At 46.3% G+C, this 444,651-nt stretch carries 419 protein-coding genes, 8 tRNA genes, 1 other RNA gene and 3 pseudogenes; 252 read left to right on the top strand and 179 right to left on the bottom strand.

The features are described 5' to 3' along the window. The 6 genes from JAO78_RS05615 to JAO78_RS05590 all read left to right on the top strand — a co-directional run. The coding region (locus JAO78_RS05615; protein WP_226750369.1) for a PEP-CTERM sorting domain-containing protein at window positions 1-216 on the top strand (216 nt) is incomplete at its 5' end. A gap of 168 nt (window positions 217-384) precedes the next feature. Beyond that, window positions 385-1,842 carry a gamma-mobile-trio recombinase GmtY gene (gene gmtY / locus JAO78_RS05610; protein WP_226750368.1) on the top strand — a complete coding sequence of 486 codons (1,458 nt, stop codon included), beginning with the start codon at window positions 385-387 and terminating at the stop codon, window positions 1,840-1,842. Continuing rightward, a complete protein-coding gene (gmtZ, locus tag JAO78_RS05605) occupies window positions 1,842-4,505 on the top strand; it encodes a gamma-mobile-trio integrase GmtZ (RefSeq protein ID WP_226750367.1) in 2,664 nt (887 codons plus the stop codon). Before gmtY ends, gmtZ begins: the two co-directional genes overlap by 1 nt. After that, on the top strand, window positions 4,505-5,182 hold the full coding sequence (gene gmtX, locus JAO78_RS05600) for a gamma-mobile-trio protein GmtX (protein WP_226750366.1): 678 nt from the start codon (window positions 4,505-4,507) through the stop codon (window positions 5,180-5,182). The genes gmtZ and gmtX overlap by 1 nt, the downstream gene beginning before the upstream one ends. After that, window positions 5,182-5,619 carry a VPA1267 family protein gene (locus JAO78_RS05595; protein ID WP_226750365.1) on the top strand — a complete coding sequence of 146 codons (438 nt, stop codon included), beginning with the start codon at window positions 5,182-5,184 and terminating at the stop codon, window positions 5,617-5,619. Before gmtX ends, JAO78_RS05595 begins: the two co-directional genes overlap by 1 nt. Beyond that, window positions 5,616-7,781, top strand: a complete 2,166-nt coding sequence (locus JAO78_RS05590; protein WP_226750364.1) for an AAA family ATPase — start codon at window positions 5,616-5,618, stop codon at window positions 7,779-7,781. Before JAO78_RS05595 ends, JAO78_RS05590 begins: the two co-directional genes overlap by 4 nt. A gap of 345 nt (window positions 7,782-8,126) precedes the next feature. On the opposite strand, the gene JAO78_RS05585 is transcribed toward JAO78_RS05590, so the two are convergent. The 4 genes from JAO78_RS05585 to JAO78_RS05570 all read right to left on the bottom strand — a co-directional run bounded on the left by JAO78_RS05585 (window position 8,127) and on the right by JAO78_RS05570 (window position 13,337). Beyond that, window positions 8,127-9,257: an MBL fold metallo-hydrolase gene (locus tag JAO78_RS05585; protein WP_226750363.1), complete on the bottom strand. Its 1,131-nt coding sequence runs from the start codon at window positions 9,255-9,257 to the stop codon at window positions 8,127-8,129. Window positions 9,258-9,305: 48 nt separating this feature from the next. Beyond that, window positions 9,306-11,048, bottom strand: a complete 1,743-nt coding sequence (locus JAO78_RS05580) for an ATP-binding protein (protein WP_226750362.1) — start codon at window positions 11,046-11,048, stop codon at window positions 9,306-9,308. A gap of 1 nt (window position 11,049) precedes the next feature. Then, window positions 11,050-12,192 (bottom strand): SIR2 family protein, encoded by a 1,143-nt coding sequence (locus JAO78_RS05575; protein ID WP_226750361.1) that lies wholly within the window; start codon window positions 12,190-12,192, stop codon window positions 11,050-11,052. Window positions 12,193-12,932: 740 nt separating this feature from the next. Further along, window positions 12,933-13,337 carry a YccF domain-containing protein gene (locus JAO78_RS05570; protein ID WP_226750360.1) on the bottom strand — a complete coding sequence of 135 codons (405 nt, stop codon included), beginning with the start codon at window positions 13,335-13,337 and terminating at the stop codon, window positions 12,933-12,935. Between the two features lie 341 nt (window positions 13,338-13,678). Between JAO78_RS05570 and JAO78_RS05565 the strand changes: the two genes are divergently transcribed. Genes JAO78_RS05565 through JAO78_RS05555 form a run of 3 tightly spaced genes read left to right on the top strand, consistent with a single transcriptional unit; the run spans window position 13,679 to window position 18,326 of the window. Further along, window positions 13,679-14,215, top strand: a complete 537-nt coding sequence (locus tag JAO78_RS05565) for a TetR/AcrR family transcriptional regulator (RefSeq protein ID WP_226750359.1) — start codon at window positions 13,679-13,681, stop codon at window positions 14,213-14,215. After that, the gene (locus JAO78_RS05560; RefSeq protein WP_226750358.1) at window positions 14,215-15,273 is read left to right on the top strand and encodes an efflux RND transporter periplasmic adaptor subunit; all 1,059 of its coding nucleotides are present in this window, start codon (window positions 14,215-14,217) and stop codon (window positions 15,271-15,273) included. The genes JAO78_RS05565 and JAO78_RS05560 overlap by 1 nt, the downstream gene beginning before the upstream one ends. 11 nt (window positions 15,274-15,284) lie before the next feature. Then, a complete protein-coding gene (locus tag JAO78_RS05555; protein WP_226750357.1) occupies window positions 15,285-18,326 on the top strand; it encodes an efflux RND transporter permease subunit in 3,042 nt (1,013 codons plus the stop codon). A 42-nt stretch (window positions 18,327-18,368) separates the two neighbouring features. On the opposite strand, the gene JAO78_RS05550 is transcribed toward JAO78_RS05555, so the two are convergent. From JAO78_RS05550 to ppnP, 3 genes are all read right to left on the bottom strand, one after another. Further along, a complete protein-coding gene (locus tag JAO78_RS05550) occupies window positions 18,369-18,683 on the bottom strand; it encodes a TraR/DksA family transcriptional regulator (protein WP_226750356.1) in 315 nt (104 codons plus the stop codon). 85 nt (window positions 18,684-18,768) lie between these two features. Next, entirely contained in the window at window positions 18,769-20,580 is a 1,812-nt protein-coding gene (locus JAO78_RS05545) for an ABCB family ABC transporter ATP-binding protein/permease (protein ID WP_226750355.1), read from the bottom strand. A gap of 20 nt (window positions 20,581-20,600) precedes the next feature. Beyond that, window positions 20,601-20,882, bottom strand: a complete 282-nt coding sequence (gene ppnP / locus JAO78_RS05540; protein ID WP_226750354.1) for a pyrimidine/purine nucleoside phosphorylase — start codon at window positions 20,880-20,882, stop codon at window positions 20,601-20,603. A gap of 184 nt (window positions 20,883-21,066) precedes the next feature. On the opposite strand from ppnP, the gene JAO78_RS05535 reads away from it, so the two are divergent. Then, window positions 21,067-23,652, top strand: a complete 2,586-nt coding sequence (locus JAO78_RS05535; protein ID WP_226750353.1) for an ExeM/NucH family extracellular endonuclease — start codon at window positions 21,067-21,069, stop codon at window positions 23,650-23,652. Between the two features lie 88 nt (window positions 23,653-23,740). Here the strand turns inward: JAO78_RS05535 and fadE are convergent, their stop codons facing one another. Beyond that, a complete protein-coding gene (gene fadE, locus JAO78_RS05530) occupies window positions 23,741-26,236 on the bottom strand; it encodes an acyl-CoA dehydrogenase FadE (RefSeq protein ID WP_226750352.1) in 2,496 nt (831 codons plus the stop codon). A 232-nt stretch (window positions 26,237-26,468) separates the two neighbouring features. On the opposite strand from fadE, the gene JAO78_RS05525 reads away from it, so the two are divergent. Continuing rightward, window positions 26,469-27,239, top strand: coding sequence for a class II glutamine amidotransferase (locus JAO78_RS05525; RefSeq protein WP_226750385.1), 771 nt, complete (start codon window positions 26,469-26,471; stop codon window positions 27,237-27,239). Here the strand turns inward: JAO78_RS05525 and JAO78_RS05520 are convergent. From JAO78_RS05520 to cmoA, 7 genes are all read right to left on the bottom strand, one after another. Continuing rightward, window positions 27,207-27,932 (bottom strand): DUF3108 domain-containing protein, encoded by a 726-nt coding sequence (locus JAO78_RS05520; protein WP_226750351.1) that lies wholly within the window; start codon window positions 27,930-27,932, stop codon window positions 27,207-27,209. The genes JAO78_RS05525 and JAO78_RS05520 overlap by 33 nt on opposite strands. Before the next feature lie 58 nt (window positions 27,933-27,990). After that, window positions 27,991-28,653 carry a phosphoribosylglycinamide formyltransferase gene (gene purN / locus JAO78_RS05515; protein ID WP_226750350.1) on the bottom strand — a complete coding sequence of 221 codons (663 nt, stop codon included), beginning with the start codon at window positions 28,651-28,653 and terminating at the stop codon, window positions 27,991-27,993. Between the two features lie 9 nt (window positions 28,654-28,662). Next, window positions 28,663-29,706, bottom strand: a complete 1,044-nt coding sequence (gene purM, locus JAO78_RS05510) for a phosphoribosylformylglycinamidine cyclo-ligase (RefSeq protein ID WP_226750349.1) — start codon at window positions 29,704-29,706, stop codon at window positions 28,663-28,665. Between the two features lie 75 nt (window positions 29,707-29,781). After that, a complete protein-coding gene (locus JAO78_RS05505; RefSeq protein WP_226750348.1) occupies window positions 29,782-30,189 on the bottom strand; it encodes a hypothetical protein in 408 nt (135 codons plus the stop codon). Between the two features lie 12 nt (window positions 30,190-30,201). Then, the gene (locus JAO78_RS05500) at window positions 30,202-31,089 is read right to left on the bottom strand and encodes a LysR family transcriptional regulator (RefSeq protein WP_226750347.1); all 888 of its coding nucleotides are present in this window, start codon (window positions 31,087-31,089) and stop codon (window positions 30,202-30,204) included. A gap of 22 nt (window positions 31,090-31,111) precedes the next feature. Further along, on the bottom strand, window positions 31,112-32,077 hold the full coding sequence (cmoB, locus tag JAO78_RS05495; RefSeq protein WP_255654443.1) for a tRNA 5-methoxyuridine(34)/uridine 5-oxyacetic acid(34) synthase CmoB: 966 nt from the start codon (window positions 32,075-32,077) through the stop codon (window positions 31,112-31,114). 5 nt (window positions 32,078-32,082) lie between these two features. After that, window positions 32,083-32,811, bottom strand: coding sequence for a carboxy-S-adenosyl-L-methionine synthase CmoA (gene cmoA / locus JAO78_RS05490; RefSeq protein WP_226750346.1), 729 nt, complete (start codon window positions 32,809-32,811; stop codon window positions 32,083-32,085). Window positions 32,812-33,008: 197 nt separating this feature from the next. Here cmoA and aspS point away from each other — a divergent pair, with 197 nt between their 5' ends. The 18 genes from aspS to JAO78_RS05400 all read left to right on the top strand — a co-directional run bounded on the left by aspS (window position 33,009) and on the right by JAO78_RS05400 (window position 45,620). Continuing rightward, window positions 33,009-34,784 (top strand): aspartate--tRNA ligase, encoded by a 1,776-nt coding sequence (aspS, locus tag JAO78_RS05485; protein ID WP_226750345.1) that lies wholly within the window; start codon window positions 33,009-33,011, stop codon window positions 34,782-34,784. A 79-nt stretch (window positions 34,785-34,863) separates the two neighbouring features. Continuing rightward, on the top strand, window positions 34,864-35,607 hold the full coding sequence (locus tag JAO78_RS05480; RefSeq protein ID WP_226750344.1) for a YebC/PmpR family DNA-binding transcriptional regulator: 744 nt from the start codon (window positions 34,864-34,866) through the stop codon (window positions 35,605-35,607). Window positions 35,608-35,609: 2 nt separating this feature from the next. After that, entirely contained in the window at window positions 35,610-36,131 is a 522-nt protein-coding gene (ruvC, locus tag JAO78_RS05475; protein WP_226750343.1) for a crossover junction endodeoxyribonuclease RuvC, read from the top strand. A 24-nt stretch (window positions 36,132-36,155) separates the two neighbouring features. Further along, on the top strand, window positions 36,156-36,776 hold the full coding sequence (ruvA, locus tag JAO78_RS05470) for a Holliday junction branch migration protein RuvA (protein WP_226750342.1): 621 nt from the start codon (window positions 36,156-36,158) through the stop codon (window positions 36,774-36,776). 96 nt (window positions 36,777-36,872) lie between these two features. Then, a complete protein-coding gene (ruvB, locus tag JAO78_RS05465; RefSeq protein ID WP_226750341.1) occupies window positions 36,873-37,886 on the top strand; it encodes a Holliday junction branch migration DNA helicase RuvB in 1,014 nt (337 codons plus the stop codon). 597 nt (window positions 37,887-38,483) lie between these two features. Continuing rightward, the gene (gene ybgC / locus JAO78_RS05460) at window positions 38,484-38,894 is read left to right on the top strand and encodes a tol-pal system-associated acyl-CoA thioesterase (RefSeq protein WP_226750340.1); all 411 of its coding nucleotides are present in this window, start codon (window positions 38,484-38,486) and stop codon (window positions 38,892-38,894) included. After that, complete coding sequence (tolQ, locus tag JAO78_RS05455) at window positions 38,884-39,564, top strand: protein TolQ (protein WP_226750339.1); 681 nt, start codon at window positions 38,884-38,886, stop codon at window positions 39,562-39,564. Before ybgC ends, tolQ begins: the two co-directional genes overlap by 11 nt. Before the next feature lie 2 nt (window positions 39,565-39,566). Beyond that, complete coding sequence (gene tolR, locus JAO78_RS05450; RefSeq protein WP_226750383.1) at window positions 39,567-39,992, top strand: protein TolR; 426 nt, start codon at window positions 39,567-39,569, stop codon at window positions 39,990-39,992. Further along, complete coding sequence (gene tolA / locus JAO78_RS05445; RefSeq protein ID WP_226750338.1) at window positions 39,982-40,950, top strand: cell envelope integrity protein TolA; 969 nt, start codon at window positions 39,982-39,984, stop codon at window positions 40,948-40,950. The genes tolR and tolA overlap by 11 nt, the downstream gene beginning before the upstream one ends. Beyond that, entirely contained in the window at window positions 40,950-42,293 is a 1,344-nt protein-coding gene (tolB, locus tag JAO78_RS05440; RefSeq protein ID WP_500786067.1) for a Tol-Pal system beta propeller repeat protein TolB, read from the top strand. Before tolA ends, tolB begins: the two co-directional genes overlap by 1 nt. Window positions 42,294-42,341: 48 nt before the next feature. Next, the gene (gene pal, locus JAO78_RS05435) at window positions 42,342-42,863 is read left to right on the top strand and encodes a peptidoglycan-associated lipoprotein Pal (RefSeq protein ID WP_226750336.1); all 522 of its coding nucleotides are present in this window, start codon (window positions 42,342-42,344) and stop codon (window positions 42,861-42,863) included. A gap of 20 nt (window positions 42,864-42,883) precedes the next feature. Further along, entirely contained in the window at window positions 42,884-43,681 is a 798-nt protein-coding gene (ybgF, locus tag JAO78_RS05430; RefSeq protein WP_226750335.1) for a tol-pal system protein YbgF, read from the top strand. A gap of 174 nt (window positions 43,682-43,855) precedes the next feature. Continuing rightward, window positions 43,856-43,931, top strand: a tRNA-Lys gene (locus tag JAO78_RS05425). A 26-nt stretch (window positions 43,932-43,957) separates the two neighbouring features. Continuing rightward, window positions 43,958-44,033, top strand: a tRNA-Lys gene (locus JAO78_RS05420). 19 nt (window positions 44,034-44,052) lie between these two features. Beyond that, window positions 44,053-44,128 (top strand) — tRNA-Lys (locus tag JAO78_RS05415). Window positions 44,129-44,154: 26 nt separating this feature from the next. Then, window positions 44,155-44,230: transfer RNA gene (locus JAO78_RS05410), tRNA-Lys, on the top strand. Between the two features lie 126 nt (window positions 44,231-44,356). Continuing rightward, window positions 44,357-45,415, top strand: coding sequence for a quinolinate synthase NadA (nadA, locus tag JAO78_RS05405; protein ID WP_226750334.1), 1,059 nt, complete (start codon window positions 44,357-44,359; stop codon window positions 45,413-45,415). Window positions 45,416-45,530: 115 nt separating this feature from the next. After that, a tRNA-Ser gene (locus tag JAO78_RS05400) sits at window positions 45,531-45,620 on the top strand. Window positions 45,621-45,689: 69 nt separating this feature from the next. On the opposite strand, the gene JAO78_RS05395 is transcribed toward JAO78_RS05400, so the two are convergent. The 19 genes from JAO78_RS05395 to JAO78_RS16755 form a co-directional block, all read right to left on the bottom strand. Further along, window positions 45,690-46,955: an Arm DNA-binding domain-containing protein gene (locus JAO78_RS05395; protein WP_226750333.1), complete on the bottom strand. Its 1,266-nt coding sequence runs from the start codon at window positions 46,953-46,955 to the stop codon at window positions 45,690-45,692. Beyond that, on the bottom strand, window positions 46,948-47,154 hold the full coding sequence (xisR, locus tag JAO78_RS05390; protein WP_226750332.1) for an excisionase family protein: 207 nt from the start codon (window positions 47,152-47,154) through the stop codon (window positions 46,948-46,950). Before xisR ends, JAO78_RS05395 begins: the two co-directional genes overlap by 8 nt. Before the next feature lie 12 nt (window positions 47,155-47,166). After that, window positions 47,167-47,679 (bottom strand): single-stranded DNA-binding protein, encoded by a 513-nt coding sequence (gene ssb / locus JAO78_RS05385; protein ID WP_226750331.1) that lies wholly within the window; start codon window positions 47,677-47,679, stop codon window positions 47,167-47,169. Next, complete coding sequence (locus JAO78_RS05380) at window positions 47,679-47,957, bottom strand: PapB/FocB family fimbrial expression transcriptional regulator (protein WP_226750330.1); 279 nt, start codon at window positions 47,955-47,957, stop codon at window positions 47,679-47,681. Before JAO78_RS05380 ends, ssb begins: the two co-directional genes overlap by 1 nt. Window positions 47,958-48,340: 383 nt before the next feature. After that, entirely contained in the window at window positions 48,341-48,559 is a 219-nt protein-coding gene (locus tag JAO78_RS05375) for a hypothetical protein (protein ID WP_226750329.1), read from the bottom strand. Further along, entirely contained in the window at window positions 48,559-49,017 is a 459-nt protein-coding gene (locus JAO78_RS05370; RefSeq protein ID WP_226750328.1) for a hypothetical protein, read from the bottom strand. Before JAO78_RS05370 ends, JAO78_RS05375 begins: the two co-directional genes overlap by 1 nt. Further along, window positions 49,017-49,208 (bottom strand): hypothetical protein, encoded by a 192-nt coding sequence (locus JAO78_RS05365; RefSeq protein ID WP_226750327.1) that lies wholly within the window; start codon window positions 49,206-49,208, stop codon window positions 49,017-49,019. The genes JAO78_RS05370 and JAO78_RS05365 overlap by 1 nt, the downstream gene beginning before the upstream one ends. Next, window positions 49,205-49,528 carry a hypothetical protein gene (locus JAO78_RS05360; protein ID WP_226750326.1) on the bottom strand — a complete coding sequence of 108 codons (324 nt, stop codon included), beginning with the start codon at window positions 49,526-49,528 and terminating at the stop codon, window positions 49,205-49,207. The genes JAO78_RS05365 and JAO78_RS05360 overlap by 4 nt, the downstream gene beginning before the upstream one ends. Next, entirely contained in the window at window positions 49,528-50,004 is a 477-nt protein-coding gene (locus JAO78_RS05355) for a hypothetical protein (protein WP_226750325.1), read from the bottom strand. Before JAO78_RS05355 ends, JAO78_RS05360 begins: the two co-directional genes overlap by 1 nt. Continuing rightward, the gene (locus JAO78_RS05350; RefSeq protein ID WP_226750324.1) at window positions 50,001-50,795 is read right to left on the bottom strand and encodes an HNH endonuclease signature motif containing protein; all 795 of its coding nucleotides are present in this window, start codon (window positions 50,793-50,795) and stop codon (window positions 50,001-50,003) included. Before JAO78_RS05350 ends, JAO78_RS05355 begins: the two co-directional genes overlap by 4 nt. Further along, window positions 50,792-51,025: a hypothetical protein gene (locus JAO78_RS05345; protein WP_226750323.1), complete on the bottom strand. Its 234-nt coding sequence runs from the start codon at window positions 51,023-51,025 to the stop codon at window positions 50,792-50,794. Before JAO78_RS05345 ends, JAO78_RS05350 begins: the two co-directional genes overlap by 4 nt. Continuing rightward, complete coding sequence (locus tag JAO78_RS05340) at window positions 51,022-52,554, bottom strand: MT-A70 family methyltransferase (protein ID WP_226750322.1); 1,533 nt, start codon at window positions 52,552-52,554, stop codon at window positions 51,022-51,024. The genes JAO78_RS05345 and JAO78_RS05340 overlap by 4 nt, the downstream gene beginning before the upstream one ends. 9 nt (window positions 52,555-52,563) lie before the next feature. After that, window positions 52,564-53,178, bottom strand: coding sequence for a hypothetical protein (locus tag JAO78_RS05335; protein WP_226750321.1), 615 nt, complete (start codon window positions 53,176-53,178; stop codon window positions 52,564-52,566). Continuing rightward, window positions 53,175-53,471: a hypothetical protein gene (locus tag JAO78_RS05330; protein ID WP_226750320.1), complete on the bottom strand. Its 297-nt coding sequence runs from the start codon at window positions 53,469-53,471 to the stop codon at window positions 53,175-53,177. Before JAO78_RS05330 ends, JAO78_RS05335 begins: the two co-directional genes overlap by 4 nt. A gap of 38 nt (window positions 53,472-53,509) precedes the next feature. Next, window positions 53,510-53,884 carry a hypothetical protein gene (locus tag JAO78_RS05325; protein ID WP_226750319.1) on the bottom strand — a complete coding sequence of 125 codons (375 nt, stop codon included), beginning with the start codon at window positions 53,882-53,884 and terminating at the stop codon, window positions 53,510-53,512. 2 nt (window positions 53,885-53,886) lie between these two features. Then, window positions 53,887-54,477 (bottom strand): hypothetical protein, encoded by a 591-nt coding sequence (locus JAO78_RS05320; RefSeq protein WP_226750318.1) that lies wholly within the window; start codon window positions 54,475-54,477, stop codon window positions 53,887-53,889. 2 nt (window positions 54,478-54,479) lie between these two features. Continuing rightward, a complete protein-coding gene (locus JAO78_RS05315) occupies window positions 54,480-54,845 on the bottom strand; it encodes a hypothetical protein (protein ID WP_226750317.1) in 366 nt (121 codons plus the stop codon). Next, window positions 54,842-55,117, bottom strand: a complete 276-nt coding sequence (locus JAO78_RS05310; RefSeq protein ID WP_226750316.1) for a hypothetical protein — start codon at window positions 55,115-55,117, stop codon at window positions 54,842-54,844. Before JAO78_RS05310 ends, JAO78_RS05315 begins: the two co-directional genes overlap by 4 nt. Continuing rightward, window positions 55,117-55,242, bottom strand: a complete 126-nt coding sequence (locus JAO78_RS16755) for a hypothetical protein (protein WP_255654440.1) — start codon at window positions 55,240-55,242, stop codon at window positions 55,117-55,119. Before JAO78_RS16755 ends, JAO78_RS05310 begins: the two co-directional genes overlap by 1 nt. A gap of 197 nt (window positions 55,243-55,439) precedes the next feature. Between JAO78_RS16755 and JAO78_RS05305 the strand changes: the two genes are divergently transcribed. Further along, window positions 55,440-55,757 (top strand): hypothetical protein, encoded by a 318-nt coding sequence (locus JAO78_RS05305; RefSeq protein WP_226750315.1) that lies wholly within the window; start codon window positions 55,440-55,442, stop codon window positions 55,755-55,757. A 90-nt stretch (window positions 55,758-55,847) separates the two neighbouring features. On the opposite strand, the gene JAO78_RS05300 is transcribed toward JAO78_RS05305, so the two are convergent. Beyond that, on the bottom strand, window positions 55,848-56,522 hold the full coding sequence (locus tag JAO78_RS05300; protein ID WP_226750314.1) for a S24 family peptidase: 675 nt from the start codon (window positions 56,520-56,522) through the stop codon (window positions 55,848-55,850). Between the two features lie 105 nt (window positions 56,523-56,627). Between JAO78_RS05300 and JAO78_RS05295 the strand changes: the two genes are divergently transcribed. The 43 genes from JAO78_RS05295 (at window position 56,628) to JAO78_RS05085 (ending at window position 89,102) form a co-directional block, all read left to right on the top strand. Further along, on the top strand, window positions 56,628-56,825 hold the full coding sequence (locus JAO78_RS05295) for a helix-turn-helix domain-containing protein (protein WP_226750313.1): 198 nt from the start codon (window positions 56,628-56,630) through the stop codon (window positions 56,823-56,825). Window positions 56,826-56,838: 13 nt separating this feature from the next. Further along, entirely contained in the window at window positions 56,839-57,381 is a 543-nt protein-coding gene (locus JAO78_RS05290; protein WP_226750312.1) for a phage regulatory CII family protein, read from the top strand. 433 nt (window positions 57,382-57,814) lie between these two features. After that, a complete protein-coding gene (locus tag JAO78_RS05285; RefSeq protein ID WP_226750311.1) occupies window positions 57,815-58,816 on the top strand; it encodes a replication protein in 1,002 nt (333 codons plus the stop codon). After that, window positions 58,813-59,580, top strand: coding sequence for an ATP-binding protein (locus JAO78_RS05280; RefSeq protein ID WP_226750310.1), 768 nt, complete (start codon window positions 58,813-58,815; stop codon window positions 59,578-59,580). Before JAO78_RS05285 ends, JAO78_RS05280 begins: the two co-directional genes overlap by 4 nt. Then, window positions 59,570-59,782, top strand: a complete 213-nt coding sequence (locus JAO78_RS05275) for a hypothetical protein (protein ID WP_226750309.1) — start codon at window positions 59,570-59,572, stop codon at window positions 59,780-59,782. The genes JAO78_RS05280 and JAO78_RS05275 overlap by 11 nt, the downstream gene beginning before the upstream one ends. Continuing rightward, complete coding sequence (locus JAO78_RS05270) at window positions 59,782-60,984, top strand: tyrosine-type recombinase/integrase (protein ID WP_226750308.1); 1,203 nt, start codon at window positions 59,782-59,784, stop codon at window positions 60,982-60,984. Before JAO78_RS05275 ends, JAO78_RS05270 begins: the two co-directional genes overlap by 1 nt. 221 nt (window positions 60,985-61,205) lie before the next feature. Continuing rightward, window positions 61,206-61,379 carry a hypothetical protein gene (locus JAO78_RS05265; protein ID WP_226750307.1) on the top strand — a complete coding sequence of 58 codons (174 nt, stop codon included), beginning with the start codon at window positions 61,206-61,208 and terminating at the stop codon, window positions 61,377-61,379. Further along, window positions 61,376-61,819 (top strand): hypothetical protein, encoded by a 444-nt coding sequence (locus tag JAO78_RS05260; RefSeq protein WP_226750306.1) that lies wholly within the window; start codon window positions 61,376-61,378, stop codon window positions 61,817-61,819. The genes JAO78_RS05265 and JAO78_RS05260 overlap by 4 nt, the downstream gene beginning before the upstream one ends. Before the next feature lie 20 nt (window positions 61,820-61,839). Then, window positions 61,840-62,034: a hypothetical protein gene (locus tag JAO78_RS05255; RefSeq protein ID WP_226750305.1), complete on the top strand. Its 195-nt coding sequence runs from the start codon at window positions 61,840-61,842 to the stop codon at window positions 62,032-62,034. Between the two features lie 195 nt (window positions 62,035-62,229). Further along, on the top strand, window positions 62,230-62,592 hold the full coding sequence (locus tag JAO78_RS05250) for a RusA family crossover junction endodeoxyribonuclease (protein ID WP_226750304.1): 363 nt from the start codon (window positions 62,230-62,232) through the stop codon (window positions 62,590-62,592). Then, window positions 62,592-62,837: a helix-turn-helix transcriptional regulator gene (locus JAO78_RS05245; protein ID WP_226750303.1), complete on the top strand. Its 246-nt coding sequence runs from the start codon at window positions 62,592-62,594 to the stop codon at window positions 62,835-62,837. Before JAO78_RS05250 ends, JAO78_RS05245 begins: the two co-directional genes overlap by 1 nt. Continuing rightward, window positions 62,818-63,159, top strand: coding sequence for a hypothetical protein (locus tag JAO78_RS05240; RefSeq protein ID WP_226750302.1), 342 nt, complete (start codon window positions 62,818-62,820; stop codon window positions 63,157-63,159). Before JAO78_RS05245 ends, JAO78_RS05240 begins: the two co-directional genes overlap by 20 nt. 140 nt (window positions 63,160-63,299) lie before the next feature. Next, window positions 63,300-63,788 carry a glycoside hydrolase family 108 protein gene (locus tag JAO78_RS05235; RefSeq protein WP_226750301.1) on the top strand — a complete coding sequence of 163 codons (489 nt, stop codon included), beginning with the start codon at window positions 63,300-63,302 and terminating at the stop codon, window positions 63,786-63,788. A 7-nt stretch (window positions 63,789-63,795) separates the two neighbouring features. Further along, window positions 63,796-63,999, top strand: a complete 204-nt coding sequence (locus JAO78_RS05230; protein ID WP_226750300.1) for a hypothetical protein — start codon at window positions 63,796-63,798, stop codon at window positions 63,997-63,999. 3 nt (window positions 64,000-64,002) lie between these two features. Further along, on the top strand, window positions 64,003-64,305 hold the full coding sequence (locus tag JAO78_RS05225) for a hypothetical protein (protein WP_226750299.1): 303 nt from the start codon (window positions 64,003-64,005) through the stop codon (window positions 64,303-64,305). After that, entirely contained in the window at window positions 64,305-64,673 is a 369-nt protein-coding gene (locus JAO78_RS05220) for an HNH endonuclease (protein WP_226750298.1), read from the top strand. Before JAO78_RS05225 ends, JAO78_RS05220 begins: the two co-directional genes overlap by 1 nt. 93 nt (window positions 64,674-64,766) lie before the next feature. After that, a complete protein-coding gene (locus tag JAO78_RS05215; protein WP_226750297.1) occupies window positions 64,767-65,243 on the top strand; it encodes a phage terminase small subunit P27 family in 477 nt (158 codons plus the stop codon). Then, window positions 65,244-66,956, top strand: coding sequence for a terminase large subunit (locus JAO78_RS05210; protein ID WP_226750296.1), 1,713 nt, complete (start codon window positions 65,244-65,246; stop codon window positions 66,954-66,956). It begins immediately after the preceding gene. Continuing rightward, window positions 66,956-68,152: a phage portal protein gene (locus JAO78_RS05205; protein ID WP_226750295.1), complete on the top strand. Its 1,197-nt coding sequence runs from the start codon at window positions 66,956-66,958 to the stop codon at window positions 68,150-68,152. Before JAO78_RS05210 ends, JAO78_RS05205 begins: the two co-directional genes overlap by 1 nt. Further along, complete coding sequence (locus JAO78_RS05200; RefSeq protein ID WP_226750294.1) at window positions 68,149-68,817, top strand: HK97 family phage prohead protease; 669 nt, start codon at window positions 68,149-68,151, stop codon at window positions 68,815-68,817. The genes JAO78_RS05205 and JAO78_RS05200 overlap by 4 nt, the downstream gene beginning before the upstream one ends. 5 nt (window positions 68,818-68,822) lie before the next feature. After that, window positions 68,823-70,085 (top strand): phage major capsid protein, encoded by a 1,263-nt coding sequence (locus JAO78_RS05195; protein WP_226750293.1) that lies wholly within the window; start codon window positions 68,823-68,825, stop codon window positions 70,083-70,085. A 54-nt stretch (window positions 70,086-70,139) separates the two neighbouring features. Next, window positions 70,140-70,436 (top strand): hypothetical protein, encoded by a 297-nt coding sequence (locus JAO78_RS05190; protein ID WP_226750292.1) that lies wholly within the window; start codon window positions 70,140-70,142, stop codon window positions 70,434-70,436. A gap of 5 nt (window positions 70,437-70,441) precedes the next feature. After that, window positions 70,442-70,774 carry a head-tail connector protein gene (locus JAO78_RS05185; RefSeq protein WP_226750291.1) on the top strand — a complete coding sequence of 111 codons (333 nt, stop codon included), beginning with the start codon at window positions 70,442-70,444 and terminating at the stop codon, window positions 70,772-70,774. Next, entirely contained in the window at window positions 70,764-71,090 is a 327-nt protein-coding gene (locus JAO78_RS05180) for a phage head closure protein (RefSeq protein WP_226750290.1), read from the top strand. Before JAO78_RS05185 ends, JAO78_RS05180 begins: the two co-directional genes overlap by 11 nt. Beyond that, on the top strand, window positions 71,087-71,491 hold the full coding sequence (locus JAO78_RS05175) for a hypothetical protein (RefSeq protein WP_226750289.1): 405 nt from the start codon (window positions 71,087-71,089) through the stop codon (window positions 71,489-71,491). The genes JAO78_RS05180 and JAO78_RS05175 overlap by 4 nt, the downstream gene beginning before the upstream one ends. A 2-nt stretch (window positions 71,492-71,493) precedes the next feature. Beyond that, entirely contained in the window at window positions 71,494-71,955 is a 462-nt protein-coding gene (locus tag JAO78_RS05170; RefSeq protein ID WP_226750288.1) for an HK97-gp10 family putative phage morphogenesis protein, read from the top strand. 39 nt (window positions 71,956-71,994) lie between these two features. Continuing rightward, window positions 71,995-72,474, top strand: coding sequence for a phage tail tube protein (locus JAO78_RS05165; protein WP_226750287.1), 480 nt, complete (start codon window positions 71,995-71,997; stop codon window positions 72,472-72,474). Window positions 72,475-72,484: 10 nt separating this feature from the next. After that, entirely contained in the window at window positions 72,485-72,862 is a 378-nt protein-coding gene (locus JAO78_RS05160; RefSeq protein ID WP_226750286.1) for a phage tail assembly chaperone family protein, TAC, read from the top strand. Between the two features lie 98 nt (window positions 72,863-72,960). After that, the gene (locus JAO78_RS05155) at window positions 72,961-73,152 is read left to right on the top strand and encodes a hypothetical protein (RefSeq protein ID WP_226750285.1); all 192 of its coding nucleotides are present in this window, start codon (window positions 72,961-72,963) and stop codon (window positions 73,150-73,152) included. A 30-nt stretch (window positions 73,153-73,182) separates the two neighbouring features. Next, window positions 73,183-73,566 (top strand): SEN1984 family lipoprotein, encoded by a 384-nt coding sequence (locus JAO78_RS05150; protein WP_226750284.1) that lies wholly within the window; start codon window positions 73,183-73,185, stop codon window positions 73,564-73,566. 308 nt (window positions 73,567-73,874) lie between these two features. Next, entirely contained in the window at window positions 73,875-74,714 is an 840-nt protein-coding gene (locus JAO78_RS05145; protein WP_226750283.1) for a Rha family transcriptional regulator, read from the top strand. A 44-nt stretch (window positions 74,715-74,758) separates the two neighbouring features. Next, the gene (locus JAO78_RS05140; RefSeq protein ID WP_226750282.1) at window positions 74,759-77,608 is read left to right on the top strand and encodes a phage tail tape measure protein; all 2,850 of its coding nucleotides are present in this window, start codon (window positions 74,759-74,761) and stop codon (window positions 77,606-77,608) included. 3 nt (window positions 77,609-77,611) lie between these two features. Then, entirely contained in the window at window positions 77,612-78,217 is a 606-nt protein-coding gene (locus JAO78_RS05135) for a hypothetical protein (RefSeq protein ID WP_226750281.1), read from the top strand. A gap of 3 nt (window positions 78,218-78,220) precedes the next feature. Beyond that, window positions 78,221-78,775 (top strand): baseplate hub domain-containing protein, encoded by a 555-nt coding sequence (locus JAO78_RS05130; protein ID WP_226750280.1) that lies wholly within the window; start codon window positions 78,221-78,223, stop codon window positions 78,773-78,775. Further along, window positions 78,772-83,631, top strand: coding sequence for a phage tail tip protein J-related protein (locus tag JAO78_RS05125; RefSeq protein WP_226750279.1), 4,860 nt, complete (start codon window positions 78,772-78,774; stop codon window positions 83,629-83,631). The genes JAO78_RS05130 and JAO78_RS05125 overlap by 4 nt, the downstream gene beginning before the upstream one ends. A 52-nt stretch (window positions 83,632-83,683) precedes the next feature. Then, a complete protein-coding gene (locus JAO78_RS05120; protein ID WP_226750278.1) occupies window positions 83,684-84,772 on the top strand; it encodes a pyocin knob domain-containing protein in 1,089 nt (362 codons plus the stop codon). A gap of 12 nt (window positions 84,773-84,784) precedes the next feature. After that, window positions 84,785-85,120 carry a hypothetical protein gene (locus JAO78_RS05115; RefSeq protein WP_226750277.1) on the top strand — a complete coding sequence of 112 codons (336 nt, stop codon included), beginning with the start codon at window positions 84,785-84,787 and terminating at the stop codon, window positions 85,118-85,120. Further along, complete coding sequence (locus tag JAO78_RS05110) at window positions 85,110-85,502, top strand: DUF4376 domain-containing protein (RefSeq protein ID WP_226750276.1); 393 nt, start codon at window positions 85,110-85,112, stop codon at window positions 85,500-85,502. Before JAO78_RS05115 ends, JAO78_RS05110 begins: the two co-directional genes overlap by 11 nt. Window positions 85,503-85,577: 75 nt before the next feature. Beyond that, the gene (locus JAO78_RS05105) at window positions 85,578-85,952 is read left to right on the top strand and encodes a hypothetical protein (protein ID WP_226750275.1); all 375 of its coding nucleotides are present in this window, start codon (window positions 85,578-85,580) and stop codon (window positions 85,950-85,952) included. 65 nt (window positions 85,953-86,017) lie between these two features. Continuing rightward, window positions 86,018-86,446, top strand: a complete 429-nt coding sequence (locus tag JAO78_RS05100) for a C40 family peptidase (RefSeq protein WP_226750274.1) — start codon at window positions 86,018-86,020, stop codon at window positions 86,444-86,446. After that, window positions 86,433-87,089: a hypothetical protein gene (locus tag JAO78_RS05095; protein WP_226750273.1), complete on the top strand. Its 657-nt coding sequence runs from the start codon at window positions 86,433-86,435 to the stop codon at window positions 87,087-87,089. Before JAO78_RS05100 ends, JAO78_RS05095 begins: the two co-directional genes overlap by 14 nt. Before the next feature lie 571 nt (window positions 87,090-87,660). Further along, a complete protein-coding gene (locus JAO78_RS05090; RefSeq protein ID WP_226750272.1) occupies window positions 87,661-88,782 on the top strand; it encodes a hypothetical protein in 1,122 nt (373 codons plus the stop codon). Between the two features lie 14 nt (window positions 88,783-88,796). Then, window positions 88,797-89,102, top strand: a complete 306-nt coding sequence (locus tag JAO78_RS05085) for a hypothetical protein (RefSeq protein ID WP_226750271.1) — start codon at window positions 88,797-88,799, stop codon at window positions 89,100-89,102. Window positions 89,103-89,383: 281 nt separating this feature from the next. On the opposite strand, the gene JAO78_RS05080 is transcribed toward JAO78_RS05085, so the two are convergent. The 43 genes from JAO78_RS05080 to JAO78_RS04870 all read right to left on the bottom strand — a co-directional run bounded on the left by JAO78_RS05080 (window position 89,384) and on the right by JAO78_RS04870 (window position 123,604). Further along, on the bottom strand, window positions 89,384-89,626 hold the full coding sequence (locus JAO78_RS05080) for a hypothetical protein (RefSeq protein ID WP_226750270.1): 243 nt from the start codon (window positions 89,624-89,626) through the stop codon (window positions 89,384-89,386). A gap of 75 nt (window positions 89,627-89,701) precedes the next feature. Further along, on the bottom strand, window positions 89,702-89,929 hold the full coding sequence (locus JAO78_RS05075; protein WP_226750269.1) for a hypothetical protein: 228 nt from the start codon (window positions 89,927-89,929) through the stop codon (window positions 89,702-89,704). Beyond that, window positions 89,922-91,718 carry a hypothetical protein gene (locus JAO78_RS05070; RefSeq protein ID WP_226750268.1) on the bottom strand — a complete coding sequence of 599 codons (1,797 nt, stop codon included), beginning with the start codon at window positions 91,716-91,718 and terminating at the stop codon, window positions 89,922-89,924. Before JAO78_RS05070 ends, JAO78_RS05075 begins: the two co-directional genes overlap by 8 nt. Beyond that, the gene (locus tag JAO78_RS05065) at window positions 91,715-92,014 is read right to left on the bottom strand and encodes a hypothetical protein (protein ID WP_226750267.1); all 300 of its coding nucleotides are present in this window, start codon (window positions 92,012-92,014) and stop codon (window positions 91,715-91,717) included. The genes JAO78_RS05070 and JAO78_RS05065 overlap by 4 nt, the downstream gene beginning before the upstream one ends. Beyond that, entirely contained in the window at window positions 91,998-93,032 is a 1,035-nt protein-coding gene (locus JAO78_RS05060; protein ID WP_226750266.1) for a hypothetical protein, read from the bottom strand. Before JAO78_RS05060 ends, JAO78_RS05065 begins: the two co-directional genes overlap by 17 nt. 11 nt (window positions 93,033-93,043) lie before the next feature. Beyond that, window positions 93,044-95,497 (bottom strand): hypothetical protein, encoded by a 2,454-nt coding sequence (locus tag JAO78_RS05055; RefSeq protein WP_226750265.1) that lies wholly within the window; start codon window positions 95,495-95,497, stop codon window positions 93,044-93,046. 13 nt (window positions 95,498-95,510) lie between these two features. Then, window positions 95,511-95,876, bottom strand: coding sequence for a hypothetical protein (locus tag JAO78_RS05050; RefSeq protein ID WP_226750264.1), 366 nt, complete (start codon window positions 95,874-95,876; stop codon window positions 95,511-95,513). Further along, window positions 95,873-99,571: a tape measure protein gene (locus JAO78_RS05045; protein WP_226750263.1), complete on the bottom strand. Its 3,699-nt coding sequence runs from the start codon at window positions 99,569-99,571 to the stop codon at window positions 95,873-95,875. The genes JAO78_RS05050 and JAO78_RS05045 overlap by 4 nt, the downstream gene beginning before the upstream one ends. A gap of 66 nt (window positions 99,572-99,637) precedes the next feature. Next, window positions 99,638-100,384: a phage tail tube protein gene (locus JAO78_RS05040; RefSeq protein ID WP_226750262.1), complete on the bottom strand. Its 747-nt coding sequence runs from the start codon at window positions 100,382-100,384 to the stop codon at window positions 99,638-99,640. Window positions 100,385-100,397: 13 nt separating this feature from the next. Then, window positions 100,398-100,829: a phage tail terminator protein gene (locus tag JAO78_RS05035; RefSeq protein ID WP_226750261.1), complete on the bottom strand. Its 432-nt coding sequence runs from the start codon at window positions 100,827-100,829 to the stop codon at window positions 100,398-100,400. Next, window positions 100,829-101,257 carry a gp436 family protein gene (locus JAO78_RS05030; RefSeq protein WP_226750260.1) on the bottom strand — a complete coding sequence of 143 codons (429 nt, stop codon included), beginning with the start codon at window positions 101,255-101,257 and terminating at the stop codon, window positions 100,829-100,831. The genes JAO78_RS05035 and JAO78_RS05030 overlap by 1 nt, the downstream gene beginning before the upstream one ends. Next, complete coding sequence (locus JAO78_RS05025) at window positions 101,257-101,712, bottom strand: HI1506-related protein (RefSeq protein WP_226750259.1); 456 nt, start codon at window positions 101,710-101,712, stop codon at window positions 101,257-101,259. Before JAO78_RS05025 ends, JAO78_RS05030 begins: the two co-directional genes overlap by 1 nt. A 58-nt stretch (window positions 101,713-101,770) precedes the next feature. Next, window positions 101,771-102,697 carry a Mu-like prophage major head subunit gpT family protein gene (locus JAO78_RS05020; RefSeq protein WP_226750258.1) on the bottom strand — a complete coding sequence of 309 codons (927 nt, stop codon included), beginning with the start codon at window positions 102,695-102,697 and terminating at the stop codon, window positions 101,771-101,773. A 4-nt stretch (window positions 102,698-102,701) separates the two neighbouring features. After that, on the bottom strand, window positions 102,702-103,805 hold the full coding sequence (locus JAO78_RS05015) for a phage protease (protein WP_226750257.1): 1,104 nt from the start codon (window positions 103,803-103,805) through the stop codon (window positions 102,702-102,704). 94 nt (window positions 103,806-103,899) lie between these two features. Next, window positions 103,900-104,460, bottom strand: a complete 561-nt coding sequence (locus JAO78_RS05010; protein WP_226750256.1) for a hypothetical protein — start codon at window positions 104,458-104,460, stop codon at window positions 103,900-103,902. A 10-nt stretch (window positions 104,461-104,470) separates the two neighbouring features. Further along, window positions 104,471-105,346: a DUF4747 family protein gene (locus JAO78_RS05005; protein WP_226750255.1), complete on the bottom strand. Its 876-nt coding sequence runs from the start codon at window positions 105,344-105,346 to the stop codon at window positions 104,471-104,473. Window positions 105,347-105,756: 410 nt separating this feature from the next. Beyond that, window positions 105,757-106,215 (bottom strand): phage virion morphogenesis protein, encoded by a 459-nt coding sequence (locus JAO78_RS05000; protein WP_226750254.1) that lies wholly within the window; start codon window positions 106,213-106,215, stop codon window positions 105,757-105,759. 115 nt (window positions 106,216-106,330) lie between these two features. Next, window positions 106,331-107,644 carry a phage head morphogenesis protein gene (locus JAO78_RS04995; protein ID WP_226750253.1) on the bottom strand — a complete coding sequence of 438 codons (1,314 nt, stop codon included), beginning with the start codon at window positions 107,642-107,644 and terminating at the stop codon, window positions 106,331-106,333. Beyond that, window positions 107,631-109,199 carry a DUF935 domain-containing protein gene (locus JAO78_RS04990; RefSeq protein ID WP_226750252.1) on the bottom strand — a complete coding sequence of 523 codons (1,569 nt, stop codon included), beginning with the start codon at window positions 109,197-109,199 and terminating at the stop codon, window positions 107,631-107,633. Before JAO78_RS04990 ends, JAO78_RS04995 begins: the two co-directional genes overlap by 14 nt. Continuing rightward, window positions 109,199-110,839, bottom strand: coding sequence for a terminase large subunit domain-containing protein (locus JAO78_RS04985; RefSeq protein WP_226750251.1), 1,641 nt, complete (start codon window positions 110,837-110,839; stop codon window positions 109,199-109,201). The genes JAO78_RS04990 and JAO78_RS04985 overlap by 1 nt, the downstream gene beginning before the upstream one ends. Continuing rightward, on the bottom strand, window positions 110,839-111,417 hold the full coding sequence (locus JAO78_RS04980) for a DUF3486 family protein (protein WP_226750250.1): 579 nt from the start codon (window positions 111,415-111,417) through the stop codon (window positions 110,839-110,841). Before JAO78_RS04980 ends, JAO78_RS04985 begins: the two co-directional genes overlap by 1 nt. Next, the gene (locus JAO78_RS04975) at window positions 111,414-111,710 is read right to left on the bottom strand and encodes a VpaChn25_0724 family phage protein (protein WP_369413460.1); all 297 of its coding nucleotides are present in this window, start codon (window positions 111,708-111,710) and stop codon (window positions 111,414-111,416) included. The genes JAO78_RS04980 and JAO78_RS04975 overlap by 4 nt, the downstream gene beginning before the upstream one ends. A gap of 3 nt (window positions 111,711-111,713) precedes the next feature. Then, a complete protein-coding gene (locus tag JAO78_RS04970; RefSeq protein ID WP_226750249.1) occupies window positions 111,714-112,013 on the bottom strand; it encodes a DUF2730 family protein in 300 nt (99 codons plus the stop codon). Then, the gene (locus tag JAO78_RS04965; RefSeq protein ID WP_226750381.1) at window positions 112,013-112,213 is read right to left on the bottom strand and encodes a TraR/DksA C4-type zinc finger protein; all 201 of its coding nucleotides are present in this window, start codon (window positions 112,211-112,213) and stop codon (window positions 112,013-112,015) included. Before JAO78_RS04965 ends, JAO78_RS04970 begins: the two co-directional genes overlap by 1 nt. Before the next feature lie 11 nt (window positions 112,214-112,224). After that, window positions 112,225-112,446: a hypothetical protein gene (locus tag JAO78_RS04960; RefSeq protein ID WP_226750248.1), complete on the bottom strand. Its 222-nt coding sequence runs from the start codon at window positions 112,444-112,446 to the stop codon at window positions 112,225-112,227. A 2-nt stretch (window positions 112,447-112,448) separates the two neighbouring features. After that, window positions 112,449-112,706, bottom strand: coding sequence for a hypothetical protein (locus JAO78_RS04955; RefSeq protein ID WP_226750247.1), 258 nt, complete (start codon window positions 112,704-112,706; stop codon window positions 112,449-112,451). After that, window positions 112,706-113,257 (bottom strand): glycoside hydrolase family 108 protein, encoded by a 552-nt coding sequence (locus JAO78_RS04950; RefSeq protein WP_226750246.1) that lies wholly within the window; start codon window positions 113,255-113,257, stop codon window positions 112,706-112,708. Before JAO78_RS04950 ends, JAO78_RS04955 begins: the two co-directional genes overlap by 1 nt. A 75-nt stretch (window positions 113,258-113,332) precedes the next feature. Continuing rightward, window positions 113,333-113,914, bottom strand: coding sequence for a hypothetical protein (locus JAO78_RS04945; RefSeq protein WP_226750245.1), 582 nt, complete (start codon window positions 113,912-113,914; stop codon window positions 113,333-113,335). 192 nt (window positions 113,915-114,106) lie between these two features. Continuing rightward, window positions 114,107-115,318, bottom strand: coding sequence for a PIN domain-containing protein (locus JAO78_RS04940; RefSeq protein ID WP_226750244.1), 1,212 nt, complete (start codon window positions 115,316-115,318; stop codon window positions 114,107-114,109). A 103-nt stretch (window positions 115,319-115,421) separates the two neighbouring features. Then, on the bottom strand, window positions 115,422-116,348 hold the full coding sequence (locus JAO78_RS04935; protein WP_226750243.1) for an AAA family ATPase: 927 nt from the start codon (window positions 116,346-116,348) through the stop codon (window positions 115,422-115,424). Window positions 116,349-116,357: 9 nt separating this feature from the next. After that, on the bottom strand, window positions 116,358-116,777 hold the full coding sequence (locus JAO78_RS04930) for a Mor transcription activator family protein (protein WP_226750242.1): 420 nt from the start codon (window positions 116,775-116,777) through the stop codon (window positions 116,358-116,360). Next, window positions 116,770-117,267 carry an HI_1489 N-terminal domain-containing protein gene (locus tag JAO78_RS04925; RefSeq protein WP_226750241.1) on the bottom strand — a complete coding sequence of 166 codons (498 nt, stop codon included), beginning with the start codon at window positions 117,265-117,267 and terminating at the stop codon, window positions 116,770-116,772. Before JAO78_RS04925 ends, JAO78_RS04930 begins: the two co-directional genes overlap by 8 nt. Beyond that, a complete protein-coding gene (locus JAO78_RS04920; protein WP_226750240.1) occupies window positions 117,264-117,824 on the bottom strand; it encodes a gp16 family protein in 561 nt (186 codons plus the stop codon). Before JAO78_RS04920 ends, JAO78_RS04925 begins: the two co-directional genes overlap by 4 nt. 5 nt (window positions 117,825-117,829) lie before the next feature. After that, window positions 117,830-117,894, bottom strand: an RNA gene (locus JAO78_RS04915) — hammerhead ribozyme type II. Continuing rightward, the gene (locus tag JAO78_RS04910; protein ID WP_226750239.1) at window positions 117,892-118,167 is read right to left on the bottom strand and encodes an HU family DNA-binding protein; all 276 of its coding nucleotides are present in this window, start codon (window positions 118,165-118,167) and stop codon (window positions 117,892-117,894) included. Before JAO78_RS04910 ends, JAO78_RS04915 begins: the two co-directional genes overlap by 3 nt. Before the next feature lie 3 nt (window positions 118,168-118,170). Then, on the bottom strand, window positions 118,171-118,638 hold the full coding sequence (locus tag JAO78_RS04905; RefSeq protein WP_226750238.1) for a hypothetical protein: 468 nt from the start codon (window positions 118,636-118,638) through the stop codon (window positions 118,171-118,173). Next, the gene (locus JAO78_RS04900; protein WP_226750237.1) at window positions 118,635-119,261 is read right to left on the bottom strand and encodes a DUF3164 family protein; all 627 of its coding nucleotides are present in this window, start codon (window positions 119,259-119,261) and stop codon (window positions 118,635-118,637) included. Before JAO78_RS04900 ends, JAO78_RS04905 begins: the two co-directional genes overlap by 4 nt. Window positions 119,262-119,275: 14 nt before the next feature. Further along, complete coding sequence (locus JAO78_RS04895; RefSeq protein WP_226750236.1) at window positions 119,276-119,503, bottom strand: Kil protein family; 228 nt, start codon at window positions 119,501-119,503, stop codon at window positions 119,276-119,278. Further along, the gene (locus JAO78_RS04890; protein ID WP_226750235.1) at window positions 119,500-119,814 is read right to left on the bottom strand and encodes a hypothetical protein; all 315 of its coding nucleotides are present in this window, start codon (window positions 119,812-119,814) and stop codon (window positions 119,500-119,502) included. The genes JAO78_RS04895 and JAO78_RS04890 overlap by 4 nt, the downstream gene beginning before the upstream one ends. Next, window positions 119,801-120,385, bottom strand: coding sequence for a hypothetical protein (locus JAO78_RS04885; protein WP_226750234.1), 585 nt, complete (start codon window positions 120,383-120,385; stop codon window positions 119,801-119,803). The genes JAO78_RS04890 and JAO78_RS04885 overlap by 14 nt, the downstream gene beginning before the upstream one ends. Window positions 120,386-120,399: 14 nt before the next feature. Next, entirely contained in the window at window positions 120,400-121,107 is a 708-nt protein-coding gene (locus JAO78_RS04880; RefSeq protein WP_226750233.1) for an AAA family ATPase, read from the bottom strand. Between the two features lie 11 nt (window positions 121,108-121,118). Then, window positions 121,119-123,305, bottom strand: coding sequence for a Mu transposase C-terminal domain-containing protein (locus tag JAO78_RS04875; RefSeq protein ID WP_226750232.1), 2,187 nt, complete (start codon window positions 123,303-123,305; stop codon window positions 121,119-121,121). Next, on the bottom strand, window positions 123,302-123,604 hold the full coding sequence (locus tag JAO78_RS04870) for a helix-turn-helix domain-containing protein (protein WP_226750231.1): 303 nt from the start codon (window positions 123,602-123,604) through the stop codon (window positions 123,302-123,304). The genes JAO78_RS04875 and JAO78_RS04870 overlap by 4 nt, the downstream gene beginning before the upstream one ends. Before the next feature lie 145 nt (window positions 123,605-123,749). On the opposite strand from JAO78_RS04870, the gene JAO78_RS04865 reads away from it, so the two are divergent. Continuing rightward, on the top strand, window positions 123,750-124,388 hold the full coding sequence (locus JAO78_RS04865) for an XRE family transcriptional regulator (RefSeq protein WP_226750230.1): 639 nt from the start codon (window positions 123,750-123,752) through the stop codon (window positions 124,386-124,388). 964 nt (window positions 124,389-125,352) lie between these two features. On the opposite strand, the gene JAO78_RS04860 is transcribed toward JAO78_RS04865, so the two are convergent. Next, on the bottom strand, window positions 125,353-126,039 hold the full coding sequence (locus JAO78_RS04860; protein WP_226750229.1) for a 2OG-Fe(II) oxygenase: 687 nt from the start codon (window positions 126,037-126,039) through the stop codon (window positions 125,353-125,355). 265 nt (window positions 126,040-126,304) lie between these two features. On the opposite strand from JAO78_RS04860, the gene JAO78_RS04855 reads away from it, so the two are divergent. Then, a complete protein-coding gene (locus JAO78_RS04855) occupies window positions 126,305-126,820 on the top strand; it encodes a M48 metallopeptidase family protein (protein WP_226750228.1) in 516 nt (171 codons plus the stop codon). Window positions 126,821-127,146: 326 nt separating this feature from the next. On the opposite strand, the gene JAO78_RS04850 is transcribed toward JAO78_RS04855, so the two are convergent. Beyond that, a complete protein-coding gene (locus tag JAO78_RS04850; RefSeq protein WP_226750227.1) occupies window positions 127,147-129,258 on the bottom strand; it encodes a TonB-dependent receptor family protein in 2,112 nt (703 codons plus the stop codon). Window positions 129,259-129,592: 334 nt separating this feature from the next. Here JAO78_RS04850 and JAO78_RS04845 point away from each other — a divergent pair, with 334 nt between their 5' ends. The 5 genes from JAO78_RS04845 (at window position 129,593) to bdpA (ending at window position 137,436) form a co-directional block, all read left to right on the top strand. After that, window positions 129,593-130,171 (top strand): RNA polymerase sigma factor, encoded by a 579-nt coding sequence (locus JAO78_RS04845; RefSeq protein ID WP_236129332.1) that lies wholly within the window; start codon window positions 129,593-129,595, stop codon window positions 130,169-130,171. Beyond that, entirely contained in the window at window positions 130,164-131,249 is a 1,086-nt protein-coding gene (locus tag JAO78_RS04840) for a FecR family protein (protein WP_226750226.1), read from the top strand. Before JAO78_RS04845 ends, JAO78_RS04840 begins: the two co-directional genes overlap by 8 nt. Before the next feature lie 73 nt (window positions 131,250-131,322). Then, on the top strand, window positions 131,323-134,442 hold the full coding sequence (locus JAO78_RS04835; RefSeq protein WP_226750225.1) for a TonB-dependent receptor: 3,120 nt from the start codon (window positions 131,323-131,325) through the stop codon (window positions 134,440-134,442). Next, window positions 134,442-135,611, top strand: coding sequence for a M14 family metallopeptidase (locus tag JAO78_RS04830; RefSeq protein WP_226750224.1), 1,170 nt, complete (start codon window positions 134,442-134,444; stop codon window positions 135,609-135,611). The genes JAO78_RS04835 and JAO78_RS04830 overlap by 1 nt, the downstream gene beginning before the upstream one ends. Window positions 135,612-135,939: 328 nt before the next feature. Continuing rightward, window positions 135,940-137,436 carry a BAR domain-like protein A BdpA gene (bdpA, locus tag JAO78_RS04825; protein ID WP_226750223.1) on the top strand — a complete coding sequence of 499 codons (1,497 nt, stop codon included), beginning with the start codon at window positions 135,940-135,942 and terminating at the stop codon, window positions 137,434-137,436. 71 nt (window positions 137,437-137,507) lie between these two features. Here the strand turns inward: bdpA and JAO78_RS04820 are convergent, their stop codons facing one another. Next, on the bottom strand, window positions 137,508-138,713 hold the full coding sequence (locus JAO78_RS04820) for a dipeptidase (protein ID WP_226750222.1): 1,206 nt from the start codon (window positions 138,711-138,713) through the stop codon (window positions 137,508-137,510). Window positions 138,714-139,204: 491 nt separating this feature from the next. Between JAO78_RS04820 and JAO78_RS04815 the strand changes: the two genes are divergently transcribed. The 3 genes from JAO78_RS04815 to JAO78_RS04805 all read left to right on the top strand — a co-directional run bounded on the left by JAO78_RS04815 (window position 139,205) and on the right by JAO78_RS04805 (window position 140,396). Continuing rightward, window positions 139,205-139,603, top strand: a complete 399-nt coding sequence (locus JAO78_RS04815; RefSeq protein ID WP_226750221.1) for a cytochrome b562 — start codon at window positions 139,205-139,207, stop codon at window positions 139,601-139,603. A gap of 173 nt (window positions 139,604-139,776) precedes the next feature. Further along, complete coding sequence (locus tag JAO78_RS04810) at window positions 139,777-139,974, top strand: general stress protein CsbD (protein WP_226750220.1); 198 nt, start codon at window positions 139,777-139,779, stop codon at window positions 139,972-139,974. Between the two features lie 242 nt (window positions 139,975-140,216). Then, the gene (locus JAO78_RS04805; protein ID WP_226750219.1) at window positions 140,217-140,396 is read left to right on the top strand and encodes a hypothetical protein; all 180 of its coding nucleotides are present in this window, start codon (window positions 140,217-140,219) and stop codon (window positions 140,394-140,396) included. Between the two features lie 52 nt (window positions 140,397-140,448). Here JAO78_RS04805 and JAO78_RS04800 read toward each other — a convergent pair whose 3' ends face one another. After that, on the bottom strand, window positions 140,449-141,147 hold the full coding sequence (locus JAO78_RS04800; RefSeq protein WP_226750218.1) for a YebC/PmpR family DNA-binding transcriptional regulator: 699 nt from the start codon (window positions 141,145-141,147) through the stop codon (window positions 140,449-140,451). 131 nt (window positions 141,148-141,278) lie between these two features. On the opposite strand from JAO78_RS04800, the gene JAO78_RS04795 reads away from it, so the two are divergent. Continuing rightward, window positions 141,279-141,875, top strand: coding sequence for an HAD family hydrolase (locus tag JAO78_RS04795; RefSeq protein WP_226750217.1), 597 nt, complete (start codon window positions 141,279-141,281; stop codon window positions 141,873-141,875). Window positions 141,876-141,962: 87 nt separating this feature from the next. After that, window positions 141,963-142,952 (top strand): GGDEF domain-containing protein, encoded by a 990-nt coding sequence (locus tag JAO78_RS04790; RefSeq protein WP_226750216.1) that lies wholly within the window; start codon window positions 141,963-141,965, stop codon window positions 142,950-142,952. Between the two features lie 94 nt (window positions 142,953-143,046). Here JAO78_RS04790 and JAO78_RS04785 read toward each other — a convergent pair whose 3' ends face one another. Next, on the bottom strand, window positions 143,047-146,145 hold the full coding sequence (locus JAO78_RS04785) for a transglycosylase domain-containing protein (RefSeq protein WP_226750215.1): 3,099 nt from the start codon (window positions 146,143-146,145) through the stop codon (window positions 143,047-143,049). A gap of 10 nt (window positions 146,146-146,155) precedes the next feature. Next, a complete protein-coding gene (hemH, locus tag JAO78_RS04780; RefSeq protein ID WP_226750214.1) occupies window positions 146,156-147,238 on the bottom strand; it encodes a ferrochelatase in 1,083 nt (360 codons plus the stop codon). Between the two features lie 179 nt (window positions 147,239-147,417). On the opposite strand from hemH, the gene JAO78_RS04775 reads away from it, so the two are divergent. Both JAO78_RS04775 and JAO78_RS04770 read left to right on the top strand, forming a co-directional pair. Further along, window positions 147,418-147,855 carry a hypothetical protein gene (locus JAO78_RS04775; RefSeq protein ID WP_226750213.1) on the top strand — a complete coding sequence of 146 codons (438 nt, stop codon included), beginning with the start codon at window positions 147,418-147,420 and terminating at the stop codon, window positions 147,853-147,855. Continuing rightward, window positions 147,852-148,982, top strand: a complete 1,131-nt coding sequence (locus JAO78_RS04770; RefSeq protein WP_226750212.1) for a PQQ-dependent sugar dehydrogenase — start codon at window positions 147,852-147,854, stop codon at window positions 148,980-148,982. The genes JAO78_RS04775 and JAO78_RS04770 overlap by 4 nt, the downstream gene beginning before the upstream one ends. 191 nt (window positions 148,983-149,173) lie before the next feature. On the opposite strand, the gene JAO78_RS04765 is transcribed toward JAO78_RS04770, so the two are convergent. The 8 genes from JAO78_RS04765 to JAO78_RS04730 all read right to left on the bottom strand — a co-directional run bounded on the left by JAO78_RS04765 (window position 149,174) and on the right by JAO78_RS04730 (window position 157,012). Next, window positions 149,174-149,653: an FKBP-type peptidyl-prolyl cis-trans isomerase gene (locus tag JAO78_RS04765; RefSeq protein WP_226750211.1), complete on the bottom strand. Its 480-nt coding sequence runs from the start codon at window positions 149,651-149,653 to the stop codon at window positions 149,174-149,176. Window positions 149,654-149,799: 146 nt separating this feature from the next. Further along, a complete protein-coding gene (gene trpA / locus JAO78_RS04760) occupies window positions 149,800-150,600 on the bottom strand; it encodes a tryptophan synthase subunit alpha (RefSeq protein WP_226750210.1) in 801 nt (266 codons plus the stop codon). Beyond that, complete coding sequence (trpB, locus tag JAO78_RS04755) at window positions 150,600-151,799, bottom strand: tryptophan synthase subunit beta (protein ID WP_226750209.1); 1,200 nt, start codon at window positions 151,797-151,799, stop codon at window positions 150,600-150,602. The genes trpA and trpB overlap by 1 nt, the downstream gene beginning before the upstream one ends. After that, entirely contained in the window at window positions 151,792-153,195 is a 1,404-nt protein-coding gene (gene trpCF, locus JAO78_RS04750; RefSeq protein ID WP_226750379.1) for a bifunctional indole-3-glycerol-phosphate synthase TrpC/phosphoribosylanthranilate isomerase TrpF, read from the bottom strand. Before trpCF ends, trpB begins: the two co-directional genes overlap by 8 nt. Window positions 153,196-153,217: 22 nt before the next feature. Next, entirely contained in the window at window positions 153,218-154,258 is a 1,041-nt protein-coding gene (trpD, locus tag JAO78_RS04745) for an anthranilate phosphoribosyltransferase (RefSeq protein ID WP_226750208.1), read from the bottom strand. After that, complete coding sequence (locus JAO78_RS04740) at window positions 154,258-154,884, bottom strand: aminodeoxychorismate/anthranilate synthase component II (protein WP_226750207.1); 627 nt, start codon at window positions 154,882-154,884, stop codon at window positions 154,258-154,260. Before JAO78_RS04740 ends, trpD begins: the two co-directional genes overlap by 1 nt. Window positions 154,885-154,886: 2 nt before the next feature. Continuing rightward, window positions 154,887-156,458: an anthranilate synthase component 1 gene (locus tag JAO78_RS04735; protein WP_226750206.1), complete on the bottom strand. Its 1,572-nt coding sequence runs from the start codon at window positions 156,456-156,458 to the stop codon at window positions 154,887-154,889. 374 nt (window positions 156,459-156,832) lie between these two features. Further along, complete coding sequence (locus JAO78_RS04730) at window positions 156,833-157,012, bottom strand: DUF6435 family protein (RefSeq protein WP_226750205.1); 180 nt, start codon at window positions 157,010-157,012, stop codon at window positions 156,833-156,835. Between the two features lie 120 nt (window positions 157,013-157,132). Here JAO78_RS04730 and rnm point away from each other — a divergent pair, with 120 nt between their 5' ends. From rnm to rluB, 5 genes are read left to right on the top strand one after another with little or no spacing between them, the layout of a single operon-like run. After that, window positions 157,133-158,011, top strand: a complete 879-nt coding sequence (gene rnm / locus JAO78_RS04725) for an RNase RNM (protein WP_226750204.1) — start codon at window positions 157,133-157,135, stop codon at window positions 158,009-158,011. Next, a complete protein-coding gene (locus JAO78_RS04720; protein WP_226750203.1) occupies window positions 158,008-158,628 on the top strand; it encodes an L-threonylcarbamoyladenylate synthase in 621 nt (206 codons plus the stop codon). Before rnm ends, JAO78_RS04720 begins: the two co-directional genes overlap by 4 nt. A 12-nt stretch (window positions 158,629-158,640) precedes the next feature. Next, window positions 158,641-159,462 carry a segregation and condensation protein A gene (locus tag JAO78_RS04715; RefSeq protein WP_226750202.1) on the top strand — a complete coding sequence of 274 codons (822 nt, stop codon included), beginning with the start codon at window positions 158,641-158,643 and terminating at the stop codon, window positions 159,460-159,462. Further along, complete coding sequence (scpB, locus tag JAO78_RS04710; RefSeq protein WP_226750201.1) at window positions 159,462-160,058, top strand: SMC-Scp complex subunit ScpB; 597 nt, start codon at window positions 159,462-159,464, stop codon at window positions 160,056-160,058. Before JAO78_RS04715 ends, scpB begins: the two co-directional genes overlap by 1 nt. Beyond that, window positions 160,058-160,972, top strand: a complete 915-nt coding sequence (rluB, locus tag JAO78_RS04705; protein WP_226750200.1) for a 23S rRNA pseudouridine(2605) synthase RluB — start codon at window positions 160,058-160,060, stop codon at window positions 160,970-160,972. Before scpB ends, rluB begins: the two co-directional genes overlap by 1 nt. Window positions 160,973-161,187: 215 nt before the next feature. Here the strand turns inward: rluB and JAO78_RS04700 are convergent, their stop codons facing one another. Together JAO78_RS04700 and JAO78_RS04695 are read right to left on the bottom strand one after the other, a co-directional pair. Then, complete coding sequence (locus JAO78_RS04700; RefSeq protein ID WP_226750199.1) at window positions 161,188-161,988, bottom strand: SDR family oxidoreductase; 801 nt, start codon at window positions 161,986-161,988, stop codon at window positions 161,188-161,190. Window positions 161,989-162,216: 228 nt separating this feature from the next. Beyond that, a complete protein-coding gene (locus tag JAO78_RS04695; RefSeq protein ID WP_226750198.1) occupies window positions 162,217-162,969 on the bottom strand; it encodes a hypothetical protein in 753 nt (250 codons plus the stop codon). A 132-nt stretch (window positions 162,970-163,101) separates the two neighbouring features. Here JAO78_RS04695 and JAO78_RS04690 point away from each other — a divergent pair, with 132 nt between their 5' ends. After that, entirely contained in the window at window positions 163,102-164,256 is a 1,155-nt protein-coding gene (locus tag JAO78_RS04690; protein WP_226750197.1) for a sensor histidine kinase, read from the top strand. Further along, the gene (locus JAO78_RS04685; RefSeq protein ID WP_226750196.1) at window positions 164,249-164,899 is read left to right on the top strand and encodes a response regulator; all 651 of its coding nucleotides are present in this window, start codon (window positions 164,249-164,251) and stop codon (window positions 164,897-164,899) included. Before JAO78_RS04690 ends, JAO78_RS04685 begins: the two co-directional genes overlap by 8 nt. Window positions 164,900-165,054: 155 nt before the next feature. On the opposite strand, the gene galE is transcribed toward JAO78_RS04685, so the two are convergent. Together galE and JAO78_RS04675 are read right to left on the bottom strand one after the other, a co-directional pair. Beyond that, a complete protein-coding gene (galE, locus tag JAO78_RS04680; RefSeq protein WP_226750195.1) occupies window positions 165,055-166,074 on the bottom strand; it encodes a UDP-glucose 4-epimerase GalE in 1,020 nt (339 codons plus the stop codon). 33 nt (window positions 166,075-166,107) lie between these two features. After that, window positions 166,108-166,407 carry a YciI family protein gene (locus JAO78_RS04675; protein ID WP_226750194.1) on the bottom strand — a complete coding sequence of 100 codons (300 nt, stop codon included), beginning with the start codon at window positions 166,405-166,407 and terminating at the stop codon, window positions 166,108-166,110. A gap of 178 nt (window positions 166,408-166,585) precedes the next feature. Between JAO78_RS04675 and JAO78_RS04670 the strand changes: the two genes are divergently transcribed. Further along, window positions 166,586-167,998 (top strand): sodium-dependent transporter, encoded by a 1,413-nt coding sequence (locus tag JAO78_RS04670; protein WP_226750193.1) that lies wholly within the window; start codon window positions 166,586-166,588, stop codon window positions 167,996-167,998. 77 nt (window positions 167,999-168,075) lie between these two features. Here the strand turns inward: JAO78_RS04670 and JAO78_RS04665 are convergent, their stop codons facing one another. Next, window positions 168,076-170,694 carry a flagellar hook-length control protein FliK gene (locus tag JAO78_RS04665; RefSeq protein WP_226750192.1) on the bottom strand — a complete coding sequence of 873 codons (2,619 nt, stop codon included), beginning with the start codon at window positions 170,692-170,694 and terminating at the stop codon, window positions 168,076-168,078. Between the two features lie 190 nt (window positions 170,695-170,884). Between JAO78_RS04665 and ccmA the strand changes: the two genes are divergently transcribed. The 16 genes from ccmA to JAO78_RS04585 all read left to right on the top strand — a co-directional run bounded on the left by ccmA (window position 170,885) and on the right by JAO78_RS04585 (window position 186,805). Beyond that, window positions 170,885-171,544 (top strand): cytochrome c biogenesis heme-transporting ATPase CcmA, encoded by a 660-nt coding sequence (ccmA, locus tag JAO78_RS04660; RefSeq protein ID WP_226750191.1) that lies wholly within the window; start codon window positions 170,885-170,887, stop codon window positions 171,542-171,544. Continuing rightward, window positions 171,538-172,203 (top strand): heme exporter protein CcmB, encoded by a 666-nt coding sequence (gene ccmB / locus JAO78_RS04655; RefSeq protein WP_226750190.1) that lies wholly within the window; start codon window positions 171,538-171,540, stop codon window positions 172,201-172,203. The genes ccmA and ccmB overlap by 7 nt, the downstream gene beginning before the upstream one ends. 1 nt (window position 172,204) lies before the next feature. Beyond that, window positions 172,205-172,942, top strand: a complete 738-nt coding sequence (locus tag JAO78_RS04650; protein ID WP_226750189.1) for a heme ABC transporter permease — start codon at window positions 172,205-172,207, stop codon at window positions 172,940-172,942. Between the two features lie 13 nt (window positions 172,943-172,955). Next, a complete protein-coding gene (gene ccmD, locus JAO78_RS04645) occupies window positions 172,956-173,246 on the top strand; it encodes a heme exporter protein CcmD (RefSeq protein ID WP_226750188.1) in 291 nt (96 codons plus the stop codon). Further along, on the top strand, window positions 173,246-173,743 hold the full coding sequence (gene ccmE, locus JAO78_RS04640; protein ID WP_226750187.1) for a cytochrome c maturation protein CcmE: 498 nt from the start codon (window positions 173,246-173,248) through the stop codon (window positions 173,741-173,743). The genes ccmD and ccmE overlap by 1 nt, the downstream gene beginning before the upstream one ends. A 3-nt stretch (window positions 173,744-173,746) precedes the next feature. Continuing rightward, on the top strand, window positions 173,747-175,708 hold the full coding sequence (locus tag JAO78_RS04635) for a heme lyase CcmF/NrfE family subunit (protein ID WP_226750186.1): 1,962 nt from the start codon (window positions 173,747-173,749) through the stop codon (window positions 175,706-175,708). Next, complete coding sequence (locus tag JAO78_RS04630) at window positions 175,701-176,279, top strand: redoxin family protein (RefSeq protein WP_226750185.1); 579 nt, start codon at window positions 175,701-175,703, stop codon at window positions 176,277-176,279. Before JAO78_RS04635 ends, JAO78_RS04630 begins: the two co-directional genes overlap by 8 nt. 32 nt (window positions 176,280-176,311) lie before the next feature. Further along, complete coding sequence (locus JAO78_RS04625) at window positions 176,312-176,797, top strand: cytochrome c-type biogenesis protein (RefSeq protein WP_226750184.1); 486 nt, start codon at window positions 176,312-176,314, stop codon at window positions 176,795-176,797. Then, complete coding sequence (gene ccmI, locus JAO78_RS04620; protein WP_226750183.1) at window positions 176,794-178,017, top strand: c-type cytochrome biogenesis protein CcmI; 1,224 nt, start codon at window positions 176,794-176,796, stop codon at window positions 178,015-178,017. The genes JAO78_RS04625 and ccmI overlap by 4 nt, the downstream gene beginning before the upstream one ends. 1 nt (window position 178,018) lies before the next feature. After that, window positions 178,019-178,801 carry an MlaA family lipoprotein gene (locus JAO78_RS04615; protein WP_226750182.1) on the top strand — a complete coding sequence of 261 codons (783 nt, stop codon included), beginning with the start codon at window positions 178,019-178,021 and terminating at the stop codon, window positions 178,799-178,801. A gap of 134 nt (window positions 178,802-178,935) precedes the next feature. Further along, window positions 178,936-180,060 carry a non-hydrolyzing UDP-N-acetylglucosamine 2-epimerase gene (gene wecB / locus JAO78_RS04610; protein WP_226750181.1) on the top strand — a complete coding sequence of 375 codons (1,125 nt, stop codon included), beginning with the start codon at window positions 178,936-178,938 and terminating at the stop codon, window positions 180,058-180,060. A gap of 189 nt (window positions 180,061-180,249) precedes the next feature. Then, window positions 180,250-181,158, top strand: coding sequence for a sulfate adenylyltransferase subunit CysD (cysD, locus tag JAO78_RS04605; protein WP_226750180.1), 909 nt, complete (start codon window positions 180,250-180,252; stop codon window positions 181,156-181,158). Then, entirely contained in the window at window positions 181,158-182,564 is a 1,407-nt protein-coding gene (gene cysN / locus JAO78_RS04600; RefSeq protein WP_226750179.1) for a sulfate adenylyltransferase subunit CysN, read from the top strand. The genes cysD and cysN overlap by 1 nt, the downstream gene beginning before the upstream one ends. 3 nt (window positions 182,565-182,567) lie before the next feature. Continuing rightward, a complete protein-coding gene (locus tag JAO78_RS04595; RefSeq protein WP_226750178.1) occupies window positions 182,568-184,295 on the top strand; it encodes an SLC13 family permease in 1,728 nt (575 codons plus the stop codon). 336 nt (window positions 184,296-184,631) lie between these two features. Further along, window positions 184,632-185,291 (top strand): transposase, encoded by a 660-nt coding sequence (locus JAO78_RS04590; RefSeq protein ID WP_369413459.1) that lies wholly within the window; start codon window positions 184,632-184,634, stop codon window positions 185,289-185,291. 101 nt (window positions 185,292-185,392) lie between these two features. Then, window positions 185,393-186,805 (top strand): mannose-1-phosphate guanylyltransferase/mannose-6-phosphate isomerase, encoded by a 1,413-nt coding sequence (locus tag JAO78_RS04585; protein ID WP_226750176.1) that lies wholly within the window; start codon window positions 185,393-185,395, stop codon window positions 186,803-186,805. 44 nt (window positions 186,806-186,849) lie between these two features. Here the strand turns inward: JAO78_RS04585 and wecC (JAO78_RS04580) are convergent, their stop codons facing one another. Further along, window positions 186,850-188,097 carry a UDP-N-acetyl-D-mannosamine dehydrogenase gene (gene wecC / locus JAO78_RS04580; protein ID WP_226750175.1) on the bottom strand — a complete coding sequence of 416 codons (1,248 nt, stop codon included), beginning with the start codon at window positions 188,095-188,097 and terminating at the stop codon, window positions 186,850-186,852. 202 nt (window positions 188,098-188,299) lie between these two features. After that, entirely contained in the window at window positions 188,300-189,304 is a 1,005-nt protein-coding gene (gene rfbB / locus JAO78_RS04575; protein ID WP_226750174.1) for a dTDP-glucose 4,6-dehydratase, read from the bottom strand. Between the two features lie 51 nt (window positions 189,305-189,355). On the opposite strand from rfbB (JAO78_RS04575), the gene rfbC (JAO78_RS04570) reads away from it, so the two are divergent. Together rfbC (JAO78_RS04570) and rfbD (JAO78_RS04565) are read left to right on the top strand one after the other, a co-directional pair. Next, on the top strand, window positions 189,356-189,946 hold the full coding sequence (gene rfbC, locus JAO78_RS04570; RefSeq protein ID WP_226750173.1) for a dTDP-4-dehydrorhamnose 3,5-epimerase: 591 nt from the start codon (window positions 189,356-189,358) through the stop codon (window positions 189,944-189,946). Next, on the top strand, window positions 189,946-190,791 hold the full coding sequence (rfbD, locus tag JAO78_RS04565) for a dTDP-4-dehydrorhamnose reductase (protein ID WP_226750172.1): 846 nt from the start codon (window positions 189,946-189,948) through the stop codon (window positions 190,789-190,791). Before rfbC (JAO78_RS04570) ends, rfbD (JAO78_RS04565) begins: the two co-directional genes overlap by 1 nt. An 18-nt stretch (window positions 190,792-190,809) precedes the next feature. Here the strand turns inward: rfbD (JAO78_RS04565) and JAO78_RS04560 are convergent, their stop codons facing one another. Further along, window positions 190,810-192,153 (bottom strand): hypothetical protein, encoded by a 1,344-nt coding sequence (locus JAO78_RS04560; RefSeq protein ID WP_226750171.1) that lies wholly within the window; start codon window positions 192,151-192,153, stop codon window positions 190,810-190,812. Window positions 192,154-192,357: 204 nt separating this feature from the next. Here JAO78_RS04560 and JAO78_RS04555 point away from each other — a divergent pair, with 204 nt between their 5' ends. From JAO78_RS04555 to JAO78_RS04385, 35 genes are all read left to right on the top strand, one after another. Further along, window positions 192,358-193,776 carry a capsule assembly Wzi family protein gene (locus JAO78_RS04555; RefSeq protein WP_226750170.1) on the top strand — a complete coding sequence of 473 codons (1,419 nt, stop codon included), beginning with the start codon at window positions 192,358-192,360 and terminating at the stop codon, window positions 193,774-193,776. A 104-nt stretch (window positions 193,777-193,880) separates the two neighbouring features. Then, complete coding sequence (gene rfaH, locus JAO78_RS04550) at window positions 193,881-194,390, top strand: transcription/translation regulatory transformer protein RfaH (protein WP_226750169.1); 510 nt, start codon at window positions 193,881-193,883, stop codon at window positions 194,388-194,390. Between the two features lie 163 nt (window positions 194,391-194,553). Continuing rightward, window positions 194,554-197,274 (top strand): SLBB domain-containing protein, encoded by a 2,721-nt coding sequence (locus JAO78_RS04545; RefSeq protein WP_226750168.1) that lies wholly within the window; start codon window positions 194,554-194,556, stop codon window positions 197,272-197,274. Window positions 197,275-197,326: 52 nt separating this feature from the next. Then, complete coding sequence (locus JAO78_RS04540; RefSeq protein WP_226750167.1) at window positions 197,327-198,253, top strand: Wzz/FepE/Etk N-terminal domain-containing protein; 927 nt, start codon at window positions 197,327-197,329, stop codon at window positions 198,251-198,253. Window positions 198,254-198,261: 8 nt separating this feature from the next. Continuing rightward, entirely contained in the window at window positions 198,262-199,383 is a 1,122-nt protein-coding gene (gene wecB, locus JAO78_RS04535) for a non-hydrolyzing UDP-N-acetylglucosamine 2-epimerase (protein WP_226750166.1), read from the top strand. A 3-nt stretch (window positions 199,384-199,386) separates the two neighbouring features. Next, the gene (gene wecC / locus JAO78_RS04530; RefSeq protein WP_226750165.1) at window positions 199,387-200,640 is read left to right on the top strand and encodes a UDP-N-acetyl-D-mannosamine dehydrogenase; all 1,254 of its coding nucleotides are present in this window, start codon (window positions 199,387-199,389) and stop codon (window positions 200,638-200,640) included. After that, window positions 200,640-201,704: a dTDP-glucose 4,6-dehydratase gene (gene rfbB / locus JAO78_RS04525; protein WP_226750164.1), complete on the top strand. Its 1,065-nt coding sequence runs from the start codon at window positions 200,640-200,642 to the stop codon at window positions 201,702-201,704. The genes wecC (JAO78_RS04530) and rfbB (JAO78_RS04525) overlap by 1 nt, the downstream gene beginning before the upstream one ends. A gap of 1 nt (window position 201,705) precedes the next feature. Beyond that, window positions 201,706-202,584: a glucose-1-phosphate thymidylyltransferase RfbA gene (rfbA, locus tag JAO78_RS04520; RefSeq protein ID WP_226750163.1), complete on the top strand. Its 879-nt coding sequence runs from the start codon at window positions 201,706-201,708 to the stop codon at window positions 202,582-202,584. Next, window positions 202,575-203,465 (top strand): dTDP-4-dehydrorhamnose reductase, encoded by an 891-nt coding sequence (gene rfbD / locus JAO78_RS04515; RefSeq protein ID WP_226750162.1) that lies wholly within the window; start codon window positions 202,575-202,577, stop codon window positions 203,463-203,465. The genes rfbA and rfbD (JAO78_RS04515) overlap by 10 nt, the downstream gene beginning before the upstream one ends. A 5-nt stretch (window positions 203,466-203,470) precedes the next feature. After that, entirely contained in the window at window positions 203,471-204,001 is a 531-nt protein-coding gene (gene rfbC, locus JAO78_RS04510) for a dTDP-4-dehydrorhamnose 3,5-epimerase (RefSeq protein ID WP_226750161.1), read from the top strand. A 35-nt stretch (window positions 204,002-204,036) separates the two neighbouring features. Next, on the top strand, window positions 204,037-204,615 hold the full coding sequence (locus tag JAO78_RS04505) for an acyltransferase (RefSeq protein ID WP_226750160.1): 579 nt from the start codon (window positions 204,037-204,039) through the stop codon (window positions 204,613-204,615). Then, window positions 204,599-205,729: a dTDP-4-amino-4,6-dideoxygalactose transaminase gene (gene rffA / locus JAO78_RS04500; RefSeq protein WP_226750159.1), complete on the top strand. Its 1,131-nt coding sequence runs from the start codon at window positions 204,599-204,601 to the stop codon at window positions 205,727-205,729. The genes JAO78_RS04505 and rffA overlap by 17 nt, the downstream gene beginning before the upstream one ends. A 4-nt stretch (window positions 205,730-205,733) precedes the next feature. Then, window positions 205,734-207,248 carry a lipopolysaccharide biosynthesis protein gene (locus JAO78_RS04495; protein ID WP_226750158.1) on the top strand — a complete coding sequence of 505 codons (1,515 nt, stop codon included), beginning with the start codon at window positions 205,734-205,736 and terminating at the stop codon, window positions 207,246-207,248. After that, window positions 207,248-208,162 (top strand): WavQ, encoded by a 915-nt coding sequence (locus tag JAO78_RS04490; RefSeq protein ID WP_226750157.1) that lies wholly within the window; start codon window positions 207,248-207,250, stop codon window positions 208,160-208,162. The genes JAO78_RS04495 and JAO78_RS04490 overlap by 1 nt, the downstream gene beginning before the upstream one ends. Continuing rightward, entirely contained in the window at window positions 208,159-209,262 is a 1,104-nt protein-coding gene (locus JAO78_RS04485; protein ID WP_226750156.1) for an EpsG family protein, read from the top strand. Before JAO78_RS04490 ends, JAO78_RS04485 begins: the two co-directional genes overlap by 4 nt. Before the next feature lie 9 nt (window positions 209,263-209,271). Continuing rightward, the gene (locus JAO78_RS04480; protein WP_226750155.1) at window positions 209,272-210,090 is read left to right on the top strand and encodes a glycosyltransferase; all 819 of its coding nucleotides are present in this window, start codon (window positions 209,272-209,274) and stop codon (window positions 210,088-210,090) included. Between the two features lie 13 nt (window positions 210,091-210,103). Beyond that, window positions 210,104-211,237 carry an N-acetyl sugar amidotransferase gene (locus JAO78_RS04475; RefSeq protein ID WP_226750154.1) on the top strand — a complete coding sequence of 378 codons (1,134 nt, stop codon included), beginning with the start codon at window positions 210,104-210,106 and terminating at the stop codon, window positions 211,235-211,237. Further along, window positions 211,234-211,848, top strand: coding sequence for an imidazole glycerol phosphate synthase subunit HisH (gene hisH / locus JAO78_RS04470; protein WP_226750153.1), 615 nt, complete (start codon window positions 211,234-211,236; stop codon window positions 211,846-211,848). Before JAO78_RS04475 ends, hisH begins: the two co-directional genes overlap by 4 nt. A 2-nt stretch (window positions 211,849-211,850) precedes the next feature. Further along, window positions 211,851-212,621: an AglZ/HisF2 family acetamidino modification protein gene (locus JAO78_RS04465; protein ID WP_226750152.1), complete on the top strand. Its 771-nt coding sequence runs from the start codon at window positions 211,851-211,853 to the stop codon at window positions 212,619-212,621. Window positions 212,622-212,652: 31 nt separating this feature from the next. After that, window positions 212,653-214,785: a bi-domain-containing oxidoreductase gene (locus JAO78_RS04460; protein WP_226750151.1), complete on the top strand. Its 2,133-nt coding sequence runs from the start codon at window positions 212,653-212,655 to the stop codon at window positions 214,783-214,785. A gap of 2 nt (window positions 214,786-214,787) precedes the next feature. Then, window positions 214,788-216,428: a heparinase II/III family protein gene (locus tag JAO78_RS04455; RefSeq protein ID WP_226750150.1), complete on the top strand. Its 1,641-nt coding sequence runs from the start codon at window positions 214,788-214,790 to the stop codon at window positions 216,426-216,428. A gap of 10 nt (window positions 216,429-216,438) precedes the next feature. Then, entirely contained in the window at window positions 216,439-217,611 is a 1,173-nt protein-coding gene (locus tag JAO78_RS04450) for a glycosyltransferase family 4 protein (RefSeq protein WP_226750149.1), read from the top strand. Further along, on the top strand, window positions 217,601-218,542 hold the full coding sequence (locus JAO78_RS04445; RefSeq protein ID WP_226750148.1) for a UDP-glucose 4-epimerase family protein: 942 nt from the start codon (window positions 217,601-217,603) through the stop codon (window positions 218,540-218,542). The genes JAO78_RS04450 and JAO78_RS04445 overlap by 11 nt, the downstream gene beginning before the upstream one ends. Before the next feature lie 41 nt (window positions 218,543-218,583). Then, a complete protein-coding gene (locus tag JAO78_RS04440) occupies window positions 218,584-219,135 on the top strand; it encodes a sugar transferase (protein WP_226750147.1) in 552 nt (183 codons plus the stop codon). A 171-nt stretch (window positions 219,136-219,306) separates the two neighbouring features. Beyond that, a complete protein-coding gene (locus JAO78_RS04435; RefSeq protein WP_226750146.1) occupies window positions 219,307-219,693 on the top strand; it encodes a four helix bundle protein in 387 nt (128 codons plus the stop codon). 18 nt (window positions 219,694-219,711) lie between these two features. Continuing rightward, window positions 219,712-221,169 carry an MBL fold metallo-hydrolase gene (locus JAO78_RS04430; protein ID WP_226750145.1) on the top strand — a complete coding sequence of 486 codons (1,458 nt, stop codon included), beginning with the start codon at window positions 219,712-219,714 and terminating at the stop codon, window positions 221,167-221,169. Between the two features lie 42 nt (window positions 221,170-221,211). Beyond that, window positions 221,212-222,570 carry a UDP-glucose dehydrogenase family protein gene (locus tag JAO78_RS04425; RefSeq protein WP_226750144.1) on the top strand — a complete coding sequence of 453 codons (1,359 nt, stop codon included), beginning with the start codon at window positions 221,212-221,214 and terminating at the stop codon, window positions 222,568-222,570. A 4-nt stretch (window positions 222,571-222,574) separates the two neighbouring features. Beyond that, window positions 222,575-223,591, top strand: coding sequence for an NAD-dependent epimerase (locus JAO78_RS04420; RefSeq protein WP_226750143.1), 1,017 nt, complete (start codon window positions 222,575-222,577; stop codon window positions 223,589-223,591). Window positions 223,592-223,658: 67 nt separating this feature from the next. Further along, complete coding sequence (galU, locus tag JAO78_RS04415) at window positions 223,659-224,567, top strand: UTP--glucose-1-phosphate uridylyltransferase GalU (protein WP_226750142.1); 909 nt, start codon at window positions 223,659-223,661, stop codon at window positions 224,565-224,567. An 86-nt stretch (window positions 224,568-224,653) separates the two neighbouring features. Beyond that, window positions 224,654-226,633, top strand: a complete 1,980-nt coding sequence (locus JAO78_RS04410; RefSeq protein ID WP_226750141.1) for a polysaccharide biosynthesis protein — start codon at window positions 224,654-224,656, stop codon at window positions 226,631-226,633. A 111-nt stretch (window positions 226,634-226,744) separates the two neighbouring features. Next, a complete protein-coding gene (locus JAO78_RS04405) occupies window positions 226,745-227,161 on the top strand; it encodes a hypothetical protein (protein WP_226750140.1) in 417 nt (138 codons plus the stop codon). 95 nt (window positions 227,162-227,256) lie between these two features. Next, on the top strand, window positions 227,257-227,961 hold the full coding sequence (locus tag JAO78_RS04400) for a YjbF family lipoprotein (RefSeq protein ID WP_226750139.1): 705 nt from the start codon (window positions 227,257-227,259) through the stop codon (window positions 227,959-227,961). Further along, a complete protein-coding gene (locus JAO78_RS04395; RefSeq protein ID WP_226750138.1) occupies window positions 227,958-228,689 on the top strand; it encodes a capsule biosynthesis GfcC family protein in 732 nt (243 codons plus the stop codon). Before JAO78_RS04400 ends, JAO78_RS04395 begins: the two co-directional genes overlap by 4 nt. Next, window positions 228,689-230,791: a YjbH domain-containing protein gene (locus JAO78_RS04390; RefSeq protein WP_226750137.1), complete on the top strand. Its 2,103-nt coding sequence runs from the start codon at window positions 228,689-228,691 to the stop codon at window positions 230,789-230,791. The genes JAO78_RS04395 and JAO78_RS04390 overlap by 1 nt, the downstream gene beginning before the upstream one ends. 222 nt (window positions 230,792-231,013) lie before the next feature. Further along, complete coding sequence (locus JAO78_RS04385; protein ID WP_226750136.1) at window positions 231,014-231,322, top strand: DUF6170 family protein; 309 nt, start codon at window positions 231,014-231,016, stop codon at window positions 231,320-231,322. Between the two features lie 170 nt (window positions 231,323-231,492). Here JAO78_RS04385 and JAO78_RS04380 read toward each other — a convergent pair whose 3' ends face one another. Both JAO78_RS04380 and tnpA read right to left on the bottom strand, forming a co-directional pair. Continuing rightward, on the bottom strand, window positions 231,493-233,376 hold the full coding sequence (locus JAO78_RS04380; RefSeq protein WP_226750135.1) for a propionyl-CoA synthetase: 1,884 nt from the start codon (window positions 233,374-233,376) through the stop codon (window positions 231,493-231,495). Window positions 233,377-233,574: 198 nt separating this feature from the next. Continuing rightward, complete coding sequence (gene tnpA / locus JAO78_RS16835) at window positions 233,575-233,979, bottom strand: IS200/IS605 family transposase (protein ID WP_226750378.1); 405 nt, start codon at window positions 233,977-233,979, stop codon at window positions 233,575-233,577. 32 nt (window positions 233,980-234,011) lie between these two features. Between tnpA and JAO78_RS04370 the strand changes: the two genes are divergently transcribed. The 3 genes and pseudogenes from JAO78_RS04370 (at window position 234,012) to JAO78_RS04365 (ending at window position 237,166) form a co-directional block, all read left to right on the top strand. Beyond that, window positions 234,012-235,373 carry an RNA-guided endonuclease InsQ/TnpB family protein gene (locus tag JAO78_RS04370; protein ID WP_226750134.1) on the top strand — a complete coding sequence of 454 codons (1,362 nt, stop codon included), beginning with the start codon at window positions 234,012-234,014 and terminating at the stop codon, window positions 235,371-235,373. Between the two features lie 38 nt (window positions 235,374-235,411). Continuing rightward, window positions 235,412-235,807 (top strand): annotated as a pseudogene (locus tag JAO78_RS16750) (GAF domain-containing protein); the annotation flags it as partial. A 12-nt stretch (window positions 235,808-235,819) separates the two neighbouring features. Next, on the top strand, window positions 235,820-237,166 hold the full coding sequence (locus tag JAO78_RS04365; protein WP_255654453.1) for a putative bifunctional diguanylate cyclase/phosphodiesterase: 1,347 nt from the start codon (window positions 235,820-235,822) through the stop codon (window positions 237,164-237,166). 69 nt (window positions 237,167-237,235) lie between these two features. Here the strand turns inward: JAO78_RS04365 and JAO78_RS04360 are convergent, their stop codons facing one another. Further along, a complete protein-coding gene (locus JAO78_RS04360; RefSeq protein WP_226750133.1) occupies window positions 237,236-239,311 on the bottom strand; it encodes a tetratricopeptide repeat-containing diguanylate cyclase in 2,076 nt (691 codons plus the stop codon). A gap of 159 nt (window positions 239,312-239,470) precedes the next feature. On the opposite strand from JAO78_RS04360, the gene paeA reads away from it, so the two are divergent. Continuing rightward, window positions 239,471-240,766 (top strand): polyamine export protein PaeA, encoded by a 1,296-nt coding sequence (gene paeA, locus JAO78_RS04355; RefSeq protein ID WP_226750132.1) that lies wholly within the window; start codon window positions 239,471-239,473, stop codon window positions 240,764-240,766. A gap of 14 nt (window positions 240,767-240,780) precedes the next feature. Here paeA and JAO78_RS04350 read toward each other — a convergent pair whose 3' ends face one another. Together JAO78_RS04350 and JAO78_RS04345 are read right to left on the bottom strand one after the other, a co-directional pair. Next, window positions 240,781-241,362, bottom strand: coding sequence for a DUF5610 domain-containing protein (locus tag JAO78_RS04350; protein WP_226750131.1), 582 nt, complete (start codon window positions 241,360-241,362; stop codon window positions 240,781-240,783). Between the two features lie 129 nt (window positions 241,363-241,491). Next, window positions 241,492-243,048, bottom strand: a complete 1,557-nt coding sequence (locus JAO78_RS04345; RefSeq protein WP_226750130.1) for a peptide MFS transporter — start codon at window positions 243,046-243,048, stop codon at window positions 241,492-241,494. Between the two features lie 502 nt (window positions 243,049-243,550). On the opposite strand from JAO78_RS04345, the gene JAO78_RS04340 reads away from it, so the two are divergent. Next, the gene (locus tag JAO78_RS04340; protein WP_226750129.1) at window positions 243,551-244,738 is read left to right on the top strand and encodes an MFS transporter; all 1,188 of its coding nucleotides are present in this window, start codon (window positions 243,551-243,553) and stop codon (window positions 244,736-244,738) included. Here the strand turns inward: JAO78_RS04340 and JAO78_RS04335 are convergent. Further along, window positions 244,694-245,431: a pseudouridine synthase gene (locus JAO78_RS04335; protein ID WP_226750128.1), complete on the bottom strand. Its 738-nt coding sequence runs from the start codon at window positions 245,429-245,431 to the stop codon at window positions 244,694-244,696. The genes JAO78_RS04340 and JAO78_RS04335 overlap by 45 nt on opposite strands. A gap of 156 nt (window positions 245,432-245,587) precedes the next feature. Next, window positions 245,588-246,229, bottom strand: coding sequence for a DUF4136 domain-containing protein (locus tag JAO78_RS04330; protein ID WP_226750127.1), 642 nt, complete (start codon window positions 246,227-246,229; stop codon window positions 245,588-245,590). Window positions 246,230-246,543: 314 nt separating this feature from the next. On the opposite strand from JAO78_RS04330, the gene JAO78_RS04325 reads away from it, so the two are divergent. The 3 genes from JAO78_RS04325 to JAO78_RS04315 are packed head-to-tail and all read left to right on the top strand — an operon-like array spanning window position 246,544 to window position 253,933. Continuing rightward, the gene (locus JAO78_RS04325; RefSeq protein WP_226750126.1) at window positions 246,544-247,602 is read left to right on the top strand and encodes an efflux RND transporter periplasmic adaptor subunit; all 1,059 of its coding nucleotides are present in this window, start codon (window positions 246,544-246,546) and stop codon (window positions 247,600-247,602) included. Window positions 247,603-247,616: 14 nt separating this feature from the next. After that, entirely contained in the window at window positions 247,617-250,856 is a 3,240-nt protein-coding gene (locus JAO78_RS04320) for an efflux RND transporter permease subunit (protein WP_226750125.1), read from the top strand. After that, window positions 250,853-253,933, top strand: a complete 3,081-nt coding sequence (locus JAO78_RS04315) for an efflux RND transporter permease subunit (RefSeq protein ID WP_226750124.1) — start codon at window positions 250,853-250,855, stop codon at window positions 253,931-253,933. Before JAO78_RS04320 ends, JAO78_RS04315 begins: the two co-directional genes overlap by 4 nt. A gap of 10 nt (window positions 253,934-253,943) precedes the next feature. On the opposite strand, the gene rhlP is transcribed toward JAO78_RS04315, so the two are convergent. Continuing rightward, entirely contained in the window at window positions 253,944-254,819 is an 876-nt protein-coding gene (gene rhlP, locus JAO78_RS04310; RefSeq protein WP_226750123.1) for a rhombotarget lipoprotein, read from the bottom strand. Window positions 254,820-254,973: 154 nt separating this feature from the next. Here rhlP and JAO78_RS04305 point away from each other — a divergent pair, with 154 nt between their 5' ends. Together JAO78_RS04305 and JAO78_RS04300 are read left to right on the top strand one after the other, a co-directional pair. Next, window positions 254,974-255,720 (top strand): helix-turn-helix domain-containing protein, encoded by a 747-nt coding sequence (locus tag JAO78_RS04305; RefSeq protein ID WP_226750122.1) that lies wholly within the window; start codon window positions 254,974-254,976, stop codon window positions 255,718-255,720. A 215-nt stretch (window positions 255,721-255,935) separates the two neighbouring features. Continuing rightward, window positions 255,936-256,472 carry a hypothetical protein gene (locus JAO78_RS04300; RefSeq protein WP_226750121.1) on the top strand — a complete coding sequence of 179 codons (537 nt, stop codon included), beginning with the start codon at window positions 255,936-255,938 and terminating at the stop codon, window positions 256,470-256,472. 116 nt (window positions 256,473-256,588) lie between these two features. Here the strand turns inward: JAO78_RS04300 and JAO78_RS04295 are convergent, their stop codons facing one another. Next, the gene (locus JAO78_RS04295; protein WP_226750120.1) at window positions 256,589-257,488 is read right to left on the bottom strand and encodes a cation diffusion facilitator family transporter; all 900 of its coding nucleotides are present in this window, start codon (window positions 257,486-257,488) and stop codon (window positions 256,589-256,591) included. 174 nt (window positions 257,489-257,662) lie between these two features. On the opposite strand from JAO78_RS04295, the gene JAO78_RS04290 reads away from it, so the two are divergent. Next, the gene (locus JAO78_RS04290) at window positions 257,663-259,936 is read left to right on the top strand and encodes a YgiQ family radical SAM protein (protein ID WP_226750376.1); all 2,274 of its coding nucleotides are present in this window, start codon (window positions 257,663-257,665) and stop codon (window positions 259,934-259,936) included. Between the two features lie 116 nt (window positions 259,937-260,052). After that, window positions 260,053-260,559, top strand: a complete 507-nt coding sequence (thpR, locus tag JAO78_RS04285) for an RNA 2',3'-cyclic phosphodiesterase (protein WP_226750119.1) — start codon at window positions 260,053-260,055, stop codon at window positions 260,557-260,559. A gap of 171 nt (window positions 260,560-260,730) precedes the next feature. Here the strand turns inward: thpR and JAO78_RS04280 are convergent, their stop codons facing one another. The 3 genes from JAO78_RS04280 to JAO78_RS04270 all read right to left on the bottom strand — a co-directional run bounded on the left by JAO78_RS04280 (window position 260,731) and on the right by JAO78_RS04270 (window position 262,689). Next, a complete protein-coding gene (locus JAO78_RS04280) occupies window positions 260,731-261,147 on the bottom strand; it encodes a group I truncated hemoglobin (protein ID WP_226750118.1) in 417 nt (138 codons plus the stop codon). Beyond that, window positions 261,147-261,980 carry a DUF3034 family protein gene (locus JAO78_RS04275; protein WP_226750117.1) on the bottom strand — a complete coding sequence of 278 codons (834 nt, stop codon included), beginning with the start codon at window positions 261,978-261,980 and terminating at the stop codon, window positions 261,147-261,149. Before JAO78_RS04275 ends, JAO78_RS04280 begins: the two co-directional genes overlap by 1 nt. Before the next feature lie 76 nt (window positions 261,981-262,056). Continuing rightward, window positions 262,057-262,689 (bottom strand): methylamine utilization protein, encoded by a 633-nt coding sequence (locus JAO78_RS04270; RefSeq protein ID WP_226750116.1) that lies wholly within the window; start codon window positions 262,687-262,689, stop codon window positions 262,057-262,059. Between the two features lie 188 nt (window positions 262,690-262,877). Here JAO78_RS04270 and JAO78_RS04265 point away from each other — a divergent pair, with 188 nt between their 5' ends. The 4 genes from JAO78_RS04265 (at window position 262,878) to rlmC (ending at window position 273,797) form a co-directional block, all read left to right on the top strand. After that, window positions 262,878-268,709 carry an alpha-2-macroglobulin gene (locus JAO78_RS04265; protein WP_226750115.1) on the top strand — a complete coding sequence of 1,944 codons (5,832 nt, stop codon included), beginning with the start codon at window positions 262,878-262,880 and terminating at the stop codon, window positions 268,707-268,709. A 93-nt stretch (window positions 268,710-268,802) separates the two neighbouring features. Beyond that, on the top strand, window positions 268,803-271,199 hold the full coding sequence (gene pbpC / locus JAO78_RS04260) for a penicillin-binding protein 1C (RefSeq protein WP_226750114.1): 2,397 nt from the start codon (window positions 268,803-268,805) through the stop codon (window positions 271,197-271,199). Between the two features lie 170 nt (window positions 271,200-271,369). Continuing rightward, on the top strand, window positions 271,370-272,629 hold the full coding sequence (locus tag JAO78_RS04255) for an alkaline phosphatase family protein (RefSeq protein WP_226750113.1): 1,260 nt from the start codon (window positions 271,370-271,372) through the stop codon (window positions 272,627-272,629). A gap of 4 nt (window positions 272,630-272,633) precedes the next feature. Then, window positions 272,634-273,797: a 23S rRNA (uracil(747)-C(5))-methyltransferase RlmC gene (gene rlmC, locus JAO78_RS04250; protein ID WP_226750112.1), complete on the top strand. Its 1,164-nt coding sequence runs from the start codon at window positions 272,634-272,636 to the stop codon at window positions 273,795-273,797. Between the two features lie 16 nt (window positions 273,798-273,813). Here rlmC and JAO78_RS04245 read toward each other — a convergent pair whose 3' ends face one another. Then, a complete protein-coding gene (locus JAO78_RS04245) occupies window positions 273,814-275,355 on the bottom strand; it encodes a methyl-accepting chemotaxis protein (protein WP_226750111.1) in 1,542 nt (513 codons plus the stop codon). A gap of 209 nt (window positions 275,356-275,564) precedes the next feature. On the opposite strand from JAO78_RS04245, the gene JAO78_RS04240 reads away from it, so the two are divergent. After that, window positions 275,565-275,987 carry a YqaA family protein gene (locus JAO78_RS04240; RefSeq protein ID WP_226750110.1) on the top strand — a complete coding sequence of 141 codons (423 nt, stop codon included), beginning with the start codon at window positions 275,565-275,567 and terminating at the stop codon, window positions 275,985-275,987. Between the two features lie 90 nt (window positions 275,988-276,077). Continuing rightward, window positions 276,078-276,470: a DUF2750 domain-containing protein gene (locus JAO78_RS04235; RefSeq protein WP_226750109.1), complete on the top strand. Its 393-nt coding sequence runs from the start codon at window positions 276,078-276,080 to the stop codon at window positions 276,468-276,470. A gap of 101 nt (window positions 276,471-276,571) precedes the next feature. On the opposite strand, the gene JAO78_RS04230 is transcribed toward JAO78_RS04235, so the two are convergent. Then, window positions 276,572-277,552, bottom strand: a complete 981-nt coding sequence (locus JAO78_RS04230) for a 2-hydroxyacid dehydrogenase (protein ID WP_226750375.1) — start codon at window positions 277,550-277,552, stop codon at window positions 276,572-276,574. 70 nt (window positions 277,553-277,622) lie between these two features. Then, complete coding sequence (locus tag JAO78_RS04225; RefSeq protein ID WP_226750108.1) at window positions 277,623-278,102, bottom strand: glutathione peroxidase; 480 nt, start codon at window positions 278,100-278,102, stop codon at window positions 277,623-277,625. An 83-nt stretch (window positions 278,103-278,185) separates the two neighbouring features. On the opposite strand from JAO78_RS04225, the gene JAO78_RS04220 reads away from it, so the two are divergent. Next, window positions 278,186-279,064 carry an NAD(P)-dependent oxidoreductase gene (locus JAO78_RS04220; protein WP_226750107.1) on the top strand — a complete coding sequence of 293 codons (879 nt, stop codon included), beginning with the start codon at window positions 278,186-278,188 and terminating at the stop codon, window positions 279,062-279,064. On the opposite strand, the gene JAO78_RS04215 is transcribed toward JAO78_RS04220, so the two are convergent. From JAO78_RS04215 to JAO78_RS04170, 10 genes are all read right to left on the bottom strand, one after another. Beyond that, window positions 279,053-279,532, bottom strand: coding sequence for an RES family NAD+ phosphorylase (locus JAO78_RS04215; RefSeq protein ID WP_226750106.1), 480 nt, complete (start codon window positions 279,530-279,532; stop codon window positions 279,053-279,055). The two genes, JAO78_RS04220 and JAO78_RS04215, sit on opposite strands and share 12 nt — an antisense overlap. Window position 279,533: 1 nt before the next feature. Further along, on the bottom strand, window positions 279,534-279,983 hold the full coding sequence (gene parS, locus JAO78_RS04210; RefSeq protein ID WP_226750105.1) for a type II RES/Xre toxin-antitoxin system antitoxin: 450 nt from the start codon (window positions 279,981-279,983) through the stop codon (window positions 279,534-279,536). Between the two features lie 172 nt (window positions 279,984-280,155). After that, window positions 280,156-280,815: a CoA transferase subunit B gene (locus JAO78_RS04205; protein ID WP_226750104.1), complete on the bottom strand. Its 660-nt coding sequence runs from the start codon at window positions 280,813-280,815 to the stop codon at window positions 280,156-280,158. A gap of 10 nt (window positions 280,816-280,825) precedes the next feature. Next, window positions 280,826-281,527 (bottom strand): CoA transferase subunit A, encoded by a 702-nt coding sequence (locus JAO78_RS04200; protein ID WP_226750103.1) that lies wholly within the window; start codon window positions 281,525-281,527, stop codon window positions 280,826-280,828. 816 nt (window positions 281,528-282,343) lie between these two features. Beyond that, the gene (locus tag JAO78_RS04195) at window positions 282,344-283,249 is read right to left on the bottom strand and encodes a hydroxymethylglutaryl-CoA lyase (protein WP_226750102.1); all 906 of its coding nucleotides are present in this window, start codon (window positions 283,247-283,249) and stop codon (window positions 282,344-282,346) included. Further along, window positions 283,246-285,231: an acetyl/propionyl/methylcrotonyl-CoA carboxylase subunit alpha gene (locus JAO78_RS04190; RefSeq protein WP_226750101.1), complete on the bottom strand. Its 1,986-nt coding sequence runs from the start codon at window positions 285,229-285,231 to the stop codon at window positions 283,246-283,248. Before JAO78_RS04190 ends, JAO78_RS04195 begins: the two co-directional genes overlap by 4 nt. A gap of 4 nt (window positions 285,232-285,235) precedes the next feature. Beyond that, window positions 285,236-286,054 carry an enoyl-CoA hydratase/isomerase family protein gene (locus tag JAO78_RS04185; protein ID WP_226750100.1) on the bottom strand — a complete coding sequence of 273 codons (819 nt, stop codon included), beginning with the start codon at window positions 286,052-286,054 and terminating at the stop codon, window positions 285,236-285,238. A 162-nt stretch (window positions 286,055-286,216) separates the two neighbouring features. Continuing rightward, the gene (locus tag JAO78_RS04180; protein WP_439647499.1) at window positions 286,217-287,815 is read right to left on the bottom strand and encodes a carboxyl transferase domain-containing protein; all 1,599 of its coding nucleotides are present in this window, start codon (window positions 287,813-287,815) and stop codon (window positions 286,217-286,219) included. A gap of 189 nt (window positions 287,816-288,004) precedes the next feature. After that, window positions 288,005-289,174: an isovaleryl-CoA dehydrogenase gene (locus JAO78_RS04175; protein WP_226750098.1), complete on the bottom strand. Its 1,170-nt coding sequence runs from the start codon at window positions 289,172-289,174 to the stop codon at window positions 288,005-288,007. A 47-nt stretch (window positions 289,175-289,221) separates the two neighbouring features. Further along, window positions 289,222-289,626 (bottom strand): MerR family transcriptional regulator, encoded by a 405-nt coding sequence (locus JAO78_RS04170; RefSeq protein WP_226750097.1) that lies wholly within the window; start codon window positions 289,624-289,626, stop codon window positions 289,222-289,224. Between the two features lie 266 nt (window positions 289,627-289,892). On the opposite strand from JAO78_RS04170, the gene JAO78_RS04165 reads away from it, so the two are divergent. From JAO78_RS04165 to JAO78_RS04130, 8 genes are all read left to right on the top strand, one after another. Beyond that, complete coding sequence (locus JAO78_RS04165) at window positions 289,893-291,077, top strand: acetyl-CoA C-acyltransferase (RefSeq protein ID WP_226750096.1); 1,185 nt, start codon at window positions 289,893-289,895, stop codon at window positions 291,075-291,077. Between the two features lie 134 nt (window positions 291,078-291,211). Next, window positions 291,212-292,708 (top strand): CoA-acylating methylmalonate-semialdehyde dehydrogenase, encoded by a 1,497-nt coding sequence (locus tag JAO78_RS04160; RefSeq protein WP_226750095.1) that lies wholly within the window; start codon window positions 291,212-291,214, stop codon window positions 292,706-292,708. Window positions 292,709-292,814: 106 nt separating this feature from the next. After that, complete coding sequence (locus JAO78_RS04155; RefSeq protein ID WP_226750094.1) at window positions 292,815-293,972, top strand: acyl-CoA dehydrogenase family protein; 1,158 nt, start codon at window positions 292,815-292,817, stop codon at window positions 293,970-293,972. Window positions 293,973-294,065: 93 nt separating this feature from the next. Beyond that, window positions 294,066-295,214, top strand: a complete 1,149-nt coding sequence (locus JAO78_RS04150) for an enoyl-CoA hydratase/isomerase family protein (RefSeq protein ID WP_226750093.1) — start codon at window positions 294,066-294,068, stop codon at window positions 295,212-295,214. 5 nt (window positions 295,215-295,219) lie between these two features. Then, window positions 295,220-296,116 (top strand): 3-hydroxyisobutyrate dehydrogenase, encoded by an 897-nt coding sequence (mmsB, locus tag JAO78_RS04145; RefSeq protein WP_226750092.1) that lies wholly within the window; start codon window positions 295,220-295,222, stop codon window positions 296,114-296,116. A gap of 338 nt (window positions 296,117-296,454) precedes the next feature. Next, entirely contained in the window at window positions 296,455-297,213 is a 759-nt protein-coding gene (locus JAO78_RS04140) for an SDR family oxidoreductase (protein WP_226750091.1), read from the top strand. 165 nt (window positions 297,214-297,378) lie between these two features. Next, window positions 297,379-297,816, top strand: coding sequence for a nuclear transport factor 2 family protein (locus JAO78_RS04135; protein WP_226750090.1), 438 nt, complete (start codon window positions 297,379-297,381; stop codon window positions 297,814-297,816). 118 nt (window positions 297,817-297,934) lie between these two features. Then, window positions 297,935-298,231 (top strand): DUF6482 family protein, encoded by a 297-nt coding sequence (locus JAO78_RS04130; RefSeq protein WP_226750089.1) that lies wholly within the window; start codon window positions 297,935-297,937, stop codon window positions 298,229-298,231. A gap of 106 nt (window positions 298,232-298,337) precedes the next feature. On the opposite strand, the gene JAO78_RS04125 is transcribed toward JAO78_RS04130, so the two are convergent. Genes JAO78_RS04125 through wecA form a run of 3 tightly spaced genes read right to left on the bottom strand, consistent with a single transcriptional unit; the run spans window position 298,338 to window position 301,892 of the window. Further along, entirely contained in the window at window positions 298,338-299,501 is a 1,164-nt protein-coding gene (locus JAO78_RS04125; RefSeq protein ID WP_226750088.1) for a polysaccharide pyruvyl transferase family protein, read from the bottom strand. Continuing rightward, complete coding sequence (locus JAO78_RS04120; protein WP_226750087.1) at window positions 299,494-300,834, bottom strand: flippase; 1,341 nt, start codon at window positions 300,832-300,834, stop codon at window positions 299,494-299,496. Before JAO78_RS04120 ends, JAO78_RS04125 begins: the two co-directional genes overlap by 8 nt. Continuing rightward, window positions 300,831-301,892 carry a UDP-N-acetylglucosamine--undecaprenyl-phosphate N-acetylglucosaminephosphotransferase gene (gene wecA, locus JAO78_RS04115; protein ID WP_226750086.1) on the bottom strand — a complete coding sequence of 354 codons (1,062 nt, stop codon included), beginning with the start codon at window positions 301,890-301,892 and terminating at the stop codon, window positions 300,831-300,833. The genes JAO78_RS04120 and wecA overlap by 4 nt, the downstream gene beginning before the upstream one ends. A gap of 209 nt (window positions 301,893-302,101) precedes the next feature. Between wecA and JAO78_RS04110 the strand changes: the two genes are divergently transcribed. Genes JAO78_RS04110 through JAO78_RS04090 form a run of 5 tightly spaced genes read left to right on the top strand, consistent with a single transcriptional unit; the run spans window position 302,102 to window position 306,837 of the window. Continuing rightward, the gene (locus JAO78_RS04110) at window positions 302,102-303,157 is read left to right on the top strand and encodes a glycosyltransferase family 4 protein (RefSeq protein WP_226750085.1); all 1,056 of its coding nucleotides are present in this window, start codon (window positions 302,102-302,104) and stop codon (window positions 303,155-303,157) included. Window position 303,158: 1 nt separating this feature from the next. Continuing rightward, the gene (locus tag JAO78_RS04105; protein WP_226750084.1) at window positions 303,159-303,905 is read left to right on the top strand and encodes a WecB/TagA/CpsF family glycosyltransferase; all 747 of its coding nucleotides are present in this window, start codon (window positions 303,159-303,161) and stop codon (window positions 303,903-303,905) included. A gap of 10 nt (window positions 303,906-303,915) precedes the next feature. Then, the gene (locus JAO78_RS04100) at window positions 303,916-304,809 is read left to right on the top strand and encodes a glycosyltransferase (protein WP_226750083.1); all 894 of its coding nucleotides are present in this window, start codon (window positions 303,916-303,918) and stop codon (window positions 304,807-304,809) included. Then, window positions 304,809-306,131, top strand: coding sequence for a hypothetical protein (locus JAO78_RS04095; protein WP_226750082.1), 1,323 nt, complete (start codon window positions 304,809-304,811; stop codon window positions 306,129-306,131). The genes JAO78_RS04100 and JAO78_RS04095 overlap by 1 nt, the downstream gene beginning before the upstream one ends. Beyond that, the gene (locus JAO78_RS04090; protein ID WP_226750081.1) at window positions 306,115-306,837 is read left to right on the top strand and encodes a YdcF family protein; all 723 of its coding nucleotides are present in this window, start codon (window positions 306,115-306,117) and stop codon (window positions 306,835-306,837) included. Before JAO78_RS04095 ends, JAO78_RS04090 begins: the two co-directional genes overlap by 17 nt. Window positions 306,838-306,885: 48 nt before the next feature. Here the strand turns inward: JAO78_RS04090 and rrtA are convergent, their stop codons facing one another. Further along, a complete protein-coding gene (rrtA, locus tag JAO78_RS04085; protein ID WP_226750080.1) occupies window positions 306,886-307,464 on the bottom strand; it encodes a rhombosortase in 579 nt (192 codons plus the stop codon). 70 nt (window positions 307,465-307,534) lie between these two features. Here rrtA and ggt point away from each other — a divergent pair, with 70 nt between their 5' ends. Further along, window positions 307,535-309,274, top strand: a complete 1,740-nt coding sequence (gene ggt / locus JAO78_RS04080) for a gamma-glutamyltransferase (RefSeq protein ID WP_226750079.1) — start codon at window positions 307,535-307,537, stop codon at window positions 309,272-309,274. Between the two features lie 19 nt (window positions 309,275-309,293). After that, window positions 309,294-310,037 carry an enoyl-CoA hydratase-related protein gene (locus JAO78_RS04075; RefSeq protein WP_226750078.1) on the top strand — a complete coding sequence of 248 codons (744 nt, stop codon included), beginning with the start codon at window positions 309,294-309,296 and terminating at the stop codon, window positions 310,035-310,037. Between the two features lie 41 nt (window positions 310,038-310,078). Here the strand turns inward: JAO78_RS04075 and JAO78_RS04070 are convergent, their stop codons facing one another. Together JAO78_RS04070 and cysK are read right to left on the bottom strand one after the other, a co-directional pair. Then, entirely contained in the window at window positions 310,079-310,528 is a 450-nt protein-coding gene (locus JAO78_RS04070; protein ID WP_226750077.1) for a hypothetical protein, read from the bottom strand. A gap of 171 nt (window positions 310,529-310,699) precedes the next feature. Further along, a complete protein-coding gene (cysK, locus tag JAO78_RS04065) occupies window positions 310,700-311,671 on the bottom strand; it encodes a cysteine synthase A (RefSeq protein ID WP_226750076.1) in 972 nt (323 codons plus the stop codon). A 126-nt stretch (window positions 311,672-311,797) separates the two neighbouring features. Here cysK and JAO78_RS04060 point away from each other — a divergent pair, with 126 nt between their 5' ends. Together JAO78_RS04060 and JAO78_RS04055 are read left to right on the top strand one after the other, a co-directional pair. Then, entirely contained in the window at window positions 311,798-312,640 is an 843-nt protein-coding gene (locus JAO78_RS04060; protein ID WP_226750075.1) for an AAA family ATPase, read from the top strand. Window positions 312,641-312,684: 44 nt separating this feature from the next. Then, window positions 312,685-313,854 carry a vWA domain-containing protein gene (locus JAO78_RS04055; RefSeq protein ID WP_226750074.1) on the top strand — a complete coding sequence of 390 codons (1,170 nt, stop codon included), beginning with the start codon at window positions 312,685-312,687 and terminating at the stop codon, window positions 313,852-313,854. 262 nt (window positions 313,855-314,116) lie between these two features. Here the strand turns inward: JAO78_RS04055 and JAO78_RS04050 are convergent, their stop codons facing one another. The 5 genes from JAO78_RS04050 to atcJ all read right to left on the bottom strand — a co-directional run bounded on the left by JAO78_RS04050 (window position 314,117) and on the right by atcJ (window position 317,578). Further along, window positions 314,117-314,974, bottom strand: coding sequence for a PA4780 family RIO1-like protein kinase (locus JAO78_RS04050; RefSeq protein ID WP_226750073.1), 858 nt, complete (start codon window positions 314,972-314,974; stop codon window positions 314,117-314,119). A 91-nt stretch (window positions 314,975-315,065) separates the two neighbouring features. Next, complete coding sequence (atcC, locus tag JAO78_RS04045; RefSeq protein ID WP_226750072.1) at window positions 315,066-315,962, bottom strand: cold adaptation protein AtcC; 897 nt, start codon at window positions 315,960-315,962, stop codon at window positions 315,066-315,068. 11 nt (window positions 315,963-315,973) lie between these two features. After that, complete coding sequence (gene atcB / locus JAO78_RS04040; protein ID WP_226750071.1) at window positions 315,974-316,738, bottom strand: cold adaptation protein AtcB; 765 nt, start codon at window positions 316,736-316,738, stop codon at window positions 315,974-315,976. A gap of 2 nt (window positions 316,739-316,740) precedes the next feature. After that, window positions 316,741-317,286 (bottom strand): cold adaptation protein AtcA, encoded by a 546-nt coding sequence (gene atcA, locus JAO78_RS04035; protein ID WP_226750070.1) that lies wholly within the window; start codon window positions 317,284-317,286, stop codon window positions 316,741-316,743. Between the two features lie 7 nt (window positions 317,287-317,293). Beyond that, a complete protein-coding gene (atcJ, locus tag JAO78_RS04030; protein ID WP_226750069.1) occupies window positions 317,294-317,578 on the bottom strand; it encodes a cold adaptation protein ActJcold adaptation protein ActJ in 285 nt (94 codons plus the stop codon). Window positions 317,579-317,799: 221 nt separating this feature from the next. On the opposite strand from atcJ, the gene JAO78_RS04025 reads away from it, so the two are divergent. The 3 genes from JAO78_RS04025 (at window position 317,800) to secF (ending at window position 321,136) form a co-directional block, all read left to right on the top strand. Then, the gene (locus JAO78_RS04025) at window positions 317,800-318,117 is read left to right on the top strand and encodes a hypothetical protein (protein WP_226750068.1); all 318 of its coding nucleotides are present in this window, start codon (window positions 317,800-317,802) and stop codon (window positions 318,115-318,117) included. A gap of 210 nt (window positions 318,118-318,327) precedes the next feature. Further along, window positions 318,328-320,181: a protein translocase subunit SecD gene (gene secD, locus JAO78_RS04020; RefSeq protein ID WP_226750067.1), complete on the top strand. Its 1,854-nt coding sequence runs from the start codon at window positions 318,328-318,330 to the stop codon at window positions 320,179-320,181. 10 nt (window positions 320,182-320,191) lie between these two features. Further along, the gene (secF, locus tag JAO78_RS04015; RefSeq protein ID WP_226750066.1) at window positions 320,192-321,136 is read left to right on the top strand and encodes a protein translocase subunit SecF; all 945 of its coding nucleotides are present in this window, start codon (window positions 320,192-320,194) and stop codon (window positions 321,134-321,136) included. Between the two features lie 259 nt (window positions 321,137-321,395). Here the strand turns inward: secF and asnB are convergent, their stop codons facing one another. Further along, window positions 321,396-323,060, bottom strand: coding sequence for an asparagine synthase B (gene asnB, locus JAO78_RS04010; RefSeq protein ID WP_226750065.1), 1,665 nt, complete (start codon window positions 323,058-323,060; stop codon window positions 321,396-321,398). Window positions 323,061-323,223: 163 nt separating this feature from the next. On the opposite strand from asnB, the gene JAO78_RS04005 reads away from it, so the two are divergent. From JAO78_RS04005 to JAO78_RS03980, 6 genes are all read left to right on the top strand, one after another. Continuing rightward, complete coding sequence (locus tag JAO78_RS04005) at window positions 323,224-324,045, top strand: DUF3025 domain-containing protein (protein ID WP_226750064.1); 822 nt, start codon at window positions 323,224-323,226, stop codon at window positions 324,043-324,045. A 9-nt stretch (window positions 324,046-324,054) separates the two neighbouring features. Then, the gene (locus JAO78_RS04000) at window positions 324,055-324,855 is read left to right on the top strand and encodes an ABC transporter ATP-binding protein (protein ID WP_226750063.1); all 801 of its coding nucleotides are present in this window, start codon (window positions 324,055-324,057) and stop codon (window positions 324,853-324,855) included. Continuing rightward, window positions 324,855-326,057, top strand: a complete 1,203-nt coding sequence (locus tag JAO78_RS03995; protein ID WP_226750062.1) for an ABC transporter permease — start codon at window positions 324,855-324,857, stop codon at window positions 326,055-326,057. Before JAO78_RS04000 ends, JAO78_RS03995 begins: the two co-directional genes overlap by 1 nt. 75 nt (window positions 326,058-326,132) lie before the next feature. Further along, window positions 326,133-326,348: a bacterioferritin-associated ferredoxin gene (locus JAO78_RS03990; RefSeq protein WP_226750061.1), complete on the top strand. Its 216-nt coding sequence runs from the start codon at window positions 326,133-326,135 to the stop codon at window positions 326,346-326,348. Window positions 326,349-326,511: 163 nt separating this feature from the next. Further along, complete coding sequence (locus JAO78_RS03985; RefSeq protein WP_226750060.1) at window positions 326,512-327,402, top strand: aspartoacylase; 891 nt, start codon at window positions 326,512-326,514, stop codon at window positions 327,400-327,402. Between the two features lie 45 nt (window positions 327,403-327,447). Continuing rightward, the gene (locus JAO78_RS03980) at window positions 327,448-328,287 is read left to right on the top strand and encodes a substrate-binding periplasmic protein (RefSeq protein WP_226750059.1); all 840 of its coding nucleotides are present in this window, start codon (window positions 327,448-327,450) and stop codon (window positions 328,285-328,287) included. A 55-nt stretch (window positions 328,288-328,342) separates the two neighbouring features. On the opposite strand, the gene gloA is transcribed toward JAO78_RS03980, so the two are convergent. Then, entirely contained in the window at window positions 328,343-328,744 is a 402-nt protein-coding gene (gloA, locus tag JAO78_RS03975; RefSeq protein ID WP_226750058.1) for a lactoylglutathione lyase, read from the bottom strand. A gap of 221 nt (window positions 328,745-328,965) precedes the next feature. Beyond that, entirely contained in the window at window positions 328,966-331,092 is a 2,127-nt protein-coding gene (locus JAO78_RS03970) for a TonB-dependent receptor plug domain-containing protein (protein WP_226750057.1), read from the bottom strand. 120 nt (window positions 331,093-331,212) lie between these two features. On the opposite strand from JAO78_RS03970, the gene JAO78_RS03965 reads away from it, so the two are divergent. Then, window positions 331,213-331,611: a MerR family transcriptional regulator gene (locus JAO78_RS03965; protein ID WP_226750056.1), complete on the top strand. Its 399-nt coding sequence runs from the start codon at window positions 331,213-331,215 to the stop codon at window positions 331,609-331,611. Between the two features lie 70 nt (window positions 331,612-331,681). On the opposite strand, the gene nth is transcribed toward JAO78_RS03965, so the two are convergent. From nth to JAO78_RS03910, 11 genes are all read right to left on the bottom strand, one after another. Continuing rightward, window positions 331,682-332,341 (bottom strand): endonuclease III, encoded by a 660-nt coding sequence (nth, locus tag JAO78_RS03960; protein WP_226750055.1) that lies wholly within the window; start codon window positions 332,339-332,341, stop codon window positions 331,682-331,684. 13 nt (window positions 332,342-332,354) lie between these two features. Beyond that, the gene (locus tag JAO78_RS03955) at window positions 332,355-333,050 is read right to left on the bottom strand and encodes an electron transport complex subunit E (RefSeq protein ID WP_226750054.1); all 696 of its coding nucleotides are present in this window, start codon (window positions 333,048-333,050) and stop codon (window positions 332,355-332,357) included. Beyond that, window positions 333,047-333,676, bottom strand: coding sequence for an electron transport complex subunit RsxG (gene rsxG, locus JAO78_RS03950; protein WP_226750053.1), 630 nt, complete (start codon window positions 333,674-333,676; stop codon window positions 333,047-333,049). Before rsxG ends, JAO78_RS03955 begins: the two co-directional genes overlap by 4 nt. Further along, entirely contained in the window at window positions 333,673-334,740 is a 1,068-nt protein-coding gene (rsxD, locus tag JAO78_RS03945) for an electron transport complex subunit RsxD (RefSeq protein ID WP_226750052.1), read from the bottom strand. Before rsxD ends, rsxG begins: the two co-directional genes overlap by 4 nt. After that, entirely contained in the window at window positions 334,737-337,202 is a 2,466-nt protein-coding gene (gene rsxC, locus JAO78_RS03940; RefSeq protein ID WP_226750051.1) for an electron transport complex subunit RsxC, read from the bottom strand. Before rsxC ends, rsxD begins: the two co-directional genes overlap by 4 nt. A 7-nt stretch (window positions 337,203-337,209) precedes the next feature. Continuing rightward, window positions 337,210-337,761, bottom strand: coding sequence for an electron transport complex subunit RsxB (gene rsxB, locus JAO78_RS03935; protein ID WP_226750050.1), 552 nt, complete (start codon window positions 337,759-337,761; stop codon window positions 337,210-337,212). Continuing rightward, a complete protein-coding gene (gene rsxA / locus JAO78_RS03930; protein WP_226750049.1) occupies window positions 337,758-338,342 on the bottom strand; it encodes an electron transport complex subunit RsxA in 585 nt (194 codons plus the stop codon). Before rsxA ends, rsxB begins: the two co-directional genes overlap by 4 nt. 139 nt (window positions 338,343-338,481) lie before the next feature. Next, window positions 338,482-340,410, bottom strand: coding sequence for an EAL domain-containing protein (locus tag JAO78_RS03925; protein ID WP_226750048.1), 1,929 nt, complete (start codon window positions 340,408-340,410; stop codon window positions 338,482-338,484). Between the two features lie 168 nt (window positions 340,411-340,578). After that, window positions 340,579-340,655, bottom strand: a tRNA-Asn gene (locus JAO78_RS03920). Between the two features lie 21 nt (window positions 340,656-340,676). Further along, window positions 340,677-340,753 (bottom strand) — tRNA-Asn (locus JAO78_RS03915). A gap of 29 nt (window positions 340,754-340,782) precedes the next feature. Further along, window positions 340,783-340,859 (bottom strand) — tRNA-Asn (locus tag JAO78_RS03910). Between the two features lie 540 nt (window positions 340,860-341,399). Here JAO78_RS03910 and JAO78_RS03905 point away from each other — a divergent pair. Beyond that, window positions 341,400-342,737, top strand: coding sequence for an MATE family efflux transporter (locus JAO78_RS03905; protein WP_226750047.1), 1,338 nt, complete (start codon window positions 341,400-341,402; stop codon window positions 342,735-342,737). A gap of 8 nt (window positions 342,738-342,745) precedes the next feature. Then, window positions 342,746-344,761: an excinuclease ABC subunit UvrB gene (gene uvrB / locus JAO78_RS03900; protein ID WP_226750046.1), complete on the top strand. Its 2,016-nt coding sequence runs from the start codon at window positions 342,746-342,748 to the stop codon at window positions 344,759-344,761. Between the two features lie 32 nt (window positions 344,762-344,793). On the opposite strand, the pseudogene JAO78_RS03895 reads toward uvrB, so the two are convergent. The 6 genes and pseudogenes from JAO78_RS03895 to fusA all read right to left on the bottom strand — a co-directional run. Further along, window positions 344,794-346,080 (bottom strand): annotated as a pseudogene (locus tag JAO78_RS03895) (acetyl-CoA hydrolase/transferase family protein); the annotation flags it as partial. Window positions 346,081-346,176: 96 nt separating this feature from the next. Further along, window positions 346,177-347,058 carry a transglutaminase family protein gene (locus JAO78_RS03890; RefSeq protein ID WP_226750044.1) on the bottom strand — a complete coding sequence of 294 codons (882 nt, stop codon included), beginning with the start codon at window positions 347,056-347,058 and terminating at the stop codon, window positions 346,177-346,179. Then, on the bottom strand, window positions 347,055-349,421 hold the full coding sequence (locus JAO78_RS03885; RefSeq protein WP_226750043.1) for a circularly permuted type 2 ATP-grasp protein: 2,367 nt from the start codon (window positions 349,419-349,421) through the stop codon (window positions 347,055-347,057). Before JAO78_RS03885 ends, JAO78_RS03890 begins: the two co-directional genes overlap by 4 nt. Window positions 349,422-349,446: 25 nt before the next feature. Then, the gene (locus tag JAO78_RS03880; RefSeq protein WP_226750042.1) at window positions 349,447-350,418 is read right to left on the bottom strand and encodes an alpha-E domain-containing protein; all 972 of its coding nucleotides are present in this window, start codon (window positions 350,416-350,418) and stop codon (window positions 349,447-349,449) included. A gap of 3 nt (window positions 350,419-350,421) precedes the next feature. Continuing rightward, window positions 350,422-351,882, bottom strand: coding sequence for a circularly permuted type 2 ATP-grasp protein (locus JAO78_RS03875; RefSeq protein WP_226750041.1), 1,461 nt, complete (start codon window positions 351,880-351,882; stop codon window positions 350,422-350,424). Window positions 351,883-352,028: 146 nt separating this feature from the next. Beyond that, complete coding sequence (gene fusA, locus JAO78_RS03870) at window positions 352,029-354,128, bottom strand: elongation factor G (RefSeq protein ID WP_226750040.1); 2,100 nt, start codon at window positions 354,126-354,128, stop codon at window positions 352,029-352,031. Window positions 354,129-354,431: 303 nt separating this feature from the next. On the opposite strand from fusA, the gene JAO78_RS03865 reads away from it, so the two are divergent. Together JAO78_RS03865 and JAO78_RS03860 are read left to right on the top strand one after the other, a co-directional pair. Next, the gene (locus JAO78_RS03865) at window positions 354,432-355,145 is read left to right on the top strand and encodes an RluA family pseudouridine synthase (RefSeq protein ID WP_226750374.1); all 714 of its coding nucleotides are present in this window, start codon (window positions 354,432-354,434) and stop codon (window positions 355,143-355,145) included. A gap of 113 nt (window positions 355,146-355,258) precedes the next feature. Beyond that, a complete protein-coding gene (locus tag JAO78_RS03860; RefSeq protein ID WP_226750039.1) occupies window positions 355,259-355,957 on the top strand; it encodes a hypothetical protein in 699 nt (232 codons plus the stop codon). 70 nt (window positions 355,958-356,027) lie between these two features. Here the strand turns inward: JAO78_RS03860 and rimO are convergent, their stop codons facing one another. Beyond that, window positions 356,028-357,431: a 30S ribosomal protein S12 methylthiotransferase RimO gene (gene rimO / locus JAO78_RS03855; RefSeq protein ID WP_226750038.1), complete on the bottom strand. Its 1,404-nt coding sequence runs from the start codon at window positions 357,429-357,431 to the stop codon at window positions 356,028-356,030. A gap of 209 nt (window positions 357,432-357,640) precedes the next feature. Next, complete coding sequence (locus JAO78_RS03850) at window positions 357,641-358,153, bottom strand: DUF1993 domain-containing protein (protein ID WP_226750037.1); 513 nt, start codon at window positions 358,151-358,153, stop codon at window positions 357,641-357,643. Window positions 358,154-358,521: 368 nt separating this feature from the next. On the opposite strand from JAO78_RS03850, the gene ahr reads away from it, so the two are divergent. Next, the gene (gene ahr / locus JAO78_RS03845; RefSeq protein WP_226750036.1) at window positions 358,522-359,523 is read left to right on the top strand and encodes an NADPH-dependent aldehyde reductase Ahr; all 1,002 of its coding nucleotides are present in this window, start codon (window positions 358,522-358,524) and stop codon (window positions 359,521-359,523) included. Between the two features lie 26 nt (window positions 359,524-359,549). Here the strand turns inward: ahr and JAO78_RS03840 are convergent, their stop codons facing one another. The 6 genes from JAO78_RS03840 to JAO78_RS03815 form a co-directional block, all read right to left on the bottom strand. After that, window positions 359,550-359,966, bottom strand: coding sequence for a BLUF domain-containing protein (locus tag JAO78_RS03840; protein ID WP_226750035.1), 417 nt, complete (start codon window positions 359,964-359,966; stop codon window positions 359,550-359,552). 11 nt (window positions 359,967-359,977) lie between these two features. Continuing rightward, window positions 359,978-360,913, bottom strand: coding sequence for a ribosome biogenesis GTPase YlqF (ylqF, locus tag JAO78_RS03835; protein WP_226750034.1), 936 nt, complete (start codon window positions 360,911-360,913; stop codon window positions 359,978-359,980). A 16-nt stretch (window positions 360,914-360,929) separates the two neighbouring features. Then, a complete protein-coding gene (locus tag JAO78_RS03830; RefSeq protein ID WP_226750033.1) occupies window positions 360,930-361,436 on the bottom strand; it encodes a DUF3087 family protein in 507 nt (168 codons plus the stop codon). A gap of 81 nt (window positions 361,437-361,517) precedes the next feature. Continuing rightward, a complete protein-coding gene (locus JAO78_RS03825; protein WP_226750032.1) occupies window positions 361,518-362,564 on the bottom strand; it encodes a CsiV family protein in 1,047 nt (348 codons plus the stop codon). Continuing rightward, window positions 362,561-366,040, bottom strand: a complete 3,480-nt coding sequence (gene mfd, locus JAO78_RS03820) for a transcription-repair coupling factor (protein WP_226750031.1) — start codon at window positions 366,038-366,040, stop codon at window positions 362,561-362,563. The genes JAO78_RS03825 and mfd overlap by 4 nt, the downstream gene beginning before the upstream one ends. A gap of 63 nt (window positions 366,041-366,103) precedes the next feature. Continuing rightward, window positions 366,104-366,682, bottom strand: a complete 579-nt coding sequence (locus JAO78_RS03815; RefSeq protein ID WP_226750030.1) for a PilZ domain-containing protein — start codon at window positions 366,680-366,682, stop codon at window positions 366,104-366,106. A gap of 108 nt (window positions 366,683-366,790) precedes the next feature. On the opposite strand from JAO78_RS03815, the gene JAO78_RS03810 reads away from it, so the two are divergent. The 3 genes from JAO78_RS03810 to JAO78_RS03800 are packed head-to-tail and all read left to right on the top strand — an operon-like array spanning window position 366,791 to window position 369,898. After that, entirely contained in the window at window positions 366,791-367,990 is a 1,200-nt protein-coding gene (locus JAO78_RS03810; protein WP_226750029.1) for a lipoprotein-releasing ABC transporter permease subunit, read from the top strand. After that, window positions 367,983-368,663 (top strand): lipoprotein-releasing ABC transporter ATP-binding protein LolD, encoded by a 681-nt coding sequence (gene lolD / locus JAO78_RS03805; RefSeq protein ID WP_226750028.1) that lies wholly within the window; start codon window positions 367,983-367,985, stop codon window positions 368,661-368,663. Before JAO78_RS03810 ends, lolD begins: the two co-directional genes overlap by 8 nt. Further along, window positions 368,660-369,898 carry a lipoprotein-releasing ABC transporter permease subunit gene (locus JAO78_RS03800; RefSeq protein ID WP_226750027.1) on the top strand — a complete coding sequence of 413 codons (1,239 nt, stop codon included), beginning with the start codon at window positions 368,660-368,662 and terminating at the stop codon, window positions 369,896-369,898. Before lolD ends, JAO78_RS03800 begins: the two co-directional genes overlap by 4 nt. 67 nt (window positions 369,899-369,965) lie before the next feature. Here JAO78_RS03800 and JAO78_RS03795 read toward each other — a convergent pair whose 3' ends face one another. Beyond that, on the bottom strand, window positions 369,966-370,499 hold the full coding sequence (locus tag JAO78_RS03795; protein ID WP_226750026.1) for a DUF2062 domain-containing protein: 534 nt from the start codon (window positions 370,497-370,499) through the stop codon (window positions 369,966-369,968). A 196-nt stretch (window positions 370,500-370,695) separates the two neighbouring features. On the opposite strand from JAO78_RS03795, the gene JAO78_RS03790 reads away from it, so the two are divergent. Genes JAO78_RS03790 through tcdA form a run of 7 tightly spaced genes read left to right on the top strand, consistent with a single transcriptional unit; the run spans window position 370,696 to window position 377,935 of the window. Next, window positions 370,696-372,747: a ComEC/Rec2 family competence protein gene (locus JAO78_RS03790; RefSeq protein ID WP_226750025.1), complete on the top strand. Its 2,052-nt coding sequence runs from the start codon at window positions 370,696-370,698 to the stop codon at window positions 372,745-372,747. 35 nt (window positions 372,748-372,782) lie between these two features. Further along, the gene (gene msbA / locus JAO78_RS03785; RefSeq protein ID WP_226750024.1) at window positions 372,783-374,534 is read left to right on the top strand and encodes a lipid A export permease/ATP-binding protein MsbA; all 1,752 of its coding nucleotides are present in this window, start codon (window positions 372,783-372,785) and stop codon (window positions 374,532-374,534) included. Further along, window positions 374,531-375,529, top strand: a complete 999-nt coding sequence (gene lpxK / locus JAO78_RS03780; protein WP_226750023.1) for a tetraacyldisaccharide 4'-kinase — start codon at window positions 374,531-374,533, stop codon at window positions 375,527-375,529. The genes msbA and lpxK overlap by 4 nt, the downstream gene beginning before the upstream one ends. Continuing rightward, the gene (locus JAO78_RS03775; RefSeq protein ID WP_226750022.1) at window positions 375,504-375,701 is read left to right on the top strand and encodes a Trm112 family protein; all 198 of its coding nucleotides are present in this window, start codon (window positions 375,504-375,506) and stop codon (window positions 375,699-375,701) included. Before lpxK ends, JAO78_RS03775 begins: the two co-directional genes overlap by 26 nt. Continuing rightward, entirely contained in the window at window positions 375,689-376,444 is a 756-nt protein-coding gene (gene kdsB, locus JAO78_RS03770; protein WP_226750021.1) for a 3-deoxy-manno-octulosonate cytidylyltransferase, read from the top strand. Before JAO78_RS03775 ends, kdsB begins: the two co-directional genes overlap by 13 nt. Next, window positions 376,437-377,138, top strand: a complete 702-nt coding sequence (locus JAO78_RS03765; protein ID WP_226750020.1) for a pseudouridine synthase — start codon at window positions 376,437-376,439, stop codon at window positions 377,136-377,138. Before kdsB ends, JAO78_RS03765 begins: the two co-directional genes overlap by 8 nt. A gap of 11 nt (window positions 377,139-377,149) precedes the next feature. Beyond that, entirely contained in the window at window positions 377,150-377,935 is a 786-nt protein-coding gene (tcdA, locus tag JAO78_RS03760; protein ID WP_226750019.1) for a tRNA cyclic N6-threonylcarbamoyladenosine(37) synthase TcdA, read from the top strand. Here tcdA and JAO78_RS03755 read toward each other — a convergent pair. The 3 genes from JAO78_RS03755 to gltA all read right to left on the bottom strand — a co-directional run bounded on the left by JAO78_RS03755 (window position 377,932) and on the right by gltA (window position 381,125). Then, window positions 377,932-378,375: a SufE family protein gene (locus JAO78_RS03755; RefSeq protein WP_226750018.1), complete on the bottom strand. Its 444-nt coding sequence runs from the start codon at window positions 378,373-378,375 to the stop codon at window positions 377,932-377,934. The two genes, tcdA and JAO78_RS03755, sit on opposite strands and share 4 nt — an antisense overlap. A 2-nt stretch (window positions 378,376-378,377) precedes the next feature. After that, window positions 378,378-379,595 carry an aminotransferase class V-fold PLP-dependent enzyme gene (locus JAO78_RS03750; protein ID WP_226750017.1) on the bottom strand — a complete coding sequence of 406 codons (1,218 nt, stop codon included), beginning with the start codon at window positions 379,593-379,595 and terminating at the stop codon, window positions 378,378-378,380. A 258-nt stretch (window positions 379,596-379,853) separates the two neighbouring features. After that, the gene (gene gltA, locus JAO78_RS03745; RefSeq protein ID WP_226750016.1) at window positions 379,854-381,125 is read right to left on the bottom strand and encodes a citrate synthase; all 1,272 of its coding nucleotides are present in this window, start codon (window positions 381,123-381,125) and stop codon (window positions 379,854-379,856) included. A 366-nt stretch (window positions 381,126-381,491) separates the two neighbouring features. Here gltA and sdhC point away from each other — a divergent pair, with 366 nt between their 5' ends. From sdhC to glnS, 14 genes and pseudogenes are all read left to right on the top strand, one after another. Next, window positions 381,492-381,869, top strand: coding sequence for a succinate dehydrogenase, cytochrome b556 subunit (gene sdhC / locus JAO78_RS03740; protein ID WP_226750015.1), 378 nt, complete (start codon window positions 381,492-381,494; stop codon window positions 381,867-381,869). Beyond that, entirely contained in the window at window positions 381,860-382,207 is a 348-nt protein-coding gene (sdhD, locus tag JAO78_RS03735) for a succinate dehydrogenase, hydrophobic membrane anchor protein (RefSeq protein WP_226750014.1), read from the top strand. The genes sdhC and sdhD overlap by 10 nt, the downstream gene beginning before the upstream one ends. Continuing rightward, window positions 382,208-383,980, top strand: a complete 1,773-nt coding sequence (gene sdhA, locus JAO78_RS03730; RefSeq protein WP_226750013.1) for a succinate dehydrogenase flavoprotein subunit — start codon at window positions 382,208-382,210, stop codon at window positions 383,978-383,980. It abuts the gene before it with no gap. A gap of 13 nt (window positions 383,981-383,993) precedes the next feature. Next, complete coding sequence (locus tag JAO78_RS03725) at window positions 383,994-384,710, top strand: succinate dehydrogenase iron-sulfur subunit (protein WP_226750012.1); 717 nt, start codon at window positions 383,994-383,996, stop codon at window positions 384,708-384,710. A 102-nt stretch (window positions 384,711-384,812) separates the two neighbouring features. Further along, window positions 384,813-387,623, top strand: coding sequence for a 2-oxoglutarate dehydrogenase E1 component (locus JAO78_RS03720; protein WP_226750011.1), 2,811 nt, complete (start codon window positions 384,813-384,815; stop codon window positions 387,621-387,623). A 63-nt stretch (window positions 387,624-387,686) separates the two neighbouring features. Next, a pseudogene (odhB, locus tag JAO78_RS03715) lies at window positions 387,687-388,877 on the top strand (2-oxoglutarate dehydrogenase complex dihydrolipoyllysine-residue succinyltransferase); the annotation flags it as partial. 144 nt (window positions 388,878-389,021) lie between these two features. Further along, entirely contained in the window at window positions 389,022-390,188 is a 1,167-nt protein-coding gene (gene sucC / locus JAO78_RS03710; RefSeq protein WP_226750009.1) for an ADP-forming succinate--CoA ligase subunit beta, read from the top strand. A gap of 10 nt (window positions 390,189-390,198) precedes the next feature. Further along, entirely contained in the window at window positions 390,199-391,071 is an 873-nt protein-coding gene (sucD, locus tag JAO78_RS03705; RefSeq protein WP_226750008.1) for a succinate--CoA ligase subunit alpha, read from the top strand. 178 nt (window positions 391,072-391,249) lie between these two features. Next, complete coding sequence (locus JAO78_RS03700) at window positions 391,250-394,198, top strand: TonB-dependent receptor domain-containing protein (protein WP_226750007.1); 2,949 nt, start codon at window positions 391,250-391,252, stop codon at window positions 394,196-394,198. Window positions 394,199-394,274: 76 nt separating this feature from the next. After that, the gene (locus JAO78_RS03695; RefSeq protein ID WP_226750006.1) at window positions 394,275-395,066 is read left to right on the top strand and encodes a hypothetical protein; all 792 of its coding nucleotides are present in this window, start codon (window positions 394,275-394,277) and stop codon (window positions 395,064-395,066) included. Window positions 395,067-395,080: 14 nt separating this feature from the next. Further along, the gene (locus JAO78_RS03690) at window positions 395,081-396,706 is read left to right on the top strand and encodes a tryptophan halogenase family protein (protein ID WP_226750005.1); all 1,626 of its coding nucleotides are present in this window, start codon (window positions 395,081-395,083) and stop codon (window positions 396,704-396,706) included. 30 nt (window positions 396,707-396,736) lie between these two features. Further along, on the top strand, window positions 396,737-397,537 hold the full coding sequence (pnuC, locus tag JAO78_RS03685) for a nicotinamide riboside transporter PnuC (RefSeq protein ID WP_226750004.1): 801 nt from the start codon (window positions 396,737-396,739) through the stop codon (window positions 397,535-397,537). Then, on the top strand, window positions 397,534-398,571 hold the full coding sequence (gene nadR, locus JAO78_RS03680; RefSeq protein WP_226750003.1) for a multifunctional transcriptional regulator/nicotinamide-nucleotide adenylyltransferase/ribosylnicotinamide kinase NadR: 1,038 nt from the start codon (window positions 397,534-397,536) through the stop codon (window positions 398,569-398,571). Before pnuC ends, nadR begins: the two co-directional genes overlap by 4 nt. Before the next feature lie 116 nt (window positions 398,572-398,687). Beyond that, window positions 398,688-400,352, top strand: a complete 1,665-nt coding sequence (gene glnS / locus JAO78_RS03675; RefSeq protein ID WP_226750002.1) for a glutamine--tRNA ligase — start codon at window positions 398,688-398,690, stop codon at window positions 400,350-400,352. 63 nt (window positions 400,353-400,415) lie between these two features. Here glnS and JAO78_RS03670 read toward each other — a convergent pair whose 3' ends face one another. Next, the gene (locus JAO78_RS03670; protein ID WP_226750001.1) at window positions 400,416-400,610 is read right to left on the bottom strand and encodes a DUF3185 family protein; all 195 of its coding nucleotides are present in this window, start codon (window positions 400,608-400,610) and stop codon (window positions 400,416-400,418) included. A 126-nt stretch (window positions 400,611-400,736) separates the two neighbouring features. Here JAO78_RS03670 and JAO78_RS03665 point away from each other — a divergent pair, with 126 nt between their 5' ends. The 6 genes from JAO78_RS03665 to JAO78_RS03640 all read left to right on the top strand — a co-directional run bounded on the left by JAO78_RS03665 (window position 400,737) and on the right by JAO78_RS03640 (window position 404,541). After that, entirely contained in the window at window positions 400,737-401,357 is a 621-nt protein-coding gene (locus JAO78_RS03665) for a LysE family translocator (RefSeq protein WP_226750000.1), read from the top strand. A 2-nt stretch (window positions 401,358-401,359) separates the two neighbouring features. Continuing rightward, on the top strand, window positions 401,360-401,893 hold the full coding sequence (locus tag JAO78_RS03660; RefSeq protein ID WP_226749999.1) for a hypothetical protein: 534 nt from the start codon (window positions 401,360-401,362) through the stop codon (window positions 401,891-401,893). Next, window positions 401,887-402,240: a hypothetical protein gene (locus JAO78_RS03655; RefSeq protein WP_226749998.1), complete on the top strand. Its 354-nt coding sequence runs from the start codon at window positions 401,887-401,889 to the stop codon at window positions 402,238-402,240. The genes JAO78_RS03660 and JAO78_RS03655 overlap by 7 nt, the downstream gene beginning before the upstream one ends. A gap of 15 nt (window positions 402,241-402,255) precedes the next feature. Continuing rightward, window positions 402,256-403,413: an elongation factor P maturation arginine rhamnosyltransferase EarP gene (gene earP, locus JAO78_RS03650; protein WP_226749997.1), complete on the top strand. Its 1,158-nt coding sequence runs from the start codon at window positions 402,256-402,258 to the stop codon at window positions 403,411-403,413. A gap of 35 nt (window positions 403,414-403,448) precedes the next feature. Further along, window positions 403,449-404,006: an elongation factor P gene (gene efp / locus JAO78_RS03645; RefSeq protein ID WP_226750373.1), complete on the top strand. Its 558-nt coding sequence runs from the start codon at window positions 403,449-403,451 to the stop codon at window positions 404,004-404,006. 76 nt (window positions 404,007-404,082) lie between these two features. Then, window positions 404,083-404,541 carry a YehS family protein gene (locus JAO78_RS03640; protein ID WP_226749996.1) on the top strand — a complete coding sequence of 153 codons (459 nt, stop codon included), beginning with the start codon at window positions 404,083-404,085 and terminating at the stop codon, window positions 404,539-404,541. On the opposite strand, the gene JAO78_RS03635 is transcribed toward JAO78_RS03640, so the two are convergent. The 5 genes from JAO78_RS03635 to JAO78_RS03615 form a co-directional block, all read right to left on the bottom strand. After that, entirely contained in the window at window positions 404,538-405,197 is a 660-nt protein-coding gene (locus JAO78_RS03635; protein WP_226749995.1) for an exonuclease domain-containing protein, read from the bottom strand. The genes JAO78_RS03640 and JAO78_RS03635 overlap by 4 nt on opposite strands. Then, the gene (locus tag JAO78_RS03630) at window positions 405,198-407,018 is read right to left on the bottom strand and encodes a putative nucleotidyltransferase substrate binding domain-containing protein (RefSeq protein WP_226749994.1); all 1,821 of its coding nucleotides are present in this window, start codon (window positions 407,016-407,018) and stop codon (window positions 405,198-405,200) included. 34 nt (window positions 407,019-407,052) lie between these two features. Next, window positions 407,053-407,571 carry a hypothetical protein gene (locus tag JAO78_RS03625; RefSeq protein WP_226749993.1) on the bottom strand — a complete coding sequence of 173 codons (519 nt, stop codon included), beginning with the start codon at window positions 407,569-407,571 and terminating at the stop codon, window positions 407,053-407,055. A 93-nt stretch (window positions 407,572-407,664) separates the two neighbouring features. Next, a complete protein-coding gene (locus JAO78_RS03620; RefSeq protein WP_226749992.1) occupies window positions 407,665-409,446 on the bottom strand; it encodes a sodium:solute symporter family protein in 1,782 nt (593 codons plus the stop codon). A gap of 5 nt (window positions 409,447-409,451) precedes the next feature. Next, the gene (locus JAO78_RS03615) at window positions 409,452-409,715 is read right to left on the bottom strand and encodes a DUF4212 domain-containing protein (RefSeq protein WP_226749991.1); all 264 of its coding nucleotides are present in this window, start codon (window positions 409,713-409,715) and stop codon (window positions 409,452-409,454) included. A 157-nt stretch (window positions 409,716-409,872) separates the two neighbouring features. On the opposite strand from JAO78_RS03615, the gene JAO78_RS03610 reads away from it, so the two are divergent. After that, on the top strand, window positions 409,873-413,421 hold the full coding sequence (locus JAO78_RS03610; protein WP_226749990.1) for a PAS domain-containing hybrid sensor histidine kinase/response regulator: 3,549 nt from the start codon (window positions 409,873-409,875) through the stop codon (window positions 413,419-413,421). A 33-nt stretch (window positions 413,422-413,454) separates the two neighbouring features. Here the strand turns inward: JAO78_RS03610 and JAO78_RS03605 are convergent, their stop codons facing one another. Beyond that, window positions 413,455-414,129, bottom strand: coding sequence for a response regulator transcription factor (locus JAO78_RS03605; protein WP_226749989.1), 675 nt, complete (start codon window positions 414,127-414,129; stop codon window positions 413,455-413,457). A 109-nt stretch (window positions 414,130-414,238) separates the two neighbouring features. After that, the gene (gene acs, locus JAO78_RS03600) at window positions 414,239-416,194 is read right to left on the bottom strand and encodes an acetate--CoA ligase (RefSeq protein WP_226749988.1); all 1,956 of its coding nucleotides are present in this window, start codon (window positions 416,192-416,194) and stop codon (window positions 414,239-414,241) included. 208 nt (window positions 416,195-416,402) lie between these two features. On the opposite strand from acs, the gene JAO78_RS03595 reads away from it, so the two are divergent. Then, window positions 416,403-417,572, top strand: a complete 1,170-nt coding sequence (locus JAO78_RS03595) for a DcaP family trimeric outer membrane transporter (RefSeq protein ID WP_226749987.1) — start codon at window positions 416,403-416,405, stop codon at window positions 417,570-417,572. 475 nt (window positions 417,573-418,047) lie between these two features. On the opposite strand, the gene rne is transcribed toward JAO78_RS03595, so the two are convergent. Continuing rightward, window positions 418,048-421,461: a ribonuclease E gene (rne, locus tag JAO78_RS03590; RefSeq protein WP_369413458.1), complete on the bottom strand. Its 3,414-nt coding sequence runs from the start codon at window positions 421,459-421,461 to the stop codon at window positions 418,048-418,050. A gap of 511 nt (window positions 421,462-421,972) precedes the next feature. On the opposite strand from rne, the gene rluC reads away from it, so the two are divergent. Beyond that, entirely contained in the window at window positions 421,973-422,926 is a 954-nt protein-coding gene (gene rluC / locus JAO78_RS03585) for a 23S rRNA pseudouridine(955/2504/2580) synthase RluC (protein WP_226749986.1), read from the top strand. Window position 422,927: 1 nt separating this feature from the next. Continuing rightward, window positions 422,928-423,575, top strand: a complete 648-nt coding sequence (locus JAO78_RS03580; RefSeq protein WP_226749985.1) for an HAD family hydrolase — start codon at window positions 422,928-422,930, stop codon at window positions 423,573-423,575. Between the two features lie 6 nt (window positions 423,576-423,581). On the opposite strand, the gene JAO78_RS03575 is transcribed toward JAO78_RS03580, so the two are convergent. Further along, on the bottom strand, window positions 423,582-424,184 hold the full coding sequence (locus tag JAO78_RS03575) for a Maf family protein (RefSeq protein ID WP_226749984.1): 603 nt from the start codon (window positions 424,182-424,184) through the stop codon (window positions 423,582-423,584). Window positions 424,185-424,301: 117 nt separating this feature from the next. Here JAO78_RS03575 and yceD point away from each other — a divergent pair, with 117 nt between their 5' ends. The 19 genes from yceD to prpF all read left to right on the top strand — a co-directional run bounded on the left by yceD (window position 424,302) and on the right by prpF (window position 443,073). Continuing rightward, entirely contained in the window at window positions 424,302-424,829 is a 528-nt protein-coding gene (gene yceD, locus JAO78_RS03570; protein WP_226749983.1) for a 23S rRNA accumulation protein YceD, read from the top strand. A 15-nt stretch (window positions 424,830-424,844) separates the two neighbouring features. Next, window positions 424,845-425,009 (top strand): 50S ribosomal protein L32, encoded by a 165-nt coding sequence (gene rpmF / locus JAO78_RS03565; protein WP_226749982.1) that lies wholly within the window; start codon window positions 424,845-424,847, stop codon window positions 425,007-425,009. A gap of 65 nt (window positions 425,010-425,074) precedes the next feature. Next, window positions 425,075-426,073 (top strand): phosphate acyltransferase PlsX, encoded by a 999-nt coding sequence (gene plsX, locus JAO78_RS03560; RefSeq protein WP_229588036.1) that lies wholly within the window; start codon window positions 425,075-425,077, stop codon window positions 426,071-426,073. A 6-nt stretch (window positions 426,074-426,079) separates the two neighbouring features. After that, window positions 426,080-427,039, top strand: a complete 960-nt coding sequence (locus JAO78_RS03555; RefSeq protein ID WP_226749980.1) for a beta-ketoacyl-ACP synthase III — start codon at window positions 426,080-426,082, stop codon at window positions 427,037-427,039. A gap of 14 nt (window positions 427,040-427,053) precedes the next feature. After that, on the top strand, window positions 427,054-427,989 hold the full coding sequence (fabD, locus tag JAO78_RS03550; protein ID WP_226749979.1) for an ACP S-malonyltransferase: 936 nt from the start codon (window positions 427,054-427,056) through the stop codon (window positions 427,987-427,989). Between the two features lie 10 nt (window positions 427,990-427,999). Then, a complete protein-coding gene (gene fabG / locus JAO78_RS03545; RefSeq protein ID WP_226749978.1) occupies window positions 428,000-428,746 on the top strand; it encodes a 3-oxoacyl-ACP reductase FabG in 747 nt (248 codons plus the stop codon). Between the two features lie 127 nt (window positions 428,747-428,873). Beyond that, window positions 428,874-429,110 carry an acyl carrier protein gene (acpP, locus tag JAO78_RS03540; RefSeq protein ID WP_027670184.1) on the top strand — a complete coding sequence of 79 codons (237 nt, stop codon included), beginning with the start codon at window positions 428,874-428,876 and terminating at the stop codon, window positions 429,108-429,110. An 81-nt stretch (window positions 429,111-429,191) separates the two neighbouring features. Further along, window positions 429,192-430,430 (top strand): beta-ketoacyl-ACP synthase II, encoded by a 1,239-nt coding sequence (gene fabF, locus JAO78_RS03535; RefSeq protein WP_226749977.1) that lies wholly within the window; start codon window positions 429,192-429,194, stop codon window positions 430,428-430,430. 662 nt (window positions 430,431-431,092) lie between these two features. Then, the gene (pabC, locus tag JAO78_RS03530; RefSeq protein ID WP_226749976.1) at window positions 431,093-431,893 is read left to right on the top strand and encodes an aminodeoxychorismate lyase; all 801 of its coding nucleotides are present in this window, start codon (window positions 431,093-431,095) and stop codon (window positions 431,891-431,893) included. Further along, complete coding sequence (gene mltG / locus JAO78_RS03525; protein ID WP_226749975.1) at window positions 431,887-432,924, top strand: endolytic transglycosylase MltG; 1,038 nt, start codon at window positions 431,887-431,889, stop codon at window positions 432,922-432,924. Before pabC ends, mltG begins: the two co-directional genes overlap by 7 nt. A 1-nt stretch (window position 432,925) precedes the next feature. Continuing rightward, window positions 432,926-433,552 carry a dTMP kinase gene (gene tmk, locus JAO78_RS03520; protein ID WP_226749974.1) on the top strand — a complete coding sequence of 209 codons (627 nt, stop codon included), beginning with the start codon at window positions 432,926-432,928 and terminating at the stop codon, window positions 433,550-433,552. Next, complete coding sequence (gene holB, locus JAO78_RS03515; RefSeq protein WP_226749973.1) at window positions 433,549-434,472, top strand: DNA polymerase III subunit delta'; 924 nt, start codon at window positions 433,549-433,551, stop codon at window positions 434,470-434,472. The genes tmk and holB overlap by 4 nt, the downstream gene beginning before the upstream one ends. Before the next feature lie 257 nt (window positions 434,473-434,729). Next, window positions 434,730-435,056, top strand: coding sequence for a PilZ domain-containing protein (locus JAO78_RS03510; protein ID WP_226749972.1), 327 nt, complete (start codon window positions 434,730-434,732; stop codon window positions 435,054-435,056). A 40-nt stretch (window positions 435,057-435,096) separates the two neighbouring features. Then, entirely contained in the window at window positions 435,097-435,888 is a 792-nt protein-coding gene (locus tag JAO78_RS03505; RefSeq protein WP_226749971.1) for a TatD family hydrolase, read from the top strand. A gap of 508 nt (window positions 435,889-436,396) precedes the next feature. Then, window positions 436,397-437,083, top strand: a complete 687-nt coding sequence (locus JAO78_RS03500) for a GntR family transcriptional regulator (protein ID WP_226750371.1) — start codon at window positions 436,397-436,399, stop codon at window positions 437,081-437,083. Window position 437,084: 1 nt separating this feature from the next. Beyond that, window positions 437,085-437,966, top strand: coding sequence for a methylisocitrate lyase (prpB, locus tag JAO78_RS03495; protein WP_226749970.1), 882 nt, complete (start codon window positions 437,085-437,087; stop codon window positions 437,964-437,966). A 40-nt stretch (window positions 437,967-438,006) separates the two neighbouring features. After that, window positions 438,007-439,134, top strand: a complete 1,128-nt coding sequence (gene prpC, locus JAO78_RS03490) for a bifunctional 2-methylcitrate synthase/citrate synthase (RefSeq protein ID WP_226749969.1) — start codon at window positions 438,007-438,009, stop codon at window positions 439,132-439,134. Between the two features lie 166 nt (window positions 439,135-439,300). Next, complete coding sequence (acnD, locus tag JAO78_RS03485; RefSeq protein WP_226749968.1) at window positions 439,301-441,886, top strand: Fe/S-dependent 2-methylisocitrate dehydratase AcnD; 2,586 nt, start codon at window positions 439,301-439,303, stop codon at window positions 441,884-441,886. Further along, a complete protein-coding gene (gene prpF / locus JAO78_RS03480) occupies window positions 441,886-443,073 on the top strand; it encodes a 2-methylaconitate cis-trans isomerase PrpF (protein WP_226749967.1) in 1,188 nt (395 codons plus the stop codon). Before acnD ends, prpF begins: the two co-directional genes overlap by 1 nt. Before the next feature lie 334 nt (window positions 443,074-443,407). Here prpF and JAO78_RS03475 read toward each other — a convergent pair whose 3' ends face one another. Further along, window positions 443,408-444,373 carry an integron integrase gene (locus JAO78_RS03475; RefSeq protein ID WP_226750370.1) on the bottom strand — a complete coding sequence of 322 codons (966 nt, stop codon included), beginning with the start codon at window positions 444,371-444,373 and terminating at the stop codon, window positions 443,408-443,410. Between the last annotated feature and the right edge of the window lie 278 nt (window positions 444,374-444,651).

Below are 444,651 nucleotides of genomic sequence, written 5' to 3'. Positions count from 1 at the left end.
AATTTTGTGGTTCAATATTCTTACTTTGGAATAGGCTTGCCGAGTTTGCAGCAATTTGAAGTGTATGATGAGCAATTGGTAGATCCTTTATCTACTCCTATTGCTGCTGGTGATATTTCCATCGCGGCAGTTCCTGAGCCGGGCTCTTTATACTTGTTCGGGTTGGGGCTTTTGGCTTTTACCGCTTATCGTATAAGGCAAGTGCGATTAAACTAACCGTTAAAGTGTATTTACAGTACTTACCATACCCCCAATTTATTTATATATAGTACCTTGAACTATGTATATTGTGTATTAAGGCAGAGAAATCTGCCTTTTTATTTGACAACAAACACTTTAGCATTATAGTGTATTGTATGTTTAATGTGTATAAAGGAATGAACCTTGTCATCGGTTAAAGTCAAAGCAACTATCGTAGAAGATAATACTGGCATTAAAAGTCAGCTCCCCATCTTGATCACCGAACAAGGTGAAGTTGGTTCAGTTACCGATTACTTGCTAAAGATGGAAGCTGATGGTGCTAGTAATGCTTTAATGAATGGTTTTATACAAGCCACCTCTTTGCTCTTGGATTACATGGAAGCCAACAAAGGATTATTTGAAGATCCTAAAATGCTATTCCAAACCTTTGCTAAGCGTCTTTACACAGGCACCATCGGTGATGATGGTTTAGATCCCTCTGGCTTGTACTGGGTGCCAAGCTCAACTGATAACGTCAATAAACATATTCATCGATTAACGGCATTTACTGATTGGCTGGCTAACAAGCATGGCGCAGAGCCAATGAACCCTTTGCGAGATGCCACACCTCATGAGCAACGCCTGAATTATGCGGCATGGTATCGAAAAAACCAACATGACTTCCTTGGACATATTGAAGATAAAACCGTTAATAAAACCATCCGTAAAGCTCGCACAATGAAAGGACGCACTCCATTGACGAAAGCCGAAGACGATGCTTTAGCATTCCCAGATAAGCATTGGGAATCATTCTATAAAGATGGTATTGGCGGAGCAAAAGATCCGCGAGTTGCGTTGAGAGATAAGCTTATGCTGCTCTTGATGCACGGTGGCGGTTTGCGTGAAAGTGAAGCTATTATGCTCTGGGTGACTGATGTACTTGAAGATCCGTATGACCCTGAAAAAGCGATAGTTCGAATTTACAACGAAGTCGATGGTAAAGCACCCGAAGGTTGGCGTAGTCGCTCAGGGACAAAAACCAGAGAAGCCTATTTACAAGAAAAATACGCTCGTATACCACGCAAACGAATGAAAGGCACGGCATACGTTGGCTGGAAAACAAGAGTTGTAGACCATCGAGATAACTACATACAAGTTCAGTGGTTTCCAACGGATTATGGCAAGGTTTTTATGTCACTGTGGAAGAGTTACCAAAAATATCGAGCCAGTATTGACTGCCATCACCCCTATGCGTTCATTTCATTCCATCACAGCGCCCTTGGAAACCCATACACTTTGAATGCGTTTCACCAAAGCTATGCGGCGGGATTAAGGCGCATTGGCTTAGAGCCAAACAAATCGGAAGGGTTAGACCCGCACGGTCATCGTCATAGTTATGGCAGACGCTTAGAGCGTTCAGGACTTAACCCGTTGGTGATACGACGATGTATGCACCATAAATCACTGGAGTCTCAAGTTCCCTACACAGGTAAAGGGCAGCAGGAAATCTCCGATGAACTCAACAAGGCCACGCTACAACTGGCAAATCCTGAGTCCAAAGTAAAATCGCTAGATTGGAAAGAGTTGGTCGAGCACGGTTTTGACGATATTGACCCGCAAGGCTATTTCACAGGCAAGCATCCGAAATTACGAGGTAAATAATGGCAAAAAAAGTCAAGAAATATGACGGGCGCTCATCGGACTTAACGTTTAAATGGATGCTCACCACCCTTGGCCCTGAGTGGGAGCAATGGCAGGAATTAGCCGCTGAGTGGATGGCGATACAACATACGGGGGTTGACCACAAGCGCAGAGCGTTGGGCTGTTTTTTTGAGTCCTACCTGTTAGAGTACGCTCCCTATGCAACTGATATTGTTCTGTTTTTCAAGGGCTACAATGGTCATATCTGCTCCACTGAAGAGCTAGAAGCTACTGTGAGAAAAACTATTAACGACCCCGCCGGATTAACAATGTCTATCAACTACACCTTTGACTTCATTAATTACGTCATTGAACATCATCTATCTGAAGAAGATGATAGCGGCAACTTAATGCCACTGGTTCGCAATCCGCTGAGCAAAATTAAGAAGCAATCCTCACACACTGAAACCGTGCGTAACCCACTTCCGTATCGTTACATCCAAGACCTGCGCCAAATTTTGTGTCCATTGCCAGATAAAGCGGAACTGACGGTGATTGAGCAAAACCTACCACAAGGCGAGTCGTTACTGTCTAGCTATCACTACCGCCATTTCAAGCATTGGGCATGGGCACAAGAGCAGACAGGGCAAGGCAAAGCAGGTGGAAGTGGCGACTGGTTCGAGGTCGAGCCTGAGCTGATTGACAAAACCGACCCCGATTGCGTGTGGCGCACCAAAGAAGTGACTAGAGATGGTAAAAGAATCACCCTCCACCAAATCTGGTCACCTGTCAAAGCGATGGTTATATTTATGAAGCTGCATCTGCCACTGCGCACCTATCAAGTGCGTATATTAGACAGTGGTGAAGCGGATACGTGGCGTTATGAAAGCGGTCATTGGAAGCTCAATGACAAGCATGACTTTGCGCTCGGTAGCGAAAAACGCCCTTTTGGTAAAGGCATCTTTCGCCGTATCCATGACACCATGACAGGCCAGCACTCCACAGGTTTGTATATCAACACCAACAAAACCGCTGACCAGAATAAAGATGAACTAGAACGCGGCTACATCATCCCTTGGCAGAATGAGGAAGTATTATATTGGCTGGAAAAACTGCGTAACTGGCAGGAAAAATACAACCCTATAGTGAAACCGACAGACTGCACCACGCTGTTAACTAAACATACTACGAAAAAGAAGTCACAAACCCAGCTAGAGAGCATGGGTGAAATCGCCTTTCTGTTTCGTGATGCATCAGCAAACGGTGATGATAAATACAAACCGATAAATGCAAATGCGATGAAATCTTTCTGGTATCAACTCTTGCTAACACTGGAAAACCAGCTTGCTGAGCAAGGTAATACGCTTGATAATGGAGAGCGGCTTAAACTGGTTATGGATTACCCAGAAGGCACTCCAGAAAGCGATAAGAATGCCACAAATTTCCCCCTGCACAGCTTGCGTGTATCCTTGATAACATGCTACACGATGGATACCCAATTGCCACTACCTGTCATATCCAAACTACTGGCAGGGCACTCACGTATCCTAATGACCATCTATTACAACAAAATCACCCCGTCCGTGATGGCGGAAAAAATGAGTGAAGCCGAAGGGGAGCTTGAGGGTAAAGCTAAGCAGTCAGTGCGCAACTTCCTCAAAGATGCCTCACTAGCGCAAATTCAATGCAAAATGGTCTACCACAAAGAAGACAGTATTCAGGCAGCACTGGTTAACCGTAATCCCATCGGCTGGGAGGAGCGTTCAGCTGGCTTATGTTTGGTCGGAGGCAACACCGTAAAATCCGATGAAGTCAGTACGCTGGGCGGGTGTTGGAACGGTGGTGAGTTGATTAGAGATGCAAGTGCTGCCGCCAATCGCATCTATGGCAGCGTACCGCATGGCCCTGAAAACTGCATTCGTTGCCGTTGGTTTATTACTGAGGCGCGATACCTGCCAGCGCTTAACGCTCAGTTTAATCAACTCAGTTACAAGGCGCACCAAGCGGCTAACCTATCGGTTGAAATCGAGGGTGAGCTAGAAGCACTCAAAGACGAGCAGTTCTTCTGTGAAGAGCAAGGTGCGCCTTTTACCAAACATAATGACATGCAGGTTCTACAGCGCCGCTATGAAAAGCAACAAGTAGAGGCCGATGAATATACCAAAGACTGGATAGCGTGCTTCGAGCTAATCAGCAAAATCATTCACGTCGAGGAAGCCCGAAACGATGACGACACCAAAGATAAATTGATTGCAGTAGGGAATGAACAAGATATTAGCCATGCCTTGAGATTCGTTGAAACAGAGTCTGAGTTACTGCACTTATCCCTTCTGTGTGACGATGCCGAATTCTTTCCTGACTTGCAGGATGAATTGCGTAAGACGCCTGCTATTGAAAAGCGCTCCCGCAAACTTAGTCGTGCTCTGATGAAGAAAGGCTTTGAGCCTATCTTTATGGAAATGGATGAGAAACAGCAGCTAATCGCTGGTAATGCCATGCTACGCCAAATGGCAAAGATAGCCGACCCTGACGATAAAATGGAAGGCTACCGTAAAGTGGCTAATTACATCGAAGCGGGTGAGTACCTGTCTAATCACAAGCTATTTAACGCTGGCATGAATGCACTGTCGGATAAGGCCTTGCGCTTAGAAAATCTCACCCAACCTGCGCTATTGGAGGGTTAATGGACATTAATATTGATATCATCTTGGCTGACCTAAAAGACGACAAAGTGCCAAGAACCCAAAAAAACCTAGATAAGCTTAACGACATCCTGAAAGCCTATATAGAATCGGGGCAGCGTGATTTCTCCATTGCACAAATGGGGCGAGTATCAGCAGCAGGGGGTGGCCCAGGTTACGAAGCGTTGCGAGCAACCAAAAACAAGCACTACCGCACCTTGATTGAAGCATGGGCAGCAAAGTGCAAAACAACCACCAAAAAGCCGTTATCGCCAACCTCACGCTCTAAGTCTGTTCCACAGGATAACAAGCTGCTTGAGCGTATTCCAGACCCTGCGGTACGGGCTTTGTTTGGTCAGATTATTGCCGAGCGCAACCGTTATCGCAAAGAGGTTAATCTGCTAAAACAGCACGCGAATATTACCATTGATAAGCGTCCTGTACGTCAGTTTGATGCAAGCGCAGAGCCGAGTGTTGAAGTCTTGCCTTCACTATCTGGCATCTTGACCGAATCTGAGAAGAACGCCTTAGCCTACGCTATCTCTGACGAATGTATGGAAAAACATAACTGGCAAACCACACAAGCAGGCCAAGTAAAAGACATGGAATACAACATACAAATATTCCCTAGAGGTTTTGCGACAGGTCTACGCAAGTTGTTAGGTGAGGTAGATGATTAATGGCGAACGGTCAGCAAAGAGCGCAGCAGAACCTCGAAGCATTTGAAGTATGGCAAGCCACTCAAACTGATGATGACTTTAAGCAAATCGCCTTTAAAGGCAAGCTCAACCGCATCGAAGTAGCAAAAGGGGTTGGTTGCGGCAAGTCTGCCCTTAACCAAAATCCTACGCTTAGAAAAGCGCTCAAGGCATTAGAAGAAAAACTGCGTGATAAAGGTATACTCCCGCCATTGACCGAATCTGCAAAGAACAATGCTGACAAACCAAAGCAATACGACAACACGGCTAATCGCAAGCTGCTCGACGCTAAACGAGTATCGACCTTAGAAGCTGAAAACATTGAGCTAAAAGCCAAAGTTAAAGAGCTGGAAGGTAAACTGGAGCGGTTTGGCGAACTGAATGAAACCTTGTCAGAAATGGGGTTTATGCCACGATGAAATTTACACTCCATCAAGACCAAATGCGTGTCACGAGCATTCCTTACAGCTCTACCAAAATGGTGATATTCAGTGGCGTGCCACTGAAAAAAAACTCACACAAAACCAATAGCGGCAAGTATTACGTCACCATCAAAGCTGATCCAGATGCCATCCCCGTTCAACCAGCCCTCGGCCAGCACTGGTCGGTTAAAGGCCATCGTTTAATAGAAGAAATGGAAACGGGTGATTACGTGATGCAGCAGCATACCTATGAATCACCAGAGCACATCGAATGCAGCCTGCCAGAAACGGGTGAACAGCTTATTCGCTTTATTGCCAGAGAAAGTGATTTCAAAGGTATCGGTGAAAGTAAAGCTAGAGCACTCTGGGAACTGTTAGGAAAGGATTTTCACCCAACGGTTAGAAAAGACACTCATGAATCAAGAGAGCGCCTTAGAAGTGTCCTGAGTGAAGATTCTATCAATGCGTTATTTGAGGGTTACGCCAAATATAAGAATCTGGCCTACTGCAACTGGATGACCGAACACAAGATACCAGCAAGTATTCAGCAGCGCTTATTGAAGCATCATGGAGAAGAGTCCATTGAGGCTATTAAACAAAATCCGTATGTCCTTATTGGGTTTGGAATGTCGTTTACGGATGTCGATAAACTGGTTAATTTTGACCAGTTTAAGATCACAGTTTGTGATCACCGCAGACTAAGTGCCGCACTTGAAACCGCGATTCGAAAAGAGATTGAGAAAGGCCACACCTATACAACTCAAGCGTGTTTACGCCCATACCTAACCAAATTGCTCAAAGATAAGGAACTGGTGACGGAAGCGTTTAAAGCAGGTCACAACAAAGCGCAATACATCCTAAACCCTGACACTGGCTCTTATCATCCAACCGCCCAGTTGTTGATGGAAAATGTCGTTGCCAAACGACTTAAAGCACTAGCTAATCAAAACAACCTTTATGACGAAGTTGCAAATTCTGCATATTGCTCTTCGGTTGATGAATTACCATACGAGCTAACCAAGAAACAGATTGAAGCAGTGACAACGTGTTTGGATAACGCCGTGAGCTGTATTACGGGCGGAGCTGGCACAGGTAAAACCACAGTCCTTAGAACCGCACTTCGAGCCTACCATCAAATGGGATTTGAAATACATGCGGTCGCGCTGAGTGGCAGAGCCGCTATGCGCTTGCATGAGTCAATTGGCTTTATCACCTCAACTATCGCTAAGTTATTACGTAGAGAGCCTATTGAGCCAAGTTCAGACCAGCCAAAGCATTTACTGGTAATAGATGAAGCCAGTATGATTGACTTGCCAACCATGTATCGCCTGGTCAACCATATTCACCCATCGGTTCGTATTATCTTTACTGGCGACCCTGACCAGTTACCACCTATAGGGTGCGGCAAGGTTTTGGCTGATATCGTTCTATCAAAAGCCATTGCTAATACTATGCTAGATATCGTTAAGCGTCAGAAAGGCTCAACGGGTATTCCTGAATACTCCAAGCTCATTAATCAAGGTATCGTGCCTGAAAAACTAAGTACGGGGGCTATTCACTTCCACGAAACGGCAAAGAGCGACATTGCTCAAGCCTGTTGTGAGTTGTATCAGCAATCACCTGAAAATAGTCGCGTCATGGCACCGACCAAGGCACTCGTTGCTGAAATTAATAAACTGACCCAAGAGGCTGTTAACCCAAGCGGTAAAAGGCTTGAGTTTGAAATGCACGGCGAGAGATTCTTTCAAAACCTCAGATTGAATGATGCGATTCTATTTACGCAAAACCACTATGATAAAGGCATTCAAAACGGATCTCTTGGTACGCTTACCAGCATTGACTCATCAGGTGAAAGTTATGGTGAAGTAACGCTGGATACGGGGGATAAAGTTGAGGTCACACAGTCCGTGCTCGATTGCATGGAGTTGGGTTATGCAATAACCCTTCATAAAGCTCAAGGCTCGCAGTTTCCTAGAATCATTATTGCACTACAGAAAGGCAAAATCGTTGATAGAGCGTGGCTGTATACCGCGATTACCAGAGCCGAGGTTGAGATCCATATAGTTGGTAGCTCGGATGAACTAAGGGTTATTACAGAAGCCCACAGTAACTCACATAAGCGAAATAGCTACTTGAGTGAACTACTACACCAAAATTAGCAAAGCTGCAAAACATCACCCAAATTTATCACCACGAACAATCGCGGCTTACAACCCGTTGCACTTTCATGTAACCACCAGCTTCAGCAGTCATACAATTAATTGATCGTCAGCTATGAGCGAGTTGCAGTCGTTCAGATCAGGCGCTCACAAGAAAACCGAATCTCTGCTTTGCCTTACTTTGCAGACATTGGTTTTTTCGAGAATCCATTGTGCTCAAAGCTCTTATCATAAGGCAGAACTCATAGAACCTGTGCTCCTGTAGATTCTGATGAAATGAGCTTTCTATGAAGATTTTGGTGATTAGACCATTTCGAAAATCCAATACTCAAGTACTAAATTACTTCAACAGCAACAACAAGCTACATTTTGTCCCTTCATCCAACCAAGCTGTGAAGCTGAAAATTCTACATCTTGCTTCACAAAATTAACGACTTTACAAAGTGTACAAAATTTTTGGGCTTTGAGTGATTTATAAGAGCTTCCAGGTCTAGTCCTAAATCGACCATCACTACGGACAAAAATAGTGGTATTTTTTAGTAGATTCTGAGCTTTAAGGACGGTGTATGCGTTCTCATTATGTTCAGATCCATGATGAGGCGTTGTGACAATCGAATTATGACCAATATTTGGTAAAGGATGATTAAATGAGAAATCAGAGTCTGCACTAAATAAAACATCAGTAGCATTATTTAAACTTGGCGAGTAGAAAACTAGACTTTCCTTATTTGCAACACTTAAAGTTAAGTATCTAAATGCATCTACGGGCCTCGCGACTTGAAAAATTTCACGGGAGTTAACAGGCATCAAGTAGCTTTCTCCTCCATTAGGATTTTGATGCTTATCATATTCAAACCACCTTATTTTTGCCCCCGAATGATATGCGAGTATTGCAAGTTCTCTTATTTTTGCGGCTGTATCAATGGCGTCTAAAAACAAGCTTAATTGTGTAGAGTCTAGGCGATGCGGCCAAATATATGGCCATCCAGATAGTATCGTTCTTTCTACCCTAAAATCTTCTGCATTTTCAATTGCATCAGAAATTGAATGGATACTTGTTTCTCCATCTTCCGTGCCTCCACTAGGTCTGATTTCTCTAGAAAAAGATCGGGACTCCGTAAACCCCTCTAAAGTGGATATTTCAGTATGCTGGAGGTCTATAACTTGTTCAAAAGTTTCATATATAAAGTGATGAGGATTAATCAACAAATCAACCAATCTGCTGGTCCAAGTACCTGGGAGCCATACTTCTCGCGAACTCAACCCTGCCTCAAAAAAACCAAGTAATCCATTAATATGATCTGCGTCAGCATGAGTGCAAACTAGAATATCTATCGACTTGGTACAAGCTATACGCACAAACAGGTTCGCAAATCCACTTCTTGACCTACCGCCATCAACCAATATCTGTTTCCCGTCTCTCTCTAAATAGAACGAGTCTCCCTGGTTAACACTTAATGAAATGAATTTATCCATCATAACCTCTAAAGTCCCTTATTTTTTACTTAGCACTTTTCTAATTTATCACTTACTTTGATAGCGCCATTTATGAACGACAGCGCCAATCTGATCTAAAGTCATTGCTTGTTTTTGCCAACCTTTATCAAAATCGACATCGTTTGACCTCGGCAGTTGTTCGTCGGAGAGACTCCGGATCATAATCCTGGACGGCAATGTTGCAGCCTGCCCAACAAAAATAGCCTCTTGCCGTCTAAGTCCAGATAGCATCTTGGTTAACCCAGACATTGAATCAGGCAAAATACTGCGAACGTGCTCTCTGTCTGCGTCATTGGTTATTCGAAGCACTATCCAAGAATTACATTGAGACAACACTGTTGCTTCAACTTCGCTAGGTCGTTGGGATACGAGCAACAAGCCAACACCATATTTCCGACCTTCTTTAGCAATCCTTCGAATTGCAGATTGCGCAGCTTCATACTGAGCTTCACCACGGTTTGGGACATAGCGGTGGGCTTCCTCACACACTAGCAACACAGGGCTATTTTGCCGTTCTGCATCTGTTTGCCAGACTTTAAGTTGAAAAACGATTCGTGCAATAGCAGCACTGGCAACACCTGCGACTTCATTAGGTATGCCAGATAAGTCCACAATCTGAACTGTCGTTTGATGTGTTAAAAATTGATTGACGATCGCAGGGAGTGGATCGTCGCCGCCTCCCCAACTTTCCATCATAAATTTGAGTCGACCATCTTTTAGTAGTGAGTCAATTTTACGAATGACTTTACTGAAATCCTCGTGCTGTTTCTTATCCTTGTTATCTGGCCGCTGTGCGTTGATTGCGCCAATTAATCCATCTTCATAGCGAGCACCGTCCTTAAACCCAAAGTAATCTAGCCCCTCGGTACTACCAAGTACATATGGAACTGGCGAATCTACGGTCAATTGGTTCTTATCAAGCCCAAGTTGTTCTGCAGCTTGCTCACGTACAGCAATCAAAGCATTTTTAACAATATTTGACTGTGATGTCGCAGCAAACTCAGTCTTGCCAATAAACAAGCTTAGTGATTCTTCTAAATCGAGTAACCAATAAGGTAGCTTCAAAGACCCCTCATCGGTAGATAATCGCTGATGTGCGGGAAATGCTTTGCCGTACTCATTATGAGGGTCAAGAATAATAATTTGAGGGTGCCAATGCTCATGATTAGCAATGTGACCACGTTCAAGAATACTGTGAATGACAGCAGCAACAGTCCCAGATTTACCGGCCCCCGTGGAGCCTAAAATCGCAGTATGTTTGCCTAAAAGTTCATTCAACTCCGCATAGCACGGTGCGCCACCAGAACCAACGTGCTCTCCAAGTTGTATGACGGCACCTTTTGCGTCACCATAAATAAATCTGAGTTCAGACTTTGGTGTCAGATAAATGGTTTGTTGTGGTAACGGATAAGTAGCAACGCCGCGCTCAAACTCAAGGGTAAAATCATTACCATCCGTTCTCCTCCATTCCCCCTCGCCAAACAAGTCGGCTTCGATAATGCGTTCATCTGAGGAGGCTACTGGCAGGCCTTTTTCAAGTTGGTAATCTGCTTTCATACGTAAGCGACTTACCAAGCCATAAATTGACCTGCGGCCAAAATGCACTTTGATTATTGAGCCAAATTGACCAATTGGATAGTTTTCACCAGCAAACACGCGTGAAAGATCAGAAATAGAAGCGTCAAGTTCGGCAATAATACGAGAACCGTCGACTTCGATAATTTTGCCGATCGACAGATTCTCAATTGGTTTGATGTACTTGTTATCCATATCAAATACCACCTTCAAGAATTTGAGTCAGGTTTTCAAACTTCCACCACTCAATACTGTTTTCTGATAGCTGTTTATTTTCAGCATGGAAAAAACCTTTGTCAGCAAAAATCAGTATTTGCTCATTAATCGAAGGATTTTCATACCAAGTCTGCAATATACCGTTAGGCTCTGCATCACTGGTAAACACAATAACTGTCAAGTTACCATTTGAAGACCTTAAACCACGCTCAATCTCAAGATTGATATGTGCGTCACCAAAGCTATAACCAGTAATTAATAAAACGCGCTGACTCCCGCCTTGAGGGTTTAACGACGACCTAGCTCGGTGCATTAAGTTAGCGTAAGGGTCAAGCTGGGTTTCGCGATATTTCGTTGACGCAGGCCAAATCATAATTTTTGCTGCTTGTTGCTGCTTGCGCTTTAAATGGGGAGCGATCCGTAAAGGTGTTGTGGATGGAGGATGCTCTGCCCAGTTGATTGAACCATGTAATTTAAATACACGAGCGTCCAAATTTCCTTGCTCAAAAGTTGTTGGATTCCACCAACCTGAGACTCCGCCTTCTAAACCATCGGCATAGCGCAACTTTGACAATGCCAATGAATCTTCAATCAGTGTGTCATAATTCATCACCAAATAATCAATACAGCCAGAGCTGCTAACTTTGCCTGGCCGCATGGGACGATGAAGAGCCTGAACAAAACGCTCATGGATTTCTGAATCTACCTCGATATTAATGACCTCAAAAATAGCTAGCTTGATTTCATCAATGGCTGTTAACAATTCTTCGTTGTTATAGTCAATGCCTGCAATAGTGACTTGGCAACTGTCAACAATCCGGTTCACACGACGTGTGGTAATGGCTAACCAGTCGACCAATTCACTTAAATAATCTTCGATATGAGACGCAGGTTTTGCCCCAGTAAAAGATGCTTGTATGGCATTTAATATTTGTTTGGATTTGTCAGATAGCTTATCACTTTGCAGTGCTTTATCAGTTAACTGATTAGTCAGGGGCAAGCCTGCACAATGGCTGGCTCCTGCTCCTAACAAAACGGCTTTCGAATGTGAAAGCAGTTCTTCAAGCTTATTTAATGCAGCTCTGAACTCTTTTTGCTCAAAAACAGTAGTATCAAATGCCATACCCCCTCCTTAGAGTCTAGTGGCCATCTAATTTTGGCCGCATTGTTATAGTCTGAAAACAGGTAACCAACAGAAACATGAGATTGATAATGCACGTTTTTATACTTTCTGACACTAAAAAATGTCCCGAAATGTTCTAAAGCTCTGGTCCGCTTATACTCAGTAACGTCCGCTTTCAGTGAAAAGCGCCGATTTAATCAAATTTCAGTGAATTTCTGCTTTTGGCACAAAGCCGAGATCCGACGAAGTGATACTTTCCGTGAAAGTTGTGGTGCGATTAATTTGCAACACGTGGTAAGGAGCGGTTGCAATGCGGTGGTAAATTAAGTGCAATTAATCAAGAAGGTGAATCAATGAGTGAACAACTGAACTGTCAAAGCCGCATGGATGCGGCGACAACTCTGTACTTGCCGCAAACAACTATCCCCGTCCTGCTAAACCAATGACGTAAACTCCTATCTCTCCCGACTTGTTGGAACAAGTCGCACTCACAAGGTGCAATTAAACACTGAACAAAAATTCATGGATGAATGGTTACCGCCGAAGGACTCGGCGCAAATAAAAAACGTACATACCATTATACACAGTATTTACGTTTGAAATGAAAGCCGCTGACCCTATATGTAAAGCCCTGTCACTCACTCACACGCGAATAGACACTGTTTTTACTATATACTCCTAATGTGGGGGTATTTTTTCATGCAAACTAAGTGACTTAAACCGAACATGATTAAGTCAATTTAACGCCCAACAATGCCTTTACCAATGGGCGCGATACTTAAACCAGCTAATTTTAAGTGCTGGATGCCAAAAGGAATACCAATAATACTAAGGAAGCAAACCAAGGCATGCATTAAGTGGCCAATAGCCAGCCAAATACCAAAGAAGATAAACCAGACAATATTGCCCAGAGTGCCAAAAGCCGAGGTGCCAAAATCCTCTACGCGGTTAATATAGCGACGATTAATCGCATCGCGGCCAAAGGGCCAGAACGCCAGTTTCCCCATGACAAAGCAGGCACGACCGAACGGAATGCCAATAATGCTGATAAAGCAAATTAAGCCAATAATCCACCAGGCTAAGCCCATCACTAGTCCGCCGAGTAAAAACCATAAAATATTAAAAATTAACCGTAATACACTCATCTTGCGCTCCACAACCTCATTAAATTTAATACGCTTGCCGTTCACGTGTCTTTGCACTTTGGCCGCTGACAAAACAAAGCGATAAATGTGCCAACTTTAAGTTATTGTTTATATTTGTTTTATTTTTAGCTTGTAATTTTCTAAGGGTATTTTTGAGTGTATTTAACCAGTTTATAGTAAAAATACCTAGGCACCTGTGGCACAACCCTAACCCAACAGTGTTGCCCAGATAGCGCTTAGCTGAGTCTGTGATAAAACTTTTACTGTACCAACTGGTCGGTTTGTGATTTTGCCGTTATACTATACCGACTAGACGGTTTTGATTTGAGGGTGCAGCAAACGTGAATAAAGCACAAATTACCGTACAACAGATTTTACAAGCGGCCTTAGCCGTTGCTGCAGAAAAAGGGCCGGGTAAGGTCACCTTGGATGCGGTGGCACAAGCCAGTGGCTTAAGTAAAGGTGGCTTGCTATATCACTTTCCGTCAAAAGAAGCTTTGCTCAGTGCCATGGTGCAATTTTTAGTGGATGATGCTGAGCACAGCCGCCAACAGTTTGTTGCAACAGAGTCTTCAAAATTAGCGGCTTTCTTAAAAGCGCGAGAGTGTTTCACTCAGCAATTAAGCAGTAATACCGCGATGGCTATCTTAGCGGCGGCAGCAGAGCAACCGGCGCTGTTAAAGCCGTTGCAGCAACATAACCGTAAGGTATTTAACGACATTTTAGCTGAGCATCATCACAGTCCCGAAGTGATGTCATTATTGCTGGTCAGTGAAGCCTTAACCTTTCATCAGTTGCTGAACATTTCACCCTTGACCCCAGAACAACACAGTCAATTGGAAAATTATATGACGATTCGTGCACAGGAGCTAAGATAATGAACCGCCCATCTTTTACTCTGATCAGTAGCGTACTTAGCCTGCTGATATTTCTCAGTGCTTGTTCCGACTCGGTAAGCCAAGAGTCAGCTACCACACTAACCACGGTGAAATTATATACCGTTAGCGGAGATGAACATGCCAACAGTCGCAGTTTTATTGGGCGAATTGATGCGGTCAGTACTGTCGATTTAGCCTTTCAAGTGGGCGGGCGTGTAACTGCTTTACCGGTTCAGCAAGGCGAAATTATTCCTGCAGGTGAGCTATTAGCGGCACTGGATAACACCGATTATCAACTGGCCGTGCAACAAGCCGAAGTGCAACTTGCTCAAGCGCAGCGAGATTTAGAGCGGGCTAAGCCACTGCGTAAACAAGGGATCTTAACCCCGTCGGCTTTTGACCAGTTACAAACTAATTTTGATATTGCGCAAGTTGCGTTGCAAAACGCCGAGCGTAATAGCCAGTACACGCAGTTAAACGCGCCTTTTGATGCGTTAGTTACACGCCGCTTAATCGAGCGTTATTCCACCGTTACGGCCGGTACACCCATTTTACGCGTGCAGAATGTCTCTGAATTACGCGTGCACATTAACGTGCCAGAGCAAATGATGCGCCAAGTGCAAGATAAAGCCGATTATGCGGTGTATGTGAAATTATCTGATGATAATGCCAGCCTTCACCCGCTTACTTACCGTGAGCATGCGACAGAAGTGGATGTGGTCACGCAAACCTATCAAGTGTCTTTTGCTATGCCGCGACTCGCCGGTGAAAATTTATTGCCAGGCATGACGGTGACGGTGGTCACCGAGAACAACGCTGCTCAGAATAATATGTTGATCCCCGTCTCGGCATTAGATACCTCAACTCCAGAGCAATTCCATGTTTGGATTTATCAAGCCGAAACTCAGCAAGTCAGCAGACAACCTATCCAAGTCAGCCGGATCCACCAGCAGCAAGTTGAAGTGCTTTCCGGTTTAAAAGCCGGCGATCAGGTGGTCTCTGCGGGTATTTATCATTTACAAGACGGCCAAGTCGTGCGTCCGTTTGAAAAATATTAGGAGTCAACCGCATGAAAATGGCGAGTTATGCGATTGATAAACAGGTCAACACTTGGATGTTGATTATGCTTTGTTTTTTGGGGGGGCTTTGGGCGCTAAATACCATCGGTCGTTTAGAAGATCCGGCCTTTACCCTGAAAGAAGCCATGGTGATCACCTATTATCCTGGGGCGACGGCAACCGAGGTGGAAGAGGAAGTCACTGAGGTACTCGAATCGGCAGTGCAGCAATTACCGCAATTAAAGCGCGTGACGTCTAAATCCTTCCCAGGCAAATCTGAGATCCGTGTAGTGATCCAAGATACTTACAATGGCTCAGCCATGCCGCAAATTTGGGATGAGTTACGGCGAAAAATCAGCGATAGCAGTCGGTCATTGCCTGCCGGGGTAATGACGCCATCGGTCAATGACGATTTCGGTGATGTGTTTGGTATTTTTTATGCGGTCACTGCTGAAGGGTATAGCGATCGCGAGATCCGTGAGTTGGCCACGTTTTTACGGCGCGAAATGCTGATGGTGCCGGGTGTGGCTAAAGTACAAACCGCGGGCGAGCCACAAGAGAAAATTTATGTAGAGATTGCCCAAGAGCGGTTGCTGGGCATGGGCCTACCTTTAGATTTAGTGATTGGTACCTTACAAGCTGAAAATACCGTCGCGGCGGCCGGCTCTTTAGCCGTTGGCGATAAGCGTATCCGCTTAGTCAGTAAGCCTGGCTTAGATTCGATCAGTGCGATTGAGAACTTACGTTTAGGTAATTTGGGCTCCACTGAGCAACTGAGTATTTACGATGTTGCTAAAGTGAGTCGAGAAGAGGCGGAAACGCCGATACACTTGATCCGTCATAACGGCAAAGCGGCTTTTACGCTTGCCATTGCCGGCTTAAGTGATGCCAATATTGTCGATGTAGGTAATGCCGTTGATTTGCACTTAGCCTCTTTAACGCCGCGTATTCCACTGGGCATCGAGTTACAGCCGATCTACCAGCAACATATTGTGGTGGATAAAGCGATTAATGATTTTATTGTGAATTTATTAATTTCTGTGGTGATTGTGGTCGCCGTGCTGTGTTTAACCATGGGCTGGCGCGTGGGTATTGTTGTCGGCGGCACCTTATTGCTTACTGTGCTGGGCACCTTGTTCTTTATGCGTATATGGCAAATCGAAATGGAGCGTATTTCGTTAGGTGCGCTGATTATCGCCATGGGGATGTTGGTTGATAATGCCATTGTGGTGGCCGAAACCATGCTGATAAATATGCAGCGAGGCATGGCATCACGCCAAGCTGCAGCGGAGGCGGCCAGTCGCACCCAAGTGCCGTTATTAGGTGCCACGGTTATTGGCATTATGGCCTTTGCCGGTATTGGCTTGTCGCCTGATAGCACGGGTGAGTTTTTGTTTTCGTTATTCGCAGTGATTGGTATTTCCTTATTATTAAGCTGGGTTTTGGCGATTACTGTTACCCCTTTGTTAGGTCATTATTTGTTTAAAGTGGCCGCAGACAGCGAGCAACGTGATCCTTATGCCGGTTTTGTTTATCAGCGTTATGCCAAAGTGCTCCGTTTAGCTTTGCAGCAGCGCGCCGCTACCATCGGTTTGCTGATGGTGCTAACTGTGATCAGCGTTATTGGTTTTGGCCAAGTTAAGCAGGTATTTTTCCCTGCCTCTAATACCCCGTTGTTTTACTTAAATTATTATTTACCGCAAGGCACCGATATTCGTGCCACCGAGCGCGATATTGCCGAAATAGAAAAGATTATTTTGGCCGAAGCGTCGGTGGAGTCGGTCAGTAGTTTTGTTGGCGCAGGTGCCAGCCGTTTTATGTTGACTTACGCACCGCAATTGCCGAATAGCGCTTATGGTCAGTTGATCATTCGCACCAAGGAGCGAGATGCGATCCCGTCCTTGATGCAGTATTTGCGGCAAACTTTACCAGCTCAGTTCCCCAGTGCTGAAATTTATACTGAGCGTCTGATGTTCGGCCCCGGTACCGGGGCAAAGTTACAGGCTCGCATTTCTGGTAGTGATGAGGCTGTCTTGCGGCAACTCGGCCAACAAGTGGCGGATATTATGCGTAATACCGACGGCGTGACCGATATCAGGCAAAACTGGCGGCAGCGTGAGTTGGTGATAGCGCCAGATTTCAATGAAGAGCGGGCCCGCATTGCCGGTGTTAATCGTACCGATTTAGCGCAAACGCTGGCTTTTGCCAGTGAGGGCTTAGTTAGCGGTGTGTATCGCGAGCAAGAAAAACAAATTCCTATTGTGGTGCGGCCACCGGCAGCAGAGCGATTTGATTTAGACAGACTGAATGACCGCATGATTTGGAGTAGCATCGATAACAGTTATATCCCGCTAACGCAGGTGATTAATGGTTTTGTTACCGAGCACGAAGAAGCGGTGATCCAAAGGCGCAATCGGGTACGCACTTTAACCGTTGAAGCAGAGCCCACCACGGCGATAACCGCCGATCAAGCCTTAAAGCGTTTGCGGGCGCCGGTTGAGCAATTAGTATTGCCTCATGGCTATACGTTGGAGTGGGGAGGCGAGTATGAAAGCTCAGCGGAAGCACAGGCTTCATTAGGTAAACAATTGCCTTTAAGTTTTCTGGTGATGTTAGCTATTAGCATTTTGTTGTTCGGCTCCCTAAAACAACCCTTAGTTATTTGGTTAATTGTACCGATGTCGATATGTGGTGTCAGTGCTGGGCTTCTGCTGACGGGCTTTCCTTTTGGTTTTACAGCGCTGTTGGGCTTTTTGAGTTTATCCGGCATGCTGATGAAAAATGCCATAGTGTTAGTTGACGAAATGGATTTGCAATTAAGCCAAGCAACGGATAAAGCTCAAGCCATTATTGATGCGAGCATCAGCCGGATCCGGCCGGTGATTTTAGCGGCATTAACCACTATTTTAGGTATGTTGCCACTGATTTGGGATGCGTTTTTTAACAGTATGGCGATAACCATTATGGCCGGTTTGGCGTTTGCCACCGTGTTAACTTTGGTGGCAGTGCCGGTATTGTATTCGCTGGTGTTTAAAATCAAATTAGCCCGCTAATTGAATCTGTTGGTTGCTAACAGTGCGGCTTTTGCTGTGCTGTTAGTGGCTACAGTTAACACAAAATGCGGTGGCGGGTAACGCTTCTAAGCGTGCTGGATTAATTTTTGCACCACAACGGGTACATTGGGCATAAACACCTTGCTCCATTCTTAGCAAGGCCTGATTAATTTCAGCCAACTCTGCCTCGGCATGGTGTTTTAGGCTAGTTAGCACATCATCGTTTTCTCGCTCTTGTGCTTGTTCTGCAAAATCATGGCTGTGTTCTTTCGAGAGGTCTTGCTGCAGTGATACCTGCTGTCGCTCCAATTCCATTTTGCGTTGAATTAGGCGACGTTTGTATTCTTGAAATGGCATGATCTGCTCCTTGTCTCTGCGCTATCTTAAATTTAGCAGCACTTCGTTAAAAAAGCTTGATCTAGCACAAATAAACAGCAATGGCTTAGGTGGTAAGACGTGTCTGCTTGGCCTGTTGTTGCCACATTTTGGCATATTCCCCCGCTAAATCTAGCAACTGTTGATGGCTGCCTTGCTCAATCAATTCGCCCTGCCGTAATACTAATATGCAATCAGCATCGGTAATGGTTGATAAACGATGAGCGATAACCACGCTGGTATGTTGTTTGGCGACTTCACGCATAGCGGCAACAATGCTTTGCTCCGCTAAGGAATCTAATGCCGAGGTGGCTTCGTCAAAAACTAAAATGGGCGAGCCTTTTAATAGCGCTCGGGCAATCGCAATGCGCTGTTTTTCACCGCCAGAGACCTTTAAGCCGCGTTCACCCACCAAAGTGTCATCACCTTGTGGCAAGCTATCAATAAACTGACGTAACTGGGCTAATTCTATAACCTGGGCAATCTCGCTGGCACTGGCCCCCGGTTTGGCATAGGCAATATTGTCTCGAATACTACTGTTAAATAACACCGTATCTTGCGGCACAATGGCAATCGCTTGGCGCAGAGAGTCGAGGGTTAGCCCCTTAATATCTTGCTGATCAATTAAAATGCGGCCGCCGCTCACATCGTAAAAGCGATACAGTAAGCGGGCAATGGTACTTTTACCCGCACCAGACGCGCCTACTATCGCCACTTTTTGGCCTGCGGCAACGGTAAAACTGAGATTATTGAGAATGGGGCGATCGGCCTGATAGGCAAAACTCACCTGCTCAAACTGAATACTGGCACCTTGGGTGACTAAGGGTTTAGCATCCGCTTTATCGACAATGCTGCTTTTGCGTTGTAATAAGCCCAGCATATTTTCTAAATCGGTTAACGCACGGCGAATTTCACGATACACAAAACCTAAAAAATTCAACGGTAAAAACAGTTGGATCATGTAAGCATTCAGCATTACTAATTCACCGATACTCATTTCACCACTCACTACCTCGGCTGCAGCTAGCCACATTAATGCGGTAATAGCCGCGGCAATTAATAATGCTTGGCCAGAGTTAAGTAAAAGCAGGCTTAAACGGTTTTTTAAACGAGCTTGTTCCCAAGTGGCTAAAAAGCCATCGTAAACCTGTGCTTCATGCTGCTCATTATTAAAATATTTCACCGTTTCATAGTTAAGTAAGCTATCAACAGCACGGCTATTGGTGGTGTTATCCGCTTGATTCGCCTCACGAATAAACTTGTTGCGCCATTCCGTAATATACACGGTAAAAAAGATATAGAGACTGACCGCCACCACGGTGATCAGCGCATACATGGGCGAGAACAGTAAGCTGAAGATCACGGCTACCGCCACGATTTCAAGTAAGGTTGGCACAATATTAAACATCAAAAAGCGCATTAAAAAGCTCAGGCCATTGCTGCCTCGCTCTATATCGCGACTGATGCCACCGGTTTGTCGGTCAAGGTGAAACGCTAGTTCTAAACTATGCAGGTGTTTAAAAACTTTTAAACCTAATTGGCGCATGGCATGTTCGGTGACACGCCCAAACAGTGCATCCCGCACTTCACCAAAAAACACCATGCCAAAGCGCAGCGCACCATACAACAATAATAACCAAACAGGAACAAGTAGTAATTGTTGGCGGTTGGCATCTACCGCATCGATAATTTCTTTTAAGGCCCAAGGCAGTAGTAAGGTGGCGCTTTTGGCGGCAATAAGTGCCAGTAAGGCTAACAATACCCGCCCTTTAAAGGCCATTAAATAAGGCCAGAGGGTTTTAATACTCTGACCTAGCGGCATGGCGTAATCACGCTTTAACGGTTCAGGTTGTTTTGCGGCGCTTCGCATGCCTCGCATAGTACTCTCAGTAATTCAACTTACGCATAAGTACAAAGGTACGCGGTATCCTGTTGTACTTGCAATTGAAACTTCACGTTAGCTTCTACTTCAAACGCCTGACCTGATGTAAATGTCAGCCAATCATCACTGCCAGGCAGTTTTACGGTAAGAGCGCCGCTGATCACGGTCATCACTTCATGTTGGCTGGTACCAAATTCATATTCACCGGGTGCCATTACGCCGACCGTTGCAGGTAGCTTTTCGCCTTGAAAACCAATTGAGGCGACTTTGCCATCAAAATAATTGTTGACTTTAAACATCGTTAACTCCTTATATATCGGGCTGTTTAGTAAAACGGAAAAAAGCCCGTTTGTATAGCTTTTTTAGCTATTTAGATGTCTTGAAGTCTTTTTCTACTCAGTAAAGCATTCTTAAAAAGTTAATCAGATTGCCACATTCGTGGCTTAGTCTGCACAATCCTAATAACAGATCAGGGAATACCACGTGAAGAAAACACTTATTGCGGCAACACTCGCGCTTATTTTAGCGCCTGTTGCTCAAGCAGAACTATTTATTTCAGAGTATGTAGAAGGTTCAAGTTTAAATAAAGCACTAGAGTTACATAACCCAGGCACTGCACCGATTAATTTAAGTGATTATCGGATCCGGATTTATTTCAATGGCGCGTTAACATCCAACGTTAATCAACAACTAAGTGGCACCTTAGCAGCCGGTGAAACCTTTGTTTATGCAAGTTCTGCCTCTGCAGCAGCCATTTTAGCGGTAGCGAATGTCACAACCGGAGCAAGTCTTTGGAATGGTGATGATGCTATCGTAATTGAAAAGAATGGTGTGGTTGTTGATAGTATAGGTACAGTGGGAGAGGATCCTGGCACTGCTTGGAACACCAATGGCGTGTCAACATTAGACAAAACGCTTCGTCGTAAGAGCGTGGTAAGAGATACCAATATCAGTGATGCTTTTGATCCCTCTGTTGAATGGATTCAATTTGATCGGGATGATTTTTCTGATCTGGGCATGTTTAATGGCACAGGCGCGCCAATTGATCCTGAAGAACCTGTCGATCCCGAGCCACTACCACCTTTAGTGTGTGGCGCAACCTTTACGCCCATTTCCGTGATTCAAGGCGTGGGTAATGCGAGCCCCTTAGTCGGCCAAACGGTAGTGGTAGAGGCGGTTGTCACACATACTTTACCCGGCTTACGTGGCTATATGATCCAAGCCAGTGATCTTGAGCAAGATGCCGATCCGTTAACTTCCGAAGGCGTTTTTGTCTTTACCGATAATGCAAATCTGAATGTTACCGCAGGTCAACGTGTGCGCTTACAAGCACAAGTTGGCGAAGCCTTTAATAATACTCAGCTGCAGAATGTGACTAACATGGTCGCTTGTGGCACGGCGCAACTGCCAAACGCCGTGACCGTGAGTTTGCCGGTCGCTTCATTAGATTATTTAGAGCGCTACGAAGGCATGTTGGTGCAGTTCGCGCAAGAGTTGACGGTAAACAGCAACTTTACCTTAGGCCGCTTTGGCGAGTTAGTGTTATCAAACGGTCGTCGTTACACACCCACTCAAGTCGTTACGCCAGGTGCCGCCGCACAAGCCTTAGCGGCTGAGCATGCCTTAAATCGCATTATATTAGATGATGCCTCAACAGTGCAAAACGCTACCACGGTCATTTATCCAGCACCGGGTTTAACGGCGATGAATACCGTGCGTGCCGGCGATACCGTCGTGGGCTTAACGGGTACCCTTTATTACAGTTTTAATGAATATCGGGTTAACCCCATTAATAGCGTGAACTTTGTCGCGACAAATCCGCGCACAGCGCAGCCTGAGCTCAGTGGCGATGGTAACGTGAAAATTGCTAGTTTTAACGTGTTGAATTATTTCAACGGTGACGGCTTAGGCGGTGGCTTCCCCACTGCACGTGGCGCCGATAATCTACTTGAGTTTGAGCGGCAACGTGCCAAGATTTTAGCCGCATTAGCAGCGTTAGATGCCACCGTGATTGGTGTAATGGAAATCGAGAACGATGGTTTCGCTGAAACCTCTGCCATTGCTGATTTAGTGCGTGGTTTACAGCAAGTCAGTGGGCAAGACGATTGGCGCTTTGTCTCGGTTAACACGCCGGTGATTGGTACCGATCAAATTACTGTGGGCATGTTATATCGTGCTGATTTGGCAACGCCAGTCGGTGCAGCTCAAATATTAGACGAAACCAACTCTGCCACAGATACCAATGGCGTAGCGTTATTTAATACCCGCAGTAATCGCCCGATGTTGGCGCAGCGCTTTAAGCTCACCAGTAACAATGCTGAGTTTGCAGTGATGGTGAATCACCTTAAATCGAAGGGTTCAGCTTGTAGCGGTGATCCCGATCTCAATGATGGTCAGGGTAACTGTAATATCACGCGTACGCGTGCGGCCGAGGCGGTTGGGCAGTTTGCAGCGCAGTACTTCAATGACACTCCGGCTTTGGTGATTGGTGATTTAAACTCTTATGCGAAAGAAGACCCGTTAACGGCCCTGGCTCGTGCCGGTTACGCTAACGTATTTGAAGTATTAGAGAAAACGCCCACCTACGGTTATGTGTTTGATGGTTTAGCGGGGCAACTCGACCATGCCTTACTGAACGAGCCGGCACGCCGTTATTTAGTGGATGCGGCAGAGTGGCATATTAATGCCGATGAACCAATCGTGCTGGATTACAACACTGAGAGTAAATCGACGCAGCAACGTAGCGATTTTTATGCGCCCGATGCTTATCGTTCGTCTGATCATGATCCGGTTATTGTGGCGCTGGATCTGATTGCGCCTTTGGATATTGATTTAAACCTGATCAAAGTGAATCAAGGCAATGCTAAATCAGGTTCGAAATTGGTGCAGTTACGTTGGAGCAGTGTGCAAACAGGCTTAACGCTCTATCGCGATGGCGAAGTGGTGGCGGTGTTGAACAAACCTGGTCAGTATAACAATCAATTTAAAACCAGTGCGCCAGCCGTTACATATACCTTATGTTATGACGCGACCGCACAGTGCTCTGCGCCATTGACCGTGCATTTCTAATATTGCTAAAGCGTTGCGAGCAACGCTTAAACAGATAAAAAAAGGGCCAGTCATCTGACTGGCCCTTTTTATTTAGAGTGTCTCGCGCTTATGCGGCTTCTGTTTTGGTTTGTTTCTTACTTTCAGCTTTTAACGCTTCAGCACCATTGGGTTGCTGGGTTAAAGTTTTGTCTGCCGCTAAGTAATCAGGTTCAAAATCATCCACGTTAATCACAAACAAGCGGCTATCTTCAGCTTTACGTAACTTATCCGCTTCTTGTTTATTAATCACGCCTAGCTCTAAGCCAATATCAGCTACGTCATGTAACTTGAAGAAAGGCAGGCGTTTACCTGAGGCTTTGCTGACTTTATCAAACAGCGGCTCTGCAGCTAACACATCCAATAAGGCTTGTTCTACGCGACCTAATTGATTACCTGGCTCAACCGTTAAATACAAGTGCTTACCTAAGCGGTTACGCGCTTCACAAGGGGTCATCATGATACGTGATACTTGATGATCCAGCATATCTGATGGTTTACGTAGCGTGCGACCAAATGGGAAGACAATGCGTTTTAGCACGATACCAATGACGCGGTTAGGGAAGTTATCGAATAACTCCGTTAACGCCAATTGCGCTTTAGCCATGTTATCTTCACAAGCCCATTTTACCAAAGGTAAGTCTTGAACTTGGCGACCTTCATCTTGATAACGCTTCAGTACTGATGAGGTGATATACAGCATACTTAAAATGTCACCCAAACGCGCTGAGATACGCTCACGACGTTTTAAATCACCACCTAAGGTTCCCATTGCAACATCAGACATTAACGCAAGGGCGGCACTAAAGCGGTTCATTTGCTTGTAATAACGGGCAGTGTCATCGTTGTAAGGTGAATGACTAAAAGCACCACCGGTTAACGATAACCAGAAGGTTCGGAAGAAATTACTAATGGCAAAACCAATATGACCGAATAACGCTTTATCAAAGGCAGTCACGGCTGCGCCTTCATCCGTCAATTGGGCAGCTTGTAACTCGGCTAACACATAAGGATGACAGCGGATGGCACCTTGACCATAGATGATCATGTTACGGGTCAGGATATTAGCACCTTCAACCGTGATCGCTACTGGCGCACCTTGATAACCGCGCGCTAAATAGTTATTTGGCCCCATGCAAATGCCTTTACCGCCGTGCACGTCCATTGCATCATTAATCGCCGTACGCATACGCTCAGTCATATGGTATTTGGTGATGGCAGAAACCACTGACGGTTTTTCACCTAAATCAATCGCACCTACCGACATAGAGGTTGAAGCATCGGCCATGTAAGCATAACCACCAATGCGTGCCATGGCTTCTTCAACGCCTTCCATTTTACCGACAGGTAATTTGAATTGACGACGAATACGCGCATAGGCGCCTGTAGACAGTGCAGCAGCTTTAATTCCACCGGTGCTGTTAGACGGTAATGTGATGGCGCGACCGACAGATAAACATTCAACCAGCATACGCCAACCTTGGCCGGCCATTTCTGGACCACCAATGATATATGAAATAGGTACAAAAACTTCTTCACCTTGCGTGGGACCATTTTGGAACGGCACGTTCAAGGGGAAGTGGCGACGACCGATTTTCACACCTGGGGTGTCGGCAGGGATCAACGCACAGGTAATACCGCGATCTTCTTCTTCACTTAGTAGATGATCTGGATCGTACAGTTTAAAGGCTAAACCTAACACCGTAGCGATAGGCGCTAAAGTAATATAACGTTTGTTCCAGGTTAATTTTAAACCCAGAACTTCTTCACCTTGCCACTGACCTTTACAAACGATACCCACATCAGGGATAGCACCAGCATCTGAACCCGCTTCTGGGCTAGTTAAAGCAAAACACGGCACATCGATGCCTTTGGCTAAGCGCGGTAAATAATAATTTTTTTGCTCATCAGTACCATAGTGTTGCAACAGTTCGCCTGGGCCTAACGAGTTAGGAACACCAACGATGCTTGATAACACCATGCTTTTGCTGGTTAATTTTTGCAATACGCAAGACTGTGCATAAGCAGAAAACTCTAAACCGCCGTATTCTTTTTTGATAATCATCGCAAAGAAACCGTGATCTTTTAAGTATTGATAGACTTCTGGCGCGAGATCAGCACGTTCATGAGTTGTGTGCCAGTCATCCGTCATAGCCAGTAATTCTTCAACTGGGCCGTCTAAAAAGGCTTGTTCTTCTGCACTTAACCGAGGTTGTGGGAAGTTGTGCATTTTATGCCAGTCAGGGTTACCGCGAAATAAATCGCCTTCCCACCAGGTGGTACCGGCATCGATGGCTTCTTTTTCTGTCGTTGACATTTCCGGCATAATTTTGCGATATAACGCCAGTAATGGTTTTGTCAGATGTTGCTGACGTACCGAAGCGATATTTAACGGTAAGGCAACGATTAGAAAGACTAACCAAGACCAAAAGCCGACGATGTCGCTAAAAGTACCAATTAATAATACACCCGCTAAAGCTGCGGTAAATAATGTGAGGCTGGCGCGATGATAGGCAAGAATGCCTGTCGCCACCAGCAAAGCTACACAAACCAGAAAAATACTCATTGTTAACTCCTGCGATAAGAGGTCTGACCACTAAAGCCTAAGCTTAGAACGCTTTGATTTAAGTTGCAAGTACTTCTGTGCAATGCTTATCTATACAAAGTGTCAACTAATGTTGCAGACTCTGTACAATAGCCTTTAGCATAGCTCAGCATTGGCCTTTGTGTGTCAACACAAACGCTGTTTGTACTTTTATATGCCAACGACATCATTGTGGATTAATGGGAATACACCAGTGTGTGAATTATTGGGAATGTCAGCCAATGTGCCGACCGACATTTGTTTTAGTTTTAAAGGCTTAAAAGAGCGCGGTGGGCGCACAGGCCCACATAAAGATGGCTGGGGTGTAGCCTTTTACGAGCAAAAAGGCGTTTGTACTTTTAAAGATGCGCTGCCCAGTTATCAATCCGAAATTGCCCGTTTAATTTCTGATTACCCAATTAAAAGCACCGCTGTGGTAGCGCATGTGCGGCAAGCCAATCGGGGGCAAGTGGCATTAGCCAATACTCATCCGTTTACTCGTGAACTATGGGGGCGTTATTGGACTTATGCCCACAATGGGCAGTTATCCCAATATCAACATTTAGCGGTGGATCGGTTTTTACCCGTGGGAACGACCGATAGCGAGCGTGCCTTTTGTTATTTACTCAGTGCTTTAGCGGCACGTTATCCAGAGAAAAGCCCAGGCCCAAAAGCCGCATTTCGCTATATTCGTCGCTTATTACCACAGTTACAGCAGCTAGGGGTATTTAATATGCTGCTCACTGATGGTGAGTATTTATTGGCGTTTTGCAGCACTAAACTGCATTGGATCACGCGCCGGGCCCCTTTTGGTGTGGCACGTTTATCAGATGTGGATGTGGATATTGATTTTAGCCAAGAAACCACGCCGAACGATGTCGTGACCATTATTGCCACTGCACCGCTAACTAATAATGAGCAGTGGCAAAAAATGCAAAGTGGTGAGGCGCAGTTATTCCGTCGTGGCGAGCCCATCGACTGTTGAGGTGGGGGTGAGCCACTGTACTTTTTGCAGTTGCACATCAAATTGTTCAACGTTATCTTCGCCACGCCAAAGTCTGACGAGCATGTAATCAAGCTCAGGTGCAACCCAAGCTAAAACTTGCTTGTCTGAATTTTCTTCAACCCGAGCAATGCGTAACGCGCGAACGGTACCAAAAGGTAAGGCCAACGCTTCTTCGGTGACTACCTGATAGTGATACACTTTATTATTACCATCGCGGTTTAACACTTGGTAAGTGAAATCGGTTTTACCGGCGCGTAAATCCAGCACCAATTGTTGATGGTAACTTAGCGGATCTAACCAATCTTCTTGCCAATCGATGGCCTTGAGCGTGGGTTTTTTACCGGTGAAAAGTTGTTGTTTCTGCCAGTCTAAACGTAATTCATAGTGTCGATTAGATCCGGTACCCGTGCGGATCATTTTATAATGTGACGGTTTTAAACGGCCCTGCTCAAGCGTAAAAGTGGACGTTTCGCTACGCTTATCACTAAATACTAACCAAGTGATATCACTGCTATAGCCCATTTCATAATGGCTGTCTTTTTTATGCAAATAGCGTTTAGCGGTGCCATGGCTTTTGCCGCCACGGTACACTAAATAATCAGCATTAAAGGGAGTGAAAATAGGTGCTGCAGCAGTGTCTTTCGACGACTCAGCAACGCTAGGGGCTGGCAACGATGTCGCCAATACAGCAGAACTACAGAATAATAGTGTGCTTAAAAAAAGTGACGTATTAACACGCCACTTCAGAATCATCCTCATCTTCGGCATAACCTTGTACTGAAAGTAAGTTACCGTCTAACCATGCCTCATTGCCGCGCTGTTGTAAACGATTTTGACAAAACCAACGCACAACCAGTGGATAAATCAGATGTTCTTGCTCATGTACCCGTTCAGCCACTGTCGAAGCATCATCACCCGGAAAGATAGGCACTTTCGCTTGCAAGATCACCGGGCCGCCATCAAGTTGCTCTGTCACAAAATGGACACTGCAACCATGTTCAGTATCGCCGGCATCAATTGCACGCTGATGCGTATTCAAACCTTGATACTTCGGCAACAAAGATGGATGAATGTTCAATAATTTTCCAGAAAAGTGCTGCACAAAGGCGGGCGTGAGGATCCGCATAAAGCCGGCAAGCACCACTAATGATGGCGCAAAACCCTCAATAGCTTGCTGTAAAGCCTTATCGTAACTGGCGCGATCGCTATAGTCTTTGTGGCTGACGACACGGGTAGCAATACCCGCTGCCGTTGCTCGTTGCAAACCATAAGCGGACGCTTTGTTGGCAATAACCCCGGTAATTTTACCGGGGATCGTGCCTTTCGCACAGCCATCGATAATGGCTTGCAAATTACTGCCATTACCAGAGATCAGTACTACAATAGCGTTCATGCGGCCTCGTTATTCGTTAATAATAACCAGCTGCTCATCTGCCGCAGCCGCTTGAATCTCGCCAAGGTGCCAAGCTGTTTCACCCGCTTGTTGGAGTGTCGCTAACGCGGTAGGTAATTCGGCTGCAGGCACAACCACTAACATACCCACACCACAGTTAAAGGTGCGATACATTTCATGGCGGCTAATATTGCCTTGTTGCTGTAACCAGTTAAAAATGGCGGGCCATTGCCAGCTTTTACCGTCAATAACAGCTTTGGTATTAGCCGGTAAGACGCGAGGAATATTTTCCCAGAAACCGCCACCGGTAATGTGACATAGGGCATGCACAGGGCTGGTTTTAAACAAGCTTAGCAGGTTTTTCACATAAATTCTGGTAGGTTCTAGTAGGTGATCGGCTAACGACTTACCTTCTAATAAGGTGTCTGCTGACTGACCTGACACTTCTAATACTTTGCGAATTAATGAAAAGCCATTAGAGTGAGGACCAGACGAGGCCAATGCAATAAGTTGATCGCCCGGTTGTACTTTGCTGCCATCGATAATGTCGGCTTTTTCAACTACGCCTACACAGAAACCTGCGATATCGTAATCATCACCATGGTACATGCCGGGCATTTCAGCCGTTTCACCACCGACCAAAGAACAACCTGATTGCACACAGCCTTCAGCGATGCCAGTAACAACGCGGGCGGCGGTGTCAACATCCAACTTGCCTGTGGCGTAGTAATCTAAAAAGAATAATGGCTCTGCGCCTTGCACCACTAAATCGTTGACGCACATGGCAACTAAGTCGATACCTACGCCATCATGACGTTTTAAGTCCATGGCTAAGCGTAGTTTTGTGCCCACGCCATCGGTACCTGAGACTAAAACCGGCTCTTTATAACCGGCAGGGATTTGGCACAGCGCACCGAAACCGCCTAAACCACCCATGACTTCTGGGCGGGTGGTGCGTTTTACGGCACCTTTGATGCGGTCAACTAACGCATTACCAGCGTCAATGTCTACTCCGGCGTCTTTGTAACTTAAAGATGTGTTGTGCTCGCTCACGGCTTTCCTCGAATGGCTAAGTGGGTTGGCTAAAGTGCTGACCATTTTACCCGTTTAACCGCGCAGACAAAAGCCTTACTGCATAGCATTCTGTTTCGCTTGGCGAACATAGTCTTGTAAACTGATGGTATCGTCATTGGCGATCTTATGGTAACAGACTGAAGCAAAAGGGAATTCTTTGTCGCCAAAGGTCACTGCGATATAAGGTGCTGATTGATCTTGTTGATTATTGTTCCACTCACCCCCGACCAGTTTAATGAATACTTCACCGACATAAGCGCCAATAATATTACAAAGTGTAAATAACATTTCGCCAGAATGTTGCCGATGCTGCTGATCTTTGTGTAACGCCGACAACAAGGTGTCGACGACAGCTAAACTTTCAGCAGAGCCATCTAGCGTTAATTGATGTTGCTCGGCGGCATAAGCGATCGCATCTTGTGCAGCGGCATGCATTAGCTGGTTTATTTCGTCAGATTGCATAGGGGTTCCTTATTATTTTTGATGGACGGCCAGTAACAGCTGACGTAGCTGACGACTGCCGGGGCCAAGAGATTCTTCTTGTGGTGCCAATAAACTCATCGGGGCAAAACGTTCTGTACTTTGTTGCAGCGGTAGCCGAAACAAGGTTTTATCAGCTAACAGCGGTGCCACCACAAAATCGGGTAACCAACAAAAGCCTAAGCCGAGTAATAATATATCGACTGCTTCATCAAAATTATTTACTGTCCAACGTTGCTCAGCTTTTAACCAGCCAATATGTTCTTGCGGTTTAACTGCGGTGTCACGAATAACAATTTGCAGTTGTTGGCTCAGTTCATTTTGGTCTAGGCTTGGTAGCTGCGCTAACGGGTGCGTCGCGCCCACCACGGGAATAAAACGGGTGATCGACAACGGCTCACTTAAATAGCCTTTTGGCACCATGCCAGTGATAACTAAATCGGCTTTTTTTTGAGTAATGATTTCGCTAGTTCCCGTCAGCACCGTATCAATAATTTGTACTCGGCTGCCACGACTCATTGGATAAAATTGCTGTAATGCTTGGTATAAATAGTGTTTGGGGTAGGCTAACTCAGTGGCGATACGAATTTCTGGCTCCCAGCCTTTATCTAAGTTATCGGCCAGCAGTTCAAGATCTTCAATTTGTTGCGTTAAAATACGCGAACGACGAAGCATAACTTCGCCGGCGGCAGTCAGTTGCGCTTTACGCCCAATCACTTCGAGCAATTCTACACCCAGCTGGGTTTGTAACTTTGCGACGGCATGATTAAGCGATGATTGACTTTTGTTGAGCAACTCGGCCGCTTGGGCATAGCCACCAGCATCAACCACCGCTTGTAAAATGCGCCATTGCTCTAACGTTGACTTTGGGCGATAGGGCATACGAGCCGTTTCCTTACTTTGCTTAAACCCTGGCTACCACCACCGCACGTAATGGTGCCGGGTAACCTTCAATGGTCTTACTATGGTCATTTGGGTCAAGAAAATCAATCAGACTTTCATTTTCCATCCAAGGGGTGGCACGTTGTTCATCTAAACTGGTGTGATTTAAATCGACCAGTTTAATATCTTGAAAACCCAGCCGTTCTAACCAGTGGCACAAAGCAGCAGTGCTAGGGATAAACCAAACATTACGCATTTTGGCATAGCGTTCACCGGGCACCAACACGGTTTGTGCATCACCTTCAATAACCAGTGTCTCTAGCACCAATTCACCACCGGGGCGCAGCTGTTGTTTTAGTTGCTGTAAAAAGTCTAACGGCGAGCGGCGATGATATAACACCCCCATTGAGAACACCGTATCAAATTGCTTTAACGCCGGCATATCATCAATACCAATCGGCAGTAAATTAACCTGCGGATCGGGATTAAAATGTTTAATGGCTTGAAATTGCGTATAAAACAGCTGCGAGGGATCAATACCCACAACAAAGCGCGCCCCAGCGCCGCGCATCCGCCATAAATGATAGCCACTGCCACAGCCGACATCTAATACCAAGCGCTCGGTTAAATCACTGATGTGCGGTAGCACCCGTTGCCATTTCCAATCTGAACGCCACTCGGTATCAATATCAATACCGTGGATCTGAAACGGGCCTTTGCGCCAAGGTTTTAATTGCTGCAGTAAAAAGCGAATGCGTTCTGTTTCACCCGCGCTAATATCACTCGCTTGGCCAAAGGCAACGGCGTCAGCCAGCGCTATTTGCGAGACGCGGGTTGCAGGAAGATTCGCAAGTATTTTTTGCCATTGTTTAAATTCACCATGCAGCGCGGTTTTCGACCACAACGCTAATTGTGCCGGTAAGGTTTCTAGCCAAGGGTGCAGGCGGCTGGTGGCAAGCTGCGCATAAAAAGCGGAAAAGTCCAACATGCGAATCAATCCTTTAAAGCAAACATCGAGCAAAAATTAAAACATTGAAACCAAACACTGTGCGAATGAAAGCCGGCTTGCTGCAGGCGCGCACTGTGGGTGGCGAGCGTGTCGGGGCGCATAACTTTTTCCAGCGCGGTGCGTTTTTGGCTAATTTCTAATTCGCTGTAACCATTGGCGCGTTTAAAATCATGGTACAAATCAATCAGCAATTCATCATTAACAGGGGTATCGGCTTTAAATTTTTCTGAGATGATCAAAAGGCCACCCGGTTTTAACCCCTGATAAATTTTGTTGAGCAGAGCTTGGCGATCTTCTGGCGCCAAAAATTGCATGGTAAAGTTCACCACCACCACCGCAGCATTTTCAATAGTAAGCTGTCGAATATCACCTAATATGGCGTCCACCGGCACATCCGAGCGAAAGGCTTGCAAATGACGCTGACAACGCTCAATCATGGCACTGCTATTATCCACTGCGATCACTTTACAATTGTCGGCGGTAATATGGCGGCGCATGGACAAACTGGCCGCCCCTAACGAGCAGCCTAAATCATAATAATGGCTATTTGCCTGCTGATAGCGCGCAGTCAATTTACCGATGGTTTGAATAATCGTTTGGTAGCCAGGAATAGAGCGCTGGATCATGTCAGGAAAAACGTCGGCTACCGCATCATCAAAACGGAAATCCTGAATATGTGCCAAAGGTTCGGCATAAACGTGGTCTTTTTGCATTAACACACTCAGTGGTTGTCACGAAAATGGCGGCTAGTTTACCTGAAATTTGCCGAGCGCTGAAAACTTATCGTGTTAAGCTAGCGACTAAGCAGAGTTTTCGGCTCTGGGCAGTGACTTTAAAGCGCTTTTCGCTATAATTGCCGTCATTCAAATCAGTTGCTTTCAGTTGTTCAGCATGGAGAAAGGATAAATTAATGCGTAGTCATTATTGCGGTAAGTTATCGGTAAACGAAGTCGATCAGCAGGTCACACTTAGTGGCTGGGTAAACCGTCGTCGGGATCTGGGTGGGTTAATTTTTATCGATATGCGAGATCGCGAAGGCTTGGTGCAAGTCGTTTGTGATCCCGATCTGAAAGCGTTATTCGACGTCGCTTACACCTTGCGCAATGAATATTGTATTCAAGTCACCGGGCAAGTTCGAGCACGTCCCGCTTCACAAATTAACAAAGAGATGGCGACGGGTGCGGTTGAAGTGTATGCCAGTGCGCTCACCATTTTAAATAAGTCAGCGCCATTGCCTCTAGACTTTAATCATGAGAACAGCGAAGAACAACGCTTAAAATACCGCTATCTTGATTTACGCCGGCCATTAATGAGCGAACGTTTAAAGTTTCGCGCTAAAGTCACCAGCTTTGTACGTAACTTTATGGACGGCAATGGCTTTTTAGATGTTGAAACCCCCATTTTAACCAAAGCCACCCCAGAAGGTGCGCGAGATTATTTAGTGCCAAGCCGCACGCACAAAGGCGAGTTTTTCGCTTTGCCCCAGTCTCCCCAGTTGTTTAAACAACTGCTGATGATGTCGGGTTTAGATCGCTATTATCAGATCGTAAAATGTTTTCGTGATGAAGATTTACGCGCCGATCGTCAGCCTGAATTTACCCAGATCGATATTGAAACCTCTTTTATGAGTGCGCCAGAAGTGATGGCGGTAACGGAGCAAATGGTTCAGCAGATGTTTGAACAATTGCTCGGTGTGGATTTAGGCACCTTCCCGCAAATGCCATACTGGGAAGCGATGCGTTTATACGGCTCAGATAAACCTGATCTGCGTAACCCCATGCAGTTTGTCGACGTTGCTGATTTACTGAAAGACGTTGAGTTTAAAGTTTTTTCAGGCCCAGCAAACGATGAAAAAGGCCGCGTAGTGGCATTAAAAGTGCCAGGCGCAGCAGAAAAAGTATCGCGCAAAGATATTGATAACTATACCCAATTTGTCAGCATCTATGGTGCAAAAGGCCTCGCTTGGATGAAAGTAAATGACGTTGCCGCGGGAACCGAAGGTGTGCAATCGCCGGTGGCGAAGTTTTTAAGCCCGAGCATCATTACTGACATTTTAGCGCGTACAGCAGCCGCTAACGGTGATTTAATTTTCTTTGGTGCTGACAGCTATAAAGTGGTCTGTGAAGCCATGGGCGCACTGCGCCTAAAACTGGGTGAAGATTTACAGATCACTCAACCCGGTTGGAAGCCATTATGGGTGGTGGATTTCCCGATGTTTGAAGAAAACGACGATGGTAGCTATTCTGCTGTGCATCACCCGTTTACCTCACCATTAGATACGCAAAGCTTTTTAGCTACGCCTAACCAAGAATTAAAGCTGGGCGAATTATTATCCAATGCCTATGACATGGTGCTAAACGGTACCGAATTAGGCGGTGGCTCAGTCCGTATTCATACCGCAGAAGTTCAAGCAAAAGTGTTCACATTACTGGGTATTAGCGATGAAGAGGCAGCAGAAAAATTTGGCTTCTTACTCGAAGCGTTAAAGTATGGCGCACCGCCACATGCCGGTTTAGCTTTTGGTTTAGATCGCTTAGTCATGTTAATGACCGGTGCAACCTCTATTCGTGATGTTATGGCGTTCCCTAAAACCGCCACTGCTGCGTGTCCATTAACGGATGCACCTGGTGCGGCCAACCCGCAACAACTGGCTGAGTTGGGTATCCAAGTCACGCCAAAAGCGTAGTTACTGCATTACACAGCGAGGCCATAGAGCCTCGTTGTGCCTTTATATCCTGTTTATGATTAGCTAAGAGGAGTAAGACATGGCTGGACATAGCAAATGGGCTAACATGAAGCATCGTAAAGCCCGTCAGGATGCCAAAAAAAATAAGATCTGGACCAAGATGATCCGCGAACTTACGGTAGCGGCAAAGATCAGTGCCGATGTACAGGCTAATCCACGCTTACGTTTGGCTGTTGATCGCGCGTTGGCTGAAAATATGACGCGCGATACCATCGACCGCGCCATTAAACGGGGGGCCGGTATGCATGATGCCGATAACTACGAAGAACTCGTTTATGAAGGTTATGGCCCCGGTGGTGTGGCGGTGATTGTCGAAACACTCACCGATAACAATAAACGTACCGTTGCTGATGTGCGCCATGCCTTTTCCAAAAATATGGGTAACTTAGGTACCTCAGGTTCGGTCTCTTATTTATTTCATCGCATAGGCGTGTTGTGCTTTGCCGCCGGCGCTGATGAAGAGCAAATCTTAGATGTGGCACTGGATGCCGGTGCCGATGATGTACAAACCCAAGAAGATGGCAGCATCGAGGTGCTCACCAGCCCTGAGTATTTCAGTGCAGTACAGAATGCGCTTAACGGTGCAGGCTTTGTGGCTGACTCTGCTGAGCTAACCTTAGTGCCTGATACGCATGCCGAATTGGATGCTGAGACGGCAGAGAAATTTATCAAATTAATGGATGCGTTAGAAGATTCTGACGATGTTCAAAACGTTTATCATAATGCGCAGATCAGTGACGACATTATGGCTAGCTTGGAGTAGCCTTGAATATTATTCTGGGCATCGACCCTGGTAGTCGTTTAACGGGTTACGGTGTGGTTCGCCAGCAAGGTGGGCAGTTTCATTATGTGGCCAGCGGTTGTATTCGTTTAGGCACTGATGACTTTCCTGAGCGTTTACTGCGGATCTTTAACGGCATCAGTGAAATTATTGCGCAAACGCAACCGACTATTTTTGCCATTGAACAAGTGTTTATGGCACGCAACCCCGATTCCGCACTCAAATTAGGTCAGGCGAGGGGCGCGGCTATTGTGGCGGCTAAAAATGCCGGTTTAGAGGTGCATGAATATTCGGCGCGGCAAGTGAAACAAGCCGTAGTGGGCAGTGGCGCGGCGGATAAAGCGCAAGTACAACATATGATCCGGCATTTATTAAAGTTATCTGCGAGTCCTCAAGCCGATGCGGCAGATGCACTGGCCGTGGCATTGTGCCATGGTCATACGCAGCAAAGTTTAATTGCCATGGCGGGGCAAGCCAGAAAAACAGTTCGCGGCCGTTTACGTTAACGCCGCCCAAAGATAAGAAAACAGATGATTGGACGTTTAAGCGGTATTATTTTAGAAAAGCAGCCACCCGATTTATTATTGGACGTGGCCGGTGTAGGTTACGAAGTGCAATTACCCCTCACCAGTTTTTATGCTTTGCCCGAAGTGGGTAAGCCCGCGGTGATTTACACCCACTTTGTGGTGCGCGAAGACGCACAGTTACTTTATGGCTTTAGTAATCAAACTGAGCGTAGTTTGTTTCGACAATTAATTAAAGCAAATGGCGTTGGGCCAAAGTTGGCGTTAACCATCCTTTCTGGCATGACCGCGCAGCATTTTGTACGTTGTGTGCAATTTGATGATCTCAGTACCTTGGTAAAATTGCCGGGTGTCGGTAAAAAAACGGCCGAGCGTTTAGTGATTGAAATGCGTGATCGCTTAAAAGATTGGGGCGTAAGTTCAAATACGCCCATCACCGATAAAATGATTATGCAGGATGATGAAGCCTTATTCGCGCCACCGGCTTCGGCAGAGCAAGATGCGATTAGTGCCTTATTCGGTTTAGGCTATTCGCAAGCGCAAGCGGCAAAAGCGGTGCAACAACAACTGAAACCTGGCATGAGCAGCGAGCAGCTGATTAAAGCAGCGTTAAAGAGTATGATTTAACCCCGTAAGCCAGGCTAAGCAGAGTGTCATGCTGGCCTGTATCGCGGTTAATCGTGGCGTTTTCTAAGCACACAAAGCAGTTATAAAAGGCATAGCATGATAGAAGCAGATCGTCTGATCCAGCCTAGCGCATTTAAAGAAGAAGAAGCCATCGACAGGGCTATTCGGCCAAAATCGCTGGCCGATTATACCGGCCAAGCGCATGTGCGTGAGCAAATGGCGATCTTTATCGAAGCCGCCCGCGGGCGCGGTGAGCCGCTCGATCATTTATTGATTTTTGGCCCGCCAGGTTTAGGTAAAACCACCTTAGCCATGATTGTGGCCAATGAAATGGGGGTGAACATTAAAACCACCTCTGGGCCTGTACTAGAAAAGGCCGGTGATTTGGCGGCGTTACTGACCAATCTTGAAGAAAATGATGTGCTTTTTATCGATGAAATTCATCGTTTAAGCCCCGTGGTAGAGGAAATTCTGTATCCGGCCATGGAAGATTATCAGTTAGATCTGATGATTGGTGAAGGCCCTGCGGCGCGCTCAATTAAACTCGACTTACCGCCTTTTACCCTAGTAGGGGCCACGACACGAGCTGGTGCTCTGACATCACCCTTGCGCGATCGCTTTGGTATCGTGCAACGATTGGAATTTTATAAAGTAGAAGAGCTGACGCAAATTATTCAACGCTCGGCCAACTTCCTTAATATGCAGTTAGATGAAGCCGGTGCCACTGAAATTGCACGACGTGCTCGTGGTACACCGCGTATCGCTAACCGTTTGTTACGTCGTGTGCGAGATTATGCTCAGGTTAAAGCTAATGGCATAGTCAGTGTTGAAGTAGCGTCTGCCGCGCTGAAAATGGTTGATGTAGATGCACAAGGTTTTGATTATATGGATCGTAAATTACTTGATGCCATCATTGATAAGTTTATGGGGGGGCCAGTAGGATTAGATAACTTAGCTGCCGCCATCGGTGAAGAAAAAGAAACCATTGAAGATGTGATTGAACCCTTTTTAATTCAGCAAGGTTATATTCAACGCACGCCACGGGGGCGAATAGCCACGCCGCGTGCTTATCAGCATTTAGGTTTTGACCTGCCACAGACACCAACATAAGGGTGTTGTTACTCGGTTTTTAAGCAAAAAAAAGCCCGCTCAATGAGCGGGCAAGCAACAATTTCAGGAACTGCTTCAATAAATCCAGGGAACATGTTTGGAGCAAACAACAAAACCTCTCTCACAAAGTCTCATTGTTAAGTGACCTGTACTAAACAATCAAAAGGCGCTACCAAAATTTTGATTGTCTTTGCGCTAGCTCAGAACACCTGCGTATGATAGAGAATTGGAGTTTTTACTTCAAACGAGAAAAACTGGCGTTTTGACATTAAAAAAACTAATGGTTCGTCAAGGGTTAAGATGATGAGGATAAAAAGAGACTAACGAGTTTATCGTAAGCTATTACTGAAATTCATCTGCCATTCATCTAAATCAAGCATGATAGTACCAGATTACTTTTTATCGCTTAAAACGATAATTTGTACCTAATAAATCGGCCTTTATTCTGAACTTAGTCGATAGACCTGTGTCAACGTAATGTTTTAATAAAATACAAGTAGTCAGTGTAAAAAAATATAGTTACGAAATTGGTCGACAGCCAATTGAGTTTGTACGCTGGCTTAATTATCATACAGGCGCGAAATAAAGCGGAACCAGATGCAGCGAAACAACTTCTCTTGGTCAGTGCGGGTGTATTATGAAGATACCGATGCTGGCGGCATTGTTTACTATGCAAACTACCTGAAATACTTCGAAAGAGCGCGCACCGAATGGTTGCGTGCCCTAGGAGTTGAGCAAGATATCTGGTTAGCGAATAAAGTAGCTTTTGTGGTAACTGAAGTACACATGAAGAACACTCGCCCTGCAAAGTTCAATGAGCTGTTGACGGTGTCCAGTGAAATCAGTACCTTAAAGCGTGCTAGTTTAAGTTTTAAACAAGAAATTCACAATGCAGCGCAACAAATTGTGTGTGCTGCAGAGATTAAGATAGCGTGTGTTGACCCAGAGCAGTTAAAAGCTCGTTCAATACCCGCAGAAATAACAGAGGTATTATCGCGTGTCAGGTGAAATTTCCATTCTGCATTTATTGCTCGATGCCAGCATAGTTGTTCAGGCAGTAATGTTAATCCTGGTGGGGATGTCAGTAACCTCGTGGGCGATGATTTTTAAACGCAAGAAGATCTTAACCGAAGCGTTAAGTGATGCGAAAAAGTTTGAAGACCGTTTTTGGTCGGGTATTGATTTATCAAAGTTATATGCTGAAGTCAGTGCGCGCCAACAAGCCAACGGTATGGAAGCCTTGTTCAAGTCAGGCTTTAAAGAGTTCGCGCGTATGCACAAAACGAGTCGCCAATCAGCGGCAGTGATGGATGGTACGCATCGTGCCATGCGCGTAGGTCTGTCGCGCGAAGTAGAACGCTTAGAATCGGATTTGCCGTTTTTAGCCACTGTCGGTTCGATCAGCCCGTATATCGGTTTGTTCGGTACTGTCTGGGGTATTATGAATTCTTTTATCGCGTTAGGTGCTGTGCAACAAGCCACCTTAGCGATGGTGGCGCCAGGTATCGCCGAAGCCCTAATTGCAACGGCAATTGGTTTATTTGCTGCCATCCCGGCCGTTATTGCTTACAACAAGTTTTCAACGCAGGTTGAGCAGATTGAAAGCAGCTACATCAACTTTGTTGAAGAGTTTGCGAACATTCTGCATCGCCAGGTCAGTAGCGGGGATCAAGGCTAATGATATACCCGCGTAAAAAGCGCCGCCCAGTTGCTGAGATTAACGTAGTACCTTATATCGACGTTATGCTGGTGTTGTTGGTGATTTTTATGATTACCACACCGATTATCACGCAAGGTGTGAAGGTTGAACTGCCAAAATCAGCGGCAGAACCGATTGAACAAATGAAAGACGGTAAAACGCCCTTGGTGGCCACCGTTGATGAAGATGGCTTGTATTATTTTGAAAAAGACGGTAACCAGCAAGGCCCTTTTACCGCGTCACAGTTACAGGTTGAGGTTGCAAGTTGGTTAAGTATCGAGCCTGGCACTCAGGTGATAGTAAAAGGTGATGGTCGTGTGGATTACAATTCAGTAATACGCCTGATCAATGTGTTAAAAAACGCTGGGGCTCCCGCTGTCGGGTTGATGACTGACAATGAAGTCTGAGTTGCAAGCAAAGTGGTGGCAAAAACCACTGGCAAAATCAGTAGGCTTGCATCTTGCGTTAGTGCTGGGTTTATTCATCAGTACCTTAAGTTTTTGGCCAAAGCCAACTGAAATTATGTTATCGGGTGAAGCAGGGCTCAGTGCCGATGCGCCACCTCCGCCACCACCGGCGCCTGTTGAAGCGGTGGCGATTGACAAACAAGCGTTAGAACAGCGTGTTGCTGAGATTAAAAAACAGCAAGATGACACACGTAAAGCTGAAGAGAAACGTATTAGAGATTTAGAACGCCGTGCGAAAGAAGCTGAAAATTCACGTACAGCAGAAGAAGCCCGCTTAAAACGGGTAGCAGAAGAAAAACGCAAAGCGGATGCCGCAGTCCAGGCTTCAAGACAAGCTGCCGCAGAAGCAAAGAAAGTACAAGAGGCCGAAGCGGCTAAAGCGCGCGCAGCTGAGCAACAGCGGTTAGCGAAAGAGCAAGAACGCAAAAAAGCCGAAGAAGCGGCCAAAGCAGCAGAAGCGAAACGCAAAGCGGAACAAGCCGCGTTAGCCAAAGCGCAAGCTGAACGTGAACAAAAAGCACGTGAAGAGCGAGAGCAAGCCGAACGCGAGCGGATGATTCAAGAACAATTAGCTGCAGAAGCGGAAGCTCGGCGCAGAGCCAGATCACAACAAGCTGTGACTGAGGTTCAACGCTATACCGCGATGATCAGCGATGCGATTGATAGAAACCTGATTAAAGATGAATCGACCATGCGTGGCCGTACTTGTCGGGTAAATATTCGCTTAGCAACTAATGGTTTTGTGACAAGTGTCAATGTGATTAGCGGTGAGCGGGTGGTATGTGATGCAGCAGTGCGAGCGGTAAATCGGGCAGGGACCTTGCCGATGTCAGCTGATCCTGATGTATATAACCAACTCAAAGACATAACATTAACGGTGGCACCAGAATTTAGATGATGAATTTTTTACGTAAATTAGGTTGCAGTGTCTTACTGCTGGTCGGTATGCAAGCGCATGCCTCTTTAGAAATTGTGATTACCGGTGGTGTTGATTCTGCCCGTCCGGTGGCGGTGTTACCGTTCACGTTTAAAGGCACTACCTTGCCTAAAGAAAATATCGCGGATGTCGTGTCTGCCGATTTAATGCGTAGCGGTAAGTTTAATCCTATTTCGTTTTTAAAAATGCCACAGCGTCCTGCAACCGCAGCTGACATTAATTTTTCAGCTTGGGCAAAAGAAGGTGTAGAAGCCATTTTAATGGGTTCTATTACTGAGATTGGCATCGACCGTTACAGTGTGAGCTTTGAATTAATTGATGTATTAAAAGGTAGCACCGGTTTAAGCAGCCAGATGTTGAATAGCGGTATCTTAGGTGGTTCGCCACAGTACTTGTTAGACAGTCGTGAAACCACGATTAACGGTAGTCAATTCCGTCAGTACGCGCATCGCATTAGCGATATTGTTTACGAAAAATTAACCGGTGAACGCGGTGCTTTCTTAACCAAGATTGCTTATGTTTTAGTGCGTCCTAATGCAGAATTTCAATATCAATTAGTCGTTGCTGATTATGACGGCTATAATGAGCAAGTATTATTACGCTCGAAAGAACCATTGATGTCGCCTAACTGGTCACCAGACGGTACCAAATTAGCTTATGTCACTTTTGAAAAGCGTCAGGCACAAATTTATATTCAAGATATTTACAGCGGCCGTCGTACCATTTTGACCTCGTTCCCGGGTATTAACAGTGCCCCAACCTGGTCACCTGATGGCAGAAAGATTGCGATGGTATTGTCAAAAGATGGCAATGCAGAAATTTATGTGATGGATGTGGCCACCAAAGCGTTAACCCGCGTGACCAGTCATCGCGCCATTGATACAGAACCGAGCTGGTCACCAGATGGTACAGAAATTGTGTTCAGTTCTGAGCGCGGTGGTAATCCACAACTTTATAGCGTAAATTTGAACACAGGCGATACCCGTCGTTTAACGTTCGAAGGCGAAATGAATCTGGCGGGGACTTACTCACCAGATGGTCAGTCGGTTGTTATGGTTAACCGTACCAACGGCCGCTACCACCTGGCAAGAATGGACAGACAAAGCCGTTATTTGCAAGTGTTGACCGCTACTAACCTAGATGAGTCACCGAGTATTGCTCCTAACGGTTCGATGATAATTTACAGCACTATGCATGGTCGTTCGCAAGTGTTGGCACTGGTTTCTATGGATGGGCGTTTTAAAGCACGACTACCGGCGGCTGATGGACAGGTGAAATCGCCGGCTTGGTCACCTTTTTTATAAAAAAACTTGGTAAAACTTGGTAAATCTAATCTAATCTAAGGACAAATGATGAACTTAAATAAAGTGTTAAAAGGTCTGTTAATCGCAGTTCCAGTATTAACTTTAGCTGCTTGTAGCTCAAAGTCTTCAACAGGTGCTGGCGACGCTGACACGTCTGCTAACACAGTTCAAACTGTACAAGTTGAACGTGTAGATCCAGCGGTTGCTGCTGCTGAACAAATGCGTTTAAAAATGGAAGCATTACGTCGTGAAAACACCGTATACTTCGATTTCGACAAAGCAACTATCCGCCCAGAATTTGCAGAAGTTCTGCAAGCTCACGGTGAGTTCCTGCGCGCTAACCCAAGCGTACGTGTGACTGTTGAAGGTCATACTGACGAACGTGGCACGCCAGAGTACAACATCGCGTTAGGCGAGCGTCGTGCAATGTCTGTGGTTCAGTATTTACAGAACCTGGGCGTAAGCGCTGGCCAGATCTCTACAGTAAGCTACGGCGAAGAAAAGCCAGCAGTACGTGAGACAGGCGAATCAGCTTATGCTAAAAACCGTCGCGGTGTATTAGTTTACTAATTAAAAAGGTACGAGTGAGGATGATAGTGAAGAAACCTCTGCTTATAGCAATGTCCTTAGTCAGTGTTGGCGTCTGGGCAAATCCGGCGCCGGTTACTGAGATAAGTAAAAGCGGCAGAACAACTTCAACATCAGCCACTGCAGCTGCAGTGGGTACAGTAGAACAGCGATTGGCAACGTTGGAGCGGGTGGTTGAAGCCCGCGCCGAAGGCCAAGTGCGTATGCAGCAACAATTGCAGATTCTACTGGATGAAGTAAGCGATCTCCGCGGGGTCACTGAAACTCATTCATACCGGCTGGACGAGATTATCCAGCGACAGCGTGATATTTACCAGGAAATAGAACGGCGGGTGAGTGCTGTACAAGGTGGGGCATCTAACGCTGCACCGAGTTCAGCCACACCGGCTACGAGTGGCCCGGCTGTCATGGTTTCGGGTAACGTCTCGGAAAACGACGCCTATGACAGAGCAGTCAACATGGTGTTGAAAGACCGACGCTATGATGCTGCTATTCCTGAATTTGAGAACTTTTTGCGTACTTATCCAAATTCAGTATATGCACCCAACGCACACTATTGGTTAGGGCAGTTGTTGTTTAACAATGGCGAGCTAGCTAAAGCGAAAACGGAGTTTGAACGCGTAGTGAAAAACTTCGCCGAATCAAGCAAAGTGGCAGATGCATTATTGAAGCTTGGACAGATAGCAGAACGCAACAACGATAAAGCCACCGCTTTAGGGCATTATCGAACTCTGGTATCTGCACATGGTAGCTCTACGGCTGCCAAACTGGCAAAGGAACGCCTCGAGGCGCTTAAATGATCAACCCGGCCTGGTGCCGGGTTTTTTCTTTCTGTTGTTTAGCGATTAAACAATTCGTCTGCAGCCTTACACCAATCCGCTGGGATTTTAAGCAGTCAGCCGGCTAAAGCCGAAAAAAATACAGTTTTTGGTTGCACTAATTACGTAAATCAGTAAGATATGCGTCCGCGGTTAGGGTCGTTAGCTCAGTTGGTAGAGCAGTTGACTTTTAATCAATTGGTCGCTGGTTCGAATCCAGCACGACCCACCAAATCGCAAAAACAAGTACACCGAAGTGGGTCGTTAGCTCAGTTGGTAGAGCAGTTGACTTTTAATCAATTGGTCGCTGGTTCGAATCCAGCACGACCCACCACTTCGTGTTTACCCTGTTTGGGTCGTTAGCTCAGTTGGTAGAGCAGTTGACTTTTAATCAATTGGTCGCTGGTTCGAATCCAGCACGACCCACCAAATTGCACAATACAGTATACCGAAGCGGGTCGTTAGCTCAGTTGGTAGAGCAGTTGACTTTTAATCAATTGGTCGCTGGTTCGAATCCAGCACGACCCACCACTTCGCAAATACTCAGAATTCATAGCATCTCTAAAAACTCACTCAATCGCTTCTCACATCCGTACTGTCCTTTTTATGCTATGCCTTATATAATACGCGACCTTGACCAGCTACTGAGTATCTTCTATGGATCAGCCGTTGTATTTTTCAGAGCAAGATTTTGCTTTCCCGAAAAAGCCTGTGCCATTAAGTCACGATGATAAAGCCGCTTACAAAGCGCGGATCAAAACCTTATTACAGCAAAAAAATGCGGTGTTAGTGGCGCATTACTACACCGATCCAGAAATTCAAGCGTTGGCCGAAGAAACCGGTGGTTGTGTATCGGACTCTTTAGAAATGGCGCGTTTTGGTAATCAGCACCCTGCAAAAACCTTGTTGGTGGCTGGCGTTAAGTTTATGGGCGAAACCGCTAAAATTCTTACGCCAGAAAAAACGGTCATTATGCCAACCTTGGAAGCGACCTGCTCGTTAGACTTAGGCTGCCCAGCGGCCGAATTTTCAGCGTTTTGCGATGCCCACCCTGACCGCGTAGTCGTGGTATACGCTAACACCTCTGCGGCCGTTAAAGCCCGTGCCGATTGGGTTGTCACGTCTTCTATTGCCTTAGATGTTGTGGACTACCTAGACAGCCAGGGTAAGAAAATCTTATGGGGCCCGGATAAGCACTTAGGCGTTTATGTGCAAAAGCAAACCGGTGCTGATATGTTGCTGTGGAACGGCGCCTGTATTGTACACGACGAATTTAAAGCCAAAGCGTTAATTGAGCTGAAAAAGCAATATCCAACAGCCGCTATACTGGTACACCCTGAATCGCCCGATAGCGTGGTGCAGTTAGCCGATGCTGTCGGTTCGACCAGCCAGCTGATTAAAGCCAGCCAAACCTTACCGAATGACATTTTTATTGTGGCGACTGATCGCGGTATTTTTTACAAGATGCAACAGTTAATGCCAAACAAGACGTTTATGGAAGCCCCAACCGGCGGTAACGGCGCAACTTGCCGCAGCTGCGCGCATTGCCCTTGGATGGCAATGAACGGCTTAAAAGCGATTGAGGAAGCGCTGCTAGAGCCTACTGGCCATGAAATTTTTGTTGATGCGCAACTGCGTGAGCGAGCATTACTGCCGCTAGACCGTATGTTGAATTTTGCTAAAGAACAAAAAACCGTAGTAAAAGGTAACGCTTAGTTTTTGTAACACAGGGATTGGCCAAAATAGCGGCAATAAGCTTCTGCTATACCAATTAGTTATTGCTAAGCGCGGCCTTTTTCCCTAGTATAGCCGCGCTTGCAACGCAAGTTCCGGAGAGATGGCTGAGTGGCTGAAGGCGCACGCCTGGAAAGTGTGTTTAGGTTAATCCCTAACGAGGGTTCGAATCCCTCTCTCTCCGCCAGATTATGTGTGTGATTTTAAACGATTTTATAGTGTTTAAAATGTTGTTTGGGGCAGATTTGGGGCAAAATTAAGCTTTTCCAGTCCGCCCCAGCTCGCTTTTTTCCTCTTTTTCTACCACGCCTAACATCTGCGATATTAGATCAGCTTGCCGTTTTGAATCTTTCGGGATCCACTTACCGTAATGTTTTTTAATCATCGTGGTATCAGAGTGCCCAAGCTGGCGCGCGATCCATTCCATTGGCACGTAACTGGTTAATAACTGACTGGCAAACGTGTGTCGGCATTGGTTTGGCCCACGGTGTCTTACTTTTGCTTTTCTTAGGTGTGGTTCAAACCATGTGCGGTACGTGCTTTGGCTCCATGGCATATCACCATTCATAAACACCAGCCTGATCTTGTCGGATCGCTTAGTGATGTTATCGCGGTTTTTAACGGCAAATTCTTTAGCGGGTAGCATAGCGGTGTACTGCATTTGCTGTTTAAGATATCTGATAGCCGGATCCAATAGCTCAATAACCCTTACCCGTGAACGCTCTTTAGGTACTTTATAATCACCAAGCACCCGAGCTCGGTTTATTTTTGCCGTCCATTTTACCGTGTCGATATCTTCCCAGGCTAACGCAATAATTTCTGAATATGATAGGCCAGACCAACACCAGAACATCAGCATGTTTATATTTTCTGGTTGTAAGCTGTTTGTGGCTCCTATTCGCGCCATTTCTTCGCGGTCAAATGGATCGGCTGTTTCGTCCAGTGCATCGCGCTCAACGTTTTTAATTCGCTCCATTATATTGTGCTCAATAGCGCTATCACTGAAAGCATCAGCCCAAACACCACGAATGATGGTGAATATATCGTTTACGGTTTTTGGTGATAACCCTTCGCGTAATAGCACGGCCTGGTAAAGCTCCATTTCGGATTTGGCAATGTCGCGCATTTTTCGTTTGCCAAAATACTCAACCACCCGCCGCGACTTTTTACGGTAGTTAGTAAATGTGCTTTTTGCCTTAGTGGCTTCTTGAACTGCCAGCCATTTTTTTACGCCGTCATCTACTGTTCTGCGGCTATCTTTGCCGCCATAACCGCTGAATAGCTTTGCGCGTTCTGATTCAGGAAAGTGCTTAACGTAGTCAAACCGCCCATCTTTAATTTCAGTAACGATGGTTCTGCGCTTATTGTCTGCATATAAGATCACCGCCTTGCTAAGCTTAGAGTGGCCCGTTATGGGCTCTCGGCAGCGCATACCTTCATACGTGAAAGATATGCGCACTGCATCGCCTCTTACCTCAACGCCAGTAGGTAACTTATCTATGCCTTTTGGCAGTTTATTCATTTGAAAACCATTTGTTGATGTTCTCTGGATTGTAGACAATACGCCCTACAGGATCCTTTTTCCAGTGAACACCTTCAAGCCAAATGCCCCGGTCACGATATTTTCGCGCGGCATCTTCGGAAATGCCGTAAATCTGCGGCAGCAAACCGCCACGGATCCACGTTGGTAACTGAAATACTATTTTTTCTGCTGCACCCATAAATCACCTCAATTACTTACGCTGATATTTTTGTTGTTGGCCAGTGTTGGAACGTGGCCCCGGTGCGGTTGGTGGTTGCTGATACCCTTGGTTATGCTGATAGCCATGTTGTGGCGGTTGGTAACCTTGGTTCTGCTGCTGATAACCGTTATGCTGTGGCGCATGTTGCTGGCCGCCTTGCTGCTGCGGTGCACCGTCGAGCATTTGCAGTTCGTCACATACTATTTCGGTGGTGTAACGGTCGATGCCGTCTTTGTCTTGCCATTTTCTCGTTTTAAGCTTGCCCTCGATATAAACCTTTGAGCCTTTGCGCAGGTACTCACCAGCAATTTCAGCCAAGCGCTGATAGATCACCACTTTATGCCATTCGGTTTGATCTTTCTTTTCGCCAGTGGCTTTGTCGGTCCAGCTTTCGCTGGTGGCAATGCTTAGGTTGCACACAGCATTACCGCTTTGCGAGTAACGCACTTCTGGATCTTGGCCAAGGTTGCCAATCAAAATCGCCTTATTTATGCCTTTGCTCATTAACTTACCCTTTTAAACTTATCACTTAACTGATTTAGGTGCTGCCAGTCGAGTTCTTTGATCCGCTCAACTGTGGCCGCTGCTTGATTTAATTTTTTTAACGCTCGAGTAAAATTGCTTAATGGCACCTCGTTTAATGCTGCCGCTGTTACTTCATCTAACCCAGTAACTAAATAATGCTTTAATGCGTACTTGATATCGTCACTGCTGATGCGCGTTAGGCTGATCAGCAGATCAAAACGTTCTTGGCTTTCGCCGCCTTGGGTTAGGTATTTCATAGGCCGTGCTTATCCAACCATTTAACTAAGCTGATGCTTTTTATGCTTACCACGTTACTGGTTGGCTGTTCACAAAGCAGTTCGCCGCGCGGGAAATCTTTTGGCCGGCCTTTCCATGGGCGGGGCAATGTAAGCGTAACCCGATCAGATTCAGCGGCCATTTGTCTTAGTTGCTGTGGGTTCATTTTAGTTAATCCTATAAAGTTCTTTCTGTTCGTTGCTTAGCTTGTACCACTTGGCAAATAAAGCCCATTGCCTACGCTTGACTGAGCGCCAAGGGCGTTCATTAAAGGTTTTTCGGTTAAGCATTATCGGACCTAAGTAGTCGTGATAGTCAAAAGTCACACCCTTGTATCGGTATAATTTACCCAGTGAAATAAACATCACTCCCCCTTGGCCTGCATATTCGCAAAAACCTGCTTAATGATTTTGCCGCGTATTTTTTCAGCTTGTGATGGCGTTAAATAATTGTTCAACAACAGCCTGGTAACTGCATTTAAGTGGTGTTGATAGTGATCCGCGCCATCTACCATTAATCCGAAATTATCAAGCTGCTCAGTTATGTGCGGCGCTAGTGCGCCTACCGATAATTTAACTTGCATTACTCACCACCCTTAGCTTTGCCATTGCAATGCGTATTGCTATCTTTTAGCCAGGTGCCGGTTGCTTGTTTGGCCCGCTGGCGTAGTTTGTTTTGTATAGAACAAATTTCTTTTGTAAATAATTTGAATACATGGTTAGCGCCAATAGACCACTCTGTTGTATCGTTGCCGTCATACTGATTTGCTACTGTGTGAAGCAAATTATCAAAGGCGGCAACCTGCGATTTAAGTGCATCGCGCTCAGTCTCTAACCTCTGCATATACAAAGCCATATCTCTAAGGTGTATCGCATCCAGCTTATCGCTTTCATGCAATGCGTTTACATAACCCTCAAGCCTTACTGTGCCAACTGTTTTTTGTGTTTCACAAATCTGATACAATCCCTGAAGCCTGTCACCTCTTGCGCGTGATCCAGCCTTTTCCATTGTGTTTTTTTGGCAGTAAAAATAATTTTCCATCACTCACCACCATTAACTGTTCTATCATCAACTTTGGGTGGGTTCTTTGACGCTTTAAGACCAGTTAAATATCCAAAGCAAAAAACCTTTGCTTCACGCCATTCAAACACTTGCTTTTCACCATCAACTTCAAGGGTGACTTTTGGGTTTTCTATTTGCCCGGATGCAACTTTGTAAGCTAGTTCTTTCATAACTCACCACCTTTAGCCAATAAACTGCGCGCTGACTGCTGGATCCAGTCTGGTATTTGTGGGTGGTCGTCCGCTATAGCGGCAATCCATTTTTCAAGCTCAGCGATGTGTTCTTTTGCTTCTATGATAGTTTGCAAATCGGATAGTAAATGGACACCAGCATAAACAGGGTATGGCTCCCACTTGTTGCCTAGACTCACATAAAAGCCACCTAAGTGAACCACCTTTGCATAAAGGTTCATGCTTGGAACCGTATCAGTGCAGTGAGTTGCTCCATCTGGTGCCTTAGCCAATATTATTCTGATTTTTTCTAATTCCATCACTCACCACCCTTAGCCGCTTGGCGTAGTTGGTTGGCGTATTTCCTGCCAGCCATTCTGCAATCCATGTTGCCAGCTTTCCATCCGGTAACCAGATCTTCTGAGCACTCATCTGTTGTTGGGCATTGATCAATCGCTAATCCCTCGTATGATGCGCAAAACTCCTCAACAGCCTGTGCTTTAATCTCAGTAAGGCATTGGGCTGGTGTTTTGTTTTGCGCTTCTTTCCATAAAGACCTATATTCTTCTGCAAACGCATCGGTGCTATAAGCTAGGTTTACGCACATTAAATTTCCGTATTTCCGCAACTGCTCAACCTGCGCCTGCAGCGCTAAATAAATATCCTCCCGCACATAGCGAGTAGCATCTTCTTCGCGCATGCCTTCGCCTGGCGCTGGATCATCACTCCAAACGTGGCCATGCTCTGCGTCTGCTACCAGGTAAATTTCTGCTGGGTTTTCGGTTTTATCATTCATGCTGCGGCATCCTGAGTGAGTTGGCGGCGTTTCATTGTTATTTCGGCCAGTGTTATGGCGGCGGGTTTCAGCTCGGCTGGTACATCGCCAAACCCTAGTTTGTTTATCACTGCGCCCTGGGCGCGTGTGATCAGCATTAAGTTGTCGATATGCCAGTTAGTGCGGTTGTTATCTTTAAACCACAGGCGCATGCCTTTTGGTAAAGGGCCGTTGTGCTTTTCCCATTCAACCAGGTGCTTGGCGCGCCATTTATTTGGCATGGCTATTTTTATGATGATATAGCCGTCTTTGCTGCATATTCTTTCTGAGCCAATGGGTTTAATGCTGCCGCTTTCAACGCCTTTTTTAAAACGTGTTTCGATTGACCTGCCGCCAGCTTCCCAGCCTTTCATGCCTGCGTTCCATGTTGAATGGCCTTTTTTAAACTGGCCTGTTCTGCCAGATTTTAAGCAGTGGTTGCGAGTAAAGCCGCGGATCTGGTTTACTGTCATGTTGGTTTTAAAATTTGCATTAAACGCTAACGTTAAACGCGGGATGGTTAAGTTTTTGTATTCATCTTCAATAAACTTGGCTTGCTCAGCGTTGAACAGCTTGTATACGCCTTTTTTAATTTGGCCAGTAATGCGACCACACTTAAACTTGTGGTTGCTGATGCAGGCCTTAATTTGTTTTGGCGTTTTGCAGAGGCCGAACTTGCCATTAAACGCTTTGGTTAAATCGGTTACACCCATTTTTTTAAAACCGGTTTCGATAAACTCAAGCATGGCGGGTGTGTAAACGTATCGGCTCATTTTTTGTTTACCTCTAGCATAGGGCTAGGCAAGTGCAGGTTGCCGCCGTCATAAGCTTTTTGTGCATCGAGTACCAAGCGCGCATTGCTGATCACTTCTTTTGCAACTGAGGTAATGGCATGGCTGCGATCAATTTCTTTGGCCAGTTCTTCACCTTTTAACGTTTCATTGCCTAAACGCTCAAGCTGCGCGAACAAGTGATTGTTAAGATCCGATAATTTGTTTTTCATGCTGCCATGCCCTCGCGTTCTAACTGTTTAATGCGGCGGTTTACTGCATCTGTAGCGCTGCTGCCTAAGTTGCTTAGCGTAAGCGCTACTTTGCATTGCTCATGGCTCAGTGTTTTAACGCGCTCTATTTTGTCTTTTACTGTTTGCACATAGGTGGCGTTGCCGTTGTAAAAGCCACTAAAAAAGGGATGGGCTTCGACTTGTGGTGTTTCGGGTTGTGGTTTCAGTAGTGCGTCTAATGCTGATAGCGCTTCTGGCCAGCTTGGGTATTCACCTGCATTTTTGCCTTGGTGAAAAACCACTAAAATTGGCTCATAAAAATATCCTTTTTTAAAATCACCTGAGGTTTTAATACCAATACCATCGATTTTACCTGGGTTAAAATTGCCTTTACCCCAAATGGCATGGCCGCTACGCCACATTTTTGTTTTTTCACATTCTGCCCCAATGGATCTGATGTTTTGTGGTATTTGCAGTTGATCAAAAAACACTCCGGCATCATCAGATTTAACTTGATCAGCTTTACTGGTGATAACCTTAGGTTTGGGTTCGGCTTCTGCGGCCATGGCTTCATCAAAATGCACAAACAGATCGTTTTGCTCTTCTGTTATTTCGGTGGCTGGCTCGCTTATATGGGTAGCTGGTTCCGTTATCTCGGTAGCTAACTCGACGACACTTATGTCGTCGACTTGGGAAACGGCAGCAACCACTTCACCGCCTTTGGTTATCATGCCGGGTTCATCTAGCGCTAAAATAGCGGTGCGGATCTGGCTGGTGGTGTAAGTGTCGCGCTTGCCAAACATGCCATCGAGTTGCAGCATTAACGCTAAGTGATCACCATCAAAAGCTAGTTTGCCGCTGGCGAGTTGTTCGGCCAGTTGTTCGCTGGTGAATTCTAATGTGATCAGTTCAATAGCTTTGCGTTCAGTAGCAATGGGTTCTGCTGGTGCGTCGCAAGTTGTCGCGGTGGGTTCGTTGCCATCGATGTGCACAGTGCCATCCACTTCATTGCCGAACACATCCCAGCCAGCGGGTGCGGTGCGAGCGAACATTTCTAGCCTGGGCAAATCACCGCACAGCTTTACAATTTCATCACGGAATATGGCTGGCTTTTCTGAGTGTTCGCCTACCACTTCATCACGCACTTGGCGAATACTGCGGCACTCTGCTTTAGGTTTACCACGCACTGCAATTAGCGCACATTCAGCACCGGCGCGTGTCCAGTAGCCCATGCCAAAGTGTGGGATCAGGTTTGTTGATAGCTTGCGCCAAATGAAAGCGTTCATGTTTTTAAGGGTGAAGCCCCAAGCCTTAACCAGATCTAACGCTTCTTGCGGTTGGCTGCTTACGTACCACATGATCAATACGCAATCTTTGTCGCACAGCGCGGGTACATCGAGCGCTTTCATTTGATCAAGCGTAATGGTTTGATACTTTGCCGCTGCACCAGATTTCATGCTGCCGCCTGTTTTAACGCTGTAAAATGACCACGGCGGATCGGCGTAGATGATGTTGTATTTTTTGGTCATAATAATTCCTTATGGCCGGTTACTAACGCCGCACCTGCGGCAGTCAGATGCGTAAAACTGGTATTCACTCATAAACACACCACAGCCGTGACAGTGGTAAACCGGTTTGCGTGGCTTTGGTGGTTCAATAAGATTAAACCCGGCGTACTTGGCACAAGCTTTTGGTAGAACATGAGCGGCATTAACCGTTAGCCGAGAAATGGCTTTAATATCGTCGTATGGGTAAATGCGGTAGTTGTAGTTTGTTGCAGCCAGTATGCAACCTTCTTCAAGCTCAAATACCTTTGCTTCATCAAGCTCGAAGGTCTGCCCGTTGTCACCAACAAACAGAACGTCGTTTCCATCAAATTGCCCACCAACAATAACAACGTGCTTGTCTGCATCACGCAGGGTTGGCGAAGCTTCCAGCCACTGGCAGTCAACACGTTGGCGTGTTTTACCTGTTATAAAATCTACTGCTACAGGCAAGTCAGTTTCACGGCTTCGGTGTTGGCGTAGTGCATTTTCTTCGGTGAATACTTCTGCATCATTCAGGTTAGTGGTATAGCCCCCAGCATTGGCCCAAAACTGGGCATTACTGCCCACATTGCTGCGCGTGTCGCGTAGATAATATTGCCTGCTCATGCTGCAATTTCCTTTTTATCTAACCAACCTTTTGGCAGGCCACCCGCGGCAACGATGTATTGATCAATGCGGCGGGCGATGTCCATTACTACGCCGTTGTTATTGGTCCAGTGGCCGCCGGGTAAGATCCAGCCCATAGGGTTGTTAAATGGCTGCTCTGATTCTTTGAACTTGCGCGATTTTTTAATGATCGCAAAGCCGTAAACGTAATCTTGGCTATAGCGTGGTGCTGCCGTGCGATTGTTCATGCTAGGCTTTGGCGGTTTAGCATCGCGAGCGATAGGGGCGGCCATGCGGCAGCCCTGGTTGTTTGACCGGTATTCTTTAAACATTAGCGGCCCCCGTTTTTGCTGGCGTCTGTGTAGTCATTACCAGCAACGTAATTAACCCACTTAGCGGCAACGCGCAGGCGGCCTTTTTTATCTGTGCTTTGCACTGGCGCTTTAATTTTTACTGCCAAGCCTTGATAACATTGTTTTTCTGCAAGCTTAATAAACTGGCTGCATATTTCAGGGCTGCTGTATTCTTTACTTAAAACAAGTGGCTTCATTTGCTGAAACAGCTTTTCGGTGTTTTCAGCTAATGCTTGTTGATACTCTTCATCAGTGAGCTGCCGATAGTTTTTGCCTTTACCAACAAAACGACTGGTTTTTTTAAGCGCTTTTTCACGCGCTTTTTCGTAGCTTTTACCAAATACGGCAAACATGGTTATTTACTCCCCATTTGATTTAACCGAATTACCGCCAGATCCATTTGCAGTTCGTCTAAGCAGCGGCGCAGCTCTGTGCTGGTGGGTGATAACAGCATGCTGCAGTAGTTTAAGGCGCGCTGTTTAGCATCGATGTTATCAACCACATGCTGATCGGCCTTGGCTTGTTCGCTATCAAACTCTGCTGCCATGGCATCCATGTCAAATGCTTTGCTGGCAAATTCGTTAGCCTGGGCAAAGTGGGCTGGCTCGGGTAAATCCAGTTCGATCACTTCTTCGGCCTGTTCTGGTTCTGGTGTTGGTTCAACTGGCGCGTTGGCCAGTGCTAATAAGTCACCGGTGCTATTGGCTGCATACTCTTCAATTAAGTGCAGTTTGTTCTGCGTGGTTTTGTACATGCCGTTGCTTTGCCGCCAAATTAGCTTTTGCTCTAACATTCCGGCCAGCAGCTGCTGCATGAACGTGTCGGTAACACCAATAAAGCGCTTCATGGCTTTAATGCTTTTGCCCTCGGTTTGGCAAAACGCCATCAGCTTTTTGGTGTGGGTGCATAGTTCGCCTGGTGAGGCCATTTTTAAGGCTGCAGTCATGGTTAGTGCTCCGCTGCTGGTTGATTGATAGATTCGATCATGTTGATGGCCGAAACGGTTAAACTGAATTTGCCCTCGTAGCATTTCAGCAAGTTAAGCTGCTTTAGCTTGCTGGCCAGTGCCGCGCCTTTGCGATTGTCGGTACAAAACTGATCAAAGAACTTGGCTGGCTCTGAGTGATAAGCGCGCAAGTTGCCGTGCTGCTCAATGGCTTTAAACGACAGCGTTAAAATGGCTCTGCGTTCTTCAAAACTTAACGACTGATAACGGCTAACCAGTTGCCAGCCTTGCGCATGGTTTTTAATGTCCATGGGGATGGCTGATGCGGCTTTTAACTGCTGCGCTTGGGTGTAGGTTGTGGCGATCATGGCAGGGTTACTCCCATTGTTTGGCGTTCTAGCTTTAACAGGCGATTATTGTTAATGCGGCGAATGGTGCGCAGCTTGGTGGGCGATTGTTCTGCCAGGCTAAACGCAAACTGCAGGGTACTGGCGGCATCGCTTAAATATTCGCGGGCTATTTCAGTGGCGCAGGTAGCACCAATGGCGTGTTTGCTTGCCAGCGCTTTGCTGATGTAGTTGGCACTGGCGGCCATTTCACGTGCATGTTGTTGCATGCTAACGATCAACATAGTTTTCATTAGCGCCCCCAAACCACTGCGGCAACGAATAGCACAGTGACAACCGCGCTAATGGTCCAAATGGTACGTTGCAGCTTTGATGGCTTGCTTTGATGGTTAAGGATGTAATCGCCAAGTGTTTTCATTTTTGGTGCCTTTGCATTATTTGCATCTTTTGTTAAGCTGATATTATGCACTAAAGCATAATCAGTCAATGCATTAACGCATAATTTATTAAATTTTTTTTGAGGTTTTGATGAGCAAGTACAAAAAGGCGAAAATAGATAACGTGTGTAAGCGCTGCAGCTATCACGCTGCAGAGCGCTGGCACAACGAATTAAATGTGAGTATTAAAATAATTAATATAGGGCCAGAGCCTTCTTTAAGCCAAAGGCTAGCTGCAGCGCATTATGTTGCGGCAAGAAATATTGCGGACGTGGGAATTTCAACAATTAGGTGTTTGATGTGGCCAAAAATGGAGTTTACTCATAACGATGTGGTTAACTTTGCCGCTTGGTTGTTGGCCAGTGCTCAATCTGCTGTGCTACAAGTATTGCCTCAGCATGCGATTGACAGCCTTTCGACAGATCTAAGTGAACGGCTGTCTTTTGTTTGCGACTTCGAACAACAAGATGATAAAGCCCATGATCAGGAAATATAACCTCGCCAGGTTCAGGTGTTTTATCAAGCTTTATGCTTTTAGCTTGGTGGTCATCACCATCACTTAAGTAATAAAGCTTAAATACTGGCATTAGTCTAAATGCCTTATAGCGCTGGGGTGTAGTACGCCTCTGATTAAATATATGCTTTCTATCTCAGCATTTGGTATGCGCAGCACTTCGCCACCGTTAATGCTTTTTAGCTCGGTATAACCGTTTTGATTGCTGCGGTATTCTTTAATCATTTTAGCGCCGTTGCGCTTGTGTATGGCAACGTTATCGCCTGTAACAAATTGACTTGCAATGTCGCACCACACCACAAAGCCGTCTTTAATGGCAGGGTACATGCTATCGCCACGGGCAATAAGTGCAAAGCCAGTTGTGCTGCGCATGGGTAGCTCTATATAACCTTCAATACCTTCTTCAACTTGTTCGTAGTAGCCATCCTGGCCCATCTTTGCCATTCCTTTAATTGCAGTTAAAACAGGTGTGCGTTTGTAAATTGAAGTTTCTTCCATCATGGATACTTCATTTTTATTGAAGTATGCATCAGGTATAGGTGAATAACCTCTGAGCTGGTCTGTTGAAAGACCAAAAAAATCTGCCAGCGCCCTGACTGCATCGTCTTTAGGCACTTTTGTTTTTTGACTTAGAATCCGGCTAATAGTTGGCTGAGACACGCCAGTTAGCTTTTCTAACTCGGTATCTGTTTTTATTCCATTTGCAGCTTTTAGAGCTTCAAGAATTTCATGTATTTTTTTTCGCATGTGTGCATTTCACCAGCCGTTGATGCATAAATCAATACACTGCCAGCTTGACAATTATGCTCCAATGCATAATTATCTATGCAATTGGATAATACAGGCAGCGAAATGAAAACACTTACCATCCAGCAAAAGCTACAGCAGCTTTTAGAGCGCGGACTTAGCCCTAAAGACTTAGCCGAAAAAATTGGCTGTCATATTTCTACCGTTTACCGGATACGCGATGGCTTTATTACTGATCCAAGTTATTCAGTAGGGCAAGCCATCGATAACTTGTTGGCTGAAAAACAAGCCAACGCAGCATAGAGTAATTAATTTTATGACTAAGCACACATTAAAACCTTTTAGTTACTCATGCCCCATCATTGCGGCTTACCAGTTAGGCCACAGCTATGGTGTAGATCGCTTTGCATCTGAGACCTATCAAAATGTGGGCTCAATGTACAACAAGCTTAACCCGGAAAACGACAGCAACCATTTGTATTTGCGCGATGCCATTTTGCTCACTGAAAAGGCTAATAACGATGCCATTTTGTCGGCATGGGCGCAGCAACGAGGTGGTGTGTTTGTTAAGTTGCCGAATAATTTGAGCTGCGAAGAAGAGCTTAGCGATCAGTTGCTGCGGCTGAGCGAGGAAATGGGCTTAACCTCTGGTGGAATAAGAGAATCACGCAGTGATGGGATTATTGACCCCGATGAGTATGAAGGCATTGAGGCAAGAATTGATGCGCTAGTAACTGAAGCGCTAGCGCTAAAGGCCTTGATAAAAAGCCAAGTGCGTGATTTGCCAAAGCCGGTGAGTGCTGAAGAAGATTGGGGTTTGCCTGGTAAAGCCGCTACGCCGATCCGAAAGGGGGCCTAATGAGCGGCTTTCAACTCGCATCCATTATTTATGTTTGGGTATTGTTCTTGTCGATTTTATGGGCGCGCAAGAACCAACCAAAAATTAACCCTTTTGTTTTGCTGATAATCGCTGCCGTTCTTGCGGTGATTTTTTACGTGCCTTTAATCGCCATTTGGGCATTACAGCTTTTTAATTTACTGACTTGATGCAAGGCCACCCCAGCTGCAGGTGGGGGTAATAACAGCAGCAGGTAATAACACTGGATCCCAACCTCCGCCGGTGTGTGTTACCAGACAGCCAGGAAAGACTGGCGCGTATTGCTCTGTTCACTGGTAAAGGATGCCAATCAATCCGAGATATTGGCGCTAGTGAGCAGATCAATGCGTTTTAGGCGCATAAAAAAGCCCACTGTTCAGAGTGGGCCAGTCACTCACTTAAATAGGCTAAGCAAATGACAGCGACAAATTTAATAGATTTTAACGCTAAACGCAATGGGGGTAACCAGGTGATTGCCGATACTGACGATGGTTACACCAGAACGGCCAATGCCATTCAGGACCAATTGTGCAAAGCAGACTTAACCGGCGCTCAATTTAGAGTGCTGAGTGCCATTATTCGTATTACCTACGGCTACAACCAAAAAACTAACCGCATTACTAACACCTATTTGGCAGAGCTTACTGGCGTGTCTGAAAAGGGCGTAAGGTTATGCTTAGCTGAACTTCTTGATCGTAAGATGATTACGCTTGAAAAGTCAGGCCTGATGAAGTTGGTTGGGGTTAACAAAGTGATCAGCGAGTGGGTTATCACCACTGGCAAAAGCGAAAAGCAAAGCCTAAAAGGTAAGGCAAGCCGGAACAACTGTTCCGTACAAAGACGGAACAACGGTTCCTTTAAGGCGGTACAACAGTTACCACAAGACGGAACAACAGTTCCGTACAAGGGGAACAGTAGTTCCAGCACTAAAGACAACCTTAAAGACAACTTACTAAAGACAACTTCAAAAGATCTTGTGTCGTCGCCTTCGGCAGACGACGAACCGTTGAAACCTGATGCGGCTATTCAAAAAGGTAAGAACTGGGGCACGGAAGAAGATCTATCCCTTGCCAAACAGCTTGAAGGCATCCTAAAAAACACCCTTGGCGAGCATCACAGGCCACCAAACATGGCGCTATGGGCAAACGAAATACGACTAATGCGTACGCAAGATCGCCGAGAGCCAAAGCACCTGCTGACTTTATTCGCTTTTGCACATACCAATAATTTTTGGAAAACCACGCTGCATAGCCCCGCATCGCTGCGCAAGCACTGGGCAAAGATAGCCAGCCAGTATAACGAGAAAAAAGCGGGTTTTGGCAATGGCCAGAGCGGCATAACCATTGGTGAAAACGGGCAGCCTATGACCTCGCAAGACTGGGGCAAAAAGGGCCGTGAATTGGCGGTGAAAATATGAATAAACCTACTTTGATTAACGTTCCGCGCGGCCTGTTGGCAAAAGTGAAAGCCCATGCCAAGCACAGCGCCTTTACGCCAGACGAGTATTTAGCGTTTCAGCAACGCGAAGCACTGGCCGACTATCACCGCCAGCAAGAGCAGGTGCAGGCAGAACGCCAGCAACGCGCTGTTAAAAGCCTGCTTGAACGCAGTGGTGTGCAGGATATTTATTTGGCGGCAACGCTTGAAGGTTATCAGGTTTATCGGCCTGAGCAAGCCACCGCCATTAGCACGTGCCGCAAGTATTTAAGCAACTTTGGCCAATACGGTGCGGTTAAAAACATGGTGTTTTGTGGCAGCACTGGCACGGGCAAGAATCACATGGCCAGCGCGATATGTAACGCCCTTAATGCCAGTGGCAAAAGTGCTGTGGTAGCCACTGCGTTAGAAATTCAAATGAAAGCCCGGGCCGCACGGCGCCATGATAGCCATTTAACCGAAGATCGCGTGATTGCCAGCTTTGCCAATGTTGATTTGTTGGTACTGGATGAAATAGAGCTGGGCAGCACCTCAGATTATGACAGCAAGATCGTTAATGCGGTGATTGATCAGCGTGTAACGAAAGGCAAGGGCACGGTGGTGCTAACCAATATGGGCTTTGAACAGCTGGGTACTTATGTGGGTGAACGTATTGCCGATCGGCTGTTTGCCAGCTTTTACCTGGTGGAATGTTTCTGGCCAAGTTTTCGAACTAATAAACCCGCGGTGACCAATGGCGAATAAAGACGAGTATCAACGCCGCCTTAGAGCGGCCATGGCGGAACTTACGGCAGCGCATGTGGCATTACTGCAAGTTGATGGTGACAAAGCCAAGTTCACTTTTGCTGATGTGATGGCAGATAAGCTATTAGACATTGATCACAGCTTACAGCATTACCACAACGTTGTTGATCAGATCAGTCTAGATACTGAGGTGCATGTTTGATGAGTTTGCAGCCTATTGCAATTACTGAGACAGCCATTAAAAACGCTGTTAATGACGCCTCAGTTACCGAGCTGCGAGATATACGCAGTAGGCTGCATATTCGTTTTCATAGCTGCAGAACGAAAGCAACGTGGTTTTTGCAAAGGTATGAAGGTGGCAAAAGGCTCAGGCACAAAATTGGTTATTGGCCAGAGCTAAAAATAAAAGATGCGTTGTCTTTGGTTACGCCTTTGCTTAATCGTATTGGCCATGGCGAGCAAATGCAAAGTAGTGAGTTTAGAACAGTAGGCGACATGCTGAACTGGTATCTAAAACGCTTGGAAGCGGAAAAGGTAAAAAGCAAAAGCCGCCGAAATGGTGCTACCAGTGCAATAAAAAAGCATTTACTGCCGCGCTTGGGTAAACTTTTTATCGCTGATGTAAAAAAAATTACTATCGATGAAATGTTAATGCTGCCACTGCAAAAGGCATCGCTTAAAACGTCAACGATTAAACAATATTTTGCCATTTTAAAACGGGTTTTTGCCAGCGCTGCTGAATTAGAGCTGATAACAATTAATCCTATGTTATCGATGCAGTTTAAAGATCATGTGCAAAAGCGCATTGAGCCTAAAATGGGCAGCTTGATGGTGAGTGATATTGGCCGTGTAGCAAGTCATTTCATTACGCTGCCAGAACCCGCCAAAACCATGTTAATGCTGATGCTGATGTTTGCTACCCGCATTGGTGAAACACGCCAGCTACGTTGGAACTACATTGATTTTGACGCTGGCCAAATCACTATACCTGGGCGCATTACTAAAACAGGTGTAACTCACAACCTTCCTCTTACTGAGTTCTCTGTAGCAATTCTGAAAGCTTACCAAGCGCATTCAACTGGCCCTTATTTATTTGGCGAGCATACCGCTATGTCGTCGAGTGATGCCGATCGCATTGTTAGATCAATATCAAAAAGAAAGTGGAGTGCTCACGACTTACGCAAAGTTGCCAGAAGCTCATGGGCAGTATTGGGTGTTGATTTTTGGGTATCTGAAAGGCTGCTTAACCATGTTCAAAAGGGGCTGGATTTGGTTTATGTGAGTGTGGTGAATACGGATATGTTGACCCTTAAACGGGATGCGTTAGAGCGTTATCACGAGTGGCTAAAAGAGCAAATAAAAACCGCCAACCAAGCGCCAATAGAAATTAGCAAAATAACTTAAATAGCCAGTAGTGAAGCGGCTTTGAATGGTGTTTTTGTGTTTTCCAACATGGAACACGCCAAAGGTGTAAAAGAGGGGCAAAACTGAGCATGGCAACACAAAAAAGAGTGGCGCAGTTACGTGCACGGCGTAAAGAACAGGCAGCATTAATCCATGGCATTTGTTGTTGCTTAGTGGGTATAGCCTCCATTTTGATGATTGTTTTTATAGCGAGCTAAACCATGAGCAATGAACAGCAGAACCAAACCAACGAACAAAAACCAGCCAGTTGTTTAGATTGGGAGCTTACCCAAGCGCTGATCCATTTAAACAACGCCAAGGGCCTGACTGATAGCCGCCGTGCGCACCTGTTGTTATCGGCTGCGCAGATCGTTAAAGGGGTGCGTGAATCGTGAGCGGTGTAAAAATATCACGAAGATCCTTTCTCAAAGGATTGGTTGGGATAGCAATTACATCAGGTTTAAGCGTTCCTGCATTTGACAAGACAAGATTACCTTACGTAGCTGTTGGCGATATTGTTAACTATATAGGCCCTTCACCTGGATTTATCGGAGGGAAAAGAGTCATTCGCACAATGCCTTTTGATGGAATCGGATATCCGGTTGTTATTGCAGAAAACGGATTTGGTAAAAAAGTTATCGAAGAAACTTATTACGACATCGATCTTGCTGACTTTTTAAAAGAAGTTCCTGCTGATTTTTGGCATAAAAGCGAAAACAGAATTTACCCAAATATTCATACTTGGCTGCGTATGAAACGATATGGGGAAACAATTAAGCAAGCCATATACAAACTAAATTTTGCAAGTTCTCAAGATTTTATTAGCCTTTTATAAATTTTTAATGAGCGATGTTAATGGCTGCAATACCTAAGATTTGGTTGAATAAATTTCATAGCGATTCAGCACCCAATTACATGCGCTATGGGTTAATGCGTGGCGGCGTGGCTTATGTGCCTTGGTGGGGCGCTGATTCGATAAACATTAACCATGCTGATGGTAGCCGCATTGTTGGTGCGGAACTGCGAACAGCCACGATGTTAGAGTTTTAATCATGAATAGCAGGCAGAGGCGAAAAGCAGCAGCAGACGAGCATAACTACATGCTTTGGCTTTATAACAACACAAAGACGCAAGAAAGATGCAGACCAACGCCACGCAAAAGATCCGTAAATAATAGAAGTTCAGCCATTCTTCACACTATGGGTGCTATGGCTGCTCATGCTTGTAACATAAAAGTGAGCTTGAATGATTGAACTAACTTTGCCTTATCCTCCATCAGTAAACAGTTATTGGCGCTCTGTTCGTGTTGGCCATACAACAAAGGTGTTGGTGAGTTTGCCAGGGCGCAAGTTTCAGGCGGCAGTTAAAGAGGCCGTTTTAATAGGTCGATGCGCTAAGCAGTATGCTGGCCGGTTGGTGGTTGATGTGTACCTGTACCCAGCTGATGCCAGAAAACGCGATATTGATAACTGCTTAAAGTCTTTGCTCGATGCCTTGGGTAAAGCCGGGGTTTATATCGATGATAGCCAGATTGATGTATTGCGAGTGAGAAGGATGCAGCAGTTCGCCGGTGGTAAGTGTGAAGTTGTGGTAAAGGGTATTATTTAATGCGCGATACTGGCCCACATGGTGGTTTGATACTTAAGCTGATCCGAGAAAGGAAAGGGTTTACCCAAGAGCAGGTATCAGAAATCATGGGTATTGCTAGAAGAACATACCAACGGTGGGAAGCTGGCGAAAGTGAGCCAGAGTTCGGTTTGGTATTTATGATCTGCGAATGTGTTTTTAAAGTCGAGTTGTTGGACGCTATAACTATTGCCAGGGAGTATGAGATTGAACGCAAAAGAGCTTGATCGTTTGCTGCAAGATTGGGGGAAGTTTTGGGCTTCTCGTGAAGCACTCCAAGGGTATGCTAGTACATCGGTTACAGAACGTTGTTGCGAGGTGATGCGAACTGGCATTTGGGCAAGCTCGGATAAGCATTTATTCAGCCATCAAGCTGATCAGGTATTCGTACCATCTTGGGTGCGAGATATTGATAAGTGCGTTCAGCAGTTAACCGAGCAAGATCATCGGATGATTATAAACCGTCGTTACGTAAAAATGGTTAAGTTAAAACGTTCAGAACGTGTGCTTTTATGGATTGCACAGGCAGAATTATTGGGTTTTTTGTAATTATTTTCACTATGCGCCATTTTTGGCGTGTTTTTCACCCTTAAAAACAGCTATATTTCTCTAAGCTTGCACAAGTTGTAAATACTTTAAGCGCACTAAACCCCGAACCTCAGCTCGGGGTTTTTTTATGGACAAAATTCATGAATAACTTCGCCAAAGCATTAGATGTGGTTCTTCATCATGAAGGTGGCTATGTCAATCACCCTAATGATCCAGGCGGCGAAACTATCTATGGCATCAGCCGTCGTTCACACCCAGATGTGTGGGCAAAGGGCAGGCCTTCAATTGATGATGCTAAACGCATCTATCACCGCGATTATTGGTTACCTATTAAAGCAGATGCGTTACCTCTACCGGTTGCGCTAATGGTATTTGATACCGCTGTTAATTCGGGCAATCGTCGTGCGGTGATGTTACTGCAGCGAGCATTGCGAGTGTCAGAGGATGGCGTTATTGGACCTGTCACACTGGCCGCCGCAAACAAGGCTGATACCAGAACGCTGGTTAATCACATCGCTGCAGAGCGCATTACTTTTAATAGCTCCCTTAGTAATTGGGGTTCGTTTGGTTTGGGATGGTCGCGCCGTGTTGTTGATGTGGCGGTAACTGCTGTTCAATTAATAAAGTGAGGCGACTATGCCAACATTTCTAATTAAGGTTCTTAAGGGCCTAGCCATTCATTTTGCGACTAAGTATGCAGCAGAACTGCTGGTTAAGGCTGCCATCGAGGCGATGGAGAAAGCCGCTAAGCGCACCAGTACGCTAATGGATGATGAGTTAGTGGCTAAGGTTAAGGCTGATAAAGAAACGATTATCAATATCGTAAGCGGTAAAGGTTAATCGATGGATCAGCACGTAAGGCCAGAAGAGCAAACCGAATCAACTAATGAAAGAAGCTGGCATCTGGATAAAACTATCAGTGTTGGCCACTTAGTAAGTACAGTGATCATTGCTGTTTCTATATTCAGCTGGGCGGTTACGCTCGACAAACGAGTAGAGCAGAACAGCATATCAATATCGCATATCAAAGAGCAGCAGATGGCTGAACAGCGTCGTGCTCAAGAGTTGCGCCAAGAGATCAAGCAAGACCTGCGTGATATTAACGCAAAGCTTGACCGGATGATTGAAAGCCAGGCTAAGCGCTGATGCCATCAAAGCAGCTAAAGCCATGCCGCAAGTGCAAGAAATCACTAACGCGCTGCCGATCTGGCTACTGTGATAAATGTAAGCCTGCTGATGATACCAATTGGAGTGGTTGGCAGAAGCAAAAGGGCAACAGGCACGAGCGTGGATATGGCAACGCATGGCAAAAGCTGCGCTTAACCATACTTGATCGTGATGATAACCTTTGCCAAGAGTGCTTAAGACAAGGTGTGTTCACCAGAGGCACCCACATCGACCACATCAAGCCGAAATCTAAAGGCGGCACAGACGATCAGACTAATCTGCAAGCCCTTTGTAAGCCCTGCCATGACGCCAAAACGGCCTCAGAGCGCACCGGGGGGGCGGGGTAAATCTCTGCAGCTTAAATTTTCTGTACCGCCCCTTAAGTCAGATTTTTACACCCGCGAAATTAAAAGTTTGACCTACGCGATCCAGAGGTGACCATGACCGGCAAGTCAGTCGTGCCTGGCCGTGGTCGTAAGCCTAAGCCAACAGCCCGAAAAGTGGCCGCTGGTAACCCAGGCAAGCGGAAGCTGAACGACCGCGAGCCAAGCTACAGTGAAATACAAAGTGTTGATGCGCCCGAGTGGTTAAGTGCCGATGCGGCAACGATGTGGACGCTCGTTACAACTGAGCTTATCCGCGAGGGTGTGTTAACCGTTACTGATCTGCATAACGTTGAAGCGTTCTGCACAAGCTATAGCAACTGGCGAATAGCTCAAAAAGAAATTGATCAGAATGGCATCACCGTTGAAGGTGCCACTGGCGGCTTGCAGAAAAACCCAGCCGTTACTGTTGCCAATGAAAGCTTGCGCCAGATAGTTACCTTCGGTTCATTGCTCGGATTAGATCCATCTAGCCGCAGCCGGTTAATGGGATCCGCTAAAAAGCCAGTCGGCAACCAGTTTTCCGAGTTCTAAATGGCAAAAATTGAACGTTACCCGCATTGCAATCGGGCGGCAAAGTATGCCCGAGACATTGTTGCCGGTCGAGTTCCGGCCTGTAAGTACGTAAAACTGGCATGCGAACGCTTTTTAGTTGACCTAGAACAGAGCAGTAAGAAGGTATTTAAGTACCGATTCGACAGAGATAAGGCCGAAAGGTCTTGCCGCTTTGTTGAAAAGCTACCGCACACCAAAGGCGAATGGGCCTTTCGTGGTGAAAAACTAAAGCTGGAACCCTGGCAAAGTTTCATTATTGCCAATGCTTTTGGCTGGATCCGAAAAAAAGGTGGCAAGCGTCGGTACCGCGAAGTGTATACCGAAGTGCCACGTAAAAATGGTAAGTCGGCTGTTAGTTCCGGCGTGGCCGTTTACACCTTTGCCGCTGATGGCGAGTTTGGTGCTGAAGTCTATTCAGGCGCCACTACTGAAAAGCAAGCTTGGGAAGTATTCCGGCCAGCCAAGCTAATGTGTTCGCGAACACCCGATCTGCTCGCGCACTTTGGCATAGAAGTTAACGCCAGTACCATTAGCAAGCCATCAGACGCGGCCAGATTAGAGCCCGTGATCGGTAAGCCAGGTGACGGTGCCAGCCCTAGCTGCGCCATCATCGATGAATACCACGAGCACGACACCAGCGACCTATACGACACCATGCTTACGGGTATGGGCGCAAGGGCTCAGCCGCTTCTGTGGATCATCACCACCGCTGGTGCCAACATCGAAGGCCCCTGTTACGACAAACGCCGCGGTGTAATAGAAATGCTCGAAGGCATCACGCCTGACGACGAGCTATTTGGCATTATTTACACCATCGACGTTGAAGACGACTGGACAGATCCAGCCGTACTGCGCAAGGCAAACCCGAATATGGGTGTGTCGGTGCACGAAGATTACCTCTTAAGCCAGCAGCAGCGGGCCATTAAAAACGCACGGTTTACCAATACCTTTAAAACAAAGCATTTAAACGTATGGGTAAGCGCTAAAACCGCGTTCTTTAACCTAGAATCGTGGAAAGCCTGCGAAGATAAAACACTCGAAATATCAAGCTTTGCCGGGCAAGAATGCATTATAGCTAACGACTTAGCCACCAAGCTCGACTTAACCGCCATGGTGCCATTGTTCTGGCGCGACATTTGCGGCAAACGGCACTACTACTGCATAGGCAGTAAGTTTTTTATACCTTACGACACCGTTTACAGCAGCGACGATCAAAAGCTGGCCCAGCGTTACCAGAAATGGGCTAACACAGGCAGCATCATCGTTACCGACGGTGCCGAAATAAATTTTAAAGACGTGATGGAAGAGATCCTTAACTTCCACCGCGAAGCACCCGTTCGTGAAGTGCCATTAGATCCACACGGTGCCACAGCACTCGCCCACGATTTAGAGGGCGAAGGCCTACTGCCGGTAAACATACCGCAGAACTACACCCACATGAGTGAACCCATGAAAGAACTGGAAGCCGCAATACAAAGCGGCCGGTTTCATCATGACGGCCACCCAATATTGACCTGGTGTATCGGCAACGTGGTAGCGCAAGTTACCCCAGACGAAAAGATGATGCGCCCAGTAAAAGAAAAACGGGGCTCAGTTAACAAAATAGACGGCGCAGTAGCGTTGATTATGGCAATTTCACGAGCAATGGCGAACGACCCGCCAGAGCCTGAACCAAACATACGGACACTTTGATGGGTTTATTTAAACGATTATTCGGCACTAAAAATACCGACATCATAGATAGCCCTGAAAAATTACTCGCCTTATTTTCATCTTTTGGCATGTCGGCGGCAGGAATAAACATTACCCCAGCCAATGCTATGCAAATTGCTACCGTTTACGGTTGTGTGCGGGTACTGGCTGAATCTGTTGGCATGCTGCCGCTTAACTTAATGAAGCAAAACGGCCGCCAAAAAGAAAAAGACAGCAAGAACGATCTGTACTGGCGGATGCAAAACGGCCCGAACGATTACATGACAGCTCAAGAGTTTAAAGAGCTGATCATGGTTCACCTTTGTTTGCGCGGCAACCATTACTCATTTATCAATCGTTCTTCCACTGGCAAAGTGTTAGAGCTTTTGCCACTAGCACCGCATTGCGTAGAGCCAAAACTTAACGACGACTGGACCGTTCAGTACAAAGTTACCTTTGCCAAAGGTAATCAACGCACGCTCGACGCCAGTGAAATATTGCACTTGCGCCTATTTACCGTTGATGGTCTCAACGGATTAAGCCCAATTAGCTACGGCCGCCATGCCATGGGGCTAGCAAAGGCCACTGAAACCCATGGCAGCAAGTTATTTGCTAATGCCGCACGGCCATCAGGTGGTTTTAAAACAGAAAAATCGCTAACCGATCCCCAGTTCAACCGGCTTAAAGATCAGTTCTCTGACTACAGCGGCGAAAACGCCCTTAAAAACTTGATACTGGAAGGCGGATTAGAGTGGTTTCAAACCACCATGAGCAGCGAAGACGCCCAGTTTCTTGAAACTCGAAAATATCAACGATCTGAAATATGCGGCCTTTACCGCGTGCCCCCGCACATGGTTGCCGATTTAGAAAAAGCCACATTCAGTAACATAGAGCACCAAAGCTTAGACTTTGTGCAGCACAGCCTCATGCCATATCTAACGCGCATAGAGCAGCGCTTTGATAAAGACCTGCTTAAGTCAGACAAAACCCGTTATTTCAAATTTAACGCCAACGCCCTGCTGCGCGGTGCCATGAAAGATCGCGCAGAGTTCTACGGCAAACTGGTTAACTTAGGCGCGCTAAGCCCCAACGACGTGCGTGAATACGAAGACATGAACCCGCGTGAAAATGGCGACATTTACCTAACACCAAGCAACATGCTTATTGATGGCAAGCTGCCGGAGACACAAAAATGAAATACAAACACGGCATTCAAACCCGCAATCGCTTAGATATGCAGCTTAATATTAAAGCGGTAAGCGACAGCGGAGAATTTGAAGGGTACGGCAGCGTATTTGGCATAAAAGACAGCTACGGCGACATCGTAATGCCTGGTGCATTTAATGCCTCATTAGCCGCTTGGAAAGCCAAAAAACAATTGCCAGCCATGCTTTGGCAACACCGCATGGACGAGCCTATCGGTATTTTCACCGAAATGTATGAAGACGCCACCGGTTTATTTGTAAAAGGTCGGTTGCTTATCGAAGACGACCCAATGGCCAAGCGGGCACATGCCCACATGAAAGCCGGATCCATCTCAGGCATGAGCATTGGTTACATTCTCAAAGATTGGGAATACGACAAAACCAAAGAAGCTTACATGCTAAAAGATATTGAATTATGGGAAGTGTCGTTAGTGACATTTCCCGCCAATGACGAGGCCCGTGTGGCCGAAGTTAAATCAGTTTTAAGTTCTGGTGAGTTACCCGCTCAAAGTCTTGTGGAGCGGTGCCTGCGCGATGCTGGTTTCTCTAGAACTCAAGCCAAAACCATAGTAGGTGGCGGTTACAAGGCCCTGCGCGATGCTGGCGGAACAACAAACTTGGATTCATTACACTTTTTACTTGATTCAATAGGATAACTATTATGAACAAAACATATAACAAACCCATGATGATGCCAGCAGCGTCTGCATTTTCACACAAAGAAGCAGGTTCTGATCCGGTAAAAGAAGTCGCCGAAAAAATAGCGGCTAAATTCACCGAGTTTACAGAAAAAAACGATAAGCGCTTAGCTGCCGTTGAATCCGAAAAAGGCGCATTAGCTGGAAAGGTAGAAAGCTTAGGTGAACAGTTACTTGAGCTAGAAAGCTTAAAAGCCACTATCGAAGCGTTAGAGAAAAAATCTAACCGCCCAGGCGCAACCAGCACCACGCCAGAACAGGCTGAGCACAAAGACGCGTTTAACAAGTTTTTGCGCAAAGGTCAGGACCAAGGCTTAGGTGCATTACAAGCCAAGGCCCTTAACATCACTGACGATCCAGACGGTGGTTACGCAGTGCCAGAAGAGCTAGACCGCAACATTCTCAGCCTATTACGTAACACCACGCCAATGCGGCAGCTGGCAAACGTAATCAGTATGGGTGGTGCTGAATATAAAAAATTGGTTAGCTTAGGTGGTGCTAATTCTGGTTGGGTAGGCGAGCAAGCCGCACGGCCAGCAACAAACACCCCAACACTGGCACAAATTACCCCATTTATGGGCGAAATTTACGCCAATCCACAAGCCACCCAAACCATGTTAGATGATGTGTTTTTTAACGCAGAATCATGGTTAAGTTCAGAAGTAGCAACAGACTTTGCCGAAAAAGAGAACCTTGCGTTCACTAGCGGCGATGGCACGTTAAAGCCAAAAGGTTTGTTAGCTTACGCAACGGCAGCAACGTCTGACGCTACGCGCGCTTTTGGTACCTTTGAGCATATCAACACCGGTACGGTGGGTGCGATTACTGGCGATGATATCGTTAAGTTCTTCACCAACTTTAAAGCAGGCTACTTAATGGGCAGCCGTTGGCAGTTCAGCCGCACCACATTGGCTGCACTTATGGTGTTAAAAGATGGTGACGGTAACTATTTATGGCGCCCAGGCTTAAGCGAAAGTGCACCATCTGTTCTGGCGGGCTTCGGCTACACCATTAACGATGATATGCCATCAATCGCTGCCGGTGCCAATGCTATCGCCTTTGGTGATCACAAGCGTGCTTACACCATTATCGACCGCATGGGTACTCGAGTATTACGTGACCCGTTCACCAACAAGCCGTTCGTGGGCTTTTACACCACAAAACGCGTTGGCGGTATGGCAGTAGACACTCAGGCTGTTAAGTTCCTGAAAATCCGCGCTTCTTAAACCCTGGTCGCACGTTAGCCCCGCCAGTCGGGGCTTTTTTTATAAGGTAAAACCATGAGCAAAGCCAAGAAAGACGAAGCTGCAACAGTTACCGCTGTTCAGGCAGACGCAGCACCCGCCCCAGAAGCTGAATTACCACCAGTCGCAGAAACGGAAGTGCCTAGCATTGAAATTCTGAAAGACTTTTCGGCCAGCGAAAACGGCGCGATTGTGCAAGATTACAAAGCCGGCGAATTACACATAACGTTACCGCCAGTAGCCGCAAATTATGCCATTGCTATTGGCGCAGTAAGTAAAGCAGACGCTGAAAAGCTAAAAGCCAGCGTAGCTGAAGAAAAACCGGAAGCCTAAACAGCATGATTTCTCTGGAAAGCATTAAACGCCAATGCCGGTTAGAACTGGACGACAGCACCGAAGATGCCTATCTGCAAGAATTGCTCGATGATGCCATTGAAGCAGTAGAGCAGCGGCTAAATCGCAAGCTATATGCCGATCAAAACGCCATCGATGCCGATCCAGCAGCTACTGCAACCGCGTTAATATTGCCTCGCAGTGTACGCCGTGCGGTATTAATGCTTATTTCAGACCTATACGAAAACCGTGGCGCTACCAGCGTATTAATGCTGAATAACAACCCGCTTTTCGATCAAATGCTAAACCCTTGGCGAGTTTACCCCAATGGCTATTAACGCAGGCGCAATGCGGCACCGGGTACTGCTTTGTCAAAAAAATGCCAATGCGCGCAACGAATCAGGCGCATTAGAAGCCAGCTACAGCACCGTAAGATCGTTTTGGGCTGGCATTCTTACGGCTAAACAAGCCCAGCAGCGCTTGGCCAGTGGCATGGCGTTACCCACTAACGTTACTTTTCATTGTCGCTTTATGCCAAATGTAACAACCAGCATGGCCGTATTTTACCAAGGCAAGTATCACGACATTACCGAAATAGAAAACCCAGCAGGCCGAAACACCGAGCTTTACCTGGTAACCGAGCACAAGCTATGAACGAAAACAAAGCGGAATTCGCTGTTGTGCAAATACTTAACGGTAACGCCACGTTAGCCACTGAGCTTGACGGCCGCATAACGCCCTTATTACGCGATGAAAACGGCACTTTACCCGCCATTGTTTATGCAGGCTCTGCCCCAAATCGCCAGCGCTACCTCGACGGCAGCTTTATGGACATAGCAACAGTAGATATGAGCTTTGAGCTATGGGCCACCAACTACATACAAGCCAAACGGCTCGTTTCAATTGCCGTTGGCGCGCTTAACAACTTTAGCGGCAACATTGCCGGCATATCGGTATTAACTATCGACTGCGAAGCCGGCCCCGAGGGCGGCATCTGGGACGGTGACGAAATGGTTGTAGAGTTTACGGCCAAGGTAACAGCAAAAGGACTATAGGCATGAGCAACAAAGTAAAGTTTTCGCTTGTAGGCTTCAATGAAATACAAAAAAAACTGCAAATGCTTAACCAAGAAGTCAGGTTCAAAGCATCGCGCAGCGCCTTGCGCCGATCAGCCGGTATTGTTATGCGTTCAGCCAAAGAAAACGCCCTAACCGTTGATGATAAAAAAACAGGCCGCCGCATTGCAGACAACATCGCACTTCGCTTTGGTACAAAAGTATTTAACAGCACCGGCAAGCAGCTTTACCGCATTGGCGTAAATACGCGCTGGCAAAACACCCAAAAGGGCAACCCCGACGAAGGCTACAAAGGCAATACGCCCCACTGGCATTTAGTAGAGTTTGGCACCCGCCGCTCAAGAGAACGAAAGTATTTACGGCCCGCACTTACCAATAATGTTAACAACGTTATTAATAAGTTCGGCACCGAAATAATGAAAGAAATTAATAAGCTTCTTTAATGGCCGCCATAGCAGCCTAAAAACATCAGGAGACATTGCATGTCAATTTTAACCCAAGGTACACACGTTTATTTTATTGATCCTGCAGATGATTCTGTTGTCCAGGTTCGCGGCGCAACGGCATTTAACCCTGGCGGCGCACCCTCTGATCAAATCGAAACCACCGCGCTTGAAGATTTCGACCGCAAATACAAAAAAGGCATGCGCACACCCGGCCAAGCTTCACTAACGGTACAAGCCGATCCAAATCAAACATCCCATGTGCGAATGCACGAGTTGTCAGAGTCAAACGATCAAACCCAACAAACCGTTAAATGGGTAGTGGGCTGGTCAGACGGTTCTGCACCGCCAACAGTTGGTGTTGATGGTGATTGGGAATTACCTACAACACGCACCTGGTACCAGTTTGAAGGTTACATTTCAGATTTCCCGTTCGACTTTGCGTTAAACACCGTGGTAACCACCCAAGTTACCATTCAGCGCACCGGTGGCAGTGCGTGGCTTAAAAAATCTACCTAAGGAGTAACGCGTGGAATTATCGTTAAAAGTAATTGAAGATGCCGGTGGCTTTGCGCCGGCACAACCCGAAATGCGCGAAATAAACTGGCAGGTTACCCAGAACGGCAAGCTGCAAGAATACAGCGCTACGGCTTACATTCGCAAAAAGTCATTTGCAACCGTTAGCATGGAAAGCCAAGCGGCCAACGCGCGTTCCGATGTAGTGGCAGCGCGTATTGCCTCAAGCGTGGTAGATGCCAACAATAAGCCCGTGTTTACGGTTCAAGACATCACAGGCAGTGACGTTCGCGGCCCCATGTGCGAATCATTAACGCTGGCGTTGCTTTCAGCCATTGCCGACGTTAACGGCTACATAAGTAAAGCCGAGGACGAAGCTGAAAAAAACTAACATCCGCCGATGAATTCTGGTGCGAACTCGTACTAGCAGGCATTGGCGGTAGCACTATTGAACTGGCCAAAAGCACCTTAACGTATCCAGAGGTTAAGGTGTGGGCTAAATACCGTAATAAATACGGGCCGCTTAGCCCAAACCAACGCGACGAACGCATAGCCGCCGCGCAAATGCTGCAACTTAGTGCGCTGCATGGCGGTAAACGGCAGCTAGACGATTTTATGCTGTGGACAAAACCCGAAGAGCGCGAATTATCACTTGATGAAGCTATGCAGCAATGGGTATAGTTTGTATCCCATTAATCAAAAGGAAATGATATGAAGCTATTTCTAACAATTTTATTATCAGTTTTTCTTATTGGCTGCAGTAGTGTCGGTAACGAACAAATAAAAGCAGAAAGTCAGGAAACTATAGAAGATAAGCTGATAACAGGCGTTACTAGTAAACAGCAAGTAAAGGAGCTGTTCGGCGATCCAATGGATGCTACATTCCATCCAGATGGTTCAGAAATGTGGAAATACGTTTTCACAAAGACGAGCTGTAATTTTTCTTGCTACTTTATTTATACCTCTTGGGCTTATAGATCTTCATCTGGCACAGCAAAAACGTTAACTATTTTATTTAACGATGATGAAACGGTAAGAAAATACACACTTTCAGAATCACCAGTACAATCAAAGTCAGGTATATTTGCTGGTTAGCTCCACATGTTTTCGCCCAGCCAGCGCGCTAATTTAAAGCACTGGCTTTACAACCAACGCAAAGGGTTGCATAATTCTGCTTGAGGACTCAAAACCTCGTCAAACAGCGGAAGCCCGACCCCGTCAGCGTTGGTTTTTTTATGCCTATAACCCTTGTTATTTGCATAAATGTACCCGATTTCTAAGTCGGGAGGGCGATGAATACAATACCCGCAAGGGGAATTAATCCGCAGCTCTGTTTGGCTGTTTTGAGCCTCCCGGCACCCAACAACTTGGGTGACATCTCAAAAAAACAAACAGGAGGTCTTATGACCACTTTAGCTATAATCCCGGCAGACGCTATTGTTGTTAACGAATCTGAAATTCTAACCAGTTCTCTTAAAGTTGCTGAAGCATTCAATAAGCTTCATAAAAACGTTATTCAGAAGATTGAAAGTTTAGAATGTTCATCTGAATTTAACCGGCTGAATTTTAAGCCCGTTGAATATCGTGATGCAAAAGGCGAAAAACGGCCTTGCTGGGAAATGACCAAAGACGGCTTTATGTTCTTAGTTATGGGCTTTACCGGTAAGCTGGCCGCCCAAATAAAAGAAGCTTACATAAATGCGTTTAACAAAATGGCTGAAAAGCTAAAAACGCAATATAAGGCACGTACCAACACAGACGAACGCACTGGCCTGCGCAATGCGGTAAACCTGCTAGTAAGCAAAAAAGGCTTAATGTACCCCGATGCCTACAGCCTAGTGCATCAGCGCTTTAATATAGAACACCTAGACGAACTAACAAAAGATCAGCTGCCCCAAGCGGTAGAGTATATTCATAAGCTGGCCTTAGAAGGCGAATACTTGCCAGCGGCCCAGCCGCCCGCACTAACAGTAAAACCACAGTTTACAGATGAAGAGCTAAACCACTTAGCATGGTTATGGCGCGTGTCGGATATTATGCTTACCGGCATAAAAGAAATTTACCCGTTACTGGCTGTAGCCGAGCACAAGTTAGCCCCGGTGTTTTTAACGTGGAAACGCGAATACCCGTACACCCTAAAACGGGCGCAACGGCATTTAATACGCGAAAGTTTGCACATACCCGTAATAAAAGGTGGCGACCCAGTGCTGCTGCACTTACGTGAATTTAGAGAAACCAATTAACACAACAACCCGCTTCGGCGGGTTTTTTAATGCCCGGAGTTTACATGTCGACTAAATCCATTGGTACACTTAGCTTAAATTTAGTGGCCAACACCGGCAGCTTTGAAGAAGGCACCACAAGGGCAGAGCGCGCCACTGAAAAATTAAATAAAGCGGTGGCACGTCAAAAGGATCAGCTGCAAGATTTAATTGGCCAAATTGATCCGGTGGTAGCGGAATACAACCGCCTAGATAAAATGGAAGAAAAGCTGCGCAAGCACCGCGACAGCAAGCTAATAGACGATAACGACTTTAATTTATACACCTCTCGCATCAAAGGCATGCGTGATCAGGTAGGAAAAGCGTCGGTAGAGTTCGATAAAAACGGCTTGTCGGCTAAACAAATGGCGTTTGCACTGCGTGGTGTTCCGGCACAATTCACTGACATTGCCGTGTCATTGCAAGGTGGCCAAAACCCGTTAACCGTGTTTCTGCAGCAAGGTGGTCAGTTAAAAGACATGTTTGGTGGCATAGCACCAGCGGCAAGAGCAATGGGTGGTTATATTCTTGGCTTGGTTAACCCTTTTACCGTTGCGGCGGCCAGTGCGGGTGTTTTAGCCTTTGCTTACTACAAAGGCAGTATAGAAGCTGACCGGTTTAGAAACGCACTTATACTTACCGGTAACGCCAGTGGCACCACGGTTAATGGCCTTACCAATATGGCCAAAAATATTGAGGCGGTAACCGGTACACAGCGCCAAGCCTCAGCTGCATTAGCTGAAATTGCGGGTTCCGGCAAATTTACGGCCGATCAAATAGAGCTTGTTGGCAAAGCAGCCCTGCAAATGGAAAACGTAACAGGCAAGGCGGTAGCCGACACCGTTGCTGAATTTGCCAAGCTCACCAAAGAACCGGCAAAAAACATTGCCGAGCTAAACGAAAAGTATAACTTTTTAACCTCTGATATTTATGAACAAATTGCGGCATTAGAAGAGCAAGGCAACACCCAAGAAGCCTCATCATTGGCAATGAAAACCTATGCCGATGTAGTTGAAACGCGCACCAAAGAAATAACAGAAAATTTAGGTTCAATCGAAAACGCCTGGAAGATGATTAAAGAAGAGTCGTCAAAGGCATGGAGCGCAATACTTAACGTCGGCAGAACTGATGAGCTTTCTGATCAAATTAAAGATCTTGATAAGCAAATCTCTGAAATGGAAAGTGGTAAAGTGCGCAAGGTTCGCGGTAAAGAGGTAGCAGGCCAAAGCGAAACACTTAACCGCCTAAAACAACAAAGAGAAGAACTGCAAGCGCAATTAGATTTAGAAGAAAGCAAAGGCGTTATGCAAGCCGAGGCTGCAAAAATTGCCTCAGATGCCATTAAAGCGCAGCAAGATATAGCCAAAATTACTGAAAGCACCAAAACCAATGAAGAAAAGCGCGCTGCCGCAATCCAAGATTACTACAACAATTTAGAAAAGGCGCGTGCTGGCTTAGCGGCTGCAGGTAAAAGCGAAGCCGATAGTGAATTATTTAACCCAGAAAAAATAGCCCGCGACATAAAAGCGATTGAAGATAAATTCAAAGAAGCAAATAAGGCCATACACAACAGCGCGGCAGAGCAAATGATCCAGCGGCTGCGCGAACAAGAAGCCGCATTAAATGCACAGCTTAACCAAGAGCAAAAAATAGGTGAAGCACGGCGCGAGCTCATTAAGTTTGATCAAAAAATAGCAGACTTAAAAAACAAAGAAATCCTTACTGCATCTGAAAAATCACTCATTGCTGAAGCTGCGATATTACGCGCGCAACTCGAAAAAAACGCAGCTATTGAAGATGAGATTGCAGCAAAGACAGAAAGCCTAAGGTTATCAAGCCTACAGCAAAGTTTAATGGACGAAATAAACCGCGATGCGCAAAACTATAATAGCCTGATAACAGGTTTTGGCATGGGTGATAAAGAACGCGAAAAGCTGCGTGAACGTGAAAAGATCATTAATGAATCAAATGAAAGAATACAAAAATTGCAAATGGATATGCTTAGTGGCGATAAATCATTAGAGCAATACGAAAAAGAAAAAGAGCTGCTGGAAGAAGCTTTGGCTGTAAAGCTAGAAATGTATGAAGAGTCTTATGAGCAACTTTCAGAACTTGAAGGTGATTGGATGAATGGCGCCAGTGAAGCTATGCAAAACTACATAGATAACGCTAGGGATATTGCCGGCCAAACCGAAGAAATCTTTACTAAGATGTTTGGTGGCTTAGAAGATGCGGTGGTTAACTTTGTAAAAACGGGTGAGCTAAGCATGCGCGACTTAATGGCGTCCATAGCCGAAGACGTGATCCGCATGTTAGTGCGCATTGGTATTCAAAAAATGGCAACGTGGGCTATAGATAAACTGTTTGGTGCCGCTGCAGCGGGCAGTTATTTTACTGCAATAAGCGGGCAGGCTACGGCAATGAACTTTATGGCTGGCTTAAATGCGTTTGCATCAACTGCGGCTATACCCGTTGTAGGTCCGGGTTTAGCGCCTGCTGCAATGTCTGCAGCCTTGGCAATCAGTTCTCCATTAGCATTAGGGGCAATAACTGCTGCAGGCGGCAGCCTAGCAGGTATGGCCCACAGCGGCCTTGATTATATCCCGCAAGAAGGCACCTGGTTACTCGACAAAGGCGAACGGGTACTTAGCCCGCGCCAAAACGAAGATTTAACCCGTTTCTTATCCGCAGTAGAAAGCGACTCTGGCCGTGCGGGTTCGGGTGGTTTAAACCCAGCCAGTGGCAAAGTGGAATTGCAGTTTAATTTTACCGGCCTGCAAAACGAGCAGTTAATGGAAATGCTAATGGAAAATCGCGGTGCCGTAGCAGGCATGGTTAGCAGCGCATTTGAAGATCAAGGCATTCGTTTAGGATAAACCATGAGCCAACTACCAGCCGTTTTTAAAATACAAGAAGCGCGATTTGCCAGTATCGATGCCAACATTAGCACCGAAAGCAAAACCTACATTGAACACGTGCGCGGCATACCGGGGCACAAGTGGGAAATAACCCTAATTAGCACCATGCTAACCGCCGACGAACTGCGCAGCGCGTTTGGCTGGGCCTGTGGTTTAAAAGGCCGCTTTACCGCTTTTACCGCAGTGATCCCACGCTACAGCAACACCAAAGGCGTAGGCGCTGGCTCGCCAGTGGTGCGCACAGCAACTAGCCAAGGCGCAACCGCAATACCGCTGCAAGGCTTTAGTGGCGCAATTAGTGGTCAGCTGCTGGCGGGTGATTTTGTAAAATTTGGCAACCACAGCAAGGTTTACATTGTTACCGCCGACGCAAACAGCAACGTAAGCGGCCAGCTAACACTAAACATACACCCGCAACTTATGCAGGCCGTACCGGTTAGCACACCACTGGTTATCCGCAACGTGCCATTTTTACTGCGCAAAGTGCGCGACGCCCAAGAATTTAAGGTAGACGGCCGCGACGGCTGTATTGCCAAACTCGAATTAGATTGCCGCGAGGCGCTATAACGCATGATCACAACTACGCCACAAGTCGCTGCTACCTTAGCCGGCGATCATAACTATTGCCATTTAATACGCATGGAGCTGGCCAACAACACCGTGCTGCGTTTTACCGAAGCGGGTTTTGATATTAACTGGAATGGCGAAACCTTTAACGCCAATGGCCTGCTACTTGGTGTTGATGCGCCCAGCTTTAATACCGAGCTGCGCATAGGTGAAATAAGCCTAAGCTTTACTGCTGCAGATCAAAGCATTGTGGCGTTAATGCTAGGCACCAACCAAGTAAACCGGCCTATTTACATTTATCGTGCTTACTTAAACCCCTTTGGCCAAGTGATACCCGATCCAGTGTTATTACACGCCTGGCTAATCACCAGCGCCGATGTATCAGACGATAACAACAGCGCCACCTGCTCAGTGCGTATGGCTAGCGAATGGGCCGACTTTGAAGCACCTCGCGGGCGGCGCACTACCAACAACAGCCAAGTGCGGTTTTACCCACAAGACAAAGGCTTAGAGTTTGCCACGCAAGTGAAAAAAGACATTAAGTGGGGCGGCGCATGATTTTCAAGTTTATTAAAAAAGCAGTTAAATTTGTAACAGCACCGCTTCGCAAAGTACTGGGCTGGCTATTTAAAATACCTGGGCAACAAGATCCCGCCGCGGTACTGGTAGAAAAACAGGGCAGCGATCATGCTATTCCTGTGGTATATGGCACCCGTAAAATTGGCGTAATTAAAGTACACAAGTATGTAACCGACCTAAGCGGTGGCGCCGAAAACGAACTGCTGCACCTAATTTGTGTGCTGTGCGAAGGCGAAATAGACGCCATTGAAGAAGTGTACTTCGACGGCGTAAGTGAAAACGATGTTAGATGGCGCAAAGATAAAAACAACGCCAACAGCGCCAAATGGTTTACCGTAAACCGCTATTTAGGTGCAGCAAACCAAGTGGCATCGGCACCCGCAGTAGCGGCCATACCTAACTGGACCAACAATCACAAACTTAGCGGCTTAGCGTACTTATACGTTGTGCTGCAAATGGACAAAGACCAATCTATTTGGCGCGGCGAACCAGAAATAACCGCACGGGTGCGTGGCCGTAAAATTTATGACCCCCGCAGCAACACCACCGCTTACAGCGTAAACCCAAGCATTCAATTGCTTGATTACCTGCAAAACACGGTTTACGGCAAAGGCTTAAACCAAAGCCGCTTATCACTTAGCAGCTTTATCGATGCCGCCAACTTTGCAGACGAAACCTTAAACAGCACGGTAATAGTGAATGGCGTAACAACCCCGTTTACCCACAAGCGCTTTAGCAGCAACCAAGTGGTAGACACAGGCAATTCGGTATTTGGAAATGTGCAACAAATGCTGTCTGCCATGCGCGGCAGCTTGCCCATTGGTAGCGGTGCACTGCGCTTACAAATAGAACGCGACACCACGCCAACCTTTTACTTTAGCCATGGCCGTAGCGAGTTATTAAACCACGCCACCATAACGGGCAAAATTAAAAGCAGCGGCGGCAATAAAAAAGATCGCTTTAACCGCGTTGTAGTGCGTTTTCCTAATGCCGCACTAGACTTTGAACGCGACGAAGTATTTTACCCCGACAGCGAAGATCCACAGTTTACCGAGTGGCTGGCCGAAGATAACGGCGTACTGCTTGAACAAAGCTTTGAATTTAACACCATTACTAATAAAGCCGAAGCGCTGCAAATGGCGCGCATTATTACCTTGCGCAGCCGCTTTCAGTTGCAATGCAGCTTTGTTGCCAGCCCTGCTGCAATTGTAGTAGAACCGGGCGATGTAACCGCCATAACCGACGACACCCGCGGCTGGGATGCTAAACCGTTTCGGGTAGAGCAGGTAAAACTAAAAGACGATGGCGATGTAGAGCTAGAGTTTATCGAGCACCAAAACGCCATTTACCCGTGGAGTGGTGCAACCTATACCGAGCGCACGGGCGGCACTAACTTAGGCGATCCCACTAATATTCCGGCACCAACGGGCCTAAGCATTGCACCTGATCTCACCTTAGCAACCGGTGGCCGCTTAACCTGGTCGACTGTAAACAACGCCTTTATCCGTCGCTTTCGGGTGCAAATGCAAAACGGCAGCACCTTATTGTTTAGCGAAGAAACCGCCGGTCGCTCGCTTGATCTGCCGTTACTCGCCCCCGGCAGTTACACAATTTCGGTATTTGCCATTAGCACGCTGAATACGCTGTCACCCGCAGCAGTAATTGCATTTGAAATAACCTTACCGGTAGCGCCAACCAGCATACAGCTAACCAGCTTTAACTTTGAAATAGAAGCGCGACCCGTGCTGGCCGGTACCGGCCTTGGCACCCAGTTTGAATTTGATATTGTTGAAGGCAACGGCATTGGCCATACACCCACCAGCAAAGCGCGTGGCGGCAGCGCCACCTTTGTAGGCCTAAAGCACAACACCCAATACACCGTGTTTGCGCGAACCATTAACGCCTTAGGTAATAGCGGCTGGGTAAATGCCAGCATTAGCACCACCAACGATGCCAACAACGTTATCGACCTAATAAAAGATCCGCTATGGGAAAGCACCTTTCAACCGGTAGTAATAGATTTACAGCAGCAAATAACCGACGTTGAAAACCAACTCAGCAATACTGAACGCGAATTAAAAGTACGCATACAAGCCGAGCAATTAAGCCGCCAAGCATCAGACAAGCAGCTATTCGACACCGCCGCCGCGGCAGTTCGCTTGCGCCAAGATGTGCAATTAGGCATTACCGAGTTAAAAGACGCCACCTTTGAAGTTGACCCAGCCAACGGCCAAGTACGTTTACGCGCACTGGCCTATACCGATAACAGCTTTAGCCAAGCCAGCTTTTTAATTGATGGCGTAAATGCCAACGTAAACATATTAGCGCAGCGGGTAACATCCACTGAAGATCAAATAACCCAAGCTACGGGCGAAATAGACGTACTGGCCGGCCAAATAACCTTGCGAGCAACCTACACCGAGGTTAACCAAGCCATTGCCGGTGCTATTGATGCCATATTGCCAGCATACTCATTTGGCTTTTTTAACAGCGCAGAAGGTTGGGCCGCAGTAAACGGCACGCTTACTTCCGCAGGTGGCAAAGTAACACTAACACTGGGCGACATTGCCAATACCGCGCTAAGCTTCATTGCAGACGAAAACCCCGTCATCAGCATTAGCCTAGAGCGCACCGCGGGCAGCGGCTGGCAGGGTGATTTGATTGTTACATTTGATGGTGGTAGCACGGTAACCTATGTTGGCGTTATTGATCCGGTGGGCTCATCGGTTACCGTTCGTAACCTTAATTTAGCTGGCGAAGCTTCGTACACAGGCACGATAACCGGTTTACGCCTAGTGCTTGGCCAAACCATTGCCGACGAATTTACGGTAAACAGCATTACCATTGGTAAGCCCTCAGCCGCACTAACCGAGATAGAAGGCTTAACCGCTCAGGTAAACCAACTGGGTATTAATATTGATGCTGTACAGGGGCAGCTTACCAGCTATGTAACATCGGTTTTTTACAGCAACAACAGCGTAACCTTTAGTAATGCTGCCCAAGTTATTGACGGCACCGCCTCTGTTATTAGTTTAAAAGCCACACAACAACAACTAGACCAACAAGGCACCGTTACCAAAGCAAATAGCGCATCACAATGGGTAAACGCTGCCGAAGCAAACATTACCCAAGTGGTTACCAGCTATAACGCGCAGCCCGGTGGCATTGACGATCAACTAGATAACGCGCAGCAAACATTAACAACCGTAAACACCTCGCTGGATGCGTTAAATGGCAGGCTATCAGATCAAATAGTCAGTATTGCCAATAACCGGCTTAAAACCAACGATGTAAGCAAGCTGCAATTTTTTGCCGAATACGAGCTATACAAACAGCGCAACAATCAATTAGACCAAGGCAGCGCCGTGGCCATTGCCGAGCGTGATCTGATCAGCTTAGCAAATTCGCAGCAAGCGTTATCACAAGAACTATTAACCCTTGAAGCCAGCTTTGGCGCACAAACCGGCCAAATTAATGCCAGCTTAAACCAAGTTAACCAAACCATTGCTAATGAAACCTTGGCCCGTGCCGAGTCAATTAATAGCTTATCAGCTGCCACAAATGATCAGTTTGCTGCAACCGCGGGCTTAATACAGCAAGTGCAAACCGATGTAGAGGGCAACGCGCAATCTATTACCGGTATTAGCAACCGCGTAGGGGGCTTAGAAACCTTTAGCCAAGCGCAGCTAATTTTAAACTCGCAATACAACCAAGATTTAGATCAGCTAGAAAGCCGCGCCTTTTTGGGTGTAACCAATGTGGTTAACGGCGTGGCCACCATAGCCGGCTTAACCATTGGTGGTGGCAACAATGCTATAAACTTTCAGGGCGATGTGTTTGGTTTAACCAATACCGCCGGTGTGCCAGTGTTGTACTGGACCAATAACAGTGGTGTATTAAACATTCGTGCGCGGCTGGTGTTATCCGACAACACCACTGTAAATACCATAGAGGATATTAGGGCATTAGACGGTGCCGATGGTTTGCCTGGTCAAAATGGCGCGGGCTTTTATGGCAGTACCTATACCGCCATAAGCTGGACCACCTCCACCGCTAACCAGCGCTTCACCGAGTTAACCGGCCGTTCGCCAGTCGCGTTTGACATATTAACCCAAACCCGAGCAGACGGTACCGACAGCCAAGCCCGCCAATACAACGGCAGCAGCTGGGTAACCGTAGCGCTGCAAGTTAACGGCAGCATTATAGCCAGCGGCACTATTGCGGGTAACAGGCTCATTGCTGGCACATCAATAAGTGCCCCTGTGATTACCGGCGGTAAATTTGTTACCGACAGCGGTACCGGCATTCGTATTGATACGGGCGACGACGGTACCTATTTACAATGGGCGGGTGCCAACCAAAAGAACGACGCTAACGCCACGTTTTATATCAAGCGCAACGGCGATGCTTATTACGCAGGCGAATTGCGCGACGGCGTATCAACCGCTGGCAACTATGCGGTATTACAAAACCTAACCCAGCTAGACGACAACGTTGAAACAACCATAGCAACGGCAGTAATGAATGCCATTACCGGCAAACCGGTAACCATACAAGCCATTGTTGAAGGCTCAACCGAGCGGCCAGAAGTAGGCGGCAATGGCGCACTAACCAGCATTAGAGTTAGACGCAACGGCGTATTAATTGGCACTAAAAACATTGCGGGCTTTATCTCTAATTACGAAGCCATACGGTTCTATTTAGATAACGTACCGGCAGGAACCTATACCTACACACTAACAGTGCAAGCCTCTAACGACGATCAATCCATAACGCCAGAAGGTTCTCGCCGCGTATTTTACGCAGCGTTAGCAGTGCAACAACTAAGACGATAAACACAAAATAACCCACAGCCCCGAACGGGGCTTTTTTGTTTGAGGAAAAACTATGACATGGTTTACCGCAACCAGTGTAACCGTTGCTAACGGCCAAACCGTTGTAAGCGTAAATGCTGGCGACGATATACAACTGGCGCAAGAAGCGGGGGGCTTAATTATTGGCAGCAACCCGCCTGTAGAAATTAAACGATCATACCTAGATGGCAGTAATAATAAAAAAATAGAACTGCGCAGCGCTTGGCCATACGCTAACCAATCCGCGCAAGCGGCTGTAGCATTTCCCACCGATGGCGATTTAGCCGCAGCAACTGCCGTGCTTAAACAGTTAATTGATGGTTTTACCCTAGCCACCCAAGTGCAAGCCGAGCAGGGCACCAATAACACCGCCACCATGACCGCACTACGCGTAAAACAGGCCATTGATTTTTTTAGGCCAATGACAAGCAGTGCAACAGATACAACGGCGGGTAGAGGGTTAAAGGTTGGGGATTTTGGGTTGGGTGCAACTGGTGCGACGACCGTTTTTACTGGCTCACTAGATACTTTATTTGCGGGTGGTTTTTATGCTTGTGGTCCTAGCGCCTCTGGTGGTCCAGCCGGTGTTCCAATTGACGGAGCCAAAGTTCAAGTTATCAAGTGGGCAGACGGTAATAGCTGCACTCAAATATTTCATTCTTACAATGGCGACACGCACGAAAGAAACATTACAGGCGGCACTTTGCTGGCTTGGAAAAAGACTTTTAGCAGCGCAAATATCCTTGGCGTAGTATCGCAATCCGCTGGCGTTCCAACTGGTGCAATTATTGAGCATGGTAGTAATGCTAATGGGAAATATACTAAATTTGCTGACGGAACTTTAATAATGACGTTTACTTCAACATATACCGATTTGATAAATTCAACTTTTGGTAATCTTTACGCCAGTCCAACAAAAATTTGGAATTACCCAGTCACACCTTTTTCAATAATAACAGCATTAGTTTCTGGTAACTCCGATTACGGAATTTTGCCAGCGGTATGGGCTGGTTCAAGAGGTATATATGTAGACAGGTTAGAACATAGTTTGTTTTCATCAATAATTTATAACAGCGCGGTGTCTTTTAATTTTGGCTTAGTAGCCATCGGCCGCTGGTTTTAATAAGGATCAAACATGAAAATTATCTTATCACCTGTTGCTGCCACATCAGACGACACACCGCCCACCGTTAACGAACAAACCCTTATCTACCGCGGCCAAAGCTACGACTTAACCCAGCTACCCGACGGCGCAGAAGTTACAGCGGAATTACCGTTTATTGGCAACATTAAACGCGTAAACGGTGAAGCAGAGCTCACGCTGCAATATCAATACAACACCGCCACGGCACAAAGCAACCAAAGCACCGACTGGGCAGACTACACCTTTATTGTTACCAGCGGCCAGTGCCCTTGCCCCATAGCGCGCAAGCCAGAACCAGAATCCCCGGAGGTAAACCATGTCAATTAACTGGCAAACACTTCGCACCGCGCAAGACATAGTAAACGAATACAAACAAAGCCAAGCGCAGTGGCTCAACACAGAGCGCGACAGGCTAATTAATGCGGGCATTACTCACAATGGCCATCAGTTTCAAACCCGCGAAAAAGACGTGGCCGATTTAATGGGCGTGATCCAAGTGGCGCAACTCACCCCCAACTTAACTACCCGCTGGTTAACTGAAAACAACACCGAAGTAGAAATGAACCTGCAGCAGCTGCAGGCCCTAGGTATCGCAGTAGCGCAGCACAAAACCCACTTAGTGTATCGCTGCCGCCAGCATAAAGATGCCATTGCCGCATTAACAACCAAAGAAGCCGTTGATAACTACATTAGCAACATTAGCTGGTAGCAAACACCTTTAACCAAACATAAACCACAAGCCCCTTTTTAGGGGCTTTTTTATTGCCAAAAAAAGGATCGCACTATGTTTAACTTAGCTGGCCACGCGGCCACTTTAAATGCTGCAACACAAATGTCATTGCACAGCACTAACCCCGGCTTAGGCGTAAGCCCAGCTGCTGGCGAATTGTCTGATGCACCTTATGCCCGTAAAGCCTGTACCTTTAACGCCGCAGCCATGAACGGCGCAGTGGCCGAATCGCTACTCAACGCCAACGTAACATTTGATTTAAGCCTGACTATTGATCAAACCGTGAATTTTGTTGGCTTGTGGGCAGACTCAACCTATTTGGGTTACATCGTACCCAGCAACACCGGCACCTACAGTGGCAGCAACATCACCACACGCCAGTTTGTGGTAAGCGCCACAACAACCAAGCTAACCCGCACCAACTTGTAAGCAGCACCACCAAAAGCGCCCGGCATTAGCCGGTTTTTTTGTGCCTAATTTTCATTGAGGCCGCTATGCAAACATTACCAGTAATATTCGGGCGCAGTTACAAGCCAATCAGCTTAGCCATACAAATACGCACGTTCTGCCGCTGGTCGCACGTAGGGGCAATCATTCCAGATGGCCGCATCATCGAGGCAGTAGGCGGGCAGGGTGTCGTCATTACAGAGCGCCGCGACTTTGAAAAACGCTACCGCGAAACGATGGTTCGGCACGTTAAGTGCGACAACACCGAGCTAGCCTATGCGCTACTCGATTTGCAAATAGGCAAACCCTACGACAACGACGCATTTTGGGGCGTAGCATTCGGCACCGGCTGGGATGATCTGTGCGCGTATCAATGCGCCGAGCTTATCGGCTCAGTGCTTGGCCACTTTGATACCGCACGGCTCGCAACCCTAGTGCCTAAAGACATACTAAAGGTGAAACATGCAGTTAAATGAATTTTTAGCCACAGTACCCGAGTTAAGCTACGAGCAAAAACGCGATGCCGCCAAAGCGCACCCGGTAACCGTGGGCAATATGCTCGAAGCCTCAACCGTAAACGGTTGGCTCAGTGCATTTAAGTTACTGCCCATTGTTAAACAGATTGCCGAAAACGAGCCAAACCACCCAGCACACAGCGATGTGCTCGCCGTATGGGTAGGGCTACTGGGTAACCACCAATTTAACTTTAAAATAGGTAACATCACCGGTGATGGCCAAATTGCAGCGCTTAATCGGTTAATCACTACTGATTTAACCGAACACGCCGCAGCCTTAAATATGTTTAAACAAACGGCATTGTATTACGCAAACACCGTTACTTATCCGCTGGCTAAAACAACGCTATACGATGTGCTCACAACAGAAAATGCCTGCCCTACTGCAGCGGTTAGCAAAGTGGGGGGGTATTTGGCGTTTACGCTTAATGATGTTGTTGAAGAACACAGCGCAAGACTGTGGGGCGTAAACCCGCGCACGAATCGCTCAACTGTGCTTGGGAATATGCGCCTGTCTGATGCGGGCGCTTATGAATTTAAAATGCCTACGCATTACCTAGATTTTACCGATTATGCGATTGATGATGCTTACGGAGTAATCTGATATGGCAGTTAGTAAAGTTGGCTTAGGGTGGCCTGTTGGTGAGCGAAACTTCGACACGCTTTCGTCGTGGCTTTCTGCTTTGGGTGCAGGCGCACAGGAAGCTCATTGCAAGGGTGAATTAGGCGCGGGACCTGTTGTTATTAACGCACAGCCAACTGGCACGATATTAATTCGAGGGGATGTGCAATATACAGGAGGCAATCACACCTCACTTGCAACGCTAAACGGAAGGTTAGAATTAATATCGACAGCGCACTTTCTAGAGGTGAGGGATTTAAGGACAATCTCAAGCGGTGCAAACGGCGGTATTAGACTATTAAACACAAATAAGGCTCTCCGCTGTTATTCACAACACAGCGGAGATCCCGGCTTTACTAACGGAATTATTACGGGTCAAGACATTGAACAGTGTGTAGCTAGGTCAACGGATAACGCAGCACAATTTGGTATCCGTTGCTTTACGGTTGGCGGCAGAATTAAGAAAAGCGTTTCTTTTGGTTCGAGACGTGGAATTTCACTCGCCGCATCAAACGTTATTGCTTCCGATTGCTTTTCTTTCTCAAGCGTATTATTGGATTATCAGCTTTTAAGTGGGGCAACATCAACAAACTCCGCATCTCAAGATGCGACAGGCAACTTCACAGGCTATACAAGCGCAGAGCTAGTAGATTTTGCTGTCGGAGATTACCGCGTAAAATCAACATCTGACTTGTTTGCGCTGGGCATTGGTGCTTTTTTTGAAGAGGCGGCAGGCAACGAACAAATTATCACTTCTGGCGGCACTTTAGCCGCTAGTGCCAGTGCAGTTGCTACATCATCATTAAATAATACACAACAACTCAGCGCAAGTGCTACAGCTGCAGCCGTTGCTGCTGCGTTAGCAAATAGCGCATTAGTTAACGAGCAAATACTTGCGGCTTCAGGTACTACAACTGCGCAGGCCAGTGCAACATGCAGCAGTGCTTTAACTCATAATCAGCAACTAACCACCAGTGGCACAGCTAACGCACAGGCGCAAGCGGTGGCAACATCCACCATGGTTAACACCGCGGGTGCTGAGCAAATAGTTAGCACGGGTGGTACGTTAAGCGCCACGGCTGGCACTGTTGGCACCAGCGCTTTTGTAAATGATCAGCAAGTTACGAGCAATGGCACCGGTGCGGCATTAGCTGATGCGGTGGCAGTTAGCACTATTGTTAACCAAGGCGGCACTGAGCAAGTTATAACATCTGGCGGGGTAGCCCAAGCCGCCGCCTCGGGCATGGCAAGTAGCACACTAAGCCAAGAACAGCAGGTTGTAAGCAGCGGCACAGCAACAGCCAGCAGTAGCGCTTTTGCCAGCAGCCAACGGGTTAATGATCAAATTGTAGTAACTGGCGCACTGGCCAGCGCAGCAGCCAATGCCATTGCCAGCAGTTCATTGGTTAACATATCAAACAGTGAACAAATAATTAGCAGCGGCGGCACATTAGCGGCTAACGCCACAGCACTGTGCGGCACCGCTATTGTAAACGAGCAACAGATCAACGGCAGCGGCTCACTACTAGCTTATGCGTATGCGTTCGCAGACAGCCGCATCATCAATGGCAATGTTATTAAGCTAAACCCGTGCGCTATAACGGCAGTGCATTTACAACCCATGATCAGCGCAACCCATTTAAAACCCAACATCACAGCCACTAAGTGTAATTAGCCAACAGGTGAAACATGGAATTATCAGCATATCGCAACATTGGTAATATAGAAAAAGTGGCATTCAGCCAGGATGCCGAGCCGCTAAACTTTGATTTGGCAGGCATTACCGCGGTTAAACTGTTAGTTAACGGCGAGCAAATACCCGCCACAGTAACAGGTGAAAAACGCAACGTGGTAGCCATTAGAACTGGGCAGATAACACTGCGCCCAGGCACTTACGATGGTTTTCTTGTCGTATTCAGCGAAGATTTCCCAACAGGTGAAGTTATCGCTGGCCCAGGCAGCGTTGTAGATCTCACCGTTCGGGTTTTTTTATAGTTACTTGGGGCAAATTTGGGGCAATAGTAAGGCCGCTTCTGTCCGTTTTAGGCCAAACACCCAACCCAAAGCCCCAGCCAGCAAAGGCCCAGCGCGGCCTACAAAACTATGCGAGAGGGTTCGAATCCCTCTCTCTCCGCCAGATTAAAACAAAAACCCCGAGCCAAAATCTCGGGGTTTTTGTTTTAATACGGCAGAGATTGAGGATTTGGTGTAGCCGCGCGATTAGTTTGAGAAATTACGCAGGTTAGTTTGAGAAATGCGCTACTTATTACCGCAGGTTAATTTGAGCAATTCACAGAGACTGCCAAGCTAAAAACCTCGCCGATTATAAGACCTATAGCGAGGCTATGATCTACACCTGTTTCACCTTGCCGGTGCAGTAGCTCTTCTGCTGAGTTTACCAGGCAAACAAGCCTTTGATTGGTTCCTACAATCCGTTTAAGTTGCTCTATAGTTTTAAACAATGCATCGGTTTTTAAACGGTCAATATCCATATTATAAACAGTGTTTGTGCTGGTCATATAAATCCTTCGATGTGAACAGTTTCCTGCAAAATACAAGGGATCTAAATTCTCGCAACAAAACAGGAACTGGTGTTAAACATCAATATCTGCATACGGCAGGTCGGCTGCTGCACCTATAATGCGGCCGTCTTCTATATACGCTTTGCTGCCGATCGCAACGTCTTGGCCAAGCACGTTTATGCTTGTGCCGGACATCAATTCGACGGCGCTCGTGCCGTCTGCGTTATGCGCTGTTACTGTTGCTACTGTGCGGGTGGCGCGGGCGGTTAGCACGCGCAGGCGTTGATAGTTGTTACTCATAGCTACGTAATGCTCCTACTGTTTGGCGTACTGTAATCGCACCGTCGCTGGTGCGTTCTGCGCGAATGCTTAGGCTGTCCACCGTGGCTTTGTAATTGTCGGTTTGCCATACCACGCCCAGCAAAGAACCGGGCAGGCAGGGTGGTAGTGAAGCCATTACCGGCAGTACAATGCTTATCTCGTCTTTGTATCCGCTATCGGCCAGCTCTGCAGTGCCGCGCATTCTTGCTGCCTGGTTGTCTGTGATGAGTGGGTCCACTATATCGGGCGCGATAACGTCACCAGCGGTGCCGGTGCGGCGTACACCACACATAACCCCTTGCTGTTCGCCACGGACAAACACTTTGTTGTAGAGTGGGTTAACTTGCGGTGTGCTGTTGTATTGCAGTATTACATCGTCGTGTACTGCAATATCGGGTACGGCTAAAGTTGTTGCCCAGGGCACAACTGGCCAGCGCGGGCTAACGATCAGTGTGTTGGTTGCGCCGTCGGCATAGAGCATACCGCCAATGGCTGATACCACCTGTGCTATGGCTTCCATCTTTGTTTTGTTCTGATATGAAAACGCACCTGCTGGTACGTTGTATGCTGTCATTTGATAGTCAAGTGTCCAGCCGGTGCCTGCAAGTTCGTCCGTTATTAATGCAGCTACACCTTTGGCTGTGCTGTTAGTGTAAGAGCGGGGCGCAACGTGCGGGCTTGCTAGCGCTGCGATGCTGCTGCGGGCGTTGATTGTCCAGCTTGTTTGGCCGAACAGGTGGCTTAGTGAAGGCTGCTCGGCAATGCCGTAAAACTCATAGCTGTTTATTACCAACTTAAATAGCTGTGGGCCCCCGGTAAATAGCATATCTTTATCGCCACGGCTACCACAAGCCATGCTGATCGCGGCGGCCCAACTGCTGCGGCTGACGCTGAGCGAGGCGCTAAAAATATTGATTTCTTGGTTGTCGCTGACTCGATAGCAGCGTAGCTCTGGCTGCATGATATAGCTCCTGCGGCGCGGTGGCCTAATGGGTTTAGTTGTGTCGATGGTTGGTACGTCTGGCGATGGCGGGATCAGGCCGCCGCCGATGTCCAAGTCACATACTATAGGGTTGTTAGCGTTGCTAAATTGCAGTGTTACTGAGCCGGTGCGCGGTTGCGCAGGATCCGTAAAATTAAGCACAACACGCCCAACCGGTGGACGGTAGTTTTGTGTACATATATACGTGGCGGGCCTTGGGCCGTATGGCAACCGGTAATAACGGGTAATGTCGCCGCCATTTTGCCAAAGCAGATCGTAACGCTGTGCCATTATGCCTGGGTAACGATAGCCCGTTTTTAGTTGCTGCTGTTGTAGTGAAGTTCGCCGCCAAGTGTATTGCCAGTGTTGTTGGTTTATCGGCGCTACTCGCCAGTTGGTTCTGCTGGTTTGTTGCTGCAACGGCAATTGCTGCCAGTTGGTTAGCAGCTGCTGCGTTAGTACCGGTAGCACTTGCCAATTGGTGCTGGCTTGCGTTGTTATTATTAGCGGTAAACGCCAATTTGCTTTAATTAGGGACGTTGTTGGCGTCAACGCTGCATAGCGTATTGTTACTGTTCCTGTTATGTCGTTATTGGCACGCCATTTTGTGTGTATTTGCTGTTGCTGCAGCGGCGCGTGGCGGTAGCGTGCTGCTATAGCCATTATAGTGTTGGGTAGCAAATCAGCGGGTGGCGGAGGAGGAGGCTGTTCGTTTTCAAAACGTAACGATATTGGGCTTACTACGCCTGCGTTTAAAAACTCAAAACGTAATACTACTGCGCTCATGGATTTGTCGTTATTGTTCTGGCGTCAACTAACTGCGCGCGCACTCTATCATTAATAACGGCGTTGTAGTTTGGCGAACCCACTTCATCGAATATAATAACAACAATATCGAAGCCATTGCCATATACTTCGGGCAAGAATACCGTCATGTTATTTACAGCTACACTATGGTGTAGTAGATCCATATCGTTGCGGTCCGCAATAAAAACTCTTTCTGCGTCAGGATCTAAATCTAATTCAAGCTTTGACCGCCAAACGGGTTGAGATGAAGAGCCAAAGTTAATTAAATGGATCATGCCAACTCCCTAACTCAATTACCACATTACTACCGCCGGTTGTTGTTTGCGGCACTATGAGATGGTCCACTCCATCTATCACTGCAACATGCCCCCAATTCTGATCTCTGTATCCTGTGTATAAAGCTATTTTCATTCCTGGCATAACTCCTCTTAAATAAGGAGTTATTGTTGAGTTTGTTATTGGAATGCCTAACCTATCTTTTGTAGTGCTATTCCCAGGTAATTCATTAGGCCTTACAAGTAAAACAGGAGCAGATAATTGTGTTGATAATGGGGCATTGGCTAAATAACTTTCACCACTGCTCGGCCCATTACCCAAGCAAGGTAATCCTGGATATAACCCGTAGAAAGCACTACTGTTATGATTATCTGCACTATAAATTCTAAACACGTTAGCCGAGGGTGTTGGTATGGCAGCAGAGTAAAGCGTATAATGTATATGGTCAAACCAGTTGTTACCTAGTGTGTTATCGCCGCTAGCGCTACCTCCAGCAATAAATCTACCAATATCATTTGGTATCGTGCTAAATATATCTCCTGCAAAAAAACCAACGCCATTTGCATTTTGTTGCTGTACTTTTTGAGCAAATACATCTGCGGCGAAAAAATAAAAAGCAGTCACTGTGCCTACCATTATCCATTTTATAGGCTCATACCCTGATGAAACTCCAGACAACGTAGAAAACCCTTGGGTAAATCCTCGTTTTACGTATGTGTTGATCGCTGTCATATCTACAGCATAAGTCGTTCTAATAATACCAAAGGGTGAATTAGCTCCTTCTCTACTAAAACGGACACAACTTCCAGAGCCTCCAGCATTAGTGTTATTGCGATATACAGATATATGGCTAGTGGCATTGTGAAATGGACGTGTCCATCCGAGGGGTAACTTTGACCCGTAACCTTCGACTAGGCACTTGTGAAGTACGTTTAAATATTCGGAAGCAAGTCCATCTGTGATTTGCGGCGCCCCTGAATCATCCCATCTATAGACGGTTACCGGAAATGATGCCATTTAAAAACTCCTTAATCCGCGTTGCCGCGGAAGTGTAATCTGATTGAATCTTGCTCAACTTGGCTAAAGCCTGCGCTGACTGAGCGCAATAGCACTAGTGGTCTTGCTGCAGCTACTGTGTTGAAGCGGATGCACTCACCTGCGCTCCAGCCACCGCCCCATGCTTGACTTAGGATCACAAAATAGGGTTGCAGGGTGTTGGGGTTAATTGGCGCGAAATCATTTAGCGTATCGCCGCTGGCGATTTGGCCTAGGCCTTCGCCGATACAGTTAAAAGCAGTGCCGCTGGTGAAAACAATTACCCAACGCTCATTTATTGCGCTGCGGTTCTCCACTTCTATGGGGTAGTTCAGCTCGTTAAAATTACCGGTAGCAGGACTGCCGGTAATGTTATCGCTCCATACGTTATCCCATGTGGTCATATCAAACAGCACGTTAGCGCTGGCTTGCATGTTGCCCAGCACTTGTACGCTGCTAACAACGCTGCCAATTGGGTAGCTATTTTGCAGCGGTGCGGTAAGGGTAAGACTGTTGCTACCCACTGCGGCCACTAGTGCTAGCTCGCCGATGGTGTCGGTAATTTCAAACGGGCCAACAAAGCCGGTGGTGTTGTTAATGGTTACCACACCGGTTTGTTTGTTGTAGCTGTAATGATTATCTAACGGATGCCATAAACTTGCTCCTGTGCTGTCTGCGATGTCAATAAACGCATCAGGGCGCTGGTTAAGCGTGGCAGGTAAATCGGTCGTGGTGGTGTAAACATTGTTGGTAATACTAACGACACCAAAAGGGTTAAAAATGGGCACACTGCCGCCATTGTTTATGCGCAGCTGGTTAATGCTGTACAGGCTGGCTGGCGGTGTCAATTGTGTGATCTCGTTTACGCTATACGTGATACTGCCCGCAATAACCGGATCATTAAACGCCAATGTGACCGCGCCATTAATAATGCTGCCCGATACACCTACGCCGGAGATCACGCCCATTGCATCGGCACTGGCACTGACTAAACCACCAGCGGTTAATTCTGCGGTGATGTAAAGCGAATCAGCTTGTATGCTGTTAAACGCTAAAATAAAATCAGCGGTGCTTACGCTGTCGGCTGTGGCTTGGGTGTTGCTGAGTACGGCAACATATACCGCACTAGAATAGCCGTTAAAGTAGGTGATCACGCCCGTGATAAAATCCACTTCGGCCACTAACTCACGGCCAGAACTTCCATTTACAAACAGCTGGTTTTCGGCTGCGCCATCAACAGTATAAAAAGAACGTAAAATGCTGGTGGTTGTGTTGACTACCGTACCCACCATAGTGGAAATAATCAGCGCGCTGTTGGCTGGCCAAGCGTTGCTGTTTTGATAGCGCAAGTAACGATCTGTGCTGTAGTAGTAAACGTAAAGCGTGCGATTGGGCATAGGCTCAGTTTGCAAAGTAAACGACAATACGCCGTTTTGGTACTCGCTAAAGCTCAGCGTTTGTGAGATCACTGTACCGTTTGGGTTAACGTAAGATACGCTAATGGTATTGCTTGCGATGGTGCCGGTTAAATCTGCTATGTCGGAAATTTCAAGGTTGTAAACGCGCCCCGCCACGTTAAATTCTGCTGTTTTACGCACTAAGCCAGTGTCGGTAACAAACGGGCGGTTGTTATTACGCTCTACTACCGAAGTTAGCTTGGGCAATAAATTCCCTTGGGTTTTAGCCACTGTTAGCAAACTGCTTTGGTTGGCTGCTGCAGTTAAGCGGGTTACACCATGATATTTTACTGCTTCGGTGGAATTGGTAAGGCGCAACTTTGTTAAATTTGTTTGACTGTTTACGCTGGCGGTTGGCCCAGGCGTATCAAAAGGCAGAGGGGGTTCAAATACAACATCGTCTTGGCTTGTTGTAGAGCTAATCCCAAATGTGCCCGACCTAACGCCACCTACCACTTTGGCGTAATGGATGAATCGCGGATAAGTGGTGCTTTCTGTGCCCGTGTATTCCACCGCAATTGCGATGACTTGCCCCAGCGAAAGAAAGACGTTTCTTAGCTCGTTCGCTGCCAATACATCGAGCAGATCACTGCTAGCGATAGTATTTTGCCCAGCCAGCATGCCGGTTAAGCCGCTGCGCAGTAACTGGCCAGCAGTAACGCCTGATTCTATGGCTTCTATAATACCGGTGCGAACACTGGCATCATTAATAGAGGGCGCTTCAATCATCAACACATCGACCAGCGGATCCACGGGTGGTTCGTTGATTAGCACGTGTCCATCTTGCAGTAATTGCGTATCAGCAGTGCTTACGCCTGGATAAACTTTCACGATATCCACCGCGCTTTGGGCGTGGTCGATGGCCGAGATATTACCAAATACTTCGTTTAGCTGACCGTTTGCTACTTCGATGGCTGTGCGTTGGCCACCTGCATTAGCGATTTGCGTCATGCGCTGGGATTTAAAGATTTTTAAGTCGGTTCTTAGCATGTTTAAACGCCTTTTAAATGGTCATAAATCGCAGGGTTACACCCATTAAAAAACTGGTGTTATCTGGGTCGGTTTCGGCTTGAAGTGGCTCTGCGCTGATGGGGCCAGCGGCAAAATCCCACATCACGGTAAATTCGCGGCCATCGCCCAAGGTGATATCAAACTCACCTGGCGTGGCGTCGGCATGGGTAACCAAGGCGTTAACGGTGGCGCGGGTTAGCATGTCGTCTTGCAGCACAATAGGGCGGCCAACTTGGCGCTGTGCTACTTCCACTATTAATGCGCCGCTGCTGGCGTATTGGGCATTGGCGGTGCGACTACTCCAGCTGTACTCGTTAATCCACGGCATATCGGGCACGGTTAGGGTGTCGATAATCATAAGCTGGTACTCCGGGCGCGCTCTATTTGGGCGAGTAAGCGATCTGCTTCTGTGCTGTCGATAGTTGCGGTAAAGGTACGGCCTGGCATAGCCAGCTCTAAGCGCACAGTTCTGGCGTTGCTATTATTAGTTACGGGTGCGGTTCCTGCTGGGGCTACCATTGGCAAAGGCGCGGCAGTGCTGGGGCTTGTAACGCTGGTAGCAGTTGTACCAGTGCGATTGATGCCAGTTGTGTTCCCATTGGCTGCGGCTTCTTCCTGGGCTTGCTTTTGCTTTATGCGGTAGATTTCCTCGGCCAGTTTTAGCGCTTGTTGGGCAGCGGAAAGAGCTTCTTTATCACCACTGGCCTGCGCGGCTTTGAGCTTTTCGCGCAGATCTGCAGTTTGTTGTTCGTAACGGCGTTTTTCGATGGCTGTTTGGTTGTTGTTAAGACGGTCGAGCTCGTCTTGTAAGCTTGATACCGTCCCTTCTAATTCGTCTCGAAATGACAATAATCGATTTTCAGCATCTGTGATTGCTTGACGCAACACCGCCATGTCGTTATCACCTAATTTCGAGAACTGAGTGTCCACAGCGCGAGATATTTGTAAAAGTTGCTGCATCGTTAGCGAGCTACTACTAAGTTGCTCTGTGTATCTTCGCATCGCAAGCGTTTCGATAATAATGCGTTTTTCGCGCTCGAATACCTCGTTACTTGCTTGAGCTAGCGAGCGCCACCAAATGTCATTTACACGCATATTCTGAACGATAAAGCCGTTAAGCTCGTTCAAGCGGCTATTCAGGGTTTGAGTAGTTGATTCAGAAAAATCAAATTCTTTTTTTAATGCCTGTTGGGCATTTGCAAGAAGGCTGATATAGCGAGTTGCAACGCCTGAAGATTCAGCTAAGCTTTCTAAACGTTGCTGCTGCTCAGCAAGCGATAAATTAGCATTTTCAGTTTTGTCTTGTAACTGTTCTTCACCATCACCTAACCCAGCCAGCATACGTTGAATAATGCCGATAACTTCTGCATAGCGTTCTCGTTGTTGGATGTATTCTTGGGCACTGATGCCGTTGGATTTATAGAGCTCGTCTAGGGCTTCCATTTGAGCTGTATAGTCGGCTAATTTGCGCTGAAGCTGAGTAAATGTTGCAACTTCTATTTCTTTGATTTGGTTTAAACGGCGTGTTTGCTCGGTTAAGCGCGCTTCAGCATCGGCCAGTTTGTCAGCGGCTTGGCGTTTTGCATCTGAACTCGCGCTAGCATCATTTAATGTATTGCGGTAACTCTCGATACTTTCTTTAGTTTTAGCAATTTCAGTTTGTGTTTTATCCAGGCCATTGGCGCTATTGTCCAAGCTTTTATTATTTTTATTCTGACTTTCTATCAGATTGTTATAGGCGTTAGTTAGGCCTAAGTTTGCAGCTTCAAGTCTCAATGCTTCCGGTACAACATCACCAGTCGCTTTGCCTGCATTAAGTGATGCTTCAGCCCATTTCAAAAACGCCTGGCGTTGAATTTCTAAAGGCGCTTCGCCTGCTTTGATAATGTTAAAGGCAGCTTGCGCTTTGGCGGCTGTGCGCTCTAATGTGTCAACTGATGTTATACCAAGGGCTTTATAGGCTTCTTCGGTATTACCCAGTAGTGCTTGAGTTTCTTCATAGAGTAGACCGTTTGTTCTATTGCGCTGAGCAACTTGCTCCAGCTTGGCTATATGCTCGCTATATTGGCCATCGGATGTTTTTAATGCCTCGATGACTAAAAGTATCTGCTTATTAAGTGATTCAGCAGAAGCATCGGTAATTTCATAGCTTTCGCTCATAGCTATGATTTGCTCCGCTGCCACTGCAGCTTCTTGGGCGGTAAGTTTTAACTGGCCAACTTGCTCGCGCTCTGAGGCAGTTAGCTCTTCTATGGCAGTTTTTGCTTTACGGTATGCGCCTAGCTTTTCATCGTAAACGATCAGACCAGCCCGTTCGGCCTCTAGCAGCTGCTCGATATTAGTAATTTGCATACCAATGCTTTTGCTAAGCGATTCGAATTCGGCACTAATTTCGCGTTGGCTGCGAGCGAGGGCATTTTGCGATTTTTCAAGTTCGCGCTGCGCGTTTTGTAGGTCAAAAAAAGCATCTTTAAGTTTTACAAATTGCTCTAGAGCCCATTGCACTGGCAGCAGTAAAATGAAGGTGCCTAGGCTTCTAAAAAAGCCTTTTGCAGTAACTTCTAAGCCCCTGGTGGCACCTTCCGCTGCCGCCACGCCAGTTACGTAAGTTTTTAGTTGTGTTACGGCCAATTTTGCGCCATCAACCACACCCCCTAAAAAGCTGCCTATTTTAAGTGCTAACCAGGCTTTTGCTACCCAGCCGATCTCTTCGCGGAATTCATACAGTGCCGCGCCGGTGTCGCGCACCAAAGTACCAGCACTGACGATGGTATCGCTAAAGCGCTGAGCCCATTCCTGTAAGCGGCCATCGGCGGCCATTTCGGCAAACTCAGCATTTAACTCGGCTATTTGTTCTTTTAGCCAGTCCATGGCACCTGAGCGGCTAACCAGATCATAAAACTGTGCAATGTTATCTTTGGCGTTAGAGATAAGGCCCGATAACAAGGTCATATTTGCAGCGGCAGCGCCTTTTGACTGGCGGGCGATTTCTTCCATCAACTGCTTAATAACATCGCGGCCTAACTGGCCTTGCTCAGATAGTTTTTGCAACTCTTGGGTATTTTTACCGGTGACTTGTTGCAGCAGATCCCACACAGGCACGCCGCGCTCAATAAGTTGAAGGATCTCTTCTCCCTGCAATTTCTGTTTAGCCCAGGCTTGCCCTAGCGCGAGGGATATACCTTCCACTTCCTGGAAGCCACCGCCGAGTTTAAATGCCTGGTCGACGATGCCCTGCAAGGTGCCATCCATTGGATCGAGGCCAAAAGCCTTTAAGCGCACAAAAGCTTTACTCACTTCTTCAAGTTGTAAGGGCGTATTTTTGGTAAAGTCTTTAACCCATGCGGTGGCCTGCTCGCCTCCAGCAACACTGCCCATTAAGGCGCTGAACTGCACATCCAGCTTTTCGAACTGGCTGCCGGTAGTAAAAATGCTTGTCAGTGTTTGCCAAAGGCGGTTAATTCCAAGATAGGTCCCAGCAAGTGCCACCAGTCGTGAGGTAACGTTAGCCGCGCCCTGGGAGAAGGTTCTTTGTTGGCCATTAGCGCGTAGATAGTCGTCACCCAGTTTTTTAACGTCGGTAGATGCGCGTTTAAACTCGTTTTGAACGCGGCGTTTTTCTGTAGTTAGGTTGCGGGTTTCAACGCCGGTTTGTTGAAGTTCGCGCTGAAGGCGGTCATGGTTCGTGGCTTGGTTAGCCAGCTCTACCCGCATTTCCTCTAGTTGTTTTTCAGCGATATCGACATTGCGGGCTAGCTCTACAAAAGGCTTGCCACTGTCTTGAGCTTCATCGCGTAGTTTGTCTAATTGTGTTGCTGCTGCGTAAGCAGCAATGGTGTTTGCATCGAGCGCTTTATTGCTTTGCTCAAATTCTTTAATAAGTTTTTGTTGATCAGCCAGTTTATCCAGCTTGCCAGCCAATGCGTCCGCTTTAGGGTCAGCTTCACCCGCACCTTGCCCTACATCGCGCACAGCATCAGCCATCCGGGCGAGATCTTTATCACCGGATACGGATGCGGCTATCTTTAGTGCGAGTTCTAGGTTTTTGCTCATGTGGAATTGGCTCCGGGCTTGGAAAAAGTGAGGCCGGGTGGCCTCACTGGTGGTGCAGGTTTAGGCTTACAGTTCGTGGTATTCGAAGGGGCTGTCTTTGCCTTCAAGCAACTTGATTTTGCCGCCCAAGCTAGTGCTGACAAATTCGGCTGCCATAAAGTCCACCGGGTTAGTTGGTGCTAAGATGGCCTCGGGTACGTCGAGCTTGGCATTTTTGCCAGTAGCCAAGTTTTTCATATCACCTAAGATGCGTGCACGGATCTGAGGTCGCAAGCCACCTTTAACTGCCATGCCACTAATGGCGTTGTACTGGTAGCTTAGGGTTATGGCACCGCCCGTTTCAATGGCCCCACCTTTTTTGGCACGCACTAATCCAGCGGCGTAGTTAATTTCGATGTCAGCTGCCACATCCAGTGGGCCTGCTGGCGATACAATGGCACCAGTAATACCGGCCTCAGCTAAATTGCTGTGCGCCAATTGCACCCAGCGCTGGTTAGCTGGCAAGGTTACGGTTTCATCGGTTGCAGTACCGCTGCCTTGGTTAATTTCTGCCGTATCACCTAACAGCGCCATTGCAAGTAATTCCGCAGGCTGGTCATCGAAGGTGATGGTTATTTCAGTAGGTAAGGCTGTTTTTACTACGTCTAGCGCCTGGCCATAGCTGGCTTTTTTGCGACTAGTGCGCAAGCCTTCGTTGCTTGGCGTGTTAATGGCCAACTGGGTCACGTTGATCGGCCCAATTAAACCGGTGCTTTCGCCGGTATCGGATAAGCGATCAATAAAGATATTGCCTGATAACATTAAACCGCTCATGGGCGATCTCCTCTTAAGCTTTTAAACGAAATTTGACGTTAAACGCCAGTGGGTAGTAAGCGTGGCCCTTGGTATAGCGGGGCTTTGCCGGGGAATTCACGCGGGTTAATACATGTTTGCCATCAACCAGACTGTTGCTGTGCAGTGCCACTAGCAACTGCTTGATTAACTGGCCAGCTTCTTGGTTAGGGGTTTGGCCACGGCCCTGGCGTACCACAATAATTAGCAGCCAAGTTTGGGTAACATGGCTGTAAGTACCGCCTTGTGCTATCTCGGGTACGGCGTCGCCAAAGTAGATAACGTGACAAGCGGGGCTCACTTGGCTGCGTTCTTCTACTTCGGCAAGGTCATTAGTGCTGCACACCTGGCGAAAGCCGGTAACGGTTTTTGCTACCTCTATAAGGTGCTGTTCTGCAGCCAGGTAGTTGTCGCCGATGTCGTGCATCAGATAAACCCCTTGCTGTTGTTGCGGTTAAAGATACGCCCATCAGCCTGCATTACCGCGATGGTGCCACTTGGTTCTGCCGGCTCGTTTGCCGCCAGCCCCAGACTGAGTTTCCCTTCACCTACCTTCACCAAGTAAGTAATAACCGACTCATAGCGTTCTTTAACCTGTTCGGGTGCCCGATCACCGCTCATAAAATAGCGAGCGATGGCACAGGCATGGTTAATTAGCACATCTGGCACGGATGCCAGCGGCAGTTCGTAACGGCCACCGATGTAACCGTTAATTTCTGCCGTTGCGTCAGCAATAGCCTGCTCGATGACAGGGACGTTAAGCTCATCCTTTGCCGCGCCTTCACGCCATGACAACAAGATCATGTCTTGCTGCCCAAAGCGGGTAACCATATCGCTAACGGTGCAGTAGGCCATTACTGATTACCGCCTTGTGCTGTCTGAAAAGTTGCCCAGGCGGCATTTCGCTCGTCGGCTTTTACTGGGCGTTTAAGCAAACGGGATAGCACATCCAACTGCGGTACACCGGCATTGGTAAAGTGGTCTTTATTACTGGGGTCTAACAAGCTGAATGCCTGCTCCAGCGTTTCTGCTGCTGGCGAATCATCTTGGTTTTGTTGCGTCGGGCTTTTTTCATTTGCCGGATCTGTTGCTGTACCTTCCAGCAAACGGGTATCAACGCTCGTTGGCACTTTATCTGCGTCAACTTCACGCACAGACAGGCGCTTTTCTGCATAGATGGCAGTAAGTTGTTGTTCACTGAAATGCCCCGCTGGGAAAGCGGTGCCCGTAGCGGTAAAGGCGGTATTGGCGCGGCGAAAGCTGCCACCTTCAATAACGGCCAGTGCGTAAATAACTAATACTTTTGACATGGGGTTCTCCTGCTCACCCCGGCTAACTGCTCCGGGGTAGCGTTAGTGGTTTTAGGTGTTACAGGAAGTCGGCAACCAGCACGTCGAACTTATTGCGCAGCTCGTTGCTAACGGTGGTGGTGCCGTCGCTAATCTGCTCACGTTCTTTCAGTTGCAACGCCAATTGCTCCATGCTGGATGGCACGACTAACAGCAACTTGTTTTTACCCAAACCAAGAGGGCGACCGCCATCGGCTTTAAAGCCTTTCATCAAGGTAATGGCATCCCACAAGCTTTGGTAAGCAAGGGTTTTCTTTACACCCACCGCCATTTGCCAGAAGCCATAGCCTGCATTCGCGCGCACGTCAGTGCCGTAGCGGAATTGCTTGCGCATAAACACTGATTCATCATCAGGGTTATCCATAACCTGAAACTGTGCTTTCGTGCGATCCTGATAGATAATTGGCTTAAGTGCGCGGCTTACATCTAATAAAAACCAAGGCTCACCGGTATAAGCAACATCAACAATAGCGTTAGATACAGAGGTATCTGCACCGCTACCGTCTACTTCGGCATTAACAGGGTGGTCGGTATCAAAGAAATTTTGGCCGTCATAACATGGCGTAGTAAAACCGGCTTTTAATAGCGGGAAACACAGCTCATCTGGGAATACTTCAGCGCCATAGCCCATTTCTTCCATCAAGGGGGCATATACACCAATAACGTCGTCCGCAATATCATCACGATCTACCACTACCGTGCTTTCAAAGCTTTTATTGGTAACGGTGTAAGCATGCTCTTTCATGGATTTCAGGACACGATCACCAATCCATTCGCGGAATTTAGGGAACTGGCCCAGCCAACCATAGGTGTTGCTCTTGCCTGAGCTGGTTACTACTGTGGCAATTTGTGAGTATTGCGGTTTGGCTTTGGCCTTACCTTCTTCAAACTTTTTGCTGAACGACACCCGCAGGGCGTTTAGCGTTGCGCTGTTAATCATGGCCATCGGGTTATGCTCCTAATTCTTTTGCCATATCGCTGTAGCTCATACCCAGCTGATCAGCAATAAGCTTTTGATCAGCAGTTAGCACAGCAACGTTTTTGCGCTCGACATCAACCGGCGCGGTGGTGGTTTGCTTGCCCTTTAATGCCGCCAGTACCGGGCGGGCATCCAGGGTGGCTTTTAAGGCAGCAATATTTTGTTTGCCCAATGCCTGCAGGTAGTCGCGCTCGGCCTGGGTAATAAGCTTGCCGTCTTCCTCGGCCTGTTTAATTACCTGGTCAACCGTCATGACATCGTTACTGGCTTTTAACTGGGCCAATTGTTGATGCAATGCGGTGTAAGCCGCGACGGGCACAAACTTTTCATAGTCGATATTGCCTGTGTCGGCTTTGAGTGCGGCCACTTCGGCTTTTAGGGTGGCAAGTTCTTTGTCATTGCCAGACATTGCCGTTAGTGCGGCAAGGGCATCGTTTACATTCTGCTCGGTTGGGTCCATGCCATCTGGCACAGTAATACCCAGCTTTGCGAGCAGCTTTTTAAGTAGCTCGTTCATAGCGTTCTCTCGGTTGGGGGTGGGTGAGGTGGTAGCAGTTAGCGCGGCTAAAGCTTTCATGCCGTCTAAGCCGGGATAATTGGTTAATGCCGCCATACGGATTTCTAATGGCTCGCCAGTTTTTGGATCGTATGGAAATACCGCAGACAGATAGCGGTACTCTTTATTGCTGATATGTTCTTTGGCTGCGCTTAGCCAAACAGGCTTAATAAACAAGCCTTGCCCTGGGCGGAACTCCATATCTTTAAACCAGCCTGCTGCTGGGGCGGCTTTGCCGTTCTCGGCGGCTTGCAGGGTTTGGTGTTCGTAATCTATCACCAGTTCGTTAGCGCGCAGCTTGGCTTGCTGAATCAGGCGCTCGGCTATTTGGGCGCTCATTTTCCATTTGCCACCTGGCACATCGTGGGGGCGGCCATCAATAGAGGCAAATTCGCCATCTGGCAGCAGTTGCACCCAACCGTCTTCGGTTTGGAGTTCGCCAGAAAGTACGGCTAGGCCAAGCGATGCGTTGGCAGTTGCGGTGAGTACAGCAAGTGCGATGGTGGTTGGTGTAAACATGTCAGCCCAGGGTGTAATTTATCCTGGGCTGATTGTGGGGTATTAGGGTGGGGGTTGTAGATTAAAGCGTTTTGCTAACCGTCTGAACTTTCCTCTAATTTTTTTTTGAGTTTATATACAGCTCATACATGTAGGTAACCCTTAGTAGCCCCATGACAGCTGCTAGTGTAGATAGTAGCGCGTAGACAAAAACTAAAAAGCCTAGAAATGAAAAAGCGCCAGTCAATAGGTAAAAGCACTCACCCATTTTTTGGAGCAAGAAATGCCCTGCTGGTAATGTGAAGTTTGCCGCTTTAGCAATTAATGCAGCAAAAATTGATATTACTTGAAGTAAAATAAAATGCACAAAATTCGCATTGACGGCAGAGTAAATAGATACTGTTTCGGCTGTCTCTTTTTCAGCGATAAACTTTCTGAAAGAATCATCGCCGATGGCTATCCACAAAGCAAAACCACCAAGAGAAAAACCCAATAGACTTGGTACGATTGAAAACACATGATCCCACCAACCAGGTACGGTCCATATCCTAAATAGCAGTAAAGATACGAAAAACGCTAACCACAGATAAGGGCTTTTAATTAGCGCTTTAGTACCTCCATAAGCATGCCAGTATCGTTTATAGATACCTGGTGGTTTTATGGGAGTGTTACTCATGAGATACCTATCAAGGTTTACCTAAAAATTTCAATGTCATTTGGTACAAAAAGGACAAAGGCGTTTCGATTTTTGAATCATAATATTCGGTTTCAATTCTAGGGTGCTCAAGAGTTGAGAAATGTACGGGCTTTTGAGCATTATCACGCCCTTCCAATTTCATAACACCATTTTTAGCAGCAATTTTTGCCTGCGTTTTAAGTTGCTCATCAACAACTATAGAGCAGCCCTTAGCAGCTGTAAGAGTTTCATCAATTTGGGCTACGTTCCTTTTATTCATTTTATTTAGAAAAGCGACTTCAGCATCCTCAAAGTGGTCTGCATTGGGCCTACTAATTTTGAAGGTCATTTGCCTAATTGTTTTTGTAAGTAAAGCACTGTCCAACGCATCGGTTTTCGGAAGATGGGTCACCTCAATTTTTCCGAATTTTTGTGTTAGGGACTTATGATTTAAGATAAGTTCTAAAGTTTTCTTTGCTATGGATGGCGTTAAGCGATGGCCTTTACTGTATGCCTCATAAAACAACAAATGCTTATTGGGGTCAAACAGAAAGTAAAATCTTTCAGTATTGGGTTTTAAATGCTCTAACAGGTTGATTCGTTCTAGATCGGTGTCCTCGGCCAATTTCATATCGTTTATGTTGAACCAATCACCGTCTGTGTCGATATCAGTAAACTTATCGATTTCGCCTCTTATAATAGCGGTTTTTGCTTTTTGCGTATTATCATATTTACCTACGGCTGTTATAACCGCCAATTGCCTTCTGCCAAGCTTGGCTATGTATTTAGACTTCCCAGCAGAAGTAAGTAGCTCAACGTAGCTCTCTGGGGTGTGAGGGTGCATTGTAATGTTGATAATGCCAAAATCTAATTTCCTTTTTCTCACACGATGATCTCCATGGTTGCGATTTAATAGAGTGAATGTTTATTTATGCACAAGAACATATAAAATCGCAACAAGAGACTTGTTAACCACTTTAAACCCCCTTTAAATCGCGTCAGAATCGTTTAAAGGGTTTCCCTGTGAATGCTGGTAGCATAAAACCCCTTGGCGTGGCTTACAAGCGATTACAGCGCGTTTTCTATTTTTCTTTACCGCAATTATGGCATTGTGTAACCGCTCTAAAAAATCGTTTGTAAGCAGGCTACCTGTATACAGCAACACAAAGATAATACTGTTAATGGTAAGTGCGAAGTACCACTGAGAATAATACGAGGCAACTATTAGCGCCGCATGCACGATTAAGAAGTAATGTAGTTTGCGCATAAACTAACCTTATATGAAATAATTTGCCGTTAGACCGCAAGGTATTCTTCTAAAATATCCAGGATATCGGCTTCGGCTTCTTTGCTAATGCCAAGGTATTCACGAGCTGGAATGGCTGCTGGTCCGGGTGCCATATCATCCTCGCCACCGAATTGGTGAATAGCGGCGTAAATCTTGTTACTGCCTATCTGTGCCCAGTTATCGCCGTACTCGCTGACTATGCTGGGCGCTAACCCACCGGCGGTGGCCTGTAGCATTTTGCCGCCCTTGCGTTTGGGGTTGGCCTCAAGGTAAGCGTCAGACAGTACTGGCCATGCTTCGCCAGTGGATGTGCTGGCTTCGTCGGCAAAAGCTTGTTCGGTGGTGTCTTCTAGCACGGCGGCGATGCGCTGCATGGGTTCGGTTAGGTCGCCTAGGTTATCAAGCAACTGCTGTAGCACGTCAATAACCGCCTTGCTGTTGTGTTCGATGGTAATTTCATTGGTCATGTTTTATACTCATGTTTGCAGGTAATGTACGATTAAATGGTAAATCGCCGCGCGTATGCCGGGAGTGTGAGGTTCGAGGCCCACCATTACCTGCTCAACTCTTACTGCTTACCCTCTACAGCTCACCTTCTAACAGTTCATATTGCTGCTGCGTTAAGTTGCCCACCGCCACCTTGTAAGTGTTAATTACCGTGTCTAAGGGCTGCTGCTTTTTCATATTCCAACCGGTGTTAATAACGACCTTGATAAGCTCATTTTCTGTGCTGGGGTAGATATACAGCAGGTTGTTATTAACGCTGTCCCATAGCACGGCCTGCGGGTTCGCCAGCATGCGCGGCAGCTGCATATACTCGGGCTTGCTTAATGCTTTGCCCTGCGCGATGTGTTTGGCGCTATCAGCATGCAGCAACTGCTTTTCGCCAATGGCCAGCAGGGCGGTTGGGGGGCGGCCTAGCCGGGTGGTAACGGCTTGCTGAATCGTTGGTGTCATAAAGCCCAGTGCTTGTACGCTATTGCCTGCGCGTCGGGTATCGAGCGCTTTACTGGCCCAGCTGGCAAACTGCGATTGGCGCAGCTCGCTATTGTTTAATGCCTGTACCAACTGGGTGCGAAGCTCAATGCTTTGCGCGCTAGCCAGTTTTTTCGCCACCGCCTGATCCGTACCGAAGGCCGCTTCACCGGGGTTATAGGCCCAGCCTACATCTGGCGTCATTGTTTTGCCGCCAGGCAAATTAAGCCTGACGTGGTCGACCTGAATGACTTCACCCGTGCGGGTGTCGATGCCAGCCTCTGCGGTAATTTGCTGGATATAATCGTTGCCGTTTTCTAGCGTTACGCCCATACGCTCTAACTGTTTAGCGGTTAATGCCCGAATACGACAGCGGCAGCCCCAGCCATTGGGCGGGTAAATGTATTGCCAAATTGGATCGTTATAGCGGAATACTTTGCCGCTTAAGTTGGCGTGATCGGGGCGGGTTTGGCCGTCCATTACCGCGATATACATCCAATACGGGCGGTCTGTAGCGTTGGCCAGCTGGCGTTGGTAGCGGCCTGACATATAGGCCGTTTGCAGGTTATTGCGGTAGATATTACGCAGTCTGTGTACGCTACCCAGTTGCACATTTCGGGCAGTACCGGCGCTGTCTACCCACGTTTGTTTACCCCACCAGCCTTTGTCTTTTAGTTTTAGTGCCAGTTCATCAACAAACTGTTTGGCCGTAGTGCCGTTTACCAGGGCAGAATCGACTTGGGCGCGGATGGTTTCTAGCACGTCCATGCGCATGGCTTTGGCTACGGTAAACGCCTTAGCGTGCGAGCGTTGCCATACCTCCCACCAGTTATCAGATATTTCAAAGCCTTTAGCACGAAAGTAGGCCACCGCATCAGCTGGTGGCATATCAAAGGCAACGCTTAAATCAGTTGTTGGCATTGAGCTGGCCCCACAATTCGCCGACAAACAGCACTTGCGCCAGGCGCTGCGTTAATACGCTGTCGTCCATTTTTGGCCACAGCTTATCTAGCTCGGCTTTTAGCGCCTCTGGGCCTTTGTCGGCGGCAGCAAATACCGGTTTAAGTACGCCTAGCATTTGCTCATCAAATTCGCCAGTGCTGAGCTTGTCTAAGGCTTGCTCTAATGCTAATTGGTCGGCGAACTGAGCGGTGGCATTACCCCTTAATACCGCCATGCCTTTTAGTTGGGCTGATGGCATAGGTGCAGTGTCGATAATCTCCAGTACGCTTTCGCCGTCTTTTGCCTGGGGAATTTTGGTTTGTTGGTGCAGCCAGTTGGTGGGGATTTTCATGCCCATGCCGACAAAGGCGCGTAGCGGATAGGCTAGGTCACGTAAATCTTCGGGTTCAGTGGTGTCGAATACCAAGCGCGGTTTACGGCGTAAGTCGCCGTTAAAGCTTTTGCCGTTGAGCATAAACATGGGCAGAATTAAATCGCGATTTAAGGTGCCCGCAATTTGGCGCAAGTCGTGGTCCCGAATATCTAGCCTTATGCCATCGTGGATATTGCCCAGTGCCTGGCTACCGCCTTGGCCCACTTCGGCGCTAAGCGTTTGCCCTAAAATTACCTTGCTCTGGATGCGTTCACACCAGCTTACCATTGTCATAAAGGGCTCGCCGCCGCCTTTAGCCGCTTCGTAAAAGTCCAGCTCCATGCCTTTGGGGATAATACCCGCGCCGTTATGGCCAACACTCAGTACGGCGTTTAGTAGGCTGGTTTTCTCGGGTTCGGTAGCGCCGCTTGGGTACTTACCCACCCGAATTGGGATGCCGTAAATTTCTAAGAATTCGGCCAGATCTCTAACAGAGTAATTTTTAAATAAGAAAGGCCACGCCAATTGGCGCACCAAGCCTATGCGGGCTAAGTAGCCGCTTTTGGCAGGGTGCCGGTGTTCTATCCAATTAAATTGGCGCAGGGGCTCACCCAAGCCGGTATTAGAACGCAGCCGTATAACGTTTTGGTCAAACTGATCTAACTGAAACCAAGACGCAGGGCGATGCTCAAAGCCCACCGGCACTCGCCAACCCAATTGGCGCTGCCACTCAAATTCAATGTTACTAAAGCCTTTGTTGATGCCGTCGGCCATATTAAATAATAGGTCTTCCCAATCTTCGATATCGCGCAGCATGTCGTTAATACTGGCGGCGTCAGCTTTCTCGGCTTCGCTGGGGTTATTGGGTGGCTCTATAGTAAAGGGCACAGTGCTCGTGGCCATTTTGCGTTTAAACAGTTCAGCGGCTATGTGGCCGTCTTTTTCTTCTATGTCTTCGGCTAACCAGCATTGGTCTATTAAGTTGCCTTGCTCGGCGGTACGCATTATTGCTGCCAGCTTACCGGGGGTTAAGCCCGCGCTGGGATGGTCGGCAAACTCACGGCGCAACTGTGCGGCGTAGGCGTTTTCGTCTTGGGTTTGCTTGGTGCTAAGTTGCTTTTCGCGGATACGAAAGCGGGTGCCATTGCGGTCTTGTTGCATTAGTAACAACCTCTATCAAATGTGGGGGAGTCGGTATCGTCATTCGATAACCGTTCATCAAAGGGGCTATGATTAGGCACCGGGATAAAGGCAATTTCGCTGCCTTCCATCCAGCTGGCACGAATAGCCATGGCGAGTGCTACTGCAAAGTCGCCGTGCCGTTGCTGGCCATCGGTGCCTTTGCCGCTGCCTTTTTCAATTTGTGGAATACCGTTACGAATTTGGATTTTGGTAAGGTCGTCCAGGATGTCCATGTGCCGGGGGATCTCGATATTGCCGTCGTCAAACTCGGCTTTGAGTTTGGGCATCCATTCCCGATACCAGGCTGCCGTAAGCATAACGGTATCAACCATTTGGCTGCCGTAGCGCAGCTGTGCAGCCTCTGCTAAGTAGCCACCGTTGCCGGTTGCGTCAAAGGCGGCGGCAGTAAAGCGTGGCAAGCCCGATAGCAGGAAGAACAGGATTTGACGCTGGGCATCGTAGGTGGCATTAACCAGCTCGACCACAAAGGGGGTGCGCTTGCTTAAATCGGCTTTAATTTCTAGCGGTACAAATACCGATAAGTCGCCTTTGCGGGCAAAGTCTTCGCCAAATACATGGCGGTGTTGTGGATTAAGGGCGTTTAAAATGGGCTTTAAAACGTCATTACACCACTCTTCAACTTGGTTTTTACGGGCGTATTCGGGTAGCAATTCAAAGTCTTTAGGGCTGGTAAAGCGAATGATGGGAATGCTTTTATCGGCTACCATGGCTCGTTCAATGAGCACCCGCTTAAGGTAAACGCCGCTACCAGCCTTGGGCACACAGAAGTATTCTTCTAAGGCGTCTTCTTCGGTGGCGGTGTCCTTAAGCAGGCCGTTCTTCCAGTCTTCCTCTTTGGCTTGGCTCCATTCCAGCTTACGAATTTGGCAAATGCGCTGGTATAGCCCTTCGCGGCAGGCATCATCCAGCGTGATGGTGTGAATACTATAGCGCTTTTTACCCGCGCGGCTGTCTTGGATCAGTTGGTTGAAGAGGTTGTCGATACCGTTGTGGGTACTGATTAGCCGTACCTTGCTGCCCCACATAGTTAATGCCAAAGCCGCTTTTAGTACTTCAGCTAAGCGCTCGTGAAAAGCCGCTTCATCGATAGTCACGTTACCCTGCATACCACGCAGGTTGCTGGGGTTAGAGCTTAACGCCTGAATTTTAAAGCCGCTGGCAAAATGAATAACAAAGGTTAAGATCTCTTTGCCTTCCTTACCACCATCGTCGAACACTTCTTCCTGAATTTCTGAACCGGCTTTATTGAATACCCGTGCCCACATGGCTGCAGCTTCAATAAATTCGCGGGCCATTTCTTTGTTGCTGCCTACGTAAAAGTGGTTACAGCCGCCGTTGTCTCGGCGTAGGCTGGCACAGAGTACCGCGTCGGCCGCTTCGGCCCAGGTTAGCCCTGTTCGGCGGCTTTTCTCGGCAATTTTTAGCGGGCTGTCGTCGGCTATCCAGCGTTTTTGATACCCCAGCAAGACCTCTGCGGGGTTAAAGTGGCTAAGCTGGCTAACATGATGATCAACGCTCTCGGCTAGCGCCTGCGAAGCAGGGCTAAGTGCAAGAGCAGCCGCAGTAGCAGCGGCAGCAAGGGTTTGCTTTAGCTTCATTAGGCTATCCCTAGTATTTCCCGTTTAAGCGCGGCGACGCCTTCTGCCGTTAGGCCCGCTTGGGTGGCCACTTTCTCGGCGGCTTCAGAAACTTCAACGGCAAAAGCTTTACGGATTTCGGTTTCGCGTTTGTGGCTAACCATGGCGGCAGCTTCGATACGTTGGCTGAGCAGGGCCATTTGGTTTAACGATTTTGGATCGGCTGAGATTTTGCCTTCGGCCATATCCATTTGGGTTTCAAATGCTAGGGCGCGGATACCCTCTTGCAGCAGCTTACCCATGTCTGATACCGGGGCATCGCCTAGTTTATGCGTCCATACTTCGGCAATTTCTCGTGCTTGGCGAATGCGCTGGCCGATACTTTCCATGCGCTGGGCGTAACGGTTAAAGCCGCTTTTGCTGAGCTGTTGGTCTTCGGGTAAGCCTTTATCTGCAATGAGCTTATTCACTACATCGACAATTTCGATTTGCTGCATTTTGCCGTCACGCAGCAATTGGTGCAGGGTGTCGAGAATATCTTTAGGCAGCAGCTCGACTTTGCTTTTGCGGTTTTTCGCTTTGCTTTGAATAATACTCATAGCGACGGCCTTGGCTTTTTAACGCCTGGCACTGTGGCTTTGCCGGAGGCTACATCGGCACCACGGGCGGTGAGTTTGGCGACCATGTAGCCCGAGACATCACGCACCGAGATAAGCTGCTGTTCGTCTAACCAAGCTAATTCACTGCGCACAGTGTCGCGGCTGACGTTGTGGCCGTAGGTTTCTAAACATTGGTTAATAATAGATTCGTTGGCTTCATAGCCGCCCATTTCGTTTAGGGAGCGCAGGATCACCAGACGGCGGTCTTCCTGCATAATTTTGTGCATGGCCATAGGTTATCTCCTGACGTTTAAACGTTCTTCTAACAGCAGGTTTGCCAGGTTATGTACTGGCTTTAGCTGTTCGCGTAGAGCGTGTAGCTCGCCTCTAAGTTCTGATATTTCCAGCTGCAGCTGGTGGTTCTCGCGGCTGTCGGGTAATTCGGCAACCTTATTTTTTAATTGCTCGACGGCCATGGTGACGGTTTCCAGTTCTTCGCGCCGGGCATAGGTTTTGGCCAGCAGCAGCTGGATAACATTAAAGCCGGTTAGTACTGCGGCCCAGATCACGGCCCACCATTCGCGAATAAAGTCCATTACTCATGCTCCTGCTGGCAGATAACACAACGCACGGCAGTAGGAATAATAGCCAGTCGCTGGCTGGGTATTTGGATGCTACAGCTAATGCAATAGCGGCCTGTTTCATCCTGGCGCGGGGTTTCGGTTGGGCGATTAAGCGCATGCTTTAACGCCTGATCGCGTTGGCGCTGCTCTAGCTCGGCAGCTCTATCAAACATATCGGGCACGGCTAATCCTTCGCAGAGGTATTTACCAGCTTGATGATCACTTCCTGCTCGGCTTTTAAGGCGGCAACAATTTGATCGTCAATGTCGGTATCGGTTTGTTTGGCTGCGCGTTCTGCAGCGTTGATCACGTTTTTAACCAGCAGTTCGGCGGCGTACTTAACGGCCATGTGCATTAAAATCGCTTTGGCTGCGCTGGCAGTAATGCTGAGTAGTTTGCTGAGCATGGTTAGATCCTTAATAAATCGCGAAGGCGCTTATTTTGGCGTAGTGCTTCGCCAATACTGGGTGTAGGTGGCATGATTGCGTGCTGTATTTCCACTGGGGTTACGCTGTGCCAGCCTTTTTCAAACTGGCTTTGCATGGTGCCGTCGTGACTATGCAGCGGTGGTTGGCTTACTGTTGTACCGGCTTTTTGTGCCAGTATTTCAGCTTCTAAACGGCGCTGTTTGCCGTGGTTAAAACTCCAGTCCCAGTTGCGACCCATCAGGCGGCCCTCGTCCCGGTGCATTGGGCATAGCCCACTTGCCAGCAGGCGTCGGTGAGGTCGCGCAGACGATTAAACCAGCCTTCAATAAACACGGCTTGCGCTGGATCTCTAGCTTGAATGCGTGCGTATAGCCTTGCCCGGCGTAAAACGTAACGGGCAATAAGCCATTCGGTGTCGGCTTGTCTGGCGGCCAGTACGGTTTTAGGGCCAATGATGCCGTCGACTTTGGCGCCAAGTACTTCTTGCAGTAGCCTGGTGGCAGTAACGGTGCCATGCTGCACAGCGCCGTCGAAGACAGCCAGTGCGATGCCGGTTGGGAGTTCGTGACTACGAACAGCACGCCAGTAATCGCGGTGATACAGAAAAGCAGCACGCTGCTTAGTAAGGTTAGCAATATCCTCATGCGGGTAAGCCCTTTTTGATATACCAAAATTGGTTTCACCGCCCGGATCGCTGGGGTGCTTAACGTAGCCGCCTTCCTTTGCTAGCACAAAGGCAATGGCATGCTGAAAGTCGGGACTGTAGGTGTTAAGTGTAGGTGCTGGCATAGTGCGATACGGGCAGTACTTTAGGTACTGTCAGTATCGCTTTGCCTGGGGTGAGAGCTGGATTAAAGGGTTTTGCTAATTAATTGAATAGTCGACTGTGCGTAATCCATGTACTTGGTGCATATTATGCAATTCTATTTTTTGACTTAACACCAGTGTTTTTGCGGGCATTTTATGTAGCCAAACATAGTTTTCTTCGTCGCCTATTACTTTTCTGGAGCCTTTAGAAAATATAATTACATCTTTAAAACGATTAACTTTGAAACTAAAGTCTCCGTTTTTATCCGTAATCATATTGGCTATAGGTTGGAATCGCGGGTTTTCCCAAATTAACGCTCCAAAGCTACAGGCTTTGTATATTTCATTCATTTCTCGCCAGTTAGGTACTTTATTTGGCCCCTCTCTTAAGCGTTGTAAATCCAGTTTGCTCATTTCAACTTCAGTTGGGCCAATACCGCAATTCATATTTAAACGCTGCGTTGATTGATTATTCCATTCCTTAAGAAATTGCTCCCTGTCAAAAGCTCTTACCTCAGTAAGTGGCATATTCACGGTTTCTCGCGCATTAGTAACCACATATATAGAGCCGTTTACAGTTACGGGTGTTAAGTAAAAAGCTGCAGCAATAACCAGTAAAACAAGCATAATCCATTTCATAATTAATCCTTATTAGTTTTAGATGTTAAAAGATTACCGTTATTTTTTAGAAATAAAAAGCCCCGTCTTGCGGGGCTTACAACAGCTACAAGCGTTACAACCGCTTAATGCGCGGGGCTTGTAGCACTTGTAGAAATTAGATCTGTTATTAGACGAAGCTGTAACTGAGCTGAACACTTTACTTAATAAAAGCTAGTCGCTTTTTTCTGAAATATCATTTTTATTAAGCTTTTCATCTTTTGTAAAATCATATCCATCCTCTAAAGAAAGTGCTTTTGTTGCATCGACTAGCCGATGATTTTGAATTGCTTTTGCTAGTGCTGATGTTGCTTGCATTTGTGTTACGTCAATCCATTTCGTTATCTCTTCTAGCCTAGAATACTCTTCTTTGGAGAACATCTGAGTCATCTTACTTATTTGATCTAGCTCTTGTAAGGACGGAATGTTAAAAGTTGTTTTTTCTTTAATATTTTCCATATTTTTTAAATAGTTAGAATAAATAGTTGAAGAATTTTTTAATTTATTTTGACTTTGCTCTTGTATTTCTGACAGGCTGGACTTACTGATTTTTACATTGAGATGTTCTTGTGCGTATTTAATAAAATTAAATCCGTTATACATTAGGAATTGTTTGTTTGTCTGCGATTCAAATTCAGCTGTCAACTCTGGCCTTACTCCAATGGTTTTCCCATTTGAGATTAACCACCAATCCTCTTTAACATCATCAGTAACCAATATGACATCACTCATTCTGCTTTTTGCTTCGGTAATCAATTGTTTCCAAATAATTAAATCACCGAACTTTTCTCTGTTACCCGAGAAATTCGGTTGTTTACCTCCCTTCGCATCGTCCTCGTATCCAGGGGGTATTTTATCCTTATAGCGAGTTGCACCTTCAATAAAAGTTTGATCATACTCACTTTTTATCAAATCCTTTCCAATTCTACCATCTGTTAGCTCTGTAATTTTTTCTAAGATTTTATCTACTCTTGATAAATTAATGAGCTCTTTTTCGCTTTCGTTAAGCTCAGCTCTGACCCTTTCTAAAACTCGATTTAATGCTCTGAGTCCATTTCCGGTAATAAACGGATGGCTACGCTTATTCGATAAATTATCTTCAAGACTTTTTATCATTTTACTAGTTTCAGAGTATTGTTTCGCTTGGTCGCTGATAACAGTAAATCTATTGTTTAAGTATTCAAAAGCTACTTGATTAGGTAACCACAGTCTCTCTTGAAATTTGTCCATTATTTCAAGTAGCTCGGATCTAGTTGATTCGGAATATTTGTACAGGTTTAAGATTATGTTTGTATCGAAAACTATAAAGCCGGTATCCCATGTCGCTTGAATTTGCTGGGCTGACTTTTGAAAATAGCCTGGGAAAAGAGTTTTAAGTGAAGACATCATCATTCCTTGAAATAAAATCGTCCTCAAATGTAGATCGAAAAGCTACAAAATAAAAGCCCCGACTTGCGGGGCTCACAACAGTTACAAGCGTTACAACCGCTTAATTCGCGGGGCTTGTCGCACTGGTAGCAATTGGATTTGTTATTAACTGGTAGGTATAAACGCCCTTAACTTTGCTGCTTTGCCAGTGCTTGCCTTCGCCTGCGTCTAGCTTATTGCGGGCGGTTTTGTCGTCTTGCTCGTAACCTAGCTGCTCCAGTAATGCTTTTTTGTTGATGCCAGGTTGCTCGGTTATCGCGGCTTTAGACTGACTGATAAAGTCCAGTTCGTCGGCGTTTAGGCGGGCGGTTTCTACATCGATACCTTGCAGTTTTAAATCGGCAGTGCGCACGCTAAAGGCGCATTCGATAATAGCGCAGCGTTCTTTGGTGGGGGTGAGTACAAATGCGATTTCGCCAGGTGCAGCGTCGACTTTTTTAAGCCGGTACATATTGTCGATGCTGTTGCGGATGTTGTTGCTGCCTTGGTAATTCTTACCGTCTTTGTTGGCATGCGACAGGATCAGGATAGTGGCACCGGCTTCGCGCAGGTTCATAAACTTGTCCATTACGCTCATAATTTTGGCATCGTGTTGTACGTCGCCAAAGTTGCGCAGGCTATCAACGAGGATTAGCGTATTAGCATAGGCATTACCACTGGCTTTGGCGTCTAAGGCGTCTAGCATTTCAGGGGCCGACATGATGCTTTTGCTACGCTGTACGTAGTGGATATTGCGCTTGCCGATCAGCTTTTCATGCACGCCACGTTCTTTAAGCACGGTTAATGGGTTGTCGTAATCAAGGTAAATCACTTTCTGAAAGCTGCTGCAGGCGCTTGCTACGGCAAAGGCTAGCCAGCTTTTTCCCATGCCGCCATCGGCATAAATGAGTGTAATCATACTTTTGGCTAAGAAGCCGGAAATAAGGAATTCGGTTTCTTGTTCAAAGTCTGTAGAACGCAGGGTTTGGGTTAGTAAAAAGTCGAACATTTTTAATCCTTAAAAGAGTTTGAACTGGCGGCGGGCGCGTTCTACTTGAGTTTGTTCTTTGATGATGCTGTAAATTTGCATATCGGTTAGGCGGTGGTTTTCGGCTAGGCTGCGGATGCTGGCACCTTTGTTGTGTGCGTTGTAAATGGCGATATTGCGCAGCAGGGTTTTAAGCCTGTCGTTGCGCGGAATGTAGGTTTGAATGCCACCGAGGTAATGGGCCAGCTCGATTACCAAGCGCTGGGCAACATTTTCGGGCTGTTTTACTTGGCCTTTTAACTCAGATTCAAACAGTGCCATGAGCGATTGCAACTGGGCTGGGATACGGTTTATGGCATCACTGCGCTGTTCTGGTGGCAGCTTGTCTAAATCGGTTAGCAGCTGCTGTAAATCGTCATCGGCAAAGGCATCTAATTGCTGCTCAGTCATGGTTAGGCACCTTATTTACTTTTAACCCGTAGCGCTCCATTTGCTGTTGCCACTTCTGGCGCTCGTGTTCGTCGTTGGTAATTACCTGGTTTTTAATTTCAACCGTGCTGTGGCCGTCGCGTTGCTGTTGCTCGACTATTTTCCCTAGCCGCGCCGTTAGCACTTTTTTCAGGTAGTTATGGTTGGTGAGCTGTTTGCCGGTGCCATTGATTCGACTTTGTTGCAGGCTGGCTACCGCTTGCTCCAGCGCATCGGCCAGCGCGGGCAGGTTACTGGTTAAGGCCAGCGTTTCCTGCACCAGTGTTAGCGCCTTGGTGTTGCTTAAGTCCTGCTTAGCAGGGCGAAACATGGCCAGATACGCGACCATATTGCCGCCCAGTTTGTAGTTCATGCGGGCAAACTGGCCTAATAACTGGCGGCCCGCTTCATCGGCTACCAGCTGGTCCAGGTGGATATTGGAATGGCAAACAGGGCAGCGGCTTAATTTCATAGCATGGCTCCGTTAATGCGCTCCCAGCGCTTTAGCAAATAGGCGTAGCTATCTTGCGGGTGAGGCTCATAGCCGCGCTTTTTCAGATCTTGAAACAGGCAACGACGGGCCCAGCGCTTTAAACTGTTTAGAGTTTTGCTGGCATCTTCGCCAAGTAGCCATTGTACCTCGGCAATGCCAGCGCCGCCGTTCTCCTGTGCTGTCATGCGTTGCACCCAGCTATTAAGGGCGGTTTCGCTGCCGTCTTTAACAAAGCCAGCATTGAACATAAAGATCCAAATTGCCCGAATAGCGCTGCGCTGGTCTTGCGGGCCCTGCTTTGAACTAGGGCTAAAACGGCCTTTACCGGGCTTTTTAACCGGTTTAAAACCTAGTTTTTTAAAGGCTTCCAGCACGGTTTCCAGTTCGGGTATGGTCATATCCGTACTGCTGGTTTTGCCATTGCCATAGTGGGCTAAGTTGGCGCGGTAGCTTTCATCGTCCATACCCAGCTGAGTGCGGGCGATATGGATCATGGTGATTAGGCTGCGGCGCGGGTTAGGGTTGGTTGTTGTCATTTGTTCCTCGGCTGCTCATCAGTACCGGTGAACCACCACCGGCAGACGCCCAATACTGGGCGTTTCGCTACGGATTTAAGGTGTCTTTAAGTTGCTGCGAGGGTTTAAATACCGCTTTAACACAGGCCGGTTGGTGCGTTGGCTTGCCGCTTAATGGGTGCTTGCCAATGCGTGCGGCAGCTTGGCGCGGGCTAAAGGTGCCGAAGCCCTGAATCGTTATGCTGTTACTGCTGCATAATTGCTGGGTGATAATGTTTAGCAGGGCATTAACAGCGCGGTCTGCACCGGCTTTGGTAAGGCCAGCATCTGTGGCTAGTTGATTTATAAGTTGTGATTTGTTCATGGCTTACTCCTCATCAATCCATAGTTCAGGGTTTTGGGTGATCACTAGCTGCACTTGTGTGCGGGGGCGACTAACTTCGAAGCTACCCAGCCAAATGGCGTGGTGCGGCTCTTGATATGAGTCCATTTCGTTTAGAGTGTCGCGTACCATTTCTGCCAATGTGGGCGATTCGTGTGCTAGCAGTAGCAGCCGATCGTTTTCGTATTCAGCATCGACTAGCGGGGTTTCGGGGATTTTTTCAGCTCGTACATTGCCTGCTACCCAGTTGCTGAGCAGGGCTTCATCTTCTTTAGTCAATTCCATCTGTGCCTCCACGCTGTGGGGTTCTGCCCGACCTAACACCCACAGCAGGGCGTCTACCACGCCTTGCTCGTAAGTTTTATTTGGGCTGTTGGTGCCGTACTTTTCTTCCAGGCTGGTTGCTACAGCAATTTCCAACTGGATTTGCTCTAGTGTGCGGGCGATGCTCATAACGCCACCGCCGCTAAGTCCAGTGGGATTTGTTTGTATTGGTCGGTATCGCCGATGCGCTCATACACGCGGATATAGGCTTTGCTGCCTACAACCTGGATAGCCTCGCCAATGGCGGTCATGGCTTTAAGCCAGCGGGCATCTTTGATATCGAGGCGGCGAAGACTGAGGATTTTGCCAGTGCTGATATTGCCGTGTTTGTCGGCGTCGAATGCGCCGTTAACGATCGCTTTAAGCTCTGAGCTAGCGCTGGCTGTCCAGTCTTTTAAACATTCATCAATCAAAGCTTTAGCGGCTTGTAGGCGCTCGTCGAAGCGGATGTTTTCGCTGATGGCGCGGACAATTTTATATTTGCCGTCGAAGCTATACAGGGTTACGTTACCTTTTTTCCCGCCTACAGCCGCGTCGTATTCTTCGGCTGATAGCTGCACAAAGGCGGCAATATCGGCAAAGGCTTGGCGTTTGAACACGCCCAGCAGCTCGCTGAGTTCATAAGATTTTTTTACCAGCTCTTTGACCAGTTCATCGCGGGCGCGATCAATTGGCTTAATTTTGTCTTCTGGTATCAGAGCGCCTTTGGCGTCTTGCCAGTAACCGGCAGGTATTACGTTTTGTTCGTTCATGGTGCGTTCCTTATTTAATGCCAGTAGACCAGGCAGCTATTGACGTGGACAAACCACGTTTGGCGCTGCTGGCCTTTTATGTTTTCGGTGAGTGTGGCGGCCTGTTCTTGTAACTGCGGAACAGGCTGGGCTATTTCGATAACTGCCCGTGATTTGCGCGTTGTAATGCGCAGTACTTGGCAACCCATACCGCGTAAAATTTGCGGTATATTGCGTTTGTCGAGTTTGTTGGCTGGAGTCATGGTTTGTTCGCCTTGTTAAGTGGGCAGTGCTGGCAGGCTTTCCAAAGCTTGATGCGCTGTGGATTAGTTGCGGCAAAGGGTTTTATTTGTTCGGTGGCACAGCGCTGTAGTGTGATGCTGCCCAGTACTGGGCACTCAACACGCTCTGTGCTGTAGGTTTCGGTGACCTTGGCGGCAATGCCGCTCAGGCTGGCGCCATACTTGTTGTTAAGCACTTGGCTTAGCGTGGTTTTGCTGATACCCAGCTCTGCCTCTACTTTACGACGGCCTTGCTCGGTAACTTTTTGGCGCAGCAGATCAAGCCATTGCATGGTTCAGTTCCTTCTGTTTTTTGCTGATGCGAACAGGTTTTAAAACTGTCGATTTCAGATTTTGGTCGTAGAGTTCTTGACCACGCGCTATGGGGTATTTGTGGCCAGTGTTTTGGAGCAGCCGATAACGAACTTGGTTGCCAGTACGCTCTGACATTGGCGCTTTACGTTGTAAGCCACGCTTTATTACTACATATTCGAAGCGCACTAAGTCGCTAATAAAACGCTCTATGCTGCTGCGACTGGATTCTGCGGTGGCTTCTAGGTCGGTTATAGTGAACTCACCTAAAAACCGCATGGCTTGCCAAATGCGTTGCCGCTGACTTTTTGGCCTTAGCGCTGTTTGGTTTTTGCCTGGAAGGTGCGGTTTAACACCTTCTTTGGCGCGATATACAACGGGCTTTACGCCTGCGCTAATGGTTTCAATGGCTTTTAACTCTTGTAGATGGCCAATAACCATTTGTGCAGACTTAAGGCTTACGTCCATGTGCTGAGCCAGTTCGGCACTGCCGAAGTCTGGCTTAGTTTTAATCCACTCCCAGGCGCGCTGGCTGAGTGTTTGTTTGGTCATTTTGGTGCCCAACCCTATTTAACGCTGGGAAAGAACGGCTGATCGCCCCAATGCGAGGCATTGATGCGTTGCAGTTCGTTAGAACGGGCAAAGGCTTCGATAGCGCTTAAGCCGGTGTGGATGCGCCGGAAATTACCAGCAGAGGCTTGTAGCAGTTCGGCTAGTAGGTCTTGCTCTATTTTGGTATCGGTGACCATTTCGCCTGCCATGGTGATGATGTCGTCCATGTCGGCAGGGCGAAATTCAACGTGTTGGGAAATGCGGCTATACAACTGTTCCAGACGTTTAACTTTCTTAGGCAGTTGGTTGTAGCCAATCAGGATGATAGGTACGTTGGCTAAATCGTAGATATCGCGGATGGTTTCTAATACGTCTTTACGCTCTGCGATATAGTCGCACTCGTCTATAAAGAGTGGTTTACCGGTGATGCTTAGCTCATGGACGATATAGCGCAGCATATCGGCTTTACGCTGGCGTTGATCTAGGCCCAGTTCTTGGGCTAAACGTTCTAGGAAGGTGCCAAGGGTGTCTGACATCATGCAGCGTACTAAGATGCCGTCGGCCTGCACGAATAACCAACTGCCTGCGGTGGTTTTACCCAGCCCAGCTACGCCGGTGAACATGCCAATTGCCGGTGTGCCTGATTGCGCGGCATCGTTTAGGATTTGGTAGGCGTCGAATGCTGCCAATACGTTTTTAGTTTTTGCTACAACACTTTTCATAGGTATCTCCGTTACTTAGTGGCTTTTTTGCTGTTTAAAATGTCGTCGAGCATGCGCGCGGCAACCTTGTTACGGCGACGGTAATCGTGTAACCAGGCTTTCTCGACGGCGGGTAATTCAGTGTTAAAACTGAGTTCAGTTAAGTAGCGAGCTTTGTGGGCGTCGCTGCTGAAAACAGGGGTAGGTGCTTTTTGTTCTAAGGCTTCCAGCTCTTTGCGGCGCTTTTCAAATTCTGATAGCTGCTGCTCGGTGTAAGCTTGCTCGGTTTTATTGCTGGCTGCGATGGCGGCTTGTGCCGCTTGGGTTAGGTTGGTTACTGCTTGTTCTGAACGTTTTGGCATAGCAGCAAGGTTGCCGTTTTGCTCGGTTTTAGCGTTAAGGATTCGGTGGGCAATATCCCCAACCTGATGTTGTTTGGCGGCTTTTTTAAATTCGGCACGGCGTTCGCGCTGCTGCTGGCGCTGTATGTTACGGGCTTGCAGGGCTATCTCTTGCAGTTCAAGGCCATTTCCTGATATTTCAGGGTTTACTGCTTCACAAATAAAGTGGTGTTTTATTGCATGGAATACATAAATTTTACCAATATCTTTCGGGTTCCAACGGCAGTAAACACGTTCACCAATATATGCACCCAGTTCGGCATGAACATAGTTGCCACCTTCAACGCTGATACCATCACTTTTGGTAACAGTGCGGAAGCCTTTATTACCTGGCACTGGCGCTAATAAGATGTCGAGTACATGCTGATCGTCCAGACGGCGAATCTGCTGCTGGTGATTTACAAACTGTTCAAACGGGCTGCAGCCCAGTGTGCCGTGCTTTGCATGATGATAGTGGTCGTTTACCCATTGATTAATAAATGCTTCGAATTGCTCGGCTGTAAGATCCACATTCAGTGCGATTTTGTCTTCGCCTTTCTTGCGACGTTCTAATAGCCGTTGTTCGAAGGTTAAGCGGGCATTGATTTTTTGTCTGTCGGCTACGCTGTGGCCTATATAGCCCTGGCATAACTCGGCAATACCATGGCTAAAAGTACGGAAGAAGCGCTCTATGAAGGGTTTTTCCCAACCAGAATAAGGATTTGTAACGTCGTGTTCTATCCCTAATGCATCCCATACGCTGCTTATATGAGCGCTGGTATAGTCTGAACCGTTATCGGTGCGGGCGACTTCTGGCAAGCCCCAATCTAAGATGGTTTCGCGGATTAAAAGCGATATTGCTGCCGCATTGGAGGTTGGGCGCAGCACGCATTTTACGCGACGGGTAAATACATCTATTACACCTACGATGCTATACCGTCCATCTTTTAGCATTACGTCAGCGGGGGTGCTGTCGAATTCCCAAAGTTGGTTTATACGTATTACTGAAAAGGCTTTGTTCCCAAAAGCGACCATACGTTTGTTCTGCCATCCGCTTGGATCGCAAAGAGACATAAACAGCTCTTGGTTCTCTTCTTTCCAGCGGCGAAGCCAGGCGCGGCATGTAGCCGGTGCTGGAATAGTGTATTCACCCGCAAATTCGGTGTTGATAGCTTCGTACAATGTATCGCCTTTGATATGCGGGTATTCGCGGATCATTGCTAGGCAGAACGAGTGAACTGCTGGGCTTGAGTCGATTAACCCATTGCCTTTGTTTTTGCCGTATTTACCGGCTAGAGCAGTGATACCATTTTTTTGGTACTCGCTGGCCCAACGTTGCAAGGTGCTAAAACCAAGGCTGGGTTTTAATTGATAAACTGGCTCAGGTAGGTCTAAAGCGCGTTGGTTGTATTGATCACAAAAGCTGTGCCATGCTGCTGTTTTAAGCTGTGCCGTTTGTTTAGCAAATAGTTCAGCGGCCTTTAAAATTGTAAGGGTGGTTTCGGCACGTTCTTTTGCATTACCGTGCATACCGGCAAGTGCAGCAACCGCTTCGGCTTTACGACTTTGACTGATCGCTTGCTCTAATTTGGCTTTAGCTAAGGTTTTGCTGGCATAGGCTTTGGCTTTTACTTCAATAGGCGCTTGTTTTTTTATGTTGGCAGCAATGGCAGTTTTTACGTCATCAGGTAGTTCTGAGACGATGAAATGTTTTATTTGCCCGCCACGGCCAGGATGAAGTTCGAAAGCCCAGTTCTCGCGGTTTGAACGCAGTCTTACCGTTCTGTCTGTAACGGCCATGGCCGCTGCAATTTGTTGTGCAGTTAGGCCCATGCTCATTTTTTGCCGCCTTTGTATTCTATTGATATATAATCAGGATTAACTTTGGCTACACGTCGCTTGCCTTTTCGCCGAGAAGTGCTGCCATCGTCGTTATAACGAGAAGGCCAGATCGTCTTTGGTGGTAAGCCAATAGCCGCCGCAATTATGCGTTCTGCTTTGGGGTAAGGGCGTTGTAAAGCTTGAGCGAGTGTGTTTGGCGATAGGTTGTTTTCTTCGGATAGTTGTCGAAGTGACTTCTGTGCTTGCATTCTAAGTTCGGCAATTATTTTCGCGTTGTGCCAGTCCAGAGCGGCCATTTTTTTATCCTTTAAAATGTATTCATATATACATTTTAAAGACAAGAAATTGTCCTTTGCAAGGGGGTTAAGACATTTATTTGTCTTTTCTTTGTTATGTCATTGATAAAAAAGGATAAATAATTGTCCTTTTTATGGTGTTTTCATGGATTCAAACGAGTTTGGAGAGTTCATTAAGGCAATTAGAGATAAAATTTTGTCTCGACCTGCTATGGCTGAAAAAACTGGCTTGCACGTGAACACAATTAAAGGGTACGAGCAGGATGGGCGACTGCCTGATGTGGATTACCTGGCACAGTTAGCTATTGAAACTGGGTATAGCTTCGCTGATTTGTTAAATAAGCGTTTGTTGGCTGGCAAGTTAGGCAAGGTTGCTGAGGATCAGCATTTAATGGTGATGGAAAAACGGGAATGCTATAAATTTTCTGTATCAACGGTAAGTACTACTTTTAAGCTGCCTTTGTTGGGAAGTGATAGCTACCTATTAGTTGATAACCGTTTACTACCTGCAGATATAGAGCTTAAGCAGTTAGCTTTGCACAAGGAAGATGATCCGTTGCAATATGTGGTGGTTAACTGTAGCGATAAGAACATCCAGGATGGTTTAACCTTTGTAGTTGATTACGGCATTGGGCCTGTTACCAGAGCAATTCAATTCGGTATTGCTGGGGCTGTTATTCTAGTTTCGGATAGCAAAAAGATTCCTCCTTTAACGGTGCAAGAAGCGCAGCGAGATCAGATTAACGTGGTTGGCAAAGTGATTTGCCGGATTACTTATTCTTAGCTTAAAGTCGGATCTCATACTTTTTTTAGATCCGACTTCGGCAAGTCTTAAAAATAGGGTGTTTTTCGTTTTTCGCTAGATATGACGCTGCTTACAGCGAAGTCGGATCATGAATACTGAAAGCCGGATCGAAGATCCGAGTTACAAGCGTTAATCCGGAATATTTGAGTTTCTTCTGAGAATAATTTGGGGAATGGATATTTAGCCGCTAAACCTTATTTAAACAGGGTTTTAGCGGTTTTAGTTAACTGGTAGGGTGTGGGCATATTACAGTGTGATAATTTTTATTTTAAAATGAGAAATTTTCCGACTTTCTTAAACTAACCTGCGATCTGATTTTTTTGCTGTTTTCTTGAATCCCTTTATTTATAAAGCTTTCCCGCTTATTCCCGGCAAATTTTGGTTATTCCCGGTTTCTCATTCTTTCCAATCAATTACATTTGGTTCGAACCCTGCGGTTCGACAAATTCGCCGGGAGCGAATTTGAACGTGCTTTAGTGCGGCCCGCAGGGCCAGCGGCATGGATTGCGCTGGTAATCCCTCGATGTCACCAAAAGCTCGGGCCTTTTTGTTTTAACGCGGCAGAGATGAGGCTTTGGTTCGAACCCTTAGGTTCGACCAATTCGCCGGGAGCGAATTGGAACGTGCTTTAGCACGGCCCTGAAGGGTGGAGGGCAAGCTGCCCAGAATACAAATTCGCCGGGAAAACAACATTGTTGGAAACAATTTTTTGACAGCGCAAGCGCAAGTTCGCATGACTGAGGTAAGGATGCATCAGCAAATTTTAACGCACTTTAGCTCGGCTCCATAAGATCAGGGGTCAGTAAGCTCGGAAATATCACCGTTGGTTAGTATACTATTTTAAAAAGCTTCTGATTCTCTTTAAAGAGCATCCTTGAGAATGCTGATAATTTAAAAGCCAGCTAAGCGTCTTTTAAGCGATCTGAGTTTATTCTGCATGTTATTATTCCGACCAATACCAACTCGTGACATTATATCGGTATAATTTCTGGCTTAGAGGCGAGAGCGCGTTGACCCAATGTTCAGCGCCGGGGGAGGCGGGATCAAACAACACACAGCGATTAAACTGTGGTGAGATAGTAATAGGTTGCTGATGTGTTCCCATAAATACTAATTCGCCACCGTCTTCGTCACGCCAGTCTTGGTTTAAGTACAGCAACATACACAGTTCTCTGCCCGGTGAGTCATCCGCGTGTTGTTTAACAAAATCGTTAGCGCTTAGTCGAAAGTAATTGGTGTTTATCGCAGGATTAGCCACATTAATATCAGTTAAAGCCACTTTGAACAGCCGTGATAGTAAAGCTAAAAATTCACTACTACGTAAAAATAGCAGAAATTGCTGTGCGATATTGCTGGGGTCATTTTGCTCGGGGCGTTGCCACAGATCGCGTTGCACAAAACGCTGTTGCGCGTTGGTTTTTTGCCATGTAGACGAGTCGACATACAAGGCGGAGTAGGTATGTTGTTGCATTTGCCAGTTCGATGCATGTTGCAGGGCAGCTAATACGTTATGCAATTTTGCCGTATCAAATAAATCATCCAGCACCAGATGTTTTGGGCTTGAGTGTATTAGTTGTTTACGAAAAGCGCGCACCGCGGTATCGGTTATTAGCGCGTTGTTTAACCACATCGCCAGCACCTATAAATTTGGGGTTGTTGTAATCGGCGTGATAATAAAGGGCAGAACACTTAATTTCTATTCATTTTCTTTTTAAGTGTGTGAGTGATGCTCGTTTGCAGCCCGCTCACCTGAATGCCTAATGCGATGGCTAAAGCACTATGCTTTCAAAACCCTGTAATGTTCCGCTTGTTGCCGATAAGCTCTCGCGCTATACAGCCTAAAACAAAATCCCTATACTGCCGCCAAGGTTCTTAATCCATCATTAATACGTCGTATGAGCGCATTACGTTATTTACAAGGCTACTCTGCACAGGTGCAGCAGCAAGTTAGCGAACTGCTTCTTAAGCAGCAATTAGGTAACGTATTATCGCAGCGTTATCCAGAGCCGGTGCATGCTGTGCAAACTGATAAGGCGTTATATCACTATACGCTCGAGTTAAAACGGCAGTATTTAAAAAGTAGTGAGCCGTTAAGTAAGGTGGTGTTTGATCCTAAGTTGCATGTCATCAACAATGCGCTGGGCACGCACACACAAATTAGCCGCGTGCAGGGCGGTAAGCTAAAAAGTAAAAATGAAATTCGCGTAGCCAGTTTATTAAAGCAACTACCGTTACCGCTGTTACAGATGGTCGTTGTACATGAGCTGGCGCATCTGCGCGAGAAAGATCACAACAAAGCCTTTTATCAACTATGCCAATATATGCTGGCCGATTACCATCAGTTAGAGCTTGAACTGCGGCTGTTTTTAACCTGGCGGGAGTATCAGGCGGATCCTACATTATCGTTTTAGCTCGACGGTGTTAAACAGACATCATGCTAAGCGGCATTCACTTTAATCAACAATACTGAAGCACTCTTCATCACCTAAATGGCGCTTACTATTAATAGCGAAAAGTCATGTCTTTAGCATTAGTTAGCCGAGATACGTTTCTACCGTCACTTAACTGCTTGGCTTAATAACGTGCAGTCGCATGGCCAACCATGTAAAAAGCAGAACACCATCAGGTAACCAGGCAGGCCTTTATTTCGCGTGCTTAGGTAATACTTTTCATAAGGTTAGGTAGCAAGTAGGCTAGCCTAACCGTGCTTGGTTAGGCTAGGGCGATGCAAAATAATTTACAGGGTAAAACGCACGCCAGCAAAGACACTGCGCTCAGGTGCAGCATCAATACCGTCGCTGCGTACTCGGCTGTAGTAGTGTTTATCTAGCAGGTTATTAATGCCGCCATAGAGTGTCCAATTATGGGCCAGCTGATAGTCGGCACTGAAATCAATGACCTGATAAGACGGTATTTTTGCAGCAATTTCTGTTGCGTCGTTACCGCGGGCTTGATTAGAATCTTGCCAGTACTGCGCACCAACCAGGGTGGCGCTTAAACTAGCGCTTAACTTATCATGGTTAAACAGCAACCCCGTGCGAATAACGTGGTTAGGCGCAAAGGCGGTATCGTTACCGATCAGTGCCGTTGTTACACTGTTTGTAATCTCGGTATCCAGTAACGAGCCGTTACCAAACCAAGTGAGAGTGTGCGTGGCGGTATCGAGCAGCGTATATTCCACAGCAAACTCGAGCCCTTGATGACGTGAGTCACCGCTATTGACTCGCTCAACATCAGTAATATTCACTTGGATTTGCTCAACTTTGTCTTTGAAGTCAATGCGGAACACACTGACATCAAACAGCAAATCTGCATTGAGTTGTGCGCGATAACCTAGTTCATAGTTCATGGCCCGTGAAATAGTGGGGCCATTGCTACCGGCTAGTTCTGAAGACGGGTTGATCAAATCATCAAAACGCTGAGGGCGATATGACTCAGACACATTGACATAGACTTCAGCATCAGTTGTTAACTGATAACTGCTTGCCAAACCAAATAATAACTCGTTGTAGGTACGATCAAGATCAATCGCATCACGGTTTAGACTGGCTTGCTTCACGGTTTCGGCTAAATCGTAGTTAATACGTTCATAACGCAAGGTGGGCGATACTGACCAAGCACCAAAACGGAACAGGTTTTCAACAAAAAACGCGTTATAGCTAATCTTACGATCTTGTTCAAAGCGCAAGTCAGCCGCATTTTGTGCACTGGAGCGAATATCATCACTAACATGACGCGTGCGCGGGCTATCGCCCTGATAGCCAGAGGTGCCGGCCGTAAAAATGTGATTGTCACCCCAAGCCATGCTGTAGCGAAGATCGATACCCAGGTTGCTGAATTGTTGTTCGTCAATATTGGTGGTTGCTGGCTCGTTCGCGGGGTCGGTAAACATGGCCGAGCGTCGGCTTAAACGGTCCATCTGGTTATACCAAATACTGCCATGTAAGCTGCTGGTGTTACTGAGTTGTTGTTCATAAGTGATACTGGCAATAGTCTGATCAATCACCACCCGGTTATAGGGCGACTTTACCAAATCACGATTTTCCCGAAATTCCGCTGAGCTAAGACGGCCTGCTTCACCTGAATCGGAGTTGTAGATGTCGAGATTAAAACCAAGCTTAATACCCTTGAAGCCTTCGTATGAAAGACCAAAATAGCCGGCGTTAACTTCAAAGTCTTCGTTAGCACGAGGGCCGTCAGCGCTGCGATGATCAAATGATGCCATAAAGCCGGTATCACCTTGCGCCCATGAAACTTCGTTATAGGTGCTGTATAGCCTATCTGTACCAAGGGCATGTTCAGTGCGTAGCGCTGTCGCAGCTTGAGCATCAGGGCGACGAGTGACGAAGTTTACAACTGGGCCAATTTGCGGGCCATACATTAAACCCGCACCACCGCGGATAAACTCGATACGTTCAACCCGCTGAGCCCCTGGCATATAATAAATGGTGGGGTAACCAAACATATTGGCAGCCAACGGCACATTATTTTGGAAAAAAGCGATAAATTCAGACTCGTGCGGATCACCTAGGCCACGATAATTCACATTATAAATACTCGGGATTTTTTGTTCAGAGACAAATAACCCCGGCAGCCGGCTAAACAGTTGGCGTAAGTTAGGTTCAACCAAAGTGGGTTGTTCTGATAAATCGACGACGGAGGTTTTTTTACCTGCAAACAATTTGCCTTCTTGTAGCGTGTCAAGAAAACCGGAACTGTTTTCTACGGTTTGACCACGTACTTCAAATTTTTCTATTTCATCATTGCTGGCAGCACTATCGGCGACTGCCTGTAAGCTAATGACGGTGAGCGAAAAGGCGATTGCCTGGGCAATTTTGCTTTTGTTCATAGCGTTAACTTCCTCAATAACAATAAAAATAATGCGCATGCTAATGCGAACCATTTCTATTTGCAAGTAGGTTATTGTGAAAGTTAAACCTCACCGTGTAAAGATCTAAGGGCATTGCTGTACAGTCTACGTTGTTTTTTTGTGTATCCAGACGAGTTAACACTGTTGGTTGCGCTTAAGTTGATTCGATTCCACTGTTATCGGCTAAATCACTTTTAATTAGCGCTTTCCATTTCACTTCTGGCTATTTTATCAATCAAAACACCTTAATCAGCGGAGGTATTTCCTCTTGGCTGCGTATATAGTAAGACGAGTTAAACTAGAGAAGATGCCCGTGCTTGAAAACGTACTTAATCGCCAACGTGAAAAGCAAACTAGCCATAAGCTGATCGAACGTTTACTGGCAGAACATGATTTTGCGCTAAGGCGTTTTATTCGCGTGCGCATGAACAGTAGCGTGGATTGTGATGATGTCATGCAAGAAGTTTATATGCGGCTCAGCCAAATTGAAGATTTACCCGCAAAATTAGCCGGTAGGCTTGATACGGCAAGAAATTATTTAATTCAAATTGCCAGTAATTTGTTAATTGATCGAGCCAGGCGCGCTCAAGTTCGCTGTGCAGACCAACATCAAGGCGAATATGCACTAAACGAGTTAATCGCCATTGATGAACCCGATCGGCAGTTACATAACAAACGCTTACTGCATCAAGTTGAATGTGCTTTACAACAGATCCGCCAAGAACAACGTCAGGCTTTTTTAATGCATCGTATTGACGGGTTAAGTTATCGAGAAATTAGCGACAATTTGGGCGTTTCCGTTTCTACTGTCGAAAAACATATTTCCGCTGCGCTATTGGTGATCCGTAATAGTGTCGACACAGCGGCCTTAGGAAGTAATCAGCATGGCTAAACTCAACGTACGTGAGCAAGCAATTGCCTATGTTACTCGATTGTACTCGGGTGAATTAACTGCGCGTGAAGAGAGCCAAATACGCCGCTGGCGCGAAGAGCAACCAGAGCATGAGTTGGAGTGGCAAACCGCGCTGCAAGCTTATGATTTTACTGCGATGCTTTATCATCCACACCATAAAAAAACAACCAAAGCGGCTCGTCATGACTGGCTAACGTGGCTGGCAACTGCCGCCAGTGTCAGTGCAGTGAGTTTATTGGTGCTACTGCAAAGTATCTCGCCAACGGTGATACCTCAGTCAGGCCATGTGCCTGTGGCAGTCATTGCTACAGAGCAAATGCAGACTGCCTTGCAAAAGACCTCAGACGACAACGAGTTTCGGATTACGGAGCGTCAACAACCACTCACCAGCGGTGTATGGCACTTTGAAACGGCAGTGGGTGAAGTCAGCAATATTTTGCTAGCTGATGGCAGCACCTTATCACTGAATACACAGTCAGCACTAACCGTAGCCTTTAGTGCTGGTCAGCGTTTAGTAACGTTAAGCCGAGGAGAGGTGTTTTTTGATGTAGCTAAAGATGCCAATCGACCTTTTATTATTGATACCGGCGAGCGACAAATTAAGGTCATTGGTACCAAATTTAATGTTAGAAAATTACCTCATGAAACCTTGTTAAAGATTGCGGTATTAGAAGGTAAGGTGGCGGTGAAGAACCTGGTGAAACCCTTGCAAGCAACGGAGGTTGAAGCCGTGCAGGCTTTGCTCGCTGGCGATATAGCTGCCTTTAGTGAGCAAAATGAGGTCATTCAACAGAATCAACCACAGCAAGTGAGTCAGGCACAAACGTGGCGTCAAGGCATTATGCGCTTTGATAACGAGAGCCTTGATAATGTTGTAGAAGAATTTAATCGTTATCGCACCCGCAAAATTACAATTATCGATGAACAAGTGAAAAACTATCGGATCAGTGGAGTGTTTCACTTAGCAGATGGTGAAGCCATCTTGTCAGCTTTGGAAGCGACCTTGCCGATCCGAGTTGCCGTGGTTGCGGAACAAATTAATATTAGCAATCGTTAAAAACAGTGCGGAGGTATTTTTTACTGGCTGCGTATATACCTGTGACAAAAATAAAAAAACAGGGGATCCAAACATGTTGAAATACCGCTTAAGTTATTTAGCCTTCTGTACACTGGTGGCTCTTGGTACCAGTGCCGGCATAGTTACTGATGTCAATGCGCAAACCAACAGCAGCATCGAAGTCAATCAAACTTTTAATTTTGATATTCCTGCCCAACGCACCAGCTCAGCTTTACTCGAACTTGCTGAGGTAGCGGGGGTACAAATTATGTTTACCCCAGAGAGCACTGGCAGCTTAAATTCACCACAAGTGCGCGGTGAGCTCACAATCACTCAAGCGTTAGCTATTTTGCTGCAAGGTTCAGGCTTGCAAGCCAGCGCGAAAAGCTCATCGATTTTTGTGATCAGTGCCAGCGATAACAATCTCAGTCGCATCCAAAATAACTTCCAACAACAATTACAAAATGCTGAGGGTGAATCTTCTAGCAAGTCTGTTGAACGTATTCAAGTGGTTGGTTCGAATATTCGCGGTGCGAAAGCGGCGGGTAACCTACCAGTCACTATTTTAAATGCAGAAGACATTCTTAATACCGGTGCGGTGACGGGTGATGAATTACTGCGATCAATTCCGCAGATCGGTGATATTAGCTTCAATAATGAACGCACCGTCGGTGGTGTCAATGATGCACGCGGCGATGTTGCGTCGATTAACTTACGTGGTATTGGTACGGGCAATACTCTGACGCTGTTAAATGGTCGGCGCCTGGTATTACACCCTGGCACACAAACCGAGAATTTCGTACCCGTCACTACGGTCAACTCGAATACTTTGCCTGTGGCTGGCTTGCGACGGGTTGAAGTTTTACGCGACGGTGCCGCAGCGATTTACGGCACAGATGCGGTTGCAGGTGTTATAAACTATGTACTGAAAGACGATGTTGAAAACAGTACCATTAATTTTAGTTATGGTAAGTCTGAGGGCACCAGCCTAGACCAAATCACGGTGAATGGTTCTACTGGTATGCGCTTTAATGATGATAAAAGCTACTTAGCGCTCTCTGCGGCTTATTATAGTCGCGGTGCAATGGGGGCAGATGAACGTGTTTATTCAGCAAATCAGGACCGTCGTAATGCTCCTGGTATTCCTGAAGAGTTTATCGGCCGCACGGCATTGGATAATCGCTTGATAGCATCACCTTGGGGCACTTTTTTTAGCTCATCGCTGGGTACCTTTCATATTCAACCGAATACCATGTCAGGTTGTGATGTGCAGTTAGCGAATAATGTGTGTGCTGATCGCGGTACGCAATCGCGTGATCTTTATTATGATCCGGCTATTGAAGACCAAAGTATGACGTCTGCGGTCGATCGCTTAAACCTGTTTGGTTACTTTACTCAGCAATTAACAGACAGCACCGAGTTATACGCTGAAGCTTTATATTATCGTGCCGAGTCAGAGCGTCGTCGTGAACAAAATGCCAATCTCACAGCACAACGAATCACCATTGGACCTAATGCCGCATTTAACCCGTTTAACGAAGCAGTGGAATTGCGTAACTACCGTCCAGTAGACGCCGGCCCTCGGCGCATTGAAGTCACCGATACCAGCTATCGCGTATTAACGGGTTTACGCGGTGCGGTAGGCTTATGGGATTGGGACAGTGCCGTGTTGTACTCTCGTGCTAATACACTTGATATGGATTACAACCGTATCAGTACGTCAGCCTTTAGTGCTGCGTTAAATCAAACGGATCCTGCCTTAGCCTACAACCCTTTTTTAGGCGGCGCTCCGGCTAATCCGAATACCGGTTTTAGTGTTGGCAACAGTGCCAACGTGATTGCCGGAATAGTGCGTGATGTTTATCGTGAAAGCACCAGCGAATTAGCCTTGTGGGATTTTAAAGTCTCTAATCCAGCACTATTCTCTTGGTATGCCGGTGATATTGGTATTGCCGCAGGTGCTGAATATCGCTACGAAAGTTACGCCGATGATCGCGATCCTACTTTGGATGGCAGCCAACCCTTTGTGGATGCGTTTACTGGGCAGGTAGGCTCAGATTCTGATGCACTTGGCAGTAGTTCAACGCCTGACGCCAGCGGAAGTCGTAATGTTGTCTCTCTCTACACTGAATTGTTGGTCCCCCTGGCTGATAGTTTAAGTATGCAGTTAGCACTGCGGCACGAGCGTTTTAACGATGTGGGTAACGTCACTAAACCAAAAATCGCTTTAGCTTGGGCACCACAAGAGTGGTTACAACTACGAGCAGCTTATTCTGGTGGTTTTCGTGCGCCTAATTTACCGCAAGTATTTGAAGATGGCGTGGTGCGTTCAAACACAAGACGCGATCCGGTAACCAATGCGAGTTATGGTGTTGAGGAAGTGCGTGGCGGAAATGTCACTCTGCAACCAGAAGACGATAAAACCTTTAGTTATGGTATTGCTTTGGCACCTGTGGACGATTTATTGATCACGGTTGATTGGTGGGATATCGAGCAAGAGGGCGTAGTAGGCATTTTAAACAGCCAAACGCATTTATTGTATGATTCATTATTACGCTCAGAAGGTTCTTCTAACACAGCCGTTGTGCGTGATCCTATAGATAATCGTGTGGTTTTTGTGCAAAACACCTACAGCAATTTAGATGTGCGTGAGATCAGTGGTCTTGATGTGAGTGTCAGTTATAAACTGAGCACTGATTTTGGCCGTTTTGATTTCAAAGTTAATGCGGCGAAGTTGAACTCGTTTAAACAAATGCCAGATCCCATCAGCACAATCGTGCTTGCCGCACAAGCTGCCGGTAATCCTGCGGTGCCCAATGATATTATCGTACCGGGTACCGGTGATTTAGTGCAAATGGACGGAAATCCGGAATTACGGATGTATGCGGCAATAGATTGGCGTTTAGCGCAGTGGAGTGCCGGTTTTCGAGTGAATTACATCAGTGATTTCTTTGATACTTCCGCGACCAGTGCCGCGGGTGATCCTTTACCCATTCCTAGCTGGACAACCACCGATGTTTATGGTGAATATCGCTTCAAAGAGGGCTATTTAGACGGCAGTCGTTTACGCCTCGGTGTGCGCAACCTGACTGATCGTGATCCACCGATAGCAGACGAAAGCTTTGGTTACTTTTCAGATGTACATAGTAACCGTGGTCGTTATATCTTCGCTAACTGGTCTTGGAGTTTTTAATGTTGCTGAGATCTTTATTTGTTGTTGCGCTGCTACTGAGCAGCGCAGGCTTTGCGAAAGCCGAGCAAGCATCGGTTAATGCCACCAGTAACACGGACAGTTGTGTGTTTAGTACCGTCAGTTTTGCGACTAACTTCGCCAGTGGCCGCTTGGATGATTGTCAGCAAACCGGCTCGGACAGTTTTACACTGCACCTAAAACCGGAAAATCTGCCCATTAACCCCAGTCCTTGGTATGCCTTTAAAGTGATTGGTCGCGAGGCACAGCCCAAACCGATAACCATTACCTTAATGACACATAACGGCCCTGCACGCTATAGCCCTAAGGTCAGTCTTGATCAGCAGGTTTGGGCTCCGGTTGCCTTTAGTAAAACCGATCAAAGCATGCAATTTAAGTTGTCTGCATCGAAAACACCAATCTATGTTGCGGCCGGTGAGATCATTAACAACGTCACTTACACTCGTTGGCTGTCTGATCTAGAACAAGGCCACATAGGCACCTTGGGTCTAACGGTTGAAAACCGTGCCATACCCATGCTGGAGCATCGTACGCCCAACAGCCAAGATTGGCTGATTTTGATCGGCCGGCAACACCCACCAGAGATCACTGGCGCTCTGGCTTTGATGCATTTTAACAATTTGTTATGGAGTGACGATCCAACAGTGAGTGCTTTTCGGTCGCGCTATAATATTTTGTTAGTACCCAACATGAATCCTGATGGCGTGCATCGTGGTAATTGGCGGCATAACCGAAATGGGCTTGATTTAAATCGTGATTGGAAAAATCGTAGTCAACCGGAAACTCAAGCATTACACACCAAACTAAAAGCCATTGAAGCCGAAGGCGGTGTTATTCGGTTTGCCCTAGATTTCCATTCAACCAATCGCAATGTTTATTACACCATGGATCATGATTATGTTACGGCAAAGGGCAAACCTTTAGCGCAGCCGCAGTTAGTCAATAACTGGCTCTCATCATTAGCTGGGCGTGTGCCTTATAAAATTGAAAATAAACCGAGCCATAACCAAGATTCTGGGGTGTTTAAACAATATATGGCAGATGAGTTTGGCGTGCATTCAGTCACCTATGAAGTTGGTGATGATACTGACAGAGCAGAGATTAAAGTTATGGCTGAAGCGGCGTTACGTACTTTGATTGAGCATCTTTAAACAGGGCATGTTAAAGTTATTGTTTGGTTATTGATAACAGTGATCTTATCTGCCAATTTTATCTAAAAAGTACTAAGTGAGTTTGTGCTTAGTACTTATTTCAGATGCATTAATGTTTAAACCCACACGGCTAATGTCGCTGTCCCTTCAGCCATTATTCAGTTTGCAGAGCGTATCTTCAGCGCGTTGCTACTGGTACTGTGCGATAATATCTTATACTGCCCTTGCTGTGGCTAATTGTGCTGAGCAAAAGGCACTGCTAGAATTCGCAGCGATTTAAGCATCAGTCCTGGCTACCAACCCCTTTACTTACACTTTCGAGGTGATAATGCGTAAGCTTGCGGCAATATTGTGTGCAATGGTTGCGTTTTCTGCGGCGGCGCAAACCGCTGGTATCGTATTTAGCAGTGAATTTGAACAAAGCAGCTTAAAAACTTGGCGACAACTGGGTGAGTGTCAATTAACCAACGAACAACCTCGAACGGGTGAGGGCGCGATGCGCTGTCAGGCCGGCAGTAACTCGTTGTTTAGCCGAGAATCGATTGGTGAGCAAGGCGTGCTTGAGCTTTGGGTGTTGCCAGAGTCGGAGTTTACTTCTTACCGTATTCAAGTGTTGGTCTCAGAAAAAAGCACCTTAGACAGTGCTTGGCAGCCGGTTGCCGTGATTGAACAGCAAGCGGGAGAGTTAGGCTATAAAGCGCACCGCATTTCGGTGGATGATCCTGGGCGTAAATTTTTACGGCTGGATATTGAATCACAACAAGGCTTTGTACAATTAGATGACTTGCAAACCAGTCGCATCTTATTAGCGACCGCTTTACATAAAAACGAGCAGCGCATTATTAGCGGCATTTTGGATCAGCTGCGTAAAGATAAAAATATTGAAGTACAAGCCGAGTCATTTCGTTCGCTGGGCACGAATTATGCGGCACAGTTAGAAGTGCAGCGGCAGTATCTCGAATATGCTAATGCCTTGCATTCGGGGATCTCTTTAGTGCTCGCCAGCTCAGAGCGCAATAAAATGTCTAATCCGATGTCTTATGCCAGTTTTCGTAATATCGTTAGTGATGCCAAGCGCGTCAGTTCCAAAATTCAGCAAGCACGGCTTAACTCGATGATCAAACCCTTTGGTGATCTGGTGACGGCTACGTTAAATGTGGTCAGTGCCGGCACTTATTCGGCTTTTGCAGAGCCGTTTAAATCGTTTTTAGCAGTCAGTTTCGACCGTTCCAGTTACCAAAATGCTGGGTTAAGCCGAGCGGATCGTAAATTTGCTGAGGAAAACGGTTTAAAGATTTATCAGGATGCCGAGCGCTTCTTATCCGAGCTAGAGCGTGAATTACAACTGGTTACCGCGTTAGATAATGATTTAGCCAGCATTCAGCGTAATATTGATAACTTCAGGCGCGATCTCGACCGGCATTTACGCGATACGTTATTGCATGCCAGTGTGGTGGCATCCAAAGAGAATATTAGTAAGGTGCTTAGTAAAGATGAAGCGATACGACAAAAGCTAGGAGCAGCGGTGGCCGGCAACATCAGTTTAAAAGCGGGCAGTTATTTAAGCGATGGTAGCAATACTGAATTGATCCGTTTTGTCTTAAAAACCTCCGAGTTACTCGATGGTATGCAGCGTTATAAAGACAATTTTAACCAGATCACTTCAGCGATGTTGACCTACTATGAACGTTTTGAGCGCTCAGTAGCGGCTGAACAAAACCCCTTTACTGAAAAAACCGACAAAGAAGTGTGGGAAACGCACGCTCGTAAAGCGCGTGATTACTTAAAACAATCGAAAGACTCGTTTAGTCGCGCCTATTTGTAAGCACGAGTGGCAAGTTGCAGATAAAAAAGGCCCTTGGTTGTAAGGGCCTGACATGATGACTAGGTTAACCGTTAGCTGGCTTGTTTAGCCGCATAAGCTTCTACTTCTGCCCAAACGCGCATCAGGTTACCTGATAAAATTTTCACGATATCTTCTTCGCTGTAACCGCGTTTAAATAAACCTGCAATCAAGTTTGGGTAGCTGGCCACGTCTTTTAAACCGATGGGCAGCGAATCGCCGACGCCATCGTAATCCGAACCGATACCCACATGGTTAATACCCACTAACTTTACCACATGGTCGATATGGTCCAGCACGGTGTCTAATGTTGCAAACGGATAAGGATGGGTTTTGCTGTAAGCTTCACGAAATGCTTGATTATCTTCCACGCCCGCCTGTTGCGCAGCCGCTTTACGTAAGGCGTTATATTGATTGGCTTGGCGTGTAACGAAGGATGAACCAAAGTTAATTTGGATCACGCCACCATTTTTGGCCAGCGCTTTTAACATATCGTCATCCATATTGCGCTCAAAGTCAGGTGTATAGCTGCGCAGTGACGAATGCGAGGCAATTACCGGTACTTTACTGATAGCCACGGCCTGATAAAAGGCATCATCTGATACGTGCGAAATATCAATCATCATACCGATATTGTTCATCGCCACTACCAACTCTTTGCCAAACGGGCTTAAGCCTTGCCAGCGGCGACGGATGTCATAACTCGAGTCCGAAATATGATTACTTTCAGAGTGGGCTAGCGTGATGTAACGCACACCACGCTGATAGAAATGCTGTAAGTTTTCTAATTTACCCTCGATCGGCGTGCCATTTTCCATCCCCATGGCTAAAGAAATTTTGCCGCTGCCAAATTGTGCTAATACCTGCTGTGTGCTACTGGCCATGGCAAATTTATCCGGGGCGCGTGCAACCAGGGCTTCCATACTATCAATCAGCTGATTGGCCAGTTGGTAACCTCCACCAGTGCGCTCGTAGGATGCGGGAATGTAAATAGACATAAAGGGAGCATTTAACCCCCCTTGTTTTGCCCGAGGGTAGTCAAATTCGCCGTTAGCCGTGGCAACTGACACATCTTCCCATTTTTTATGGAGTCGATAAGGAACATCGATATGGGTATCAACAATAATATATTGCTGCGCTACGCGATCGGCGGGGGTTAGCTCAGTTAAGGGTTTATTAGTGGTTTGCAAGGTTTGGGCACAGCTACTTAACAGCAAGGTGCTACAGAGTATGGCCATAGCACTTAATTGAAATTTCATTCGTTGTCTCTTATTGTTGGATACACCAAATTTCATCTCACCAGTTTTTTTGGCTGTCGACAAGCACTATCCGACCAATATGCCAATATCAGCGCTGATTGTAGTGTGTTATTGCGTTCAGTCTGCACGGGTTGGTCAGTGCTTTATGCGCGAATAAATTGCGCGAGTGAATTGTATTTAGCATGTCGCAGTTTGCTCACATCAACACGCCATGAATCATCCCTGAGGCTCGATTCCGGCCATCCATGGCCTTCAACGGTTGATTTAGAGCAAACAGGTCATGCTTAACTGACTGGCATTAAACCTACAAGCTTCTTTTTTCAAGCTCGCCCCGCAACCAGCGCGTGACACTGCTGTCAAGGCAGCTTTCCAAGGTTTGCGCTTAACGTTTCAAACGAACCCTCTGCTGCTGCACTGGGTGGCGGTGCAATCATGATTAGCCTGACAGAATAAGGTATACTGCAAAGTATTATCAGATTTGAGAGAATGTCATGATTAAAACAGCCCTATTAGCAATGTTGCTTGCGGTAAGCAGTCAGTCTTTACTGGCAAAAGAGCCGGTTAATTTAGAACGAACCATGAAAACTATGGGTTTTGCCCACAAACAAGCTTCTGAAGCGAGCACAACAGCAGAAGCCTTACCTTTTGTTGAAAAGTTACAAAAGCTGGTGCAGCAGGCTAAACAAGCGCCACTGCCCTCTGACAAAGCCGAAGTATACAACGAAGGCTTAGACAAGGTATTGGCCGAGTTGGCGCTGGCTAAAGCCGCGGTTACCGCAGATGACTTGCCTAAGTTAAAACAGCATTTACAGCAAATTGAACAATTAAAAAAGCAGTACCATAAAGAGCGCAAATTCAGTTTCTGGCAATTAATTTTTGGAAAATATTAAAGGCATCAAGATGCTGAAAGTGCTTTAGATTAATCTGATGTTTTAGTTGCAAAGGGTTAGTTTCAACGCGTTTGCTAGCCTCTGCTGAGCCACGGTTTGACAAAGTTCGCCTATACTTAACTTGACGCTGCCAGCACTTCTTGAGCGGCGTCATGATAAGCGAGGACGATGCTATGAGTTCAATCTTTGCCGAAAGCCAATGGAGCAGTGTGCGAGCACAGGTCAAATGTGAGTGGGATAAGATCAGTTATGCTGAGCTTGAACTGACCCGCAACAACCCTGAGTATCTCACAGCGTTAGTGCAAGAGCGCTACAATCTGGAAGAAGACGATGCCCGTCAACGGGTGCAAGCGTTCTTTGATAGTCTCTAACCACTTTTATTCACCCCAGTAGCAGCCTTTGCTACTGGGTTTTATTTTTTATCTAGCTTTTTTCAGACCACCTCATAAATGTATTTTTAAACTAATAATCAGACGGATACGGCATCTGTGCTTAATCACTTTAAGGCAATTAATTGATTTTATTGATTTGATTCAGGGCAGAGTCAGTTTATTTGCACTAGGCTTAGAATATCGGGTAACCGATAAAGCCATAAATTGATGAGGAAAAAGCCATGAAAGCCAACCAACATAAAGCGCATGCTGCCGAGCGAGAGCATCAACAAGTAGATAGACAGCAGCAAGCGAAAGCCATTACGTCACTAAGTTTAGTGTGGCAAAAGCAACAGCAATTAAGGCCGCAGCCGTTAGCAGAGTTGGATATCGAGTGCTGTGCTGAACTGGGGTATAATTAATGTGCGAGCTGGGCTGAGCAGTGACATTTTGGTGTACTGCTCAGCCTATTTATTAGGCTAAACCGACGTAGACGTTTTGTACGTCATCATCATTATCAATAGCATCTAAAAAGGCTTCAACCTCAGCACGGGCCTCGTCATCTAAGCTCAGCGGGTTATTAGCACGATAGACTAATTTGGCTGAATGCACTTCATAACCAAAGTCGGGTAGGGCTTTTGCCACTAAATCAAGATCGGTAAGTTCAGTTAGGAAGATCACTTCACCGTCTTCACCTTCTTCAAAATCTTGTGCACCGGCTTCAATCGCGGCCAGCTCCATATCGGCATCGGCACTACTGGCTACGGCTTCAATTTGTCCTAAGTGTTTAAAGTCCCAGGATACCGAGCCCGCGCCTCCTAATTGCCCTTTACGAAATAAAATACGCATACTCATGGCACTGCGGTTTTTGTTGTCCGTTAAACATTCAACAATAACCGGAACCTGATGTGGCGCAAAGCCTTCATATACCACTGTTTCATAATTCACTGGGCCATCGAGTAAACCGGCGCCTTTTTTAATGGCACGCTCTAGGGTTTCTTTTGGCATAGATGCTTTTTTCGCAATTTCAATGGCTGAACGCAACTTGGCATTCATTGCTGGATCGGCCCCGTTACGAGCTGCAACCATAATCTCTTTGGCAAGTTTGGTAAAAATACGGCCTCTGGCATTAGCCGCATCTGCTTTATGCTTGTTCTTCCACTGGGCACCCATAATGAAGTCCTGTTAAGCTATCAATTAAAATTGGTGGGGTAGTCTAGCGAATAGCAGGCTTTTTTAGCAACTGCTGCATGATCTTTTTCGCAAATAAGCCGTTTAAGAAGGCATTAACAAGAGGAGCTGCCATGAACTTGGCTCATATTAAAGCAGTGGTTTTTGATTTAGACGGTACCTTGATCGATTCACGCTTAGATTTTGCAGCAATTTGCGATGATCTGGGTTGGCCGCATGGCACACCCTTACTTGAACATATTGCCACGCTCGGCCCAGGTGCAGAAGCTGACCGAGCTCATCAGATTATTCGTCGTCATGAAAATGCCGGTGCAGCAGCGGCACAATGGATGCCAGGAGCCGAGGCCTGTCTACTGGCGCTAATAGAGAAAAAGCTGCCGCTGGCCATTTTAACGCGCAATATGCGCGAAGCCACCGAGCATGTGCTAACTCGGTTACAAATCCCAATTGAGTTAGTGCTCACACGAGAAGATTGTGCGGCCAAACCAGACCCGCAAGGCTTACATATCATTGCCGAGCGTTTACGCGTTCCATGCCAGCAGATGCTGTATGTTGGCGATTACGTGTTTGATTTACAAGTTGCCGCCAATGCTGGGGCTGCATCCTGTTTGTACCTTAACGGCAGTAATCAACATTTTTTGCCGCAAGCGGATTACAGCATCGCTCACTTTAATGAGTTACAACAGGCATTTTTGCCGCATATGGCCTGAGTAAGATAATTTAACCGTAATAACTTGTCATTTTTACGTGATAGCCTCTATAGTATCAACATAAAAATAACAGTTAACAGGTGTAGTTTGCTCACTAGGTTAAAACAAAACTTCTATCTTGCTATGATCACATTAGTGGGTTTAATGATATTGCTATTCGTTACGCCCTACGGTGTGTATCGTATCTTAACAGGCAATATGCTGGTGGGTATTGCTGATTTATCTATTGTTTTAGCCAGTTCAATCACGGTTTTGTATGCATGGCGCACCAATGACACGGTGCGACCAGGTCAGTTTTTGGCGCTGATATTTTGTATTGGTTTAACTGTTATCTGTACCAATTTAGGCGTTAATGGCTTATTTTGGGTCTACCCACTTATGGTGTTTATCTTCTTTTTAGTTTCAGCAAAAGAAGCCATTTTACTTTCCTTGTTATTGCTTTTGTTATTGGTTGGTATTGATTTTCTCAAACCAGGGCAAGTCTTTGTTAATCATTATCAAATGATGTCTTTTTTAGTCACCGCTTTTATCAGCAGTTTTTTCGCTTTTATGTTTGCCTATCGCACCCGGGCGCAGAATAAAGAATTAAAGCATATAGCCAGTATCGACAGTTTAACGGGTGCAGGCAATCGTCACACCTTAAATGCCCAGTTAGATTTGGCTGTGCAGTTAAAACAAAAGCTGAATTGTCATTACGGTTTAATTTTGTTTGATTTAGATTTCTTTAAATTAATCAATGACAACTATGGTCATAAAGTTGGTGATCAAACCTTGGTGCGCTTAGTGCCTTTAATTTCGTCATTAATTCGTCAAAGTGATCGCGTGTTTCGGTTTGGCGGTGAAGAATTTATTGTGTTGCTGCGTGATATTAAACCGACAGATTTGTTGCATTTGGCCGAGAAGATCCGCAAAGGAGTGGAGCAGCAGTTAACTTTACCAGATGGCAAAGCGGTCACCTTATCCGCGGGATTGGCCATGTTAGCGCCAGATGAAGATTGGGAGCAGTGGTTACATCGGGCGGATATGGCGTTGTATCAAGCGAAGAACAATGGCCGCAATCAAGTCATTGCGGCTTAGTCTGCCCGCGAGTGATGTGTCATTAAATCACTCGCACTACTCGCGCTGCTTATTTTTCTACTCACGCCGCTGAGTCAGCTTCAATCTTAATCCTTTACTCTGGGCAACTGCCATTATTTTTTAGTAATGGCATAAGCAAGGGCGACATACCGTTTAATACTTGCAGCGGTAGTGCTGAAGTAAAAGAGTAGTCGTCAGCCGCATTGCCTGGAATATAAACACTGATTACGCCAAAGTAATTATCACTGAGATAAAATGCAAAGGTTGCCGTGCGGTTTAGTGCGCGCGACTGAACGGTCTCGCCGCGACTGTTCACCGTACTGATACGATTGTCACCTGTGCCGGTTTTGCCACCAATAATCGCCAAGTCGGGCAAGTTACTTAAGCTAAAATGCGGTAATAAGCGCCGCCCTGTACCAAGCTGGACGACGCCCGCCAAGTTTTCGCGCAATACCTGAGCAACTTCGGGTGCCATAACGCGTGTTATTTGCACTTCTGTGCGACTTAGAGCCACATCGTAAGGCGTATTTGCGGCAAAGTGCACCCCGGCAATTCTGAACATCGGTAGTCGTTTACCGCCATTTTGAATAATGCCCATCAGCTCCGCTAAAGCGGCCGGTCGATCACCAGAGCTCCCCAATGCAGTAGCCAGTGACGGTACCAAGTACTCAAACGGATAGCCCATACGCTGCCAGCGCTGATGAATATCCCAGAATGCCTCGATTTCGAGCATAGTGCGGATGCGATTATCCCGGGCACTACGCGACTGCGTGCGGAATAACCACTGATAGGCTTGCTGCCGCACATCAGCGCTAAGCGTCGTGGCTTCGGCTAGGGTGGCTGCCGGTTGCTGCTGTAAATAGGCCAACAACCATAACTCTAAAGGGTGGCTGCGAGCTAAATAGGCTTGATCCGGTAAGCTAAATTCACTGGGCGAGTATTTTTTATAAAGCTGACGCCATTGTTGCGTTGTCAGTGGGTTATCAGTAAAACGCTGCTGCATGGCGCTGATAAATTCACTTTCGCTTTGGCTGGGGTTAATAAAGCGATAGCCGGCACTTAAGCGGTCGGGTGTTTGCCGCAAACCATTTAAAAACACGTCTAAGCGCTCGTTGGCGCTGAGCTTGTGGTATTTACGCCAGAAACGTTGTAGGTATTTTACGCCCTCGTGATCGGCAAAACGGCGTAAATATTGATCCCGGCGCGGATCGTTATCGTTTTTCAATAGCTGATAACTGCTGCTTTCACCATGATGAATACTGTATTGCACCAACTCTTGCATTAAGCGTACAAAAGGCAGGTTAATCGATTCATACAAGGCTTTGCGCAGTGTCGGCGTCATGCGATCTTCTTCACGGCGAAAATTACCAAAGGTATGTAAGCCCCCACCGGTAAAAAAGCTGCTACGGGGATCGGCAGAAAACTCACGGTCCATTGCGGCATTGAGCATGGTCAGTAAAGATACGCCAGGATTGGCAATCAGGTAGTTTATGGCCCACTGTGATAGCTCATCTTGTGGTGCTATGTCTAAAAAGGCCAGTTGTTGTGGCGACTCTTCAGCATATAACTGGTGGATCTCGGCCACCATTTCCAGATAAGTGGCTAAGGTGCGTAACTTCGCGGTTGAGCCCAGCTCTAGCTTGCTGCCCTCATTTAAATCAAAGGGTTGCTCTGCATGGTTATCGGTTTGCACTCGCAGTTTATTGCCCAGCGGCGTGCTTTCATACAGTGTAAAACTGTATTTAACGTTGCCAATTTGGTTTTCTTGCAATAAGCGTTGCCCAATAATACCGGCATTATTGGCCGCGGGCAGTTGTGATAATTGCTGCAAATAGCGATTTATTTTTGCCTGCAGTGGCAAGTTTAACGTGGTTTGCACCGTTAAATCGAGCCGGTCGGTTTGATATAAACTGCGGCCTAATAAACCGGCGACACGGTTTCGCACTAACAAGGCCGTTTTATCTAACTTACGCGTGGTTTGCCGAGCTTGCTGATTAAAATTCAAAGTTTGCTTGCTTGCCGCGGCATACCAAGCCGGCGATAGAATATTAAATTGGCGTAATAAGCGCAGGTGGCTGTCTACCAGTTCTTCCAGCTCGGCGCGGCCTTGCAGTAAATAAAAGCTGGGGCGGCGCTGGGCAATAAACAAGGCTAAAACCTGACGCAGCGCTTGGCCATGAGCGGCGGTGGGCTCTGCATCTTGCAGTAACCGATTGACTTGCATGGCATCAACACCAAACCAGGCATTTAAACCATCTGCAATACCATGTATTTCACCTGCTTGGGGTGTGGCGGCCAAAGGCACGGTATTAATGTAGTCTAAGGCGATTTGCATCCGTCGCGCCATGGTTTCTAAGCCGGGTTGATAAGCGCGGATACTGGCCGATGCCATTTGGCGGAGCTTATCGGCGAAACCCGAGGTAAAACCTTGTGGCGAGTGCCGATATTTTTCGATTTGTGTCGCGAGAGTACTGCCACCGGCCGCAGCGGCTTCTTGTCCTGCTAACTTTTGCGCTTGTGCTAAGCCGGCAACGGCCAAACGAGACCAGTCAATGGCCGGATTAGTCAGCGGTGCGGCTTGAAATAAATCCCGGTTTTCAATGAACAATAAGATCCGCAACATCAGCGGTGCAACATCACTAAACTGAGCATATTGCTGTTCAGGTGTTTGATAACTGAATAACGGTTGTTGCTGGCAATCGAAAATTTGCAAGCCCCATTGGGTTTTTTCGGCATAGGGTGGGTACAAGCCCCACTCGGTGTAGCGCTGTAAACTGGGTGAAAAACGACTTTGGCTGGTAATATTAAAGCCACTATTATTCAGTTTGATTAACCAATCGGCTAAATGGCTATAGCCAGCCCGTTGGTCAAAGGGCCCACCCGTTGGATAAATGGGTTGTTGCTCGGCAGGTGCCGGGCCTGTGCCTTGTTCAAAGGTTAATTGTGTGGCCAGGTAATGCCAAACCCGCGCTTGCAAGAAGCTGGTGCGTGCTTCTTGGTAAACGAGGCCAGCTAATAGCAGTAAGACTAACAGCCAAAGTAACCACTTCAACGGTTTCCAATTACGGACCCGAGGGGCGACGACTTTACGTTGGTTTTCGCGTACATTTTCAAAATGCCGTCTTTTTAGCACTGGTGGCCCTTCTAACGGGGCGTCACCAATGCGGGGCTCAACTCTTTTTTCGTCTGACATAGTGGTGACTTTATTTCACTTCCTCGTGGTTAAGTTGCTGCGCTCGAGCCAGTCTGTCAGGATCAGCGGTAATTTGCCAGCCTTGTAAATTATCTAAAATAAGCTGTGTTAGCGCCTCAATATGCGCAGGGCTGTCATTCAGTGCGGTAATGTACTCGTAACGCTCACCACCGGCGTGCTCAAAATACTCTTTGTTTTCTTCGGCGATTTCTTCAATGGTTTCCAAGCAATCAGCCGCAAAGCCCGGACAGAATACCTGTACGCTATGGACACCTAAGCCAGGTAAAGCTTTAAGTGTTTCATCGGTATAGGGTTTTAACCATTCTTCACGGCCAAAACGTGATTGAAAGGTGGTCATGTACTGATCTTTTCTTAAGCCCAGTTTTTCAGCGATCAAGCGGGATGTTTTATAACATTCACAGTGATAGGGATCGCCATTGAGTAAATACCGCTTGGGAATGCCATGATAAGAAAACAGCAATTGATCGGTTTGGCCATGCTGCTGCCAATGTGCTTGAATTTGTGCAACACAGGCTGCGATATAAGCTGGATAATCATGGTAATGGCTGATAAAACGCAGATCTGGCAACCAGCGACGCTGCGTAAAGTTAGCGGCTAACGCATCAAAAGTTGAAGCGGTAGTGGCGGCAGCATATTGAGGATAAAGCGGTAGTACCAATAACTTACGCACGCCCTGTGCCATCAAGCGCTCAATGGCACTGTCCATACTAGGATTGCCATAGCGCATGGCATAATCAACCACAACATTATGCTGGCCTGCCGCGGTAAGGGCGGCTTGTACTGCTTGGCTTTGGCTCACCGTATGAAATAACAAGGGTGAACCTTGCTCGGTAAAAACACCGGCATAGGCTTTAGCTGAGCGACGAGGCCGAATATTTAAGATAATGCCATTTAAAATACACCACCATAATAAGCGGGGTACTTCTACCACACGAGGGTCCGATAAAAACTGTTTGAGGTAACGACGCAGAGCTTTAGGCGTGGGTTCATCTGGTGTGCCTAAGTTGGTTAATAACACGCCGATTTTATCGGCGTCGCCATGACTATAATTTTTGCTGTTGATATAACCCATAATCGGTAATTACTCTCACTGAAAATCAAAAAAGACGTTACGGCAGCGGGGAAATGACAGATCGCCAACATAAGCCTGATCTTAGCAGTTTGTGTCACGTAAACCTATTACCGGATGCAGATAATCTTGTTCTGCCGTATGCTGAGTGCCTGACTTAGCGCAAAAAAAGGGAATATTGGATGAAAATAATCAGTTACTTTGTACTGGCCGTGTTGTTAGCGGCTATGCTGGGAACCGCATTACAAAGCGCGGCCAATTTATGGGCGATCACCCAGCTGGCAGGTTCGGTGTCGTTAGCCGATCAATGGCGTACTTTTCTTTTCGATTTACGGCATTTTATGCCGCTATTAGCACTGATCTTTTTGCCCATTTTGATATTAAGTGTGCTATCAACCAAGCTGATCTGTCGGTTCTTGCCATTGCAACCGCTGGCCGCCATGTTTGGGGTAACAGCATTAGCAACTTGGTTAGCCCTTAACCTGATTAATTATTTGGCCCCTATGCCCACGCTGATTGCCCTGAATCGCAGCAATAGTGGCACCTTGTTATTACTGTGTTGCACCGCTTTTGCAGCGGTATTTTTTCAATGGATGACAGCGAAACGGAGTACGCGATGAACACGTCTATCGTCAAAAAACTGAGAGCCTTACAAAAGCTTACCCTGAGTTTAACGTGCGGCGCCTTGCTCAGTTTGCCCTTAGTGGCCGAAACCTCTTGGCGCCTTGATACCGTGGCCAGTGATCTCGATTTTGCCTGGTCATTGGCCTTTATGCCCGACGGGCGTTTTTTAGTCACCGAGCGCACTGGCCAGCTGGTTATTCTGAATGCCGATGGCAGTGAAGCCAAGCGCCAAGCCGCGGCCTTGCCCGATATGTTTGTGGCTGCGCAAGGGGGGTTACTCGACGTGCTGCTGGCGGCTGACTTTGACAGTAGCGGTCGGTTATTTTTAAGTTACTCTTGCGGAAATTTAAATGCCAACAGTACCTGCTTAGCCAGTGCCCAATTAGTGAATGATGAATTAACCGCTATTCGACCGATTTTTCGGGCGCAGCCTGAGCGACGCGGCGCCGCCCATTACGGTGGGCGTATGGTGCAATTACCCGATGAAACCTTAGTGTTAACTTTAGGCGACGGTTTTGACTATCGGGAGCAGGCACAAAATAAAGCCCATCATTTGGGTAAAACGGTGCGTCTAACGGTGGATGGGGCGGTGCCTGCCGACAACCCTTTTGTTCATCAGGCGGGGATTGCTGGGGAGGTTTTCACGCTGGGTCATCGTAATGTGCAAGGCATTGTCTATGATCCACAAACCGGGCAACTCTTTAGCCATGAGCATGGGCCTAAAGGGGGTGACGAATTAAACCTGCTAAGTGCCGGGCAAAACTACGGCTGGCCAGTGGCCACCTATGGTGTGGATTATACCGGCGCGCGTGTCTCGCCTTATCAGCGTTTTGTGGGCATGCAAGATCCGTTGTATGTTTGGACGCCATCCATTGCCCCGGCGGGTATGACCTTGTATCAAGGAGCGTTATTTCCAGAGTGGCAAGGGAATATCTTTGTCAGTGCCTTAGCCGGTAAAGCGTTACATCGCTTGCAATTAACGGCGGGCAAAGTCACGGCAGAACAAGTGCTGTTAGCGGATTTAGCCACTCGCCTACGGGATGTGCGCACGGGGCCAGATGGGGCGATTTACCTGTTAACCGATGGCGCTAAAGGGCAGTTACTGCGTTTATTACCGAATTAGCGCGAAGTGTTGGCGTGTTTAAGCACTCACTAATCTGTTTGCTGAATGCATTAAACTTAGGCTCATAAAAAACGCAGCGTCAAAACGCTGCGTTTTTTGTTTTCAGCTAAAGGCGGCTGCCGCTGAACGGAGAGCATTGCTCCGTAAACTAAGAGCGAGAAGCGTAAAGCTTTTAGCGCAAGGCTTAATGCTTAATGCTGATGCCCACCTGCGCCGTGGGCATGGCCATGCGCAAGCTCTTCTTCAGTTGCTTCACGTACCGACAAAATCTCGATATGAAAAGTTACCGTTTTACCGGCTAAGGGGTGGTTAGTGTCTACGTCAGCTTTAAACATACCCATTTTAACGATGGTGACTTGACGCTCACCATGATCGGTATTAACCCATGCCACCATACCCGGTTTCCATTTTTTGGCACCTTGTAAGTGTTTTACTTGCACGCTTTGAATGGCATCGGCTTTGCGCTCACCATAAGCATCCACCGGAGCCAGTGTTACTTCTAGCGTGTCGCCAGCGTTTTTATCTTGTAAGGCTTCTTCAAGCTTTGGCAGCATTTGATTGTGGCCATGTAAATACAACATGGCATCACCTTGGCGTGAGCTTTCAAGCTCAGTGCCGTTTTCGGTGATTGTGTAATGAAATTGTACAACGCTGTTAGAACTGATTTGCATGATGAGTCATCTTCTGAAGGTTATCGTGGCGCTATTATAACGCGCTCGCAGGCGGTGTCAGAGAAATTTGTGCAGGTTTTAAAAAACGGTATAAGCAGTAACAGCAAGACGATCCGCAGCCTTAGCTAACGGATCGTCTGTAACGCTTAGCTGGCGGCTTTCATCTCGCTCACAAATTGCTGCAGCTTACTGAGCATTAGAGCCGGATCGGCTTGGTTTTGCTCAATAATGTTAACAATAGCCGAGCCGCTGATCGCACCGGCTGCGCCATTATCAATGGCTGCCCGAACTTGCTCTGGTGAAGAAATACCAAAGCCAAGGAGTGGTGGCGCCGGATTATAAGCACGTATGCGTTCAATCAAAGCTGCGGTTGGCATCGCCGCTTTGGTTTCAGCACCGGTTACCCCAGCACGACTTAACAAATAGGTGTAACCACGGCCATAAGAGGCGATCGCACGTAAGTCATCATCATCAACATTTGGCGGCACAATATAAATCGGTGCAATATTGTGTGCCATGGCCGCTTGACGGAACATTTTGCTTTCGCTCAGTGGCACATCTGCAATTAGCACGGAGTCAACGCCTGCGGCGGCAGCCGTCGCATAAAACGTGTCCAGGCCTTTTGCCATAACCAAGTTGGAATACAGCAGTAAACCAATTGGAATGTTTGCATCATAGGCACGAATACGCTTAATAATATCGAAACACATGGCGGGGGTGACCCCCGCAGCCAGTGCGCGGATATTGGCATTTTGAATGGTGGGGCCATCGGCAATCGGATCTGAGAACGGAATACCTAACTCTAAAGCATCAGCACCGCCATCAATTAAAGCTTTAATAATTTGAAACGACAGCTCAGGCTGTGGATCGCCCACTGTAACGAACGGCACAAAAGCGCCACGTTTTTCGTCACTCAGCCGCTGAAACATCTGTTGATAACGTTGCATTACTCTGCTCCTTGCTGTTGTGCGGCTAATACACTGTGCACATGCGATAAGTCTTTATCGCCGCGACCCGATAAATTAATTAATAGCACCATAGGCTCGGTTGCTGCTTCGGCCATTTTAATGGCGTACGCTACGGCATGAGAGCTTTCTAATGCCGGAATAATCCCCTCTTTCATGGCGAGTAACTGAAAAGCCGCTAAGGCTTCGTCATCGTTAATGGCCACGTATTCAGCACGACCAATTTGTTGTAAATGGGTGTGTTGTGGCCCAACAGCGGGATAATCCAAACCGGCTGAAATAGAATAAGATTCTTCAATTTGGCCATCTGTGGTTTGCATAATCGCGGTGTAAGCACCGTGCAAAATACCGTAACTACCGGTACTTAATGCCGCACCATGTTGATGGGTATTAATCCCTTTACCACCGGGTTCTACACCGATTAAACGCACGCCAGACTCTTCAATAAAGTCGGCAAAAATACCGATAGCGTTTGAGCCGCCACCGACACAAGCGATCACTGCATCGGGTAATTGACCTTCCGCTTTAAGGATCTGTGCTTTAGCTTCTTCACCGATCATCCGTTGGAAATCACGCACAATAGTAGGGAAGGGGTGAGGGCCCGCTGCGGTGCCTAGCATATAGTGAGTGGTTTCGTATGTCGCAGACCAGTCGCGCATCGCTTCGTTCACGGCATCTTTCAAGGTGCCTGAACCGGCGGTAACCGGGATCACGGTAGCTCCCATTAGCTGCATCCGAAATACGTTCGGTTGCTGGCGCTCAATATCTTTAGCGCCCATATAAATGCGGCATTTTAAACCCAGTAGCGCACAGGCTAAAGCGGTTGCCACACCATGCTGACCTGCGCCGGTTTCAGCGATCACTTCTTTTTTACCCATGCGTTTCGTCAGTAACGCTTGGCCTAAAACCTGGTTGGTTTTATGGGCGCCACCGTGCAGTAAGTCTTCACGCTTCAGATAAATTTTCACCAGCGGGTTGGGTGATAAATTGCGGGTTAGCGTTAATGGTGTCGGCCGACCGGCATATTCCGTCAGCAATTGTTGAAACTCGGCATGAAACGCCGGATCTTGTTGAGCGTCAACAAAGGCCGCTTCTAATTGCTTTAAGGCGGGCACCAACAATTGCGGCACAAACATACCGCCATATTGGCCGAAGTAAGGATTAAGTTTTAGCTCACTCATGTGGGACACTCTTCTTAGTCAAAAAATCAAATTCACGGATCCGCTGAAAGGCACTGGCGATTTTCGTCGTGTCTTTCAAACCGGCAGCCGTTTCGAGGCCGGAATTCATATCTAAACCGGCAACCGGCAGTGCTAAGGCGGCACTGAGATTATCGGGGTTCAAGCCACCGGCTAGCATAATCGGTTGTTGGCTTTGTAGTTGTTGCAGTAACCGCCAGTCGAAACTGACACCCGAGCCACCATGCTGTTGTGGATGAAAGCTATCTAATAAGATGCGATCAGCTAAGGCGGTAAACGCCGGTAATTCGGCTTGTACTCGATAGGCTTTCCATATTTCACAGCCGGTTGGCAATAAGGGTTTTAATGCCTGTAAATAAGCATCGTCTTCATCGCCATGTAACTGTACGGCGGCTAAGGCTAATTGGCTTGCTAAACGGGCCACTTGCTCTTTTTCGGCGTTTACAAATACGCCGACAAAGCGCAGCGGGGCTGCTTTGACTAGCTCAGCCGCTTGCTCGGCGCTTACCGCGCGAGGTGAGGCCGCTGCGAATATCAGGCCACCATAATAGCCACCGGCTTGATAGACCGCTTGCACATCTTCAGCACGGGTTAAACCACACACTTTATGCTCGCCAATAATCAAGCGATGACAGGCGCCGGCTAGATCGGCTTGCGCCATAAGCGAACTGCCCACTAAAAAGGCATCGGCTACGGTTAATAATTGCCGCACTTGCTGATTTTGATAAATGCCTGATTCGGATACCACGGTTCGATCCGCTGGGATCAGCTGCCTTAAGCGGACGCTGGTTTGCAGATCAGTACTCAAATCGCGCAAATTACGATTGTTAATGCCAATTAACTCCGCCCCCAGGGTGACGGCACGTAAGGTTTCTTGCTCATTACTCACTTCAGTTAAGATTGTCATATGCAGTTGTTTGGCCACCGTTGCCAACTCGCGATACTGCGTATCATCTAAAATCGATAACATCAGCAGTACGGCGTCGGCACCGGCTTCACGCCCTGCGTAAATCTGATAACTCGAAATAATAAAATCTTTGTGCAGCAACGGTTTGTCAGTAAGCGATCGCATTTGCCTTAAATACTGATAGCTACCCTGAAAGAAACTAGTGTCTGTCAGCACGGAAATGCCGTCAGCATAGCAGTTATAAACGCTGCTAATTTCGTTTAAATCAAAATGTTCACGGATCAAGCCTTTGGAAGGCGAAGCCTTTTTACACTCTAAAATAAAACGGGCACCCGGTTGTTGTAACACTGCTAAAAAATGTCGCTCAGTGGCGCTCACCTGATCGATAAACTGCTCAAGCGGGCGCTGTGTCATCATTTCAGCGACTTCGAGTCGTTTTTTATCGACAATTTTTGCCAAAACCCCTTCAATTACCACCTGGGGTGTCGTTGTTTCAACCACGACTTAACTCCTTCATGCTGTGCAACGTTTGCAGCGCTTTGGCGCTGTGCAGATGCTCTAATACTGCGCGGGTATTCACTTTTAAATCAGTACCTAAGCCTGCAATTTTTAGCATCGCCGCCACATTAACTGCCACCGCCGTTAAATGTGCTTCTGGCGCGGTGCCCGCTAAAATGGCTAAGGTTGCTGCCGCGTTATCGGCTGGCTCACCGCCTTCTAGGCTGCTTAATGCTTGCGGCTCTACCCCAAAATCGGCAGGGGTTAGGGTAAATTCGCTAAGCTCGCCATCTTTTAATTGGCAAACATAGGTATTGCCATGTAAAGCAATTTCATCACAACCACTGCCGTGTACAACCCAAGCGGCTTTCGTGCCCAATTGTTGTAATGCCTGCGCCATCAGTTTGCACAGGCCAGCATCATACACCCCTAACAGTTGAAAATCAGGTCGGGCTGGGTTAATTAGCGGCCCTAGTAAGTTAAACAGGGTACGGCTTTTCAAGGCGGTGCGCACCGGCATCGCGTGCTTGATACCACTGTGATAAAGCGGTGCAAACAAAAAGCTACAATTGCTGCCTTTTAAGGTGGCCGCGGCTTGCTCTGGGCTAACTTGAATATTAATGCCAAGGTATTCCAATAAATCGGCTGAGCCTGAGCGGGATGACACACTACGATTACCGTGTTTGGTTACTGGCAAGCCCATGCTGGCCGCAACGATGGCTGCAGTGCTAGAAATATTAATGGTGTTGCTGCCATCACCGCCCGTACCACAACAATCAATAGTGCCACTGACCGTTGTTGGAAAAGGGGTAGCGGCGGCTAATAAGGCTTGTGCTGCCCCGGTAATTTCATCGGCAGTTTCGCCGCGCACTTTTAAGGCGACCAGCAAGGCCGTTAGCAGCACGGGTTCAACCTGGCCTTGTACTACCGCCGTAAAAAATTGTTCGGCTTGTGCACGGCTCAGGCTTTTGCCATTCAAGGTTTGCTGCACCAGAGGCAGAATGTGCTGCGTCTGATCATGTTGAGGCTGCGACATCAGTCTTTACTCCTTAGTAAATAGTCAATACTTTGTTGCAACAACGGCTTACCCAGCGTGGTGAGAATGGACTCTGGGTGAAACTGAAAACCCAGCATCCGTTGGCTTTCGTTTATCACGGCCATCGGGATATGCCGCTCAGTGGCTAATACGTCCAGACTATTCGGCAGTTCGGTGGCCATTAATGAATGATAGCGCGCCACAGGAAAAGGCCGTGGCAAGCCATGAAACACCGGATGTTCGTGCAGCGTTATTGCTGAAGTCTTGCCATGTACGGTCTCACCGGCGCGTCCGACCAGTCCGCCGTAATGTTCTACGATGGCTTGATGGCCCAAACAAATACCCAGCACCGGATAGACACCCGCAGCAAGGCGTAATAAGGCTGGCATGGAGCCCGCATCACCCGGTGCGCCGGGACCTGGTGAAAGCACTAATAAAACCGGGCCCGTTTCTTGCTGCATTTTGTTGAAAATAAATTCAGCCGGTACGGTGTTGCGATACAGTTTTAACTGGCAGCCCAACTGTGCAAATTCATCGACAAGGTTATAAGTAAAAGAGTCGATATTATCTAATAAATAAATCGTTGGCATGCGGCTTCCTAAGGTCGTCATGGCTGGCGTACTCATGCTTAGTACCCCGCCTGTTGAATAGCTTTAATCACGGCTTGTGCTTTATTGCGGGTTTCTTCCGCTTCTAGCACGGCAACAGAATCAAATACCACGCCGGCTCCGGCTTGAATATGTGCCATGCCCTGAGCAACATAGGCTGAGCGTATGACAATACAGCTATCAAAATCACCATTACCGGCTAAATACCCCACGGCACCGCCATAAGAGCCGCGCTTTTGGCCTTCAACTTGGCGAATTAATTCAGCGGCTTTCACTTTGGGTGCGCCCACTAAGGTGCCCATATTCATGCAGGCTTGATACGCGTGCAGGGCATCTAATTCTGGCTTTAAGGTACCGACCACACGTGAGACCAAGTGCATGACATAAGAGTACCGATCCACTTTTAATAGCTCTTTAACATAGCGACTGCCGGGTACCGCGATACGTGCCACATCATTACGCGCTAAGTCGACCAGCATTAAATGTTCGGCTTTTTCTTTTTCATCTTGGCGTAGCTCTAACTCAATACGGCTGTCTAAATCACGATCAATGCTGCCATCGGCGGCAAAACCGCGGCGACGCGTACCCGCAATAGGGTAGATCTCGACTTGCCGGTTGTCGGCAGCAAATTTTAAAGCCGACTCTGGCGAGGCACCAAATAAGCAAAACGCTGGATCTTGTAAAAAGAACATATAAGGGCTGGGGTTAAGCTGCTTTAATTTGGCATAGGCCGCTAACGGGTTGGGGCACGGCAGTGAAAAACAACGCGAAGGCACAATTTGAAAGACATCACCGGCAACAATATGCTCTTTTAAATTTTCTACTTGGCTGGCAAAATCGTTATCGCTAATATCAACCGATACGCTGCTATCTGTGGCCGGTTTGCCTGGCGCTAACGGAGGGGTTTGCGCCAGTTGCTGTTTTAGTTGCTCTAGGCGTTTACCAATGGCAAAACAGTTGGCAGGGGCATCGGCGCCACAAAATACGTTGCCGACCAAGCGGCTTTGCTGGCGCTGATGATCAATCGCTAGGGCAGTTTCTGCCAAATAAAACACATAATCAGGGCATTGATTAGACTTGACCGGCACGTCGGGCAATTGCTCAATGTTTGCCACCATGTCATAGCCAATCACGCCGCCTAAAAAGATGGCAAAAGGCTCATCACTTTGACCGCGTAAGCTTTGTTGCACTAAACGCAGCGCACTAAAAGGGTTAGCTTCAGTTAAACGACTGATTTCATCTAACAGCGGATCGGGGCGTTTAAATTCTGCTATAAGTTGTTCACCGCTTAATGTCACCTGCGCTAAATTGGCAAGCTGCTCGGCTAAATAGGGTAATAAGCCTAAGCCATTATTGCTTAATGCATCGATGGTGACCTGTTGCCCGTTACATTCTAAACGCAGCGCCGCATCAATTAACATTAAGCTGTTAACGCTATTTTTGCTGTCAATTTCAGCCGACTCTAGCAGTAATGAGCAACGGTCTGCCGAGCACAGTGACGCATAAGCGGCTAAAGCATCAGCCTGATAAGGCACAGGCAGTGCGATACTAGCGACTTCGCCTGGGGTATCGGTGATATGACTAAAAATCATCGGTATTATCCTTTACACAAACCAGCTATAAATTCAGGGTAAAAAAAAGCCCGTTTCTTTTTGAAACGGGCTTAGGTTATTAAAGCGAATACAACGCCTACACATGCCCGTTGGGAATGTGCCACCACCAGATGTTCAGGTTAGCGAAAGTCGTGAATTGCATTGGTTTTAACCACCTCTAAAAAAATCAGGCTACATCAAACCGCGAAATGCGCGGCGCGTCAAGAGCAAATTGTTATTTAAGGCGATTAAACCGTAAAGAAGGCTGAACGGCTGTGTTGCAGGTCACTTATCCGCTGTTCAGCGAGCAAAAAATATTAATTAGCTTGGGTTTATCATCAGCCTAGAGCCTCTAATGAAAAAACGCTGAGCGCTTATTTGTTGGCTTGGGCTTTTAATTCCGTCAGTTGTTGCCATAAAGCTTCACTTTCTTCGGTGAGGTCGGCAAATAATCGCATGTCACCATTACGCTGTGCATGCATAGCTTGCTCGAGTTTGGCATCGTAACGTTTGCGTAATTTCTTTTCAGGATCGGGCTTTAACCATTTAAACATAATGCACTCATCAGTTGTTTGCTGTGCGCCTTTGTACGCAAGCAAGCTTGGCTTGGTTCTTTGTTTGTTGGGCTTTCTAAGCGATTATGCGACAATAGCGGTTGTTAAAAAGGAAACTGCATGAAAATTGACTTACACAGTCACACAACTCATTCCGATGGTCTGCTCAGTGTCAGTGAATTGCTGAGCCGGGCACTTAGCGTAAAGCTAGATGTGCTGGCCATTACTGATCACGATACCATTAGTGGCTTAACAGAAGCGCAGCAATGGCTAAAAGCCGAGCAAGCGCCGCTTAAGCTTATTGCCGGTGTTGAAATCTCTACTGCTTGGCAAGAATTTGAAATTCATGTGGTGGGCTTAAATATCAACGCCGATTGCCCGCAATTTCAAGCCCGCTTGGCTTTACAGCAGCAGCGCCGGTTTGAGCGCGCAGAAGAAATCGCTCGTCGTTTAGCGAAAGCCAACATTGCTGATGCGCTGCCTGCCGTGTTGGCTTTAACCAACGGCGGGGCCATTACGCGCACGCACTTTGCACGCTTTTTAGTGAATAGCGGCCACGCTAGCTCGATGAACACCGTATTTAAAAAATACTTGGCGCGCGGTAAAACCGGTTATGTGCCAAATAATTGGGTGGCGATGGCTGAAGCGATCCAGTGGATCCACGATGCGGGCGGCCAAGCCGTGTTGGCGCATCCGTTAAAATACAAATTAAACGGCAAATATTTAAAACGTCTGGTGCAAGACTTTGCGCTAGCCGGTGGTGATGCTTTAGAGATTATCTCGCCACAACAAACCTTAGTGCAGCGGCGTGAGCTGTGGGCATTGGGTCAACTTCACAATTTAACTGCTTCTGTCGGTTCAGACTTTCATCAGCCTACGGCTTGGAATGAGCTAGGAAAGCATCTATATTTACCGGATGATGTTACGCCAATTTGGGCGGATTGGGCACTTCAGCCCACAGCAACCGACACCGCTAATTTGCAAGGGCACGCACTATGAGTCAGTTTTTTCACATTCACCCCGATAATCCACAGCAACGTTTAATTAAACAAGCGGTGCAATTGATTCAAAAAGGCGGCATTGTTGTGTATCCCACCGACAGTGGTTACGCTCTGGGTTGTCATATGGGCGATAAAGCCGCGATGGATCGTATTTTACAAATTCGTCAAGTCAGTGGTGATCACAACTTTACCATGATGTGCCGTGATTTATCCGAGTTGTCGGTTTATGCCAAGGTTGAAAACAGCGCCTTTCGCTTGATCAAAAATAACACACCGGGGGCCTATACCTTTATCTTACGCGGTACTAAAGAAGTGCCACGGCGTTTGTTAAATGAAAAGAAAAAGACCATCGGTTTGCGTATTCCAGAGCATAAAATTGCTTTGGCGTTACTGGAAGAGCTTGGTGAGCCGATGCTGTCAACCAGCTTGATTTTACCGGGTAATGAATTTGCCGAAGCCGATCCTGATGATATGCGCCAACAATTAGAGCGCCAAGTCGATTTGATTTTACATGGTGGCGTGATTGGCGAAGACCCGACTACCGTCATTGATTTATCTGAAGAAAGCCCGGTTATCATCCGTGAAGGCCGTGGTGATGTGCGACCCTTTCAGTAATTTGTTCAAAAAATGAGCGAGCCCTTTAACAGCCTCACCATTCAGCAGGTTTTGCCGTTGGCTTATGTGCGCGGCGAAGCGGTGTTAGAGCGGCCAGAAGACCTCTATATTCCCCCTGATGCGCTAGAAGTGTTACTCGATGCGTTTGAGGGGCCTTTAGATTTTTTACTGTACCTGATCAGACGGCACAAATTTGATTTAGTGGCGTTGCCTGTGAATGAAATTACCCTGCAATATATGGAATATATCAACCTGATGCAGGAGTTAAACTTCGAATTGGCTGCCGATTACTTAGTCATGGCCGCCATGCTGGCAGAGATTAAATCGCGCTTATTGCTGCCGCGCAGTCAGGCCGCGGAGGAAGACGAACAAGATCCGCGTGCCGAATTAGTGCGTCGTTTGCAGGAATACGAGATTTTTAAACAAGCAGCCAGTGATTTAGATGCCTTACCTCGTGCCGAGCGTGATTTTTTCACGGCGAAAGCCAGCTTAGCCGATAACTTTAGCCCACTCCTGATTTTACCTGAAGTCGACTTTACCGAGTTAATGGCGGCGTTAAAAGACGTGGTAAAACGGTCGGAAGCACTGCAGCATCATCATATCAAACGCGAACATTTATCAACGCGCGAGCGGATGAGCCGTATTTTAGCGTTATTACAGCAGCGGCAGGGTTTTATGGCCTTTAGCGATTGCTTTGAACTGCAAGAAGGCCGCGAAGGCGTTGTGGTGAGCTTTTTAGCGATTTTAGAGCTAACCAAAGAAAAGTTAATCGAACTGACGCAGGTCGCTCCGCTTGCACAAATTCATGTCAAACTGGCGATTAATGAGGCATAATGGCGCGCAAACTAAATGACGTTCAATTACTGCAGTTACTCGAAGCCGCTATTTTTGCGGCAGATAAGCCGTTAAGTCGGGCAGAACTGCAAGCGACAGTCTTGGTCGATTTTGCCGTAAGTAGCCGAAAACTCTCACAAAGCCTAACGCAGTTACAACAAGATTACAGTGCGCGTGGCATTCAGTTAGTCGAAACAGCCAGTGGTTTTCGTTTTCATACTCGCCCAGAATTAAGTGATGCGCTAGCCCAATTATGGCCTGAGCGTTCACCGCGATATTCGCGTGCGGTATTGGAAACCTTGGCCTTGATTGCTTATCGTCAACCGATCACCCGGGGTGAAATTGAAGAAATCCGCGGCGTGTCGGTGAGTACACAAATTATTCGCACCTTAACCGAGCGCGGCTGGGTTAAAGTGGTTGGGCAAAAGGAAGTGCCAGGTCGACCGGCGTTGTATGCCACAACGGCTACGTTTTTAGATTATTTTGGTTTAACACATTTAAATGAATTGCCGCCATTAGCTGAGTTTCAAGCTTTGCTAACGGATGAAACGGCAGAATCCTTATCCACCGTCGAGATGACAGGAGAGCTCCACTAATGAGTGAAAAGTTACAGAAAGTTTTAGCCCGTGCTGGTGTAGGTTCACGCCGCGAAATGGAAGATTGGATCAGCCGTGGTCGTGTTTCGGTAGATGGCAAACCGGCCACCTTAGGTGATCGCGTAGAGCCCACCCAAGCTATTCGTGTTGATGGCCACCCCGTGCAAATCGCCAGTGAAGAGCAACAGATCTGCCGCGTATTGGCTTATCATAAACCAGAAGGTGAGATTTGTTCGCGTACCGATCCGGAAGGTCGGCCTACGGTGTTTTCACGTTTGCCAAATATCAAAGGCGCACGTTGGATTGCTATTGGTCGCTTAGACATTAATACCTCGGGTTTGTTGTTGTTCACAACCGACGGTGAGTTAGCTAACCGCTTAATGCATCCAAAATTTGAAGTTGAACGTGAATATGCCGTACGGGTATTTGGCGAGATCAATGATGCGATGATCCAACGTTTACGTACCGGCGTTGAGTTAGAAGATGGTAAAGCCAACTTCAAAAAAATCAAAGCGTTACCGGGTGAGGGCATTAACCGCTGGTTCCATGTGGTGTTAACCGAAGGCCGTAATCGTGAAGTACGCCGGATGTGGGAATCACAAGGTGCTGTGGTCAGCCGTTTGATCCGCGTGCGTTACGGCGATTTGCTGCTACCTAAACATTTACCTGCTGGTGGTTATGCCGAATATCCACTGGATGAAGTAAATTACTTACGCAAACTAGTGCATATGCCTGCCGAAACGCAAACCTTGGTGAAAGCTGAAGACCGTACCGAGCGTCGTCGTCGTATGGCCAGCATGAAACGCGCAGTACGTAAGTTTCAAGCGGCAGAAAAGAAGCCATCAGCGGATAAAAAAGTCGCCACTGATAAGCGTCCGGCAGCGGATCGTAAATCGAGCAGAAAGCCGTCTTAATCAGCTAAAACACTCACTTAATGGCTGTTAAAGGCCATTAGTTGAGTGCTTATTCAGTTTACGTAGGCTGTTTGAAAGACAGTTTAACAACCCGCCGCTCTTATACTGCTGAGATTGACGATGACAGGCCTGCAGTTTTTCGCTTAGCTCAGCAGATAAATGCCGTTTCATCAGCGGTCAGATTTAACATTGCACTTTTATGTGCAAATACTGGATTAACGCACCTTACTTTTTCGGATCAGTTTATACAGCAGCTCTGGAGCAAAACGCCCCAGCATGCTGGCAAATTTCTCTTTAAAACCGCCAACCACCAAGTAACTTTTACCGCGGCAAAGCCCCTTTACGGTAATTTTGGCAAATTCTTCCGCCGACATGCCTTGTGCTTGCGCATCATCCATCTTACCTAAGGCTTCGCCATTGCCTGTTAACGCATTCATCGAAACTGCGGTTTTTACAAAGCCCGGAAACACCACCGCAACACGGATCCCTTGTTCATAAAGCTCTGCGCGGGCACTGTTCGCCCATAAATGCAGTGCTGCTTTCGCCGCCGAATAGCTGCCACGAAACTGCGTACCGACTAAACCCGCCACGCTAGAGATAAACACCAGTTGGCCATGTCCTTGCTTTAACATGACGGCTAAAACACGCCGGCTCAGTGCCACTTGCGCAAAGTAATCGATTTCCATAATTTTGCGATCGGTTGCTGCACTGGTATCCATTACCAAGGCTCGTTGGCTGATCCCTGCATTATTGATCAACCAATCTACCTGACCATAATGTGCGACAATAGCGTCGAGTGCTTGTTGCTGCTGTGCTTCATCGCAAACATCCAATGGCACACACAGGTGTCGCTCGGGTGCAAGCAAGCTTTGCTGCACCCGTTGTAATTCCGCTTCACGCCGCGCACTAAGCACTACCTTGGCACCGGCTTTTGCTAGCTCGTGCGCCAAGGCCTCACCAATACCGCCAGAAGCCCCCGTGATCCAAACAACTTTATCTTGCAGTGATACGCTCATCTATTTCGCCATTGTCGCTTGCATGCGCCTGATGTTAGGGCAAATCGCTACTGACTGTCAAAAGAACAATCACCAAAACTCCCAGCCCCCCATGAAACAGGTCCAACCACACTCCGGTACTGGTCTGACCGCACTCTGAGACAGGTCCAACCTCACTCTGGTACTGGTCTGACCGCACTCTGAGACAGGTCCAACCATACTCAGAGACCGGTATGACCTGCGAATAAGTTATTTTGTTGAAGTGCTAACGCGAAACTTGCGGCTGAAGTGCTTGGTCAATAATGAAATGGCTAAAGTGCCTACTATTGGAGCGATAAGCCAAGTTGCCAGTTGCCATTCACGGCTGAGTAGCTCCGAGAGTAGCTTACGGCCACCGGCAGCGAAAAAAGCGGTATACAAAGCAATACCTGAACCGATCATTGAGCTGAAATGCTCGATAATCCATTGCCGGTTTGCAAGCTCAGCGCGAAAGACATAGCGAACGATCCCAGTACTCGTAAAAACTCCGACCATAGCAAAAATCATAAATAGCCAAGTGCCAGTATTAAAACCATATCCGAGCATAAAAAGGCTGCCAAGCATTAAACTGACTACCGGTAATAGGTAGTGCCATGTGCGTAAAGGTTGCCGCTCGGCTTGAACTTTTAATACCACATAAGCATGACGAACCGTTACCCACGTTAAAACACTTAGCAACAGTAAAAAAGCTGAAAAATGCCGCCTTTCACTGACAAATTTTGCCAGTTTTTCTGCCGGTAATATTGCCCCTTTAAGGTATACCTGCGCCGGGTCGAATAACACCATGAGGCTCATGACAATGCCAGAACCGGCAATAAACAGCATCATAAAGTAGTAATAACGCCCAGATAACTTGTGCAGTTTAGTGCCTTTGCCACAGATCACAGGGACCCAAAACAGTACTAAACAAAGTGAGCCTAAGAAAATATGACTGTACAGCAAAATAGTATGAATAAATGACATTGTGATGCTCCCTGTATTAATGTTTACGCAGTGTAGAGCGGATAAGCAATCAATACAGGTGCCAGAAGTCAGCACTTTAAAATATGACTTCTGGCCTATTGCAGTTAAAGCTAGAACAGACATAATAAGTTGATGAAATTACCTTTTCCTCTTGCAACCTTAGCCGGTGTTCTGACCTGGCTGTTGGTTTCTGGCATTACACTGCTTATTTTGCAGCGTTTACCCGGCCCACAACCTTGGCTACCCGTAGTGCTGTTATTACTGCTTTATGGCGGCTGTTTTATTTTTCTAACGCAAGAGTCGAGCTCGTCATTAGCCTTGAAGCAGCGTTATGGACATTATTTATTGGCCGTGCAGTTAGCCAGTGCGTTCGGTTTATTGTGGGTGCTACCGACTGGGCATTTTGACTACTTGGCAATTTTAACCATTATTTGGGTGTCTTTACTGCCTCATATTATGTCGCAGTATAAAGCCATCTTATTAGCTGCTGTGGTGGTGGTAATATGGTTTAGTCTGCAAGCGGTGCTTGAACAACGCAGTTTGTGGATCTCGGCCAGTTTGTTTGGCAGCTTTCATTTGTTTGCGATTGTGATGCAAAGCGCGATATTAGCTGAGCAGCAGGCTAAGCTTAAGATTGCCAGCCAGCATCAACAATTACAGGCTGCCCAGCACTTATTGCTGGCGGCCTCAAGACAAGGCGAGCGTCACCGTATTGCCCGTGACTTACATGATTTGTTAGGTCATCACTTAACGGCATTGACGATACAACTAGAAGTAGCGCGTCATCACAGTGATGGTGAAGCACGTTTACAGGTTGAGAAAAGCTTACAACTGGCAAAACTATTGTTATCAGATGTGCGTGAAGCCGTAAGCTCCATGCGTGATTATGCAGACTTAAGCCTAGCGCACCTTTTAGAGCCGATCTTGGCCGATTTACCCGCGCACTTAAACATTGAGTTAACGATCCCAGCAGATCTGACTCTACCCAATATCTCTCAAGCACAACATGTCATGATGCTGGTGCAAGAGGCGGTCAGTAATACCCTTAAACACACCAAGGCAACAACGCTTAGCCTTAGCGCAGAAATTATTCATGATAGTGACAAAGCAGAATTACTGCTGTGTATTACCGATAACGGCATGCTTGCTGATAACTGGCGGTTAGGCAATGGTTTAACGGGCATGCAAGAGCGCGTGGCGGAATGTCATGGGCAACTTAACCTGCAAAAAGTTAATGGAGCCTTACAGTTGCAAATTCGTTTACCGCAAGAGGTGATTAATGCTTAACGTGTTGCTGGTTGATGATCAACAGCTGATCCGTGATGGGATCCGCAGCTTGTTAGCCATTTCGGGTAAAGTAAACGTAGTGGGGGAAGCCAGTGATGGTGGGCCAGTGGTGTCGCTGTGTCAAACGTTAAAACCAGAGGTTATCTTACTCGATTTATCTATGCCGTTGATGGATGGCATCGCAACCTTGCAGGCCTTGCAACAAGCCGACATTTCCATCCCTGTATTGGTATTAACCACCTTTGATGAGCATGATTTGGTGCTACAAAGTATTCAAGCCGGCGCACGAGGGTTTTTACTAAAAGATGTGTCATTAGACACTTTAATTAGTGCAATTGAAAACTTAGCGGCCGGTGGCAGTTTTTTTCAGCCTAACATCACTGAGCGGCTACTTAGCCAAGTACGTAAACCTACGCCTACTGCTTTTACTAAACCCCTACCTTTAGAGCCATTAAGTGAAAAAGAGCTTCAAATCTTACAGTTAATGGCAGCCGGTTACAGCAATAAAGAGATCGCCACTGCACTTTGTAAATCGGAAGGAACGGTAAAGAATCAGTGCTCCACCATCCTTAGTAAACTCGGTGTTCGCGATCGCACCAGAGCGGTATTAATGGCTTTAGAACTGGGCTTGATCAGCCCATAAACATACCTAAATGCTACGCTAAGTGGCCCAATCTGTCTCAGAGTGTGGTCTAACCTGTCTCAGAGTGCGGTCAGACCAGTACCGGAGTGTGGTCTAACCTGTCTCAGAGTGTGGTTAGACCAGAGACAGGTTAGTGTTATTTAAAAGGGGAGTGTTTAAGCTTTGTAACCGTTGGGGTTGTTGCTTTGCCAATGCCAGGTGTCGCGCACCATATCTTGCAATGTTTTCTCAGTTTGCCAGTTAAGTAAGCGTTTCGCTTTGCTCGGTTCAGCGTAGCAAACGGCAATATCACCTGGTCTGCGGGCAGTAATTTGATAGGGTACCGGCACCTTATTCACATCGCTAAAGGCTTTAACCATGTCTAACACGCTGTAACCCACGCCTGTGCCCAGGTTGATGGCTTCAATACCTTTAAAGCTTTGTAAGAACTCAAGCGCTTTTAGGTGGCCCTGCGCTAAATCGACCACATGGATGTAATCGCGCACACCGGTGCCATCGGCGGTCGGGTAGTCATCGCCAAACACACTTAGCTGCTGGCGTTTACCCACTGCTACTTGTGAGATAAATGGCATCAGATTATTCGGGATACCGTTAGGATCCTCGCCAATTTGCCCACTGCTATCCGCGCCAACAGGGTTGAAATAGCGCAATACGGCAATTGACCAGTCGTCATCCGCGCGTTGTAAGTCTTCTAAAATATACTCGATCATCAATTTGCTTTGACCATACGGATTGGTCGCTGAGCGCGCTGAGGTTTCTTTGATCGGCACTTCTTTAGCATCGCCATACACGGTTGCCGACGAGCTAAAGACCAGTTTTTTCACGTTAAAATGTTGCATGACCCGGCATAAGGTCACTGTACCGGCAACATTGTTATCGTAATAGTGCAGCGGCAGCTCAGTGGATTCACCTACTGCTTTTAAACCGGCAAAATGCACCACCGCAGAAATAGTATATTGGCTAAAAACGGCGGTTAACGCGGCTTGATCGCGAATGTCACCATTGATACTGATCAGGCTTTTACCTGAAAGCTGTTCAACGCGTTTTAACGCTTCATCTGAGCTATTACTAAAATTATCAAAGCTAATCACCTGATAACCCGCACGCAGTAAACACAATGCCGTATGGCTGCCGATATAACCAGCACCACCCGTTAACAGAATATATGACGACATGCTGTCATTCCTTTGAGAGAAGTTGATCGAAAATTAAGGTAATACTTTCTTATACGGTTTCACTGTAGCCTGTTGATACACACCCGCAGCCCAATAAGGATCTGCCTTGGCCCAAGCTTCGGCATCAGTTAAAGAGGGAAATTCAGCAATCACTAAAGAGCCAGTAAAACCAGCCGCCCCCGGGTTGTCTGAATCGATAGCCGGCAGCGGGCCTGCCATTACTAAACGTCCTTCAGATTTTAACTGTTCTAAGCGTGCTAAATGGTCTGGTCGGGCTGCTAACCGTTTTTCTAGACTATTTACCGCATCTTCTGCATAAATCATATATAACATGATAAAACTCGGCTGTTAATAAACTGCTTGCACCTTAGCAGATTTGCTTTTTAAAACCAATTAGCAGTACGCGCTTTGCTGCTCGGACTAGGATTTGCTTCAACAGACTGTTAGCATGCAACTGACTGTAAAAAAACAACAACTATAACTACAACATTTATCCAGGAGTCACGCATCAATGAAACGTGAACAATTTAGCTCCAGCCTAGGTTTTATTCTGGCTGCAGCAGGCTCAGCTGTCGGTATTGGTAACCTCGTCGCTTTCCCGGTGATGGCCAGTAAAAACGGCGGCGCCGCCTTCCTCGTTATGTACGCTTTTTTCGTGTTCTTTATTTGTTTACCGGTGATGCTGGCCGAAATGAGTTTAGGCCGTCATACGCGGCAAAACCCGCTTGGCGCTTACACCGAAATTGGCCAAAACCGCGCTTGGCGCACCGTGGGCTGGTTATCGGTGATCACGCCTTTTATGATTGGCGTGTTCTATTTGGTGATTACCGTCTGGATCGCCGGCTACTTGGGTAAAGCCGTTTTTGGGCAGCTAGACCAATTAGCCGATCCTGCAGGGTTTGGTAATTTTATTACCAGCAACGAGTTATTTGGTTATCTCGCCTTTGTCGTAGTATTAACCTTCTTAATTTTGCAAGGCGGGGTGAAAAAGGGCATTGAAAAAGCCACCACCGTGCTGATGCCAACACTGTTTGTTATGCTCATTGCGTTGGTGATTTACGTACTTACTTTAGAAAACGCTATGCTGGGTGTGAAATTCTTTCTGATCCCTGATTTTACCAAGTTAACCGGCGAAGTTCTCAATGGCGCACTGGCGCAAGCCTTTTTCTCGCTGTCTTTAGCCATGGGTATTTTGATTACGTACGGCTCATACATTCAAAAACATGACAATATCGTCTCAGCCGGTAAAACGGTGGCGGGTTTATCGTTAATGGTGGCCTGTTGTTCGGGTTTATTAATATTGCCAGCGGTGTTTTCGTTTAACCCTGAAATTGAAATTTCGGAACTGTCGACCTCCAGTATCGGCATGATCTTTATGTTTTTACCGAAAATCTTTTTAGCGCTACAGGCCGATATTGGTTATTTTGGCGCTTCTTTTGTTGCCGCGTTTTTCTTTTTATTAGTGTTTTTCGCTGCAATGACTTCACTGGTTTCGATTATTGAAGTGCCAGTGGCCAGTGTTATGGATGGCAAAGGGATCAGTCGTCGCAAAGCCTTGTATCTTTTAGGCAGTGTGATGGTAGCGTTAGCTATCGTTTCCGCTTTATCGTTTGGTCGTGTTGATTGGCTGAGCAATATGCTAAGTTATGGCGGTGCCAATAAGTCATTCTTTGATCTGATTTACGATATGTTTTACGAAACCATCCTGCCATTAAACGGCTTATTGCTATGTCTTTTCGTGATTTACCGCTGGAAAAAGCAGAATTTAGATGCTGAAATTAGTGATGGCAATCAGCGCTTTGCAGGCTCATTTTTACAAAAATATGTGAATTTCTCACTGGGTACTTTTATTCCATTAATTCTAGCGATTATTTTTATCAACACTGTCTCTACCATTTACTTTGGTAAAAACTTGTTGTTTTAAGTAAGCGACAACCTCGGTGGCCAGTGTGATAACGCGCTGGCCACGCCGTAAATGTGTTACTTTTTTAAACTTGCCGCTTAAACCTGTGTCGAAATTAAACTGGTGCGTTTACTGCCCAGCGTATCGGGGATTTTCCCTAACTGACATTCCGCTTTACTCACGGTTAATCCTTGTGCACTGCAGCGCTCCGTTAAGATCGGTAAAAACTTTTGCGCTTGCTGTAATGCTTGCGGTTGATCGGTATAAAACTGTAATTGCACATCGTCGTCTTGCAACTTGGCCACGGCTAATAATTGGCCCTTATCGGCTAAGTCAAATTTCATGGTTAACTGCCAAAAGCGCTGTTTTTGTTGGCTGTCTTTTTGCTCGCGTTCTTTTTGTTCTAACAAAATTTGGCTAATTCGGCTTTCTTGTTGCTGCTGCAAGGCTAACGGGATCAGCCATTGCTGCACATTTGCTGGCACTTCAGCGTTTTGTAGTTGTGCCAATTGCAAAGCACTACTGTGGCTGCCGAGTGCTCGTAGTAAGTTAGAGGCTTGCGCCGGTTCAAGCTGCCCGATATTTTGCGCTAAACGCTGCGCCGTTGGCTCACGTAATGGTCCCGAGGGTTGCTTTAACAAGTGCCCTAATAATAATTGAATGGCCACAGCCAAGGTGCCGGCCGAGGTGGTCATATTAGGTTGGCTTTGTAAAGGTTGAAAGTTTAACGCTGCTTGCAGTTGTTCTTGTACTTGAGGCGGTGTTAATACCTTAGTGCCATCCGGCTGAGCTTGGCGCAGTAGGTTAAACACTTGCTGTACCTCGGCAGGTAAGTCTGGCAGGCTACTTAAGGTGGCTGGCGCACTTTGTAATAAAGGTAATAATTGCCGCCAGTGTGTATTGCTGACATCGGTTGGCTGTAACTTTGTCACGGTGGAGGCTGCAGGGGCGGGCTGCGCACCTAACGGCAGAGGTTTGGCAAACTGCTGGCTGGCGAGCTGAATTTTGTGTTCACTGACAAGCGGCTGCACGCTTAATTGCCACGAGGTAGCAGTGCTGTTGGTCAAATTAGCCCCTGCCGTTGCGTGGAGCTGTTGCTGCGCTAAACTAGCATTGGTGGTTTTATTGTTATTAGCGGGTGGCAATAATATCAGCGATAAATGTTTGGCAATACTGTTACTGGTGGCTGAGCGGGCGTTTAACGGCTGCGCAAGCGGCTCGCCCGCTAATTGGGTGATGGTTTCACCGCGCAGCAAGCTTTGTTGCAAGGCGGCTAATTGTTTGGGATTTTGCAGTAATTTTGCTTGTTTCGCTGTTAGCGGAATGTTCTCTGGTAAGCCGCTTAATACCTTGATATGAATTTCTATTGTGCCGGGTTTGGTTTCTTTAAAACTTAACTGTAAGGGCAAATCGCTTGGAATGGCAGAGAGTTGTTTGGCTGCCAGCGTCAGTGGCAATTGCAGTAAGCCTTGTGCTGTTTGCACAATAAATTGAGCGCTTTGGCCGGTTAACTGTAATTTAGCCAAATAGGGTTGCCCTGCTTGCAGTTTTGGCATGCTTTCGCTGTTTTGACCAAACTGGCTGAGGATCTTATCAACAATCGCAGTTTTCATCGGTTCCTCTTGTAACGGGGTATTAGGCATTACGCCGGCGGACACCTTCGCGCTGGGCTGGCTTAATTGCGTTTGTGTTGCTGCCGTTGCTGCCAAGTGTGTTGCCGTACTTTTTTGTGATGAGTCATCGGGTTTGTTCTGGGGTTGCGTGCTGCCCAAGGTTAATTGGCTACCATCAGACAAGCTAAGTTGCAGTGGCCGGTTCAGTGCACTGCCTGGCAGTTGAAATTGGCCTAAATCTTTTAACGGTTGTATGAGTAACACCCAACTCGCTCGCTCAGTGGCATGGTTGGGTGTGGCTTGAGTAACCAAAGGTTGTAGCAATAGCTTTAATTGCTGGCGCTCAGGCGGGCTAAGGTTGAGTACTTGGTTATTCAGTTGCAACAGCGGGCTTGTCGTTTGTAATTGTTGAAACACCGAAATCTGCACGGCAGCTTGTTGTAAAGCGAGCTGTAGCTTGGGGCTTAGCGTTTGAAATACCGCTGCGTTTTGCAGGTTAGCCATCGCCGCTCTCTGGCTTGGCGTATGGGTTGTTAGCGTGTTAGCCGCTTGGCTGTTGTTATTTGCCGAAAGGTTAGTGTTATTGCTGCTTGGCAAAGCGCGCTGCGCCGATGAAGCGGCACTGACAATCGGTAACTTGACCAATTGTAATGTGGCTAATTGCGCGGCGAGGGGCGGGGTAACCGCTTGGCCAGCCAAATAATTAAGCGGTTTGCCACTGGCTAATTGTGCACTCACTTGGTTTAGCTGCTCAGGTTGCAGTAACAAAGTGGTTTGTGCGGCCGTTAATTGTTGTGCTTGCGGGTTACCTTGCCACTGCATCACGCGTACGTTCAAGTTGTCGGGCGTTGTCGCATTAAAACTCAGTTGCAGCGGCACATTCAGCGGTAACGGGGGTAGCGCAGATAAAGCAAGCCGTTGTAAGCCTTGCTGGCTTTGCAGTAATAATTGCTGTGTCGCATTGGGGGTGTTATGGGTATGGCTTGTGACCACCATTGCCGTATAGGGCACGGCGCTGGCAAGCTTAATCGCACCACTGTTCACTGCCGTTTGTGGGTTTAAGCTGGTGTTTGTGGTTAGCTGGCCAAAATTAAAGGGTAACATCACGCTCTCAAGGTTCTGTGGGTTAAAGCCGCTTTCGTTAACAGTGATTATTGAACTGTAAGCGGCACTTGCCGACAAGTTGTGCAAATAGCTGATTTGAATCAAGCTTACTAAGCGGTTCTGATTCGTATTCTGGCGGCATTATGCTACTATGCGCGCAATTTTGTTGGTCGTCGATAGTTAGAGGACTGTGAATATAGCACAACCCACCTTTGCTGTTACTGCCCCTATTTTGCTCGATGCCGCTAATTTAAGCTGCGTAAAGCAAGATCGCGTGCTGTTTGAGCAGCTGTCGTTACACTTAAAACCGGGCGAACTTTTGCAGATTAAAGGCAAAAATGGCGCCGGTAAAAGCTCATTGCTGCGAATTCTATCTGGCTTGGCACAACCCGATGAAGGCCAACTGCAGTATTTAGCTCAACCCTTACCTGCCGCGTTAAGCGATTACGCCGCCAACTTATGTTTTATCGGCCATCAGAGCGGTATTCATGAGCAATTAACGGCAATTGAAAATTTACAATTTTGGCAAGCGGCTAGCGATCTGCATATTCAAGACGAATTTACGTTACTGGCAGAATTAGGTTTAGCCGGTTTAGAAGATATTCCTTGTCGCATGCTGTCTGCCGGCCAACAGCGTCGGGTATCCTTAGCCCGGCTTTGGGCCACCTCTGCGCAAATTTGGATCCTCGACGAACCTTTTACGGCATTAGATCAATCAGCGATTGTCAGTTTACAACAACACTTTATTGCGCATTTACAGCGCGGCGGCGCGATAATCTTAACGACCCATCAACCGCTCAGCATCGAATATCATGCCTTGCGCGCGTTAGAGATCCATTATCGATGGTAAAATTTAGCATTTTTTTACAGCGCGAATTACGTTTACTGGCTCGGCAAAAAGCAGATTGGCTGAATCCTGTGTTGTTTTTTATTATCGTGCTAACTCTGTTTCCATTAGGGGTTGGCCCAGAGCCGAATATGCTGCGTATAATGGCACCAGGGATAGTTTGGATTGCCGCGCTATTAAGCGTGCTATTAGCGGCCGAGCGACTGTTTAAAGACGACTATCGCAATGGGGTGATCGAGCAATTAGTAGCGGCGCAGCAGGCATTAATGCCGTTTGTGCTGGCGAAGATTACCGCGAATTGGTTAAGTACCGGTTTGCCGTTATTACTGTTATCACCGCTAGTGGCTTTGTTGCTGAATATGCAAGGGGCCTCCCTAGAAGCGATGGCGCTAACGTTATTACTGGGTACTCCGGTGCTGAGCTTACTCAGCGTGTTAGGGGCGGGTATCACGGTCTCTGCGGATAAAGGTGGGATCTTACTGGCATTGGTTATTCTGCCGTTATATATCCCGCTATTAATTTTTGCGAGTGCCGCCATTGAAGCGGCCAGTATTGGTTTAGGTTTTACTGGGCAGATTGCCATCTTATTGGCAATGTTTTTGTTCTCGCTGGCCTTGGTGCCTATGGCCGTGTGCAGCGCTTTAAAGATAAATGTGAGCTGATATGTTTAAGTGGTTAGATCCGTTAGCAAAACCGGAAACGCTATATCATTTTTGTGGCAAGTTAACGCCGTGGTTAATGAGTAGTGCCTTGTTTACCTTGTTGTTGGGTAATATTTGGGGCTTAGGCTTTACCCCCACTGATTATCAGCAAGGAGACAGTTATCGCATCATTCATATTCATGTGCCGTCGGCCATTATGTCGATGGGCGCTTATATGGCGATGGCCATCGCAGCCTTTACTGCCTTGGTGTGGCAAATCAAAACGGCCCAGTGGGCAGTATTAGCTATCGCGCCGATTGGTGCGGTGTACACGGCCATCGCCTTGCTAACCGGTATGGCCTGGGGTAAACCCATGTGGGGCGCGTGGTGGGTATGGGATGCCCGTTTAACTTCTGAACTTATTCTATTGTTTTTATATTTTGGCGTAATGGCGCTACATGGGGCTTTTTCAGAGCGACAAACTGGCGCTAAAGTGGCCAGTTTATTGGCGGTTGTTGGCGTGATTAACTTACCTATCATCCATTTTTCGGTAGAGTGGTGGAACACCCTGCACCAAGGTGCCAGCATTACTAAATTTGCTAAACCGTCCATTGATCCCAGCATGCTTTGGCCTTTGTTAATAAGTTTATTGGCGTTTAGCTTGTTATTAGCGGCGTTAACCTGCGTGCGTTTACGTACGGCGATCCTCGAAAATGAGCAGCATCGGCCTTGGGTTAAACAGTTAGTTAGCAAAGCATAAGCGAGGAGATAGCATGTTATTGAGCAGTTTATTGAACACGTTTTGGCAATTGAGTAGCGAATTGCCGGTGCAACTTTTTGGTGTTTTTCCGTTCTACTTTGCTAGCTTCAGTGATTTTTTAGCAATGGCCAGTAACGGCATTAGTTACAGTTTTTTTGTTTGGTTATCTTTCGGTTTAACTTATTTGCTGTTAATGGGCTTGCTGTGGTGGAGTTATTTCCAGCAACGCCAGTTTAAGCAGCAGCTCGCCGCAAAAATGGCCAGAGAGCAACGAATTAAGCAGTATCAGGAGCAGCAAAGCTAATGCAACCAAGACGAAAGAAACGCCTGTTATCCATGTTATTAGTAATCAGTTTGATTGCTGGTGCCGTGGGGGCGATGCTATTTGCCTTACAGCAAAACATTAACTTGTTCTATACCCCAGGTCAGCTTATTCAGGGCCTTGGTGAAGGGAAAATTAAACCCGATGTCGGCCAACGGCTGCGTTTAGGGGGCATGGTGGTGCCCGGCACAGTGCAACGTGACGCTGAAAGTTTAAAAGTACGCTTTGATTTAACCGACGATTCAGGTGAGATCGCCACGGTTGAATTTGAAGGCATCTTGCCGGACTTATTTCGAGAGGGCCAAGGTATCGTTGCGCAAGGTGAGTTACGCAGTGCCACGGTGTTGGCCGCTACCGAAGTGCTTGCCAAACACGATGAAGAATATATGCCTCCAGAGGTGGCCGAAGCCCTAAAAGGCATTCGCCATGTGCCACCCAGCCAGCAGCCTGCGGCTAGCAACGCGAATTACGGAGGCTAGTCGATGATTGCAGAATACGGTCAGCTGGCGCTGACCTTTGCCTTTGCGCTGTCATTACTATTGGCTTTAGTGCCTTTAGCTGGAAGCTTTACGGCCAATGAACGTGCCTTATTATTAGCCAAACCCTTATCAGTAGGCATGTTTTTATTTACCTTACTGGCGTTTATGGCGCTGGCCTGGTCTTTTTATCACGATGATTTTACCGTAATTAATGTGGCCACCAACTCCAGTTCTATTTTACCGTGGTACTACAAACTCACCGCAGTATGGGGCTCACACGAAGGCTCAATGTTGTTATGGGTTATGATGTTAGCCGGTTGGACTGCCTTAGTGGCGCAATATTCCAAAGCGTTACCGTTATTAATGCAAGGGCGAATTTTAGGCATTATGGGGCTGATTAATATCGGCTTTATTGCTTTTTCTTTGTTTATGTCAAATCCGTTTGAACGAAGCTTGCCGTTTTACCCTGTGCAAGGCAGTGACTTAAACCCATTGCTGCAAGACTTTGGCATGATTATCCATCCACCATTGTTGTATCTGGGTTATGTCGGTTTTGCCGTGTCTTTTGCCTTTGCGATTGCCGCTTTAATTGGTGGTAAATTTGATAGCACCTGGGCACGCTGGGCCAGACCCTGGACTTTAGCGGCTTGGATGTTCCTGACTCTGGGCATTATGCTCGGTAGTTGGTGGGCCTATAACGAGTTAGGTTGGGGCGGCTGGTGGTTCTGGGATCCGGTAGAAAATGCGTCGTTAATGCCTTGGTTGGTGGGTACGGCTTTAATCCATAGCTTAGCGGTCACCGAGAAGCGCGGCACCTTTAAATCCTGGACGGTATTATTGGCGCTCGGTGCCTTTTCTCTGAGTTTATTAGGTGCCTTTTTAGTGCGCTCTGGTGTGTTGGTATCCGTACACTCGTTTGCCTCGGATCCTGATCGTGGTATTTTCTTACTGATTTTCCTGCTAATCGTTATCGGTGGCTCATTGTTACTTTACGCCAGCCGCATGAACTCGGTGCGCAGTCAGGCGCGTTATCAGCTTTTTTCGCGCGAAGTGATGCTGTGGAGCAACAACGTGTTCTTACTCACCGCTACCTTAGTGGTGCTGTTAGGTACGTTATTTCCGTTGGTGCACAAAGAGTTAGGCTTAGGCTCTATTTCGATAGGTGAGCCGTTCTTTAATCAGATGTTTTATTACCTGACCATTCCTTTTGCCCTGTTACTCGGTTTAGGGCCTTGGGTACGTTGGAAACAACAAAAAGCCGCGCCCTTGCTCAAGCCCATGTCGTTATTGGCCATTGCCACGCTGATTGTCGCTTTGGGTACCTTAAGTTTGCTGCAAAGTGTCGTCGCAAACTTGGCGTTGTTAGGCTTACTGTTAGGCGCTTGGGTAGGCTTATCGGCGCTGAGCGAAATTTATCAGCGGTTAGATCAGTTTGGTTCAGTAAAAGCCGGTTTAAGTAAATTGCAGGCCTCGCATTATGGTATGACGATGGCGCATATCGGTTTTGCCGTGCTGGTGATTGGTGTGGCCATGACCAAAACTTACAGTGTCGAACGTGATGTGCGCATGGCCATTGGTGATAAGGTGGTGTTAGCGGATTACGAGTTTGAGCTGCAAGATGTTTATCGCTTAAATGGCCCCAATTACGGCGGTGAAGCGGCAGAAATTGACGTAAGACGCACGGATGGGCGCTATGTTACCCATCTGCATGCTGAAAAACGCGAATACAACATTCAGCGGATGGTGATGACCGAAGCGGCGGTGCATGCGCGGTTAAGCCGTGATCTTTATGTGTCACTGGGTGAAGCCTTACCCGGCGATGCTTGGGCAATTCGCGTGTATGTAAAACCTTTCGTCAGATGGATTTGGCTTGGCGGCTTGCTGATGGCGTTAGGCGCGTTAATCGCTTTGCTTGATAAGCGCTATCGTCGACAAGTGCCAGTTCGGGAGACGGCGGATGCGTAAGGCGTTATTTTATATTCCTTTGGCGTTATTTTTAGGCTTGTCGCTGTTTTTACTCAGTGGGTTGTTTTCTGATCCGCGTGAGCGTGACTCGGCTATTATCGATCGACCACTGCCCAGTTTCTCGTTACCTGATTTACAGGATCCCAGTAAAAGCTGGACACCAGACGCCTTAAAAGGGCAAACCTTTTTACTGAATGTGTGGGGAGTTTGGTGCCCAACCTGTAATGCCGAGCTCAGTTACATGACGCAGCTGCGCAATGAGCAGGGCATTCGGATCATCGGCCTTTACTACGTGTTACCTGAAGATCCGATGTTTGGCCAAGTCTTCGATTTGCCAACCTTACAACAAGAAGTTGCCACTAAGCTGCAACAAAATGGCGATCCTTACCAATTTAATATCCTTGATCAACAGCGGCGTTTATCACTGGATTTAGGCGTCAGTGGCGCGCCTGAGCACTTTATCGTGGATGCCAACGGCATTGTACGGGCGCATCATATTGGTGATATTAATCCGCAAGTTTGGCGCAGCAAGCTCGCGCCGATTTACCAGCAATGGGCGGCCAAACCATGAAGCCATTTTTTACTTTTCTTTGCAGCATCCTAATGACCGTGGGCTTAAGCTGTGCTGCCAGTGCAGCAGAGAGCCAAGAGTTATTGTCTTTTGAAAGTGAGCAGCAACGACAACTTTATTTAAAGCTGACGGCTGAGCTGCGCTGTCCGCAATGCCAAAATCAAAATATCGCCGACTCGAATGCCGTGGTGGCCGTTGATATGCGCGATAAAACCTATGAGTTGGTGCAACAAGGCTTAAGCCGGCAGCAAGTGTTAGATTTTATGATCGATCGTTACGGTGACTTTGTGCACTATCAGCCGCCGGTCAATCGCTATACCATTTGGTTGTGGCTAGCCCCGGTGCTGGTGTTGTTATCATTGTTGCTGTTTCAACTTAAACGCCAAGCTGGTCAGACCGCACTCCGGTACAGGTCAGAGCAGTTGTCAGATGACGCTGCTACCGACTCTGCCGAAAAAGCAAAGTTAAACCAGCAGCTTGAGCAAATTATCGACAGTTATCGGAGTAAGAAATCATGATGTGGCAACTTGCCGCCGGTGCACTCGCCATGTTGGTGTTAAGTACCCTTTTTATTATTTGGCCGCGCAAAGCCGATGCAAAGAATAATCAAACCCCGGCGCAACTATTTGAAGAGCGCCTACAGTTATTGGCGTTAGCACGCGATGCCGGTGAATTGGCTGAGCAAGATTTTGATACCGCCGCCAATGAGTTAAAGCAGCAGTTTTTAGAACAAGAGCAGCAAGCCATTCGTTATAAGCAACCCAAGCAACAGCGAGTATTACACCTCAGTTTAGTGCTGGTAACGGCGTTAATTGTGGCGGTGGTGTACAGCCAAAATGGCCATTATCGGCAATTATCCGATTGGGAGCATGCCCAGCAAAACTTAGCCAGCTATGGTCAACGCGCATTGTTAGGCGAGGGCGAGCCTTTAAACGAGCAAGATATGCAGCTGTTTTCTTTAGCGCTGCGCACCAAACTGGCCAATGAAGGTGATGATGCGGTAGCTTGGATGTTATTAGGTCGGGTTTGGATGACCTTGGGCATGCTAGAAGAAGCGGTTGAGTCTTTTGAGCGCGCTTTAAAGCTAATGCCAGAGCGCACGCCGTTGTTAATTAGCTACAGCCAAGCCTTGATTATGCTGGGCGGTGATATGAATTTAGCCAAAGCCGGCCAAAGTGTTGCGCGGGTCTTAATGCAAGAGCCTGAAAATATTGATGCGATTTCATTAATGGCGTTGATTGCTTATGAGCGTGGCGATAATGCCGAAGCGATAGCCGCTTGGCAATTATTGGCATCGCGCTTAGCACCAGATGATCCACGTTTAGAAGTGGTGAATGCACGTTTAGCCGAATTAAATGCCCCTGCAACGGTTGGCACTGCCGAGCAAAACGCAGCCTTTATTCGTGAAATAAAGGTTCAGGTTAGTGTTGGCGCAGAGTTAGCCACCGCTCATCCTGGCGCTTCATTGTTCGTGTTTGCTCGTGCAGCAGAAGGCCCGGCTATTCCATTAGCTGCGAAGCGCTTGCCATTAGTTGCCGGTGTAACCGAGATCAGCTTATCGGCAGCCGATGCGATGCAAGCAGGCTGGAACATCGAGCAAACTAATCTTATTCAAGTTGTTGCCCGTATGGCTGTTTCAGGAACAGTTGAGCGCTCTGCGCAAGATGTAGAAGTGGTGTCAGCGGTGCTAAGTTTTGAGCAACCGGTATTATCCGTACAATTAACTTTGGAACAGTAATATGTCTTTATTCTTTTTTCGAGCCGTGCTGCTTGGCGGTGTGCTCAGCTTAACGGCCTGTGCTAGCGCACCAAGCGAGCAGCAAGCTGCAACGACTAATGATGTTCAACCTGCCTATGCTGATGTGCGAGATCCCCTAGAGCGTATTAACCGCCCGCTTTGGGATTTTAATTACGATGTGTTAGACGCCTATTTACTTAGACCGCTAACCGTAGGCTACATCACGGTAGTGCCAAAACCGGCACGTAAAGGGTTAAGTAATGTAGTCAATAACTTAGGTGAGCCAGCTAGCTTCGTCAACAGCGTGTTGCAAGCCAAGCCGAAGAAAGCAGCCGTAAGCGTTGGCCGTTTTGTGTTAAACAGCACCACCGGTTTTTTTGGCCTATTTGATGTGGCAACCAATATTGGGTTGACCAATGCTGAAGAAGATTTCAGCCAAACCATGGCGGTATGGGGGATTGGCGATGGCCCGTTTTTAATGATCCCTGCGCGTGGGCCTACCACGGTAAGAGATACTGCTGGCTCATTGGTTGATAATTTGTACTTCCCTTTAAGCTTATTAAATACGCCGTTAACCATTTCACGTGCCGTAATTGGTGCATTAGACGGTCGCGAGCAGTTAATGCAAGTCGAAAATATGTTAAACGACTCGCTCGATCCATACTCGTTTGTTAAAGAAAGTTATTATCAGCGTCAGATCTTTAAAATCTACGATGGCAATCCACCAAAGCCAGAAGAAACATTAGATGATGATGTGTTAGATTTTCTCGACGAAATCGAATAATACACTCAGCAGCCAGAGGTCATACCACACTCCGGTACAGGTCACACCTCTGACCGCACTCCGGTACTGGTGTGTCCAGTTAGATGATGCAAACAGGCCTGAAGACGGCGCGAGTCAATGAAAAGGAAAGCGACATGATTAAAGTATTAAGTGTGTTTGGCACACGGCCTGAAGCCATCAAAATGGCGCCACTGGTTAATCAACTTAAGCAAGATGCGGCCTTCGATAGCCGCGTTTGTGTTACCGGACAGCACCGTGAGATGCTCGATCAAGTATTACAATTATTCCATATCGAACCTGAATACGACTTAGCCATTATGAAAGCAGGCCAAGATCTGTATGACGTTACCACCAGTATTTTGCTTAACATCAAACCGGTACTGCGTGAGTTTCAACCTGATATCGTGCTAGTACACGGTGATACCAGCACTACTTTTGCTGCAGCTTTAGCCTGCTACTATGAAAAAATTGCAGTAGGCCATGTCGAAGCCGGCCTGCGTACTGGCAATATTTATAGCCCTTGGCCTGAAGAAGCCAATCGCAAGTTAACCGGCGCTTTAACCCGTTTGCACTTTGCGCCGACGCAAACCTCTGCGGATAACCTATTAGCGGAAAACCTCGCTGCCGCTAACATCGTTATTACGGGGAATACGGTGATTGACGCGCTGCTGCAAGTTGTCGACAAAATTGATAACAGCCCAGAACTAAGCGCCAGTTTTGCCAAGCAGTTTCCTTTTGTAAAAGACGATCGCCGAATGATTCTGGTAACAGGCCATCGCCGTGAAAGTTTTGGCGGTGGTTTTGAGCAAATTTGTGCTGCGCTAGCGGATATTGCTAAGCAATACCCGGATTGCGATATTGTGTACCCAGTACATTTAAACCCCAATGTGCGCGAGCCGGTTTATCGTTTACTTAGTGATGTATCGAACGTGCATTTAATTGCGCCACAAGATTATCTGCCATTTGTGTATTTGATGAGCAGAAGTTACTTGGTACTGACCGACTCTGGTGGTATTCAAGAGGAAGCGCCGTCACTTGGCAAACCGGTTTTAGTGATGCGTGATACGACCGAACGGCCAGAAGCCGTTGATGCCGGTACCGTGAAGTTAGTGGGTACAGACAGAGCGAAAATTGTAGCTGAAGTCACTCGCTTACTCAGTGACAAACCTTACTACGACAGCATGAGCTTCGCCCATAACCCATATGGTGATGGCAAAGCCTGTGCACGAATTATCGCCACCTTAAAAACCTTCCGCTAGATACTGCTCAGACCACACTCAGACACCACTCTGACCTCCGACCACACTCCGGTACTGGTTGGAGCTCTTACCGGTGTCTGAGTGCGGTCGGACCTGTTGTTGGAAATAAGATATTCCAAAACAAGATAATTCGGTTTTGATTTGTTCTGGTAAGCTATAGACACTTACTTAAACGCAGGCGGAGTTATCATGGCAGCAAGTAGCCAAAGCCATTTAAAAGCCCTCGAAAACGAATCTATTCAAATTTTCCGTGAAGTGGTAGCCGAGTTTGATAATCCGGTGATGCTTTATTCGGTAGGTAAAGACTCTTCGGTGTTATTGCATCTGGCACGTAAAGCGTTTTACCCCGGCAAAATCCCTTTTCCACTGTTACATGTGGATACCACGTGGAAATTCAAAGAGATGATTGCGTTTCGTGATCAAATTGCTGTCGATCTGGGCTTAAATTTATTGGTCCATCAAAACCCAGACGGCTTGGCCATGAATATCAGCCCCTTTGAGCATGGCAGCAGCAAGCATACCGATATCATGAAAACCCAAGGCTTAAAGCAAGCCTTAGATAAATACAAATTTGATGCTGCCTTTGGTGGTGCAAGGCGTGATGAAGAAAAATCTCGTGCGAAAGAACGTGTTTACTCGTTTCGCGACAAGCATCATCGCTGGGACCCTAAAAATCAACGGCCAGAGCTGTGGAATATTTTTAATGGCCGAGTCGATAAAGGCGAAAGCATTCGCGTGTTCCCGTTATCAAACTGGACCGAACTAGATATTTGGCAATACATTTATCTTGAGAATATCCAAATCCCAGATTTGTATTTCTCTAAACCGCGCCCTGTAGTGGAACGCGATGGCACCCTAATTATGGTTGATGATGAGCGCATGCCGTTACAACCCGGCGAAACACCCAGCATGAAAAGTGTACGCTTTCGTACCTTAGGTTGTTATCCGTTAACGGGTGCCGTTGAGTCCTCAGCGGCAACCTTACCTGAAATCATTCAAGAAATGTTGTTAACCAAAACCTCAGAGCGGCAAGGTCGGGTGATTGATCACGACAGCACCGGTTCGATGGAAAAGAAAAAAATGGAAGGGTACTTCTAATGAGCCATACCTCAGAATTAATAGAGCAGGATATTCTGGCCTACTTAAAGCAGCACGAAAACAAGCAATTACTGCGCTTTATTACGTGTGGCAGTGTGGATGATGGTAAAAGTACTCTGATTGGCCGCTTGTTGCACGACAGTAAAATGATCTTTGAAGATCAGCTTGCGGCTATCACTGAAGACAGCAAAAAAGTGGGTACTCAAGGCAAGCGTGTCGATTTAGCCTTACTGGTCGATGGCTTACAATCTGAACGTGAGCAGGGCATCACCATTGATGTGGCTTACCGTTATTTCTCAACCGAGAAACGGAAATTTATCATTGCCGATACGCCAGGCCACGAGCAATACACGCGCAATATGGCCACCGGTGCGTCGACCTGTGATTTAGCGATAATCCTGGTGGATGCACGTAAAGGCGTGCAAACCCAAACCCGGCGACACAGCTACATCTGTTCCTTGCTGGGTATCAAGCATGTGATTGTCGCGATTAATAAAATGGACTTAGTAGATTACTCTCAAGCCCGTTACAAGGCCATTCAAGAAGAGTATCTGGCTTTGGCAGGGGCTTTGGACATTCCTGATATCCGCTTCGTGCCTATTTCGGCCTTAGAGGGCGATAATGTTGTGCATCCAAGTGAAAAACTGAGCTGGTTTCGTGGCTCAACCTTGATGCAGTATCTTGAAAACATTGAATTAACGCTTGCTGAAAATGACGATTTCCGATTTCCTGTGCAGTTAGTCAGCCGCCCTAATGCTGATTTCCGTGGTTTCCAAGGCACGATTGCTTCAGGCAGTATCGCTGTAGGCGATACCGTGCGGGTATTGCCGGCGGGTACCGTGTCTACCATCAAAAGCATCGTGACCTTTGATGGTGACTTGCAAAGTGCCAACGCAGGGCAAGCCGTAACGCTTACTTTGAATGATGAAATTGATGTCAGTCGTGGCAGTATGCTGGTAAAAAAAGACGCACTGCCGCATGTTTCATCGCGGATGCGAGCCAAATTAATTTGGTTGCATGACACGCCACTAAAAACCGACAGGCAGTATTACTTTAAATTCAGCTGTAAAACCACGACAGGTGAGATCAGTAAACTGCATCATCGCATCGATGTGAATACTCTTGCAGAAAAATCAGCGGAAGTGTTAGCGATGAATGAAATTGGCTTGGTTGATGTTAATTTAACAGAAACTATGGCGTTTGATGTTTATCGTAAAAACAAGCTTACCGGTGCGTTTATTATTATTGACCGTTTCAGCAATTTAACGGTAGGAGCCGGCATGATTGATGCGCCCTTAGTTGCGACTGTTGCAGAAGAGGAAGAAATTAAAGGCCTCAGCGATTTTGAATATGAATTGATCATGCTTGTGCGCAAACATTTTCCCCATTTAATGTCTCGGCAGTAATAAATGAGCCTTGAAGCGCTTGTGCTGATAGGGTTGCTGGTGTTGTTGCTGATGGCGTTATTACGCTTTCAGCAGCATGCCGCCGGTGTATTTGGTGCCATGTTACTTGGCTTGTTAGCTTTGGGTTTTATTGAGACGGCCGATGTACTAAAAAATGCGGCCAACTCGGGTTTAGCCACGTTAGTGTTGCTGGTTTTAATTTCTTACTCGTTAGAGAAAACCAGTATCTTACGGCGTATATCGCGCTTTTTATTTACCCGCTCTGTGTCGGGTTCGGTGTTTCGCACCGTCAGTTTTGCCGCTTTAGCCTCATCAGTATTAAATAATACCGCCGTTGTGGCAGCGATGCTTAACACCGTGCGTAGTAATAAAACGGTGTCGCCAGCAAAGTTGTTGATCCCACTCTCTTATGCCGCGATCTTCGGCGGAACTTTAACCTTAATAGGTACTTCGACCAACTTAATCGTGCATTCAATGTTAACTGAAAAAGGCCATCCGGGTTTTGGTTTTTTTGACTTTACCCTAATAGGTTTAGGCGTCACGCTAGCCTGCGGTGGGGTCGTTATTTTTATGAGCCGATTTTTACCGAATGACACCATTGCAGCTGAAAACCGTAGCGCTTACTTGTTAGAAGCTGAACTGATGGCCGACTCGCCATTGGTAGGGCTTACGGTGGAAGAGGCCGGTTTGCGCCATCTTGATGCGTTATTTTTAACTGAAATCGTTAGAGGTAAGCAATTAATCCGGCCCGTAGCGCGTTATGACGTATTGTGTGCCGGCGATAAATTACTCTTTAGTGGCAACGTACATAAAGTCAACGTGCTTAAGCAATTTGTGGGGTTACGGTTATTTGCTGATGATAACGGTTTAACGACGCAAGTATTAACCGAGGTGATGATCAAGGAAGAGTCGGTATTAATCGGTAAAACATTAAAAAGTACCGGGTTTCGTGCCCGGTTCGATGCTGCAGTCGTGGCTGTGCGCCGTGAGGGTGAACAAGTCAGCGGTAAGTTGGGCGATATAGCATTAAAAGCCGGTGATGTAATGTTATTGGCAACTGGGCCAGATTTTAGCAGCAGGCATAACCTGAGTAAAAACTTCTATATTTTGTCGGATATTGATACCGAAGATATGCTCAGTGGCCACCGTGAAAAACTGACGTGGTGGGGCTTTGCGCTGATGATTGGCGTGAGTGTGTTTACTCCTATCAGTTTGTTACAAGCCGCGATGTTTTTTCTCGCGCTGCTATTGTTTGCTAAATGTTTAACCGTTAATGAAATTAAACGGCGTTTTCCAGTCGAAATTTGGTTGGTCGTAACCAGCGCCCTGTGTATTGCCACCGCGATGAATACCACCGGCTTATCGAATGTGATAAGTCAATTTGCAAGCACAGGTTTAAGTGGCCAAGCGCCGTTCTTTACCTTAATGGGCATTTTTTTATTAACTTATTTGTTAACTGAAATGATTACCAACAATGCCGCCGCGGCATTAATGTTTCCTATCGCCTACAGCTTGGCACAGGGGATGGGCGTTGATCCTATACCCATGGTGATGGGGGTAGCATTTGCCGCGTCAGCCAGTTTTATCACGCCTTATGGTTATCAAACCAACTTGATGGTATTTAATGCAAGTAATTACCGCCTCAAGCATTTTTTCCTGATGGGAGCGCCCGTAGCTATTACTTACATCGTGGTTAGTTTACTACTGATCCCCCGCGTTTTTCCCTTTTAATCCAGCTCTCCATCCCCAACACTGATCCGACCACACTCCGGTACTGGTCCGACCGCACTCTGAGACAGGTCCTACCACACTCCGGTGCTGGTCTGATCCGACCACACTCCGGTACTGGTCTGACCGCACTCTGAGACAGGTCTTACCATACTCCGGTACTGGTCCGACCGCACTCTGAGACAGGTCTTACCTCACTCCGGTACTAGTCCGACCGCACTCTGAGACAGGTCCAACCACACTCCGGTACTGGTCTGAGGTCTGATCGGTAAAATTTTTATTTGCAGCTTTCAATTTTGTTTACTATTTTAAAATTTGTTTAACATAAGGTTGCTAAAAATGTCTAGGAGGCTACGTATGTTTATAGATAATATGCCATACCATATTGTGCATAGGGGACATAATCGGACGAATTGCTTCAAGTTTGAGGCTGTAAAAGGAATGTTCTTTTCTATGTTATGCAATAAGTTAGATGAATGTGGCATCAAATTACATGCTTTTGTGTTGATGTCGAATCACTATCATCTACTTGTTACACCGCAAAGTGGTAAAGAAGTACCGCACTTTATGCAATGCTTGGGTCGGCATTTTGCGGGTTACTATAATGCACTAAACGAAAAAACTGGCACGGTATGGGATGGTAAATACTTTGCGAGTTTGGTCGAAAACGATTATTACGTTTTGGCATGTTATCGCTATATCGAACTTAACCCAGTTAGGGCAGGCATTGTTAGAACGCCGGATCAGTATCATTGGTCAAGCTATCATAGCAATGCCGGCGGTTTAAACTCGCAAATCATTGTGCCACATCCGAGCTATGAGGCGTTAGGTGATAACAAATTTACCAGGCTACGTGCTTATCGTGAACTGTTTAACGCCGACATCGACAAAGCAGAGCTACAGGCTATCCGTCAGTCGCTGAATAAGAATTTGCCGTGTCAGTCTTTAATTGCAAATAGCAAACAAGTTCAGCCTGAGGCCATGTCAATCTCGGTTTGAATTTAATGCGTACTCGAGGGTGTTGCAGTAAGGATAAATCGCTATTTTTTTAATGCAAAGTAAGTTAGTTTTAGCGCATTCAATCTTTGCCTGGAGTTTACATGTTATTACCTGTTGTTTTGGCAGGCGGCAGCGGTAGTCGGCTTTGGCCGCTTTCTCGAGAATTAATGCCAAAACAGTTTTTAACTTTGCATGGCGATAAATCTTTACTGCAATCTTCCCTGATCAGGCTTTCAGGGATCAGCACGGCTAAGCCCCTAGTTATTTGCAACGAAGAGCATCGTTTTATTGCTGCAGAGCAGATAAGACAGTTAAATTTGCTTGATAAAAATATCATTTTAGAACCGTCCAGCCGCAATACCGCCCCTGCCATTACGATAGCTGCGTTATATGCAATGCAGCGCGGTGAAGACCCCACTTTACTGGTGTTAGCTGCCGATCATGTTTTTTCTAATGTAAGTGCTTTTAAACAAGCAATACACACAGCAAAGCCCTTAGCAGAAAATGGACTGTTAGTGACTTTTGGAATTAAACCCTCTACGCCGGAAACGGGCTATGGCTACATTAAACAAGGCAAGATACTAAATGATTGTGTCAACGCATATCTGGTAAAGCAATTCATTGAAAAGCCTAGTATTGAACAGGCCAAACAACTACTTTTAGACAGTGACGTTTGCTGGAATAGTGGGTTGTTTATGTTTAAAGCCAGTACCTTTTTAAACGAACTGGCCATTTACCGACCAGATATTCTTCTGCATTGCCAAAATGCAGTAGCACAAACGCTGGCTGATATGGACTTTATTCGTATTAATAAAGAACTGTTTATAAACTGTCCGGCAGAATCTATAGATTATGCCGTGATGGAGCACACTCAATCCGCTGTGGTGGTGCCAATTGAATCAGAATGGAGTGATATTGGCTCTTGGTCAGCCCTTTGGGAGTTAGGCGAAAAAGATACTCTTGGTAATGTACAGTATGGTGAGGTGCTTCAGCATAATAGCCACAATAATTACGTTTATTCTGAAAGTGGTTTGGTTGCAACAATAGGCTTAGAAAATACCATTGTTATTCAAACTAACGATGCTGTTTTAGTTGCAAATAAAGATCATGTTCAGCAGGTTAAAGAAATAGTGCAAACGATTAAAGAGCAAGGTCGTTCAGAGCATTATACACACCGACAGGTTTATCGGCCTTGGGGGCAATATGACATTATTGATCAAGGTGATGGATATAAAGTTAAACGTATTACTGTTTTACCCGGTGAAAAATTATCGCTGCAAAAGCATCAACATCGTGCTGAACATTGGATTGTGGTATCAGGCCTTGCAAAAGTAACGCTAGATACCGTGGATCAAACACTCAGTGAAAACCAATCCATCTATATTCCAATTGGTTGCATACATGCGCTAGAGAACCCTGGGCCTGAACTCCTAGAATTGATTGAAGTGCAGTCTGGTCGTTATCTTGAGGAAGATGATATTGAACGTTTTACGGATCGCTATGGTAGGTGCTAGTTTAAAGGGTACCGGTAAGTTAGCATACCGGTACCGTTCGTTTTTTAACCAAAAATCCCGCGTGTATCAATTACAACTTTTGCAGCAACTTCATTGATATGCATGGCTTTAAATTGGCGATGGTCAACTAACACTACCAACACATTGGCCCGCTCCAGCGCTTTAGCGAGGGTAGTGAGTTTATCGTTGTGTTGACTCATGCGTTTTGGTAATGCTTTGATGTTTGGTTCAACTAACAGAATTTCACCAACGTTGTCATTGATTAGATGCTCGGCAATATCTAAAGCCGGGCTTTCGCGTAAGTCATCAATATCGGCTTTAAACGCCAAACCTAAGCAAGCGATAACAGGGCGTTTGAATTGATCAGCCGCTTCTTTCACTTTGTTAATAACATAATGTGGTTTGCCGTCATTAATTTCACGTGCAGTGCGGATCAGGTTGGCTAAATCTGGAGCTGAATCAACAATAAACCAAGGGTCAACGGCAATACAGTGGCCGCCAACACCTGGGCCAGGGCTTAAAATATTCACCCGTGGATGGCGATTCGACAGTTTAATCAATTCCCAAACGTTAATTTTTAACTTATCGCAGATCAGTGATAATTCATTGGCAAAGGCAATGTTCACGTCACGAAAGGCGTTTTCAGTCAGCTTAGCCATTTCAGCAGTACGGGCATTAGTGCGTAAACATTCACCGCGCACAAACAGCTGATACAGCGACATAGCCTTTTCAGCGCAGCGCTCGGTAATACCACCTATAATACGGTCGTTACTTACTAGCTCTTGCAATACGCGGCCGGGTAAAACGCGCTCAGGGCAGTGCGCAATATACACATCGGCAACGTCTGAGTGATCTAACGGCACTTTTAAGTCAGGGCGTAACTCTTTTAACCATTCGGCAATTTGCTCTGTGGTACCAACCGGCGAGGTCGACTCTAGAACAATCAAGTTACCTTTCTCAATAACTGGCGCAATATTCTCTAACGCAGTGCGAATGTAACTCAGATCCGGCGCCTTGTTATCTTTAAACGGGGTGGGCACCGCAATCATAAACACTTCTGCCGGCTCAGGTACCAGCGAAGCGCGCAATTTACCGGTAGTAACTGCAGCCTGCACCAACATATCCAAGTCGGGTTCCACAATGTGGATCTTGCCTTGGTTGATGGTATTAACCGCATGCTCCGACACATCAATCCCGACCACTTCAACACCACGCGAAGCAATAACCGCGGCCGTAGGTAAACCGATGTAACCTAAGCCAATAACAGACACTTTAGAAAACTGAGATAGCATTAATGATTCCTTGCAACGCTTATACAATGAGTATGAATAAGCTCATCTTAAAGTGATGAATATGAATATACAATTTATCTGCAAAATAATTATTCAAATGTCAGCATGAATTTTTCTTTTTGGGCTATTACGTACCCTTAGTGTGGCCCGACCTGTCTCAGAGTGCGGTCAGACCAGTGTCTGAGTGTGGCCTGACCAGTTGCTAGGGGAGGTAAGCTGTGATGGTTTTTACAATTCCCTCAGTAAAGCTGGTGCTGGGTTGCCAACCAAGTTGCTGGGAGATTTTTGTCGCATTTAAAGCATAGCGGCGATCATGCCCAGGGCGGTCTGCTACAAACGTGATCAGCTCGTTGTAATGGTAAATACCCTTTTTGCTAGCCGGTATAAGCTTATCGAGTTCATGACAAATAATGCTTACCACCTCCAGGTTAGTCAGTTGGTTATTCGCGCTAATGTTATAGCTTTCACCAACAGTACCCTTTTGCAATACCGTTAATAACGCCTTGGCGTGATCTTCTACAAACAACCAATCGCGAATTTGCTGGCCATCACCGTAAATGGGCAGCGCTTGGCCTTCAAGGGCGCGGTTTATCACTAACGGTATCAGCTTTTCTTGATGCTGAAATGGGCCATAATTATTGGTGCAATGGGTAATTAACACCGGCAAACCATAAGTACGCTGCCAGGCTTGAACTAAATGATCACTGGCAGCTTTACTGGCAGAGTAAGGGCTGCTGGGATGATAGGCCGTTTGCTCCGTTGCGGCATTCGCGGCTAGGGGAATATCGCCATAAACTTCATCCGTTGATACATGCAGAAACCTAAACACTTGCTGCTGTTGAATTGACAACTGTGCCCAATATTTTCGGCAGGCTTCAAGTAAGCTAAAGGTGCCAACAATATTACTTTGTATAAAAGGTGCGGCACTATTGATAGAGCGATCGACATGGCTTTCTGCTGCTAAATGCATCACATACTGCGGTTGATACTGTGTAAACAGTGAATGAAGTTCTAACTCATTAACAATATCTTGCTGTTTAAAGCGATATCGGCAATCACCTTCCACTGCTTTTAATGCCAACGGGTTTGCGGCATAAGACAGTTTATCAATATTCACGATGGTAAAATCAGTTGTTGCTAACAGCAAACGCACCACAGCAGAACCAATAAAACCTGAACCACCGGTAACAAACACACACTTATTCATTCTTTTCTCTTACAAAGCCGTTAAAAGGCGCCAATAAAGCGACAGAGCTTTATGTATAATACACCCATTAGTGCACTACTTAGCCTACTCATGCAGATTACTAAAACACAATTAGCCGATTGCCTGCTGATCCAACCGCCGGTGTATCAGGATAACAGAGGTCTTTTTCGTGAACTTTACGTCGCTGCCAAATACCAAGCGGCGGGTTTAACCCAAGCCTTTGTGCAAGATAACTTATCAAGCTCCCAACAAGGTGTGCTGCGCGGCATGCATTTTCAGCGCTTTAAACCGCAAGGTAAACTGATATCTGTTTTACACGGTGAAATTTACGATGTGATGTTAGATTTACGCCCCACATCAGCCAGCTTTGGCCAATGGCAAGGTATTTACTTAGATGCACAGCAAGCACAACAGCTGTGGATCCCGCCTGGATTCGCCCATGGTTTTCAGGCATTAAGCACGTCGGCTTTAGTTTCATATAAAACTACAGCGTATTACGACCCAACCGATGAAGGCGCGTTTAACGCGCTTGATCCAAAGCTGGCTATTACATGGCCGCAGCCAGTAACTGTGATGTCAGACAAAGATCGCGCAGCACCGGCTTTTGAGGTTGTTAAACAGCAACTGATAGCCGCTATATAATGGTAATTACGCCAAACATTTTACTCACCGGCGCTAACGGCCAGTTAGGTAAAGCGATTGCCGCAGAATTACTGGCTGCCAATATGACTTTTGTGGCTAAAAGCCGTGACGAGTTAGACATTACTAACCAAGCCGCATTATCCGCTTTTTTACACCAGCTAAAACCCACTATTATTATTAACTGCGCGGCCTACACTGCAGTAGATCAAGCCGAAACAGACAGCGCAACCTGCTTTGCGGTAAACGAGCTTGCCGTTAAAGCGTTAGCTGAATACTGCGACCAAACAGAAAGTGTACTTATACACTTTTCAACCGATTATGTGTTTGATGGTACCAGCAGCAAACCCTACGAAGAGCAGGATAAGCCGAAGCCGTTAAATCAATATGGTAAAAGTAAGCTAGCGGGGGAGTTAGCCATTCAGCAAATAGCGTGTAGGCACTACATTATCAGAACCAGTTGGTTATACGGTGATACGGGCAAAAATTTTTACACCACCATGCGTAAACTTGCACAACAGCCACAAACAGTAAAAGTAGTGGATGATCAAATAGGCGCGCCCACAAAAGTAAAAGAATTAGCTGGGGTGCTCACCTGCATTTTAGAAAAACACGCTACTCAACAAGGGCTACCCTATGGTACGTATCATTATTGTGGTGATGTGTTCAAAAGTTGGTATCAGTTTGCAAAAGACATTTTTACCGAGCAGCAAAGCAACACGCCGTTGGCTGCTATATCGGCAGCCGACTATGCCCTTAGTAAGCCAGGTATTGCGTTACGGCCTTACAACAGCTGTTTAAATAGTCAAAAATTAAAAAAGTGGCTAAAAAATAACACTAAATTTTAGCCACTTGGTATTTATTAATTAGTTTGGTGCAGTAACTTGAATACTTACAGTACTGTACTTAGCCCATTTACCCGTTGCACGAGCTGCGGCGGGTAGCTTGCTGCGTTCAATTTGATTCAGTAAATATTGCTGATAGCTGTCACTTTCATTATAACGAATAACCGAAACAGCCACCGTAGCCCGAATATTTTCATCAAATTTGTCGTCAATACCGTAATCTGCAGGCGCAACATCATCCGGATACTGACCTTGTAACGGCCCCACAAAACTTTGGAAATAGCGAGTGCCGTCAGTTAAGGTTGTTTGAACATACAAATAAAACGTATTAAATCCCGGAATAGTACCTAAGTTGTAATTAAAATTGTCTGAGGGTAAATCACGCACTAAAAAATTCTCTAAAGCACCCATGGCATCACTCGTTGGAATATTCAAAACAACAGCGTCATTAATGGGGGGTAAAAAATTTATCCGTTGCGATGATGATCGTAATACCGTGCCTTCATCCGTAACATCAAATTGATTGTCAGAAGCCCGCACCATAATATAGTTAACACCATCCAATTCATTAAAAACGTAAACTTCATTGCTATTAGTGCGGCTTCGCAAATTAATCGTGCCTGTTTCAGTAAAGTGCCCTTCTAGCAATGATGCACTGCTACTATCTACGCTTACTGGTATGGTCGACACATTTTGATTCAGGGCTAAGCTAACTTCGTTGTTCCCATTGTATTGTCGAATGCTTCCTGCGCTAGCATTAGCAGAACCATGGTTGGCAAACGCTGTTAACAGCGGCCAACTGCCGTTAGCTACACGGCATATGCCTACCTGCTCAAAAAGCACCTCATTAAAAGCCGGGGAGGATTTGCGAAGTTCAGGGCTACTAAAACCAGTTAACTGAACGTCGCTAGCACTAAGCGCCCCGTTAGGCGAATTTACCCGCACGTCAGTTGTGCGGCATTCGCAACCTTGTTGCGTTTTACCTGGAACAAAAATGGTACCCATATCAACCACAGGGTGTTGTGCGTAGGAATTAACAACAAATTCGGCACCAGCGCCTGTACTAAACGTGATAATACTCAAGTTCACCGTGTTGGCGCCTGTAATGGCAGCAGAAATTTGACCTGCCGAATTCGCTTTATGCCGGCTAACCACTCGCCAGTTTTGATCATGCACCAGTATTTCAGCGTTAGGTGAGCTTACTGTAGTACCGCAATGCGTTTCTTGAATAACATTAGCTTGCAGAGTTAAGGTGCTATTGTTGCCAGAACCATTTCCTGGGGGAGCATCATTGCTAGATCCGCCGCCGCAGCCGGTTAATAAAAGGCTTATTATGACGCTTGTAATGGCGTTTTTATTTAACATTGCTATGTCCTTATTTGCTTTTTATTGATGTTTTCAACGTGTTTTACATAGTATCGCGAAGCTTTCAATTTGAATATACATAAAAACCATTTAGATAACCTTTACTGGTCAGACCGCACTCCGGTACAGGTACGACCACACTCTGAGTCAGATCCGACCTGTCTCAGAGTGCGGTCGGACCAGTTGGCAGGGGATAGCGGTGTAATGTGGTTGCTTGCACTAGGTGGCTTTGGTAGCATTGCGCCGGTTAAACACATTTACAGGACGTTAAGCGAAACAATGCGGCTACTTACTACAGTTTTTATTGCCATCAGCAGTGCGCTGGTTTCACCCTACCTAATTGCAGCGCCTTGGATAAAAACGGATGATCCTTATTTGCAGCAAAGCATTCAACAACTGGCCAACGCGGGTTTTATCGCTACACCGGTTAACACCTGGCCTTTAATGTGGCAGCCAATTCTACAAGACTTAGCGCGAATCGATGTAACTAGCCTTACTCCTGCGCAACAGCACGCTTATTATCGCATTCAATCAGCCGCCAGCTTTGCACAAAACACCCAAATTAAAACCGTGGCGCTTCAAGGCGGCAATGAACCGCTAGGGCAGCAAGGTTTTGGCTCGCAGTCACAACAAAAAGCCATGTTAAGCTTAGGGGCTGAGCTAAAAGGCGGTAACTGGACTACCGGCATCTATCAGCAATTTCGGCATGATAGTTTTGATAGCAACCGCTATTCGAAAAATGACCGCAACTTTGATGGCAGCTACGGCGCTTATACCGCCGGTAATTGGGTACTTATTGCCGCCATGCAGCCACAATGGTGGGGGCCTGCCATACACAGTAGCTTTAACTTTAACAACCAGCAGCGCCCAACCAAAAGCCTACAAGTTAGCCGCCTTAACCCCAACTTGCCGTTATTAGACAGCACACAGTGGCTAGGGCCAGTAAGTTTTAACATGCAACTTGGCAGCTTTGCTGGCACAGCACCACTGCGGCATGCAAATTACTTGGCTACTCGCCTAGGCTTAAAACCTATCAGCAAACTTGAACTGGGTTTTTCTGCTCGCAGAATAGCACCACGTATTGAAGAGCTTGATCAAACACAGCCTTACAGCAGCTTATTGCCAGAAGACGATTTCAGCACCGTGGGTATGGATGTGCGCTATCATCTGAATGCCGTTAGCGCTATTTATGCTGAAGCATCGCAACAACAAGGTGGTAATTCCTCAACCAGTTGGTTGTTAGGCAGCCATTATCACCTGGGCAACCAAGCGGTATTACTGCGTTTTTTTGCTGAATACCAACGCATCCCGGCACAATACAATCAATGGCTATTTATTAACCCCGGTATGGACAACGCCGCCTTAGAAAACGAGTGGGTTGTTGGCACACACATCACCACTCCCAACGGCCAAGCGGGCTACGTTAAACTTAGCCACAGCAATTATGTTGACGATATCAGCCCAAGCCAATTTCAACGTGCAGTTACGCTGCACGCCGGCTACCAACAGCCGTTACTAAAAGGTTTGTTACTGATTGATTATCAACTGCAAAAAGGCACACTCGCCGCAGATGAAACCGACTTTAATCATAAAGCCAGTGCAAGATGGGAATGGCGCTGGTAATGCTTAAAAACACGTCAAACACTGCAATGTTTTTTCTAAAATATTTGACGCCACACCTTCTGATCCGTAACATCTGCGCCGCACAACACAGGACGCGTTAAGTTATGGAAAACTGGTATTTGCTATACAGCAAACCTAAACAGGAAGCTCGAGCTCAGCAACACCTTGCTAATCAAGGGTTTGAGAGCTTTGTGCCGCATATCCATATCAGCAAAATTCGAGCTGGAAAAACCAGCACGAAAGCTGAACCCCTGTTCCCACGTTATATTTTTCTTAAAGCAGATTCAGATATTAATCTAGGTGCTATTCGAAGCACCCGAGGTGTAGCGGGTTTTGTCAAATTTGGCCAAACGCTTGCAACCGTCCCAGCAGAGCTGATCCGTGCTTTATTAACCAGGCAAATACAATTGCAGCAAGAAGCACCCGAGCACATTTTTAAGCCTGGCCAGCAATTAGACGTATTAGCCGGGCCTTTTGCCAGCCTTAATGCGGTATTTCAACAAGCAGATGGCGACAGCCGCAGCATTATTTTAGTTAACTTTTTAGGTCAGCAAGTTAAATTAGCAATAAACAATAAAGATTTAGCTGTAACGCCATCGGTAAGCAGCAACTAACGCATTTACAAAAAGCATCTATTTTAACAGCAAGTTTAAGCGGTTTAAGTTATAATTCCGCGCTTACAAATTTAATTAAAAGTTCTGGGACGCGTAACTCAGTGGCGGTAGCGTGCCTGAACGCTTAGAAACGACAAAATTCATCATCAACGGAAGCAAATCAATGAGCTTTTCTACCATTCTTACTCGTAGCTTTGCTGTCTTAACGACAGCACTGATACTGTCGCTTAGCGTGCAGGCGCAACAGCCGTCAGCTGCGCAAATAGAGCAATTTAAACAGTTGCCGCGGGCTCAGCAAGAAGCCTTAGCTAAACAATACGGTGTAGATATTTCTCAGCTTACCGGAAACAGTAGCGCGAGCCGCTTGCAAGAAAACGCAGTGGCACCTTTACAGCAAGTTGAACAGAAAACATCAACTAACACAGCTCGTTCAGCGCCAAAAGCATCTGGGCTGCCACGTTTCGGTGAAAGCTTATTTGATGCCAATATCAGTACTTTTTCTCCGGTTGCCAATGCGCCCGTGCCAGAAAACTACCGTTTAGGGCCAGATGACACCTTACTGGTTCAGGTCTATGGCAAACAAAACGACATGTATGAATTGGTAGTTAACCGTGAAGGTAACGTAAATTTACCCGATTTAGGCCCTGCCAACGTAGCAGGTTTAACCTATTTAGAAGCAAGCGAACTTATCCGTAACCGTATTACCGCTGCAAACATTGGCTTACAAGCAGCTGTTACCATGGGCCAATTACGCACCATAAATATCTTTATTGCAGGTGAAGCCCGTAACCCAGGTATGTATGCCGTATCCGCGCTCACTTCTGTTACTCAAGCGTTATTTGTATCAGGTGGTGTGTCTGATATTGGCAGCTTACGCGATATTAAAGTCACTCGATCAGGTAAAACCGTCGCCAATTTTGATTTATACGAATTACTACTGCGTGGCCAAAACAGCAACGATATTATTTTACAGCATGGTGATGTGCTGTTTATTAGCCCTGTTGGTACCATGGTAACCATTGAGGGTGAAGTACAGCGCCCCGCACATTACGAGTTAGCCCAATCTGAAAATTTAAACACCTTAATTGCAATGGCTGGTGGCTTAAAAGCAGGCGCGTTAAGTAATGCTATCAAAGTACAACGCACATCAGCAGCAGGTCGTGAACTCGTTACCGTTGATCTAAGCAATAAATCACAACAAAACTTTAGTTTAAAAGCGGGCGACCACGTTATCGTTTCACAGCTGTCTGCTCGGGTACTTGAGCAAGTAACGATTGCCGGTGCCGTAGCCCGACCAGGGCAATATGCTTGGAACCAAGGTTTACATTTACACGATATTCTTACCAATGTCTGGTCAGATTTAATTAATACAACAGATGCAGACTATGCACTTGTAGTAAGAAAACTAAACAACAGAGGCGACGTTGAAGTAATTCAATTTAACTTACTCGATGCCTTAAAAGTTAACAGCATGCCGCAATCGCCATTACGCTTACAAGCCCAAGATATTGTGTTAGTTTTTAACCAAGGTAATCAAAGCTATCAGCGCGATGTATTAAATGCGCATATTAAAAGTGCAGTAGAAGAGCGGCTGGCGCAGTTTAACAATAATTCATTATTGGCAGGGGATGTAGCGGGTAATTTTTTCCGCAGCTTAGAAGGTAAAAATGCCAGTATTGGTGCGTCGCAGTTTACTAATGCTGAGCAAAACTTATCCCCAAGCGGTATTGTTGAAAGTTATATCGCCAGCATGTTAAACCAACTGTTTTTTGAGCCAAGTTATATTGGCTTATCAAAGCACCTTACCCGCAGAGAATTGCTGTTTCCTTTATTGCAAATGTTACGCAAGCAAAGCAACAACATTCAGCAGCTACCCATTGTTTCAATAAGTGGTGATGTAAAAGTAGCGGGCGAGTATCCGTTGCCAGTAAATGGCCGCGTGTCTATGCTAGTAAAAGCAGCCGGTGGCTTAAACAGTTCTGCATTTCCAGAAAGAGCAGAGCTAAGCCGTTTTATCCAGCAGGCAGGTGATATTAAATTAAACCAGCAAAATATTAATATCGATTTAGCCAAAATGTTAACCGATGCTGACACTGACATGCCGCTCGCCAGCCGTGATCGGTTAAATGTATTAACTACACCCGATTGGTCACATGTGCGCTTAGTTAATGTGCAGGGTGAAGTGAAATTCCCTGGTACATACCAAGTATTAAAAGGCGAAAAACTGTCAGAGGTGATTAAACGCGCCGGGGGTTTCACCAGTAATGCTTATCCTTATGGTGCGGTATTTACGCGTGAAAACATTAAACGGCGCGAGCAAGAGCAAGCAGAGCGCTTAATGCAACAATTAAGAGCCGATATTGCCAGTAAATCTTTAACTAGCAATAGTATTGTACCAAATGCTTCAGGTGCGCCTTCTATCGCAATGATCCAAGAGTTACAAGCCATAGAGCCTGTCGGGCGTTTAGCGATTGATCTCGACAATATTATGATGGGCCAAACCGAATTTGATATAGAATTAGATAATAACGACGCTATTTTTATTCCACGTAAACAAAACTCAATTACCGTAATGGGAGAGGTGCAACACCCCGGTTCACACCGTTACCGTTCTGGCTTAAATGTTAAAGATTATCTGTCTCTAGCCGGTGGTTCACGCAAGCGTGCCGATGAACAACGCGTGTTTGTTATTCGCGCCGACGGTTCGGTAATGGTACCAGGCAGCAATAGCTGGTTTAGTGCAGCCAATGATGAGCTTAAGCCAGGCGATACCATTATTATGCCGTTAGACACCGAATATAAAGACAGCTTAAGCACTTGGGCACAAGTAACCCAAATTTTCTATCAAACGGCAGTGGCAATTGCCGCTCTTAATTCCTTTTAACCATAAGCCTTAGCCTTTTCTTAAATGCGGATAAGGCTTTCTTAGGAACGTTATGACTGAACAATTACAACAACAGCAACTTGCCGACGACGAAATAGATTTACGCGAACTGTTTAAAGCTATTTGGCAAGGTAAGTGGCTTATTATGGCTACAACGGTTTTATTCAGTGTGGCTGCAGTGTTTTATGCTTTATCTCTACCGAACATTTATAAAAGTGAAGTAACTTTAGCGCCTGTTGCGGACGACAGTGGCTTAAAAATACCTGGCCAATTAGGTGGCTTAGCTGCCTTAGCCGGGGTTAACTTAGGTGGTATGGGTGGTGGCGATAAAACAGGTTTAGCTATCGAGCTTTTGAAATCTCGGGATTTTATTACCCGTTTTATTGAGCAGAATGACTTATACATTCCCATCATGGCGGCAGAAGGTTGGGATAGAGGCTCAGACAAGCTGGTTTTAGATAAAAAGATATATGACGAAGCCACGCAGCAATGGGTGCGTAAAGTTAAAGCGCCTTTTCAGCCAAAGCCCAGCAATTTAGAAACCTTTGAAGACTTCAAAAAGCTATTCTCTGTAAACCAAGACAAAACATCAGGTATGGTTAAACTGAGTGTAGAACACTATTCCCCTTATTTGGCTAAGGCATGGGTAGATAAGCTTGTAAAAGCAATTAACGAAGAAATGCGTGAGCGCGAATTAACTGAAGCAGAAAAAAGCATTGCCTACCTAAATAGCCAAATTGCCCAAACCAATATTGCAGATGTACGCACTATGCTGTTTTCTTTAATAGAAGAACAAACAAAAACAGTAATGCTAGCCAACGTGCGAGATGAATATGTATTTAAAACAATTGATCCAGCAGTGGTTGCTGAAAAAAAGGCTAAGCCTAGCCGAGCGTTAATAGTTGTTCTAGCTTTTATGTTGGGTTCTTTGCTAAGCATGATGATTGTTCTAGTTCGCTATTTTTCAAACAAGAAATAAGAATTAAAATGAAAGTATTAACAGTATTTGGTACTAGGCCAGAAGCAATAAAAATGGCGCCATTAGTGCACGCGTTACAGGTGGATAAGCGTTTTGAGTCAAAAGTATGTGTCACGGCGCAACATCGTGAGATGCTTGATCAGGTGTTAGCACTATTCGAGATAGCACCGGATTATGATCTTAACATTATGAAAGCTGGGCAAACCTTAACCGATGTAACAACAGCAATTCTAAAAGGCTTGCACCCTGTCTTAGTTGAATTTAAACCCGATGTAGTTCTTGTCCATGGAGACACCGCCACTACGCTTGCCGCATCACTTGCCGCTTATTATCAACAAGTTAAAGTAGGGCATGTAGAGGCAGGGCTTCGCACAGGTAACATTTATAGCCCTTGGCCAGAAGAAGGTAACCGCAAATTAACCGGTGCTATTGCAACCTATCATTTTGCACCTACCGAGACTTCACAACACAATTTACTTGATGAAAATGTCGCGGCAAAAAATGTCACTGTAACAGGCAATACTGTTATTGATGCATTGTTGTTGGTTAAACAAAAAATAGAAAAAGATGTTGACCTAGCCACATCACTTGGCGAACGCTATCCTTTTTTAGATACTGATAAAAAAATGCTCTTAGTAACGGGTCATCGGCGTGAAAGCTTTGGTGGCGGTTTTGAACGCATATGTGAAGCTTTACGTCAAATTGCAGTTAAGTTTCCAGATAGTCAAATTGTATATCCTGTGCATTTAAACCCTAATGTGCAAGAACCGGTCAACCGATTATTGGCCGGATTAAAAAACGTTTTCTTAATTGAACCACAAGACTACCTGCCTTTTGTTTATTTAATGATGCGTGCGCATATTATTTTAACTGACTCTGGTGGCATTCAAGAGGAAGCGCCTTCTTTAGGTAAACCTGTTTTGGTGATGCGTGAAACCACCGAACGACCTGAAGCCGTTGAGGCTGGGACGGTTAAGTTAGTTGGTACGAATGTTGAGACCATTACTAGCCAAGTTAGCATTCTACTTACAGATAAAATTGCATACGACACGATGAGCCGGGCACATAATCCTTATGGGGATGGTAACGCTTGTCAACGCATTTTAGACACTCTTTTTCAAGGTCAATAATTTATGAAATTTTCTTCTTTATCAGTAATCGGTCTTGGCTATATAGGCTTGCCTACGGCGGCAGTGTTTGCGTCCAGAAAAATTAAAGTAATTGGTGTGGATGTAAATCAAAAAGCAGTTGATACCATTAACCAAGGTAAAATTCATATAGTTGAGCCCGACTTAGATATTGTGGTGCACGCTGCTGTAACTGAGGGTTTTTTAAAAGCCACCACTGTAGCCGAAGCAGCAGATGCCTTTATTGTAGCGGTACCTACACCTTTTAAAGGTGACAATCATGAACCTGATCTCAGTTACATTCAGGCTGCTTGTCAAGCTATTTCACCAGTATTAGCAAAAGGTAACTTAGTAATATTAGAATCAACCTCACCAGTTGGTGCTACGGAGCAAATGGCTCAATGGTTAGCTGATGCCAGACCTGACCTCACTTTTCCACAAACGCATGACGAGCAGTCTGACATTCGAATAGCGCATTGCCCAGAACGTGTTTTACCAGGGCATGTAATGCGTGAGTTAATTGAAAATGACCGAGTGATTGGCGGTATTACAGCAAGGTGCTCAGACTACGCCGTTGCCCTTTATAAAACCTTTGTGCAAGGCGAGTGCGTTATTACTAATGCTCGTACTGCAGAAATGGCAAAACTAACAGAAAATAGTTTTAGAGATGTAAACATTGCCTTTGCCAATGAGTTATCAATGATATGCGACAAACTCGACATCAATGTTTGGGAATTAATTAAACTCGCTAATCGCCACCCTAGAGTAAATATTTTACAACCAGGTCCAGGCGTTGGCGGGCACTGTATCGCTGTAGACCCGTGGTTTATTGTAAGCAAAACACCAGAACAAGCTAGGTTAATTCGCACTGCACGTGAAGTAAACGACAGTAAACCTGAGTGGGTAATCAATAAGGTAAAAATAGCAATAGCGGATTTTATGCAGGCAAACCCGGATAAAACAACTAAAGATGTCAGCGTTGCTTGCTATGGTTTAGCTTTTAAGCCTGATATTGACGATTTAAGAGAGAGCCCTGCGCTGTCAATAGCGCAGCAAATTATGACATTACATAATGGTGCGGTGTTACTGGTTGAGCCAAATGTACAGAGTTTACCAGCAAAACTTAGCTCAGCAGAGTTAGTTGAATTCGAGACAGCCTTTGCTCAGGCTGATATTCATGTTTTGTTGGTTGACCATAAAGCGTTTAAAGCGGCTAAGCCAAGCCATGGCATCATTGTAGATAGTAAGGGAATCTGGTAATGAAATTATTAGTAACAGGTGGCGCAGGTTTTATTGGGTCTGCAGTTGTGCGGCATATTATTAAAAATACCAATAACTCGGTAGTTAATGTCGATAAATTAACCTATGCTGGCAACCTAAATTCTGTCGCTGAAATTGCACAAGATATACGCTATGTCTTTGAGCAAGCTGATATTTGCAATCCTGATGTAATGAAGACCTTATTTGCTAAACACCAGCCCGATGCGGTAATGCACTTAGCAGCCGAGAGCCATGTAGACCGTTCAATTGATGGCCCTGCAGCGTTTATTGAAACTAATATTATTGGCACTTATACCTTATTAGAAGCTGCTCGTAACTACTGGAAAGACTTGCCTGAAGTACGAAAGCAGGCATTTCGCTTTCACCATATCTCTACTGACGAGGTGTATGGCGACTTGCATGGCACTGATGATCTATTCACTGAAACCACGCCTTACGCGCCAAGTAGTCCTTATTCAGCCAGTAAAGCCAGCTCTGATCATTTAGTGCGCGCCTGGCAACGTACCTACGGTTTACCGGTTATTGTCACTAACTGTTCAAATAACTACGGCCCTTTCCACTTCCCGGAAAAACTTATTCCACTAATCATTCTTAATGCCCTAGCTGGTAAACCACTACCAGTGTACGGCAAAGGTAACCAGATCCGTGACTGGCTCTATGTAGAAGATCATGCCCGAGCACTTTACAAGGTAGTAACTGAAGGCGCTGTTGGCGAAACCTATAACATCGGTGGCCATAACGAAAAACAAAATATTGAAGTCGTACACACTTTGTGTAATTTATTAGAAGAGTTAGTGCCAAATAAACCTGAGGGTTTAAAGCGATTTGAAGATTTAATTACTTATGTGAAAGATCGTCCAGGACATGACCTACGCTATGCAATAGATGCCAGTAAAATAGAGCGTGAGTTGGGCTGGAAACCCGAAGAAACATTTGAGAGCGGTTTACGTAAAACAGTAATGTGGTACTTAAACAATAAAGATTGGTGGCAAGCTGTATTAGACGGTAGTTACCAAATGGAACGTTTAGGGCAGGGAGCTTAAGATGGCCAAGTATAAAGGAATAGTATTAGCAGGCGGTTCAGGTACACGGCTTTACCCAATAACTCGAGGTGTGTCTAAACAATTACTACCTATTTACGATAAACCAATGGTTTATTATCCAATTTCAACTCTGATGCTTGCTGGTATCCGCGATATTTTAATTATATCCACTCCAGATGATATCGAAGGATTTAAGCGTCTACTTGGTGATGGTAGTGCTTTTGGTGTGAATTTTAGCTATGCAGAACAGCCAAGCCCTGATGGTTTGGCTCAAGCTTTTTTAATTGGTGAAGAATTTATTGGTTCTGACAATGTGTGTTTAGTATTAGGTGATAACATTTATTATGGTCAATCATTTTCAAAAACCTTAAAAAATGCTGTGGCACGTGGTGATGGGGCAACTGTTTTTGGCTACATGGTAAAAGACCCTGAACGCTTTGGTGTTGTCGAATTTGACAGCAATATGAAAGCAGTATCGATTGAAGAGAAACCCTCAAAACCAAAATCTAACTATGCAGTAACCGGTTTATACTTCTACGATAACAGTGTGGTAGAGCTGGCTAAGCAGGTTAAGCCATCGGCACGTGGCGAACTGGAAATCACTACCCTTAACCAGATGTACCTGGAAGCTGGTAAGCTAAATGTTGAAATACTCGGCCGCGGTTTTGCCTGGCTAGATACCGGCACCCATGAAAGTCTGCATGAAGCTTCCTCTTTTGTGCAAACTATAGAACATGTGCAAGGCTTAAAAATTGCGTGTTTAGAAGAAATTGCTTGGCGTAATGGCTGGTTAACAGCTGAACAGGTAACGAGTTTAGCGAAGCCAATGCTTAAGAATGAATATGGACAATATCTAACTCGGTTAGTCGCATGCAATTAGATACTAACTTAAAAGTTGCCATTACTGGCGCTAATGGCCAACTAGGCTTTCAGCTCGTTAAAAACTTAAGTGGTAAGGTAAAGCTGAAAGCGTTTGACAGAGCGTCATTAGATATTGCTAATTCATTTGAAGTAGAAAAAAAATTAACGGCCTTTACCCCAGATATCATTATCAATGCTGCTGCTTATACAGCTGTTGATAAAGCAGAGCAGGAAATAGAACAAGCTGATGCTATAAACCATTTTGGTGCAAAATACCTTGCCCAAACAGCAGAAAAGCTAAATGCCATTCTTATTCATGTGTCTACCGATTATGTGTTTAACGGCGAAAGTGATACGCCATATCTGGAAACAGATAAAACCAACCCGCAAAGTATTTACGGCAAAACGAAACTAGCCGGTGAGTTAGCCGTAATTGAACATTGCAGTAAGCATATTATCTTGCGCACCGCCTGGGTATTTGCCGAACACGGCAATAACTTTGTTAAAACCATGCTACGCTTGGCACAAAGCCAGCCAGAGTTGAGGGTAGTTGCAGACCAAACCGGTGGCCCAACTTATGCGGGTGATATAGCAGATGCCATCATCAGTATATGTGTTCAGCTTAAAAATACTGAAGAGTCGAGGTGGGGAATTTACCATTTCAGTGGTATGCCTTTTGTTAGTTGGCATCAGTTTGCAGTAGCAATATTTAAGCAAGCAGAAAGCTTGAAACTTATCAATAAAATACCGGTTACCAATGCAATAACAACTGCAGATTATCAAACGCCAGCTAAACGTCCAGCGTATTCAATGCTTAATTGCGATAAAATAGACAAACAGTTTGCCATTAAGTCTTCTAATTGGGCTAAGGCATTGGAAAACCTAACTTTATATAAGTGATAACTATGAAAGTTATAGATACAGCTATACCAGATGTAAAAATTATAGAGCCCGATGTTTTTAGCGATGAGCGCGGCTGGTTTATGGAGTCATGGAATCATAAAAGTTTTTGTAAGCAAATAGCTAACAGAGAGTTTGTGCAAGATAATCAGTCTCTATCTCATCGCGGCGTGTTAAGGGGGCTGCACTATCAAACATCGCCATTTGCACAAGGTAAACTGGTTCGGGTTATAACTGGCAGTGTGTTTGATGTAGCAGTTGATATCCGGAAAAGCTCAAAGACGTATGGTCGGCACGTTGCGGTAGAATTGACTGCCGAAAACAAAAAAATGTTGTGGATACCTGAAGGGTTTGCCCATGGGTTTCTTGCTCTGGAAGATAATACTATATTTACCTATAAAACTACCGGTTACTATAACAAAGAGTCTGAACGCTCCCTTCATTGGAAATCACCTGTTTTAAATATTGAATGGCCAAGCTTAGAGGATATAAACGTAAATGAAAAAGATTCATCAGCCCATTTTTTTAACTATTAATTTATGATGATAAAAGCATATTCAGAGGTGGCTTTATGGCATATTTAAGTCAGGATGAAATGGAGAAGATAGGTTTCCGCTTCCTTGGCCGTGGAGTGAAAATAAGTGATAAAGCGTCAATTTATAATCCTGAGAAAATAAGTATCGGTGATAAGTCACGGATTGATGATTTCTGTGTTGTTTCAGGCTTTGTTGATATAGGGAAATATTGTCACATTACACCAATGTGTTTAGTCGCGGGTGGAGAACCCGGGATAATTATGTCTGATTTTGTAACATTGGCCTATGGCGTAAAGGTATTTTCTCAAAGCGATGATTATTCAGGTGAGTCTTTAGTTAATTCGAATATCCCTAAGAAATTTAAGCATGAAAAATTTGCTAAAGTAACTATAAATAAACATGTAGTTATAGGCACAAATGCTGTCGTATTTCCAGGCGTTACAATTGACGAAGGATGTTCAATTGGCGCAATGTCTTTAGTTATTAGCTCAACAACTAGCTGGGGAATATATTTCGGTACACCAGCGAAAAGAAGGTCAGAAAGAAGCAAGAATCTTCTGGCATTGGAAAAAGAATTTATGTTGGATTTAAAAAATAATGATTCCTTTCAATAAACCACTACTTGTTAATAATGAAATTAGATACATAACTGACTCAGTTGCTTCTGGGAAAATATCTGGTGATGGCAAGTATACTAAGTTATGCCATAAGTTCTTTGAAAAAGAACAGGGTTTTAAAAAAGCCCTTTTAACAACATCTTGTACAGACGCCTTAGAAATGGCTGCAATACTAATTGATATAAAACCGGGTGACGAGGTAATTGCCCCTTCATATACTTTCGTATCAACAGTAAATGCGTTTGTATTGAGAGGTGCAAAAATTGTTTTTGCAGACAGCTATAGTGATAATCCAAATATAGATCCTGATCATATTGAAAAACTTATTACATCTAAAACAAAAGCAATAGTTGTTGTGCATTACGCGGGTGTAGCTTGTGATATGGATAGAATCATGAACATTGCATCCGAAAATAGTTTATTTGTAGTAGAAGATGCAGCTCAGGCAATTGACTCCTATTATAAAGGTAAGCGGTTAGGTTCGATTGGCGACTTTGGCGCATTTTCGTTCCATGAAACGAAAAACATAATCGCTGGTGAGGGCGGTTTGCTTACTATTAATAAAGAACAATATACAAGTAGAGCCGAAATAATAAGAGAAAAAGGAACTAACCGTACATCATTTTTTCGTGGTGAAGTAGATAAATATGGCTGGGTTGATATTGGCTCTTCTTTTTTACCATCAGATATGATAGCAGCTTATCTCTTTGCTCAGTTGGAAAGTATTGACTTAATTCAGACTAGACGAAAAGAGTTGTGGCTTCGATATTACGAGAAGCTAAGCAACTTAGAATTGTCTGAGAAAATTCATCTACCTGTAATTCCAGATTATGCTACTAATAATGCACACATGTTTTATATAGTATGTAGTAATCTAGATGAACGGTCTAGATTGATAGCATTTTTGAAAGATAATAAAGTGTCAGCAGTTTTTCATTATATTTCGTTACATAAGAGTCCATACTTTGAAGGAAAATACTCAGGTGAACAATTATTAAATTGTGACAAGTATAGTGACCAATTAGTTAGATTACCGCTTTATTATGAACTAAAATTTGAAGAAGTAGATTTTATAGTGAGTTTAATAAACAAGTTTTACATTGAAGGATAGGTTTTTGTTAATTAAGTTATCTTCACTATATACAGCACAGCTTCTAAAGGCTGTGCTCCCCTTATTATTTATACCGTTAATAATCGTTGAAGTGGGCATCCAGCAATATGGATTAGTATCTTTCATGTTGTTGATGATGTCTTTTTTAGGCCTTTTAGATGCAGGTATAAGTGGAGGCATGGTAAGAGTTTTATCAATTAGCAAGACTAATATTGAAGAGTTCACAGCAGCCTTAAAGTTATGGTTAAATGTTTTCCTATTTATTATGGGAATTTCTGTTCTTATTTTTTTACTATTTTTTGTTGGAGCTGACTTTCTAGCATCATCTTGGTTTGAAGCCGACTTGTCGTTAAGCTTGATGAACCAAAGCTTAATTATGATAGGTGTGATTTTGTCTTTAACCTTTTTAAAAGGATACCTAACTAGCAAGCTTGTAGGATTTGAGAAGCAAATTCAGTTATCAGTATGGCAGGTAGTTATAACTACATGCCAATACATAATACCGTATTACATATTGAAAATTTATGGTTCTGATGTAGATGTGTATTTAGCAGCGGTTGCCTTTTTCTGTTTTATTGACTGTTTAGTTATGTATTTTTTAGGATTTTTTTATTCAAAAAATATAGCTAAAAAACTATCTTCTTATGAAGAAAAAGTAATGATAAGTTCGGATATAAGCAGATATCAGTTTTTAGGCTTTGTTAAGAACTGTATCCATTTATCGGGGTTAACTATAATCTGGACAGTTTCGACTCAAATTGACAAGTTGGTATTATCAAAATATGTTTCCATGGAAACGTTCAGCTACTACCAAATAGCAGCGCAAGTTGCGTTAAGTGTTAATTTAGTAATAATGCCTCTTAACCAATTTTTAATGCCAAGGCTGGCAAGTCTATATAGTTCAAGTGAATTTTCAAATTACTCAGAGCTTATTATTAGATTTTTTACTTTTTTTGTTTTATTCTTTGCGCTATTTACCCCAATGTATTTTTCTTTTGGAAAGTATATTTTAAGTTTTTGGCTCGCTGATATTACCTTAACAGAGAATGTTCACGTATACCTAAAATGGCTGTTATATTCTGCGGTTATCCAGTCATTTTCAAATTTCATTTTTTTATTTTATTACTCAACTAACCGTTTAAACAGACAGTTTCATGCTTATTTAATTTATAGTTCTATAACTATTCCCGGTAGTATTTTTATCGCAATTAAATATGGAGCGGAAGCATGTGCGATATTTAGTCTTGTATCTTCTTTTTTGTTTTTTATTGTGTGGGGGTCAATTACTCTGAATAGTTATTTTAAGAAGTTTCAGTTGAAAATGTTTTTCCTTCCAATTATTGTTTTTGCAGCATCTTCTCTTTTTCTTCAGTCGGCTAATTTTTTCTTGAGAGGAGAATATTTAAAATTTCAAATTATTTTATTTTCAATATTTTATGTAGTAGTTTTTTATTTCATTTGTAGGTTTATTGTCAAGTTGTCAAGATCAAAAAAAGAACCTGTAGGCATGAGGTTGTAATGGCTAAATTTCTTATTTTCACTCCCTCATATAATGAAAAGAGTGGCGGTGTAGTGGTGTTGCACAAACTATGTCATATCTTAAATGAATTAGGCCATGAATCCTATTTGTTTCCCTACGCATACACTTATGAAATTAACAGATTTAATTTTTTTAAGAATATGTGTAATTTTGTAAAGTGGTCTGTCTATAACTCATTGAGACCTTTTAAAAGTAATGTCCACTTTGACACCCCTGTTTTCAATGGAAGTATTAATAATTTAGATGATTTCGTTGTTGTTTATCCTGAGGTTGTATTTGGTAATCCCCTTGGTGCTAAAAATGTGGTTAGATGGCTACTGCATCAACCTGGTTTTCATGAAAAACGTTTTTACTTTAGTTCTGGCGAATTAATTTTTAAATTTAATTCTGCTATAAAGGATTTTAATTTTCCAGGTTCCTGTACTTCACCGAACGAGTTAAAAGTCATTCATTACCCTTTAGAGCATTATAACTTGTCAAATATTTCAAAAAAAAGAAGTGGTTACGCATATTGTATACGTAAAGGCAAGGGAAAGTCTTTTGTGAAAGACCATTCAAAAGATATTTTGATTGATAATCTTTCACACCAGCAAGTTGCTAAAGTTTTTAAGGAAGTCGAGTTTTTTGTTAGTTATGATACATATACGGCGTATTCAATATTTGCCACACTCTGTGGATGCAAATCAATAGTAATAGGTGATGCTGGTGTTGATAAAAAAGAATGGTACCCCTTAGATTCAGATAGGTATGGAATTGCATATGGTTTTGATGACATGGCTTGGTTGGAAAATACAAACGAATTAGTTAAAGAGCATATATTAAATGAGGAAAAAAAGTGTAAGGATAGAGTTAAAAATTTTGCTGAAGAGAGCATAGAGTATTTTAGATTATGATATTTTATCTTTTTCCTGTTTACTTCTCCGCGATGTTTTTTTTTAGTTCATTGCTAAAAGTAAAAATTAATTTTTTTATTTCTTTAATGATTTCTGCTGTTGTTGTTATTATTGCTGGTTTTCGTTATTTTTCAGACACAGATTATGAAGCTTATTATGATATATTTCACTCTCTTCCGAGTTTGGCAATGCTGGAATACCATCACCTTCGAGATACTTATGGGGAATTAGGTTATCTTTTGCTTAATGTTGCTGTGAAATCGCTCAATTTAGATTTTTACGTTGTTACCTTGGTTTGCGCGTTTATTTCTATATCTGGCAAATTTTTTTTCGTAACGAAGTTTAGTTATTCTGCGCCTTTAGTGTTAACTTGCTATTTGTGCCTTCACTTTGTAACTACTGAATTTAGTGAGCTGCGCTGGTCTGTAGCAACAAGTTTAATATTGTTATCCTTTTATTTTTCTTTTAAGAATAATAAGTTTCTCGTTTTTACATTTACTTTTTCATCTTTAATGTTTCATTATTCGACATTTTTAATTATTCCGCTGTTGCTGTTTCATAAAATTATTTCTAGGCAGTTGCTTTACATTATTTTTATTTTTTCTTTTCTTGTTGCTTTGTTTTATAAATTTATTGGCTTCAGTGTTGCAGTCGACTTTGGTGATACATTATATGCCCTTGCTAGATTGCAAAGATATTTGAATGATCCTGACTCCAATGTTGGTTTTTTTTCTCTAGCTAAATTATTCTTTTTCTTTGTAGTAATATTTTCTTTGAATTTTTTGGCTAATAGTACAAAATTTTTAGATAGAGAGCATATTTTTTTAGAAAAAATAGCTTTAGGCCTGTCGTCTATTGCCTTGATTTTCTCACTTGCTCCTGTTTTTTTTCTTAGGCTTGCTCCTCTCTTTGATTTGATTTTTCTTGTTATTATATTTAGACGAATTTTTCAACTAAATACAAAATCAACGAAGATAATCTTTTCATTTCTTCTGGTGTTTGCCTTCTCCTTATGGCAGTTGATTTCGCTACCCCGCAGCCTAAGTACTCCCTTAACAGAGGGTGGGCTAGCAACTTATCAAATGGTAATTTTTAATTAAGAAGAATTTATGATACATATTATAGTTACGAATTATAACAATGCTGACTTTTCAAATGGCCTTTATCAATCTTTATTATTAGTAAAAGACTTAGTTTTTAATTTGACTATAGTCGATAATGCGTCAGTTAAAACTGACATTGATAAGCTTAATGTTCTTGCTAAAGCACCACATGTTGACCTTATTAAAAACCCTGAAAATCTTGGTTATTTCGAAGGCTTAAATGTTGGTATTCGACTTGTCAGGCAGAAATACCCCGATGCCAAATATCTCGTTGTCGGCAATAACGACTTGGTTTTTCCAACTGATTTTGCTGAACAGCTCGCACAGTGCAGTTCTGTTTTTGACAAATACCCAGTCGTATCACCTAATATTAGAATGTTAGATGGCACACCACAGAATCCTCATGTGATTAATGGTATTAGTAAAAAACGTGAATTTATTTATGACTTGTATCATACAAGTTATTTGCTTGCTGGGTTGATAGTGCGTTTAGCTAAAGTCACGCACCGCTTCACTGACCGAAAAGATGAACAACAACATGCTATAGCTCAGGAAATACACCAAGGCTACGGTGCTTGCTATATATTGACGCCTAAGTTTTTTGAACATTTTGACGAGCTATGGGCGCCGACCTTTTTGATGTATGAAGAGTTCTTTTTGTCAAAGCAACTTGAGGAAAAAGGCTTTAAAACGTACTATGAGCCTCGAATTTCAGTAACCCATTACTGTCACGCTTCTACTGGGATGATTCCCGGCAAGTTGAAGTGGCAATACTCTCGCCAAGCACATAAAGAATATCGTAAATATGTTAAAGTTTGGCCATAAAGGATAGTTATTAATGCGTGATTTCCAAGTTTGTACACGTTGTGTTATGGACACAACAGACTCTAAAATTGTGTTTGATGAGCATGGGGTGTGTGATCACTGTCTTACATTCGACAAAGACATTAAACCAAAATGGCACACCGACGAAGTTGGCTTTAACAACATTATGGCCATTGCCGATAAAATTAAAGCTGAAGGTAAAGGCAAAGATTTTGACTGTATTATTGGCATGAGTGGTGGTATCGATAGCTCATACCTGACCTATCTTGCTAAAGAAAAGCTTGGGTTAAGGCCGTTGGTATTTCACGTGGATGCTGGCTGGAATTCTCAAACCGCTGTTAATAACATCGAGAAAATTGTCGATAAATTAGGTCTCGATTTATATACGGAAGTTATTGATTGGGAAGAAATGAAAGATTTGCAGCTTGCTTTCATTAAGTCAGGGGTTTCGCATATAGACAGCCCACAAGATCATGCTTTTTTTGCAACGATGTATAAGTTTGCAGCCAAGTACAAGGTTAACTACATATTAACTGGCGGCAATTATTCTACAGAATGTGTGCGCAACCCGCTTGAATGGATGTATTATCAATCTGATGCCACCCAACTTGTTGATATACATAAAAAGTTTGGTACTATCCCGTTAAAAAATTACCCTGTTACGAACATTCTCTGGCATAAAGTTTTTTTACCTTACATTAGAGGGATTAAACTTATCCGCCCACTAGACTACATGCCTTATCATAAAGAAGACGCAACACAATTTCTTGTCGATAATTTTGGTTACCAACGTTATGCACAAAAACATTTTGAGTCTCGCTTTACAAAGTTTTATGAGGGTTATTGGTTACCTAAAAAGTTTGGTTACGATACACGTAAAGTGCAATACTCCAGTTTAATCCTTACTGGCCAAATGACCCGCGATGAGGCTTTAGAAAAATTAAAGCAACCGGCTTATGACAAAGAGCAAATCGTGAATGAGTTCGAGTATATAGCCACTAAGCTTGGAATAACTGTTGATGAGTTGCAAGCTTACATGGGTGCTCCCAATAAAACATACAAAGATTATAAGAATCAGCAGAGTATTTACGATTTAGGTGCAAAAGTAATGCGTGCATTTGGTTTGGAAAAGGGTGGCAAACGTTGATTGGTATAGTTGATTATGGCTTGGGCAATATAAGCGCTTTTGCAAACATATTTAAGCAATTGAATATTCCTTTCAAGTCTATTAAGAACTCTGAAGATTTTGATTCAGTTGATAAGCTTATTTTACCAGGTGTTGGCGCTTTTGATTACGCAATGACCCTTTTGAACAAGTCAGGTATGCGTGAGAAACTTGATGATATGGTGCTGAACCAAAATGTTCCAGTACTTGGCGTTTGTGTTGGCATGCAGATAATGGCTGATTCTAGCGAAGAAGGCGTGATGCAAGGTTTAGGTTGGGTTTCTGGTTCAGTACGTAAGATTGACGTTGCAAAGCTAAGACATAAGCCAACTATTCCACATATGGGGTGGAACCGAGTAAAGCCCAAAAAAGATGTTGATGTTTTTGCTGGTATTGACTACGAGCAAGGTTTCTATTTTCTACATTCTTATTATTTTAGCGCTAATAACGAGGAAGATATTTTAGCGGTTGCTGAATATGCTGGCGAGTTTTCGTGTGCTGTACATAAAGATAATATTTATGGTTTTCAGTTTCACCCAGAAAAAAGCCTTTTAAATGGCGTAACGCTTCTTAAAAACTTTGCGAATATATAACTATGCTTCGATCACGAATTATCCCCTGCTTGCTGGTTAAGAATAAAGGTTTAGTCAAAACCGTTAACTTTAAAGATCCTAAGTATGTTGGCGATCCTATTAATGCTGTAAAAATTTTCAATGAAAAATTAGTTGATGAACTAGTCGTATTGGATATTGATGCCTCTCGAGATAATAGAGAGCCTGATTACAAAATGATAGCTAACCTTGCTACAGAGTGCCGGATGCCTTTTTGCTATGGAGGCGGAATTAAAACCCTAGAACAGGCTGTTAAGATCAGCAACTTAGGTGTTGAAAAGGTCGCTCTAAGTTCCTCTGTGTTACAGGATCCCGAGTTAATTACAAAAATTTCTAACGCAATTGGCAAACAAAGTGTTGTAGTTGTTTTAGATGTTAAAAAGACCCTTTTTGGTGGTTATGATTGTTACATTCTAAATGGCAGCAAAAAGGTCAAAGGTGATATTGTTGAGCTAGCCAAGATGGCTCAAGCGCGAGGTGCCGGTGAAATTGTTATCAATTCTATTGATAACGACGGCAAAATGTCAGGTTATGATCATAAACTTATTAGGCTGGTGAGGGATGCTATTGATATTCCTCTTACTGTTCTGGGTGGGGCGGGTTCTTTAAATGATATTAAATCTGTTATTGATGAACACAGAATTATTGGTGTAGCTGCGGGTAGTCTTTTTGTATTTAAAGGTACTTATAGAGCTGTATTAATAAATTATCCCTCTGTTGAAGACAAAAAGTTGCTGAACAGTCTCTTACCATAACTATTTTTTATATACGATCATAGGCTTAACAATGAAGCAAATTCTTCAAGACCTCGCTAAAGGTGCTACAACTGTTGTAAAGGCACCATCACCATCAATATCTGCTGGGAATCTTTTGATCAATACTACTTGCAGCCTCATTTCAGCCGGTACTGAGCGTATGCTTGTTGATTTTGGTAAAGCTTCTTTGATTGATAAAGCTCGTCAGCAACCCGAAAAAGTAAAAATGGTGCTGGAGAAGGTACAGACTGATGGTTTGCTAACAACTATTGACGCTGTACGTTCTAAGCTAGGGCAGCCACTTCCTTTAGGTTACTGCAATGTGGGTGTTGTAGAAGCCGTTGGTAAAGGCGCAGAGCAGTTTAAGCCTGGTGACCGTGTGCTTTCTAATGGGCCTCATGCGGATGTTGCGCGGGTGCCTAAAAACTTATGTGCAAAGATACCTGACAATGTTAGTGATGAAGCTGCTGCTTTCACGGTTGTTGCGAGTATTGGTTTACAAGGTATCAGGTTGGCTGAGCCGACCTTAGGCGAGTCTGTAGTAGTCACAGGTGTTGGTTTAATTGGTTTATTAACAGTACAGTTGTTACGCGCCCAGGGTTGTCGGGTACTGGCTATAGATTTTGACCAACGTAAACTTGAACTTGCCAAACAATTTGGTGCGGAAATTTGTAATCCTAGCATTGGTGAAGATCCTGTAGCAGCGGGTGTTTCATTTAGCCGAGGGAATGGTGTTGACGCTGTTATTATTACGGCATCAACAAAATCTAATGACCCTGTAACACAAGCAGCCAGAATGAGCCGTAAACGTGGACGAATCATTTTGGTTGGTGTTACTGGGCTAGAATTAAATAGGTCTGACTTTTACGAGAAAGAACTTAGCTTTCAGGTTTCTTGTTCTTATGGTCCTGGCCGTTATGAGCCTGACTATGAACAAAAAGGCTTAGATTATCCACTACCTTTTGTACGTTGGACTGAGCAACGTAACTTTGAAGCAATACTGGATATGATGTCATCTGGCTCTCTCAACGTTGAAGCTTTAATTACACATCGTTTTATATTTGAAAATGCTGCCGACGCATACGCAACGTTAACTGAAGATAAAAGCGCATTAGGCATTTTATTAGATTATCCAAGCAAGTTCATTGAGCGGCATATAAACACAATAAGCTTAAAACAAACTACGTTTACTGGCGATAAACCGACCCTGGGTTTCGTTGGTGCTGGAAACTATGCCTCCCGGGTATTAATACCTGCCTTTAAAGAAGCTGGTGCGCAATTACATACCATTAGCACATCAGGTGGCATAAATAGTGTTATTCATGGTGAAAAAGCGGGTTTTGCCAACGCATCTACTGATACGCAGGCATTACTTGAAAACCCTCAAATTAATACTGCGGTTATTGTCACACAACATAACAGCCATGCCTATTTCACAGAGCAAGCTTTAAAAAATGGCAAACATGTATTTGTAGAAAAGCCGCTGGCTATAAACAAAGATGAACTGGAAAAAGTAGAAGCTGCATATCATCAAACTAAAGGTAAGCAGTTGCTCATGTTGGGGTTCAACCGCCGTTTTTCTCCTCAAGTAAAAAAAATGAAGGCTTTATTAAGTGCAGTAAAAGAGCCTAAATCATTTATTATGACGATGAACGCAGGTTCCATCCCAGAAGATCATTGGACTCAAGATATTGCAGTTGGTGGTGGCCGAATAATTGGTGAGGCTTGTCACTTTATTGATTTAATGCGTTACCTGGTGGGGTTTAAAATTGTATCTGTTCAAGCTCGTCGTATGGGCGATAATTCACATCAAGCAGTAACAGAAGATAAAGCTGCAATTATTCTCGGTTTTGAAGATGGCTCTTTTGGTACTATTCATTACTATGCAAATGGTTCTTCAAGTTTTCCTAAAGAGCGGGTTGAGGTATTTACAGCTGGTCGTGTTTTACAACTAGATAATTTTATTAAATTAAAAGGTTTTGGTTGGCCAGGGTTTTCAAAAATGAATTTATGGCGACAAGATAAAGGCCAAGTATCTTGTTGTAAGGCATTTTTAACTGCGATTAAAGAGGGCAAACCTTGTCCGATTCCTGCAGATGAAGTTTTTGAAATTGCTAAGATTTCAATTGAGATAGCAGAACAACTAAGGATGCAATCAAGTTAAATATGCGGCTTTTCACTAAACTTCAGCGGCTTTACCATACGGTAAAGCCGCTTCGCTTAGAGCAAATAACATACAGAATTCGTTACAAATTCTTCCCGCTTCGAAAGCTGTCGTATAAATCCTTAGTTTGCCATGCTACTAATTGGATATGGAGTGGTCCTGAAGTTTTACAACCTTCTTTGCTGAGTGCTCACAAAGTATGTTTTCTTAACTTAAGCGGAAATGTTAATACAGTCAACGATTGGAATAATCCTAAGTATGAAAAACTTTGGCTTTATAATTTGCACTATTTTGATGATTTAAATGCAAAAAATAGTTTGGAACGTTTACCTATTCAGTATGAGTTTGTAAAACGTTGGATAAAAGAAAACCCTGCCGTTAGTGGCAATGGTTGGGAACCTTATCCTTTATCATTACGAATTGTTAACTTGATAAAATGGTACAACAGAGCAGAAATAAATGATCCTGAAGTTGTTGATAGTATAAATGTTCAAGCAAAAGCGCTTTTGAAACAGCTTGAGTATCATATCCTAGGAAACCATTTATTTGCTAATGCTAAAGCCCTTGTTTTTGTTGGTTGTTTTTTGCAAAGCTCTTTGGCGGCTGAATATCTTCAAGTTGGTTTAAAAATACTAGAACGTGAAATCCCTGAGCAATTTACAGAAGATGGTGGACATTTTGAACTTACGCCAATGTACCACTGTATTCTTCTTTGGGATCTGCTTGATCTAATTAATTTAGCAGTAATAACAAATAACAAAGAGTTATTGCTAGTATTACCTCTTTGGCGGCGCGTCGCCGAAAAAGCATTATATTGGCTGAGAGTAATGTGTCATCCTGATGGCGAAGTTAGTTTTTTCAATGACAGTACCATGGGGATTGCAGCAGCACCTGCACAGCTATTTGCTTATGCGACAAGTCTAAATCTTGACTTTGATACTCAACCTTTATCAACGTTAATAACCTTACCTGTATCTGGCTATAGTCGAGTATCGATGCCTGAACACATTTTACTGTTTGATCATGCTTCTGTAGGACCTGATTACTTACCTGGTCATGCTCATGCTGACACTTTGAGTGTGGAATGGTCTGTTGGGCTGGAGCGGGTTTTAGTTAACTCTGGTACTTCAATCTATGGGCTTAGCCAAGAAAGGTTAAGGCAGCGTCAGACAGCTGCGCATAATACAGTTGTTGTTGACAATGACGACTCATCAGAAGTGTGGAGTGGTTTTCGTGTTGCTCGACGTGCATATGCAAAACTTTTAAACGCTGATGTTCAAAACGATAAAGTTACTATTATGGCATCCCATGATGGGTACTTAAGACTTAAAGGCAAGGTTACTCATATTCGCGAGATTCGGGTAGACAGCAATAATATTGCTATCTCAGATAAATTGCAGGGTAAATTTATTAATGCTATTGCCCATTGGCATTTACACCCAGATATTAAGGTTAAACAATTATCTGATTATGAATTACAGCTCTTTCTTGTAAGTGGTAAGGAGTTACTTTTCAAAAGCAGTTCGCCTTTAAAAGTATTACCTTCAACTTGGCACCCAGGGTTTGGTGAAACAACTCATTCATCTAAAGTCGTTACCAAATTTAGTTCCAGTGAACTAAATATGACCATTTCTATTCTCTAGGAAATTCATTTTGAAAGTTTTAGTATTATCTTTTTATTTTGAACCAGACTTATGTGCAGGTTCCTTTCGATGCACGGCTTTGATTGAACAATTAAAAAAACAGCCCGGAATTGAATTAGAGGTAATAACTACACTGCCAAACCGCTACGCTTCTTTTTCAGCTCAAGCACCTCAGCATCAAGTAAAAGATGGTGTTGAGATCCATCGTATTGCTTTACCCTCGCATAAAAGCGGCATGCTGGATCAAATTAAGGCATTTACTTCGTTTTACAGACAAGCGATAAAAATAGCAAAAAGTAAAGATTACGACCTGATATATGCAACTTCTTCACGCCTATTTACTGCATTTTTAGGCGCTAGGATAGCCTCATCAAAGAAATTACCTTTGTATCTTGATATCAGAGATATTTTTGTTGATACAATTAAAGACGTGTTATCCAACAAAATAACCTGGCTTGCTAAGCCTGTTTTTTCTTTTGTTGAATCTTATACTTTTGGTAAAGCTAAGCGCATTAATTTGGTTTCAAAGGGGTTTAAAGAATACTTTGCTAGCCGTTATCCAAAGGCTGAGTTTAGATGGTTTACAAATGGCATTGATCAAGAGTTTCTTGATGCTGCGCCAATTACGTCAGACGTTGCTACCGCTTCAGAACAACTCACAGTGCTTTATGCGGGTAATATGGGGGAAGGGCAAGGGCTTCATACTATAATACCGGCTTTAGCAAAGCGATTGGAGGGTAAAGCCAAGTTCAGGATTATTGGTGATGGTGGGCGTAAGCTGGCACTTCAGCAAAGGTTGAATGAATTAACTAACGTTGACTTATTGCCGCCGGTAAGTCGCAATGAATTAATCCGCGAATACCAAAATGCTGATGTATTGTTTTTACATTTAAATGATTATCCGGCATTTCGAAAAGTACTTCCTTCAAAAATTTTTGAATACGCTGCATTGGGCAAACCAGTTTGGGCTGGTGTATCTGGTTATGCGGCCCAATTTCTTGCAAAAGAAGTAACTAACTCTTCGGTATTTTATCCTGGCGATGATGAAGCTGCATTTCGGTCTTTCAAGGAATTGAAATTAGGTGTGCAACCCAGATTAGATTTTATTGAAAAATTTTCACGTGAAAAAATTATGGCTGAAATGGCTGAAGATATAGTTAGTGTGGTTAAAAATGAAGCTTGATAAAACTGTTCTATTGACTGGTGCGACTGGTTTTGTCGGTAAGGCCGTAGTGTCGGCATTATCAGTTAAAGAACTTAGACTTTTATCTAGAAAAGATCCCCAGGTTTCTAACGCTAAATTTTACAAAGCGGAAATTTGCTCCTTATTTGATTATTCAGCATATCTGGAAAAAGTTGATGTTGTTTTACACGCCGCTGCCAGAGTGCATGTCATGTCAGATACTGAAACTGACCCGTTAGAAGCATATCGAGCAATTAATGCTGAAGGTTCGTTAAATCTAGCTAGGCAGGCAGCTGCAGCTGGAGTAAAACGTTTTATTTTTATTAGCAGTATTAAAGTTAATGGCGAAGGGACTCTGCACGGGAAGCCTTTTACTGCTTTTGACCAGATAGATGCATCAGACCCTTATGGCATTTCCAAAGCTGAAGCAGAAATTGGACTAAGGCAAATTGCAGCTGATACGGGCATGGAAGTAGTCATCATTCGCCCACCACTAGTTTATGGTGTAGGTGTGAAAGCTAACTTTGCTGCTATGTTAAATATGGCTAAAAAAAATCTACCATTACCTTTGGGAGCAATTCATAATTCTCGAAGTATGGTAGCTTTAGATAATCTCGTTGATTTAATTCTTACCTGCATCGACCATCCTAAAGCCGCAAACCAAACTTTTTTAGTCAGTGACGACCAAGATGTTTCAACCACTGAGTTATTAGAAATGATGACGCGAGCTGTAGGAAAAAAACCTTGGTTAATTCCTGTGCCAATGAGTTGGTTTAAACTTGCTGGTAAGTTAACCGGCAAGCAAGCAATTGTTGATAGGTTATGCGGTAACTTGCAGGTGGATATTAATCATACAAAAGACACTTTAGGCTGGAAGCCGCCGATTTCGGTGGAAGAGGGAATTAGGCGCTGCTTCGCAGCGAGTGAATAGTGCTTAGTTTTGAGTGTTTAGTTTTTTATTTTTGAGGTTCTATGTTAATTCGGTTGTTAGATATTATTTTTTCTTTTTTTGGTTTGGTATTTGGTTTTCCGGTGTTGGTTATTCTTACCATTATTGGTTTTTTTGATACAGGCTCACCAATTTTTCGGCAAGTGCGTGTTGGGCGTAACCAAAAACCTTTTACCTTAGTAAAATTTCGTACCATGAAAGTGGATACAGCCAGTGTGGCCAGCCACTTAGCTAGTGCCAGTGCTATTACGCCTTTTGGTGGGTTTTTACGTAAGACTAAGTTAGATGAGCTGCCCCAACTGTGGAATGTATTTAAAGGCGAGATGAGTTTAGTAGGGCCTCGGCCTGGTTTGTTTAACCAAGAAGAGTTAACGGCAGCCAGGGAAAAAATGGGTGTGTTTAGGGCTCGCCCAGGTATAACTGGTTTAGCGCAAGTGAATGAAATTGATATGTCTACGCCAGAGCTTTTAGCTGAAACCGACGCCAAAATGTTGCAAAAGCTAACGCTTGCTGATTATTTTAAATATATTTTTATGACAGTTGCGGGTAAAGGGAGTGGGGATAGGGTTAAATAGTGTTTAGTGTTTAGTGTTTAGTGTTTAGTGTTTAGTGTTTAGTGTTTAGTGTTTAGTGTTTAGTGTTTAGTGTTTAGTGTTTAGTTTTGAGTTTTTAGTTGAAAGTTGGGCTTGTTAATTTTTTGTTTGTTCGGCTATAAGTAATATTTGTTTTGAATTGGTGAGGCGGGTATGCCAGTTGATGCAAATAATGTACTTACTAAAGCGTTTGATTTTGCTGTTAGGGTGGTTAAGCTTTATCAATATTTAACCAAACAGAAAAAAGAATATGTTCTTTCTAAACAGCTGCTAAGATCTGGTACTTCAATTGGTGCAAATATTAATGAAGCGCAAGCAGGTCAATCTAAAGCTGATTTTGTCGCAAAAATGTGTATAGCAAGTAAGGAATCGAGAGAGTCCCGATATTGGCTAGCGTTACTTTGTAGCACAGGTTATCTAGATATAAACCGACCTCAAGTCCTAAGTTTAGTTAATCAAAACGATGAGCTGATTAAGATACTTACAGCTATAGTTAAAACATCACAGAGCAAAATTAAGCACTCAAAATTAAACACTTAAAACTAAAAAGGCTCAAGGATGACCAAATTAGCCCCCTCACCCACGTTTATCCACCACGGCGCCGTCGATGGCGTCACCGGCTCTTGCCACGAATATCAGTTTGCCTCTGATTATGCTGTGCTTATTGACTGCGGCTTGTTTCAGGGCGATGAGCAGGGCAGCGGCAGTGATAAATCTAACCTCTCTATTCAATTCCCCATTCAGTATATTCAAGCGTTAATTGTTACGCATGTGCATATTGATCATGTTGGGCGTATTCCTTATTTGTTAGCAGCTGGGTTTACTGGCCCTATCTATTGCTCGGTTGCCTCGGCGCACTTGTTGCCTCTAGTGTTAGAAGATGCCTTAAAAGTGGGCGTAACCCGTGATGAAAAGCTGGTTGCTGGCTTTTTAAGGGCGATAGGTCGGCAACTGGTGTCGTGCGAATTTAAACAGTGGTTAAACTTGCCTGATTACCAAGGTAAACCGGCAGGGCAGTTTCGCTTACAAAAAGCCGGGCATATTTTAGGCTCGGCCTATGTGGAAATTAAGCATTACCCTGCGGCTAGTGGCGCTGAGCTTGCGAATAACCAGGCAAACCGATCAAAGCCTAAGCCGTTCATTACGGTGTTTTCTGGTGATTTAGGGGCACCTTATTCACCTTTGCTGGTGGCGCCCAAGCCACCTTATGCCGCCGATGTGGTGGTGATAGAAAGTACCTATGGCGATAAGCTGCATGATGATCGGCGCTTACGTGTTAAGCGCTTAGAGCAAGTGCTATTACATTCGCTGCAAGATAATGGCACGGTGCTGTTTCCAGCCTTTAGCATTGGCCGAACGCAAGAGCTGGTGTACGAGTTAGAATGTATTATCCATCGCTTACAAGGCCAAAAAATTCATCAGCAGTTAGCTTGGCAAGACTTAACTGTTATTATTGACTCGCCCTTAGCCGCTAAATTTACGACTGCCTATCAACAACTGCTGCCTTGCTGGAATGCCGAAGCGCGTAAAAAAGTGCATGCGGGGCGCCACCCTCTTAGTTTTGCGAAACTGCATACCATTGATAGCCATGCCGAACATCTTGCAGCGGTTAACTTGCTTGCCAGTACCCGCAAGCCCGCTATTGTGATTGCCGCTAGCGGCATGTGTGAAGGCGGTAGAGTCGTGAATTATTTAAAAGCGTTATTGCCCGATACAGCCCATCAAGTGGTGTTTGTGGGGTATCAAGCACGCGGTACGCTTGGAGCCGCCATACAGCAATATGGCCCTCGCGGTGGTTATGTTATGATCGACGGCGAGCGGGTTGATATTCAGGCTGAAGTGCTCACATTAAGCGGCTATTCAGCGCATGCTGATAAAAAGGGGCTGATACAATTTATAAAAGGGATGCGTCACCCTCCGCAGCAGGTTAGGATAGTGCATGGTGATAATAATGCGAAACTTGCTTTGCAGCAGGCCTTAGAGCTGCAGGGAATTAAAGCGATAATTGCGCAATAGCTAGCATAGAGTTTTAAGTTAACTTTTAATTATGGAAAAAACATGAAAGTAACGGTTTTTGGTATTGGATATGTGGGTTTAGTGCAAGCTGCCGTACTAGCAGAGGTTGGCCATCAAGTATTATGTGTTGATGTGAATGCCCTGCGTGTTGAGAACTTAAAACAGGGTATTATTCCTATTTATGAACCTGGCTTAACGCCGTTAGTTGAAAAACATTTTGCCAGTGGTTATTTAAACTTTACGACAGACGCTGCTGCCGGTGTGCAGCACGGTGATGTGCAGTTTATCGCTGTTGGCACGCCACCCGATGAAGACGGCTCTGCAGATTTGCAATATGTACTGGCCGTTGCTACCACTATTGCTAATCATATGGAAACGGCAAAAGTGATCATCGATAAATCGACTGTACCTGTTGGCACAGCTGATCGTGTTAAAGCCCGCATTGCCGAAGTATTAAAAGCGCGTAATGTAGTGCTTGAATTTGATGTGGTATCAAACCCTGAATTCTTAAAAGAAGGTGCTGCAGTAAGTGATTGTATGCGACCTGATCGCATTATTGTGGGGACTTATGATGATCGCCCGCATGACTTAATGCGTGAATTGTATGAGCCGTTTAATCGCAACCATGACAAGCTGATTTTTATGGATGTGCGTTCTGCCGAGCTAACAAAATATGCCGCGAACTGCATGTTAGCGACCAAAATTTCTTTTATGAATGAAATGGCCAATTTAGCAGAAATGTTAGGTGCCGATATTGAAGCTGTGCGTAAGGGTATAGGTTCTGATCCTCGTATTGGTTATCACTTTATTTACCCTGGCTGCGGTTATGGTGGCTCCTGCTTCCCCAAAGACGTACAAGCGCTGATTCGTTCATCTGAGCAACTGGGGTATACACCAAAAATTTTACAGGCTGTTGAGGCTGTTAACGATAAGCAGAAATACAAATTACCTTCTTTAGTGCAGCAGCATTTCGGCAATGAGCTTGCAGGTAAAACCATTGCGCTGTGGGGGTTAAGCTTTAAACCTAACACAGATGATATGCGAGAAGCCAGCAGCCGAGTGCTTATGGAAACGCTGTGGCAAGCCGGTGCAAAAGTGCAAGCTTACGACCCAGAAGCGATGGAAGAAACACAACGCATTTATGGCGTAAGAGATGACTTAACCTTGGTGGGTACCAAAGAAGCGGCTTTAAAAGGTGCTGCGGCACTGGTTATATGTACTGAATGGCAACAATTTAGAGCGCCCGATTTTGACCTCATCAAAGCGCAGTTACAGCACCCCGTGATATTTGATGGCCGTAACTTATTTGAACCGCGCAGATTAGAAGCGCGTGGCTTTACCTATTATGCGATTGGCCGCGGTGAAACTGTCGCAAAAGCGGCTAGTAAGCAGGTTTTATAATTTTATGGCGAAACAACACTTTCTGGTTACCGGTGCTGCCGGTTTTATTGGCTTTTATGTTTGTCAGCGTTTGCTGGCTGAAGGGCACAGTGTTGTCGGTTTAGATAATCTGAATGATTATTATGAAGTACAACTTAAAAAAGACCGCCTAGCACAGTTAACTGATAAAGCGGCATTTCGTTTTGCGGAACTTGATTTAGCCAATCGCGAAGGTATCGCCGCGTTATTTGCACAAGAGCGTTTTCAGCGGGTGATTCATTTAGGGGCGCAAGCTGGGGTACGCTATTCGCTGCAAAACCCTTTGGCTTACGCCGACAGTAATGTAATTGGTACCCTCACAATTTTAGAAGGTTGCCGGCACAACAAGGTTGAGCATTTAGTGTATGCCTCATCCAGCTCAGTGTATGGCATGAACGCGAAAATGCCGTTTAGTACCACCGATCGGGTGGATCACCCGGTGTCTTTATATGCGGCAACCAAAAAAGCCAATGAGTTAATGGCGCATACTTATAGTCATTTGTATGACATACCCACCACAGGTTTAAGGTTTTTTACGGTATATGGTCCTTGGGGCCGCCCCGATATGGCGCCGTTTTTATTTACCAAAGCCATTTTAGCTGGTGAGCCGATTAAAGTGTTTAATCATGGCCAGATGATGCGCGACTTTACCTACATTGACGATATTGTTGAAGGTATAGTGCGTATTCAAGCTAAGCCACCGGTAGCGCAGCCTGGTTGGGATGGTTCTAATGCCAGCGAAAGCTTTGCTCCTTACAAGCTGTTTAATATTGGTAATAACCAACCGATAAAGTTAATGAGTTTTATTGAAGCGATAGAGCAAGCTACCGGTAAAACAGCGATTAAAGAATTTTTATCCATGCAAGACGGTGATGTACCGGCTACTTTTGCTGATATTGATGACCTACAAGCCGCGGTCGACTTTAAACCGGCCACGCCAATTGATGTGGGTATGCAGCGTTTTGTAGATTGGTATAAAGGTTATTATAATGTTGAGTGTTGAGTGTTGAGTGTTGAGTTTTTATCATCAGCTACAAGATCGGCATTAGCAATTTTAGAATGGAAAAAATATGCAAAAAAGTATTGTTCGTAAAGCTGTAATACCTGTTGCCGGCCTTGGTACACGGATGTTGCCTGCAACTAAAGCTATCCCTAAAGAAATGCTACCGGTAGTGGATAAACCACTTATTCAGTATGTGGTGCAAGAGTGTATTGCTGCAGGTATTAAAGAAATTATCTTGGTTACGCATTCCTCGAAAAACAGCATTGAAAACCATTTTGATATCAGTTTTGAACTGGAATCGATGCTCGAAAAGCGGGTTAAGCGCCAGCTGCTAGATGAAGTACAAAAAATTTGCCCGAAAGACGTCACCATTATGCATGTGCGCCAAGGCCAAGCGAAAGGGCTAGGCCATGCGGTACTCTGCGCACGGCCTTTAGTAGGTGATGCGCCTTTTGCGGTGGTATTGCCCGATGTATTAATTGATGGCTACGACAGCGATTTAAAACGCGATAACCTAGCGCATATGGCAGCTTTATTCAGTGACACGGGCGTTAGCCAGGTAATGGTTGAACCTGTGCCGATGGAAAATGTGGCCAGTTATGGTGTAGCGGATGTACAAGGCCAGTCGTTAGTGGCCGGTGAGTCAATCGCAATGACAGCGATTGTTGAAAAACCGCCGGTAGATGAGGCCCCTTCTAATCTATCTGTGGTAGGGCGTTATGTTTTCTCATCTGATATTTGGGAAGCATTAGAATATACCCCATTAGGTGCAGGCGATGAAATTCAGTTAACCGATGCCATTGCTATTTTAATGAAAGCGCAAGCAGTTAATGCTTATCATATTAAGGGGCGCAGCCACGATTGTGGTAATAAACTTGGTTATATGCAAGCTTTTGTAGAATATGGCCTGCGCGATAAAAACTTAGGCTCAGACTTTAAACGCTGGTTAACGTTAATCGCAGCCAAGCTGAATTAAACGTTTGCACCATTTTAGTGTTATACTTGTTCACAATTTGCAGAGTGTAGTACTGATATTTTTATCAGTATTTTGGAGTTTTTAAAATGCTTGCATGGTTACTTGCGCTGCCGCGGTCAGCAAAGCGCATTATCTCGGTAGCGATTGATACCTTTTTTCTTATTTTCTCAGTATTATTTGCGTTTATCTTGACGCAAGATGGCGATACGCTGCAATTACAGAAAATCTTACTAGCTTTTGTCGTTACGTTACCCATTACCATATTGGTTTTTACCCGTCTTGGTTTATATCGTGCGGTTATTCGTTATGTTGGCCAACACGCTTTAGGCGCTGTGTTATTTGGTATCGTGTTTAGTGCCGTATTATTGGCAGGGTTATTTGCTTTACTCGGTGTGCACAATCGCACTAGTTTAGTCGTGGTTTATGGTTTGGTTGCGCTAGTTACGTCTGGCGGGATTCGCTTGGGGGCGCGCATGTTGTTTCAGCCCAACAACAATAGCCATAAAACGCGTGTGCTGATTTATGGTGCGGGCTCATCTGGCCGTCAACTGGCTCAGGCCTTGTTAAATGGTGAGCAGTATCAGCCAGTCATGTTTGTCGATGATGATACCACTTTACAACGTTCTACTATCTTAGGTATCCCGGTAAGTAGCCCTGATGGTATTGCTAATTTGGTTAAACAAAAGAATATAGGACGATTATTGCTTGCCATGCCTTCTGCTAGCCGAAGCAGACGTCGAGAGGTGTTAGATAGGCTAGGAGACTTACCCATTCCTGTTTTATCTATTCCGGGAATGAGCGACTTAGTCGATGGCAGTATGCGTATTGACGAGTTGCAAGATGTGAAGATTGAAGACTTACTAGGTCGAGATCCTGTAGCACCCGTTAAAAAACTATTGCACGCTAATATCAAAGGCAAGGTTGTGATGGTAACCGGAGCGGGCGGCTCAATTGGTTCAGAGCTGTGTCGGCAAATTATACGCGGTGAACCCGTAACTCTAGTGTTATTTGAATTATCTGAGTATGCATTATATGCCATTGAAAGAGAATTAAAGCTCATCATCGAAGCAGATGGGCTGGAAGTTAAAATAGTTCCTGTGATGGGTTCGGTGCAGAAGCAAGCGCGTTTGGAAACGGTGATGCGTACTTTTGCGGTACAAACCGTATATCATGCAGCTGCCTACAAACATGTGCCTTTAGTTGAATACAATGTGGTTGAAGGCGTATACAACAATGTGTTTGGTACTTGGTTTACGGCCGAAGCGGCAATTAAAGCGGGTGTTGAAACCTTTGTGTTAATTTCAACAGACAAAGCCGTGCGCCCTACTAATGTTATGGGGGCATCAAAGCGTTTAGCCGAGTTAGTATTGCAAGGTTTAGCACAACACCAGAGTAAAACGCGTTTTTGCATGGTGCGCTTCGGTAATGTGTTAGGATCATCAGGCTCTGTTGTACCGTTATTTCGTGAGCAAATTCGTAAAGGCGGCCCCATTACGATCACGCACAAAGATATTATTCGCTATTTTATGACCATTCCTGAAGCGGCTCAATTAGTGGTTCAAGCCGGTGCTATGGGTAAAGGTGGTGATGTGTTTGTGCTGGATATGGGCGAGCCGGTGCGTATAGCCGATCTTGCTGTACGTATGTTGCACTTAATGGGGTTAGAAGTCCGTGATGAGCAGCATCCGTCTGGTGATATTGAAATACTTTATACTGGCTTAAGGCCAGGTGAAAAACTGTATGAAGAGTTACTGGTGGGTAATAATGTAAGGCAGACAGATCACCCGCGGATCATGGCGGCTGACGAGGTTTCGTTAAGTTGGCAAGAAATGCTGCATTTATTAAGCCGTTTAGACAAAGCCTGTAGCGCCTTTGCCGTGGAAGATATTATCGCATTAATGCGAGCGGCACCAACCGAGTTTAATTACACCAGTGCAACCAGTGATTTGGTTGTTACTGCAGCTTGTTCGTTAGAGTTAAAACAGCAAATACAATCGGTTTCTGACATTTCACTTAAAGGCTTTGCCTCGGGTAAAATCGCTCAGGCCGATAAACAAATTGCTTAAGCTTAAGGACAGAAACTATTAACTGGTTATCTTAGATCGAGTTTGTTGCTTAACTACAATAATTGAGTTAATCTTGCGCATAGATGCGTTTATTTAAATGAGGGATGAAATATGAAAAATTTTGCTGTTGCAGCATTTGCTTTAACTTTAGCTTTTGGTGCTAATGCTCAAGAGTCTGCCACACTATCTTCAACAGCGGGTTCAGGTTTTGCTAACCTAACCGCCTTTGGTGTAGCTGGTGCTGCAGCTGTGGGTGTTACGGCAGCAGTTGCTGCTGCGATTATTTCCAACGCGCAAGCAGAAGGTGTGTTGCCTACAGCACCACCAGTTACGCCACCGGCAACTGGAACAACTACTGTTGCACCTCCAACTTTCGTTTTAGTGTGTAATGAAGGTGATGCAGCGCCAGTTGCAGGTGTTTGTACTACTAATTCTTCAACTGTAACAGTTACTGGTACAGGTACTGCTACTAGCACTATTACAGTGCCAGTAACTATTACTTACCCTGCTATTGTTACAAGCGCGTAATTAAAGCTATAACTAAAACCGCCTTCAGAGGCGGTTTTTTTTTAGATATAGTATAGATATATTTGGAATAATCTTGTTAAGGATCAGCCGCTTCTATGGTTTTATATAAAAATCTATTGGTAATGTGTGCCATTGTGTTTTTAACAGCTTGCTCAGGAACCTACAGAACCTATGTCGAGATGTTTGAACTTGCGCTGAAACCAAAGCCTGATGCTGTGCTGTCTTTTTCTGAGCTTACTTCAGATAACCCCGATTATCTATACGCTAAATTAGGTGATCAGCCTCGTTCTGTGATGGGTTTATTATTTATTGAGCAAGATCAGTTTAAATGGACATCTGCGAATCAGGTTATCTTAGTTACTGAACAGGGGCGCGTTGTTCGTACAGCGGGTTTAGAAAATGATTTGGTTTATACCAGTAATACCATTGCAGATCCGGTTAAAACAGGCGCTTTTGCTAATACCAGTTGGGGCAGAATGCTTGATTGGGAAGCGGGCGAATACGGTTATGTGGTGAAATCGAACTTTACTGTAACAGAAAATCAGTTTTTAACGTTTTTTGGGCAAAAAGTTAAAGTTAGAAAGGTTGTTGAAACTTTAAACTATGATAATCCTTCAGTTTACTGGCGCTTTGATGGTGTTTGGCAAAATGTATTTTGGTTTGATCAAGCTAGCGGCAAGTTATTGCAAAGCCATCAGCAATTAGCCCCTGGTATGCAGCCTCTTGAATTGGTATTTATTAGTGAAGTTGCTAGGCAGCTGCGCAAGTCTGGTGCACAAATTGCCGGAGACGCAATATGAAGTTTATGTTTAAGCCATTTTTTAGCGTAGTGTTGTTAATTTTATCTATCCATAATGTTTCTGCATCAGTCACTATTTCAATTAATCAGCAAAAATTTGAATATGAGCAGGCTCCACGATTAGCAGATGCTATTTCACCTATAGCTTTTGATAAAGCGTGGTATTGGCCTGCCAGCCGTTTATATAAGTTACAACCAAGTGATGAGTTGCCTAAACAGCAAGTATTAACCTTACTGAATCAATTACAGCAGACAGCTAATCACCCCGCTAAAAGAGTTTTTATGGCACTTGCTGCCGATATACAAAATTGGCAAATTGCTGAGCGAATTAGTATTGCTATTGACTATGATCTGGCTAGAGCCAACCCAGCGTTAAACCCTAGGTTTGAAAGTGGGGTTTATCAGCTTAATATTGAGACTCGCCCTGACTATGTTTTAGTAGTCGGTGCGATTAATTCCAGTGTTAGAATGGCGCATAAAGCGGCAACACCGGTTAAAAATTACATATTAAAATCAGCTTTTTCTGAGGTTGCTGATAAACAAAGAATCAATATTATTCAACCCAATGGCAAAGTGATAGAGGTAGGTGTTCAGCACTGGAATGCAGAACATATCGAAGTTATGCCTGGTTCGATTATTTTTGTACCTTTCGCAGCGGGTTTGTACTCTTCTGAGTTAGCCGAACTAAACAAACAGTTGCTAGCACTCTTAGTAAATAGGATCTACTGATGTTAAGAAGAGTTCCCCTTTTCAAACTTTCCATTTTTGCTTTGTTATGTATGCCAGCTGCGGCACAAGACCTTGTTACTTGGCAACAACCAAGATCTAATGTTTCTCAAGCTATACATGGTGGTGTAGGGTTGCTGCAAACGCCTACGGCTAGGATGGCGGATGAAGGTAATATTTCATTTAATTACACTGACAATGAAGAGTATCGCTTTTGGTCGGTTAGTATTCAGTTATTTCCTTGGTTAGAAACGACTGCTCGTTATACCGATGTAAGAACGCAACTATATAGTGATTCACCTGGTTTTAGTGGTGATCAAACACTTAAAGACAAAGGTTTAGACGTAAAATTTCGTTTATGGCAAGAAAGCCAATATTTGCCAGAGGTGGCGGTAGGCTTACGTGATTTTGGTGGTACTGGGCTATTTGAAAGCGAATTTGTCACTTTAAGTAAGCGATTAGGCGATTTTGATTTTCACCTTGGTATGGGTTGGGGTTATTTAGGTGCGGCAGGTAATATTCAGAACCCATTCTGTGAAATAAAAGACAGTTTTTGTAACCGTGACGCAGGTAACAGTGCACAAGGCGGCAAAATAGAATATGAGAAGTTCTTTCGTGGTCCATCATCCTTTTTTGCCGGTGTTGAGTATCAATCGCCTTGGCAGCCGTTAAAGTTAAAACTGGAATATGAAGGTAATGATTATTCAAGAGATAGAGCAGGTGAGTTACCACAAGATAGTCGCTGGAATATAGGCGCAGTGTATCAATTAGATAATTTAACTTTTGATCTTAATTATCAGCGTGGCAATACATTGGGTTTTGGTTTTCACTACAATTTTAATATGCATACGATAGAGCAGTATAAAATTAAACCAGAAAAAATCCCCGTGCCTGTTGAGCGAGATAAACTGCCAAGTGGCATGAATTTCAATAATGTGGTCAGAGATTTGTATTACAACGCAGGGTTTGTGCCAAGTGCTATTCGGTTACTAGACGATCAGTTTATTGTTCATGGCCGTTCAATAAGTTATCGCGATGATGAAGAAGCAACGGATCGTGTTGCCAGAGCGGTTATTGCGCAATTACCTGTAAATGTGAAAACTATTCGAGTAGTTGAATATCGTAATAGTATGCCGATGGTTGAAAAAGTAATTAATGTAGACGAGTTTATTACTGCAGCTAATTATGATGTTTTACAACCCGACATTCGTTCTACTTATGTGAGACAACAACCTGATGTTGATGCATTAGCGTTAGTAACAGTACCGGATACAACAGGTTTTTACAGTGGCGCTGAGACTTTTTGGGTGCAGTCTTTTGGTAACCCTGAACAATTTTATATGTACCAAGGTGGTGTGTATTTAGCTTCTGGCTACCGATTTAATAATAATTTTAGTGTTAGTGCGACAGGCAAACTAACCTTGCTTGAGAACTTTGATCAATTTAACTTTAAAGTTGATGCTTTAGAATCAGCATTACCTCGAGTAAGGACCTTTGTTCGAGAGTATGTTACACGCAGTAAGTTTGGCGTGGAAAACTTATATGGCCATTGGCAGCAAGAAATTGCACCATCGATATTTGCTCAGGCCTATGGTGGCTATTTAGAAACGATGTTTGGTGGTGTAGGTACTGAAATTTTATATCGCCCGGTTGATAGCAATTTTGCGGTAGGTTTTGATCTTAACTATGTTAAGCAGCGTTCTTGTGAAGATGACTTTAGCTTTTTTGATTACACCGTTGTTACAGGCCATCTGAACTTATACTGGCAGCCAGAATTCTTACCGAATTCGCGTTTAACCTTTAACATTGGGCAGTTTTTGGCAAAAGACAAAGGGGTTAACTTTGATTTCGCTAAACGGTTTGATAGTGGCATGATTGTAGGTGCATACGCTGCTATCACCAATGCTTCCGCCGAAGAGTACGGTGAAGGCAGTTTCACTAAAGGCTTCTACATTTCAATCCCATTTGACCTGTTCTCGTTACGCCCTGCTAAAGGTCGTGGACGTTTACCTTGGGTACCCATTGGCCGCGACGGTGGTCAGCCGCTTAATCGCCCGATTAAGCTTATCGACATGACCGAAAGCCGCTCACCTTTCTACGACTAACTGGTCGTACCGCACTCCGGTACAGGCCATACCAGTTAAATCCACTGGTATGGCCACACTCCGGTACTGGTTGTACCACACTCAGACACTGGTACAACCACACTCCGGTACAAGTCAAACCTCTGACCACACTCCGGTACCGGTCCGACCAGTCGGTTTAGCCAGTTATGACGTAACCTGTGTATTAAAGTTTATTAGTAGTTTTGTTTAAGGCGGTAGTAGATGATTTATTTTAACAGTCAGAGTATCCCCGAGCTTGCTGGCTTGAATTTTTCACAGCGAATGGAAGTGATTCGTACTGCGGCTGATAGGCTAGCCGCGCCCACCAAGATAACGTTGAATATTATTAAGTTAATTATTCTTTCTACGTTATTTATTTTAATTGCTCGCGCTGAAGGTTTAGCCATCCCAGGTTACATTTTGTTATTGGTGGTGGTTTATCCGTTGATCACACGGCCTATCACTTTTTATTTATGCCGCTCACAGTTTGCCACAATTCGCCGGCAGCAGTTTCCAGAACAACAAGCTTAGTCGCCATTAAACCTAACAGACTCTGAGTAAGATCAAACCAGTACCGGAGTGCGGTCTGACCAGTGTCTGAGTGTGGCCAAACCAGTACCGGAGTGCGGTCTGACCAGTGTCTGAGTGTGGCCAAACCAGTACCGGAGTGAGGTTTGACCAGTGTCTGAGTGGGGGGAGGGTTAGGTGATGCCGCGTTGTTTCATGATGTTGGCGATTTCCGGCAAGCTGGCAGGATCGTCAATAGTGGATGGGACTTGGTAGCTTTGCCCTTCACCGATTTGCCGTAACAGTTTGCGTAAAATTTTTCCCGAACGTGTTTTGGGTAGTCGTGGCACGATTAATGCCTTTTTAAAGCTGGCAACGGCACCGATTTCTTGTCTCACTAACGCGACTAACTCTGCTTGTAAGGTTGTTTCATCAACGGTGATGCCGTTTTTCAGTAGCACGAAACCCACGGGCTGCTGACCTTTTAATTCGTCAGGTAAACCGATAACACAGCATTCTGCCACGGCAGGGTGCGAGGCTAAAATCTCTTCCATTTCGCCTGTTGATAAACGATGCCCGGCAACGTTGATGACATCATCCGTACGGCCCATCACAAACAGATAGCCGTCTTCATCCAGGTAGCCACCATCGCCGCTGCTGTAATAGCCGGGGAAATGACTTAAGTAACCGGCTTTAAAACGCTCTGGATTGCCCCAGATGGTAGCTAAGCAGCCAGGAGGGAGTGGCAGCTTAATCGCAATATTGCCTTGTGTGTTGGCGGGTACAGCTTGTCCTGCGTCATCTAAGATTTGCACATGGTAGCCAGGTACAGGTTTGGTGGACGAGCCGGGCTTGGCCGGCAGTAATTCCACACCGGCTAAATTGGCGCAAATGGCCCAGCCTGTTTCAGTTTGCCACCAGTGATCAATTACAGGTTTACCTAATACTTCGCAAGCCCATTGATAGGTGGGGGGATCAAGCCGCTCACCGGCCATAAAAACATGTTTTAACTGGCTTAAGTTATGCAGTTTTAACAGTTCAGCATGGGGATCTTCTTTTCGAATCGCACGAAAAGCGGTGGGCGCAGCAAAAATGGCTTTTACGTTATATTCCGCACACACTCGCCAGAATGCACCTGCATCGGGGGTAAATACCGGTTTACCTTCATACAAAATAGTGGTGGCGCCTGCGAGCAAGGGGCCATACACAATGTATGAGTGTCCTACCACCCAGCCCACATCTGAGGCGGCCCAAAACACATCGCCGGCTTGAATATCGTAAATGGCTTGCATGCTGTATTTTAAGGCAACCGCATGCCCGCCGTTATCGCGCACTACGCCTTTAGGCTTGCCGGTGGTGCCCGAGGTATAAAGGATGTAAAGCGGATCAGTACTTTGCACCGGCACGGCGTCTACGGCTGTAGCATTAAGCATGGCTTGTTGCCAATCCACATCACGCCCTGCAACTAGGGTTGCAGGATCTTGCGGGCGCTGAAAAATGATACAGTGCTCGGGTTTAAATTCTGCTTTGTCAATGGCGCTATCAAGTAAAGGTTTGTAGCTGATAACACGATTAATCTCGATGCCACATGAGGCACTGATCACCACTTTGGGTTTAGCATCATCGATTCGGATCGCTAACTCATGCGGTGCAAAACCACCAAATACCACTGAGTGAATGGCACCTAGCCTTGCCGATGCCAACATGGCGATCACCGCTTGCGGGATCATTGGCATATAGATAACCACACGATCACCTTTGGTTACGCCATGTGCTTGTAATACTCCGGCGAATTTTGCTACTTCTTCGAGGAGTTGTTTATAAGTGTATTGTTGTTTGGTTTGAGTTACTGGAGAGTCATAAATTAGCGCAGTTTGTTCACCACGGCCTTCAAGCACTTGCTGATCCAGTGCTAAATAACAGGTGTTAAGCTCACCATCGGCAAACCAGTGATAAACATTATCATGCTGGCTGATAATTTTGGTAGGCGCTTTGTACCAAGCGATTTTGCTTGCTTTGTGAGCCCAAAATGCCGCGGGATCAGCAACAGACGCTTGATATTCTTGTAGGTAAGACATGTTAGTATCCTTAAGGATGTTTAGTTATCTTACCAATGTACAGAATTTATAATGAAATAAAACTAGACTTATGGCTAAGGCGTTTGATATGCGCCACGACGTTTAGAGGCTTAGCTAGCGCAATGATAATTTTGTGCGAACACGTTTTAAAAGTGTTTGAACAAATGAACGACGCAATCTCGGTACTTTAGTGCCGAGTCAAGTCGGTCGATCTTGATTTTCTATGTATTTGCGAATGGTATCGATGCTTGCGCCTCCAAAACTTACAGCGCAGTAAGATGGCGACCAAAAATGTTTGCTCCAAAGATACCGTTTTATTTCTGGCCAGAACTGTTTTCTTAGCTGCAAACTGGCATTTCCTTTTAATAATTTAACAAGTAACGACAATGATATTGTTGGCGGGATCTGAACTAAAATATGGACATGATCACTATCGCCATTAAATTCGTGGAGAAAAACATTTTGTTTTTTGCATTGCTCTTTAAAAATAGCTTCACAATGCTTTAGCATCGTTCCAGTTAGTGCAGGCCGTCGATATTTCGACACAAATACCAAATGAATTAATTGTTTAGATTTACTTGCGCGGGTCGTTAGCCATGGTATATTACTGTTTATATATACAGTGCAGTTGATTTATGATAACAGGCATTAAATTTCAAGCAAAACCTACAAATGAGCAGGCGAAAACACTTGCTCAGTGGATGGGTTGTGCGAAATTTATCTGGAACGCGAAGTGCGATGAAGATCATTATTTACGTACCTATGCAACGAAATACCTAACTACTGGCACTTTCCCAAGAGTTGATCAGACTTATTCACAGTACAAGTCAAAATCGCTTTCGCCGTGGTTAAACGACTGCCCTAGCCAAATATTGCGTAACAGCGCAACAAATTGGTACAACACTTATCAGAAGTTCCTAAAGGGTATTTGTGGTAGACCAAAACACAAAAAACGCAGTAACCAAGGCAGTGTTCATCTGACCAGCGAACTATTTGAGCTTGAACAGATTAATGGTCAATGGCAACTAAAAATAGGCACCAAAAGCCGCAATATCGGTGTACTAAAGGTTAAGTTTCATCGTAAATTTGGCATACCAAAATCAATCTATATCAAGAGAAATCATAATCACTGGTCTGTATCATTCTGCTACGAAGACAATGCAACTGTTGATAACACGTTGGAAGATCACTTTAAGTACCTACAGCAATGCACCCGTACTGAGCTAGAGAGTAAAGTGATTGGTATTGATAGGGGTGTGGTGCGGCCAATTCAATTTGGTGATACGGTAATCAACTATACTGAGCAACAGCTAAAGAAAATCAAAGGGCATGAACGTCATTTACGCCAACTACAGCGAAAAATAGCACGTCAGCAAAAGGACTCGAACCGCAGAAGAAAGACGTTATACAGAGTCGCTAGAAAGAAAGCGCAGCAAGGCAATATACGTCATGACTTCTGCCACAAGGCCAGTCGGACTATAGTGAGCAGCACCAAATCCGTATTCGTCTTTGAGAACCTTAAAACAAAAAATATGACCCGTAGTGCTAAAGGCACTTCAGTAAAGCATGGTAAAAATGTCAGGCAGAAATCTGGACTCAATCGCAGTATACTGAGCATTGGTTGGCATAAAATACAATCCTTTAACGAATACAAAGCCGCTCGTGAGGGCAAGGCGGTGTTCTATGTGTCACCTCATCATACCAGTCTGGCGTGTGCTAATTGCGGCCACACGCATCCTGATAACCGACGCTCTCAATCTGAGTTTGTCTGTATTCAGTGTGGACATACTGACAATGCTGATGCGAATGCAAGCAGCAACATTAAGCAACGAGCAATTAATTTATTTTTAGACTCTGGAACGGAGTTATCTGCTAAAGGTGTTTTATCGCCTAAATCAGATATCGGGCGTGGAGCTATGCGTCAGACACAATATCTAAAAGGTGTTGTGCAGCGGGCGTCGAAACGTCAACAAAAGACGGTTGCGCTTGCTGCGTAATCAGAAGCTCGGTACTTTAGTGCCGAGTAGTTCACAAAGCTTTAGCCCGCATAGGCACGTTTTATGGCGCCGATCGTTGTTACGTATTTATGTTTAGTGTCGACTTAGTTACTGCAAGTAATACACATGAATGGTGTGCTTTGGGTGTGTCACCACAAAAATCATTTTTACAAAATTTAGCTTCAGCAGAGTTTGGTAGCTGGTTTTCTAGCTGGCAAGAAGGTGAGATCACGATTATTGCAGATATTTCTGTTTTAAATCACACGTCAAATGAATATCAATTGTTAGCCAGCCAAGGTATCAAATCGCTTTTGATGATCCCGTTACGTAGCAATACACGTTTAATCGGCATGTTTGGTATTGATATGGTGAAACAATTACAGGATTGGTCTGAGGCAGAAGTAGCTGGGTTAAGTCTGATTGCGGGTAATATTGGCGGTGCCTTATTGCGAAAAGAGGCTGAGGAAAAAGCGGAAAGTTTAGCGTTTTACGATACAGTAACCGGTTTGGCAAATCGGCAGTTAATGTTAGATCGGATCCATCAAGCCCAATTGCAAAGTAATCGTAATTTGTTTTATGTGGCTTTACTCTTTATTGATGTAGATGATTTTAAAACGCTTAATGATAGCCTAGGTTTTAGTAAAGGCGATGAACTACTCAAACTTATCGGCCAAGCACTGCAAGCAGTATTACCGCAGGGAGACACCATAGGGCGCTTTAGTGCAGATGAATTCTTAGTATTAAGCGAATTATTTACTGCCGACCGCAATAAAGCAGTGCAGGCGGTAACGGAATTAGCAGCGCGTTTACAGCACGCACTTCTTTTTAATCAAGATTTAATGTCGCTCAGAGAAAAAAACACCATCAGTATTGGTTGCACTTTGTTTTTGGGCGGGCAGCATGATACGGATGTTCTTATTACACAGGCCGATCTGGCCACTTACCAAGTAAAGCAAGCAGGCGGTAATGGCCTGAGTTTTTTTGATATCACGTTACAGGATCAAGCTTACCAGCGGTTAACTTTAGCTCAGGAATTGCAGCAAGCATTAAATGAAGAACAGTTTGAATTGTTTTATCAGCCACAGTTAGTTCACCCGGGCGTCGTGTTGGGGGCAGAAGTACTGTTACGCTGGCGTCATCCAGAACGCGGCTTACTTAGCCCAGATGCGTTTATTCGTTTTGCTGAAGAAACCGGCTTGATTGTGGAAATGGGTGAGTACGTGCTTTTTCATGCCTGTAAACAGTTGGCAATTTGGCAGCAAACGCCCAGCACAGCACGTTTAGAACTGTCGGTAAATATTAGTGCTAAGCAATTAAAACAAGCTAACTTTTCAGATAAAGTGCTCGACATTATAAAACACACTGCTATTGATGCGTCGGCGCTGAAGCTAGAACTCACAGAAAGTGTGTTGGTAGAAGATTTTGAAAATATTGTAAGTGTTATGCAGATTTTGCAAGCCAAGGGGATCCGTTTTTCTTTGGATGATTTTGGTACAGGGTATTCTTCGTTAGTCTATTTAAAGCGTTTGCCCTTATATCAATTGAAAGTTGACCGTAGTTTTGTTGCCGATTTACTAACAGATGAAAATGATCAGGCTATTGCAAAGATGATCATTTTATTAGGCCAAACCTTAGGATTAGAAGTAATGGCTGAAGGGGTAGAGACGGTGGAGCAGTTAAAAATTTTGTACAAGTTGGGATGTTATCATTACCAAGGTTACTATTTTTCTAAACCATTACCGCTAAACGAATTTGAGCATTATTTGGTAAAAGCGAGTGGAGGGTTAATTTAGCTTTCGAAAAATCAACAAAAGCCTTTAACTCAATTGGTCAATTAGGCTCATAGTGCTAACTAACCTTTTTTAACCATGAATAGTATGAAGTTTAATCATGTCTTCTTGTATCGCACCATTAAGATCTGATTGTAAATGCGGCTCTGCATCGGCAAACGGTACTTGCAATTCGTCAATCAGGTTGATTTGGTTACGGCCATTCAACTTACTTAAGTAAAGGGCCATGTCGGCAACTTGTAATACTCTTTCCCAATTAAATTGATGCTCAGGTACTTGTGAAAACGGTAAGCGAATAAAGCCACCGCTAATCGTTACGGGGATCTCATTGCCTTCGTATACCACGGGTAGGGCGCTGACCACTTGCAGTACCTGTTGGCAGAGTTGATCAATTTCTTCTTGCTCTAAACGCTGAATAACAATTAAAAACTCTTCACCGCCCCAGCGGATCAACAGCTCGTTCTCATCAGTTAAGGCCAATAAGCGTCGACTTAAATCAATCAGCACGGCATCACCTGCCGCATGGCCATAGTTATCGTTAATTTGCTTGAAAAAGTCGATATCTAACAATAAGAGTGCGCAAGCTTCCGGCTGGCTACTTTTATGGCGTTGCGCCATTTTATCTTGCATAGCACGACGATTAAATAAGCCGGTTAAAGGATCGCGTAAAGACTGATATTCCAGTTGTTTGTTAACTTCTTTTAAGCGTAAATTAGAGCGTTGTACTTTGCGATATAAATTAACCAACAACAACGCCGCTAAGCCCATAATAAAAATAAACAAAAGGGTAATGGTTTGCTGCAGTTGTTTATTTTTAAGCAGCTCTTCTTGCAGTTCGTTTTGTTGCTGTAAGATAGTGATTTGCTGTGTTTGAGATTTGAGTTCATAGCGAGATAACAAATCACGTGTAATTTTTTCACTGGACGCTGCGGCAATTTCTTCACGAAGTTGCATTTGCCACTCAAGGGTTTCGGCTAGTTTTGGATAGTCTTTAAGCGATTTATAGGCTTTAGCAAACCACCCAAGTAGGTCTTCTAGTTCAGTTTTACTATCGCGTTGCTGGTAAAAAGCAAAAGCATTTTGCATTTTGGTCAGGCCTGATTCGGCGTCACCTAAAAGTACTTCTAAATAACCGATGTTAAAGTTAATAAGGTTAACGTTTTCTGTATCTTTTAATGCTAGCGCTTCAGTTAATGCTTCTTCTAGAATATTTTTTGCTGCTGGATAATTTTGTTGCTCGATGTACACCGAACCAAGGTTGTTCATGAAGGTAAGCACGAGACTCTGCTGTTTTTGAGCTCGGGCGCGGGCTAAGCCTTTGAGATTTACTTCCACAGCTGCGGTATAATCTTTTTGTCCCGCCATGACAAAACCAAGCGATAAAAATAGGTCAGGTAGAAGTTGATCTTGTTTATAGCGTAACAAATCTTGATAAACTTCTTCTAACAAGCTTCGTGCACGTTGCCAATCTTTTAAATCGGTATGCACAATTGCAATCTGTTGTCTTAATGAGGTGCTACGAACTAAAGTTCTGCTGTCGTTTGTTGTATTTAAGGCATCAAGTGCTTGCTCATAATGTTTTAACGCCTTTTCGTATTGTGTGTCTTGTCTAAATAGTCTACCTAGTAGGGCGTTTATCCAATATTTAACTCGGGGGTTTTCAACGTCTGTGAGTATACCGGCCAATATTTCAGCATTAATATAGGCCTGATTACTTTGATTGCGAAAAGATAGCACTTCGAGTTCTGCAGCCATAATTTCTGCAATGGCGTTAACTGATTTAGTGATATTTTTAATTTCTGCCAGAGTCGCTAAAATATCATCTACAGCAGAAGGGTTTGCTTGATATAAATGAGCAAATAGCTGGTAAGTTAGTGCTCTAACGGTGCTCTCGGGTGTATTGTCTTCAGCCAGATTCTTAGGAAGGCGGTCGATGATACTTTGTAGTTTTAGATTTGCTTGCTCGGGGTCAACTAGCGTTAACGTTAAATAATCGTCTAATGCTTGCTCAACTGAAGCATCGCGCATAGCTTGAGACTTAACTTGTTGCGTTTCATTAACAACATGCTCCTGCGCCACAGCCCAATTAGGTAGCAGCGATATTGCCAGAGTAAAAACAAGAACAACTAAACACTTAGTTAATGACATTATTTTTATGAAACCAAATTTAACTTAAATTTTATTCTATAGTTTTAACTAAGATTGCATAATAAGTCCACTTTAAAAAAATATACTTATAAATCAGGTATAATTTAAATAGTTCAGCATAATGCTTAATAAAGGCGAAATCACGAGAATGGATTTATTATGAGTGCTTTAGAATACCTTATTATCATGTCTACATTAGTTGCCACCAGCGCCTTTTTTTCTGTTTCTGAAATTTCTTTAGCCGCCTCGCGCAAAATGCGTTTGCGTTTATTAGCGACTGAGGGCGATGTTCGCGCAGAGAAAATTTTAGCGCTGCAAGATCATCCGGGGAATTTTTTTACGGTAGTGCAAATTGGTCTTAATGCCGTGGCGATACTCGGCGGTATTTTAGGTGAATCGGCTTTTACACCTTATTTTGCCAATCTGCTCGGTTTGTTTAGCCACGAAACTTGGGTTCAACCTGCGGCCTTTGGTTTGTCCGTGTTCTTTGTCACGTCATTATTTATTTTGTTCGCCGATTTAATGCCTAAACGCTTAGCCATGATTGCCCCCGAGCAAATTGCGCTGCGCATTGTCGCCCCCATGCTATTACTAATTATGCTGCTTAAACCCTTAGTGTGGTTGTTTAACGGTTTAGCCAATTGGTGTTTTAGTATGCTTAAAATACCGACATTGCGTAAAGATGATATTACCCCCGATGATATTATGGCGATGATGGATGCCGGTGCGCAGGCCGGTGTGTTACAAGAGCATGAGCATCAGTTACTAGAAAATGTGTTTGATATGGAATCGCGCACGGTAACCTCTGCCATGACGGCGCGCGAAAGCTTAATCTTTTTCACCAAAGACGAAGCGCAAGAGAGCATTAAAGCCAAAATTGCAGAGCACCCTCATGCAAAGTTTTTAGTGTGTGCAGGCTTGTTAGATCAAGTGATTGGCTATGTGGATACCCGTGATATTTTAATGCAGGTATTACACGATCAGCCTATTTCTTTGCAAAAAGACGGCATTGTGCGCACGCCATTAATTATCCCGGATACCTTGTCTTTATATGAGGTGTTAGAACACTTTAAATCGGCGGGTATCGATTTTGCCATCATCTTAAATGAGTACGCGATGGTGGTGGGTATTATCACTTTAAAAGACGTGATGAGTATTGTGATGGGCGAGTTGGTTAATTCAGAAGAAGAGCAGATTGTTGCGCGTGATAGCAATTCATGGTTAGTTGAAGGCTTAACGCCACTGGCGGATGTGATGCGGGTATTGGAAATACCGCGTTTTCCGAATGCCGAAAACTACGAAACCATTGCAGGTTTTATGATGTACACCCTGAAGAAAATTCCGAAACGCACCGACTTTGTGCTGCATGCTGGCTATAAATTTGAAGTGGTTGATATCGACAGCTATAAAATTGACCAATTATTGGTCACTCGTATCGAGCCTGTTGCGGAATAAGCGCTTAATGTTGGTTATGGGGTTTTTGTCGAAGGCTCACTTTTAGCCGTTTCGGCTTGTTGCTCATAGCTTGCCATCAGTTTTTCACGAAAGTTTTGTAGGCCTTTCATCACCATATCGTAGGTGCTAGCGACACCTGTTTCGACATCACCTTCAAACACTTTTAACCCGGTTAAGATGGCTTTTGCATCGCTAAAACCTTGCTCAATGCCTTTGCCGATGGTTCCCATAAAATCATCTAATTGCTTTACGCTGTCTTCAGACGGTTTTTGTTGTTTGTAAATGTTAAATAAACTGGTGGCAAAGCTAACAATACGCTCGGCGGTGGCCTCGGGCGAGGTATCAATGCCAGACTCATAGATTTTTTTGCTGGCGTTTTTACCTAAGGTTGGCTCTAGCGCCTCGTTAATGCCTTCGAGTGCTGTTTTGTAAAGCAGGCTGAGGGTGTTGTTATTACTTTGCAGCGCGACTTTTTCACTGGCCGCTAAAATAGCGGCATTTTGTTGTTGTTTGCTCAGTTTCTCTGGGATCACAGCAGCGTTATTAGCATTGCTACGTAGCGGACTTACCATGCTGTCTGTTTTAATGCTACTCATCAGTGATCCCTAGATCCATTTTCAATTAACGTTGTAGCGGCCGCTACAGCAATAACTTTAGCCGTAAATCCATAAAAAAACACCTCGGCCAGTAGACCGAGGTGTTTGAGGGTAAAGAAGTGTTAAAGATTATTGAATGCCGTGCATGCGTTTTTTCAGTAGCGGGCTGATAACCAACATAAAAATACCTGCAGCGATACCAAAGTAACATAAGAAGGTAAACAGCTCAGTGTAGGCTGCTAAGGCAGCGCCAACATCGGCGACTTCACCACTGGGGGTTTCAATGGCGGCCAGTTTAGCTAATTGCGTTGCCAGTAATTCTGAGTATGCGGTGGCCAAGAACCACGCGCCCATCATCACACCTACCACTTTGTGGACAGCTAATTTGGTAACTGCTGATAAGCCCACTGGGGATAAGCACAATTCGCCCATGGTATGCAGCATATAAGCTAGCACCATCCAACCGGCACTGACTAAGCCCGCTTCATTCGGAAATTGTGCACCAATGACTAAGGCTCCAAAGCCTAAACCCGCTTGCATAATACCCAGTGCAAATTTAACTGGCGTACTCGGTTCAAGTTTACGTTTGTTAAGTGCCACCCACAGCCAAGCAAAAATAGGCGCTAGGGTAATAATAAATAAGGGATTTAACGCACCGTATTGACCAGCGGTAGTTTCAAAACCGAAAACTGTTCGATCCATTACTCGATCGGCAAACAAGGTCATGGATGAAGCAGATTGTTCAAACAAGGCCCAGAACACCACTGTAGAGAAGGTTAAGATGATCAGCACTAACATGCGATCACGCTCTTCTTTGTTGCATTGCGTTACCATAAACCAGATCACGCCGGCTAAAACTAAGAACGATAAACCTAATAACGCAGAGTGAACGATAGGGTTGTATTGTACTAATTGCCAAACAACAAACAGGGCAGGGATGGTTGCTAGGTAAATCAGCCATTCACGATCGACAAAAGCAAATACCTTTTGTTTTAATCGCACGGGGTCATTGGGCTCGGCATAACCATACAGGTATTTTTGACCAGCTAAGAACACAATTAAGCCTAGTACCATACCGATACCGGCTAAACCAAAACCCCAGCCCCAACCGAATTTTTCACCGATATAGGTAACCAATAAGGTGGCAATAAATGAGCCGGTATTGATACCCATGTAAAAGATGGTGAAGCCAGAATCGCGGCGGGCATCATCTTTACCGTACAATTGGCCAACGATAGTAGAAATGTTTGGCTTTAAAAACCCCACACCCATGATGATTAAGGCTAACGAAAAGTAGAACACTTGAATTGCGCCGGTATCTTGTACCACCACATCGTTTTCGACATAGGCTTGGAAGCCTTCGTAGGCAAGGCCTAAGTGACCTAAACACAACAAAATGGCACCAAAGGTAACGGCTTTGCGCATTCCTAAATAACGGTCAGCGAGCATGCCGCCGATCACGGGCATGGCATACACCAAACCGGCATAGCTACCTAATACATCTAAGCCGCCGGCGTCACTGAATAGGTGATATTTTGTTAAATATAACAACAGCAAATATTTCATGCCGTAAAACGAAAAGCGTTCCCACATTTCAGTTAAAAAGCATACATAAAGCCCGACCGGATGGCCGAAAAATTGTGGCTGAGTTTGATGGTTGCCCAGCGCAGTGGATTGAGAATTCATGGAGTCCCCGGGTAATGAATTATTATTATTGTCTGCTTTTATGCAGTTCGCACTCGATTATGCCGCTATCACAACGTTTTGTCATCCTCGGTACAAGCATTTACTTCATCGCTCCTATAATCTCCGCCGCAAGCTGGTCATACCACACTCCGGTACAGGTCGGGCCTCACTCAGAGACAGGTCATACCACACTCCGGTACAGGTCGGGCCTCACTCAGAGACAGGTCATACCACACTCCGGTACAGGTCGGGCCTCACTCAGAGACAGGTCTTACCACACTCCGGTACAGGTCGGGCCTCACTCAGAGACAGGTCATACCACACTCCGGTACTGGTCGGGCCTTACTCAGAGACAGGTCTTACCACACTCCGGTACTGGTCATACCTTACTCAGAGACGTTTTGTTGGGGGAGGGAGTTTTATTGTGATTAGTTGGTCAGTTGGTTTGTTCGCGGTTGGCGATCCGTTACAATAACCGCAAGTAGTTAACTGAGCATGGTCAGTGATCGAATATAAATCTGCCGCCTATTACCGCAGTGTTGCAGCACTTTGTTTAGCCGCCGTGGCGGTATTCGCTAATTTGCATTTAATGCAGCCGTTGTTGCCGGAAATAAGCCGTCAATTTGCGTTAACGCCGCTACAAGCCAGTATTAGCTATACCTTAGCGACGCTCTGTTTGGGCCTGTCGCTGCTGGTGTATGCCGCTTTATCGGATGCTTGGGGGCGTAAAACCCTTTTGTTAATAACCTTAGTTGGTATGAGCGTGAGTACCTTGCTACTCACGCAAGTGCAAAGTTTCAGTAGTCTAGTGTTACTTCGGGCAATACAAGGCTGTTGTTTGGGGGGCTTGCCGGCGATTGCCATTGCCTGGATGGGCGAAGAATACAGTAAGCCGGCGTTAGTGAGCGCGGTGGGCTATTACATCAGTGCCAATTCGTTAGGTGGGATCTCAGGGCGCTTGCTCGCCGGTGGTTTAGCGGATTGGGGGCACTGGCAATGGGTGTTTTGGCCAATGACGCTGTTAGGGGCGCTCAGTTGTTATGCGGTTTGGCGTTATTTACCGGCTGCTCAGTATTTTGTGCGTCAACCGTTTCGTTTAAAACAGGCTTTACGAGATAATCTGTATCACTTACGCCAGCGGTTATTATTGTTAACCTACCTGATTGGCGGCTTAAATTTTTTAGTCTTTTTAAACCAATATACCTACGCCAGCTTTGTGCTGGCGGCCACGCCGTTTAATTTAAGTAGCGGCCTTATTGGACTGTTATTTATAACGTATTTAACTGGCACTTTAGGCTCGGCTTATTCCGCTAAAATTGCCCAGAGGCTTAATTTGCCCGGCGCGATGGCGCTGGGGGTGTTGATTATGATGTTAGGCTCAATTATGACGCTTTTTGCAGGGCTGTTGGGAATGGTAACGGGCTTTTTTATCAGCGCCTTTGGTTTCTTTTTGTGCCATTCACTCGCCAGCAGTTTTGTCAATCAACAGGCTACCCGCGCAAAAGCCAGTGCCAGTGCGTTATATCTGGTGTTTTACTATATCGGCGCCAGTAGTGGTGGCGTTTACCTGCAACCATTTTGGCAGTGGGCGGCTTGGCCTGGGGTAATTATGGGCTCTTTGCTGATGTATAGTTTAACGTTAGCACTAAGTTGTTGGCTCTGGCGTTTGCAACGCACGAAGTTGTGCTAATTCGATTGTAGTTAAAGGCCGATAGCGGCCCTCTTCGAGATCACCAAGTGGTAAATCGCCAATAGCGATCCGACACAAATCAACCACTTTAAAGCCGAGCGCTCGGCACATATAACGAATTTGCCGATGCTGTCCTTCACTTAGGCAAATTTCTAAGCTGTGTGCAGTTAATACCTTAACTAAACAGGGATTTGCTTGATATTGATGCGGCCCCACTTGCCATGTTATGCCATCGGCAAAGGCTTTGATCAGGGCGTTTGCATCGGTAATCGCTTGCTGCACACGCACTCGATAGCGCTTATGGTGCTGATAACGTGGATGAAGTAAGCGCTGGGCAAGTTCGCCATCATTGGTCAGCAGTAATAAACCGCGTGAGTCTTTATCCAGCCTACCCACGGCAAAGGCTCGAACCGGTAATTGTGACAGCACGTGCGCGATACTGGCGGGATCAGTAGCTCGATTATTGCAATCGATACCCACCGGCTTATGATAAAGCCAATATTGCCATGCTGGGGCAGGTGCTAAGCTTTGACCGTTAATCTGGATTTCATCATCAACAGCAACTCGTTGTTGTAATCGAGCCGGCTCACCGTTAACCAACACTTGGCCTGCACTGATCAAACGGTTTGCCGCTTGGCGCGAACAAAAACCGCGCGAAGCAATTGCTTTAGTTAGAGGAATTCGTGGGTTCATGGTCGAAGGGCAAAGCAATTAACTAAGGACATCAGCGGGCTTGAGCATCTAGGGTGTTAATAGTCGACATTATAACTCAATGTAATACCTTGTTGGCAGCACTTGATTAAATCTTCGGGCATTAAGCCAGTGCTGTTGAGGCACTGGCTAAAGCATTTATTTGTTGTCGGCACTTAACCGTGTAGGGTAACGCTGATAAATCAGCGCCACCGCTGCGCTAATACTATCTTGCGAATGTACTTTCGAGTCTGCTGCTAATTTACCTTCGGTCATACCTTGCCAAATTAAACGATTCTCGCTGGCATCAATCACATCAATCAGAATTGATCCTACTTTGTAACGATGTGTTTCAACACCGCCAAAAATAGGAAAGCCGAAACTCAAAGCGCTATTGCGACCGAAAAAGCCATAACCGGCGTTAATGCTAAAAGGCGAACTGCGAACATCTTCCCGATTCTCTGTATTGATCTGGTAATTCACTAATAATTGCGGGCTTTGCTCATTGTAGCGATAGCCTAAATCGGTCATTTCGCGAATGATGGCGGCTTTAAAATGTTGCGCTTGTAGCGGATCGTAGCTAGGGGCTGTCGCAGCAGTTTCTGCCGTATCAGCTGTTTTAGTTTCGGCTGTTGCCTCAACCGTTTCGGTGGGCTTAAAAAAAGCAAAGGTTTGATATTGTTGAAAGTTAACCGAACGGTCATAGTCAATATTAGCTTGTTTCGGGCTGGCGCAACCGGCCAATACAAGCGTGGTGGTCAGCAGCAATAAGCTGGTTTTTAGCACGTTAACAACAGACATCAGACACCTCATCCTGAAACAAACAATTATTACAGCGAGTTTAGCGCAGTTTATGCAAGCCTCACAGTGTAATAATTTAGCAAGCCAAGCTGAACGCAGCCTGTACTTCGTTTTACGCCGCTATCAGGCTGAAAGTTTAGCAAGGCTAGTTAAATTGACTAATTAATCGTTATTTACGCTATTTAATTACAATGTTAAAAAACATGAATTGTAACAATTATCTGCTAACTTACTGATTATATTTTTATTTTAGTTTTGGCATAGTGGCTGCAACAAATATCTATAATACTTTTTATAGTTCAAGGAATGGAAAAATGCAGGCGAAATTAGCATTAGTGGCGGTGGTGTTTCTCGGTAGCGTAGTTTTAACAGGATGCAATAAGGCGCAAAGTAGCCCGAACAGCACCGCCGCCGCTGAGGTGGCAATCCCAGTAGAAACGTCACGTTCGCGTTTAGGGGCCATCAGTAGCAGTTATCGTACAACCACTACCTTAACAGCGCGGGCTGAAGCCGACATGATGGCGAAAAGCACCGGTATCGTGCAGCAAGTGCTCGTGGAAGAAGGCGATCAGGTTAAAGCGGGGCAATTGTTAGCGGTTTTAGAAAACGAGCGGCAACAACACTTGTTAGCCAAAGAGCGGGCAGAGTTAGGCCGCTTAGAATCTGAATTAAGCCGCATGCATGAAATGCATCAGCGCAAATTGGTCAGTACCGACGTGTATGAAAAACTAAAATGGCAAGTCTCGGCCATGCAAGCCGGCGTTGCACTGGCTGAGTTAAATTTGCGAGAAACCGAAATTCGCGCACCGTTTAACGCAGTGGTGGCACGGCGTTTTGTTAAAACCGGCCAATTGATTAACCAATTGGCGCCAAATTCACTGTTTTATTTGGTCAGTGAAAGCGAATTAGAAGCGGTGGTGCATTTACCTGAGCAACAAATGCTGCAAGCGAAAAGTGGCCAAGCCGCCATACTAAGCTTTGCTGGCGTACCCAGTGTTACTGCCAGTATTAGTCGCGTCGCGCCTGTGGTCGATGCCAGCTCTGGTACGGTGCGTACCACGCTGATTATTGATAACCAAGCAAGGCAACTCAAAGCCGGCATGTTTAGTCAGGTAGAGATCCAATTTGATACCCGTGAGCAGGCACTGTTAATCCCTAAGCGCGCGCTCATTACCTTAGATAATTTAGCCGGTGTGATGGTGTTAGATGCCGACAATCGGGTGCAACGTCGCCAAGTGTCTTTGGGGTACACCGCTGATCATATGGTTGAAGTGCTTGAAGGTTTAAACGTGGGTGATCAGGTGGTGGTGGCAGGTCATGCTGCATTAAAAGATCAGAGCTTGGTCAAGGTTGTTTCTGAGCGCGAATTCTAACAAGGACGTTAATCATGAGTTTGGTCAATACTGCTGTAAACCGGCCGGTTACCGTCTGGATGTTTACCCTCGCCATTGTATTATTTGGTTTAGTGTCGGTCGGTCGCTTAGCGGTTAATTTACTACCCGATCTGTCCTATCCTAGCTTAACGGTACGTACTACCTATATAGGCGCGGCCCCAGCTGAAGTAGAGCAACTGGTCAGTAAGCCGGTTGAGGAAGCGCTGGGCATTGTTAAAGGGGCTCGTAAAGTCACGTCGGTATCTCGAGCTGGGCGCTCTGACGTGGTACTGGAGTTTGATTGGGGCACGGACATGGATCTGGCGTTGTTAGAAGTGCGAGAGAAACTGGATGTGTTGTTCTTACCCTTAGATGTTGATAAACCGTTATTACTGCGTTTTAACCCCAACCTAGATCCGGTGGTGCGGCTGTCGTTGTCGAAAGCCAACATGAGCGCAGCAGAGCTGGTCAGTATCCGTACCTTTGCCGAAGAAGATTTGCGCCGAAAACTGGAATCGTTTAGCGGTATTGCCGCGGTGCGCCCTGACGGGGGGTTAACCCAAGAAATTCAGATTTTGGTGGATCCGCAAAAGTTAAGTCAGCTGCAACTTGATATCAGCGTTATTACTCAGCGTTTGAAAGCTGAAAATATCAACTTAGCCGGCGGACGTTTAGAAACCTCGTCTTATGATTATCTGGTTAGAACCATTAACCAATTTGCTGAGCTGCAAGAAATTGAAAATCTGTATTTAACTACGGTTGGCAACAGTCAGGTGCGCTTAAAAGATGTAGCTGAGGTGCGAGATGCCTTTGCTGATCGGCAAAGTATCAGTTACATCAATGGCAGTCAGGCCATTGAGCTGGCTATTTATAAAGAAGGCGATGCCAACACGGTGCGCGTGGCTGAAGGGTTATTAGCGCGTTTGCCTGAGCTACGTAAAATGCTGCCGCCAGGCTATCAGCTAGAGGTGCTATCTGATCAATCTCAATTTATTAAACAAGCCATCTCCGATGTAAAATCTGCTGGTATGGTCGGCGGTTTGCTGGCGATGTTAGTGCTGTATTTGTTTTTACGAAATGCTTGGGCCACCTTGATAATTTCGGTTTCCATTCCGGTTTCGGTGATTGCGACCTTTAATTTGATGTACGGTCAGGGTATTACGCTGAACATGATGAGCTTAGGCGGTATTGCCTTGGCGGTGGGGTTACTGGTCGATAATGCCATTGTGGTTTTAGAAAATATTGCTCGGCACAAAGAGCTGGGCTTGTCAGGTAAAGCCGCCGCAGAAAAAGGTGCCGGTGAAGTGGCGATGGCGATTACGGCCTCTACTTTAACCACGGTAGCCGTGTTTTTCCCCTTGGTCTTTGTTGAAGGTATTGCCGGGCAACTGTTTCGTGATCAAGCCTTAACCGTGACCTTTGCTTTGTTAGTGTCGCTGGTGGTGGCTTTGACGTTAATTCCAACCATGGCAGCGCGCAGTCGCAAAACGGCATTAACTGAGGGCGAGCAAGAACTTAAAGCTTTGTCGTCATTAAAACCCACGCGTTGGTATCACTGGCCACTATTGCCGCTGCGCTTGATCGGTCGCGGCTTATACCTTGTACTATTATCGCTGGTTAGCGTGCTGAGCCTGCTATTTAGTCTTATTGCAAAAGGCTTGTATTGGCTGTGTCGCCCTGCCGTGTTGTTGGTGCAATGGGTATTAAGTGTAACAGAGCAAAGCTATCTGAAAGTGCTTCGTGCTGCGCTGCGGGCAAAAACGCTGACTTTACTCGTTACTTTTATTGCCGCAGGGGCCTGCTTTAGCTTGCTACCGCGCTTAGGGGCTGATGTGTTGCCACAACTTAGCCAAGGTGAGTTTTATGTTGATGTGCAATTACCGGTAGGCTCGGCAATTGAGCAAACGGATGCACTGTTAAAGCAGCTAGCTAAGCAATTAGAGCAATATCCGGTGGTGGCGCGCAGCTATGGTTTAGCCGGTACTGGCGCGCAAATGACAGTTGATCCCGCCATTGGTGGCAGCCATTGGGGCCGTTTACATGTGGTGTTAACCGATGAGAGTAGTGCTGCAGACGAGCAATTATTGCAAGAAGAGCTGCGCCGCAGTTTAGCCTTACAGCCAGGGGTAAACGCGCACTTTGACCGGCCGCAGTTGTTTAGTTTTAGCACGCCGTTAGAAATTGAAATTAGTGGTTATGATTTAACCCAGCTAGCCGAATCGGCAGAGCGCTTGCAGGGCTTATTAAGTGCCGATCAGCGCTTTACGGATGTTAAATCGAGTTTACGGCCAGGCCAGCCTGAGATTACGCTGTATTTTGATCATGCCCGTTTGGCGCAATTAGGTATGACAGCACAGCAGGTGGCCAAGCGTGTCGCAACCTATATCGGCGGTGAAGTGGCGGGGCAGTTTTCGGTAAACGATCGTAAGATTGATATTCGCGTACGCTTAGCTGAGCAATATCGGCAATATGAATTACAACTGGCGCAACTGATTATCAACCCCGGTGCAGCCGAGCCTTTGCCGTTAAGTGCCGTTGCGCAAGTGCGCCGTGAAGTGGGCCCAAGCGAAATTACCCGAGTTGGCCAGCAGCGGGTTGCCATCGTTACGGCCAATTTAGCCTATGGTGATTTAGAGCAAGCTACAGACCGTGCTAATACACTGTTACAGCAACTGGTGTTGCCGCCAGGTCAAGTAGTGCAGGTGATGGGCCAAAGCGAAGAAATGGCCCGCGCATACAGCTCTTTGCTGTTTGCGTTGTTATTGGCCGTGTTCTTGGTGTACCTAGTAATGGCCTCGCAGTTTGAGAATTTACTGCAACCCTTACTGATTTTATTTACGGTGCCGCTAGCAGGAGCAGGGGCGGTGTTAGGTTTGTGGCTAACAGATACGCGGTTATCAGTGATTGTATTTATTGGTTTAATTATGTTGGCGGGTATCGTAGTAAATAACGCCATTGTACTAATTGACCGCATCAATCAATTGCGAGCAGAAGGCCAAGCGATGACCGAGGCCATTATACTGGCTGGGCAAAGTCGTTTACGCCCCGTGTTGATGACCACTTTAACCACGGTGCTCGGTTTATTACCACTGGCGATTGGTACTGGCGAAGGCAGTGAAATTCGGGCGCCGATGGCGATCACGGTCATTTTCGGCTTAAGTTTAGCCACCTTATTAACCTTGGTGTTTATACCGGTGCTGTATAGTTTTCAGCAAAACCGCCAAAGCGCTGTTGTTACGGAGGCGCAAGTATGAACACAGAGCAACCTACAACAGAAAAACCCTTAGGGTTAACCCGGTTAGCCTTGCGTCGGCCGGTGACTATTTGCATGTTTTTTATTTCGCTTCTGTTACTCGGTGGTTTAGCCAGCAGGTTATTGCCGCTAGAGATGCTGCCGGGCATTGATGTGCCGCAATTATATGTCACCGTACCGTATCCTAATGCTAGCCCTGCTGAAGTAGAGCGTTTAATTACGCGGCCTTTGGAAGAAGCTTTGGCTACGGTTAGTGGTATTAAGCGTTTGCGCAGTTTTGCTAATGAAAACAGCGGTGATGTATCGCTTGAGTTTCGTTGGAGCGAAAACATCAGCAGCAAGGGCTTAGAGGTACGCGAGCGTCTTGATAGTATTCGGCATTTGCTGCCAAGCGATGTCGAGCGCGTGTTGCTGTTTCAATTTAATACCAGCGATTTGCCGATTTTTCAATTACGCATTTCTTCTGAGCGCGATCTGGCGATGGCCTACGATTTGCTGGAGCAGCAAATTAAACGGCCATTAGAGCGCGTGCCGGGCGTATCAAAAGTGGAATTATACGGTGTTGAAAAACGCCAAGTCATTATTCGCCTTGATCCCGACAAATTGCGCGCCCTGAATGTTGATGCCAGTAGTTTACTGGCGCAATTACGCGGCAGTAACTTTTCGTTAAGTGCCGGCGAGTTACGTAATCCAGAGCAAAGTGTCTTAGTGAAACCACTGGGTGAGTATCAAGATTTAAGTGAGATCGCGGCTTTGCCGATACGCCCCGGTTTGCAACTGCGTGATCTGGCCAGCGTTGAACTTGAGTTGCCTAAACGCCAAGAAGGGCGCCATTTAAATCAAACCTACGCGGTTGGTATGAACGTGTATAAAGAATCGGGTGCTAACCTAGTGGATGTTGCCGCTGCCGCCATGCAAGTTGTGGCAAAGGCTGAAGCGAACCCGGCGTTTAATGGCATCAATTTATTTGTGATGGATGATTTGGCCGACAGCGTGACAACGTCGTTGCGTGATTTATTAATGGCCGGTGCCATCGGCGCTTTGCTGTCGTTTATTGTGTTGTTTTTATTTTTACGGCATTTAACCACCACCTTAATTGTGGTGTTATCGGTGCCTGCGGCCATCGTGATTGCGCTGGGCGCCATGTATTTTATGGGCTACAGCTTAAATATTCTTAGCATGATGGGCTTAATGTTAGCCATAGGTATGCTGGTTGATAATGCGGTAGTGGTCACCGAAAGCATCTTTCGGGAACGTGCAGCCGGCGGCGATATTCGCGCGGCGACTGAGCGTGGGGTAAAGCGCGTTGGCTTGGCGGTATTAGCCGGTACCGCCACCACGGCGATAGTGTTTTTACCGAATATTATTGGTGAAAAGATGCAGCTGACCATCTTTTTAGAGCATGTCGCCATTGCCATCTGTTTATGCTTGGGCATTTCTTTATTGTTAGCCTTAACCCTGATCCCGTTGTTAACCACCAAATTAAGTGTGCAGCCACAACCGCAACAAACCGCTTCAGCCTTAGAGCAGTTTTATCATCGTGCGCTGACACTGGTGATGAATTGGCCAAAAACAGCCAGTGTTGCCGCCTTGTTGGTGCTAGCCAGTGCGGGCTTACCCTTTTCACAAATGGGTACTAGTAGTGATGAAGACCAGGATAATAGCCGCTTGTACCTAAATTACAATGTGCAAGGCAATTACAGCCTAGAAGAAGTGCGGGCAGAAGTGTCAACGATGGAAGCGTTTTTATACAGTCGTCAGGCAGAGTTTGGTATCGCTTCTGTATACAGTTATTATCGTGCTGGGCATGCCATGTCGATTATTCTGCTGAAACCTGAGCTTGAAGTGCCCTTAGCGCAACTAAAAGAGCACATTCGCGCCGACTGGCCAACGTTGGTGCGTTCGCAACCTTCATTTAGTTTTGGTAATAATAACAATGCGTTGCAGCTACACTTATTAGGCAATTCGACTGAGCGTTTATTAAGCTTGGCGGGTGAGATCCAACCGCTGTTACAAAGCTTGCCCAGCCTTGCCGAAGTGAGCTCTGATTTGGCGAAAGGTCAACAAGAAATTCAAATCATACTTAAACGTGCTGAGCTGGATCGCCTTAAATTGGCGGCCGATCAGGTAGCGAATGCCGTTGCGTTAGCGTTACGTGGGGTCAATTTACGTACCTTTCGTAGCAGTGAGCAGGGGGAGCTGTTGATCCGCTTGATTTACGATGAACGCATCAGCCAATCACCGGCCGAGCTTGCTGCCTTGCCCGTGGCGGTGGTTAACGGTGTCAGTATTTCATTGTCGCAGGTGGCGGAATTAAAGGTGATGCCACGGTTGCAGTCTATCCAACGGTTCGAACGGCAAACTGGTATTGCATTGCAATTAGCATTACAGCCGGAGGTTAAAAACGAACAAGCACGGGCAGATATTGATCAGTTAATGCAGCAGGTGCAGCTGCCTGACGGTTATCGTTGGTCTTATCAAGGTGGCTTTGTGCAGCAAAACGAAGAGCAGCAAGTGATGATGGTGAATATGTTGCTGGCGCTGGCGATGATTTACATTGTGATGGCGGCGTTATTTGAATCGTTATTACTGCCCAATGCGGTGATTAGCAGCCTATTGTTTTCTTTTGTTGGGGTGTTTTGGACATTCTGGCTCACCGGCACCAGCATGGGGGTGATGGGCATGATTGGCATGCTGGTATTAATGGGCATTGTGGTGAATAACGGCATCGTGTTGGTTGATCGTATTAATCAAGATCGGCAATTACAGCCTGATATGCCACTAAAAACCTTGATTGTAGAAGCCTGTACTTTACGGCTGCGGCCGATTTTAATGACGGTATCCACTACGGTGTTAGGTTTAGTGCCCCTGGCGTTAGGCGGTACTTCAATTGGCGGTGACGGCCCCAGCTATGCACCGATGGCCTTAGCGATCATCGGTGGCTTGTTATTCTCTACCTTAACCAGTTTGCTGCTGGTACCGTTAAATTATTATGGCTTGATAAAGTTACGCGCCGCTTGTGCGCAATTGTTACTGCGCAGTCAGCGTTGGCAACATCGCTTATTGAAACGAGCCTAACCTTTAAGCTTTAACTTTGGCTGAGTGGGTGGCGAGCACGTTGCCGACTCAGCCAAAGGCCAAATAGGACAATTAAAAAGCTTGAACCGAAGCTACCGCCACCACGGTAATGGCTGCTTTTGACAATTTTGATATCCTCTGGCCGTGCTTTTAAACGCTCGGTAAAACGCTGTAATTCTGTTTCTAAATTGCTAATCATATCTTCACTGGCGGCAGCAAAGCCGGCGCTACTATCCAGCCGTAGTTCTTCACTTAGGTTAATGGGCGTGGAGCGCCCTTGTATTTGGCTGACGCCCGGAGCTCGAAATAACAACTTGCGACTGTCGATGGCATAAACCGCGGTATCCATCAAAGTGCTAGTATCGTTTTTCTGCCCCGACACTAAATAAGCACCTACCAAGGTCCAATAACTCAGCGCGGCTTTTGAGTCGTCACTAAACTGCGCTTGATCAAACGACACTAAGGCGATGACATCGACACTGAACATGGTTTTTAACTGATCAAGGTTGGTAAAACTGCCTTGCGGCCGCAAATAGGCGCTGGGGATCACTTGAATATCGCCAATAAAGTCACGTTCTCTAAATTGTGCAGCAATGTTATCGAGAATTTGCATCTTGGCCGGCTCGGTCAGCAGGTTGGCGCCGGTGTTTTGCCAAGCCCAAGGGTTGTCACCACGCTGATGACTGCGATCAGCCGGTACAAAGGCTATGCCTAAGCGAATGGGTAATTGTAAAACCGGTGTCGCTGGGCTGATCATGACTTCATTTTCAGTGGGGTAGAGGTAATCGACCACGCTACTGCGGCTGCCCATTTGTTGACTGGCGCAACCGGTTAAACTGCAAAGTAGGGCAAGACTAATACTGATTTGACGAATTGACAGAGCCATAATAGCGTCCTTAAGGTTGAGCAGGTTTGCTTACTCATTAAGCTAGCAGGCAAGTAAACATAGCGCTACCTGAAAAACAAAAGCAGCATTATTTATCGCCTTTGGTAGCATAATGCGCTACTTTTAGTGTTGGGCCGTTACAGGTAAGCATCAGATGCAGCAAAGCAGCGCGTTAATTAAAGTCGTTAAGCAAGCATTAAAACAGCATGGTTTTACTTACCAACAGGTTGCACAACATCTTGGGCTGACCGAAGCCAGTGTAAAACGGATGTTCTCCCAGCAACAGTTTACGCTGGCGCGTATTGAAAGCATTTGTCAGCTGATGGCGCTCGATTTTACTGATCTGCTGCGTTTATTAGAGCAAGCGCAGTGGCAGGTAACGCAACTGAGTGAACAGCAAGAGCAGCAGTTAACTGAAGATCTGACCTTGTTAGTGGTGGCCGTATCGGCGTTAAATCATTGGACGATGCAAGACATGCTGCAGTGGTATCAACTGACGCCAACTGAATGTTTGCAAAAGTTGATTAAATTAGACCGTTTAAAGTTGATTGAACTGTTACCACAAAACCGCATTAAATTAAAAGTTGCCCCCAATTTTAGCTGGCGTAACGATGGTCCCATTCAACGCTTCTTTCAACAGCAATTGGCAACTGATTTCATTCATCATCGTTTTAATGGCGATCAAGAATGCTTGCTGGTATTAAATGGCATGTTGTCGGTATCGAATAACGCCGTGTTTCAACGAAAACTAAAACGTCTTGCTAATGAATTTAATGAATTAGTACAACAAGACAGTCAGTTGCCGCTCAGTCAGCGCCATGGCAGTAGCGTGGTTCTAGCGCTACGTGATTGGCGTTTTGGCGCTTTGCAGCGGTTATTACGCCAAGATAATCCAAGCTAAACGTGCTTTCAGCCACCGTTCAGCCTTAAGCGCGTAAAACACAGATCAGACCACACTCAGAGACAGATCCGACCACACTCAGACACCGGTACGAGCTCTGAGCTCTGGCCGCACTCTGAGACAGGTTGGACCACACTCTGACACTGGTTAGACCACACTCAGAGACAGGTCGGTGGTGTTGTGGAGCAATTTACTTAGATAGTGAAGAGGTTTTTATGCGAATGAAAGTATTAGCGCTGATGTTGCCGTTGTTTGGCTTTAGTAGTGTGTTGTCGGCCGCTACCGTGATTACTGAGCAAAACATTAGTCGCTTAGAGGCGGTTTTACCGCAATTGGCGAAAATTGAGCAAGACAGCCCCGCTGAGTTAAAGCGTTTAAGATTACAGCCTCATTGCAACTGGCCACAGCATGTTAGTGAGTTACAAGCCAAAGAAAGCGGTAAAGAATATGTGGCGCAGATGCAACAAATTTTGGCCGCGCACCAGCTTACTCCGGCAGTCTTTTTAGAGTTAACCGCGAAAGGGGCTTGGCCGGTTCTGCAATCGATGCAGCCGATGTTGAATCTGTCACAGCAGTCGTTGCCGTTTTTACCACAAGCGCAGCGCGATCAAGTTGAAAAAACCTTGGCGCAAACCAGTCATATGCAAAAAGTGATTCAGCCGTGTTTAACCAGCGAAGACTTGGCGGCCTTGCAGCAACATCAGCAGCGCTTCATTAATTTAGCGGTCAGTATGCCAGGCTTGGCGCTATAGTTTTTACTGTCGCTCAGTATTTAACGCAGCCTAGCGATGTCGTTCGCTGCAGAAGAGTATCTAGCCAAGGTCGCGAGCTAATGCAGCTTCTTGCCAATATGATTGGCTAAAGTGAGTTAATGAACGGTTGGATTGAGTAGCCTGTTATCCGAGCTGTTATAGTCCAACGGTTCAATATGTACTGTTAATTGCACACCTAAGCTGAGTAATTGCTGCTCGGCAGCATCAGCTAATTGATGCGCACGCTCGACACTCCAGTCACCGGGCACCAGTAAATCCGCTTGCGCAAACGCTTGGGTGGCGGCAGCGCGGGTGCGTAAATGCGTAAACTGCGCCTGGCGATTACCCAGCTCGACAAAAATTTGTTCAATTGTGGCAATTTGTTCTGCAGTCAAGGCTCTGTCCATTAAGCCATTTATCGCCTTGAATAAAATACTGCCGCCTTCACGCAGGATATGCAAGGCCACCAAAATAGCCACCAAGGCATCCAACCAAATAAACCCCGTTAATGCCGCTAACACGACCCCGATAACCACGCCAGCAGTGGTCCAAACATCGGTTAACAAATGTTTGCCATCACCCTCTAAGGCCGGCGATTGATGTTGTTGACCACCTTTAACCAGTAGCAAGCCCACAGCTAAGTTAAGCAGGCTGGCCAGCACGGTTAGTACGATGCCGATATTTAAGCCTAGTAAAGGTTGAGGATTGAGCAAACGCTCAACGGCGGTAAACATAATCGCCAGCGCCGCCAGAAAAATCATGCCGCCTTCAAAAGCGGCTGAGAAGTATTCTGCTTTGGTGTGGCCAAAAGGATGGTGTTCATCAGCAGGGCGTTTGGCCAGTGTTACCATCATTAGCGCAAAACTTGCGCCCGCGACATTCACCAGCGACTCGATAGCGTCAGATAAAAACCCCACCGAATCGGTTAAATACCAAGCCAGGGTTTTTAACGCCATGGTTAAAAAACCGGCAAGTAGTGACAGTAACAGCAATTGACGTGGGAGTAGGTTAGACATCGGCGCAAATCTTCGAGACAAAAAGTCAGTGTAGCCCCGCGAGGCAGTAAAGTCATGCGGCTTATTCGCCTTTCAATCGCACACCCTGTATAATATGCGGCCTTGTAACACTCAGGTGCTGTAATTATGTCCGCGACTACTGTAAATCTTCGTAAATCTGCTCCGGTAGCCCGGATGGCGCCTGAGCGCGATCTGTTTTCTTACCCAAAATACTGGGCCGAATGTTACGGCACCGCGCCTTTTTTACCGATGTCTCGTGCCGAAATGGACAAACTCGGTTGGGATAGCTGCGACATTATCTTAGTGGTTGGCGATGCTTATGTGGATCACCCCAGCTTTGGGATGGCAGTAGTTGGGCGTATGTTGGAAGCGCAAGGCTATCGCGTGGGGATTATTGCTCAGCCCGATTGGCATAGCAAAGCCGACTTTATGCGCTTAGGCAAACCTAATCTGTTTTACGGTGTGTCTGCCGGTAATATGGACTCGATGATTAACCGTTATACCGCCGATAAAAAATTGCGGCATGACGATGCTTACACCGCCGGCGATATTGGGGGTAAAAGACCGGATCGCGCGGTAATTGTTTATACCCAGCGCTGTAAAGAAGCATACAGTGATGTGCCGGTTATTATTGGCGGTATTGAAGCCAGTTTACGCCGTATTGCCCATTATGATTATTGGTCTGAGAAAGTTCGCCGTTCAGTTATTTTTGATGCCAAAGCTGACATCTTAATTTATGGTAATGCCGAGCGGCCGTTAATTGAAGTAGCCTACCGCCTTGCCAGTGGTATTCCGGTGGCCGATATTCAGGATGTACGCGGTACTGCGGTGATCCGCAAAGAGCCTCTGCCGGGCTGGCGCGGCGTAGATTCCACCGCCATTGATAAAATTGGCAAAATCGACCCGATTCCCAATCCTTACGGTGCTGATGATGTCGGCTGTAGCAGTTATTCTGAATTTGCCAAAGCCGGTATTGATTTAACTAAACCGGCAGAAGTGGAAGCCAAACCTATTATCGTGCAGGCACCACGGCAAAAACCGTGGGAGCTGACTTACGTTAAGCTACCAGCGTTTGAGCAGGTGAGTGTGAATAAGCCGTTGTATGCCCATGCCTCACGTATTTTGCATCAAGAAACCAATCCAGGCTGTGCGCGCGCCATTATGCAGCGTCATGGTGATCGGCATATTTGGGTAAATCCTGCGGCTTTTCCGCTGAGTACCGAAGAGATGGATCTGGTGTTTGGTTTGCCCTATCAGCGTATTCCGCATCCGGCGTATGGTAAAGCCAAGATCCCTGCCTATGAAATGATTAAAACCTCAGTGAATATTATGCGAGGCTGTTTTGGTGGCTGTTCGTTTTGTTCCATTACTGAGCACGAAGGCCGGATTATTCAAAGTCGCTCGAAAGAGTCGATAATGCAAGAGATCAAAGACATTCGCGACAAAGTACCGGGTTTTACTGGCGTCATCTCCGATTTAGGTGGGCCCACGGCCAATATGTATCGCTTAAATTGTAAAAACCCGAAAGCAGAGCAAACTTGTCGTCGACCTTCTTGTGTCTATCCGACCATCTGTGAGCACATGGATACCGATCAAAGCCCGACGGTAGAGTTGTACCGTGAAGCGCGTAATATCGAAGGCATCAAAAAGGTGCTGATTGCCTCGGGTGTACGTTATGATTTGGCGGTAGAAGATCCTAACTATGTGAAAGAATTAGTGCAGCATCATGTCGGCGGTTATTTAAAAATTGCCCCTGAGCATACCGAAGAGGGCCCATTAAGTAAGATGATGAAGCCGGGTATGGGCGCGTACGATAAATTTAAAGAGATGTTTGATCGCTTTAGTAAAGAAGCGGGCAAAGAGCAGTACCTGATCCCGTATTTTATTGCCTCGCATCCTGGCACCACCGATATGGATATGGTGAATTTAGCCTTATGGTTAAAAGAGCGTGATTTCAGATTAGATCAGGTACAAAACTTTTATCCAAGCCCGATGGCCAATGCCACCACGATTTATCACACCGAGATGAATTCGCTGAAAAACATTAATAAAGCGAATAAAGAAGCAGTGCCGGTACCCAAAGGTGAAAGGCAGCGCCGTTTACATAAAGCCATTTTGCGTTATCACGATCCAAAAGGCTGGCCAAGTATTCGCGAAGCACTAACGAAGATGGGTTTACAGCATTTAATTGGCCGGGGCAAAGACTGTTTAGTGCCACCGGAAGGCAAAGATGAGCAACAGCGCAAACCTCTTCGGGGGGGGAAGCCGGCGTTAACGCGGCACACGGGGTTAAATCCGGCGGCAAAAGCCACGCGTGCCGATAATACGGGCAAGCCTAAAGCCAAACAGAACGGCCAACAGCCAGCTACGCCAGCAAGCACTCATGGCCAAACAGCGGCGAAACCAAAAGCAAAGCGCCCACAAAACGGCAAAGCGCAACGCGGTTAGTCTTGAACAAGTAAGTGCCTGGCACACACTAGGCGCTTGCTTGTGATGAGAAAACCGCAGCAGCGCTCGCTGACAACAACCGCGGCTTTAGCTTCATTAACTTAGCGCATGAGCATATGAAAAGACTGTTCTTTGCACTGCAATTTTCCCCAGCGCAGCAACAAGCTATCCTAACCTATCAGCAGCAGCTGATAGCGCAGTATCCTGATGCGCGAATTGTGACTGCGGATAACTTTCATTTAACGCTGTTTTTTCTTGGTCAAGTAGACGGTGAGCAAGAGCCGTTTTTACTGTCTGCGGCGAAGACGATTGCGCCAATTGATATAACGCTCATTTTCGATAAATTTGGCTATTTCGCCAAACCTAAAATTGCTTATTTAGCGCCAAGTGTTATTCCTGAACCCTTATTGCAGCTACAACAGCAGATCACGCAGTTGTGTCAGCAACAAGGCTTTGAGGCACAGCACCCTGAATTTAAGCCGCATATCACCTTGCTTCGAAAAGTGGATCACGAGGAGCCCTTGCCGGCTTGTGCGCCCTTAGTGCTCAGGATAGGCCGATTTGCCTTGTTTCATTCAACGCAAATGGCCGGACAACTGCGTTATGTGCCACTGAATGAATAGCGTGATGTCAGATTAAAGCTTATTCAGTTGTCCGACCACACTCAGACACCGGTCATACCAGTCTCAGAGTGTGGTCCAACCTGTCTCTGAGTGCGGTCAGAGGTCTGAGCTCTTACCGGTGTCTGAGTGTGGTCGGAGGAGATAGCTCAGTGCATTTGGGCGCTAAGGTGATTAGCGATAAGTGATGTCTTTGTACATGGGCGCAAGTAGGGCCAGTAACTGATTTTGCGCACTGATGCTAATCTGCTGCTGTTGCATCACGTCAATTAAGTTTTCGACTAACGCATCGTAATGCGCCAAGGTAATGTTAAAGCCGGTGTGGCTTTCTTGCATGGTACCACCGGTATATTCGCAAGGGCCGCCGCTGATATTACACAGCTGCTCGGCTAGTAATCGGCGAAAACGTGCAATATCGGTATCGGCAAAGTGATGCACGATACGTTGATCTTGTTCAATTTTTTGCAATAAACCATCGGTAATAGCGGCAATACCCGGCTCGCCACCGAGTTGTTGATACAAGCTAGGTTGGGGGTGTTGGCTACAAGCCGTCAACAGTAACGCGAAAACTAAGGGGGTGATGGTGCGCATTACCAGGCTCCTTCTACTGAAATATAATAACCTTGTTGCTGATCAAAACCGGCAATACTGCCAAGGTCGACATAGCCACCGACCACCGACACATGCTTATTGATAAACCACGCGACAAACAGATCGCGCCAATGTTGCTCGGTAGCAAAGTCTAATTGATCAGGCTTTTGTTTAAATTCAAAGCCCAGCGCCACGTTATAATTCAGCAAAACTGCCGCTGAACCTTCAAAGACAAATTGATAATCGTTATCGCTAGCACTGCCAAAGCCGAGTAAACCGGTTTGGTTGGCTTTAGTGGCACGCACTGTGCCGTTTAGTAGCAAATTGCGCCCGGCAACGTGGTCAAACAACACTTTACTGGCAGAAAAATAAACATCGACACCACTATCATCACGAGCGCCTACCGCTTGCGGTAACCCAAAATCACGGTGCTTTTTATACTGTAAGCCAACGCTGATTTGCGGCAAAGCCGTGTACAGCAGCTCTCCGGCGATATGATATTTAACACCAAACACATCTTGGCGTAATTCACCGCCAATGCTATCTAATTTGAAGGTTTGCCGGGCAACCGACCATTCCCATTTATTGTCATAACTGACGCTGGCGCCAAACACATTTAGCGTGAAATCATCAACACCGACGCGGCTCGTAAAAGCGGTGGCGCTCCACTCATCACTGCTGCCATAACCGTTAATCACTGCCCACGGCACTATACCGCCGCCAGCACTGCCTTCAATGCTAGTTGCACCGCCTGTCGCCACGATTTTGCTGCCGGCAACACTGCTCGCGCTGGCAATTAGGCAACAAAGGGCTAATGTAAAACGCGTGATCATCGTGTTTCTCCAAACTATACCCAAAGTGGCAGCTGCTTAGGCTATTACCCCAGGTGTTTATTTAGCATAAATAAACTTAACTACCAAAGCCGCGCTTTGGTGCACTGGGCTTTTCATTGTCTTCGATGGCCAAGGAAAAGGTCAGATGGCCCGTTTCATCTGGCGTAACCACTTGCTCAGCTAAAGCCTCAACTTGCCACGGATGCCAGATTTTTAAGCGAAGTTCACCCGCAGGAACCTCTGGGAACTGTACTTTACCTTCCTTATCGGTAACGAGTAACAGCGGGCTTTCACCAATGTAGATATAGGCCAGCATATAATCATGAATATTGCAGCCAAGAACGACGATCCCAGGCTCGTCAAATTGAACAGGCGCTTCAGGCTTACCGGAATACAGTTGGATCTCAAAGGTTTTAGCACTGGAAAAAGAGTAAACATGATGTCGGGTTTTGTCGCGATTGGGAAATTCGATCAGATTACCTTGTTGAATCGCGGTAACAAATGGCACAAATACCAGATCTTCCTGTGCGACATGCGCTATTCTCGCTACTGTGGTCGTTTTAACATCAGGGCTGATAATTTCAATCACCGCATCGGCCAGCGGTTTGTTAGTCTGATCTAACACGGTAATGCTGACACCTTGCCCTTGAGTAGCAAAGCTAGCAAAGACTAGCGTTACAATGCCTAGTAGTGCGGAATGAAATTTCATGTTGAACACTTTTTTAGTGGGATCTGATTTTCACTTTAAACTACGGCTGGCTTAAATTCAATTTTCTCCCTAAATCATTAGGTTATCATTGCCTTTTTTTAAAAGAGTTCATCGGTTATTAATATAACAGGGCTATACTTTAACAATATTGAGGAATTTTCCGCGGTTGACGCGAGCAAGGATGGGGTATGTCAGGGTCTTCGTCTCTATTTACTCGGCTGTTTGGGCAGCTCAGCTGGGCTGCACCGGCTTGGTTAGCCAAGCTACAACAACAAGCGAAAGCGCAGCCGAAGCGTTTTGGTGCGGCTTTGCTTATTGTGTTATTGGCGCTAATGAGCCTTGCCTTGTTCACTCGCTATTATTGGCAACTGCCCAAGGCACCGCAGGTGTTAGCGCAAGTGATCGCGCCAAGCCAAGGTGAGATAGTACAACAGGAAGAACAACCCACACCGTTATTATTGCGCTTTTACCAGGAAGACCCCGCGAGCGAAAACGCGCAACTTGCCGATGTTAACCCCGCCCGGATCAGTTTACCGATAGCTACTGCAAACTTAAGCGCAGCAAAGCTGGCTTTAATCGGTGAAAGCCTGGCGGTAGGGGATACGATCACACCCGCCATTCAGGGCCAGTGGCAATGGCTGGATGATAACCAATTACAGTTTTTACCCGAGCAAGCATGGCCAGCGGGTCAGCGTTATCAGATCACACTGCCTAAAACCTGGTTTGCCGACAAGCTAGCTCTTGCTACCCGCGAATGGTCATTCGACAGTCCGGCCCTTAATGTTGCCATAGAACAACTGCAGTTTTATCAAGATCCCGAGCAGGTTTCGGTGCGACGCATTTTAGCCACGCTGGCTTTTACTCATGCGGTTGAGCAACAAAGTTTGCAAAAAGCGTTGAGTTTAAACTTGCCGCAAAGCGCAGAAAAAGTGGGTAGTAAAGCGCAGTCTGTTGCGTATACCCTGCAAAGTGCTGAGCAAGGACGGGTTTGGTATCTGCAAAGCGAACCGATCAGTTTGCCTAAGCAAGCACAATTTTTAACTTTCGAGCTCGCCGCTGGCGTTAAAGCGCAGCATGGTCAAGGCCGCACGCAAGAGGCGCAGCAGCAGCAAGTGTTGATCCCCGATCACACTACGGTGCTGCAGATCAGTGATGCGCAATTGCAATTAGTGCGTAACGCCCAAGCGGAGCCTGAGCAAGTATTGCAATTAAGCCTGACTGATCGGGTGCGTTTTACTGATCTGACGGCACATTTACAGTTATATCTGTTACCGCCACATCCGGCGAAACGCACTTGGACGGCCGCAGAGTTTACGCCGGCTATCTTAGCGCAAGCCAGGTTATTGCATTATCAGCTAGAGCCGGGGGCTTTTGCGCATCAACAAGATTTTGCCATTAAATTGGATTTACCGGCGCAGCGGCAATTGGCGGTGATAGTTAAGGCGGGTTTACCCGGTTTAGATAATTATCAACTAAGCCAAACCTATCAACGCGTACTGACGCTACCGGATTATCCAAAAGAAGCACGGATCAGTGGTGAGGGTGCGGTATTAATGTTATCAGGTGAGCAAAAGATGCAACTGGTCAGCCGCGGCTTACCACAGCTAAAAGTGCGATTGGCTAAGGTATTACCGCAACATCTTAATCATCTTATTAGCCAAAGTGGCGGCGATATCAGCAACCCCTTTTTTTACAATCGCAGTTTCGGTGCGGAAAACCTTGCGGCTATCACCGAGCAGATCTTTGAAATCAATAATCAGACACCTCAAAAAAATCAGTTTTTAAGTTTAGATTTAAAACCTCATCTGCAGCGTGAAGGCATGGGCGTGTATTTTGTTGAGGTATATCAACACGATCCGAAGTATCCGGATTGGTTAGGCGAAGTATTAGATAAGCGGCTAGTGTTGGTCACCGATTTAGGCTTGATGGTGAAACACCAACAAGACAGTAGCCAAAAAGTCTTTGTGATGTCTTTAGCCAGCGGCAAGCCGGTGAGTGGTGCCAAGGTGCAATTGCTTGGGCGTAATGGCTTGGCGATATACAGCGGCATGACCGATAAGCAAGGCCATGTGGAACTTGGGGTGACTAATGGCTTAAAAGAGGCGGAGCAGGCCACCGTGTATTTGGTCCAGCACACTGAAAATGGTCGCACCGACAGTACGTTTATTCCGTTCAATCGTTACAGTCGACAACTCGATTATTCGCGCTTTGCGATTGATGGCGAATATCAGTCGGGTAATGCGGCCCAGCTTAAAGCCTTTATGTTCAGCGATCGTGGCATTTACCGGCCGGGTGAAACGGTGCAATTAGCCAGTATTATTCGCCGCAGTGATTTAGCACCGGTAACAGCCAAAAACCTCAGCTTACAATTGCAAGTTAACGGGCCTCGAGGCAATGCGCTACATCAGCAAAAATTCACTTTATCAGCGCGTGGTTTGCAAAGTTTTCAGTTAGACACTGCTAAGTTTAGCGATACCGGTGAATATGATGCTTTAATTATGTTAGTGGATGCACAAGGCCGGCATCAACAAACACTCGGTGATGTCAGTTTTCAACTAGAAGAGTTTTTACCCGACACCCTAAAAATAAGTAGTGAGTTTAATCAACAGGCAAAAGGTTGGTTATTGCCTGAGCAATTAAGTTTAGCCCTGCAACTCGATAACTTGTTTGGTAGTGCCGCGCAGCAGCGGCGTGTGGCTGCCCGTTATGTCTTGATGCCCAGCGCATTTCAATTTGATGCTTATCCAGATTATCAGTTTGGGATCCCAAATGAGCAGAGCTTAGTTGCGCAGCGCGAGAATTTAACCGAGCAGCAAACCGATAGCGCTGGTCAGGTGACCTTTAACTTACCGCTGCAGCGTTTTCAACAGGGCCATTGGCAATTGCAAGTGTACGTTGAAGGGTTTGACAGCGCCGGTGGGCGGGCAGTGCAGCACAGTAATGGCGCGCTTATCGCGACTAGCCCCGTATTAATTGGCATGAAAGCCGATGGAGCGCTGAGTTTTTTAAAGCAACAGCAAGCTCGGCAATTACATTTTTTAGCCATTAATCAACAGTTGACTTCGGTAGCACAAGACAACTTAACGCTAAAGTTAGTGCAAAAAACACCGTTATCCAGTTTGGTGAAACAACCCGATGGTACCTTACAATATCAAACGGTGTTGCAGCAAAAGGTCATAGCAGAGCAAGACTTCAGTATTGCCGAGCAAGGGCAATCTTATCAGTTGAATACCGAACAACCTGGCGATTATCAGCTGCAGCTGTTTAATAAGGCTGGTGAGGTGGTCAGTCAAACCGATTACACTGTGGTCGGTAATGCTAATTTGACCGCGCAACTCGAGCAAAATGCCGAGTTACAACTAAAACTTAGCAAAAGCGATTATCATCCGGGCGAGTGGTTAGAGTTTAGTGTAACGGCACCTTATACCGGTAGTGGTTTAATCACCATTGAAACAAACAAGGTCGTCGCCTTTCGCTGGTTTCAAGCAGACAGCAGCCACAGTATGCAGCGCATTCAAATACCGGCAGACTTGCAAGGTAATGCTTATTTAAATGTCAGTTTTGTACGCGCAGCCGGTGCGCCTGAGTTGCTGTTAAGCCCGCTAAGTTATGCGGTGCAACCCTTTAATATTGCTCGTGCTGCCAGAACCTTGCAGCTTAACTTAACGGCACCGGCGTTGATCCAGCCCGGGCGAGAATTTAGCTTTAGCTTAAGCAGCGAACAGCCCGCCGATGTGCTGCTGTACGGTGTCGATGCCGGTATCTTGCAGGTAGCCGCTTACGACTTACCCGATCCACTGGCGTTTTTCTTACAAAAACGCGCTTTACAAGTGCGCAGTATGCAGATGCTAGATCTTATTTTACCGGAATTTAGCGCCTTACAACGTTTAACGGCAGGGCCTGGTGGTGATACCGAAAGGATAATGGTTTCGGGAGCTCGATTGAAAAGTGACACCAATCCGTTCGCGCGTCGGGTGGAACAACCTGGCGTCTTTTGGTTAGGTGTGGTGAAAACCGATGCTAATGGCAGTGTGCATCAGGCGCGATTACCCGATACCTTTAATGGCACGGTGCAATTAATGGCCGTGGGGGTCTCTGAGCAGGCGTTAGGGGCGACTCGCCAAGACGTGTTGGTTCGTGGGCCCTTTGTTCTGCAGCCCGATGTATTAACGGCTGTGGCACCGGCAGATGAATTTGAGATCAGTTTATCGATCAGTAATATGCTCGACGGCTCAGGTAAGGCGTTACCGTTAGAGGTTAAGACAACAGTGAGTCAAGGTTTAACCTTGCTCAGTGAGCCCATGCAAAGTATTACTGTGGATGAAGGCGCCGCAGAGGTTCTGCGGCTGAAATTAAAGGCAAACGAGCAACCAGGCGAAGCCTCAATTCGTTTTAGTGTGGCCACGATTGATGGTCTGCAGAGCAGTCAACGAGAGTTGAGTTTAAGTATTCGCCCGGCACAGCCTTATTTGCGGCAATTGCAGTTTGGTTATAGTAAAAGTGGGCAGCAACAACTGAATACTACGGCCTTGTTGCCGGTATTGGCTGAGCGGCAGCTTACGGCGGGTAGCAGCCCGTTACTATTGGTCGACCGTTTAAGTCATTACTTGGATACTTATCCGCATGGTTGTACCGAGCAGATGGTTAGCCAAGTTTTTCCTTGGATCCCTTTGGTTAAGCAAGCGCATTTCCAAGCGCAGTGGCCACAATTAAATGAAAAGTTTGCTAAGCTGCTGCAAGCCTTAGCCGAACGACAACAAGCCGATGGTGGCTTTGCTTTTTGGCCAGGCCATACTCAAAGCGCAGATTTCCCCTCGTTGTATGTGATCCAGTTTTTACTGGAAGCGGAGCAGCAAGGTTTTGCTGTGCCACATTATATGCTGGAGCGGGCGCTGAATTACTTACGCAGCGTGAGCCAAGCCGCTGGCGCTAACCTTTATCAAGCCAGATTACGTGCACAGGCAATTTACTTGTTAAGTGTAAAAGGCGAGCAAGTCAGTAATGCCCTAACACACTTGCATGAGCGCTTAACACGGCAGCATGAACAACGTTGGCAATCGGATATTTTGGCGGTGTACATGGCAGCCAGTTATCAGATTTTGCAGCAACCGAGCTTAGCGCAAAGTTTGCTGAAGCCTTATCAAGCAGGCAAAACCTCGTTACTTGAGCGCGACTATAAACCGGTTAATCGCTTAGCGCAGCCTTTTGCTAACCCTGAGTTTCAATCGCAGTTTAACTTAGATAGTCAGTATCTATTGTTATTAGCGCGGCATTTCCCAGAGCAGGCAGCACAGCTCAGTAGCGAGCAACTGTTAACACAGCTCGAGCCGTTATTTGCGGGCGATTATCATACGCAAGCGGCGGCTTACAGCATTTTGGCGTTAGCAGCTTATGCCGATATCAAGCCAAACACCGTATCGGTATTACCCACCTTATCAGCCGATGGCGAAAAGTTAGCGCTGTTAGATAACTGGCCTTATGCGCATGCCACAACCGGGCAAGCGGTACAGCAATTTAGCTTAAATGCAGGTTATCCATTGTTTTATGCCTTATCAGAGCAAGGCTATGCGGCACAATTACCAAGCAAAGCCCGCGCAGACGGTGTTGAGCTGGTGCGTGATTACCTGAACAGTGAGGGCGAGAAAATCACTAGTGCAAGCCAAGGGCAGCTGTTAACCGTGCGTTTGCGGCTGCGTAGCTTAACGGGGGACACGATCAGTAATATGGTGATTACCGATTTATTACCGGCTGGCTTTGAGGTGGTGCGCAGCTCAGTACCCAGGCAAAGTGGCCTGTGGCAGGCCGATTATATGGACATTCGTGAAGATCGCGTGCTGTGGTTCGGCGCTATTGCAACGCAAATGACCGAGCTGACTTATCAGGTGCGTGTTAGCACAGCCGGTCGTTTTACGGTGCCGGTGGCCTCGGCTGAAGCCATGTACGACAATCGTGTGCGCGCTTACACGCCAGCCGGCCAGCTTGAGGTAAGTGCCTATCAAGCTCAACCAACACGACCTTAGTTGTGCGCAGCTGATGACGGCTAATACGCTGGGGCACTGTCAGTGGTGAGGCTTAGGTTTAAACAGCTGTGGCGTCAGAAAATAGCACGCTGGTTGGTCTTAGTCGCGCTATTGGCGTTGTTTTGGTATGGCTTACCCTTGTTTACGGCCAAACCGCAGCTGTATGCCCAGTATGCACAAAGCCAAGCGGTTTTTGCTGCAGGCGGCCAATTGTTAGCACTGCGTCCGGCATCGGATGAACGTTACCGGTTACGACTGGCGCTAACCGATATGGCCCCAGCCTTACAGCAAGCCACCTTGTTATATGAAGATCGTCGCTTTTACCAGCATTTTGGTTTGGATCTGCCCGCATTGGCTCGCGCTTTTTGGCAAGGTGTTGTAAAAGGCGGGCGACGGCAAGGGGCGTCGACCATTACCATGCAATTAGCCCGTTTACATTACGGAATTGACAGTCAAACTGTGCTGGGCAAATTACAGCAAATTGGCTTGGCTTTGTATTTAGAACGGCATTTCAACAAAGATGCCATTTTAGAAGCCTATTTAAATTACGCGCCATACGGTGGCAACATCGAAAGCGTGGCTGCCGCTAGCCTGATTTACTTTGGTAAGACTGCCGCAGAACTCAGCACGGCTGAAGCCTTAGCGCTGGCGGTGATCCCACAAAACCCGCTACAGCGTAATCCTGAGCGGCAAAACGGCGCGGCACAACTGGAAGCGGCGCGAGCCCGGTTACTGCAAATATGGCATCAGTATTATCCGTTAACAGCAAGTGAGCAGCAGTTATTGCAGATCCCACTTCGTTTTAAACGCCGCTCCGACTTGCCTTTCACCGCCCCCCATTTTGTGCAAGCACTGGCTGTGCAACAACCCAGTGGCCCGTTGCACAGTAGTTTAGATTGGCATTTACAGCAGCAAGTGCAGCAACAGGTCGACACCTATTTGCGCCAGCAACAGCGTTTAGGGCTGCGTAACGCCAGCGTGCTCGTGGTGCACCGCCCAACCATGCAGATCAAAGCCTATATTGGCTCTGCCGATTTTTATAATCGCGAGATAGCGGGGCAAGTCGATGGTACCGCGGCACTACGTTCACCAGGCTCAGCCCTAAAACCTTTTATTTATGCCTTAGCGTTACAGCAAGGGCATATTCACCCGAAAAGCTTATTAAAAGATCTACCACAGCGCTTTGGCCTGTTCAGCCCAGAGAATTTCGATCGCCGTTTTCAAGGCCCGTTAACCGCCACAGCAGCCTTGGTGCAAAGTCGAAATGTGCCGGCGGTCACTTTACAAGCAAAGTTAGCACAACCTGATTTCTACCAATGGCTCGGGGCTAATGGGGTTCGCTTACCGCAAGACGCCAACTATTATGGTTTAGCCTTAGCTCTGGGCGGACTGGAGTTGTCGATGCAACAAATGGTGCGTTTATATGCCATGCTCGGCAATCAAGGGCAGTATCGTGATTTGCAGTGGCTTGCCAGCGAGGCGACCACCAAGGTTGCAATGACACAATCCGTGAGCATAGAGACTAAGCCGTGGACGGTAACAGCCAATCCCCCCCCAGATGTTGTTGAGATAACCTCCCAAGAACTAAAAAAGAGGGTAGCAGCAGAGAATAACGCTGGCTTATTGCCCGAAGCGGCGTTTTTAACCTTACAGATGCTCAGTAGTCAGCCCGCCTTACAAAATGCGCGGTTAGCTGCGCTGACCGATAGCCCGCCCGTCGCTTGGAAAACGGGCACCTCTTATGCGTATCGCGATGCTTGGACCTTGGGGCTCTATGGTGATTACGTGGTGGCCGTTTGGCTTGGCAACTTTGATGGCAGCAGCAACCCGAATTTAGTGGGGCGCACGGTAGCGGCACCTTTGTTCTTTTCGTTATTACCGCTACTCGGTGAGCAACAACACGCGAATCAGCAGCTGTTTGCGGTGTCGGAAAAGCTTAACTTACGCCAAGTTGCGCTGTGTCGGCAAAGTTTTCAATTACCCAATCGCTTTTGCCCAGCGACTGAGCTGGGTTGGGTGATCCCTGGCGTATCACCGGTTGCTTTGTCAGAGTTACATCGGCCAGTGCCGATTTTTCGCGCTTCAGGCTTGCGTGCTTGTTACCATCAACCGCCGTTAACCGAGTTACAGATATTTGAGTTTTGGCCCTCTGATATTGCGGCCTTGTATCAGCAAGCAGGTGTGCGTTTACAGCAACCGCCCGCTTACGCCAGCCCATGTTCACAGTTAACCCAAAGCCAAGCAAAACCACCGCAGATTTTGTCGCCCCAAGCGGGTTTAACTTATTTTGCTCAAGCCGGCCGGCCATTAGCCTTACAGGTGCGCTTAGATGGCGCCGCCACACAAAGTTATTGGTTTGCTGGGAAGCGTTTTTTAGGGGCGGTTAGCGCGAATGAAACCTTATTTTGGTCAGCCAGTGCCGGAGAATATCAGTTACGGGTACAGGATGATTTAGGCGGCAGCAGTGAAATTACGTTGAACGTGCAATAATTTTGGGCAAAATGGCATGAAGCGCCTTTGAAAAAGCAGTAAACTGATCGCCTTTACCAAATTGCATGCTGCGTTTGCAGCCATGTGTACTTTCGCCATGGGTTTACCGCAGCACTGGGCAGGCTAATGCTTTGGCTTTGTGGGTTTTCCGCTAATAAAAGGTTAGTTTCATGCGATTTTTAACTGTTGTTATGCTGCTGTTGTTAGTGTCTTGCGCTAAACCCGAACAAACCGAGTCAGCGGCAAAAGACGCGGCACAGACCAGCTTGTTAATTATTTCAATTGATGGTTTGCGTCACGATTATTTGCAACTGCATCAAGCTCCGACTCTCTCTCAGCTAGCAACAGCCGGCGTGCAGGTGAAACAGTTACAACCGGTCTTCCCAAGCAAAACCTTTCCTAATCATTATTCTTTGGTAACCGGTTTACACCCAGAAAAGCACGGTATTGTGGATAACTCTATCTATGATCCGGCAACGGGCCGTATGTTTGCTTTGAGTAAGTCAGAGGAAGTCGGGGATGGTTTCTGGTGGCAGGGTGAGCCTATTTGGATCACGGCTGAGCGCCAAGGTAAGATGGCGGCCACTTATTTTTATCCAGGTACTGAAGCTGAAATCAATGGCCTGCGCCCAAGTTACTGGTTTCCCTATGAGCATGATACGCCAAATCGTCAGCGTACCCAGCAAGTGCTTGATTGGTTAGCGTTACCTTATGCTGAGCGTCCTAAGGTAATTACGTTATATTTCAGCGATGTGGACTCAGCTGGGCATGATTTTGGCCCCTTATCCGCACAAACGGCGCAAGCCTTAGCCGATGTGGATGCTGAGGTCGCCTATTTGATGCAAACTTTAACTGCTCGTGGTCAAGCTGGTGAGTTGAATCTGATTATCAGCTCAGATCATGGCATGGCTGAAGTGGATCAGCGCCAGCATATTGTTGCTGATGAGTTATTCTCAGCAGAGTTAGCGTTAAATGTGCGGCTTTCACGTGAGTTGATCAGTATTTTCCCGAAAGAGGGTGCAGAAGACACGCTGTATCAGCAAATTGCTGAGCGTTATAACCCTGAGCAAATGCGCTTATATCGTAAAGCTGATTTCCCAGCGCGCTTTCATTATCAGCAGCATAGCCGTATCGCACCGATTTTTTTATTGGCTGAACAGCCGTGGATTTTTGTGCGTCAAAGTGCTTTAGCTCGCTTAAAAGCCGATCCCACTTATTTAGACCCGCGTGGTAGCCATGGTTATGATAATAGCGAAGCAGATATGCAAACGACCTTGATTGCTATAGGCCCGGCCTTTAAAAAAGCCACCGCCGTTGAGAAGCTCAGTATGGTTGATATCTATAATGTGATGGCAGCGGTATTGCAAATTGAACCTGCCCCGAATGATGGTGATCCTGCAGCTATAGCTTTGATGCTGGCTGAGGAATAATATTGTGCAGTGTGCCCATTTTATGGCAGGTCGATGCCAGTCCTGCCAATGGTTAGCGCAGCCTTATGCCACACAACTGGCTAACAAACAGCACCAGTTAGTGGAGGTATTGGCTGCTTTTGCGCCTTTTCAGTTATTAGCGCCCATCGCCAGTAGCGAGCAGGGTTTTCGTTATAAAGCCAAAATGGTGGTGCTTGGCACGACAGATGCCCCAATACTGGGGATTGTTAATCAGCAAAACGAAGCGGTCGATTTGGCCGATTGCCCGTTATATCCAGAGCACTTTGCTGACGTATTTGCCGCTATTAAAGATTTTATCGTGTTAGCTAAACTGCAGCCTTACCAGGTGCAACAGCGTTGTGGTGAGCTTAAATTTGTTTTACTGAGTCAAAGCCAGCATAGCGGCCGTTTTATGCTGCGTTTTGTGCTGCGTTCAAAAAATCATTTAGCGGTTATTCAAAAGTATTTACCGCGCTTGTTAGCGCAAGTACCCGCTATAGCCGTGGTTAGTATTAATTTGCAGCCACAACCTGCCGCGCTGTTAGAAGGGGCAGAAGAGATTGTGCTTACAACAGAGCGCTTGCTGCGCGAGCAATTAAACCAGGTGCCGTTGTATTTATCACCCCAAAGCTTTTTTCAAACCAACCCCAGCTTAGCGGCAGCACTATATGATACCGCCGCAACTTGGGCGGTTGAGTTACAGCAACAAGGTGAGCCATTTGAACAGATCTGGGATTTGTTTTGTGGTGTTGGTGGCTTTGGACTGCACTTAGCAAGCCAATTAACGGCAGTAACAGGGCAACAACCCACGTTAACCGGTATTGAAATTGCCGCCGCTGCCATAGCCAGTGCTGAGCAAGCGGCCAGCGAGTTGGGGCTTACTCAGGTGCGTTTTCAAGCGTTAGACTCTGCGGCTTTTGCCCATGCCGCCGCACAGGCCCCTGATTTATTAGTCGTTAACCCACCTAGGCGGGGGTTAGGCGACGCGTTATGTGCCGATATCACACGGTTACAACCGCGTTTTATGCTGTATTCTAGTTGCAACGTACACAGTTTAGCCGCTGATATAGCGCAGCTAAAAAGCTATCGCTTAGTCAAAGCCCAGCTGTTCGATCTGTTTGCTCATAGCAGCCATGCCGAGGTGCTGACCTTATTAGTTCGGCGCTGAACATTGCCAAACACACTTAGCGAGTAAAGCCAATACGAAAACCACCCCAGTGTTTACCGGCCACATAAATGGGAACCGACAGATCGTGCATGATCTCTCCGGTATCGCGCTTGTACGTTTGTAACAACATCTCTTCGGTATTACTGCCACAGCGGCTGCCCGTACGATCATTAAAAATGCGTTTGGTACGATTTTGCAGTAAGTCTTTTTGATAATTACCGGTTAATGCTTGGCTAAATTTACGATTATGCGTAGGGAAATAGCCTTTACGGTCGACCGCCCCTGCATAGGTGACGTTGGACTGTCGAGCCAAAATGGCTTCTTGAATGGCCGGGAAGGCTTCATCGGTAAATTTATCATAGGCGGTATGATATTTTTGCGGGTTGGTGTTAGCAATAGGCTGATATTGCTCGGCAAATAATTGTTGCTGGCTAAATTTACCCTGACTGATCGCTTCTTGCAGTAACTCGCCAATAGCACTTGCCGCTTGTTGTGCTTCTTGTAAGATCGGTTGATAAAAAGCATCGTGTTGTTGCTGGCTAAGGGCGCGATAAATGGTTTCGGTTTCTACTGAGACATCAATAGCTTGACTGGCAATACTGCCGCCTTTTTGCTCGATAGCCTGCAGTGCTTGGCTGATATTACTGATAGCGCTACTGATCTGCACACTGTTTTGTTCAAGATCGGCACTGAGGTGTTCAATTTGGTTTAAGGTGGTAGACGATTGACTGACCTCCTGACTGATATGCTGTACGCCGTTGGCAACATCTTGTAACTCTAACTGCACCTGATGGCTGGCTTCTTCTAATTGGGTCATCAAATTTGCTGTATGCGCGCTTTGTGAGCGAATATCGGCCAGCATACTGCCAATATCTTTGGTGGCATTCGCCGTTTTGCCGGCTAAGGCTCTCACTTCATCGGCGACCACGGCAAAACCGCGTCCTTGTTCACCCGCTCTTGCCGCTTCAATGGCCGCATTCAGTGCCAGCAAATTGGTTTGTGCCGCGACATTATCAATAACTTGAGTAATGTGCTGAATTTTATCCGCATTACCGCGCAGGGCAGACAATTCGTTCGCCGCATGGCTAACGGCTTGGGCGAGCTGTTGTATTTTATCCACACCGGATTGTAATTTCTGATCCGCTTGTAAACTGGCACTGGCGGTTTGAGTGAGCGCAAGGTTGATGGTTTGCAAATTGTGATTAAGTTTACTGCTGGTATCGGCTACCGCGCTGGTCGCGTTGGCAATTTGCTGGCTATCTTGACCACTTTGTTGAATATCTTTAATTAAGCCATCAATATAAAATGACACTTCAGCGGCACCAATGGCCATTTTTGAGGTGGCAGTTGAAATGTCATTTAAAACCGGCTGATGTGTTGTCTTTGTTTCAAGCGGCGAGTCGGGTTGTACAGATTTCGAGACGGCATACAAATAGAAAGCGGTAAGTAAAAAAGATAAGCCTACTGCTACCTTGGCATAGTCTAGCCAGAGCAACAGCAGTTGACTGAGTGCTAACAGCACTAAAAACAGCAGGTGTTGTGTCAACTTTAGCGGCATGATGACTCCCAATTTTTTATATGATTAAGCAGATTCGGTAAAAGCGTTAGCAAAGTCAATGCGTGCTCAGTGTGCTGCGACTAAAGTATAGCCAAGCAATTGTTTTATACTAATAATGAGGGCAATGTTGCGCTGATTTTTTTGTCGCTATAAGCAACGGCACGATTAAAACGCTTGGTCGCATCTCCATAGAGTAAAAGGTAGACGTTTTGGCTTATTTTTTGTTATTTTTAACCGGCTTTATTGCTGCTACGATCTTTCCGGCCTCTTCAGAGTTGCTGTTACTGGCTTTACTGCAACAGGGGCATGTCGCGTTGTTGTTGTGGCTAAGCGCTACCTTGGGCAACACTTTAGGCTCTTGCGTGAATTGGTGGCTTGGTCAAAAACTACGTTTATACCAGCATAAACGCTGGTTTCCAGTATCGACAAGCCAATTAGCGCGTGCCGAGCGACTGTTTTTGCGTTACGGCCGCTGGAGTTTGTTGTTATCTTGGCTGCCGGTAGTAGGCGATCCCCTAACGATGATTGCAGGCGTGTTAAAAATGCCTTTTTCGATATTTTTGCTGTTAGTGGCTATCGGTAAGGCTTTGCGTTATGCCGTGTTGATATTGCTAGCACTGTCCTTTTTTTAAGCTAAGCGCTACGCTAATGCTTTTTCTGATGGCATTATGCCGGCAGATCCGTCATCATTAACCTTATTATTGACAGTATGGGATAGACACATGGAATACCAATTATCGGCAGAAGAGTTAGCACGCATTACGGCGCTTGATGCAGAGCAACGTTACGACTACTTTATTCAAGCCGTTGCAGATTTACAGCAGATCTGGATCCTAACAGATGATGAAGGTTTTGTTTTAGTCAGTGCCGAAGATGAACGTTGTATCCCAGTATGGCCACACCTTGAGTTAGCTGAGCAGTGGATTGAAGGCGAATGGTCAAACTGCCAAGCGCAAGCCGTGGATTTAGAAACCTGGTTAAGCAAGTGGACTGAAGGCTTAAATGGTGATGAGTTAAGTATTGCCGTATTGCCAGACGCGGATGGTCCAGGTGTGGTGGTTTCCCCAGATGAAATGGCTGAAACGCTGGTTGATGAAACCAGCGACGACGCCTAACTTCGTTGGCGATGATCATCGTTAAGTGCAGTGTTGCGGCTTAACGTTGCTAATCTCGATGATAGAGAAGTCGCAATGGCTGCTTATTACACCCATTGCGACTAGTTAGCCAACTCGTTACCGTTAAAACTGCCACTGGCATAAGCTAACAAGTTTTCACTGGTAATATGGCTAATTTGCTGTAACGCCTCTTTGGTAAAAAATGCCTGATGCCCAGTAATTAATACATTGGAAAAGGTTAATAAGCGCTTAAACACTTCATCATCAATCATCTGCTCTGATAAGTTCTCAAAGAAAATATCCGCTTCTTGCTCGTACACATCTAAGCCTAAATAACCAATTTTACGATTTTTTAAACCATCGATAACGGCTTTAGTATCAATTAATGCACCGCGGCTGGTATTAATCAGCATCACGCCTTCTTTCATCAAGTTAAGGCTATTGGCATTAATGATATATTGGCTTTGTGGTGACAGTGGGCAGTGCAAACTAATAATGTCACTTTGCTGATAAAGCGCGGTTAAGCTGGTGTAATGCTCGGCCAATTCCGGATCAGGTTTAATATCATAGCAAAGCAGTTTGCAACCAAAGCCTTTTAAGATCCGAGCGGTTGCCAGCCCGATGCGGCCAGTACCAATGATGCCCACCGTTTTACCATGCATATTAAAACCTAATAAACCGTCTAAGGCGAAATTGTCATCGCGCACGCGGTTGTAAGCTTTATGTAATTTGCGATTAAGCGTCAGCATCATCGCGACGGTATGCTCTGCTACTGCCTCAGGCGAGTAAGCGGGGACCCTTGCGATGCGGATACCTAAGGCTTTGGCGGTGTCTAAATCGACGTTATTAAAGCCGGCGCAGCGCAATGCAACCATTTCGATGCCCATCACTGACATCTGCTCTAACACTGGCGCTGATAAATCATCATTAACGAAGGCGCAGATAGCATGGCAGCCCTGCGCCAGTTTAAGGTGTTCTAGGTTAAGTCGGCTTTCAATATAGTGAAATTGAAGACTGGGATCAGCCCATTGGCTGAACCCTTCTTTATCGTATTTTTTGGCACTGAATACAGCGATTTTCATCGGCAATCTCCCATCAGATTGCGGATAGTGTAGGGTATCTTGTTCGGTCATAATTAGCGCCAGATCAAATTTACAGTAATTCTTCGATGGCCGGCGCTATGCTGGCGGGTTTAGTGCGCGGTGCATAACGTTTTACTACCATCCCCTCTTTATTTACCAAAAACTTGGTAAAGTTCCATTTTATCGCTCTGCTTTTCAGTAAACCACGGGCATGCTCTTTAAGATAATCAAACAGGGGCGCGGTATCAGGCCCATTAACATTCAGTTTAGCCATTAATGGGAAACTTAGCCCGAAATTGATTTCACAAAACTGTTGGATCTCAGAATTGCCAGCAGGTTCTTGCCCACCAAACTGATTACAGGGGAAGGCTAAAATCACCAAACCTTGCGTGTGATACTGCTGATAGAGGGCTTCTAGCTCTTTATATTGCGGCGTAAAACCGCATTTGCTGGCGGTATTGACGATTAACAGCACCTTATCGCGATATTGACTGAGTTCGATGGGCTGTCCTTGGTTATCTTGCACAGTAAAATCATAGATAGAGGGCATTGCAGATCCTTTTATTTGCTGTTCATTGGTTGGAGAACTTAGTAAGCTATAACCACAGTATGTCATATTTTTGAGTCAGTTATATGTCAAATCAAGCAGTGAAAGTGGCCTTTATCGGCTTAGGTGTAATGGGTTTCCCAATGGCGGGTTATTTGCAACAAAAAGGCTATGCAGTCAGCGTATATAACCGCACCTCAAGCAAGGCGGCAAAGTGGGTTGAACACTACCAAGGTGAGGCTGCTGCAACGCCAGCCGCTGCAGCCAGTGGCGCGAGCTTAGTGTTTGTTTGTGTAGGTAACGACGATGATGTGCGCTCGGTGGTGTATGGCGAGCACGGTGTGTTAGCAAGCATGCAGGCTGGCGCGGTATTAATTGACCATACCACAGCGTCGGCTGATTTAGCACGTGAACTGGCCATGGCTTGTGCTAAACAGCAGTTAGGCTTTTTAGATGCGCCGGTATCAGGTGGCCAAGCGGGTGCAGAAAAAGGCATTTTAACTGTGATGGTTGGGGGCGAACCCGCAGCCTATGTCAAAGCTGAAACCGCCATGCAAAGTTATGCGCGCTGCGTAAAATTATTGGGCCCCGCGGGCAATGGCCAGTTAGCTAAAATGGTCAATCAAATTTGTATTGCTGGGGTGGTACAAGGCTTGGCCGAAGCACTGAATTTTGCCCAAAATGCCGGTTTAGACGGCGCGGCGGTGGTCGAGGTGATCTCTCAAGGCGCGGCTTCGTCCTGGCAAATGCAAAACCGCTCGCTTACCATGTTGGCCGGAGAATATGATTTTGGTTTTGCCGTGGATTGGATGCGTAAAGACTTGTCGATTGCGCTGAATGAAGCGCGCAAAAATGGCAGTCATTTACCCCTAACCGCATTGGTTGATCAGTTTTATAGTGAAGTGCAACAGCTTGGTGGTGGTCGCTGGGATACTTCGAGTTTGCTGGCGCGGTTAAAGCGTTAAGCGTGGATCGGGCATAAATTCCAATTCAACAAGGCTGCTGAGGCAGCCTTTAAATTGGCTATGCTGCGGGTTTAATAAAATATTGGTTTCACGCGGTGCCAACACGCTGGGCACCGCTAAAGCTAAGCTGGCCTTTTGCTGCAGCCAATCATCGCCTAAACGGGCTGTATCAGCCCCAGCCGGTTGGGCGCGCCAATTTGCGGGCAGGTTCTCTTGGCTCAGTTGCAACACGGCGCTGCTGTCTACACTTAGTTGAAATAAACGATATTGGCGCAGTGCCGCTCGATTATTTAAATGCACCAAGATCTCTAAAACGGCTAACGCTTCAGAGCCTGCCGTATAAATACAACGCTGACCTTTGTTATTCCAACGCCCACCATATAAATAGGCCCCTTCGCCATCAAAAGCCTGTGCTGCCCATTGTTGATGCACTAATCGATAAAGCTGAACAGTGTTTTTTGCGGACATCTTAGGCAAAAACGCCATGTGACAAGCGGCCGATTAAATCTAAGACGGCTTGGCTTTCGGCAGAGGTACTGAGCATATCGAGCGGGGTTTTATCACATAGGCCATACACCGGCTCGGTTAACCAGCGTTTAGTGGCTGCGCTATCCTGTGCAAAAAGAGCATTTGCGGCCACCAGTACGGTAGCGAAACGGTATAAACGATCACTTTCATCTTGAGTAAAATGGCCACTTTTCGCGCGACGAGCCAGTGTTGCGGGCGCTAATTGACACACTTGAGCCAGTTGTTTTTTATCGAGCTGTGCCGATAAAGCGAGTTTTTCAAATACGTTGTAATGAAAGCCGTTATGTAACGCTTGATACAATTTAGGCCCGCGCTCGGCAATGCCTAGCTGTTGCCAGAGGTTCGGGCTAGCGTAGTGGCTTGGAATAAACTCATGAACTTGCGCGGTCATAATACACCTGATTTATCAGTTGGTATGTGCTGACTCTATCATATGATATTTACTTGGTCAAAAAAAGGCGCGATATCAACAATGCCTGTCAGTTAAATAAAAGGTGTTATGGAAAACACCAAACTGATCAGCCTTAGCTGTACTCGCGCCCTAATATCTGTTTATGGCTAACTTAATTAAATACCATTTCTGGAATAATGCCATTAACGATCAGTTTACCTGCCGTTTTTTGTTGGATCTCTTCCACGCTAATGCCAGGCGCACGCTCAAGTAAATGAAAGGCGCCATCCCGCACTTCTAGTACCGCCAGATCGGTAACGATTTTCTTCACACAACCGACACCGGTTAATGGCAAGGTGCAATCTGTCAGCAACTTGCTGTTACCGTATTTATCGGCGTGCGTCATGGTGACCACGATGTTGAGTGCACCGGCCACTAAGTCCATGGCGCCGCCCATACCTTTAACCAGCTTGCCGGGGATCATCCAGCTGGCAATATTGCCGTTTTGATCCACTTCGAAAGCGCCTAGTACGGTTAAATCGACATGACCGCCGCGGATCATGGCAAAGCTTTCAGCCGAGCTGAAAATCGCCGCGCCCTTGATGGCGGTGACGGTTTCTTTACCGGCATTGATCATATCGGCATCCAGCTCTGCTTCGGTTGGGTAGGGCCCCATACCGAGTAAACCGTTTTCGGATTGCAGCATCACTTCAATACCGGCGGGTACATAGTTTGCGACTAAGGTTGGGATACCGATCCCGAGATTGACGTAGTAACCGTCTTTAAGCTCCTGCGCGACACGCATGGCAACTTGTTCACGTGATAAAGCCATTGCTGCCTCCTTAATCTTTACGAACCATACGACGTTCAATGCGTTTTTCAAAGTTGCCTTTGATCACGCGCTGAACATAAATACCCGGAGTATGAATTTGTGACGGCTCTAATTCGCCAGGCTCGACAATTTCTTCCACTTCGGCCACGGTGATTTTGCCGGCTGTAGCGGCCATCGGGTTAAAATTCATTGAGGTATGGCGGAACACTAAGTTGCCATAACGGTCGGCTTTCCATGCACGTACAATGGCAAAGTCGCCGGTAATGGCTTCTTCTAATACGTAATGACGGCCGTTGATTTCACGCGTTTCTTTGCCTTCGGCCACCGGTGTACCGTAACCGGTAGCAGTGAAAAATGCCGGGATACCGGCACCGCCAGCACGCATTTTTTCGGCCAAAGTGCCTTGTGGTGTTAATTCCACCTCAAGTTCGCCGCTGAGTAATTGTTTTTCAAACAGGGCGTTTTCACCTACATAAGAGGCGACCATTTTTTTGATTTGACGATCTTCGAGTAATACGCCTAAACCAAAACCGTCAACACCGCAGTTGTTAGATACCACAGTTAAGTCGGTGGTCCCCATTTTTTTGATTTGGGCGATAAGCCCTTCTGGGATACCGCATAAGCCAAAGCCGCCGGCAATAACGGTCATGCCGTCTTGCAAGCCTGCCATGGCCTCTTCGTAGCTATGTACGACTTTATTAAACCCTGCCATTTTGTGTCCTCTGTCGTGTTTTAATAACAAACTTACTTGGAGTGTTTGATTATCTGCTGCAGCCATAAAGACGCGGTGAGTATGGCTTTTGTTCTGAGGGTCCTTGAAGGTATGGATGCCTGAATGGAGCCCCCAGGGACGGGTTTACGGCGTACCTCAGAATAAATAGCCGGAGCACCGCGTCGTGTACATATCACCTTGTCATCATGTCAATGACACGGATTGAATTGCACGAATTTGTCGGGACACGCTGTAAATACTTCCCTGTACGCTCCTGTTTTTCATCCATGAAAAACACGGTCCCGACGAAATTGTGCTACTCAATCCTTGTTGTTTTGTTTTAGCTAGCAAGTTGTCTAAGCAAGTCATTGCATGTCATCAATTTTTTTATTAAAGACTACGATAATATGCTTTGTTTATGGTATTAGTTTGAAGGTTACATGCACCTTGTGCCAATCCTACTTTAGCACTAAGTGCTTAGTTAAATCCTTGCCTTCTTGAATTGTGCTGCGCTTTGTCTGACTGGCACTGTCGCTGCGCCCAATTTTGTTGGGACACGCTGTGAATACATCCTTGTACGCTCCTGTTTTTCATCCATGAAAAACACGGTCCCACCAAAAATTGTGCTGCGCTTTGTCTAACTAGCACTGCCGCTGCGCCCAATTTTGTTGGGACACGCTGTCAATACATCCTTGTACGCTCCTGTTTTTCATCCCTAAAAAACACGGTCCCATCAAAAATTGTGCTGCGCTTTGTGTTAGTAGTGACCTTGCTGAGCCCAGATTTTATGAGCCCAGTGTGACAGCCAACACTATGCTAACTTGCGCATTTAGCGCTAAGAGCTAAGCCTACTTTTGAGTTCGTAGTTTTACCCAATTGCTCGGTAATAAACCCACCTGCAGCGGCTAAAGCGTCTAAATCCACACCGTGCTCAATGCCCAAGCCATTTAATAAATACACCACATCTTCAGTGGCCACATTGCCTGAGGCACCTGCAGCGTAAGGGCAGCCGCCTAAACCGGCTACGGCGCTGTCAATCACGCTAATGCCACGACTGAGTGCCACATAAATATTGGTTAAGGCTTGGCCATAGGTGTCATGAAAATGCACTGCGAGTTGTTCGACAGGCGCCACTTTGAGCACGGCGTCCAGCATGGCATTCACCTTAAGCGGGGTACCAACCCCGATGGTGTCACCTAGCGAAATTTCATAGCAGCCCATTTCTAGCAGCGCTTTGGCAACTCGAGCGACCTCGCTTGGCGCAACGTCACCCTGATAGGGGCAACCGACGACGCAAGAAATGTACCCTCGTACTTTAATGCCATCTGCTTTTGCTGCATCCAGTACCGGCGCAAAACGCGCCAAGCTTTCACTGATCGAGCAATTAATGTTTTTTTGACTAAAGGCTTCTGATGCGGCGCCAAAGATGGCTACTTCAGTGGCACCGGCCGCTTTAGCGGCTTCGTAACCTTTTAAATTGGGTGTGAGGGCAGCATAGGTGATATTAGCACCGCGCGAAATACCGGCGAACACCTCGGCTGAGTCGGCCATTTGCGGTACCCATTTGGGGGAGACAAAGGCGCCACTTTCAATATAGCAATGGCCTGCAGCGCTGAGCATATTGATTAGCTGCACTTTTGCGTCGGTGCTAACATTTTGCTCGTTTTGCAAACCATCGCGAGGGCCCACTTCCACTAGGCGCACGGCTTTAGGAAAACTCATTGCTCCTCCGCTGTAAAATCGACCAGTTCTGCACCGTCTTGTACCAGCTCACCGGCACGGTAAAACAGCTGATTTACTACGCCATCTTTCGGTGCTTTGATACTGTATTCCATTTTCATGGCTTCCATGATCACTAAGGTCTCACCGGCTTTAACTTTGGCGCCAGCTTCAACCATGACCGCCACAATAGTGCCGTTCATCGGCGCGGTTAAGCTGCCGGCATGCTCGCTACCATCAACTTCGGTAGCGACTTCGGTTTGATAGATAAAGTCGTAGCGCTGATGCTTAATAAAGATGCTGATGGTGTCGCCATATTGGCTTACCCGCACCTTGGTACGATGATCACCTAACACGGCGCTAAGTTCATCACCGATAAGCTCGGCGGTACAGCATAATTGTTGGCCCTGCACATCAATAACATAATGCTGCTCATGTTGCTGAATAGTCAGTGTTTGTTTCTGTTCGCCATAATGCAAAGCAATGTGAACGGTCGGCATTTCATTTAAACGCCAGCCATGGCTAAATTGCCATGGGCTAAAAGTTGTATGACTGCAGCTGGGGGCTTTTTGTTGTTGTAAAACAAACAATGCAGCCAGTACTAAGGCTTGATTGGTTTCATTATTCGCTGGGGCAAATAAGCTTTCTTGATGCTGAGTGATAAAGTTAGTATCTAGCTGTGCAGCTTTAAACGCAGGGTGTTCGGTCAGGCTGGTTAAAAAGCTCAGGTTGGTCGTCACACCGGCGATACGGTAATCATCCAAGGCGCGCAGCATGCGGGCAATGGCGCGGTCACGGCTTTCATCCCAAACAATCAGCTTGGCAATCATCGGATCGTAAAAGGGCGACACTTCATCGTTTTCGACCACGCCGGTATCGACCCGCACATGGCGATTCGCTTCGGGTTGACGTAAGTAAGTCAGTTTGCCGGTAGCCGGTAAAAAGTCATTATCCGGATCTTCGGCATAAACGCGCACTTCAATGGCATGGCCGTCTAATTGAATATCCTGTTGTGCCAATGGCAGAGGCTCGCCCGCGGCCACTAATAATTGCCATTTTACTAAGTCTTGGCCGGTGATCATTTCTGTCACAGGGTGCTCAACTTGCAAGCGGGTGTTCATTTCCATAAAGTAGAAAGAACCGTCTTCGTCAAATAAGAACTCCACCGTACCAGCGCCACGATAATCAATGGCTTTAGCGGCTTTTACAGCAGCTTCGCCCATGGCTTTACGCTGCTCAGCGCTAAAATTGGGGGCTGGGGCTTCTTCAATCACTTTTTGATGCCGACGCTGAATAGAGCAATCACGCTCAGCCAAATACACCGCATTGCCGTGATTATCGGCAAATACTTGAATTTCAATATGGCGCGGTTTGGTTAAGTAGCGCTCAATTAGCATTTTATCATTGCCAAAGCCGGCTTTGGCTTCACGTCGGGCACTGGCCAAAGCAGCGGCAAATTCGTCTTTGTTCCAAACAACCCGCATGCCTTTACCGCCGCCACCGTAGGCGGCTTTCAGTAATTGCGGATAACCAATACGGGTTGACTCTTCAGCTAACAAGGTATCGCTTTGATCGTCGCCATGATAGCCCGGCACTAAGGGCACACCTGCAGCCGCCATAATTTCTTTAGCCGCGCTTTTTGAGCCCATCGCGGTGATGGCCGCCACGGGTGGGCCAATAAAAATCACACCGGCTTGCGCACAGGCGTTAGCAAAATCTTCATTTTCAGATAAGAAACCGTAACCTGGGTGAATCGCCTCGGCGCCACTTTGTTTAGCAATTGCAATGATTTTATCACTGCGTAAATAGGAGTCTTTACTTGGTGCCGGGCCGAGTAAGTAGGCTTCGTCGGCCATTCTGACATGCCGGGCATTGGTATCGGCTTCAGAATAAACCGCCACGCAGCGAATACCGAATTTGTGTGCGGTATCAATCACGCGACAAGCAATTTCGCCACGGTTAGCTATTAAGATCTTACGAAACATTATGTTATTTCCCTGCCTTATCATCGGTGGTTACTGCGTTTTGCCAAGCTGGGGTACGTTTGTCTAAAAATGCGCTTAAGCCTTCTTGGCCTTCGTCAGATACGCGGATATCGGCAATCGCTTGCTGGGTATGAGCAATAACATTGTTGCTAATTTTTCGGTTGTAGATGTTTTGCAACAAGGTTTTAGCCGCACGCATCGCCGCTGGGCTATTTTGCAGCAGTTGAGTAATAAAACCTTCACAGCAGGCCTGCATGTCATCGCTACTTACCACAACATGTAATAAACCCAGTTGCAGTGCGGTAGTGGCGTTGAAGCGCTCTGCAGTGATAAAGTAGCGACGGCTGGCGCGCTCGCCCAATGCTCGCATCACATAAGGGCTAATAACGGCAGGCATTAAACCGATGCGCACTTCACTTAAACAGAAAGTGGCGCTGTCACTGGCAATAGCAATATCACAGCAAGCCACTAAGCCAACCGCGCCGCCAAAGGCTGCACCGTTAACCAAAGCAATAGTGGGTTTTGGAAATTTATCGAGCAAGTGCATTAAGGTGGCTAATTCGGCGGCATCACCCAGATTTTCATCGTAATCTTTTTGCGCCATAGCGCGCATCCAATTCAAATCGGCACCGGCAGAGAAGTTTTTGCCATTGGCGGCAAGTACCATAATCCGTACGGCATCGTTATTGGCGAGATCGTTGATCACATTAATTAATTCGGCGATCATCGCGTCATCAAAAGCGTTATGCACAGCAGGGCGGTTCAGCGTTAAAGTTGCTACGCCACGGGTATCGATATTAACTTCTGTGTATACCTGGGTCATTTTTATCTCCGAAAGTTAAGACTTTCTGCTTATAAAGTAATGGGGTTGCCGGTATGGCTTGATAAGCCAGCAAGCGTTTGCTTACTACATAAAACACCTTTTGTGATTAACCTACTTCAGCGCAGCCAGCTCGCTATTAAGCAAACTGGCTGCGGTAACACCTTACATTCTGAATACACCAAAACGACTTTCTTCAATTGGGGCGTTTAAGGCAGCCGCTAAAGCTAAACCGACGGTCATTCGCGTTTGTGCCGGATCGATAATGCCATCATCCCATAAGCGACCACTGGCATAGTAAGGATGGCCTTGTTTCTCATATTGTTTAACAATGGGTTGTTTCAAGGCTTTTTCAGCGTCAACACTTAAGGTTTCACCTTTGCGTGCTAAGCCATCTTTAGTCACTTGGGCCATAACACCGGCGGCTTGCTCACCGCCCATTACCGAGATGCGCGCATTCGGCCACATCCACATCATGGTAGGATCGTAAGCCCTGCCGCACATGCCGTAGTTACCGGCGCCATAACTGCCGCCAATTAACACGGTAAATTTCGGCACTTTGGCGCAGCTAACCGCCATCACCATTTTGGCACCGTGTTTGGCAATACCTTCGGCTTCGTATTTTTTACCCACCATAAAACCGGTGATATTTTGTAAAAACAACAGCGGGATTTTGCGCTGAGCACAAAGCTCAATAAAATGCGCGCCTTTTTGCGCCGATTCGGAGAATAAAATCCCGTTATTGGCGACAATGCCCACGGGATAGCCGAAGATGCGCGCAAAACCACAAACGAGGGTAGCACCGTAGTATTGTTTAAATTCATCAAAATCTGAGCCGTCGACAATACGAGCTATCACTTCTTTCACGTCGAACGGTTTGCGTAAGTCGGTACCGACAATGCCGTACAGCTCTTTAGCATCATATAAAGGCTCTTGCGCTGCTTTTACATCCATTTGCTGAGGTGCGGGGCGGTTCAGTCTGGATACCGCATTACGAGCAAGTTGCAGGGCGTGTTCGTCATTTAAAGCATAATGATCTGCCACGCCGGAGATTTTACAGTGCACATCGGCACCGCCGAGCTCTTCGGCGGAGACTTCTTCACCGGTGGCGGCTTTTACCAATGGTGGACCGGCTAAAAAAATGGTGCCTTGATCTTTAACAATAATGCTTTCATCGGCCATGGCAGGCACATAAGCGCCACCTGCAGTACAAAGCCCCATGACTACCGCGATTTGCGGAATACCTTTGGCTGACATGTTCGCTTGATTAAAGAAAATACGCCCAAAGTGCAGTTTATCGGGGAAAACTTCGTCTTGGCGTGGCAGGTTAGCGCCGCCAGAGTCGACTAAATAAATACAGGGTAAGTGACAGCGCTCAGCAATTTCTTGCGCACGTAAATGCTTTTTTACCGTTAGCGGGTAGTAAGTACCGCCCTTTACGGTAGCATCATTGGCGACGATCATGCACTCCACACCACTGACACGACCTACACCGGCAACCACTCCGGCACAGGGTACGTAGTCTTCATAGCATTCCCAACCGGCAAATTGGCCTACTTCTAAAAAGGGTGAGCCCGGGTCAAGCAGTTTTTGGATGCGCTCGCGCACAAACAGCTTGCCACGTGCGGTATGCCGCGCGATCAACGCTTCACCACCACCGAGTTTAATTTTTTGTACTGTGCTATTCAGATCATCGACCACGGCTTGCATCGCCGCAGCGTTTTTTTGGAAATCCTCTGCGCGAGGATTTACTTTTGACGTAATTCTGGTCACTTAAGTCACCTTATACTAGAGCGGGTTAAACAAAGCGGAACCGGAACAACTTAGCAGACTCACTTTTAATCGCTCGTTTCGTTAAATCTGTCGCGCGCTTCGCTTAGTTAATTTCACTTGCCTAGATTGCGAATAAAACAGTGGAAGCTAACGCTGCCACTGCTAATTCGGCTTAAAAGCTTAGTTAGATTCGGTAAAGAGTTCACGGCCAATTAGCATGCGGCGGATTTCTGAGGTACCGGCACCAATTTCATACAACTTGGCATCTCGTAACAAACGTCCGGTAGGGTATTCATTGATATAACCATTACCGCCAAGTAATTGAATGGCGTCTAAAGCCATTTGGGTGGCTAATTCCGCCGCATATAAAATCACGCCGGCAGCATCTTTACGGGTAGTTTCGCCTCTATCACAGGCTTTCGTTACCATGTAGACATAAGAGCGAGCCGCGTTCATGCGGGTATACATGTCGGCTAACTTACCTTGTACTAATTGGAATTCACCAATAGATTGGCCGAATTGCTTACGATCGTGGATATAAGGCACTACCACATCCATACAGGCTTGCATAATACCCAGCGGGCCGGCGGCTAATACCACGCGCTCGTAATCCAAACCGCTCATCAGTACTTGTACGCCACGACCAACTTCGCCTAATACGTTTTCGGCAGGCACTTCACAATCTTCAAAGACTAATTCACAGGTGTTCGAGCCACGCATGCCCAGCTTGTCAAGTTTTTGCGCTTGGCTAAAACCTTTAAAACCGCGTTCCACGATAAAAGCCGTGATGCCCTTTGAACCGGCATTGACGTCGGTTTTGGCATAAATTACATAGGTATGGGCATCTGGACCATTGGTGATCCACATTTTGTTACCGTTTAAAATGTACTTATCACCTTGCTTGTCGGCGCGCAGTTTCATGCTGACTACGTCAGAGCCGGCATTTGGTTCGCTCATGGCCAAGGCACCGATATGCTCACCCGAGCACAGTTTTGGTAAGTATTTCATTTTCTGTGCTTCAGTGCCGTTGCGTGAAATTTGATTCACACACAGATTTGAATGAGCACCATAAGACAGGGCCACTGAGGCAGAGGCGCGGCTAATTTCTTCCATGGCAATAACGTGCTCAATATAGCCTAAGCCTGAGCCACCGTATTTTTCATCCACGGTAATGCCTAATAAACCCAAATCACCAAATTTACGCCATAAGTCATGTGGAAATTCGTTCTGTTCGTCGATTGCCGCGGCACGCGGTGCGATTTCTTCACGCGCAAACGCATTTACTTGATCACGGATCATATCGACGGTTTCGCCTAAATCGAAATTAAGGCCTTTGTAACTGCTAATCATGTTAAATCCCCATCTGTATTAGGCTTATCACCCAAAACCTTATTGGTTCAGGCGCTTTTTGGTTGTTTGGCTTCAGAAAGCGTTTCTCGGCAGCGCTTTTCGACGGTAACCAGCTCCATCAACACCACTTTAATGTCATCCATCTGTTGGTGTAGTTCGACTTTTTTTTGCTCAATTAAGGTCAACATGGTGCTGAGTTGTTTTACGCTGCTTTTGTCGGCATCGTACAATTCAAACAACTGACCGGTTTCCGCTAAACTAAAGCCCAGGCGTTTGCCGCGCAAAATAAGCTTTAAGCGAACGCGATCACGTTTGCTGTAAATTCGTGTTTGGCCGGCGCGCTGTGGCGTTATCAAACCCTGATCTTCGTAAAAACGAATGCTACGGGTCGTAATGTCAAACTCCCGTGCTAGCTCGCTGATACTGTAGGTTTTCTCGTCTTTTTCTTTCATGGCATGCCTTCTCACTAAGTGCTGGCAACTATAAGTGAAGTTTACGTAAAGGTAAAGCAATCAGCCATAAGCTATCACTGTTTGAGTGGGTTAATAGTGCTCTTTGTAAAGTTTTTATGCCAACAAAACGCCACTCGCTGTACAGATTTTTGCACTTTAAATCTGTGGTAATACCATAGTGCTAACAAGTTGACGTTGGCGTAAACGTAAATTTGGTGTAGGCTCTGTGTCATTATTTAAGTCAACGCCAAGATTTGGAGAGCTGAATGAATCCGCAAAACCCTGTTGTTATTGTTGCTGCTAGACGTACCGCCATGGGCGGCTTTATGGGCGGTCTATCAGAGGTTGACGCTACACTGTTAGGTGCGGCGGCCATTAAAGCTGCAATGGCTGATGCAGGAATTGCTGCTGAGAAAATTAGCGAAGTGATTATGGGCAATGTGCTGCCCGCGGGTTTAGGCCAGGCACCGGCGCGTCAAGCCACTTTAAAAGCCGGTTTACCTCTAAGTGCCGGTGCAACCACCATTAACAAGGTGTGTGGCTCGGGTTTAAAAGCCGTGATGTTAGCCAGTGATTTATTACACGCGGGCAGTGCCGATGTTGTGGTCGCCGGTGGCATGGAGTCGATGTCAAATGCGCCCTACCTGTTACCCAAAGCGCGTAGCGGTTACCGTATGGGCCACGGCGAAATGAAAGACCATATGATGCTTGATGGTTTAGAAAATGCCTATGACGGTAAAGCCATGGGCTGTTTCGCGCAAAACACGGCTAATGACAAAGCAATTAATCGCGAGCAGATGGACGCCTTTGCGGTGCAATCTCTAACCAGAGCGCAAAGTGCCATTAGCAGTGGCGCCTTTGATAGTGAAATTACGCCAGTTACCTTTCAAACGCGTAAAGGCGAAATAACCTTTAACGTCGATGAGCAACCGGGTAATGCCAAATTAGATAAAATCCCCACTTTACGTCCGGCGTTTGCCAAAGACGGCACTATTACCGCTGCGAACTCTAGTTCAATTTCTGATGGTGCTGCTGCCTTGGTATTAATGCGTTTAGACGATGCCAAAGCCTTAGGGGCTAAACCTTTAGCACGCGTCGTAGCACACAGCACGCACTCAATTGAACCAGAAAATTTCACGGTTGCGCCCGTTGGTGCGATGCAAAAATTATTGAAAAAAACTGGTTGGCAAAAAGATGAAGTTGACCTGTGGGAAATCAATGAAGCCTTTGCCATGGTGACGATGCTCGCCGTTAATGAGCTGGGTTTAGATAATAACAAAGTTAACGTCAACGGTGGTGCCTGTGCCTTAGGTCATCCGATTGGCGCTTCAGGTGCCCGTATTTTGGTGACCTTGATCCACGCCTTGCGTAACCGCGGTTTAAGTAAAGGTATTGCTTCACTGTGTATCGGTGGCGGTGAAGCCGTCGCGCTTGCAGTGGAAGTGATGTAACAAAGGCAATGCTACGTGGGCCGAGTGTTTTATACCGGCCAACGCAACAATAAACCATTCATATTTACCGACGGCAAATAATAACGACATAGATAATATGCCGTCGGTATAGCCCAACAATCGGGAGATGCTTCATGACACAACAGGTTAAACACTTTATCGATGGCGAATTCGTCAACTCAACGAGCGATAAACTGATTGCAGTGACTAATCCTGCAACGCAACAGGTGATTGCTCAAGTACCTTGTGCTACCGCTGAAGAAATGGCGCGCGCCATTGCGTCAGCTAAAGCCGCTTTTCAAACATGGAAAGAAGTACCGGTCTCTGAGCGTGCCCGCCTAATGATGCGTTTTGCGCATTTATTAAAAGAACATCAGGGCGAAATTGCTGAGATCATTTGTGAAGAGTTAGGCAAAACCATTGAAGATGCCAAAGGCGATGTTTGGCGCGGTATTGAAGTGGTAGAGCAAGCGGCGAATATCCCTTCTTTAATGATGGGCGAAACGGTTGAAAACGTGGCACGTAGCATTGATACCTACAGCTATATTCAGCCGCTAGGTGTCTGCGCGGGCATCACGCCATTTAACTTTCCTGCGATGATCCCACTGTGGATGTTCCCGATGGCGATTGCGTGTGGTAATACCTTTATTTTAAAACCGTCTGAACAAGATCCGATGACGGTGAACAAAATTGCCGAGCTGTTTGTTAAAGCCGGTGCGCCAAAAGGCGTATTGCAGGTAGTACACGGTGCGAAAGAGCAAGTGGATGCCATTTTGCATCACCCTGATATTAAGGCGATTTCGTTTGTCGGCTCGGTTAACGTGGGTCAATACATCTATAAAACGGGTACTGACAACCTGAAGCGTGTACAAGCTTTTGCCGGTGCGAAAAACCACATGGTGATTATGCCTGATGCCAATAAGCAACAGGTGGTGAATGCCTTGGTGGGCGCTTCTGTGGGGGCGGCAGGACAACGTTGTATGGCGATTTCTGTGGCCGTATTTGTCGGTGCTGCGGCAGAGTGGATCCCCGAGGTGGCCGCGGCCATTGGTAAAGTGCGTCCGGGGCATTACAGTGATGCCAATGCGGCTTACGGCCCACAAATTAGCCCACAAGCGCGTGCTCGCGTGCTATCACTGATTGAGCAAGGTAAAAAAGAAGGCGCGACCTGCGTGTTAGATGGCTCTGACTGCGTGGTCGATGGCTACCCTAACGGTAACTGGGTTGGCCCTACCGTGTTCAGTAATGTCACCACCGAGATGGAAATCTACAAGCAAGAAATCTTTGGGCCGGTGTTATCTACCATGACGGTGGATTCGTTAGAAGAGGCATTAAAAATAGTTAACGACAGTCCTTTTGGTAACGGCACGTCAATTTTCACCGCCAGTGGGGCCGCTGCTCGGAAGTATCAGCACAACGTAGAAGTGGGTCAGGTGGGTATTAATATTCCTATCCCAGTACCGCTACCCTTTTTCTCCTTTACCGGATGGAAAGGCTCGTTCTACGGCGATCAACATGCTTATGGTAAACAAGCTGTGCGCTTCTACACTGAGACCAAAACCATTACGGCGCGTTGGTTCGATGACGATATTCCGGTAGTAGGCCCGAATATGTCGATTAATTTACGTTAAGAGTTGACAGGGGCGAACGTGGCGACGGTGACAGCGAAGACGAAACCATTAAAAATTTGCAGCTGCGCCGTCGTCCGTTTTGCTTAGAACAGTACAGGAAATCTCTATGAATTTTAATTTAACCGAAGATCAACAAGCCTTTGTTGATGTGGCTAAGCAGTTTGCTGAGCAAGAATTAGCCCCACATGCAGCACAGTGGGATCGAGATCATTTCTTTCCAAAAGCCGTGATCCAAAAAGCGGGTGAACTGGGATTTTGTTCGCTGTATACCGCAGAAGAAGATGGCGGTATGGGGTTATCACGCTTAGATTCGTCGATTATCTTTGAACAACTCGCTATGGGCTGTACTGCGACCACGGCCATGTTGACTATTCACAACATGGCGACCTGGATGATTGCAACTTGGGGCACGGCAACCGCGAAAAGTGAGTGGGTTGAGTCGCTCGTGACCGGGCAAAAGCTAGCGTCTTATTGCTTAACTGAACCTGGCTCAGGCTCTGATGCCGCAGGTTTGCGTACCAGCGCGAAGAAAGACGGTGATCATTATGTGCTCAATGGCTCAAAAATGTTTATCTCGGGCGCGGGTGAAACCGAAGTGTTAGTGGTGATGGCGCGTACCGGAGAAGCTGGGCCTAAAGGGATATCAGCCTTTATTGTACCTGCTGATGCCAAAGGCGTGATTTACGGTAAAGCCGAAGAGAAAATGGGCTGGAATGCACAGCCTACACGCTTAATTACTTTTGAAGATGTGCGTATTCCTGCGCACAATTTATTAGGCAATGAAGGCGAAGGTTTTTCTTTTGCTATGAAAGGCTTAGACGGCGGCCGCATTAATATTGCGACCTGCTCTATCGGTACAGCGCAACAAGCGATGAATACCGCGCGTAATTATATGTTAGAGCGTCAGCAATTTGGTAAGCCTTTAGCGGCGTTTCAAGCGCTGCAGTTTAAACTGGCCGATATGGCCACTGAACTGGTAGCGGCTCGGCAACTGGTGCGCTTAGCAGCCTTTAAATTAGATCAGCAAGACAGTGAAGCCACCGCTTATTGTGCGATGGCCAAACGTTTTGCCACCGATGTCGGTTTCCAAGTGTGTGATCAAGCACTGCAATTGCATGGCGGTTACGGTTACATCAAAGAGTATCCTCTTGAGCGGCATTTCCGTGATGTCCGCGTACACCAGATCTTAGAAGGTACGAACGAAATTATGCGGCTGATTATCGGCCGGCGTTTATTAGATGAAGCGGCAGGCGATATCTTATAACGATAAAAAATCACGGTAACGCTGAGCTTATGCCATGTTATGTCACACACAGGGCTTACACTCAGCGTTACTGTACACTTTTAAGGAATGTTTATGCTGGTAAATACTGACAGTAGTGTAGTGCTTTATCAGGAGTTGCAAGCAGCCAATGGAAAGCTGATTGGCGTGGCGACACTCAACTCAGAAAAATCACTTAATGCCTTAAGCTTGCCGATGGTTGAATCCTTACTGCCACAATTGCAAGCATGGCAAGCTGATCCAACCGTCGCTATGGTGATGTTACAAGGCGCGGGTGATAAAGCTTTTTGTGCGGGTGGCGATATTCGCGATTTGTATCAAGCTATGCAGGATGCCCCGGGCCAATTTCAACCTTATGTTGCTGATTTCTTCTGCAAAGAATACACCCTCGATTATTTGATCCATACCTTTGGCAAGCCCGTGTTAGTGTGGGGTAATGGCATCGTCATGGGCGGTGGTTTAGGCCTGATGGCGGGCGCTTCGCATCGTATCGTGACCGCGAGCAGTCGTATTGCCATGCCGGAAATGGCCATCGGTTTATATCCTGATGTTGGCGCTAGCTGGTTTTTAAATCGAATGCCGGCAGGCTGTGGTTTATTTTTAGGTTTAACCGGTGCATCCATTAATGCCGCAGATGCGCGCTTTATTGGTTTAGCGGATGTATTTATTTGCCATGAGCAAAAAGCCGAGTTAGTGCAAAAACTTTGCAGTATTAACTGGGGTGATACGGTGTCGTTAAACCACCAGAAACTGTCTGATGCACTGCGGGTGCAAGAACAAGGCTGTCGCACACAAATGCCACTTAGCCAGATCCGTGTGCATCAAGAGCCTATCGCGGCTTTAGCCCGCGCAGCGACCTTAGCCGAGGTGGTCAATGATATTATGGCGATGCCGGGTGAAGATAAATGGCTGACTAAAGCCAAAGCGTCGCTGAGCTATGGCAGCCCGATCACCGCTCATATTGTGTTTCGTTTATTGCAACTGGGCCAAACAAAAATACTGGCCGATAGTTTTCGCTTGGAACTGGGTTTAAGTGTGCAATGTGGCAAGTTAGGCGAATTTCAAGAAGGTGTGAGAGCTTTATTAATTGATAAAGACTTACAGCCTAAGTGGTTATATCCCGACGTCGCAGCCGTGCCGGTGGAAGTGGTGGCAGAACTGTTTCGTTCGCCATGGCCAGAAGCCGCACATCCCCTCGCACAATTGGGTAAACAACAAGGATAATAAAAATGGCAAAAGTGGCATTTATTGGTTTAGGTAATATGGGTGGCCCGATGGCACTCAATTTGCTGAAAGCAGGGCATCAGGTTACGGCATTTGATTTATCAGCTGCAGCACTGGCACAAGTGCAAACAGAAGGTGCCGTTGTTGCGGCATCGGCCGCAGAGGCAGTATTAGATGCAGAGTTTGTCATTTCTATGCTGCCTGCGGGTAAACATGTTTTAGGTTTATATTTAGGCGAACAGGGCATCGCAGGCAATATTAGTCAATCGGCTTTAGTGATTGATTGCTCGACAATTGATGCTGATAGTGCGCGTAAAGTCGGTGCCGGGTTGCGTGAGCAAGGGATTGCCTTTATTGATGCGCCCGTATCGGGTGGGGTGGGTGGTGCTAAAGCCGGCACCTTAACCTTTATCATCGGTGGCACTGCAGCTGATTATGAGCGTGCGAAAACAGTGTTAGCGAACATGGGTAAAAACCTGTTTCATGCCGGTGATGTTGGCGCCGGACAGGTTGCGAAGATCTGTAACAATATGCTGTTAAGCATTTTGATGGCGGGTACTTCTGAAGCCTTGCAGATGGGCATTGCCAATGGTTTAGATCCCAAAGTGCTTTCTGAAATCATGCTGAAAAGTTCAGGTCGTAACTGGACGCTAGAGTTATACAATCCCTGCCCAGGTGTGATTGATACGGTTCCATCAAGCAATCATTATCAAGGTGGCTTTATGGTCGACTTGATGGCGAAAGACTTAGGCTTGGCGATGGAAGCGGCAGAGCAAAGCGCAAGTAAAACGCCATTAGGCAGTTTGGTGCGTGATTTGTATGTTAGTCATCAACAAGCTGGTCACGGTAAATTAGATTTTTCGAGTATTTTTACGTCATTTAAAAAGTCAGATGCTAATTAGTTGATTAGTTAAATAGCTTGATTTTTTTGTTTGAGGGGGCTTGTGCGATAGCGCCTAGTACGTCCTGAACAAGTGTTAACTTTGACTAAAACTAGCGGTCGACCTTTTTATAAAGAGCAGTATTAGTTGATGCTGTTACTGCGTACGTTTTTTCTGCAACACGCCATGAACCATCCCTGGGGCTCCTTTTCGGCCATCCATGGCCTACAACGGTTGCAGAAAAAAGTACATCCGTAACGGCTGGCTTGGTTTGTGTAGCGGCCTTGTTTTATTTTCGGCTAAAAAAGTACATCGACCATCATCTTATTGAACAAAATATTACAATCAAAGGTAATAAAATGAATCTTATAGATAAAACCATTGTGATCACGGGCGGCGCTCAAGGCCTGGGTTTAGAGATGGCGCGGATGTGTGCTAGTGAAGGGGCAAAGCTGGCGTTAATTGATATGAATGCCGAGCAATTGGCTGCCGCCAAAGCCGAACTCTCGGCACAAACCACGGTGCACGTATACCAAGCTAACGTAGCCGCAGAAGACGAAGTTGAGGCGACTTTCAGCCAAATCGACAGTGATTTTAACGGTATCGATGGTTTGATTAACAACGCCGGGATCCTGCGTGATGGATTGTTATTGAAATTCAAAGATGGCGAAATCACCAGCAAGATGCCGTTGGCACAATTTCAATCGGTTATTGATGTTAACCTGACAGGTGTATTTTTATGTGGCCGTGAAGCCGCAGCAGCGATGGTGAAGCGTGGCAACAAAGGCGTTATTATCAATATGTCGAGTGTGGCTCGTGGCGGTAACATGGGGCAAACCAACTATGCAGCATCAAAAGCCGGTGTTGTGGCAATGACCGTGACCTGGGCACGTGAATTAGGGCGTTACGGTATTCGTGTCGGCGCCATTGCCCCGGGTGTTATTCGTACGGCGATGACAGATGCCATGAAGCCAGAAGCACGTGATCGTTTAGAGAAAATGAAACCGGTTGGCCGGCTAGGTGAGGCCAGTGAAGTGGCCCATACCGCTAAGTACATTTTTGAGAATGATTTTTTTACCGGTCGTGTGGTAGAAATAGATGGTGGCATCAGTATGTAAAACGGGTTAGGCGCTTGAGCTCATGTTTGCTATTGGTGAAGCCTTGCGCTTCGCCCTAAAAGTTGTGATGTAGGCTTTAGCTGAGCTTGCGCAAAACGCTCAAGACACTATGGCCGCTTTGGCGCCTTAACCTGTGATAACCCTTATCTTTAGAGGATCTGACCGATGAAAAGCTTATTTTTTTGTTTGTTATTAGCGCTGCCTAGCGCCGTATGGGCGGATGAACAACGCGTCCTTACGAACATGTTGGACACCTTTTTAGATGGGGCGAGCCGAAATGATCCCATGATACATAATGCCTTTTGGGCAGAAGAGCTGATTTACACCAGTTCTGCGGGTACCCGTTTTGGTAAAGCGCAGTTAATGCAAGGCGTAAATAGCCGTGGCGAGATCCCTGCTGCGGAAGTGAGCATGCGTTATGGTCGTGAAGATTTGCAAATTATGCAGTATGGCGATACTGCCGTGGTGGCCTTTGTTTTAGTAGGGAAATCAGCAACAGAAACACTGCGCTTTTTAAATAGTGGTACTTTGGTCAAGCGCAACGGACAGTGGCAAGTGGTCAACTGGCAGGCCACTAAATTGAGTGAGCCGAGCATTAATTAAGAGTCAGTCAACGCTTGCTGGAAGAGATTAAGATCCGAATCTAAGGTTAAGTCGTACATTCTTTCGACAAACTCTAGTTAGGTAATCCTCTTAACGTTCACAGCTTGGAGTTACTGCTATGCCACATCATCGCCTTACCCATTTGAACCATCAAGATGTACGCATTGATGAGTTAACCGTACATTCTTATGAAATGGGTCTTTATTTGGTTGAAGCTGACTTTGACGGCCGTAAAGGCTTCATTGTTGATGAGCAAAACCAACCACAACATTTTCATAGTGTCGAACAGGTTAAAAAGTCGCTCAGCGATTGCACGGTTAAACAGGCTTGGTTAGTTCACAAATCTGCTTATGATGAAATGTGCGGTGGCCCAGAAAAAGTAGATAACACCTTGAAGCTCGCTTTGTTCGTTTAAACGTGAGCACTGTTTTTGCGAAAACGGGCGGGTCAGTTTTCTGACCCGCCCGTTTGTTGTTAGCCTGCGTGAGCTCATTCGGCTAAACAGACACTCAGAGGCAAGCTTACCAGCCAATCGCCCGATACAAACGTTGCCACATCAGCTTGTTCTGCTGCTTTAAACTCGTGGCTTTTAAGGCCACTTCTTTGGTAAGTGCTTCTTTTTGTTCAATTAATTCGGCGACGCTGCGCAGCAGGTTGTCTTCAGTCAACTCTTCGACACAAAACTTGCCCATACCAAAATCACTCATCATGGCGTGATATTTATGGCTCCAACTGGTCGCGATACAAGGCACACCTTGGCTTAGTGCATTGACTGCGCCATGAAAGCGCGAGCTGATGGCTAACTCGGCTTTTCCGATAAAGGCTTTAACGGCAAGAGGGTCTTCAATTTGTACTAAGCCACAGGGTGATAAGGCGGCAATTTCAGCACATAACTCGGCGTCTTCTTTACCTTCGTGGTTAACCAGCACAGGCTGAATGCCAAGCACTGTTAAGTAATCCGCTGCGGCAGCAAAAGCCATCACATATTGCTGGCGCATCGCTTCAGCATTGGCATGATTGTACTTTGACACGACCTTGGAGTTAGGGATCAAGGCCGCAAAAGGCATATCTAACTCAGGTAGCTCTTGATTGCCGATAGGGCTTAAGCCTACGGTGAAATCAGGGGTAAGCACGACATGCTCGGGTAACACCTCAACACAGCTTTGTAAGTGCTTTAATGACACCGGATCACGCACAAAAATCAGCCGGGCATGGTGGATAATATCGCGCATAGCTGCTTTACTTTCTTTGGAAGTAAAGGGGCCAAAGGCTTGTGGCATAAAGATAAATGGCTTGCCTGCTTGGCCAAAGCGCACTACTTCTTTTGCGGTATTTTGTAAAAAGGTCAGCGGCCATTGATCACCATAGGCAAAGCCGCTGGCTTCTAACACCAAATCGACATCGCGCTCGGTAACCATGCCATAGCGTTTAAATAAATTACGTAGTCCGCCAGGCAGCTTGCCAAGCAGACCAGTTAAATCAATGCCTTTGCGTCGAAACGCCAATTTTTGCCAAGCACCGTGGCGTGCTCGCTCGGGGTAGGGCAAATTCGGCCCGGGTGATAACACCAATTCAAAGGCTTTGTCTTTCGCTTTTAAGCCTTGCAGGCAGGCGAGCAGCATCAAATAGGCGCCTTTGTTGCGAAATTGCACGCCTTTAATTTCGATAAAATAAGGTTTAGTCATTCATTGTTCCATTATCAGTCAAGGATGCGCGTTTTACTCGTAGCAATTGCCAGAATTGCGTGCGGGTACTTTTGGCAAAAAATAAGAAGAAAAAAGAGGCGTAAGCATAAGAAATCAAGGTAGCCCAAGCTGCACCAACGATGCCGTATTGTGGGATCCACCAAAGATTTAAGCCGACATTAATCAGCGCACCCATACCATGGCTAAACAGCGATAGCGGTTCTTGCTCGGTGATCACTAAGTGTTGGCCAATCAGGTAGCGTACGAAAATAAAACAGCCGGCCCAGATATGGATGCGTAGCACAGTAACGGCATCGTTAAAGGCTTCGCCAAACAGTAATAAAATTAACCATTCGGCACAAAGTGTCATCACCAGGGCGATAGCTAAGGCTGCAGAAAAAAACATTAGCGCGAAGCGGCGCAGTTTTAATAAATAGCCGTGCCAGCCTTTTTCAAAGGCTTTTAGCATATCAGGGTAATAGCGCACCGCTAAGGTGGCAGGGAAGATATACCATAATTCAGAAAGTCGACTGGCGGCGGCATAGATACCGGCTTGCTCTGCGCCGGCGATACTGCCAAGCATCACAATATCGATTTTCAGATAAATGACCGAAACAATACCAGATAACCATAACCAGGCGGAGCGCTTGAGCAGCACTTTGGCTTGAGCGAAGCTAAAATGGCGCGGATGGTAACGCTGCCAACGCTGGGTTTCTTCTTTAAAAGGTTGGTGTTTACGTAGATATAGCAGATATTGGGTTAAGCCGACTAATAAAAACTCGATAGCCGTCATTAACAATAAGCTGGCGATGCCAAAGCCTTGCAGTAACAACAGCAGCTTAACGGCGAAACTGAGCAGCGAGATAACCGATTTAGCATAGGCTGGGCTGCGAAAGGTGCCTTGGTAATTTAGGTAAAACTCAAACAATAAAAAGCCAAAAAAGGCCTGCAGCATAAATAACAGTGGGATGGCATAGTTAAGATGACCACTAAACAGTTCTGGGTTCAGCAAATAAAACAAGCCGAGTAAAACACCACCGCCTATCAGGCCAAGTGTTAAACGAATACTCACTGCGGTATACAACATCGTCATGGCTTCTTGACCGCTTGATAGCTTGGTCATTTGCCTAACCACAAGGTTATTTAAGCCCATGCTGGTTAGGGGGACTAAAAACGCACTCCACGCCATAACGATAGAATAAATACCTAACTCGGCCGCACCGAGCATCCGTGCCACAAAGACGGTTAAGATGGCGCCAGCGGCTAATTTAACTAATTTGTCGCCGAGCATGGCGGTAGCCCGTGCCATCAATAACTTTTTAATGATCTTCATTTACGGGCTCCGGCGGCACGGCGGCGCAAGGTCGAAACAATACGCCAGACATTTTGCAGTAGCAAAATATAGCCGGCAAAGGCAGCGGCAAACAGCAGTAACATTACGGGTTCGGGCACCATTAAATACTCACCAATTACGCCAATACAAGCAAAGATACACGATAACGCGACGATTAAAGTGAGGGCTTCTCGCGAATTTAAACCTAAGCGTAATGAAATATGATGCAAATGCTCGCGATCGGCTTGAAAGGGCGATTGGCCTTTGCGAATGCGTCGTAACATAATCGCCGCCATATCCATTAGCGGAATAGCAATTAGCCATAATGCGGTAACCGGACGAAAACTGGCTGTTTCACTTTGGGTGCCAATCAGTAATAACCAAATAACAGATAAACCAATCAGCATACTGCCGGCATCGCCCATAAAGATTTTTTTACCGGGTACCAATTGTAGGTTAAAGGCTAAATAGGGCAGTAGCGCGCAAATTAAGGTTAATGGTAGCAAGGCATATTCTTGTTGGCCCCACAGCAACATAAAGCCGGCAATGACCACAAAGCTAACCAAACTGAGCATACCGGCAAGGCCGTCAATACCGTCGGTCATATTAAAGGCGTTGATCGCGGCAATAACCGCTATCAAGGTGATAGGGATGCCCAGTGGGCCTAAGGTCACTTCGCCTAAGCCGAAAATATTGCCCAAGCTATTCAGGTGTAAATCAAGCGCGAACACCATGCCAAGGCCAATGGCTAATTGCACGGCAAGGCGCAGTTTGACACTGAGATCGAGGTAATCGTCAAAGGCACCTAAGATCACCAAGGCACCGGCTAATAACAAATAATAGATAGGTTCCAGTTCAGAAGGGGCGAATAAGCCCAAGGCCACGGCTAAACCACAAAACACCGATAAACCACCAATTAGCGGAACGGCACCTTGATGCTGTTTACGACCCCGAGGAATATCCACTAAGCCTACGCGTTGTGACAGCGGGTACAATAAAATAATGGCTAACAGGCAACAGCCTAAAGCTGAACTCATTAACAGTAACTGGGATTTCATAACCGACTAATTTTTCTCAATTTTGTTAAACCGCAGAATTATTCAGCCAGGCGTCAGCTGAAACTTGTTGTAATAATAATGCTTAGTGACAGAATAAACGACTGGCTTTACGTAATAGTTAAAAATATTGTTTATTCTCGCTTGTATAACCCTGACCCCGCCCCGTTTTTTTAGCACTAAACGGTTGGCTTTAAGGAGCATTCATCGTTGTGTTAGTTGCCACTAAAAAACTGCTTGTGATCACCAATATGGGCCCGAAAGCGTCTGCGCCTTTTCAAGGCCAGTTTGTGCGAGCACAAGTAGATGAACTTGAGGCACAAGGCCATCCTTCTGCTTATCATTATATGCGCTGGCATAGTGACTCTTGGCTGAACAGGTTATTGAAATATCCGGTTTTCTTTTTGGATTTTCTGTGGCGATATATGTTGAGCCGTCAGCGTTATGACCTTATTCATGTGCACTTTTTTTATCCGACGATTTGGCTAGCATTGTTATATAGAGGCTTGCGTAATCGGCAGGTTAAGATTGTGGTGACCTGTCATGGCAGTGATATTTACCATTATCAACCGCCCGGTAAGCTTTACCGTTGGTGTGCAAAACAGGTGCAGGCTTGGATTTTTACCAGCCAAGCATTAAGTGAACAGTTTTATTTTCAAGCCAAGCCACAACGGATCTTGTCAGCGGGTATCCAGAGTCGCTATGCTGCCGCGCGTTTTCAAACGCGTACCGAAAAAGACATTGATCTGCTGTATGTCGGGGCTTTAGATCGAAATAAAGGCATGGACAGGCTATTGGCTATGTTGCCCGCGTTGAGAGAACTGCACATCGTGATTGCCGGCACCGGGCCATGGCAACGTCAGCTAGAACAGGCGGTTGCAGATTACCCCAATGTGCGTTTATTAGGTGCTCAAGATGCTGCGGCTTTAGTCAAACTTTATCAACGTGCCCGCTGTTTTATCAGCTTATCGCGTAATGAATCTTTTGGTTTAGTGATGGCAGAGGCAATGGCTTGTTATACGCCAGTGGTGGCTACCGATACGGATGGCGCTAAAGCGCAAATAACATCGGGGGTAACCGGTTATCGCGTTTCACAGCAACAAGCAGAAGCGCAACTCTGTCAGCAATTGGTTTTAGCCATAAAGGCGCTGTTAATGTTAGACGAGCCAGAATATCGTGCAATGCAGCAAGCGGGTCGCCAACAAGCAGAGCAGGTGTTGTTACCCGAAGTGATACATCAGTTAACCCAACTTTATCAGGAACTTTAGCATGAGTGGTACAGAACAGGATTTGACGGAGGCCATTGCTGAAGTCAAGGTTGGCCCGGTTAAGGTGTCAGCCTTTAAAGATATGACGCATCTGCTGCAGTTTATTTTACCTGAGCAGGGCGAGAGCTACGCCGGTTCTGCCATTGCCATTAACCCCGAAAAAGTATTAACTGCGATGGAAAATTCGGCCATTATGTCGGTTATCGAGCAAGCGGATATTCGTTATGCGGATGGTATCGGCGTGGTGAAAGTGATGCGTCGTCGGTTAGGTCGTCATGTTGAACGGATCCCTGGCTGTGAGCTTTGGCAACAACTGATGTCACGTGCGGCAAAACAACAAGTACCGGTGTTCTTAGTTGGGGCCAAGCCCGAGGTATTAACGCAAACACAAGCCAAGTTACTGGCTGAGGGTGTAAACGTGGTCGGTGCTATTGATGGCTATTTCAAAGATGAAGCCGCGCTTATCGCTGCCATTAAACACGCCGATGCGAAAATTGTCAGCGTTGCCATGGGATCGCCCAAGCAAGAGTTATTGATCCAGCGTATTCAAGCTGCCCATCCTCACTGTTTTTATATGGGAGTCGGTGGCACTTATGATGTGTATACCGGTAATGTGAAACGTGCACCGGCCTTGTGGTGTAAATTAAATTTAGAATGGGCGTATCGGTTATTAGCGCAGCCCAGTCGCATTGGCCGTCAACTTCGTTTATTCCGATACCTTTGGTGGTATGGACTGGGTAAAATTTAAGGGAAGCACCATGTCGCAATGGCCATTAATCAGTGTATATATGCCGACTTACAATCGTGCGCAGATGGCGTGTCGCGCTATCGATTCGGTGTTAGCCCAAACGTATCCTAACATCGAGCTTATTGTGGTCGATGACGCCTCCAAAGATGACACCTTTGCGGTGTTATCCGAACGTTATGCATCCGATGTACGTGTTCGAATTTTACGGCAAACCGAGGGGCAGGGGGCTTGTGCCGCGCGCAATAGAGCCATTGAAGTGGCTAACGGTGAGTTTGTCACGGGCTTGGATGACGATGACGAATTTTTACCACAGCGTCTAAGCCAACTTTATGCCGCTTATGATGATCGTTATAGCTGTGTGTGTTCGGCCTATTTGTGGGATTACGGTAGCTTTACTAAAACCCTATTTGCGCAAAGACAAACCGTGAATTTGTCCAATTTACTGGATTTACACACTTTATCGAACCAAGCCTTAGTTAAACGTGAACGCATGCTGCAATTAGGCGGTTTCGATGTTAGCTTGGCGGCGTTTCAAGATTACGATATGTGGGTGCGAGTGGTCGCGGCCTATGGCCCTGCACTGCGGTTGGCGGAAGCCAGTTATCGCGTGCATGTAGGGCATGAGCAAGGCCGTATTACCAATTCACCGAAACGCCTAGATGCTCATCAGCAGTTTGTGGCGAAGCATCGCTCTTTAATGAGTGAGCGTAACTTACAAAATCAGATGTTTTATCGGCTGACGATGCAGCATCATGTGCTGCGGTTCACAGAATTTTTAAGCCTGTGCCGATATGGCTTGGTTAAAGTGAAGTGGCGTTACTATTTAAAACATAAATTAGCCGGTTTAAGTCAATTGCGGATGCGATTGCTGAGCAAAGGCTTAAGTGGATTATTTAAAAAATAATGTCAAGCATTCGACATTACCTCAGTATCGCCACGCCGCTTGATAAGCTTCTGGTGTTGCTCGCCTCGTTGCTGGTATTTATCGATTGGGGTAATGGCCTGTTGTGGCATACCTTTGGGAGCAGTTTTGGTTTCTCGGCCAGTATTAAACTGCTGCTATTGTTGCTGTTAATTTACCGTGGTTGGCAGTTAAATCGCCAAGCCTTGCACTGGCCCTTGTCGTTAATGCTGCTGATGTTACCCGGGCCTTTATATGTTTTATGGCTAACAGGCCATCACTATGGCTTGGCCGATCTGCAATTAATCAGTAAATCAGCCGCGTTATTAGTGGCTCTTGCTTATTTTTCTGAATTGGCGCGCCAGCAACCCCAGGCTTTTTTACGCTGGCTAGACGGTGTGTTTGCTGCCAGCTTTCTGCTGTTGTTTGTTAATAGCCTGCTGGGGTTAGCCGGGTACGGTGGCACGGCCTATCAGCCGATGGATGAAGTGGCGCAGCCCTTTCTTGGCGTAAAAGGTTTCTTTATTTCAACCAATGAGTTGTCAGGTTTGTTACTGGTGCTCAGCTGTTGGTTGTTAGTTCGCAGTTGGCAAGCGCTGCGCTGGTTCTATCCCTTGCTCAGTTTGGCGGCACTGTCGATAGCCGCGTTATTGCTAACGAAAACCGGTTTGTTTGGTGTGCTGCTGTTAGTGCTACTGATCCCCATTTTATTAACGCCACGCGCTTATTTTTACGCGAAACGGCAATGGCTGTTGGGGCTAAGCGCCATCATTTTAGGTTTATTGATGCTACTGCTATGGAATTTAAGCAGTGTCCTGCAATGGGTAGGAATTTACGACAAGCTGCAATTTGCTTATCAACAGCGGGGTATTATGGGCATTATTTTGTCCTCCCGCGATTATTATTTACAGCGTAATTTCACCCTGGTCGCTGAGCGTTACCCTGAGTGGTTACAATTATTTGGTGTCGGCCAAGGTGGCTTGCGTCTGCATTTGAAAAAATACTTTATCGAATTAGATTTATTCGATCTGCTGTTGTTTTACGGTTTAGCCGGAGGCTTATTATTCGCCTTATCTTTTTGGCGCGTGTTTGGTTTAAGTGCCGGCGCCTTGAAAAAAGCTTCAGCAGCGGGGCCGGTGTTACTGTTAAATAGCCTGTTATTATTGGTCGCGTTACTCGCCGGACATGTCCTGACCTCCGGCATGTTATGGCTGCCTTGGGCGTTGATTAATGCCGCCTTACTAGCACAGCAAGCATTGCCGCGAGCCTTGGCATTAACGCTTTTACAGACCGAAACGGGAGCCGCTGATGAAAGATCTGCTTGAGCCGCTAATTTATCCGCATAATATGCTGCTGTATGGGTTGTTATTCGCTTGTATCGCCTATCGAAAAAAAGGCTTGTGGTGCTTGTTGCTATTTTATTATTTAATTGGCAATACCTTTGTGGCTAATCAGGTACGGCAATGGTATCAACAGCAAGCTGTCGTTTCAGCATCCAGTGTATTAGGGCGAACGCCTGATTTATTTGTGATGTTAGGCTGTGGTGGCTCAGCCGAGCAAATACCTGCCTGTGCAGCAGCGCGTATTCAACAATTAAACAGTGAAATTGCCCTATTACCCCAAGCTGCGCCGCTGGCCGTGGTTATCACAACCCGTTATTGCGAGCCTTATTTAGCTGCGCTACAACAGATGGTAACGCATGGCGCTATCGATTGTTTTGATGCGGGTGAAAATACTTATCAAGAGTTTCAAGCCCTTGCTAAGCGTTTAAACCCACAACACGCTATTCGCTTTATCACCAGTGATTTTCATAGCTGGCGGGTGCGACAGTTAATTAAAGAATATCAATTATCAGCCAGTGTAGGAGTGGTGCGCTCGCAAACGTTTCGCCCGGTCAATTGCAGTTTAAACTGCCTGCTGACGGTCAACTTAAGTAATTTAGATTTGTACAGTAAGCTAATGGCCGAGTTCGCCAGTTATGCAGTGTATCGCGTGGCCGGCAAAGAAGTGACTGGCGTGGTGTCTGACTAAATAACATCAGACTGAGCAAACTCTTGGCACTGGCACCAAACAGGTGGCTTACTGGCGTGGTGTCCGACTCAATAACACCAGACCAAGCAGACAACCGACACTGGCACCAAACAGGTGGGCATCGATGGCAACATCAGCGTTGATTTGTGCCGCTAGGGCTAAATCAGGCGCAGAGAATTGTTCGCTCAGGATTTTTACCAGTACACCCGCCAAAATGAGATAGCCGGTACGAAAGCCTTGTTTAATATCAATGACCGCGCCATAGCATAAAATGCCATGCAAAACGCCTGACAACCCTACGTAATACAGCATGTCGGGCGCCAGCCACCATAATCCCGCACTCGTGCCCAAGCCTAAGATCAGTAATTGCCAGCCAAAGGCTAAGCGCCCTGGTAAATGCCCATGGATCAGCATAATTAACAGCAAGCCCACCATATTCATCAGCAAATGATAGGCATTACTGTGTAATAAATGGCCGGTCAGAACACGCCATACTTCACCTTGGCCAATGGCTGGTCGGCTGTATTGCAGCAGCTCATGCCATGCTAAGGGACTAAAATGTAAAAAGAATATTAAAAAACCTAGCAAAAAATAGGGCGCATAAGATTTAATTGTTTGAGATAGCATAGTGCTGGTTGATCTTATTATAGGAACTGAGTAGGGTGTTTATGACTGTATTATAAGGAAAGTCTTGATAATGAAAAGCACTCTTATCCCACTCGTTTCGTTATTCCTAATAAGTTTTGCCCCCAGCTTATTAGCCCAAGCTACGCAGGAAACGCGTGAACCTGAAGCTACTACTGGTATTGTGCAACAACAACTTACCCGCTTTTCTACGGCAATGGTCTCTGCGGCGCATCCCTTAGCATCTGATGCGGGCGAGCGCGTGTTGCGAGCTGGCGGCAGTGCCATTGATGCGGCTATTGCCACACAGTTAGTGCTGGGTTTAGTTGAACCACAAAGCTCAGGGATCGGCGGCGGCGCTTTTATCTTACATTGGCAAGCGGATAACCAAGCCTTAACCACTTTTGACGGTCGTGAAACGGCACCTGCTGCGGCGGGCCCTTATTTATTTGCCGATCATGGCAAGGTGATGAGTTGGCGCGAAGCTTATGTTGGCGGTAAATCGGTGGGGGTGCCGGGTGTACTTAAAGCCTTAGCCGATGCCCATCAACGCTACGGCCAACTGCCTTGGGAATCGCTATTTACCGATGCCATTACCCTAGCCGAGCAGGGCTTTACCGTGAGTAGCCGCACCTCGAAGCAATTAGCGATGGGCTGGAACAGTGGTTTGAAGCAGCTGTCGCCGGCTAAAGAGTTTTTTTATCCGAATGGCAGCTCATTACTTGAAGGCGCAACGCTGAAAAACCCAGCGTATGCGGCGCTGTTACGTAACATTGCCAAAGAAGGGGTCAGTGCTTTTTATCAAGGTGAAAATGCCGAGGCGATGGTCAAAACGGTGCAACAAGCTGCGATTAACCCAGGCAGTTTGGCGTTATCTGATTTAGCCAATTATCAAGCCATTGAACGTGATGCGCTCTGTGTGGCGTATCGGGTATATCAAGTATGTGGCATGGCCCCCCCTAGCTCTGGTGGCCTTGCGGTGTTGCAAATGCTCGGTATTTTAGAGCATTTCCCACTGGCCGAGATGCAGCCCAATAGTGCCCAAGCTGTGCATGTCATTAGCCAAGCCTCTCGCCTCGCGTTTGCTGACCGCGATCTGTATGTAACGGATCCGGCTTTTGGTCATGTGCCGCTGGCCGGTTTGCTCGATCCGGCCTATTTAAAGCAACGCGCCGGCCTGATTAGTGCTCAAGATCAAATGGCCACAGCGGGTATCCCGCTGGGTGCTGAAGCACAAGCCACCTCAAAGGCAGTGGAGTTTCCGAATACCAGTCATTTTTCGGTAGTGGATGCAAAAGGTAATGCGGTGAGTATGACCACCAGCATCGAAAATGTGTTTGGCTCAGGTTTAATGGTTAATGGCTATTTGCTGAATAACCAGTTAACGGATTTTAGCTTAGCGCCTCGCGATGGTGAGCTTTGGGTAGCCAACCGTGTTGAAGGTGGCAAAAGGCCTCGCAGCTCGATGGCACCGATGATGGTATTTGATGCCGATAATAATTTACGTTTAGTGATTGGTTCGCCCGGTGGCAGCCGTATTATCAATTATGTGGCGTTAAGTATTATCGCCATATTAGATTGGGATTTAGATGTGCAGCAAGCCATCAACTTGCCTCGTTTTACCCATCGCAATGATTATTTGGCGTTAGAGCAGGGCACGCCGTTGGCTGAGTTAAAAGAGAGCTTAACCGCAATGGGTTATGATGTGCGGATCCAAGATCTCAACAGTGGTTTACACGCCATTGAAGTACAAGCAAAACAGCTCGAAGGTGCTGCAGATCCCCGCCGCGAAGGCAAGGTCAGTGGTTTTTAAGCGTTAGGTTGGAGTAATAATGACTATCTTGATTGAGCAAGCGGCCAGCGGTGTGTTAACACTGACGATGCGGCGCCCTGAAAAAAAGAATGCGTTAAATCTGGCGATGTATCGGCAGCTTACGGCGGCATTACAACAAGCACGGCAGCAGTTACAGACTAAAGTTGTGGTAATTCAAGGGGATGCAGATTGCTTTACCAGTGGTAATGATTTGCAAGATTTTTTATCTGCGGGTGCTCTAGATATGCAGCATCCGGTGGTGCAGTTTTTATACGAAGCCGCCAGTTTTCCCAAGCCCTTGATAGCCGCTGTGGCAGGGCTTGCCATTGGCATCGGTACTACACTATTGCTGCACTGTGATCTGGTTTACGCTGCGCCAGCCAGCCGTTTGCAGATGCCGTTCACATTGCTGGGGTTATGCCCTGAAGCCGCATCCAGTTTATTATTACCGCAGATCGCCGGTTACCAGCGCGCCGCGCAATATTTGTTATTGGGGGAGGCTTTTAGCAGTGAGCAAGCTGCACAATTTGGCTTGGTAAATGACATTGTGCCGGCCGAGCAGCTATTGGCTTTTGTTGCGGCCAAAGCAGAAACGCTGGCGGCATTACCTAGCGAAGCGGTGTTACGCAGTAAGGCGCTGTTAAAGGCCCCTCAACAGGCGTTAGTGCAGCAAGTGATTGGCCAGGAGTTGCTGGATTTTCAGCAGTTATTGTCATCTGACGCTTGCCAAAAACAGCTGGCTGCTTTTTTTAAACGACGCTAAGGCTAAGTGAAGCACGGACTTAGCCTTAAGGCCGCCATTTACTAACGAATGGCGGTACTAAACTTGTCGGCTTGTACCGTTTTGACTAGCCAGGAACCTCGGTGTCTTACCATTTCAACTGTCCGAGTGTCTTGCACGCGTTTGTTATCAAATTCGCCATCAAAAACCAGCTGAATAGTTGCATCGTTATCGTACTGCTGGCGCAAATTACGACCGCTATTGTTGACGTTAATCACTACGGTATCAAAGCTCATATTCAATAGGGTACGGCTGACTTGTTTTACCGAGCCGTAAGACTCTAAGATTTTGGCGTATTCGTTGGTCGACAAGCTTTTCGCCCGATTTAAATCTTTTTCATTATAAATAGCATGAAAAAATTCACCGGCGATAAATTCAGGCGTGCCAATTTGCGCATTAACTTGCGGGTTGTCTTCAGTGCAGCTGACTAATAGCAATAGTAGCGGTAACAGTAGGAGTTTTAAATAAGCCATAACATCATATTTTCCTTAAGCGATAGCAGAATTGTGGGTGTTTTCAGGCTATCTGTAAAGAAAAAGGCGGCGAAAAGGCTATTTATCTGGCCATCCATGGCCGACAACGTGGCTTAAACACACCCGTCATGCTTTACTGACGGGCATCACAGCTAAGGCCGCATTTATCCATTAGGCTTCTAATTCTTGCTCGGTGAAAATATTGGCGAACAAGGGGCTTGATAAGTAACGCTCTGCCGCGCTGGCTAGGATCACCACGATATTTTTACCGGCAAACTCGGGTAACTCGGCTAAACGTGCTGCGGCAACTACCGCGGCACCTGATGAGATACCGGCTAAAATGCCTTCTTCTTTCATCAAGCGATGTGTCATGGCAATGGCATCATCACTGCTGACTTGCTCAACCCGATCAATTAAATCGACATCTAACACACCAGGAATAAAACCGGCACCGATACCTTGAATTTTATGTGGGCCAGGTTTGATTTCTTCACCGGCTTTAACTTGGCTAATGACCGGCGATTCCGAGGGCTCAACCGCCACGGTGACTAGCGGATGCTGCTTCTCTTGTTTTAAAAAGCGACTGACACCCGTGATAGTCCCGCCAGTACCAACACCGGCAATAAACACATCCACTGCACCGTCTAAATCATTCCAAATCTCTGGGCCGGTCGTTTCAAAGTGAATTTGTGGGTTAGCCGGGTTATCGAACTGACCCAAAATGAGGTATTTATCTGGGTTAGATGCTTGAATTTCTCTGGCTTTTTCAATTGCGCCTTTCATGCCTTTTGGCCCTTCAGTTAACACCAAGTTGGCGCCTAAGGCTTTTAACAATTTACGACGCTCTAAACTCATGGTGGCCGGCATGGTGAGGGTGAGCTTGTAGCCGCGGCTTGCCGCCACAAATGCCAGGGCGATACCCGTGTTACCTGAGGTTGGCTCGACTAATTCGGTGTCTTTTGTCAGGATGCCACGTTTCTCTGCATCCCAAATTAAAGCAGCGCCTAAGCGACATTTCACACTAAAGCTTGGGTTGCGCGCTTCAATTTTGGCATAGACATTGGCGCCTTTAACGACACGGTTTAATTTGACCAAAGGGGTGCGGCCGATCGACAATGTGTTATCTGCGTATACATTAGCCATAAAAACTCCAAAAAAAAGATAAGGAATAACCAGTACAATAACCCATAGCATACGCGGCCTAGCTAAAAGTTAAAGTAGCAATTTGCTATAACATATATCAGTTTTTTCACTAAGCACGGAGCCTGTATGGCCTTTCAAAGTACCGAAAACTACATCGTGTCTGCCGAGCTGGCACTGGCGGTTAATGCCGCTGTTATCCTAGAAAAACCCTTATTAATTAAAGGCGAACCGGGCACTGGTAAAACACGTCTGGCCGAAGAGCTTGCCGAGAGTTTGGGCACTGAGCTGATTCAGTGGCATATTAAGTCCACCACCAAAGCGCAACAGGGCTTATATGAATATGATGCCGTATCACGCTTGCGTGATAGCCAACTAGGCAGTGAAAAGGTGCAACATATTGCCAATTATATTAAACCGGGCAAACTGTGGCAGGCCTTTACTGCGGCAAAACGACCTGTGTTGTTGATTGATGAAATTGATAAAGCCGACATCGAGTTTCCGAATGATTTGTTGCATGAATTGGATCGGATGGCGTTTTATGTGCATGAAACCGGTGAGCATATCAGCGCTGAGCAGCGGCCGATTGTGATTATTACTTCCAATAATGAAAAAGAGTTGCCGGATGCGTTTTTAAGGCGCTGCTTTTTTCATTACATACGCTTTCCTGATGCCGAGGTGTTACGCGAGATTGTGGCGGTGCATTTTCCGACTATTCGCCAGCAATTACTCAGTACCGCACTTGAGGTGTTCTTCGAGTTACGTGAGCTACCGGGTTTAAAGAAAAAGCCGTCTACCTCCGAACTACTTGACTGGTTAAAATTATTGTTAGCCGAGCAAATTCCGGCCGAAGTGTTGCAACAAAAACAGCAGCAGGGCGGCTTAATGCCGATGTTCGGCGCGCTGTTAAAAAACGAGCAAGATGTGCAGTTGGTTGAAAAACTCGCGTTTATTGCTAAGCGGGGGCGTTAGAATGTTGCCGTTAAATGTTTTATCGACAGCCATCGTGTGTTGTTATGCTTATTGAGTTTTTTTTCACCCTGCGCAAATACGGCTTAAAAGTTAGTATTACTGAGCTGCTGGATTTACTCAACGCGCTAGAGCAGCAGGTGATCTTTGCCGATAGCGAAGCCTTTTATCAGCTGGCGCGTTTAATCATGGTAAAAGACGAGAGTCAGTATGACAAGTTTGACCGTGCCTTTGCTGAGTATTTTGAAGGGGTTGCGGCGGTCGATCTAGCCAGCAGCATTCCTGATGAATGGCTCATCCCAGATATCATTCGTCAGTTATCAGCCCAAGATAAAGCGGCGTTAAAAGGGCTGGGCAGTTTAGAGGCCTTAATGGCGCAATTGCGTGAGCGTTTGGCCGAACAGCAAAAACGCCATGCTGGCGGCAATAAATGGATCGGCACCGGCGGTACCTCGCCGTTTGGCGCTTATGGCTTTAACCCGGAAGGCGTGCGTATTGGCCAACAAGGCAGTGGTGCGCGCCGCGCGGTAAAAGTGTGGGATAAACGCGAGTTTAAAGATTTAGACAGTCACAGCGAGCTCAACAATCGCAGTATTAAGTTGGCGCTACGTCAGTTACGGCGCTTTGCCCGCAGTGGTGCGGCGACGGAATTGGATTTAAACGGTACCATTCAAGCCACCTCAGAGCAGGGAGGTTATCTGGATCTACGCTTTGTACCCGAGCGACATAATGCCATCAAGGTACTCATGTTTTTTGATGTGGGTGGCTCGATGGATGATCATATCACGCTTTGTCAGCAACTCTTTTCGGCCGTGAAAACCGAGTTTAAGCATCTGGAGTTTTTTTACTTTCATAACTGCGTATATGAAGGTGTCTGGCGTGATAATAGCCGACGGTTTACCGAACAAACCTCAGTGCTCGATGTGATCCACACTTACGGTAGCGATTACAAGCTGATTTTTGTTGGGGATGCCACTATGGGCCCTTATGAAATTGACTTCCCTGGCGGCAGTGTTGAACACTGGAATGCCGAGCCTGGGCGAGTGTGGTTAAACCGTTTGCTGCAACAATACCCCAAAGCGGCGTGGTTAAATCCGCAGCCGCTGGCATGGTGGGGGCATTATCATTCCATCAGTCTGGTTCAAAGCATTATGCAGCAGCGTATGTTTCCGTTAACCCTTACCGGTTTATCTGATGCCATTAAAAGCCTTAGCTAAGCGCAACGGCCATAGCGATTGGTGCCGCTTAATAGGCGTTAACGGATGAGCGCGGAACTCAGTGTTATTCTACTGACTACAGTATTGTGGTTACTGGGCTATGGTAGGTTATACCCCAGGTTCAGGTGGTGAGAAAAAAACGGCCAAGGCGTTTAACGTCTTGGCCATTTTTATCGGTTTTTTGCTAAACCGATAACGTTTCACTTCATTTAGGCAAGCCTTGGCTTTACTGCCGGAGGCTGGGCATCAGGGCTATGATCCCTTAATCGTCTTGCTCTGCCGCCGCATTGCGCGCTTTACGTTCTTGCATCTCATTATAAGCGGCGTTAATTTCATCGAGTACTGCATCGATATCGGCTAACTGTTCATCTTCGGCAAATTCACCGGTCAGTTCAGTGTCAGGATTCAGGTTACCGGCTTCAAACAAGGCCCAGATTTCTTTAGCATATTTTGTGTTTAATAGCTCAGGCGCAAATTGCCCATAATATTGGGTAATATTATTCACGTCTCGGCTTAACATCCACTGAGCGTTGTTATTGGCTGCCGCATCCACTGCTTGAGGTAAGTCAATAATGACCGGGCCAGTGGGATCTTGCAGTACATTAAATTCAGAGAGATCGCCATGCACCAAACCTGCGGCTAACATGCGCAAAATATGTTGCATCATGGTTTTGTGATCGCGTTTGGCTTGCTCGGGTTCTAACGTGATATCATTTAAACGCGGCGCGACATCGCCATCTTCGTCTAAAATTAATTCCATCAGCAAGATGCCATCATAACAACCGTAAGGCTCAGGTACGCGTACTCCAGCATCGGCTAACTTATATAAGGCATCTACTTCAGCATGTTGCCAGCTTTCTTCTTGTTGCTCACGGCCAAAGCTTGAGCCTTTCTCCATGGCGCGAGCGCGGCGCGAGCTGCGCACTTTGCGGCCCTCTTGATACTGTACGGCTTTTTTAAAACTGCGTTGGCTAGCATCCTTATACACTTTGGCACATCGAATGGCGTTACCGCAACGAACGACATAGACAGAGGCTTCTTTACCGCTCATCAATGGCCGTAATACTTCATCGATAATACCTTCATCAATTAAAGGTTGGATGCGTTTTGGTGTTTTCATAACACCCCTATAGTAAATTGGCGAAGTGCCAAACGTTAAGCCGATCCATGGCAATAGGCTGCGGTTGCAGCAGCATATTGCCAACGGGAGGTTACAAATCTAAATAATGTGGCCAACCTAGCAGTGGGCTGGTTAAACCGTGTTTATGTTCAAAGGCATCGAGTTTTTCTGGCGATGCGTCTAACCGTTGCTGTTTTTGATATTCACGGCAAAACAACAAGGTACGCTGTAAGGCAGGATGAAAATGCTGGCCCAGATCCTGGCGGATCGCACTGGCGTTTTCAGCGGGCAATTCAGCTAATACCGCTTCGGTTTGTAACATCAGGTAAGCATCATTAAACCAATGCTCGGCAAAGTCAATTTCGCGTAGCCGACGTTTTAAATCCTGCTTTACTTGACCACCACCCGTTAAAGCACGATAGAGCACAATCTCAGCCAATACTTCTTCTAAGCTAAAATGCTCGAATTCATCAAATTGTTGCCGTTGATAAAACTGTTGTCGTAATAGCTGCATCGCCTGAAAACGATGATGCTCGGTCAAGGCTTGTTGATAGGCTTGCCAACCTAGCCACTCTTCTGCATCGGGCGGACAAGATACTTGTGACAGCAATTGTTCATCAACTTCGCCATATAAGGAACTCTTGCCTGAGGTTTTACGATGCACAGTACTGAGCATGTGCCAGCCTTTTTGAAACGGTTTAACTAAACCTTCAGGCGCTAATAAGAGCTGGAGAGCCCGTACTGGATCTTTATCGCTTAACGCCATCAGGCCCAGACTGACAATGCCGATGACATCGTAAGCGGCTTGTTCTAACAGGTGCATCTTGTATTTGTTATAGAACTTGTCAGCAAACTTTAGGCTCATCAACACGGCTTTGCTTTTAATTTGCGCTAATTCAGTGGCATTTAATTGTTCTGCCGCTTGCGCGTGTCGAATCACCTGCGTTAAAAAGGGGCCTTGCTGGCTATCTCGCACCACTAACTGCATGAAAATTATCCCTAATCCAAAAAGCTAAACATATCGTCGACTTCGCTAAATTCGTCTTCAGCTTGGTTTTTCTCTTTAGCTTGCATCACCAACTCGGTAGCAAATTTATTGATAATACCTTCCCAGCCAGATTTTTCATTGCGGATCAGCGCTTTAATGGCTGTTTCTACCTTAGGGGTTAATTGGCGGATCAGTGCCAATAAGCTCTTCGGATCATCATAGCCAATGTTGTGAGCATCTTCGGCAAGCTGGCGTTCAGTGAAACTTTCGGCCTCTTCTAAATGTTCTTCATCTTCATACAGCTTATCTTCCCAGTAGTTTTCATACTCTAGAATTTCACCGCGATAAATTTCAATAAAAGGGATCGATAAATAGAACAAGCCGGCGGGATCTTCAGCAATACACTCTAAGATCTCAGCTTGTTTATCTTCGTTATCTTGGGTGCGGATCAGGTAAGTTAAAAAATCAAAGGTATGCTGTTTCAGATCTTCCGCATTGTTTTTGATTTTTTCTTCCCAATACAAGGGTTGCTGACACACAATATCGCGGATTTTTTCTGGCGTCATCAGCTCAGAAATAATCGATGGGAACGATAAGTCATGCTGGCTGTTCATTTGTGTTAGCGTAACAATATCAATTTGCTCAATCACATCAACCAGTTGTTGATCGCTCATGGTGTTGGCAATAATCTCAAAACGCTTACTGGCTTGTTTTGGTTCGACTAGCGCTAATTCTTTTATTTCTGCCGCAGCAATAGCAATTAAATCGGTACTCACTCTCAGCCCTCCCGGTTAAAGCGGATTTCATCATATTGATCGTCGTAGCCTTCTTCATCGCTATCGTCGTCATCGTGTTCGTCATCACCACCAAAACCATAGGGTGCGTCTTCTTGTTCATCATCGCTGTCGTCAGCCGCGTGGTTTTTGGGCATGGTCACATTTTGCGTTAGTAAATACAGTGCGGCACAGGCTTCAATTAACATCGTTTCAGAATAATCACGAATGGCTTTTACCAAGGGCAAATCGGCATTATTAAAGGCAACAGACACTTTAAACTCTTCCCAACTGGGCTTTTTAGCGGCGCTTAACCATTGCTGCCATTTTGCTGCCGCGGCAGGGGGGAACTTAACGCGGCCATAAAGCGCCATCGGTAAATACTCTGGTACCGACTCAAGCATTTCAGGATCAGCTAGTAATACGGCTTTCATTTTGCTGGTAAATTGCTCAAGCGCTTTCGGATTTTCCGGGTCGCTATACGAATCTATATTTTCACCGGCGTCGGTTTGTAAGGCGCGGATCCGTGCCAAGTTTAATTTGCTGCTCATGATGGCCTCAGGCGTAATATTCGTCCCACAGCTCACGCATTGCGGCTGCAGGATCGGTAACAATAACGTTATTAAAATCTTTTAAGAAGGCGCTACGTAACTTCGGATCGCCCAGCACTTCATAGGCTGTTTTGACCCGTTGTAATTGATTGGCGGCTTGCTGCAATTCTTCTTCTGATAAACCGTGTAGTTTATCGGGGTGAAACTTATTGGCTAAGCGGCGATACGCTTTTTTAATCTCGTCATCACTGGCATTAGACTTTACGCCCAGTACCCGAAAGTGATTAATCATGTTGTTATCCTGTACAGACGGCGACTAGGGGTTAAACAGTAAATTATAGCCGCAAATCATAGCAGATCTGATGCAGTGTTGGCAGCGCATTATGCAATTCCACTTTATTAAGTTCGGCCACTTGAGTAATGCGCTATTTAGCCGCATCATATGCAGGCCTATGTTACGTTTTCACTGCGTTTTTAAGCGGCGTAGCAGGCTTTTTTCTCCATCGAGGTGTTATGCGCTGGTTTAGCGGTTTAATCATTTTGTTGTATCTAACGGTACTTTGCACACCGCATTCGTCTGCGGTCTATGACGTTAGAGTATTGCCGCAGATGGATAGCCAGTTGCAAGCGGTGCCGGTGGCACTGCCGCAGTTTTTAGCTAACGAAGCGGATGAAGAACCCGAACAGCCTGATGTTGCCCTGCTTAGTCGCAACCTTGGGCTAGGGCATCTTAGTACCCCTGTTGCGCTGACGCAGCGCTTAGCGGTGTTGGTCAACCGCTTATTTTCATCTGCGCAAGCACGCGCCCCCCCTTTGTTCCTCAGCATTTAAATGATGGCGCGACCCATTGTGGTTCGTCGCACTGTTTAAGATAGCTTAATCAAAGCCAAGAAGCGCTTTGGTGTGAGAGGAAAATATGGTTTTTATTGATATTGCGCTTATGCCTGGCAAAGCGTTATTGCCTGTGCTTTTTATGTTATTTACCCTGCTGTTACTTCAAGTGTGTCGGCATGTTGATGCGCCTGTTAGCAAGGAGCAGCTATGCTAAACAAGAATTCAACTTGGCAGGTATGCATGGTGATCAGTTTGCTGCTGTTGGCTCTGGTTTACGCACTGCCTAATCTGTATCCAGCCGATCCGGCACTGAGTATCAGTGCAACCCGTGGCGCGAAAATCAGTGAACACACTCAGGCGCAGTTAAGCCAAACGCTGCAACAAGCGAACATCCCCGTTAAAGCCTTGCAATTACAAGACGGTCAATTACTGTTACGTTTTGCTGATACCGAAGCGCAGTTACAAGCGCAAACCTTGTTCAACAAAACACTTGATCATAATTATGTTACGGCCTTGAGTTTAGCGCCTGCCACGCCCGAATGGTTAGCCCGTATTGGTGCGACGCCAATGAAGTTGGGTTTAGACTTACGCGGTGGCGTACATTTTTTGTTAGCGGTGGATATGCAAGCGGCACAGCAAAAACACATGAATGATTTGCAGCAACGGCTGCGTGTGGAAATGCGGCAAGCCGATATTCGTTATCGCAGCGTGCAAGCCGATCCAACTCATGCCCAACTGCAGATAGCGCTGCGAAGTGCTAATGATTTACCCTCGTTAGAATCACTGCTGTCAAAATTAGATCGACAGTGGTTGCTCAGTCGTGCCGATGATGGTGTTACCTTGCTGTTGCAACTGTCAGAGCTGCAATTAAAAGCGCTGCGTGAAGAGGCGCTGGAGCAAAATATAACGATTTTGCGTAATCGGGTAAACGAAATTGGTGTTGCCGAGCCGATTGTGCAGCGCCAAGGTGCCGATCGGATTATTGTGCAATTACCCGGTGTGCAAGATACCGCGCAAGCCAAAGAGATTTTAGGGGCGACGGCTTCTTTAGAGTTTCGCCTGGTGAACACCCAAGCTGACTTAGCCGCTGCGCTCGCCGGTCGCGTACCCGCCGATGCTGAGCTATTCCAAACCCGTGACGGGCAGCCCATTTTACTTGAAAAACGCATTATGTTGACCGGGGATCGGATCACCGATGCCAGCTCTGGCTATGATGAATATGGTATGCCGCAAGTCAGTATCATGTTAGATGCTCAGGGCGGTGAGTTGCTCTCTGCGGGAACGAAAAACGCCACCGGGCGGCGCATGGCGTCAGTGTTTGTTGAATACAAAGCCAGTGCCGAGCGTGCTGAAGATGGCAGTGCCGTGCTGATTAAACAGCAAGAGGTGATAAACGATGCGACCATTCGTATGCGCCTTGGCCATAGTTTTCAAATTACCGGTTTAAGCTCGTCTGCTGAAGCTCAACAGCTGGCGTCGTTATTACGCGCGGGCGCCTTAATCGCACCGATCCAAATCTTAGAAGAACGCAGCATCGGCCCTAGTTTAGGCCAAGAAAATATTAAGCTTGGTATGCAAGCCATCTCTTTTGGCATGCTGGCCGTGTTGCTGTTTATGCTGGTGTATTACAAAGGCTTTGGTTTGGTCGCGAATGTTGCTTTGCTCGCCAATGTGGTGTTGCTGATGGGGCTATTGTCGATGATCCCTGGCGCCACCCTAAGTTTGCCCGGCATGGCTGGCATAGTGTTAACCGTTGGCATGGCAGTGGATGCCAATGTGTTGATCTTTGAGCGGATCAGAGAAGAGCTCAGCGCAGGGCGCTCTGTTCAACAGGCTATTCATGAAGGCTACGATCGCGCCTTTGCCACCATTGCCGATTCCAATATTACCACCTTGTTAGTGGCATTAATTCTGTTTGGTATTGGCACCGGCCCGGTGAAAGGTTTTGCTATTACGCTGGCACTGGGGATCTTAACCTCGATTTTTACCGCGGTGCTGTGTACTCGCCTGCTTGTTAACATGATTTGGGGTGGCCGCCGTGTGCAGTCACTGTCTATTTAAGGGGTATTTGATGCAAGTATTTAACTTTACGCAACCGGCTAATTTTATGCGCTATAAATGGCTGGCCGTGAGTGTGTCAGTGCTGTTGGTGCTTAGCTCGTTGATGCTATTAGCCACGCGTGGTTTAAATTGGGGTTTAGATTTTACTGGCGGTACAGTGATTGAAGTGGCATTTCAGCAAGCCGCTAATTTGGTGCAAGTGCGCGAGGTTTTAGCCGGTGCCGGTTATGCGGATGCTGTTGTGCAATTGTTTGGCAGTAGTCAGGATGTGTTAATCCGTATTCCGTTGCAGCAAGGGCTTGCACAAACACAGCTGGGCAGCACGGTATTAGGCGCGTTAACACAGCAGATTGATCCTCTGATCAGTTTGCAGCGCATTGAGTTTGTGGGGCCAAGTGTTGGCGCGGGTTTAAAGCAAGATGGGGGCTTAGCGTTGCTAGTCGCCTTATTAGGTATTTTACTCTATGTTACCCTTCGCTTTGAATGGCGCTTGTCACTTGGGGCCGTTTTGGCTTTAGGGCACGATGTGATTTTAACGCTGGGTTTATTTTCTTTATTGCAGTTAGAGTTCGATTTGACCGTTTTAGCGGCAGTGTTGGCGCTGATTGGATATTCAATCAACGATACGATTGTGGTATTTGACCGCATTCGCGAGAGCTTTCGCAAGCTGCGTGATAGTAGCGCGGAAGAAACGATTAACCATGCTATTACCACCACCTTAAACCGTACGGTTATTACCTCGTTAACGACGCTGTTGGTGTTACTGGTACTGTTTTATATGGGGGGCGCGCTGATCCATGGTTTTGCAACGGCGTTGTTGTTCGGCATTCTGGTCGGCACCTATTCGTCAGTTTATGTGGCCAGTGCCATCGCCTTAGTGTTGGGTTTAACCCGGGAAGATTTGCTGGTACCCGTGATTGAGAAAGAAGGCGCCTCGAATGATTTGCCGCTATAAAAGTGCTTAAGGGTAAGTCGTTAATCATTTGACGTTCAGCTAAGCTGAAGGTAGCAGAAAAGAGCACCGATCATCGGATATGAGCGGTGCTCTTTAAAGCAACAAAGGGGTATCAGCAGGCTATTTAGGGGGGAGAGCCGCCCGCAATGAAAAGGACCTAAGTCCTTTTCAACTGAGTCTCGGTGCCACAACGATAAAAGTGTGCTGTTTAGCGGTTAGGCTTTTTCAGGCAACTTTTATAGCTAAAAAACGCGATGGCTTAATAACCTTGTGCGTGAACATCTCGAACCGCCCGGCCCGAAGGATCGGTCATTTCAGCCATTTTGGCATCCCAAGCTAATGCTTCTGGTGTGGAACAAGCGACAGACTTACCCCCTGGCACACAAGAGATGGCACCTGCATGTGGGAAATGCTCTTCAAAGATCACCCGGTAGTAATAGGCTTCTTTGCTATCTGGCGTGTTGACCGGGAAGCGGAAGCTGGCGGTGGCCATCTGCTGATCAGACACTTCTTTCGCGGCATGCGCTTTTAAGCTGTCAATCCAGTTGTAACCGACACCGTCCGAGAATTGCTCTTTTTGCCGCCATAAAATTTCATTAGGCAGTAAACCCTCAAATGCATGGCGTAAAATGTGTTTTTCCATTTTGCCACCACCGCACATCTTCGCTTGTGGGTTTAAGCGCATAGCCACATCCATAAATTCTTTATCTAGGAACGGCACACGCGCTTCAATACCCCAAGCTGACATGGCTTTGTTAGCACGATTACAATCAAACAAATGTAAACGGTCTAATTTACGCAGTGTTTCTTCATGGAACTCTTTGGCATTCGGCGCTTTATGGAAATACAAATAACCACCAAACAGTTCATCCGAGCCTTCGCCAGATAACACCATTTTAATGCCCATGGCTTTAATTTTACGAGCCATCAAATACATCGGTGTGGAAGCACGGATCGTGGTTACATCATAGGTTTCTAAGTGATAAACCACATCACGCAGTGAGTCTAATGCCTCTTGCACACTAAAGTGCACAGTGTGATGCACAGTACCAATGGCATCTGCTACTTTTTGGGCGGCAATCAGATCAGGCGAGCCGGGTAAACCGACGGCAAAAGAGTGCAAACGGGGCCACCAAGCTTCTGATTGATCATCATCTTCGACACGGCGCTTGGCAAATTGCTGAGCAATAGCTGAAATTAAGGACGAGTCTAAACCGCCGGATAACAATACCCCATAAGGTACGTCTGACATCAGGTGAGTTTTTACGCTGTGCTCAAGTGCTTCGCGTAACTCAGTTTCATTGGCAGGGTTGTCTTTAACCGCATCGAAACTTTGCCAATCGCGTTGATAGTACTGACGCAGTTCACCAATTTTGCTATCAAAATAATGGCCTGGTGGGAATTCTTTTATTTGCTTACAAACCGGTACCAGCGCTTTTAACTCTGAGGCGACAAATAGCTGACCATGTTCGTCATAGCCGTAATACAACGGAATAATGCCCATATGATCACGCGCAATTAAATAGCGTTGCTGTTCGGCATCATACAAAATAAAGGCAAACATGCCGTGCAGCTGATCAATAAATTCAGCTCCATGCTCTAAATACAACGGTAAGATCACTTCACAATCCGATTTTGTTTTAAACGGATAGGGCGTACTCAAGGTTTTTTCGAGTGCTTTATGATTGTAGATCTCACCATTCACTGCCAGAATGTGATTTCGCTCGGTATTAATGAGAGGTTGGGCACCATTTTCAGTATCTACAATCGCTAGGCGCTCATGCACCAGAATAGCATTATCATCGTTCCAAATGCCTGACCAGTCAGGACCACGATGACGTAATAACTTAGATAACTGCAGCGCTTGCTGGCGCAATGCTTTAACATCTGTCTTGATGTCAAGCACCCCAAATATCGAACACATGATAACCTCTGATAATCAAATTAATAACACAATAAGTTTTGGCAGTATGTACGTCTATACGTACCCATTGAATGTGCCATGCTAGCGTTAAATTGCAAGTGCTTTTTGGTTTATTTCCTTTAATAGTCCAAAAAGTAACCACTCTCGTCAAATGTGAAAGCTTATGAATAAAAAATCAGCAAAAAACCGCTTTAACGCCCCCGCCAACTGGTCAGCGCAGTATTTAAGCGCTAACCCGATCTTCAGCGAGTTGTGTCAGTTGTTTCCACTGACCGAACTTAACAACTGGCCAACTTTAGTGCAACTTAATCATTGGTTGGGCCAAAGCGATTATCGCTTGGTGGACGATGCGCTGTTGCAAGCTGACGGACGTTACTACGAAGCTTTTATTTTTGCGACGTCGCACATTCCGACCCGTGCTGAAAATTGGCATGATCTGTTTGGCGGTTTAATTTGGGGGTTGTTTCCTAAAACCAAACGTCAGATCAACCAGCTGCACATCAGAGAAATGGCCTTACATGGACAACAGCAGCGTAGTAAAATTCGCAACAAATTAACCTTGCTGGATGAATGTGGTGTGCTGATTGCGCTGGAGCCGAGCGCTCAGGCTCATCGTCAGTGGTTACAACAGCATGCTTGGCGGCGCAGTTTTTGGCAGCAGCGCCATGATTGGCAACACGCTATTGTGCCAGTGATCTTCGGCCATGCTATTTATGAAATGGCCACTCAACCCTTTATCGGCTTAACCGCGAAAACCTGGTTTATTGATGTGCCTACCGGTTTTAGTCAATGGGCTTTAACAGATCGTTACACTTTTCTCGATGAAAAACTCTCTCAACAAATTGCTAACACTGAGCAACTGCTTAATAATGACCAGCTTACACCTTTGCCGTTATTAGGTTTACCCGGTTGGTATTCAGATAATAATGCAGAGGATTTTTATGCCAATACGGAGTATTTTCGTCCACGCAAGACTCAACAATAGGACTGTGAGATGATAGAAATAAAACAACTTGCCAAGGGCTTTACGTTAAGTAAAGGCAATAAGTTATCTGATACCGAGAAACAGGATGTTCGCTACAGTAATAAAGTCTTTCATTCGGTACGTGATGTCAGTTTTACCTGTGGTCAAGGTGAAGTGTTAGGCTTGCTTGGTCCTAATGGCGCGGGTAAAACTACGACGTTACGGATGCTGTCAACGGCCTTAAAACCTGATGCGGGTGCGGTGTTGATTAACGGTGTGGATGTCTTAAAAGAACCCGTAAAAGCACGAAAGTTAATTGGTTTTTTATCAGCGGATACTGGCTTGTATGGCAAATTAACCGCCTATGAAAATATTGCTTATTTTGCCAAATTACATGGTATGTCTGATGCGGCCATTAAAAAGCGCATTGATGAATTGTTTACCTTGCTGAACATGCACGATTTTGCCAATCGGCGAGCCGATAATATGTCTACCGGTATGAAACAAAAAACGGCGATAGCGCGGGCGGTAGTTCATTCTCCCAAAGTGGTGATTTTCGATGAGCCGACAACGGGATTAGACATCATGACCGTGCAAACGGTATTAGATTTTATTCAGTCGTTAAAAACGACGGGGATCCCAGTGATTTTCTCTACTCACCACTTAGATGAAGTGGCGAGTTTGTGTGATCGTGTGGTGGTCATTGATAAAGGGATCAGCAGCTTTTCGGGTGCTTTGGCACAATTTAGTGCCTTAAGTGCCACGGGCGATTTACGTCAGGCCTTTTTATCTGTCTTACAGCAACAACCTGCAGCACAAGGAGCCGTCTAATGTGGCAAGTTTATCTGAAAGAACTTACGGAATTAATGCGGGATAAGAAAACATTAATTTTTGTTATTTTGCTACCCATTTTTATTTTTCCGGTTATTTTCGGCATTATGGGCCTGGTGTTATCTTCAACCACCAATAAAGCTATGCAAGAGCAACATCGCTACGTCATTATTAACGAGCAGCAAGCGCCTGAGTTTACCCAAGCGTTGTTTTATCATAAAAACTTTAAGCAGGTGACAACCTCATTGACCGAGCCTGAAGCGCTGATTGAGGCTATTCGTGCCGGAGATTTCGACGTTGCCGTGGTGATCCCTGCTGATTTTCAAGCAAAACAACAAGCCGTGGAACAAAGCCAATGGCAGCTTATTTATAACCAAGCTAGCCAGTTAGACTTTATGTCTCGTTATTTTAATGAAATGCTTGAAAATTATACCGGTACTTTACAACGTCAATCATTAAGTGCACTGGGTGTTGATCCTGAAAAGCTGACTGCGATTTTAAAACCCGTGTCGGTTGAAAAACTGGATACGGCAGCGAAACGTGAAAACCTGGGTGAAAAATTTGGGGCCTTAGTGGCTTATATTTTGATCCCGTTGTGCTTGCTCGGTGCTTCTTATCCGGCGATTGACATGGGCGCAGGGGAGAAAGAGCGGGGTACGCTGGAGACCTTGTTAATTTGTCCGATTAGCCGCACTGCCATTGTGTTGGGTAAATTTGCTACGGTGCTGACGACAGGCTTGGCGGGGGCACTGATCACGGTAGCCAGCTTCGGTATATGGGGCGCGGTGATAGGCTCTTTTGCCGGTTTTTCAGTGGTCAAAGAGGCGATGGGAGCGATTTCTGTACCAGAGTTGTTGTTAATTTTTATGATGATCGTACCAACGTCGGCCATCTTTGCCTCTTTATTATTGGCGATCTCGATTTATGCCAAAACCTTTAAAGAAGCGCAAAACTATATGAGTCCGCTCAGTATTTTGATGTTTGTGCCTCTTGCTGCAGCCATGATGCCGGGTGTTGAATTAAATGCGAAAACCGCTTTTATTCCGGTAATGAATGTCGCGTTAGCCATTAAAGAGTTGATTAAAGGTACGGCTGAAACCAGTATGATTGCGCTGATTTTTGGTGCGACAGTGCTATTAGCTGCGGTATTAATTGCCTTTTGTGTGCACTGGTTCCAACAAGAAAAAGTACTGTTTCGTTAAATGACAACTAAAAGCTATTGATAACGATTCGCAATAGTATTAATATGGCGTGGTGTCCAGAACGGAGATCACGCCATGTTCATTTGTGTTTGCAAAGCGGTATCTGACAAAGCCATTAAGCAGGCTATCGCTGAAGGTGCCGATTCAATGCGCTCACTCAAAAATCAGCTGGGGGTAGGCTCTCAGTGTGGTAAATGCCTGTGTCAGGCCTCACAGCTGTTACATAACGAACTGGTTAAACAACAAGTAAGTGATAAGGTTATCGACAGCTTAACCAAGCCTGCAGCGTAACTGCGAGCATTATTAATTCCGCTCATCGTTACATTTCTATTTTCATTCCGAAGCAAAGCCCAGCATAATAGTCAAATTTATTGTAATACAGCGCCCTTAATGGCTTTGCTGTACTTCGCTATACTGGTTTTGTGAACGTAAATCGAATGCTTTGGAGCAGTTAATGGATAAGATTAAGCAGGTGGCTATCGTTGGTGGTGTCCATGGTAATGAGTTTTCCGGGATCTACTTGGTTAAACAATTTCAAGCTGAGCCTGAGCGCTGCCGTCGAAGTAGTTTTACGACTGAAACGGTCTGGGCTAATCCTGCGGCTTATGCTGCCAATAAGCGCTATTTGCACAGCGATTTAAATCGACAATTTAAAAACGTGGATCTGGCAAACCCTGAGCTTACCGACTACGAGCAAAGCCGAGCTAAAGTGTTAAACGCCCAGCTGGGTCCCAAAGGCGCTGCGCGCACCGATCTGCTGATCGATTTGCACAACACCACCAGTAATATGGGCGCATGTTTGATTTTGACGCAAGCCGGGCCTTTTTATAATAAAATGGCGGCTTACGTTAAAATGAACATGCCAGACGCGATAATTTCGCGTGATGAAGATCATTTCGCGGCAGAAGAGCACGCTTTAATGTGTACCTTAGGCCGTTATGGCGTGTTGGTCGAAGTAGGGCCACAGCCACAATCGGTTTTACGCCAAGATGTGTTAGACTTAATGCAAACAATGGTGCAGCACATTCTTGATTTTGTTGAGCTTTACAATCAGGATAACTTACCAGCCTTACCGAAAAAAACCGAGGCGTTTCGTTACTTACATTCGATTAAGTTACCGATGAATGCAGCGGGTGAGCGCATAGGTATGGTGCATAAAAATGTGCAAGATCGTGATTATCAACCGATTAACCCAGGCGATCCAATCTTCACCTTGTTTGATGGTACTGAAGTACTTTATAAAGGTGAACATGTAGTCTATCCTACCTTTATTAATGAAGCGGCTTATTATGATAATAATTTGGCGATGTCATTAAATGAAAAAGTGATTATAGAATTGGAATAAAAAAGGCGTGCGCTAAACGAGTTCGCCTTTAAACATAGGATGTGTATGAGCTTATCTGTTAGTCATAGCACTTTACGGCGTGTTCGAGCACTTGGCTTGTGGTTAGTGTTGGGGGTGGCCTGTGCGCCTGCCTCGGCACTCGGTTGTCAAAGCAAGCAATGTCAAAGTTCAGTGGTGTTCTTAACTGAAACAAGCTACCCCGGTGTGCAACTTGATAGCCATGGTGACGTCATCGGGCCCACTATCGATCTGATGAATATCTTAGCTGAACGTGTTGGCAAAGAAAGGGTGTTTTATTTAATGCCTTGGGCGCGAGCCATGCAACGTGCTCAGCATACACCGCGCAGTATTTTGTTCGAAACCGTGCGTAATACCGAGCGCGAGCCATTATTTAAATGGGTTGGCCCTATTATGTATTTCGACATGCAGCTATATGGCCCACCAAAACTAAAGGGCATGAATGCAGAGCAGATCAGTAAAAACTATGTTGCCTGCGGTTATCGTGGCGCCTCTTATTTACCGATATTAGCAACATTAGGCTTTTCTGAAGATACCAATTTGGTCTTAATGAAAACGCAGACAGATTGTTTAGATATGCTCAGATTAGGCCGCGCTGATGTCACGCCCATGAATGGTTTTCGACGTGGCGACATGTACGAAGAGCCACAGCTGCGTTTAGTGCCGCTTATTGCACTCAATGAAGTGGCGTTGTATATGGCGTTTTCGTTGGATTTTTCTGACAGTGAAATTGCGTTGTGGCAGCAACAATTAGAACAATTGTATCGCGATGGCACCTTACGTCGATTTTATCAATCAAATTACCCAGCGCGCGTGATTGAAAAGCTTGAGCAATTAGCCGGTAAGTTGTCAAATACGGCATCCTAATGCTTGCTCGACACTTAGCGTTCAGCCGCTAAGCGTCGAGTTTTCAGGTTAAACCTTATAACGTATCGTAACTGGCTTTTTTCTGAATTAACTCAATAGCGTAATTGTCAGGATCGCGCACAAATGCGATTTCTGTTGCGCCACCTTTTACGGGGCCTGGCTCGCGGCTAATCACACCGCCTTTAGCGCGGATCTTGTCGCAGGCGGCATAAACATCTTCTACTTCTAAGGCAATATGACCAAAAGCGCCACCTAGCTCATAGCTATCAACACCCCAATTGTAGGTCAGCTCTAAAACGGCATCACTTTTCTCATCGCCATAACCAACAAAAGCCAGCGTATAGCGATATTCACTGTTTTCGGATTGGCGTAATAATCTCATGCCCAGCACCTCGGTATAAAAGGCGATTGACCGTTCTAAATTTCCAACGCGTAGCATGGTATGTAAAATTCGCATGATGACCCCTTTGCTGTTTCTGCTTGCAATGTTCCTAAAACTGTATGCTTGCCCTAAATGTCGACAGTATCATCGCCCGGATGAGCTCTGGCAAACCACAGCAGATAGTAACATATCTATTATATGAAAAGACCGCTATTCGCCAAGTTGCGGATCGGTGTTGTGCTGGTAGCGCTTAACGTGAAAACGCCTTGCAGAAGAACCGCAAGGCGTATTGAAGCCTAACCGTTAAACTTTACCCTTACGCCGGCATTAACAATAAAGCCATCGTTACGCGACCAAATATCCGTGGTCCACTGACCGCTCGCGGCTCTGCTGGGCAGGATCATGGGGTGTTGGTCGGTTTGTTTTACATCGAGCAAGTTCTCTAAATTTACAAACCAGCTGAATTGCCCCACGGTGATTTCGCCCATTAAGCCTAGATGCCAATAGGGCGTTGAAGAATCAGTGAAGGGGTTGTCGTTTAAGCGTTGTACACCCGTGTAGTAGGCTTCAAAGCCCGCTCTGAAACGACCATGTTGCTCCCACATGGCGACAAAGCCTGCTGAATGTTCGGGCGTTAGTGCAATTTTGCGCTGTTGAAGGGTATCAGCTTCGAGCTCGGTGGCATCAAGATAGAGATAGCTGGCGGTAAGCTTGATATCTTGCCAGTAATAACGCAGCAGTAGCTCGGAACCCCGAATTTTACTCCCTGCGCTATTATTGACTAATCTAACACCATTTAACACACCGTCATTAGCGCTTGCGTAAGACTCTAGGCCAATAGCATCATCAATATTAGCTGCGAATAACGTGATGCTGCTTTCGATATTTTCATGGGCATAGGTGATATCCAATGAGGCGGTTTGAGCGGTTTCAGCCTTCAGGTTGTTAATAGTATCGAGTCTTGATAACCCGGCGGCATCAATCTCCTCGACAAAAGGGGTTGGGGCAAAATAGCCTTTTCCATAAGAGGCTCGGATTGTTAGATCACCGGGACGATACAACAGCGATACTCTTGGGCTGAATTGGCTGCCAAATTCACTGTGCTCTTCTAAGCGGGCGCTTAGAGAAGTGCTAAATAATGAATTAAACGCATAATCAAATTGAGAAAATAAGCCTGGCACGGTGTAGTTGTAATCAAATTGCGCAAATGTTTCTGAGGCGAATTGCTCAGCTTGGTAAGCGGCACCAATAACCCAATCACTTTTATCACTGTAGCCGGCGATACTCGATTCTAACAAATAGCTTGCATGCTGATCTTTTTCTTGCACTAGCCCAAAGCTATGCTGATGTTGCTGCTGCATGGCTGAGCCACGGCTATTTAGGGTCAGGTTGTCAAATACCGGCATACTAAAGACGATGCCGCCATCTAGCCGCTCTGAATCTTGGGTTTGGCTAAAAGGGTTACCATCGCTGACGCTGCGCCCAGGCAGGGTGCCGCCTTGACGCTTTTCAGACATAACGCCAACCGTGGTATACAGCGTTGCTCCGGCATCTCCTTGCCAATAAAGTCTGGGCCTTGCGGTATAACGTTCATAACCGGGCAAATCAATCCAGCCATCTTGATCAACATCGGTGCTGGCTTGATGATGCGCCCCAGCGGTTATCGAGCCTTGTAGGCTTGAGGTCAAGGGCGTTTCAAGGTAGGTGGTAATATCTTGGCCATCGCGGCTGGTGGCATTTAGTAATACTTCACCTTGCAACGACTCTCCTGGTGTTCTTGATACCAGATTAATTACGCCGCCCATCGCCGAGCCGCCATATAAAGACGAAGCCGAGCCTTTAATGATTTCTACTCGTTTTAGATCGGTTGGCGGTATTTGCAACAAGCCAATTGAGGAAGCCTGATTACCATAAAGCGGTAAACCATCGGCTAACAGTTGGGTATAGCGGCCATATAGCCCTTGCAGGCGGATATTGGCACTGCCCAGCGCAGGTGACGTTGTTTGTACACGCACACCGCCTGTTTCGGCAACCAGCATGGAGATATTGCCAGGCCGCATAGCCGCTTTTTCTTCAATTTCTTCACGGTTGATCAGCTCAACACGGATCGGTTGCTCATCGGCAATGCGTCCGCTGCGAGTCGCCTGTACCACGATTTTTTCAATATCCTCGTGATGCTCATGCTCATCCATATGCGAGTCGGCATGCTCATGCTCGTCTGCGTGTTTATCTGCATGGCTGTCATGGTGTTCGTCAGGGTGTTGATCCAGCGCCGTCTCTGGGTGAGCTTTAGGCTTGGCTGACTGCGGCTGCTGACGAGCATTATGCTCTGCTGTAACAGCAGCAGCGGCTTGTGCTGCATGGCTAATACCGTGAACACTGAGCGATAACAGCAACAGGGTTGCAGGTGTCATTTTGGACATTTAATCTCCTTATCTAACGAGAAAAACGACTATTTTTGCAAGAATATCAGCGGCTTTATTGAAATTAGCTTGTGCTGTGATAGCTTGCAGCTTAAAGCTTACCGTTACTGGAAGGTCAAGATGAAAATTAGTGAACTGGCCGAAGCCAGTCAGGTCCCAGCAAAAACCATTCGCTACTATGAAAGTATTGGCCTGTTGAGTACAGCGGTACGGCAGGCCAACGGTTATCGGTATTACCATTCAGCAGATATAGAAACACTGGTTTTTATCCGTCGTTGTCGAGAGCTGAATATCTCAATTGACGATATCAAGCAGTTGGTTAGCGTGCAGCGAGATCCGAAGGCGTCATGTGCCACCGTTGACAGCATTATTAGCGAACAACTGGCCAGAGTGCGACAAACTCAGCGCGAGCTGGCAAAGTTAGAACACACGCTAGAGGCACTGGTCACCTCGTGTCGTAGCGAACAGATCCAAGATTGCTGCATTTTACAAAGCCTACGCGCCACCGATGGGGCATGATCTGACTGAGCGCTCGCATCACAGCGTGCTAAGGAGTTGGCGCAGCCTGAATGGCGGAATAAAACATGAATTATTCTGTTTTTTGTTTGAAGTCACAAAGGTCTTCAATAATACAAGAACCACAGCGAGGTTTTCTGGCGGTGCAGGTGTAGCGACCATGCAAGATCAACCAGTGATGCAGATCAAACATAAATTCAGATTTTTGCGGGGTGTTTTTTATAATGCTCTGTTCAGTGGCCTCAACGGTGTTGCCTTTGGCATAGCCGGTGCGATTAGCAACCCGCTGAATATGCGTATCAACCGCGATAAAATAATGGCCTTCATTGTCTTTCAGTAAACCAAAACCGGTATTAAGCACCACATTGGCTGTTTTGCGACCCACCCCAGGCAGTGCTTCTAAGGCCGCGCGGTTTTGCGGCACTTCACCACCATGCTGTTCAACCAAAATACGACAGGTTTTAATGACATTTTCAGCCTTGGTATTAAACAAGCCGATGGTTTTAATATAGTGCTTTACGCCCTCAACATTCAGATCAAGCATGGCTTGTGCGGTGCGGGCAACCGGAAATAACTGCCGTGTGGCTTTATTGACGCCAACGTCGGTCGCCTGTGCCGATAGCAATACCGCGATAAGAAGCTCAAAGGGTGAACTGTATTCAAGTTCGGTCTTCGGATGCGGATTGGCCTCGCGCAGCCGAGTGAGCATGGCAATACGTTTTTGTTTATTCATACTATCGCTCTGGTTATTGTGGGCTGCCGGTTACGCGGGCCCGAGCAATATCCCCTTTTTTGACAACTTTTTTACTGGCGTAATGCTGATCGATACTATTTTTTAATGCGATAAGTAAGCCCATACCAATAAAAGCGCCTGGCGGTAGAATAGCCAGTAAAAAATGGCTATCGCTTTGAAATAACTGTAAATGCAAGCCGCTAGCCCAACTGCCTAACAATAAATCAGCCCCGGCAAATAAACTGCCTTGGCCTAAGATTTCGCGTAGGGCGCCTAACACTAGTAACACCAGTAAAAAGCCTAAACCCATCATCAGTGCATCCAGCGCTGAGGGCAGTACTGCATTTTTTGAAGCAAAGGCTTCTGCCCGGCCAATAATGGCGCAGTTGGTGACAATCAGCGGAATAAAAATGCCTAAGGATTGATACAAACCAAAGGTAAACGCATTCATCAGCAATTGTACGGCAGTGACAAAGGTGGCGATAATCATCACAAAAATCGGGATACGAATTTCATTAGGCACGTGGCTACGGATCGACGACACCACGATATTCGAGCCGAGTAACACTAACAAGGTTGCCAAGCCTAAACCTAGCGCATTGATTACGGTGTTGGTCACCGCGAGCAACGGGCAAAGCCCCAATAATTGCACTAAGCCAGGGTTGTTTTTCCATAATCCTTGTAGCGTCAGTTCTTTAAATAGGCTCATGGGGTTAACTCACAATTTGTGGCGGCATGGGCCAGTTCAGGGTGCTGCTGCACATAGTTAGCGGCCCGATACACGGCGTTAATCACGGCGCGCGGCGTAATGGTTGCACCCGTAAATTGATCAAAATCGCCACCATCTTTTTTAACAGCCCAGTGCTTAGCCTCAGCAGGTGTGGCGGCTTTGCCACTGAAACTGTAGATCCAGTTACTGCGTCTGGTTTCAATTTTATCACCTAAGCCCGGTGTTTCCTGATGGTTTAAAACGCGCGTACCAAGCACGGTGCCGGTTGGGCTAATGGCAACAATAAGCTCAATATTACCGCTGTAACCGTCTGGAGCGGTGACATCAAGCACATAGGCACGAAGTTGGTCATCTTCTTGCCAACGATACACGCGCTGCGCCTTACCGCCAAGATCGTCTGGTGCATTAACCAGCGTACAATTGGCCAACAGTGCCCGCGTTTGCTTTACTTCAGGTAACACTTCACTGAGAATCGCCAGTTGGCTTAAACGACGCTGCTCGGCAATTTTTGGCTTCGTTAATAAATGTAAACTGCCTAAAATGACCACACAAATAATCGCAACCAACGCTAGGGCTAAGGCATTTTTACTGACCATACGGATCATTTGGTTGCTCCTTTGGCTTTGTGGCCATAGGTACGCGGACGAGTATAATAGTCGATCAGCGGCACACACATATTGGCCAGTAACACCGCAAAAGCAATCGCGTCAGGATAACCGCCAAAGCTGCGGATTAAATAAATTAATAGACCAATTAACGCCCCGAACCATAAACGCCCCCGATCGGTGGTAGAGGCCGACACAGGATCGGTGGCGATGAAAAAGGCGGCTAACATGGTGCCACCGCTAAATAAATGAAACAGCGGGCTGGCAAAAGCATCCGGTGATGCTAACCAACTCAACATAGTAAACACAAACAAGCTGGTCAGAACTGCCACCGGAATGCGCCAAGTAATGACTTTTTGCTGGAGTAAAAATAAGCCTCCGGCAAGGTAAGCTAAATTGACCCATAACCAGCCTGAGCCGGCAAAGCTTAGATAAACTGGCTTCTGCCAGCTTTCGGTTAAGGTTAAGCCTTGAGCCAGATCAGTACGTAGGGTATCCAGTGGTGTGGCTAAGGTGATGCCATCCACGCTAAGTTGCATCTGGCTTAAACTAAAGCCACCGCAGCTAAATTGGGTAAAGATGGTACAAATGGCATCTAATGGGCTGATGGTTACCGATTGTAAGGGCAAAGGCGGTAGCCACTGTGTCATCTGTACCGGGAAGGATATTAATAACATGACATAGGCTGCCATGGCCGGATTAAACAGATTATGCCCTAAACCGCCATACAGTTGTTTGACCATGATGATGGCAAAAGCGGTGCCAATAACAATTAACCACCAAGGCGCAAAAGGTGGAATAGCCACAGCGAGCAACACGGCTGTCACTAAAGCACTGTGATCCATTAAGCGCGGTCTGATGGCTTTATGGCGCAAGCTTAATATCATTGCCTCTGCCAACCAGGCGGTAGCAATCGCCAGCACCAATTGCACGAGCACACCATAGCCAAAAAACACGGCTTGTACGGCGATCCCTGGAATACAGGCAATCGCTACCAACTGCATTAAGCTGGCCGTACTTCGTCGATTGTGATGATGCGGCGAACTGGCAATTTTAAAACTCATGCAGAGTCACCTTTTGTTTTCGCTAATTCAGCCTGGGCATTCTCGTCGTGCTCAGAGGCAAACCTCGTATCGGCTGCGGCTTGTTGTTTACGGGCTTTAGCGCGTGCTAAAGCGGCGGCAACCGCGTCTTTACGCGGATCATCTTGGCTTGGCGTGTTTTCTAATGCAGCCTCGCTGCAAGCGGCTGTCTCATCGTTGTTTTCTAAAGCGCTGTTTTGTTCAGCTTCAGCGCCCTGCTGCTGTTTACGTGCTTTGGCACGTGCTAAAGCGGCGGCAACCGCGGCTTTACGCGGATCATCCTCGCTTGGCGGCTTATCTGAAGCAGCCTTGCTGCTAGCGACTGCCTCACCATTGTTTTCTAAAGCGCTGTTTTGTTCAGTTTCAGTGCCATGCTGCTGTTTACGCGCTTTGGCGCGTGCTAAAGCGGCGGCAACCGCGGCTTTACGCGGATCATCCTCGCTTGGCGGCTTATCTGAAGCCGCCTCGCTGCTAGCGGCTGTCTCACCGTTGTTTTCTAAAGCGCTGTTTTGTTCAGTTTCAGTGCCATGCTGCTGTTTACGCGCTTTGGCGCGTGCTAAAGCGGCGGCAACGGCGGCTTTACGCGGATCGTCTTGGCTTAATGCCTTATCCGCATGGTTTTGTGTGGCTTGGCTGTCAGTTACCGCTGGTGCACTTGCGCTGCTCTGTGCAGTCTCAGTGGTATGTTGTTGTTGCCGTGCTTTGGCTCGCGCAATAGCCGCTGCGACTGCGGCTTGGCGTGGATCGGTTGCTGTAGCGTCGAGATTTTGACTTGCTGACTGACTTTGCGCACCAGACTCGGCATCGGTATGTGCTGCCGCAGCTTGTTGCGCTTGATACGCACGCGCTTGTTGTTTTTTCACTTCGCGTTCAGCCACGATATCCGCATGCGAACGCTGTGCTGTTTCGGTAGCATTTTGCTGTTTGGCTTTAATGCGCTCAAGTGCTGCGGCAACCGAATTGCTGCCGGCATTTTGTTGTTGAGACTGTTGCCGTGCCGCAGCCAGCTGTTGATTTTTAGCCAGGCGTGCTTGTTTTTCCGCCTCCAGCCTGGCATTGCGTGCTTCAAAACGCGCTTTTGCTTGTTCGGCTTTTAGTACTTCACGCTGCTGCTCACGGATATCGGCTTTGGCAATACGGTAATACTGCACTAATGGGATTTCACTTGGGCAAACGTAAGCGCAGGCACCGCATTCAATACAATCGGCCAGATTATACTCTTTGAGTTTGTCATGATCTTTGGCTTTGCTATACCACAGCAATTGTTGTGGTAATAACGTAGCGGGGCAAGCATCAGCACAAGCGCTACAACGTATGCAATCTAATTCTGGCCCTGCGTTGGGTAATTCAGTATGGCTGGGCGCTAAAATGCAGTTAGTGGTTTTTACAACGGGCACGGCTAGGTCGGGCAGGGTAAAACCCATCATCGGCCCGCCCATAATCACTTTTTGTTCCAGTTCGGCCTGATAACCACAAAAATCTAATAAGGCCGCAACAGGTGTGCCGATTAACGCCTGCACATTTTGTGGCCGCTGCAAGGTTTCCCCGGTGACGGTAACAATACGCGAAATTAACGGATGATCGTCTAACACCGCTTGCGCGATAGCAAAGGCGGTGCCGATATTCTGCATCACAATACCGATGTCGGCAGGGCGACGGCCCGCTGGCACTTCTTTGTTAGTCAGTAATTGGATCAGTTGCTTTTCACCGCCTGAGGGGTACTTAACCGGCACTTCTCGAACATAGTAATGTTCGCGTTGGCTACATGCCGCGCGCATACCGGCTGCCGCAATCGGCTTATCGGCTTCAATACCAATTAATACGGCTTTTGGGTTGAGCAGCTTGCACAGAATATCAATGCCTTTGACGATGGTCGTTGGCGCTTCTTGCATCAGTGCATCATCAGCGGTGATATAGGGTTCGCATTCAACGGCGTTGATAATTAAATAATCGACCGGTTGGTGCAAGCCTGCTTTTATATGGGTGGGGAAGCCCGCACCGCCCATACCGGCAATACCGCTGTCTTGAATGCGCTCTAAAAGGGTATGGGTATCCGCTGTGGCAAAGTTTAGTGGCTCCCGCTCACGCCACTCATCTAAGCCATCGGGCTCAATGACGATGACGCTTTCAGGTAAGGCCGATGGATGTGGGCTGGTGTGATCGGTAATAGCGATAATCATCCCCGATGTCGGCGCATGCACGGGCACCGTCATGGAGTTATCGGCAGCGGTGAGTGCTTGGCCTTTGAGCACGCGCTCACCTACGCCCACCAGCAATTGGCCCGCAACACCAATATGCTGGCGTAGTGGAATGTAAAGCCGCTCTGGAAGCGACATGCTAATGATCGGCTTTTCGCTGGTTACCGCTTTACGCGTAGGGGGATGCACACCACCATGAAAGTCCCATAGCGCGCCGGCTTGAATTTGTTGAAATAAACTTGGCACCGTTGGGTTACTCCACCACTTTTACCGGGATTGCCTGTAAATCCCATTTCCAGCGCTCAGCGGTCACCGGAACAGGGATCATATCAATACAATCAACCGGGCAAGGTTCAACACACAGATCACAGCCCGTACATTCATCAACCAGTACGGTATGCATTAATTTGGACGCGCCAACTATGGCATCGACGGGGCAGGCTTGAATACATTTGGTACAGCCAATGCACTCATCTTCGCGAATAAAAGCCACACGTTTTACCGCAGGCTCTTGCGCGGCATTTAACGGTTTCGCTTCAACGCCCATCAGCTCGGACAGTTTTTTTATAGTGGCATCGCCACCCGGAGGGCATTTGTTAATGTCATCGCCATTGGCAATTGCTTCTGCATAGGGGCGACAGCCAGGATAGCCACATTGGCCACACTGAGTTTGCGGTAAAATGTCATCAATTTGCTCGACCAAGGGGTCGCTTTCCACTTTAAAGCGAATAGCCGAATAGCCGAGTAAAGCACCGAACAATAACGCCAGTACACCCAGTGCGATGAGTGCGGTAATAATAGTCATACCGATTTCACCAAGCCACTAAAGCCCATAAAGGCCAGGGACATTAAACCTGCGGTGATCATCGCAATGGCCGCACCCTTAAAAGGTACCGGCACATCGGCTGCCGCTAAGCGCTCACGCATAGCGGCAAATAAGATCAACACTAACGAAAACCCAGCGGCAGCGCCAAAGCCATATAATGCGGAATTAATAAAATTATGCCGTGCATTAACATTTAATAAGGCCACGCCTAATACCGCACAATTAGTGGTGATCAGCGGTAAAAAGATGCCTAATAACCGATATAAATTAGGACTCGTTTTGTGCACGACCATTTCGGTAAATTGCACGACCACGGCAATCACCAAAATAAAGCTCAGGGTTCGTAAATACAATAGATCTAACGGCGCGAGTACATAGCTGTCAACAAGATAGCTACTGATAGAAGCCAGTGTCAGTACAAAGGTGGTCGCTAAAGACATACCAATGGCGGTTTCTAACTTGCCTGACACGCCCATAAAGGGACAAAGCCCAAGAAATTTAACCAGGACAAAGTTATTGACCAATACTGTACTTACAAGGAGTAATAAAAATTCAGTCATAGGGTTACGTTATAGGGTTCTCAGTGCGTATTATGCCGTTAGCCTGTATGGCATACAACCTGATAAAAGTAAGGGCTTTTGCTATGCAGAAGCCCTTAACTGTAAAACTTTGCTGGCAGCCGCCACACGGCATGGGGTATTACATGGGGCTAGGTTTGCCGATGTAATAGCCTTGGTTGCCGTCAATAAACAACGATTCCAGCATGTGTTTTTCTTCCTGCGTTTCAACGCTTTCAGCAAACACACCCACACCAATGCGGTGTGCTAAATCGATCATTAAACGCATAAAATACTGATTGTTTTTATCTTCATTGATATGGCGGGTGTAGCTGCCATCCATTTTCACATAATCGGGTTTTAAATCGCGGAAGAATTTAAATGAGGTAATACCCACACCAAATTTCTCAACGGTAATACGTGAACCGGCACGATGTAGCATGTCGATAAAACGTTTACTGGTTTTCAGATTTTGTTGTAAACCAAATTCGCTGACTTCAAACACCAATTTAGCGGCAATATTGGCATCTTTTAGCAAGCGCCGTTCTAACCAGATCACAAATTGATCATCATGCACACTGCGTGGCGAAAGATTTATACCAAAATACTGGTCATGCATGCTTTTGGTTTTGATCGTCGTCAAAGAGGTTTCAACAATTAAACGATCAATGGCAATAATTTTGTCCAGTTTCTCTGCCATGGCTAAGAAAGAAGCCGTAGGCAGCGTTTGCTCTTCATGCGTTTTAAAGCGCACCAGAATTTCGGAATAGGCTTTAGCTGCGCGCGAAGACGGCATGATATGTTGAACTAATAACGTTAACCGATTATTTGCGATCACATCGTCAATCACATTACGCCAATTTTGATTGCCGTAACTGTTACCCGCACTGTCTAAGCCACTGCTTTCTTTTTGTAAGTGCCAGGCATTCGGCTGTTTAGTTTGCGCTAAACTGATAGAGGTATCGGCACTGGCCAATAACTCACCTAAGGCTTTGCCATTTTCATAGCTGACTAAACCGGTGTAGGCTACCGAGTCAAGTTCAGAAAGTTTTTGAAACTCATTAAAGCGGCTTTGTAATTGCAGGGCAAAGTTTTCTGCTTCTTTAGGTGTCACTTTTGGCATTAAAATACCAAAGTCAGAACCATTTAAACGGAATAATTTGCTATCGCGATAGGTTGCGATTACCCGTTTAAGAATATCTGACACTTCTTTGATGTATTGATCACCCTCATGGAAGCCACGGGTTTGGTTAATACTTTGCAATTCGGTACAGCGGGTAATACCAAAAATACCATAGTTGGCTTGGCTGGTATTAGTAAAATGCTCTTCATAGTTTTGCACAAAGCGATTACGGTTTGGCAGACCTGTCACTGCATCTTTATAGGCTTCTTCTGCAATAAGTTGGGCATCAGCTTTCATTTTTTCAGCTTGTTGCTGGGTATATTGCGTTAACTTGCGTAATGAAATACTGATTTCAGAAAACTCAGCAGGGAGTTCACTGTTTTCTGTTTTTGTTTGTTGATTGTCTGATAAGAACGCCTCGATGGTCTCGTTCACCACTCTAGAGATACGACGATACTTGCGTTGCAAACTGTTTTTGATAATGAGCACTGGCAACATAAACAGAATGAAAGGGCTACCAACCAGCACGAATAAAAAATATTGCATGCCTTTTAAGGTGGCGCGGTGATCTAACTCATAACGCACCAGCACGTCTTGTTGTTCATCTTTGATGGTCACGGTATCGTCTACTTTACCGGCTAGCGCAAAAAGCTGACTAATAAAGCTGGCTTGATAAGCATTATTGCTTTGTTCATATAAAATGGTGCCATCTAAACGTCTGACTTGTAGGCTTTTTAATTTAAAGCTGCGGTCTAGTTGACGGCTTAATGATTTACCATCTGCGGTAACATGGGTTGCGATGGTTTGCTCTATGGCAAGTTTGGCTGTATTTTCTTGTAATATGAGTTGGTTTTTGCCGTAATAGAGGAAACCAACCAGCAAGACAATTACTAGCAGAGTCGCAGAGACTAACTGTGCTGTAAGTAACGTTCGAAAGTTTTTCATCATTCCTAGACCACCAATCAATATTGCATCCATTATAAAAGCGCAAATGTGGCTTTTATCACGCAACTCACTGTGCCTATTAAAGCAAAAAAATCTTTAAAAATAAATAAATAACACGCAAATGTCAGATTATAAAACACAGGGGGTAAAAGGAGTATAACAGAAAAATTGTGGCTCCCCAGACTGGACTCGAACCAGTGACCTACGGATTAACAGTCCGCCGCTCTAACCAACTGAGCTACTAGGGAACAAAAAGGTATGCAGAGATTTGGCTCCCCAGACTGGACTCGAACCAGTGACCTACGGATTAACAGTCCGCCGCTCTAACCAACTGAGCTACTAGGGAAGGGTGATACATTCGTTAAATATTGCTGTTGGCTCCCCAGACTGGACTCGAACCAGTGACCTACGGATTAACAGTCCGCCGCTCTAACCAACTGAGCTACTAGGGAACAGCATTCAACGGGGCGCAATACTAATGCCACCTTAGGAGACTGTCAACACTTTGCAGAGCTGATTTTTACAGAAGTGGTTTACTTGCATATAGTTTCGCCAAAATGCACATTTTCAATACGAATCGAGGAGCGATGACGGGTCATTCAGATGGCAATGACCGCAACACCTTAGCCAATAAGCCTTGTACAGAGTTATCCACGGAAGCTGTGGATAACTCTGTGAATGACTGGTTGCTTAATCGAGCAAAGCCTTGTCATTGCTTAATTTCATCGTGGTCAATAGCTTTGCGATAAAAATTTTTTGTGTTAAATTTCAGTTACTTATGATTTTTTGAGCGGATTGTGCTTTTTAAGTGCAGTTTTTGTTTACTGCCTGTCCGATCCGCTTGCCATTGTGCACTGTTTTTGTGAGTTTCAGGTCATTCATGCCACTAAACCGGTAATTTGGCTTATTCGACGACGAGCATGGTGCTGACTCGCGCTTTTCTCTACAATAGAGACTGACTTTTCTGACATCGTAAGAAGCAGTTATCTTTGATGAGCACGAATCCACTGTTAACAGCCAGCATGGCTCCCTTATTAAAACGTCTGACTTGGCCAGTGATGGGCGGGATGTTGACGCTAATGAGTTTTAACCTGGTCGATACCTTTTTTATTAGCTTACTAGGAACTCAGCAACTGGCGGCAATCAGTTTTACCTTTCCGGTTACCTTTACCTTAATCAGTTTAGCGATTGGTTTAAGCATTGGTACTTCAGCCATTATTGCCAAAGCTCTGGGGGCAGGGCAAACCGACACGGCGCGGGCCGACAGTTTAGCGGCTTTATGGCTGTCGGCGATTTTAGTCAGTATTCTCGCCTTGCTGGGCTATCTTTTGTTAGAGCCGCTGTTTTTTTTGTTGGGGGCGACGCCAGAGATCTTTGCTTATATTGAACGCTACATGCTGATTTGGCTGGCGGGGTCGATTTTGTTAGTGACACCCATGGTCGGCAATGCCATTTTACGCGCAGCTGGTGATACAAAGATCCCCAGTCTAGTGATGGCCGGCAGCGGTGTGATTAATGCGATTTTGGATCCGATCTTGATTTTTGGTATTGGCCCTATCCCTGCTATGGGGATCAGTGGGGCTGCCATTGCGACGGTCATCTCTTGGTTAGCTGGCTTTGTGTTTATTCTATATTGGCTCAGTGTTAAGCGCGGTTTATTAACGGCCTGGATATTACCTTGGGGTTTGTTTGGTCAGATCTGTCGTAAAATTTTGCACATTGGTCTACCGGCTGCCGGCGCCAACATGCTCACGCCGGTGGCGATGGCGATTCTCACGGCGATTATGGCTTCTTATGGTCCAGAAGCCGTCGCGGCCTTTGGCGTGGGAGCACGGATTGAGAGTATTGCTTCGTTAGTGGTGTTAGCGTTATCGATGACCCTGCCACCGGTGATTAGTCAAAACTTTGGGGCATCGCGTTTTGATCGTGTCAAAGAGGCTTATCAGTTATGTTGTCGTTTTGTGATGTTTTGGCAAGCCGGTACTTATCTTATCTTAGCGCTACTGGCTTATCCGATTGCCGCTATGTTCACGGATAATGCAGACGTCGCCAGTTATTTACGTTGGTTTATCTGGCTGATGCCTTTGGCTTATGGCTTACAAGGCATCATCATTTTAACCAATTCTTCTTTTAATGCGTTGCATTTACCGGCGAAAGCCGTGGTACTTAGCGTGATCCGTTTGTTTGTTTGCTATGTACCCCTTGCTTGGCTTGGCGGCGTTGTGTTTGGCGTGGTCGGCATTTTTATTGGATGCATTCTTGCTAATTTGCTTACGGCTGCCGTGGCTTATTATTGGTTTAACCGAGTGCAGCAACGCTATTTGTTATAGGAAACACCATGTCACGTGCTTTTGAACTGGTATCAGATTATCAACCGGCTGGCGACCAACCTGGCGCGATCGAAAAGCTGGTCAGCGGCTTAGAGAGTGGCCTAGCGCATCAAACGTTATTAGGTGTCACCGGCTCAGGTAAAACCTTTACGATGGCCAATGTGATTGCTCAAGTGGGCCGACCAACGCTAATTATGGCACACAATAAAACACTCGCCGCGCAGCTTTACGGCGAGATGAAAGCGTTTTTCCCGCATAATGCCGTTGAATATTTCGTGTCTTATTATGATTATTATCAGCCTGAAGCCTATGTACCCTCGACGGATACCTTTATTGAAAAAGATGCGTCGATAAATGAGCATATTGAGCAAATGCGCCTGTCTGCGACCAAAGCGCTGATGGAGCGTCGTGATGTGGTGATTATCGCATCGGTGTCGGCCATTTATGGTTTGGGCGATCCGCAGTCTTATATGCAAATGCTGTTGCATTTAAAGCAAGGCGATATTATTGACCAGCGCTTTATCTTAAGGCGCTTGGCCGAACTGCAATACAGCCGAAATGATCTGGCCTTTGAGCGTGCCACTTATCGGGTACGCGGTGATGTGATTGATGTGTTTCCGGCAGAGTCGGAAGAGATTGCTGTTCGTATCGAATTATTTGATGAAGAAATTGAACGTATCAGTTTATTCGACCCGCTCACCGGAGCGGTGGAAAAAATTGTGACGCGCTATACCATCTATCCTAAAACGCACTATGTCACACCCAGAGAGACGATTCTAAAAGCCGTAGAGCAAATCAAGGTTGACCTTGCTGAGCGTCGTCAGCAGTTACTCAGTGCCAATAAACTGGTTGAAGAGCAGCGTTTAGCGCAGCGCACGCAGTTTGATATCGAAATGATGATTGAATTAGGCTATTGCTCGGGTATTGAAAACTATTCGCGCTATTTATCGGGCCGTGGTGATGGTGCACCACCACCGACCTTACTGGAATATTTTCCAGACGATGGTTTAATGTTTATTGATGAGTCGCACGTCACCATTTCGCAAATTGGCGCGATGTATAAGGGCGACCGCTCACGGAAAGAAAACTTGGTTAACTATGGTTTTCGCTTACCTTCTGCTTTAGATAACCGGCCGCTGAAGTTCGAAGAGTTTGAAATGATCGCACCGCAGCGCATTTATGTCTCGGCCACACCGGCGGCTTATGAGTTAGAACACTCTCATGGCGAAGTAATTGAGCAGGTGGTGCGGCCAACGGGCTTGATTGATCCGATTATTGAAATTCGCCCCGTCGCAACGCAAGTTGATGATTTAATGTCGGAAGCGATGCAGCGCGCTGCGCGACAAGAGCGGGTGCTGGTGACAACCCTGACCAAAAAGATGGCGGAAGATCTTACCGAGTACTTAACTGAACATGGTATTCGTGTGCGTTATTTACACTCTGATATCGATACCGTCGAGCGCATGGAAATTATTCGTGATTTACGCTTAGGGATCTTCGATGTTTTGGTGGGTATCAATTTGCTGCGAGAAGGTCTGGATATTCCTGAGGTGTCATTAGTGGCCATTCTTGATGCAGATAAAGAAGGTTTTTTACGCTCAGAGCGTTCGTTAATTCAAACCATAGGTCGTGCGGCGCGAAACTTAGCAGGACGGGCGATTTTATATGCTGATCGCATTACCAATTCTATGCGCAAAGCGATTGATGAAACGGATCGTCGGCGCGATAAACAACTTGCCTTTAACGCTGAGCATGGTATTTCGCCCAAGGCGATTCTGAAGAAAGTAGCCGATGTGATGGATCTGGGGCAATCGCCACAAACCAAAAATATTGTATTGCGCCAAGTAGCTGAAACGAAAGCTTTCTTTAAAGGCAAAACGCCTTATCAAATGCAGGCTGAAATTAAACAGCTGGAACAAAAGATGCTGCAACATGCCCGGGATCTCGAGTTTGAACAAGCGGCAGCGCTGCGTGATCAGGTGCATAAAATCAAGCAACGCTTACTGGAATTACCGGAAAGTTAAACCCTTATGTTTGTCGCAATCGTTAACGGCGCTTACACGTTTAAGCGCCAATCATCCCAGGCTTGCTGCGCCAGCCGTTCTTGAAAAGCGGGCGCCGCAATGTTAATCAGCGCCTTGGCACGTTCAGTTAAACTTTTACCGCGAAGTTGAGCAATACCGTACTCGGTAACAATATAGTTAACATGAGCGCGGGTGGTAACCACTCCCGCACCGGGTGCCAATAAACTGCTGATGCGTGATACTGTGCCGCCCGCCGCGGTAGCGGGCAAGGCAATAATCGCGCGTCCCCCTTCGGATAAACTCGCGCCACGCACAAAATCCATTTGTCCGCCCACACCAGAGTAAATTTTGGTGCCCAGCGAATCGGCACACACTTGGCCGCTTAAATCGACTTGTAAAGCGCTATTAATCGCGACCACTTGCGGGTTTTGCCGAATAACCGCGGTATCGTTGGTGTACTCGACATCTAAAAAGACCACTTCGGGGTTGTCATCCAAATAGTTGTACAAGGCTTGAGAGCCCATCGCAAAAGTGGTAACAATTTTACCTCGATGTTTGCGTTTACGCTGATTATTGATGACGCCCGTTTGGATAAGCGGTAGCACCCCATCGGAAAACATTTCGGTATGAATACCTAAATGCTGATGTTGGCCTAAACAGGCCAGGGTGGCATCGGGTATGGCGCCAATACCCAGTTGTAAACAATCGCCATCGCGGATTAAGCTGGCGACATGTTGGCCAATTTGCTGGGTAATGGCATCCAGCGGCACGGGCAAATGTTGCGGTAGCGGGGCGCTGTACTCAACATAACGGTCAAATCGACTCAGATGCACAAAAGAGTCACCATGAGTTCTGGGCATTAACGGATTGATCCAGGCAATCACGCGTTTAGCCATTTGTAGGGCGGCACGCGTTGCTTCTACCGAGATCCCTAAACTGCAGTAGCCATGTTTATCTGGCGGAGAAACTTGGATTAATACCGCATCAAGCGGTTGTTCGCCGCTTCGAAATAATTTGGGGATTTCGGATAAAAATAGTGGGACATAATCGGCTAAGCCACATTGCACGGCCTGGCGCGTACTGCTCCCCACAAAAAAAGCCCGCTGACGTAAATGACCGCTCAGTTCCGGTGCGCACAATACTTCGCTATGCTCAGTATGTAATTGTAATAAGGTAAGATTGCGCCGGGATAACGCCACTGTGGCTAAAGCGTGCAATAAATAATAGGGTGTTGCCGCCATCGACTGACACCAAATAGTGTCGTTATCTTGCAAAATACTAAGGGCCTGTTCGGCGGTGGTGACGCGCATCGAGAACTCCGTTTTGCTGAAAAGTGCTCACTGCGCTGGCGCGTGCTTGTTTACATCACTGAGTTGCGTGATCATGCGCCAGTGCAGAGCAAAGAGGCCATTAACTTAGCACGGGATCACATCCACTGCGACTTGTAATTGATGGGCGCCACTGCCTTGCACTACGCCTTTTAATGGCACCACATCGGCATAATCACGACCAAAAGCCAAAGTCAGATGTTGCTGGCACGGTAATACGTTATTGGTCGGATCAAAATCAATCCAGCCGAGCTCTGGATCAAACACCGCAAACCACGCATGTGAAGCATCTGCGCCTTGCAATCGTGCTTGTCCTGGTGGCGGTTGTGTTTCGAGATAACCACTGACATAGCGACAAGGGATACCATTTGCCCGCAGGCAGCTGATGGCTAGCTGGGCAAAATCTTGGCAAACGCCGCGCCGATGTTGTAGCACCTCGGTAAGGGGGGTGACGACGGTAGTAAAGCCCGGTGTGTAGATAAAATGCTCAAAAATATACTGGTTTAAACATTCTACTAATTGCAACAGGGTTTGCTTAGGGGCGCGTAACGGCGGTAACAGCGCAGCGGTTTCAGTTAAAAATGGAGCGAGCTTACTGGCTTGGCAAAACAGTTTAGCTTGCATGGCCGCGGCTGTTAGGTTGCTATTTAAATAATGCTTTAGCTGTGGTATGTCCACACCGCTGCCGCTGTCGAGTAAAGCACTGTTGTGGCGCGGTAACACTTCAACTAAGGCTTCACTGCATACCTTTAGCTGTTGATGGGGGGGCTGTAAATGAATTAAATGTCGGGTATTACCAAAGTAATCCTGATATTGGCTGATGTGTCCCAGATCGGGCGTTAAACGGACACTGGCCTGGCTGACGTGTTGATAGGGTAATTGCCGCGGCATTAAACACGCGAGGTTGTAACTGTTCGCTACAGCATGTTCGTATTGATATTCGGTAAGGTGCTTGAGCTGGTAGTTCATGACATGGACCAAGGACTGCTTCGATGCGCATGGGTAAAGTAACACAGCGATAATTCGTTCGACAGTTGCCGTAACAAATACTGTAACTGACCAAGCTGGGCGTGCAAGGTTAAACAAGACGGATAATTAGCATCTAATTGTTGGGTACTGACTTGTTCTAATAGTTGGCTCAGCTCCGTGGTCAGCACGGGTAAATGCTGCCGATCCGCACTGGTTAATTCTGGTAAGGCTCGCGTTTGTCGATGTAATCGACTGATTTGATAGCCGACGGAGCGAGGTGTGGTGGTATCGAGTAACAGTAAGTCTAAAATCGCCATCGGGTTGAGCTCTGAGCGGTAGCGCCGTCGATAGGTCATCAAAGTATCGGCCATGCGTAATAAGGCTTCCATCACGCCTGCAGAGGGTAAATTTTGGCTGTAAATACGCTGCAACAATAAACTGGTTTGTAACGCGCGCTCGAGGTGCTGGCCAATATCCATAAAACGCAACGCTTGGGTGCGACTCATCGTTTCGTTATTCAGGCCATAAATCGCGGTTTGTAGTAATACCATCTCATCTAATAAATAAATAATGGTCATGGGCTGCTGTAAGTCTGGCGTTTGTGGCCATTGATAGACGGTAGCTTGTAACTTATCGAGTAACAGCCAGGTATCTTCACTAAAGTACTCACGCACAGATTGCGCGTTGTAAATCAAATTTTTCAGTAAGCCGATGACACTAAGTGGATTACTCGGAGAGAACAATTGCGCCAGTGCAACACTAATGGGCTCATTTACTTTGCGCGGTGGGCTGCCATTGGCCAACAAACAAAAATCGATAAAACAATAGAGCTGTTGTTCAGTTTGAGTAGCTTGAGTCGGGGGCAATAACGGCAGCGCAACCCGCAGTGCCCGAATTAATAAGTTTAAACGCTCGTTATAACGACCTAACCAAAATAAATGCTCAGCGACGCGACTGGGTAGCAAGCCCGCTTCACGTGATAACGGCATTGAATTGTAGCTCGGTTGCAGTAGGGATTCTGTGGGTTGATCCATGCCCAGTACCCAGACATCCTTACTTAACTCTGAGCCATCTTGGGCAATAACCGGTAATTGAATTTGACTCAGCTCACCTAAACGCGCAAAACCGCCAGGCAGCAGCAGCGGGGGGTGATTCGATTGGTACAAACTAAAGGTTCTAAGCACTGCTGGCAATTGCCAAGTTGGGTTTTGCTGATCATAGCAAGGCTGCATGTGTAACGACAATTTTTGCCGCGCGATAAAATCGGCAGGGCGCTGCAATAAGGCACAGGTGTTATCTGCCGCATATTGCTGCTGTGCGGATAGGTCATGCAGTAAAAATTGCTCTGGGTTTTTTAGTACCTGTTGCAAGGGTTGCGTTTCTTTGCACCAATAGGCTTTCACGGTATTGAGCAGCAGCGGCTTTTGCCAGAAGTAATCGGCCGCAGCCGTTAAAAACGGTAACAAGATACCGCTATCCAATAACGCGGTGCCGGGAGGGTTGGCACAAAACAGTTGCTGTTGCCGAATACTGTGTAACAGCCCTGCTACGCCAGCACCTTCACTGTCAAGTTCCAGCGGATCGGTTAAACGATCATCTAAAAAGCGCATCAAGGCACTGACCGGTTGCAAACCACTGAGTGTTTTTAACCAGATGCGTTGTTCGCTAAACATCAGATCGGCACCATGCACCAAAGCTAAGTCGAGATAGTTGGCTAAAAAGGCTTGCTCAAAGTAGGCTTCATCGCGCGCGCCATGAGTTAAGATAGCCGCAATGCCATTGCCTTGTTGCTGTAAAAAGAAACGCAGCTGCCGAAAAAAACCAGACAGATGAGCTTTAGCGCGCAGTTGTTGCAGCTCAGGAATACTCTGCTTTAATGCTAAACGATGTTCTAGCGCAAAACCTAAGCCAGCAGGTGCCTTACAGCTGTCGGCAAAGGCGCAAACCTGACCATGATGATCAAAGCCTAAATCGGTTGCCAGTAGCGGTAGCCATTGTTCAGGTTGCTGCACTAAGCCGGCACTTTCAAACAGAAACTGCGGGTTGGAAAACAAGAGTTCTGCGGGAATAATCCCGCTTTGTACTAACTGCTGCGGCCCATACAGATCTTGCAGGATCAAGGCGAGTAATTGATGGCGCTGCGCGATACCAGCCTGCACCTGTTGCCAATCTGCCGTACTGATTAACCACGGATACAAATCAAGTTTGCGCCCCGGTTTTTGCCAACGATCAAAGTTTGCGCCATTTTCGCGTAGCTGATGTTGAATATCATCATACCAACGGCTACGCAGCGCTAAAGGAAACTTAGCAAACCACGCCAAAAGCTGTTCGGTTGAGCTTGGCGGTGCATTCACTGCTGGCACGGCTACTCCTGCAAGCGCGATGGCGCTAGGCGATTAATGGTTGCTGCCCAGCTGTGGCGATATTGAGCAGAACCTGATGCAAGTCAATAATGCCGGTTTGGATCTGGTCAATTAGTTCATGCAACTGCACAGTACTTAACTCGGTTACTGCTTGCTCGGTAATCAAATGCTGTAATTGATGTACCTGCTGCAAGATGGCCGGGCTATTCGGTAAGGCTTTGCCTGAGGCCGCGATGCGGTGCAGACAATAACTTACTGAGCGTGGAAAATCGGCATAGCATAACAGATAATCAATTGCATCGGCAGCCGCCCCAGCCAGATTATTGGCGATATAATATTGATAGGATTCCGCTCCGCCCAAGGCATTGAGAATGGAGATCCAACGAAAACGTGGCCGTTTTAACTGCGTGGGTTGTAAGGTTTGCAGCACCATCACGTCCATGATCCGCGTCACCATATCCGCACGCTCTAAATGACGACCTATAGTAAAAAGATCAAAAGCATCACCGCGTAACATGACGCTATCTAAGGTGCCAATGACCATTTGGCAACGACGACTGATTTCGGTCATCAATTGATAGCGCTGCTGGCGACTGACTGTTTCCACACATTGTCGCTGGACGAAACTGTCGAGTTTGTTTAGCTCTTCCCACATATCACGCGGCAGTAATTGTCGAATCGTTCGGGCGTTATAACGTAACTGACTGCAGGCATTACGGATAGAAACGGGGCTGTCGATATTGCTGATCAGGTGTTGCATCACCGCTTGTTCAATTTGCGCTAATTGTTGCCGATTTTGATGCTCCAAGCCATAACTGGCCAGTACCTTCGCACTGTCTTGTCCCATCACCTCGAGTAACACCGGCCAGCCAAACTCAGTATCTTTATGGCTGTCGATCAGTAAGTGGCTGGTGGCATTGACTAAACGAGCAGTATCGTCGAGCCGTTCTAAATAACGGCCCAACCAAAATATATTTTCTACGGATCTTGCTAACATTGCTTAGCCCTCATCATTGATGATCCAGGTGTCTTTACTACCGCCACCTTGTGAAGAATTAACGACCAAAGAGCCTTTGGTCAGTGCGACACGGCTTAAACCGCCAGTGGAGCAATACAACTCGGCACCCTGTAAAATAAAGGGGCGAAGATCTAAATGGCGTGGTTCTAACATCCCCTCACAAAGCGTTGGTGCCGTTGACAGGTTGAGTGTGGGCTGGGCAATAAAATTACGTGGGTTGGCTTTAATGGCCATGGCCATCTCATCGCGCTCGCTTTGGCTGGCACGAGGGCCAATTAAAATACCGTAACCGCCAGACTCGTTTGCGGGTTTCACCACCAGCTTATCTAAATTGGCTAACACAAAGCTGCGTTGCAAGGGATCTTGGCACAAGTAGGTTTCGACATTTTGTAGCAGCGGCTCTTCACCTAGATAATACTGAATAATCTTCGGCACGAACGAATAAATCACTTTATCATCGGCCACCCCTGACCCCGGTGCATTGGCAATGGCCACCAAGCCTTTGCGCCAAACGGCAATCAATCCTGGGATCCCCAACACGGAATCGGGTCTAAAGGCTTGCGGATCGATAAAAATGTCATCGATTCGTCGGTAAATCACATCAACTTGGCGTTTGCCACGCAGCGTTTTTAGCCAGACACGGTCATCTTCAACGAATAAATCATGGTTTTCAGCCAACTCTACGCCCATTTGTTGTGCTAAAAAGCTGTGTTCAAAGTAAGCTGAGTTATAAATACCGGGCGTAAGTACCACGATGCAGGGCGGGACATGTTCTCCTCGTGGCGATAATGATGCCAGCATTTGCCATAATTGCGCGGGATAATCATCTACCGGCACAATAGTAGAGTCGGCGAACAATTCGGGAAACACGCGTTTCATCACGGTGCGGTTTTCCAGCATGTAAGATACCCCTGATGGTACTCGTAGGTTATCTTCTAACACTAAAAATTGGCCATGCTCATCACGCACCAAATCGGTGCCACAAATGTTTGCCCAGACACCATGGATCGGTGATACGCCCTGACATGGTGCAAGAAAGTTTTTAGAGTCGAGTATTAATTCTGCCGGCACAATGCCTTGTTTGAGGATTTTCTGCTCGTTGTATAAATCATCAATAAACAGATTAAGTGCAGCTAAGCGTTGTTTTAAACCGGCGCTAGTGCGTTGCCATTCTGAGCTTGGGATGGTTCGTGGGATCACATCTAATGGCCAAGCGCGGTCGATATTCGCCCCGTCTGCATATAAGGTAAAGCAGACCCCCATATCGCTAATTGTTTGATTTAGTTGTAGTTGTCTTTTGCACAGTTCTAAATCACCATGTTTAGCAATAAAGCGGGCAATCGCAGAGGCGGGCGGTCTGGCACTACCATCGGTAGCGACTAATTCATCAAAACAATTTTTTAAAAGGGGGTAGCGGCCCCCGGTAAAATTTTCCAGACTCATGCACAGCTCCTTGCACTTCTGAGCCGATAGCAACGGGCTATCGCTTTAGTTTGTACAAGAAGCATAGCAAAGCTTATGCCAGCGCGAGCGCAAGTATAAAAAAGCCCCGCGGTTTTCACCAGCGGGGCTTGTTATGCGCTTACAGCTTAGTTTTTAGCAGCAGCGGCTTTCTTTTCTTTTTCTTTAGCGATGACGGCTTCCGCTACGTTAGATGGACACGGTGAGTAGTGCGAGAACTCCATAGAGAACTGACCACGACCTGATGTCATCGTACGTAATGTACTGATGTAACCAAACATTTCTGACAATGGTACGTCAGCTTTGATACGAACGCCTGTTACACCCGCTTCTTGACCAGAGATCATGCCACGACGACGGTTTAAGTCACCGATAACATCACCTACGTGATCTTCCGGCGTGAACACGTCAACTTTCATGATTGGCTCAAGCAGTTGTGCGCCTGCTTTCGGGATTGACTGACGGAATGCACCTTTAGCCGCGATTTCAAACGCGATGGCTGATGAGTCAACGGCGTGGAAACCACCGTCAAATACTTCAACTTCTACGTCTAATACTGGGAAGCCCGCTAAAGTACCGGTAGACATCATAGAGGCAAAGCCTTTCTCGATGGCTGGCATAAATTCTTTTGGTACGCTACCACCTACAACAGTAGAAACGAACTTGAAGCCAGAGTTTTGCTCGCCCGGACGGATGCGGTAGTCGATTTTACCGTACTGACCTGAACCACCAGATTGCTTCTTGTGCGTGTAGCTATCTTCGATTTCACGGGTAATGGTTTCGCGGTAAGCAACCTGTGGTTGACCTACAACTAATTCAACACCGTAAGTACGCTTTAAGATGTCTACTTTGATGTCTAAGTGTAATTCACCCATACCTTTCAGGATGGTTTCACCAGAATCAACATCGGTTTCAACACGGAACGTTGGATCTTCAGCAACCATCTTACCGATAGCGATACCCATCTTCTCAACTGAACCTTTATCTTTTGGTGTAACAGAGATAGAGATTACTGGTTCTGGGAATACCATTGGCTCAAGGGTACAAGGGTGCTTCGGATCACACAGCGTGTGGCCTGTTTGCGTGTTGTTTTTCATACCAACGATAGCAATGATGTCACCGGCTTGCGCAGTAGTCAGGTCAGTACGATCGTTTGCTTGCATCTCAACCATACGGCCGATACGCTCGGTTTTACCCGTGAATGAGTTAAGGATAGTGTCGCCTTTGTTCAATACGCCAGAGTAGATACGCACGAAAGTCAGGGCGCCAAAACGGTCATCCATGATTTTGAACGCTAAAGCGCGGAATGGCTCATCTGGAGAAACGATAGCAGAATTACCTGTTTCGTTACCTTCTTCGTCAGTCAGTGGCTGAGGGATAACCTCAGTAGGTGACGGTAAGTAATCAACAACGGCGTCTAACAATAATTGCATGCCTTTGTTTTTGAAAGCAGAACCACAGTAAGTTGGGAAGAAGGCTAAATCACGAGTACCTTTACGGATACAACGCTTAATGTCTTCTAATGAAGGCTGTTCGCCTTCCATGTAGGCCATTAACAGGTCATCGTCTTGCTCAACAGCAGTTTCGATTAACTGTTCGCGATACATCGCAACGTCATCAGCCATGTCAGCTGGAATATCAGTAATGGTGTAGTTTTCTGGTAAACCCGTTTCATCCCAGATGTACGCTTTTTCAGTTAACAGGTCAACTACACCTTTAAAGGTGTCTTCGCGACCGATAGGTAACACCATGATTAATGGCTTAGCACCTAACACTTTCTTAACTTGTTCAGTTACGCGGATGAAATCAGCGCCGATACGGTCAAGCTTGTTAACGAAGATCAGACGTGATACTTCAGCGTCGTTAGCATAACGCCAGTTAGTTTCTGATTGCGGCTCAACACCACCAGAACCACAGAATACGCCAACACCGCCGTCTAATACTTTTAATGAACGATATACTTCAACAGTGAAGTCAACGTGTCCCGGGGTATCGATAACGTTGAAACGGTAGCCTTTCCAGAAACAGCTAACCGCTGCTGACTGGATAGTAATACCGCGCTCGGCCTCTTGTTCCATGAAGTCGGTAGTTGATTCACCTTCGTGAACTTCGCCTAACTTATGGATTTTACCGGTCAGTTTCAGGATACGTTCGGTAGTCGTGGTTTTGCCGGCATCAACGTGGGCGAAGATACCAATATTTCTGTATAAGGATAAATCTGCTGACATAGTCATCTCTATAAGCTAGGGGTTTGAAAATAGTGCGACAATATACAGGATTTTTAAATGTTTTGCAGAAAAAATTATTGTCACAGGCTAATTTCTTTACTGATACTGTCAACTGACAGTTACAGACTTTTTCAGTAACAGCAAAGACATGACGGTAATTGACTTTTATAATGCGCTAAATTTCAGGTCAAATTTTTCAATAACGGTGTGCGCTAGCAGCAATAAGTCGTATCGCCTCGTCAGCCAGTGGGTTACCATCACTAAGCTATTTATCACGATGCTCCAGTGAGCAGAGAAAGCGCCATGTCAAACAGTGCCAGTTTAACCGACAGTCTGATGGATCACTTTGTTGCCAAACCCTGTGCGGCGAGTGTTGATATTTTATATCAAGATGCAGACATGTTAGTGATCAACAAACCCAGTGGTTTATTAAGTTTATCGGGTAAAAACCCACTTAATTGGGATTCGGTGCATTACCGTTTAGTAAATGGTCAGCAGGACATCAGCCCTGCATTTGCGCAAGCTAAATTGCCGCACCGCTTAGATTACGGCACCTCAGGTATTATGTTGGTGGGGCTAACAGAGCAGGCTACCCAGCATTTAAACCGACAGTTTCAAATAAGAGCCGTGCAAAAACGCTATTTGGCGATGCTCGATGGTTGGCTAACGGCGGACGAAGGCATGATTAGTGCGGCGATAGTCAAAGATAAACACGGTTTTGGGCGAGTCAGAATATGTGCTGATACCGGTATGGCCGCTTTGAGTCAATTTCGCGTGCTTAAACGGTTAAATGATCCACCGCGAAGCTTAGTGGCATTTACGCCACACACCGGGCGAACCCACCAGTTACGCATTCATAGTCAGAGTATCGGTCATCCTATTTTAGGTTGTGATTTATATCACAACACACAAAGTCATCAGATGGCTGAGCGTTTATTACTGCATGCCAGTGATATCGACTTTGAGCATCCCACTCGTTTACAGCCCATGCATTGGCATTGTCCAAGTCCATTTTAAGCGTGAATAAAGCCTGCTGGGGTGAGCAAAAAAATTTAGTTGTTGGTTAAGTTGAATTTCGTTAAAGATGCTTAATACTAGAACAACAAATAACGTTGCCGATGAGAAAAAGCATGACGATGAACAAAAGAGGTGGGTTGTGGATTTTGCTGTGGTTGGTTGCCTGCTCTGGGGCAATTAATGCACAAAGTGTGGTCGAGCCGTCTGCACAGCCGCTAGCAATAAATGAAACCTACAGTGACGATTCGCCAGAGGTGGATGAAAACACCCTATTAATAGATTGCCCTCATTTTACTGATTTATTTACGTTGTTGCCTGACGCCTTAATTGATGAAGCGATTAGCGAGCACTATTGGGATTGTGATGCGGTGTTACCTACAGCATCTTCAACTTTTATGAGTGCTGATCAACAGAGCGTTTGGACGTTTTCGGTAATGGCTTTAGATCTGGATGTGATGCCTGCTTTGCAACGCTGGGATCGGGCTGAGGCGGATGCCACTCAAAAAGCTTTTTTTAAAAAAGCGCTGCAAGCCAACATTGATTTGCAATTACAGCTTTATCGCAACTGCCTAAATTATTTAGAGCAGACGGGCTTACCGGTATGGCATGCTACTTATCAAGCTAACACCCCGCGTTATAGTATTTGTATTGGTAGTGATGCGCAAAAAGCTGAAGATGGGCTGTGGTTTGCTCGCGCGGTAACGCCCCGTTATTTATTCACATTACAAATTGAAGGGGCAAAAGCGGCGCAATTTGCCACAGCAGAGGCTGCGGCTGAGTATATGGCAGAGCTATTTACATCGTTTCGCTAATTTTGGTGCGTCATGCGAAAAAAAACAGGCAGCCGGAGCTGCCTGTTAGTATTTTGTACATCTGCAAAAATTATTCTGCAATCGACGCCCATAAGTCATATTCATCGGCTTCGTCTACTACTGCATCAATCAGATCGCCAGGTTTGACGTTAGTTAAACCGTTTAAATACACCGCACCATCAATTTCTGGCGCATCAGCAAAACTGCGGCCAATGGCGCCTTCTGCGTCAACTTCATCAATCAGTACTTTAATGGTTTTGCCCACTTTCGCTTGTAACCGCGCCGCACTGATCGCTTGTTGTTTTAACATAAAGCGATCGTAACGCTCGTCCATTACCGCTTGTGGCACAGGGTCAGCAAGCTCATTGGCTTTTGCACCTTCGACCGGGCTGTATTTAAAACAGCCTACGCGATCAAGCTGCGCTTCATCTAACCAGTCAAGTAACATTTGGAAATCTTCTTCGGTTTCACCTGGGAAGCCGACAATAAAGGTTGAACGGATGGTCAGTTCTGGGCAGATAGTGCGCCATTTTTTAATGCGCTCTAATACACGTTCGGCTTGGCCTGGGCGCTTCATCAGTTTTAAGATGCGCGGGCTGGCATGTTGAAACGGGATATCTAAATAAGGTAACACCTTACCCTCAGCCATTAACGGGATAATATCGTCAACATGCGGGTAAGGATAAACGTAGTGCAACCGCACCCAAATACCCATTTCACCTAGTGCTTCACACAGTGACTGCATCGAGGTTTTCACCGGTTGGCCATTCCAAAAGCCGGTGCGGTGTTTTACATCTACGCCATAAGCGCTGGTGTCTTGTGAAATGATCAGTAGCTCTTTTACGCCCGCATTTTTTAAGCGCTGCGCTTCATCTAACACTTCACCCACCGGCCGGCTGACTAAATCACCGCGCATCGATGGAATAATGCAGAAGGTACAGCGGTGATTACAACCTTCCGAAATTTTTAAATAGGCATAGTGTTTAGGGGTAAGTTTAACTCCGTGATCCGGTACCAGCATGGTGAAGGGATCGTATTTTGGCTTGGGTACAAACTCGTGAACTTGCTTTAACACGTTTTCATAACTGTGCGGCCCAGTAATGCCTAGCACGTTCGGGTGCACTTGACGAATTTCATCTTCGCGCGCGCCTAAACAGCCGGTGACAATTACATTACCGTTTTCCGCTAAAGCTTCGCCGATGGTTTCCAGTGACTCTTGTACGGCCGAATCAATAAAGCCGCAGGTGTTTACAATAACTAACTGGGCATCATCATAGCTGGGTACGATGTTATAACCTTCAGCTTTTAATTGCGTTAAGATCCGCTCAGAATCGACCAAGTTTTTTGGACAGCCTAAGCTCACAAAGCCGATGGTATTGTTGCCCTTGTGCGCGCTGCCGGCTTGGTCAGTCAGGCTTTTGCGAGGCGTATCGAGGGTCGTGGTTTGGCTTGGATCAAAGGTTTGAACAGTCATAGTGTCTCTTAGATTGGGCGTTTCCTGAAAAAAGTCGGCGGATTATACCTGATACGTAGCAAAGTTACAGGGGTTGCTGACTAAAAAATGAACACTGGTGTCAGTTATTGCAGCGGAAAATAAGGCGAAGCAGGCTTTATTGATGCGTAAAGGCGTTGCGGATGAAATAAGATCATACGGGCATCGCCCGCATGATCGAAGAGGGGTGGTTAAACTTTGTAAGGCATCGCGCCTAAATAGTCTTTTTTACCGACATCCACACCGTTATGGCGCAAGATGGCGTAAGCAGTGGTGATATGAAAATATAAATTAGGCAGTATATGTTGCATTAAAAATTCTTCACCGGTCAGGTATTTTCCTTCCCAACGGGGCTGGCTGACGTGCTGCGTGGCGGCGCTGGCAAAGTCGGTTTCTTTAAAGCTGGCTAAGTACGCGACAGTGTCATTGATGCGCTGCGTCAGTTGCTCAAGTGTACTCTCGTCATCGCCATGCTTAGGTGCATGTTCGACTTGGTTGGTCAAGCGCGCAACACCTAGCTTCGCGGTATCACAGGCAATTTGTACTTGGCGGATCAACGGAAATTGGTCAGGGGCTAAACGCGCATTTAACAGCACGCTCATATCAATTTTTTTGCTAAGTGCATAAGCGCTGCTTTTATCTAAGATGTGCTGTAGGTTATGTAACATTTTAGTGGCTTGGGTAATGCTCAATTGAAAATACATGGGGTTGGCCTCGGGCTGGGTTAATAATCAGTGTGATAGAACAGCTTAAATGGTCAGTTGGTATTGGCTGCGGTTTTGTTCATAGCTGTTACGTTAGATGTGGCTGCACTATGCGGTGTTTTAGTGCGTTTAACAATGTTACGGCGTGATTTCTTTATTTGCCATCGAGGGTTGTGGTTTGGTAAATAAACAGAAGTATAAAGTGAATATCTGGCGCCTTTAGCCATTTTCAACGATTGACAGCACAAAATAGCCGTAATCAGTGCTTGAGGTGCTTATTCCAAAATTTAACAAGCAATTCTTGAGATCTGGTTAATACTTAGCACTGTACTTTGCACTGTTGGATTTTTTAGCACACAGGAGTTTTTATGATTAACGCATACGCTGCAATGAAAGCCCATGGCAAACTTGAACCTTGGCAATATGATCCAGGCGCATTAGCGCGCGATCAAGTCGAGATTGATGTGGATTATTGCGGCATCTGTCACTCTGACATTTCAATGTTAAATAATGAATGGGGTATGTCGAGTTACCCGCTGGTGGCTGGGCATGAAGTGGTGGGCCGCATTGCTGCGGTTGGCGCCGATGTGACCCACTTAAAAATAGGGCAAGTGGTCGGCTTAGGCTGGCATTCTGATTACTGTAAGGTCTGTAGCACCTGTGGTAGTGGCGATCACAACCTTTGCGCCAGTGCGCAAGGTACTATCGTAGCCCATTATGGTGGCTTTGCCGATAAAGTACGGGCCAATGCCAGTGCGGTGATCCCATTGCCAGAGGGCATGGATGCAAAAACCGCAGGCCCGTTGTTTTGCGGTGGTATTACGGTGTTTAACCCGATGGTGCAGTTTGACGTTAAGCCAACCGATAAAGTGGCGGTTATTGGTATTGGTGGCTTAGGGCATTTGGGCTTGCAGTTTTTACGGGCTTGGGGCTGTGAAGTCACGGCTTTTACTTCGAGCGACAGTAAAGCCGCTGAAGCGAAAGAATTAGGTGCGCATCATTGCATTAATTCTCGCAGCGCCGTAGACATTGAGCAAGCGGCTGGCAAGTTTGATTTTATTATTTCTACCGTCAATGTGAAGCTTGATTGGAACTTGTATTTAGGTACTTTAAAACCGAAAGGCCGTTTGCATTTTGTCGGCGCAACGCTAGAGCCGTTAGATTTGAATGTGTTTAGTTTGATTATGGCGCAGCGTTCGGTATCAGGCTCACCGGTGGGAAGCCCTGCAACCATTGCCAAGATGCTCGATTTTGCCGTGCAACATGACATTAAACCGGTGGTTGAAACCTTTAAATTTAGTCAGATCAACGAAGCCTTAGCGCACCTCGAAAGTGGTAAAGCGCGTTATCGTATCGTGTTAGAACGTTAAACCACTTTAACTTGCTGTTAAGCGGCTTACAACGAGCTTAACAGCAAGACTAACGCTGCGCCATGCTGGGCAGAAAATTGCGAACGCTGGCCATACAAATTAACAATGGCTGTCACATCTTCATGTTCTGCTTGATCAAAACTACGACGCAGCCCCATATGCCATTCAGGAAATTGCCGTTCGCTGACGGTATTTTGAAAAATCAATCGCACGTGGTGATGCCGCTTATCTCGTTGGATCCGCGCATAAGTGAGCTCAACATCCCGTTTTGGCCCTTCAAGCAGTTGTAAAAAATGCTGCTCCGTGGCGAGCAGCAAACCGGTGATGTGGTGTAACCGATTATTTCGCTCTGCTTGCTGATGAATTTCAGCAATACAGTCAGCGGTTATGTCCGTTTGGGCAGTACTGACATAGGCAAGTTGTAATAACGGTTGCTCTGGCATGCTGATCTCAATTATCGGTATTTACGTTGCGCTTTGCGTTTACGCTCGGCTTCTCGCTCGGCTTTGTCTTTGGCTTTCGCCGCTTCATCGGCCTTGGCATCAATTTGCTCTTGGCTAACCATCTCTGGGGTTTCTAGCGTAATGGGGCCTAAGTTACCGGCGCGCAGTTCAGTGATCAGGATAGTGCCGGCTTTTTCTAGATCGACCACGCCACCTTTGCGCATACAGCCACGACGAATGCCAATCGCATCTAATAGCGCCAGATCATTTTCCGGTTGCTCGGTTAAATCAAAGCGCTGCATCACTGCAGCAGGGTAGGCTTGTAACAAATAATCAGCCGCAAACAGCGCAATATCGGCATACTCAAACACCGTATCTTTGATGGCGCCGGTCACGGCTAAGCGATAGCCACAGGTAGGCGGGCTCAGTTTCGGCCATAAAAAGCCCGGCGTGTCGGTTAAAATCACATTGTTATCCAGCTTAATACGCTGCTGTGTTTTGGTCACGCCAGCTTCGTTGCCGGTTTTGGCGATAGTCCGCCCAGCGAGGGTATTAATTAACGTGGACTTACCCACGTTAGGTATCCCCATAATCATAGCTCGAGCGCCTCGGATCTCCAGGTTACGCTCTGGCAGCATGTCATTACACAGCTGTAATAGGGCGCGAATATGTTCAGGATTTTGCTGACTGATCGGGATGGCTTTCACGCCGCTTTGACTGTCAAAGTGCTGAACCCAACGCTGGGTAAGCGCAGGATCGGCCAGATCGGCTTTGTTTAACACTTTAATACAGGGCGTATTACCGCGCAGTTGCGGCACCAGCGGGTTTTCACTGGAAAACGGAATACGGGCATCGAGCATTTCGATAATGATATCGACTTGCGGCATTACTTCGGCGATTTCTTTGCGGGCTTTGTGCATATGGCCCGGAAACCAGTTAATAGACATGACAGTTCCTTTGGCGTTAAAAACGCGCCAGTAATTCGCGACGATAATCGGCTAGATTGATGTTTAAGCCTGCCGCGTTCAGTTTATCTTGCAGTTTGTTGGCGGCCAAATTGAGCTCGGACATCATCAAAGTATTATCATCCAATTGCCACACCAGTTTTGATGCTTCGTAGCTGTAAGCCAATATTAATAGTGCAATGACATCATTTTGTTCGGCGGCCGCGTCAATAGCGCGCTGCTTACGTTGGATTAAATTTAATTCGTGTTTCAGATCCCAAATGTAGGCCACATCATGAAAATAAGGATGCGTTTTTAAACGTTTCAAACTGAAACCGACCACTAAACAGCCGATCACCACACCACTAAAATTTAGCCAAAAATTTGAACCTGTTCCGGTTGCGAACAGTGCGATCAGTAAGGTCGAGCTGCCTAAACTGATCAGTAACAATGCGATAATGCTTGAAACAGTAATGCGGTTTAGACGTTGGCGATAGCGATGTTTTTCAATAACACGTAATTGCATGATGACTCGTTCATTTGTTAGCGGGGTTAAACCAACGACACGCCGCAGCCAGAAAAAGGGCAAACTGCGGCACAATCTAGGTTATGGCTGTGCGACTTCAGGCGGTTGATAACGGCGAATTTGCAGTATTATGCCTAATTTAGGATGATCCATATAATGAATTTCGCCACTGATCACCCGTCGGCTTTGTTTCACATTGATACTTTGTAGGGCGCCATTATGCATTCTGCGCAGATTAAAGTCTGTATTGACAAACAGATAATGATCTAAATGCAGTTTAAATAAACCATCCAGTTGCCATACTTCCGTCGGTAAATTGGCCTGGCTTTGTACGTTGCTGCTATTGTCGATTGCCGCTGTGCTGCTGGGTTGATCCAACGATACTCCCGCGGCCAGTTGTTGGCGGCGGCTATTAATTTGCTCAAGCACGCTGGTCACGTCGCTGGCATTGGCCGCAACTTGGGTGTCATTCACCGGGGTATCATCTTGCTCAGAGGTGATGGGCTGTCCCCAATAATCAAAACGCTGGCTGAAGTTTTCACCGGCAAACCAACGGCTGGGGATCGCTCGGCGCTCGGTGACAGGTGCTTGACGCCATACCGTATGCAACAGCACTTGTTGCTGGCGTTGTCGGCGCAGTTTAGCGACCACATCAGTTAAAGCAAAGGCTTCGGGCTCGGCTAAAAAGGGCACGCCTTGAAACTCGCCGCGACCGGCTAAGGTATGGGGCAGCCGTGAGGGCCAAGGCACCTTATTGCTGAGCCATTTTTCAGGAAACAACGCCAGACGCTGCCAAGCCAACGGCTGGGTTTCCTGTTGGCACATCAGTTTATGGGGGGGCTGCCAATTACTTGGAAACACACTGCTTGCTGCTGTATTTAACGGTGCTGGGCTGCAATCTTCTAAAGCACTGACTAGCGGCTGAATAATCGGATTATACAAAGGAGACACCAAATCAATAATGCGGCCCAAGCGAATTGGCGTAACCTGCTCGGGAAAATGTTCGCGTAATTGGCTATCGCCTGTGCGTTCAAAAACAATCAGTTCTACTTCAAACCAGCGCTCATTGGCTTGCAGCAACATGGTGTTCAGTAACAGACATCCGGTCAGCAATAGCCGAACTTTCATGCGTTTCCTACCTTATGTTTGGTAAAGTCAGCCAACATCGAGCCGATGAGGCTGAGTCGATCTTTATGATCCTCTGCGGCAATACTAAAACGCAGTTTTTGCCCGCCTTCCAGTTTAAAGACGCGCGATTGGGTTTGGATCAACGTAATAATGTAACTTGGATTGACCAAGGTTTTCTCGGCGAATTCTACCACACCACCTTTGCTATTGGCTTCTATCCGTTTAATACCCAGAGCCTGTGCTTGCAATTTTAACTCAGCAACGGCCACTAAGTTTTTCGCCGCATCGGGTAATAATCCGAAACGGTCGATTAACTCGACCTGAACTTCATCGATCTCTTCTGGGTTTTTGGCACTGGCCAGTTTTTTATAAAATGATAGCCGTAAATTGACATCAGGGATGTAGCTCTCTGGAAACAGCGCAGGCAGTTTAAAATCCATTTCAGTTTGTTGGCTGAGCATGGCTTCAAGGCTGGGTACTCGCCCCGCTTTTAAGGCTTGCACGGCTTCTTCGAGCATTTCCATATACAAACTAAAACCGACCGATTCAATTTGACCACTTTGTTCATCGCCTAATAACTCACCTGCGCCACGAATTTCTAAATCGTGCGTCGCTAAAGCAAAACCGGCACCCAAGTCTTCTAAACTGGCGATGGCTTCTAAGCGTTTTTCGGCATCTTTAGATAAACGCTTGGGCGGTGGGGTCATTAAATAGGCATAGGCCTGATGATGGGAGCGGCCAACCCGGCCCCGCAATTGATGTAACTGCGCCAAGCCAAAGTTATCCGCACGGTTAATAATGATGGTATTGGCTGTGGGCACATCGATGCCAGTTTCGATAATAGTGGAGCACAGTAACAGGTTAAAACGCTGATGATAAAAATCAGCCATAATTTGTTCGAGCTCGCGTTCACGTAGCTGACCATGGGCAATGGCGATATTCGCTTCAGGGATCAGCTCTTGTAAATCGGCTGCCATTTTTTCGATAGAGGCAACATCATTGTGTAAAAAGTACACCTGACCACCCCGTAAGATCTCGCGCATCACCGCTTCGCGTAGCAAGCCGTTTTCGTATTCGCGCACAAAGGTTTTCACGGCTAAACGCCGCGCGGGTGGGGTGGCGATAATCGACAGATCACGCATGCCCGACATAGACATATTTAGCGTACGCGGAATGGGCGTGGCGGTTAAGGTTAAAATATCAATATTGGCGCGCAGCGCTTTAATTTTCTCTTTTTGGCGTACACCAAAACGGTGTTCTTCATCGACAATCAGCAGGCCTAAATCGTGCAGTTTAATATCATCTTGCAGCAGTTTGTGCGTACCAATAACAATATCAACTTTACCGTTACTGACATCTTCTAATATGGCTTTTTGCGCTTTGGGGCTAACAAAGCGTGACAGCACCTCAACTCGCACCGGCCAATTAGCAAAACGATCTTTAAAGTTTTCAAAATGTTGTTGTGCAAGTAAGGTAGTTGGTACCAACAAAGCCACTTGCTTACCGCCGTTAACCGCAACAAAGGCGGCGCGCATAGCCACTTCGGTTTTACCAAAGCCGACATCACCACACACTAGGCGATCCATCGGTTGCGGTTGCTGCATATCCTGCAATACGGCATTAATGGCGTCGAGCTGATCGGCTGTTTCTTCAAACGGGAAGCTGTCGGCAAAAGCCGCGTAGTCATTTTCATCCAGTTTAAAGGCATGGCCCTGATGTGCGGCACGCTGCGCATAGACATCGAGTAATTCTGCTGCAACATCACGCACCTTTTCAGCAGCCTTACGGCGGGCTTTTTCCCAAGTATCATTACCGAGTTTGTGCAAGGGGGCATGTTCGGCATCGCTGCCTGAGTAACGACTTAACAGATGCAGTGATGACACCGGTACATACAGTTTGCTACTGCCGGCATATTCAATGGTCACAAATTCAGCACTAATGCCATTGGCATCCAGCACCTGCAAGCCTTGATAACGGCCAATACCATGTTGTAAATGCACAATAGGTTGACCAAGGCTTAATTCGGCCAGATTACGAATGATGGTATCGGAAGAAATTTGCTGGCTTTTCTTACGACGCCTGCGCTGGCTAATTTTTTGGCCAAATAGCTCGTTTTCGCTGATCAGGGCTAGCGGCGGTGTGGTGTTAACGAAAGTACCTTGATCCAGGGTTCCGACCAACACGGCAATATCTTGCTGTTGCGTTAGAAACTGCGCCAAGCTACTGGTTTGCGGCAGATGCACGGCGGCCTTGTGCAGCAGCTGCAATAAACTTTCACGACGACCTTCACTTTCCACTAAAAATAGCGCGCGGCCTTGCTGCTTTTTTAACGCCGTTAAAAAGTTTAAAAGGGCTTCTAGCGGATTTTTCAGCTGATGATTAATATTAAGATCAGGCAGGTTAGCAATTGGCGCATTGATGTGACCATTTTTAAGCGTTAACTCTGCACGGCTTAAACGTAACCTAGGGTAAGCTTTTAGCGCGGCAAACAGCTCATCGGTGGCTAAATACAATTCGGTCGGTTGTAAAATGGGCCGCAGTAAATCAATGGCTCGATCTTGATAGCGACGTTTTAACTCTAGCCAAAACTGATTGGCGCTGTGCTCGATATCACCACAGGTTAAAATATGCGAGTTAGCCGGTAAGTAACTGAATAAACTTGAGGTATCTTCAGCAAATAGCGGTAAATAATATTCAATACCGGCCGGTAAAATACCTTGGGTGACTTGCTGATATAAGGATTCTTTTTCATTGCGAGCGGCAAAGCGTTCGCGATAACGCAAACGAAAGCGTTCAATCGCCGCCTTGTCGGTTGGAAACTCATGTGCCGGCAAGAGCGAAATCTGTTTTACTTTATCTAAACTGCGCTGCGTGTCAGGATCAAAGGTGCGAATGGCATCCACTTCATTATCAAAAAAGTCGATGCGATAAGGCTGCGTTGCGCCCATCGGATACAAGTCTAGTAAGGAGCCACGAACAGAGAACTCGCCATGCTCCATAACTTGATCGACATGTCGATAGCCCACCGCGGCTAATTGCTGCTTAAAAGCACTTAAATCGGTTTGTTGTTGCTCGGCCAAAATAAAACTGTGTTGCTCTAAATGGGCACGACCAGCAATTTTCAATAACAAGGTACTCACCGGCACTATCACTAAGGCATGACTGAGCCGAGGCAATTGATACAGCGTGGTTAAACGCTGAGAAATAATGTCCTGATGCGGCGAAAACATATCATAGGGCAGGGTTTCCCAATCGGGCAGCGTGAGAATGGGACACTTGGCGGGGTCAAGAAAGACCGTTAACTCTTGCTCTAAACGCATCGCTGCGGGGGTGTCTTGTACCACTAAGACACAGACACCTTGTTGCTGTGTGACATAGCTGCTGATGGCTAGAGGTAAGGCAGCGCCAGTCAGTTGGCCCCATGCTTGCTGATCAGTAGCGCCGCGTAATTGCGGTATCGAAGGAAAAACACTCATTGAATTATAAACTCGTATCCTGATTAATCGCGTTGGCTGTTACAGTGATTTGGCGCTGCTAGTTCAGCGCTGCTCCGCTTTTAATTTTAATTGTCGGGCTTGCTGCTGCAAACTGGCGCGCACGAGCAATTCGCGATCTTCATCACGGATCAGTTTAAACACCACTTTGATCAGATAGCCATCTGTGGTTTGTTCAGCGCTTAATACTTGACCAAAACAAAAAACCGCCCCAGCATTGTCAGCAAGAAATAACTTCACTTCAACTGCTTGCAGTGCTGGCATGGCGCTATCAGTCTTAAAGGTGAGGCCAGCACCACCGTAGCTTTGCGTATGATGGCGATACGCCGCAACATCTTGTTGTTGTAAAACGTAATGCAGCAGCAAATCGAGCTTTTTTGCTTGCTGTTGCAAGTAGTTCGCTAACTCTTCGGCTAATTCACCGACGCGTTGTAACGAGCGCAGTGCATTCATATTCAGTTGGCCCACATTCCCGGCTAACAAAAAAGGCTCGGGGATGGCCGCCGTAAAGTCTGCTTCGCTTGGCAGAGGCATACTCAGTGGTACCACATTAATGGCAATGCGATGCTCAACTTTGAAATACTGTTGAAAATCTTCGGCTAGGCTATCCAGTTCAGAGCTCATCTGGGTTCTCCCGGGTTGGTGCTTGTCATTGCACCGAATTATCACTATTATCGGCACCACTTTTACGCTAATTTATCATCTAACCTAGGTAAAGTCCTGAAAATTCACATGCACCTTCCAGTCAGCCTGTTTATTGGCTTACGTTATAGCCAAAGTCGCAAGGGTAATGCTTTTATTTCGTTTATCACCCTGTTTTCTGTTGCCGGTATTTTACTTGGGGTGATGGCGTTAACCATTGTCAGCTCGGTTATGAACGGCTTTGAGGCGGAATTAAAGCGTCGCATCTTAGGCGTGGTGCCCCATCTTATTGTGGAAGCGCCACAGGGGGATACCCGCTGGCAACAACGCTTACAACAACAAGCCAAGGTGTTGGATATTACCCCATTTCTGCAAACTGAAGCCTTAGTGCAAGCGCCTCGGCAATTAACGGCCGTGATGCTGCAAGGCTTAACACCTGAGCAGTTACCGCAGTTTTTAAGACAATCTTTAGCACTGGGCGATTGGCAAACATTAAGCGAGCAGCGTTATAGCATCATGCTCGGCCGCGGTTTAGCCGAACAGCTGGATGTGCATTTAGGGCAACAAATTCGGGTACTATTAGCGCAAGGTGGCAGCCATACGCCCTTAGGCTGGATGCCACGCCAGCGCTTATTTACCGTCGCTGGAATTATTGATACCGGCTCTGAAGTGGATAGTGTTATCGCGATCACGGCGCAAGAAGATTTAATGCGGTTATTGCCGGTTGCCGAGCGCACGCCGAGTTGGCGGGTCAGTTTATTAGAGCCTTTTCAAGCGCCGTTGTTAGCTGAGCAATTATCAGCTGATACGCAAATAGGCTCAGTGCAAGATTGGCGGCAGAGCCATGGAAAATTATTTGCGGCAGTGGCCATGGAAAAAGCCATGATGTGGCTGATGTTATTACTGATTGTCGCTGTGGCGGCCTTTAACATTGTGTCAGCCTTAGTGATGATGGTTACCGAGAAACAAGCAGAAGTGGCGATTTTAAAAACCCAAGGCATGACCGACCGCGCGCTATTTTTTGTGTTTGCTATACAAGGTTTATTTAACGGGTTGCTCGGTGCTGTGCTTGGTGTGATAGCTGGCGTGTTAGTCAGTTGGCAGCTTAATGCGTTATTAGATCTGTTCAATTTCCAAGTTGCAGGCGGTATTCAATTACCTGTGTTAATGGATGCCAGCCAAATTGCCACCATCTTCATTAGTGCTATTGGCTTAACCTTGCTCGCCGTGTTGTATCCAGCTTGGCGTGCGGTAAAAATTAATCCGGCGGAAGTATTACGCGATGAATAATGTTCTTGAAGCCTCTCAAATTTGTAAAACTTACCGTGATGGCCAGCAGGTCACCGAGGTGTTGCATCAGGTTAATTTAACCATTGCCAAAGCTCAAATGGTGGCCATTGTGGGCAGTTCAGGCTCTGGCAAAAGTACCTTATTGCATATTTTAGGCACTTTAGATACGCCAGACAGTGGCAATGTGCAGATCGCTGGACAACAGATTGCTAAGCTCAGCGCCAATCAAAAAGCCAGCTTGCGTAATGAAAAACTGGGTTTTATTTATCAGTTCCACCATTTGTTAATGGATTTTACGGCGGTTGAAAACGTGGCCATGCCCTTACTAATCCGTGGGCAAGCCCCTGTCGAAGCGAATGCCGCCGCCACCGCTTTGCTAAGCCGAGTGGGCTTGGCGCATCGTTTAACCCATAAACCGTCTGAATTAAGCGGCGGCGAGCGGCAACGCGTTGCTATTGCTCGGGCATTGGTGACTAAACCCGCTCTAATTTTAGCCGATGAGCCCACCGGTAATTTAGATCAGCAAACCGCAGAGTCTATTTATCAATTGTTACGTGAGCTTAATCGTGAATTTGCCACCAGCTTTGTGGTGGTGACCCACGATCGTGCCCTAGCGGCTCGCTTAGACAAACACTATTTGATGACAGATGGTCGTTTGGAGCCTGCGCCATGAATGCTCTCGTTTGTCAACTGGCGCGACGTTATCGCAATACTCGCCATACCAGTGGCTTTATTCGCTTTATTTCGGCTTCATCGACCTGGGGTATTGGCTTAGGCGTAGCGATTTTAATTTTAGCGCTGTCGGTGATGAATGGTTTTGAGCAGGCACTAAAACAGCGTTTGTTGGCGGTGATCCCGCATGTTGAATTAGAGTCAGTGGAAAATAACTTACAGCAATGGCAAAGCAAGCTACCGCGCTTAAGCGCTGTAAAAGGCGTAATAGCGGGCGCACCTTATATTAAAGCCAACGGCATGCTGCGTGCGGGGAGCCAAATTAAAGCGGTACAGCTGCGAGGTATTGATTTGCAACTTGAACAGCAACTCAGTGACTTCGCCACTTACTTACAAAGCGGCAGCCTAGAGACCTTGGCGGCAGAGCAAGTTGTGCTAGGCAGCGGTATTGCCGCGGCACTGGGTTTGCGGGTCGGTGATAATGTGCAATTAATGCTTCCTCGTTTTACCGATGATGGTCGTTTAGCCAGTTATTCTAATCGAGTGCTGAGTGTCAGTGCCATTATTGGGGTGGGCGGGCAACTCGATTATAGCCAAGCGTGGCTGGGTTTGGATGCATTAGCCGATTTTTTAGCTATGCCAGAAGACACCGTACACGGTTTAGCCTTTCGTTTAGACGATATCTTTGCGGCACCGGCCATGGCACGGCAACTCGGGCAGTTGTCGGATGATTATGTCTATCTGCTCGATTGGTTTCGTAGCCAAGGCCATGTTTATCAAGATATACAAATGGTGCGCGCCATTTTATATTTGGTGTTGTCGCTGGTGATCGCCGTGGCCTGCTTTAATATTGTCGCGACCTTGGTGATGGCTGTGCGGGAAAAAGAATCGGATATTGCCATTTTGCTAACCATGGGCATGCGACCGGCGGCATTAATTAAAACCTTTATGTTGCTAGGCTGGCTAAATGGTTTGGTTGGCACCTTAGGCGGGGCCGTTGTTGGCGTGTTACTGGCACATTACATTGAGCCGATCTTTGCTTTTGTAACCTCGACACTTGGCAAATCGTTATTAGATCCGAGCATCTACTTTATAGATTACGTGCCGTCGTTATTGCTGTGGCAGGATGTGGTCGTTACGGTGCTGTTGGCATTGGGCTTAAGTTTATTATCGACGCTGTATCCGGCATTTCGTGCTAGTCGGGTGCAACCGGCAAACGTGCTGGGACAACGATAACAACCCCCGTTGTGTTTTATTCACACTTTTTAGTGACTCTCTGCCTAAAGCAATACTAATTAAACCCTTAGTTTTGTTTTAGGCGATTTTTATGCCGTAACAAGCGCGCAAGTTTTTCTTTCTTTACCGATAAACGCCATAACCAGTCAATGGCAAAATAGCCAACAATGCTGGCGGTAATGCCCATTAATAAACAGCCGGTCATTAAAGGTTTGCCGATGGTTTGCATGCTATGCCACAACCAACCAAACGAAGCTTCAAAAGCAAAGGGCTCGGCAGGCGCTTTAAGTACCACACTGCCAATCAGATAACAGAGATACAGCATCACCGGCATGGTGAGCGGGTTTGAAATCCACACTAACGCCACACTTAACGGTAAATTAACGCGTAAGGGTACGGCCATCAGCGCCGAGAATAGCATTTGAAAAGGAAAGGGCATCCAGGCCCAAAAAAGACCGACAGCAAAAGCGCCGCGCGCAGAGCGGCGGTTTAAGTGCCATAAATTACCATCGTGCAGCATCGAACCGAACAGATTTAATAACTTCATCTGCTTGATTTTTTCTGGAGATGGTAAATATTTCTTAATAGTCTTCTTTGGCATTACAACCTATTTACGAAAAGTAAACATGCAACACTTTTGCACAGGTGTATTAGCTGGCTGCCTATTGTCGTTATTTTTACCGCTTCCGCCAGCTTTTTTTCAATATATTTTTCTAGCGGCTTTTCTAGTCAGCTGCCGCTTTCGGCTGTTTTTTTTAGCCGGTTGCAGCGCGTTTATAGTCAGTTGGCATTGGCAGTTGTCTGCATACTGGCAGGCACAAAATGCGTTGTTAAACTCAGCAAGCAGCTATCACGATGTGCGGATTGTCAGTTGGAGCGATCACGGCATTGGTGATTTAACAGTGAAACTGCAACTACAGCAAAGCTCATACAATCAGTATCTGCTCTCTGTGCGCTGGCGACAAGCTCCAAGCCTCGAAAATAATCAACTTTGGCGTTTACCATTAAAATTGCGACCGGTAGCACAGAGTTGGACTCCACTGTCACGGCCTCGTTCGCTGCAAGCCTTATTGCAAGGTGTGATTGGCGAGGGATATGTGTTGCCAGAGCAGCCAACTATCTTATTACAGGCCCCTGTGTCAGCCAGAGAAACCATCATTACCCAGCTAAAAACGTTGACTGCATCCCTTAGCAGTGCACCATTGCTGTTAGCGTTAACTGTAGCAGAGCGACAATTTGATGCGCAATTGTGGCAAGGGATCCGGCACAGTGGCTTGGGACATATTTTAACTATCTCGGGTTTACACCTTGGCTTAGTCTATGGTTGGAGCCTGTTGTTATTTAGCGGGTTGTTGCGCCTTAGCCCCTGGCGATTTAATGTGGAGCTGGCTTTATTACTCAGTTTGTTGCCGGTTTTAGGCTATGGCTGGTTGGCTGGTTTTACCATCCCAACATTACGCGCGGCCGTGGCCTTGGCTATTTTTGTGCTGAGCCGATTATTACTGCGCCCCTTAGCCAAGTCTCAAGCGTGGTTGCTGTTATTGGCATTATTGCTCCTGGCCAATCCATTGTGGTTACTCAGTTATAGTTTTTGGTTGTCGATGTTAGCCGTAGGCTGCATTGTGTTACTGCTGTGGTGCTTAGCCCCTGCAGCGCCACAGCGCTGGGCAAAATTACGTTACTGGTTGCGGTTTCAATTAGCATTAACCTTGTTAATGTCATTTATTAGTATGGCTTTTTTCTCGGGTGTTAGTGTCTTATCCATTCTCTCTAATCTGTTGTTTGTCCCTTGGTGTACGTTGCTCGCGATCCCGTTTTTATTGATCACGGTCTGTTGGAGCTTGGCGGGCTTGCCTTATGTTCAATGGCTCTGGCAGTTAACCGATGGGTTGTTTATTCCCTTAATGATATGGTTAGAATGGAGTGCCTCTCAAGCAGTGTGGTGGAGTTTACCTCAGCTCTCCCCCCTGACAGCGTTTTTACTGTCTGGGGCCTTAGCAATGCTGCTAGCCTGCCGTGTAAAGGGCTCGCTGTGGCTGTTATGGCTTACTGTGGTGGTATTAATGATCTGTTTACCGGTGAATGTTCACCCGCAATTACAGCTAATCGATAGCGGGCAGCGCACTGTATTATTATTACAGAAACCTCATAACGCTATCTTATATTTAGATGCCCCTGCGACACAGTTGGAAGGGCTGGTACGCCAGCAGGTATTACCTTTGTTACAACAGCAACGGATGCGGCAATTGGGGCCGGTCATTATACCGGCACTTGAGCGAGAAATGGCGCCAGCCTTGGCGTTAATTCAACAAGCTTATCCAATGGCAAAATTTTACAGTGCGGTAGCGGCATTACCAGAAGTGCAGACCTGTACTGAATTAGTTGCAGCTTATCCTGACATTGGCTTTCGGCATTGGTTGTTAGCTAAAGCCGATCCCTGTGTGCTCAGTGTTGATATGGCAGGCTGGCAATTGTTGTTGCCAGGTAAGTTGCAACAAGCTCAAGAGCGGGCATTATTGCAGCAGTATGCTGATTTAACCGCGGATATTTATTTACTGGCAGATTATGGGCGCGCCAACGCTAATTCATTAGCTTTTTTACAATCTTTAGCGCCACGGCAATTGCTATTAGCGGCCAACGCACAAGGGCCTTATACTTATCCACAAGCTGGCGTGCAACAACGGATTAACTTATTGAATTTACCGCTGTATCATACTGGGTTACAAGGCAGCTTGCAGATTGAATTTACGGCTGAAAAACTGCGCATTCGCCAAGAAAATAGAGAAAAACACTACCCTTGGGCAGAAAAGCCGACAGCAATAGCTGAAACCTCTGCCTCAACACGCTAGAATAGCCAGATGATAACGATAAAAGGTTTAGAATTTTGCAGACAGAGCAAACAACGTCATCGGCGGTTTATCGTCGGTTACTCAGCTATTTAAAACCCTACCGCTTAGGTTTTGTCGCCGCCATTATCGGCATGGTGGGGTATTCAGCGGTAGATGCAGGTTTTATTGCCTCGGTACAGCCGTTTATTGACCGCGGCATTCAAGAAAAAGATACTGAATTTTTACGCCTAGCGCCTTTAGTGGTCATTTTGATGTTTATCTTGCGTGGCATTTTTCACTTTACCGCAACCTATTGTATTAGTTGGGTGGGTAATCAAATTGTCAAAGACATGCGACAGCAATTATTCAGCCATATGATGCGTTTACCGGTGAGCTTTCATGATAAACATTCTACCGGTGAGCTGATCTCTAAAATCACCTATGACTCAGAGCAAATCAAACAATCTTTAACCAAAGCCTTGATAGTGTTGGTACGTGATGGCGCCTTGGTACTGGGTTTAATTGGTGTGATGTTTTGGTATAGCTGGCAGCTCTCGTTAATCTTCTTTTTAATTGCACCGGTGATCGCCGTTATTGTTAGCTTTGTCTCGAAACGCTTTCGCAAGTTAAGCCATAAAATTCAACATGCGATGGGCGGCGTAACGACCGCTTCTGAACAAATGCTCAATGGGCATAAAGTCATTTTAGCCTTTGGTGGCCAAGCGGTTGAAGATGCGCGTTTTGAAGAAGTGAATAATCAAACTCGCTTACAAGGCGTGAAAATGGATGCTACCTCGGCCATTAGTTCTGGTGTGATCCAACTGATCGCCTCTTTTGCCCTGGCTTTTGTGGTGTTTATGGCCAGTCAACCGGAAATGCTTGATACTCTAACCGCCGGTATTTTCTCTGCCATCGTCACGTCGATGGTCATGTTATTAAAGCCACTAAAACAATTAACCACGGTAAATAGCGAGTTTCAACGCGGTTTAGCCGCCGCCGCCAGTATTTTTCGAGTTATGGACGAAGCCGCGGAGCGGGAAACGGGAACCATTGAATTACAGCAGGCCAAAGGCGACATCGAGTTTAAACATGTCACCTTTAACTATCCTGGCCATCAGCAGCAGGTTCTCGACGATGTGTCGTTTCACGTGCCTGCAGGTAAAACGGTGGCGTTAGTAGGGCGTTCAGGCAGTGGTAAAACCACCATCTCCAGTTTATTACCGCGTTTTTATGAGGTAGAGCAGGGCGAGATTTTAGTGGATGGTCAAAACATTCAATTGTATAGCCGCAGTTCTCTGCGTCATCAAATCGCCGTAGTTTCTCAGCATGTGATGCTTTTTAACGATTCAATCGCCAATAACATTTGTTACGGTATGGCAGAGCCGGTCAGTCGCGAGCAATTATTGGCAGTTGCCGAGCAAGCACATGTGTTGGAATTTGCTAAGAAGATGCCTGAGGGACTCGATACACAAATTGGTGAAAACGGCGTCAGTTTATCTGGTGGCCAGCGCCAACGTATTGCCATTGCTCGCGCGTTATTACGCCAAGCGCCAGTACTGATTTTAGATGAAGCCACCTCGGCTTTGGATACAGAATCTGAACGCAAGATCCAAGCTGCTCTTGATGTGCTGTTAAAAGGGCGCACCAGTATTGTGATTGCCCACCGCTTATCAACCATTGAAAATGCCGACAGCATTATTGTGATGGATCAAGGTCGTATTTTAGAGCAGGGCACACACGCCGAATTATTAGCGCGTGATGGTGTTTATGCTTCGTTACATAAATTGCAGTTCGGCTCTGAAAAATGACCGCACTGGAGCGTGGCTGGTATCAAGGTCGATGGTGGTGTTATTTACTGGCGCCATTTAGCCTGTTGTTTTGGTTATTGTCGACCTTGCGCCGCACGTTATTTCGCCGAGGCATTAAACGCCATTATCGTTTAACGGTGCCGGTTATTGTTGTCGGCAATATTACTGTTGGCGGTACGGGTAAAACGCCGTTTACGTTATGGTTATGCCAGTTATTGCGCGAGCAAGGCTTTACCCCGGGCATTATTAGTCGGGGCTATGGCGTAAAATTAACGGCGCCACGTTTAGTTACCGCTAACTGCATGGCAAATCAGGTGGGGGATGAGCCACTCTTATTGGCTCAGCGCAGTGGTTGTCCAGTGGTCGTGTATCCGGATCGTGTTAGCGCCGGCCAACATTTGCTGTCACGTTGCCCCGACGTCGACATTATTATCTCTGATGATGGCCTACAGCATTATCGATTAGCGCGCGATCTAGAAATTGTACTGATTGACGGTCAGCGTGGTCTGGGGAATGGCTGGTTACTGCCAGCCGGCCCCTTGCGCGAGTTGCCTTCTCGTTTAGCCTCAGTAGATTTTACGGTGGCAAACAGTGGGCCATTAGACGGTGTTGATGGCCACATGACATTAACCGTTGTTGCTGCGCGGCCCCTTTTGGCTGAGCAACCGGCGTTAGCGATGTCGACATCGGTTCAGTTAGTGGCGGCAATTGGCAATCCAGCACGTTTTGCTCGTTCGGCGCAAGAGGCCGGTTTTAACATTGCAGGGCAGCATTTCTTTGCCGATCACCATCCTTTTAGCCCTGACGATTTTACCGATTTGACACCCCCGCTGTTAATGACGGAAAAAGATGCGGTAAAATGTCGGTCTTTTGCCAAAAGCGGTTGGTACTATTTAGCCGTTCAGGCGCGGTTAGATCCCCAATTTACTGAGCAACTAAGCAAAAAACTTAACTTATTACGGAGTCAATATGGCCATGAATCTGGCATTGATTGATATTTTGGCCTGCCCGGTATGTAAGGGTAAATTAAAATATGACAAAACAGGCGAGCGCTTGATCTGCACCTTTGATCAACTGGCTTATCGTTTAAGCAATAATATCCCGGTGTTACTGGCGAATGAAGCAACACCATTAAGCTCAGAAGAGTGTGAAAAATGGCGTTCATAGTCGTTATTCCTGCTCGCTACGCCAGCTCTCGCTTACCGGGTAAGCCGTTAGCGGATATTGCAGGTCAAAGCATGATTGAGCGTGTGTATCGACAAGCGATACAAAGCGGTGCCGAGCGCGTGCTGGTTGCGACCGATGACCAGCGGGTTGCCGCTGCAGTGCACGAGTTTGGCGGTGAAGTATGCATGACGGCGGCCAGTCATAATTCTGGTACGGAACGCTTGGCCGAAGTGGTCACTCAATTAGGTTTAGCTGCAGATGATATCGTGGTGAATGTGCAGGGCGATGAGCCTTTTATCCCACCGCAAATTATTCGTCAGGTAGCAGAGAATTTAGCGCTGCAACAAAAAGCTCGGATGGCCACTTTAGCCGTGCCGCTGCATGATCTTGCTGAGCTGAAAAATCCGAATGTGGTGAAAGTGGTAACCGATCATGCTGGTTACGCCTTATATTTTAGTCGTTCAGCCATTCCGTTTGACCGGGACGAACGTTACCGTGATGCCCTTGCAACACACTATCGGCGGCATATTGGCTTATATGCGTATCGTGCGGGTTTTATTGCCGATTACGTGGCGTGGCCAACATCAACCCTGGAACAAATTGAAGCGTTGGAGCAGTTACGAGTGCTGTGGCAGGGGGAAGCCATTCATGTGGCGACAGCCATAGAAACGCCGGCGGTTGGCGTTGATACCGCAGAAGATCTGGCGCGAGCCATTGCTTTTGCCACGCAACAACATGTTTAAATCGCTGACTATCGTCGATAGTACCGCAGATTTTGTGGTTATTAATAAACCCGCAGGCTTAAGCTTTCATTCGGAAGAGGGGCCGGGGGTAGTGGCCATTGCCGAGCAACAGTTAGGCGAAAAGCTGTTTGCGGTGCATCGATTAGATAAAGTCACCTCGGGTTTATTGCTATTGGCGCGCAATACTGTTGCAGCCGCAGAATTTACCCAATTATTTAGTCGTCGGCAAATCCAGAAATGTTACTTGGCGTTAAGTGCAGCACGGCCTAACAAAAAACAAGGTTGGGTGAAAGGTGCCATGCAGCCTGGCCGACGCGGCGGTTGGAAGTTAACCTCAGCACAACAGGCTTTAGCGGTCACGTATTTTGTTAGCCAGGGCTTTGAAAACTTACCGTTTCGCGCTTATTTGCTGCGGCCTTATACCGGTAAAACACATCAATTACGCGTGGCGTTAAAAAGTCAGGGGGCGCCTATCCTAGGCGATAGCTTATATGGTGCTGCAGAGGCCGACCGCGTTTATCTGCATGCCTATGCCTTGGCGTTTCATTTTGCTGGCACAGAGTATCAATATCAATTATTACCCGACAGCGGTGAGCAGTTTCTGGCGTTAGTGCATCACGGATTACCCGGATCGTGGCTAACACCATGGCAATATGCTTGGCCCGCGGCACCTAGCTTGCCGTTTGAGCGTTAACAGGAAGAAGTATGTCAGATTTTAATACGCGTTTTGCTGGCATTGCGCGTTTATATGGTCAGCAGGCCTTAGCAAAATTTCAGCGATCACATGTGGTGGTGATCGGTATTGGTGGCGTCGGAAGCTGGGCTTGTGAAGCTTTAGCGCGCTCAGGGATCGGTGAGTTAACGCTAATCGATTTAGATGATGTCTGTGTGAGTAATATCAATCGGCAAGCACATGCGCTGACCGACACGGTCGGCCAAGACAAAGTGGCGGTGATGGCTGAGCGGATCTTACAAATTAATCCAGAGTGTAAAGTGAATCAAGTCGCGGATTTTATTGCCCCGGATAACTTAGCGAGTCTATTACCAGCTAACGCAGACTATGTGTTAGATGCGATTGATGCTGTTAAAGCAAAGGTCGCATTAATTGCCTGGTGCAAACGCAATAAAATGCCACTTATTACAACCGGTGGGGCCGGTGGGCAATTGGATCCAACGCAAATTCAATTGGCTGATTTAACCTTAGCGTTTAATGACCCGTTGTTGGCGAAAGTACGCAATATGCTCAGGCGCGACCATCAGTTTACCCGAAATCCCAAACGGCGTTTTGGTGTGGATTGCGTGTTTTCTACTGAACAATTACGTTATCCACAAGCCGACGGCAGTATTTGCCAACAAAAACCCGACAACACAGGCAGTATGCGCTTAGATTGTAGTGGCGGCTTTGGCGCCGCTATGGTGGTTACGGCAACCTTTGGTTTGGCCGCCGTGTCGCGAATTTTAGTCAAGTTGCAGCAAAAAGCCGCCGTTTAATGGGCGGCGACCACGTCTTTTATTCGATTGACCATCGCATTTAAGCCATTGCCTCGCGATTGGCTTAAATAGGGTTTCAAATTCAAACTATCAAAGCTGCGTTGTAAATCTAGTGTAGAGATTTCTTGCCGCGTCAGGCCATTAACAAAGCATAACATGATAGCCAGTAACCCTTTGACGATGCGGGCATCGCTGTCTAACACAAAAAAGTGTTGTTCGGTGCGGCTATCATAGTAGTGCAGTAGCCAAGCCCGACTTTCGCAGCCTTTAACTAGCCACTCATTTTGGCGCATTTTTTCTGGGATCGGCGGTAATTTTTTACCTAACTGCATCAATAAACGATACTTACTTTGCCAATCTTGAGGTTGTTGTAACTGTGGCAAATCCTGTTGCCGGATAGCCGTAAGGGCTGTCGCAGTATCCGTAATAAGTTGTGCCATGGTCATACCGTAAGGATCTCCACTGCCTGAGCCAATGCTGCTAAACATTGCTCAACTTCGGTTAACTGATTATAAGGTGCAAATGCGAAACGCAGCGCGCCTGGCGCGGCTAATTGTTCAAATAAGGGCATAGCACAATGACTGCCCGCGCGCACAGCAATGTGTTGTTCGTTCAGCAATGCCGCGACATCGGCAGGGTGTTCACCTTGAATGTTCAAGGTCACAATACCGGCATTATCGTGGCGAGACGATAACAATTGAATGCCAGGGATATGCTGTAAGCCATTATGAAAAGCCTTTAATAACAAGCCTTTATAACTGTTTATTTGTTGAGCGTCAAACCCACTAATAAATTTAATGGCCTGAGCAAGGCCCTGCGCGCCCGCAATGTGCGGGGTACCCGCTTCTAAACGGGCGGGTAAGCTGTTAAAGCGACTGCCACTAAAGCTAACATGCTCAATCATTTCACCGCCGCCATGTAACGGTATCAGTCGTTCTAAGAATGCTCGCTTGCCATACAACACTCCGATCCCGGTTGGCCCATATAACTTATGCGCTGAGAAACAGTAAAAGTCGGCAGGCAATTTTTGTACATCGGGTCGTTGCCAAGCGATGCCTTGAGCACCATCGACGATGGTCATGGCCCCGGCCGCTTTTGCGTCGCTTAACATCTGTGCTAAAGGCAAAACATTGCCAAGTGCATTAGATACTTGGGTAAGACTGACAATTTTTGGCTTGCGCTCTAACAGTGTTTGATAGGCGGCTTGATCAAGTTGTCTGTCAACGGTTAATGGGATCACATCGATGATAACCCCATGCTGTTGACAATGCAGTTGCCAAGGTACGATATTCGCGTGATGTTCTAAGGCCGAGATTAAAATACGATCACCGGCTTGCAATATGGTATGCATTAAGCCAAAGGCTAATTGGTTAAACGCCGCTGTGGTACCACTGGTGAAGACAATTTCGGCAGGCTCGGCGGCATTAATAAACTGCTGTACCGTGCGTCTTGCCTCTTCAAATTGGCTTGTTGCCTGTTGGCTTAACTGATGCGTTCCGCGATGCACATTGCTATTGTCATGCTGATAAAACTTTACCAGGCTATCAATGACGACCTGAGGTTTGTGTGTAGTTGCTGCGTTATCAAGGTAGATCCAAGTGGGTTGTTCACGAAAAAAAGGGAACTGTTGACGAAAAGCGGCGGCATCAAACACAGACATGTCGGGAAGCTCAAGACAAAAACAAGGCGACTATTATGCCTAAAGCCACCCCTTTTAGCGAGAAGCACCTTTTAATGAGCCTAATAAAAGCGTCATTACTCAGGCGTATTGGCGATTTTGGCTGGTTTTTGCTGCATAAGGCTAAGGTAAAAGTATTAAAGTAGCTGAGATTACTTTGCAATGATGAGCCAATTGACTGCGCTAAAAACGAAAAAAGCGGCCAATGGCCGCTTTTAAGTTGCTGCTTGCCAGAGCAAATTACTTTTTGTAATCGCGCGCGGCATGGCCAGTGTATAGCTGACGTGGACGACCGATTTTGTGGCCTTTGTCTGCTAACATCTCGTCCCAGTGTGAGATCCAACCCACTGTACGTGACATCGCAAAGATCACCGTAAACATACTGGTAGGAATACCAATAGCTTTTAAGATGATGCCTGAGTAGAAGTCAACGTTAGGATACAGTTTCTTCTCGATGAAGTACGGGTCAGATAACGCAATGCGCTCTAATTCCATGGCGACATCTAATAATGGATCTTTAATGTTCAGTTCGGTTAATACTTCATGACAGGTATCACGCATAACTTTGGCACGTGGGTCAAAGTTTTTATAAACGCGGTGACCAAAACCCATTAAACGGAAAGAATCATTTTTGTCTTTGGCTTTAGCTACAAATTCTGGGATACGGTCAACAGAACCAATTTGTTGTAACATTTTTAAACAGGCTTCGTTGGCACCACCATGTGCAGGCCCCCATAAAGAGGCAATACCTGCCGCAATACATGCGTAAGGGTTAGCACCAGATGAACCGGCTAAACGCACGGTAGAAGTAGAAGCATTTTGCTCGTGATCGGCGTGTAACATGAAAATCCGATCCATTGCTTTGGCTAATACTGGGCTAACTTTATAGTCTTCCGCGGGTACAGAGAACATCATGTGTAAGAAGTTTTCTGAGTAGCTCAGTTCATTACGTGGATAAACGAATGGCTGACCGGCAGTATATTTATACGCCATCGCGGCAATTGTTGGTAATTTAGCAATCAAACGATGAGCGCTACGGGTACGTTGTTGCGGATCGTTGATGTCTAAATCAGAGTGATAGAACGATGACATCGCGCCAACCACACCACACAGCATCGCCATTGGGTGTGCATCAACACGGAAACCTTGGAAAAATGCGGCGATTTTTTCGTGAACCATCGTGTGACGAGTAATGGTTTTAACGAAGTTATCATACTGCTCTTTTGTGGGTAATTCGCCTTCTAATAACAGGTAGCAAGTCTCTAAATAGTCTGATTTATCAGCGAGTTGCTCTATTGGGTAACCGCGGTGTAACAAAATGCCGTTGTCGCCATCGATGTATGTGATTTTCGATTCACAGGAGCCGGTAGACATAAAGCCCGGGTCAAACGTGAAATAGCCCTGTTGACCTAGTGTACGAACGTCAATCACGTCAGTGCCTGCCGTACCAGAGTAGATCGGTAACTCAAAGGTTTTACCATCAATCTGAACGACGGCTTTTTTATCTGCCATTGGATTTCTCCTACTGTTTTATTATCGGATATTAGGGTTAGGGGTATTCTACTCGCAAACCGCACCTGAAAGTCAATTCTAAAGGCTAATCAATTAATAAGTATTCGACTCTAGTCGTATTGCCGTACCGCTAAAAAGCTGTAAAGTTTTGTGTAACGGATTTTTCCGTTAAAAACCAAACAAAAATTGTAATAGCGTGTCATGAAATATATACTATTTGCGGCGTAAAAACAGTTCACCTTACCAGAACCTTTTTGCTGAACCAGCTTTATAGAAAAAGAGTATATCTGCTTCGGGATGTGGCTGTTTTTTGCAGCGACAATAATGACAACTACGCTCTACACGGGCATCGATAGGCAAGACACTGTGAAAAAGCAAAGACCAATAAATCTTGATTTAACAACTATCTCTCTACCTGCGACTGCCAAAGCTTCTATTCTGCATCGGGTTACCGGTGTTGCAATGTTTTTCGCACTGCTTTTTGTTATTTGGGCATGGGCGGTTTCATTGCAAAGCGCAGAAAGCTTTGACTACGTGAAGTCCTTGCTAAACTCACATTTTGCGAAGTTTATCGCATGGGGCACTATCACGGTACTTATTTACCACCTGCTAGGCGGTATCCGCCACATGATCATGGACCAAGGCTACTGGGAGGAACTCGACTCAGGTAACGCCAGCGCCAACATCACTATGGTGTTATGGATTATTTTAGCTGTTTTAGCGGGGGTATGGTTATGGTTTTAAATCAGGCAAGCCTGAAACGCGATGGTGTTCAGGATTACGTATCATTAAGAGCAACTGCTGTTGTCCTAGCGACATACGCACTTTTCATTTTAGGTTTTTTTCTTTTCACTCCAGAAGTGACTTTCGAGATATGGCATGGCCTGTTCAGTAACGTGTTAATGAAGGTGTATACCTTGTTAGCGTTGATCTCGATTGCCATTCATACCCGTATTGGCTTATGGCAGGTATTAACTGACTACGTAAAGTGTGCCAAGTTACGCGCCGCTTTACAGTTTGTCCTGTACGTAATTGCCTTTAGCTACGTGGCAGTGGGTTTATTTGTGTTGTGGGGTGCTTAAGTGAATATTCCAGTAAGAGAATTTGACGCGATCGTCATTGGAGCCGGTGGTGCCGGTATGCGCGCAGCGCTACAAATCACCCAATCAGGTTTAACCTGTGCATTGTTATCAAAAGTTTTTCCTACGCGTTCACACACGGTGTCGGCGCAAGGCGGTATTACGGTAGCGCTGGGTAATAGCCATGAAGATAACTGGGAATGGCACATGTTCGACACCGTAAAAGGGTCGGATTATATCGGTGACCAAGACGCGATTGAATACATGTGTAAAACGGGTCCAGAAGCGATCACTGAATTAGAGAACATGGGGTTACCGTTCTCTCGTACTGAAGCTGGCCGCGTTTATCAGCGCCCATTTGGTGGTCAATCTAAGAACTTCGGTGGCGAGCAAGCTGCCCGAACTGCCGCTGCTGCTGACCGTACTGGTCACGCCTTGTTACATTTGCTTTATCAACAAAACGTTAAAAACCGTACTCAAGTTTTCTCTGAATGGTATGCCCTAGATTTGGTGAAAAACCAAGATGGTGCCATTGTCGGTTGTACTGCTATTGATATTGAATCTGGCGAAATCGTTTATTTCAAAGCCAAAGCCACGGTACTGGCTACCGGTGGTGCAGGTCGTATTTACGCTTCAACCACTAACGCACACATCAATACCGGTGACGGTGTCGGTATGGCTTTACGTGCGGGTGTGCCTTTACAAGATATGGAAATGTGGCAGTTCCACCCAACAGGCATCGCAGGTGCAGGTACCTTGGTAACCGAAGGTTGTCGTGGTGAAGGTGGTTACTTATTAAACAAAGATGGCGAACGTTTCATGGAACGTTATGCGCCAAACGCGAAAGACTTAGCTGGTCGTGACGTTGTGGCTCGTGCCATGATGACAGAAATCCGCGAAGGTCGTGGTTGTGAGGGACCATGGGGTGTTCACATTAAACTAAAACTGGATCACTTAGGTGCTGAAGTTTTAGAAAGCCGCTTACCTGGTATTTGTGAATTATCACGTACTTTTGCGCACGTTGACCCGGTTAAAGAGCCCATCCCGGTTATTCCTACTTGTCACTATATGATGGGTGGTATTCCGACTAACGTCCACGGTCAGGTCATTACACCGAAAGCCGATGGTACAGAATCTGTTGTTGCTGGTTTATTTGCTTGTGGTGAGATTGCTTGTGTATCTGTGCATGGTGCAAACCGCTTAGGTGGTAACTCATTGTTAGACTTGGTGGTATTTGGTCGTGCAACAGGTTTACACCTTGGTGAAGCTTTAGCCGCAACCGCGCAAGCTCGTGATGCCTCTCAATCTGACATTGATGCGGCCTTAGCACGCACACGTCGTTGGGAAGAGAGCAAGCCTGGCCAGGGTGAAGATCCGGTACAAATTAAGAAAGACCTGCAAAAATGTATGCAGCTTAACTTCTCGGTGTTCCGTGAAGGTGAAGCAATGGCCGAAGGTTTACAGCAGTTAAAAGAAATTCGTGAACGTCTGCAGTTTGCTCGTTTAGATGATAAGAGCTCTGACTTCAACACCCAGCGTATCGAGTGTTTAGAGTTAGATAACTTAATGGAAACCGCATTCTCTACTGCTGTTGCGGCAAACTTCCGTACTGAAAGCCGTGGTGCTCATGCACGTTTCGACTTCCCAGATCGTGATGACGAGAACTGGTTGTGTCACAGTGTTTATACTCCAGACACTGAGTCAATGTTTAAGCGTAAAGTGAATCTGGAACCGAAGTTCCGTGAAGCTTTCCCACCGAAAGCACGTAAGTACTAAGAGGGCTACAGCGATGCAGAAATTAGTTTTTTCGATCTATCGTTACAACCCTGATGTCGACCAAGCGCCGCGCATGCAGGATTATACTTTAGACAACCCGGATGGCCGGGATATGATGGTGCTTGATGCACTGGTCAAATTGAAAGAGCAAGATCCAACGTTATCTTTCCGCCGCAGCTGCCGTGAGGGTGTTTGTGGTTCAGATGGCGTGAACATGAATGGCAAAAACGGTTTGGCTTGTATTACACCGCTATCTGCAGTGGGTTTGAAAGGCGGTAAAATCGTGGTACGTCCATTACCTGGTTTACCAGTCATTCGCGATCTGGTTATCGATATGAGCCAGTTCTATACGCAATACGAGAAAGTGAAGCCGTATTTGATCAACGATGGCTTGCCGCCAGCCGGTGAATTTTTGCAAACGCCGGAAGAACGCGCTAAGTTAGATGGCCTGTACGAGTGTATTCTTTGTGCATGTTGTTCAACATCGTGTCCTTCGTTCTGGTGGAATCCTGATAAATTTATCGGTCCAGCGGGTTTATTACATGCTTATCGTTTCTTGGCAGACAGCCGTGATACTGCAACCGAACAACGGTTAAATGACTTAGATGACGCTTTCAGCGTATTCCGTTGTCATGGTATTATGAACTGCGTAAGCGTTTGTCCGAAAGGGTTAAACCCGACTAAGGCAATCGGCCAGATTAAGTCGATGTTGTTAAACCGGGCGCTGTAATGCGCCCTTTTTTAGTGATTTAATTGAAAACTGTCCATCCACTTAGCGGGGTGGCAGTTTTTTTGCTACTTTTTCCAGGTGCTCAAAAATAAGGGAAACTAAATGCACGAAGGTGTAATGAAGGCGTGGTTAGAGTCTTCACATCTTGGCGGTGGTAACATGGCCTATGTGGATGAACTCTATGAATCCTACCTAGCAGAGCCCACCAGTGTTGGTGACGAATGGCGTGAGTTTTTTGCCCAGTTACCAAAGATCGATGGGGTCGAGCTTGAAACCCGACATAGCGATGTGCGTGAACATTTCGCTGAGTTGGCCCGCAACAAACATCGTGAAGTTGTGGTGGTAAACTCTGGTTCTGGTGCTGACAACCGTCAGGTTAAAGTACTGCAATTAATCAACTCTTATCGCTTCCGTGGCCATCAACACGCCAACTTGGATCCGTTAAACCTGTGGAAACAACCTCGGGTACGTGACCTTGAATTGTCGTTTCACGATCTGTCTGAAGCTGATTACGAAACTGAGTTCAACATTGGATCATTTGCTTCTGGTCAAGAAACAATGAAATTGGGCGATTTGCACAAAGCACTGGAGCGCACTTACTGCGGTTCTATTGGTGCTGAGTATATGCATATTGTCTCAACCGATGAGAAACGTTGGATCCAACAGCGCTTAGAAAGTGTGCAATCTCAACCTCGTTTCGATAAAGACACTAAGCTGGGTATCCTGAAAGGATTAATCGCGGCTGATGGTCTGGAAAAGTATTTAAGCTCAAAATTCCCAGGTGCTAAGCGCTTTGGTCTTGAAGGCGGCGATGCGATGATCCCATTACTGAAAGCCATGATCCACCGTGCCGGTGAGCAAGGCGCCAAAGATTCAGTGATTGGTATGGCGCACCGTGGTCGTCTGAATACCTTGATCAACGTACTGGGTAAGAATCCCTCGAAGTTATTTGATGAATTTGCCGGTAAATACGAAGTTGTGGGTGCTGGCGATGTGAAATACCATATGGGTTTCTCATCTGACTTTGCCACCAAAGGCGGTAATGTGCATTTAGCACTGGCCTTTAACCCATCACATTTAGAAATTGTTAACCCTGTTGTTTTAGGCTCTGTGCGTGCCCGTTTAGATCGCCGCGGTTGTACCGACGGCTCGCTAGCACTGCCTATTACCATTCATGGTGACTCAGCTTTCGCCGGTCAGGGTGTAGTTGCTGAAACCTTCAACATCTCGCAAACGCGTGCATTCAAAGTAGGTGGCACCATCCGCTTGGTCATTAACAACCAAGTGGGTTTTACTACGTCAAACCCTGAAGATACGCGCTCAACCCCTTACTGTACCGACATTGCTAAAATGGTACAGGCGCCCATTTTTCACGTGAACGGTGATGATCCTGAAGCGGTAGTGATGATTGCGCAATTAGCGGTTGATTATCGTAATACCTTTAAGCGTGATGTGGTCATCGATTTATTCTGTTATCGCCGTAATGGCCATAACGAAGCCGATGAGCCAAATGCAACGCAACCTCTGATGTATCAGAAGATCAAAAAGCACCCAACGCCGCGGGAAATTTACGCTGAGAAGTTGGTGCAAGAAGGGGTTATTACTGCTGACGAAGTGAAAGCATTAATTGACGGTTACCGGGATGCTTTAGACAAAGGCGATTGTGTTGTTGAAGAATGGCAACCGATGGCACCTTCTTCAGTAGATTGGACGCCTTTCATTGGCAAAGACTGGGATACCCATTATGACGCCAGTCTAAAGCTTGAAGAACTCAAAGCGTTAGGTGAAAAAGCCATACAGGTGCCCGCAACGCATGTGTTACAACGTCAGGTTGGTCGTGTCTATGAAGACCGCGCATTGATGTTAAAAGGTGAGAAGAAAATTGACTGGGGTTTTGCTGAAATCTTAGCTTACGCCTCGGTGGTTGGTGAAGGAAGCCGTATCCGTATTGTTGGTCAAGACTCTGGTCGCGGTACCTTTTTCCATCGCCATGCTGTACTGCATAATCAAACGGATGGTTCAACCTATACGCCGTTAGAGAAAATCAGTGAACAGCAGGGTAAGTTTGAAGTTTTCGACTCGGCCTTATCTGAAGAAGCCGTTTTAGCGTTTGAATACGGTTATGCGACAGCAGAGCCACGGGCTATGGTTATTTGGGAAGGTCAATTTGGTGACTTCGCCAACGGCGCCCAAGTGGTTATTGACCAATTCTTAAGCTCTGGCGAGCAAAAGTGGGGTCGTTTATGCGGTTTAACTTTATTGTTACCGCACGGCTATGAGGGGCAAGGCCCTGAGCACTCGTCTGCTCGTCTGGAACGTTTCTTACAGCTGTGTGCTGATCACAACATGCAAGTGTGTGTGCCAACGACACCAGCGCAAGTTTTCAACATGTTACGCCGTCAAATGGTGCGGCCAATGCGTCGTCCATTGATCGTAATGTCTCCAAAATCATTGTTACGTCACCCATTAGCGACTTCTTCGTTAGAAGAACTTGCCTCGGGTACCTTCCATAACGTGATTGGTGAAATTGACGAACTTGATGCAAAAGCGGTGAAACGTGTCGTGTTCTGTAGCGGTAAAGTGTATTACGAATTGCTTGAAGAGCGTCGTAAGCGCGAGCAAACCGATGTGGCTATCGTGCGGGTTGAACAACTTTATCCTTTCCCGCATGAGGAAATGGCCGAAGTATTAAGCCAGTACCAACATGTAACTGATTTTGTTTGGTGTCAAGAAGAGCCACAAAACCAAGGTGCTTGGTACTGTAGTCAGCATCACTTCCGTGCTGCAATTCCAAAAACGGGTTACCTGAATTATGCCGGTCGTGAAGCGTCGTCTTCACCTGCAGTAGGTTACTTGTCTGTGCATAACAAGCAGCAACAAGCTCTCGTTAATGACGCGCTAACCGTTAAATAATGATTTTCCAGCCTGCATGCTGCAGGCTGTGATAACTGATATAGACCAACCGTTAAAGGTGAAAAAGTGGAAATTAAAGTACCCGTACTTCCGGAATCTGTTGCAGATGCAACCATCGCCACCTGGCACGTAAAAACTGGTGAAGCCGTTAGCCGTGATCAGGTATTAGTAGATATTGAAACTGACAAAGTTGTGTTGGAAGTTGTTGCACAAGCAGATGGTGTGATGGGCGAAATCATCCATGACACTGGTGCAACGGTAACGGCAGAAGAAGTCATTGGTAAAATGGAAGCTGGTGGTGCACCAGCTGCTAAGAAAGAAGAAGCGCCGGCAGAAAAAGCCGCAGCAGCTCCTGCTGCCGATGACAGCAATGACGATGCGTTAAGCCCCTCTGTACGTCGCATGATTTCTGAAAAAGGCTTAGATGCCAGCAAAATCAAGGGCACAGGCAAAAACGGTCGCGTAACAAAAGAAGATGTTGAAAAGTTTGTTGCTGCCCCAGCCAAAGCTGCCGCGCCTGCTACAGCTGCTGCGCCAGTGGTTGCTGCCGGTGATCGCAGTCAGAAACGTGTTCCTATGACTCGCCTGCGCAAAACGATTGCAAATCGTTTATTAGAAGCGAAAAATTCAACGGCCATGTTGACCACTTTTAACGAAGTTAACATGAAACCTATCATGGATTTACGCAAGCAATATCAAGATGTGTTTGAGAAGCGTCATGGTATCCGTTTAGGCTTTATGTCTTTCTATGTCAAAGCGGTTACTGAAGCGTTGAAACGTTTCCCTGAAGTGAACGCGGCGATCGACGGTGATGATATTGTTTATCATAACTACTTCGATGTTAGCATCGCAGTATCTACGCCTCGTGGCTTAGTCACGCCTATCTTACGTGATTGCGATAAAATGAATCTGGCTGAAATTGAAAAAGCCATCAAAGAATTAGCCCTGAAAGGTCGCGATGGCAAGTTAGCTATGGACGATCTGTTGGGTGGTAACTTCACTATCACTAACGGTGGTGTCTTTGGTTCCTTGATGTCTACGCCGATCATCAACCCACCACAATCTGCTATTCTTGGCATGCACAAGATCCAAGACCGTGTAATGGTTGTTGACGGTAAGATGGAAATTCTGCCTATGATGTATTTGGCACTGTCTTATGATCACCGGATCATTGATGGTAAAGAGTCAGTAGGTTTCTTAGTGACCATCAAAGAATTGTTAGAAGATCCAACGCGTATTCTGTTGGACATCTAACGTTTCATTGAATGTATCAAAAATGCTGTTGTTTGGTACAACAGCATTTTTTATCAAACCGGTTGGTACTATAATAAGCACCGAACCAAAATCAGGTTACTCTTTGTTGAGTAACGTCCCAATTCAAAAGAACGGAAAATAGCCATGAATTTGCACGAGTATCAGGGTAAGCAACTGTTTGCCCAATATGGTTTGCCTGTATCTAAAGGCGTTGCCGCAGCTACAGTGGAAGAAGCGGTAGCAGCTGCAGATGTAATCGGCGGCGATATGTTCGTTGTCAAAGCTCAAGTACACGCTGGTGGTCGCGGTAAAGCGGGTGGTGTGAAGCTAGTTAAGAGCAAAGAAGAAATCAAAGCATTTGCTGACAAATGGCTTGGTAAGAACCTGGTAACCTATCAAACAGATGAAAAAGGTCAGCCGGTAAGCCGTATTTTAGTTGAGCCATGCACAGATATCGCTCAAGAATTGTATTTAGGTGCAGTTGTTGACCGTTCTTCACGTCGTATCGTATTTATGGCGTCAACTGAAGGTGGTGTGGAAATTGAAAAAGTTGCCCACGAAACTCCAGAAAAAATCTTAAAAGCTGCGGTTGATCCTTTGGTGGGTGCTCAGCCATACCAAGGCCGTGAGTTAGCCTTCAAATTAGGTTTAGAAGGCAAGCAAGTTAACCAATTCGTGAAGATCTTCTTAGGTTTAGCAAAACTTTTCCAAGAAAAAGATCTGGCTTTATTAGAAGTTAACCCATTGGTTATTACACCTGCTGGCGATTTACACTGTTTAGATGCCAAGCTCGTTATCGATGGTAATGCCTTATATCGTCACCCTGATCTGAAAGCGATGCAAGATCCTTCACAAGAAGATCCACGTGAAGCGCATGCTGCTTCATGGGAGCTAAACTATGTTGCCTTAGGTGGTGACATCGGTTGTATGGTTAACGGCGCTGGTTTAGCCATGGGTACGATGGACATCGTGAAATTACACGGTGGCCAACCTGCTAACTTCTTAGACGTTGGCGGTGGTGCAACCAAAGAGCGTGTTGTTGAAGCATTCAAAATTATCCTGTCTGATACTGCGGTTAAAGCCGTTTTCATCAATATCTTCGGCGGTATCGTACGTTGCGATATGATTGCTGAAGGTGTTATCGGTGCAGTAAAAGAAGTGGGCGTTAAAGTTCCTGTTGTAGTTCGTTTGCAAGGTAACAATGCAGAATTGGGCGCAAAAGTGCTGTCTGAAAGCGGCCTGAACATTATCGCTGATACCGACCTAACAAGCGCGGCTAAACAAGTTGTTGCTGCAGCGGCTAAGGCATAAGGGGTAAGTAATGAGCGTTTTAATTAATAAAGATACCAAAGTCATTTGTCAGGGTTTTACTGGTGCACAAGGCACATTCCACTCTGAACAAGCCATTGCTTACGGCACAAAAATGGTTGGCGGTGTAACTCCGGGTAAAGGCGGTCAAACGCATTTAGGTTTACCGGTGTTTAACACTGTAGCAGAAGCGGTGGCAACTACGGGTGCAACTGCATCAGTCATCTATGTACCTGCGGCATTTTGTAAAGATTCTATCTTAGAAGCGGCAAATGGCGGCATTAAGCTGATCGTTTGTATCACGGAAGGCATTCCAACTTTAGATATGTTGGATGCCAAAGTGAAATGTGACGAGTTAGGCGTCGTGCTGATCGGCCCTAACTGCCCAGGCGTTATCACGCCAGGCGAATGTAAAATCGGCATCATGCCAGGTCACATTCATAAGCCAGGTAAAGTGGGTATCGTTTCGCGTTCAGGTACTCTGACGTATGAAGCGGTTAAACAAACCACAGATTACGGTTTTGGCCAGTCTACTTGTGTTGGTATCGGTGGTGATCCAATTCCAGGTTCTAACTTCATTGATATTTTGAAGTTATTCCAAGAAGATCCACAAACTGAAGCTATCGTCATGATCGGTGAAATTGGTGGTTCTGCAGAAGAAGAAGCAGCCGCTTATATCAAACAGCATGTGACTAAACCTGTTGTATCTTACATTGCTGGTGTAACTGCACCTGCAGGTAAGCGCATGGGTCATGCTGGTGCAATCATCTCTGGTGGTAAAGGTACTGCTGACGAAAAATTCGCTGCTTTAGAAGATGCCGGTGTTAAAACCGTGAAGAGCTTAGCGGATATTGGTCAAGCTCTGAAAGAATTAACGGGCTGGTAATCTAGCTTGTTAGTCGAAAAACCCGCTTTTAGCGGGTTTTTTTATGTCTAATACCTTTGAATTACAGTTGGGGGTTGATTTTTAGAGTCATTTATCTAACATGAAGAAAGCGGTTAAGTGTCCATTCAGCTTTACTGTTATTTTACTAATAATAATCAGGGAACTTCCTATGAGAATAATGCCATCAGATTCTAAAATTAAGCCGCTTTCCATAGCCATAAGCTGTGTACTGGCCGGTTCACTTTTTCAAGTTCACGCCCAAGACGCAGAAGCTGACGCGCCCACAGCAGATGAAAAAGCCGAACGTATTCAAATTATCGGTTCACGTATTCGTACCGACGGTTTAGATCAAGCTGCGCCAATTGAAGTAATTAATGCCAGTGTTGCTGCCAGCCAAGGTATTAGCAACTTAGGTGAGTTATTACGTAATTCCACAGTTGCTGCAGGTTCAAACCAAATTACTGCTGCGGCTTCTACGGCGTTTGTTACTGAAGGTGGTGTCGGTTCAGAAAGCATTTCATTACGTGGTTTAGGTGCAAACCGTACGTTAGTTTTATTAAATGGTCGTCGTGCTGGCCCAGCGGGTACACGTGGCCAAGTCGCTTCTTTCGATCCGAACATTTTGCCTTTATCAGCAATTGATCGTATTGAAATCTTAAAAGATGGCGCTTCTTCGTTATATGGTTCTGACGCCGTGGCCGGTGTGATCAACATTATTACGAAGAAGGGTGATGAAGGTACCATTAACTTTAATACCTCGCAGCCTTTGGAAGAAGGCGGTGAAAGTTATCAATTAAACGGTACTTATGGTAAAACCTTTGGCCGCGGTTCATTCCGTGTTGTCGGTGATTACAAAGTGCAGCAAGAGTTGGCTCAAGGTCAACGCAGTTTCTTTAACTGTGCTGAGCGGTATTTGTTTGATCCAACGACCAATGAGCGAGTTGACCCTGTTGATCCGCGTACCGGCAGTTACCATTGTAATGATTTACTGTGGGGTCATGTTTGGCTTTACGATTACCAAGGTGATGGCGGCAACGTCCCAGGGGGTGCAAAGGCGCAATATGATTATGATGGAAACTTAGGTAACTTCATTCCTGGGTTTGCAACTGATCCCAACAATCCGGATTTTATGGTGACACCACCAGGTTGGTTCCCGGTAGCTTATGATCGTTTATCAGATTCTGTCACCAACGCTGACCACCCGTTTCAAGATTTAGAAACTCTGATCCCGAAAAACGAATTAATGACCGTGTATGCACAAGGTGATTATGAATTAAATGACACCACCAGTTTATACGGTGAAGTGTTATTAAATCGCCGTCAAACCACCACCAACGGCTATCGTCAGTTCTGGAGCTACAAATATAACGAAGATTTCTTTGCTGGTGATCCATTAAGTGCCGGTTGGACGGGTGCGCAGTGGTTAAGCCCAACCCCGATTACCGATCACTCAGGTGATAAGATCACTGTGGATTACCGCCGTTTTGTTGCCGGTATCAATGGTGATATTGGTAACTGGTATTATGATGTGGCTTATCAAAATAGCTACAGCAGCGGTGATTATAAGTCTAAGCTTATTTATGAAGATGCTATCTCTCCCTATAACTTTTCTTCAGGCTCTTGTGTTGGTGAAACAACACCGATCCGTGGCGTGCCTTGTGTCGATGTACCTTGGTTAGATCCACAGTTTTTAGCCGGTAATATTTCACCAGAAATCCGTGATTTCTTGTTTGGTGAGCAAACGGGTAATACTGTTTATAAACAACAATCAGTGGAAGGTTTTATTTCGGGTGATTTATTTGAATTACCTGCCGGCTTTATCGGTACTGCGGTCGGTTTCCAGTTCCAAAAAGACTCGATCAATGACGTCCCTGGCGAAGAGACCTTACGTGAAAATACCTGGGGCCAAACTGCCGCGGGTATTACTGCCGGTTCACATATCAGCCGTGCAGTATTTACTGAGTTCCAAGTGCCATTAGTGCGAGATCTACCGGGTATTCAAGCGTTAGATTTAACCATCTCAGGCCGTTACACCGATGTGTCTTCTTATGGTGGTGATAATACCTATAAAGCGGGTATCAACTGGACTATCGTTGATGGTGTGCGGGTGCGTGCTTCTCGGGGTACCTCGTTCCGTTCACCAGCGTTATTTGAATTATATTTAAATAACCAAACAAGCTTTGTTGGCCAGCGTAATATCGATCCATGTATTAACTGGGGGCAGGGTGTTGACAATGGTACTATCGATCCGCGCGTTGCTACCAACTGTGCTACTGATGGTATTCCACGTGACTTCGCAGGTGGTGCTATTTCAGCAACGGTAACCACAGGCGGTGGTGCTGGTCAGTTAGAAGCCGAAACCTCGATCTCTGAAACCTTAGGTTTTGTCTGGACTCCTGATTTCGAAAATCATGATATCAGCGCGTCAATTGATTACTTCAACATTGAAATTTTTGGCGAAGTCACTAATTTGACTGCGGGTCAGATCTTAGGTAACTGTTATATTTCTGATAACTTTAGCACTGAACCACTTTGTACGCAGTTTGATCGTGATCCTGTTGATTTGCGCATTACCAATGTGCGTGGTGGTTATTTAAACATTGCTAACCAAGTTAACCGCGGTGTCGATATTACCTTAAATTATGCTACTGATACTAAGTTTGGTCGTTTATCTGCCACTTATCAGCATACGCGTCAGATCGAAGCGGCAAGTCAATTGTTTGCTGATAGTGATCCAATCGACCGTACCGGGCAATTTGGTAGTCCAGAAGACGTAGGTAACCTGTTTGTTGGCTTGGAATACCAAGATTGGAGTGTAAACTGGATCGCACGTTATACTGGTGCGGTATCAAACGAGCAGTTTGTCAGCAGTAGCCCCACTTACCGTGGCGAAGCGGTTAAGTTAGTTGCGGCAGCAGATGCGGTGGTTTATCACACTTTCTCTGTTACTAAAGACTTTGCTGATGCAGGTTTAGATGTAACCTTGGGTGTGGCTAATGCTTTTGATAAAGAGCCGCCAAAAGTCAGTGCCGGTAGCTCTGTCACTCGTTTAGGCACCTCAGCGTTCTACAGTCAATATGACTGGTTAGGTCGTCGGGTGTTCTTAAATATGTCTTATAATTTCTAATTATAAGTGTGAGTAAAAATGCCGACTTAGGTCGGCATTTTCCTTTTGTTTAGTCTTGTTGTTGGAAACCAGCCTCATGCCTCGCGTGTTTGCCAAGCCTGATACTTTGAACGATCTTAATCCACAATTTAACCAGCCAGCTTTGACACAACCGGTGTTTTTAAACTCAGTGCCTAAGTGCGGTACACATTTGTTGCGTAATATTTTCCGGATGTTTGTTCCTGTTGCACAACAATATCATGACGCTTTTGTGCAAATTCCTAACTTGCGCCAGTGTCTGCCAGCGTTTAATCCGGCCAAGCCGATGTTAAGTTGGGGGCACTTACTGTTTTCGGATGAATCGGCCTTAGCCACGCAAAAAGCGGTGCAATATATTATTGTGCGTGACCCTTATGACTGGGTATTAGCGCGTGCACGCTTCTTTTTATCTGACACCTTTCAAGGCCAGATGGACCATTTAAAAGGTGGCCGCATTAAAATCAATGAAATGCTCAATATGATGATTTTCGGTATTTATCAAAAAGCGCCAACCTTACAAGAAATTTATAGCCATAACGCTGTTGCCTGGCTAGGCACCGGCATCAAATTAGTGCGTTATGAAGATGTGATTACCCATTTAAAAAAACTCGATACGCCCGCCGCCGAGCAGTATTTTACTGAGTTATTGCAGCCAGTATTAGTTAACGGTTGCTTACCCGAAGATTGGCGCCGCCGTATTGAACTGGGTTCAGATCGCCAGCAGAGCGGCACCTACAGAGAGAATCTGGCTGGGATCAGTGCCGAGATCCCAGACGAATTACCCGATATGCAAAAACGTTTAGTCGAATATGCTGCGCCAGGTTTGCGGCATATTTTAGGTTATTACTAACAGGAGAGTCGGTGATGCAGCGACCGCAAGTATTAATTGTTGGCGGCGGTTCAGCCGGTTGGATGACAGCAGCTTACCTTAATGGCGCATTAAATAAAGCAGGCCGTGAACCTCGCGTGGATATTCATTTATTGGAGTCTCCTGATATTCCACGCATTTCAGTGGGTGAAGCAACGATCCCTTCTATGCGTCATCTGTTAGCGGTAATTGGCGTTGATGAAATGGAATTTATGCGGGCGACAGATGCCACGTTTAAGCAGTCAATTAAGTACGCCAACTGGGTACACAACGATAATACGTTCTATCACCATCCTTTTAGCAGTATGCGTACGCAACCCTTAGACCATTTAGCCGAAGAATGGCTGCGCAGTGATCGCAGTATTCCCTTTATGGAAACCTGCTCAGCACAACCGATTATTTGTGAGATGGGTTTAGCGCCCAAAATGCTTGGGCAATGGGATATGGGCCCACCGCTTAATTATGCTTATCATATGAATGCGCAAAAGTTTGCCGATTATTTGCGTGATTTTTCCGTGGCCCGGGGGGTTAAACATACTCTGGCCAATCTGCAAGACGTGCAAATGAAGGCTGAGCAGCGCATTGGCGCTATCGTCACCGATCAAGGGACATCGCTGGCGGCCGATTTGTTTGTCGATTGCACCGGTTTTAGTGCCAAATTAATCGAAAAACAACTCGGTGTGGGTTTTGAAGATTGTTCCCAGTGGTTGCTCTGCGATCGCGCCATTACCATGCATATTCCTTACGATCGGTTCTATCCGGGTATGGTGCGACCCTATACTACGGCCACCGCATTATCCAATGGTTGGATCTGGGATATCCCCATGCAAAACCAACGGTCAGTCGGTTATGTTCATAGCAGTGCTTTTATTAGTATTGAAGAGGCTGAGCGTGAAATGCGTGCTTATCAAGGGGTGGGGTGTGAAGATTTGCCGCATCGGGTGGTTAATTTTAAAGTCGGCCGTCGTAAACAAAACTGGCAAGGTAACTGTGTGGCCATTGGCTTATCGGGAGGCTTTATTGAACCGCTGGAATCAACCGGTTTATATCTCAGCGATTTAGGCGCCGTCACCTTAGCGGAGCATTTTCCGTTTGCCGCTGAAGATATGCCGCTGCTGGCCAGTCGTTATAATCGTATTTTATCTAATCGCTTTTATGAAATTCTCGATTTTATCAATATGCACTATTGCATGACACAGCGCACCGACACCGCTTTTTGGCGAGAAGTACAAAAACCGGAGCGAATTACCGAGCGTTTAAAAGCCAAGTTAGCATTTTGGAAAGTTAAACCGCCTAGTGCCCATGATTTTCAGGATCAGTGGTTCCCGGGGATGGATGCACAGGGCAGTCATGATGGTTTCAGTGATATGCGTGCGGCGGTTGATACCGGCGGGTTGTGGAATCACGAAAGTTATCAATGCATTTTATATGGTATGGATTACCTGCGAGCGCATTGTGCAGAACGTTACGGGCCGAATTTACCGGCAACGCAAATTCACCGAGCGATATTACAGCGCTTACAAATGGCACGACACAAATTGCCGCCACATGCGCATTGGTTACAGCAAGCCGTTGGCATGCCAACCTATGCGACTGCGTCCAAACCTGCGGGTTGGGTCTAATCTGACATTAGCGTGTCACGGAGCAAACAGATGTTGCTATGGGCAGATTTACAGCGTTTAAACCGCCTAGAGCGGCGCTGGTTGCAGTGGTTTTTATGTATTATTTTGAGCAGTACAATCTGGTTTAGTTGGCAAAGCACGGATTGGCAGAGCTATGGGTCAATAACCCTAAATTGGTTTATCAGCCCGCTGAGTGCCATCAGTGGTGTCCTGTGCGTGGTGATGGTCGCCAAAGGCTTGATGTCGAACTGGATTTGGGGGCTGATCAGTGCCAGTAGCTACGGTTTGCTCGCTTGGACCTCGGGCTATTATGGTGATTGGCTAATTAATTGGTTTTACTTTTTACCTGCGCAATTTTTTATTTATTTTAGCTGGCGTCAACATCTTTGCGCTGAAAGTCAGATCATCAAGATGCGGCGGTTAGGGCGGCATTGGTTTTGGGTGTTGGCTTTAGTTGTGCTGGGGATTGCGACACTCACCGCGGTATTAGCCGAGCTTGACGGTTTTATTAGTGAAGCCTTACAGCGCAATTCACAGGTGTATGCCAGCTTACGCGAATTAACCGGGCTGACGTTTAGCGGCCCACTGCTGGATAGCGCGACGGTGGTATTACAAATTGCTGCGCAATTATTGATGATCCGCATGTATGCGGCGCAGTGGCCATTTTGGATCCTGACCAATGTGTTAACGTTGTTTGCTTGGAGTCTGGTGTTGCTGACGGATCCAAGTGCAACAGCCTATGCGGTACCCACTTTATTAATGTGGAGCGCATTTTTAATGAATTCGATTTACGGCATGATTAGCTGGCACAAAGGAGCATCAGAGCATTGAGTAAAGTAGGCGTTTTTCCAGGGAAGTTTTTACCGCCTCATCGCGGCCACTTAACCGCGATACTGCGCGCTCATGCATTGTGTGACAAACTGTATGTGGTGATCAGTGAGCGAAGCCATGAAGATGGTGAGTTATGTCGGGTTGCCGGTATTCCTTATATTGACGGTGTACTTCGTCAACGTTGGTTATCGCAAGAGCTGCAAGGTTTGGGGATCCGGGTATTGCTGCAAAACGAAGATGCGATCCCTGCGTTTCCGCAAGGTTGGGGAGAATATGCCGGGTTGTTACAACACACCGTGCCAGAGCCGTTTGCAGTGATATTTGGTGGCGAAGAAGATTATCGTGCCGGTCATCAGCAGCATTTTCCTAACATCGATTATCGGGTATTAGATCCGCAGCGCACCCAATGGCCGATCAGTGGCACTGAAATTCGCAACCGACCTTATTTGCACTGGGATTATATTGCCGGTGCTGCTCGGCCGTTTTTTGCACGTAAAGTGCTGATCACCGGGCCTGAATCTTGCGGTAAAACCACCTTAACTCGTAAGCTCGCCAAAGTATATTGTACTTCTTGGTCAGAAGAGCTGGGGCGTGATTATCAAGAAGACGTGGTCGGCGGCAATGGCGATTTATTTAATTTAGAAGATTTCAATCGTATTACCCATTTGCAATACGAGCAAGATTGGCATGCCTTACGTAGTGCCAACAAGGTCTGTTTTTTCGATACTGATGCGGTGGTTACCGCTTTTTTCAGTCAGGTGTTTTTAGGCAATGTCGCCAATCGTATCGAGAGTTTTATTGATCCTTTAAAATATGACTTAATCATCGCACTGGAGCCAACCGTGCCCTGGGTAGCGGATGGCATGCGCGAATTGGGTTCGCCGCAAATACGCCAACAAAGCTTTCAGCAGTTACTCGACTTATATCAGCAGTATGGTTTTCCCGCAGATCGCATTTTACGTGTTAGCTCGGCTGATTATTACGAACGGTTAGAGAGTTGCATCAGTGCGGTTGATGCATTATTGCAAAAATAGCCTTGCTGATTAAAATCTTTGCAAACAGTGCTGACCAGCAGTAGTCAGCGCCGGTTCGGCTGTTATAATGCCACATCATTTTTCGGTTCACGTAGAATAAAAGGACACCAAGTATTATGTCGGACGTCATTTCGCGCCCAACGAATTTTATACGGCAAATTATTGATGCCGATCTGGCCAATGGTAAGCACAGTGGCGTTCAAACTCGTTTCCCGCCTGAGCCTAATGGTTACCTGCATATTGGTCATGCTAAGTCGATTTGTTTGAATTTTGGTATTGCGCAAGATTATCAGGGCCAGTGTAATCTGCGTTTTGATGATACTAACCCTGAAAAAGAAAACGTCGAGTTTGTTGAGTCGATTAAACGTGACGTTAGCTGGTTAGGTTTTGAGTGGTCTGGCGATGTGCGTTACTCATCAGATTACTTCGAACAGCTGTATGGCTATGCGGTGGAGTTAATCAACAAAGGTTTAGCCTATGTCTGTTTCTTAAATGGCGAGCAAATGCGCGAATACCGTGGCAATTTAACCCAGCCGGGTAAACCTAGCCCATATCGTGATACCAGCCCAGTAGAAAACTTAGCCTTATTTGAAAAAATGCGAGCTGGTGGTTTTAAAGAAGGTGAGTGCTCATTACGTGCAAAAATCGACATGAGCTCCTCTTTTATCTGTTTGCGCGATCCGGTTATCTACCGGGTAAAATTTGCGCATCACCATCAAACGGGTGACAAGTGGTGCATTTACCCAATGTATGACTTTACCCATTGTATTTCTGATGCGTTAGAGGGTATTACGCACTCGTTATGTACGCTGGAGTTTCAAGACAACCGCCGTTTGTACGACTGGATCTTAGATAACATCAGTATTGCATGTCATCCACAGCAAATTGAGTTTTCGCGTTTAAACCTTGAATATGCGGTGATGAGTAAGCGTAAATTACAAACCTTAGTGGCAGAGCAAGTGGTACAAGGCTGGGATGACCCACGTATGCCGACGATCGCCGGTTTACGTCGTCGAGGCTTTACCGCTGCCGCCATTCGTGAGTTTGCTAAGCGTATCGGTGTGACGAAGCAAGATAACGTTATTGAAATGAGCGCGTTAGAAGCCTGTATTCGTGAAGATTTAGACACGTCAGCACCGCGGGCGATGGCCGTTCTTGATCCGATCAAGGTCACTATCACGAATTATCCAGCAGATAAAATTGAGTGGTTATCCGCGCCTAATCATCCCAAAAATGAAATGGGTGAGCGCCAAGTGCCGTTTGGCCGTGAACTTTATATTGATCGTGCTGATTTTCGTGAAGAAGCCAATAAAAAATATAAACGTTTAGTTTCGGGTGGTGATGTACGGTTACGTAATGCCTATGTGATTCACGCAGACGAAGTGGTCAAAGACGATGCCGGTAATATTATTGCGTTAAACTGCAGTTACTTACCTGAGACACTAGGTGAAAACCCGGCTGATGGTCGTAAAGTGCGTGGTGTGATCCACTGGGTAGAGCAAACGCAAGCGTTAGCCGCAGAGTTCCGAGTTTATGATCGTTTATTCAGTGTGGCTAACCCTGCAGCCGAAGAAGATTTCATCAGTACTGTTAATCCACAATCCTTAGTGATTAAGCATGGTTTTGTCGAGCCATCGTTAGCGACAGCCGTGGCCGAACAAGCTTATCAGTTTGAGCGTGAAGGCTATTATTGTGCAGATAACCAAGATTCTAGCGCAGCTAAACTGGTATTTAATCGTACAGTAGGGTTACGTGATAGCTGGGGTAAAGAAGAAGAGTAAGCTCTAAGGCAGCAGAAAACGGCTGCCTTAGTGTTTAACCCAATAACGGCCGCTTTGCGGCTGTTATTTTTTAAACAGCATCCCTAAGCCAACAATCGCCGCGATGGCACCGCCAACGAGGAACCAAATGGCATTATCGGTTGGGTTGCCAGTCACCACTTCAGTGACTTGAGAGGCAGTAGAGTGATACTCGGTATAGCCAAAATATAATAAAATGGCGCCGGCAACTAACAAAGCTAATCCAATAATCTTATTCATTTACTTCTCCTGTATGATGAAAGTGCCTAAGCTGTTAACAAACAACTTGGAAGTAAATGTAGCATATAACTATCGGTATGACATTGTTGGCTTAGGGTCGACGACAATTCGCAGCAGGAGTACAGCATGGAAATCTTTTGGGCCGTATTATTTTTCGCCTTTTCAACCACGATTACGCCCGGGCCGAATAACGTGATGATGATGTCGTCAGGTGTTAACTATGGCATTAAAGCCAGCTTACCGCATTGGCTGGGCATTTGCCTGGGGTTCCCGTTCATGGTGTTGTTGGTCGGTTTAGGCTTTGCGGTGGTGTTTGAACGCTTTCCTCATCTGCATCAACTGATTAAAGTGCTGGGTACGGTTTACCTGGTATACCTGGCTTGGAAAATTGCCAGTGCCCATCCACAAAGTATTGCCACGGGTAAAAGCAAACCCATGAGTTTTTGGCAGGCGGTGCTGTTTCAGTGGATTAACGGCAAGGCCTGGGTGATGGCTTCTGGCGCGATGGCGGCTTTTACCAGCGTGGGCGGGGTTTATTGGTTAGAAGTAAGCAGCATTACATTGGCCTTTTTACTGATGGCCTTTCCTTGTGTCGGCGTGTGGTTGTTGTTTGGTGTGGTGTTAAAAAAGCTGTTAAATAACACCTTCGCGCAGCGGCTATTTAATGCCGCTATGGGCGTTATTTTATTATTGTCTGTGCTGCCGGTGCTTCTGGAGTTATGGCAGTTCTATTTTAGTCCGGTTTAACGATGAATGGCGCTCAAGAAAAAATTGCGCTAGAGCATGAAGCCGCTCGCATTTTTATGCGGCTGTATGAGCAACGTTTTGCCGTTAAAATGCGGCATATTTGGCATAACGAGCCAGCGCGCCCCGATGTGTCTTGTTATTATGACGATCAAAAACTCGATTTAGAAATTGCCCACTTATATGGCAGTGAAGCAGAAGCCATGCATATTTTAGGGCGAGCACTGAGCCAACAAACCCATCAAGAATTAATGGCGTTGCTGCGCGTACCGGCAGCACAGCGTTTGTTAGCAGCACTGAATCGGATTATTGCTAATAAAGCAGAAAAGCATTACGACAGCGAGCGAGTTTGGCTGGTGATCCGTAATGCGAATCCGCTTTGGCGTCGCGCAGATATGTTGGCGCATTGCCACAAGTTACAGTTACCGCAGCAGCATCCCTTTCAACAGATTTGGGTAGTCGGGGATTTATTAGGGCAATCGGGTATTTTGCCGTTGTACCCCCGCGCGCTACTAAGTGCTGAGGTGGCAAAGTGCTAAGCCTATATCGGCGCTTAGCCAGCTGGTTGTCTCCTTGGCAAACCTGGTATCTAGCTTTGGCATGCGGTATCGCTTTGCTGATAATTGGCAGCTTAATTTTTGCTCCTAATACTTTGAATCCGCATGCTTTGTTAGGGCTGTCGGTCGCGTTGTTGTCTTGCCTTTGTTGCTGGTTAATCAGTGCCTTGTTCAGCAAAGCGCCGTTACAACCTGCCGGCTTTTTTCGGCGGTTATTTTATCGCAGCGGCCAATATTTACTGGCGTTCTTACTGAGCCTGATCTTATTTAGCTGGCTGTTATTATTGCTGCGTATGCTCAGTTTACTGCTGCGGCATTATGTTTTTTAATGGAGAAGTTGGGTCATGAGGTTAGCGCAGCAGCAAGGTTGGGATATTTTTTGTGCCGTGGTCGATAACTTTGGTGATATTGGCATTTGTTGGCGTTTAAGTCGGCAGTTGGTCGCCGAGCATGGGCTGGCTGTACGCTTGTGGGTCGATGATTTAGTTAGTTTTCAGCGGCTTTGCCCTGCAATCGATCCCAATCTGACAGAGCAACAGCAGGCAGGTGTGCTGATTTGTCATTGGCAAGCGCAAACGCCTTGGCAGAGTATAACTCCTGGCACCGTGGTGGTTGAGGCGTTAGCCTGTACTATTCCTTTTGCTTATCAGCAGCAAATGGCGCAGCAGGCTGTGAAACCGCTGTGGCTGAACTTAGAATACTTATCTGCTGAGAGCTGGATTGAAGCGTGCCATACTATGGCCTCACCACAGCCACAGTTACCCTTAATTAAATATTTCTTTTTCCCCGGTTTTAGTGCAAAAACCGGCGGCTTACTGTGTGAGAAGGGTAGAATTGCACAATTAAGTGCCTTTCAACAAGATGCGTTGGCCCAGCAACACTTTTGGCAACAATTAGGCATCAGCTTAACAGATGAAAACACCTTAAAAGTGTCGTTGTTTGCTTACACCCAGCAAGCACTGGGCAGTTTATTGGCCTTATGGCAACAGTATGACCGCTCGGTGTTATGTGTTATTCCGTTAGGGGCTTTGGCCGACCAAGCCAAACAATTACTGCCAGGTTTAAGCCTTGAGGAGCCCTGGCAAGCGGGATCGTTGACAGTGCATTTATTGGCGTTTTTACCGCAGCCGCAATACGATTATTTACTCAGTGCCTGCGATATTAATTTTGTACGCGGTGAAGACTCTGTGATCCGAGCGCAGTGGGCGGCTAAGCCTTTTATTTGGCAAATCTATCGGCAAGCAGAGCAAGCGCATATTGATAAGTTATCCGCTTTTTTAGCGCGTTATACAGCGGCGTTTCCCGCTGAGCTGGCAAGTGTTGTACAAAAATTGCATTTACAGTGGAATACCGAGCAAGATGTGCAACACAGTTGGCAAGATTTCGCCTTGGTTAGCTCACAAATTGCGCAGCTAAATCAATTATGGCGTAACAAATTAGAAAGCTTTGGAGATCTTGCTAGCAACCTCGTGCGTTTTGCTGAAAAAAAAATTATAATGTAGCGCAATTTTTCCTAACAAGAAGATATTCTCAAATGATGAAGACAGCACAAGAAGTCCGTGCCGGCCAAGTAATTATGGTTGGAAGTGAGGCAATGGTAGTGTTAAAGGCCGAGTTTAACAAATCAGGCCGTAACTCTGCAGTAGTAAAAATGAAAATGAAAAACCTGCTTAATGGTCAGGGCATGGAAACAGTTTACCGTGCTGATGACAAATTTGAGCAAGTCATGTTGGAAACTAAAGAAGTGACGTATTCTTACTTCGCCGATCCAATGTATGTATTTATGGACGCTGAATACAATCAGTTTGAAATCGAAGCTGAATCAATGGGCGAAGCACTGAAGTACTTAATCGACGGTATGGAATGTTCAGTGGTATTCTACAACGAGCGTCCTATCTCTGTTGATTTACCCACAGTGGTTGTGCGTACCGTAACTTACACTGAGCCAGCAGCGCGTGGTGATACTTCTGGTAAAGTGATGAAACCAGCGAAACTGGAAACCGGTTTTGAGCTGATGGTTCCGGCATTCGTAGAAGAAGGCGATCGTATCGAAATCGATACGCGCACCGACGAATACCGCAGCCGTGCTAAGTAAGAGCATCTGAGCAAAAAAAAGGCGCGTAAGCGCCTTTTTTGCTTAGGCTTGTTAACGTTTAACGATTGGACACCTAATGACTAATAACGATATTCTGCGTCGTCTGCGCTTTATTATGGATTACAACAACAGCGCTATGGCGGCAACCTTTGCGCTAGGGGGCTTAGTGTGTAGTCGTGAACAGATTATTGGCTGGCTGGCAAAAGAAGAAGATACGGTATTTTTAGCATTAGAAGACCAAGCGTTGGCGCAGTTTTTAAATGGCTTAATCAGCAGTCAACGTGGCCAAAAAGAGGGCGAGCAACCGATCGCGGAAGCGCGCTTAAATAACAATATTATTTTACGTAAATTGAAAATCGCTTTTACGCTGCGTGATGATGATCTGTTAGCCTTGTTGTTATTGGCTGATTTTCGCATGGGCAAAGCGGAACTCAGCGCATTTTTCCGCAAACCTGATCATCCCCATTATCGGCAATGCCAAGCGCAAGTGTTGCGTAATGTGCTAAAAGGCTTACAGCTTAAGCTGCGTCCTTAACGGCTATGCAGTTGTAAATCGCCTAGCGTGATAGCCGAGTGGCTTTTCTTTAATTGGCTTAAAAACAGTAGGGCACAGCCGTAGGCATCTTCTAAGGCATGATGCTGTGCACTCACCGGTAGGTGATGTCGCGCCAAGCATTGCGGTAAGCGCAGGGCATCAGTCGCTAGCCGCGATCCCAGCTTTTGCAGGCGATGATATTCGATATTCAGCGTGTCCAGAAACAGCATGCGGGGCGCCTTGCCAAAGTGCCGCTGAAAAGCGATCTGTAAAAAAGCCCGATCTAAGCGGCAATGATGTGCGACAAAAATATAGCCGGGATACTGCTTAAGCAAAAACGTTAATACGTCGGCTAACTCTTGGGCATCTTTTAAGTCGCTGTCGTGTAAGCCATGATAAATGGCACTTTGTCCGACACTGACCGGTGCTTCAATTAAGTAATGCCGCGCTTCACTCAGCCGAATATGTTGCTCAACAATAGGCAACCAGCCGATACTCACAATATGATCTTGTTTGGCATTTAAGCCGGTGAGTTCTAAATCTAATACTAAGTAACGACACTCGCGTGCCGGTGTGTCAGCACTGGGTAAGGCCACCTGATTAAACGTCAGTATTTCGGCATACAACTCGGGGTTTTTCTGTAACCATCCAAACATTTACATTTCTCGACAGTAACGATGTTTCATGGACGATTGTGCGCCGTTGATTACCGCAAAACTGTCTTTTAATTGATGCCGTTGTAAACCCGACAGTACGGCAGGATCCAACAAATTACTGGCTTCATGGCCTTGGCTAATATCGTGTAAATGCTTATCCCAACGCAATTGCGCTAAAATATCAAAAGCATCCGATAAATTTTGGGTATCTTTTGCTTCCATAATACCGTCTGCCGCCAAGCGCTCTAAACGCTGACGTGTATTTACCTCATGGATCCCATTTGCCAGAGCATACACCCGCACGATATCGGTAATTAAGCTGATGCCACGTTTTTTCAGATCCAAGCCTTTTTTTTGTTTTCCGTCGTGTTCTAGGATAAAGTTTTTTAAAAAACTCAATGGTGCTGTACGTTGTAATGCGGTTTGTGCCAGTTGTAATAAAAATAATGATTGATTAGTCCGGGCTAAGATATCGTGTTGCAGCGCGTTAAATAGCCCCTTTGAGCCTTCAACCACGCGCATATCAAAGAAGATACTGGATTTAAGAATAGCGTCAGGGGTCGGCGAGGAGATCCAGCGCGCAAACTTTCCTGACCAACCTTTTAAACTCATTCTAAGCTCAGGGTTCGATGCCATAATATTGCCCGGGCACAAAGTAATACCGCAACGAGCCAAACCTTGACAGACAAAATCGGCTAATTTGGCAAAATACTCGCCAATCTCGCCGCTGGGCTCTTTTTCCAGTAATAAGGCGTTATCTTGATCAGCATTAATACTTTGATCCATACGAGCTTGTGAGCCAAAACACAACCAGCTAAATACGCAGGGCGCGGGGCCAAACTCATTCTGGGCTAATTTGATTAAACGCTGCGTCAGCGCATCGGTGATGGTGGTAATAATATGACCCGCTTCATAGGCAGGCACTTGCTGCTTACCTAAAATCAGCGCTAAGTTATTAATTTGCATGCTGCAATGCTCTAAGCCATCGATCGAGGTTTGACGATGGATCTCACCAATCAAATACACGGGGTGATCTTGCTGAGAGCGGATCACATCTGTGGTTGTGATCATGCCATAGCTAATACCTTGGTCCATCACCGGTAAATGGTGCACATTAAAGCGGCTCATCAGCTGGACTGCTTCAAACAAATAAGCATGCTTATCAATAGTTTGTGGTTTTGGCGTCATCACTTCTTTCACCGGTGTTGCTGCTGGTAAGTTGTCCGCCAGAACACGACTGCGTAAATCGCGGTCGGTTAAAATTCCAATTAAGCGTTCGTCTTGTTCAATTAATAAAGAGGAGACACGTTTTTCAGTCATTAATTGGGCAGCGGCTTGCACGGTTTGTTCACCATGTATGGCAATTTTGCGCGCTTGGGCAATGTCAGATACTTTTAAGGTAAAACGCGAGCCTTGTTGCTCTTTGTATTGATGTAGCCTTCGGCCAAATAAGCGCTGAAAAAAGATATCAATATTTTTATATTGATAGCGCATTTGATGAAAAGCCGTGGCCGGTAACCAAAATAATAAACCATCTTCTTCACAGATCAGTTGATCGTTATCAGCTAGGCCGGTTAACAGCAGTTGATAACCATAAAAATCACCTTCTTCCAGTTTGGTAAGCAATTGTTGTTGATCACTATAGAGTGCATAAATGCCGGTGCGAACGATTAGTAAATTTTCTGTGCTGCTATCCACCGTTTCGCCCGTTTGGCAATAATACACATTAAGTGCTGCCGCCAAATCCGCTAGTTGCCCCTCAGCTAACTGATCAAAGGGAGTGGTGTGTGCTAAAAATTTACTGACTTCGGCAACTTCCATGATGCGCTCCTGTTTTAGTTCGTTTAGGCCGGCTTTACTTTGCGCATAGCAAGGTAATGATGGGATCGGTTGCCGACAATGGACGCCATTGCGCAGATAAGGCTTCATCCGCAGTGGGGATCTGCAAGTTTTCGGTAAAGTCAGCCTGAGCCATTTGTTGGCAATGTACAACTTGCGGTACGCGTTTAGCACTCATGCGCCGTTCAAAGAAATATAAGTCGACTAACACCAGCGCGGAATTGCGCTGATTGACTGCGGCATTAGCCACATCGGCGGCGATAAAACGTAAAGTTTGAGGAAAGAAATAACTCCAAGGACGCCATGGCGCGGTTTGTTCAATGGTTTTTACCACCGCAACGCCCTCAGGTAATAAGCTTGTTTGATGACTGTACCAGTTGTATTCACTGTGAATTTGAAAGCTAAGCATACCCACCGCAGCGAACACAGGGATGAGCCAACGGGGTAGGCGCTGACGACTGATAAAGCGTAAGCCCAGGGCAACGCCTGCTGCGCCTAAACCTGCAAAAATCGTTGCAATTAATTCCCACAACATAACGGACTTCCTAAAAAATTCGGGCTTTCCAGAGAAAGCCCGAGGGTGAGGCAGAACAAGCTGCTCTTACGCTAGCCATGTTCTGCCACGATATTAATGATCGATGGCTTGGCCTGCACCACGTGGCGAACGCACACTTTCTACCAGTTCTTGGATGCGCTGTGGAGGGGCTTCTGTCATCGATGATACAACAAAGGCAACGGTGAAGTTAATCATCGCACCTACTGCACCAAACGACAGCGGTGAAATACCGTAACCTGTACCACCAAATAACCAGTTATCAGGTGTGTTAGCGAAAGACGCAGTACCTGGGATGAAAAACCAGCCTAGGTATAAGAAGATATACACACAGGTAGAGATTAAACCTGCCAGCATACCTGCAATGGCGCCTTTATTATTCACTCGCTTAGAGAAGATACCCATCATCAATGCAGGGAAAATAGAAGCTGCAGCGATACCAAAGGCTAAGGCCACCGTTTGTGCGGCAAAGCCTGGCGGGTTCATCCCTAAGTAGGTGGCGATAACAATGGCGACCCCCATGGAGATCCGTGCGGCTAACAACTCTCCTTTTTCACTAATATTCGGATTGATAGAGCCTTTGATTAAGTCATGACTGATCGCGGACGAAATCGCTAACAATAAACCGGCTGCAGTTGATAATGCTGCTGCTAAACCACCGGCCGCAATTAAACCGATAACCCAGCCTGGTAAATTAGCAATTTCAGGGTTGGCCAGAACTAAAATGTCATTGTTTACTGTCAACTCGTTACCATTCCAACCACGTTCTGCCGCTTTTTCAGCAAAAGCAGGAGAATCGTTATAGAACTGGATACGACCATCACCGTTTTTATCGTCAAACTTGATTAAACCGGTTGTTTCCCATGTTTTCATCCAATCTGGACGTTGCGTGTAATCAACCGCTTCAGCTGTTGGTCCTGCAGGGTAAATTGTGGTTAATAAATTTAAACGTGCCATTGACGCAACAGCGGGTGCCGTTAAATACAATAACGCGATAAACACTAATGCCCAACCTGCTGACCAACGCGCATCGGCTACTTTAGGCACAGTGAAGAAACGGATAATAACATGGGGTAAACCTGCAGTACCGATCATCAGTGACAGCGTGAACAGCACCATGTTCAGTTTATTATCAACATCTGCGGTGTAATCTTGGAAACCTAACTCACGAACAATCATATCTAACTTAGCCAGTAACGGCATTCCTGATTCGATATGGGTACCAAATAAGCCTAATGGCGGTAAGAAGTTACCGGTAAGTTGTAATGAAATAAACACTGCCGGAATAGTGTAAGCAATGATCAGCACGACATACTGTGCAACTTGCGTGTAAGTAATACCTTTCATACCACCCATTACCGCGTATAAAAATACGATAACAGCCGCAATGATCAGACCCATGTCGCTGCTCACTTCAAGGAAACGAGAGAACGCCACACCGGCACCGGTCATTTGACCGATAACGTAGGTTACTGATGCGATAATCAAACAAGCTACCGCAACTAAGCGAGCTCCTGTGCTGTAAAAGCGATCACCGATAAAGTCAGGTACGGTAAATTTACCAAATTTACGTAGGTAGGGGGCTAACAGCATGGCTAATAAAACGTAACCACCGGTCCAACCCATTAGGAAAGTGGAATTAGCATAACCACCAGCCGCAATTAAGCCAGCCATAGAAATGAACGATGCCGCTGACATCCAGTCGGCGGCGGTTGCCATACCGTTCATGACTGGGTTGACACCACCACCGGCCACGTAGAACTCTTTAGTTGAACCCGCTCGGGCCCAAATAGCGATTGCGATATAGAGGGCAAACGAGCCGCCAACAAATATCAAGTTTATTGCAAATTGACTCATCCTGCTTACTCCTCGTCCACACCGAATTCTTTATCCAGTTGGTTCATTCTCCAGGCATAGAAGAAGATCAACGCGATAAACGTAAGAATAGAACCCTGTTGTGCGAACCAGAAGCCCAGATCAGTACCGCCGACGCTAATACCCGCCAGAAACGGCCGAAGTAAAATACCAAAGCCATAGGATACGGTTGCCCATATCACTAAGCTGATGATTATGAGGCGCAGGTTAGCGCTCCAATATGCAGCGGCATTCGTGTTATTATTTGCCATAAGTTGTGTCTCCTTTAGTTTTTATTTTCGAGCAATTCTAATGTAGCAGTAGTTAGCTGCTCTGCTAGCCCGACTTTAGTCGAAGACTTGTACTGAAGCATTGACAAGGTGCCGCACTAAAACCAAAGTTAGCTGACAACCCTAAATGGAGAATCCCGTGACTGCGTGGACTGTAGCCCTATTAGCCTTAATGTATGTCGGTGGTTTGTTTTTAATTGCCAATTGGGGTGAACGCCATGCCGACGATCGTCTAATACGAAAGTATGGCGGTTTAATTTATAGCTTGGCGTTAGCGGTCTATTGTACCTCTTGGACCTATTATGGTGCAGTGGGTACGGCAGTGACCCGCGGCTGGGATTACATTGCTATTTATTTAGGGCCTATTCTGCTGTTTATCTTCGCGCAACCGTTTTTATTTAAGCTGTTGTATGTGTCGAAAAAACAAAACGTGACCTCGATTGCTGACTTTATCTCTGCCCGCTATGGTAAGCGCAGCAATATCGCCACTTTAGCGGCCATTGTTTGCTTGATTGTTGTAATACCTTATATTTCGTTGCAATTAAAGGCGGTGGCAGGCTCTTATCAGGTATTACTTGGCGGCAGCTTTGATGACAGTAAATTAGCTTGGTATCAAGACAGTGCCTTATTAAGCGCCATCGCTATGGCGTTTTTCGCCATTTTATTTGGTACACGCAAACTTCACCTGACCGAGCAAAACCGTGGGGTGATGGTAGCCATCGCCTTCGAATCCGTGGTGAAGCTATTTGCACTTTTAATGTTGTCCATAGCTGTGTATGTATTCTTAATTGATACTGATCAGTCTGTGCTTCGTACTTTTGCCTTGCATTCGGTGTCGCAGCAAGAACAACTGACTACACCCGGTTGGGTTGAATTTATTACGAAAACACTGCTGGCGATGGTCGCGGTGTTTTTGCTACCCCGACAATTTCATGTCGCTTTTGTCGAAAATGTCTCGCATCATTATTTACGTCATGCCAGACGCTGGTTTTCCGGTTATTTAGTTTTAGTCACCTTAGTGGTAATCCCGATTGCCGTGGCCGGTATGCAACTGTTTCCCGATATGCTGGAGCTGGCCGATAGCTTTGTGTTGTTAATCCCTTCACGGATGGAATGGAACGTTTTAAGCGTATTAGTGTTTATCGGTGGCTTCTCTGCCGCCACGTCGATGATTATTATTGCGACCTTAGCTTTAGCCACGATGATCAGTAATGATGTGGTGATGCCTGGCTTATTAAAGTCGAGTAAGCAAAAAGGTTTATCACACGATTACAGCCTATTAATTTTGGTGGTACGGCGTACCATGATTGTGGTGGTAATGGCGCTGTCTTATCTGTATTACAGTGTCTTTGCTCGCAACTACGAATTGGCCGAAACCGGTTTGTTAGCCTTTGCGCTGACCATTCAATTAGTCCCTGCGGTCGTTGGCGGGCTTTATTGGCGTCGTGGTAATGCTTATGGCGTGTATGCGGGTTTAAGCATTGGTATGGTGTTGTGGTTTTACACCTTAATGTTACCGCAACTGGTGAATGCCGGGGTATTAAGCAGCGCCATTATGCAGCAGGGGGTCTTTGGGCTGAATTGGCTTCTGCCTACGGCCATGTTTGGTATTAAGCTGGATTCGTTAAGCCATGGTGTCTTGGTGTCGCTGGGCTTTAATGTGCTTGCTTATACGTTGGTGTCGTTAAGTACCAAGGTAAACTTGCTAGATCGCTTACAGGCGGTGGCCTTTGTTAAACCGAATTTACCGATTAAACATCAAGATACGCCAGCGCGGCGTATTCGCATTCATAACAGTGATTTAAAAATCTTACTGGAACGATTTGTTGGTAATCAACGTGCCGCAGAGTGTTTAGCCGAATTTGGTCGTAAACAGCAAATGACTCTGCAACTGGATGACTTGCCTAGCGTTGGGTTAGTCGAACACGTTGAACGTGAACTCGCTGGGGTCATCGGCGCGTCGTCTGCCTCTACTATGGTTAATGCGGTACTTGAAGGGCGGCAACTGGCGTTTGAAGATGTCGTCACCTTGTTTGATGACACTACACAGGCCATTCAATTTTCGCGCAAAATATTATTCTCAACGCTAGAACACTTAAGCCAAGGGGTCAGTGTGGTTGATCGTGATCTGAATTTGGTCGCGTGGAATAAATCCTACTTAGAGATGTTTAATTATCCAGATGGTATGGTGCGTGTGGGGCGGCCGGTGGCAGATATTGTGCGGCTTAATGCGGAACGCGGACTCTGTGGCGTCGGTGATCCGGATGAGCACGTTGAAAAACGTATTATGCATATGCGAAATGGTACGCCTCATGTTTTTCAGCGGGTGCGACCTGATGGTAAAGTGATCGAAATGCGCGGTAACCCCATCCCTGGCGGCGGTTTTGTCACCAGCTTTACCGACATCTCGGACCATGTTAAAGCCGTGCAGGGCTTAGCCGAGGCGAAGCAGCACTTAGAAGATCGGGTGCATGAGCGTACGCAAACTATTTCTGACATGAACCAGGAGTTACTGGCTGAGGTAGGGCGTCGTCGTGAAACAGAACAGCAATTACTGCAAGCAAAAGCCGAAGCTGAAGCGGCGAATGCGTCGAAAACCCGGTTTCTTGCTTTAGCCAGCCACGATATTTTACAGCCGTTAAATGCCGCGCGCTTGTTTACTGCCGCTTTAGCAGGCATTCACGACAAGCAGCAACAAAGTGCGATTTTAACGCAGCTTGATAATTCGCTGAAAGCTTCAGAAGAGCTGATTTCAACCTTATTAGAAATCGCCAAACTTGATGATGGTAAGTTACAACCGAATGTACAACCGGTACCGTTAAAAGAATTATTAATGCAATTAGCCGACGAATATGGCTTGGTGGCCAGTCAAAAAGGCTTATCCTTAACAGTAAAAACCAGCTCGTTACAAGTGCAAACCGATGCCACTTATTTGCGGCGGATCTTACAAAACATGTTATCTAATGCCATTAAGTACACCAATAAAGGACGCATTTTACTAGGTTGTCGCAAACGTGGTGATCATTTGTTATTGCAAGTGTGGGATTCTGGCCCGGGTATTGGTGAGGCTGATCTGCAGCGTATTTTTGAAGACTTTTATCGCATTGATGCCACGGCTAAAGGCCAACAAGGGCTGGGTTTGGGCCTAGGGGTGGTCAATCGGATGGCGAAATTACTTGGCCATGAATTGTTAGTGAAGTCTTGGCCGGGTAAGGGCACGGTGTTTAGTATTCGCTTGCCGTTAGTGCTTGGTAAGCGTCGCCAAGAACTGCCTCTGCCAAGCCCTCTGCAGCAAAGGCCCTTACCAGGGTTGTCGGTGGTGTGTGTCGATGATGATGCGGCTAACTTAGCGGCGTTAAAAGTCTTATTACAGCAATGGCAGATCACTGATGTGCAGTGTTTTTATGATGAACAAGAGTTACTTAGTTATGCGCCGAACCATCCCGCACCGGATGTGATTATTATTGATTATCAACTTGGCCAACATTTGAATGGCTTAGATGTGTATCGGCAGATCCGTCAGTATTGGGGAGAGGTAAATGGCATTTTGGTGTCGGCTTCACCTCAAGCTGATTTAGCGGTCTTAGCTAAAGCGGAGTCGTTGATGTTTTTAGCTAAACCGATTAAGCCGGGGGCGTTACGGGCAACCCTGAATCATTTTAAAATGCTGAAAAGGGCCGCTAATTAGGCCCTCGCTGGCGATTTAATGGCAAACAAGCACTTATTGTTGTTGTGCCATAGCGCGATCAACCGGCGGCTCTAACGTCAGCCGTTGCGCTTGGATCACCACTTGGGTGCGGTTAGTACAGCCCAGTTTACGAAAGATTGCCGTAATATGCGCTTTAACCGTAGCTTCTGAGATATGCAGATCATAAGCAATTTGTTTATTTAACCAACCCTCAGTTAAATAATACAAAACTTTGTATTGCTGCTGGGTTAATTGCGCCACCCGTGAGGCTAAATCCAAATCTTGCTCGGTATCACCTTGTTCTAAAATTTGTTTTTGCAAATTCTTCGGAACCCATAACTCACCATCTAGCACCGCATTTAAGGCGGTACTGATATCAACAGGATTAGCGGATTTTGGGACATAGGCAGAGGCGCCAAACGACATGACGCGGCGGATCACATCCAAATCTTCACTCGCTGAAATCACCACGATTGGTAAACTGGGATAGTTTTTCCGCAGTTGAATTAACCCCAAGAAACCGCAGTTTCCCGGCATATGGAGATCGAGTAATAACAAATCAGCATCGGGATGTTGTTCTAGGGCGGCACAGGTGCTTTCAAAACTGTCTGTTTCAACGGTGGCTTTGGTCGCAAAAGTACTGCTGATAGCATTAATAAGCGCGTTTCTAAATAGCGGATGGTCGTCTGCTACGATTAACTTTGCCATCTTCCCTCCAGTGGTTTTAGCTTGTTTTTTTTATAAGAAAGGCCGCATGGTAGCGGCCTTTTCTGCTGCGACTGGAGACACACCAGCTCTTCGTAAGAGGACGGGTGTCTTACTTACGATTTAAGCGGTTATTTACCAATAATTCAACCACTGATGGATCAGCCAGTGTAGAAATATCTCCTAACTGATCATGTTCATTGGCTGCAATTTTTCGCAGGATACGGCGCATAATCTTACCAGAGCGCGTTTTCGGCAATCCGGCAGGAGCCCACTGTATCAGATCTGGCGTAGCGATAGGTGAAATTTCTTCACGCACCCAGGCTCTAATCGCTTTGGTTAGCTCTTCACTGGGTTCTACACCCACCCGAGGTGAAACATACACATAGATACCTTGGCCTTTAATATCGTGTGGGTAACCGACTACGGCAGCCTCAGCAATCGCTTCATGCGCAACAAGACAGCTTTCTATCTCAGCGGTGCCTAAACGATGGCCAGAAATATTTAATACGTCATCGACACGACCCGTTAACCAATAATAGCCGTCTTCATCTCGACGTGCACCATCTCCGGTAAAATACACCCCTGCATAGGTGCTGAAGTAGGTTTGCTCAAAGCGTTCGTGATCGCCAAATAAGGTACGCATTTGTCCAGGCCAGCTATCCGTGATAACTAAGTTACCTTCGCCCGCACCTGTGACGATATTGCCTTCGTTATTCACTAACGCCGGTTTAACACCAAAGAATGGCCGCGTTGCCGAGCCAGGTTTTAAGGCTGTGGCACCCGGTAATGGCGTAATTAAAATGCCGCCTGTTTCTGTTTGCCACCAAGTATCAACGATAGGGCAATTACCCTTACCAATTTTTTCGTGATACCAATTCCATGCTTCTGGGTTAATGGGTTCACCGACGCTACCTAAGATCCGTAACGAAGATAAATCGGCACCGGCAACAGGCGCATCGCCATGCGACATCAAGGCGCGGATGGCTGTTGGCGCGGTATACAAAATATTGACTTGGTATTTATCTACAATTTGCGCAATACGTTTTACGCTAGGGTAGGTAGGAACACCTTCAAACATCACGCTGCTGGCGCCATTGGCCAGCGGCCCGTAAATAATATAACTGTGGCCTGTAACCCAACCAACGTCTGCGGCGCACCAGTAAATATCACCTTCTTGGTAATCGAAAACATATTGATGCGTCATGGCGGCATACAGCAGATAACCGCCAGTGGTGTGAAGCACACCTTTGGGCTTACCGGTTGAACCGGAGGTATAAAGAATAAACAGTGGATCTTCCGCATTCATCGGCTCAGGTGCACATTCTTTAGGTTGTGCAGCAAGCAGATCATGATACCAAACGTCCCGACCATGGTGAAAATCAATGCTTTTGCCAACATGTTTAATCACAATGACATTTTTAACTGGGTTGGTGTCGCCAAGATGCGCTAAGGCTAAATCCGTGTTGTCTTTTAGGTTAGTAGCACGGCTTCCCCGTAAGGCTTGATCGGTGGTGATCACCAATTTTGAATCACAATCGACGATACGGCTGCCCAATGCATCAGGCGAGAAACCGGCAAACACCACCGAGTGCACCGCACCAATTCGAGCACAGGCCAATAGCGCAACGGCGGCTTGCGGGATCATCGGTAAGTAAATGGTGACCCGATCACCTTTATTCACACCTAGGGCTTTCATGCCGTTGGCCAGTTGGCAAACCTCATCATACAGTTGTTGATAGGTAACTTTTGACTCAACGCCAGGCTCATCACCTTCCCAATAAAAAGCCACTTGATTGGCTCGTGTGGCAAGATGGCGATCTAAACAGTTAACACTGGCATTTAGCACACCATCGGCAAACCAATTGATTTTCACTTTGCCCAGTTCATAACTGGTGTCTTTCACCTGAGTGAACGGTTTAATCCAATCCAGTTTCTTGGCTTGTTCGCCCCAGAACTGATCAGGTTGCTCAATTGATTGTTGGTACAGTGCTTGATATTGCTCATCAGTTACATGGCAATGCTGCTTGATTTTTTCAGGCACCGGATAAAGAGTTGGTTGCGTCATATCATCCCCTACGGATTATCGTAATTATTATTAATCATTACTAACGGAGACAGCTGTTTAAAGAAATTAGACCATAGTCTAGACGATGTTAAAACAGAGTGCGAATTGCGACTAAAGGCTAATTGCGAAGATGCAGACTGTCGCTCAGAGTTTGGATAGAATAAAAAACGACATCAGTACTACTATAAAAAAACATGGAGAACTCCAGATGAGACAAAGTAAGACACGGAATACCTTAGCTGCGGCTATCGCATTAGCCTTAACTGCAGGCGCTGCACATGCGAATAACGGCTTTAAAGTGGGCGACACCGAAGTGAGTTACGGTGGTTACGTCAAACTTGATATGATGGTTAGTGATGCAGACGGTGACATAGCGTCAATCGGGCGTGATTTTTATGTCCCTTCTGTCACACCGATCAATGGCGACAGCACAACACGTTTTGATATGCACGCTCGTCAAACGCGTTTCTTCTTTAGCACCTCGACCGATTTAGGTAACGGTGAAAAGATGACAGGGCGTATTGAATTTGATTTTCAAACCAGTAATAACGGTAACGATGAGCGTACCACCAACGGTTACAGCCCCGTTATGCGTCATGCTTTTGTTAATTACAAAAATTGGACAGTTGGCCAAACCTGGTCAAACTTTATGGACTTACAGTCTTTACCAGATACCCTAGACTTCGTCGGTAATGCCGATGCGGCTATCTTTATTCGTCAAGCTCAGGTTCGTTACACTTCAGGTAATTTCTCTATTGCGGTAGAAAACCCAGAAAGTACGGTCACGCCATTTGGTGGCGGCGCTCGTATCACCACAGATGACAATGCCACTCCTGACTTTACCGTGGGTTACAACTTTAAAACTGAAAATGCTTCTTTCCGGGTGGCCGGTTTGCTTCGACAAATTGCTATCGAAAACGGCGTATTAGATGACAGCGTAGCGTCTTACGGTGTGTCTTTCAGTGGTAAATTTAACCTTGCTAATAAAGATGATATTCGTTTTACCATTAACACCGGTGAAGGTTTAGGCCGTTATGTCGGTTTAAATGCTTCTAATGGCGCGGTATTAACCGGCACGACAAGTGATGCTGAACTTGAAACCATTAAATCAACGTCTTTCTCCGTGGCGTATCGTCATCTGTGGAATGACAAGTGGCGTTCAACTTTCTTATATTCAGCGTTAAATGTTGATAATGACACCAGCTTGACCGGTACTTCAGCGAATAAATCCATGCAGAGTTACAGTGTCAATGCGTTATACCAGTTCAATACCAAATTTATGATGGGTGTTGAATACAAGTATGCTAATCGTGAAATCGAAAGTGGTTTAGATGGTGATATGCACCGTGTGCAGTTCAGCGCTAAATACGACTTCTAAGTTAAATAGTTAACTTTCTAAAAACGCCTCTTTTGAGGCGTTTTTTATGGCCGCAGCACTTGCTGCCAATGTTTAGCTTTAATAAAAACGTGTTATAGGCGCTTAACTACCAACATGACGCCTGCTCCGTTTTAGTTGGCTCAGTAAGCGCAAAACATTCTGAGTAGACTGATTATTCAAGCCATCTTGCCTCGCTTAATAAGCCGTTGCGATATAATACTTTGCTGGCTGGCTGGCTGGCATTGCAAACCTTTGTCAGTAAACCGTTGCAAGTGTCGACTCAAGCGCGAGGTTGGATCAGATAATGCCAGCACAAGCTGCAGCGATGTTAGCTTAGCCTCACTTGCACCCTAGATTAGCGAATAAAGACATTTTACAGCCATGCTTGATAAAACAAGCTGCATAAAATAATGCACTAAAAAACAGCCAATAAAAAAGCCGGCAAGGCCGGCTTTTTAACTCAGATGCGACAATTTTACTCGGGTTTACCCGGTTTAGTCATCGGTGCTGATGCCGATTGACGCGCAAACGCCGAGCCGGCCGGGCGACTAGAAGAGCTGACAACCGGACGTTGTTCAGCAGTGACTGCCGTGACGACGTCTGTTTTGGCTTCTTCTGTTACCGTTTGTGGTTTCGTCATTTCTGCTACGACCATGTTACCAAAGCGACTGCCTGTAGCTTTTGCTGCTTTAGGTTGGGCTGTGACAACAGGAGCGGCTATAACCGCTTCAGCTTTAGCCGGTTCCTCTTTAGCCGGTGCAGCTGCAACTGGAGCCGCAGCCGCAGAGGCGGGGGCCGCAACGTCAGCTTTAGCCGGTGCAGTCGCTTCAACCGGTGCAGTCGCTTCAGCAACAACCGGTGTTGCTACTTCAGCTGGCGTTACATCAACTGGCGTTACTTCGGCTGCAGCCTTGTTACTGTTTTTGGCTGCCACGGGCACAGCTTCGGCTGTCACTTCTTCAGCTTTTGCTGCTGTAGCAGGGGCTTTTACCGGCTCAGTAGGTACAACCACCGCGGTAGGCGTCGCTTCTGGCTCAGCTAATTCTAGCTTTTGCTGTTGCGGGCTTTGCTCAGTTACCACAGGGGCTGATGCCGCTTCATCGGTTGCAACAGTGGCCGCTGCCGTCTCATCTGCTTTTACTGTGTCAGCACTGGCTTTGGCTGGGCGACGACGGCTACGGCTGCGTGTTGGCTTCTCAGCGTCATTCGCAGGGGTATCGACGGCATCCGCTACAGGCTCTGATGTGATAGGCTCTAACGCGTCAGTTGTGGCATTCGCCTCAGTACTCTCTGTAGCACTCGACGCAGTATTTTCTGTGGCAACCGGCTGTTCAGTGGTAGCTGTCGTGTCGGTTTGTTCTTTACGACGCTTTTGACCGGCGGCACGTAAATGCCGTGGCGAACGACGACTGCGACTGCGAGGCTCAGAACTTTCAGTATCAGAGAGGCTTTCAGTTGTAGTGGCTGTTTCTGCCTCTGTTTCGTTACTGTCCGCGGCAACGCTTTCAGCAGTTGCGATAGCCGTTTCAGCAGCCGGTTTGGTTTCGCTGATTGGCGAAGCCTCGGCGACTACCACGGGCTCTGATACGCTCGAGCTCTTGACGTCAGCTGCAGGGCTGGCGGTTTCAACAACGGTTGGCGCCGCAGTAACGGTTGCGGTTTCAACGGCGTTAAGCTGCTCTTTTGCTGGCGCTTGGCTTGCTGCAGCTGTTTCTGCTTTGGCAGCGTCAACCGCAACGACAGCGGGTGCTAGTGTGTCGGCAGCTTCTGCTTTAGCTAAACGTACAGAGCGCTGCAGATTGCGACGTTGCCGACGTTCAGCGGCTGCGGCACGGCTGTTTGGTTCATCCGCTGTTTCTGCCGACGGTTTTTCAGCACGTGGCTCAGACGCGGCTTTACGAGGTTCCGCAGCGCGAGCAGGTTTATCTTGCGATTGAGGGCGATTACGCTCTGGACGAGGCGCTTTCTCTTCAACAGCCGCTGCTTTTTCAACGGGTTTTTCAACCGCTTTATCTGCTGTTTTTTCTTGATCCGGACGACGACGACGGTTGTTACGACGACGTGAGTTGTCGTTGCGATCAGAACGTTGCTCGTTGCGCGGCTCTTTCGAGCTGTTGGCTTTCTGCTCTTTAGTCACTGGCGTGGTTTCGGCAGAGGGAGTTGCTGGTGCAAATACACTGCTTAACCAGGTGACCAACCGACTGACTAAACCCGGTGTTGATGGCGTAGCCGCAGGACGGACAGCGCTGGCTGGGGCCGCTGCTGGCGCAACAGGTGCAGCTACCTGAGCAGACGCTTGTGATAAGCTTAACGCGGAAACCGCAGGTTTTTCTTTAACGGCGTCACTGCTTGGCTGATATAGCTTAGTACTGTGCTCGGGCACTTTAGGCAGAGTGTAGCTGGCATCTTCGATTTCTTCGTCGATACGAATACGTGTCACTTCGTAGTTTGGCGTTTCTAAATGCTCATTCGGGATAATAAACACCCGAATACCATTACGCTGTTCAATACGACGCACACCTTCACGCTTTTCGTTCATTAAATACGTGGCGACAGACACCGGTACCTGCGCATGGATCTGGCTGGTGTTGTCTTTAATCGCATCTTCTTCAATTAAACGTAAGATTGATAAGGCTGACGATTCAATACTGCGGATAGTGCCACGGCCATGACAACGAGGGCAGACGTGTCCGGCTGACTCACCCAGTGAAGGGCGTAAACGCTGGCGTGACATCTCTAACAAGCCAAAGCGCGAAATCCGGCCAATTTGCACCCGAGCGCGATCTTGTTTTACCGCATCTTTTAAACGGTTTTCTACTTCACGTTGATGGCGCACCGGCGTCATGTCGATAAAGTCGATAACAATTAAGCCACCTAAGTCACGTAAACGTAATTGGCGAGCAATTTCATCGGCCGCTTCTAGGTTGGTGTTAAAGGCGGTTTCTTCGATATCGCCGCCTTTGGTTGCTTTTGACGAGTTAATGTCAATGGCGGTTAACGCTTCGGTGCTATCGATAACGATAGAGCCACCTGAAGGTAAACGCACCTCGCGGCGGAAGGCGGTTTCAATCTGGTTTTCAATTTGGTAATGCATAAACAACGGCACTTCACCCTGATACATTTTTACCCGGTGGGCAAAATCAGGGCGGAACTGTTGGATATACACTTTAGCTTCTTCAAAGATTTTCTGGCTATCAATTAAGATCTCGCCAACATCACGACGTAAATAATCACGGATCGCACGGAAAACCACGTTGCTTTCTTGGTGAATTAAGAACGGACCCGTGCGCTTTTTAGCTTCTTCGGTGATGGCTGACCAATGCTTTAATAACGCTTTTAAGTCGTAATCTAGCTCTTCGTAAGATTTACCTACACCGGCAGTACGCACGATTAAACCCATGCCATCGGGCATTTCTAGTTGGCCTAACGAATCTTTTAACTCTTGACGCTCGTCACCTTCAATACGACGAGAAATCCCTCCCGCACGCGGGTTGTTGGGCATTAATACCAAGTAAGAACCGGCTAAACTGATAAACGTCGTTAGCGCAGCGCCTTTTTGGCCGCGTTCTTCTTTATCAATTTGGATGATGACTTCCTGACCTTCTTTAACCACTTCCTTAATGTTAGGACGGCCATCGAAGCTATAACCAGAGGGGAAATATTCACGGGAAATTTCTTTTAGCGGTAAAAAACCATGACGATCAGCACCATAATCGACGAAGGCCGCTTCTAGACTGGGTTCAACACGGGTGATTTTGCCTTTATAAATATTCGCTTTTTTTTGTTCATGGCCTGGGCTTTCGATATCCAGGTCATACAGTTTTTGGCCATCGACCAATGCAACACGAATTTCTTCTTCTTGCGTTGCGTTAATTAACATTCTTTTCATTGTTGGGTGACTCATTTATGCAGCCACAACACAACTTTTCCGGGCACCTGGGTGTTCAGACGTTATCAAACACATAATGCTGCAGTCTCCCGACTGGGTGCTTGAGGGAACCTAATTTTTTACTCGTTACAGTAGCGAGCCTACACGTATTGTTGGGGCAGGCTAAACTGTCTTCGTTTTTAAATCTGACACACATCGCCATAAAGCGCTGCGTTCTGGCTAATCTTTATTTTTGCTCGGTGACCGGATCTTGTGTTTTGCCGTTGTTGGTAACAAATTACGCAACATTACCTCAGGCAAATGGCAGTGAGTAAACGCCGGGGGTATAAAAAACATTGGTTTTCACCACGATTTCGGTATGATCACATCCCCTGACGGTGCCGCACAACTTCTCTTATGTCACTGTGAGCGCCCTAATTGCCGAAACTCGGCAGAATTAGCGGGGTGATTATCCCACTATTCCGCCTTGGATAGCAACTGAATTGTAATATTAGCAGAGTAATTTAAAGCCATGACTGATGAAATAAAATTGCCGGTGCAAATGATTGAAATCGAAAGTGATTTTATTGGTCAGCGCATAGATAACTTTTTGATTGCCCGGCTGCGTGGCGTACCTAAAAGTGTCATTTATCGGGTTTTGCGAAAAGGTGAGGTGCGGGTCAACAAAAAACGCATCAAACCTGAATACAAGCTGCAAGCTGACGATGTGGTGCGTGTACCGCCGTTTACCGTTGCTGCAGAGCCGGATGCTATCTCTGTTAAATTGAGCATGGTAAAAGATTTAGAGCAGCATATCTTGTTTGAAGACGCTGATTTAATCGTGTTAAACAAACCATCAGGTATGGCGGTTCATGGCGGCAGTGGCTTGCAGTTTGGCGTTATTGAAGCCTTACGTGCTCTGCGGCCCTTGGCCAAACATCTTGAATTAGTTCATCGCTTAGACCGTGATACCTCGGGCTGTTTAATGATTGCGAAGAAGCGTTCGGTGTTAACGCATTTACATGCCCAGTTACGTGATAAAACTGTTGAGAAAAAATATTGGGCGTTAGTATCGGGTGATTGGGACAACAAAATGCGTAAAGTGACCGAGCCGTTAAAGAAAAACACGCTGCAATCGGGTGAGCGAGTGGTGCGGGTCGATGCTAAAGAAGGCAAAGAATCGGAAACGCGTTTTCGTATTTTGCAGCGTTATCAGGAAGGCACCTTAGTAGAAGCCTTTCCGGTAACAGGCCGTACTCACCAAATTCGGGTTCATACCGCCTGTAAAGGTCACCCGATAGCCGGCGATGACAAATACGGTGATAACACCTTTAGTAGCCAAATGAATAAAATTGGGCTTAATCGGTTATTTTTACATGCTTACAGTTTAAGTTTTATGCATCCCGGCACCGAGACAACCATGCGGTTTGAAGCCCCGCTGGATGAGCAGTTAAACCAAGCCATGAGCCAATTAACGAGAAAATAAGATGTCAGCAGTCAAGTTAGTGATTTTCGATTGGGATGGCACCGTCATGGATTCCGTTGGGCGAATTGTCTCCTCGATGCAAGCTGCTGCCTTGCATACCGGACTTGCTGTGCCAAGCACGGCCGCGGTGCGGCATATTATTGGTTTAAGCTTAGATCCGGCATTTGACATGTTGTTTCCTAGCGCTAATTCCGCGCAGCGGCAGCAACTATTTGAGCATTATCGCGATCAATATGTGCAGCACGACACCACGCCGACACCGTTATTTGCCGATGCCGAGCAGGTGTTACAGCAATTAGCTGAGCGTAATGTACTATTAGCCGTAGCCACGGGAAAGGCGCGCAAAGGCTTAGATCGCATGTTTGCCGAAACCGGTTTAGCGCGCTATTTTGCTACCAGTCGCTGTGCCGATGAAGCACAATCAAAACCCCATCCCGATATGTTACAACAAATTATTCAACAGCTTGGTGTTGCTGCCAATGAAGCAATTATGGTGGGGGATACCAGTCATGATCTGAAAATGGCTCAGGCTATTGCCATGCCTAGGATTGGGGTGAGCCATGGCGCCCATGACGTTGCTGTGTTGCAACAATATGCGCCATTAGCCATTATCGATCGGCTAGCTGATTTACCCGCTTGGGTGCGCTAAGCGCTGTTAAGGCTCAAGTAACAGATCTCGGCCAGCTTGGCGCAGCAGTTGCAACAGCTTAATCAGTGGTAAGCCGATTAAGCTGTTAGGATCATCGCCTGCTAATTTACTGAATAAACAAATGCCTAAGCCTTCGCTTTTAAAGCTTCCAGCGCAATCCAACGGCTGTTCTCGTGCCACGTAACAGCGGATCTCTGCCTCAGTCAATGTGCGAAAATGCACCTTAAAACTATCAAGTGTGGTTTGTGTTTCACCTGTTGCGGCATTAACTACGGCTAAACCCGTAAGAAATTGCACCGCTTGGCCGCTAAATTGGCGTAATTGCGCGTAGGCTTTTTCTTCCGTATGCGGTTTGCCAATAATGTCTTTACCAAATACCGCCACTTGATCTGAACCAATCACTAAGCCACTCGTTAACGTACTGGCCACGGCGTGTGCTTTTTCGGTTGCTAAACGCTGTACCAAGGCTTCGGCGCTTTCACCGACACGGGGTGTTTCAATAGTGTTAGGGGCAATACATTGAAAATTTTCAGTTAATTTACTTAACAACGCGCGACGGTAGGGCGAGGTTGAAGCTAAATATAGTGAAGGGCGTTCGGCAATAGTCACAAAATAGTCCTTTTATAAACAACAGGGTGCACACTATAATACCCTGCTGACAAAAATGTTGAAAAACCTGCAGAACCCTTTGACAGCAAGGGGCTGCTTCTATATGATGCGCGCCTTATGCAAAAATTGAAAATACCTGTTACGCTCGATCCGGTTAAAGCAGCACAAAAACGTTCCGGTTACTCCGGTATAGTGCCACTAAACACCTTAATCCGTCTTAAAGAAGGGTTAATGGCGTACCAAGACGACGTAACAGTCAGAATTGAATGCGAAATTGACCAGCAAAACCTTACTGTGTTAAACGGTACAGCGCATTGCCAGGTAAGTGTTAAATGTGAGCGTTGTGGTGAACCCATACCACTCACACTAGACGTAAGTTTTGCATATACTCCTGTTAAAGGAGATGATAACGCGGCTTTGGAATTGATTCCTGAGCGCTATGACGTGGTCGAGCGTGATGAGCACGGCGAGATTAATTTACGGCAGTTGATTGAGGATGAACTCATTCTGGCATTGCCACTGTTTCCGATGCATGATGCGGTTGATTGTCAGGTTGATCCTGACTCACTTAGCTTCGGTGATATCGGGCCAGAGCCAGAAAAGCCCAACCCATTCGCTATACTGCAAGAATTGAAAAAAAAGTGATTTAGGAGAAATACAATGGCTGTTCAGCAAAACAAAAAATCTCGTGCACGTCGTGACATGCGCCGTTCACATGATGCATTAACTGGCCCAACGCTGTCAGTTGATGCAACTACCGGTGAAACTCACCGTCGTCACCACATTACTGCCGATGGTTACTTCAAAGGCCGTAAAGTAAAATAAGTCTGGACGCACTTATCCTAACCGGTAAGCACGTGCAGCAGCTAAAGCCTTCTTTGGCTTTAGATATGATGGGGGGCGACTTCGGCCCCCAATCTACTATTCCTGCCGCTTTGGCAGCGCTTCAAGAATTCCCTCATCTTCAATTAGTTTTATGTGGTGATCAGCCAGTACTAGAACAAGCGTTAAAGCTTGCTGGTGTGGTCGACGAACCGCGTATTCGTTTTGTTCACAGTACTGAGCAAGTACTTATGGCCGACAAGCCGGCGTTAGCGTTACGCAGCAAACGTGAAAGTGCCATGCGTCATGCCTTAGAACTGGTTGAACAAGAACAAGTCCACGCCTGTGTCTCCGCCGGCAATACCGGTGCCTTAATTGCAATCGCACATTATGTGTTAAAAATGCTTAACGGCGTTGAGCGACCAGCTTTAATCAGTGCTTTGCCCAGTTGCCAAGGTAATCCGGTTTATATGTTGGATTTAGGTGCTACGGTAAACTGTGATGCGGATACGTTATTTCAATTTGCCATGATGGGCGCGGTGATGGCCGAGCAAGTTATTGGTATTAAAGCCCCACGGGTGGCCTTGCTGAACATGGGCGAGGAAGAAATTAAAGGCTCAGATCAAATAAAACGTGCCTCGCAATTATTAACCGAATGCAACGGTTTGAATTATATCGGCTATATTGAAGGCAATGATATTTTTTCTGGCAAGGCTGATGTGATTGTTTGTGACGGCTTTGTGGGTAATGTCGCGCTGAAAACCTGTGAAGGCGTTGCTAAGCTGATTATTAAGCGGGCGCAACAGAGTATTAAACAACGGCCATTAGCCGCTTTATTAAGCTGGTTGTTTAAACCTGTGCTAAAAAGTCTTTATCAGGGAATGAACCCCGACCACTATAATGGTGCAAGTCTGATAGGATTGCGCGGCATCGTAGTGAAAAGTCATGGCAATGCGACAAAAGACGCATTTTTAAGTGCCATCCGACAAGCTGTGCGCGAGGTTGAACGCCAAGTGCCAGCCAAAATAAAAGATCGGTTGGAACAAGTTCTTATTGATAAAGCATAGGGTAGCATGTACTCAAGAATTATTGGTACCGGGAGTTATTTCCCGTCACTGGTTCGCACCAATGCGGACCTAGAGTCTATGGTAGAAACCACAGACGAATGGATTATCGAGCGTACTGGCATTAAAGAGCGCCGCATTATTGGCCCTGATGAATCAGTTGCCAGTATGGGTACTGCTGCTGCTTTCAAAGCAATTGAAGCTGCCGGCATCGATAAAAACACCATTGATCTGATCATTTGCGCCACCACCAGCTCGGCGCGTTCATTACCGAGCTCGGCTTGTGAAATTCAGCGCGATCTAGATATTCCGGGCATTCCTGCCTTTGATATAGCTGCGGCTTGCGCCGGCTTCTGTTATGGCTTAAGTATTGCCGATCAATATATTAAAAGTGGTATGGCAAAGCGGGTCTTGGTGATTGGCTCAGATTGTTTATCGCAATTAGTCAGCCCTGAAGATCGCTCTATGGTGATTTTATTTGGAGATGCCGCCGGTGCGGTATTGCTAGAAGCTTCTGAGCAACCCGGTATTTTATCGACCCATATTCATGCCGATGGTAAATATTCAGAGCTGCTGTACGTGAATAATCCGATCCGTGGCGATGAAAAATCAGTACACGAATCGTGGGGCAGTATGAAAGGCAACGACGTGTTCAAAGTGGCCGTTAACAAGCTGTCGCAAGTGGTTGAGCAGACGTTAGAAGCCAATAATATGCAGAAGTCTGATATTGACTGGCTGGTGCCGCATCAAGCAAATTTACGTATTATTGCTGCGGTAGCGCGTAAGTTAGATATGTCGATGGATCAAGTGGTGATTAACCTTGATCGTTATGGCAATACGTCTGCCGCCACCGTGCCCACTGCTTTGGATGAAGCGATCCGCGATGGTCGTATTCAACGAGGCCAAACCTTATTACTAGAAGCGTTCGGCGGTGGTTTCGCTTGGGCGTCTGCGTTAATTCGTTATTAATTTTCAGGATCACTATGACTACTAAACTTGCCATCGTGTTTCCCGGTCAGGGTTCACAAAGCGTGGGTATGCTTAACGAGCTGTATCAGCAACATACCGTGGTTCAAGACACTTTTGCCGAAGCTTCTGCTGCTTTGGGTTATGACCTTTGGGCGCTGGTTTCAACTGGCCCTGAGTCAGAATTAAATGAAACGCATCGTACACAGCCGGCCTTATTAGCGGCATCTGTTGCGGTATGGCGTTTATGGCAACTACAAAACGGTGCGGCTCCGGCGTATTTTGCAGGGCACTCATTAGGTGAGTATTCGGCGTTAGTCTGTGCGGGCGTGTTGTCACTTGCCGATGCGGTTAAGCTGGTAGAAAAGCGTGGCCACTATATGCAACAGGCGGTGCCTGCAGGTGTGGGCGCTATGTCAGCCATTATTGGTTTAGACGATGCGGCCATTGCCAAAGCCTGTGCAGAAGCGGCAGAAGGTGAGGTGGTTTCACCGGTTAATTACAACTCTCCAGGTCAAGTGGTGATTGCCGGTCATAAAGCGGCAGTAGAGCGTGCTGGTGAAGCCTGTAAAGCCGCTGGCGCAAAACGTGCCTTACCTTTACCGGTCAGCGTTCCGTCACATTGTGCGTTAATGCGTCCCGCTGCGGAACAACTAGCTTTAGATTTAGCGGCACTTAATTTTGCTGCGCCTAGTACGCCTGTGGTCAATAACGTTGATGTCATGGCAACGAATATCCAAGCAGAGATCAAAGATGCACTGATCCGGCAGCTATACAGCCCAGTGCGTTGGACTGAAACTATTGAGTACTTCGCCGCGCAAGGCGTTACCGAAGTACTGGAATTAGGTGCAGGCAAAGTATTAAGTGGCTTAATTAAACGCATTAATAAAGAGCTGAAAACCGCTTCAGTTAATGATGCAACGTCGCTTACCGCCGCGCTAGCAGCAGAATAAGGGTATTTAGATGAATAATTTTATCAGTTTAGAAGGCAAAGTTGCGTTAGTTACTGGCGCAAGTCGTGGTATTGGCCGAGCTATTGCAGAGCAATTAGCCGCGTTAGGCGCTAAAGTTGTGGGCACGGCAACCACTGAAAAAGGCGCGGCTGCCATTGGTGAATATCTTGGTGAGCAGGGGGCGGGTTTAGTACTAAACGTGACCGATACCGCTTCGGTTGACGCTTGCCTTGAGCAAATTAAAAATCAATTTGGTGAAATCGACATTTTAGTCAATAATGCCGGTATTACTCGCGATAACCTGCTAATGCGGATGAAAGATGATGAATGGTTTGATATTATGCAAACCAATTTGACATCGGTATTTCGCTTAAGCAAAGCCGTGTTACGCAGCATGATGAAAAAACGTTTCGGTCGCATCATAACTATTGGCTCTGTCGTTGGCTCAATGGGTAATGCCGGTCAAACCAATTATGCTGCAGCCAAAGCCGGTGTTTTAGGCTTTACTAAGTCGTTAGCAAAAGAAGTTGCATCACGCGGAATTACCGTAAACGCGGTTGCGCCAGGTTTTATTGATACAGACATGACGAAAGAGTTGTCTGAAGAGCAAAAAACCGCTATTTTCTCGCAAGTGCCGGCTAATCGCTTAGGGCAGCCAGAAGAAATAGCAGCAACAGTGGCGTTTTTGGCTTCTACACACGCAGCTTATATCACCGGCGAAACAGTTCACGTTAACGGCGGTATGTATATGGTGTAAGCTAATCAGGTTTGACCAGCAAAAAATGCCTATCGCATTGCTTGCAACAACCTAAGCTTACGAATAAACTAGCGCCACACCAAATTGCACGAATTGTTGCGATTTATATGAGAAAAAGGAAGAAAAGATGAGCAACATCGAAGATCGCGTTAAGAAAATCATTATCGAACAACTGGGCGTTAAAGAAGACGAAGTTAAAAACGAAGCCTCATTCGTTGATGACTTAGGCGCTGATTCACTGGACACTGTTGAATTAGTGATGGCGTTAGAAGAAGAATTCGATACTGAAATTCCAGACGAAGAAGCTGAAAAAATCACTACGGTGCAATCAGCCATCGATTACATCAAAGCCCACGCTGAATAAGCTAAAGGCTTGCAAAACGGGTAGCGCGGCTACCCGTTTTCGTTTTAAGAATCAGAAAAACAGGTACTAACGGAGGACACGGTGGCAAAACGTCGTGTAGTGGTAACAGGTTTAGGTATGCTGACGCCATTAGGCAATGATGTCGCAAGCAGCTGGCAAGCACTGCAGCAAGCTAAAAGCGGTATTAGTCTAATTGAGCACTTTGATACCAGCGCTTATACAACTAAATTTGCCGGCTTAGTCAAAAACTTTGACGTAGAGCCGTATTTTCCAGCAAAAGACACTAAAAAAATGGATTTATTTATCCAATACGGTGTTGCTGCGGCTATTCAGGCATTTCGTGACTCCGGATTGGAAGTTACCGAGCAAAACGCTCACCGTATCGGCGCTGCTATCGGCTCAGGTATTGGTGGTTTAGGCTTGATTGAAGAAAATCATACAAAGTTAATGAACAGCGGTCCGAAGCGTTTATCGCCTTTCTTTGTCCCGTCTACCATTATCAATATGATCGCCGGTCAGTTGTCTATTATGCTTGGTTTGCAGGGCCCGAATATCAGTATTGTTACTGCCTGTACTACAGGTGTACACAATATCGGCCAAGCCGCGCGAATGATTGTTTATGGTGATGCCGATGTGATGGTGGCCGGGGGCGCTGAAAAAGCGTCTACGGAATTGGGTATGGGGGGCTTTGGTGCCGCTCGTGCGCTGTCAACTCGCAACGATGCGCCACAACAAGCCAGCCGCCCTTGGGATAAAGACCGTGATGGTTTTGTGTTAGGTGATGGCGCAGGTGTGATGGTACTGGAAGAGTACGAACACGCTAAAGCTCGCGGTGCGAAAATGTATGCAGAGTTAGTCGGTTTTGGTATGAGCGGTGATGCTTATCACATGACTTCACCACCAGAAAACGGTGCCGGTGCCGCTCGGGCGATGCAAAACGCTTTAAATGATGCGGCTGTTAATGCGGAGCAAGTGCAATACATCAATGCACATGGCACTTCAACGCTGGCCGGTGATTTGGCCGAAACCAGTGCCATTAAATCTGTGTTTGCCAGCAACATTGATAAAGTGATGGTCAGTTCATCGAAATCAATGATCGGTCACTTGTTAGGTGCCGCCGGTTCAGTGGAGTCGATTATTACGGTGTTGTCACTGCAAGATCAGTTGGTGACTCCAACCATCAACTTGGACAACCCAAGTGAAGGGTGTGATTTAGATTATGTGCCGCACGAAAGTCGTCAAGCCCAATTAGAGTATGCGTTATGTAACTCTTTCGGTTTTGGTGGTACTAACGGTTCTATTCTGTTCAAGAAGATCTAACTCGCTGTGCTTGTTAAAAAACCGCGCTTTATAGCGCGGTTTTTTTATGCCTGTCATTACTTTGGGTTAAATTTTAAAGTTTGGGGTAGGGACGCCTTGGGGTAGACATTTTCTCCACCGGCTTCAAGGGTCACCTCCCTGTGCCCTTTCAGCCTGCGCAGCATCCCTGCTGCTGTTACGAAAACGCTACCCCAATGCGTCTGCAAAAATCACCGCAAGCTTTCAAGTTTAGATGGCATTCTAATGAACATTTTGAGGCAGATTGCGCGCAGTATACTTTGTCCAGAACCGTGTTTTTCAGGGATGAAAAACAGGAGCGCCCATGGATGGGTCTACAGCGTGTTCTGGCAAAGCTGTACGGAGGGCTTGCTGCCGTATGCAAATGATCTCTGACTTAATAAATTTCATTTCATTTAATTTCAATTTTTAGGTGAGGACACCTTGAGGTAGACATTTTCTCCACCGGCTTCAAGGGCTAGATCCCTGTGCTTATTAAACTGCGGGATCTTTGTTGCTCTATGCACTGAACGAGATATCACTTAATTAAACCGACATTTTAAAATAATAGCCGGTAAACCCACGGCGCTGTTTTGCCCGCTGAGCGCTTTGTTTTAATGACAGATTAAGGCATACTTGCGCATATTTTTCTGTGCAGGCGTGCTATGTCGGCTGACATTATACTGATTAAAGACATTGAACAATTGCAGATCGCCGCAGGTTGCCGAGCGTTGCAATACGGTGATGGCGTCTTTACCACCATTGCGATTAAGCAAGGTCAGCCACAGTTGTGGCCACTGCACCTAGCGCGCTTACAGTTATCGGTAACACGATTAGCGATGCCCGCCATCGATTGGTCCGGCTTAACACAAGCATTGTTGACAGAAGCGGCCAAGCAAAACAGTAATGGCGTAATTAAATTATTGATCTCGCGAGGCATTGGCGGGCGAGGTTATGCACCAAGTCCGCATAGTTCAGCCTTGGTGTATTTGTATCATGCTCCGATGCCCGATTATCAACGCTGGCGAGAGCAGGGTATCCGTGTTGGCGTCGCGCAATTACGCTTAGCTATTCAACCGGCATTGGCTGGGCTTAAACATACTAATCGGCTCGAGCAAGTGTTGTTAAAACAAGAGTTGGCGAAAACTGACTTTGATGATTTGCTCGTGGCCGATCAACAACAACAGCTTACCGAAGCAACGGCCGCCAATCTGTTTTATCAACTGAAGGGCCATTGGTATACACCGCCACTGCATTTGGCTGGAGTAGCAGGTGTGATGCGTCAACATATTTTAAACGAACAAGCGCAGTTTCAAGAACGCTGCTTGTCTTTAGCCGAACTAGACCAAGTTGAAGCGATGTTTATTTGTAACGCCTTGCTAGGTGTGGCGCCGGTGCGACAATTGTCTGGTCGAGCGTTACCGCTTGAACCTGTGCAGCAATTACAGCAAGAGATGCTATGTTAAAACGAGTTTTGGCCTGGCTACCACTGTTGGTAGTGTTAATCATCGTGCTGCTTTATTCAGGTTGGCAGCAATTAACCACCTCAACCTTAGCAAAAACAGTGACCTTCAGTGACAGCCTTTATACGCTTAAAGCGGGCACATCAGTGCGTAGTTTATGCCGCGATTGGCAACAACAGCAGCAATTAACGGTCATAGATTGTTACGTTTTAAAATTGTATGTTAAACAGCAGCCAAAGCTTGCTCAGTTACAACAAGGTGTTTATCGAGTCCCTAGCCAAAGTTCTCTTAGCGAAGCGTTGGCGTTGTTTCGTAGTGGCAAGGTGGCGCAATTTAGCGTTACATTAATTGAAGGTGAAACCCTAGCGCAAAGTTGGCAGCGTTTTGTCGATTTGCCGTATTTAATTCAAGATATTGATAGTAGTGATAAACTCGCTGAACTGATCAGTTGGCCTGAAGCCTGGGGCACATTGGCGCAAACCGGCCGGGTAGAGCAAGAGTTAGAGGGCCTGTTTTATCCCGATACCTATTTTTATACCGCCAATAGTAAAGCTAGCGACATTTGGCGCCGAGCGCATCAAGCTTTAAAAACGGAGCTAGAGCGTTATTGGCAGCAGCGCCAAAGCACTTTACCGCTGCAAAACCCCTACGAATTACTGATTATGGCCTCTATTATTGAAAAGGAAAGCGGCCTCGCCAGTGAGCGCGCCTTGGTCAGCTCTGTGTTTATCAATCGCATACAAAGCAATATGCGTTTACAAACAGACCCAACCGTTATTTACGGTTTAACAGAGTACAGCGGCCGTATTACCCGCGCTAATTTACGTGATCCACATCGTTACAATACCTATCGCCATCATGGCTTACCGCCTGGCCCGATCTCATTAGTCAGTCGCAGCGCGTTAATTGCCGCTGCGCAACCCGAGATAAGCGATTACTTTTATTTTGTCAGTCGTGGTGACGGCTCGCATGTGTTTTCACAATCACTTGAGCAGCATAATGCTGCGGTTAAAAAATATATTCTTGGAAAATAACATGACTAAGCAAGGCAAGTTTATTGTCATCGAAGGGCTTGAAGGCGCCGGCAAGAGTACGGCAATGGCCACAGTTCAACGCTGGTTAGAAAAGCATGGCCACCAGGTGGTGTGCACTCGCGAGCCTGGTGGTACGCCTCTGGCCGAACAATTAAGAACGTTAGTCAAACACGCGGATCCGGCTGAGCAAATTGCCGCCGAGACCGAGCTGTTGTTAATGTATGCGGCCCGGGTACAATTATTACGTAATGTGATTGAACCGGCTTTAGCCGCAGGCCAGTGTATTTTAGCCGATCGGCATGATTTATCTTCACGAGCTTATCAAGGCGGTGGTCGGCAGTTAAACGAACAATTGATTAACGACCTACGCAAAGCGCTGCTGGGTAACACGCAGCCCGATTTAACCTTGTATTTAGATATTGATCCGGCTATTGGTTTAAGCCGGGCTGCGCATCGTGGGCAACTCGATCGTATTGAGCAGGAACAACTGGCTTTTTTTGAACGCACTCGCGCAAAATACCTAGCCATTGCGCACAGTGAGCCGGGTATTGTGATTATTGATGCGGCGCAATCGATTGAACAAGTGGCCACAGCCTTAGAGAATGCCTTGGCTGAGGTCATGTTATGAGTGTTGTCCCGTTAAGTGCTATGCCTTGGTTGGCTTCGCCCTTAGCGCAACTGGCTCGATTGGCCAGTGAGCAGCATTTAGCCCATGCTATTTTATTAACCGGTGCCCCTGGCACAGGCAAACAGCTATTAAGCCAAGCATTAGCGGCATTACTGTTATGTAAAAATCGGCAAGCAGACATGGCTTGCGGCCAATGTAAAAGCTGCTTGCTGTTAGCGGCGGGTAACCATCCTGATTTATTAACTTTAAACCAAGACAATAACAGTATTGGTGTGGATGAAATTCGCCGTCTTATCGACTTTACGCAAGGCGCTGCCCAACAACACGGCAATAAAGTGATTGTGCTATCCGAAGTGCAGCGGCTAACGGAAGCGGCGGCGAATGCCTTACTTAAAACCTTAGAAGAGCCACCACAAGGCTGTTATCTGGTGCTGCAAACCAGCCAGCCCCAGCGTTTAAAAGCTACCTTGCTCAGCCGTTGTCAGCGCTGGAGTTTACCCACCTTAAATGAAGCCAACTTGTTTGATTGGTTAAGTCAGCAGTATCAAGGCAGTTTGCCGCGTTTTTTGTTTGCGTTTAGTGGTGGTGCGCCGTTACAGGCCTTGGCGTTGTTGCAAGGCAATACGGCAGCAGAAATTGAAGAGTTACTGGCCGCACTGTCGCGGCTATTGCAGGATGAGTCGGGCTTAAGTACGCTAGTGAAAAACTTAGAAGGCCGTACCGACTGTGCGCAAATTTTGGGTTACTTTTTAACGCAGTGGTGTAGCCAGCATTCAGATGTGGCGCCTGAAGCACTGCAACGCTTGCAACTAGTGTATTATCGTTGGCGTCGTGACGAGCAACAGATTTTAGGGCAGAATAAAACGCTGGCGTTAACCGCCTTATTGCTTGAATTTAAAAGTATCATGCGCCGCCGCTAAGCCAATTGTTGTTATTCGTTTGTGGTGTTTATTTTGGCTTTGATGCCGCCAAGCCGCCAACAACGCATACCCTGTGGTATCGAAAGCTGAATTAACGCACATGGTGTTTAGCCGCGCGCCTTTTGGCAAGCGATAGCTGAGTAGTAAAATGCCCTACTAGCAGCCAAACGCTTCATGAATACTGGCGACGATGCGATAAAACCCGTATAAAAGTTCAACAAGCCCTAATAGTCTGCTGAATAAGCAGAGGAGCGAAAATGGAAGAAGTTGCATTAAATTTCAATGATGGCAAAGAGTTGTATAAGTGCTACATGCCGTTTTTAAAAAACGGTGGGCTTTTTATCCGCTCGGCTAGAGTATTTAAAATGGGCCAATCGTTAGCCCTTAGCGTAACCTTGCCCGATACACTTGAACCTATTGTAGCGACGGGTAAAGTAGCCTGGGTATCGCCTTTAGGTGCGCAAAGCTCTAATCCGGCGGGTGTCGGTGTGGCCTTTATTGATGATAAACATGGCTTAAGTGATCGCATTGAAAAATTATTAGGTGGCATGTTAGGTAGTGCAGAAGCCACTTACACCATGTAACGTTATTCATTTTAATAACAGCAGTATTTTCGAGGTTGTTTTGTTTATAGATTCGCATTGTCATTTAGATCGGTTAGAACTCGACAAATTGGGTATGAGCCTAGAGCAGGTGATTGCCGCCGCTGAAAAACGGCAAATTGAACATTTACTGTGTGTCAGTGTGTCCTTAGCTGAATTTGCAGCGATGGCCGATTTAGTGCAACCTTTTACGGGCGTTTCTATTTCATGTGGCGAGCATCCGCTGCATCAAGAGGGCACCGTTGATGAGCTGCAGTTACTGAAACTCGCCAGCGCTGAGCGTGTTGTGGCGGTGGGGGAAACCGGTCTGGATTATTTTTACAGCCCAGAGAGTAAAGCGACGCAGCAAGATGCTTTTGTAAAACATATTAGTGTGGCTCGCCAATTAACTAAACCCTTGATTATTCATACGCGTGATGCGCGCACTGATACTATTGCATTATTAAAGTCGCATCAGGCTGAAAACGCCGGTGGCGTTTTGCATTGCTTTACCGAAAGCTATGAGATGGCAAAAGCGGCTTTAGATTTAGGCTTTTATATTTCGATCTCGGGCATTATGACCTTTCGTAATGCCGCAGAATTACGGGATGTGGTCAAAAAACTTCCTCTTGACCGTTTGTTAATTGAAACCGACGCCCCTTATCTTGCGCCAGTACCGCACCGTGGTAAAACTAATCAACCGGCTTATGTTACTGATGTTGCTGCTGCCATTGCAGAAGTTAAAGCGGTCAGTATTACTGAATTAGCCAGCGCAACCACTGAAAACTTCTATCGATTATTTCCTTTGGCGCAGCGCCGTCGTTTAGTGGCGTAACGCTAGTTAATTAGGCGTTGCTGCATAAAAGAAGCCCAGAACTAATTATCTTGTTCTGGGCTTAGGGGAATGGCTCATAGGGAATGAGCCGTGCGCTATCGAAAAGTCATGATGTAATTTGAGTGTAGTTAATACACCGTATTTTACCTGCCATACCGCTAATATTTTTTTTGCCACTTCGCGTGTTGTGAAACAAAAGTAGTTTCCAATTCTGCAACAAACTCCCTGACTTTATAAACAAACCGCACTGTGTAGCCTGATCGTTACATTTATTCTTAAGACATTGATTGTCTATAAAGTACTTTTTTTAGTCTAAAAAAGTCTAAAAAATAATCAGCTATTGTAGTGCAGTGGCTTAAAGAGGCATTGCACACGGCAAAAATGTTTAATCTATCCCTCAACATGCTCCTATTTCAGACAGATTGTCGACAATCTTGTTTTTTTTAGCTTGACAATAGCGCAAAAACGGCTTAAAACTACACAACTGTTTTATTATGTCGACAATATGATGAATGCAAGCCGCCAAAATATCCCTGTAACTGCCGCCGACCGCGTACTGCAAGAAATGCAGCGTGCTATTGTCGAAGGTGATATTGCGCCGGGTTCGAAAATCAGTGAGCCTGAGCTGGCGAAACGCTTTGATTTAAGCCGGGCACCGCTGCGTGAAGCGTTAGCCCGTTTAGAGCGTTGTCATTTAATTGAGCGTATTCCTAACGCCGGGGCTAGGGTAGTGAAATTGTCGACAGAAGGCTTAATTTCGTTATATCAACTACGCGAAGAATTAGAAGGGCTAGCCTGTCGTTTAGCCGCGACACAAATGACGGATGCGGAAATTGCAGAGATGCAGGCGTTACTGGATCAGCATTTGTCTACTCAGCGTGTACGAGAGGGGGAGAGCTATTATCAAGAAGCCGGTGACCTCGATTTTCATTACCGGATTATTTTGGGTAGTAAAAACCCGTACCTGATTAATATTTTAACCGATGAGCTCTATCATTTAATGCGCATGTATCGGGTACAGCTGGGTATGAACGGCCCTCGGGTATCACGCGCTTTTGATGAACACAAAGCCATTATTAATGCCATTGCTAACCGTGATGGTGAACTCGCCGACTTACTGATGCGCCGCCATGTTGCCGCGTCGCGCCGCAACATTGAACCTACACTTTTACAACGTGAACAAACGGGGAACTAATATGACCACCTTAACTGCCGGACAAAAATTTCGCGCTGCCATCAGCGCTAATCAACCGCTACAAATCGTGGGCACCATTAACGCCTACACGGCGATGATGGCGGAGCGTACCGGGCATCAAGCCTTGTATTTGTCAGGGGCGGGTGTAGCGAATGCCTCGTTTGGCTTACCTGACTTAGGTATGACGTCATTAAATGATGTGTGTGAAGATATTCGCCGCATTACAGCTGCGACCAGTGTGCCTTTATTAGTGGATGCTGACACCGGTTGGGGTGGCGCCTTTAACATTGCGCGTACCGTAAAAGAAATGACCCGTGCGGGTGCGGCCGGTTTTCATATTGAAGATCAAGTAGCGCAAAAGCGCTGTGGCCATCGCCCTAATAAAGAAATTGTGTCGTTAGAAGAGATGGTTGATCGGGTAAAAGCCAGTGTGGATGCGCGCAGCGATGAAAGCTTTTTTATTATGGCGCGCACCGATGCGCTCGCGCAACAAGGCTTAGAGGCAGCCATTGAACGCGCCTTAGCTTGTGAAGCGGCCGGTGCCGATGCCATTTTTGCTGAAGCGGTGCACACCCTTGAGCAATATACCGCTTTTACTCAAGCGTTAAAAGTACCGGTTTTGGCGAATATTACCGAGTTTGGCCAAACGCCGTTGTTTAACAAAGCCGAGTTAGCCGCCGTTGGTGTAGCGATGGTGCTGTACCCATTAAGTGCCTTTAGAGCGATGAACAAAGCGGCGTTAAATGTGTATGAATCTATTTTAGCCAATGGCGATCAAAAAGCGGTAGTAGACAGCATGCAAACCCGTGCTGAGCTCTATGACTTCTTGAATTATCACAGCTTTGAGCAAAAGCTAGACAGTTTATTCAGTACCAAAAAATAATATTTTTAAATTAAATAATCATAAATACAGGAGCAAGATAATGGCAACAGGCAAACAACTGACCGGTGCCGGTCTGCGCGGCCAAGTAGCAGGTAAAACCGCTTTATCTACCGTGGGCAAAACCGGTTCGGGTTTAACGTATCGTGGTTACGATGTAAAAGATTTAGCCGCTAACTGTACCTTTGATGAAGTCGCTTATTTAATTTTAAAAGGCGAGCTACCGACGAGCGCTGAGCTAGCCGCTTATAAAACCAAGTTAAAAGGTTTGCGTAGCTTACCGCAGGCATTAAAAGATGTATTAGAGCGCATTCCTGCGACAGCTCATCCCATGGATGTCATGCGTACGGGTTGTTCTATGCTAGGTAATTTGGAGACTGAGCAAAGCTTTGCTGAGCAACAAGATGCGTCTGATCGTATGTTGGCTATTTTCCCCGGTTTAGTAAACTACTGGTATAACTTCAGTCACCACGGCAAGCGGGTTGAAGTAGAGACCGCGGCTGACTCTATTGCCGAGCAATTCTTATGGACCTTGCATGGTGAAAAACCGACTGCCTTACATACCGAAGTGATGGAAGCGTCGTTGATCCTCTATGCCGAGCATGAGTTTAATGCTTCAACCTTTACCGCTCGCGTCTGTGCATCGACGCTTAGCGACATGCACTCTTGTATTACCGGCGCTATTGGTTCATTACGTGGCCCATTACACGGTGGCGCTAATGAAGCGGCAATGGAACTGATTGAAGGCATGATTGATGCCGATGATGCTGAAAGCAAGCTATTAGGCATGTTGGAACGCAAAGAAAAGATCATGGGCTTTGGCCATGCGGTTTACTCAGAGTCGGATCCACGTAATGCCGTGATCAAAGCATGGTCAGAAAAACTGGCCAATGCAAATGGCGATACCCGTTTGTATGATGTGTCGGTGCGTTGTGAAGCGGTCATGTGGCGTGAGAAAAAACTGTTTTGTAACGCCGACTTTTTTCATGCCTCGGCTTACAACTACATGGGTATTCCAACCAAGCTGTTTACCCCCATTTTTGTGTGCAGCCGCTTAACCGGTTGGGCCGCGCATGTGATGGAGCAGCGTGCTGATAACCGTATCATCCGGCCAAGTGCAGATTACGTGGGTGTAGAACCGCGCACGGTAACGCCGATTGAATCTCGTTAAAAACTGACCCACTGAGAACCGGCTTGCTCTAAGCCAAGTCTTGAAGGCATGGATGCCTTAATGAAGCCTACATGGATGTATTCACGGCGGCTAGGCATGAGCAATCCGGTTCGATTGTTTAAGCCGGTGCTTTAACATCATCAGATTTTGCAGAAAGAGACTGACCATGAATAGCCAATACCGCAAAAAATTACCGGGTACCCAGCTGGATTACTTTGACACCGAAGCGGCTGTTAATGCCATTGAGCCGGGCGCCTATGCCAAACTGCCTTACACCTCTCGTGTACATGCCGAGAACTTAGTACGCCGCTGCGATCCGGCGATGCTAACCGAAGCCTTAAAACAATTTATTTATCGCAAACGCGATCTCGACTTTCCTTGGTTTCCGGCACGCGTCGTGTGCCATGATATTTTAGGCCAAACCGCTTTAGTCGACTTAGCCGGCTTGCGGGATGCCATCGCTGAAAAGGGCGGTGATCCGGCCAAAGTTAACCCAGTGGTACCCACGCAATTAATTGTTGACCACTCGTTAGCGGTAGAACATGCCGGTTTTGAAGCAGATGCGTTTGAGAAAAACCGCGCCATTGAAGATCGCCGTAACGACGATCGCTTTCACTTTATTAATTGGACCAAAAAAGCCTTTAAAAACGTGGATGTGATCCCGCCAGGCAACGGCATAATGCACCAAATAAACTTGGAGCGCATGTCACCGGTTATCCATGCTAAAGATGGGGTGGCTTTTCCGGATACGCTGGTGGGTACCGACAGTCACACGCCACATGTGGATGCCTTAGGCGTGATTGCGATTGGTGTGGGTGGCTTAGAAGCCGAAAGCGTGATGTTAGGCCGTGCTAGCTGGATGCGTTTACCCGATATTATTGGGGTAGAGCTAACCGGAAAAGCCCAGCCAGGCATTATGGCTACTGACATTGTACTGGCACTGACCGAGTTTTTACGTACATCAAAAGTGGTATCAAGCTACTTAGAGTTTTACGGCGAAGGCGCTGACAGCCTGAGTTTAGGTGATCGGGCAACCATTTCGAATATGACCCCAGAATATGGCGCAACGGCGGCCATGTTTGCCATTGATCAGCAAACGCTCGACTATTTAACCCTAACCGGCCGCGAGCCAGAGCAAGTGAAGCTGGTTGAAACCTATGCCAAAACTGCGGGTTTATGGGCGGATAGTTTAAAAACGGCAGAATATGAGCGGGTATTAAAATTTGATTTATCTAACGTAGGCCGCACTATGGCCGGGCCATCTAACCCGCATGCGCGCTTAGCTACCAGCGATTTAGCGGCGCGCGGCATTGCCGCAAGCTATGTGCAAGAAGAGGGCAAAATGCCTGATGGTGCCGTAATTATTGCGGCTATTACCAGCTGTACCAACACCTCAAACCCACGCAACGTCATTGCTGCTGGCCTGTTAGCGCGTAATGCCAATAAAATGGGCTTAACGCGCAAGCCTTGGGTGAAATCGTCATTGGCGCCCGGCTCAAAAGCGGTAAAACTGTATTTAGAAGAAGGGGGCTTACTGCCTGAGCTTGAGCAACTGGGTTTTGGCATTGTTGGTTTTGCGTGTACCACCTGTAATGGCATGAGTGGCGCGTTGGATCCGGTTATTCAGCAAGAAGTGATTGAGCGTGATCTTTACGCTACGGCCGTATTGTCGGGTAATCGCAACTTTGACGGTCGTATTCATCCGTATGCCAAACAAGCCTTTTTAGCTTCGCCAGCCTTAGTCGTGGCGTATGCGATTGCCGGCTCAATCCGTTTTGATATCGAAAAAGACGTATTGGGCTATCATGAAGGCAAGGCTATTACCTTAAAAGATATTTGGCCAAGCGATGAAGAAATTGATGCGGTAGTGAAAGCCAGCGTAAAACCTGAGCAATTTCGCAAAGTGTACGAGCCCATGTTTGAAGTGAGCGTGGATTACGGTGAGCAAATAAGCCCACTGTATGACTGGCGGCCACAAAGTACTTATATTCGCCGCCCACCTTATTGGGAAGGCGCGTTGGCGGGCGAGCGCAGCCTTACCGGCATGCGGCCGTTAGCTGTGCTGGGTGATAATATTACGACCGATCACTTATCGCCTTCTAATGCCATTATGCTAGACAGTGCCGCCGGTGAATACCTGCACAAAATGGGCTTACCGGAAGAAGACTTTAACTCTTATGCCACGCACCGCGGCGATCACTTAACCGCACAACGTGCCACCTTTGCAAATCCGAAGCTGATTAATGAAATGGCGGTGGTAGATGGTAAAGTAAAACAGGGCTCGTTAACGCGCTTAGAGCCAGAAGGTAAAGTGACCCGCATGTGGGAAGCGATTGAAACCTATATGCAGCGTAAACAACCGCTGATTATTGTGGCGGGCGCCGATTACGGTCAAGGTTCTTCACGTGACTGGGCGGCCAAAGGTGTGCGTTTAGCCGGGGTAGAAGCCATTGCGGCTGAAGGCTTTGAACGTATTCACCGTACCAATTTAATTGGTATGGGGGTGTTACCGCTAGAGTTTGCTGCGGGCACCACTCGTAAAACGCTGCAGTTAGATGGTACCGAAACCTATGATGTGGTGGGTGCATGGACGCCACGTGCAACCCTGACCTTAGTGATACACCGCGCCAATGGTGAAACAGTTAACGTGCCGGTAACCTGCCGCTTAGATACGGCTGAAGAAGTGTCTATTTATGAAGCAGGCGGTGTATTGCAGCGCTTTGCGCAGGATTTCCTGCAAGGAGCAGTGTAATGGCTGCACCACAAATTAAGATCCCGGCGACGTACATGAGAGGAGGCACGTCGAAAGGCGTGTTCTTTAAACTGGACGATTTACCTGCGGCTGCGCAAGTGCCAGGTAAAGCGCGGGATAACCTGCTGCTTAGAGTGATTGGTAGCCCCGATCCTTACGGTAAGCATACCGATGGTATGGGCGGCGCGACGTCAAGCACCAGTAAAACAGTGATCTTAAGTAAAAGCAGTCAAACCGGTCACGATGTGGATTACTTATTTGGCCAAGTTGCCATTGATAAGCCGTTTATTGATTGGAGTGGTAACTGCGGTAACCTCACTGCGGCGGTCGGCTCCTTTGCGATTAGCAATGGCTTAGTGGATGCAGAACGTATTCCGGCCAATGGCATTTGTACCGTGCGTATTTGGCAAGCCAATATCAAAAAAACCATTATTGCCCATGTGCCGATAACAGGCGGTGAAGTGCAAGAAACCGGCGATTTTGAGCTAGACGGCGTAACTTTTCCGGCAGCGGAAGTGCAAATTGAGTTTCTGGACCCCGCTGCCGATGCAGGCGAAGGTGGCGGCACCATGTTTCCAACCGGTAACCTGGTAGACGAGTTAGCGGTGCCGGGAGTTGGCCAATTTAAAGCCACATTAATTAACGCCGGTATTCCCACAATCTTTGTGAATGCAGCCGATATTGGTTACAGCGGTACGGAACTGCAAGACGCGATTAACGGTGACCCCGCTGCGCTGGCGCGCTTTGAAACCATTCGTGCCTATGGCGCGATAAAAATGGGCTTAATTAGCGATGTTAGCGAAGCAGTCGCCAGAGCACATACGCCTAAAGTGGCGTTTGTGGCACCACCGCAGAGCTATGTTTCATCCAGTGGTAAGCAGGTAGACAACAGTGAAATTGATTTACTGGTGCGGGCGCTGTCGATGGGCAAGTTACACCATGCCATGATGGGCACCGCTGCGGTGGCCATTGGCACAGCGGCGGCTATACCGGGTACGTTAGTGAACTTAGCTGCCGGGGGCGGTGCTCGAGATGCAGTGCGTTTTGGCCACCCGTCAGGTACGCTACGCGTTGGGGCTGCCGCAGAGCAAGTAGAGGGCGAGTGGACGGTTACCAAAGCTATTATGAGCCGCAGTGCGCGCGTTTTAATGGAAGGTTGGGTAAGAGTGCCAGGCAATTGCCTTTAGTAGAGGCAATGGATACAAACAAAACAGGGCGCTTTAGGCGCTCTGTTTTTTTAGTCAGGCTGGCGTGAAGCACATAGACAAAAACGAGTTCGACATTGTCGCGGTTAAAAAAACTGTGCTCGGATCATTCGCCTGCAAGCGTCAATACTCACTGCAGATTATTACTGACGCTGTAAATAACCTGATTCCTCTGATTTTTACAGGTAAAACCGCTAGAACAAGAATAAGCGCTAAGCAGAACCTCAAATCATACAGCATAGAGGGCTTACACAACCGACATAAAGTAGATTGATATAACAGCGTTGAGTCAGATAATTGCAATCACACGGTTTATTTAAAGCAGCTGAGATAACGGGCTTTGCACAGCATTTCCCCCTTGTTTTAATACATGGGTATAAATTTGCGTCGTTTTTACATCGGTATGGCCCAGTTGCTCCTGCACAGTACGTATATCCATACCGGCTTGCAAAAGATGGGTTGCAAAGGAATGTCGCAATGTATGACAGCTAACATGCTTGTTGATAGCCGCTTTACGAGCTGCAATTTTCACCGCTTTTTGCAAACCCGACTCATCTATATGATGACGACGCAGTAATTTAGAATCAGGATCAATGCTGAGTTTGCCGGATGGAAATAAATACTGCCAACCAAGCTCTTTTGGTGCATTTGGGTATTTTCGCGCCAATGCAAATGGTAACCAAACCCCCGCATAATCTGCAGTTGCCAGATCGTGCTGATAGTAAGCTTCAACTATAGCAATTTGGCGTTTTAACGCCGGCACCAGTTCTGGAGCCAGAGTAACGCGCCGATGTTTACCGCCTTTACCGTGCCACACCATAACCGACAGATAGTCAAAATCAATCGTGGCAACCCGTAAACGCACAGCTTCCATTAAACGTAAGCCGCTGCCATATAACAATTGAGCTAGTAAGAGATAGCTCGGATCAATTTCTTTTAATAAGCGTTTAATTTCGTCTTTTGTTAACACAACAGGAAGCTTTCTAGGCTTACTTGATTGATTAAAGTTGAGATTAAGAGCGAGCGGGCGCTGAAAAATCTCTTTATACAAAAAGCTGAGGGCGTTCAACGCAAGTGCTTGTGTTTGAACTGCAACATGCCGCTCCACGGCAAGGTAAGTTAAAAATTGTTCAACCTGCGCCTCACTTAAGTCTTTAGGGTGCTGTTTTTTATGAAATAAAATATAAAAGCGGATCCAGTATACATAGGTCTCCACTGTGCGCTTGGCATAGCGGCGCTTGTACATTTCTTCAGCGACAAAGTCTAAAAAAGGCGATTTCATTACCATCTTACACCTCCGGCATAACACTGTTTAAGTATACAGCTATTTTTGAAATGTCAAGTCGCTCTTGTTAGACGGATATTTCCGTATTTGTTACATACTTTTATAAATTTAATGTTGCAAAGTATTGTCTTCAGAGGTTTTTGTGGTTAATGTGTAAATTATTAAATTTACAATTGCGGAAAAGTCCGTGTTTAAATACGGACTTTTCTGTCGAATAAGCGTTAGGTAAGTATAATGCAGTCATCTAGTAAAAAAGAATTCATCCAAACGATTGA

Source organism: Alishewanella maricola (genome assembly GCF_016343785.1).
GTDB classification, from domain to species: domain Bacteria; phylum Pseudomonadota; class Gammaproteobacteria; order Enterobacterales; family Alteromonadaceae; genus Alishewanella; species Alishewanella maricola.
Note: the sequence above shows the minus strand (reverse complement) of the source record. Positions and strands in the feature narration are given on the sequence as shown.

Excerpts from the sequence above, each read along its gene's own strand:
- JAO78_RS04950 (WP_226750246.1), bottom strand. The coding sequence starts at position 113,257 with ATGCCAGCACCTACACTTAACACCTACAGTCCCGACTTTCAGCATGCC.
- JAO78_RS03775 (WP_226750022.1), top strand. The coding sequence starts at position 375,504 with ATGGCCATGAATCTGGCATTGATTGATATTTTGGCCTGCCCGGTATGT.
- JAO78_RS05125 (WP_226750279.1), top strand. The coding sequence starts at position 78,772 with ATGATTTTCAAGTTTATTAAAAAAGCAGTTAAATTTGTAACAGCACCG.
- JAO78_RS04305 (WP_226750122.1), top strand. The coding sequence starts at position 254,974 with ATGCAGCAAAGCAGCGCGTTAATTAAAGTCGTTAAGCAAGCATTAAAA.
- JAO78_RS04685 (WP_226750196.1), top strand. The coding sequence starts at position 164,249 with ATGCTTAACGTGTTGCTGGTTGATGATCAACAGCTGATCCGTGATGGG.
- pal (WP_226750336.1), top strand. The coding sequence starts at position 42,342 with ATGAACTTAAATAAAGTGTTAAAAGGTCTGTTAATCGCAGTTCCAGTA.
- atcA (WP_226750070.1), bottom strand. The coding sequence starts at position 317,286 with ATGAGCAGCAAATTAAACTTGGCACGGATCCGCGCCTTACAAACCGAC.
- ccmB (WP_226750190.1), top strand. The coding sequence starts at position 171,538 with ATGGTAAAATTTAGCATTTTTTTACAGCGCGAATTACGTTTACTGGCT.
- JAO78_RS04360 (WP_226750133.1), bottom strand. The coding sequence starts at position 239,311 with ATGTCATTAACTAAGTGTTTAGTTGTTCTTGTTTTTACTCTGGCAATA.
- bdpA (WP_226750223.1), top strand. The coding sequence starts at position 135,940 with ATGCGTAAGCTTGCGGCAATATTGTGTGCAATGGTTGCGTTTTCTGCG.
- JAO78_RS05215 (WP_226750297.1), top strand. The coding sequence starts at position 64,767 with ATGACCGGCAAGTCAGTCGTGCCTGGCCGTGGTCGTAAGCCTAAGCCA.
- JAO78_RS04860 (WP_226750229.1), bottom strand. The coding sequence starts at position 126,039 with ATGTGGTTAAACAACGCGCTAATAACCGATACCGCGGTGCGCGCTTTT.
- JAO78_RS04690 (WP_226750197.1), top strand. The coding sequence starts at position 163,102 with ATGAAATTACCTTTTCCTCTTGCAACCTTAGCCGGTGTTCTGACCTGG.
- JAO78_RS04995 (WP_226750253.1), bottom strand. The coding sequence starts at position 107,644 with ATGCCAACAACTGATTTAAGCGTTGCCTTTGATATGCCACCAGCTGAT.
- JAO78_RS03765 (WP_226750020.1), top strand. The coding sequence starts at position 376,437 with ATGTTTAAATCGCTGACTATCGTCGATAGTACCGCAGATTTTGTGGTT.
- JAO78_RS05290 (WP_226750312.1), top strand. The coding sequence starts at position 56,839 with ATGACTAAGCACACATTAAAACCTTTTAGTTACTCATGCCCCATCATT.
- JAO78_RS05130 (WP_226750280.1), top strand. The coding sequence starts at position 78,221 with ATGATCACAACTACGCCACAAGTCGCTGCTACCTTAGCCGGCGATCAT.
- cmoB (WP_255654443.1), bottom strand. The coding sequence starts at position 32,077 with ATGTTGGACTTTTCCGCTTTTTATGCGCAGCTTGCCACCAGCCGCCTG.
- JAO78_RS05350 (WP_226750324.1), bottom strand. The coding sequence starts at position 50,795 with ATGAGCCGATACGTTTACACACCCGCCATGCTTGAGTTTATCGAAACC.
- JAO78_RS03640 (WP_226749996.1), top strand. The coding sequence starts at position 404,083 with ATGACTAATAACGATATTCTGCGTCGTCTGCGCTTTATTATGGATTAC.
- JAO78_RS05140 (WP_226750282.1), top strand. The coding sequence starts at position 74,759 with ATGTCGACTAAATCCATTGGTACACTTAGCTTAAATTTAGTGGCCAAC.
- JAO78_RS03800 (WP_226750027.1), top strand. The coding sequence starts at position 368,660 with ATGAATGCTCTCGTTTGTCAACTGGCGCGACGTTATCGCAATACTCGC.
- JAO78_RS04960 (WP_226750248.1), bottom strand. The coding sequence starts at position 112,446 with ATGCTCAGCAAACTACTCAGCATTACTGCCAGCGCAGCCAAAGCGATT.
- prpF (WP_226749967.1), top strand. The coding sequence starts at position 441,886 with ATGGCTGCACCACAAATTAAGATCCCGGCGACGTACATGAGAGGAGGC.
- JAO78_RS05170 (WP_226750288.1), top strand. The coding sequence starts at position 71,494 with ATGAGCAACAAAGTAAAGTTTTCGCTTGTAGGCTTCAATGAAATACAA.
- JAO78_RS04230 (WP_226750375.1), bottom strand. The coding sequence starts at position 277,552 with ATGAAAATCGCTGTATTCAGTGCCAAAAAATACGATAAAGAAGGGTTC.
- cysK (WP_226750076.1), bottom strand. The coding sequence starts at position 311,671 with ATGGCTAATGTATACGCAGATAACACATTGTCGATCGGCCGCACCCCT.
- JAO78_RS03665 (WP_226750000.1), top strand. The coding sequence starts at position 400,737 with ATGGAAATCTTTTGGGCCGTATTATTTTTCGCCTTTTCAACCACGATT.
- tolA (WP_226750338.1), top strand. The coding sequence starts at position 39,982 with ATGAAGTCTGAGTTGCAAGCAAAGTGGTGGCAAAAACCACTGGCAAAA.
- rfaH (WP_226750169.1), top strand. The coding sequence starts at position 193,881 with ATGGAAAACTGGTATTTGCTATACAGCAAACCTAAACAGGAAGCTCGA.
- scpB (WP_226750201.1), top strand. The coding sequence starts at position 159,462 with ATGGCGCGCAAACTAAATGACGTTCAATTACTGCAGTTACTCGAAGCC.
- JAO78_RS04920 (WP_226750240.1), bottom strand. The coding sequence starts at position 117,824 with ATGACAACAACCAACCCTAACCCGCGCCGCAGCCTAATCACCATGATC.
- JAO78_RS03825 (WP_226750032.1), bottom strand. The coding sequence starts at position 362,564 with ATGAAAGTTCGGCTATTGCTGACCGGATGTCTGTTACTGAACACCATG.
- JAO78_RS04770 (WP_226750212.1), top strand. The coding sequence starts at position 147,852 with ATGAACACGTCTATCGTCAAAAAACTGAGAGCCTTACAAAAGCTTACC.
- JAO78_RS04460 (WP_226750151.1), top strand. The coding sequence starts at position 212,653 with ATGAAGCAAATTCTTCAAGACCTCGCTAAAGGTGCTACAACTGTTGTA.
- JAO78_RS05025 (WP_226750259.1), bottom strand. The coding sequence starts at position 101,712 with ATGTCAAAAGTATTAGTTATTTACGCACTGGCCGTTATTGAAGGTGGC.
- JAO78_RS04875 (WP_226750232.1), bottom strand. The coding sequence starts at position 123,305 with ATGAGCATGGGCCTAACTGCACAACAAATTGCAGCGGCCATGGCCGTT.
- JAO78_RS04060 (WP_226750075.1), top strand. The coding sequence starts at position 311,798 with ATGGCCTTTCAAAGTACCGAAAACTACATCGTGTCTGCCGAGCTGGCA.
- JAO78_RS04895 (WP_226750236.1), bottom strand. The coding sequence starts at position 119,503 with ATGACTCCAGCCAACAAACTCGACAAACGCAATATACCGCAAATTTTA.
- JAO78_RS05200 (WP_226750294.1), top strand. The coding sequence starts at position 68,149 with ATGAAATACAAACACGGCATTCAAACCCGCAATCGCTTAGATATGCAG.
- JAO78_RS04315 (WP_226750124.1), top strand. The coding sequence starts at position 250,853 with ATGAACACAGAGCAACCTACAACAGAAAAACCCTTAGGGTTAACCCGG.
- JAO78_RS04290 (WP_226750376.1), top strand. The coding sequence starts at position 257,663 with ATGGCGCCTGAGCGCGATCTGTTTTCTTACCCAAAATACTGGGCCGAA.
- JAO78_RS05105 (WP_226750275.1), top strand. The coding sequence starts at position 85,578 with ATGTTTAACTTAGCTGGCCACGCGGCCACTTTAAATGCTGCAACACAA.
- cysD (WP_226750180.1), top strand. The coding sequence starts at position 180,250 with ATGGCAGCAAGTAGCCAAAGCCATTTAAAAGCCCTCGAAAACGAATCT.
- galU (WP_226750142.1), top strand. The coding sequence starts at position 223,659 with ATGCAAAAAAGTATTGTTCGTAAAGCTGTAATACCTGTTGCCGGCCTT.
- JAO78_RS05180 (WP_226750290.1), top strand. The coding sequence starts at position 70,764 with ATGGCTATTAACGCAGGCGCAATGCGGCACCGGGTACTGCTTTGTCAA.
- acs (WP_226749988.1), bottom strand. The coding sequence starts at position 416,194 with ATGACGCAACCAACTCTTTATCCGGTGCCTGAAAAAATCAAGCAGCAT.
- rfbC (WP_226750173.1), top strand. The coding sequence starts at position 189,356 with ATGTATAATACACCCATTAGTGCACTACTTAGCCTACTCATGCAGATT.
- JAO78_RS04810 (WP_226750220.1), top strand. The coding sequence starts at position 139,777 with ATGAGTTCAATCTTTGCCGAAAGCCAATGGAGCAGTGTGCGAGCACAG.
- fabG (WP_226749978.1), top strand. The coding sequence starts at position 428,000 with ATGAATAATTTTATCAGTTTAGAAGGCAAAGTTGCGTTAGTTACTGGC.
- JAO78_RS03510 (WP_226749972.1), top strand. The coding sequence starts at position 434,730 with ATGGAAGAAGTTGCATTAAATTTCAATGATGGCAAAGAGTTGTATAAG.
- JAO78_RS04390 (WP_226750137.1), top strand. The coding sequence starts at position 228,689 with ATGTTAAGAAGAGTTCCCCTTTTCAAACTTTCCATTTTTGCTTTGTTA.
- JAO78_RS03555 (WP_226749980.1), top strand. The coding sequence starts at position 426,080 with ATGTACTCAAGAATTATTGGTACCGGGAGTTATTTCCCGTCACTGGTT.
- JAO78_RS05190 (WP_226750292.1), top strand. The coding sequence starts at position 70,140 with ATGAGCAAAGCCAAGAAAGACGAAGCTGCAACAGTTACCGCTGTTCAG.
- JAO78_RS04265 (WP_226750115.1), top strand. The coding sequence starts at position 262,878 with ATGTCAGGGTCTTCGTCTCTATTTACTCGGCTGTTTGGGCAGCTCAGC.
- JAO78_RS05165 (WP_226750287.1), top strand. The coding sequence starts at position 71,995 with ATGTCAATTTTAACCCAAGGTACACACGTTTATTTTATTGATCCTGCA.
- JAO78_RS04385 (WP_226750136.1), top strand. The coding sequence starts at position 231,014 with ATGATTTATTTTAACAGTCAGAGTATCCCCGAGCTTGCTGGCTTGAAT.
- JAO78_RS04720 (WP_226750203.1), top strand. The coding sequence starts at position 158,008 with ATGAGTCAGTTTTTTCACATTCACCCCGATAATCCACAGCAACGTTTA.
- efp (WP_226750373.1), top strand. The coding sequence starts at position 403,449 with ATGAAGACAGCACAAGAAGTCCGTGCCGGCCAAGTAATTATGGTTGGA.
- JAO78_RS05075 (WP_226750269.1), bottom strand. The coding sequence starts at position 89,929 with ATGAGTAACAACTATCAACGCCTGCGCGTGCTAACCGCCCGCGCCACC.
- JAO78_RS04485 (WP_226750156.1), top strand. The coding sequence starts at position 208,159 with ATGATATTTTATCTTTTTCCTGTTTACTTCTCCGCGATGTTTTTTTTT.
- JAO78_RS05285 (WP_226750311.1), top strand. The coding sequence starts at position 57,815 with ATGACAGCGACAAATTTAATAGATTTTAACGCTAAACGCAATGGGGGT.
- JAO78_RS03725 (WP_226750012.1), top strand. The coding sequence starts at position 383,994 with ATGCAGAAATTAGTTTTTTCGATCTATCGTTACAACCCTGATGTCGAC.
- JAO78_RS04545 (WP_226750168.1), top strand. The coding sequence starts at position 194,554 with ATGAGCTTTTCTACCATTCTTACTCGTAGCTTTGCTGTCTTAACGACA.
- JAO78_RS04400 (WP_226750139.1), top strand. The coding sequence starts at position 227,257 with ATGGTTTTATATAAAAATCTATTGGTAATGTGTGCCATTGTGTTTTTA.
- uvrB (WP_226750046.1), top strand. The coding sequence starts at position 342,746 with ATGTCACGTGCTTTTGAACTGGTATCAGATTATCAACCGGCTGGCGAC.
- JAO78_RS04125 (WP_226750088.1), bottom strand. The coding sequence starts at position 299,501 with ATGACTAAACCTTATTTTATCGAAATTAAAGGCGTGCAATTTCGCAAC.
- JAO78_RS04850 (WP_226750227.1), bottom strand. The coding sequence starts at position 129,258 with ATGAACAAAAGCAAAATTGCCCAGGCAATCGCCTTTTCGCTCACCGTC.
- JAO78_RS03905 (WP_226750047.1), top strand. The coding sequence starts at position 341,400 with ATGAGCACGAATCCACTGTTAACAGCCAGCATGGCTCCCTTATTAAAA.
- JAO78_RS05545 (WP_226750355.1), bottom strand. The coding sequence starts at position 20,580 with ATGCGAGGCATGCGAAGCGCCGCAAAACAACCTGAACCGTTAAAGCGT.
- JAO78_RS04925 (WP_226750241.1), bottom strand. The coding sequence starts at position 117,267 with ATGAAATTAAGCCGCTGCCCTGTTTGCCATTCCAATATCCACCTGGAC.
- JAO78_RS04435 (WP_226750146.1), top strand. The coding sequence starts at position 219,307 with ATGCCAGTTGATGCAAATAATGTACTTACTAAAGCGTTTGATTTTGCT.
- JAO78_RS04800 (WP_226750218.1), bottom strand. The coding sequence starts at position 141,147 with ATGGGTGCCCAGTGGAAGAACAAGCATAAAGCAGATGCGGCTAATGCC.
- JAO78_RS05340 (WP_226750322.1), bottom strand. The coding sequence starts at position 52,554 with ATGACCAAAAAATACAACATCATCTACGCCGATCCGCCGTGGTCATTT.
- JAO78_RS05575 (WP_226750361.1), bottom strand. The coding sequence starts at position 12,192 with ATGGCATTTGATACTACTGTTTTTGAGCAAAAAGAGTTCAGAGCTGCA.
- sucC (WP_226750009.1), top strand. The coding sequence starts at position 389,022 with ATGAATTTGCACGAGTATCAGGGTAAGCAACTGTTTGCCCAATATGGT.
- JAO78_RS04225 (WP_226750108.1), bottom strand. The coding sequence starts at position 278,102 with ATGCCCTCTATCTATGATTTTACTGTGCAAGATAACCAAGGACAGCCC.
- acnD (WP_226749968.1), top strand. The coding sequence starts at position 439,301 with ATGAATAGCCAATACCGCAAAAAATTACCGGGTACCCAGCTGGATTAC.
- JAO78_RS04335 (WP_226750128.1), bottom strand. The coding sequence starts at position 245,431 with ATGAACCCACGAATTCCTCTAACTAAAGCAATTGCTTCGCGCGGTTTT.
- JAO78_RS04075 (WP_226750078.1), top strand. The coding sequence starts at position 309,294 with ATGACTATCTTGATTGAGCAAGCGGCCAGCGGTGTGTTAACACTGACG.
- JAO78_RS03615 (WP_226749991.1), bottom strand. The coding sequence starts at position 409,715 with ATGGCAAATAATAACACGAATGCCGCTGCATATTGGAGCGCTAACCTG.
- JAO78_RS03620 (WP_226749992.1), bottom strand. The coding sequence starts at position 409,446 with ATGAGTCAATTTGCAATAAACTTGATATTTGTTGGCGGCTCGTTTGCC.
- tcdA (WP_226750019.1), top strand. The coding sequence starts at position 377,150 with ATGTCAGATTTTAATACGCGTTTTGCTGGCATTGCGCGTTTATATGGT.
- ylqF (WP_226750034.1), bottom strand. The coding sequence starts at position 360,913 with ATGTCTATTAACTGGTTTCCGGGCCATATGCACAAAGCCCGCAAAGAA.
- JAO78_RS05110 (WP_226750276.1), top strand. The coding sequence starts at position 85,110 with ATGTCAATTAACTGGCAAACACTTCGCACCGCGCAAGACATAGTAAAC.
- JAO78_RS05570 (WP_226750360.1), bottom strand. The coding sequence starts at position 13,337 with ATGAGTGTATTACGGTTAATTTTTAATATTTTATGGTTTTTACTCGGC.
- JAO78_RS05080 (WP_226750270.1), bottom strand. The coding sequence starts at position 89,626 with ATGACCAGCACAAACACTGTTTATAATATGGATATTGACCGTTTAAAA.
- JAO78_RS05185 (WP_226750291.1), top strand. The coding sequence starts at position 70,442 with ATGATTTCTCTGGAAAGCATTAAACGCCAATGCCGGTTAGAACTGGAC.
- JAO78_RS04175 (WP_226750098.1), bottom strand. The coding sequence starts at position 289,174 with ATGATTAGCAGTTACAAAGGCCTTAATTTCGATTTAGGCGAAACCGTC.
- JAO78_RS03695 (WP_226750006.1), top strand. The coding sequence starts at position 394,275 with ATGCCTCGCGTGTTTGCCAAGCCTGATACTTTGAACGATCTTAATCCA.
- aspS (WP_226750345.1), top strand. The coding sequence starts at position 33,009 with ATGCGTAGTCATTATTGCGGTAAGTTATCGGTAAACGAAGTCGATCAG.
- ybgF (WP_226750335.1), top strand. The coding sequence starts at position 42,884 with ATGATAGTGAAGAAACCTCTGCTTATAGCAATGTCCTTAGTCAGTGTT.
- JAO78_RS04410 (WP_226750141.1), top strand. The coding sequence starts at position 224,654 with ATGCTTGCATGGTTACTTGCGCTGCCGCGGTCAGCAAAGCGCATTATC.
- JAO78_RS04275 (WP_226750117.1), bottom strand. The coding sequence starts at position 261,980 with ATGATCACGCGTTTTACATTAGCCCTTTGTTGCCTAATTGCCAGCGCG.
- gltA (WP_226750016.1), bottom strand. The coding sequence starts at position 381,125 with ATGGCAGATAAAAAAGCCGTCGTTCAGATTGATGGTAAAACCTTTGAG.
- JAO78_RS04370 (WP_226750134.1), top strand. The coding sequence starts at position 234,012 with ATGATAACAGGCATTAAATTTCAAGCAAAACCTACAAATGAGCAGGCG.
- glnS (WP_226750002.1), top strand. The coding sequence starts at position 398,688 with ATGTCGGACGTCATTTCGCGCCCAACGAATTTTATACGGCAAATTATT.
- JAO78_RS04630 (WP_226750185.1), top strand. The coding sequence starts at position 175,701 with ATGCGTAAGGCGTTATTTTATATTCCTTTGGCGTTATTTTTAGGCTTG.
- JAO78_RS03925 (WP_226750048.1), bottom strand. The coding sequence starts at position 340,410 with ATGATGAAAAACTTTCGAACGTTACTTACAGCACAGTTAGTCTCTGCG.
- asnB (WP_226750065.1), bottom strand. The coding sequence starts at position 323,060 with ATGTGTTCGATATTTGGGGTGCTTGACATCAAGACAGATGTTAAAGCA.
- ruvB (WP_226750341.1), top strand. The coding sequence starts at position 36,873 with ATGATAGAAGCAGATCGTCTGATCCAGCCTAGCGCATTTAAAGAAGAA.
- rhlP (WP_226750123.1), bottom strand. The coding sequence starts at position 254,819 with ATGGCTCTGTCAATTCGTCAAATCAGTATTAGTCTTGCCCTACTTTGC.
- JAO78_RS05010 (WP_226750256.1), bottom strand. The coding sequence starts at position 104,460 with ATGAGTAACACTCCCATAAAACCACCAGGTATCTATAAACGATACTGG.
- ybgC (WP_226750340.1), top strand. The coding sequence starts at position 38,484 with ATGCAGCGAAACAACTTCTCTTGGTCAGTGCGGGTGTATTATGAAGAT.
- JAO78_RS04130 (WP_226750089.1), top strand. The coding sequence starts at position 297,935 with ATGCCACATCATCGCCTTACCCATTTGAACCATCAAGATGTACGCATT.
- tolB (WP_500786067.1), top strand. The coding sequence starts at position 40,950 with ATGAATTTTTTACGTAAATTAGGTTGCAGTGTCTTACTGCTGGTCGGT.
- JAO78_RS04870 (WP_226750231.1), bottom strand. The coding sequence starts at position 123,604 with ATGGCCGCTCTGGACTGGCACAACGCGAAAATAATTGCCGAACTTAGA.
- JAO78_RS05035 (WP_226750261.1), bottom strand. The coding sequence starts at position 100,829 with ATGCACGACATCGGCGACAACTACCTGGCTGCAGAACAGCACCTTATA.
- JAO78_RS04325 (WP_226750126.1), top strand. The coding sequence starts at position 246,544 with ATGCAGGCGAAATTAGCATTAGTGGCGGTGGTGTTTCTCGGTAGCGTA.
- JAO78_RS04480 (WP_226750155.1), top strand. The coding sequence starts at position 209,272 with ATGATACATATTATAGTTACGAATTATAACAATGCTGACTTTTCAAAT.
- JAO78_RS05585 (WP_226750363.1), bottom strand. The coding sequence starts at position 9,257 with ATGGATAAATTCATTTCATTAAGTGTTAACCAGGGAGACTCGTTCTAT.
- JAO78_RS03635 (WP_226749995.1), bottom strand. The coding sequence starts at position 405,197 with ATGTTTGGATGGTTACAGAAAAACCCCGAGTTGTATGCCGAAATACTG.
- JAO78_RS05050 (WP_226750264.1), bottom strand. The coding sequence starts at position 95,876 with ATGATTATCGACACCCTAACCGTGCCCGATATGCCGTGGATTAACGAG.
- JAO78_RS04190 (WP_226750101.1), bottom strand. The coding sequence starts at position 285,231 with ATGTTTCGTAAGATCTTAATAGCTAACCGTGGCGAAATTGCTTGTCGC.
- JAO78_RS05310 (WP_226750316.1), bottom strand. The coding sequence starts at position 55,117 with ATGAAAACTATGTTGATCGTTAGCATGCAACAACATGCACGTGAAATG.
- atcC (WP_226750072.1), bottom strand. The coding sequence starts at position 315,962 with ATGCAGTTAGTGGTGCGAGATAGCCAGCAAGGCCCCTTTTTAACGCAG.
- JAO78_RS05275 (WP_226750309.1), top strand. The coding sequence starts at position 59,570 with ATGGCGAATAAAGACGAGTATCAACGCCGCCTTAGAGCGGCCATGGCG.
- JAO78_RS05065 (WP_226750267.1), bottom strand. The coding sequence starts at position 92,014 with ATGATCCATTTAATTAACTTTGGCTCTTCATCTCAACCCGTTTGGCGG.
- purN (WP_226750350.1), bottom strand. The coding sequence starts at position 28,653 with ATGAACGCTATTGTAGTACTGATCTCTGGTAATGGCAGTAATTTGCAA.
- JAO78_RS05015 (WP_226750257.1), bottom strand. The coding sequence starts at position 103,805 with ATGTTTACACCAACCACCATCGCACTTGCTGTACTCACCGCAACTGCC.
- JAO78_RS05145 (WP_226750283.1), top strand. The coding sequence starts at position 73,875 with ATGACCACTTTAGCTATAATCCCGGCAGACGCTATTGTTGTTAACGAA.
- trpB (WP_226750209.1), bottom strand. The coding sequence starts at position 151,799 with ATGAGTGAGCTAAAACTTAATCCTTACTTCGGCCAATATGGCGGTATG.
- rsxG (WP_226750053.1), bottom strand. The coding sequence starts at position 333,676 with ATGATCCGTATGGTCAGTAAAAATGCCTTAGCCCTAGCGTTGGTTGCG.
- hemH (WP_226750214.1), bottom strand. The coding sequence starts at position 147,238 with ATGGGTTATATCAACAGCAAAAATTATAGTCATGGCGACGCCGATAAA.
- JAO78_RS05220 (WP_226750298.1), top strand. The coding sequence starts at position 64,305 with ATGCCATCAAAGCAGCTAAAGCCATGCCGCAAGTGCAAGAAATCACTA.
- JAO78_RS04650 (WP_226750189.1), top strand. The coding sequence starts at position 172,205 with ATGTTTAAGTGGTTAGATCCGTTAGCAAAACCGGAAACGCTATATCAT.
- JAO78_RS05300 (WP_226750314.1), bottom strand. The coding sequence starts at position 56,522 with ATGCGAAAAAAAATACATGAAATTCTTGAAGCTCTAAAAGCTGCAAAT.
- JAO78_RS04990 (WP_226750252.1), bottom strand. The coding sequence starts at position 109,199 with ATGCAACAAGACCGCAATGGCACCCGCTTTCGTATCCGCGAAAAGCAA.
- JAO78_RS03630 (WP_226749994.1), bottom strand. The coding sequence starts at position 407,018 with ATGGAAGTTGCCGAAGTCAGTAAATTTTTAGCACACACCACTCCCTTT.
- JAO78_RS04380 (WP_226750135.1), bottom strand. The coding sequence starts at position 233,376 with ATGTCTTACCTACAAGAATATCAAGCGTCTGTTGCTGATCCCGCGGCA.
- JAO78_RS04140 (WP_226750091.1), top strand. The coding sequence starts at position 296,455 with ATGAATCTTATAGATAAAACCATTGTGATCACGGGCGGCGCTCAAGGC.
- fabD (WP_226749979.1), top strand. The coding sequence starts at position 427,054 with ATGACTACTAAACTTGCCATCGTGTTTCCCGGTCAGGGTTCACAAAGC.
- yceD (WP_226749983.1), top strand. The coding sequence starts at position 424,302 with ATGCAAAAATTGAAAATACCTGTTACGCTCGATCCGGTTAAAGCAGCA.
- rluC (WP_226749986.1), top strand. The coding sequence starts at position 421,973 with ATGACTGATGAAATAAAATTGCCGGTGCAAATGATTGAAATCGAAAGT.
- JAO78_RS04475 (WP_226750154.1), top strand. The coding sequence starts at position 210,104 with ATGCGTGATTTCCAAGTTTGTACACGTTGTGTTATGGACACAACAGAC.
- JAO78_RS03860 (WP_226750039.1), top strand. The coding sequence starts at position 355,259 with ATGACGATGAACAAAAGAGGTGGGTTGTGGATTTTGCTGTGGTTGGTT.
- pnuC (WP_226750004.1), top strand. The coding sequence starts at position 396,737 with ATGTTGCTATGGGCAGATTTACAGCGTTTAAACCGCCTAGAGCGGCGC.
- JAO78_RS04025 (WP_226750068.1), top strand. The coding sequence starts at position 317,800 with ATGCGCTGGTTTAGCGGTTTAATCATTTTGTTGTATCTAACGGTACTT.
- JAO78_RS05320 (WP_226750318.1), bottom strand. The coding sequence starts at position 54,477 with ATGACTGCAGCCTTAAAAATGGCCTCACCAGGCGAACTATGCACCCAC.
- JAO78_RS04105 (WP_226750084.1), top strand. The coding sequence starts at position 303,159 with ATGAGTGGTACAGAACAGGATTTGACGGAGGCCATTGCTGAAGTCAAG.
- JAO78_RS04585 (WP_226750176.1), top strand. The coding sequence starts at position 185,393 with ATGTTATTACCTGTTGTTTTGGCAGGCGGCAGCGGTAGTCGGCTTTGG.
- atcJ (WP_226750069.1), bottom strand. The coding sequence starts at position 317,578 with ATGATTAATCACTTTCGGGTACTGGGCGTAAAGTCTAATGCCAGTGAT.
- JAO78_RS03990 (WP_226750061.1), top strand. The coding sequence starts at position 326,133 with ATGTTCATTTGTGTTTGCAAAGCGGTATCTGACAAAGCCATTAAGCAG.
- paeA (WP_226750132.1), top strand. The coding sequence starts at position 239,471 with ATGAGTGCTTTAGAATACCTTATTATCATGTCTACATTAGTTGCCACC.
- mfd (WP_226750031.1), bottom strand. The coding sequence starts at position 366,040 with ATGAGTGTTTTTCCTTCGATACCGCAATTACGCGGCGCTACTGATCAG.
- JAO78_RS04055 (WP_226750074.1), top strand. The coding sequence starts at position 312,685 with ATGCTTATTGAGTTTTTTTTCACCCTGCGCAAATACGGCTTAAAAGTT.
- ggt (WP_226750079.1), top strand. The coding sequence starts at position 307,535 with ATGAAAAGCACTCTTATCCCACTCGTTTCGTTATTCCTAATAAGTTTT.
- JAO78_RS04820 (WP_226750222.1), bottom strand. The coding sequence starts at position 138,713 with ATGAAATTTCAATTAAGTGCTATGGCCATACTCTGTAGCACCTTGCTG.
- JAO78_RS03995 (WP_226750062.1), top strand. The coding sequence starts at position 324,855 with ATGTGGCAAGTTTATCTGAAAGAACTTACGGAATTAATGCGGGATAAG.
- JAO78_RS04965 (WP_226750381.1), bottom strand. The coding sequence starts at position 112,213 with ATGTTTGATAGAGCTGCCGAGCTAGAGCAGCGCCAACGCGATCAGGCG.
- JAO78_RS04560 (WP_226750171.1), bottom strand. The coding sequence starts at position 192,153 with ATGTTAAATAAAAACGCCATTACAAGCGTCATAATAAGCCTTTTATTA.
- JAO78_RS05380 (WP_226750330.1), bottom strand. The coding sequence starts at position 47,957 with ATGAAATACCTAACCCAAGGCGGCGAAAGCCAAGAACGTTTTGATCTG.
- JAO78_RS04695 (WP_226750198.1), bottom strand. The coding sequence starts at position 162,969 with ATGTCATTTATTCATACTATTTTGCTGTACAGTCATATTTTCTTAGGC.
- JAO78_RS05085 (WP_226750271.1), top strand. The coding sequence starts at position 88,797 with ATGGAATTATCAGCATATCGCAACATTGGTAATATAGAAAAAGTGGCA.
- JAO78_RS04805 (WP_226750219.1), top strand. The coding sequence starts at position 140,217 with ATGAAAGCCAACCAACATAAAGCGCATGCTGCCGAGCGAGAGCATCAA.
- JAO78_RS05330 (WP_226750320.1), bottom strand. The coding sequence starts at position 53,471 with ATGGCCGCCCCTATCGCTCGCGATGCTAAACCGCCAAAGCCTAGCATG.
- JAO78_RS05045 (WP_226750263.1), bottom strand. The coding sequence starts at position 99,571 with ATGAGCAAAAACCTAGAACTCGCACTAAAGATAGCCGCATCCGTATCC.
- rnm (WP_226750204.1), top strand. The coding sequence starts at position 157,133 with ATGAAAATTGACTTACACAGTCACACAACTCATTCCGATGGTCTGCTC.
- galE (WP_226750195.1), bottom strand. The coding sequence starts at position 166,074 with ATGTCGTCATATATTCTGTTAACGGGTGGTGCTGGTTATATCGGCAGC.
- JAO78_RS03985 (WP_226750060.1), top strand. The coding sequence starts at position 326,512 with ATGGATAAGATTAAGCAGGTGGCTATCGTTGGTGGTGTCCATGGTAAT.
- JAO78_RS05580 (WP_226750362.1), bottom strand. The coding sequence starts at position 11,048 with ATGGATAACAAGTACATCAAACCAATTGAGAATCTGTCGATCGGCAAA.
- JAO78_RS04150 (WP_226750093.1), top strand. The coding sequence starts at position 294,066 with ATGCTGGTAAATACTGACAGTAGTGTAGTGCTTTATCAGGAGTTGCAA.
- JAO78_RS05255 (WP_226750305.1), top strand. The coding sequence starts at position 61,840 with ATGGCTGCAATACCTAAGATTTGGTTGAATAAATTTCATAGCGATTCA.
- JAO78_RS04195 (WP_226750102.1), bottom strand. The coding sequence starts at position 283,249 with ATGAGTTTTCCTAAAGCCGTGCGCCTAGTGGAAGTGGGCCCTCGCGAT.
- pabC (WP_226749976.1), top strand. The coding sequence starts at position 431,093 with ATGTCGGCTGACATTATACTGATTAAAGACATTGAACAATTGCAGATC.
- JAO78_RS05365 (WP_226750327.1), bottom strand. The coding sequence starts at position 49,208 with ATGAAAGAACTAGCTTACAAAGTTGCATCCGGGCAAATAGAAAACCCA.
- rfbD (WP_226750162.1), top strand. The coding sequence starts at position 202,575 with ATGCAATTAGATACTAACTTAAAAGTTGCCATTACTGGCGCTAATGGC.
- JAO78_RS03660 (WP_226749999.1), top strand. The coding sequence starts at position 401,360 with ATGAATGGCGCTCAAGAAAAAATTGCGCTAGAGCATGAAGCCGCTCGC.
- JAO78_RS05135 (WP_226750281.1), top strand. The coding sequence starts at position 77,612 with ATGAGCCAACTACCAGCCGTTTTTAAAATACAAGAAGCGCGATTTGCC.
- JAO78_RS04405 (WP_226750140.1), top strand. The coding sequence starts at position 226,745 with ATGAAAAATTTTGCTGTTGCAGCATTTGCTTTAACTTTAGCTTTTGGT.
- JAO78_RS05000 (WP_226750254.1), bottom strand. The coding sequence starts at position 106,215 with ATGACCAATGAAATTACCATCGAACACAACAGCAAGGCGGTTATTGAC.
- JAO78_RS03670 (WP_226750001.1), bottom strand. The coding sequence starts at position 400,610 with ATGAATAAGATTATTGGATTAGCTTTGTTAGTTGCCGGCGCCATTTTA.
- JAO78_RS04425 (WP_226750144.1), top strand. The coding sequence starts at position 221,212 with ATGAAAGTAACGGTTTTTGGTATTGGATATGTGGGTTTAGTGCAAGCT.
- gloA (WP_226750058.1), bottom strand. The coding sequence starts at position 328,744 with ATGCGAATTTTACATACCATGCTACGCGTTGGAAATTTAGAACGGTCA.
- prpB (WP_226749970.1), top strand. The coding sequence starts at position 437,085 with ATGACCACCTTAACTGCCGGACAAAAATTTCGCGCTGCCATCAGCGCT.
- JAO78_RS04670 (WP_226750193.1), top strand. The coding sequence starts at position 166,586 with ATGAAACGTGAACAATTTAGCTCCAGCCTAGGTTTTATTCTGGCTGCA.
- JAO78_RS04700 (WP_226750199.1), bottom strand. The coding sequence starts at position 161,988 with ATGAGCGTATCACTGCAAGATAAAGTTGTTTGGATCACGGGGGCTTCT.
- rfbC (WP_226750161.1), top strand. The coding sequence starts at position 203,471 with ATGAAAGTTATAGATACAGCTATACCAGATGTAAAAATTATAGAGCCC.
- rffA (WP_226750159.1), top strand. The coding sequence starts at position 204,599 with ATGATTCCTTTCAATAAACCACTACTTGTTAATAATGAAATTAGATAC.
- JAO78_RS04795 (WP_226750217.1), top strand. The coding sequence starts at position 141,279 with ATGAACTTGGCTCATATTAAAGCAGTGGTTTTTGATTTAGACGGTACC.
- JAO78_RS04235 (WP_226750109.1), top strand. The coding sequence starts at position 276,078 with ATGGAATACCAATTATCGGCAGAAGAGTTAGCACGCATTACGGCGCTT.
- JAO78_RS05500 (WP_226750347.1), bottom strand. The coding sequence starts at position 31,089 with ATGCCCTATCGCCCAAAGTCAACGTTAGAGCAATGGCGCATTTTACAA.
- sucD (WP_226750008.1), top strand. The coding sequence starts at position 390,199 with ATGAGCGTTTTAATTAATAAAGATACCAAAGTCATTTGTCAGGGTTTT.
- thpR (WP_226750119.1), top strand. The coding sequence starts at position 260,053 with ATGAAAAGACTGTTCTTTGCACTGCAATTTTCCCCAGCGCAGCAACAA.
- rsxD (WP_226750052.1), bottom strand. The coding sequence starts at position 334,740 with ATGAGTTTTAAAATTGCCAGTTCGCCGCATCATCACAATCGACGAAGT.
- holB (WP_226749973.1), top strand. The coding sequence starts at position 433,549 with ATGAGTGTTGTCCCGTTAAGTGCTATGCCTTGGTTGGCTTCGCCCTTA.
- JAO78_RS04170 (WP_226750097.1), bottom strand. The coding sequence starts at position 289,626 with ATGAAAGAAAAAGACGAGAAAACCTACAGTATCAGCGAGCTAGCACGG.
- JAO78_RS04905 (WP_226750238.1), bottom strand. The coding sequence starts at position 118,638 with ATGAGCATCGCCCGCACACTAGAGCAAATCCAGTTGGAAATTGCTGTA.
- JAO78_RS04330 (WP_226750127.1), bottom strand. The coding sequence starts at position 246,229 with ATGTCTGTTGTTAACGTGCTAAAAACCAGCTTATTGCTGCTGACCACC.
- JAO78_RS04135 (WP_226750090.1), top strand. The coding sequence starts at position 297,379 with ATGAAAAGCTTATTTTTTTGTTTGTTATTAGCGCTGCCTAGCGCCGTA.
- JAO78_RS05040 (WP_226750262.1), bottom strand. The coding sequence starts at position 100,384 with ATGAGCGGTTTAATGTTATCAGGCAATATCTTTATTGATCGCTTATCC.
- lolD (WP_226750028.1), top strand. The coding sequence starts at position 367,983 with ATGAATAATGTTCTTGAAGCCTCTCAAATTTGTAAAACTTACCGTGAT.
- JAO78_RS04830 (WP_226750224.1), top strand. The coding sequence starts at position 134,442 with ATGTTGCTGAGATCTTTATTTGTTGTTGCGCTGCTACTGAGCAGCGCA.
- JAO78_RS05230 (WP_226750300.1), top strand. The coding sequence starts at position 63,796 with ATGCCAACATTTCTAATTAAGGTTCTTAAGGGCCTAGCCATTCATTTT.
- ccmI (WP_226750183.1), top strand. The coding sequence starts at position 176,794 with ATGATGTGGCAACTTGCCGCCGGTGCACTCGCCATGTTGGTGTTAAGT.
- trpD (WP_226750208.1), bottom strand. The coding sequence starts at position 154,258 with ATGTCGCAGCCTCAACATGATCAGACGCAGCACATTCTGCCTCTGGTG.
- JAO78_RS05480 (WP_226750344.1), top strand. The coding sequence starts at position 34,864 with ATGGCTGGACATAGCAAATGGGCTAACATGAAGCATCGTAAAGCCCGT.
- JAO78_RS05120 (WP_226750278.1), top strand. The coding sequence starts at position 83,684 with ATGACATGGTTTACCGCAACCAGTGTAACCGTTGCTAACGGCCAAACC.
- ssb (WP_226750331.1), bottom strand. The coding sequence starts at position 47,679 with ATGAGCAAAGGCATAAATAAGGCGATTTTGATTGGCAACCTTGGCCAA.
- JAO78_RS04295 (WP_226750120.1), bottom strand. The coding sequence starts at position 257,488 with ATGTCTAACCTACTCCCACGTCAATTGCTGTTACTGTCACTACTTGCC.
- fadE (WP_226750352.1), bottom strand. The coding sequence starts at position 26,236 with ATGAGTATTTTTCTGGTTTGTGTAGCTTTGCTGGTGGCGACAGGCATT.
- JAO78_RS04740 (WP_226750207.1), bottom strand. The coding sequence starts at position 154,884 with ATGAGTACGCCAGCCATGACGACCTTAGGAAGCCGCATGCCAACGATT.
- JAO78_RS03475 (WP_226750370.1), bottom strand. The coding sequence starts at position 444,373 with ATGAAATCGCCTTTTTTAGACTTTGTCGCTGAAGAAATGTACAAGCGC.
- JAO78_RS03500 (WP_226750371.1), top strand. The coding sequence starts at position 436,397 with ATGAATGCAAGCCGCCAAAATATCCCTGTAACTGCCGCCGACCGCGTA.
- JAO78_RS03875 (WP_226750041.1), bottom strand. The coding sequence starts at position 351,882 with ATGAGTCTGGAAAATTTTACCGGGGGCCGCTACCCCCTTTTAAAAAAT.
- JAO78_RS03625 (WP_226749993.1), bottom strand. The coding sequence starts at position 407,571 with ATGTTGTGGGAATTAATTGCAACGATTTTTGCAGGTTTAGGCGCAGCA.
- prpC (WP_226749969.1), top strand. The coding sequence starts at position 438,007 with ATGGCAACAGGCAAACAACTGACCGGTGCCGGTCTGCGCGGCCAAGTA.
- JAO78_RS05115 (WP_226750277.1), top strand. The coding sequence starts at position 84,785 with ATGAAAATTATCTTATCACCTGTTGCTGCCACATCAGACGACACACCG.
- JAO78_RS04665 (WP_226750192.1), bottom strand. The coding sequence starts at position 170,694 with ATGTTACCCTTTAATTTTGGCCAGCTAACCACAAACACCAGCTTAAAC.
- JAO78_RS04970 (WP_226750249.1), bottom strand. The coding sequence starts at position 112,013 with ATGGACTTTATTCGCGAATGGTGGGCCGTGATCTGGGCCGCAGTACTA.
- JAO78_RS05095 (WP_226750273.1), top strand. The coding sequence starts at position 86,433 with ATGCAGTTAAATGAATTTTTAGCCACAGTACCCGAGTTAAGCTACGAG.
- JAO78_RS04855 (WP_226750228.1), top strand. The coding sequence starts at position 126,305 with ATGAGCGCATTACGTTATTTACAAGGCTACTCTGCACAGGTGCAGCAG.
- rfbD (WP_226750172.1), top strand. The coding sequence starts at position 189,946 with ATGGTAATTACGCCAAACATTTTACTCACCGGCGCTAACGGCCAGTTA.
- JAO78_RS05150 (WP_226750284.1), top strand. The coding sequence starts at position 73,183 with ATGAAGCTATTTCTAACAATTTTATTATCAGTTTTTCTTATTGGCTGC.
- JAO78_RS04910 (WP_226750239.1), bottom strand. The coding sequence starts at position 118,167 with ATGAACAAATCACAACTTATAAATCAACTAGCCACAGATGCTGGCCTT.
- secD (WP_226750067.1), top strand. The coding sequence starts at position 318,328 with ATGCTAAACAAGAATTCAACTTGGCAGGTATGCATGGTGATCAGTTTG.
- JAO78_RS03605 (WP_226749989.1), bottom strand. The coding sequence starts at position 414,129 with ATGGCAAAGTTAATCGTAGCAGACGACCATCCGCTATTTAGAAACGCG.
- cysN (WP_226750179.1), top strand. The coding sequence starts at position 181,158 with ATGAGCCATACCTCAGAATTAATAGAGCAGGATATTCTGGCCTACTTA.
- JAO78_RS05235 (WP_226750301.1), top strand. The coding sequence starts at position 63,300 with ATGAATAACTTCGCCAAAGCATTAGATGTGGTTCTTCATCATGAAGGT.
- rsxB (WP_226750050.1), bottom strand. The coding sequence starts at position 337,761 with ATGACTATTATTACCGCACTCATCGCACTGGGTGTACTGGCGTTATTG.
- JAO78_RS04350 (WP_226750131.1), bottom strand. The coding sequence starts at position 241,362 with ATGAGTAGCATTAAAACAGACAGCATGGTAAGTCCGCTACGTAGCAAT.
- rluB (WP_226750200.1), top strand. The coding sequence starts at position 160,058 with ATGAGTGAAAAGTTACAGAAAGTTTTAGCCCGTGCTGGTGTAGGTTCA.
- JAO78_RS04930 (WP_226750242.1), bottom strand. The coding sequence starts at position 116,777 with ATGACTGAGCAGCAATTAGATGCCTTTGCCGATGACGATTTACAGCAG.
- JAO78_RS04590 (WP_369413459.1), top strand. The coding sequence starts at position 184,632 with ATGTCTAGGAGGCTACGTATGTTTATAGATAATATGCCATACCATATT.
- JAO78_RS16755 (WP_255654440.1), bottom strand. The coding sequence starts at position 55,242 with ATGAAAACACTTGGCGATTACATCCTTAACCATCAAAGCAAGCCATCA.
- JAO78_RS05055 (WP_226750265.1), bottom strand. The coding sequence starts at position 95,497 with ATGCTAAGAACCGACTTAAAAATCTTTAAATCCCAGCGCATGACGCAA.
- rpmF (WP_226749982.1), top strand. The coding sequence starts at position 424,845 with ATGGCTGTTCAGCAAAACAAAAAATCTCGTGCACGTCGTGACATGCGC.
- JAO78_RS05595 (WP_226750365.1), top strand. The coding sequence starts at position 5,182 with ATGGCGAACGGTCAGCAAAGAGCGCAGCAGAACCTCGAAGCATTTGAA.
- JAO78_RS05505 (WP_226750348.1), bottom strand. The coding sequence starts at position 30,189 with ATGCAATCTGACGAAATAAACCAGCTAATGCATGCCGCTGCACAAGAT.
- JAO78_RS04615 (WP_226750182.1), top strand. The coding sequence starts at position 178,019 with ATGTCTTTATTCTTTTTTCGAGCCGTGCTGCTTGGCGGTGTGCTCAGC.
- JAO78_RS04300 (WP_226750121.1), top strand. The coding sequence starts at position 255,936 with ATGCGAATGAAAGTATTAGCGCTGATGTTGCCGTTGTTTGGCTTTAGT.
- JAO78_RS04070 (WP_226750077.1), bottom strand. The coding sequence starts at position 310,528 with ATGGCTTATTTAAAACTCCTACTGTTACCGCTACTATTGCTATTAGTC.
- JAO78_RS05560 (WP_226750358.1), top strand. The coding sequence starts at position 14,215 with ATGAACCGCCCATCTTTTACTCTGATCAGTAGCGTACTTAGCCTGCTG.
- JAO78_RS04635 (WP_226750186.1), top strand. The coding sequence starts at position 173,747 with ATGATTGCAGAATACGGTCAGCTGGCGCTGACCTTTGCCTTTGCGCTG.
- JAO78_RS04975 (WP_369413460.1), bottom strand. The coding sequence starts at position 111,710 with ATGGCCATGCACAAAATTATGCAGGAAGACCGCCGTCTGGTGATCCTG.
- wecC (WP_226750175.1), bottom strand. The coding sequence starts at position 188,097 with ATGCTATCTCAGTTTTCTAAAGTGTCTGTTATTGGCTTAGGTTACATC.
- JAO78_RS04735 (WP_226750206.1), bottom strand. The coding sequence starts at position 156,458 with ATGATTTTTAGTCATATCACCGATACCCCAGGCGAAGTCGCTAGTATC.
- wecB (WP_226750181.1), top strand. The coding sequence starts at position 178,936 with ATGATTAAAGTATTAAGTGTGTTTGGCACACGGCCTGAAGCCATCAAA.
- rsxA (WP_226750049.1), bottom strand. The coding sequence starts at position 338,342 with ATGACTGAATTTTTATTACTCCTTGTAAGTACAGTATTGGTCAATAAC.
- JAO78_RS05355 (WP_226750325.1), bottom strand. The coding sequence starts at position 50,004 with ATGAATGATAAAACCGAAAACCCAGCAGAAATTTACCTGGTAGCAGAC.
- xisR (WP_226750332.1), bottom strand. The coding sequence starts at position 47,154 with ATGGGTGCAGCAGAAAAAATAGTATTTCAGTTACCAACGTGGATCCGT.
- fusA (WP_226750040.1), bottom strand. The coding sequence starts at position 354,128 with ATGTCAGCAGATTTATCCTTATACAGAAATATTGGTATCTTCGCCCAC.
- JAO78_RS05315 (WP_226750317.1), bottom strand. The coding sequence starts at position 54,845 with ATGATCGCCACAACCTACACCCAAGCGCAGCAGTTAAAAGCCGCATCA.
- JAO78_RS04430 (WP_226750145.1), top strand. The coding sequence starts at position 219,712 with ATGACCAAATTAGCCCCCTCACCCACGTTTATCCACCACGGCGCCGTC.
- JAO78_RS04625 (WP_226750184.1), top strand. The coding sequence starts at position 176,312 with ATGACCGTGGGCTTAAGCTGTGCTGCCAGTGCAGCAGAGAGCCAAGAG.
- parS (WP_226750105.1), bottom strand. The coding sequence starts at position 279,983 with ATGACCGCGCAAGTTCATGAGTTTATTCCAAGCCACTACGCTAGCCCG.
- kdsB (WP_226750021.1), top strand. The coding sequence starts at position 375,689 with ATGGCGTTCATAGTCGTTATTCCTGCTCGCTACGCCAGCTCTCGCTTA.
- JAO78_RS05270 (WP_226750308.1), top strand. The coding sequence starts at position 59,782 with ATGAGTTTGCAGCCTATTGCAATTACTGAGACAGCCATTAAAAACGCT.
- JAO78_RS04255 (WP_226750113.1), top strand. The coding sequence starts at position 271,370 with ATGCGATTTTTAACTGTTGTTATGCTGCTGTTGTTAGTGTCTTGCGCT.
- ccmE (WP_226750187.1), top strand. The coding sequence starts at position 173,246 with ATGCAACCAAGACGAAAGAAACGCCTGTTATCCATGTTATTAGTAATC.
- JAO78_RS05175 (WP_226750289.1), top strand. The coding sequence starts at position 71,087 with ATGAACGAAAACAAAGCGGAATTCGCTGTTGTGCAAATACTTAACGGT.
- JAO78_RS03865 (WP_226750374.1), top strand. The coding sequence starts at position 354,432 with ATGTCAAACAGTGCCAGTTTAACCGACAGTCTGATGGATCACTTTGTT.
- JAO78_RS04095 (WP_226750082.1), top strand. The coding sequence starts at position 304,809 with ATGTCAAGCATTCGACATTACCTCAGTATCGCCACGCCGCTTGATAAG.
- JAO78_RS04455 (WP_226750150.1), top strand. The coding sequence starts at position 214,788 with ATGCGGCTTTTCACTAAACTTCAGCGGCTTTACCATACGGTAAAGCCG.
- JAO78_RS04165 (WP_226750096.1), top strand. The coding sequence starts at position 289,893 with ATGAATCCGCAAAACCCTGTTGTTATTGTTGCTGCTAGACGTACCGCC.
- JAO78_RS04540 (WP_226750167.1), top strand. The coding sequence starts at position 197,327 with ATGACTGAACAATTACAACAACAGCAACTTGCCGACGACGAAATAGAT.
- JAO78_RS05205 (WP_226750295.1), top strand. The coding sequence starts at position 66,956 with ATGGGTTTATTTAAACGATTATTCGGCACTAAAAATACCGACATCATA.
- JAO78_RS04730 (WP_226750205.1), bottom strand. The coding sequence starts at position 157,012 with ATGTTTAAATGGTTAAAGCCCGATCCTGAAAAGAAATTACGCAAACGT.
- JAO78_RS04100 (WP_226750083.1), top strand. The coding sequence starts at position 303,916 with ATGTCGCAATGGCCATTAATCAGTGTATATATGCCGACTTACAATCGT.
- JAO78_RS03890 (WP_226750044.1), bottom strand. The coding sequence starts at position 347,058 with ATGAACTACCAGCTCAAGCACCTTACCGAATATCAATACGAACATGCT.
- ruvA (WP_226750342.1), top strand. The coding sequence starts at position 36,156 with ATGATTGGACGTTTAAGCGGTATTATTTTAGAAAAGCAGCCACCCGAT.
- plsX (WP_229588036.1), top strand. The coding sequence starts at position 425,075 with ATGATGGGGGGCGACTTCGGCCCCCAATCTACTATTCCTGCCGCTTTG.
- nadA (WP_226750334.1), top strand. The coding sequence starts at position 44,357 with ATGGATCAGCCGTTGTATTTTTCAGAGCAAGATTTTGCTTTCCCGAAA.
- JAO78_RS04160 (WP_226750095.1), top strand. The coding sequence starts at position 291,212 with ATGACACAACAGGTTAAACACTTTATCGATGGCGAATTCGTCAACTCA.
- lpxK (WP_226750023.1), top strand. The coding sequence starts at position 374,531 with ATGACCGCACTGGAGCGTGGCTGGTATCAAGGTCGATGGTGGTGTTAT.
- ccmD (WP_226750188.1), top strand. The coding sequence starts at position 172,956 with ATGTTATTGAGCAGTTTATTGAACACGTTTTGGCAATTGAGTAGCGAA.
- JAO78_RS05360 (WP_226750326.1), bottom strand. The coding sequence starts at position 49,528 with ATGGAATTAGAAAAAATCAGAATAATATTGGCTAAGGCACCAGATGGA.
- JAO78_RS04815 (WP_226750221.1), top strand. The coding sequence starts at position 139,205 with ATGATTAAAACAGCCCTATTAGCAATGTTGCTTGCGGTAAGCAGTCAG.
- JAO78_RS04120 (WP_226750087.1), bottom strand. The coding sequence starts at position 300,834 with ATGAAGATCATTAAAAAGTTATTGATGGCACGGGCTACCGCCATGCTC.
- JAO78_RS04185 (WP_226750100.1), bottom strand. The coding sequence starts at position 286,054 with ATGACCCAGGTATACACAGAAGTTAATATCGATACCCGTGGCGTAGCA.
- secF (WP_226750066.1), top strand. The coding sequence starts at position 320,192 with ATGCAAGTATTTAACTTTACGCAACCGGCTAATTTTATGCGCTATAAA.
- JAO78_RS04200 (WP_226750103.1), bottom strand. The coding sequence starts at position 281,527 with ATGGCAGGGTTTAATAAAGTCGTACATAGCTACGAAGAGGCCATGGCA.
- JAO78_RS05250 (WP_226750304.1), top strand. The coding sequence starts at position 62,230 with ATGATTGAACTAACTTTGCCTTATCCTCCATCAGTAAACAGTTATTGG.
- JAO78_RS05020 (WP_226750258.1), bottom strand. The coding sequence starts at position 102,697 with ATGGCCATGATTAACAGCGCAACGCTAAACGCCCTGCGGGTGTCGTTC.
- JAO78_RS05550 (WP_226750356.1), bottom strand. The coding sequence starts at position 18,683 with ATGCCATTTCAAGAATACAAACGTCGCCTAATTCAACGCAAAATGGAA.
- JAO78_RS03965 (WP_226750056.1), top strand. The coding sequence starts at position 331,213 with ATGAAAATTAGTGAACTGGCCGAAGCCAGTCAGGTCCCAGCAAAAACC.
- JAO78_RS04000 (WP_226750063.1), top strand. The coding sequence starts at position 324,055 with ATGATAGAAATAAAACAACTTGCCAAGGGCTTTACGTTAAGTAAAGGC.
- JAO78_RS04205 (WP_226750104.1), bottom strand. The coding sequence starts at position 280,815 with ATGGCTTTATCACGTGAACAAGTTGCCATGCGTGTCGCGCAGGAGCTT.
- rfbA (WP_226750163.1), top strand. The coding sequence starts at position 201,706 with ATGGCCAAGTATAAAGGAATAGTATTAGCAGGCGGTTCAGGTACACGG.
- nth (WP_226750055.1), bottom strand. The coding sequence starts at position 332,341 with ATGAATAAACAAAAACGTATTGCCATGCTCACTCGGCTGCGCGAGGCC.
- earP (WP_226749997.1), top strand. The coding sequence starts at position 402,256 with ATGAGGTTAGCGCAGCAGCAAGGTTGGGATATTTTTTGTGCCGTGGTC.
- JAO78_RS05370 (WP_226750328.1), bottom strand. The coding sequence starts at position 49,017 with ATGGAAAATTATTTTTACTGCCAAAAAAACACAATGGAAAAGGCTGGA.
- JAO78_RS05030 (WP_226750260.1), bottom strand. The coding sequence starts at position 101,257 with ATGGCCTACTGCACCGTTAGCGATATGGTTACCCGCTTTGGGCAGCAA.
- JAO78_RS05325 (WP_226750319.1), bottom strand. The coding sequence starts at position 53,884 with ATGTTTGCCGTATTTGGTAAAAGCTACGAAAAAGCGCGTGAAAAAGCG.
- JAO78_RS04555 (WP_226750170.1), top strand. The coding sequence starts at position 192,358 with ATGTGGTTGCTTGCACTAGGTGGCTTTGGTAGCATTGCGCCGGTTAAA.
- JAO78_RS03815 (WP_226750030.1), bottom strand. The coding sequence starts at position 366,682 with ATGAGCTCTGAACTGGATAGCCTAGCCGAAGATTTTCAACAGTATTTC.
- JAO78_RS04280 (WP_226750118.1), bottom strand. The coding sequence starts at position 261,147 with ATGCGCACCATCACCCCCTTAGTTTTCGCGTTACTGTTGACGGCTTGT.
- JAO78_RS05070 (WP_226750268.1), bottom strand. The coding sequence starts at position 91,718 with ATGAGCGCAGTAGTATTACGTTTTGAGTTTTTAAACGCAGGCGTAGTA.
- JAO78_RS04840 (WP_226750226.1), top strand. The coding sequence starts at position 130,164 with ATGGCTAAACTCAACGTACGTGAGCAAGCAATTGCCTATGTTACTCGA.
- JAO78_RS05555 (WP_226750357.1), top strand. The coding sequence starts at position 15,285 with ATGAAAATGGCGAGTTATGCGATTGATAAACAGGTCAACACTTGGATG.
- JAO78_RS04005 (WP_226750064.1), top strand. The coding sequence starts at position 323,224 with ATGAATAAAAAATCAGCAAAAAACCGCTTTAACGCCCCCGCCAACTGG.
- JAO78_RS04215 (WP_226750106.1), bottom strand. The coding sequence starts at position 279,532 with ATGTCCGCAAAAAACACTGTTCAGCTTTATCGATTAGTGCATCAACAA.
- tmk (WP_226749974.1), top strand. The coding sequence starts at position 432,926 with ATGACTAAGCAAGGCAAGTTTATTGTCATCGAAGGGCTTGAAGGCGCC.
- mmsB (WP_226750092.1), top strand. The coding sequence starts at position 295,220 with ATGGCAAAAGTGGCATTTATTGGTTTAGGTAATATGGGTGGCCCGATG.
- JAO78_RS04505 (WP_226750160.1), top strand. The coding sequence starts at position 204,037 with ATGGCATATTTAAGTCAGGATGAAATGGAGAAGATAGGTTTCCGCTTC.
- JAO78_RS04980 (WP_226750250.1), bottom strand. The coding sequence starts at position 111,417 with ATGAGTATTATTCAAAGCAAAGCGAAAAACCGCAAAAGCAAAGTCGAG.
- JAO78_RS05100 (WP_226750274.1), top strand. The coding sequence starts at position 86,018 with ATGCAAACATTACCAGTAATATTCGGGCGCAGTTACAAGCCAATCAGC.
- JAO78_RS04490 (WP_226750157.1), top strand. The coding sequence starts at position 207,248 with ATGGCTAAATTTCTTATTTTCACTCCCTCATATAATGAAAAGAGTGGC.
- gmtZ (WP_226750367.1), top strand. The coding sequence starts at position 1,842 with ATGGCAAAAAAAGTCAAGAAATATGACGGGCGCTCATCGGACTTAACG.
- JAO78_RS03755 (WP_226750018.1), bottom strand. The coding sequence starts at position 378,375 with ATGGCACAACTTATTACGGATACTGCGACAGCCCTTACGGCTATCCGG.
- gmtX (WP_226750366.1), top strand. The coding sequence starts at position 4,505 with ATGGACATTAATATTGATATCATCTTGGCTGACCTAAAAGACGACAAA.
- JAO78_RS03810 (WP_226750029.1), top strand. The coding sequence starts at position 366,791 with ATGCACCTTCCAGTCAGCCTGTTTATTGGCTTACGTTATAGCCAAAGT.
- JAO78_RS05395 (WP_226750333.1), bottom strand. The coding sequence starts at position 46,955 with ATGAATAAACTGCCAAAAGGCATAGATAAGTTACCTACTGGCGTTGAG.
- JAO78_RS05060 (WP_226750266.1), bottom strand. The coding sequence starts at position 93,032 with ATGGCATCATTTCCGGTAACCGTCTATAGATGGGATGATTCAGGGGCG.
- JAO78_RS04900 (WP_226750237.1), bottom strand. The coding sequence starts at position 119,261 with ATGAACGAACAAAACGTAATACCTGCCGGTTACTGGCAAGACGCCAAA.
- JAO78_RS05345 (WP_226750323.1), bottom strand. The coding sequence starts at position 51,025 with ATGAAAAACAAATTATCGGATCTTAACAATCACTTGTTCGCGCAGCTT.
- rne (WP_369413458.1), bottom strand. The coding sequence starts at position 421,461 with ATGAAAAGAATGTTAATTAACGCAACGCAAGAAGAAGAAATTCGTGTT.
- JAO78_RS04890 (WP_226750235.1), bottom strand. The coding sequence starts at position 119,814 with ATGCAATGGCTTGATCTGCTGCGCCAAAAAGTTACCGAGCAAGGCCGT.
- JAO78_RS05375 (WP_226750329.1), bottom strand. The coding sequence starts at position 48,559 with ATGCAAGTTAAATTATCGGTAGGCGCACTAGCGCCGCACATAACTGAG.
- JAO78_RS04675 (WP_226750194.1), bottom strand. The coding sequence starts at position 166,407 with ATGTTATATATGATTTATGCAGAAGATGCGGTAAATAGTCTAGAAAAA.
- JAO78_RS04940 (WP_226750244.1), bottom strand. The coding sequence starts at position 115,318 with ATGTCTTCACTTAAAACTCTTTTCCCAGGCTATTTTCAAAAGTCAGCC.
- JAO78_RS04785 (WP_226750215.1), bottom strand. The coding sequence starts at position 146,145 with ATGTCAGACGAAAAAAGAGTTGAGCCCCGCATTGGTGACGCCCCGTTA.
- JAO78_RS05265 (WP_226750307.1), top strand. The coding sequence starts at position 61,206 with ATGAGCAATGAACAGCAGAACCAAACCAACGAACAAAAACCAGCCAGT.
- JAO78_RS04345 (WP_226750130.1), bottom strand. The coding sequence starts at position 243,048 with ATGAATTCTCAATCCACTGCGCTGGGCAACCATCAAACTCAGCCACAA.
- JAO78_RS03830 (WP_226750033.1), bottom strand. The coding sequence starts at position 361,436 with ATGCAATTACGTGTTATTGAAAAACATCGCTATCGCCAACGTCTAAAC.
- JAO78_RS04155 (WP_226750094.1), top strand. The coding sequence starts at position 292,815 with ATGAATTTTAATTTAACCGAAGATCAACAAGCCTTTGTTGATGTGGCT.
- JAO78_RS03595 (WP_226749987.1), top strand. The coding sequence starts at position 416,403 with ATGAGACAAAGTAAGACACGGAATACCTTAGCTGCGGCTATCGCATTA.
- JAO78_RS04835 (WP_226750225.1), top strand. The coding sequence starts at position 131,323 with ATGTTGAAATACCGCTTAAGTTATTTAGCCTTCTGTACACTGGTGGCT.
- acpP (WP_027670184.1), top strand. The coding sequence starts at position 428,874 with ATGAGCAACATCGAAGATCGCGTTAAGAAAATCATTATCGAACAACTG.
- rrtA (WP_226750080.1), bottom strand. The coding sequence starts at position 307,464 with ATGCTATCTCAAACAATTAAATCTTATGCGCCCTATTTTTTGCTAGGT.
- JAO78_RS05245 (WP_226750303.1), top strand. The coding sequence starts at position 62,592 with ATGCGCGATACTGGCCCACATGGTGGTTTGATACTTAAGCTGATCCGA.
- wecC (WP_226750165.1), top strand. The coding sequence starts at position 199,387 with ATGAAATTTTCTTCTTTATCAGTAATCGGTCTTGGCTATATAGGCTTG.
- cmoA (WP_226750346.1), bottom strand. The coding sequence starts at position 32,811 with ATGCAAAAAGACCACGTTTATGCCGAACCTTTGGCACATATTCAGGAT.
- JAO78_RS03970 (WP_226750057.1), bottom strand. The coding sequence starts at position 331,092 with ATGTCCAAAATGACACCTGCAACCCTGTTGCTGTTATCGCTCAGTGTT.
- JAO78_RS03580 (WP_226749985.1), top strand. The coding sequence starts at position 422,928 with ATGTCAGCAGTCAAGTTAGTGATTTTCGATTGGGATGGCACCGTCATG.
- JAO78_RS04465 (WP_226750152.1), top strand. The coding sequence starts at position 211,851 with ATGCTTCGATCACGAATTATCCCCTGCTTGCTGGTTAAGAATAAAGGT.
- JAO78_RS04595 (WP_226750178.1), top strand. The coding sequence starts at position 182,568 with ATGAGCCTTGAAGCGCTTGTGCTGATAGGGTTGCTGGTGTTGTTGCTG.
- JAO78_RS04865 (WP_226750230.1), top strand. The coding sequence starts at position 123,750 with ATGGATTCAAACGAGTTTGGAGAGTTCATTAAGGCAATTAGAGATAAA.
- JAO78_RS04885 (WP_226750234.1), bottom strand. The coding sequence starts at position 120,385 with ATGACCAAACAAACACTCAGCCAGCGCGCCTGGGAGTGGATTAAAACT.
- JAO78_RS03700 (WP_226750007.1), top strand. The coding sequence starts at position 391,250 with ATGCCATCAGATTCTAAAATTAAGCCGCTTTCCATAGCCATAAGCTGT.
- JAO78_RS04765 (WP_226750211.1), bottom strand. The coding sequence starts at position 149,653 with ATGCAAATCAGTTCTAACAGCGTTGTACAATTTCATTACACAATCACC.
- JAO78_RS04880 (WP_226750233.1), bottom strand. The coding sequence starts at position 121,107 with ATGAAAAGTGTTGTAGCAAAAACTAAAAACGTATTGGCAGCATTCGAC.
- JAO78_RS04440 (WP_226750147.1), top strand. The coding sequence starts at position 218,584 with ATGTTAATTCGGTTGTTAGATATTATTTTTTCTTTTTTTGGTTTGGTA.
- JAO78_RS04245 (WP_226750111.1), bottom strand. The coding sequence starts at position 275,355 with ATGCCGCTAAAGTTGACACAACACCTGCTGTTTTTAGTGCTGTTAGCA.
- trpA (WP_226750210.1), bottom strand. The coding sequence starts at position 150,600 with ATGCAACGTTATCAACAGATGTTTCAGCGGCTGAGTGACGAAAAACGT.
- JAO78_RS03750 (WP_226750017.1), bottom strand. The coding sequence starts at position 379,595 with ATGTCTGTGTTTGATGCCGCCGCTTTTCGTCAACAGTTCCCTTTTTTT.
- JAO78_RS03720 (WP_226750011.1), top strand. The coding sequence starts at position 384,813 with ATGCACGAAGGTGTAATGAAGGCGTGGTTAGAGTCTTCACATCTTGGC.
- JAO78_RS05280 (WP_226750310.1), top strand. The coding sequence starts at position 58,813 with ATGAATAAACCTACTTTGATTAACGTTCCGCGCGGCCTGTTGGCAAAA.
- JAO78_RS05335 (WP_226750321.1), bottom strand. The coding sequence starts at position 53,178 with ATGAGCAGGCAATATTATCTACGCGACACGCGCAGCAATGTGGGCAGT.
- JAO78_RS04395 (WP_226750138.1), top strand. The coding sequence starts at position 227,958 with ATGAAGTTTATGTTTAAGCCATTTTTTAGCGTAGTGTTGTTAATTTTA.
- JAO78_RS03880 (WP_226750042.1), bottom strand. The coding sequence starts at position 350,418 with ATGTTAGCAAGATCCGTAGAAAATATATTTTGGTTGGGCCGTTATTTA.
- JAO78_RS04320 (WP_226750125.1), top strand. The coding sequence starts at position 247,617 with ATGAGTTTGGTCAATACTGCTGTAAACCGGCCGGTTACCGTCTGGATG.
- JAO78_RS05210 (WP_226750296.1), top strand. The coding sequence starts at position 65,244 with ATGGCAAAAATTGAACGTTACCCGCATTGCAATCGGGCGGCAAAGTAT.
- mltG (WP_226749975.1), top strand. The coding sequence starts at position 431,887 with ATGTTAAAACGAGTTTTGGCCTGGCTACCACTGTTGGTAGTGTTAATC.
- ppnP (WP_226750354.1), bottom strand. The coding sequence starts at position 20,882 with ATGTTTAAAGTCAACAATTATTTTGATGGCAAAGTCGCCTCAATTGGT.
- JAO78_RS05295 (WP_226750313.1), top strand. The coding sequence starts at position 56,628 with ATGAAAACACTTACCATCCAGCAAAAGCTACAGCAGCTTTTAGAGCGC.
- rimO (WP_226750038.1), bottom strand. The coding sequence starts at position 357,431 with ATGACTGTTCAAACCTTTGATCCAAGCCAAACCACGACCCTCGATACG.
- JAO78_RS03955 (WP_226750054.1), bottom strand. The coding sequence starts at position 333,050 with ATGAGCCTATTTAAAGAACTGACGCTACAAGGATTATGGAAAAACAAC.
- JAO78_RS04445 (WP_226750148.1), top strand. The coding sequence starts at position 217,601 with ATGAAGCTTGATAAAACTGTTCTATTGACTGGTGCGACTGGTTTTGTC.
- JAO78_RS03690 (WP_226750005.1), top strand. The coding sequence starts at position 395,081 with ATGCAGCGACCGCAAGTATTAATTGTTGGCGGCGGTTCAGCCGGTTGG.
- JAO78_RS04715 (WP_226750202.1), top strand. The coding sequence starts at position 158,641 with ATGAGCGAGCCCTTTAACAGCCTCACCATTCAGCAGGTTTTGCCGTTG.
- JAO78_RS03980 (WP_226750059.1), top strand. The coding sequence starts at position 327,448 with ATGAGCTTATCTGTTAGTCATAGCACTTTACGGCGTGTTCGAGCACTT.
- JAO78_RS04985 (WP_226750251.1), bottom strand. The coding sequence starts at position 110,839 with ATGAAGCTAAAGCAAACCCTTGCTGCCGCTGCTACTGCGGCTGCTCTT.
- wecB (WP_226750166.1), top strand. The coding sequence starts at position 198,262 with ATGAAAGTATTAACAGTATTTGGTACTAGGCCAGAAGCAATAAAAATG.
- JAO78_RS04775 (WP_226750213.1), top strand. The coding sequence starts at position 147,418 with ATGAAAATAATCAGTTACTTTGTACTGGCCGTGTTGTTAGCGGCTATG.
- ahr (WP_226750036.1), top strand. The coding sequence starts at position 358,522 with ATGATTAACGCATACGCTGCAATGAAAGCCCATGGCAAACTTGAACCT.
- sdhD (WP_226750014.1), top strand. The coding sequence starts at position 381,860 with ATGGTTTTAAATCAGGCAAGCCTGAAACGCGATGGTGTTCAGGATTAC.
- JAO78_RS03840 (WP_226750035.1), bottom strand. The coding sequence starts at position 359,966 with ATGCCAGAGCAACCGTTATTACAACTTGCCTATGTCAGTACTGCCCAA.
- rfbB (WP_226750174.1), bottom strand. The coding sequence starts at position 189,304 with ATGAATAAGTGTGTGTTTGTTACCGGTGGTTCAGGTTTTATTGGTTCT.
- JAO78_RS05225 (WP_226750299.1), top strand. The coding sequence starts at position 64,003 with ATGGATCAGCACGTAAGGCCAGAAGAGCAAACCGAATCAACTAATGAA.
- JAO78_RS05195 (WP_226750293.1), top strand. The coding sequence starts at position 68,823 with ATGAACAAAACATATAACAAACCCATGATGATGCCAGCAGCGTCTGCA.
- JAO78_RS03795 (WP_226750026.1), bottom strand. The coding sequence starts at position 370,499 with ATGCCAAAGAAGACTATTAAGAAATATTTACCATCTCCAGAAAAAATC.
- JAO78_RS04270 (WP_226750116.1), bottom strand. The coding sequence starts at position 262,689 with ATGAAATTTCATTCCGCACTACTAGGCATTGTAACGCTAGTCTTTGCT.
- JAO78_RS04945 (WP_226750245.1), bottom strand. The coding sequence starts at position 113,914 with ATGAAATGGATTATGCTTGTTTTACTGGTTATTGCTGCAGCTTTTTAC.
- JAO78_RS05590 (WP_226750364.1), top strand. The coding sequence starts at position 5,616 with ATGAAATTTACACTCCATCAAGACCAAATGCGTGTCACGAGCATTCCT.
- JAO78_RS04090 (WP_226750081.1), top strand. The coding sequence starts at position 306,115 with ATGAAAGATCTGCTTGAGCCGCTAATTTATCCGCATAATATGCTGCTG.
- rfbB (WP_226750164.1), top strand. The coding sequence starts at position 200,640 with ATGAAATTATTAGTAACAGGTGGCGCAGGTTTTATTGGGTCTGCAGTT.
- JAO78_RS04955 (WP_226750247.1), bottom strand. The coding sequence starts at position 112,706 with ATGGGTCGCAACTGGGACTGGAGTTTTAACCACGGCAAACAGCGCCGT.
- JAO78_RS04050 (WP_226750073.1), bottom strand. The coding sequence starts at position 314,974 with ATGAAAACACCAAAACGCATCCAACCTTTAATTGATGAAGGTATTATC.
- JAO78_RS04935 (WP_226750243.1), bottom strand. The coding sequence starts at position 116,348 with ATGTTCGACTTTTTACTAACCCAAACCCTGCGTTCTACAGACTTTGAA.
- JAO78_RS04220 (WP_226750107.1), top strand. The coding sequence starts at position 278,186 with ATGTCAAATCAAGCAGTGAAAGTGGCCTTTATCGGCTTAGGTGTAATG.
- JAO78_RS03850 (WP_226750037.1), bottom strand. The coding sequence starts at position 358,153 with ATGTATTTTCAATTGAGCATTACCCAAGCCACTAAAATGTTACATAAC.
- wecA (WP_226750086.1), bottom strand. The coding sequence starts at position 301,892 with ATGAAATCCCAGTTACTGTTAATGAGTTCAGCTTTAGGCTGTTGCCTG.
- JAO78_RS04420 (WP_226750143.1), top strand. The coding sequence starts at position 222,575 with ATGGCGAAACAACACTTTCTGGTTACCGGTGCTGCCGGTTTTATTGGC.